At 65.5% G+C, this 448,114-nt stretch carries 451 protein-coding genes, 5 tRNA genes, 1 other RNA gene, 4 pseudogenes and 1 CRISPR repeat array (1 of these 462 cut by a window edge); of the genes and pseudogenes, 239 read left to right on the plus strand and 222 right to left on the minus strand.

All coding sequences use genetic code 11. The features are described from left to right. Positions 1–442: 442 nt before the first annotated feature. The gene (locus tag TX79_RS00010; RefSeq protein WP_049924916.1) at positions 443–1,069 is read right to left on the minus strand and encodes a DUF7546 family protein; all 627 of its coding nucleotides are present in this window, start codon (positions 1,067–1,069) and stop codon (positions 443–445) included. Positions 1,070–1,351: 282 nt separating this feature from the next. Between TX79_RS00010 and TX79_RS00015 the strand changes: the two genes are divergently transcribed. The 4 genes from TX79_RS00015 (at position 1,352) to TX79_RS00030 (ending at position 5,173) form a co-directional block, all read left to right on the plus strand. Further along, positions 1,352–1,573, plus strand: a complete 222-nt coding sequence (locus TX79_RS00015; RefSeq protein WP_049924917.1) for a hypothetical protein — start codon at positions 1,352–1,354, stop codon at positions 1,571–1,573. A gap of 37 nt (positions 1,574–1,610) precedes the next feature. Next, positions 1,611–2,894 carry a histidinol dehydrogenase gene (gene hisD, locus TX79_RS00020; RefSeq protein WP_049924919.1) on the plus strand — a complete coding sequence of 428 codons (1,284 nt, stop codon included), beginning with the start codon at positions 1,611–1,613 and terminating at the stop codon, positions 2,892–2,894. A gap of 70 nt (positions 2,895–2,964) precedes the next feature. Next, the gene (locus TX79_RS00025) at positions 2,965–4,686 is read left to right on the plus strand and encodes a methyl-accepting chemotaxis protein (protein WP_081655452.1); all 1,722 of its coding nucleotides are present in this window, start codon (positions 2,965–2,967) and stop codon (positions 4,684–4,686) included. 112 nt (positions 4,687–4,798) lie between these two features. Further along, a complete protein-coding gene (locus tag TX79_RS00030; protein ID WP_049924920.1) occupies positions 4,799–5,173 on the plus strand; it encodes a HesB/IscA family protein in 375 nt (124 codons plus the stop codon). A gap of 62 nt (positions 5,174–5,235) precedes the next feature. Here the strand turns inward: TX79_RS00030 and TX79_RS00035 are convergent, their stop codons facing one another. Beyond that, positions 5,236–5,436, minus strand: coding sequence for a dodecin (locus TX79_RS00035; RefSeq protein ID WP_049924921.1), 201 nt, complete (start codon positions 5,434–5,436; stop codon positions 5,236–5,238). A 223-nt stretch (positions 5,437–5,659) separates the two neighbouring features. Between TX79_RS00035 and TX79_RS00040 the strand changes: the two genes are divergently transcribed. After that, positions 5,660–6,568 (plus strand): hypothetical protein, encoded by a 909-nt coding sequence (locus tag TX79_RS00040; RefSeq protein WP_049924923.1) that lies wholly within the window; start codon positions 5,660–5,662, stop codon positions 6,566–6,568. A gap of 103 nt (positions 6,569–6,671) precedes the next feature. Then, positions 6,672–7,874 carry a pyridoxal-phosphate-dependent aminotransferase family protein gene (locus TX79_RS00045; protein WP_049924924.1) on the plus strand — a complete coding sequence of 401 codons (1,203 nt, stop codon included), beginning with the start codon at positions 6,672–6,674 and terminating at the stop codon, positions 7,872–7,874. Positions 7,875–7,922: 48 nt separating this feature from the next. On the opposite strand, the gene TX79_RS00050 is transcribed toward TX79_RS00045, so the two are convergent. Then, complete coding sequence (locus tag TX79_RS00050) at positions 7,923–8,228, minus strand: DUF7116 family protein (RefSeq protein WP_049924926.1); 306 nt, start codon at positions 8,226–8,228, stop codon at positions 7,923–7,925. 216 nt (positions 8,229–8,444) lie between these two features. Continuing rightward, positions 8,445–8,684, minus strand: a complete 240-nt coding sequence (locus TX79_RS00055; protein ID WP_049924927.1) for a DUF5816 domain-containing protein — start codon at positions 8,682–8,684, stop codon at positions 8,445–8,447. 149 nt (positions 8,685–8,833) lie between these two features. Here TX79_RS00055 and TX79_RS00060 point away from each other — a divergent pair, with 149 nt between their 5' ends. Then, positions 8,834–9,253 carry a universal stress protein gene (locus TX79_RS00060; RefSeq protein WP_049924928.1) on the plus strand — a complete coding sequence of 140 codons (420 nt, stop codon included), beginning with the start codon at positions 8,834–8,836 and terminating at the stop codon, positions 9,251–9,253. Here the strand turns inward: TX79_RS00060 and TX79_RS00065 are convergent. After that, positions 9,250–9,684 carry a universal stress protein gene (locus TX79_RS00065; RefSeq protein ID WP_049924930.1) on the minus strand — a complete coding sequence of 145 codons (435 nt, stop codon included), beginning with the start codon at positions 9,682–9,684 and terminating at the stop codon, positions 9,250–9,252. The two genes, TX79_RS00060 and TX79_RS00065, sit on opposite strands and share 4 nt — an antisense overlap. A gap of 81 nt (positions 9,685–9,765) precedes the next feature. Then, complete coding sequence (locus TX79_RS00070) at positions 9,766–10,758, minus strand: mechanosensitive ion channel family protein (protein WP_049924931.1); 993 nt, start codon at positions 10,756–10,758, stop codon at positions 9,766–9,768. A 188-nt stretch (positions 10,759–10,946) separates the two neighbouring features. Between TX79_RS00070 and trmB the strand changes: the two genes are divergently transcribed. The 7 genes from trmB (at position 10,947) to TX79_RS00105 (ending at position 18,551) form a co-directional block, all read left to right on the plus strand. Beyond that, positions 10,947–12,011, plus strand: coding sequence for an HTH-type sugar sensing transcriptional regulator TrmB (gene trmB / locus TX79_RS00075; RefSeq protein ID WP_049924932.1), 1,065 nt, complete (start codon positions 10,947–10,949; stop codon positions 12,009–12,011). A 313-nt stretch (positions 12,012–12,324) separates the two neighbouring features. Next, complete coding sequence (locus TX79_RS00080; RefSeq protein ID WP_049924933.1) at positions 12,325–13,788, plus strand: extracellular solute-binding protein; 1,464 nt, start codon at positions 12,325–12,327, stop codon at positions 13,786–13,788. Continuing rightward, positions 13,778–14,815 (plus strand): carbohydrate ABC transporter permease, encoded by a 1,038-nt coding sequence (locus tag TX79_RS00085; RefSeq protein ID WP_049924934.1) that lies wholly within the window; start codon positions 13,778–13,780, stop codon positions 14,813–14,815. Before TX79_RS00080 ends, TX79_RS00085 begins: the two co-directional genes overlap by 11 nt. Next, entirely contained in the window at positions 14,815–15,807 is a 993-nt protein-coding gene (locus TX79_RS00090; protein ID WP_049924935.1) for a carbohydrate ABC transporter permease, read from the plus strand. Before TX79_RS00085 ends, TX79_RS00090 begins: the two co-directional genes overlap by 1 nt. A gap of 2 nt (positions 15,808–15,809) precedes the next feature. Next, on the plus strand, positions 15,810–16,994 hold the full coding sequence (locus TX79_RS00095; RefSeq protein WP_049924936.1) for an ABC transporter ATP-binding protein: 1,185 nt from the start codon (positions 15,810–15,812) through the stop codon (positions 16,992–16,994). A gap of 121 nt (positions 16,995–17,115) precedes the next feature. Then, positions 17,116–18,177: a Gfo/Idh/MocA family protein gene (locus TX79_RS00100; protein ID WP_049924937.1), complete on the plus strand. Its 1,062-nt coding sequence runs from the start codon at positions 17,116–17,118 to the stop codon at positions 18,175–18,177. Between the two features lie 56 nt (positions 18,178–18,233). After that, positions 18,234–18,551 (plus strand): carboxypeptidase-like regulatory domain-containing protein, encoded by a 318-nt coding sequence (locus TX79_RS00105; protein WP_049924938.1) that lies wholly within the window; start codon positions 18,234–18,236, stop codon positions 18,549–18,551. Positions 18,552–18,614: 63 nt separating this feature from the next. On the opposite strand, the gene TX79_RS00110 is transcribed toward TX79_RS00105, so the two are convergent. From TX79_RS00110 to TX79_RS00120, 3 genes are all read right to left on the minus strand, one after another. Beyond that, positions 18,615–18,926, minus strand: coding sequence for a HalOD1 output domain-containing protein (locus TX79_RS00110; protein ID WP_049924939.1), 312 nt, complete (start codon positions 18,924–18,926; stop codon positions 18,615–18,617). A gap of 86 nt (positions 18,927–19,012) precedes the next feature. Next, positions 19,013–19,897 (minus strand): phosphatase PAP2 family protein, encoded by an 885-nt coding sequence (locus TX79_RS00115; RefSeq protein WP_049924940.1) that lies wholly within the window; start codon positions 19,895–19,897, stop codon positions 19,013–19,015. An 81-nt stretch (positions 19,898–19,978) separates the two neighbouring features. Then, the gene (locus tag TX79_RS00120; RefSeq protein ID WP_049924942.1) at positions 19,979–21,724 is read right to left on the minus strand and encodes an ABC transporter substrate-binding protein; all 1,746 of its coding nucleotides are present in this window, start codon (positions 21,722–21,724) and stop codon (positions 19,979–19,981) included. Between the two features lie 381 nt (positions 21,725–22,105). Between TX79_RS00120 and TX79_RS00125 the strand changes: the two genes are divergently transcribed. Then, the gene (locus TX79_RS00125; RefSeq protein WP_049924943.1) at positions 22,106–23,266 is read left to right on the plus strand and encodes a tubulin/FtsZ family protein; all 1,161 of its coding nucleotides are present in this window, start codon (positions 22,106–22,108) and stop codon (positions 23,264–23,266) included. Between the two features lie 320 nt (positions 23,267–23,586). Here the strand turns inward: TX79_RS00125 and TX79_RS00135 are convergent, their stop codons facing one another. From TX79_RS00135 to TX79_RS00145, 3 genes are all read right to left on the minus strand, one after another. Then, a complete protein-coding gene (locus TX79_RS00135; RefSeq protein ID WP_049924947.1) occupies positions 23,587–24,285 on the minus strand; it encodes a 6-hydroxymethylpterin diphosphokinase MptE-like protein in 699 nt (232 codons plus the stop codon). A 335-nt stretch (positions 24,286–24,620) separates the two neighbouring features. Next, positions 24,621–25,787 carry an AMP-binding protein gene (locus TX79_RS00140; RefSeq protein WP_049924949.1) on the minus strand — a complete coding sequence of 389 codons (1,167 nt, stop codon included), beginning with the start codon at positions 25,785–25,787 and terminating at the stop codon, positions 24,621–24,623. A 153-nt stretch (positions 25,788–25,940) separates the two neighbouring features. Beyond that, positions 25,941–27,179, minus strand: coding sequence for a Cdc6/Cdc18 family protein (locus TX79_RS00145; RefSeq protein WP_049924950.1), 1,239 nt, complete (start codon positions 27,177–27,179; stop codon positions 25,941–25,943). Between the two features lie 919 nt (positions 27,180–28,098). On the opposite strand from TX79_RS00145, the gene TX79_RS00150 reads away from it, so the two are divergent. Both TX79_RS00150 and TX79_RS00155 read left to right on the plus strand, forming a co-directional pair. After that, positions 28,099–28,896, plus strand: a complete 798-nt coding sequence (locus tag TX79_RS00150) for an alpha/beta fold hydrolase (RefSeq protein WP_049924951.1) — start codon at positions 28,099–28,101, stop codon at positions 28,894–28,896. A gap of 391 nt (positions 28,897–29,287) precedes the next feature. Continuing rightward, the gene (locus tag TX79_RS00155; RefSeq protein ID WP_049924952.1) at positions 29,288–30,052 is read left to right on the plus strand and encodes an RNA methyltransferase; all 765 of its coding nucleotides are present in this window, start codon (positions 29,288–29,290) and stop codon (positions 30,050–30,052) included. A 106-nt stretch (positions 30,053–30,158) separates the two neighbouring features. On the opposite strand, the gene TX79_RS00160 is transcribed toward TX79_RS00155, so the two are convergent. From TX79_RS00160 to TX79_RS00175, 4 genes are all read right to left on the minus strand, one after another. Beyond that, entirely contained in the window at positions 30,159–30,983 is an 825-nt protein-coding gene (locus TX79_RS00160; protein WP_049924954.1) for a DUF7504 family protein, read from the minus strand. Positions 30,984–31,071: 88 nt separating this feature from the next. Beyond that, the gene (locus TX79_RS00165; RefSeq protein ID WP_049924956.1) at positions 31,072–32,340 is read right to left on the minus strand and encodes a HEAT repeat domain-containing protein; all 1,269 of its coding nucleotides are present in this window, start codon (positions 32,338–32,340) and stop codon (positions 31,072–31,074) included. A 292-nt stretch (positions 32,341–32,632) separates the two neighbouring features. Then, the gene (locus TX79_RS00170) at positions 32,633–33,259 is read right to left on the minus strand and encodes an HTH domain-containing protein (RefSeq protein WP_049924957.1); all 627 of its coding nucleotides are present in this window, start codon (positions 33,257–33,259) and stop codon (positions 32,633–32,635) included. A gap of 130 nt (positions 33,260–33,389) precedes the next feature. Further along, on the minus strand, positions 33,390–34,415 hold the full coding sequence (locus TX79_RS00175; RefSeq protein ID WP_195892431.1) for a DMT family transporter: 1,026 nt from the start codon (positions 34,413–34,415) through the stop codon (positions 33,390–33,392). A gap of 179 nt (positions 34,416–34,594) precedes the next feature. Between TX79_RS00175 and TX79_RS00180 the strand changes: the two genes are divergently transcribed. Next, positions 34,595–35,077 carry an Lrp/AsnC family transcriptional regulator gene (locus TX79_RS00180; RefSeq protein ID WP_049924958.1) on the plus strand — a complete coding sequence of 161 codons (483 nt, stop codon included), beginning with the start codon at positions 34,595–34,597 and terminating at the stop codon, positions 35,075–35,077. A 25-nt stretch (positions 35,078–35,102) separates the two neighbouring features. Here the strand turns inward: TX79_RS00180 and gatE are convergent, their stop codons facing one another. Next, the gene (gene gatE, locus TX79_RS00185; RefSeq protein ID WP_049924959.1) at positions 35,103–36,977 is read right to left on the minus strand and encodes a Glu-tRNA(Gln) amidotransferase subunit GatE; all 1,875 of its coding nucleotides are present in this window, start codon (positions 36,975–36,977) and stop codon (positions 35,103–35,105) included. A 233-nt stretch (positions 36,978–37,210) separates the two neighbouring features. Here gatE and TX79_RS00190 point away from each other — a divergent pair, with 233 nt between their 5' ends. Then, on the plus strand, positions 37,211–38,302 hold the full coding sequence (locus TX79_RS00190) for a sensor histidine kinase (RefSeq protein ID WP_049924960.1): 1,092 nt from the start codon (positions 37,211–37,213) through the stop codon (positions 38,300–38,302). A 98-nt stretch (positions 38,303–38,400) separates the two neighbouring features. Here the strand turns inward: TX79_RS00190 and TX79_RS00195 are convergent, their stop codons facing one another. Together TX79_RS00195 and btuC are read right to left on the minus strand one after the other, a co-directional pair. Beyond that, on the minus strand, positions 38,401–39,786 hold the full coding sequence (locus tag TX79_RS00195; RefSeq protein ID WP_081655453.1) for an ATP-binding cassette domain-containing protein: 1,386 nt from the start codon (positions 39,784–39,786) through the stop codon (positions 38,401–38,403). After that, entirely contained in the window at positions 39,783–40,955 is a 1,173-nt protein-coding gene (btuC, locus tag TX79_RS00200; protein WP_049924961.1) for a vitamin B12 ABC transporter permease BtuC, read from the minus strand. The genes TX79_RS00195 and btuC overlap by 4 nt, the downstream gene beginning before the upstream one ends. Before the next feature lie 60 nt (positions 40,956–41,015). On the opposite strand from btuC, the gene TX79_RS00205 reads away from it, so the two are divergent. The 5 genes from TX79_RS00205 to TX79_RS00225 all read left to right on the plus strand — a co-directional run bounded on the left by TX79_RS00205 (position 41,016) and on the right by TX79_RS00225 (position 44,643). Beyond that, positions 41,016–42,182, plus strand: coding sequence for a PGF-CTERM-anchored ABC transporter substrate-binding protein (locus TX79_RS00205; RefSeq protein ID WP_049924963.1), 1,167 nt, complete (start codon positions 41,016–41,018; stop codon positions 42,180–42,182). An 85-nt stretch (positions 42,183–42,267) separates the two neighbouring features. Further along, positions 42,268–42,549 carry a signal recognition particle subunit SRP19 gene (gene srp19 / locus TX79_RS00210; RefSeq protein WP_049924964.1) on the plus strand — a complete coding sequence of 94 codons (282 nt, stop codon included), beginning with the start codon at positions 42,268–42,270 and terminating at the stop codon, positions 42,547–42,549. Between the two features lie 2 nt (positions 42,550–42,551). Then, entirely contained in the window at positions 42,552–42,791 is a 240-nt protein-coding gene (locus TX79_RS00215; RefSeq protein ID WP_049924965.1) for an H/ACA ribonucleoprotein complex subunit GAR1, read from the plus strand. 120 nt (positions 42,792–42,911) lie between these two features. Beyond that, positions 42,912–44,012 (plus strand): presenilin family intramembrane aspartyl protease PSH, encoded by a 1,101-nt coding sequence (locus TX79_RS00220; RefSeq protein WP_049924966.1) that lies wholly within the window; start codon positions 42,912–42,914, stop codon positions 44,010–44,012. Positions 44,013–44,085: 73 nt separating this feature from the next. Beyond that, entirely contained in the window at positions 44,086–44,643 is a 558-nt protein-coding gene (locus TX79_RS00225; RefSeq protein ID WP_049924968.1) for a hypothetical protein, read from the plus strand. A 22-nt stretch (positions 44,644–44,665) separates the two neighbouring features. Here TX79_RS00225 and cysS read toward each other — a convergent pair whose 3' ends face one another. Further along, complete coding sequence (gene cysS / locus TX79_RS00230) at positions 44,666–46,162, minus strand: cysteine--tRNA ligase (protein ID WP_049924970.1); 1,497 nt, start codon at positions 46,160–46,162, stop codon at positions 44,666–44,668. Positions 46,163–46,286: 124 nt separating this feature from the next. On the opposite strand from cysS, the gene TX79_RS00235 reads away from it, so the two are divergent. Further along, on the plus strand, positions 46,287–49,316 hold the full coding sequence (locus TX79_RS00235) for a PAS domain-containing sensor histidine kinase (protein ID WP_049924972.1): 3,030 nt from the start codon (positions 46,287–46,289) through the stop codon (positions 49,314–49,316). A gap of 36 nt (positions 49,317–49,352) precedes the next feature. Here the strand turns inward: TX79_RS00235 and TX79_RS00240 are convergent, their stop codons facing one another. Then, complete coding sequence (locus TX79_RS00240; RefSeq protein WP_230198518.1) at positions 49,353–49,871, minus strand: DUF7523 family protein; 519 nt, start codon at positions 49,869–49,871, stop codon at positions 49,353–49,355. 142 nt (positions 49,872–50,013) lie between these two features. On the opposite strand from TX79_RS00240, the gene TX79_RS00245 reads away from it, so the two are divergent. The 6 genes from TX79_RS00245 to TX79_RS00270 all read left to right on the plus strand — a co-directional run bounded on the left by TX79_RS00245 (position 50,014) and on the right by TX79_RS00270 (position 54,882). Beyond that, the gene (locus tag TX79_RS00245; protein ID WP_049924974.1) at positions 50,014–50,337 is read left to right on the plus strand and encodes a NifU family protein; all 324 of its coding nucleotides are present in this window, start codon (positions 50,014–50,016) and stop codon (positions 50,335–50,337) included. A gap of 47 nt (positions 50,338–50,384) precedes the next feature. Then, the gene (locus TX79_RS00250; RefSeq protein WP_049924975.1) at positions 50,385–50,633 is read left to right on the plus strand and encodes a BolA family protein; all 249 of its coding nucleotides are present in this window, start codon (positions 50,385–50,387) and stop codon (positions 50,631–50,633) included. 56 nt (positions 50,634–50,689) lie between these two features. After that, positions 50,690–51,154, plus strand: a complete 465-nt coding sequence (locus TX79_RS00255) for a PH domain-containing protein (protein ID WP_049924976.1) — start codon at positions 50,690–50,692, stop codon at positions 51,152–51,154. A 7-nt stretch (positions 51,155–51,161) separates the two neighbouring features. After that, entirely contained in the window at positions 51,162–52,895 is a 1,734-nt protein-coding gene (locus TX79_RS00260; RefSeq protein ID WP_049924978.1) for a PH domain-containing protein, read from the plus strand. Between the two features lie 85 nt (positions 52,896–52,980). Further along, positions 52,981–54,393 (plus strand): class II fumarate hydratase, encoded by a 1,413-nt coding sequence (locus TX79_RS00265; RefSeq protein WP_049924980.1) that lies wholly within the window; start codon positions 52,981–52,983, stop codon positions 54,391–54,393. A 255-nt stretch (positions 54,394–54,648) separates the two neighbouring features. Next, positions 54,649–54,882, plus strand: coding sequence for an HVO_2901 family zinc finger protein (locus tag TX79_RS00270; RefSeq protein WP_049924981.1), 234 nt, complete (start codon positions 54,649–54,651; stop codon positions 54,880–54,882). A gap of 60 nt (positions 54,883–54,942) precedes the next feature. Here TX79_RS00270 and TX79_RS00275 read toward each other — a convergent pair whose 3' ends face one another. Next, positions 54,943–55,602, minus strand: a complete 660-nt coding sequence (locus TX79_RS00275; protein ID WP_049924983.1) for an enoyl-CoA hydratase/isomerase family protein — start codon at positions 55,600–55,602, stop codon at positions 54,943–54,945. 1,245 nt (positions 55,603–56,847) lie between these two features. Between TX79_RS00275 and TX79_RS00280 the strand changes: the two genes are divergently transcribed. Then, complete coding sequence (locus TX79_RS00280; RefSeq protein ID WP_049924985.1) at positions 56,848–57,240, plus strand: DUF5805 domain-containing protein; 393 nt, start codon at positions 56,848–56,850, stop codon at positions 57,238–57,240. Continuing rightward, positions 57,230–58,279, plus strand: a complete 1,050-nt coding sequence (locus TX79_RS00285) for a tyrosine-type recombinase/integrase (protein ID WP_049928218.1) — start codon at positions 57,230–57,232, stop codon at positions 58,277–58,279. Before TX79_RS00280 ends, TX79_RS00285 begins: the two co-directional genes overlap by 11 nt. A gap of 296 nt (positions 58,280–58,575) precedes the next feature. On the opposite strand, the gene TX79_RS00290 is transcribed toward TX79_RS00285, so the two are convergent. The 5 genes from TX79_RS00290 to dph2 form a co-directional block, all read right to left on the minus strand. After that, positions 58,576–59,505 (minus strand): hypothetical protein, encoded by a 930-nt coding sequence (locus TX79_RS00290; protein ID WP_049924986.1) that lies wholly within the window; start codon positions 59,503–59,505, stop codon positions 58,576–58,578. 85 nt (positions 59,506–59,590) lie between these two features. Next, positions 59,591–61,312, minus strand: a complete 1,722-nt coding sequence (locus TX79_RS00295) for a hypothetical protein (protein ID WP_049924988.1) — start codon at positions 61,310–61,312, stop codon at positions 59,591–59,593. An 88-nt stretch (positions 61,313–61,400) separates the two neighbouring features. Continuing rightward, a complete protein-coding gene (locus TX79_RS00300; RefSeq protein ID WP_049924989.1) occupies positions 61,401–62,237 on the minus strand; it encodes an MBL fold metallo-hydrolase in 837 nt (278 codons plus the stop codon). 53 nt (positions 62,238–62,290) lie between these two features. Beyond that, positions 62,291–63,508: a DUF7344 domain-containing protein gene (locus tag TX79_RS00305; RefSeq protein ID WP_049924990.1), complete on the minus strand. Its 1,218-nt coding sequence runs from the start codon at positions 63,506–63,508 to the stop codon at positions 62,291–62,293. Positions 63,509–63,884: 376 nt separating this feature from the next. Next, positions 63,885–64,931, minus strand: a complete 1,047-nt coding sequence (gene dph2, locus TX79_RS00310) for a diphthamide biosynthesis enzyme Dph2 (RefSeq protein WP_049924991.1) — start codon at positions 64,929–64,931, stop codon at positions 63,885–63,887. 117 nt (positions 64,932–65,048) lie between these two features. Here dph2 and TX79_RS00315 point away from each other — a divergent pair, with 117 nt between their 5' ends. Continuing rightward, positions 65,049–65,951: a DUF7139 domain-containing protein gene (locus TX79_RS00315; RefSeq protein WP_049924992.1), complete on the plus strand. Its 903-nt coding sequence runs from the start codon at positions 65,049–65,051 to the stop codon at positions 65,949–65,951. A gap of 97 nt (positions 65,952–66,048) precedes the next feature. Further along, positions 66,049–67,083 (plus strand): cell division FtsA domain-containing protein, encoded by a 1,035-nt coding sequence (locus tag TX79_RS00320; protein WP_049924994.1) that lies wholly within the window; start codon positions 66,049–66,051, stop codon positions 67,081–67,083. Between the two features lie 42 nt (positions 67,084–67,125). On the opposite strand, the gene TX79_RS00325 is transcribed toward TX79_RS00320, so the two are convergent. Then, the gene (locus tag TX79_RS00325) at positions 67,126–67,317 is read right to left on the minus strand and encodes a zinc finger domain-containing protein (RefSeq protein ID WP_049924995.1); all 192 of its coding nucleotides are present in this window, start codon (positions 67,315–67,317) and stop codon (positions 67,126–67,128) included. A gap of 161 nt (positions 67,318–67,478) precedes the next feature. On the opposite strand from TX79_RS00325, the gene TX79_RS00330 reads away from it, so the two are divergent. Beyond that, a complete protein-coding gene (locus tag TX79_RS00330; protein ID WP_049924996.1) occupies positions 67,479–67,880 on the plus strand; it encodes a hypothetical protein in 402 nt (133 codons plus the stop codon). A 4-nt stretch (positions 67,881–67,884) separates the two neighbouring features. Then, the gene (locus TX79_RS00335) at positions 67,885–68,523 is read left to right on the plus strand and encodes an METTL5 family protein (protein ID WP_049924998.1); all 639 of its coding nucleotides are present in this window, start codon (positions 67,885–67,887) and stop codon (positions 68,521–68,523) included. Positions 68,524–68,551: 28 nt separating this feature from the next. Here TX79_RS00335 and TX79_RS00340 read toward each other — a convergent pair whose 3' ends face one another. The 4 genes from TX79_RS00340 to TX79_RS00355 all read right to left on the minus strand — a co-directional run bounded on the left by TX79_RS00340 (position 68,552) and on the right by TX79_RS00355 (position 74,052). After that, complete coding sequence (locus TX79_RS00340) at positions 68,552–69,784, minus strand: ABC transporter permease (protein ID WP_049925000.1); 1,233 nt, start codon at positions 69,782–69,784, stop codon at positions 68,552–68,554. Further along, the gene (locus TX79_RS00345) at positions 69,781–71,046 is read right to left on the minus strand and encodes an ABC transporter permease (RefSeq protein ID WP_049925001.1); all 1,266 of its coding nucleotides are present in this window, start codon (positions 71,044–71,046) and stop codon (positions 69,781–69,783) included. The genes TX79_RS00340 and TX79_RS00345 overlap by 4 nt, the downstream gene beginning before the upstream one ends. Continuing rightward, positions 71,036–71,800 (minus strand): ABC transporter ATP-binding protein, encoded by a 765-nt coding sequence (locus tag TX79_RS00350; protein ID WP_049925002.1) that lies wholly within the window; start codon positions 71,798–71,800, stop codon positions 71,036–71,038. Before TX79_RS00350 ends, TX79_RS00345 begins: the two co-directional genes overlap by 11 nt. Positions 71,801–72,207: 407 nt before the next feature. Then, positions 72,208–74,052 carry a rhomboid family intramembrane serine protease gene (locus TX79_RS00355; RefSeq protein WP_049925003.1) on the minus strand — a complete coding sequence of 615 codons (1,845 nt, stop codon included), beginning with the start codon at positions 74,050–74,052 and terminating at the stop codon, positions 72,208–72,210. Between the two features lie 146 nt (positions 74,053–74,198). Between TX79_RS00355 and TX79_RS00360 the strand changes: the two genes are divergently transcribed. Next, the gene (locus TX79_RS00360) at positions 74,199–74,483 is read left to right on the plus strand and encodes a DNA-directed RNA polymerase subunit L (RefSeq protein ID WP_049925004.1); all 285 of its coding nucleotides are present in this window, start codon (positions 74,199–74,201) and stop codon (positions 74,481–74,483) included. A gap of 122 nt (positions 74,484–74,605) precedes the next feature. On the opposite strand, the gene TX79_RS00365 is transcribed toward TX79_RS00360, so the two are convergent. The 5 genes from TX79_RS00365 to hisF form a co-directional block, all read right to left on the minus strand. Next, positions 74,606–75,079 carry a cupin domain-containing protein gene (locus TX79_RS00365; RefSeq protein WP_049925005.1) on the minus strand — a complete coding sequence of 158 codons (474 nt, stop codon included), beginning with the start codon at positions 75,077–75,079 and terminating at the stop codon, positions 74,606–74,608. A 78-nt stretch (positions 75,080–75,157) separates the two neighbouring features. After that, on the minus strand, positions 75,158–75,949 hold the full coding sequence (locus tag TX79_RS00370; protein WP_154660434.1) for a hypothetical protein: 792 nt from the start codon (positions 75,947–75,949) through the stop codon (positions 75,158–75,160). 63 nt (positions 75,950–76,012) lie between these two features. Further along, positions 76,013–76,840, minus strand: coding sequence for a hypothetical protein (locus TX79_RS00375; RefSeq protein ID WP_049925007.1), 828 nt, complete (start codon positions 76,838–76,840; stop codon positions 76,013–76,015). Between the two features lie 43 nt (positions 76,841–76,883). Further along, the gene (locus TX79_RS00380) at positions 76,884–77,744 is read right to left on the minus strand and encodes a hypothetical protein (RefSeq protein WP_049925009.1); all 861 of its coding nucleotides are present in this window, start codon (positions 77,742–77,744) and stop codon (positions 76,884–76,886) included. A 116-nt stretch (positions 77,745–77,860) separates the two neighbouring features. After that, complete coding sequence (gene hisF, locus TX79_RS00385) at positions 77,861–78,676, minus strand: imidazole glycerol phosphate synthase subunit HisF (protein ID WP_049925010.1); 816 nt, start codon at positions 78,674–78,676, stop codon at positions 77,861–77,863. Between the two features lie 134 nt (positions 78,677–78,810). Between hisF and TX79_RS00390 the strand changes: the two genes are divergently transcribed. Then, a complete protein-coding gene (locus TX79_RS00390) occupies positions 78,811–78,996 on the plus strand; it encodes a DUF7550 family protein (RefSeq protein ID WP_049925011.1) in 186 nt (61 codons plus the stop codon). Positions 78,997–79,003: 7 nt separating this feature from the next. Here the strand turns inward: TX79_RS00390 and TX79_RS00395 are convergent, their stop codons facing one another. Together TX79_RS00395 and TX79_RS00400 are read right to left on the minus strand one after the other, a co-directional pair. Next, positions 79,004–79,231, minus strand: coding sequence for a ribbon-helix-helix domain-containing protein (locus TX79_RS00395; protein ID WP_049925012.1), 228 nt, complete (start codon positions 79,229–79,231; stop codon positions 79,004–79,006). 110 nt (positions 79,232–79,341) lie between these two features. Then, positions 79,342–79,641, minus strand: a complete 300-nt coding sequence (locus tag TX79_RS00400; RefSeq protein WP_049925013.1) for a hypothetical protein — start codon at positions 79,639–79,641, stop codon at positions 79,342–79,344. Between the two features lie 226 nt (positions 79,642–79,867). On the opposite strand from TX79_RS00400, the gene TX79_RS00405 reads away from it, so the two are divergent. The 3 genes from TX79_RS00405 to menD are packed head-to-tail and all read left to right on the plus strand — an operon-like array spanning position 79,868 to position 83,657. After that, positions 79,868–80,464: a sulfite oxidase-like oxidoreductase gene (locus TX79_RS00405; protein ID WP_049925014.1), complete on the plus strand. Its 597-nt coding sequence runs from the start codon at positions 79,868–79,870 to the stop codon at positions 80,462–80,464. A 32-nt stretch (positions 80,465–80,496) separates the two neighbouring features. After that, the gene (locus TX79_RS00410) at positions 80,497–81,843 is read left to right on the plus strand and encodes an isochorismate synthase (RefSeq protein WP_049925015.1); all 1,347 of its coding nucleotides are present in this window, start codon (positions 80,497–80,499) and stop codon (positions 81,841–81,843) included. Next, positions 81,840–83,657 carry a 2-succinyl-5-enolpyruvyl-6-hydroxy-3-cyclohexene-1-carboxylic-acid synthase gene (menD, locus tag TX79_RS00415; RefSeq protein WP_049925016.1) on the plus strand — a complete coding sequence of 606 codons (1,818 nt, stop codon included), beginning with the start codon at positions 81,840–81,842 and terminating at the stop codon, positions 83,655–83,657. The genes TX79_RS00410 and menD overlap by 4 nt, the downstream gene beginning before the upstream one ends. 113 nt (positions 83,658–83,770) lie before the next feature. On the opposite strand, the gene TX79_RS00420 is transcribed toward menD, so the two are convergent. From TX79_RS00420 to TX79_RS00435, 4 genes are all read right to left on the minus strand, one after another. Then, entirely contained in the window at positions 83,771–85,273 is a 1,503-nt protein-coding gene (locus tag TX79_RS00420) for an MATE family efflux transporter (RefSeq protein ID WP_049925017.1), read from the minus strand. After that, complete coding sequence (locus TX79_RS00425) at positions 85,273–85,869, minus strand: TetR/AcrR family transcriptional regulator (protein WP_049925018.1); 597 nt, start codon at positions 85,867–85,869, stop codon at positions 85,273–85,275. The genes TX79_RS00420 and TX79_RS00425 overlap by 1 nt, the downstream gene beginning before the upstream one ends. 140 nt (positions 85,870–86,009) lie before the next feature. After that, a complete protein-coding gene (locus tag TX79_RS00430) occupies positions 86,010–87,011 on the minus strand; it encodes a DnaJ domain-containing protein (RefSeq protein ID WP_049925019.1) in 1,002 nt (333 codons plus the stop codon). A gap of 106 nt (positions 87,012–87,117) precedes the next feature. Continuing rightward, the gene (locus TX79_RS00435; RefSeq protein WP_230198519.1) at positions 87,118–87,738 is read right to left on the minus strand and encodes a helix-turn-helix domain-containing protein; all 621 of its coding nucleotides are present in this window, start codon (positions 87,736–87,738) and stop codon (positions 87,118–87,120) included. Positions 87,739–87,971: 233 nt separating this feature from the next. Between TX79_RS00435 and TX79_RS00440 the strand changes: the two genes are divergently transcribed. The 10 genes from TX79_RS00440 to TX79_RS00485 all read left to right on the plus strand — a co-directional run bounded on the left by TX79_RS00440 (position 87,972) and on the right by TX79_RS00485 (position 99,055). Continuing rightward, the gene (locus TX79_RS00440; protein ID WP_049925022.1) at positions 87,972–89,093 is read left to right on the plus strand and encodes an NADH dehydrogenase; all 1,122 of its coding nucleotides are present in this window, start codon (positions 87,972–87,974) and stop codon (positions 89,091–89,093) included. A gap of 375 nt (positions 89,094–89,468) precedes the next feature. Next, positions 89,469–90,362 carry a 1,4-dihydroxy-2-naphthoyl-CoA synthase gene (locus TX79_RS00445; protein ID WP_049925023.1) on the plus strand — a complete coding sequence of 298 codons (894 nt, stop codon included), beginning with the start codon at positions 89,469–89,471 and terminating at the stop codon, positions 90,360–90,362. Positions 90,363–90,583: 221 nt separating this feature from the next. Continuing rightward, the gene (locus TX79_RS00450; RefSeq protein WP_049925024.1) at positions 90,584–91,852 is read left to right on the plus strand and encodes a DUF7405 family protein; all 1,269 of its coding nucleotides are present in this window, start codon (positions 90,584–90,586) and stop codon (positions 91,850–91,852) included. Between the two features lie 83 nt (positions 91,853–91,935). After that, complete coding sequence (locus tag TX79_RS00455) at positions 91,936–93,258, plus strand: iron transporter (protein ID WP_049925026.1); 1,323 nt, start codon at positions 91,936–91,938, stop codon at positions 93,256–93,258. A 279-nt stretch (positions 93,259–93,537) separates the two neighbouring features. Continuing rightward, positions 93,538–94,482, plus strand: a complete 945-nt coding sequence (locus TX79_RS00460; protein ID WP_049925027.1) for a 1,4-dihydroxy-2-naphthoate polyprenyltransferase — start codon at positions 93,538–93,540, stop codon at positions 94,480–94,482. Continuing rightward, positions 94,479–95,558, plus strand: coding sequence for a mandelate racemase/muconate lactonizing enzyme family protein (locus TX79_RS00465; RefSeq protein ID WP_394324988.1), 1,080 nt, complete (start codon positions 94,479–94,481; stop codon positions 95,556–95,558). Before TX79_RS00460 ends, TX79_RS00465 begins: the two co-directional genes overlap by 4 nt. Continuing rightward, positions 95,546–97,105, plus strand: coding sequence for an o-succinylbenzoate--CoA ligase (menE, locus tag TX79_RS00470; protein WP_049925028.1), 1,560 nt, complete (start codon positions 95,546–95,548; stop codon positions 97,103–97,105). Before TX79_RS00465 ends, menE begins: the two co-directional genes overlap by 13 nt. Before the next feature lie 338 nt (positions 97,106–97,443). Continuing rightward, positions 97,444–97,686 carry an amphi-Trp domain-containing protein gene (locus tag TX79_RS19795; RefSeq protein WP_049925029.1) on the plus strand — a complete coding sequence of 81 codons (243 nt, stop codon included), beginning with the start codon at positions 97,444–97,446 and terminating at the stop codon, positions 97,684–97,686. A gap of 178 nt (positions 97,687–97,864) precedes the next feature. Beyond that, positions 97,865–98,632 carry an NRDE family protein gene (locus TX79_RS00480; protein ID WP_049925031.1) on the plus strand — a complete coding sequence of 256 codons (768 nt, stop codon included), beginning with the start codon at positions 97,865–97,867 and terminating at the stop codon, positions 98,630–98,632. Positions 98,633–98,704: 72 nt separating this feature from the next. Then, the gene (locus TX79_RS00485) at positions 98,705–99,055 is read left to right on the plus strand and encodes a helix-turn-helix transcriptional regulator (protein ID WP_049928220.1); all 351 of its coding nucleotides are present in this window, start codon (positions 98,705–98,707) and stop codon (positions 99,053–99,055) included. Between the two features lie 29 nt (positions 99,056–99,084). On the opposite strand, the gene TX79_RS00490 is transcribed toward TX79_RS00485, so the two are convergent. From TX79_RS00490 to gatC, 3 genes are all read right to left on the minus strand, one after another. Continuing rightward, positions 99,085–99,495 carry a hypothetical protein gene (locus tag TX79_RS00490; protein WP_049925032.1) on the minus strand — a complete coding sequence of 137 codons (411 nt, stop codon included), beginning with the start codon at positions 99,493–99,495 and terminating at the stop codon, positions 99,085–99,087. 71 nt (positions 99,496–99,566) lie between these two features. Then, positions 99,567–100,835, minus strand: coding sequence for an Asp-tRNA(Asn)/Glu-tRNA(Gln) amidotransferase subunit GatA (gene gatA, locus TX79_RS00495; RefSeq protein WP_049925033.1), 1,269 nt, complete (start codon positions 100,833–100,835; stop codon positions 99,567–99,569). A gap of 1 nt (position 100,836) precedes the next feature. Then, complete coding sequence (gene gatC / locus TX79_RS00500) at positions 100,837–101,115, minus strand: Asp-tRNA(Asn)/Glu-tRNA(Gln) amidotransferase subunit GatC (protein ID WP_049925035.1); 279 nt, start codon at positions 101,113–101,115, stop codon at positions 100,837–100,839. Positions 101,116–101,411: 296 nt separating this feature from the next. On the opposite strand from gatC, the gene TX79_RS00505 reads away from it, so the two are divergent. Both TX79_RS00505 and TX79_RS19950 read left to right on the plus strand, forming a co-directional pair. Next, complete coding sequence (locus tag TX79_RS00505) at positions 101,412–102,386, plus strand: transcription initiation factor IIB (RefSeq protein WP_049925036.1); 975 nt, start codon at positions 101,412–101,414, stop codon at positions 102,384–102,386. A gap of 90 nt (positions 102,387–102,476) precedes the next feature. Then, on the plus strand, positions 102,477–102,602 hold the full coding sequence (locus tag TX79_RS19950) for a hypothetical protein (protein WP_268257972.1): 126 nt from the start codon (positions 102,477–102,479) through the stop codon (positions 102,600–102,602). Positions 102,603–102,678: 76 nt separating this feature from the next. Here the strand turns inward: TX79_RS19950 and TX79_RS00510 are convergent, their stop codons facing one another. The 10 genes from TX79_RS00510 to TX79_RS00555 all read right to left on the minus strand — a co-directional run bounded on the left by TX79_RS00510 (position 102,679) and on the right by TX79_RS00555 (position 110,054). Beyond that, positions 102,679–103,263 (minus strand): cupredoxin domain-containing protein, encoded by a 585-nt coding sequence (locus TX79_RS00510; RefSeq protein WP_049925038.1) that lies wholly within the window; start codon positions 103,261–103,263, stop codon positions 102,679–102,681. A 57-nt stretch (positions 103,264–103,320) separates the two neighbouring features. Next, positions 103,321–104,403, minus strand: a complete 1,083-nt coding sequence (gene nirK, locus TX79_RS00515) for a copper-containing nitrite reductase (RefSeq protein ID WP_049925040.1) — start codon at positions 104,401–104,403, stop codon at positions 103,321–103,323. Positions 104,404–104,770: 367 nt separating this feature from the next. Beyond that, positions 104,771–105,046: a DUF2249 domain-containing protein gene (locus TX79_RS00520; protein ID WP_049925041.1), complete on the minus strand. Its 276-nt coding sequence runs from the start codon at positions 105,044–105,046 to the stop codon at positions 104,771–104,773. Positions 105,047–105,212: 166 nt separating this feature from the next. After that, entirely contained in the window at positions 105,213–105,872 is a 660-nt protein-coding gene (locus tag TX79_RS00525; protein WP_049925042.1) for a cytochrome c biogenesis CcdA family protein, read from the minus strand. A 1-nt stretch (position 105,873) separates the two neighbouring features. Beyond that, positions 105,874–106,404, minus strand: a complete 531-nt coding sequence (locus TX79_RS00530) for a TlpA family protein disulfide reductase (RefSeq protein WP_049925043.1) — start codon at positions 106,402–106,404, stop codon at positions 105,874–105,876. A gap of 3 nt (positions 106,405–106,407) precedes the next feature. Further along, positions 106,408–107,193 (minus strand): SCO family protein, encoded by a 786-nt coding sequence (locus tag TX79_RS00535; RefSeq protein WP_049925044.1) that lies wholly within the window; start codon positions 107,191–107,193, stop codon positions 106,408–106,410. A gap of 129 nt (positions 107,194–107,322) precedes the next feature. After that, on the minus strand, positions 107,323–107,910 hold the full coding sequence (locus tag TX79_RS00540) for a cupredoxin domain-containing protein (protein ID WP_049925045.1): 588 nt from the start codon (positions 107,908–107,910) through the stop codon (positions 107,323–107,325). A 42-nt stretch (positions 107,911–107,952) separates the two neighbouring features. Next, positions 107,953–109,041 carry a copper-containing nitrite reductase gene (gene nirK, locus TX79_RS00545; RefSeq protein WP_049925046.1) on the minus strand — a complete coding sequence of 363 codons (1,089 nt, stop codon included), beginning with the start codon at positions 109,039–109,041 and terminating at the stop codon, positions 107,953–107,955. Positions 109,042–109,514: 473 nt separating this feature from the next. Then, positions 109,515–109,748 (minus strand): DUF2249 domain-containing protein, encoded by a 234-nt coding sequence (locus TX79_RS00550; RefSeq protein ID WP_049925047.1) that lies wholly within the window; start codon positions 109,746–109,748, stop codon positions 109,515–109,517. A gap of 78 nt (positions 109,749–109,826) precedes the next feature. Beyond that, positions 109,827–110,054, minus strand: coding sequence for a DUF2249 domain-containing protein (locus TX79_RS00555; protein ID WP_049925048.1), 228 nt, complete (start codon positions 110,052–110,054; stop codon positions 109,827–109,829). Between the two features lie 135 nt (positions 110,055–110,189). Between TX79_RS00555 and TX79_RS00560 the strand changes: the two genes are divergently transcribed. The 6 genes from TX79_RS00560 (at position 110,190) to TX79_RS00585 (ending at position 116,106) form a co-directional block, all read left to right on the plus strand. Next, positions 110,190–110,864, plus strand: coding sequence for a helix-turn-helix domain-containing protein (locus TX79_RS00560; RefSeq protein ID WP_049925049.1), 675 nt, complete (start codon positions 110,190–110,192; stop codon positions 110,862–110,864). A gap of 324 nt (positions 110,865–111,188) precedes the next feature. Continuing rightward, complete coding sequence (locus tag TX79_RS00565; protein ID WP_049925050.1) at positions 111,189–112,787, plus strand: 4Fe-4S ferredoxin N-terminal domain-containing protein; 1,599 nt, start codon at positions 111,189–111,191, stop codon at positions 112,785–112,787. After that, positions 112,784–114,151 carry an NrfD/PsrC family molybdoenzyme membrane anchor subunit gene (gene nrfD / locus TX79_RS00570; RefSeq protein ID WP_049925051.1) on the plus strand — a complete coding sequence of 456 codons (1,368 nt, stop codon included), beginning with the start codon at positions 112,784–112,786 and terminating at the stop codon, positions 114,149–114,151. The genes TX79_RS00565 and nrfD overlap by 4 nt, the downstream gene beginning before the upstream one ends. After that, complete coding sequence (locus TX79_RS00575) at positions 114,148–114,462, plus strand: hypothetical protein (RefSeq protein ID WP_049925052.1); 315 nt, start codon at positions 114,148–114,150, stop codon at positions 114,460–114,462. The genes nrfD and TX79_RS00575 overlap by 4 nt, the downstream gene beginning before the upstream one ends. Positions 114,463–114,622: 160 nt before the next feature. Then, positions 114,623–114,928: a hypothetical protein gene (locus TX79_RS00580; RefSeq protein ID WP_049925053.1), complete on the plus strand. Its 306-nt coding sequence runs from the start codon at positions 114,623–114,625 to the stop codon at positions 114,926–114,928. A gap of 86 nt (positions 114,929–115,014) precedes the next feature. Continuing rightward, positions 115,015–116,106, plus strand: coding sequence for an Mrp/NBP35 family ATP-binding protein (locus tag TX79_RS00585; RefSeq protein ID WP_049925055.1), 1,092 nt, complete (start codon positions 115,015–115,017; stop codon positions 116,104–116,106). A gap of 94 nt (positions 116,107–116,200) precedes the next feature. Here TX79_RS00585 and TX79_RS00590 read toward each other — a convergent pair whose 3' ends face one another. Genes TX79_RS00590 through TX79_RS00600 form a run of 3 tightly spaced genes read right to left on the minus strand, consistent with a single transcriptional unit; the run spans position 116,201 to position 118,843 of the window. Then, entirely contained in the window at positions 116,201–116,974 is a 774-nt protein-coding gene (locus TX79_RS00590) for a sulfite exporter TauE/SafE family protein (protein WP_049925057.1), read from the minus strand. A gap of 43 nt (positions 116,975–117,017) precedes the next feature. Continuing rightward, positions 117,018–118,160 (minus strand): asparagine synthase C-terminal domain-containing protein, encoded by a 1,143-nt coding sequence (locus TX79_RS00595; protein WP_049925058.1) that lies wholly within the window; start codon positions 118,158–118,160, stop codon positions 117,018–117,020. Further along, positions 118,157–118,843 carry a PHP domain-containing protein gene (locus TX79_RS00600; RefSeq protein WP_049925060.1) on the minus strand — a complete coding sequence of 229 codons (687 nt, stop codon included), beginning with the start codon at positions 118,841–118,843 and terminating at the stop codon, positions 118,157–118,159. The genes TX79_RS00595 and TX79_RS00600 overlap by 4 nt, the downstream gene beginning before the upstream one ends. Before the next feature lie 224 nt (positions 118,844–119,067). After that, positions 119,068–119,886: a CRISPR direct-repeat array (repeat unit 31 nt; unit sequence GCTTCAACCCAACAAGGGTTCGTCTGAAACC). A gap of 199 nt (positions 119,887–120,085) precedes the next feature. On the opposite strand from TX79_RS00600, the gene purL reads away from it, so the two are divergent. Next, positions 120,086–122,257: a phosphoribosylformylglycinamidine synthase subunit PurL gene (gene purL, locus TX79_RS00605; RefSeq protein ID WP_049925061.1), complete on the plus strand. Its 2,172-nt coding sequence runs from the start codon at positions 120,086–120,088 to the stop codon at positions 122,255–122,257. 185 nt (positions 122,258–122,442) lie between these two features. Continuing rightward, positions 122,443–123,030: a response regulator transcription factor gene (locus tag TX79_RS00610; RefSeq protein WP_049925063.1), complete on the plus strand. Its 588-nt coding sequence runs from the start codon at positions 122,443–122,445 to the stop codon at positions 123,028–123,030. A 21-nt stretch (positions 123,031–123,051) separates the two neighbouring features. Here TX79_RS00610 and TX79_RS00615 read toward each other — a convergent pair whose 3' ends face one another. Both TX79_RS00615 and TX79_RS00625 read right to left on the minus strand, forming a co-directional pair. Next, positions 123,052–124,911, minus strand: a complete 1,860-nt coding sequence (locus tag TX79_RS00615) for a PAS domain-containing sensor histidine kinase (RefSeq protein ID WP_049925065.1) — start codon at positions 124,909–124,911, stop codon at positions 123,052–123,054. Between the two features lie 200 nt (positions 124,912–125,111). Further along, positions 125,112–126,350: a GNAT family N-acetyltransferase gene (locus tag TX79_RS00625; RefSeq protein ID WP_049925067.1), complete on the minus strand. Its 1,239-nt coding sequence runs from the start codon at positions 126,348–126,350 to the stop codon at positions 125,112–125,114. Positions 126,351–126,608: 258 nt separating this feature from the next. Between TX79_RS00625 and TX79_RS00630 the strand changes: the two genes are divergently transcribed. Then, positions 126,609–127,037: a hypothetical protein gene (locus TX79_RS00630; protein ID WP_049925069.1), complete on the plus strand. Its 429-nt coding sequence runs from the start codon at positions 126,609–126,611 to the stop codon at positions 127,035–127,037. Between the two features lie 9 nt (positions 127,038–127,046). On the opposite strand, the gene TX79_RS00635 is transcribed toward TX79_RS00630, so the two are convergent. From TX79_RS00635 to TX79_RS00645, 3 genes are all read right to left on the minus strand, one after another. Next, positions 127,047–127,799, minus strand: a complete 753-nt coding sequence (locus tag TX79_RS00635) for a mechanosensitive ion channel family protein (RefSeq protein WP_049925071.1) — start codon at positions 127,797–127,799, stop codon at positions 127,047–127,049. 696 nt (positions 127,800–128,495) lie between these two features. After that, positions 128,496–129,653 carry a pyridoxal phosphate-dependent aminotransferase gene (locus tag TX79_RS00640; RefSeq protein WP_049925072.1) on the minus strand — a complete coding sequence of 386 codons (1,158 nt, stop codon included), beginning with the start codon at positions 129,651–129,653 and terminating at the stop codon, positions 128,496–128,498. A gap of 6 nt (positions 129,654–129,659) precedes the next feature. Beyond that, on the minus strand, positions 129,660–130,145 hold the full coding sequence (locus TX79_RS00645; RefSeq protein ID WP_049925073.1) for an Lrp/AsnC family transcriptional regulator: 486 nt from the start codon (positions 130,143–130,145) through the stop codon (positions 129,660–129,662). A 134-nt stretch (positions 130,146–130,279) separates the two neighbouring features. Here TX79_RS00645 and TX79_RS00650 point away from each other — a divergent pair, with 134 nt between their 5' ends. After that, positions 130,280–131,449, plus strand: coding sequence for a zinc-dependent alcohol dehydrogenase (locus TX79_RS00650; protein WP_049925074.1), 1,170 nt, complete (start codon positions 130,280–130,282; stop codon positions 131,447–131,449). Positions 131,450–131,488: 39 nt separating this feature from the next. Here TX79_RS00650 and TX79_RS00655 read toward each other — a convergent pair whose 3' ends face one another. Next, complete coding sequence (locus TX79_RS00655) at positions 131,489–132,088, minus strand: hypothetical protein (RefSeq protein WP_049925076.1); 600 nt, start codon at positions 132,086–132,088, stop codon at positions 131,489–131,491. A gap of 113 nt (positions 132,089–132,201) precedes the next feature. Here TX79_RS00655 and TX79_RS00660 point away from each other — a divergent pair, with 113 nt between their 5' ends. Then, complete coding sequence (locus TX79_RS00660) at positions 132,202–132,765, plus strand: thioredoxin family protein (RefSeq protein ID WP_049925077.1); 564 nt, start codon at positions 132,202–132,204, stop codon at positions 132,763–132,765. A gap of 390 nt (positions 132,766–133,155) precedes the next feature. Here TX79_RS00660 and TX79_RS00670 read toward each other — a convergent pair whose 3' ends face one another. Beyond that, positions 133,156–133,635, minus strand: a complete 480-nt coding sequence (locus TX79_RS00670) for a PKD domain-containing protein (protein WP_049925080.1) — start codon at positions 133,633–133,635, stop codon at positions 133,156–133,158. A 120-nt stretch (positions 133,636–133,755) separates the two neighbouring features. Next, positions 133,756–134,847, minus strand: coding sequence for an NADH:flavin oxidoreductase/NADH oxidase (locus TX79_RS00675; RefSeq protein WP_049925081.1), 1,092 nt, complete (start codon positions 134,845–134,847; stop codon positions 133,756–133,758). Positions 134,848–134,950: 103 nt separating this feature from the next. Between TX79_RS00675 and TX79_RS00680 the strand changes: the two genes are divergently transcribed. Continuing rightward, complete coding sequence (locus TX79_RS00680) at positions 134,951–135,793, plus strand: BtpA/SgcQ family protein (protein ID WP_049925082.1); 843 nt, start codon at positions 134,951–134,953, stop codon at positions 135,791–135,793. 3 nt (positions 135,794–135,796) lie between these two features. Here TX79_RS00680 and TX79_RS00685 read toward each other — a convergent pair whose 3' ends face one another. The 6 genes from TX79_RS00685 to TX79_RS00710 all read right to left on the minus strand — a co-directional run bounded on the left by TX79_RS00685 (position 135,797) and on the right by TX79_RS00710 (position 141,581). Beyond that, complete coding sequence (locus TX79_RS00685; protein ID WP_049925085.1) at positions 135,797–137,113, minus strand: hydroxyacid-oxoacid transhydrogenase; 1,317 nt, start codon at positions 137,111–137,113, stop codon at positions 135,797–135,799. After that, the gene (locus TX79_RS00690) at positions 137,110–137,913 is read right to left on the minus strand and encodes an N-acyl homoserine lactonase family protein (RefSeq protein WP_049925086.1); all 804 of its coding nucleotides are present in this window, start codon (positions 137,911–137,913) and stop codon (positions 137,110–137,112) included. The genes TX79_RS00685 and TX79_RS00690 overlap by 4 nt, the downstream gene beginning before the upstream one ends. 75 nt (positions 137,914–137,988) lie before the next feature. Further along, positions 137,989–139,236: a tripartite tricarboxylate transporter permease gene (locus TX79_RS00695; protein WP_049925088.1), complete on the minus strand. Its 1,248-nt coding sequence runs from the start codon at positions 139,234–139,236 to the stop codon at positions 137,989–137,991. Positions 139,237–139,525: 289 nt separating this feature from the next. Beyond that, a complete protein-coding gene (gene rpl12p, locus TX79_RS00700) occupies positions 139,526–139,876 on the minus strand; it encodes a 50S ribosomal protein P1 (protein ID WP_049925090.1) in 351 nt (116 codons plus the stop codon). A gap of 24 nt (positions 139,877–139,900) precedes the next feature. After that, positions 139,901–140,947 carry a 50S ribosomal protein L10 gene (locus tag TX79_RS00705; protein WP_049925091.1) on the minus strand — a complete coding sequence of 349 codons (1,047 nt, stop codon included), beginning with the start codon at positions 140,945–140,947 and terminating at the stop codon, positions 139,901–139,903. Position 140,948: 1 nt separating this feature from the next. Next, positions 140,949–141,581 (minus strand): 50S ribosomal protein L1, encoded by a 633-nt coding sequence (locus tag TX79_RS00710; RefSeq protein WP_049925092.1) that lies wholly within the window; start codon positions 141,579–141,581, stop codon positions 140,949–140,951. A gap of 311 nt (positions 141,582–141,892) precedes the next feature. Here TX79_RS00710 and TX79_RS00715 point away from each other — a divergent pair, with 311 nt between their 5' ends. Continuing rightward, on the plus strand, positions 141,893–142,474 hold the full coding sequence (locus TX79_RS00715; RefSeq protein WP_230198520.1) for a hypothetical protein: 582 nt from the start codon (positions 141,893–141,895) through the stop codon (positions 142,472–142,474). Positions 142,475–142,827: 353 nt separating this feature from the next. On the opposite strand, the gene TX79_RS00720 is transcribed toward TX79_RS00715, so the two are convergent. The 6 genes from TX79_RS00720 to TX79_RS19145 all read right to left on the minus strand — a co-directional run bounded on the left by TX79_RS00720 (position 142,828) and on the right by TX79_RS19145 (position 148,454). After that, entirely contained in the window at positions 142,828–143,307 is a 480-nt protein-coding gene (locus TX79_RS00720) for a 50S ribosomal protein L11 (RefSeq protein WP_049925095.1), read from the minus strand. 91 nt (positions 143,308–143,398) lie between these two features. Next, the gene (cutA, locus tag TX79_RS00725) at positions 143,399–143,707 is read right to left on the minus strand and encodes a divalent-cation tolerance protein CutA (protein ID WP_049925096.1); all 309 of its coding nucleotides are present in this window, start codon (positions 143,705–143,707) and stop codon (positions 143,399–143,401) included. An 85-nt stretch (positions 143,708–143,792) separates the two neighbouring features. Continuing rightward, positions 143,793–143,984, minus strand: coding sequence for an HEWD family protein (locus tag TX79_RS00730; RefSeq protein ID WP_049925098.1), 192 nt, complete (start codon positions 143,982–143,984; stop codon positions 143,793–143,795). 177 nt (positions 143,985–144,161) lie between these two features. After that, the gene (locus tag TX79_RS19140) at positions 144,162–145,985 is read right to left on the minus strand and encodes a hypothetical protein (protein ID WP_049925099.1); all 1,824 of its coding nucleotides are present in this window, start codon (positions 145,983–145,985) and stop codon (positions 144,162–144,164) included. A gap of 402 nt (positions 145,986–146,387) precedes the next feature. Then, positions 146,388–147,899 (minus strand): phosphoenolpyruvate carboxykinase (ATP), encoded by a 1,512-nt coding sequence (locus TX79_RS00740; RefSeq protein ID WP_049925100.1) that lies wholly within the window; start codon positions 147,897–147,899, stop codon positions 146,388–146,390. A gap of 423 nt (positions 147,900–148,322) precedes the next feature. After that, positions 148,323–148,454, minus strand: coding sequence for a rubrerythrin-like domain-containing protein (locus tag TX79_RS19145; protein ID WP_154660436.1), 132 nt, complete (start codon positions 148,452–148,454; stop codon positions 148,323–148,325). Between the two features lie 182 nt (positions 148,455–148,636). On the opposite strand from TX79_RS19145, the gene TX79_RS19500 reads away from it, so the two are divergent. Continuing rightward, on the plus strand, positions 148,637–148,813 hold the full coding sequence (locus tag TX79_RS19500) for a DUF7501 family protein (RefSeq protein ID WP_195892432.1): 177 nt from the start codon (positions 148,637–148,639) through the stop codon (positions 148,811–148,813). Positions 148,814–148,877: 64 nt separating this feature from the next. Here the strand turns inward: TX79_RS19500 and TX79_RS00745 are convergent, their stop codons facing one another. Then, positions 148,878–149,201 (minus strand): hypothetical protein, encoded by a 324-nt coding sequence (locus TX79_RS00745; RefSeq protein WP_049925102.1) that lies wholly within the window; start codon positions 149,199–149,201, stop codon positions 148,878–148,880. Positions 149,202–149,434: 233 nt separating this feature from the next. Between TX79_RS00745 and TX79_RS19150 the strand changes: the two genes are divergently transcribed. Next, on the plus strand, positions 149,435–149,575 hold the full coding sequence (locus TX79_RS19150; RefSeq protein WP_154660437.1) for a rubrerythrin-like domain-containing protein: 141 nt from the start codon (positions 149,435–149,437) through the stop codon (positions 149,573–149,575). A 62-nt stretch (positions 149,576–149,637) separates the two neighbouring features. On the opposite strand, the gene TX79_RS00750 is transcribed toward TX79_RS19150, so the two are convergent. Then, positions 149,638–150,102 (minus strand): hypothetical protein, encoded by a 465-nt coding sequence (locus TX79_RS00750; protein ID WP_049925103.1) that lies wholly within the window; start codon positions 150,100–150,102, stop codon positions 149,638–149,640. Positions 150,103–150,182: 80 nt separating this feature from the next. On the opposite strand from TX79_RS00750, the gene TX79_RS00755 reads away from it, so the two are divergent. From TX79_RS00755 to TX79_RS00765, 3 genes are all read left to right on the plus strand, one after another. Next, positions 150,183–150,566 carry an SHOCT domain-containing protein gene (locus TX79_RS00755; RefSeq protein WP_049925105.1) on the plus strand — a complete coding sequence of 128 codons (384 nt, stop codon included), beginning with the start codon at positions 150,183–150,185 and terminating at the stop codon, positions 150,564–150,566. Positions 150,567–150,655: 89 nt separating this feature from the next. Next, a complete protein-coding gene (locus tag TX79_RS00760) occupies positions 150,656–151,438 on the plus strand; it encodes an HAD-IIA family hydrolase (protein WP_049925106.1) in 783 nt (260 codons plus the stop codon). A gap of 87 nt (positions 151,439–151,525) precedes the next feature. Further along, positions 151,526–151,765, plus strand: a complete 240-nt coding sequence (locus TX79_RS00765) for a hypothetical protein (RefSeq protein ID WP_049925107.1) — start codon at positions 151,526–151,528, stop codon at positions 151,763–151,765. A 5-nt stretch (positions 151,766–151,770) separates the two neighbouring features. On the opposite strand, the gene TX79_RS00770 is transcribed toward TX79_RS00765, so the two are convergent. Continuing rightward, complete coding sequence (locus TX79_RS00770) at positions 151,771–152,214, minus strand: acyl-CoA thioesterase (RefSeq protein ID WP_049925109.1); 444 nt, start codon at positions 152,212–152,214, stop codon at positions 151,771–151,773. Between the two features lie 137 nt (positions 152,215–152,351). Between TX79_RS00770 and TX79_RS00775 the strand changes: the two genes are divergently transcribed. From TX79_RS00775 to purM, 3 genes are read left to right on the plus strand one after another with little or no spacing between them, the layout of a single operon-like run. Beyond that, positions 152,352–154,127, plus strand: a complete 1,776-nt coding sequence (locus TX79_RS00775; protein WP_049925111.1) for a TraB/GumN family protein — start codon at positions 152,352–152,354, stop codon at positions 154,125–154,127. Next, positions 154,124–154,756 carry a metalloprotease gene (locus TX79_RS00780; protein WP_049925112.1) on the plus strand — a complete coding sequence of 211 codons (633 nt, stop codon included), beginning with the start codon at positions 154,124–154,126 and terminating at the stop codon, positions 154,754–154,756. The genes TX79_RS00775 and TX79_RS00780 overlap by 4 nt, the downstream gene beginning before the upstream one ends. A gap of 59 nt (positions 154,757–154,815) precedes the next feature. Then, a complete protein-coding gene (gene purM, locus TX79_RS00785; protein ID WP_049925114.1) occupies positions 154,816–155,805 on the plus strand; it encodes a phosphoribosylformylglycinamidine cyclo-ligase in 990 nt (329 codons plus the stop codon). Between the two features lie 29 nt (positions 155,806–155,834). Here purM and cdd read toward each other — a convergent pair whose 3' ends face one another. The 3 genes from cdd to TX79_RS00800 all read right to left on the minus strand — a co-directional run bounded on the left by cdd (position 155,835) and on the right by TX79_RS00800 (position 158,508). Beyond that, complete coding sequence (cdd, locus tag TX79_RS00790) at positions 155,835–156,233, minus strand: cytidine deaminase (RefSeq protein ID WP_049925116.1); 399 nt, start codon at positions 156,231–156,233, stop codon at positions 155,835–155,837. Between the two features lie 62 nt (positions 156,234–156,295). Continuing rightward, a complete protein-coding gene (locus TX79_RS00795; protein ID WP_049925117.1) occupies positions 156,296–157,723 on the minus strand; it encodes a phosphomannomutase in 1,428 nt (475 codons plus the stop codon). A 128-nt stretch (positions 157,724–157,851) separates the two neighbouring features. Next, positions 157,852–158,508, minus strand: coding sequence for a MaoC family dehydratase (locus TX79_RS00800; protein WP_049925119.1), 657 nt, complete (start codon positions 158,506–158,508; stop codon positions 157,852–157,854). A 415-nt stretch (positions 158,509–158,923) separates the two neighbouring features. On the opposite strand from TX79_RS00800, the gene TX79_RS00805 reads away from it, so the two are divergent. From TX79_RS00805 to TX79_RS00830, 6 genes are all read left to right on the plus strand, one after another. Continuing rightward, on the plus strand, positions 158,924–159,244 hold the full coding sequence (locus TX79_RS00805; protein ID WP_049925120.1) for an AbrB/MazE/SpoVT family DNA-binding domain-containing protein: 321 nt from the start codon (positions 158,924–158,926) through the stop codon (positions 159,242–159,244). After that, on the plus strand, positions 159,241–159,726 hold the full coding sequence (locus TX79_RS00810; RefSeq protein WP_049925121.1) for a hypothetical protein: 486 nt from the start codon (positions 159,241–159,243) through the stop codon (positions 159,724–159,726). Before TX79_RS00805 ends, TX79_RS00810 begins: the two co-directional genes overlap by 4 nt. Before the next feature lie 45 nt (positions 159,727–159,771). After that, positions 159,772–160,323: a poly(R)-hydroxyalkanoic acid synthase subunit PhaE gene (locus tag TX79_RS00815; RefSeq protein ID WP_049925123.1), complete on the plus strand. Its 552-nt coding sequence runs from the start codon at positions 159,772–159,774 to the stop codon at positions 160,321–160,323. Positions 160,324–160,326: 3 nt separating this feature from the next. Beyond that, positions 160,327–161,901: a class III poly(R)-hydroxyalkanoic acid synthase subunit PhaC gene (gene phaC / locus TX79_RS00820; protein WP_049925126.1), complete on the plus strand. Its 1,575-nt coding sequence runs from the start codon at positions 160,327–160,329 to the stop codon at positions 161,899–161,901. A gap of 152 nt (positions 161,902–162,053) precedes the next feature. After that, positions 162,054–162,797 (plus strand): beta-ketoacyl-ACP reductase, encoded by a 744-nt coding sequence (locus TX79_RS00825; protein ID WP_049925127.1) that lies wholly within the window; start codon positions 162,054–162,056, stop codon positions 162,795–162,797. Positions 162,798–162,905: 108 nt separating this feature from the next. Next, the gene (locus TX79_RS00830; RefSeq protein WP_049925129.1) at positions 162,906–163,295 is read left to right on the plus strand and encodes a twin-arginine translocation signal domain-containing protein; all 390 of its coding nucleotides are present in this window, start codon (positions 162,906–162,908) and stop codon (positions 163,293–163,295) included. 42 nt (positions 163,296–163,337) lie between these two features. Here TX79_RS00830 and TX79_RS00835 read toward each other — a convergent pair whose 3' ends face one another. Beyond that, complete coding sequence (locus TX79_RS00835; RefSeq protein WP_049925130.1) at positions 163,338–163,877, minus strand: macro domain-containing protein; 540 nt, start codon at positions 163,875–163,877, stop codon at positions 163,338–163,340. Positions 163,878–164,108: 231 nt separating this feature from the next. On the opposite strand from TX79_RS00835, the gene TX79_RS19505 reads away from it, so the two are divergent. Continuing rightward, positions 164,109–164,276: a DUF7331 family protein gene (locus tag TX79_RS19505; protein ID WP_195892433.1), complete on the plus strand. Its 168-nt coding sequence runs from the start codon at positions 164,109–164,111 to the stop codon at positions 164,274–164,276. Between the two features lie 172 nt (positions 164,277–164,448). Here TX79_RS19505 and cyaB read toward each other — a convergent pair whose 3' ends face one another. Continuing rightward, positions 164,449–165,000 (minus strand): class IV adenylate cyclase, encoded by a 552-nt coding sequence (gene cyaB, locus TX79_RS00840; protein WP_049925131.1) that lies wholly within the window; start codon positions 164,998–165,000, stop codon positions 164,449–164,451. 88 nt (positions 165,001–165,088) lie between these two features. On the opposite strand from cyaB, the gene TX79_RS00845 reads away from it, so the two are divergent. After that, positions 165,089–166,066, plus strand: a complete 978-nt coding sequence (locus TX79_RS00845) for an FKBP-type peptidyl-prolyl cis-trans isomerase (RefSeq protein WP_049925133.1) — start codon at positions 165,089–165,091, stop codon at positions 166,064–166,066. A 118-nt stretch (positions 166,067–166,184) separates the two neighbouring features. Here the strand turns inward: TX79_RS00845 and TX79_RS00850 are convergent, their stop codons facing one another. Both TX79_RS00850 and TX79_RS00855 read right to left on the minus strand, forming a co-directional pair. Next, positions 166,185–166,388 carry a hypothetical protein gene (locus tag TX79_RS00850; RefSeq protein ID WP_049925134.1) on the minus strand — a complete coding sequence of 68 codons (204 nt, stop codon included), beginning with the start codon at positions 166,386–166,388 and terminating at the stop codon, positions 166,185–166,187. A 137-nt stretch (positions 166,389–166,525) separates the two neighbouring features. Continuing rightward, positions 166,526–167,590 (minus strand): polyprenyl synthetase family protein, encoded by a 1,065-nt coding sequence (locus TX79_RS00855; RefSeq protein ID WP_049925136.1) that lies wholly within the window; start codon positions 167,588–167,590, stop codon positions 166,526–166,528. Positions 167,591–167,757: 167 nt separating this feature from the next. Here TX79_RS00855 and TX79_RS00860 point away from each other — a divergent pair, with 167 nt between their 5' ends. Both TX79_RS00860 and TX79_RS00865 read left to right on the plus strand, forming a co-directional pair. Further along, on the plus strand, positions 167,758–169,071 hold the full coding sequence (locus tag TX79_RS00860; protein WP_049925137.1) for a M28 family peptidase: 1,314 nt from the start codon (positions 167,758–167,760) through the stop codon (positions 169,069–169,071). Between the two features lie 47 nt (positions 169,072–169,118). Continuing rightward, positions 169,119–169,991: an NAD(+)/NADH kinase gene (locus TX79_RS00865; protein ID WP_049925139.1), complete on the plus strand. Its 873-nt coding sequence runs from the start codon at positions 169,119–169,121 to the stop codon at positions 169,989–169,991. Between the two features lie 77 nt (positions 169,992–170,068). Here TX79_RS00865 and TX79_RS00870 read toward each other — a convergent pair whose 3' ends face one another. From TX79_RS00870 to TX79_RS00880, 3 genes are all read right to left on the minus strand, one after another. Beyond that, the gene (locus tag TX79_RS00870; RefSeq protein ID WP_049925141.1) at positions 170,069–170,311 is read right to left on the minus strand and encodes a hypothetical protein; all 243 of its coding nucleotides are present in this window, start codon (positions 170,309–170,311) and stop codon (positions 170,069–170,071) included. A 96-nt stretch (positions 170,312–170,407) separates the two neighbouring features. Next, the gene (gene nth / locus TX79_RS00875; RefSeq protein WP_049925143.1) at positions 170,408–171,091 is read right to left on the minus strand and encodes an endonuclease III; all 684 of its coding nucleotides are present in this window, start codon (positions 171,089–171,091) and stop codon (positions 170,408–170,410) included. A gap of 152 nt (positions 171,092–171,243) precedes the next feature. Then, positions 171,244–171,564, minus strand: coding sequence for a hypothetical protein (locus tag TX79_RS00880; RefSeq protein WP_154660438.1), 321 nt, complete (start codon positions 171,562–171,564; stop codon positions 171,244–171,246). Between the two features lie 623 nt (positions 171,565–172,187). Here TX79_RS00880 and mvaD point away from each other — a divergent pair. Together mvaD and TX79_RS00890 are read left to right on the plus strand one after the other, a co-directional pair. Beyond that, entirely contained in the window at positions 172,188–173,171 is a 984-nt protein-coding gene (gene mvaD / locus TX79_RS00885; protein ID WP_049925146.1) for a phosphomevalonate decarboxylase MvaD, read from the plus strand. Positions 173,172–173,219: 48 nt separating this feature from the next. After that, positions 173,220–174,335 (plus strand): NAD(P)/FAD-dependent oxidoreductase, encoded by a 1,116-nt coding sequence (locus TX79_RS00890; protein ID WP_049925147.1) that lies wholly within the window; start codon positions 173,220–173,222, stop codon positions 174,333–174,335. A gap of 8 nt (positions 174,336–174,343) precedes the next feature. On the opposite strand, the gene fen is transcribed toward TX79_RS00890, so the two are convergent. Together fen and TX79_RS00900 are read right to left on the minus strand one after the other, a co-directional pair. After that, positions 174,344–175,321 carry a flap endonuclease-1 gene (gene fen / locus TX79_RS00895; protein WP_049925149.1) on the minus strand — a complete coding sequence of 326 codons (978 nt, stop codon included), beginning with the start codon at positions 175,319–175,321 and terminating at the stop codon, positions 174,344–174,346. Between the two features lie 48 nt (positions 175,322–175,369). Continuing rightward, positions 175,370–175,942: a GNAT family N-acetyltransferase gene (locus TX79_RS00900; RefSeq protein WP_049925150.1), complete on the minus strand. Its 573-nt coding sequence runs from the start codon at positions 175,940–175,942 to the stop codon at positions 175,370–175,372. A 116-nt stretch (positions 175,943–176,058) separates the two neighbouring features. On the opposite strand from TX79_RS00900, the gene TX79_RS00905 reads away from it, so the two are divergent. Further along, positions 176,059–176,610 carry a hypothetical protein gene (locus TX79_RS00905; RefSeq protein WP_049928221.1) on the plus strand — a complete coding sequence of 184 codons (552 nt, stop codon included), beginning with the start codon at positions 176,059–176,061 and terminating at the stop codon, positions 176,608–176,610. 40 nt (positions 176,611–176,650) lie between these two features. Here TX79_RS00905 and TX79_RS00910 read toward each other — a convergent pair whose 3' ends face one another. Then, entirely contained in the window at positions 176,651–177,127 is a 477-nt protein-coding gene (locus tag TX79_RS00910) for a hypothetical protein (RefSeq protein WP_049925152.1), read from the minus strand. Between the two features lie 163 nt (positions 177,128–177,290). Here TX79_RS00910 and TX79_RS00915 point away from each other — a divergent pair, with 163 nt between their 5' ends. Both TX79_RS00915 and TX79_RS00920 read left to right on the plus strand, forming a co-directional pair. After that, positions 177,291–179,918 (plus strand): PAS domain S-box protein, encoded by a 2,628-nt coding sequence (locus TX79_RS00915; RefSeq protein ID WP_049925153.1) that lies wholly within the window; start codon positions 177,291–177,293, stop codon positions 179,916–179,918. Positions 179,919–180,201: 283 nt separating this feature from the next. Beyond that, positions 180,202–180,393 carry a hypothetical protein gene (locus tag TX79_RS00920; protein WP_049925156.1) on the plus strand — a complete coding sequence of 64 codons (192 nt, stop codon included), beginning with the start codon at positions 180,202–180,204 and terminating at the stop codon, positions 180,391–180,393. Positions 180,394–180,483: 90 nt separating this feature from the next. Here TX79_RS00920 and TX79_RS00925 read toward each other — a convergent pair. The 5 genes from TX79_RS00925 to TX79_RS00945 all read right to left on the minus strand — a co-directional run bounded on the left by TX79_RS00925 (position 180,484) and on the right by TX79_RS00945 (position 186,685). Continuing rightward, a tRNA-Gly gene (locus tag TX79_RS00925) sits at positions 180,484–180,554 on the minus strand. A 310-nt stretch (positions 180,555–180,864) separates the two neighbouring features. Continuing rightward, entirely contained in the window at positions 180,865–181,812 is a 948-nt protein-coding gene (locus TX79_RS00930) for a sialidase family protein (protein ID WP_049925157.1), read from the minus strand. A gap of 180 nt (positions 181,813–181,992) precedes the next feature. Further along, a complete protein-coding gene (locus TX79_RS00935) occupies positions 181,993–182,712 on the minus strand; it encodes a class I SAM-dependent methyltransferase (protein ID WP_049925159.1) in 720 nt (239 codons plus the stop codon). Positions 182,713–182,774: 62 nt separating this feature from the next. Next, entirely contained in the window at positions 182,775–184,871 is a 2,097-nt protein-coding gene (locus TX79_RS00940) for a type II secretion system F family protein (protein WP_049925160.1), read from the minus strand. Further along, positions 184,868–186,685 carry a type II/IV secretion system ATPase subunit gene (locus TX79_RS00945; RefSeq protein WP_081655583.1) on the minus strand — a complete coding sequence of 606 codons (1,818 nt, stop codon included), beginning with the start codon at positions 186,683–186,685 and terminating at the stop codon, positions 184,868–184,870. The genes TX79_RS00940 and TX79_RS00945 overlap by 4 nt, the downstream gene beginning before the upstream one ends. A 249-nt stretch (positions 186,686–186,934) precedes the next feature. Between TX79_RS00945 and TX79_RS00950 the strand changes: the two genes are divergently transcribed. The 5 genes from TX79_RS00950 to TX79_RS00970 all read left to right on the plus strand — a co-directional run bounded on the left by TX79_RS00950 (position 186,935) and on the right by TX79_RS00970 (position 192,470). Beyond that, positions 186,935–187,411 carry a DUF5793 family protein gene (locus TX79_RS00950; RefSeq protein ID WP_049925162.1) on the plus strand — a complete coding sequence of 159 codons (477 nt, stop codon included), beginning with the start codon at positions 186,935–186,937 and terminating at the stop codon, positions 187,409–187,411. A 90-nt stretch (positions 187,412–187,501) separates the two neighbouring features. Next, positions 187,502–188,689 (plus strand): ABC transporter ATP-binding protein, encoded by a 1,188-nt coding sequence (locus TX79_RS00955; RefSeq protein ID WP_049925164.1) that lies wholly within the window; start codon positions 187,502–187,504, stop codon positions 188,687–188,689. Positions 188,690–188,953: 264 nt separating this feature from the next. Further along, positions 188,954–189,580, plus strand: coding sequence for a DUF998 domain-containing protein (locus TX79_RS00960; RefSeq protein ID WP_049925165.1), 627 nt, complete (start codon positions 188,954–188,956; stop codon positions 189,578–189,580). A 92-nt stretch (positions 189,581–189,672) separates the two neighbouring features. Next, entirely contained in the window at positions 189,673–189,951 is a 279-nt protein-coding gene (locus TX79_RS00965) for a UPF0058 family protein (protein ID WP_049925166.1), read from the plus strand. Between the two features lie 65 nt (positions 189,952–190,016). After that, the gene (locus tag TX79_RS00970) at positions 190,017–192,470 is read left to right on the plus strand and encodes a DUF7527 domain-containing protein (protein ID WP_049925167.1); all 2,454 of its coding nucleotides are present in this window, start codon (positions 190,017–190,019) and stop codon (positions 192,468–192,470) included. A 180-nt stretch (positions 192,471–192,650) separates the two neighbouring features. Here TX79_RS00970 and TX79_RS00975 read toward each other — a convergent pair whose 3' ends face one another. Beyond that, the gene (locus tag TX79_RS00975) at positions 192,651–192,956 is read right to left on the minus strand and encodes a hypothetical protein (protein ID WP_006181938.1); all 306 of its coding nucleotides are present in this window, start codon (positions 192,954–192,956) and stop codon (positions 192,651–192,653) included. Between the two features lie 324 nt (positions 192,957–193,280). Between TX79_RS00975 and TX79_RS00980 the strand changes: the two genes are divergently transcribed. The 3 genes from TX79_RS00980 to TX79_RS00990 all read left to right on the plus strand — a co-directional run bounded on the left by TX79_RS00980 (position 193,281) and on the right by TX79_RS00990 (position 195,578). Continuing rightward, on the plus strand, positions 193,281–194,657 hold the full coding sequence (locus TX79_RS00980) for an adenylosuccinate synthase (RefSeq protein WP_049925168.1): 1,377 nt from the start codon (positions 193,281–193,283) through the stop codon (positions 194,655–194,657). Positions 194,658–194,777: 120 nt separating this feature from the next. Further along, positions 194,778–194,972, plus strand: a complete 195-nt coding sequence (locus tag TX79_RS00985) for a methytransferase partner Trm112 (protein ID WP_049925170.1) — start codon at positions 194,778–194,780, stop codon at positions 194,970–194,972. 15 nt (positions 194,973–194,987) lie between these two features. Further along, a complete protein-coding gene (locus tag TX79_RS00990; protein WP_049925171.1) occupies positions 194,988–195,578 on the plus strand; it encodes a DUF7524 family protein in 591 nt (196 codons plus the stop codon). A gap of 6 nt (positions 195,579–195,584) precedes the next feature. Here the strand turns inward: TX79_RS00990 and TX79_RS00995 are convergent, their stop codons facing one another. The 3 genes from TX79_RS00995 to TX79_RS01005 all read right to left on the minus strand — a co-directional run bounded on the left by TX79_RS00995 (position 195,585) and on the right by TX79_RS01005 (position 198,080). Further along, a complete protein-coding gene (locus TX79_RS00995; RefSeq protein ID WP_195892507.1) occupies positions 195,585–196,712 on the minus strand; it encodes a DR2241 family protein in 1,128 nt (375 codons plus the stop codon). Beyond that, positions 196,709–197,617, minus strand: coding sequence for a CbiX/SirB N-terminal domain-containing protein (locus TX79_RS01000; protein ID WP_049925173.1), 909 nt, complete (start codon positions 197,615–197,617; stop codon positions 196,709–196,711). The genes TX79_RS00995 and TX79_RS01000 overlap by 4 nt, the downstream gene beginning before the upstream one ends. Before the next feature lie 109 nt (positions 197,618–197,726). After that, positions 197,727–198,080, minus strand: a complete 354-nt coding sequence (locus TX79_RS01005; RefSeq protein ID WP_049925174.1) for a BsuPI-related putative proteinase inhibitor — start codon at positions 198,078–198,080, stop codon at positions 197,727–197,729. Positions 198,081–198,436: 356 nt separating this feature from the next. Here TX79_RS01005 and TX79_RS01010 point away from each other — a divergent pair, with 356 nt between their 5' ends. Further along, a complete protein-coding gene (locus tag TX79_RS01010) occupies positions 198,437–199,189 on the plus strand; it encodes a DUF2797 domain-containing protein (protein ID WP_049925176.1) in 753 nt (250 codons plus the stop codon). A gap of 16 nt (positions 199,190–199,205) precedes the next feature. Here TX79_RS01010 and TX79_RS01015 read toward each other — a convergent pair whose 3' ends face one another. Further along, the gene (locus TX79_RS01015) at positions 199,206–199,838 is read right to left on the minus strand and encodes a hypothetical protein (RefSeq protein ID WP_049925177.1); all 633 of its coding nucleotides are present in this window, start codon (positions 199,836–199,838) and stop codon (positions 199,206–199,208) included. 192 nt (positions 199,839–200,030) lie between these two features. Between TX79_RS01015 and TX79_RS01020 the strand changes: the two genes are divergently transcribed. The 6 genes from TX79_RS01020 (at position 200,031) to TX79_RS18895 (ending at position 204,787) form a co-directional block, all read left to right on the plus strand. Further along, entirely contained in the window at positions 200,031–200,426 is a 396-nt protein-coding gene (locus tag TX79_RS01020; protein ID WP_195892434.1) for a hypothetical protein, read from the plus strand. Positions 200,427–200,509: 83 nt separating this feature from the next. Continuing rightward, positions 200,510–201,334 (plus strand): prephenate dehydrogenase/arogenate dehydrogenase family protein, encoded by an 825-nt coding sequence (locus tag TX79_RS01025; protein ID WP_049925180.1) that lies wholly within the window; start codon positions 200,510–200,512, stop codon positions 201,332–201,334. Further along, positions 201,331–202,836 (plus strand): small ribosomal subunit Rsm22 family protein, encoded by a 1,506-nt coding sequence (locus TX79_RS01030; RefSeq protein ID WP_049925182.1) that lies wholly within the window; start codon positions 201,331–201,333, stop codon positions 202,834–202,836. Before TX79_RS01025 ends, TX79_RS01030 begins: the two co-directional genes overlap by 4 nt. A gap of 139 nt (positions 202,837–202,975) precedes the next feature. Beyond that, positions 202,976–203,782 (plus strand): 5'/3'-nucleotidase SurE, encoded by an 807-nt coding sequence (gene surE, locus TX79_RS01035; protein ID WP_049925183.1) that lies wholly within the window; start codon positions 202,976–202,978, stop codon positions 203,780–203,782. Positions 203,783–204,119: 337 nt separating this feature from the next. Beyond that, the gene (locus TX79_RS01040; protein ID WP_049925184.1) at positions 204,120–204,515 is read left to right on the plus strand and encodes a helix-turn-helix transcriptional regulator; all 396 of its coding nucleotides are present in this window, start codon (positions 204,120–204,122) and stop codon (positions 204,513–204,515) included. 125 nt (positions 204,516–204,640) lie between these two features. Continuing rightward, positions 204,641–204,787, plus strand: coding sequence for a DUF1328 family protein (locus TX79_RS18895; protein ID WP_081655454.1), 147 nt, complete (start codon positions 204,641–204,643; stop codon positions 204,785–204,787). A gap of 199 nt (positions 204,788–204,986) precedes the next feature. Here TX79_RS18895 and TX79_RS01045 read toward each other — a convergent pair whose 3' ends face one another. Next, the gene (locus TX79_RS01045) at positions 204,987–205,784 is read right to left on the minus strand and encodes an enoyl-CoA hydratase/isomerase family protein (RefSeq protein ID WP_049925186.1); all 798 of its coding nucleotides are present in this window, start codon (positions 205,782–205,784) and stop codon (positions 204,987–204,989) included. Positions 205,785–206,072: 288 nt separating this feature from the next. Between TX79_RS01045 and TX79_RS01050 the strand changes: the two genes are divergently transcribed. Beyond that, positions 206,073–207,563 carry an aldehyde dehydrogenase family protein gene (locus TX79_RS01050; protein ID WP_049925188.1) on the plus strand — a complete coding sequence of 497 codons (1,491 nt, stop codon included), beginning with the start codon at positions 206,073–206,075 and terminating at the stop codon, positions 207,561–207,563. Positions 207,564–207,650: 87 nt separating this feature from the next. Here TX79_RS01050 and TX79_RS01055 read toward each other — a convergent pair. The 4 genes from TX79_RS01055 to TX79_RS01070 form a co-directional block, all read right to left on the minus strand. Beyond that, positions 207,651–207,722, minus strand: a tRNA-Ala gene (locus TX79_RS01055). 114 nt (positions 207,723–207,836) lie between these two features. Then, entirely contained in the window at positions 207,837–208,673 is an 837-nt protein-coding gene (locus TX79_RS01060; protein ID WP_049925191.1) for a hypothetical protein, read from the minus strand. A gap of 69 nt (positions 208,674–208,742) precedes the next feature. Further along, entirely contained in the window at positions 208,743–209,699 is a 957-nt protein-coding gene (locus TX79_RS01065; RefSeq protein ID WP_154660439.1) for a hypothetical protein, read from the minus strand. 17 nt (positions 209,700–209,716) lie between these two features. Beyond that, a complete protein-coding gene (locus tag TX79_RS01070; protein WP_081655455.1) occupies positions 209,717–210,304 on the minus strand; it encodes a LemA family protein in 588 nt (195 codons plus the stop codon). A 380-nt stretch (positions 210,305–210,684) separates the two neighbouring features. Between TX79_RS01070 and TX79_RS01075 the strand changes: the two genes are divergently transcribed. From TX79_RS01075 to TX79_RS01090, 4 genes are read left to right on the plus strand one after another with little or no spacing between them, the layout of a single operon-like run. Continuing rightward, complete coding sequence (locus TX79_RS01075; RefSeq protein ID WP_049925196.1) at positions 210,685–211,152, plus strand: 30S ribosomal protein S15; 468 nt, start codon at positions 210,685–210,687, stop codon at positions 211,150–211,152. 4 nt (positions 211,153–211,156) lie between these two features. Continuing rightward, positions 211,157–212,338, plus strand: coding sequence for a hypothetical protein (locus tag TX79_RS01080; RefSeq protein WP_049925197.1), 1,182 nt, complete (start codon positions 211,157–211,159; stop codon positions 212,336–212,338). Continuing rightward, complete coding sequence (locus TX79_RS01085) at positions 212,335–212,631, plus strand: KEOPS complex subunit Pcc1 (RefSeq protein ID WP_049925199.1); 297 nt, start codon at positions 212,335–212,337, stop codon at positions 212,629–212,631. Before TX79_RS01080 ends, TX79_RS01085 begins: the two co-directional genes overlap by 4 nt. Then, the gene (locus tag TX79_RS01090) at positions 212,624–213,265 is read left to right on the plus strand and encodes a 30S ribosomal protein S3ae (protein WP_049925200.1); all 642 of its coding nucleotides are present in this window, start codon (positions 212,624–212,626) and stop codon (positions 213,263–213,265) included. The genes TX79_RS01085 and TX79_RS01090 overlap by 8 nt, the downstream gene beginning before the upstream one ends. Positions 213,266–213,370: 105 nt before the next feature. On the opposite strand, the gene arsN2 is transcribed toward TX79_RS01090, so the two are convergent. From arsN2 to trpC, 7 genes are all read right to left on the minus strand, one after another. Beyond that, entirely contained in the window at positions 213,371–213,820 is a 450-nt protein-coding gene (arsN2, locus tag TX79_RS01095; RefSeq protein ID WP_049925201.1) for an arsenic resistance N-acetyltransferase ArsN2, read from the minus strand. A 43-nt stretch (positions 213,821–213,863) separates the two neighbouring features. Further along, positions 213,864–215,213 (minus strand): tRNA pseudouridine(13) synthase TruD, encoded by a 1,350-nt coding sequence (gene truD, locus TX79_RS01100; RefSeq protein ID WP_049925203.1) that lies wholly within the window; start codon positions 215,211–215,213, stop codon positions 213,864–213,866. Between the two features lie 64 nt (positions 215,214–215,277). Further along, the gene (locus TX79_RS01105; RefSeq protein WP_049925204.1) at positions 215,278–215,877 is read right to left on the minus strand and encodes a poly-gamma-glutamate hydrolase family protein; all 600 of its coding nucleotides are present in this window, start codon (positions 215,875–215,877) and stop codon (positions 215,278–215,280) included. Positions 215,878–215,954: 77 nt separating this feature from the next. Next, positions 215,955–216,752, minus strand: a complete 798-nt coding sequence (locus tag TX79_RS01110) for a 2-amino-3,7-dideoxy-D-threo-hept-6-ulosonate synthase (protein ID WP_049925205.1) — start codon at positions 216,750–216,752, stop codon at positions 215,955–215,957. Positions 216,753–216,776: 24 nt separating this feature from the next. After that, entirely contained in the window at positions 216,777–217,736 is a 960-nt protein-coding gene (gene trpA, locus TX79_RS01115; RefSeq protein ID WP_049925206.1) for a tryptophan synthase subunit alpha, read from the minus strand. Continuing rightward, a complete protein-coding gene (trpB, locus tag TX79_RS01120; protein ID WP_049925207.1) occupies positions 217,729–218,997 on the minus strand; it encodes a tryptophan synthase subunit beta in 1,269 nt (422 codons plus the stop codon). Before trpB ends, trpA begins: the two co-directional genes overlap by 8 nt. A gap of 42 nt (positions 218,998–219,039) precedes the next feature. Next, the gene (trpC, locus tag TX79_RS01125) at positions 219,040–219,819 is read right to left on the minus strand and encodes an indole-3-glycerol phosphate synthase (protein WP_049925208.1); all 780 of its coding nucleotides are present in this window, start codon (positions 219,817–219,819) and stop codon (positions 219,040–219,042) included. 173 nt (positions 219,820–219,992) lie between these two features. On the opposite strand from trpC, the gene TX79_RS01130 reads away from it, so the two are divergent. After that, the gene (locus TX79_RS01130; protein WP_049925209.1) at positions 219,993–220,463 is read left to right on the plus strand and encodes an MGMT family protein; all 471 of its coding nucleotides are present in this window, start codon (positions 219,993–219,995) and stop codon (positions 220,461–220,463) included. Positions 220,464–220,544: 81 nt separating this feature from the next. Here the strand turns inward: TX79_RS01130 and TX79_RS01135 are convergent, their stop codons facing one another. Together TX79_RS01135 and TX79_RS01140 are read right to left on the minus strand one after the other, a co-directional pair. Then, positions 220,545–221,366 (minus strand): phosphatase PAP2 family protein, encoded by an 822-nt coding sequence (locus TX79_RS01135; protein WP_049925211.1) that lies wholly within the window; start codon positions 221,364–221,366, stop codon positions 220,545–220,547. After that, entirely contained in the window at positions 221,366–223,123 is a 1,758-nt protein-coding gene (locus TX79_RS01140; RefSeq protein WP_049925212.1) for an ABC transporter substrate-binding protein, read from the minus strand. The genes TX79_RS01135 and TX79_RS01140 overlap by 1 nt, the downstream gene beginning before the upstream one ends. Positions 223,124–223,477: 354 nt before the next feature. Here TX79_RS01140 and TX79_RS01145 point away from each other — a divergent pair, with 354 nt between their 5' ends. From TX79_RS01145 to TX79_RS01155, 3 genes are all read left to right on the plus strand, one after another. Next, a complete protein-coding gene (locus TX79_RS01145; protein ID WP_049925214.1) occupies positions 223,478–223,756 on the plus strand; it encodes a ribonuclease P protein component 4 in 279 nt (92 codons plus the stop codon). Positions 223,757–223,834: 78 nt separating this feature from the next. Beyond that, complete coding sequence (locus TX79_RS01150; protein ID WP_049925216.1) at positions 223,835–224,083, plus strand: YhbY family RNA-binding protein; 249 nt, start codon at positions 223,835–223,837, stop codon at positions 224,081–224,083. After that, positions 224,080–224,988: a mechanosensitive ion channel family protein gene (locus TX79_RS01155; RefSeq protein WP_049925217.1), complete on the plus strand. Its 909-nt coding sequence runs from the start codon at positions 224,080–224,082 to the stop codon at positions 224,986–224,988. Before TX79_RS01150 ends, TX79_RS01155 begins: the two co-directional genes overlap by 4 nt. Positions 224,989–225,028: 40 nt before the next feature. Here TX79_RS01155 and TX79_RS01160 read toward each other — a convergent pair whose 3' ends face one another. Together TX79_RS01160 and ffs are read right to left on the minus strand one after the other, a co-directional pair. Beyond that, positions 225,029–225,808 carry a LolA family protein gene (locus TX79_RS01160; protein ID WP_049925219.1) on the minus strand — a complete coding sequence of 260 codons (780 nt, stop codon included), beginning with the start codon at positions 225,806–225,808 and terminating at the stop codon, positions 225,029–225,031. Between the two features lie 207 nt (positions 225,809–226,015). Further along, positions 226,016–226,327: signal recognition particle sRNA (gene ffs / locus TX79_RS18900), an RNA gene on the minus strand. A 430-nt stretch (positions 226,328–226,757) separates the two neighbouring features. Between ffs and nadE the strand changes: the two genes are divergently transcribed. Beyond that, positions 226,758–227,612: an NAD(+) synthase gene (gene nadE / locus TX79_RS01165; protein ID WP_049925220.1), complete on the plus strand. Its 855-nt coding sequence runs from the start codon at positions 226,758–226,760 to the stop codon at positions 227,610–227,612. A 55-nt stretch (positions 227,613–227,667) separates the two neighbouring features. Here nadE and TX79_RS01170 read toward each other — a convergent pair whose 3' ends face one another. From TX79_RS01170 to TX79_RS01180, 3 genes are all read right to left on the minus strand, one after another. After that, positions 227,668–228,366 (minus strand): DUF2270 domain-containing protein, encoded by a 699-nt coding sequence (locus TX79_RS01170; RefSeq protein WP_049925221.1) that lies wholly within the window; start codon positions 228,364–228,366, stop codon positions 227,668–227,670. Positions 228,367–228,431: 65 nt separating this feature from the next. Continuing rightward, on the minus strand, positions 228,432–230,081 hold the full coding sequence (locus TX79_RS01175) for a potassium channel family protein (RefSeq protein ID WP_230198521.1): 1,650 nt from the start codon (positions 230,079–230,081) through the stop codon (positions 228,432–228,434). A 553-nt stretch (positions 230,082–230,634) separates the two neighbouring features. Next, positions 230,635–231,003, minus strand: a complete 369-nt coding sequence (locus TX79_RS01180) for an Hsp20/alpha crystallin family protein (protein ID WP_049925224.1) — start codon at positions 231,001–231,003, stop codon at positions 230,635–230,637. A 157-nt stretch (positions 231,004–231,160) separates the two neighbouring features. On the opposite strand from TX79_RS01180, the gene TX79_RS01185 reads away from it, so the two are divergent. Then, positions 231,161–231,511 (plus strand): DUF5798 family protein, encoded by a 351-nt coding sequence (locus TX79_RS01185; protein WP_049925225.1) that lies wholly within the window; start codon positions 231,161–231,163, stop codon positions 231,509–231,511. Between the two features lie 207 nt (positions 231,512–231,718). Beyond that, complete coding sequence (locus TX79_RS01190) at positions 231,719–232,699, plus strand: PLP-dependent cysteine synthase family protein (protein WP_049925227.1); 981 nt, start codon at positions 231,719–231,721, stop codon at positions 232,697–232,699. A gap of 178 nt (positions 232,700–232,877) precedes the next feature. On the opposite strand, the pseudogene TX79_RS20060 reads toward TX79_RS01190, so the two are convergent. The 5 genes and pseudogenes from TX79_RS20060 to TX79_RS01215 form a co-directional block, all read right to left on the minus strand. Next, a pseudogene (locus TX79_RS20060) lies at positions 232,878–233,063 on the minus strand (hypothetical protein); the annotation flags it as partial. A gap of 69 nt (positions 233,064–233,132) precedes the next feature. Continuing rightward, positions 233,133–233,549, minus strand: coding sequence for a CoA-binding protein (locus tag TX79_RS01200; RefSeq protein WP_049925229.1), 417 nt, complete (start codon positions 233,547–233,549; stop codon positions 233,133–233,135). Between the two features lie 54 nt (positions 233,550–233,603). After that, the gene (locus TX79_RS01205; protein ID WP_049925230.1) at positions 233,604–234,218 is read right to left on the minus strand and encodes an RAD55 family ATPase; all 615 of its coding nucleotides are present in this window, start codon (positions 234,216–234,218) and stop codon (positions 233,604–233,606) included. A gap of 165 nt (positions 234,219–234,383) precedes the next feature. Further along, positions 234,384–235,232 (minus strand): geranylgeranylglycerol-phosphate geranylgeranyltransferase, encoded by an 849-nt coding sequence (locus TX79_RS01210; protein WP_049925231.1) that lies wholly within the window; start codon positions 235,230–235,232, stop codon positions 234,384–234,386. Between the two features lie 77 nt (positions 235,233–235,309). Then, entirely contained in the window at positions 235,310–235,492 is a 183-nt protein-coding gene (locus TX79_RS01215) for a DUF7511 domain-containing protein (RefSeq protein ID WP_049925233.1), read from the minus strand. Between the two features lie 141 nt (positions 235,493–235,633). Here TX79_RS01215 and TX79_RS01220 point away from each other — a divergent pair. The 3 genes from TX79_RS01220 to TX79_RS01230 all read left to right on the plus strand — a co-directional run bounded on the left by TX79_RS01220 (position 235,634) and on the right by TX79_RS01230 (position 238,066). Then, a tRNA-Arg gene (locus TX79_RS01220) sits at positions 235,634–235,708 on the plus strand. 173 nt (positions 235,709–235,881) lie between these two features. Next, positions 235,882–237,141: a magnesium transporter gene (locus TX79_RS01225; RefSeq protein WP_049925234.1), complete on the plus strand. Its 1,260-nt coding sequence runs from the start codon at positions 235,882–235,884 to the stop codon at positions 237,139–237,141. A gap of 94 nt (positions 237,142–237,235) precedes the next feature. After that, positions 237,236–238,066 (plus strand): SDR family NAD(P)-dependent oxidoreductase, encoded by an 831-nt coding sequence (locus tag TX79_RS01230; protein ID WP_049925236.1) that lies wholly within the window; start codon positions 237,236–237,238, stop codon positions 238,064–238,066. 40 nt (positions 238,067–238,106) lie between these two features. Here TX79_RS01230 and TX79_RS01235 read toward each other — a convergent pair whose 3' ends face one another. The 4 genes from TX79_RS01235 to TX79_RS01245 all read right to left on the minus strand — a co-directional run bounded on the left by TX79_RS01235 (position 238,107) and on the right by TX79_RS01245 (position 240,694). Continuing rightward, positions 238,107–238,295 (minus strand): hypothetical protein, encoded by a 189-nt coding sequence (locus TX79_RS01235; protein WP_049925237.1) that lies wholly within the window; start codon positions 238,293–238,295, stop codon positions 238,107–238,109. Between the two features lie 331 nt (positions 238,296–238,626). Then, positions 238,627–238,782, minus strand: a complete 156-nt coding sequence (locus TX79_RS19510) for a hypothetical protein (RefSeq protein ID WP_195892435.1) — start codon at positions 238,780–238,782, stop codon at positions 238,627–238,629. Positions 238,783–239,020: 238 nt separating this feature from the next. Next, complete coding sequence (locus TX79_RS01240) at positions 239,021–239,665, minus strand: MaoC family dehydratase (RefSeq protein WP_049925239.1); 645 nt, start codon at positions 239,663–239,665, stop codon at positions 239,021–239,023. Positions 239,666–239,863: 198 nt separating this feature from the next. Beyond that, on the minus strand, positions 239,864–240,694 hold the full coding sequence (locus TX79_RS01245) for an alpha/beta fold hydrolase (protein ID WP_049928222.1): 831 nt from the start codon (positions 240,692–240,694) through the stop codon (positions 239,864–239,866). A 137-nt stretch (positions 240,695–240,831) separates the two neighbouring features. Between TX79_RS01245 and TX79_RS01250 the strand changes: the two genes are divergently transcribed. From TX79_RS01250 to TX79_RS01260, 3 genes are all read left to right on the plus strand, one after another. After that, complete coding sequence (locus TX79_RS01250; protein WP_049925240.1) at positions 240,832–242,145, plus strand: cobyrinic acid a,c-diamide synthase; 1,314 nt, start codon at positions 240,832–240,834, stop codon at positions 242,143–242,145. Between the two features lie 83 nt (positions 242,146–242,228). Next, on the plus strand, positions 242,229–243,011 hold the full coding sequence (fabG, locus tag TX79_RS01255; protein WP_049925241.1) for a 3-oxoacyl-[acyl-carrier-protein] reductase: 783 nt from the start codon (positions 242,229–242,231) through the stop codon (positions 243,009–243,011). A gap of 111 nt (positions 243,012–243,122) precedes the next feature. Beyond that, positions 243,123–244,058 (plus strand): DMT family transporter, encoded by a 936-nt coding sequence (locus tag TX79_RS01260; protein WP_049928223.1) that lies wholly within the window; start codon positions 243,123–243,125, stop codon positions 244,056–244,058. A gap of 123 nt (positions 244,059–244,181) precedes the next feature. Here the strand turns inward: TX79_RS01260 and TX79_RS01265 are convergent, their stop codons facing one another. Both TX79_RS01265 and TX79_RS01270 read right to left on the minus strand, forming a co-directional pair. Continuing rightward, positions 244,182–245,000: a TrmB family transcriptional regulator gene (locus tag TX79_RS01265; RefSeq protein ID WP_049925242.1), complete on the minus strand. Its 819-nt coding sequence runs from the start codon at positions 244,998–245,000 to the stop codon at positions 244,182–244,184. 334 nt (positions 245,001–245,334) lie between these two features. Further along, positions 245,335–245,637: a DUF7344 domain-containing protein gene (locus TX79_RS01270; protein WP_049925243.1), complete on the minus strand. Its 303-nt coding sequence runs from the start codon at positions 245,635–245,637 to the stop codon at positions 245,335–245,337. A 281-nt stretch (positions 245,638–245,918) separates the two neighbouring features. Here TX79_RS01270 and TX79_RS01275 point away from each other — a divergent pair, with 281 nt between their 5' ends. From TX79_RS01275 to TX79_RS01285, 3 genes are all read left to right on the plus strand, one after another. Further along, entirely contained in the window at positions 245,919–246,488 is a 570-nt protein-coding gene (locus tag TX79_RS01275; RefSeq protein ID WP_049925245.1) for a SprT family zinc-dependent metalloprotease, read from the plus strand. Between the two features lie 68 nt (positions 246,489–246,556). Further along, positions 246,557–247,096: a hypothetical protein gene (locus TX79_RS01280; protein WP_049925246.1), complete on the plus strand. Its 540-nt coding sequence runs from the start codon at positions 246,557–246,559 to the stop codon at positions 247,094–247,096. Between the two features lie 71 nt (positions 247,097–247,167). Next, positions 247,168–247,461, plus strand: coding sequence for a hypothetical protein (locus TX79_RS01285; RefSeq protein WP_049925247.1), 294 nt, complete (start codon positions 247,168–247,170; stop codon positions 247,459–247,461). Between the two features lie 70 nt (positions 247,462–247,531). Here TX79_RS01285 and TX79_RS01290 read toward each other — a convergent pair whose 3' ends face one another. Genes TX79_RS01290 through hutU form a run of 4 tightly spaced genes read right to left on the minus strand, consistent with a single transcriptional unit; the run spans position 247,532 to position 251,962 of the window. Continuing rightward, on the minus strand, positions 247,532–247,897 hold the full coding sequence (locus TX79_RS01290) for a thioredoxin family protein (RefSeq protein WP_049925248.1): 366 nt from the start codon (positions 247,895–247,897) through the stop codon (positions 247,532–247,534). Between the two features lie 47 nt (positions 247,898–247,944). Next, a complete protein-coding gene (hutI, locus tag TX79_RS01295; protein ID WP_049925250.1) occupies positions 247,945–249,210 on the minus strand; it encodes an imidazolonepropionase in 1,266 nt (421 codons plus the stop codon). Beyond that, positions 249,207–250,184, minus strand: a complete 978-nt coding sequence (hutG, locus tag TX79_RS01300) for a formimidoylglutamase (RefSeq protein WP_049925251.1) — start codon at positions 250,182–250,184, stop codon at positions 249,207–249,209. The genes hutI and hutG overlap by 4 nt, the downstream gene beginning before the upstream one ends. Next, a complete protein-coding gene (gene hutU, locus TX79_RS01305) occupies positions 250,181–251,962 on the minus strand; it encodes a urocanate hydratase (RefSeq protein ID WP_049928224.1) in 1,782 nt (593 codons plus the stop codon). The genes hutG and hutU overlap by 4 nt, the downstream gene beginning before the upstream one ends. Before the next feature lie 83 nt (positions 251,963–252,045). Here hutU and TX79_RS01310 point away from each other — a divergent pair, with 83 nt between their 5' ends. After that, positions 252,046–252,696, plus strand: a complete 651-nt coding sequence (locus tag TX79_RS01310) for a helix-turn-helix domain-containing protein (protein WP_049925252.1) — start codon at positions 252,046–252,048, stop codon at positions 252,694–252,696. Between the two features lie 89 nt (positions 252,697–252,785). Here the strand turns inward: TX79_RS01310 and hutH are convergent, their stop codons facing one another. Next, complete coding sequence (hutH, locus tag TX79_RS01315) at positions 252,786–254,417, minus strand: histidine ammonia-lyase (RefSeq protein WP_049925254.1); 1,632 nt, start codon at positions 254,415–254,417, stop codon at positions 252,786–252,788. A 137-nt stretch (positions 254,418–254,554) separates the two neighbouring features. Between hutH and TX79_RS01320 the strand changes: the two genes are divergently transcribed. Both TX79_RS01320 and glnA read left to right on the plus strand, forming a co-directional pair. Continuing rightward, on the plus strand, positions 254,555–254,869 hold the full coding sequence (locus TX79_RS01320; RefSeq protein WP_081655584.1) for a hypothetical protein: 315 nt from the start codon (positions 254,555–254,557) through the stop codon (positions 254,867–254,869). Between the two features lie 290 nt (positions 254,870–255,159). Next, positions 255,160–256,515, plus strand: coding sequence for a type I glutamate--ammonia ligase (gene glnA, locus TX79_RS01325; protein ID WP_049925255.1), 1,356 nt, complete (start codon positions 255,160–255,162; stop codon positions 256,513–256,515). 153 nt (positions 256,516–256,668) lie between these two features. Here glnA and TX79_RS01330 read toward each other — a convergent pair whose 3' ends face one another. The 3 genes from TX79_RS01330 to TX79_RS01340 all read right to left on the minus strand — a co-directional run bounded on the left by TX79_RS01330 (position 256,669) and on the right by TX79_RS01340 (position 258,271). After that, entirely contained in the window at positions 256,669–256,899 is a 231-nt protein-coding gene (locus tag TX79_RS01330; RefSeq protein WP_049925256.1) for a hypothetical protein, read from the minus strand. Positions 256,900–257,048: 149 nt separating this feature from the next. Next, the gene (locus TX79_RS01335) at positions 257,049–257,774 is read right to left on the minus strand and encodes an SDR family oxidoreductase (protein WP_049925257.1); all 726 of its coding nucleotides are present in this window, start codon (positions 257,772–257,774) and stop codon (positions 257,049–257,051) included. A gap of 47 nt (positions 257,775–257,821) precedes the next feature. Beyond that, the gene (locus tag TX79_RS01340) at positions 257,822–258,271 is read right to left on the minus strand and encodes a response regulator (RefSeq protein WP_049928225.1); all 450 of its coding nucleotides are present in this window, start codon (positions 258,269–258,271) and stop codon (positions 257,822–257,824) included. Positions 258,272–258,462: 191 nt separating this feature from the next. Here TX79_RS01340 and TX79_RS01345 point away from each other — a divergent pair, with 191 nt between their 5' ends. Then, the gene (locus TX79_RS01345) at positions 258,463–259,122 is read left to right on the plus strand and encodes a glycerophosphodiester phosphodiesterase (RefSeq protein WP_049925260.1); all 660 of its coding nucleotides are present in this window, start codon (positions 258,463–258,465) and stop codon (positions 259,120–259,122) included. 75 nt (positions 259,123–259,197) lie between these two features. Beyond that, positions 259,198–260,532: an MFS transporter gene (locus TX79_RS01350; RefSeq protein WP_049925261.1), complete on the plus strand. Its 1,335-nt coding sequence runs from the start codon at positions 259,198–259,200 to the stop codon at positions 260,530–260,532. Here the strand turns inward: TX79_RS01350 and TX79_RS01355 are convergent, their stop codons facing one another. The 3 genes from TX79_RS01355 to TX79_RS01365 all read right to left on the minus strand — a co-directional run bounded on the left by TX79_RS01355 (position 260,533) and on the right by TX79_RS01365 (position 261,919). Further along, positions 260,533–260,919 (minus strand): secondary thiamine-phosphate synthase enzyme YjbQ, encoded by a 387-nt coding sequence (locus tag TX79_RS01355; RefSeq protein ID WP_049925263.1) that lies wholly within the window; start codon positions 260,917–260,919, stop codon positions 260,533–260,535. A gap of 82 nt (positions 260,920–261,001) precedes the next feature. Next, complete coding sequence (locus TX79_RS01360) at positions 261,002–261,589, minus strand: hypothetical protein (protein ID WP_049925264.1); 588 nt, start codon at positions 261,587–261,589, stop codon at positions 261,002–261,004. 129 nt (positions 261,590–261,718) lie between these two features. Further along, on the minus strand, positions 261,719–261,919 hold the full coding sequence (locus TX79_RS01365) for a hypothetical protein (RefSeq protein WP_049925266.1): 201 nt from the start codon (positions 261,917–261,919) through the stop codon (positions 261,719–261,721). 276 nt (positions 261,920–262,195) lie between these two features. Between TX79_RS01365 and TX79_RS01370 the strand changes: the two genes are divergently transcribed. From TX79_RS01370 to TX79_RS01380, 3 genes are all read left to right on the plus strand, one after another. Beyond that, a complete protein-coding gene (locus TX79_RS01370) occupies positions 262,196–262,669 on the plus strand; it encodes an Lrp/AsnC family transcriptional regulator (protein ID WP_049925268.1) in 474 nt (157 codons plus the stop codon). Positions 262,670–262,865: 196 nt separating this feature from the next. Next, positions 262,866–263,090, plus strand: coding sequence for a HalOD1 output domain-containing protein (locus TX79_RS01375; protein ID WP_230198522.1), 225 nt, complete (start codon positions 262,866–262,868; stop codon positions 263,088–263,090). Continuing rightward, positions 263,090–263,539 carry a response regulator gene (locus tag TX79_RS01380; RefSeq protein ID WP_049925269.1) on the plus strand — a complete coding sequence of 150 codons (450 nt, stop codon included), beginning with the start codon at positions 263,090–263,092 and terminating at the stop codon, positions 263,537–263,539. Before TX79_RS01375 ends, TX79_RS01380 begins: the two co-directional genes overlap by 1 nt. A 315-nt stretch (positions 263,540–263,854) precedes the next feature. Here the strand turns inward: TX79_RS01380 and TX79_RS01385 are convergent, their stop codons facing one another. From TX79_RS01385 to TX79_RS19155, 5 genes are read right to left on the minus strand one after another with little or no spacing between them, the layout of a single operon-like run. Beyond that, positions 263,855–265,882 carry a SpoVR family protein gene (locus tag TX79_RS01385; RefSeq protein ID WP_049925271.1) on the minus strand — a complete coding sequence of 676 codons (2,028 nt, stop codon included), beginning with the start codon at positions 265,880–265,882 and terminating at the stop codon, positions 263,855–263,857. Continuing rightward, on the minus strand, positions 265,875–267,200 hold the full coding sequence (locus TX79_RS01390) for a YeaH/YhbH family protein (RefSeq protein ID WP_049925273.1): 1,326 nt from the start codon (positions 267,198–267,200) through the stop codon (positions 265,875–265,877). The genes TX79_RS01385 and TX79_RS01390 overlap by 8 nt, the downstream gene beginning before the upstream one ends. 55 nt (positions 267,201–267,255) lie before the next feature. Continuing rightward, positions 267,256–269,541, minus strand: coding sequence for a PrkA family serine protein kinase (locus TX79_RS01395; RefSeq protein WP_049925275.1), 2,286 nt, complete (start codon positions 269,539–269,541; stop codon positions 267,256–267,258). Between the two features lie 20 nt (positions 269,542–269,561). Beyond that, positions 269,562–271,634, minus strand: coding sequence for a PrkA family serine protein kinase (locus TX79_RS01400; protein WP_049925277.1), 2,073 nt, complete (start codon positions 271,632–271,634; stop codon positions 269,562–269,564). After that, positions 271,624–271,848 carry a hypothetical protein gene (locus TX79_RS19155; protein WP_154660440.1) on the minus strand — a complete coding sequence of 75 codons (225 nt, stop codon included), beginning with the start codon at positions 271,846–271,848 and terminating at the stop codon, positions 271,624–271,626. The genes TX79_RS01400 and TX79_RS19155 overlap by 11 nt, the downstream gene beginning before the upstream one ends. A 373-nt stretch (positions 271,849–272,221) precedes the next feature. Here TX79_RS19155 and TX79_RS01405 point away from each other — a divergent pair, with 373 nt between their 5' ends. After that, positions 272,222–272,632 (plus strand): DUF5820 family protein, encoded by a 411-nt coding sequence (locus tag TX79_RS01405; RefSeq protein WP_049925279.1) that lies wholly within the window; start codon positions 272,222–272,224, stop codon positions 272,630–272,632. Between the two features lie 50 nt (positions 272,633–272,682). Here the strand turns inward: TX79_RS01405 and TX79_RS01410 are convergent, their stop codons facing one another. Then, positions 272,683–273,123 carry a universal stress protein gene (locus tag TX79_RS01410; RefSeq protein WP_049925281.1) on the minus strand — a complete coding sequence of 147 codons (441 nt, stop codon included), beginning with the start codon at positions 273,121–273,123 and terminating at the stop codon, positions 272,683–272,685. Between the two features lie 208 nt (positions 273,124–273,331). On the opposite strand from TX79_RS01410, the gene TX79_RS01415 reads away from it, so the two are divergent. Continuing rightward, positions 273,332–273,781 (plus strand): UPF0179 family protein, encoded by a 450-nt coding sequence (locus TX79_RS01415; protein ID WP_049925282.1) that lies wholly within the window; start codon positions 273,332–273,334, stop codon positions 273,779–273,781. 72 nt (positions 273,782–273,853) lie between these two features. On the opposite strand, the gene TX79_RS01420 is transcribed toward TX79_RS01415, so the two are convergent. The 8 genes from TX79_RS01420 to TX79_RS01455 form a co-directional block, all read right to left on the minus strand. Continuing rightward, positions 273,854–274,312 (minus strand): universal stress protein, encoded by a 459-nt coding sequence (locus TX79_RS01420; RefSeq protein WP_049925283.1) that lies wholly within the window; start codon positions 274,310–274,312, stop codon positions 273,854–273,856. A 2-nt stretch (positions 274,313–274,314) separates the two neighbouring features. Next, entirely contained in the window at positions 274,315–276,042 is a 1,728-nt protein-coding gene (locus TX79_RS01425) for a sodium:solute symporter family transporter (protein ID WP_049925285.1), read from the minus strand. Beyond that, the gene (locus TX79_RS01430) at positions 276,042–276,464 is read right to left on the minus strand and encodes a DUF4212 domain-containing protein (RefSeq protein WP_049925286.1); all 423 of its coding nucleotides are present in this window, start codon (positions 276,462–276,464) and stop codon (positions 276,042–276,044) included. The genes TX79_RS01425 and TX79_RS01430 overlap by 1 nt, the downstream gene beginning before the upstream one ends. A gap of 56 nt (positions 276,465–276,520) precedes the next feature. After that, positions 276,521–278,500, minus strand: coding sequence for an acetate--CoA ligase (acs, locus tag TX79_RS01435; protein WP_049925288.1), 1,980 nt, complete (start codon positions 278,498–278,500; stop codon positions 276,521–276,523). Positions 278,501–278,748: 248 nt separating this feature from the next. Beyond that, on the minus strand, positions 278,749–280,986 hold the full coding sequence (locus TX79_RS01440) for a bacterio-opsin activator domain-containing protein (protein ID WP_049925289.1): 2,238 nt from the start codon (positions 280,984–280,986) through the stop codon (positions 278,749–278,751). A 123-nt stretch (positions 280,987–281,109) separates the two neighbouring features. Further along, the gene (gene acs / locus TX79_RS01445) at positions 281,110–283,089 is read right to left on the minus strand and encodes an acetate--CoA ligase (RefSeq protein ID WP_049925290.1); all 1,980 of its coding nucleotides are present in this window, start codon (positions 283,087–283,089) and stop codon (positions 281,110–281,112) included. Positions 283,090–283,186: 97 nt separating this feature from the next. Next, on the minus strand, positions 283,187–283,681 hold the full coding sequence (locus TX79_RS01450; protein ID WP_049925292.1) for a universal stress protein: 495 nt from the start codon (positions 283,679–283,681) through the stop codon (positions 283,187–283,189). Positions 283,682–283,737: 56 nt separating this feature from the next. Further along, complete coding sequence (locus tag TX79_RS01455; protein WP_049925294.1) at positions 283,738–284,169, minus strand: universal stress protein; 432 nt, start codon at positions 284,167–284,169, stop codon at positions 283,738–283,740. A gap of 107 nt (positions 284,170–284,276) precedes the next feature. Here TX79_RS01455 and TX79_RS01460 point away from each other — a divergent pair, with 107 nt between their 5' ends. Further along, positions 284,277–284,525: a hypothetical protein gene (locus TX79_RS01460; RefSeq protein ID WP_049925295.1), complete on the plus strand. Its 249-nt coding sequence runs from the start codon at positions 284,277–284,279 to the stop codon at positions 284,523–284,525. A gap of 41 nt (positions 284,526–284,566) precedes the next feature. Here the strand turns inward: TX79_RS01460 and TX79_RS01465 are convergent, their stop codons facing one another. The 11 genes from TX79_RS01465 to TX79_RS01515 form a co-directional block, all read right to left on the minus strand. Beyond that, positions 284,567–285,439, minus strand: coding sequence for a hypothetical protein (locus TX79_RS01465; RefSeq protein WP_049925296.1), 873 nt, complete (start codon positions 285,437–285,439; stop codon positions 284,567–284,569). Positions 285,440–285,491: 52 nt separating this feature from the next. Further along, positions 285,492–286,412 carry a hypothetical protein gene (locus TX79_RS01470; RefSeq protein ID WP_049925298.1) on the minus strand — a complete coding sequence of 307 codons (921 nt, stop codon included), beginning with the start codon at positions 286,410–286,412 and terminating at the stop codon, positions 285,492–285,494. A 60-nt stretch (positions 286,413–286,472) separates the two neighbouring features. Beyond that, entirely contained in the window at positions 286,473–287,036 is a 564-nt protein-coding gene (locus TX79_RS01475; RefSeq protein ID WP_049925300.1) for a hypothetical protein, read from the minus strand. 2 nt (positions 287,037–287,038) lie between these two features. Next, on the minus strand, positions 287,039–288,253 hold the full coding sequence (locus tag TX79_RS01480) for a hypothetical protein (protein ID WP_049925301.1): 1,215 nt from the start codon (positions 288,251–288,253) through the stop codon (positions 287,039–287,041). 137 nt (positions 288,254–288,390) lie between these two features. Next, positions 288,391–289,710 (minus strand): outer membrane protein assembly factor BamB family protein, encoded by a 1,320-nt coding sequence (locus TX79_RS01485; RefSeq protein WP_081655456.1) that lies wholly within the window; start codon positions 289,708–289,710, stop codon positions 288,391–288,393. Position 289,711: 1 nt separating this feature from the next. Continuing rightward, entirely contained in the window at positions 289,712–290,083 is a 372-nt protein-coding gene (locus TX79_RS01490; protein ID WP_049925302.1) for a DUF3209 family protein, read from the minus strand. Between the two features lie 80 nt (positions 290,084–290,163). Beyond that, a complete protein-coding gene (locus tag TX79_RS01495; protein ID WP_049925303.1) occupies positions 290,164–291,390 on the minus strand; it encodes a CbiX/SirB N-terminal domain-containing protein in 1,227 nt (408 codons plus the stop codon). After that, positions 291,387–292,130, minus strand: coding sequence for a hypothetical protein (locus TX79_RS01500; protein WP_049925304.1), 744 nt, complete (start codon positions 292,128–292,130; stop codon positions 291,387–291,389). The genes TX79_RS01495 and TX79_RS01500 overlap by 4 nt, the downstream gene beginning before the upstream one ends. Beyond that, on the minus strand, positions 292,127–292,393 hold the full coding sequence (locus tag TX79_RS01505; RefSeq protein ID WP_049925306.1) for a ferredoxin: 267 nt from the start codon (positions 292,391–292,393) through the stop codon (positions 292,127–292,129). The genes TX79_RS01500 and TX79_RS01505 overlap by 4 nt, the downstream gene beginning before the upstream one ends. A 2-nt stretch (positions 292,394–292,395) precedes the next feature. After that, positions 292,396–293,499, minus strand: a complete 1,104-nt coding sequence (gene cobJ / locus TX79_RS01510; RefSeq protein WP_049925307.1) for a precorrin-3B C(17)-methyltransferase — start codon at positions 293,497–293,499, stop codon at positions 292,396–292,398. Between the two features lie 18 nt (positions 293,500–293,517). Then, positions 293,518–294,357 (minus strand): precorrin-3B C(17)-methyltransferase, encoded by an 840-nt coding sequence (locus tag TX79_RS01515; protein ID WP_230198523.1) that lies wholly within the window; start codon positions 294,355–294,357, stop codon positions 293,518–293,520. Between the two features lie 285 nt (positions 294,358–294,642). Between TX79_RS01515 and TX79_RS01520 the strand changes: the two genes are divergently transcribed. Then, positions 294,643–295,494: a hypothetical protein gene (locus TX79_RS01520; protein ID WP_049925309.1), complete on the plus strand. Its 852-nt coding sequence runs from the start codon at positions 294,643–294,645 to the stop codon at positions 295,492–295,494. 145 nt (positions 295,495–295,639) lie between these two features. Here TX79_RS01520 and cbiG read toward each other — a convergent pair whose 3' ends face one another. From cbiG to TX79_RS01555, 7 genes are all read right to left on the minus strand, one after another. Then, positions 295,640–296,605 carry a cobalt-precorrin 5A hydrolase gene (gene cbiG, locus TX79_RS01525; RefSeq protein WP_049925310.1) on the minus strand — a complete coding sequence of 322 codons (966 nt, stop codon included), beginning with the start codon at positions 296,603–296,605 and terminating at the stop codon, positions 295,640–295,642. A 250-nt stretch (positions 296,606–296,855) separates the two neighbouring features. Further along, positions 296,856–297,692 carry a VOC family protein gene (locus tag TX79_RS01530; RefSeq protein ID WP_049925311.1) on the minus strand — a complete coding sequence of 279 codons (837 nt, stop codon included), beginning with the start codon at positions 297,690–297,692 and terminating at the stop codon, positions 296,856–296,858. A gap of 84 nt (positions 297,693–297,776) precedes the next feature. Beyond that, positions 297,777–300,899: a DUF7286 family protein gene (locus TX79_RS01535; RefSeq protein WP_049925313.1), complete on the minus strand. Its 3,123-nt coding sequence runs from the start codon at positions 300,897–300,899 to the stop codon at positions 297,777–297,779. Next, the gene (locus TX79_RS01540) at positions 300,899–301,939 is read right to left on the minus strand and encodes a DUF7284 family protein (RefSeq protein ID WP_049925314.1); all 1,041 of its coding nucleotides are present in this window, start codon (positions 301,937–301,939) and stop codon (positions 300,899–300,901) included. Before TX79_RS01540 ends, TX79_RS01535 begins: the two co-directional genes overlap by 1 nt. Next, positions 301,933–302,427: a DUF7285 family protein gene (locus TX79_RS01545; protein WP_049925316.1), complete on the minus strand. Its 495-nt coding sequence runs from the start codon at positions 302,425–302,427 to the stop codon at positions 301,933–301,935. The genes TX79_RS01540 and TX79_RS01545 overlap by 7 nt, the downstream gene beginning before the upstream one ends. Further along, the gene (locus tag TX79_RS01550) at positions 302,405–303,481 is read right to left on the minus strand and encodes a DUF7283 family protein (RefSeq protein WP_049925318.1); all 1,077 of its coding nucleotides are present in this window, start codon (positions 303,479–303,481) and stop codon (positions 302,405–302,407) included. Before TX79_RS01550 ends, TX79_RS01545 begins: the two co-directional genes overlap by 23 nt. A gap of 156 nt (positions 303,482–303,637) precedes the next feature. Beyond that, positions 303,638–304,024 carry a DUF5783 family protein gene (locus TX79_RS01555; protein ID WP_049925319.1) on the minus strand — a complete coding sequence of 129 codons (387 nt, stop codon included), beginning with the start codon at positions 304,022–304,024 and terminating at the stop codon, positions 303,638–303,640. A gap of 126 nt (positions 304,025–304,150) precedes the next feature. On the opposite strand from TX79_RS01555, the gene TX79_RS01560 reads away from it, so the two are divergent. From TX79_RS01560 to TX79_RS01580, 5 genes are all read left to right on the plus strand, one after another. Then, positions 304,151–304,474, plus strand: a complete 324-nt coding sequence (locus TX79_RS01560) for a hypothetical protein (RefSeq protein WP_049925321.1) — start codon at positions 304,151–304,153, stop codon at positions 304,472–304,474. A gap of 113 nt (positions 304,475–304,587) precedes the next feature. Continuing rightward, on the plus strand, positions 304,588–305,796 hold the full coding sequence (locus tag TX79_RS01565; RefSeq protein ID WP_049925322.1) for a hypothetical protein: 1,209 nt from the start codon (positions 304,588–304,590) through the stop codon (positions 305,794–305,796). A 74-nt stretch (positions 305,797–305,870) separates the two neighbouring features. Continuing rightward, positions 305,871–306,947, plus strand: a complete 1,077-nt coding sequence (locus TX79_RS01570; protein ID WP_049925323.1) for an Mrp/NBP35 family ATP-binding protein — start codon at positions 305,871–305,873, stop codon at positions 306,945–306,947. Positions 306,948–306,951: 4 nt separating this feature from the next. Continuing rightward, entirely contained in the window at positions 306,952–307,182 is a 231-nt protein-coding gene (locus TX79_RS01575) for a hypothetical protein (RefSeq protein ID WP_049925324.1), read from the plus strand. Between the two features lie 86 nt (positions 307,183–307,268). Next, positions 307,269–307,907: a uracil-DNA glycosylase gene (locus tag TX79_RS01580; RefSeq protein ID WP_195892437.1), complete on the plus strand. Its 639-nt coding sequence runs from the start codon at positions 307,269–307,271 to the stop codon at positions 307,905–307,907. Position 307,908: 1 nt separating this feature from the next. On the opposite strand, the gene TX79_RS01585 is transcribed toward TX79_RS01580, so the two are convergent. After that, a complete protein-coding gene (locus tag TX79_RS01585; RefSeq protein ID WP_049925326.1) occupies positions 307,909–308,133 on the minus strand; it encodes a hypothetical protein in 225 nt (74 codons plus the stop codon). Between the two features lie 135 nt (positions 308,134–308,268). Between TX79_RS01585 and TX79_RS01590 the strand changes: the two genes are divergently transcribed. The 6 genes from TX79_RS01590 (at position 308,269) to TX79_RS01615 (ending at position 312,610) form a co-directional block, all read left to right on the plus strand. Continuing rightward, a complete protein-coding gene (locus tag TX79_RS01590; RefSeq protein ID WP_049925327.1) occupies positions 308,269–309,006 on the plus strand; it encodes a hypothetical protein in 738 nt (245 codons plus the stop codon). Between the two features lie 47 nt (positions 309,007–309,053). Further along, positions 309,054–309,137: transfer RNA gene (locus tag TX79_RS01595), tRNA-Ser, on the plus strand. A gap of 446 nt (positions 309,138–309,583) precedes the next feature. Continuing rightward, on the plus strand, positions 309,584–309,964 hold the full coding sequence (locus TX79_RS01600) for a DUF2178 domain-containing protein (protein ID WP_049925328.1): 381 nt from the start codon (positions 309,584–309,586) through the stop codon (positions 309,962–309,964). Between the two features lie 16 nt (positions 309,965–309,980). Beyond that, complete coding sequence (locus TX79_RS01605) at positions 309,981–310,193, plus strand: helix-turn-helix transcriptional regulator (RefSeq protein ID WP_049925329.1); 213 nt, start codon at positions 309,981–309,983, stop codon at positions 310,191–310,193. A 75-nt stretch (positions 310,194–310,268) separates the two neighbouring features. After that, positions 310,269–310,946: a CPBP family intramembrane glutamic endopeptidase gene (locus TX79_RS01610; protein WP_195892438.1), complete on the plus strand. Its 678-nt coding sequence runs from the start codon at positions 310,269–310,271 to the stop codon at positions 310,944–310,946. Positions 310,947–311,263: 317 nt separating this feature from the next. Then, on the plus strand, positions 311,264–312,610 hold the full coding sequence (locus TX79_RS01615; RefSeq protein ID WP_049925331.1) for a hemolysin family protein: 1,347 nt from the start codon (positions 311,264–311,266) through the stop codon (positions 312,608–312,610). Between the two features lie 69 nt (positions 312,611–312,679). Here the strand turns inward: TX79_RS01615 and citE are convergent, their stop codons facing one another. Genes citE through glmS form a run of 5 tightly spaced genes read right to left on the minus strand, consistent with a single transcriptional unit; the run spans position 312,680 to position 318,057 of the window. After that, the gene (gene citE, locus TX79_RS01620; protein ID WP_049925332.1) at positions 312,680–313,723 is read right to left on the minus strand and encodes an L-malyl-CoA/beta-methylmalyl-CoA lyase; all 1,044 of its coding nucleotides are present in this window, start codon (positions 313,721–313,723) and stop codon (positions 312,680–312,682) included. 42 nt (positions 313,724–313,765) lie between these two features. Next, positions 313,766–314,884, minus strand: coding sequence for a 2-methylfumaryl-CoA hydratase (mch, locus tag TX79_RS01625; RefSeq protein ID WP_049925333.1), 1,119 nt, complete (start codon positions 314,882–314,884; stop codon positions 313,766–313,768). Beyond that, on the minus strand, positions 314,877–316,151 hold the full coding sequence (locus TX79_RS01630; RefSeq protein WP_049925334.1) for a methylaspartate ammonia-lyase: 1,275 nt from the start codon (positions 316,149–316,151) through the stop codon (positions 314,877–314,879). Before TX79_RS01630 ends, mch begins: the two co-directional genes overlap by 8 nt. Then, positions 316,148–317,587: a methylaspartate mutase subunit E gene (locus TX79_RS01635; protein WP_049925335.1), complete on the minus strand. Its 1,440-nt coding sequence runs from the start codon at positions 317,585–317,587 to the stop codon at positions 316,148–316,150. Before TX79_RS01635 ends, TX79_RS01630 begins: the two co-directional genes overlap by 4 nt. A gap of 14 nt (positions 317,588–317,601) precedes the next feature. After that, a complete protein-coding gene (gene glmS / locus TX79_RS01640) occupies positions 317,602–318,057 on the minus strand; it encodes a methylaspartate mutase subunit S (protein WP_049925336.1) in 456 nt (151 codons plus the stop codon). A gap of 135 nt (positions 318,058–318,192) precedes the next feature. On the opposite strand from glmS, the gene mct reads away from it, so the two are divergent. Beyond that, a complete protein-coding gene (gene mct / locus TX79_RS01645; protein WP_049925338.1) occupies positions 318,193–319,365 on the plus strand; it encodes a succinyl-CoA:mesaconate CoA-transferase in 1,173 nt (390 codons plus the stop codon). Positions 319,366–320,093: 728 nt separating this feature from the next. After that, a complete protein-coding gene (locus TX79_RS19160; protein ID WP_154660441.1) occupies positions 320,094–320,513 on the plus strand; it encodes a hypothetical protein in 420 nt (139 codons plus the stop codon). 1,659 nt (positions 320,514–322,172) lie between these two features. Here the strand turns inward: TX79_RS19160 and TX79_RS01660 are convergent. Both TX79_RS01660 and TX79_RS01665 read right to left on the minus strand, forming a co-directional pair. After that, the gene (locus tag TX79_RS01660; protein WP_049925341.1) at positions 322,173–322,712 is read right to left on the minus strand and encodes a hypothetical protein; all 540 of its coding nucleotides are present in this window, start codon (positions 322,710–322,712) and stop codon (positions 322,173–322,175) included. Between the two features lie 3 nt (positions 322,713–322,715). Beyond that, positions 322,716–323,300, minus strand: a complete 585-nt coding sequence (locus TX79_RS01665; protein ID WP_049925342.1) for a DUF7437 domain-containing protein — start codon at positions 323,298–323,300, stop codon at positions 322,716–322,718. 326 nt (positions 323,301–323,626) lie between these two features. Between TX79_RS01665 and TX79_RS01670 the strand changes: the two genes are divergently transcribed. Next, positions 323,627–324,382 carry a class I SAM-dependent methyltransferase gene (locus TX79_RS01670; protein ID WP_049925343.1) on the plus strand — a complete coding sequence of 252 codons (756 nt, stop codon included), beginning with the start codon at positions 323,627–323,629 and terminating at the stop codon, positions 324,380–324,382. Between the two features lie 408 nt (positions 324,383–324,790). Continuing rightward, the gene (locus TX79_RS18910) at positions 324,791–325,441 is read left to right on the plus strand and encodes a hypothetical protein (RefSeq protein WP_230198524.1); all 651 of its coding nucleotides are present in this window, start codon (positions 324,791–324,793) and stop codon (positions 325,439–325,441) included. Between the two features lie 613 nt (positions 325,442–326,054). Here the strand turns inward: TX79_RS18910 and ggt are convergent. Continuing rightward, on the minus strand, positions 326,055–327,968 hold the full coding sequence (ggt, locus tag TX79_RS01675) for a gamma-glutamyltransferase (protein WP_049925345.1): 1,914 nt from the start codon (positions 327,966–327,968) through the stop codon (positions 326,055–326,057). 252 nt (positions 327,969–328,220) lie between these two features. On the opposite strand from ggt, the gene TX79_RS01680 reads away from it, so the two are divergent. From TX79_RS01680 to TX79_RS01785, 23 genes are all read left to right on the plus strand, one after another. Further along, complete coding sequence (locus TX79_RS01680) at positions 328,221–328,547, plus strand: DUF5785 family protein (protein ID WP_049925346.1); 327 nt, start codon at positions 328,221–328,223, stop codon at positions 328,545–328,547. A gap of 163 nt (positions 328,548–328,710) precedes the next feature. Beyond that, the gene (locus tag TX79_RS01685; RefSeq protein ID WP_049925347.1) at positions 328,711–329,484 is read left to right on the plus strand and encodes a GTP cyclohydrolase III; all 774 of its coding nucleotides are present in this window, start codon (positions 328,711–328,713) and stop codon (positions 329,482–329,484) included. Positions 329,485–329,698: 214 nt separating this feature from the next. Next, complete coding sequence (locus TX79_RS01690; RefSeq protein WP_049925348.1) at positions 329,699–330,307, plus strand: CBS domain-containing protein; 609 nt, start codon at positions 329,699–329,701, stop codon at positions 330,305–330,307. 111 nt (positions 330,308–330,418) lie between these two features. Further along, entirely contained in the window at positions 330,419–331,630 is a 1,212-nt protein-coding gene (locus tag TX79_RS01695) for a phosphoglycerate kinase (protein ID WP_049925350.1), read from the plus strand. Further along, positions 331,608–332,078: a GNAT family N-acetyltransferase gene (locus TX79_RS01700; protein WP_049925351.1), complete on the plus strand. Its 471-nt coding sequence runs from the start codon at positions 331,608–331,610 to the stop codon at positions 332,076–332,078. The genes TX79_RS01695 and TX79_RS01700 overlap by 23 nt, the downstream gene beginning before the upstream one ends. A gap of 47 nt (positions 332,079–332,125) precedes the next feature. Beyond that, positions 332,126–332,199 (plus strand) — tRNA-Thr (locus TX79_RS01705). 126 nt (positions 332,200–332,325) lie between these two features. Next, positions 332,326–332,475 carry a hypothetical protein gene (locus TX79_RS19515; protein ID WP_195892439.1) on the plus strand — a complete coding sequence of 50 codons (150 nt, stop codon included), beginning with the start codon at positions 332,326–332,328 and terminating at the stop codon, positions 332,473–332,475. Next, positions 332,468–332,971 carry a hypothetical protein gene (locus TX79_RS01710; RefSeq protein ID WP_049925353.1) on the plus strand — a complete coding sequence of 168 codons (504 nt, stop codon included), beginning with the start codon at positions 332,468–332,470 and terminating at the stop codon, positions 332,969–332,971. The genes TX79_RS19515 and TX79_RS01710 overlap by 8 nt, the downstream gene beginning before the upstream one ends. Positions 332,972–333,160: 189 nt before the next feature. After that, positions 333,161–335,278 carry a minichromosome maintenance protein MCM gene (locus tag TX79_RS01715; RefSeq protein WP_049925355.1) on the plus strand — a complete coding sequence of 706 codons (2,118 nt, stop codon included), beginning with the start codon at positions 333,161–333,163 and terminating at the stop codon, positions 335,276–335,278. Between the two features lie 2 nt (positions 335,279–335,280). Further along, on the plus strand, positions 335,281–335,703 hold the full coding sequence (locus tag TX79_RS01720) for a hypothetical protein (RefSeq protein WP_049925357.1): 423 nt from the start codon (positions 335,281–335,283) through the stop codon (positions 335,701–335,703). A gap of 105 nt (positions 335,704–335,808) precedes the next feature. Further along, positions 335,809–336,195 carry a hypothetical protein gene (locus TX79_RS01725; protein ID WP_049925358.1) on the plus strand — a complete coding sequence of 129 codons (387 nt, stop codon included), beginning with the start codon at positions 335,809–335,811 and terminating at the stop codon, positions 336,193–336,195. Then, positions 336,188–336,430, plus strand: a complete 243-nt coding sequence (locus tag TX79_RS01730) for a MarR family transcriptional regulator (RefSeq protein ID WP_049925359.1) — start codon at positions 336,188–336,190, stop codon at positions 336,428–336,430. Before TX79_RS01725 ends, TX79_RS01730 begins: the two co-directional genes overlap by 8 nt. A 149-nt stretch (positions 336,431–336,579) precedes the next feature. Further along, entirely contained in the window at positions 336,580–337,128 is a 549-nt protein-coding gene (locus TX79_RS01735; protein ID WP_049925361.1) for a hypothetical protein, read from the plus strand. Then, the gene (locus TX79_RS01740; protein ID WP_049925363.1) at positions 337,125–337,307 is read left to right on the plus strand and encodes a hypothetical protein; all 183 of its coding nucleotides are present in this window, start codon (positions 337,125–337,127) and stop codon (positions 337,305–337,307) included. The genes TX79_RS01735 and TX79_RS01740 overlap by 4 nt, the downstream gene beginning before the upstream one ends. 283 nt (positions 337,308–337,590) lie before the next feature. Further along, positions 337,591–337,725, plus strand: coding sequence for a hypothetical protein (locus TX79_RS19955; RefSeq protein ID WP_268257973.1), 135 nt, complete (start codon positions 337,591–337,593; stop codon positions 337,723–337,725). A 6-nt stretch (positions 337,726–337,731) separates the two neighbouring features. Then, positions 337,732–337,953 (plus strand): hypothetical protein, encoded by a 222-nt coding sequence (locus tag TX79_RS01745; protein ID WP_049925364.1) that lies wholly within the window; start codon positions 337,732–337,734, stop codon positions 337,951–337,953. Further along, positions 337,950–338,399 (plus strand): hypothetical protein, encoded by a 450-nt coding sequence (locus TX79_RS01750; protein WP_049925365.1) that lies wholly within the window; start codon positions 337,950–337,952, stop codon positions 338,397–338,399. Before TX79_RS01745 ends, TX79_RS01750 begins: the two co-directional genes overlap by 4 nt. Before the next feature lie 619 nt (positions 338,400–339,018). Continuing rightward, positions 339,019–339,546 (plus strand): hypothetical protein, encoded by a 528-nt coding sequence (locus TX79_RS01755; protein ID WP_049925367.1) that lies wholly within the window; start codon positions 339,019–339,021, stop codon positions 339,544–339,546. A 7-nt stretch (positions 339,547–339,553) separates the two neighbouring features. Then, complete coding sequence (locus TX79_RS01760; RefSeq protein WP_049925368.1) at positions 339,554–340,009, plus strand: hypothetical protein; 456 nt, start codon at positions 339,554–339,556, stop codon at positions 340,007–340,009. A gap of 453 nt (positions 340,010–340,462) precedes the next feature. After that, entirely contained in the window at positions 340,463–342,418 is a 1,956-nt protein-coding gene (locus TX79_RS01770; RefSeq protein WP_049925371.1) for a phage tail tape measure protein, read from the plus strand. 314 nt (positions 342,419–342,732) lie between these two features. After that, positions 342,733–343,539 carry a hypothetical protein gene (locus tag TX79_RS01775; protein ID WP_154660442.1) on the plus strand — a complete coding sequence of 269 codons (807 nt, stop codon included), beginning with the start codon at positions 342,733–342,735 and terminating at the stop codon, positions 343,537–343,539. A 30-nt stretch (positions 343,540–343,569) separates the two neighbouring features. Next, a complete protein-coding gene (locus TX79_RS01780; protein ID WP_049925374.1) occupies positions 343,570–345,012 on the plus strand; it encodes a hypothetical protein in 1,443 nt (480 codons plus the stop codon). Continuing rightward, positions 345,009–345,713, plus strand: coding sequence for a fibronectin type III domain-containing protein (locus TX79_RS01785; protein WP_049925375.1), 705 nt, complete (start codon positions 345,009–345,011; stop codon positions 345,711–345,713). The genes TX79_RS01780 and TX79_RS01785 overlap by 4 nt, the downstream gene beginning before the upstream one ends. Here the strand turns inward: TX79_RS01785 and TX79_RS19165 are convergent, their stop codons facing one another. Continuing rightward, positions 345,714–346,229 carry a hypothetical protein gene (locus tag TX79_RS19165; protein WP_154660443.1) on the minus strand — a complete coding sequence of 172 codons (516 nt, stop codon included), beginning with the start codon at positions 346,227–346,229 and terminating at the stop codon, positions 345,714–345,716. A gap of 20 nt (positions 346,230–346,249) precedes the next feature. On the opposite strand from TX79_RS19165, the gene TX79_RS01795 reads away from it, so the two are divergent. Next, on the plus strand, positions 346,250–346,807 hold the full coding sequence (locus TX79_RS01795) for a hypothetical protein (protein WP_049925378.1): 558 nt from the start codon (positions 346,250–346,252) through the stop codon (positions 346,805–346,807). A 3-nt stretch (positions 346,808–346,810) separates the two neighbouring features. Continuing rightward, positions 346,811–349,516 (plus strand): fibronectin type III domain-containing protein, encoded by a 2,706-nt coding sequence (locus tag TX79_RS01800; RefSeq protein ID WP_049925379.1) that lies wholly within the window; start codon positions 346,811–346,813, stop codon positions 349,514–349,516. Positions 349,517–350,812: 1,296 nt separating this feature from the next. Here the strand turns inward: TX79_RS01800 and TX79_RS01805 are convergent. Further along, positions 350,813–351,142: a helix-turn-helix domain-containing protein gene (locus tag TX79_RS01805; RefSeq protein WP_081655458.1), complete on the minus strand. Its 330-nt coding sequence runs from the start codon at positions 351,140–351,142 to the stop codon at positions 350,813–350,815. A gap of 107 nt (positions 351,143–351,249) precedes the next feature. On the opposite strand from TX79_RS01805, the gene TX79_RS01810 reads away from it, so the two are divergent. From TX79_RS01810 to TX79_RS19520, 10 genes and pseudogenes are all read left to right on the plus strand, one after another. Beyond that, on the plus strand, positions 351,250–351,531 hold the full coding sequence (locus TX79_RS01810) for a hypothetical protein (RefSeq protein WP_049925380.1): 282 nt from the start codon (positions 351,250–351,252) through the stop codon (positions 351,529–351,531). Between the two features lie 680 nt (positions 351,532–352,211). After that, positions 352,212–352,526: pseudogene (locus tag TX79_RS20065) on the plus strand (PH domain-containing protein); the annotation flags it as partial. Next, positions 352,527–352,589: pseudogene (locus tag TX79_RS20070) on the plus strand (SHOCT domain-containing protein); the annotation flags it as partial. It lies immediately after the preceding pseudogene. Positions 352,590–353,401: 812 nt separating this feature from the next. Continuing rightward, positions 353,402–353,533 (plus strand): hypothetical protein, encoded by a 132-nt coding sequence (locus TX79_RS19960; RefSeq protein WP_268257974.1) that lies wholly within the window; start codon positions 353,402–353,404, stop codon positions 353,531–353,533. Continuing rightward, complete coding sequence (locus tag TX79_RS01815; protein WP_049925381.1) at positions 353,530–353,757, plus strand: hypothetical protein; 228 nt, start codon at positions 353,530–353,532, stop codon at positions 353,755–353,757. Before TX79_RS19960 ends, TX79_RS01815 begins: the two co-directional genes overlap by 4 nt. Beyond that, positions 353,754–353,894 carry a hypothetical protein gene (locus tag TX79_RS19175; protein WP_154660444.1) on the plus strand — a complete coding sequence of 47 codons (141 nt, stop codon included), beginning with the start codon at positions 353,754–353,756 and terminating at the stop codon, positions 353,892–353,894. The genes TX79_RS01815 and TX79_RS19175 overlap by 4 nt, the downstream gene beginning before the upstream one ends. Then, entirely contained in the window at positions 353,887–354,477 is a 591-nt protein-coding gene (locus TX79_RS19805) for a ribbon-helix-helix domain-containing protein (protein WP_230198525.1), read from the plus strand. Before TX79_RS19175 ends, TX79_RS19805 begins: the two co-directional genes overlap by 8 nt. Continuing rightward, the gene (locus tag TX79_RS01825; protein WP_195892440.1) at positions 354,470–355,228 is read left to right on the plus strand and encodes a hypothetical protein; all 759 of its coding nucleotides are present in this window, start codon (positions 354,470–354,472) and stop codon (positions 355,226–355,228) included. The genes TX79_RS19805 and TX79_RS01825 overlap by 8 nt, the downstream gene beginning before the upstream one ends. Beyond that, positions 355,225–355,554, plus strand: coding sequence for a hypothetical protein (locus TX79_RS01830; RefSeq protein ID WP_049925383.1), 330 nt, complete (start codon positions 355,225–355,227; stop codon positions 355,552–355,554). Before TX79_RS01825 ends, TX79_RS01830 begins: the two co-directional genes overlap by 4 nt. Then, positions 355,551–355,712 (plus strand): hypothetical protein, encoded by a 162-nt coding sequence (locus TX79_RS19520; RefSeq protein ID WP_195892441.1) that lies wholly within the window; start codon positions 355,551–355,553, stop codon positions 355,710–355,712. Before TX79_RS01830 ends, TX79_RS19520 begins: the two co-directional genes overlap by 4 nt. Positions 355,713–355,735: 23 nt before the next feature. On the opposite strand, the gene TX79_RS01835 is transcribed toward TX79_RS19520, so the two are convergent. Beyond that, a complete protein-coding gene (locus tag TX79_RS01835; RefSeq protein WP_049925384.1) occupies positions 355,736–356,947 on the minus strand; it encodes a site-specific integrase in 1,212 nt (403 codons plus the stop codon). Positions 356,948–357,591: 644 nt separating this feature from the next. On the opposite strand from TX79_RS01835, the gene TX79_RS01840 reads away from it, so the two are divergent. Further along, positions 357,592–357,885 carry a HalOD1 output domain-containing protein gene (locus TX79_RS01840; protein WP_049925386.1) on the plus strand — a complete coding sequence of 98 codons (294 nt, stop codon included), beginning with the start codon at positions 357,592–357,594 and terminating at the stop codon, positions 357,883–357,885. A gap of 15 nt (positions 357,886–357,900) precedes the next feature. On the opposite strand, the gene TX79_RS01845 is transcribed toward TX79_RS01840, so the two are convergent. From TX79_RS01845 to TX79_RS01855, 3 genes are read right to left on the minus strand one after another with little or no spacing between them, the layout of a single operon-like run. Continuing rightward, positions 357,901–358,302, minus strand: a complete 402-nt coding sequence (locus tag TX79_RS01845) for an acyl-CoA thioesterase (protein ID WP_049925387.1) — start codon at positions 358,300–358,302, stop codon at positions 357,901–357,903. 32 nt (positions 358,303–358,334) lie between these two features. Next, a complete protein-coding gene (locus TX79_RS01850) occupies positions 358,335–359,114 on the minus strand; it encodes a ribonuclease H-like domain-containing protein (protein WP_049925389.1) in 780 nt (259 codons plus the stop codon). Positions 359,115–359,165: 51 nt separating this feature from the next. After that, positions 359,166–359,777 (minus strand): DUF7504 family protein, encoded by a 612-nt coding sequence (locus tag TX79_RS01855; RefSeq protein ID WP_049925391.1) that lies wholly within the window; start codon positions 359,775–359,777, stop codon positions 359,166–359,168. Positions 359,778–359,906: 129 nt separating this feature from the next. On the opposite strand from TX79_RS01855, the gene TX79_RS01860 reads away from it, so the two are divergent. After that, positions 359,907–360,674 (plus strand): DUF7547 family protein, encoded by a 768-nt coding sequence (locus tag TX79_RS01860; RefSeq protein ID WP_049925392.1) that lies wholly within the window; start codon positions 359,907–359,909, stop codon positions 360,672–360,674. Between the two features lie 25 nt (positions 360,675–360,699). Here the strand turns inward: TX79_RS01860 and TX79_RS01865 are convergent, their stop codons facing one another. From TX79_RS01865 to TX79_RS01875, 3 genes are all read right to left on the minus strand, one after another. Then, on the minus strand, positions 360,700–361,071 hold the full coding sequence (locus TX79_RS01865) for a nucleic acid-binding protein (protein WP_049925394.1): 372 nt from the start codon (positions 361,069–361,071) through the stop codon (positions 360,700–360,702). After that, positions 361,068–362,225 carry a thiolase family protein gene (locus TX79_RS01870; RefSeq protein WP_049925396.1) on the minus strand — a complete coding sequence of 386 codons (1,158 nt, stop codon included), beginning with the start codon at positions 362,223–362,225 and terminating at the stop codon, positions 361,068–361,070. The genes TX79_RS01865 and TX79_RS01870 overlap by 4 nt, the downstream gene beginning before the upstream one ends. Positions 362,226–362,344: 119 nt before the next feature. Continuing rightward, complete coding sequence (locus TX79_RS01875) at positions 362,345–363,190, minus strand: class I SAM-dependent methyltransferase (protein WP_049925398.1); 846 nt, start codon at positions 363,188–363,190, stop codon at positions 362,345–362,347. Between the two features lie 311 nt (positions 363,191–363,501). On the opposite strand from TX79_RS01875, the gene TX79_RS01880 reads away from it, so the two are divergent. Continuing rightward, complete coding sequence (locus TX79_RS01880) at positions 363,502–364,155, plus strand: ribonuclease HI family protein (RefSeq protein ID WP_049925400.1); 654 nt, start codon at positions 363,502–363,504, stop codon at positions 364,153–364,155. Positions 364,156–364,176: 21 nt separating this feature from the next. Here the strand turns inward: TX79_RS01880 and hflX are convergent, their stop codons facing one another. The 10 genes from hflX to TX79_RS01935 form a co-directional block, all read right to left on the minus strand. Then, a complete protein-coding gene (gene hflX, locus TX79_RS01885; protein ID WP_049925401.1) occupies positions 364,177–365,478 on the minus strand; it encodes a GTPase HflX in 1,302 nt (433 codons plus the stop codon). Positions 365,479–365,765: 287 nt separating this feature from the next. After that, the gene (locus tag TX79_RS01890; RefSeq protein ID WP_154660445.1) at positions 365,766–366,968 is read right to left on the minus strand and encodes a hypothetical protein; all 1,203 of its coding nucleotides are present in this window, start codon (positions 366,966–366,968) and stop codon (positions 365,766–365,768) included. 206 nt (positions 366,969–367,174) lie between these two features. Beyond that, positions 367,175–367,900 carry a ribosome assembly factor SBDS gene (locus tag TX79_RS01900; RefSeq protein WP_049925405.1) on the minus strand — a complete coding sequence of 242 codons (726 nt, stop codon included), beginning with the start codon at positions 367,898–367,900 and terminating at the stop codon, positions 367,175–367,177. Between the two features lie 148 nt (positions 367,901–368,048). Then, positions 368,049–369,239, minus strand: a complete 1,191-nt coding sequence (locus TX79_RS01905) for an ABC transporter substrate-binding protein (RefSeq protein WP_049925407.1) — start codon at positions 369,237–369,239, stop codon at positions 368,049–368,051. Positions 369,240–369,425: 186 nt separating this feature from the next. After that, on the minus strand, positions 369,426–370,187 hold the full coding sequence (gene psmA / locus TX79_RS01910; protein ID WP_049925408.1) for an archaeal proteasome endopeptidase complex subunit alpha: 762 nt from the start codon (positions 370,185–370,187) through the stop codon (positions 369,426–369,428). A 4-nt stretch (positions 370,188–370,191) separates the two neighbouring features. Next, on the minus strand, positions 370,192–370,677 hold the full coding sequence (locus TX79_RS01915) for an Rpp14/Pop5 family protein (RefSeq protein ID WP_049925409.1): 486 nt from the start codon (positions 370,675–370,677) through the stop codon (positions 370,192–370,194). Next, complete coding sequence (locus TX79_RS01920; protein WP_049925411.1) at positions 370,674–371,342, minus strand: class I SAM-dependent methyltransferase; 669 nt, start codon at positions 371,340–371,342, stop codon at positions 370,674–370,676. The genes TX79_RS01915 and TX79_RS01920 overlap by 4 nt, the downstream gene beginning before the upstream one ends. Further along, the gene (locus TX79_RS01925; RefSeq protein WP_049925412.1) at positions 371,326–372,030 is read right to left on the minus strand and encodes an RNase P subunit p30 family protein; all 705 of its coding nucleotides are present in this window, start codon (positions 372,028–372,030) and stop codon (positions 371,326–371,328) included. The genes TX79_RS01920 and TX79_RS01925 overlap by 17 nt, the downstream gene beginning before the upstream one ends. Positions 372,031–372,360: 330 nt before the next feature. Next, positions 372,361–373,179, minus strand: a complete 819-nt coding sequence (tbsP, locus tag TX79_RS01930; protein WP_049925413.1) for a transcriptional regulator TbsP — start codon at positions 373,177–373,179, stop codon at positions 372,361–372,363. Between the two features lie 406 nt (positions 373,180–373,585). Next, positions 373,586–375,727 carry a hypothetical protein gene (locus TX79_RS01935; RefSeq protein ID WP_049925414.1) on the minus strand — a complete coding sequence of 714 codons (2,142 nt, stop codon included), beginning with the start codon at positions 375,725–375,727 and terminating at the stop codon, positions 373,586–373,588. A gap of 141 nt (positions 375,728–375,868) precedes the next feature. Here TX79_RS01935 and glyA point away from each other — a divergent pair, with 141 nt between their 5' ends. The 5 genes from glyA (at position 375,869) to folD (ending at position 381,055) form a co-directional block, all read left to right on the plus strand. Beyond that, on the plus strand, positions 375,869–377,116 hold the full coding sequence (glyA, locus tag TX79_RS01940; RefSeq protein ID WP_049925415.1) for a serine hydroxymethyltransferase: 1,248 nt from the start codon (positions 375,869–375,871) through the stop codon (positions 377,114–377,116). A gap of 203 nt (positions 377,117–377,319) precedes the next feature. Beyond that, on the plus strand, positions 377,320–377,532 hold the full coding sequence (locus TX79_RS01945; protein ID WP_049925416.1) for a hypothetical protein: 213 nt from the start codon (positions 377,320–377,322) through the stop codon (positions 377,530–377,532). Positions 377,533–377,645: 113 nt separating this feature from the next. Further along, on the plus strand, positions 377,646–378,581 hold the full coding sequence (locus tag TX79_RS01950) for a hypothetical protein (protein ID WP_049925417.1): 936 nt from the start codon (positions 377,646–377,648) through the stop codon (positions 378,579–378,581). 134 nt (positions 378,582–378,715) lie between these two features. Further along, positions 378,716–380,014: a serine hydrolase domain-containing protein gene (locus TX79_RS01955; RefSeq protein WP_049925419.1), complete on the plus strand. Its 1,299-nt coding sequence runs from the start codon at positions 378,716–378,718 to the stop codon at positions 380,012–380,014. A gap of 147 nt (positions 380,015–380,161) precedes the next feature. Next, positions 380,162–381,055 (plus strand): bifunctional methylenetetrahydrofolate dehydrogenase/methenyltetrahydrofolate cyclohydrolase FolD, encoded by an 894-nt coding sequence (gene folD / locus TX79_RS01960; protein WP_049925420.1) that lies wholly within the window; start codon positions 380,162–380,164, stop codon positions 381,053–381,055. A 43-nt stretch (positions 381,056–381,098) separates the two neighbouring features. Here folD and TX79_RS01965 read toward each other — a convergent pair whose 3' ends face one another. Together TX79_RS01965 and TX79_RS01970 are read right to left on the minus strand one after the other, a co-directional pair. After that, positions 381,099–381,608: a hypothetical protein gene (locus TX79_RS01965; RefSeq protein ID WP_049925421.1), complete on the minus strand. Its 510-nt coding sequence runs from the start codon at positions 381,606–381,608 to the stop codon at positions 381,099–381,101. Position 381,609: 1 nt separating this feature from the next. After that, complete coding sequence (locus TX79_RS01970; protein ID WP_049925423.1) at positions 381,610–382,335, minus strand: DUF7117 family protein; 726 nt, start codon at positions 382,333–382,335, stop codon at positions 381,610–381,612. A 368-nt stretch (positions 382,336–382,703) separates the two neighbouring features. Here TX79_RS01970 and TX79_RS01975 point away from each other — a divergent pair, with 368 nt between their 5' ends. The 6 genes from TX79_RS01975 to TX79_RS01995 all read left to right on the plus strand — a co-directional run bounded on the left by TX79_RS01975 (position 382,704) and on the right by TX79_RS01995 (position 388,944). After that, positions 382,704–383,372: a hypothetical protein gene (locus tag TX79_RS01975; RefSeq protein WP_049925424.1), complete on the plus strand. Its 669-nt coding sequence runs from the start codon at positions 382,704–382,706 to the stop codon at positions 383,370–383,372. Positions 383,373–383,713: 341 nt separating this feature from the next. Then, complete coding sequence (locus tag TX79_RS19525; RefSeq protein ID WP_195892442.1) at positions 383,714–383,860, plus strand: hypothetical protein; 147 nt, start codon at positions 383,714–383,716, stop codon at positions 383,858–383,860. Between the two features lie 443 nt (positions 383,861–384,303). Next, positions 384,304–384,579: a PadR family transcriptional regulator gene (locus tag TX79_RS01980; RefSeq protein WP_049925425.1), complete on the plus strand. Its 276-nt coding sequence runs from the start codon at positions 384,304–384,306 to the stop codon at positions 384,577–384,579. 254 nt (positions 384,580–384,833) lie between these two features. Further along, entirely contained in the window at positions 384,834–386,126 is a 1,293-nt protein-coding gene (locus TX79_RS01985) for an MgtC/SapB family protein (RefSeq protein ID WP_049925426.1), read from the plus strand. 85 nt (positions 386,127–386,211) lie between these two features. Continuing rightward, positions 386,212–387,555 carry a class-III pyridoxal-phosphate-dependent aminotransferase gene (locus TX79_RS01990; protein ID WP_049925428.1) on the plus strand — a complete coding sequence of 448 codons (1,344 nt, stop codon included), beginning with the start codon at positions 386,212–386,214 and terminating at the stop codon, positions 387,553–387,555. Between the two features lie 99 nt (positions 387,556–387,654). After that, entirely contained in the window at positions 387,655–388,944 is a 1,290-nt protein-coding gene (locus TX79_RS01995; protein WP_230198526.1) for a glycosyltransferase, read from the plus strand. A gap of 117 nt (positions 388,945–389,061) precedes the next feature. Here TX79_RS01995 and purD read toward each other — a convergent pair whose 3' ends face one another. Then, positions 389,062–390,354 (minus strand): phosphoribosylamine--glycine ligase, encoded by a 1,293-nt coding sequence (gene purD, locus TX79_RS02000; RefSeq protein ID WP_049925432.1) that lies wholly within the window; start codon positions 390,352–390,354, stop codon positions 389,062–389,064. A gap of 125 nt (positions 390,355–390,479) precedes the next feature. Here purD and TX79_RS02005 point away from each other — a divergent pair, with 125 nt between their 5' ends. After that, positions 390,480–391,292: a hypothetical protein gene (locus TX79_RS02005; protein ID WP_049925433.1), complete on the plus strand. Its 813-nt coding sequence runs from the start codon at positions 390,480–390,482 to the stop codon at positions 391,290–391,292. A gap of 404 nt (positions 391,293–391,696) precedes the next feature. Here the strand turns inward: TX79_RS02005 and TX79_RS02010 are convergent, their stop codons facing one another. Beyond that, complete coding sequence (locus TX79_RS02010) at positions 391,697–392,371, minus strand: HD domain-containing protein (RefSeq protein WP_049925435.1); 675 nt, start codon at positions 392,369–392,371, stop codon at positions 391,697–391,699. 131 nt (positions 392,372–392,502) lie between these two features. Here TX79_RS02010 and TX79_RS02015 point away from each other — a divergent pair, with 131 nt between their 5' ends. From TX79_RS02015 to TX79_RS02025, 3 genes are all read left to right on the plus strand, one after another. Beyond that, the gene (locus TX79_RS02015) at positions 392,503–393,915 is read left to right on the plus strand and encodes a DUF6498-containing protein (RefSeq protein WP_230198527.1); all 1,413 of its coding nucleotides are present in this window, start codon (positions 392,503–392,505) and stop codon (positions 393,913–393,915) included. Positions 393,916–393,987: 72 nt separating this feature from the next. Next, a complete protein-coding gene (locus tag TX79_RS02020) occupies positions 393,988–396,024 on the plus strand; it encodes a prolyl oligopeptidase family serine peptidase (protein ID WP_049925436.1) in 2,037 nt (678 codons plus the stop codon). Between the two features lie 90 nt (positions 396,025–396,114). After that, positions 396,115–397,128, plus strand: coding sequence for an ArsR/SmtB family transcription factor (locus tag TX79_RS02025; RefSeq protein ID WP_049925438.1), 1,014 nt, complete (start codon positions 396,115–396,117; stop codon positions 397,126–397,128). Positions 397,129–397,162: 34 nt separating this feature from the next. Here the strand turns inward: TX79_RS02025 and TX79_RS02030 are convergent, their stop codons facing one another. The 4 genes from TX79_RS02030 to TX79_RS02045 form a co-directional block, all read right to left on the minus strand. Further along, a complete protein-coding gene (locus TX79_RS02030) occupies positions 397,163–397,897 on the minus strand; it encodes an archaeal proteasome endopeptidase complex subunit alpha (protein ID WP_049925440.1) in 735 nt (244 codons plus the stop codon). Next, on the minus strand, positions 397,897–398,619 hold the full coding sequence (locus TX79_RS02035; protein WP_081655460.1) for a proteasome subunit beta: 723 nt from the start codon (positions 398,617–398,619) through the stop codon (positions 397,897–397,899). Before TX79_RS02035 ends, TX79_RS02030 begins: the two co-directional genes overlap by 1 nt. Before the next feature lie 165 nt (positions 398,620–398,784). Continuing rightward, positions 398,785–401,496 carry a DEAD/DEAH box helicase gene (locus TX79_RS02040; RefSeq protein WP_049925441.1) on the minus strand — a complete coding sequence of 904 codons (2,712 nt, stop codon included), beginning with the start codon at positions 401,494–401,496 and terminating at the stop codon, positions 398,785–398,787. A 16-nt stretch (positions 401,497–401,512) separates the two neighbouring features. Next, entirely contained in the window at positions 401,513–403,198 is a 1,686-nt protein-coding gene (locus tag TX79_RS02045) for a ribonuclease H-like domain-containing protein (RefSeq protein ID WP_049925442.1), read from the minus strand. A gap of 430 nt (positions 403,199–403,628) precedes the next feature. Between TX79_RS02045 and thyA the strand changes: the two genes are divergently transcribed. From thyA to acnA, 4 genes are all read left to right on the plus strand, one after another. Next, complete coding sequence (gene thyA, locus TX79_RS02050) at positions 403,629–404,657, plus strand: thymidylate synthase (protein WP_049925443.1); 1,029 nt, start codon at positions 403,629–403,631, stop codon at positions 404,655–404,657. Beyond that, complete coding sequence (locus TX79_RS02055) at positions 404,654–405,202, plus strand: dihydrofolate reductase (protein ID WP_049925444.1); 549 nt, start codon at positions 404,654–404,656, stop codon at positions 405,200–405,202. The genes thyA and TX79_RS02055 overlap by 4 nt, the downstream gene beginning before the upstream one ends. A gap of 2 nt (positions 405,203–405,204) precedes the next feature. Next, positions 405,205–406,059 carry a fructosamine kinase family protein gene (locus TX79_RS02060; RefSeq protein ID WP_049925445.1) on the plus strand — a complete coding sequence of 285 codons (855 nt, stop codon included), beginning with the start codon at positions 405,205–405,207 and terminating at the stop codon, positions 406,057–406,059. A 219-nt stretch (positions 406,060–406,278) separates the two neighbouring features. Continuing rightward, positions 406,279–409,095, plus strand: a complete 2,817-nt coding sequence (gene acnA / locus TX79_RS02065) for an aconitate hydratase AcnA (protein ID WP_049925446.1) — start codon at positions 406,279–406,281, stop codon at positions 409,093–409,095. A gap of 87 nt (positions 409,096–409,182) precedes the next feature. Here acnA and TX79_RS02070 read toward each other — a convergent pair whose 3' ends face one another. Continuing rightward, the gene (locus tag TX79_RS02070) at positions 409,183–409,503 is read right to left on the minus strand and encodes an antibiotic biosynthesis monooxygenase family protein (protein ID WP_049925447.1); all 321 of its coding nucleotides are present in this window, start codon (positions 409,501–409,503) and stop codon (positions 409,183–409,185) included. 222 nt (positions 409,504–409,725) lie between these two features. Here TX79_RS02070 and TX79_RS02075 point away from each other — a divergent pair, with 222 nt between their 5' ends. The 4 genes and pseudogenes from TX79_RS02075 (at position 409,726) to TX79_RS02090 (ending at position 414,399) form a co-directional block, all read left to right on the plus strand. After that, positions 409,726–410,910 (plus strand): trans-sulfuration enzyme family protein, encoded by a 1,185-nt coding sequence (locus TX79_RS02075; protein WP_049925449.1) that lies wholly within the window; start codon positions 409,726–409,728, stop codon positions 410,908–410,910. Positions 410,911–411,001: 91 nt separating this feature from the next. After that, a complete protein-coding gene (locus TX79_RS02080; RefSeq protein ID WP_049928233.1) occupies positions 411,002–411,727 on the plus strand; it encodes an alanyl-tRNA editing protein in 726 nt (241 codons plus the stop codon). Between the two features lie 139 nt (positions 411,728–411,866). Then, positions 411,867–412,074: pseudogene (locus tag TX79_RS02085) on the plus strand (small multi-drug export protein); the annotation flags it as partial. Between the two features lie 69 nt (positions 412,075–412,143). Continuing rightward, the gene (locus TX79_RS02090; protein ID WP_049925451.1) at positions 412,144–414,399 is read left to right on the plus strand and encodes a thioredoxin domain-containing protein; all 2,256 of its coding nucleotides are present in this window, start codon (positions 412,144–412,146) and stop codon (positions 414,397–414,399) included. A 60-nt stretch (positions 414,400–414,459) separates the two neighbouring features. Here the strand turns inward: TX79_RS02090 and TX79_RS02095 are convergent, their stop codons facing one another. Continuing rightward, complete coding sequence (locus tag TX79_RS02095) at positions 414,460–414,831, minus strand: TlpA family protein disulfide reductase (RefSeq protein WP_049925452.1); 372 nt, start codon at positions 414,829–414,831, stop codon at positions 414,460–414,462. A 129-nt stretch (positions 414,832–414,960) separates the two neighbouring features. Here TX79_RS02095 and TX79_RS02100 point away from each other — a divergent pair, with 129 nt between their 5' ends. After that, complete coding sequence (locus tag TX79_RS02100; RefSeq protein WP_049925455.1) at positions 414,961–416,019, plus strand: Leu/Phe/Val dehydrogenase; 1,059 nt, start codon at positions 414,961–414,963, stop codon at positions 416,017–416,019. A gap of 115 nt (positions 416,020–416,134) precedes the next feature. Beyond that, positions 416,135–417,433, plus strand: coding sequence for a 3-phosphoshikimate 1-carboxyvinyltransferase (gene aroA, locus TX79_RS02105; protein WP_049925456.1), 1,299 nt, complete (start codon positions 416,135–416,137; stop codon positions 417,431–417,433). A 29-nt stretch (positions 417,434–417,462) separates the two neighbouring features. Here the strand turns inward: aroA and TX79_RS18920 are convergent, their stop codons facing one another. Next, a complete protein-coding gene (locus TX79_RS18920; protein ID WP_081655461.1) occupies positions 417,463–417,654 on the minus strand; it encodes a hypothetical protein in 192 nt (63 codons plus the stop codon). A 102-nt stretch (positions 417,655–417,756) separates the two neighbouring features. Between TX79_RS18920 and TX79_RS02110 the strand changes: the two genes are divergently transcribed. Together TX79_RS02110 and TX79_RS02115 are read left to right on the plus strand one after the other, a co-directional pair. Continuing rightward, complete coding sequence (locus TX79_RS02110; RefSeq protein WP_049925457.1) at positions 417,757–419,001, plus strand: alkaline phosphatase family protein; 1,245 nt, start codon at positions 417,757–417,759, stop codon at positions 418,999–419,001. Between the two features lie 71 nt (positions 419,002–419,072). Further along, a complete protein-coding gene (locus TX79_RS02115; protein ID WP_049925458.1) occupies positions 419,073–420,344 on the plus strand; it encodes a hypothetical protein in 1,272 nt (423 codons plus the stop codon). A 63-nt stretch (positions 420,345–420,407) separates the two neighbouring features. On the opposite strand, the gene TX79_RS02120 is transcribed toward TX79_RS02115, so the two are convergent. Further along, positions 420,408–421,142, minus strand: coding sequence for a GNAT family N-acetyltransferase (locus TX79_RS02120; protein ID WP_049925459.1), 735 nt, complete (start codon positions 421,140–421,142; stop codon positions 420,408–420,410). Positions 421,143–421,296: 154 nt separating this feature from the next. On the opposite strand from TX79_RS02120, the gene aroC reads away from it, so the two are divergent. From aroC to TX79_RS02140, 4 genes are all read left to right on the plus strand, one after another. After that, on the plus strand, positions 421,297–422,451 hold the full coding sequence (gene aroC, locus TX79_RS02125; RefSeq protein WP_049925461.1) for a chorismate synthase: 1,155 nt from the start codon (positions 421,297–421,299) through the stop codon (positions 422,449–422,451). 166 nt (positions 422,452–422,617) lie between these two features. Next, positions 422,618–423,397: a PHP domain-containing protein gene (locus tag TX79_RS02130; RefSeq protein ID WP_049925463.1), complete on the plus strand. Its 780-nt coding sequence runs from the start codon at positions 422,618–422,620 to the stop codon at positions 423,395–423,397. 256 nt (positions 423,398–423,653) lie between these two features. Next, positions 423,654–425,558 (plus strand): 2-oxoacid:acceptor oxidoreductase subunit alpha, encoded by a 1,905-nt coding sequence (locus tag TX79_RS02135; protein ID WP_049925465.1) that lies wholly within the window; start codon positions 423,654–423,656, stop codon positions 425,556–425,558. A 16-nt stretch (positions 425,559–425,574) separates the two neighbouring features. Continuing rightward, positions 425,575–426,510 (plus strand): thiamine pyrophosphate-dependent enzyme, encoded by a 936-nt coding sequence (locus TX79_RS02140; RefSeq protein WP_049925466.1) that lies wholly within the window; start codon positions 425,575–425,577, stop codon positions 426,508–426,510. A 265-nt stretch (positions 426,511–426,775) separates the two neighbouring features. On the opposite strand, the gene TX79_RS02145 is transcribed toward TX79_RS02140, so the two are convergent. Together TX79_RS02145 and TX79_RS02150 are read right to left on the minus strand one after the other, a co-directional pair. Continuing rightward, positions 426,776–427,915, minus strand: a complete 1,140-nt coding sequence (locus tag TX79_RS02145; RefSeq protein ID WP_081655462.1) for a LolA family protein — start codon at positions 427,913–427,915, stop codon at positions 426,776–426,778. 132 nt (positions 427,916–428,047) lie between these two features. Next, the gene (locus TX79_RS02150; RefSeq protein WP_049928235.1) at positions 428,048–428,365 is read right to left on the minus strand and encodes a hypothetical protein; all 318 of its coding nucleotides are present in this window, start codon (positions 428,363–428,365) and stop codon (positions 428,048–428,050) included. 159 nt (positions 428,366–428,524) lie between these two features. On the opposite strand from TX79_RS02150, the gene lrpA1 reads away from it, so the two are divergent. From lrpA1 to TX79_RS02210, 12 genes are all read left to right on the plus strand, one after another. Further along, positions 428,525–428,953 carry an HTH-type transcriptional regulator LrpA1 gene (gene lrpA1 / locus TX79_RS02155; RefSeq protein WP_049925467.1) on the plus strand — a complete coding sequence of 143 codons (429 nt, stop codon included), beginning with the start codon at positions 428,525–428,527 and terminating at the stop codon, positions 428,951–428,953. Positions 428,954–429,061: 108 nt separating this feature from the next. After that, positions 429,062–429,541 carry an SRPBCC family protein gene (locus tag TX79_RS02160; protein ID WP_049925469.1) on the plus strand — a complete coding sequence of 160 codons (480 nt, stop codon included), beginning with the start codon at positions 429,062–429,064 and terminating at the stop codon, positions 429,539–429,541. Positions 429,542–429,618: 77 nt separating this feature from the next. Next, positions 429,619–430,242, plus strand: coding sequence for a nitrous oxide reductase accessory protein NosL (locus tag TX79_RS02165; RefSeq protein WP_049925470.1), 624 nt, complete (start codon positions 429,619–429,621; stop codon positions 430,240–430,242). A gap of 182 nt (positions 430,243–430,424) precedes the next feature. Then, positions 430,425–431,048 carry a precorrin-6Y C5,15-methyltransferase (decarboxylating) subunit CbiT gene (gene cbiT, locus TX79_RS02170; protein WP_049925472.1) on the plus strand — a complete coding sequence of 208 codons (624 nt, stop codon included), beginning with the start codon at positions 430,425–430,427 and terminating at the stop codon, positions 431,046–431,048. Beyond that, positions 431,045–431,872 (plus strand): cobalt-factor II C(20)-methyltransferase, encoded by an 828-nt coding sequence (locus TX79_RS02175; RefSeq protein ID WP_049925473.1) that lies wholly within the window; start codon positions 431,045–431,047, stop codon positions 431,870–431,872. The genes cbiT and TX79_RS02175 overlap by 4 nt, the downstream gene beginning before the upstream one ends. Continuing rightward, on the plus strand, positions 431,869–432,780 hold the full coding sequence (locus TX79_RS02180) for a cobalt-precorrin-4/precorrin-4 C(11)-methyltransferase (RefSeq protein WP_049925474.1): 912 nt from the start codon (positions 431,869–431,871) through the stop codon (positions 432,778–432,780). The genes TX79_RS02175 and TX79_RS02180 overlap by 4 nt, the downstream gene beginning before the upstream one ends. A 220-nt stretch (positions 432,781–433,000) precedes the next feature. Next, the gene (locus TX79_RS02185; RefSeq protein ID WP_081655463.1) at positions 433,001–433,927 is read left to right on the plus strand and encodes a transcription initiation factor IIB; all 927 of its coding nucleotides are present in this window, start codon (positions 433,001–433,003) and stop codon (positions 433,925–433,927) included. A gap of 82 nt (positions 433,928–434,009) precedes the next feature. Further along, positions 434,010–435,296: a DUF7125 family protein gene (locus TX79_RS02190; protein ID WP_049925475.1), complete on the plus strand. Its 1,287-nt coding sequence runs from the start codon at positions 434,010–434,012 to the stop codon at positions 435,294–435,296. Between the two features lie 11 nt (positions 435,297–435,307). Next, the gene (locus TX79_RS02195) at positions 435,308–436,432 is read left to right on the plus strand and encodes a hypothetical protein (RefSeq protein WP_049925476.1); all 1,125 of its coding nucleotides are present in this window, start codon (positions 435,308–435,310) and stop codon (positions 436,430–436,432) included. Beyond that, a complete protein-coding gene (locus tag TX79_RS02200) occupies positions 436,432–437,646 on the plus strand; it encodes a hypothetical protein (protein ID WP_154660446.1) in 1,215 nt (404 codons plus the stop codon). Before TX79_RS02195 ends, TX79_RS02200 begins: the two co-directional genes overlap by 1 nt. A gap of 32 nt (positions 437,647–437,678) precedes the next feature. Continuing rightward, positions 437,679–438,044: a DUF7857 domain-containing protein gene (locus tag TX79_RS02205; protein WP_049925477.1), complete on the plus strand. Its 366-nt coding sequence runs from the start codon at positions 437,679–437,681 to the stop codon at positions 438,042–438,044. Next, positions 438,041–438,739, plus strand: coding sequence for a MinD/ParA family ATP-binding protein (locus TX79_RS02210; RefSeq protein WP_049925478.1), 699 nt, complete (start codon positions 438,041–438,043; stop codon positions 438,737–438,739). The genes TX79_RS02205 and TX79_RS02210 overlap by 4 nt, the downstream gene beginning before the upstream one ends. A gap of 765 nt (positions 438,740–439,504) precedes the next feature. On the opposite strand, the gene TX79_RS19810 is transcribed toward TX79_RS02210, so the two are convergent. Next, positions 439,505–441,772 (minus strand): CARDB domain-containing protein, encoded by a 2,268-nt coding sequence (locus TX79_RS19810; protein ID WP_230198528.1) that lies wholly within the window; start codon positions 441,770–441,772, stop codon positions 439,505–439,507. Between the two features lie 124 nt (positions 441,773–441,896). Then, entirely contained in the window at positions 441,897–442,412 is a 516-nt protein-coding gene (locus tag TX79_RS18925) for a DUF7382 domain-containing protein (protein WP_081655465.1), read from the minus strand. 74 nt (positions 442,413–442,486) lie between these two features. On the opposite strand from TX79_RS18925, the gene TX79_RS02230 reads away from it, so the two are divergent. The 5 genes from TX79_RS02230 to TX79_RS02250 form a co-directional block, all read left to right on the plus strand. After that, positions 442,487–443,542, plus strand: a complete 1,056-nt coding sequence (locus TX79_RS02230) for an ATP-binding protein (RefSeq protein WP_049925481.1) — start codon at positions 442,487–442,489, stop codon at positions 443,540–443,542. 88 nt (positions 443,543–443,630) lie between these two features. Beyond that, a complete protein-coding gene (locus TX79_RS02235; protein ID WP_049925482.1) occupies positions 443,631–444,278 on the plus strand; it encodes a DUF7310 family coiled-coil domain-containing protein in 648 nt (215 codons plus the stop codon). Beyond that, the gene (locus TX79_RS02240) at positions 444,275–444,751 is read left to right on the plus strand and encodes a DUF7311 family protein (protein ID WP_049925483.1); all 477 of its coding nucleotides are present in this window, start codon (positions 444,275–444,277) and stop codon (positions 444,749–444,751) included. Before TX79_RS02235 ends, TX79_RS02240 begins: the two co-directional genes overlap by 4 nt. Before the next feature lie 107 nt (positions 444,752–444,858). After that, positions 444,859–446,784, plus strand: a complete 1,926-nt coding sequence (locus TX79_RS02245; protein ID WP_049925484.1) for a type II/IV secretion system ATPase subunit — start codon at positions 444,859–444,861, stop codon at positions 446,782–446,784. Between the two features lie 6 nt (positions 446,785–446,790). Continuing rightward, positions 446,791–448,114, plus strand: partial view of a hypothetical protein gene (locus TX79_RS02250; RefSeq protein ID WP_049925485.1) — the 5' portion only. 407 nt of this gene lie beyond the right edge of the window; only the first 1,324 of its 1,731 coding nucleotides appear in the window; its start codon is at positions 446,791–446,793; the stop codon falls past the right edge of the window.

Genomic DNA, 448,114 nt, shown 5'->3' on the forward strand with positions numbered 1-448,114 from the left:
TGCGTACTCGAAGAGACGCGCCCAGATTATATAAGGGCGTCGTCTCGAGGCCGACGGCGCGCCGGCGAGTACGCGTGATCCACAACCCGAAGCGACCGTCGGGAGACCGAGGGTCGTCGAGGGTGGATACGTTCCTGCCTTCGTGCCGGGAAACGGCCGAAGGGAACGTGGCGACCTGCGCCACGTCGTTCGCATTACTGTCGAAGTCCGGGTAGATACATAAGGGCGTCGTCTCGAGGGCAGTCTGGTAGGCCGTCCCGAGAGACGTGTAATCAAACCGAACGGGGAACACAGCGCGGCGGTCGAACGGAGCGGACTAACCGCTGGCGGGAGTATCGGGAAATTTCGGCGACGGAGCAGCATCCAGGGACTACCGATCGAGGGGCCACCAGTACAGCAGCGCAACGGTGAGGACGAACGCGATCGTAGAGAGTTCGTAGGCCTAGGCGTAGACGCCGGCCATCAGAGTGGTAGACGTTCCGATCCCGGCGAACAGCGACGCGATGACGGGCCAGGTACAGCTAACGCAGGCGAACAATCCGAGAATACCCGAGACGACGGACGTGACGGCGTCGATGACGGTCACGAAGACGAGGTACGCGAGCGCGAGGTAGCCGACCAGCGCGTACGGCGAGATCGAAAGGGTGAGCGTCGGGCTGGTGTAAAAGAGTGCAGGCCCGTAGCCCGGCGGGACGGCGAGCGCGAGATCGAACCCCTGCATCCGCTCGAAGAACCGGAGGTGTTCCTCCGGATGATCGAACAGCGGCACCCAGCCGTAGAGACCGCCGAAAAAACCGAGCACCAGGAAGTAGGCGGCGGCGACGACCCCGGCGAGGAGGGACTGTCTGCGACCCGCGGCGGGAAGGTCGACCTTCCAGAAGACGAGCACGCTCGCGTTGAGCCAGACGAACGGATAGAGATGAAAGAGTCCGAGTTGGGCGTTCTGGACGGCTGCGTAGGTAACGACGACCGCGGCCTCGAGCGAGAGGATCGCCGTCCAGACCAGTATCTCGAACGTCGACGGCTCCGGCAACGAGAACGTTCGACCGCCGAGCGAAAAGGAGGTCACGGGCGATCGACCTCCGTCGCGATCGATGACGTGATCCAGCCTCGAGTACAGGAACGGGGCGAGAAACCGGCAGGAGGCTCCCGACGGGCCGCCCTCGTCCGTCCTGAACGAGGATCCTGATTCATAGTCGGACGTTAGTGGTCGACCACAAGTATGCTACTGTCGAGGACCACGCAGTTCCGACGTGGCAGACCCGTCGTACGACGGAATAAGAGGGCGTTCGACGGAATTCCTGGCGGACCGATCGATAGGATTTAGCGACGGGGGCCGGTACGGACGCACATGGATCGAGCTGGGTTCGTCAAACTCGCGGTCGTCGGGATGGGGCTCGTGATCGCGAGCTTCTTCGTTCGCGGGTTCGGGCAGCTCGCCTTCGGTCGGCCCGTCGCCGAAACCCTGCAGGCACCGATCATCACCCTCGGGTTCGCGGTGTTGGTCTATCTCTTCGTCAGGGCGACGCTCGACGCCGTCGGGATCTGGGAAGTCGAGAAGGGCGACGCGTAAGGAAACGGTTTTTCGGCGCGCACGCGAACGCGTGCGTATGGATATCGACGTGACGCCGATCGCCGATCTCGGCCCGGACGATCGGACTGCCTTCTTCGAGCGGGACGCGGGTATCGGCGCGATCAGGGACGACGTTCGGGAGATCGTCGACCGTGTGCACGAGGAGGGCGACGTCGCCGTCCGGGAGTTCACCGAGGAGTTCGACGACGTGACGGTCGGGAACCTCGAGATCACGGACGACTGCGAGCGCGCCTACGAGGAACTCGACGACGAACACCGGGAGGCGATCGAAGCGGCCGCGGCGAACGTCAGGGAGTTCCACGAGGCCCAACTCCCCGAGGACTGGCGGCGGGAGTTCGATGCGGGACGCGAACTGGGACGGCGGTTCCGGCCGATCGACCGCGTCGGCGTCTACGTCCCGGGCGGAGCGGCGGCCTATCCCTCGAGCGCGATCATGGGGATCGTCCCCGCCGTCGTGGCCGGCGTCGAACACGTCGCGGTCGTGACCCCGCCCGCCGAGGAACTGAATCCCGTCACGCTGGCTGCGATCCACGCCGCCGGTGCCGACGCAGTCTACAGCGTCGGCGGCGCACAGGCGATCGCGGCGCTGGCTTACGGGACGGAGACGGTCTCGAGCGTACAGAAGATCGTCGGCCCGGGAAACAAGTGGGTGACCGCGGCCAAGGCCGAGGTCCGGGGCGACGTGGCGATCGACTTCCTCGCCGGACCGAGCGAGGTCGTCGTCGTCGCGGACGCGACGGCCGATCCCGACCTGGTCGCCAGCGAACTGATCGCACAGGCCGAGCACGACCCGAACGCCTCCGTCGTCGCGGTCACGGACGACGCGGAGACCGCCGAGGGAATCGTCGCAGCCATCGAGGAGCAGGTACCCGCACGCGAGCGCGAAGAAACCGTTCGGGAGGCACTCGAGGGCGACGCGAGCGGCGTCTTGCTCGCCCGGTCGATGAGCGAGGCGATCCTCTTCACGGAGGAGTACGCCCCGGAACACCTCTCGATCGTGGCGGACGACGACGAGTCCATCCTCGAGCGCATCGACAGCGCGGGCAGCGTCTTCCTGGGGCCGACCACCCCGGTCGCCGCGGGCGATTACGCCAGCGGCACCAACCACGTCCTGCCGACGAACGGCGGCGCACGGGTGACCGGCGGCCTCTCCGTCGAAACGTTCCTGCGATCGACGACGGTCCAGCGACTCTCGAGCGAGGCGCTGGCCGACCTCGGCGGGACGATCACGACGCTGGCCGACGCCGAAGGCCTCGAGGCCCACGCCGAGAGCGTTCGTCGACGACTCGAGGACGAATAATCCGGGAAGTCGACGCGGAACCCGATCAGTTGGCCCCAAGAGATAGGGCACGGGAAGCGAGACGCGGGGTATGGACAGGCTGCTCGAGAGCGTCTTCTCGCTCGGTTCTCGGACGCAGACTGCGACGGACGAGATGGCGTCGAACGACGATCACGGGGACGATACGACCGGTGCGACGGCGGAGAACCCGACGGCGGAACCGGACGACCCCACCGAACCGCCCGAAGCGGCGGTGACGGACGGGGGGACGACCGCCGGAGCGGCGACAGCCGAAACCGGGGACGACGAGACTGCGGAGACGCTCGGCGGCCGGGAGTCGACCGACGAGACGATCAGTATCTCGACGGACGCCTTGCTGGATACGCTCCCGCAGCCCGCGTTTCTCGTCGATACCGAACACCGCGTGATCGGGTGGAACCGCGAGGCCGAGGTGCTCACCGGGGTCGACCGAGAGCGCGTCCTCGGCGAGGACGCCGCGGGGGCACTGTTCCGAGACGATCGAACGCGAACGGTAGCCGACGAAGTCGTCGACAACCCGCAGACGGCCCATCACGGGTCGGACGTGACCGAATCGGGCCGCGACCAGCAAGCCTACGAGCGCGAGCGGGAACTCGAGAACGCCGACGGTGAGACCGTCTACGTCCACTCCGTGGCGACGCCGATCTATCAGCAGGGGGAACTCCAGGGCGTCATCCAGCTCGTACAGGACAACACCGAGGTCATCAGGCGGCGGGAAGCGATGGCCGACCTCGTGAGCGAGGTGACAGCCACCGGCCAGGCGCTCAACGACGGGGACCTCGGGGCCCGGGTAGATTACACCGACGAACACGACGTACTCGACGACGAGGTTCGCCGGATCACCGAGACGATCAACGAGATCGCCGCCCACGTCCAGCAGGTGATCACCGGCATCGCCGACGAAGTCGAGGACCTCGCGACCGATGCGGACCGGATCGCCGACACTGCCGTCGACGTCGACGAGCAAGTCGGTGAGCAGACCGATTCGATCCGATCGATCGTCGAGGAGATCAGCGACCTGAGCGCGACGATGGAGGAAGTCGCCGCCAGTTCCGACCAGGTCGCCTCGGCCGCCGAACAGGCCCAGGCCGCGGCGGACGACGGCCTCGAATCGAATCGGCAGGCCCGCGAGGAGATGGACGACGTACTCGAGGCCGCGGACGAACTCGTCGAGACGGTCGAGAAACTCGAGGCCCGGATGGACGAGATCGACGAGGTCGTGGCCGTAATTAGCGATATCGCCGATCAGACGAATCTGCTCGCGCTGAACGCGAACATCGAGGCCGCACAGGCGGGCGAGGACGGCGACGGGTTCGCCGTCGTCGCCAACGAGGTCCAGTCGCTGGCCAACGAGACGAAAGAGCACACGCAGGCGATTTCGGAGTCGATCGAGGAGTTACAGACGACGACCGACGAGACCGTCGCCGTGACCGAACGGACGAACGACCAGGTCACGAAAGCCAGCGACGGGATCGACGAGGCCCTCGAGAGCCTCGAGGAGATCGCGACGGCCATCGACGAGGCCGCGACCGGCGTCGCAGAGATCGCCGAGGCGAACGACGACCAGGCGGCGTCCGTCGAGGAAGTCGCCTCGGCCGCCGACGGCGTCGCGGACGACGCCGACGAGATCGAGGACGCCATCGCGGACGTCACGGACCGGACCGCCGCCCAGCGGGACGCGATCGACGACGTCATCGACTACCTCGAGCGGTTCACCGACGGCGACGCCGTGGATCGGTCCGGAGATCACCTCGGCACGGTCGACTCCGAGTAACCGTCGCCACTGACCGCTTCGGTTGTGGTTCCGAGGACGTAACCGAACTCGGCTAGGGACGTAGCTGTCCGTTGGCGTCACAGTTAACATCGTCGCGCGGGAATGGAGTGGTATGAGCACGGACAGCGCCGACGGGGGGCGCGCGGAGACGCGACCCGAGATCGACGTGACGGAAGACGCGGCCGAACAGGCACTCTCGTTGCTCGAGAACGAAGGACTCGACGTCGAAGAGGCGGGACTGCGCCTGTTCGTCCAGCAGGGTGGGTGTGCGGGCCTCTCCTACGGAATGCGTTTCGACGACGAACCCGACGAGGACGACGAGATTTACGAGCACCACGATCTGCGGGTGTTCGTCGACCCGGCGAGTCTGAACTACATCGAGGGGAGCGTCCTCGACTACGAGTCCGGCCTGCAGGCCGAAGGGTTCCACGTCGAGAACCCCAACGTCGTCAGCGAGTGTGGCTGTGGCGAGTCCTTCCGGACGTAACGACGCCACGCCACCGACGGCGACCGTCGACGGGGCATCTCGTCGACCCCGATCCGTGGCGCTCAGTCCTCGAGTTCGAACGCGACCGTTACTTCTGCCTGGTACTCCCGGTTTTCCGCGCTCGCGATTTCGACGCCGAGTTCGTCGACTTCGATCCAGTAGACGTTCTCGAGAGTCACCTCGGCGCGGTCGATAGCGTCGTCGGCCGCGTCGTCGAAACTCTCCGTGCTGGTCCCGATCAGGCTGATCTTCTTGAAGACCATTGCCTGCACGGCTACACCGAGGGGCGTCTTCAATGTATGGCTAGTGATAGCAACCAGCACTGTTTTTGTCCGGAACTGCACCGAATCCAATTAGGCTGTGCAGTCGGGCACACTGACAGCCTCGAGTGAGAGAGCGACGAACACTCGAGGCCGTGACGGCGACATCGGTTGCTTCGGCCGTGGGACCGGAGCAATAATGTGGTGTTGGTGGTTCAACACGAGTATGGATCGACGATCGGTTCTGCAGGCGGCGGGTGGTGGGGCCGTCCTCGCTACCGTCGGACTCGCTGGCTGTTTGAGTGCTATTCCTGGAATCGGCGGCAACGACGATACGTTCGAATCGGTAGCAAAGTGGTTGCCCGCGCCGTCGGCGGTGAACCAGGATCACTACGGGGTGAACACGATGGATCCGTACGCACTCATCGATGCCGAGGACCACCTCCCGGACGAGCTGAACGACATCGTGGCGAACGTCGAGCAAATGGCAACCGAACAGCTACCCGGAGCCGCCAGCGCAGAGGACGTCGAGTACCTCGTAACCGGTAACTTCGGTCCGTTCGAGGGAACGTTCGACGTAATCGAGGGAGAGTTCGACGCGGAGGAAATCGAGGAGAGCCTCGCGGACGAATCCGTGACCCACGTACGGACACAGGGGACGTTCGAACTGTACGAAACCGACGTCACACACGTCGGCATCACGGACGGAACGATTATCGTTGCAAACACCACTACTCCGACCGAGACGGCCGCCACTGTCGTCGAAACCGAGGCGGGGGACTCCCCGCGGTACGCGTCGGAACACGACGGATTCGACGCACTGACGGACGAAATTCCGCCGGGCGATATCGGCCACGTCAAGACGACCGACCCGATCGAAGACCCCGACCTCGAGAACGGGTATCTGACCGGTGTCGTGGCGAAGGGAGCGATGTTCGACGTCGAGGGCGAGGAAGTGTCGGGAACGCTCGCAATGGTGTTCGAAGACGAGTCGGTGATCGACGAGGAAGAACTCGAAACGGCCCTCGAGGGGGACGGTTTACAGCCGTTCTCGGACTACGAGATCGACGGCAACGTCGTGCGGATGACAGAAACCGGTCCGACCGAGGAGTTCCTGGGTTCTGAAATCGTCTAATTGCCCGACTCGAGTGCAGCGTCACCGAACGGCCCAGCGAGGTCGCCGGTCCAATTCGTCGATGCGTGAACGTTTTTGGCGGTTCCCGTTCCACGTCCCTCCAATGACGGGTACTACAGACGTCTCCGAACTCGAGGAGTTGACGCCGCCTGACCGGACGCTGATGGGACCCGGCCCGAGCGACGTGCATCCGCGCGTGTTGCGGGCGATGAGCACACCGCTCGTGGGTCACCTCGACCCCTCGTTCGTCGAGATCATGGACGAGGTCCAGGAACTGCTGCGCTACACGTTCCGGACGGACAACCGGTGGACGATACCCGTCTCCGGGACCGGATCGGCGGCGATGGAGGCCGCGATCGGAAACGTCGTCGAACCCGGCGACACGATGCTCGTTCCAACCAACGGCTACTTCGGGGGTCGTATGGCGTCGATGGCTCGCCGAGCGGGCGGCGAGGTCGTCGAGGTCGACGCACCGTGGGGCGAACCGCTCGATCCCGACGACGTGGCGGACGCGCTGGCCGAACACGACCCCGACGTCTTCGGGTTCGTCCACGCCGAGACGAGTACGGGCGTGCTCCAGCCCGACGTCCCCGAACTGACCGCGGCGGCCCACGACCACGGCGCACTGGTGATCGCCGACACGGTCACCTCGCTGGGCGGGGTCGAACTCCGCGTCGACGAGTGGGGAATCGACGTCGCCTACGCTGGTCCACAGAAGTGTCTCTCCTGTCCGCCGGGTGCCAGCCCGCTGACCCTCTCGGACGAGGCCATGGAGAAGGTCCTCTCGCGCGAGGAGGACCCCCGCTCGTGGTACCTCGACCTCTCCTTGCTCGAGGGGTACTGGGGCGACGAACGGGCCTATCACCACACCGCGCCGATCACGAACGTCTACGCGCTCCGGGAGGCGCTCCGACTCGTGGCCGAGGAGGGGATCGAAACCCGCTGGGCCCGCCACGAACGCCTGGCCGGCGCGCTGAAAGCCGGCGTCGAGGCGATGGGCCTCGAGATGAACGCCCCGGACGAGTACTGGCTACCGAGTTTGAACGCGGTCCGCGTCCCGGAGGGCGTCGACGACGGCGACGTCTGCGACGCGTTGCTCGAACAGTTCGACCTCGAAATCGCCAGCGGGCTCGGTGATCTGGACGGCGACATCTTCCGCATCGGCTGTATGGGGCACTCGGCCCGGCCCGAGAACGTGATCTACGTCGTGACCGCGCTGGGTGACGTCCTCGAGTCGATAGGTGCCGACGTCGATCCGGGGGCCGGCGTGACGGCGACCCGGCGCGCGTTACACGAGTCGTACTGACTGGCCCGTCGCCGATCGCCAGCGCTCGAAAAAGAAATCGCGACCGCGTTAGGCCGAGACGCGCGGTCCCGGCGGGGCCCGTTCGACCTGATACTCCTCCCCGTCGACGACGATGATCGCCCACTCGTAGTCGGGATCGACCCGCTCGAGACGGGTCTCGAGGTCGTCTGCGTCCTCGGGCTGGGCGACGAAACAGTGAAACTCTCCCGACGACGACGGCAACGAATCGGTCTCGAGGACTGTGTTGACGTGGACGACTTTCCAGGCTCGTTCGGCGCGGAACTCCGGACCGGTTCCTTCGACGGTGTACCCCAACTCTGCGAAGATCGACCTGGCCTGCTCGACGAGTCGCATGTTAACAGGACCCATTCACGAGTAGATACGCGCCCTCCCATCATAAACGTTGTCACTCGCCAAACATCGGCCGGAAAACCGCGACTATCCCCAACTATTCAGGAAAGTCGATAGACGTGCGTCCGTCACCATCCGGAATCGGCGACCGATAATAGGTGGTTGACCGAAACGGACAGTCGATCGAGCAGTCGGGAACCGACCGTACCGGACCGAGAGTTACTCGTGGGCAGCGTCCCACTCGGTGGGTTTCCGGAAGTTCCCACAGACGTTGCACTTGATCCGGCCCATCGCGTCCATCGCGTTATCGACGCTCTCACAGTTCGAACAGAACCAGCCGTAGCGCCGCTGGGCGTCGCGGCTCTCGTAGGCGACGAGAAACGGCCCCTTCGATCCCCGGTCGCCTTCCCTCTCCGAGACGTAGATCGTCTCGCCGTTCTCGGTCGACGTCTCTCGCATGCCGGCGACTAGCCCCGGGGACGGTAAATGACTGTCTGTCCCGGCCGAACCCGCGATCGGCGTCGCCGTCGAACGGGTATGGGACGGTTACCCACGACTAACCGTCCCAACTGAAACCTTTACCCGGGCGCAACTCGTTCGAGGTGCTAATGGCGCTGGTCGTGGTTCCCGTTCGATACCCCCTGACGAAACACTCCCGGCGGACGCTCGAGCAGGCGATTCGAATCGCCGACGAGCGCGAGGCGTCGCTTACCGTCCTTCACGTCGACCTCTATCAGAACGGGAAGAACGTTTCCCGGATCGATCTGAAAACGGCCGTCGAGCGATCGTTCGGGCCGCTCGAGAACGCCCGCTACGTGGTTCGATCGGGCTTTCTGGTCGAGGAGAGTATCCTCGACGAAGTCGCCGCCGAGGACGCGGACGCGGTCGTCATCGGGAATCGACAGGCCAGCAGACTCCGCCGGCTCTTTCGCCGGTTCACGGACAATCCCGACATCGATCGCTACCTCCGGACCCACCTCGACTGTGAAGTGATCACGGTCGAAGGCGCTCGAGCGTCCGGGAGCTAGACCCCCGCGTCGCGGACGACCAACACCGGCACGTCGGCGTTGTCGACGACTCGCTCGGAGACGCTGCCGAGCGAGGTGACCTTCTCGCGGGGGCTCTTCCCACGCGTGCCGATCACGATGAGATCGATTCCTTCGTCGGCCGCGTACTCGAGGATCGTCTTCGCGGGCGTTCCCTTCCTGATATCGCCGACGGTCTCGAGTCCAGCGTCGGCCGCCCGGTCGACGACGTCCTCGATCGCTGCCTGACCCTCCTCCTCGAGCGACCGCTCGAGGTCGGTCGCGTCGTCGGCCGCGGCGGCGGTGATGCGGCTGTCGACGACGTAGAGGGCGTGGACCGTCGCCTCGTTGTCTGACGCGATCGACAGCGCGTGTGCAAGCGTCTCCGAAACCGTCTCGCTACCGTCCGTTGGGATGAGCACGTCGTCGTACATCGCTCGATGGATCGCAGTTGCACCGGACAGGGCTTAAAACACGACGGCGATTCCAGCACCGAGGGCACGCCGAACGGGTGGCTACTCCCGCTCGACCGTCTCGTCAGTCGCGTCCGTCGCGTCGACCGACGGACGGGCGTCCGAGTGCCTCGCGGGACCGTCCTCGATGGCTACGCTGGCGACTCCGCTCGTCGTGTCGAAGACGTGATGGCGACGCGGGTAGGCGAACTCGACGTCGAGATCCGCGAATCGCTCGCGGACCGCCGCCTGGACGGCCGACTTGTTGGCCCGCTCCCGGAAGGGGTGGTTGAGCCAGAAGAACAGCTCGAGGAGTACCCCGTCGTCGCCGTACTGGTCGATGAGACAGGTCGGGGCTGCGGGATAGCGTTCGCTGCCGACCCGGATGTCGGGACCGCCGGTGATCACGTTGTCCACGTTGCGGGCTGCCCGCTCGGCGGCCCGTCGGGCCGCCTCGAGGTCGCTCTCGTAAGTGACCGCGAACGTCACCGAGACGCGGGTGCGTTCGTCCTCGGCGGAGTAGTTGACCACGTCCCGCTCCTGGATGTTCGAGTTCGGAATGACGATGAACGTGTTCTGGAGCGTGAAGATCTTCGTATACCGGATCGTGATGTCCTCGACGAATCCCCGGTGGCCTTCGTCGGTGATCTCGATCATGTCGCCGATCTCGTAGGGCCGGTCCGAGAGGACGAACAGACCGTTGATGAGACTGCCGACAAGGGGTGCCAGGACGACGGCGACGACCGCGGAGATGACGGTCACCGAGAGGAGGATGTCCGTTCCGCTGAACCCGAGGATGCCGGCGGCGATCCCGGCGGTCACGAGCAGCACGGAAAGGCGGACGCCCCGAAGGGCAGTCCGGGTGACGCTCGGGCGTTCGATCCGCCGAGCGATCATTCGACCGGTCAACCTGACGACGAGTTTCGAGAGCCCCCAGCCGATCCCGAGGACGAGAACGGCGAGTCCGATAGTGATGGGGTCCGGGAACGTCGCCGGAAAGATGCCGTTCGGATCGCCGGCGGTTGCGTTCTCCGCCCCTTGAAGGACGCCGCGCATGAACCCACACTCTGGCCCGCGGTGGAAAAACGTTCTGTCCTCGGCGAGGGTGACGCCCGACTGGACGACGCCGACACACTGAGACGGCCCACCACGACCCTCACGCCCCCGAAAACAACCCGATTTCGAAAACGCGTGTTACTCGGAGCATAATAAATCATTTAGCCATCGAGAGCGTTGGGGATCGTATGGCACCAGACGAACTGCGCTCGACGGTCGAGCGCGTCGGGGATCGGTTCAACCTCGGCGAGTACGAGATCGACGCCTACCTCACCGTCCTCGAGCAGGGACAGCTCACCGCGAGCGAGATCGCTGACCGAACGGACATCCCCCAGCCCCGCGTCTACGACACCGTCCGCAGCCTGAGCGACCGCGGCCTGGTCGAGTTGCGCGAGTCCCGCCCGATGAAGGTCGTCGCGATCGACCCCGAGGAGGCCTTCGACGACGTCCAGACCTCCCTGGAACAGATGATCGACGAACTCGAGGCCAGGTACACCGCGCCCGCGCGCGATACCGAGGCCGTCTCGCTGGTCAAATCTCGCTCGACCATCCTGCGGTACCTCGAGGAAGTGATCGACGCCGCCGACTACGAACTCTCGCTGTCGCTGACGCCCGACCTGCTGGTCCGCTACGAGGAGGAACTCGCGGCCGCCATCGACGCGGACGTCAGCGTCGACCTCATCGTGACGCCGGCGAGCAAAGCGCCGGATCCGGACTCGTTCGACTACCTCGAGGTCGCGACCTCGGCTCGCGCTCGCCGGGGGATCACGACGCCGATCGTCGCGGTCGCCGACGGGAACTACTCCGTGTACGCGACCCAGGACGCCCTGCGCGACGATCAGGACCGCTACGGCGTCATCTTCAACCGCTCTGCGCTGGGCTTTCTCGTCTCCGGCTTCTTCGGTACGGTGCTCTGGACCACGGCCGAGCGAACCCTCGCAGAGGACGGTACGACCCGCTCGTACCCCCGAGCGTACGCCTCGATCCGGCGCTGCGTCAAGGACCTGATGGAGGACGGCGGCGAGTTCTACGCGACGATCGAGGGCCGCGACGTCGAGGTCGGCGGCTCGCGCGTCGTTCGCGGTCGCATCCTCGACGTCTCCTTCCAGGTGAGTGAGGAGGTCGCCTCGCTGACCCTCGAGACCGACGACGGCGAGGAAGTCACTGTCGGCGGCCGCGTCGCCGCCCTCGAGGACCTCGAGGCCCACGAGATCCACATCGGTCGCCACGAACCGCCGACGATCGAGGATTGAAGTCGGCGCTCGCGGGCGGTTCCGGTACGGAACCGTCGACTCCCGACACGTCGCGTTTCGTCCGCGTCGCGTTCGTCTCGAGCCGAGGCCACCATCCTCACGTACTGCTCGTCGCTCGTCACCCGCCGACAGTTGTCGTTCCACACCCGCGTCTACAGCCCCCTCCGCGATTCTGGTTTCCGGTGGGAAGCGTGTCGAGCCGGCGGAATGTTTCGTCCGCCTCGGGTAGCGTTCCCCAGCTCGAGCGTTCCGCTCGCCGGGTAGCTCGTGCGTGGCCAACGGTTATGGGGGCAAACGGTGTGGCTGAGATGGAATGGGCCACCGCAATCGGTCGATCGGACGGGATCGATCCCGTCGGGAGCTGCTCGCGGCGACGGCAGGGACCGCAACGGTCGGCGGCGTTACCGTCGCCGGCTGTCTCGGGCGCGGTTCCCGCGACGGAACGGTCGTAATGACCGCCGCAACGGACGTCGAGGGGATCATGTATCCCACGGGCGACGGCGACTCGATCCAGGAGGCCCTCTGGCGGGCCGGACTCGACGAGTCGATCGATATCGAGATCCAGACCGTCGTCAGCGACTCCGACGCGCGGATGGAGGACGCTCAGTCGACGCTCCAGGCCGGTCGGGCACCACCCGACATCCACATGATGGACGCCGGCTGGACGATCCCCTTCATCCTGCGCGAACAGACGACAAACCTCAGCGAGGCACTGCCCGACGAGGTCGTCGACCGCGTCGAGAGCGACTACCTCGAGGCGGCCCTGGAAACGGCCAGGGATCCCCAGACTGGCGACGTTCACGGACTCCCGCTCTTTCCGGACCTCGGGTTCGTCCTCTACCGGCGGGACCTGCTCGAGGACGCTGGACACGACACCGACGGCTGGGACGAGGAACCCCCCTCCTGGGAGGCGTTCTCGAACGCCGTCAGCGACGCCCAGGCCGAAGGCGACGTTCAGTACGGCTGGACGACCCAGGGCGACGCCTACGAGGGACTGGCCTGCTGTTCGTTCAACGAGGTGATGACCTCGTGGGGCGGTGCCTACTTCGGCGGCGTGGAGAACCTGTTCATCGCCGGCGATCGGCCGATCACGGTCGACGACGAGACAGTGATCGACGCGGTCCGGATGATGCGGACCTTCATCGACGAAGACGACCCGAACGCGCTCGACGGCTACGCCGAAATCTGTCCGTCCGCGATCGTCCAGTGGACCGAACAGGAGTCGCTGGGGCCGTTCGAGGCCGGCGACGCCGTTGCCCACCGCAACTGGGCCTTCGCTATCTCGGAGACCGGCGCGGAGGACGCCTTCGGCGAGAACCTCGGCGTCACCACGATGCCCTACGCGGTCTCGGAGGACGAGGCCGAGTACGAGGGCGTCGGCGGCACGACGTCGGCGCTGGGTGGCTGGCATCTCGTCGTCAGCCCCTACACCGACCGTCGCGAGGAAGCCCTGGAGGTGCTCGAGGCGTTCACCCACGACGAAGTGATGCTCGCGATGTTCGAACTCGGCGGGTTCCTACCGCCGAACATCGAACTCGTGACGGACTCGGACGAGGACGAGATCGGGCCGATAGCCCGGTACGCGACCCAGATCGAGCGCGCGAGCGAGACGGCGATCCCCCGGCCGGTGACCGACGTCTGGCCCGAACAGTCCGCGTTGATCTATCAGGCCGTCAACGCCGGCTACCGCGGATCTGATCCGGAATCGGAGATGCGCGACCTCGCGCCGCGACTCCAGCGCAGCGAGCAGGAGGTGGCCGACCAGCATGGCGACTGACACCGACGAGGACGTACTGATCGGCGGCGAAACCGACGTCGACCGTGAGCGGACCGGCAACGCCGTCGTCAACTGGATGGAGAACCTGAGCGAGGCCGCCTACGCCTACCTGCTGTTGCTCCCGGCGTTCGCGCTCCTCACGCTGATCGCGTTCTATCCGTTGCTGGCGACGTTCGTCACGTCCCTGCGCGCGGATCGGACACGCGGTCTCGAGCCGCTGGGCGGGTTCGTCGGCATCGACAACTACGTCGACATCCTCACGGGCAACGCCCGCCTGGCCAGGCAGTTCGTCGACGTCGGCCTCTCGGGATCGTTCCCGTTCGTCGAACTCGGAACGCCGCTGCTCCAGCAGGCGCTGTTCGTCACGATCGGGTTCGCCGCGATCAGCGTCTTTCTCGAGACCCTGATCGGCTTCGGGCAGGCGTACGTCCTGGATCAGGAGTTCCGGGGGCGGCGCTGGGTCAGGGTCGCCATCATCCTCCCCTGGGCGGTGCCGATCGTCATCCAGGGGATGATCTTCTTCCTGCTGTTCCAGCCGGAGGTCGGCTTCGGGACCGAACTCGGCCAGTGGCTCGGGATCTTCGGCCCCAATCCGCTGGCGAACAGCCGGGACGCCTTCGTGATCATCCTCGTCGCGGACGTCTGGAAGTCCTCGGCGTTCATGGCGCTGCTCATCCTCGCGGGCCTCCAGAGCGTCGACCGCAGCCTCTACGACGTGGCCCGCGTCGCCGGCGCATCGCCCTGGCAGCGATTCAAGCTGATCACGTTACCGCTCGTGATGCCGGCCCTGCTCGTCGCGATGCTGTTCCGGACGATGGACGCGATGCGCGTCTACGGACTGATCGAATCGAGCGTCGGTTGTACGACCGTGCCATCGCTGACGTGTCTCGTCGTCGAGGCCATGTTCGGCGGGACGCGCATCTACGCGACGGCCGCGGCGGTCGCGTTCGCGACCGCGCTGGTGATCGGGCTCATCATCTCCGGGTACGTGGTCTTCTTCCGCGACACCGAAGGAGGGCTGTACTGATGGTGGGTGACGAGCGAAACGGACGGCCACGTCCCGACGGCGGCGAGAGGGATCGGTCCCCCCTGCTCGAGAGCGAGGAGGCGGAACTGGATCGCGGTCCCTTCCAGCGGTGGGTCGCCGACTCGATCGAGAACCCGCAGAAGGTCTACCGAGCGATGTTCTACGTCGCCGCGATCTTCTTCCTCGTGACGACGCTGTTCCCGTTCTACTGGCTGCTGATGGTCGCGCTGACTCCGGAAGGTCAGTTGCAGGACATCCTCTTTACGCCCAACGGGTTCAACCCCGGCGCGTTCGTCGAGGTGTTCCAGACGATCCCCTTCCACTGGTACGTCTTCAACAGCTTCGTCATCGCGACGGCCTCGACCGTCGTCGTGTTGATCGTCGGCAGTCTCGCCGGCTACGCCTTCGGCCGCCTCGAGTTCCCCGGCAAAGTCCCGCTCCTATTGTTGGTACTGATCATCTCCTTCTTCCCGCCGGCGGCCTTCTTCATCCCGCTGAACGACCTGTTCAACACCCAGTTCCTCGCGCTCGAGCCGATCACGGGCGACGGGACGCTGTACAACACGCCCGGCGCGATGGTGTTGCCGCTGTCGGCGATCTTCATGCCCCTCGCCATCTTCATCCTCACGACCTTCTACTCGCAGATCCCGGACGGACTCGAGGACGCCGCCCGCGTCGAGGGGACGACGCGACTGGGGGCGCTGTTCAGGGTCATCATCCCGCTGTCGGCCCCCGGCGTCGCGACCGCGGGCGTCCTCACGTTCATCGCCGTCTACAACGAGTTCTTCTTCTCGTTTCTGATGACCGACGGCCAGCCGGAGAACTGGGCACCGCTGCTCGAGGGCGTCCTCGCCTACCAGGGGCAGTACGAGGTGATGTACCACCTGATGGCGGCCGCGAGCATCATCGGGGTCATCCCGGTCGCGATCCTCGTGGTCGTCGCCCAGGAGAAGATCGTCAGCGGACTCACCGCGGGAGCACTCAAGGAGTAATCATGGCACGCGTCACACTCGAGAACGTCACGAAACGCTACGAAGACGTCACGGCTGTCGACGACGTCAGCCTGGAGATCGAGGACGGCGAGTTCGTCACCTTCGTCGGCCCCTCGGGCTGTGGCAAGTCGACCACGATGGAGACCGTCGCCGGCCTCACCAAACCGACGGAGGGCCGGGTCTACATCGGCGACGAGGACGTCACCACCCTCGCGCCGAAGGACCGGGGCGTCGCGATGGTCTTCCAGAACATCGCGCTGTTCCCCCACATGGACGTCTTCGAGAACGTCTCCTTCGGTCTCCGCCTGCGCAAGTACGACGACGAGGAGATCCGCCGCCGCGTCGAACAGGCCGCCGAGATCGTGCAACTCGAGGGGATGCTCGAACGGATGCCCGACGAGCTGTCGGGCGGCCAGCGCCAGCGGGTAGCCATCGCCCGCGCCATCGTGCGCAATCCGGACGTCTTCCTGATGGACGAGCCGCTGGCGAACCTGGATGCGAAGCTGCGGGTCCACATGCGGACCGAACTCCAGCGACTCCACCGCGAACTCGGCACGACGGTCGTCTACGTCACCCACGACCAGGCCGAAGCGATGACGATGTCCGATCGAATCGCCGTGTTGAACGAGGGGAAACTACAGCAGATCGCCCCGCCGCTGACCTGTTACAACGAACCCGCGAACCTGTTCGTCGCCGGCTTCATCGGCTCCCCGTCGATGAACTTCGCCGAGGGCGAACGCCTCGAGGACGGCGTCCGCACCGAGTACTTCAGCGTCGAGTTCGATCCCGGCGTCGTCCCCGAGGGCACCGTCGGCGACAGGGTCACGGTCGGCGTCCGGCCCGAAGACGTCCACCTGGCGGCGACGGCGGACGACCTCGAGTCCCCGACCGCGCCGATCGAGGCCCGGACCGACGTCTTAGAGCCGATGGGCGACGAGGTCTTCGTCTACCTCTTGCTCTCCGAGGCGGCCGAACGATCGATGGAGGAGGATCCGACGTCGGCCTCCGATCAACTGCTGATGAGCGTCCCGCCCGATACCGACGTTCGCGAGAATCAGTCGGTCGAGGTGGTCCTCGATCGATCGAAGGTCCACCTGTTCGATTCGGAAACCGGTGGTGCGCTCGTCCACGGCGTCACCGATCGATCCGACCGCGAATCCGGCCGGACACAGACGGAAGCCGAGTGAGCGGTCGACTTGGCCCCCAACGTGCGTTTGGCGACGGACAGAAGGGGATCCAGCACGGAGATTCGATATAGCGAATTTCAGTGTATCGATCCGAAACCGCCCACCTAACTTCCCCCCAACCATGGAGCGAACCGAGATCAGAACCGGTATCGTCGGACTCGGAAACATCGGCCACTACCACGCCGAACGGCTCGTCGACCAGGACGTCCCGCTCGTCGGCGGCATGGACGTCGCCGCCGACGCCAGGCGACGGTTCGGGAGACGCTACGACGTCGACGTCTACGAGGACCACCAGGAACTGTACGATACGGTCGACGCCGTCGTAATCACGACGCCGAACAAGTACCACGAGGAGTACGCCGTCGACGCCTTCGAACGGGGCATTCACGTCCTCCTCGAGAAGCCGCTGGCTCACTCCCTCGAGAGCGCGGAACGGATCGCCGCGGCCGCAGCGCAGTCCGACAGCCACTGCATGGTGGGGTTCAACAACCGGTTCGCGAACACCGTCCGGATCGTCAAAAACCGGATCGAACGCGGCGATCTCGGCGAGGTGACCCACGTGGAGGCAAACTACGTCCGGCGGCGGGGGATCCCCGGACGGGGATCGTGGTTCACGCGCCAGCGCATCGCGGGTGGCGGCGCGCTCATCGACCTCGGAGTCCACGCCATCGATCTCGCGATGTATCTCCTCGAGTATCCACCCATCCGCGAGGTCACGGGCGTCACCCGGGACGAGTTCGGCCACCGGGACGACTACGCCTACCTCGAGATGTGGGCCGACGACGCCGGCCCCGCGGGGTTCGACGTCGACGACTCCGCGAGCGCCTTCATCCGGAGTACGGACGACCGCTCCATCTCGCTGGAGGTCGCGTGGGCAACGAACCGCCCCGCGAATCACGAGTTCGTCGTCCGAGGAACGGAGTCGGCGGCCCGGTTCGATCTGCTCGAGGGCGAGTTGAGCGTCCACTCGGCGAGTACGGTAGGACCGGACCACCTCGAGGATACGACGATCGAAACCCGGCAGAACGACACCCACTCCGCGGAACAGGAAGCGTTCTTCGACCGGATCACTGCTGACGAACCGGACGATCCCAGCGCCGACCAGGCGCTTACAGTACAGCGGCTCATCGACGGCATCTACCGGTCGGGCAAGGAAGGCCACACGATCACCTTCGAGACGTAGCGGGCGTAGCGAATTCAGGGCGTAGTTCTTCCACCGCTTGTGTGCCACCACACCACATGAAAGTCCAGCGGCAACTCGTTCTCGAACTCGAGCGCCACGAGGTGTCCGTCGGCCGCTCTATCGTCCTGCGAGTCCGCGACGAAGCCAGACGGCCGATCGAAGACGCCCGGGTGAGCGCCGGTACGAGGGAAACGCGAACCGACTCTCGCGGGCTGTGTGAACTACAGTTCAAATCACCCGGGTTCTGGAGAATCGTCGCGAGCAAGCCACCCACCGATCGGGTCAGCTACGAGTCGACGAGCAGCCTCGTACGAGCCGTTCCTCGGCAGGAGATCGATCGGACAGCGACGCCCCTCGATTCGGGACCCACCTGATCGGCCGACCCGTCGCACCGCCGTACTATTCCGTCCGAAGCGGGGCGTCGAACCGGGAGGACCTTACTCTTCGATCGAACGTCTGACGGCATCGTCGGCTCCGGAGGAGTCCCGTACCTCCACGCGACCGTCGCCACGAACGGTTACCTCGTATCCCTCGTACTCGAGGCGGATGACGGTTCCCGCCGCGCGCTCACCGGAGGGTCGAAAGAGACGGTCGAGCGCCTCCGGATTGACGACGGAGTACAGCGGCTGGTATGCCGGTGGCTCGATGTCAGTTACCTCGACGCCCTCCCGGTCGGCGATCGCTCGAATGATCGCTTGCGATGGCGGACCACCGCCACCGGTCGTCGAGGGATCGTCCGGAGGATGCATATCCGGCGCTACATCGTTCGCCCGGATAAGCATAGTGGCAATTTCACAGCCAAAGAGAATCACGTCGCTCTAGCAGTCGGGGATGGTTACTCGCTTCCGGGCCGGTTTCGACTGGTGAGTACGCCGTCGATGCCACGTAGGACCGACCGCAGCAACTGTGCGATCGTATACCGGCGGGCGAGGTAGACGCTGACCATCGCCAGGACGGTTCCGCCGACTACGTCGGCGAACCAGTGGATGCCCAGATACATCGTCGACACGACGATGCTAATCGCGAGCACGCCCGAGAGACCCGCCCAGAGAGGGTACTTTTCGCGAGTGTGCCAGGCGAGGAAGAACACCGTCATCGAGAGCGACGTGTGCAACGACGGAAAGACGTTGGTGTTCTGGTTAACTTGGTTTGTCAGCCAATGCGCTCGCGGGAACGCGTCGTACAACAGGCCTTCGAACAACAGCGGATCGAAGTTGCGCGGACCGTAGGCGATGAAGACGATATAAAGGAGCAATCCGATTGCGTAATTGGCCGTAAACGCGACCAGCAGTGTCGAGAGGTCGTCGACCTCCTCGAGCGCGAAGTACGCGACGAACGGGAACAACAACAGGAAGGCGTAGCCGTAGATGTAGACGAAGACGAAGTACGCGGTCAACTCCGGCGTCTCGAGCGACTGGAGGAACTCCACGGGAGCGACCGGCAGCAGGCCCACGTCGATGACGAACAGCTGGTAGGTGATGTTCTGGCCCAGGATCCGCCACTCGATCTGGGTCAACAGGTCCCCTGTCGCCCACCGGACGAACAGGACGGCAGCCAGCGCTGCAAGCGGAAGCAGACAGCTCCTGAGCCGCCAGCGGGCGTCCCGACACGCCGCGACGAGTCGGCGCGGGCCGACGATGACGAGCGTCGCGGCGACGAGCATCGTCGTGACGACGGCGGCGAGTTCGAAGACGACGGCCACGAGCGTCCCTCCCAGCATGAAGTCCCGTGACCGTACGACCGGCACCCCATTAATAGCGATCGGTCCGTGGCTCCACGTGCGATTCCCGTCGCAGATCGTTTACTCGAGCAGTTCACCGTCGTCGTACCGGTAGCCGGCGTCCTTGAACAGGGTTCGGACCTGTTCCGGATCGATCTCCCCATCGGAGCCGGGGAACTCGGCGATGGACGACTCCCAGTCGAGCCCCCCCGACTCCGGCGCGATCCCGACGAGTCCGCTCAGCGTCTCCGGCACGCGACCGAATCCACCTAGCAGTTCGGAGACGACGTGCTCGCGGTCGATCAACCGCGAGAGGATCTGCCGGAACTGTGGGTTGCCGAGAGTGGGATCGTGGATGTTGTAGCCGATCATGTAGAACGAACGGGTTCGGCTGGTCACGAGGTCGACGCCCTCGGCCTCGCGAATCGCGTCGACTTCCTCCGGTGGCACGTCGGTTCCCGTCACGTCGATCGCCTCGTCGGCCAGTGACTCGATCATCGCCCCCGCGTTCGGTTCGATTCGAAAGGTGAGCCCTGCGTACTGGGAAAACTCCTCGAGGACGGCCGGTCGATCCGCGTCCGGGTCCCGAAGGGGATGGTCGTCGAACGGCTCGAGTTCCAACGCATCCGGCGCTACGTCGTCGACGTAGAACAATCCGGAGCCGACGGGTTCCTCGATTTCCTCGATGAGGGCGGCGGTACGCCGGTTCGCCACGAGTTCGGAGCGTGGTTCCCAGACGTGCTGGGGCAGAATCGGTGTCGTCAGGACGCGCCTGGCTGCCGGACGAGCGATCCCGGGAAACGAAAACTCGACGGTCCGGTCGTCGATCGGTTCGACCGATTCGACGAGCGTCTGTCGGGCGCGATACCGCGGTGCCGGAACACCGTCTTCGACCGTTCCGAGCGAGGTATCTCGCAGGAACGCCGACGTGAACGCCACGTCCGCGGCGTCCAGGTCGACGCCGTCGTGCCACGAGACTCCCTCGCGGAGCGTGACGGTTGCCGTGAGGGCGTCGCTCTCGTCCCAGGCCACCGATTCGGCGAGCCACGGCACGTACTCGTCGGTATCAGGGTTCAACCGAACCAGCGGATCGTAGAGGAGCCCCGTCACGCCCTCGATCCGGTTGTTGGCGACGGCGAGCGGGTTCAACTGGTCGGTCGAACGCTCACCGTAGATGCCGACTACGAGCGGATCGTCTCGAGGCCCGTCTTCCGGTTCGGTCGACAGCAGTTCGACGTACTCGATCGGCCGTTGCGGGACGAACGATGGCCCGATCGTGGATCGCTTGCCACCGACCAGTCGAGGATAGGCGACCACGGTGTAGGGAGCGGTCTCCTCGAGATGCTCGAACAGGTCTACGAGCACGCTCTCGCGATCGACCGTGCTCGATCGCTGGCGCTCGAGCAACTCGTCGGTCTGGACGTCCGAGAAGTGAAAGGGGTTTTGCCAGCCCGATTCAGTCACGAACGTCGAGTGAAGCAGGCCGCGCAGCGCGTCGAACTCGTCGATTCCCTGGTGGCGAACGACGAACACGTCGTAATCGCCCTGGAGGAGAACGTCGCGGTAGAGTTCCGATTTCGCGACGGGTTCGTGCATGGTATCGATGCCAGCCGCCTGCATGTTCCCCCGCAACTGGCTCAGGATTTTGGCGGCGACGGCGTCGTCGTCGGTCGGGACCGTCTTGATGTTCAGAGTGACCTGCTCGGGTGCGGTGTCCTCCGCTCGAGACCAGAACCGTTCCGAACAGCCGGCGAGGGCACTCGCCGCCACACAGCCGCTTCCTGCAAGCAGTTCTCGTCGCGAGATGGACCGTCCGCCCTCGACCATGTATCCTTTCGTAGGCTACCACACTGTAAAGGACTTACTCTCGATCCGAAACGTACGTGATCGGGGGACAGCGCCCTCCCGAGGAGGGATTGATTTCCTCTCGCTGAGGGATCAAACTGACGATTGGGCCTCGACCGAACCCGCGTCCGAACTCGGTCGTGACGCGTTCGTCGCCCGGTGACTGTTAGTAGTAGCTGACTACCATCGCTTCGAGACTGTTCTATGATCCTGAAAGACATTTTTTCGATCGTAACGTAGCCATAACAATGGCTCCGATCGGAAAGGGCGTGACGTGGGAACCGTTCCCAGCGTCGAAGCGCAGAACTCGGTGTGACGCCACTCGCGGACTCGAGCGGTCGGGAACGGCCCCGAGAGACAACCATGAAACTCGCACTCATCGGCTTCGGTCAAGCTGGCGGGAAGATCGTCGACGAGTTCCTGGCGTTCGACGAGCGAATCGGCGGTGGATTCATCGAATCGACAGTCGCCGTCAACTCGGCGACGACGGACCTACAGGGACTCGAGAACGTTCCCCAGTCGAATCGCGTCCTCATCGGTCAGGCCCGCGTGAAGGGCCACGGCGTCGGTGCGGACAACGAACTCGGTGCGTCCGTCACGGAGGCCGACATCGACGAGATCCAGGGCGCGATCGATCGTATCCGCGTCCACGAGATCGACGCGTTTCTCATCGTCGCCGGGATGGGCGGTGGCACCGGGTCGGGCGGTGCGCCGGTCCTCGCGTCCCACCTCCAGCGGATCTACAACCAGCCCGTCTACGGGCTCGGGGTCCTGCCGGCGACGGACGAGGGCGGCATCTACACGCTCAACGCGGCACGCTCGTTCCAGACGTTCGTCCGGGAGGTCGACAACCTGCTCGTGTTCGACAACGACGCCTGGCGCAGCGCGGGCGAATCCGTCGCCGACGGCTACGGTCGAATCAACCAGGAGATCGTCGAGCGGTTCGGCCTCCTGTTTGCCGCCGGCGAGGTCGGTCGTGCCGATCACGTCGCCGAGAGCGTCGTCGACTCCTCGGAGATCATCAACACGCTCGAGGACGGCATCTCGACGATCGGGTACGCCCGAGAAGCTGTCGATACGTCGCGCGATGGCCTCCTCTCGTCGTTGCGCAGCGACGACTCGTTCGACGAAGGCGAGGCGACCAACCGCATGACCAGCCTGGTTCGGAAGGCGGCACTCGGTCGGCTCACGCTGCCCTGTGACGTCTCGAGTGCGAATCGAGGGCTGGTCGTCGCGACGGGACCGCCCGACGAGTTGAACCGGAAAGGCGTCGAACGCGGCCGTCAGTGGCTCGAGGACGAGACGGGAAGTATGGAGATCCGCGGCGGCGATTTCCCGCTGCCGGACCGGGGCGAGGTCGGTGCGATCGTGCTCCTCTCCGGCGTGACGGACGTCCCCCGCGTCGAACAACTCCAGCAGGTCGCGATCGAGGCGAAGGATCGTACCGAGTCCCTCGAGGCCGCCGCCGACGAGGAGTTCGCGTCGCTCGTCGACACCGGCGGTGAACTCGACGCGCTGTTCTGAGCCGTACTCTCTCTTCGAGCCTCGAGTGGCTGTCAGTCGGACGGCCGTCTAGTAGTACCAACTCGTGAAACTCCTGGTAACGAGAGAATAACGAACTCTGAACCGAGAATGGGAGGTGGTATGGGACGATCGAACGGATCCAGGCGGGGCCAGCGATCGACCGTATCGTCGCTGTATGGGGCGATGAAATCGGCGTTCTTCGGGGACGATGCGACTACGATCGACGAGTGTCGGCGGTGTGGGAAGACGCTCGAGTCGTCGTCGGGGTCTTGTCCCCTCTGCGATAGTGACGACGTCGTTACCTACCGAATCCGGTGAGATCAGTCGACCGGTAACGCGCTCGAATCGATACCGTCCCGACGACCGTCGAGTACGGCGAACCGCTCGTCGCGACGGCGCTCGAGCCAGTAGAGGAGTCGCTCGGCCCACTCGAGTTTCTTCGCCTTCGTCGGTTCGACGCTCTCGTCGTCGAGGTCCCAGCCGACGAACTCGAGCGTCGCCGCGCCGAGGTGGTCCGCGAGGAAGGCTGCCCGGTCGCCGTCGGTGAATCCACCGAAGTTGCGGACGGGACCGCGCGGCTCGGCCTGCGTGGTCGGCAGGACGGACGTGTCAGGACAGTCCGGCACGACCGAACGGAGTGCCTCGCGGTTGTCCCCGTGGGCGTGGACAACGACCGGCGTCCCTCGACGGGTCAACTCGCGGACCGTGTCGGGGTTCTTGTCCAGATCCGTCACCATGCAGTCGACGTCGACGCCGCGGCGCTCGAGCACGTCCGTCGCCGTCGAGGCCGCGACGACGACGTCAGCGTCTCGCGCTCGCTCGAGCGCGTCCGGGTCGGTCAGCGAGGGACCGGCCCCGGCGACGGCGACGGTCGTCCCCGCTACCGCAGACAATCGATCGAGGTCGAACGGCGTCGTCATCGAGGCGAGGACATCGCGGGCCTCCTCGTCGGCACGACGTCCGTAGCCGAAGTCGCGACGGATCGACTCGTAAACCGGTTGCCAGTCCTCGAACTCCATGTCGTGGTACTCGCGTGTCGAGGCGCTTGGCTATTGGTGTCTCCGATCGGACGGCACTGGACGCTGCACCGTGTCGTCACTACCTGACTTACGTCCGCAATAATTCCGTGTTGTGGGCCGGGATTCGCCTCCAAAGTACCCCTACCCGGGAGGCCGCCCGGCGTCCACTCCCTCATTTCGAAGCCTCCGGTATAAGCTTTCTCTTACTGTAGCATCTCTTCGATATCCGAGATGATTCCCCTCGAGCTCTCGTGAACTGGACGAATAAACGCTAAAACGTCCATCGAAGACAACATAGATCCCCTCGATGAGTGGACTCGTTGGACGACCCCGGGTCACCGTCTGACGGGCGTCGTACTGACCACGGACGCGAGTGCGCTGGTTCTGAGCCACCGGTCACCGCCGCTCGTCGTGACCGTCTCGGCGGTCTCGTCAGGTCGGTCGACGTACGCTTCCATCGCGGCTGGCGTGCGCACCAGAAACGCATCCGCGTCGCCACCGCCGCCAGCCGTCGTGACGAGCCCAACCGACTCGAGGCCGTCGTCTTCGGCGTCGGCGACGTGGGTAATCCCCGTCTCGGCTGTGCCGAATAGTCGTCGTACGTCGTCCGATGGCGCAACGACGGCACTCGACTGCGTCGACCACTCGAGGTCGGTCACGGACTCGAGGACGGCGATCCGATCCTCGTCCGTGGATTCGAGCCCCTCGAGTTGCTCGTACTGGGTTCGCGTGAGAACCGTTCGATCGATCGGTCGGGTTCGCAACACTGCGCGGAGGTCGTCCGGGTGCCAGTCCGGGAGGCGCTGATATCGCCCACCCTCGAATATCGCCGCTAGGGCACCGAAACACGACTCGAGCGGGTTCGCCAGCGGAAGGACTCCGAGGTAGGAGTAGTCGTCGGCGTCAGCTCCGTGAAGTGTCGACCCCATCTGCGTGGCCGCCCGAACCGCTGCGTGGGTATAGCGGATACCGACGGGATCGGTCCCGTCGCGGTCGTCGTAGGCGATCAGCGCCGGATCGTCGTTCGAACGCCGCACCACGTCGATCCCGGTTCGCGAACCGGTCCCGTTGATGCCGTCGTTCTCAAGGACCGTCGCCATATCGACCCCCATCCGGGCATCGGTATCGGTCGTGATCGCGACCCGGAGGTCATCCGTGCGGTTTAGAACGGAGAGAAATCGCGTTCGGTCGGTGACGTAGGCCTTGGCTCCGGATTCGGTGACCGCCGTCGTGACGGCACTGGTTCCGAGGTCCCCGGGGATCGTGACGGGGACCGAACCGTTCCTGAGCGCCCCGAGGACCGCCACCAGAAACGGTTCGGGATCCGATAGTTGGATCGCGACGGCGTCGTCGGCCGTGATGTTCCGATCCTGCAACGCTCCGGCGAACGCGTCAGTCCGGGTCCACAACGTGGAGAACGCGAGCGGATCGTCACCCTCTATCGCGGGTTCCGTCTGGTTCTCCATCACGACGTGTTGGAGGTCCCTGGTAACGTTCGGCATACACTCCCGTTTCCTGGACTCCTGTTGAACGTTCTCCTCTAATCGAATAATATTGTCCAGAGACGGTGAATGTATGAATAGGTCCTAGAATCAGCACAACGGCGGTCGGTTCTGCTCGTCGATTGGGGTAGCGTACTGCTTCGGGAACACGCTCTAGTCGGCCGGGGTCTCGTCCTCGAGGACGGCGAGTCGCGAATCCCGGAGGAGAACCTTCTTCACGATCGACGGGTTCTCGAGCAGACGATGTTTGGCGTGGGCACCGCGACCGCGGCCACGACCCTCGCGTTCAGATTGAATCACGTTCAGGAAGTTCTGCTCCTGGAGGATCTCCTGGACGCGTCGTTCCGAGAGGACGTCGAAGTCGAGTCGCTTGGCGACTTCCTTGTACTGGTTGTAGATGATCTTGGTGGGGAACTCCTTCTGGCTGCTGTTTTCGGTGAGCAGCGTCAGCGAGTAGAGGATGGCTTTCGCCTGCTGTGGCGAGCCCTCGATCAGTTCGTTGAACCGGTCGGCTTCGGTCTTCTCCTTCGCGTCGCGGACGTGGTCGGCCGTCACCCGGGCGGCGTTCTGTTTCTTCGCGATGCGGCCCGCGTTCCGGAGGATGTCGATCGCTTTGCGCGCGTCGCCGTGTTCCTGGGCTGCGAGCGCAGCGGTCAGCGGGATCACGTCGTCGGAAAGCACCCCGTCGTGGAACGCATCGCGGCGTTTCTCGAGGATTTCGACCAGCTGGTTGGCGTCGTACGGCGAGAAGACGAGTTCGTCCCGCGAGAGGCTCGATTTGACGCGTTCGGAGAGGTGGTCCGGGAAGTCGATCTTGTTCGAGATGCCGATGATCCCGATGCTCGAGTCCGAGATGCGACGGTTCTCGCCCGCACGCGAGAGTTTCCGTAGCACTTCGTCGTCCTCGAGCATGTCGATCTCGTCGAGGATGACGATGGTCACGTCGGTGCAGTAGTCGACGGCTTGCCAGAGACGTTTGTAGTAGTCGCCCGTTCCGAGGCCGCGGTCCGGGATGGAGATGCCGCTTTCCTCGGGTTCGTTGACGATCTGGGCGATCGTCTTGATGACCGACGCCTCGGTGTTCTGTTCGCCGCAGTCGATGAAGGCGTACTTGACCGTCACGCCGTCGCGCTGGGCCTCCGAGATCACCCGCTTGGTCACCGACCGGGAGATCAGCGATTTACCGGTTCCGGTCTTCCCGAAGATGAACAAGTGGTTGGGCTCGCTCCCGAAGATAGCCGGGTTCAGGGCGTCCGCTACCCGTTGCATCTGCTCGTCGCGCCCGACGATCCGGTCCGGTCCGGGGAGATGTGTGATCTCGAGCAGTCGCTCGTCGGCAAAGACCGGATCGTCGTACCGAAAGAGTGGATCACGATCGTCGTTCGCGGACATTGCAGTACCGCGACCCTTCCAATTGGACCGAGATAAATCTATGGAGATCGGTCGCGAGTGTAAACCACCTGTCTGAGAAACCATACCGAACGTTTTCGCGATTGTCGGCAATATCGCCCTCGAGCGCCACCCTCGCGCTTTTAATCGGTCACGAACGAGGTCACGACCCCCACCCCCGTCGCGGATGTAACGGATCGAGCGCATACGCCGACTCACTCGCGGTGGTTCGGAGAGTACGACCACCGATCGTTGGGGCTACCGCCCGACCAATTGTACCCCGTCCGTGTGGGCAGAATTCCCATACCGCCGCCGGCTGTGGTGTCTCGACGGACGAGCAAATATCGATGTATCCCAGACGAAAACGGAGTACTCCCGGTGGCGGTAAACGAACGTGAGTCCTCTCGTGTCGGACCCCGGAAAAGCGTCAACCGCGAATCCCGGAGGGCACACACCCCCGTCGCGTTTGTAACTGCGAACAGGTGGGATAGTTCCGAGACGAAGGCCAATATTCACGACGTGGGGCCTGGTTTCGAGTCGAATTTTCAGACGCGACAGTGGTGTGTAGCCACACAGAATCCTCACACGGAAATACAGTTACATCCGCGACGGGGGTGTGTGTGCCTAACGACTCCGCTTTCCACTGTTCCCTTTTTCGTCGACGAGTCTCCCTCGGAGGTACCCTCGATACTTCGAATCGTACAGTTCATCGAAACTGTATACTCCATCGAGACAGCATACTGTACGTTCTAGTAGACGTAACTAGACTAGTAGACTAGGATTCTACAGTCGTATCCGACAAATACCGACGTTCGAACTCTCCCGTTTTATCCACGACTGTACAACCACTACTCCGGATTCGGATCACACCGACCGGCGTTCGAAATTGGTAAAGCGACGCCACGTTTCACCATCGTAGCCCATGCAAACAGTCACCTCCGCAGACGGAACAGAGATCGCCTACGAACGGGAAGGGACGGGTCCGCCGCTGATCCTCCTCCACGGCGGATCGGGAACCCGTCGAACGTGGGATACCCTTCGCCCGCACCTCACCGACGATTTCACACTCATCGTTCCCGACCGGCGGGGCCGGGGAGAGAGCGGCGACGCCGACGACTATCGCCTCGAGTACGAGATCGACGACGTCCGTGCGCTCGTCGACGCCGTCGACGGCGAGACGACGGTGTTTGGGCACTCGTACGGTGGCCTGGTCGCGCTCGCGGCCGCCGAGCGGGTCGCCGTCGATCGACTCGTCCTCTACGAACCGGCGATACTCGTCGACGAGCACCGTGACGACGACCTGGCCGATCGAATGCAGGACCGCCTGGACGACGGTCGACGGGAGGAAGCGATGAAGTTGTTCTACCAGGAGGCTACCGGCGTCTCGGAGCCCGAGCGACTGCCGTTCTGGCCCGACGAGGTGAACTTCGACCTTCTCGAAACGGTACTCCGGGAGAATTACGCCGTCGAGGAGTACGAACTCGCCAAGGACCACACCGTCGATGCTCCGACGCTCCTCCTCACGGGCGAACACGGTCCCGAACACCTGCGGGATGCCGTGTTCACCCTCGATGAAACCCTGCCCGAGAGTCACCTCGTGGAACTCGAGGGCGTCGGGCACGTGGCCATCGATTCGGCTCCCGACCGCGTTGCGACAGCGATTCGTTCCTTCGCTCGAGAACAGCGGGACGAGAACGGACGGAAACGGGATTCACGGTAATCGCGGCGACCGAAACCGCAGCCACAGGGAGTACCCTCGGGCTTTGCTACCGGATCCTTGAACGCTACTGTGGGTGACCTGTAGTGACGCTAACCTGGGAGAACGGTCGACGCTCTCGGTCACCCAGTCGACAGCGCGGACGAAGTCGCGTACGATGGCATCGAGAACCGATCGTGCGATCTAATTGATATCGCACTATACGATTTATCTTATTATGCATCACACCGTCATCGTCCAACGGCGTAGCTGTGCGACGATCGGTGTCGCTTCGCCAGTTCCCCAAGGCCAGCGGACGATTCCAACCGATATATACAGCCGACGATCCACGTCCGTACTACAGACGCGAGCGATCGATACGACGTTTCGATCGACTCGAGTATCCAACGCACACATGACAGACGCTCCAGATTCCGAGGACGGCTTGGCTCGCACGCCACCAGCAGTCGCCGTCGTCGATGCCCAGTCGCCGGGCAACGTCGGAACGATCGCGCGGGCGATGAAGAACTTCGGGTTCGAGGACCTGCTGCTGGTCGATCCGCCGGAACTCGATCCCGACGGCGAAGCGTACGGGTTCGCCGGCCACGCACGGGAGGACGTCCTGCCGAACGCGACCGAAATCACTTTCGAGGAACTGGTCGCGAACTACCACACGATCGGGTGTACGGCGGTAACGAACGAGGACGACCGGAGTCACGTCCGGTTTCCGTTCTCGACGCCCGCCGACCTGGCCGAACGGCTGCCGACGGTCGAAGCGCCGACGGTGCTGGTCTTCGGTCGCGAGCGAGTCGGATTGACGAACGAGGAACTCTCGCGAATCGACGAGATCTGTACGATACCGGCCAACGAGGAGTATCCGGTCCTCAACCTCGGTCAGGCGGCGACCGTCACCCTCTACGAACTCCGGACGCTGACGCTGACGGACGAGGACACCCAGATTCCCGACGTCGAGCGGGTTCGTGCCTCGGAAGCGACCGTCGACCGCCTCTACGACCAGTGGGACGCGTTGCTCGAGGAGATCAACCACCCGGAGGAGAAACGGGCGAAGACCAGACGGATGCTCCGTCGGGTCTACGGGCGGGCGGACCTCACCGAACGGGAGGCGAACACGTTGCTCGGATTGTTGCGGCGTGCAACGGAACGACCGGCCGAGGAGTAACGCCTCGATGTCGGATCGACGAGTGTAGTCGTCAGGATCGTTCCACCCGAACCACAGATCCTCCCGTCGATCCGACCACGGTGGAGCCCGACGTTCCCTGCAGACCTCACTTCTTCGTCACGAACCGACCGTTCGTGGCCTCGATCCGCACGTCGAACAGTTCGGCGATCAGGTTCAGCGTCGGCCCCGAGTTCGAGTCCGGATCGTAGTAAAAGTGCGACAGCGCGTCGGCGCTCTCGAGGCGAGCGGTCAGCAAGTGGAGGAACTTGAACACCTGCCGTAACTCGTATTTCGCGATGATCTCCGAGAGGACGTCGAACCCGACAGAGAGTTTTCGATTCGGACCGTTGTGCTCCGCGACGACCCGTGAAATCGTCTCCCCGAGAGCCGACAGCGACAGACTCGAGTCGAGTTTGACGATCTCGAGCGGCACCGACGAGAGGTCGAGATCGGAGACGTCCGCGAGCGGCCGTTCGGCCGTCGTGAGAACGATCGTCCGGGCGGGCCACTCGGACAACCGCTCGGCCAGTGCGCGCAAGCGATCTCCCACGGCCGTCGTGACCAGCAACACGACGTTACAGGGCGCGAGCATGTGGAGGCGAGCGTTGTCGGCGTCGGAACTGTTCGGACGGGTACAGACGAGGACGTTGCCCGTTCCGTCGATCCGATCGGCGACGTGAGCCCCCGATCGAAGCCGATCGCGCTCGTGTTCGAACAGATGCCGTTTGAACTCCCCCACGGCGTCGTCGACGTCGTGTCGTATCGATCCCGTCTCACAGTGGGGGCACGTCCACCCGAATCGAAACCCCTCCTCGTAGAGCGACTCCTTGTAGTGCTCGAGGAGGTGCGATTCGGACGTCGATCGTACGATCGACCGCTGGGCCGCCCACACCGTAAACCTACACCGATCACACGTCCAGCAAAACACCATGCACCTTTCAACGAATCGTACTCTCACGACGATATAGATTTGGGCAGATATACCAAGTGGCGAAAACCCGACGACTGACCGAACGGGTTTATTCGGCGTCGTCCTCGCGATCGGCCCGCTCCCGCTTTTTGGTCGTATAGTCGGCTGGATCGCTGACGTACGTGAATTCGACCGCGTTGCTGACGACCTCCTTCGAGGGGCCCTCCCGAACCCGCTCGAGGACGAACTCCGCGCGTTGTCGGGCTCGATCGGACGACCCGTCGTCCCGCAGGAACTCCCGAAGCCGCCTGGCGACGGTCGGATCGTCCAGATCGACGAGCGTGGACATGGCGAACTTCGCCGTCATCTCGTCCGAATCGTCGAGTGCGTCGACGAGCGAAGCCACTATCGAGCCGAAGTCGTCGGCATCGCTGTCGGCGACCTGTCCGAGCAACCACGTCGCGTTTCGTCGGACGTAGGTGGGCTGGTTGCCTCCGAGAACGGTCCGAAGTTGTGCGGCCAGATCCGGGAGTTCGGCCTCGGCGATCGCGGCCCCGATCGCGTTGCGCATCTCGTGACTCCGCTCGGAGGGGGCGTTCGCGAGCAGTTCGATCAACGACCGCGTGGCCGTCCGCCGAACCAGCTCCGAACTGTCCTGGAGCCCCTCGATCAACAGCGGCAGCGGCTCGAGGTTGCCGAACGCACCGAGTTCGCCGACGGCGATGACGCGAACCGATTCCGTATTCGACCGGACGGCAGGTGCGAGCGCTCGCCGCGCCGCTTCGGTGCCGATCGCGGCCAGCGCGGACGCGGCTTCCCGGCGAACCCGATCCTGGTCGTCGTCCAGCCGGTTCGCCAGCGGTTCGATACACCGCGGATCGCCGATCTCCCCGCAGGCCTCGACTGCCTCCGCTCGAACGCGAACGTCGTGATCGTCGAACACCGCGACCAGTGCCGGAACCGCCGCCGGATCACCGATCCGTCCCAGTGCCGCTGCAGCGAGCATCCTGAACTCCGGATGTGGCGACTCGAGCCAGTCCGCTGGTCGGTCGGCCGTCATCCACGGAGGCGTCTCGTCCAGTCCCGCGTCCGCGACCGCCGCGACGAGGTCCTCGAGCGCGGACTCGTCCCGCAAATAGAGGGCGTCGATCGCGGCTGCGCGAACGGCGTCGCTCTCGTCGTGCTTTGCGGTTCGACGGAGTGCCCGCGTGATCCGATCCTGGACGTCCGGATCCGGCCCCGTCGTGAGCCCACCCAGAAGTTCCGCGGCCCGCTCTCGAACGACGGGGTTGTCGGCCTGCGTCAGATACTCGATTAGCTTCAGTCGATCCCCGTTCCGAGCGAGTTCGTAGAGAAACGTCGTTTCCTCCCCTGACATGTACTGATCCAAAACGCCGTCTCTATCGGGCATCCCCCGCAGCGCGATTCGGACGCGTGCTACCGGTACCCGGTCCTGTGGCGGCGTTCTTCCTGTCGTGTTATTCCTAATTTACAATAATTATTCGGGCTCTCGGGCGGCCCGACCGGATCGTCGACCGCCAGAATCCGATCCCGAATCGTCGTCAACGAGCGACGCCAACCTATCGAAGCCCGCTGCCGGATGTGTGACCTCGAGCAGTGGTCGCTCCCGTCGCAGCCGATACCGGCCTCCGGCTGGTCGACGTCGACGGTTACCGTTGTTCGAGGACGTGACGAGGGTCGTGCTCGGGCGTCCGATCGACGAGATCGCCCGAGTCTGTGAGAGTCCCGATCCAGCCACACTCGGCGCAGGCGAACAGGCCCTGCCCGTCGATCAGTTCGTCTCCACAGGCGGGGCAGTCGGTCGACGACGTCCGGGTCCGGGTCGGCGACTCGCCGAGCGGGTCCGGAACCGTTCCGGTGCGGAGTTCGGCGATGACCTCGTCGGTCGTGTACGTCTCGTCGCCCTCGGTGTGGGGGAAGACGCCGACGAGTTCGTCGTCGACGTAGAGTTCGAGACAGACCAGCGGCGTCACGAGCAACTCGGTCGTCTCCCCGGTCACCTGCGAGGTCTTCGTTCGCTCCCGGAACGGCGGTTCGATGCTGACCCCGCGTTCGTCGGCCCACTGCGAGAATCGGTCGTAGGCCTCGAGCACCTCGTGATGCGGGCTCGTATCCGACCGCGTCACTTCCTTCGGCCAGCTACGGAGCAGCAGGTCGTCGATCCTCCCCTCCGACTCGCAGGCCTGTAGCGTCTCGATCTGTCGATCGATCGGTTCGAGGAGTAACGGTGCACGGACGTGGCAGACGACGGTTAGCTCGGGTGACGCGTCGCTCATTGGTTCTCGTCGGATTGCCCAACGTCACCGCTAATAAACGTTCCCTGGTGAGAATACGTGGCAATAGGAGGTATCGAAGGTCCCTAATACGGTCTCCCGGGCGACACGAGATGGAACCGTTCCGGTGGAATCAGCGCTCGGGATCGATGGACTCGGCGTCGGCGGATACTCCCCCGTCGGTTCGGGTCTGGACCGGCCCGTGCGATTCGCCGTGTGACGAAGCCGCCGGTTCCATCCACGACCGCAGGAGTCGACGGAGCGCACGCCGCTTGACGAGGGTGAAACCGGCCAGGATCGTCACCAGCCCCACGATCGTCAGCGAGTCGACGACCGACCCGAGGAGGAGCCAGCTAACGAGGATGGCCACTGCCGGTTCGGCGTACCCGACGAGGTTGACCTGAATCGCGCCGCTTCGATCGAGCAACTGGAAGTACAGCAGGAACGCGAAGACTCCCGAAACGAGGGTGAGATAGAGGTACGAGAGGATCGCCGTCGACGTGACCTCGATCGCAGCTATCGATTCCCCTCGCAGTGGTGCCCCTCCAAGCAACACGCCGGCTCCGATCAGCATGGCCCACCCTTCCAGCGACTCGAGCGGGAGGTTCGATTCGATCGGCCTGACGAGTACGCCGCCGAGCGCGAACGCGACCGCAGCGCCGAATACGAGTGCAGCGCCGAGCGTCATGGTGTCTCCGAGGACTGCCGGGTCCGGTCGAACGACGAGGACGACGCCGATCAATCCCAGACCGAACCCCACGAGACCGATCCGACCCAGTCGCTCGTCCGGGAGCAACGCGCCGGCGAAGGCGACGGTGAGGATCGGCGCGGTACTGATGATCGTCGCGGCGACCGCTCCGGAAACGTACAGTTCGCCGACGTACAGCAGGCCGTGATAGAGCGCGATCACGAACACGCCGGCGACGGTCACGGCGAGCCACTCCCCGCGGCCCCGGGGCCATACCCGATCGGCGACGAGCGACGCGTAACCGAGGACGATCAGCCCCGCAAGCGCGTATCGTAGTCCCGCGAACAACAGCGGCGGGACGTGCTCGAGTCCGACCTCGATCGCCACGAACGAACTTCCCCAACAGAGTGCCAGTATCGAAAAGAGCACCGCGTCGCGGTACCCGGCTGGCAGGATCTTCGACTGAATCATATCCAGTTCGAAGTTATCTCCTGTATTTAGGTCCTTCTACAAGAGACGGTGGTTTCCTGGATTGAAAATCACACGTATGGATCAGATCCAAATCCAACTCGAATAGAATCATCGTGTTGTAGAAAACTCCAATTGGCTCAGTCGGGAGACATTTATGGCCTCCTGTCGATCGGCCACGTATGGACGAGCGCGACGTTCGATTGTTGAAGGCCATCTCCGAACTCGGAACGGGGAGTCCCGAGCGGCTGCACGAAGAAACCGGCATCCCCGTCTCGACCATTCACTATCGGCTCTCGAACCTTCGAGAGGAGGGGATCATCGAGAACGATCGGTACGACGTCGACCTCGAGAAACTCGGACTCGGGGTCACCGTGATCGTCGAGGTCCACGCCGATTATCAGGGTTCCTACGAGACGTTCGCGGATCGACTGCTGACGGTCGAAGGCGTCACCAACGTCTTCTTTACGATGGGCGAGACGGACTTCATCGTCGTCGCCCGGCTCAGCGGCAGCGACATGGTCGAGCGCCTCGTCGCGGAGTTCGAGCAGCTAGAGGGCGTCGAGCGGACCGACTCGACGTTCGTGATTTCGGCCATCGAGGAACGGGACGCGCTCCAGAGTTACGAGCTAGAGACGTTGCTCGAGGAGTTGATCGACGACTGAGAGGAACGAGCGAAATCGCGACCGATCAGGCCCGCTTTTGAATCTCCTCGCGGAGCAACTGACTCACGAGGTCGCCGTCGGCCTTCCCGCGGAGCGCGCCCATGCACTCGCCCATGAGCCCGGAGAACGCCTGCATCCCTTCTTCCTCGACTTGCGTCTCGTTCCGTTCGACGACCTCCACGACGGCCTCGCGGACTTCTTCCTCGTCGGCACCGCCAAGGCCGGCCTCCTCGGCCGCCCGCTCGGCAGTCCGGTCGGGATCGTTCGCGAGCGCCGTCAGCAGGTCCGGCACACCCTCGTTGGGCAGGTCACCGTCTTCGACCATCTCGAGCGTCTCCGCGAGGTGGTCGTCGGTCAAGTTCTCGACGGCCACGTCGTCGCGCCGCAGTTCTGTCAGCGTGGACTCGAGGGTCGACGCCGCGAGCGTCGGATCGATGCCGTCTGCCACCACGTCCTCGAACAGCGGCATGTGTTGGCCGTAAGCGACCTGTTCGGCCAGCCCGGCATCGAGGTCGTACTCCTCTTGGTACCGGTCGACCTTCTCGGTGAGCAGTTCCGGTTCCGGCACCTCGCTCGGGTCGGGTTCGACCGGCGGCACGTCCGTCTCGGGGTACATCCGCGCCGCACCCGGGAGCGGCCGCAGGTAGCGGGTCGTGCCGTCGTCGTTCGCGCCGCGGGTTTCCTCGGGAACGCCCTCGAGAGCGGTTTCGGCGCGCTCGACGACGGCTTCGATCGCGCTTTCGGCGACGTCGGTCTCGTCGGCGACGATGGCCACGGCGTCCTCGGGGCCGACCTCGACCGCGTCCCGTAGCGCTTCGACTTCCTCCTCGGTGACGCCGTAGGCCGGCAGTTCGTCCGTGTGGAAGATCCCACCCGCGCCGTGGCGCTTGGCGTGGTCGGAGAACTCGGTGCCGAGGCGGCGGTCGGGCGCGATCTCGCGGCCGACCAGCCCGTCGAAGCCGTACAGCGGGACGCCCATCACGGAACCGCCGGAATTCAACGCGCCCTGAATGACGCCGCTGTCGGTGTCCTCGAAGACGTCGGTGACGTCCTCGGGTTCGCCGACTGAAGCGTCGCGCTCGATCAGTTCCTCGGCGATCGCGACGAGTTCGACCTGCCGGGCGACCTCGTTGCGGATGATGTCGTCGATGTCGTCTAAGCTCTGGACGCCCTTGATCTCGACGCGAGCACCCTCCTCGATGGAGACGTTGACGTCCTGCCGGATCGTCCCGAGGCCGCGTTTGACCTTCCCCGTCGAGCGCAGCAGCATCCCGATCCGCTCGGCGGCCTCCAGCGCCTGTTCGGGCGTCGAGATGTCCGGACTCGTGCCGATCTCGACGAGCGGAATTCCGAGGCGATCGAGGCTGTAGCGCACGCCGCCGTCGGTCTCCTCGACGCGCTGGGCGCTCTCCTCCTCGAGCATGAGGTCCTCGATGCCGACCGCGCCCTCGCTGGTCTCGATCTCGCCGTCGGTCGCGATCAGCGTCGAGCGCTGGAACCCGGTCGTGTTCGAGCCGTCGACGACAATCTTGCGCATGACGTGGGCCTGGTCGACGGGACTCGCGTCCAGCAACTGGGCGATCTCGAGGGCCGTCTCGAGGGCCTCCTCATCGAGTTCGTGGGGCGGTTCGTCGTCCTCCTCGACGAGACAGGTCGTGTCGTAGGCGAGGTACTCGAACTCGCGGTCGACCTTGCTCTCCTCGAGGGCGGCTTCGTCGATTTCGCCGAGTTCGCTCCGCGTCGGATGGAGGTAGCGAGTGAAGGTCCGCTCGGCTTCCTCCGGCTCGCGAAGCTCGGTCGGACACTGGCAGAACAGTTTCGTCGCCGTATCGAGTTGCTGGTGGATCTCGAGTCCGGCGACGAGTCCGAGCTCGTCGTAATCGTACTCGCTGTCGGTCATTGACGGGCACTCGGAGCCGGAGGAGTAAAAAACCGTCCAGTCACGTCGGCTGACGCGATCAGTCCGGGCTGGGACGACATCGCTGGGAGACAGAAGACGGCGTTCGGAAGACCGATCTAGAACGGCAACATGACCGCTACCCGACACAGCCACAGTCCGGCAGCCGACCCACAACGACTATATTCCTCCTCTCGGTTGAGGAACAATAGAGATCGTCACCACCTATCACACTCATGGATCGCCACTGTGAACTGTCCGACTACGTCGGAGCGGGGGCCGACGTGGAGGGGGGATCGATATCCGCGTTTTTCGAACAGCTCGTCGAGGGGGTCGGGGTCGGTATCGGGGCCGTCGGCTCTCACGGAGAGTTCGTCTACGTCAACGAACGCTACGCCGAGATGATCGAGGAGCCTCGGTCGACCCTCCTCGGTCGATGCGTGGGCGAGGTGAATCCGGCGTTCGATCAGTCCGCGTTCGAGGACTACTGGAGCTCGTTTACCACCGGCGAAACCCGGATCTACGAGACGGTCCACCGAACCGCGACCGGAGAGGAGTTCCCGGTACGCGTCCACGTCACCCGCGTCGACATCGCCGACACCGAGTTCAACGTCGGGACGATCCGCGACATCTCCGAACTCGAGCGCCGCCGTGAACAACTCGAGGTGCTCCGGCGTGTGCTCCGGCACGACCTCCGAAACCGGCTCAACGTCGTCGCCGGCTACACCAACCTGATCGAGGTTCAACTCGAGAACGACGACGATCTTCGGAACCACTTCGATCGGATCCAGACGGAGATCGAACACCTGCTCGCGACCTCCGAGAACTCCAGGCGACTCGAGGAACTGCTCGATTCGGCCCGATCCCGCTCGGAGGTCAAGCGAACCGAGATCCGACTGGATCACCTGCTCGAGGACGCGGTCACGACCACACAGGAGAAGTTCCCGGACGCCGCGATCGAGTACGCTAACCCGGGCGAGATCCGCGTCCGGGCGGCGAAGTACCTCGGCCAGGCCGTGACGCACGTTCTCTCCAACGCCGTCATCCACAACGATACCGACGAGCCACGCGTCGCCGTCGACGCTCGACGCGCCGACGGTCGAGCGATCGTCTCGATCGCGGACAACGGACCGGGCATCCCGGACGACCGCAAGGACCTCGTCTTCGGCCGCGAGGAACGCGACCAACTCCACCACGGCCGCGGTTTCGGCCTGTTCTTCGTCGCGAACGTCGTCGAGGAGAGCGGCGGCGAAATCTGGATCGAGGACAACGACCCCCGCGGGGCCGTCTTCAACGTGGCGTTGCCGACAACGTCCGAGTCGCCCTGATCGTCGACGGCCGCGGTACCGGTTCGATCTCTACCCGTAGGGAAGTTCCTGCCGTCGACTCGTCAGGCGACGTCGACCATCGATCGGTCTCGATCCGCTCAGTCGCTCGGCGATTCGGTCGACAGTTCCGTCTCGATGTCGGTCCGGTCCTCGAGTCCCGACGGGTCGCTCCGATTCGACACGGCTCCCCGTTCGGTGCCCTCGAGTTCCGCCGTTACGGCGTCGACGATCGCCGTCGGCGTGGTCGTCCGACACCCGTCGCGACACCGCTCGGAGAGCCGTCGGGAGGCTCGATCCGCCGTCGACCGGTCCGCCGAGAGCTCTCGTTCGGCGTCGACTAGCGACGGCCTGGTCTCGATGGTTTCCAGCAGGGCCTCGAACTCGGGACCGTCGCCGACCACGGGGTCGGCGAGTACCGTCACGTCGGCCGCCCGCAACCACTCCTCGACGCGGGTCCGGCCCGTTTCCGAGAGTGGACTGAACGGATCGACCACCTGGGCATCGAGATCGAACCGCTCGACCGTCTCGAGGGCGCTGTCCCTGGCCGGAACCGGTCCAAGCGTCACGTCCAGCCCCGACAGTGCGAGTCGGGTGAGGACGCTCGAGGCGGCTTGGCCCGCGCCGACGACGTGAACGTGTGCGTCCTCCCGATCGGCTCCCTCGCTCAGTTCGGCGTCCGCAACTGCAGTCACCGACGGCGTCCCGGTGATCGGGTTCGTCGTGACGGCGGCGTTCGCGTCGAACGCGTCGGCGAGCGCGGACGTCGAGAGTACCTCCTCAGGCGGCCCGACGCTGTGAATCCCGCCCTCGGCGAGCAACGCCAGGCGGTCGCAGTACCGGGCGGCCAACGAGAGGTCGTGAATCGCCGCCACGACGGTTTTCCCCTCGGCGACGAGTTCGCGGACGAGTTCCAGCGTCTCGATCTGGTGGTTGATATCGAGGTTCGCGGTCGGTTCGTCGAGCAACAGCGCGGGCGTCTCCTGGGCGACGGCCCGCGCGAGGACTACCCGCTGGCGCTGGCCGCCGCTTACCTCGTCGATCGGACGATCCGCCAGCTCGGCGGTCCGCGTTCGCTCGAGGGCCGCCTCGACCGCCTCGCGGTCTTCAAGCGTCGGCCCGGAGAACCGCGACCGGTGGGGATGCCGGCCCATCGCGACCACGTCGCGAACGGGGAAGGAAAACGAGAGGGTGGTGTCCTGCGGGACGACGGCGACGTGCCGGCTCGAGACCCGCGACGAGGCGTCGTGGACGTCGAGACCGTCGATCGTTACCGAACCGGCGTCGGGTGCTATCACGCCGCTGATCGTCCGCAACAGCGTGGTCTTTCCGGCCCCGTTCGGTCCGACGAGGCCGACGAACTCGCCGCTCGAGACGGTCAGCGAGGCGGACTCGAGGACGGTGAGATCGCCGAACGAGACGCCGACGTCCCTGACCTCGATTCCGCTCGTTGCTCGGTCTCCGTCGTAATCGTCCCGGTCGGTCACAGCGCGTGCACCTCGCGTTTGGTCAGCAGGTAGAGGAAAAACGGCGCGCCCAGCGCGGCCGTGATGATCCCGACGGGAACGACCGGCGTGCTGACGTCGAACCCTAGCGGGAGCGGGAGCGTATCGAGTCGCGCGACGGTGTCGGTCACCACGAGGAACGAGGCCCCGGCGAGCGCGCTCGTCGGCAGGAGGATCCGGTGATCGGGGCCGACGATCAGGCGCATGATGTGCGGGACGACCAGCCCGACGAACCCGATGACGCCGGCGACGGCGACGCCGGCGGCCGTCACGACGCTGGCCAGCGCCAGCAGGAGCAGTTTGGTCCGCTCGACGTCGACGCCGAGGTGGTGGGCGTCCTCCTCGCCCAGCAGGAGGACGTTCAGTTCACGCGTGTACGCACACAGGACGAGGACGCCAAGCACCGTGAACGGGAGCGCGAACCTGACGTCGGCCCAGGAACTGTCGTGGAGGTGGCCCATCATCCAGACGACTGCCTCCCGCAGATCGTCGCCGCTCAAGACCAGCATGTACGAGATCATCGCGCCGAGGAACGCCTGGATCGCGACCCCGGCGAGCAGCAGGGTCGCGACCGGCGTCCGTCCGCCCTCGGTCGCGATGGCGTAGACGAGAAAGGACGCTCCGAGCGCACCGGCGAACGCCGACAGGTGGAGGCCGGCAAACGGGATCACCGTCGGAAACGCGATGGCCGCGACGGCACCGGCCGCCGCGCCGGAGGAGACGCCGATGATCGAGGGGTCCGCCAGCGGGTTCCGGAAGAACCCCTGCATCACGGTCCCGGCAGCGGCCAGCGCGAAGCCGACGACCGCCGCCAGGACGATCCGCGGCAGGCGGATGGTCTCGACGATGCTCTGGTGGGTCCTGTCGACGTCGAACGAGAAGACCGAAGCGTACTCGAGATCGGGAACAGGGACGTTGATTTCGACGAACGCGAGATCGGGAACCGGCCCGCCGATTTCGACGAACGGGATCGATAGAGCGGCCGTATCCAGGGACACCCCGGACGGAACGGCCAGCGCGTTCAAACTGGCTTTCGCGACGATCACGGGGTCGATCCGGACCGGTCCGAGCGCCGCGCTCGTGACGATGACGCCGGCGAGCAAGGCCGTGAGTCCGATCGTCCAGCTAACGGTGCGGCCCCTGTTCGACACGATTTCAACCTCGGTTGGAGTAGCCAAATATTTGTTGGAGTACGACGGACCTCCCAGGCGATGCGAAAGCTACTGATCGCGCTGCTTGCTGGAATCGTCGTTCTCGCCGCGGGTGCTCCCGCCGTCGCCGGAAGTGGGGGACCCGCAGCGGCGACGGTACAGGAATCGCCAACGTGTGAGTATCCGCTGGAACTCGAGGACGCGACGGGTGAGACGGTGACGGTCGATTCGGAACCCGAGTCGGTCGTCGCGCTGCAACCGAGCGACGCACAGATCGTCCACGAGATCGGTGCCGAGGACAAACTCGTCGGCATGCCGGTCGGCCAGTACACCGACTACCTCGACGCCGACGAGGACCTCGACATCAGCGAAGACGACGATCTGACGCCCATCGCGGAGACCGTCGTCGACCGCGACCCCGACGTCGTCCTCGCGGCGAACACGCTCGAGGGCGACGACGTCGTCGATCAACTGCGCGACGCCGGCCTGACCGTCTACGTCTTCCCCACCGGTGAATCGCTGGACGGCGTCGCCGAGAACGTCCGACTCACCGGGCAACTCGTCGGCGCGTGCGACGGTGCTCAGGAGACCCTCGAGTGGATGGACGAGCGCCTGGAGGTCGTCGAGGAAGCGATCGACGGCGAGGACCGTCCGCTCGCGTACTACGCCATGGGCGGCGGGTACACGACCGGCGACGGAACCTTCCAGCACGAGATCCTGACCACCGCCGGCGTCGAGAACCTCGGAGCCGAGACCGGCATCACGGGCTGGGACGTGATCGAAGAGGAGACCGTCGTCGCGGAGGATCCCGAGTGGATCGTCTACGGTGCGTCGGCCGGGGAGCCGCCGGTCAGCGAGGGCGTCCAGAGTACGACCGCCTACGAGAACGAACAGTTCGTCGCGGTCAACGACAACTTCATGAGCCAGCCCGGCCCGCTCGTCGTCGAGGCGATCGGCGAAATCGCTTCGGAGGTCCACCCCGAGGCCTACGACGAGGCCGAGCAGGCCCTCGAGGAGGAGTCGAGCGACGAGATGGAGTCCGAATCGGACGGCGATTCCTCGAGCGAGGAGACCGACGAGGAGATGGAGTCCGACGAGGACACTGACGCAGAAGAAGAGGAAACCGCTGCGGAATCCGACGCCGAGGATACGATCCCCGGCTTCGGCGTACCTGCGGGGATCGTCGCACTGCTCGCTCTCGGAGCCGGATTCGCCCGCCGCCGATAACTGATTCCCCGGCGTCGTGGTGGGGCGACGCCGCCGACCGCTCGTTTTGAAAAGGGTTTACACGTCGGCTTACGGAGTTGTCCGCATGGTCGAGAACGTCATCTGGCCCGCCTATCTCGATGCGAACCGGACCCGATCGGAGGGCCGTCGCGTCCCCGAGGACCTGGCAGTCGAAGAGCCGACGGTCGACGAGATCGCGAAAGCCGTCCAGCAGATCGGCTACGACGCGATCGTCGAACGGGACAAGGCCTACTCGCGGGAGCCGTGGGCCGACCGTGGCCGGGTCGTCGTCCGCGGGGCCGACGATTCCACCAAGAACGACCTCGTACAGGCCGTCGCGGCCTACGTCGCCGCGATGCGCGAGTGAGCATGCGTCGCGTCGGCACCGTCGAACGGACCGCACAGGGACTCGCGATCCTCTGCGCGGCTGACAGCGACGATCCGGACGTCCATCGCGAGGAGATCGGAACGGTCGTCCTCGACGACTCGCTCGAGGAGGTCGGCCGGGTCGTCGACGTCTTCGGGCCCGTCGACGATCCGTATCTCGCGGTGACCCCGGAAGGCGTCCACCTCCCGTCGCTGGTCGGTTCGACGCTCTACGCGCGATAGCGGCCCGGATACGACAGGATCCGTCCCGGTTACGATCGGACCGGCCGGAGGATCGTCCCGACGTGTAGTCAGGAATCGAAGACGAAAACACCCATAGGACCGGGGGCCAAACGGCGGAGCATGAACGAACGGACCCGGGTTCTCACCGCCGTCGGAGTGACGGTCGCGCTCTTTCTCGCCGTCCAGATCGGTTCGCTGGCGCTCGTCGAACCGTTCCACGAGTCCGAGCGACAGGCCGTCGAGAACCCACAGGACCCGACGAACAGCGTCTTCTACTTCGGCGTCATCCTCGTCGCGACCGCGTTCATGCTCGCGGCGTTCAAGTACGACCTCCAGCGGATCATCCACGCGCTGATCGTCGGCGTGAGCGTGATGCTCGCCTGGTTCGTCTTCACCGAGTTCGTGCCGTCGGTCGTCACGGTCGGCTCCACGAACGTGCTGGCCGTCATCGCGTCGCTGGGGGTCGGCGTCGCCCTCGTGGCCTATCCGGAGTGGTGGGTTATCGACCTCACTGGCGTGTTGATCGGAGCCGGTGCCGGCGCGCTGTTCGGGATCAGTTTCGGCCTCCTGCCCGCAATCTTGTTGCTGTCGGTGCTCGCCATCTACGACGCCATCAGCGTCTACGGGACCGAACACATGCTCGACCTCGCGGAGGGCGTGATGGACCTGCAAATCCCCGTCATCCTCGTCATCCCGACGTCGCTGTCGTACTCCTCGCTGGCTGACGACGGAACGGACGTGGACGAGGCCGGGAGTTCGGACGCGTCGCCGGCCGACGACCAGTCCACGCCCTCCAGCCCCGTAGCCGATGCCGAACCGGACGACTCGAGCCCCGTAGCCAACGGCGGCACTGACGACGCAATCGACGACAACGTACGCGAGACGAACGAGGACACCGAGCGCGAGACGATCGGCGAGTCCCCGCTCGAGCGCGACGCGCTGTTCATCGGACTCGGCGACGCCGTCATCCCGACGATCCTCGTCGTGAGCGCGGCCTACTTCCTCGAGGCCGGGACGCTCGACGTGCCCGGACTCGTCGTCAACGTCCCCGCCGTCGGCGCGCTCGTGGGGACGATCGCCGGCCTGCTGGTCCTGCTGTATATGGTACTCAAGGGGCGTGCCCACGCCGGCCTGCCGCTACTCAACGGCGGTGCGATCGGCGGCTACCTCGTCGGCGCGCTGGCCAGTGGCGTCCCGCTGCTAACTGCACTCGGGCTCTGAGGGAGGAATCCGAGTCGTCGGTGGCCATCCGAGCACCGACACCACTAATGTCGTCGCCTTCCGTCCCCGTGGTATGTCAGGATCCGGTGACCGAAGCGCCCGCATCGAGACGTACACGGGCCAGTTGATCGACGTTCTCGATCCCTCGCCGGCGGCAATCGACCTCGAGGACGTCGCCGCCGGGCTGGCCCACACCTGTCGGTTCGGCGGCCACTGCAGCCAGTTCTACAGCGTCGCCCAGCACTCGCTGTACGTCAGCCGGGAACTCCCGAGCGACCAACCCCGGCTCCAGTTGCTCGGGCTGCTCCACGACGCCGGCGAGGCCTACGTCGGCGACGTGCCGCGGCCGCTGAAGGGAGAACTCGAGGGGTTCGAACGGATCGAAGACCGCGTTCTCGAGGCCGTCTGGGAAGGGCTGGACGTCCAGCCGCCGACGCAGCGTGAGTGGGAGCGGGTGATGGAAGCCGACGATCGACTCCTCGCCTACGAGGCTGCGGCGTTGCTCTCCGACGGCTCGTGGGCCGCCGACCCACCGGAACTGGAGTACGACCTCGAGCCGGCGTCGATTTCGACCGTCCGGGAGCGGTTCCTGACGCGTGCCGAACAGTTACTCGCGGCCGTAGAAGAGTAATCTCGAGCGCCAACGCGACCGATCAGGAGTCCGACGGCAGTCGATAGGTCGGCCCGTCGTCGGTGTCCTGGACTTCGATCCCCAGTGCCTCGAGTTCGTCGCGGAGTTCGTCGGCGCGCTCGTAGTTCCCGTCCGCGCGTTCCTGCTCTCGCACCTCGAGGACGAGATCGACCACGTCGCCGGCGAGGTCGGCCGTCCCCGCGGTATCGCCGGTAAAGGAGAGGCCGAGCACGCCACCCAGTTCCTCGAGCGCGTCGACCGCGTCGTGCAGGCCGCGGTAATCGAACTCCTCGCGGTCCTCGAGGTGGCTGTTGATCGCCGTCGCGACCTCGAGCAGCGCGGACTGGGCCTCTCGCGTGTTGAAGTCGTCGTTCATCGCTTCGACGAACGCCTCGCGGGCGTCCTCCACGGTCGACCGGAACTCGTCGTCGGTGACTTTCGTCCGAGCGTCGGGCGAGTCGACGGCCGCCGCGGCGGCGTCGTAGGCGCGCTCGAGGCGGTCCCATCGTTCCTCGGCCTCGGCGATCGTCTCGTCGCTGTAGAGCTGTTTGCTGTTGTACGATCCGGCGGTGAGGAAGGTCCGCAGGACGTTCGTCCCCCACTGCTCGACCGCGTCTTCGACGGTGACGAAGTTGCCCAGACTCGAGGACATCTTCTCGTCGTCCATCTGGAACAGTTCGCAGTGGAGCCAGTACTTGGCGAACTCCCGGTCGGTCGCGGCCTCCGACTGAGCGATCTCGTTTTCGTGGTGGGGGAAGACGAGGTCGCGGCCGCCCACGTGGACGTCGAGCGTCTCGTCGAGGTGGGTCATGCTCATCGCCGAGCACTCGATGTGCCAGCCGGGCCGGCCCTCGCCCCACGGCGAGTCCCAGGTGAGCGACGTCTCGCTGGCCTCCTCCGCGGGGGCCGCACCCTCGTGGCGGTGCTCCTCGATCGCGTCCGGCTCGACGCCGCCGGCCTTCCAGAGCGCGAAGTCGGCGGGGTGGCGTTTCTCCGAGCGCTCGTCGGGGTCGCCCTGGGACTCGATCTCCTCGAGTTCCTGGTTCGACAGTTTGCCGTAGTCGTCGAACGCGGTGACGTCGAAGTAGACCGACCCGTTGGACTCGTAGGCGTACCCCTTCTCGACCAAGGTCTCGACCAGATCGACGATCTCGGGGACGTGTTCCGACACCCGGGGGTAGACCTCTGCGCGCAGGAGGTTCAGCGAACGCATGTCCTCGAGGGTGCGCTCGATGTAGCTCTCGGCGACCTCCCCCTCGCTGTCCCCGAGGTCGCCCTCGCCGACGCGGGCGACGATCTTCTCGTTGACGTCGGTGAAGTTCTCGACGTGACGCACGTCGTAGCCGAGGTACTCGAGCCAGCGGTGCATGACGTCGACGTGGACCCACGACCGTGCGTGGCCTAGGTGGGGCGGATCCGAGACCGTCAGGCCACAGTAGTAGAGCAAGACGTTCTCCGGGTCCTGTGGCTCGAACGGCTCTCTGTCCCCCGTCAACGTGTTCGTCACGTGTAGGGTCATTGGTGGTACTTCCCTCGGACGACAGTTAAACGGTGTGATGCACCACGAATCGTTCGTCGTCACGGTTCTACTCGAGCGGAAGACCGACGGGAGGTTTATCCCCCTCACTCGCTAGCAGAAAGACATGAGTACCCACTCGGACGCCACGGGAGGGATCTTCTGGGGGGACGCCGACGACGACGTGGCGCTCGATCGCTTCCGAACGCTCGTCGACACGATCGACGACGGAATCTACCAACTCGATGCCGAGGGGCGATTCGTCGCGGTCAACGACGTCATCGTCGAGACGACCGGCTACAGCCGCGACGAACTACTGGGGGAACACGTCTCGCTCGTTCTCACGGACGACGACGTCGCGGATATCGAACGCGAACTGACCGACTACCTGACGACGAGTGCGACCGACATCGCGACGTTCGAACTCGCGATTCGGACCGCCGACGGGGAGTCGATTCCCTGCAAACTGCGCGTCAATCCCGTTCTCGAAGACGACGAACTGGTGGGATCGATCGGGGTCGCCCGCGCCCGTCAGGAACCCGATCGAGGGCTGAAAACGCTCGGATCGGTGGATCCCTCCTACGAATCGATCGCGACCGTGCTGGACGAAGCGAACGTCGGGGTCGTCCTCCTCGACGACGCGTTCCACGTCAGGTGGATCGACGAGACTGCGGAGGAGTACCTCGGTCTCGACCGGTCGCGCGACGTCGGACGGGATCACCGGGCGGTGATCGAGGAGACGGTGACCGACCGACTCGCCGAACCGTCGGTGTTCACTCAGCGCGTCCTCGAGGCCTACGAGAACGACAGCTACCTCGATCGGTTCGAGTGCCGCGTCGTCGGCGACGCCGAGCACGACGAACGGTGGCTCGAGTACCAGAGCAAACCGATCGAGTCCGGTGCCTACGCGGGCGGGCGCATCGAACTCTACTACGACGTCACCGATCGGAAACGCTCCGAGGACGACCTGCGCGAGAGCCGGGAGGCGTTCCAGTCGCTGGTCGACGCCGTCGAAGAGTACGCTATCTTCCGACTGGACGCCGACGGCAACGTCATTAGCTGGAACGAGGGAGCGAAACAGATCAAGGGGTACGAGCCCCACGAGATCCTCGGCCACCACTTCTCGACGTTCTACACGCAGGAGGACCGCGCCGAAAACAAGCCCGAACGGAACCTAGAACGCGCCCTCGAGAACGGCTCGGTCGAGGACGAGGGCTGGCGCGTCCGACAGGACGGGTCACGCTTCTGGGCGAACGTGACGATCACGCCGGTACGGGACGCCGCCGGGGAGCACACCGGCTTCCTGAAGGTGACCCGCGATATGACGGACCGCTGGGAGCGCGAACAGGAACTCGAGAGCGAACTGCAGGAGATCCTCAGCCGGATCTCCGACGCCTTCTACGCGGTCGACGACGAGTATCGGTTCACGCACGTCAACGAACGAGCCGAGCAACTCCTCCAGCGCTCCGAGGACGAGTTGCTCGGCGAGAAACTGTGGGACGTGTTCCCTGACCTCACCGAGATCGACGAGGTCTGGGACGCCTTCCACACGGCCATGGAGTCCCAGGAGCCGACCAGCTACGAACTCTACTACGACACGCTCGATTTCTGGGTCGAAGCGAACCTCTATCCCTCGGAGACCGGCATCTCCGTCTACTTCCGGGACGTCACCGAACGCGTCGAGCGCGAGCGCGACCTCGAGCGGACGGAACGACGGTTCGAGGCGATCTTCGAAGATCCGAACATCCTCGTGGGGCTGCTCGAACCCGACGGGACGGTGCTGGACATCAACGGGACGGCGATGGAGTACATCGACGCCGACCTCGACGACGTCACCGGCGAACCGTTCTGGGAGACGCCGTGGTGGGGCGAGGGCGACGGCGTGCAGGAGGACGTGAGAGAGTGGACCGAGCGCGCCGCGGCCGGCGAGTACGTCGAGTTCGAGGCCGACCTCACCCGCCCGAACGGCGACTGGTACACCCTCAACGGCGTCTTCCGGCCGGTGACGGACGACGACGGCGACGTCGTCTCCATCGTCGTCTCGGATCGCGACATCACCGAGCGCAAGCGCCGCGAGCGCCAACTCGAGGAGAGCGAGCAGCGCTACCGCGCCCTCGCCGAGTACTTCCCGAACGGCATCGTGACGCTGTTCGACCACGACCTCGAGTACACGCTGGCGGCCGGCCAGGGGTTCGACAAGATCCCCGTCGAACCCGACGACCTCGAGGGACGGAGCTTCGACGACGTCTGGCCCGATGAAACGAGCGAGACCCTCGAACCCGCGTTCCGGGCCGCCCTCGACGGCGAGGAGCGGTCGGTCGAACTCCAGTACGCCGGGCGGGAGTGGGTGCTCTACGCGGTGCCGATCACCGACAACCGGGGCGACGTCTTCGCCGGCGTGACGATGGCCCACGACATCACCGAGCGCAAGGAGTACCAGCGCAGACTCGAGGAGACCATCGATCAACTCGAGGAGTCGAACAGGCGACTGGAACAGTTCGCTTACGCCGCCTCCCACGACCTGCAGGAACCCCTGCGGATGGTCTCGAGCTACCTCCAACTCATCGAGAACCGCTACGACGACGCCCTCGACGAGGACGGCGAGGAGTTCCTCGCGTTCGCGATCGACGGTGCCGAACGAATGCGCGAGATGATCGACGGCCTACTCGCGTACTCCCGGGTCGAGACGCAGGCCGACCCGCTCGAACCGGTCGACCTCGATCCGATCCTCGAGGACGTGATGGAGGACCTCCAGATCAGTATCGAGGAGAGCGACGCCGAGATCACGGTCGGCGACCTGCCCCGAGTCGAGGGTGACGCCGGTCAGTTGCGACAGCTGTTCCAGAACCTGGTGTCGAACGCGATCGAGTACAGCGGGGACGAGCCGCCGAAGGTACGGATCGACGCCGCGCGACGGGATCGCAGGTGGGAAATATCGGTCAGCGACGACGGGATCGGGATCGATCCGGACGAACAGGAACGCGTGTTCGAGGTCTTTCAACGGCTCCACAGCCGCGACGAGCATTCGGGGACCGGCATCGGATTAGCGCTCTGTCAGCGCATCGCCGAACGCCACGATGGGGACATCTGGGTCGACTCCGAACCGGGCGAGGGGGCGACGTTCTTCGTGACGCTTCCGGCAGCCGACGCCGAGTAAGCCGTCCTGATCCCGGCCGGTGTCGCGTCGCGTTCGTTACCGTTCTCGATCCGTCCGGACTGGCGTCCGCTCGAGCGCGCCTTCGACCGTTCGAACTGCGTTTGCCCCCTCGAGTCGATCCACGATCACAACCAGCGTCTCGTCCCCGACGCCGGCCACGATGGGGTCGATCCCCTCGACGCCGAGTCGTCGGATTGTCGTCGCGAGGGCGGTCGGATCGACCGAACCGGTCGCGACGATCGCGGTACGATCGCCGCCGGTCGGTCCGAAGGCCGCGTCCCCGACGACGAGAAGCGGCGGTTCCTCGTTCTCACCGTCGGCGGGATCGATCCGGCCGAATCCGCTCTCCATCCGCACGCGGACCGTCCGCGGTTCCGTCTCGTAGTCGTCCAGTTCCTCGGCGTAGCGGCGCAACGCGGTTGCGATGGCGTCGGTTTCGCCCTCCACATCGAGGTATCGAGCGGCGGCGGTGTAGTTGACGACGTCGGCGCGCAGCGCCGTTCGGAGGAACGGCCGCTCGTCGACCGCCCGGCGCGTCTCGGCTGCGAGTGACATATGCGCACCCGGACGTCGCGACGGCATAAAGTCGCCGTCCTCGAGTCGGACCGCGATCGGACCGGTTCCCAGACACCACGTCACTGACACGGCGGAGTCGTTCGTGAACAGGGCTAAATCCCTCCGGTTCCTCGAGTCCGGTATGCCCGACTCCGAGTCCGACCGGTCGCCCGAAGACGCGGTCCGCGACGACGTCTCGCTGTTCCTCCGACGGAACTTCCCCCAGATCGAACTGCACGGCGGCGACTCGACGGTCACCGAGGTCGACCTCGAGGAGGGGCGTGTCTCGATCGCGCTGACCGGTGCCTGCGACGGTTGTGGGGTCAGTTCGATGACGACGGAGGCGATCAAACACCGCCTACCCGCAGAGATCGACGCGATCGACCACGTCGTCGTCAGCACCGGCTTCGACGGCCTCGCGGAGACTGGATCGGGACTCGACGTTCCGCCGGACACCCCGTTCTGAGTTGTGAGACCGCGGCGTTTTTGCCTCGACCGCCCGTTGCCCCGCATATGAACCCTCAAGACGTCGAGGAACTCATCGAGACCGAACTCGAGGACGCCGAGGCGACGGTCACCTACGCACGCGACGAGCACGACGACGATCACCTCGCCGCGACGGTCGTCTCGCCTGCCTTCGAGGGACAGCCGCTCGTCCAGCAACACCAGCAGGTCTACGACGCGCTCGACGAACACATGACGACGGACATTCATGCGCTCGAGCTATCGACGTACACCCCCGAGGAGTACGACGACGCCTGACCCGCCGACCGAGTCCGAGCGGGAGCTTTATCCACGTGTGTTGATAGGACACTCGTATGGAAGCACTCCACTCGCGGATCCGGTTCCTCTGGATCGGCCAGGGCATCCTCGTCGCTGCGGTGCTCGGGATCGGCCTCGCTGCCGCCGACCAGTGGCTCTCGGTCACCGTCCCGACGGTCGCAACCGTCGGCGTCGTCGCTGTCGCGCTCGTTCTCTCCGTCGTGTACGCACTCTTGCTCTACCGGCGCTGGCACTTCGAACTCCAGTCCGACGCGCTCTACCTCGAGCGTGGCGTGATCACGTTCGTCGAAACGGCCGTCCCGTTCGTCCGCGTCCAGCACGTCGACACCCAGTTCGGCCCCGTCGAACGGGTGCTCGGCCTCTCGAGCGTCGTCGTCTACACCGCCGGGTCGCGCAACGCGGACGTCCGCATCCCGGGACTCACGCCGGACCGGGCCCGAGAACTGCAGGACACGCTCCGCGACCTCGCGGTCGAGAGCGAAACCGAAGACGCCGTCTAACTCGAGCATGAACCGACTCCATCCGTTCAGCGCGCTCGTCTACGCCGTCCAGTACGCCTTCCTCTGGCTCTGGGTTCCCGTCTTCCTGATCTTCGTGCTCGGCGGCGTCTTCGACCCGATCTCGCCGACCTGGTTCCCGTTCGTCGCCGCGCTCGGATTCGTCGCCGGCATCGCCTACGGGATCGCGTACTACTACCGGTTCGGCTATCGGATCACCGACGACACGTTCGACGTCGCCTCGGGCGTGATCGCCCGACGCGACCGCGAAATTCCCTACCGGCGAATCCAGAACGTCGACATCCGACAGGGCGTCTTTCAGCGACTCGTCGGTCTGGCGGTCGTCTCGATCGAAACGGCCGGCGGCGGCAGCACCGAAGCCACGTTGAGTTTCGTCGGCGAGGAGGAGGCGACGCGCCTCCAGAACGAGATCCGTCGCCGCACCGCCGAGGTGAAAGGACGTAGTACCGATCGACCGTCCGGTGCGTCCGAAGACGCCGACGAAACCGGGATGGAGGCCTCCGAATCGAGCGACGCCACCGAAGACGTCGGTACGTCGCCGGCTGACGTGGACGCGACCGGAGACGGTCCGACCGACGTCACGGACGAGCCAGCCGTCGACTCGCCGGATCGCGGAATCGGCCCCGGCCCGGGTGCTGGCGAGTCGATTCCCGGCGATCGAGCGCCGAACCAGGTCGCTGGACCACAGCGAGAGGGGCTGTTCGACCTCGAGGCCCGCGAACTCCTCCTGTACTCCTTTACCTCGTTTCGCCCGGCAGCCGTCGCCGGAGTGTTGTTCGTTTTCTTCTTCATGACCGACACGATTATCGAATTCTTCCTCAGTGTTGCCGAACCGCTAGGTGGACCGGCGGACCTCGAGACGGGAACCGCAAGCAGTTACGGCATTCTCACGCTCGTCTCGTTCGTCAACGGTGTCGTCATCACCTACCTCCTCAGCGTGGCCTACACGTTCGCGACCTACTACGACTTCCAACTGGGCCGGGTCGCCGACGACTTCGTCTACGAACGGGGGCTGCTCCAGCGATACAGCGGCTCCATCCCCGCCGAGAAGGTGCAGTCGGTCACTATCACCGACAACCCCGCACAGCGGCTGCTCGGCTACGCTGGGTTGTGGGTCGAGACGGCCGGCTACGGCCCCGACAGCAACGGTGGAAGTCAGTCCGCCGTGCCCCTCGCCGAGAGCGGCCGCGTCTACGGGTTCACCGAGAACCTCACCGGGATCGAAACGCCCCGGTTCAGGAGTCCGCCGACGGTCGCCCGTCGACGGTACTTCGTTCGGTACTCGCTCGTTGCCGCAGCTCTGGTCGCCCTGGCGTTCGGGCTCACTCGCGTGACCGTGTTCGAACGCTGGTATCTCGCGGCCGTCGCCTTCGTCGCAGTACCGGCCGCGGCCCACCTCCGCTACGTCAACCTCGGCTACTACGTCGGCGACGAACACCTCGTCGTCAGACGCGGCTTCTGGCGACGGCGGACGACGGTGATCCCCTACTACCGGATTCAGACGGTCAACACGCGACGCTCGATCTTCCAGCGCCGACTCGGTCTTGCGTCGGTCGTCATTGATACGGCCAGTTCCCGGACCCTGTTCTGGTCGGCTCCGACTATCTACGACGTCGAACTCGAGGACGGCCGTGACGTTCACGCGACGAGTCGCGACCGCCTCCAGACCGCACTACGAAAACGAAGCGAGGGCGAGGTCGGACTCTCGGTCGATTTCACCTGAGTCGTCCCGACGATTGACGGGCCGATTTTCCGCCCGTCACGTTCGTTTCGGTGGATTTTACCACCCTGGCCGTGACCCACCGCGTATGGGAGACGACGACTACCGAATCGAGGAGGACAGCCTCGGCGAGATGCAGGTTCCCACGGACGCGTACTGGGGGGCCCAGACCCAGCGGGCGATCCAGAACTTCCCCATCTCGGGGATCACGTTCGGCCGACGGTTCGTCCGCGCGCTCGGCGTCGTCAAGAAGGCCGCCGCGCAGGCCAACCGCGATCTCGACCTGATCGAGGAGGACGTCGCCGAGGCGATCATCGAGGCCGCCGACGAGGTCATCGCCGGCGAACACGACGACCAGTTCCCGGTCGACGTCTTCCAGACTGGCTCGGGGACCTCTTCTAATATGAACGCCAACGAGGTCATCGCCAACCGCGCCGCCGAGATCATGGGCGCGGAGATCGGCGACCGCGTCGTCCACCCCAACGACCACGTCAACTACGGCCAGTCGAGCAACGACGTCATCCCGACCGCGATGCACGTCGCCTCCCTCGAGGCCGTCGAGAAGGACGTCATCCCCGCGCTGGATACGCTCCGCGAGGCGCTCGAGGAGAAAGAGGAGGAGTTCGACGACGTCGTCAAGACCGGCCGCACGCACCTGCAGGACGCGACGCCGGTGACGCTCGGCCAGGAGTTCGGCGGCTACCGCACCCAGATCGAGAAGGGACTCTCGCGCGTCGACAAGGTCCGCGAACACCTCGCAGAACTCGCGCTGGGCGGGACGGCGACCGGTACGGGCCTCAATACGCACCCCGAGTTCCCCGGTCGCGCCGCCGAGTACATCACCAAGGAGACCGGCGTCCAGTTCCGCGAGGCCGACGACCACTTCGAGGCCCAGGCCGCCCACGACGCGATGAGTGAGGCCCACGGTGCGCTCCGCGTGGTCGCGGGTTCGCTGAACAAGATCGCGAACGACCTCAGACTGCTGGCCTCCGGTCCCCGTAACGGACTGGGCGAGATCGAACAGCCCGAGAACCAGCCCGGTTCCTCCATCATGCCCGGCAAGATCAACCCCGTCGTCGCCGAGGCCGTCAACCAGGTCCACAAGCAGGTCGTCGGCAACGACGCCGCCGTCTCCGCCGGTGCCGCGGAGGGCCAGATCGACCTCAACCTCTACAAGCCGGTCCTCGCCCACAACTTCCTCGAGTCGGCCGAACTCATCTCCAACGCCAGCCAGGTCTTCGCCGAGCGCTTCGTCGCGAAACTCGAGGCCAACGAGGAGTACTGCCGCGAACGCGTCGAGCAGTCGATGGCGATGGCCACCTCCCTGAACGTCCACATCGGCTACGACAAGGCCAGCGAGGTCGCCAAGACCGCGCTCAAGGAGGACAAGACGGTTCGGGAGGTCGTCCTCGAGAAGGGCTACCTCGACGAGGAGGAGGCAGACGAGGTCCTCGACCCCCGAAAGATGACCGAGCGCGGGATTCTCGGTCAGGACAACTGACGCCGTCGCCGGATCACCGCTCGAGCCGTTTCTCTCTGTGTTCTTACATAGTTGTGTGGGGGTGTGTGACGCGCCACCACGACACCGCAACGTGACGGAATTCGGAGTACTCGACAGCGAGTAAATCGATTATATTGACACTCTTTCTTCAATGGTAATTGGTAGTAAATCGGCGCAGTGGGGCCAAATCACGGGCGATTCGGGCGCAATAAAAGAACCCAAGCAGTTTTGACGGAGGGTCTCGTCGGACGTAATATGCACACCTGTCGTAACTGCAACCAGTCCTTCCAGACCGAACTCGCCCTCGAACTCCACCGGGACACGTGCCAGAACGGAGACCTATTCTGCCAGGTATGTGGAGACCGGTTCCGGGAGGTCGACGCCACACAGGACGGCTGGCACTACGAGTGTCCGAACGACGACTGCGAGGGCGAGGGCATCCAAGACGACCTCTATCGTGTCGAGGACGTCCGGACGGCGATCCAGTAAGTCGTTCGAGATTCACATCGTGCGGTGCAGGTTTTCGATTGCCGATTCGTTCGCCAATCCCTAGGCCATGGGATCGCCCATCGCTGCTTTCAATCGTCCAACTGCATCGGGGTCGTGGGCCGCTATTTCCTCGACGAGTTCGCGCGTCGTCGCTTCGACCTCGGATTCGGGTACGACTCGGTTTGCGAGCCCCAACTCCCGAGCGCGCTCGGGAGGAAGGGCGTCGCCGGTGAGCGCGATTTCTTTCGCCGGCCTGGTTCCGACGATGGCCTCGAGGTAGGGAACCGCCTCCGTGGCGGCGATACCGAACTGGACTTCCGGCATCGAGAGCGTCGTCTCCTCGCCCACGACGAGGAAATCACACCGCAGCGAGAGGATGAAGCCGATGCCGACGAGCGCCCCGCGGGCCGCGACCGCCGTCGGATACGATCTCGAGGAGAGAACGTCGTATACCTCCGCGGTTAGCGCGTCGATGTCGTCGGCGAACTTCTCGTCGTACGCCGGGTCAGCGACGATCTCGCGATCCATCCCGGCGCACGTCACCTCGCCTGCGCCGGTGATCACGAGACCACCGATATCGTCCTCCGGCAGGTCGACCAACGCGTCGCGAAGGTCGGAGAGTAACTCGAGCGTGACTGCGTTGAGGCTCTCCGGGCGGTTCAGGCGGACGATTGCGACGCCATTCGTGATCTCGAGGTCGACGAGTTCGGCCGAAGCCATGTGTCGATCCACTGTGCAATCCGTGAAAAGGGACGTGGTCGCGCTCTCGGTCGTTCTGTGGCCACCGGGGCTCGAACTCGGCTCGAGCGGTCCCCGGTGGTTCCTTGCAACTGACCCGAGAAAACGGTAGGAAGAGAATCTGCACCGGCCGTGGCGGCGATCAACGGCGATCGACAGTCGGGGAGATCTCTGGTAGCGTACGGGGGGCCGATTAGATATATCGAAATATGGTTTACGTGTTCCCACTCGACCGAACCGAAATCGCTCCCCGCGAACCACCAATTCACCTGTACGTCGTCGCTATCCCACAAAAACGTTCCGTTCGGCTGAATCGGGGCTCCTCGAGCCACCTGGCGTGGCTGGTCGACTCGCTGGAAGTTACTTCGCCAGGGTCGCCGAGACGAACGCTAATCGTGTCGCGATGCTGGGCTGCACCCGGCAACTGCGATTCGATTGGAGCGGCTCGATACTGGGACTTGACTGGCATCGGACCCGGGTTCAGCGATCGGCAGTAACGCGACAGATGATAGGAGTACCCATTCCCCGTTTGGGATCGAGGCCGGTATAGGCTGATCTCGTCAGCTCAGGCCGCGAGTGTATCTATCGATTGCTGACTGGCCACCGTTCAACTGACGGCACCAGTGGCGGAACGGTTTCGACCCACGATCGATCGGTGCTCGAGACGGAAATCCGACCCGCGAACTCGAAACCCACTTCAGTCCCCGAAAACGCCGTTAGATGCCATCTCATCGGATTTTCGCCGACTACGGCTCTGGGGCCGGGGACTGGAATCCCGTTGCCCGAATCGCTGAATAGGCCGGTCAATGAGCCGTCTCGATCCACTCCGTTCGGGTGAATTACGGGGAGTCGAGGGTAGTGGTGGTCCCGCCGGTGACATGCACGCATTCCTCGAGAAACGATCACTCTGTCGACTCGAGTCCGTGGCTGGTTGAGCCGTAGGGGCGAATACTCAGCGAAACCTGGTTCGATTTACCTTGGAACTGACAGTCTCGACACGTGGTAGATGGCCGGGATGATCGGGTGAACGAACGCCTGTGGATATACATTATCTCGAATCGTGGGTCTACAAGGGCAACTACTACATCTCTAATCACGGCCCAAATAGAAACTAAATCCTAATCTATAGGCCAATTTTAGTCGCCAAAGCGGACCTTCACATCGAGATAAACTCACTTAGCTCGAATTGGAGGTAGATTGAAGGTCGCGGCGTTTGATGGGTGGTGTATGAGCGACTCGGCGGATACGAATAAGAAATACGTCAAGACCTACGTCCCCGCTTACCAGAAGGCAGAGTGGCAGGACCACGCCGACGAACTCGACATGAGCCAGAGCGAGTTCGTTCGGACGATGGTCCAGGCCGGCCGGAAGGGGTTCGAACCCACTGAAGAGGAACCCGATTCTACCGGGTCAGACCCTGGGGGTAACGCCCTCGAAACACGGGTCCTCGAATTACTAGCCGATGACACGTTCTCCTGGGACGAACTCCTCGAGGCGGTCAGCGACGACATCGAGTCGCGGCTCGACGAGACCCTCGAGGACCTCCAGGCGAACGACCGGATCCGATACAGCGGCCGCGACGGCGGCTACACCCTGGTCGGTGATCGCGATGGCGACTGAACCCGGCACCCAAGCGCCCGAAGACGTCACCGATCCGATCGCGTACTTCCTCGACGATCAGCGCTACCACGGGAAGAGCGAACGGACGCTCGAAGCCTACGAACGGGTCCTCAGGGAGTTCGAATCGTTCGTCACGGCGCGTTTCGATCCGGTGGTCGGCCCCGGAGACGCCGGTCGTCGGGAGTGTATGGCCTGGATCCACTCGCTTCGGGGGGAGTTCGAACCGAGTACGATCGCCACGTACGCCTCCTATCTGAACCGCTTCTACGACTACATGACTCGCGTCGGCGTCTTCGACGACAACCCGATGGCGCTGGTCATGGAAGAGCTGTCCGAATCGATCGATACGGATCCGACGCGACGGGACATCTCCGTGCCGGAAATGCGGTCGTTCGTCGAATCGATCACCCATCCGCTCGAGCGAGCCGTCGTCCTGACGCTGCTGAAAACCGGGATGCGTGTCGGCGAATGCTGTAACCTCGATTTGCGGGATCTGAACCTCGAGACCGACCGAATCGACCTCGAGTGGACGCCGCGAGTCGAACTCGAACGCCGGCCGGCGTCGGTATTCGTCGCCGCCGCGCCCGAACGCGGAAAAACGATCAACGGTGAGGAACGGACGGCCTCCAACAAACGCAAGCGAGACACCGTCGTTCCGGTCGATGCGGAGCTCCGACGGGCACTCGAGGAGTGGCTGGCGATCCGTCCGGACGCCGTCTCCTCGGCGCAGCCGCTCTTTCTGGATACACGAGATTCCTGGGGAGAGCGCCTCACGCCCTCCGACGTCCGCTATATCGTGGAAAAACACGCTCGAGAGCGGGGCTGGTATCGGACGGGTGGCGGGACGACCGAGAACGTCACGCCGCACTACTTTCGGCACTTCTTCACGACGCACCTCCGGGATCGAACGGGTGACCGCGGTATCGTCCAGTACCTCCGCGGAGACGTCGCCGGCGACGTGATCGATACCTACACTCACAACTGGGGTGATCGCGTCCGTAAAACCTATCTCCAGCACATCTATTCGCTGATGGACTGAAACCGACGAAATCGGCCGTTCTACTCTCCTTCGTGATGTTGTTTACTATAATCGTACTCAATTATACTGTCTTATGCCGGCCGGGTAAATCATATATCGCTATACCGAACGTCGGGGGTGTCGATCGGTCATAGGTATCAACTGAGCGCCACGAATTACGATCGTAGACCATCGATCCGGGCCGGTTCACTCGAGTTCGCCATCCGTCGTCGAAGCCTCCAGACGGCGAAGAATTCGAGAGAACGGGGCTGTACGTAAGCGAATTTCGAAAGTACTGGGTCGGCTGACGTGACGTATCAGTAGCCGTCGACGGTGAGTTTGGTTTCCAGGTCGTCGCCGTCGAGGAGCGCCCGAACGGCCGCAATCGACTCGGAGACCTCGGAGACGTTCTCGAGGAGCACCGTCTCGCTGGGGAACAGTTGCTCGCCCAGCAGGAGGCCGTGGTCCCGGGCCGTCGATCCGGTTACGGTGAGGTAGACGCCCAGCCCGGTTTGTGCGATCGCCGCTTCTTCCTCGCGGCCGTCCTCGGGGTAGCGAAACTCGACGCCGTCGAGCGTTCGCGTTCCGAGGACCGCCTGGACGAGGCGCTCGTACCGCGGTTCGATACAGAGTGGCCCCTCGTATCCCTCCAGAAATGCCCGGTCGAGCGACGAGGACTGTGGCACGACGTCGGGAGTCCCCATCAGCGTGTGATAGACGGTGTCGCCGAGGCCGGTGACGACGCGAACGTCAGTATCCGCTGGATCGATCCGGGCGTTGACGTCGGCGATGCGATCCAGGGGTTCGGGCCGGAGTTCGACGACTTCCTCGAGCACGAGGTCGGCGCTGTCGAACCCCAGCGCGAACTCGTGGGTTCGCAGGGCCCGGAACGGTTCTTCGCGGCCGACGAGTCGGATTGCGACGTCGTCGGGAGCGGCGTCGACCCCCTCGAGGGGGATGGTGACGCTGTCGAAGACGATCCGGCGCGGTTTCCCGGCGCGGTCGTCGCGCAGGAGCGTATACTCCGGTTCGGTCGGATCGGTGACGGAACTGTAGTCGGCGAGACGATGGTAGACGTCGTCCTCGTCGGCGTCGATCGTTCCCTTGGTCAGAGCCTTCTCGTGGCGAAGCGTGGACGTGATCTCGTCGGCGAGATCCGGCACGTCGAGTCGACGAGCGACCCGCTCGAGCACCGACTCGAGCGGTCGCCCCTTGCGGGGTACGGCGATCGATACAGTCTCGCCCATCGGCGGATTCTCGACCGGCGAGGGATAAACGCGTTGCGTTTCCGGGAGCTACTGCGTCGAAAATCGAAACCGAGAGCAGACGGAGCTAGTTGTCCGCGAACATCGATCCGAGCTGGTTGCGCCACTCCTGGATGTCCGTTACGTCGGACCGGACGTCCTCGAGTTCGTCCTCGACGTCGTCGAGGTCGTCCTCTAGATCGTCGACGTCGTCGGCGACCTCCTCGAGGTCGTCTTCGACGCTGCCGAGGCCGTCGTCGAGTTCCTCGACGTCTTCGTTGACGGCGTCGACGGCGCTGTCGACGGCATCGACGGATTCCGAGACCGAGTCGAGGTCGTCGTCGAGAGCTTCGATATCTCCCTCGAGATCGGTCGACCACTCGGTCAGCGTATCGATCTCGTCGGCGTTGTCGTCGATCCGCGACTCGGCCGACTCGAGTCGGTCGTCGACGCGAGCGAACTCGGCCTGTAGTTCTTCGACGTCTGACGTGAGGTCCTCGATGAGCTGTTTGCCGGTGCCGTTGTCGTCGAGGAACTCCTCGAGCGCGCTCGTGTACGCCGCGACTTCCTCGACCCGGGACTGGAGGTGGTCGAACTTCACCTGTTCGACGCTCGACGGTTCGACGCCCAGTGCGGATCGAAGCGTCGCCAGTTCGTCGTCGTCGACGGAGTCGGACTCGAGTTCCTCGACGAGTCGGTCGACGATCGAGCCGTCGGTCACTGCAGGACGCGACTCTTGAGCCGCGTCTGAAGTCGTTTCGACAGGCGAAGCGGGCTCGTCGGTCGCGTCGGGGGATGCAGTCGCGCCGTCCTCGTCCGATGCGTCCGGCGTCGGTTCGTCGTCACCGTCGGCCGTGGCTTCGGCTTCGACGGAATCGGGCGTTTCGGCAGGCGTGTCGTCGGACGTTTCGGTGGCCGGTTCCGTCGCTGGCTCGGGCTCCTCGGCGGACTCCTCCTCGAGGACGTCCGCCTCGTCGGCGGCAGCCTCGAGGTCGAGGTCGATCTCCGGTTCCTCGGCTTCCTCGTCGGCGTCGACCTCGGGTGCGTCGTCCGCGAGCGGATCGACGTCGGTACTGTCGTCTTCCTCGAGGTCGTCGAGTTCGATGTCTTCGTCGGGTTCGTCGAGTTCGAGCTCCTCGTCGGGATCCGGAATCTCGTCGTCGCTGAATCCGAGATCGATATCGGGTGCGTCGTCTTCCTCGTCGTCCTCGTCGGGCGTCTCTACCGGTTCCGTGTCGACGTCGTCGAGGTTCAGGTCCAGGTCGCCGCCCTCCTCGAGTTCGACCTCGTCCTCGTCGTCCCCGTCGTCGTCCGTGTCGAGGCCGGGGACGGAGTCGGACTGTCCCGAGAGCATGTCTTTGACGGGCTGATTGCGATCGTCCTCGACGATGCTCTCGATCACGCCCTCTTCGACCTCTTCGGCGTCGGTGCCCTGTTCCTCGTCGGCGCTGACCTCGACGATCGTTGGCTCGGCCATGAAGGCTCCGACCTCGTCCTCGTCGTCGATTCGAACCCCGTAGACAGTCACGAGGGAATCGTCGGGGGAGACGGTTCCCGTAAACTCGACGTGGTTGTCCTGGAAGGCAGTCCAGTCGTCGCTGTGATAGTTCGGATGAAACCCGACCTTGTCCATCGGGAAGGAGTCCGGGATATCTTCGGAGAGTCGAAACGTGACGTGATCGTCGCGGTCAGACGCGATCTCGAATCGGATCGCGGGAACTGGAAACTCGTCCGCCGTGAACGATTTCCTGACGGTCAACCCGTCAGCACTGACTTCGATCACGTCGTCCGTGTCGGCGGTGCTACTCATGCGGACAACGTTACCATACCATTACTATAAAAGGTACGGACAGTATCAACCAACCATCAGAACCGTCGATTTTGGCAGCCGTGAACGGCTACGGGAGGTCGATTCGATCGCCGATCTCGACGAGTTCGAGGTGACGCGGTGACTCGAAACTCTTCGCGTGGTGATGGAGGACCTTCGGATCGGCCGTCAACCCCTTCCACATGTCCCAGTGACTCGGGAGCAGTCGGTCGACCTCGAGCGCCGCCGCGGCCTCGACGATCTGGTTCTCGTCGTTGTACCAGCGAGTCCGTTTGGGCTCGCGGGTCTCCTTGTCGGGGATCTGCCCGACGGTTCCGAACGCCATGATTCCAAGGTCGATGTCGTACTCGTCGCCGACGCGCTCGAACTCGTCGCTCGGTTTCGTATCCCCGCCGTGGAAAATCGTCGTCCCGTCGTGTTCGAAGACGTAACTCACGGGGTGGGTCGCGTCTGGGTCGTATGCGACCTCGACGTGGACCGTCAGCGATCCGATCTCGATGGTCTCACCTTCCGTAACCTCGACCAACTGTTCGTCGTCGACGTCCCACTCGTCGGTCCAGGATTCGTCTTCGCGCGCGACCGCGAGGCTGTCGTCGGGACCGTAGAAGGTCGCCCCTGCGTTCTCGAGGATCGGTGCCTGGCTCGGTCCGTGAACGTGGTCGGTGTGCTCGTGGGTCGCGAAGACGGCGTCTGCCTCGTCGACGTCGGCCGGGTCGAACGGAACGGGGATCATGCGGATCGTCCGTGGCGGATCGCCGAGTCCGACGTAGGGATCGACGAAGACCGTCGTCCCGTCGGCAGCCTTGAGCACGAAGCCGTTACAGCCGAGATACCAGACGGCGACGCCGTCGGGATCGGCTTCCTCGACGTCTCGTACGAGCCAGTCTCCCCAGTCGCTACGAGTCATGTGCAGGGATGTGCGGAGGAACGGGGTAAGTGTTGTCGTCTCGTCACTCGGGCCTACAGCGGAATCTCGGAGCGGAACCCGGAGCGACCGCCCTCGAGGTGGTCGAACCGCGAGCCGAGCAGTTGCCGGACGAAGACGACGAGGCCGTTGTCGACGCCCTCCGCGAGGATCGCCCGCTCGTCGAACGCGCGACCGTCGCTGCTCGAGCGGCCGAACGTGCCGAGTAATACGGCTTCCCGGTCGACGAGTACCAGTCGGCCGACGGCGTCCCGTTCGGGCGGCGGGGTGAGCCAGTCGAGTGCCGGTTCCCAGAGGTCGACCGACGGTGCCCGCTCGCGGACGAGTTCGCGAACGGTCGGGTCCCGAGTGCCGAGGTAGACGTCGACGCCGCGATCCGCGGCATCTTCGATCCGACGGAGACAGCCCTCCTCGAGCAGACTCGAGGCCGTAACCAGAACGAACAACTCGTCGTCGGCCCGTTCGCACAGCGACTGGCCGGTCGTGACGATCGACTCCCGACCGTCGATCGTTTCGACGTCCGGCGTTTCGGCGAACGGGTCCGCGTCGTCGTCGCTCGAGTCGCCGTCGTCACTCGACTCCGCAGTAGTCACGCCGTCGACGAGCCACTCGGCGCGAAGTTCGGGATGGCCCTGGTAGGAGACGTGATCGTCTTCGGCGTCGTACGTGACGAGACCGCACTCCGCCAGCAGCGGCAGATGGGCGTGGACGAGCGAGGTTCGTACGCTGGCGACGCGCTCGCTCGAGACGTCGCGTTCGGTCGTGCCGGCCTCTCGAGCGGCGACGTCGCGGGCGAGGGTCTCGGTGGAAATCGGGTGGTACTGCGCACCGAGGACGCTCAGGACCGTCCGTCGCCGCTCGTCGGCCAGCGCCTCGTACACCGCGTCGAGGTCCTCGTCGTCGTCCGTCGGACCCGCGACGACCGCGTCGAACGTCGGGTGGTCGTAGAGCCAGTGGTCGGTCGTGCGAACGGTCTCGTCCACGACCGTGACGAGGCCGGCGTCGCGCAACGCGGGGAGCGCGCTGTGGTGACACTCGAGGAGCGCGCGGCGGTGCTGGTCGTCCGTCACCGCGTCGGACGCTTCGTCGGAGGTTACCGCAGCGATTTTGGTCGCAAGGTCGCGTTTCCCGATTCCCTCGGGGGATCGCTCGTGGGCCAGCCGAACGATCGCACGGCGCGTCGGGTCCGCCAGCGACTGGAAGCACTCGGTGCGAGCGTCGGCCGATCGTCCGCTGGGGGCTGAGGTAGTCATCGACTACTGGTCCGGGCTATCGGTCCAAAAGACCTCGCCCAAACCACATTGGAAGTAGTGCGATTTTGTCTCTGTTTAGGTGAAAATCATCTACATAATAGCCACTCCATTTGAATATGGTCAGAATTCCTGTCGTTCAAAGATTCGAACGTCTACAGCGTAACGTCTGTGTTCGCGGTGGTTCCGGCTGGTGGGGAGGCGGTAATACGGCCGTACGATTCACTCGTTCGCCGATAACCTACCGAATCGGCGATCGACGAAGGCCGGCCAGCCGATCGGGCACGGCGACAGCGGTCGGCTCTCTGTTGGGTGTGGTACTGGAGGGCGGGGTTCGGAACTGTCGCGAATCCACCGGGCCGGACTCGGTCCGTGTCGACTACCAGGTGCCGTGGAAGGTGTCGAAGGAGAGTTCGTCCAGCGGCTTGTTGCCGACGGCGATCTCGTACTCGCCGGGCGTGAGCATCGGCTTGTGGAACTGCGGGCCGTCGTCGGTCGTGATCCGCGGACAGCCGGTGTTGACGAACGCGTCCATGTCGAAGTTCCGCAGGCGGTCCGGCGTCACTTCGTCCATCGTGATGAGGTAGGCGTCGTCGTTGTCCTCGAGGATGTCCTGGGCGACCTCCCAGCGACCCTGACCGATCTTGGTACAGAAGATGACGCCCCACTTCTCGGCGTCCATCGCCTTGTGGACCGCGGCGTACCGTTGTTTCATGAACTTCTCCGTGTCGGCGACGGTGACGACGTTGTTGACGGGGTCGGCGATGACGACGTGTTTGTTCGGGTGTTCCATCGCGAGTCCGAGGGGGTGGAACTTGCCGCCACCGACGTACAGCACTTGATCCGCGGGCACGTCCGCGCTCGCGTAGTTGCACCCGAGCACTTGCCCCTCGTGGGTCAGACGCTCGTCGCCGCGTCGGCTATGGACCTCGTAGCCCTGGTCCTCGAGGAACTCCCGCATCTCGTCGTACCGGTTCATGTGCTGGGCGGTCGTCACGAGGCCGACGCCCGCCGTCTCGTCGGGATCCTCGAGCGTGTCCAGCGCCTCCTCCATGATCGGCGTGACCTCGACGTTCGAGAACAGCGGGACGTAGATGACCTTGTCCGTGTCCTTCATCGGCGAGTGACCGAAGTGGACGAACACGTCCGTGCGTTTCATCAGGTAGGTGTCGAGGTCGCAGGCACCGTAACAGGGCTGGCCCGAGAGCATGAAGGTCACGTCGTCGGTTAACTCGCGGAGGTCGTCGGCGACGGCCGGGCCACGCCGCTTCAGCCCTTCGGGGAACTGGAGACCGACTTTCTTCGCGTCCCGCTCCTCGATCGCGTCGACGATCCGCTCGAGTTCGTAATCCCACTCGCGATCGTGCTTGAGACGCATCCCCGTGTTGCGGAGGTCCCCCTCTGTGGTAGCCGAGTCCTGACTCATTAACCGCCCTAGCGGACGGGACGGTATAACGGCGGCGCTTTTCGACTCGGCGTCACGAACGACTCGTCCTGGGCGGTGACCCAACAGTCATAGTACTGGAGTTTCAACGGGAGGGTAATGCCTGCGGAACAGCCCCTCGACGGTCGGCTATTCGACCTCTACCGCCGCTACATCGGGGAACCGGAAAACAGGACCGACGTCTACGTCGGCTTCGGTCTGTTCCTCGGCGGCGTCGTCCTAGCGGTCCTGGCACTGGCCCTCTTCCTCTGGAGCAGTACCTTCAGCAGGTCCGATCCCGCGTACTTCCACTGGGTCGAACCGGCGTTCACCCTCGGCATGCTCTCATTGCCGACGCTGTTGCTGGGGGTCGTCGTCCTGTTGCCCTCGAGTCGGAAGGCGGTCGGTATCTCCGCGGCCGGCGGCGTCGTGACCCTCGCGGCCACGGGCGGATTCGTTCTCGCCTATCCGGAGAACTGGAACTTCATGTCCGACGTCGACTACACCGTGGAGATCACGGCGACGTACGCACTCGGTCTCGCCGGGCTGACGGCCTCGACCGGCGCGGCGCTCATCGCCCACTACCTCGACATCGCCCGCTCGGCCGACGCCGTGGAACTCGAGAGCGAGGAGGAAGAGACCGAATCGTACTCCGACGAGGAGATCCAGCGGGACATCGACGAGGCGATGGAAGGCGTCGAACTCTCCTGGGGTGGCGTCAGGGAATCCGACAACACCCGACTCGAGTTCTCGGAGGACGAGTTCAGCGACGTCGAAGTGAACGTCCAGGCGAAGACGACCCGCTCGTCGGGCGTCGACCAGCAGGTTGCCGGCCTCAAGGGGCTGAAGGGAGGCGAGACGAAGACGACGACCTCGAGCGAAACGGTCGACGATCAGACGGCGAAACTGAAGGAACTGCGCGAACAGCAACGCTCCTCCGAGGACGGCCCGGCGGCCGCGAACGACGGCGGCCGCCTCGCGTCGGTGCTCGACCGGCTTCGATCGCTGGTAGGCCGCTCGTAATCCGTTCTTACTGCCGGTAATTGGAAATTACTGGTGGCGATCGGCCGTTGGAATTAAGGCACATAGATTTATGGTCTATCGGTAACGTTGCCTCACTATGGCCAAAGGCCTAGACGTCGGTACGATGAACATCCTGTCCGCACAGCAGGATGGGAACGACACGGTATTCGTGCAACAGCGTAACTCCTTCGTCGAGATCGAGTACTCGGATATGGCCGAGCAGATGCTCTCGCGAAGCGAAGTCCTCCACATCCGCAAGGACGACAAGGTCTACGTCGTCGGCGACGACGCCCTGAACTTCGCGAACATCTTCAACAAGGAGACCCGCCGGCCGATGAAACACGGGATCCTCTCGAACGACGAGCAGAGCGCGATCCCGATGATGAAGCTCATCATCGAGCAGGTCGTCGGCGAACCCGCCTATCCGGACGAGAAGCTCTACTTCTCGACCCCGGCCGATCCGATCGACTCGGACCTCTCGACGCTGTACCACCAGAAGACGATCGAATCCTTCCTCAACGACATGGGCTACGACGCGGAACCCATCAACGAGGGGATGTCCGTCATCTACAGCGAACTGGCGGACAACAACTTCACCGGACTCGGCATCTCCTTCGGTGCCGGCATGACGAACGTCTGTCTGGCGTACTACGCCGTTCCGGTCATGAAGTTCTCCGTCGCGCGCGGTGGCGACTGGGTCGACCAGCAGGCCGCACAGGCGACCGGTACGCCCGTCGACAAGGTCACCTCCATCAAGGAGGACGACTTCGAACTCGACTTCACGACCGACGTTGGCGGCGTCGAAGGTGCGCTGTCGATCTACTACGAGAACCTGCTGGATTACGTCATCGAGAACATCGTCGCCGAAGTCGACGAGGAAGACGTCGAGGAAGGGCTGGACGTCCCCGTGGTCGTCACCGGCGGCACCTCGAGCCCCGACGGCTTCGAGGAGCTGTTCCGTGACCACCTCGAGGACGCGACCATCCCGTTCTCGATCAGCGACGTCAGTCACGCCTCGGAACCGCTGTACAGCGTCGCCCGTGGTGGCCTCGTCGCCGCACGCTCCGACGAGGACGTCGACGAGGAAGAAGCAGCCGAGGCAGCCGAAGAAGCCGAAGCGGCCGCCGAATAACCCGACACTCGCGTCCGTTTCTCTACGACGTCGAACGGTCAGCTACTCGTCCGACTGTGGTTTTTGGCTCCGGTAGAACCGGTTGAACGCGGTTTGCCAGGATTCGGGCTCCTCGACCTGTCGTTCGTGTTCGACCGGGATGTCCGCGTACTCACAGTGCGGACAGGTGACGGTCGATGCATCGCCGAGCGAGAGCATCTCGAGCGATCCCTGGCATCGGGGACACTCGTCCATACGTGACCTTTTTTCGGCCGGCTCTTAACTCTATTCGAACCTCGTGCCGACCGATCGTCGGTTTGGGCCGATGGACGGGCGGGGAACGCGAATCGAACGGCCGAATATTACTACTAAGCATTCACAAACATTTTTGTATGCAGACTATGTATGGTCGGGTAATGAGTACGACCTCGTCCCCCGAACTGGAATCGACGATCGAGCGCTGTCGACCGGCCGACGTCACGCCCGTCGCGCTCGAGGCCGAGACCCTCGAGTCGACCGCGCCGGAGTACCTTCGCGACCTGAAACGCGAACTCGCCGCCGAGGGGCTCTCGCCGTCGGATCTGAGGGTTCGTGCCTGCTTCGACGAGGACTGCTCGCTCGCGACCCAGGACGAGATCGATCGCGTCCGCTCGTACGTCCGGGCCGGCGCGTTCCTCGGCGTGGGTACCGTCTCCGTCGTCGTCGAGGAGGTCGCCGACGAACGGAAGGTCCAGCCGGCGCTCGCGGCCTGTGCCGAACGCGCCGAACGCGAAGGCATCGTCCTCGACCTCGAGGGACCGATCGCGCTCGAGCACTGAGCGCATGGCTGGCCCGTCGCGACGGGACCTCGCCCGCGCGCTCGAGGCGGTCGCCGATTTTCCCGATCCCTCGCCCGACCTCGAGCAGTACCTGACGCCGGCCGAACTCGCCGCCCACGTCTGCCATCACGCCGCCCTCCAGGGCGACCTCGAGCGCCGGGTGATCGACCTCGGCACGGGGACGGGGATGCTCGCCATCGCGGCGTCGTTGGCTGGAGCGCGGAGGGTCGTCGGGGTGGACGTCGACCGCGAGGCGCTGGGGACCGCACGGGAAAACGCCGAGCGAGTCGGCTCCGAAACCCGAATCGAGTGGGTTCGCGGCGACGTGAGACGACATCCGGTCTCGGCGAGCGGCGCGACCGTGGTCGCTAACCCCCCGTTCGGTGCCCAACGCGGGAACCGACACGCCGATCGGCCGTTTCTCGAGACCGCGAACGAACTCGGGGCCGTCTCCTATACGATCCACAACGGGGGGAGCCAGTCGTTCGTCGAGTCGTTCGCGAGCGACGCTGGTGGAGAGGTCACTCACGCGTTCCGCGCGGAACTCCCGATCGAGCACCGGTTCGCGTTCCACGACGCCGAACGCGAGACGCTCGAGGCGGAAGTATTCCGCATCGAGTGGGCGTCGGGAGACAGCCGTTAGACGGCGTTCACAAGGTCTCTCGAGGCGCTCACTCCTCGAGGTGTTCGACGCGCGCGTAGCGTCCCGCCCGCCAACCGGTGACGAGGGCGACGACCGACCCGACGAACAGCGCGAGCGCGAAGCCGATGGCGTACACCGCCGGTGGCGTTTGCAGCACGTCTTCGAAGCCGAGCACCGACGCGGACAGGTGGTTGAGGCCGTGGACGGATGGTAGCGTCAGCGCGAGGCCGACCAGTCCACCCAGGAGGCCGATGACCACGCCCTGGGTACCGACCGTCCCCGCGAGCAGGCGCTTCGAGAGGCCCATCGCCCGGAGGGCGGCGAGGTCGTGGCGCTGCTGGACGGCGACGAGGACGAACAGGTTCGTCGTGAGGACGAGGCCCCCGACGACGGCGAGACCGACCAGCAGGAACCCGCTCGCGAGCACGAGCGGCCGTTCCTCGAGGAACGCGCCGACCTGGTCGTCGCTCGTCCGGACGTCGTACTCCGGATACGCCTCGCTGAGAGCGGCCGCGACGGCGTCGCGATCGGCCCCGTCGGCGACGTCGGCGGTGACGAACGTGGCGCGATCGGTGCCGGTGGTGCCGGCCATCGCCTGCAGATCTCCCAGCGGAATCGTCGCGGCCTCCTCGCCGAGATACTGCGAGTAGTACGAGGACGTGCCGACGACCGTAAACTCGTTGTCCGGCGCGGTCTGGGTGCTCGTCCCCACGTAGACGGTGTCGCCGGGTTCGACGCCCAGATCGTCGGCCATCCGTGGGTCGAGGACGATCTCCTCCCGGCGGGGTTCGGTCGGTCGACCCTGTTCGGCGATTTCCTGGTGGGTCTCGAAGCCGCGCCCATCGACGAAGTCGAACCCGTCGTGGGTCGACTGCACGCCGATCGACGGCTGTAACTCGAGGTTGTCCGGCTCGGTCCCCACGTAGACGTCGTGGAGGGCGAGCGGCGCGGCCGCCCGGACGTCCTCGCGCTCGGCGAGGGTCGCGGCGACCTCGTGGGCACCGACGATCGGGTTCTCGGTGCCGCTGGCCGTCGGATCGATCGGATCGTTCGAGATCCAGATGTCCCGATCCGCGGTATCGAGTCCGTCCTCGCCCATCGCGACGACCCCCACGCCGAGACTCGCGAGGACCGTCACCGAAAGGACGGAGAGCGTCACCGCGGCGACAGCGAGGACCGTCCGGCCGGGCGAGCGCCGGAGCACGGCCGAGGCGATGCCGACGACGGCACACAGTCGGACGAACCGACCGCTGAGGCTCATCGGCCCACCTCCTCGAGCACCGACGTTCGCGCGGCGATCGCGAGCGGGTACGGGAGCGCCAGCAATCCGGCGAGTAGCCCCACGCCGACTGCGTAGGGGAGAAACAGCGAGTGCGAGAGCGCGACGGTACCCGGCGCGACGGTCGCCGTCGCGAACTCGTTGAGCCCCTCGATTCCGACGATGCCCAGGCCGGCACCCAACAGAGCGCCACAGACGGTCGTGACGAGCGTCGAAACGGCGACGATCGTCAGTCGACTTCCCGTCGAGAGACCGACGGACTCGAGGACGGCGAGCGATCGTCGGTCGTCGTTGACGTTCATCCCCGCGGTCGTCGCGACGAAGGAGGCACAGATAACCAGCCCGACGAGCAGGGAGAGGACGCTCGTCGCCAGCGCCAGCCCGTCGTCGAACAGCGCCGTCGGGTCGACGCCGTCGCTGGATTCGACGACCGCGTCGGGGTAGGTGGTCGTCGCGACGGCGGTCGCCTCGTCCTCCTCGCCCCAGAGAACGATCCGATCGGCGAGTTCGCCGTCCGCGGCCCCGGTGAACGACTGGAGTTCGCTCAGGTGGACGAGCGCGACGGGAACGTCCGTCTCCACCGCAGTCTCGGTTTCGACGACGGCGCTAACCGATAACGACAGCGACCTGGCCTCCGTAGCTACCTCGGGTTCGGGGACCGCGACCTGGTCGCCCGCGTCGGCCTCGAGTCGCTCGGCTGCGGCGGCAGAGAGGACGATATCGCCCTCCGGCGGGCCGTCGAAGGAGCCGTCGGCGTAGTGGGGATCCCCGGACGCGAGTTCGTCGGTTGGGAGCCCGCCGACGGTTCGGGGCTCCCCGTCCGGGACGACGCCGACGAGCAGCACGGTCCGGCGCTCGCCGTCGGTCGTCCGCTCGAGTTGGCCCGGCTCCGCGAGGACTGGTGAGGCGTGGGCGACGCCCTCGTGGGATCGCAACTCGGCAGCGCGCTCGTTCGTCGCGCCGAGGCGGGGGCGTTCGACGCCGTCGACGGTGGTCAGGGTCTCGCTCTGTGCCGGTTCGATCCAGACGTCGCCGTCGTCGTCGGTGACGGCACCGCCGTCGGCGAGCGCCAGCGCGACGCCGGTGACGATCACCAGCAGGGCGACGGTCATGGCGACGGAGACCAGCGTCGTCGCGACCCGTCGCGGCCGCGTTCTCGTCGCTCGCTTCCAGAGTCGCGCCAACGACAGCGAGACGACGCCCGCCCACCGACTCCGGCGGGACGGCTCTCGGTCACCGACCATCGTCGATCACCCGACCGTCGCGGAGCGTCACCACCCGGTCGGCGATCGAGAGGGTATCCTCGTCGTGCGAGGCCAGCACCACCGCCCGGTCCCGTCCGACGGTGGTCAGCAACTCGAGCACCTCCGCGCCCGTCCCCGTATCCAGTTCGCCCGTCGGCTCGTCGGCGACCAGCACGTCCGGGTCCGGCGCGAGTGCCCGTGCGATGGCGACGCGCTGGCGCTCCCCGCCGCTCAACTCGTTCGGCAGGTGCGTCGCGCGGTCACCGAGGCCGACGTCCTCGAGCAGTTCCGTCGCTCGCTTCCGTCGGTGGCGCTTCGGGACGCCGGCCTGCACGAGCGGCAACGCGACGTTTGCCCGCGCCGATAGCGAGGAGAGGAGGTAGAACCGCTGGAACACGATGCCGACGTGTTCCCGACGGACGCGGGTCCGCCCCCGATCGGACAGCGTCGAGAGGTCGGTATCCAGGAGTCGAACGGTGCCCTCCGTGGGGACCAGCAGGCCGGCGATCGCGTGCAGAATCGTCGACTTGCCGCTCCCGCTCGGCCCCTGGAGTCCGACGACCTCGTCCGGTCCGATCTCGAGCGTCACGTCCCGTAACGCGGTGACGGTCCGGTCGCGACTCGAGCGAAACCGGCTCCCGCTCGAGCCGTACTCGTGGGTGACGTCCGCGAGACGGACGGCTGCCGACGACGCGTCCTCGTCGTCCGTTCGGGACGTCGATCGGCCCGGAACCCGCAGTAGACGGTTGATCATGGTCTCCCGGTCAACTCGATCGATCGGACGCCGTGGCCGACTATTGTTTCCCGGCGGCTTCCCGTTCCCACGTGGCGGTTAACGCCTCGGACCCATCGCGGGAACACCCGAGGACAGAGTTTGACTCGAGAGCCGTCACAGCGGGGCGGGGCGGCCGTCAGCGCGGAATCGACGGCGGTCGTCCGGGTTGGACCGGCGTGAAACGTCACCGTACGAGAGACTGTTCGCGGAGCCTGACTGTTCGACCGGGTACCTCGGCGAATCTCGGCTGCGGGAGGTGTGGGCCGCGTTCGTGCGTTCCTTGACGGCTTCCGTCTGGTGGGCGACTCGAGAGGGGAGGTGCAACGACGAAATCGAGGCTTACAGCGGATGGGATCGCCGAGCGGGGCGACGAATCGCTCGCGTAGTTACCGGTAGGTCTCCTGTTCGGCGACGGCGACCTCGGTTCCGTCGACGCTCGCGTAGATCCGTGCGTCGTCGCGTTCGAAGGTGATCCCGTCGATCTCGACCGACGCGTTGGCTTCCGGAATCGGGGCCGTCTCGAACGGCTCCTCGTCGTCGCGAGAACCGACGCCGATGACGAACTCGCCCTCGTGTGGGACGAGCGCGACGGAGCGATCGTCGATACGGACGTCCGCGTACTCGCCGCCGGATTCGTAGGCGAGTTGGGGCGCTTCACCGTCGGCCCAGAGGTGGATCTGGTAGACGGTGCCGTTTCCGACGGGGGTCCAGCCCCGCCGTTCGGCGTGGACCGTCTCGCGCCAGCCGGGGCCGCCGACGACGATCGACGCCTGGCCGGCGTACTCGAGGTAGTCGGCCGAGACCACCTCCCACCACATGTTGCGCTCCTCGCTCGAGACGATCACGCCGTAGGCCTCGAGACCGGCGTTGTCGGTGATCGCCTCGATCCCGATGCCGGAGACCAGCTGGTTCTCGACGCCTTCGCCGTACTCGACCGTGTAATCCGCGACGTCGACGGACGTCTCGCCGGCGGCGGCCGGATCCGAGAGCACGAACAGGTTCGTCGGGATCGCCATCCCTGCGACGATTGCGAGGACTACCACGACGGCGGTGAAGGCCGCGCCGCGGCAGGTCTTCGGTGAGAGCGGCTTGGCGAGGGACCGTCGGGTCCCGGTCGTCAGCGCCCGAACGCGCTCGAATCGCGGGGCGCTCGCGTCGTCTCGATAAGCCCCCTGGGCGAGCTCGAGCGGACGGACGACCGCCGAGCGAATCACGTCGGCCGACGCGGGGGTCTCGGGGTCCGAGACGTCGTCCCGGGACCGGAGAGGCCGTGTCGAAGCCGTGATCGCGACCGTGATGACGACGGCAAGCACGAGAACGACCACGATACCGGGTCCCCGAAGGAGGTAGAAGGCGTTGCCCTCGCCGAACCAGTAGATCTGCCAGAGCCCCTTGTAGAACGCAAACAGCGCGATCGCGACCCAGAGGCGGACTGGATTCCCCTGCTCTCCGCGGCGCTGGAGCAACACGATGCCGAGCACGAGTCCGACGAGAAAGCCCAGCGCGTGGCCCTGGATGGCGACGTTGGCCCACGACGGTGCCGTCGGGGGGCTCGGTTCGGCGACGTAGTAGAGGATCGGCGTCTCGAGCGTACGATAGAGCGTCAACACCGCACTCTGGACCAGGGTGGACGCGACCAGGGTCCCGATCGGATACCTGACGATGGCGAAGCCGGCGAAGGCGTAGACGACCCCGGAGAAGCCGATCACGGGGCCGAGCGAGAAGAGGCTGGTCACCAGTCCGATGGCGACGACGACCGCCGGAAACACCACGACTGCGCGAACCCAGGGGGTGTGCCACCGGGCGGTCGACGCTGCGGCGCTCGAACTGCCGGTCGCCTCGCCGTTCCGACCGTCGGGATAGTGGCCCCAGACGAACTCGGCGATCGGCGCGACGACGAGCGTCCCGGCGAGGTTGCCGATCAGGTGGCCGGCGTCGACGTGGGCGAACGAACCGACCGCCATCCCGAGCGGCGAGAAGTACGACCAGGCCCGGAACGGGATCGACACCGGGTCCGAGAACGCGGTGATGCCGTCCTGGACGAACAGATAGACAACCAGAACGAACGCCATCACGACGAACGTTCCCCAGGGAACCCCGTACACCAGCCGCGAGGACGCCACTTCGTACCAGCCGCGATCGGGGTCGTGAAGTCGCCTGACCACGGCGACCGAACCGAGCACGGTCAGGAGTGCCAGAGCCGTGAGTGCGACCCCAACGAGCGACGACATGTCCCTGTGGTTCGCCCGAGGGCGTAAAGTGGTTACTTTCGTCGCCCCGTCTTCCGCCGATCGTTCCCGACGGTCTCGCGGCACCCGTCGCACGCTCGAGAACGTGCTTCGAAAGGTACAAGCACGCGACGAACGGATTCGATGACATGGAACTGCGGGTCACCGAGAGCACCGAGGACGAACTCTCGATCGAGATCGCCGGGGAGGATCACACGTTCATGAACGTCCTCAAGGGTGCCTTGCTCGAGCACGACGACGTCAGCGCCGCGACCTACGACGTCAACCCCGAACAGTCGGGCGGACAGACCGAGCCGATCCTGACGATCAAGACCGAGGGCGGCGTCGATCCGCTCGAGGCCCTCGAGGAGGCCGCCGCGGACGTCCGCGACAAGGCCGTCACCTTCCGCGAAACGTTCGAATCGGCTGCCTAACGCGAGCGAAACGAGCATTTTCGAGCGCTGCTTGTCCCCTCGAGCACCGGCTCCGGCGGGGTCGGTCATCGAACCGATCGATCCGGGGTTTCGACGGTGACTGAACCGCGCCAAAAACAGCCCTACTCCCAGTAGTCGACCTCGTCGTCGAGATCGTAGTACCCGTGGATCGACCGATCGCCGCGACCCCCGGGTGGTGCGCCCACGAAGACGCCGAGTGTGTTCATCTCGGGGTAGACCGTCACGTCCGGTTCGTTCATCGTCGAGATGGCGAGGTAGCGAAGCGGTTCGTCGGTATCGTTGATCACCCGGTGGCCGCCCGATTCGTCGGCCGGGAAGGTCACGTAATCGCCCGCCCGAATCGACAGCGTCTCGTCCTCGAGGCGCAGACTCCCCGTCCCCTCGAGGACGTAGATGGCCTCCTCGTTGGCCGTGTGGTAGTGAAAGGGCCACGAGCGACTTTCCGGCGGTAACTCGTAGAGACTGCAGCCGATCTCCTCGCCGCCGGCCGCCTCGGCGAGTTGCTTCCGGTCGAATCGCGCCTCCCCGTCGTCGTACTCGGTCCACTCGAGGTCGGATTCGTTGACCCGTCCCATACGACTCGCGGATGGGCCAGCCACGTAGTCGTTGCGCTCGAGGGACCGATCAGTCGCCAGCACGGCACGGCTCGGCGATCAGTCCTCGAGGGACACGACCCCCTCGGTCGAGTTGAAGTGTACCCGACGGTCCGGACTGACGGTGAGGCTGGCACGGGCGTACGCGAGGTCGTCGGGGCGCTCGATGACCAGCACCGAGTGTCGGGTAGTCACGTCCGTCGTCCCCAAGGGAGGATCGGTCCGATACCCGTGGAGGTGGAGCGCGTCCCCGTCGGTCTCGACCCGGACCCACTGATCGACGATCGAACTCGAACCCCAGCCGGATTCGACGATGACGACGACCCGATCGTCGAAATCCACGGTCTCGAGGCCGTCCGTCTCGCTCGCCTCGAGATCCACGATCGACTCCAGGTCGTCCCGCGTCTCGAGGAGTCGGATGGCGTACTCGGCGTTCGTGAGCGCGCCGTCCCCATCGTCCGTTTCACCGTCGCCAGCCCAGGGTGGCTGGAGTGCCGGATCGGCGAGTTCGACGCCCTCGAGGACGTCGAACGCGAGCGTCGGCTCCCGGGACATCCCCGCGCCGAGGTACTCCTCGTCCCACTCGTCCGGTCCGGTATCGCCGGCCGGCCGGTCGATTTCGTGCGGCGGTTCGTCCACGCGGGGCGTCTCCGTGACCACTCCGGGGTCGTCCGTTTCCGCCCCATTGCCCTCTCGATCGTCTTCGTCGGTTTCACCCGGGGCCTCGTCCTCGGCACTCGAGTCGTCGCTGGTCTCCTCGGTCGTCGGGCCGGCGTCGAGACAGCCGGGAGCCAGTGCGACGAAGAATCCAGCCGCACCCGCGAGAAGGCGACGTCGTCCGCGATGAGTCATGCCCGTCCGTTCGGCGATTACCGACATATGCTTTCGGACCGGCCGGGTGCCCGCCCTCCGTGATCAGCAGGTGGCGTAGGTCGCCGCCAGCGTCTCGTCGGGCGTCTCGTGGAGGTCCACGCCCTCGAGGGCGTACCTCCCCGTCGTAGCCGCCTCGACGTTCGTGGCCAGTCCCGTCGCTACCGCGTCGGCGAGGGCCGCCTCGTCGTCGATCGCCTCGAGATCGACCCCCGGGAACACCACGGACTGCGCGGTGACGCTCCCGGAGCAGTCGACGCCGAACTCGTCGGGGGAGGCCCCCTCGACTCGCTCCCCGTCGAACTCCGCGGCGACGAGCGCTCGGTTCCGGTACTCCGCGTAGGCCGCCAGGTCGTCGTCGTAACTGCGGCTCTCGGATTCGCGTTTGGTCTCGAGTCGGTCGTGAATCACGGTCTCGGTCGCCTCGAGGTCGAGTCCGGCGGCCTCGACGGGATTGCCCGAGGCGTCGGGCGGCGACGGGGCACCGACGCCCGGGAGGATCGACGGCGGAACGATCCCCGTCGCGAACAGCGCGACGACGAGTCCGACGACGGCGATCACCGGGAGATACGGCTTCGCGACCTCGAACCAGCTCGGGGTGTCCAGGTCACGTTCGACGTCGTCGTATGTCTGTTCGATCTTCTCGAGGTCGTGATTGCCACACCGCGAGCAAGGCGGGGTGAACTTGACGTGATCGCGGCCGCAGTGCTGACAGCGCCAGACGTAGGTGGTCCCGGTGTCGACGGTTCCGTCGTCCGTCGCCGCCTCGTCGGCCCTGACGACCGCTTTCTCGAACGTGTTGTGCCCGCAGTTGTCACAGGGTGGGTCGTTCTCCGCGTGCGGTTTCCCACACCACGTACACCGCCACTTCACTGGTAGAAGGATCGATCGACGCGAGAAAAAACTGACGCTCCGGCTAACACGTCGCGTACAGCACGAAGAGTTCGTTCTCGTAGACGTGCACGTCGATCGCTTCGTAATCGTGCGCCGAGTAGACCGCCCGCTCACCCGACGGATCGAACTCGAGCGCGCTTGCGATCATCTCCGCCGCGTCGGACCCGTTCTGGTAGGCGGCGATTCCCCGCGGGTTCACGACGCCGGTCGAGTACGCCCTGACCGAGCGGCTGCACGGGAGATCGTACTCCCCGGGGTCCGGTTCGCCGACCGGGTCCCGACCGCTGGCAGCGCGAACGTCGTCCCGGTTCAGGAACGTCGCGAGGGACTCGAGTTCGGAATCGTAGCGCTTGCTCGGGTCTCCCCGTCGCTCGCGTTCGGCCTCGAGTCGCTCGTGGACCTCCCGGCCGACCGCATCCAGATCGACCTCGGTCGCGCTCTCGACGTCGGCGGTGGGATCGAGGTGGAGTTCGGTCACGGTATCGCCCTCACCGGGGGCGTCGGGCGGCGACGGCGGCCCGAGACCGGGAATCATCGACGTGGAGACGATTCCCGTCGCCGTCAGCCCGATCACGACGACAAACAGGAGGATGATCGGCACGTAGGGTTTGATCGCCGTGAGGTAACTCGCCGACGGCGTCAACTCGTCGACGTCCTCGAAGGACGGTTCGCGCTGCTCGAGGCGCGCGTTCCCGCATCGCGAACAGGGCGGGTTGTTCTTGACGTGCTCCCGGCCACAGTCGGGACAGGCCCAGACGAGCGACTCCGGGGAGGCGACCTTCCCGTCACCGTTCGTTGGAACGAACGAGTCGTGGCCGCACGACCGACACGGCGGATCGTCGCGCTCGTGTTCGGCCCCACAGTTCTCACAGCGCCACGCCACGGATCGTACGGATGGATGCAGTCAGCAATAAATAATCTTCCGGAGGAGAACAGGTGAACTGAATCCGTCGACGGTGAAACACGATCGAGACGACCGTTTTCGTGGTCCGCCTCCGGTTAGAGCCGAACCGGAACGCCGCGTTCGTCGAGGTACGCTTTCGTCTCCTCGATCGAGTACTCGCCGAAGTGGAAAATCGACGCCGCGAGGCCTGCGTCGGCACCGGCCTCGGTGAACACGTCGTACATGTCCTCGGGACCGCCACAGCCGGAGGAGGCGATGACCGGCGTGTCGACGACGTCGCAGACGGCCTCGGTCAGCGGGAGGTCGTAGCCCTCCTTCGTGCCGTCCTTGTCGATCGAGTTGACGAACAACTCGCCCGCGCCCCGCCGTTCGGCCTCGGCGGCCCACTCGAGGACGTCGATGCCGGTCCCTTCGCGGCCGCCTTTCTTGGTGCACTCGAACCAGCAGGACTCGCCGTCGACCTCGACGTAGTATTCGCCGCCCTCGTCGAACCGGCGACGGGCGTCGACGCTGATGACGATACACTGACTGCCGAAGGCCGCAGCGCCCTCGTTGACGAGTTCCGGCCGCTCGAGCGCGCCGGTGGTGATCGAGACCTTGTCCGCTCCCGCGCGGAGCGTCTCCTTGATGTCCTCGGTGGTGCGGATGCCGCCGCCGACCGTGAGGGGGATGAACACCTCGTCGGCCACGTCGCGGACGACGTCGAGCATCGTCTCGCGCCCCTCCGCGGAGGCGGTGATGTCGAGGAAGACGAACTCGTCGGCACCGGCCTGGTTGTACGCGCGCGCCATCTCGACCGGATCGCCGGTATACTGGAGGTCCTCGAAGTTGACGCCCGTGTAGACCGCCGGGTTCCCGTCCTCGTCGAGGTCGACGTCGATGCAGGGGATGATTCGTTTCGTCAGCGCCATTTCCTACGGTCCCGTTCGCACTCGGCGTAGTAAAGGGGCCTGATCGAACAGGTGTTGCCTCGAGCCGCCGACGATCGGCGGCGTCCCGGCGCGGTGTAGGTGTCTTTAAGGGACCGAGACGGCAAGGAACGCGTATGCCAGACGATACGGAACACGCCGACGACGATTCGGGTGCCGACGTGGGACACGACCTCGAGGCGGAACGGACGACCGCACCGATGAGCGACTACTCCTCGCGCGCCGTCGCGGTCGGGCTCGTCGTGATGGTGGTGGGCATCGCGGTCGCGTTCGGAATCCCGCTTCTGACGGTCGGCCTGTAGAACCGCGTTAGAAGACGTATTCGTCGTCGTGGCCCATCATTCCGTCGTCCTCGAGGCCACTCCCCGTCGCGGCCGGGTCCTCTTCGTCGGTCGGTCCGCTGGTCTTGTACGCCTTGATACCCGTCGACAGGAGGTCCTCGATCGCCTCTTCGCGGTTGACGAACTCCCCTCGCTCGACCATCTGGGCGATCTGCATCTCCAGGTGCTCCGGTATGGTGATCTCTACTTTCGGCATCTGATTCGGCTTTCGGCGAGGGGGTATTTAGGTTTGACGGGGAACTGCGTCGGGAGGAACTGACCGAGAACGGAGCGGCGAATCGGGACGCTGCGTGGCGCTGTCTCGAGTTATCGATTCCCCATGACCGAGTCCAGTGCGTTCTTCAGCGAGGTCCCCGGCTTGGTGAGCGTCTCGAGTTGCTGGGCCATCCGCCGCTGATTGAAGTAACTCGCGAACGCGAGGATCGTCGGCGGCCAAAGGCCGACGAACAGGCCGCGCTGTTTCTCGCCGCGGAGGAAGAAGTAGTACCACGACAGCCCGACCGACGCGGCTGCCGCGAGGAACGCGGGGCCCATCGCCTGTTCACCGACTTGCTCGGCTGCTTCTCCGGAGACCTCTCCTTCGGATAGCTGTTGTGTGCTCGCCATACACTCCGATAGTGGGGGAACCGCCACTAAGGGGTGACGAGGGTTTCGCGAAGTAGGCCCGGACTTGTGATGCTGCTGTAACTCTTTCACTCCGTTTCGACCCCGTCGCCGTCGGCGAATTCGGCCCTTACGAGCGGATGGACGTGTCACGAGGACTGGTGCCCTCGGTTCGACCCGCCGTCGTCGGGAACGTCACACCTACGGTCGTCCACGCCAAGGCTCGCGTATGGACCTCACCGACGTTACGGATCTCTACGAGGAGTTCGGCGACGAGCGCCTCCCGCCGGGACAGCGCGAGACCACGGGGTTCCCGGTGCTCTCGAAGGGGGACACCCCGGAGTTCGATCCCGACACCTGGGAGTTTTCCGTCACCGGCGCGGTCGATACCGAACTCTCGTTCTCCTGGGACGAGTTCCGCGACCTGCCGAGCGTCACCCAGCGCCAGGACTTCCACTGCGTGACCGGGTGGAGCAAGTTCGACTGCGAGTTCACGGGCGTCCCGTTCCCGGAACTCGCCGAGCGAGCCGGCGTCGACGACGACGCGGTTCACGTGATGTTCTCGGCGATGGACGGCTACACGACGGACCTCCCGCTCGAGGACTGCATGCGCGAGGAGGTGCTGTTCACCTGGGAGTACGACGGTGAACCGCTCCCGGCGGACCACGGCGGACCGCTGCGGGTCGTGACGCCCCACAAGTACGCCTACAAGGGCGCGAAGTGGGTCGACGGCGTCGAGTTCCTGACGGAGTCCGAACCGGGGTACTGGGAGAAGCGCGGCTACTCGCAGACCGCCAACCCCTGGAAAGAAGAGCGATATAGTTAGGCTGAAGGCCTGCCGGTCCTCACCTTTCGGCGATGGACCGTACGTCGGGTAAGAGAGGACTGACGACGACGTCGGGGGCCGGCGGCACGGAGCCGCTGGTCAGTCACAGTCGCCGACTCGGTGACGCCTCCGTCGGTTCGATCGTCGACGACGCGGACACTGCCCGCGTCCAGTGGGCGACGCCCGACGGCCTCGAGATCGTGGGTCGCGGTGTGGCTGCCCGGCTTACCGCGGCCGGATCGGACAGATTCGAACGGGTCCGTGAGCGGGCGAGGGAAGCGTTCGACGGCCTCGAACACGATGGGCCGTCGGTCGCCAGACCCCGCGCGTTCGGCGGGTTCGCCTTTCACGACGGGCACGAACCGAGGCCACCGTGGTCCGGGTTCGAGGCCGCGTCGTTCGTCGTGCCTCGCGTCCTCCTCGTTCGCCCCCCGGACGCCGGTGAGCAGTGGTTGACCGTCGTGGCGACCGATCACGGCGCGGCCGAGGAGCTTCTCGAGGAGTGGACGGCACGGCTCACGGCAGGGCCGGCGATGCGCCCGACCGGGTCGACGCCGGGCGTCGCTGCCACACGACGGAGTACCTCGTGCGAAGAGTGGGCAGAGCAGGTCGAAACCGCACTCGAGGAAATAGCGGCCGGCCGGTTGACCAAGGTCGTCCTCGCGCAGGCCCTGACAGTTACGCTCGAGGACCCCATCGCCGTTCCCACGACGCTCGAGCGGTTGCGCCGGGAGTACCCCAACTGTTACCGGTTCCTGCTCGGTGCGGACGACGGTGCGACCTTCTTCGGCGCGCCGCCGGAACGGCTGGTCTCGAAACGCGGTACCAACGTCGACACCGAGGCGCTCGCCGGATCGGTGCCCCGGGGTGACACGCGGGAGGCCGACCAGCGATACGTCGAGCGGATGCTCGAGGACGAGAAGTTCCGTCACGAACACGCGCTGGTGGTCGAGGCCATCCGCGACCAGCTGGAACCGGTCGCCAGCGAACTGACCGTCGACGACCGAACGGTCAGACGGCTGGCGACCATTCAGCACCTCCAGACGCCGATCTCGGCAACGCTCGAGGCGGATCGCCACGTCCTCGAACTGGTCGAAGCCTTACACCCGACGCCGGCGGTCGGCGGCGTCCCGCCCGACGTTGCCTGGGAGACGATCCGCGAAACGGAATCGTTCGAACGGGGCCTCTACGCCGGGCCGATCGGCTGGTTCGACGCGGCCGGCGACGGCGAGTTCGCGGTCGGACTCCGCTCGGGCGTGGCCCACGACGGAACGGTCACCCTCTTCGCCGGCAACGGCATCGTCGCCGACAGCGACCCGGACGAGGAGTGGGACGAGGTCCAACTGAAGTTCCGACCGATCCTCGACGAACTCGAATGACCGCACCGAATCGCTCGACCCTGTGGGGCCGTACGCTCGTCGACGAACTCGCCGCGAGCGGCCTCGAGGCGGTCTGTCTCGCCCCCGGAAGTCGATCGACGCCGCTGACGGTCGCGTTCGCCGAACACCCCGACGTACGGGTCTATTCGCACCTCGACGAGCGATCTGCCGCGTACTTCGCGCTCGGCCGCGCGCGTCGGACCGGCGAGCCGACGGCACTCGTTTGTACGTCCGGAACGGCTGCTGCGAACTTCCACCCGGCCGTGCTCGAGGCCGACCGCGCGCGGGTGCCCCTGCTCGTGCTGACGGCGGATCGCCCGCACGAACTCCGTGACAGCGGGGCGAACCAGACGGTCGACCAGGTCAAACTCTACGGCGACGCCGTCCGCTGGTACGCCGAACTCCCGGACCCGGAAGCCGACGAGCGAAAGGTTCGTAGCCTCCGGACGACCGCAGCGCGTGCCCTCTCGGAAACCGTCGGCGTTGATCCCGGGCCGGTTCACCTGAACTGCCCGTTCCGCAAACCCCTCGAGCCGCTCGAGCGGGACGACCACGTCCCCGAGGAGTTCGGTGAGACGCTCGCCGGACGAGGCCGCGATGGTCCGTTCGTCGGGACGACGAACGGTCGACGAACGCTCGAGGGCAACCCGTACGACGCCCTCGTCACCGCCCTCGAGCGGGCGACCAGGCCGTTGATCGTCGCCGGGCCGGCCGATCCGGTCACCCTGTCGCGGCTCGAGCCGGACGCCGTCGTCGCCGTCGCCGACCGTCTCGGAGCACCGATCCTCGCCGATCCGCTCTCGGACCTGCGCTTCGGTTCCCACCTCCCCTCGAGCGACCACTCCGGCTCCTCGCCCGTGTACGCGGGCTACGACAGCTACGTCGACCGACTTCCCGAACCGGACGTCGTCCTTCGGGTCGGCGCGTCACCCACGTCCAAACGGTTGCGCCACTACCTTCGGGACGCCGACGCCCGGCAGTTCCTGCTCGATCCAGCCGGTCAGTGGCGGGAGGCGACGTTCACCGCGACCGATCTGATCGGGGTCGCCCCCGACGCCGCGTTCGACCGCCTCCGCGACGGTCTCACGGAAAGGGACCGAACGGGGGACGCAGGTGCCGACGACTGGCTCGAGGCCTTCGCCGACGCGGAACGTCGCCACTGGAACGTCCTCGACGATGCGCTCGGGACCGAGACGCTCGAGTCGGCACCCTTCGAGGGAAGCGTCCTCGCGTCAGTGTTCGACGGCGCGCCCGATCCGGCGACCGTGTTCGTCTCGAACAGCATGCCGATCCGGGACGCCGATCGGTTCGCACGGCCGCGGACGGCCGACCTGACGGTTCTCGCGAACCGTGGTGCCAGCGGCATCGACGGAATCACGAGCACGGCCCTCGGAGCCGGCAGCACGACCGACGACCCGCTCGTGCTCGTTACCGGCGACCTCGCGTTCTACCACGACGCGAACGGCCTGCTGGCGATCGATCGCTGTGGGATCGACGCCACTATCGTCCTGCTCGACAACGACGGCGGCGGCATCTTCCACAAACTCCCGATCGAGGCGTTCGACCCGCCGTTTACGGACCAGTTCAGGACGCCACACGGCCTCGAGTTCGACGCGCTGGGGGACCTGTACGACATCGCGTTCGACCGCGTTCACCCCCACGACTTCGAGGAGGCGTATCGCCGCTCGCTCGAGCGGGAGGGCACGCAGGTCCTCGCGGTCGAGTTCGACGCAGAACGGAGCCACCGGCGTCGCGAGGAACTCGAAGAACGGGTCCGCGACGCGCTCGAAGACGACCAGCCAGGAGATTCGTAACTCGGCGATGGGCGATCGAACGTCGACCGTACTCGTAGAGACTACTGAACGACATTTCTGGACAACTGCGATCGTTCGGCGGTCGCGCCGAGCAATCGGCACGACAATCCCTCTCAGTCGTCGTTAGTCGACGCGGCGTTCGATCCGACTCCCTCGGGGGAGGGACCGCTCTCGGTGAGGTTGCCGTCGCGCCAGGTGCCGCGTTTGAACCAGAGGTACGCGACGACTCCGCCGACGACGTTCGAGATCGGGAACGCGATCCAGAGGCCCATCGCATCGAGTGGGCCGGAGGCGATCCAGGCGACCGGGAGCCGAACGAACCCGAGCGCGATGAGCGAGATAACGGCCGCGATCATCGTGTGGCCAGCCCCGCGGAATCCACCGGTGTAGGCGCGCATGACGCCGATGAAACCGAAGCTGAGCCCGGCCACGCGGAGGAACGTCGTGGCGTGGTCGACCACCGCTGGATCGGGCGAGAAGACGGTAGCGACGGGTCTCGCAGCGAGCACGATGAGCCCACCACCGATCGTGAGGAGCACGAGCATAGAGCGTGCGCCGAAGTGGTTCGTCTCGGCGGCGCGGTCTATCTCCTCGGCTCCGATGTTCTGGCCGGTCATCGTCTCGATCCCCTGGGAGACGGCGAGCGCCGGGAGGAAGATCACCGAGAAGACGCGCGTCCCGATGCCGTACGCGCCGCTGACTGCGTTCGGGAAGGTCGCGACGACGACCAGAAGCAGGGTGATGGAGATCGATCGAGCCGCCCCTTCGATGGAGGCCGGAAGCCCGATCTCGAAGACGGTCCGCCCGAACGCTGGGTCCGGAACCATCTCCGAGAGGCGGATCTGGACGCCGTGATTCCCCCGGAACATGATCGCCAGTCCGACGGCGAGGGCGAGCGCCCGGGACCCTACGGTCGCGATCGCAGCACCGCCGATTCCCCAGCCGGTGAAGCCAGTTGCCTCGAGTGCCGACGCTTCCAGTCCGCCGAGTCCGAGGGCGGTGAACATCGGGTTCGCCTCGAACCCGAAGATGAAGATCGGATCGAGGACGATGTTGAGAATCACCGAGCCGGCCATGACGTACATCGGCGTCACCGTGTCGCCGTAGCCGCGCATGAGCGACATGAAGACCGCGAAGCCGAAGACGGCGAACAGGCCGACGGCGTAGACTCGCATGTACTCGACGACCAGCGGCGCGACGGTGTCGTTGACCCCGAGGAGCGCGGTGATGTCGTCGACGAAGACGTATCCCAGGACGCCGAGGACGATGGAGATGACGGCCGCATAAGCCATCGTCTGCGAGGCGGCGTACGCGGCGCGCTTCTCGTTGCCGGCCCCGATGTGCTGAGCGACGAGTACGCTGCCCGCGACGGAGACCCCGAGAGCGAGCGAGATCATCAGGAAGACGACCGGGAACGCGAACGTAATCGCGGACAGTGCCTCGGTGCTGTGGCGGCCGAGCCAGAAGGTGTCGGCCAGGTTGTACAGGACCTGAAAGAGGTTCTGGACGACGATCGGTAACGAGAGGAAAAACAGCGGCCAACCGATGTCGCCGGAGGTGAGATCCAGGTCCTCGGGTCCCTTGAACAACGAGTCCACGGAATCTCTGAGCCCCATCAGGCGGTCACCTCCGACGCGCTCTCGTCGACGAGGTACGCGTCGACGTACGTGCGCGCTGCCTCGTAGGAACGGTCGATCGGGTGTCCAGCGGCGACCTGTCGCGTGTGCGCGCCACTGATCGCCGTCGTCAGGAGGTCGGCGGCCAGCTCTGGATCGACGCGATCGTCGAACTCGCCCGCGTCGACCCCGTCAGCGATCACCTCCCGCAGTCTCGAGACCAGGGCGTCGTCGAACGCGCGCAGTCTCTCCTGGATCGTCTCGTCGTACGGTGCCTGCGCACGTACCTCGAGCATCGCGGTCTGAAAGTCGATGCCCGGATCTGCCTCCGGGTCCGCGAGTTCCATGGTGAGCAACGTGTCGAGCCGCTCGCGTGCGGTTTCGCCCGACGCACCGTCCAGTCGGTCGCAGTACTGCTCGTAGAGGTACTCCAGAAACGCTTCGAAGAGGCGTTCCTTGCTGTCGTAGTGGTAGTGGAGGCCCGCCTTGCTCAACTCCGATTCGTCTGCAATCCGTTGCATCGTCAGGTCCGCGTAGCCGTGTTCGCAGAGGGCGCGGTAGGTCGATTCGAGAATCGCTCGTTCCGTATCGTCCATTCGATACGACACTTACTAACCAGTCAGTCAAAAGTGTTGGGAAGACGGACGACTCCGTTCCGGCGGGTTCGAGTTCTACGGCAAAGCAATCAGAGAGTCCGATCGACTCGGCAGCAGGTTCAACACCCGATCTTGTCCGTTCAGGGCCGCAACACCCACCAGAACGCGACGGCGTAGCCGAACGGAAGCCACGCGGCCCCGAGCACCACGGCACCGACGACCGTCGCGGGCGAGAGGCCGAACTGAGAGAGACCGATCGGGAACAGCAGGCTCCAGGAGCCGAACGCTGCGATGGCGACTCGAGGCTTCGTTAGCACGTACGCGACCAGAACGAGCGTACACGCGGCGACGACCGCGTTCACGGTGGGCGGGAACGCGGGCGTGAGGCTAGCGACCACGAGGATCGGATAACAGAGCCAGAGACAGCCCAGCAGAACCAGCGTACTGTGGGAGAACCGTTCGCCGGTCCACTCGAGTTCGACGTCGTTCTCCCAGTCGTGGACGGCGTATCGGAACGCGGACGACTCGCCGTCGGCGTCGGAACTCGAAACGGACGAGGACGAGTCGAACGGCCGCCCCCGACGCGTTTCGTCGTCGGTCGTCGATTCGTCGGTCCGACGCTGGCGTTCGGTCGCTGCTCGAGCGTAGCGGCGATAGCGTTCCTCGGCCGTCGTTCTGGTACGGTGGCGACCACGCTGCCGTCGACGTCGGCGATCCGACCCTGACGATTCGGTTCCGGTCGCCTCTCGAGAGGCGGTTCCGCCGGTCGCGTGAGCGGCGGCGGAGTCACCGCCGTGCTGGTCGGTCGTTTCCGTCGCCCGTCGTCGCCCGTCCGTTGCCGTTCCAGGTTCGCTCGGCCCTCGATCGGCGGTCGATTCCGTGGACTGATCGGGTTCAGCCGCAGCGTCGCCCTCGATAAATCGAACGTACGAATCGTGGTCGAGTCGATCGTAGCGGGCGCGTTCCGCCTCGTCGGTGAGGACGCCCTCGGCCCGAGCGACCCGTTTGAACTGCTCGGCTGCGTCATCGTCGTCGTTGTGGTCCGGATGCGTCTCGAGGACCCGTTCCCGGTAGGCGGCTCGAATCTCCTCCTGGGTCGCGTCGGTATCGACCCCGAGGATCTCGTAGTAGGTCTCGCCCATCGAGCGATGCGGAGTTCGTACTCGGACGAGAAAATCTCTCCGTCCGGTAGTCGTTCCGCTAACCACCGTTCCGACAGTGGGGACGAACGGGACGTGATCGAACGTCTCAGAACGGACCGCCGTCGACGAGGGCCTGCATCACGGTCCGTTCCGCGCGACGGAGCAACTCGCCCGCCGTCCCGCTCGAACAGTCCAGTCGGTCGGCGACGTCCTCGAGAGACGCGTCCCGGGTCGCGTGATAGTACCCACAGTCGACGGCCACGGAGACGGCCTCGTACTGACGCTGGGTGAGATCAGCGCGTGCGTCGATTCGTCCCGCCCGGTAGTCGCCGACCGACTGAACTTCCACGTGCATTCGCTCGGCGGCGTCTTCGACGGCCGCCTGGATCGCATCGTCTGGTCCGATCGCCCGCAGTCGAATCGTGCCGTCGGATCGGTACTCTAGCGGCGGAATGACGATCAGTCCCGGCTGTTCGAACGCCGTCGCGTACATTCGAACGGAATCGGTCAGCGGCTCCCGAACGTGGACGTACAGGTAGAAGGACTCGTCCCGACAGGGTGCCAGTTCGTAGTCGAACACCGACGAGACCTCTTCGAAGGTGCTCTCGTAGGGCTCCCGCGGCCCGTCGACGTAGAACAAGACTGCGTACTCGTCGGTCTCGTATCGTTGGTTGTAGAGCAGTCTGGATGCGTCGTACTCGTCGTGGTCGACGATAAACTGGTGCATCGGATACCGTTGATCCGGCGGTTGGTGGATACGCACCTCGAGGTAGCGCATTCGTTGGCTCCGTCTTCGTGCAGTTCCGTCTACAACGTATCGGTTCGGCAACTCGAGAACGGGGTCGAGCGGTTTACAGGTATCGCGTTCCCCGGTTCTGTTTCCGACGACGCCCTCGTATAAACCCTCCTCAAATATGCGGACGAAGCCGTACGATCGCTTCGGCCCACCATTTACCCGCTATGACGACACCGAGCACGCCATCGATTCGATCGACGGAATGGCCGGCCATACGTACGCACGGGAGCGAACGTATTCGAGCGGCCGGCGTTGCGGGCGCGGGAGGTGCCGGATTTCCCTCCTACGCGAAGTGGCAGGACCTCGAGACGGTCGATTCCCTGCTGGTGAACCATCAGGAGAGCGAGCCGAACTACGTCGCCGACAAGTGGCTCGGGGACACCCACGCGGCGGCGTTCGCAACGCTGTTCGAGACGTTACTCGAGCAGGCGTTCGACCTGATCGTCGTCAGCGCGAAATGGATAGACCGTACGGAGTACCTGCAGGAACTCGAGGCCGAAACCGGTGGAACCGTGATTCCACCGGGGGAACTCCCGCTGGATCGGGAGGCCGAATCGGGCGTCGTGTTCGCCTACACGGACGACGAGTACCAGTACGGCATGGAGAGCGTCCTGCTGAACGTCGTCGACGGAACGGTTATCGGGGACGATCTCCCGACGGACCACGGCTGGCTGGTCCAAAACACGGAGACGATGTACAACATCTACCGGGCACTCTCCGAGGGGGTACCCGTGACGCGGACGTACGTCCACGTCAGCGGCGACGTTCCGCGAGATCGGTTCCTCGAGGTACCGGTCGGAACGCCCGCGAACGACCTCCTGAACGCGGCCGGACTCTCTGCCGAGGCACTTCCCTCGGAGACGGTACTCGCGGATGGCGGTCCTGGCTGGTGTTTCCCGATCGACACGTCGCCGGCGGAGTACGGCGTCACCAAGAGTACGAACGGACTCCTCGCTCTCGACGAACGGACGGTCGACGGGAGCGAACTCGGTACCGGTCGACTCGACGTCCGCGACGAGTACGAATGGGATCGTCGGACGGTTCCACCCGAACCGACGGAAATCGAACCGACGTCCGTTCGGATCCCGTTGATTACGAATCCGGAATACGACGTCGTCGAGCCAGGGGTCCCATCCGTCAGCGTCGGCGACCGTGTGGAACGCGGCGAGCGCATTGCGAACCCCAGCCCAGACGGGATCAGTATTCCCCATCACGCGTCGATCGACGGGACGGTTTCGGCGGTCACCGAGACGGTCATCGAGATCGAATCCCCCTCGAGTGGGTAGGAAGACCCCAACGTGGAGGGGTACCGCGAGCGTCCGTAGTGGCCGACCCGGTCACCGTCCGGTTCGTTTCTTGGACCGCAAAGTTCCTTCTTTCCGCGTACGTGTCCGGGATGGACCGAAATCATGGACAATCGATCCGGACCCGGAGCCATTCGTTCGTGACCCGTTTCAACCCGATAAATCAGATATCGCTATACGAAATTGGGTGATGATCCGGCCGTCTCGGAGCTGTCCGAAGGTGGTCGCTCGACTCCGAAATCTAGCTCCTGGTGTAGTCCTCCTACCGGCGCACTCGCAGTCCGTCTCGACGCCTCGTCGCCGCATTGTGCCGACGACGCGAACCTATATCTGCCGCCGCCGACCACATGCGACCAAATGGTTTCGGAACTCTTCGACCCCGACCAGTGGGAACCGGTCACGGAACTACACGACGACTTTCGTGACATCACCTACCACCGCGCAGTCGATTCCGGGACGGTTCGAATCGCGTTCGACAGGCCGGAGGTCCGCAACGCGTTTCGGCCGGGAACGGTCGACGAACTGTACGACGCGCTCGAGCACGCCAAACGCCAGACGGACGTCGGCTGCGTGCTGCTGACGGGGAACGGACCGTCGCCCAAAGATGGGGGCTGGGCGTTCTGCTCGGGGGGCGATCAGACGATCCGGGGTGAAGACGGATATCAGTACGAGGGGAGCGAAGAACGTGCCTCCGAGCAGGGGCGACTTCACATTCTCGAGGTACAGCGGTTGATCCGCCACATTCCCAAGGTCGTCGTCTGCGTCGCTCCAGGATGGGCCGTCGGCGGCGGTCACTCGCTGCACGTCGTCTGCGACCTCACGCTCGCCAGCGAGGAACATGCGAAGTTCCTCCAGACCGATCCCGACGTCGCGAGCTACGACGCCGGCTTCGGCTCCGCGTACCTCGCCAAACAGATCGGCCAGAAGAAAGCCCGCGAGGTGTTCTTCCTCGGGAAGACCTACGACGCCGAGGAGGCCGCCGAGATGGGGATGGTCAACGAGGTCGTCCCTCACGAGGAGCTCGAGGAAACGGCCCTCGAGTGGGGCGAGCGGATCAACTCGAAGAGCCCGACGGCGATGCGGATGCTCAAGTACGCGTTCAACATGACCGACGACGGCATGATCGGCCAGCAGGTCTTCGCCGGCGAAGCGACGCGACTCGGATACATGACCGACGAGGCCAAGGAGGGCCGCGACGCCTTCGTCGAGGGCCGCGAACCGGATTTCGACGACTACCCGTGGCATTACTGAGCCGACGCAAATCGTGGGCTTCGGCGAACGGTTGCGAACCGTCTCGTTGACGACCACGCGAACAGAAACCGGTCCCCTGGACGAACGCGTGACTGTCTGGGACGAGACCCCGACGACTTCAGTCGCGTGAGGCAGTCAGAGACGCGAACTCCGTCCTCCACTACCGCACATTCGACGCAGAAGCGCAACGTTTTGGGTGTGTCAGGTGTGATACTCGACTAGTGACGGCACCGAACAATTCCACGCTCGGGCGTCGGGAGTACGTTCGAGCACTCGTTGCGGCCGGGGGGATGTCCGCCCTCGGGGCGTGTCTCGAGCTATCCGACGACGAGAGCCCGGACGTGCCGTCCGGGACCGACGACCCTGGGTCCCTGCCGGAGCGCCAGCACGCCTGGAACGAGTCCCTCGCGACCGACGAGGACGGGAACGTGCTGTTGCCGGAACACCACGTGTTGGTGCCGCTGTCGCTGACCACGTCGATCGACGACGACGCACGCGAGACGGTCGAAACGTCGCTGCGAACGCTCGAACGGGCCTACGAGTGGAGCAACGCGGGACTGGTGTTTACGATCGGCTACACGCCGGCGTACTTCGAGCGGTTCGACGCGTCGCTCCCCGACGCGGTCGATTTGCCGGCACCGGAGCCGCTGGCACCGGGGGAGGACCCGGCATTCGACGAGTACGACGCCCTCCTGCATCTGGCCAGCGACGACCCGGCAGTCGTCCTCGAAGCCGAAGAGGGGCTGTTCGGCGACCGGAAGAAAGTCAACGATCACGACGTCGAGACCGACCTCGCGGACGTCTTCGATCGGCTCGAGGACCGACGTCGAACCGGGTTCGTCGGCGAGGGGCTGCCCGCCGAACACGCGGACGTGGACGGCGTCCCCGAGTCGATCCCGGAGGAGGCACCCTTCTTCATGGGCTTTCGATCGGGCTTTTCGGCCTCCCAGGCCAGCGAGGACCGCGTGACGATCGAAGCGGGGCCGTTCGCGGGCGGGACGACCCAGCACGTCGAGTCGATGGACGTCAACCTCACCCAGTGGTTCGAACAGGAGAACCACTACCAGCGGGTGTCGAAACTGTTCAGCCCCGAACACGCCCGGGAGGAACTGGTCGGCCAGGTCGGGGAGAAACTGGGGACGTCGAACGGGCTGACCACCGAACGGATCGAGGCGACGGATGCCGACGCTCGCGATCCCGGCGTCGTCGGCCACGCACAGAAGACCGCTCGAGCACGGGAGGACGGCTCCCCGTTGCTGTTGCGCCGTGATTTCAACACGGTCGACGGCGACCGACCGGGCGTGCACTTCCTCTCGCTTCAGCGACGGATCGGCGAGTTCGTCCGCGTTCGCGACGAGATGACCGGTGCGGACCTCGAGGTCCCGGAGGCGAACAACGGGATCCTCCATTACGTCTTCGTCGAACGACGGGGGAACTACCTCGTCCCACCGCGGTCGTTGCGGGCGCTGCCGCCGGCGATCCCGGGCTGACAGCCCTCTACAGGTCGTTTCAGGACTTCGAATAGCCGATACCGAACCACCAGACGACGGATGCAACAGACGGACCCCAACACATGCAGGAGAGAGACGCCATAGATCGACGCTCGTTCGTTCGCGCAACGGCCGCCACGTCGGCGATGCTCGCGGTCGCGGGCTGTGCCGGTGACGACGGCCCCGAGGACGATAACGAAACCGACGCCGACGACGACGGATCGGCGGGCGATCCGAACGACGACGATCCGTCGGTCCCGCAGTTCATCGAGGTCGAAGACCCGCCGGACGCGGTGTACGTCCCGACCCATCGGGAGTCGATGCGGATGCTCGAGCCGGTCGAATCGGGCGATATCGCCGTTGCACCGATGCTCTCGTATCCCCACCCGTTCTGGATCGTGGCAGGGGGCGACGAGGAGTCCGTCGAGCAGGAGCAGGTCGACGACGGGTCGGGCGTCCACCTCATGCTGACGATCTGGGACCGCGAGACCGGCGTCGTTCTGCCGGTGGACGAGGGATTGCAGGTCCGCGTCTACGACGAGGACGGCGACGAGGTCGCCGACTCCCCGCTGTCGCCCTGGACGATGATCTCTCAGGGGATGGGCTTTCACTTCGGGGACAACGTCTCGCTTCCCGACGACGGCACCTACACGGTCGAACTCACGGTCCCACCGCTGTCGACCCGGACGACTGGCGACCTCGAGGGGCGACTCGAGGAGACCGAGACGGTGCGCTTCGAGTTCGTCTACGACGACGAGTTCCGCGATGAGGTCGTCGGCGGCGTCGAGTACTTCGACGAGGAGTACTGGGGCCAGCGCGACGCCATCGAACCGATGCACCACGGCGACCACGGCGGCGAAGACGAGAGTCACGAACACGACGACGATGACAGCGGTGACGGGGACCACAGCGAACACGACGGTGACGCCGACCAGGGACACGGACACGGGATCCCTTACTCGGAGTTGCCAGAGATCGACGCCTATCCGGGCACCCTCCTCGTCGATCCGGAGGCGAGCGAGGATCCCGAGGAGACCACGGACTTGCCGGAGAGCGGCGACGCCCGGTTGCTAGTGAGCCTCCTCGAGTCGGACCATCGCCTCGCGGACGACGGCAGCTACCTGCTGGTCTCGCCGCGGACGCCGTACAACCGGGTACCGCTTCCCGACATGGCGCTGGCCGCGACGGTCGAACGCGACGGCGAGACCGTCGCGGAGACGCCGCTCGAGCAGACGATCGACGGAGAGTTCGGGCACCACTACGGAGCGCCCGTCTCCGACGTCCGACCGGGCGATTCGGTGACCATCGAGATCCAGTCGCCGCCGCAGGTCGCACGCCACCAGGGCTACGAGACGGCGTTTCTCGAGATGCCGTCGGTCGAACTCGAGGTGCCAGCGGAGCACTGAGCGACGAACGAGTCGTTCGGGTGGTCGCCGCGTCGTCCCTTGCCGTAGATACCTCGAGTCCGACGACGTAGCCGCCGAGGTGACCAGGCCGAACGCGAATCGATGGTCGCGCAGGCGACTCCGACGTGGGTAACGTTGGGACCGACGACGCCGAGAAGACTCACGGAACGGATTACGGATCACGTGACGACAGGGACGAAACCGATCCAGCCGACGGCCCGGGGAAGCGCCGGCCGCAATGCCAACGTTGACACTCTCTCGAGTGGGACACTCGAGTAAATGAGCACCGCCGAGTCAGAGACTTCGCGAACGAAAGCGTGGCTGATGGCCGCCCGGCCCCAGACGTTGCCGGCGGCCGCGGCCCCGGTGATCGTGGGGACGGGGCTGGCGATCCACGACGGGACGTTCGCCCCGTTGCCGGCGCTGTTTGCCTTCGTGGGCGCGGCGTTGATCCAGGTCGGAACGAACTTTGCGAACGACTACTACGACGCGATCAAGGGTGCGGATACCGAGGAACGGGACGGATTTACCCGGGTCACACAGTCCGGACTCATTCCGCCCGAACGGGTCAAACAGGCCACGATCGCCACCTTCGGGCTGGCGATCCTCTCGGGGACCTATCTCGTCTACGAGGGCGGCCTCCCGATCCTGGTGATCGGACTCGTCAGCGTCCTCTGTGGGTGGGCCTACACCGGTGGCCCCTATCCGCTCGGCTACCACGGTCTCGGCGATCTGTTCGTCTTCGTCTTCTTCGGGGTCGTCGCCGTCGTCGGGACCTTCTACGTCCAGGCTGCGGCGGTCGTCGCCGAACCGTTCACGACGACGATTCCGGAGTACACGGTCACGCGGGAGGCCTTGCTCGCGAGTCTCCCGGTCGCCGGCATCTCGACGGCGATCCTCGTCGTCAACAACGTCCGCGACCTCGAGACCGACGCCGAAGCCGGGAAGCGAACCCTCGCGGTTCGGTTCGGCTACGGGTTCAGTCGCCTCGAATACGTCGCGCTGCTCGGCCTCGCGTACGTGGTTCCGGCGTGGCTCTGGGTCCGCGAGGGGTTCGGCCCCGGCGTCCTGGCCCCGCTGATCACGATTCCGTACGCGGCCGTCCTCGCCCGGACCGTCTGGACGCGGACCGACGGCGACGCGCTGAACCCCGCGCTCGAGGGAACGGGGAAACTGCTCGCGCTGTACGCGGTCCTGTTCGCGGCCGGTATGGTGGTGGTATGAACCTGGCGACGACCGACGACCTCCGGCTCGAGTACCGGCCGTTCTCGCTGTCGCTCGCGGAGTCGCTCGAGACGGCCCACGGGACGATCGACAGCCGCGACGGCTTTCTGGTTCGCATCGTCGACGCCGGCGGCGACGCGGCGGACGAGGCGGTCGGCTACGGCGAGGCGACGCCGCTGCCCGGGTGGACCGAATCGCGAGCCGACTGCGAGGACGCCCTCGAGCGCGCCCGCTCGGCGCTGGAAAACGGCGGTCCGGAGGCGGCCCTCGACGCGGTGGATCGCCAGGTCGCGGCGCGACACGGCGTGACGCTCGCGCTCGCGGACCTGCAGGCCAGGCGGAAGGCCACGCCGCTGTATCGCTACCTCGGACAGGGGCCGATGATCGCGCGCATCCCGGTCAACGCGACCATCGGGGACGTCTCGGCCGACGACGCGGCTGAACGTGCTCGTGAGGCTGCCGATCGAGGGGTCCCCTGCTGCAAAGTGAAAGTCGGCGCGCGATCGATCGAGGAGGACGTCGAACGCGTCCGCCGCGTTCGCGACGCGATCGGACCGGACGTCGAACTGCGGGCCGACGCCAACGAGGCCTGGACCTACGACGAGGCCGCGCGGGCCGTCGACGCGTTCGCCGACCTCGACGTCGCGGTACTCGAGCAGCCCCTTCCCGCGGGTGCGCTCGAGGGCCACGCTGCGCTCCGCGGAGACGGCGTCGACATCGCGCTCGACGAAGGGGTGCTCGAACACGGCGTCGACGCGATCTGTTCCGCGGACGCCGCGGACGCCGTCGTCCTGAAACCGATGGCCCTGGGCGGCATCGACGTCGCGCGTCGCATCGCGGCCTGGGTGTACGAACTCGAGGTGACGCCGCTGGTGACGACGACAATCGACGCCGTCGTCGCGCGAACGGGGGCCGTCCACCTCGCGGCGGCGATTCCCGACCTCCCGCCGGCGGGCGTCGCCACGGCCGATCGGCTGGCCGAGGACCTCGGCAGCGATCCGGTGCTGTTCGAACGCGGCTCGGCGGTCGTTCCGCAGGCGAAGGGCCTCGGCGTCGAGGGGGTGTGGGAGTCGTGACGCCCCTCGAGTGGCCCGCGCGGGACCTCCTTTCCCACCGCGTCGACGCGACGCCCCAGCGGACGGCGCTGATCGACGCCGACGAGGGGACGCAGTGGACGTACCGGGAGTTCGACCGCCGGGTCGAGGCCGCCGTCGCAGCGCTCGAGCGCGAGGGAATCGGTCGCGGCGACCGCGTCGGGACGCTGCTCGATACGCGGCCCGCGTTCGCCGTCCTCGTCTTCGCCGCGATGCGACGGGGCGCGACGCTCGTCCCGTTCCACGCGCGCGAAACGGTCCCGGAACTCGTCTCGAAGGCGTCCCGGACGGATCTCGCGGCCCTCGTCTGCGGGCGGGAGACGGAATCGACCGCGCTCGAGGTGGCCAGGGGGCTCGATGAGGCTCCGACGCTCCGTTCGGTCGACGAACCGACGGACGGGGCGGTGTCGCCGGTACCGACGTCCCCAGAGACTGGTGAGAACACGGCTTCGGAGCCCGCCTCGCTCGCTCGCGAGGACACCGCCGTGATCATGTTCACTTCCGGGACGACGGGCCGGCCGAAGGGCGTCCGACTGACGGTCGGCAACCTGGTCGCGAGCGCGACTGCCTCGGCGTTGCGACTGGGCGTCGATCCGGACGACCGGTGGCTCTGCTGTCTCCCGATGTTCCACATGGGCGGGCTCGCGCCGGTCCTCCGGTCGACGCTGTACGGGACGACCGTCGTGATCCAGCGCGCGTTCGATCCCGCCGAGACGGCCCGTGTGATCGAGCGCGAGGCCGTCACGGGCGTCTCGCTGGTTCCGACGATGTGCAAGCGGCTGCTCGAGGTCGGCTGGGAGCCCACCGACGCGTTGCGATTCGTCCTCCTCGGCGGCGCTCCCGCGTCGGAATCGTTGCTCGAGCGCTGTCGCGAGCGAAACGTCCCGGTGTATCCGACCTACGGAATGACCGAGACGGCCTCGCAGATCGCGACGGCGACCCCCGAAGAGACGGCCACTCACGAAGGGACGGTCGGCCAGCCGCTCGTGAACACCGACGTAACGATCGTCGACGAGGAAGGGCAACCGGTCGAGACGGGCGTACCCGGCGAGATCGTCGTCTCCGGGCCGACCGTGACGCCGGGGTACCTCGAGGCCGAACACACCGAGTCGGCCGTCTCCGATCGGGGACTCCGGACGGGAGATATCGGCCGTCGGGACGAGGACGGCCGACTCTGGATCCTCAACCGGCGCAGCGACCGGATCGTCACCGGCGGCGAGAACGTCGATCCCGGCGAGGTGATCGAGGTCCTGCGATCGCATCCGAACGTCGCGGACGCGTCGGTCGTCGGACTCGCCGATCCCGAGTGGGGCGAACGCGTCGCCGCGCTCGTGGTTCCCGCCGAGGACGGTGCTCTCGAGCCCGAATCGATCCTGGCCCACTGCGAGGATCGACTCGCCGGCTTCAAACGCCCGAAGACGGTCGCCGTCGCGGACGCACTCCCACGGACGGCCTCGGGGACCGTCGATCGCGAGGCGGTCCGCGATCGGTTGCGCGAGGACGGCGTGGACGTCGCGAGCCGCAGTTGAGGCCCTCACCTCGAGCGTCCCCACTCGAGTGTGTCATAGAATCGTTCGCGTGGATTTTGAACCGATCAATTCCCTCTTACATGCGGTGGCGCGCGCTGTCGACTGGCCGAACAACTGTGAGGCCAGTCAACGAAGCCGTGCGAGGGATGAGCGACCAGCGGGAGCGAATCGGCTGGGGAGGGCGTGGCTACTCCCCGTGTCCACGATAGCAGGACACTTCGTTTCACACCGATCGACTGCTAGCACCCCGTATAATAAGCAACTCTACTAACCGCTGTGGACGATTCTACGACACGCTGTCCCCACTCGGCTGTATCCCGGACCCGTAGAGACCACCGATGCCGGTAGAAGTACTGTTTAAAACCGAGGAACGGACGACGAGATCAGAAAGAGCCGAGACGTTGCGTGACGCCGCGGATCGGATCGAATCCCGAGAGGTCACCCTGGGAAGCGCCAGTGAGGAACGCACCGAGATCGTCCCGGAACGTCCACGATTCGAGGTCGAACTCGAACGACTCACGGATTCGGAAACCGGGGATCGACGGTACGAACTCGAATACGAAATTCGGCGGGTGGAGTAGCGCTCGAGCGACTCGTTCCGCACGTCGGAGCGCCCCGGCGCGGAGGGATGAGACCGGTTCCTGTCCCGGCGTCCCGACGGACCCGGGACCTGGGCAATGGGCGTGACGGAACTGGCGGACGGGAAACCGTACGCCGATCCGGACCGAAGTTAAGACGCTGGCGCTCCTACCTGCGTGCGTGTGTACCCTGACGCTCGCCTGGCAAGCCTTCGAGGAAGCGCCGGTCGCCGTGGCCGCGAACCGTGACGAGGCGCTCGAGCGCGAGTCGCTGCCGCCGTCGGTCTACAGCGAGGAGCCGCTGGTCGTCGCCCCGCAGGACGCCGAAGCCGGCGGGACGTGGATCGGTTGCAACGAGTTCGGCGTGGTCGCCGGCATCACGAACAAGTGGACCGACAGGGACCTCGCGGGCGAGCGCTCGCGCGGACGCCTCGTCGCCGACGTACTCGAGGCCCGATCGGCGGCCGAAGCGGCGACACTCGTCGAACGCGAGACGACCACCACCGAGTACGAGGGGTTCTACCTGACCGTCGCCGACTCGCGGGACGCCTACTGCTACGCGTGGGACGGCGACCTCGAGCGGATCGATTTCGATCCCGGGGTCCACGTGATCGTCAACGCCGCCGTCGACGATCACCGCGACGTGCCGTCGCATCGACGCGACGCGGCCCGAACCCAGGCCGAGAACGCTGGCCGGGTCCGGGAGGACCTCGCAGTCGGGGACGAGGAGTCCGTCGACGAGTGGCTCGAGCGGGCCGGCGACGTGCTCGGCGATCACGAGTACGGCGTCTGCATCCACGGCGACGGGTTCGGCACGCGGTCGTCGTCGCTGCTCGCCCTCGGCGAGACGGCGACCTACCGGTACGCGGACGGCCCACCCTGTCGGACGACCTACGAGCCGGTCGCACTACCCGATCGGCTCGCGGCTGACTGCGAAAGCCACATTTAAGCGGCTCCCCCTCACTCGTGTACGTATGGACGGATTCCCGCCTGTCGTCTCGCGTCCGGAGAGGTGGTCACCGTGAGCGTCCCTGCGTCCGAAGCGGAGCTGTCCGAGGACGAACGCGCCGGCCTCGAACTGGTTCGCGAGACCGGTGGTATCCACCAGAGCGACTTCTGGAAGGAACTCGACGTCTCCTCGCGGAAGGGCAGCCGGATCGTCGAATCGCTCGTCGAGAAGGGACTCGTCGAGCGCGAGGAGACGGTCTACGACGGTCACAACACCTACTACATCGCACCGACCGCACGCGATCTCGATTTCACGCTGTTGATGGCCGGCGACATGCTGTCGCCGTTCATCGGCGAGGAGGAAGTCGACCCCAACAGCGACGCCTTCTCGCAGTGGATCATGAACCTCGCGTACGAAGAGTGAGTTGTTGACGACGGCTCGTTTTTACGGAATCAGTCGCGTCGGATCGCCCGTTCGATCCGAACGAACGGATCTCGATCCGACTCGTAGTGTGTGACGTCGCCGTCGACGGCCTCGAGGATCCGCCTGTGGACCTCGCGTGCGGCTCGCTGTTCGTCGGGCGAGAGGTCGTGGTGGCTGGCGAGGTCGGTCCAGAAGCTCCCCTCGAGCCAGGACAGCGTCTCCCGATCGGATCGGTAGACGACCGTCCGGTCCCGTGCGTCGTCGAACGAGAGGTGACAGCCCGTGAGCTGAGCTCTCGCGAGGACGGCGACCAGCTGGCGTCGCGAGACCGGCGCGTGGAGGGCGACGTCGTCGATCGTTTCGCCGAAGTAGGCGTCGACGAGGTCGCAGGTCCGCGAAAATTCGTCGAAGGGAACGTCAGTGTCTCGTGTCCGGATCATGGCAACTCCTGCGGGAACCGTTACCTGATCGGACTTCAACGGGCGGCAAATACTTGGTGGCCGACGGCCCCTCAGGCCAGGGCGCTGGCAGCACGGATCAGGGTCCGCTCGCCGAAGGCGGGACCGACCAGCTGGAGGCCGACGGGGAGGCCGTCGGTCTCCCCGGCGGGGACCGAGATGGCGGGGAGGTCGGCGAGGTTGACCGGCGTCGTGTTGGCGTCCGCGAGGTACATCTGGAGCGGGTCGTCGAGGCTCTCGCCGAGTTCGAACGGCGGGACGGGCATCGTCGGCGAGGCCAGCACGTCCGCGTCCGAGAGCGCCTCGTCGAAGTCCTGTTTGACCCAGGCGCGGGCGTCCTGGGCTTTCTTGTAGTACTTGTCGTGGTAGCCGGCCGAGAGGGCGTAGGTGCCAAGCAGGATGCGTCGTTTGACCTCGTCACCGAAGCCCTCCTTGCGTGCCTGGGAGAAGGCCTCGTTCCAGTTGCCGTCGTAGCCACCCGAGGTTCCGTACCGGACGCCGTCGAACCGGGCGAGGTTGGAGGACGCTTCGGACATGGCGATCACGTAGTAGGCCTCGACGGCGTGTTCGACCGACGGCAGCGAGACCTCGTGGTAGGAGGCACCCCGGTCCTCGAGGTCGGCGATGGCGTCCCAGAACGTCTCGCGGACGCCCTCGTCGGCCCCCTCGAGCAGTTCCGTGGGAACGCCGATGGTGAGTCCGTCGACGTCGCCCGTCGCGGCGTCCGCGTAAGTGGTCTCGTCGCCTTCCGACCGAGTAGTAGCATCGTTTTCGTCGCTGCCGGCGATCACGTCGAGCAGTTCGGCGGCGTCCTCGACGGTATTCGCGAGGGGACCGATCTGCTCGAGGCTGTTGGCGTAGGCGACGAGGCCGTATCGGGAGACGAGGCCGTAGGTGGGTTTGATACCGACGACGCCGCAGAACGCGGCGGGACAGCGGATCGAGCCGCCGGTATCCGACCCGAGCGCGAGGTCCGCCTCGCCGGCCGCCACCGCCGCTGCCGAGCCGCCCGAGGAGCCGCCGGGGACGTGGCCGGGTGCGGCCGGGTTATCCGTCGGACCGAAGTAGGACGTCTCGGTCGTCGTCCCCATCCCGAACTCGTCCATGTTGGCCTTGCCGACGATGGTCGCGCCGGCATCTTTGAGTCGGGAGACGACCGTCGCGTCGTACGGCGGGACGTACTCCTCGAGCATGGCCGACCCGCAGGTCGTCCGGACGCCCGCCGTCGAGATGTTGTCCTTGACCGCGACGGTGCGGCCGGCGAGCGGGCCGTCCTCGGCCCCCTCGATCGTCTCCTCGGTGATGAATACGTTCGCAGCCATATCAGGAGACGTTCGGACCTTTGAAGTAGCCGTCCTCGGTTTCGGGGGCGTTACGCAGCGCGTCCTCGCTGTCGAGGGAGTCGCGTTCCTCGTCGGGTCGCATCACGTTCGCGAGGTCGGCCTCGCGGTCGACCTCGGGTACCTCGTCAAGCGTCTCGAAGTACTCGAGGATGTCCGCGAACTGCCGGGAGAACTGATCGACCTCGTCGTCGTCGAGATCGACCCGGGCGAGTTCCGCGACGTGACGGACCTCCTCGGGACTGACGGCGTCGTCGCTCATACCTGTTCGAACCGCCTTCCGGAGAGTAAGGGTTTCGATGTGTGATACGACCCGTCGTGGTTTGACCGAGGATCGACGGGCCTGTCCCGACGACGGGGCCGATACCCCCCGGACCCGTCGACGTATCGGTCCGGAGTCGTGATCGCCCCGGCGACGACGTCGCGGATTCGGGTCGGAAACCGGGTATTATCGCGGGACCCCCAGTTCGGCGGTCGTATACTATCGCCAATTTTAAGTGACCGAGGCCGATTACTTCTTCCAGAGGTTTTCGACCGACGTTCGATCCGCCCGAGACAATGACCGATTCCCCGATCCGAACTCGCAGCGACGAGCGACGTCAGACGGAACGCGCGGAGTCCGTCGACGAGCAAGACGAACGCGAACAGTGTCCGGAGTGTGGTGGCCGTCTCGTCTCGGACGCGGAACACGCGGAGACGGTCTGTGAGGACTGTGGGCTCGTCGTCGAAGCAGACGAGATCGACCGCGGCCCCGAGTGGCGCGCGTTCGACGCCGCCGAGAAGGACGAGAAGTCTCGCGTCGGCGCGCCGACGACGAAGATGATGCACGATCAGGGACTCTCGACGAACATCGGCTGGCAGGACAAAGACGCCTACGGGAAGTCCCTCTCGAGCCGGCAGCGACAGAAGATGCAGCGCCTGCGCACCTGGAACGAGCGGTTCCGAACCCGCGACTCAAAGGAGCGCAACTTGAAGCAGGCGCTGGGCGAGATCGACCGCATGGCGAGCGCGCTCGGCCTCCCCGAGAACGTCCGCGAAACCGCCAGTGTGATCTACCGCCGGGCGCTCGAGGAGGATCTCCTCCCCGGACGCTCGATCGAGGGCGTCGCCACGGCCGCGCTGTACGCCGCCGCGCGCCAGGCCGGCACCCCGCGCAGCCTCGACGAAATCGCCGCCGTCTCCCGGGTCGAGAAGGACGAGGTCGCCCGCACCTACCGGTACGTCATCCGGGAACTCGGCCTCGAGGTCCAACCGGCCGATCCCGAGAGCTACGTGCCCCGGTTCGCGAGCGACCTCGACCTCTCCGAGGAGACCGAACGCCGCGCCCGACAGCTGCTCAAATCCGCGAAGGACGCGGAGATCCACAGCGGCAAGTCGCCGGTCGGGCTGGCCGCCGCGGCGGTGTACGCGGGTGCTCTGTTGACCAACGAGAAGGTGACCCAGAACGACGTCAGCGACGTGGCGAACATCTCCGAGGTCACCATTCGCAACCGCTATCACGAACTCCTCGAGGTCGAGGAAGCGCCGGTCTGATGACCCAGGGATCGACAATCACTCGTTAATCCGGACGTTCACGTCGGTAGTCAGGTCATACTGAACAGTACGTCACGCGTTGCGAACAGTATGGAATGCGATAACTGCTACGCGGACGAGGTAGCGTACACGCTGCGGACGTATCCCGAGTCGGACGCGAGCGATCACGTCGAGTTGCACTTCTGTTCGACGGACTGTTTGCGCGTCTGGACGTAACCGGCTCCGTCACTGGCGGGTGTAGAACAGCAGGTCCCGCGTGGAACGCCTCGAGGGGTCGCCGGCTGCCGTGGGCTTACGGCCCGTCCTCGAGGACGGGGCGGGTCTCCTCGTTGAACAGGTCGATCGCCCGGACGACCTGGGTCGGCAGTTCGGGTTGGGGGTCGGCCATCGCGGGTTCGTCGTCGGGGTCGGGCCAGCCGACGACCACCCGGCCGACGTTGCCGGCGACCTCGTGGGAGGTACAGACCTGCTGGGTGTCGACGTAGTCGTAGACGCCCGCCTGGTCGAACGTCCGCTCGTAGGACGAACCGACGCCCGACAGCCGTTCGCTCCCCCAGGGGTCGACCCCGTCGGGCGTTCGGTGCGGCCCGTGGCCGTCCTCGTGGTAGCCGGTGACGTCGTGGCGGCCGGTCTCGACGAGCCACTCGACGGTCCCGCCTTCGACGACGTGGACCACCTGCGGTTCGAACTCCGGGTGTGGCTGGGAGTTCGCCGTCACCGTGATCCGGTGGGTTGGCGAGCCCAGTTCGCCCGTGCCGTCACCGTCCGTTTGCCACTCCTCGAGGCGTCGCTCCGCGTCCTCGAGACAGCCCGCGAGGGCGAGTCCGACCGCGGATGCGGACGCCTGCAGGACGGTACGACGGGAGACGTGGGTCATGGTTCTGGGGTGTCGGTAGTCGTGTTCGATGCGGCACGAGCGAACGAGGACGCCGGGTTACTGCGGGTCCTCGTCGTAGATCTCGGGGTTCTCCTCGCCCTGGACGTCGACCACGGCGAGTGCGCCCTTGTGGACGACCCGGCTGAGCGCGTGGTCGACGATTTTGACCGGGCCGGGGACGTGGAACTCCATCTCGCCGACCGTGGTCGTTCCGGGGGTGACCGGTGCCGTCTCGATGTTCTTGTCGGGTTCCGATAGCAGGTCGCCGTCGCGGTAGTAGTTGCTCCAGACGTTGCCGATCGGGTGGAGCGCGCTGGTCAGGTTGGGACCGCCGTTGGCGAAGTAGACCCGGGCGGTTTCGCCGACTTCGGCCTCCATCGGTCCGACGCCGTCCTCGGTGAGCCCGTAGGCCTGGCCGTTGAACACCACGTACGTCGGATCTTCGCGTTTCATCGCGTCGAAGTCGAAGCCGTGGTGACCCTCTTCGCCGACTTTGCCGTCGGTGTAGAGCTCGTGCTGGCCGAGGTAGTACTCGTTGTCCACCTCGGGCAGGCCCTCCTCGGGTTCGACGAGGATCGTGCCGAACATGCCGGAGCTGATGTGGTGGTCCATGTTCGGGACCGCACAGTGGTAGATGAACGCCCCGGCGTACTCGGCCGTGAAGCTGATCTCGGCCGCCTTCTCGCCCGGTGTGATGGTGGTGGCGTCGGCACCACCACCGGGGCCGTAGACCGCGTGGAAGTCCACGTTGTGGAGGGTCATGTTCATCTCCTCCGGCACCTCGAATCGGAGGTTGACCCTGTCGCCCCGGCGGACGCGGACCATCGGCCCGGGCACCTGGCCGCCGAAGGTCATGAAGTCGAACGTGACTCCAGGTTCGATCTCGGCGGTCACGCGCTCCGTCTCGAGCGTGATGTCGTGTTCCCGGGGTTCGTCCCAGTCGACCGGCGGCGGGATGTCGGTCGGATCGCGAGCGATCCTGTCGGCGTCCACAGGTTCGGCCGGAGCCAGCCCCTCGTCGGTCGGTTCGGGCTCTGGCTCTTCGGTGGTCGGACTGCCGAGGCAGCCGGCGACTGCCGCGATGCCGGTGATTCCTGCGCCCTTTACGAACGTTCGACGGTTGAGCCGGTTTTGGGTCATTGTCTTTCTCCTCATTCCCATATACACCTCTCATATGTACACCAATTTCGTCTTTTCCTGAATGGTGGGAACTATCCGAACATGTTCGGCATGGGGGTCGTCAACGGCTCCATCGTCAACGGCTCTCGTCGAGGCTCCGCTGCTCGTGCGCTCCCTCGTCGAAACCGGTCCGAGACCCTCCGCTTTCGTCCGACGAGGAACCCGATCTCCGTGCGCGCCGTCCGTAACGCCCTCGACTAGCCGAACACGCCGACGTGGGATGGCTCCCACCAGCGGGTACCCGCGGAACGTACTCGCGTGATGGATCGTGGCTCGAACTCGACGATCGTGGACGCTGCTCCCGCCGAACCGTCGAGTCGGCCGAAAATCAGTCGCCGGCCGCCGGGTTCCAGATAACCGTCACGACTTCAGACTCGAATTCGACCGACTCGTAGGCGTAACCACGGTCGTCGAGTTTCGGGAAGAGGAACTGCGGGACGCGGTCGTTCCGCTGGACGAGGACCGTCTCGTCCGGGAGTTCCTCGAGCGTCTCGAGGGTGTTCTTCAGGGGTTCCGGCGGTCCCAGCGTTCGGACGTCGATCACCTCGCGCGGCCGTTCGGTCGGTGCGTCGGTGCGTTCGACGACGGTCGACGGTGACTGCATACAGCGAGGTTCGTGGGCTCGCTCCCTGTGTTTCGTCCCGGACGTGTTCGGGTACGCGTATCGAGCGATCGCGTGGGTAGCGGAGGGGGAACCGCTCGAGGCTCGACGGTGAGTCGGAGAAAGGGAACGGTGCGAGAACCGAACGAAAACGGGTGTATCGAACGGCTCACAGCGCGACGTACAGCTGTCCGATGCCGGCGAGCACGAGCACGACGCCGGCGATGCGGATCACTCGATCGACGTGTTCGGCGATCCGCCCGGCGCTTATCGCGTACCCCGACGCCGTCGCGACCGTGGCGGCGACCATGAGCGCTCCGAACCCGGCGGCGTACGTCCCGAGCACCAGCGCTGCCTCGAACGGCGGCATGGTGAGCGATCGAAACGCCAGCCCCAGGAAAACGGGGAGGACGCAGGCTGTCGCCGCCAGGGCGTACATCGCGCCGAAGAGCCCGAATCCGAGGACGGTCGATCGCCGTTCGGGCAGGAGGACGTGCACGGCACCGCTACCGCCGTACAGCACCCACAGCCCGAAGCCGATCAGGGCGACGCCGACGCCGTACTCGAACAGCGGCAGCGCCCGCTCGACCGTCTCGCCGGCCACGATCGCCGCGATCGACAGCACGCCGAGGACGGCCATCGCGCCGACGGCCGCCGCGATCCCGCGAGCGAGCGTCCCGGATAGCGGCGGCCTCGTCTCCTCGCCGGTCGCGGCGACGTAGTAACCGACGTACCCCGGAAGCAGGGCGTAGGCACACGGCGAGAAGAACGTCGCCACGCCGACGCCGAGGGCGAACGCCATCGTCCCGAGGAGTTCGCCGCTCACCATCTCACCCACCTCCCGCCGCGTCGATCGCCGATCGGATCTCTTCGGCGGACTTCCGGCCGCGCCCGGACCAGGTGACGACGTTGTTCTCGTCGAGGACGTACGCGTACGGGACCCCGGAGCCGTCGAGCGCCTCGGTCAGTTCGAGGTCGGTGTCGAGGGCGACCGGCCAGTCGCCGTCGTGTTCGCGCCACCACTCCGCGACGTCCTCGCGAGTGGTTGTGTTGCCGATCGGCTCGCCCGTCACCGAGACGAACTGGACGTCGTCGCCGACCTCCTCGTGGACCCGGCCCAGCGGCTCCATCATGTCCTGGCAGACGCCACACCAGGTGGCGAACAGTTCGACGAACGTCACCCGGCCGGGTTCGGGGATCGTCGCGGTGCCGGCCTCGCTCCCGGGGGCGTCGATCGTCTCGAGGTCGACCGGTTCGACGACCGCGTCGTCCTCGAGCAGGTCCCAGTCGCTGGCGGCGATCGCGCCGCCGCCGAGGGCGGCGAGGCCGGCGGCTCCGGCGATGACCTCGCGACGGCGCATGGGTTACCACCCCTCGACGACCGCGCGGGCGGCGTCGACGATCTCGTTCCCGCCCGGGGAGCCGCCCGTCCAGGCCCGTTCGACGAGCCCGTCCTTGTTCACGAGCAGGATGAGCGACGTGTGCGTGATGTGTCGCTCGTGATCGTCGTGCCCGTCGTCCATCTCGTCGTCGTCCATCTCGTCGTCCATCTCGTCGTCCTCCATCTCCTCGTCCATCCCGCCGTTCGACTCGCCGTGTTCGAACGCCACGCCGAAGGTCTCCTCGACGACTTCCTTGGCGTCCTCGTGGCTCTCCGGCCGCAGGAAGTACCAGTTCCCGGCGTCGAAGTCGACGCCCATCCGCTCGCCGTACTCCTCGAGCACCTCGGCCGTGTCGTACTCGGGGTCGAAGGTGATGGGGAGAAACGCCATCTCGTCTTCGTAGCCCTCCTCGTGGGCGTCCGCCTGCACGCGCTGGAGGGCGGCAGTCAGCCCCGGACAGACGGTCGGACAGGCGGTGTAGATGAACGTTAGCATGCAGTGACGTTCTCCCTCGAACTCCGCGGTCGAGACCGTCCGGTCGTGTAGCGGGGCCGGTACGGTCACCTCGGGAATCGCCTCGCCGTAGATCGGATGCGGAATGTCCGACTCCTGGATCCGATCGTGGTTCTCCGGCGGCTCGAGAACGACCCCCTCGGGCGCGTCGCTGGTGCTGCGTTGCAAGCAGCCGGCCAGCGACGCGCCGAGCGCGACCGTCCCCGCCGCGCGCAGCACGGTTCGCCTGTCTATGGACGTAGATTTCGGGCTCATGATCTCAGGTATCTCTCGGCTCTCCACGGGCTAAAGCGCGATCTGGATTCCCATTCGCTTAGAAAAGGCGAATATGTTCGTCCTGGTGGGTCGTTCGCCGGGCCGGCACGATCGTCGCTGATCGAATCGTTACGGCCCGTCCTCGAGGACGGGGCGGGTCTCCTCGTTGAACAGGTCGATCGCCCGGACGACCTGGGTTGGCAGTTCGGGTTGGGGGTCGGCCATCGCGGGTTCGTCGTCGGGGTCGGGCCAGCCGACGACCACCCGGCCGACGTTGCCGGCGACCTCGTGGGAGGTACAGACCTGCTGGGTGTCGACGTAGTCGTAGACGCCCGCCTGCTCGAAGGTCTGCTCGTACGAGGAGCCGACACCGGACAGTCGTTCGCTCCCCCAGGCGTCGACGCCGTGCGGGGACCGGTGTGGGCCGTGCCCGTCCTCGTGGTAGCCGGTGACGTCGTGGCGGCCGGTCTCGACGAGCCACTCGACGGTCCCGCCCTCGACGACGTGGACGACCTGCGGCTCGAACTTCGGGTGTGGCTGGGAGTTCGCCGTCACCGTGGTGCGTTCGGCAGGCGTTCCCAACGCTCCTGCGTCCTCCGGCGGCTGTCCGTCGCCGTCGCTGCCTCGATCGGTCGTGCCCTCGAGACAGCCCCCGAGAGCGACGCCGACCGCGATCGCTGCCGATCGGAGCGCGGTTCGGCGGGAGACGTGGGTCATGGGTTGGATCGTGGGTGGCCCGTCTCGCGTTAGATTGCGGCTCTAGGGATCCTCGTCGTAGACGTCGGGGTTCTCTTCGCCCTGGACGTCGATGACGCCGAGTGCGCCCTTGTGGACGACCCGGCTGAGCGCGTGGTCGACGATCTTGACCGGGCCAGGGACGGGGAACTCCATCTCGCCGGCGGCAGTCGTCCCGGGGGCGACCGGTGCCGTCTCGATGTTCTTGTCGGGTTCCGACAGCAGGTCGCCGTCGCGGTAGAAGTCGCTCCAGACGTTGCCGATCGGGTGCCAGGAACTCATGAGGTTCGGACCGCCGTTGGCGAAGTAGACCCGGGCGGTCTCGCCGACCTCGGCTTCCATCGGCCCGACGCCGTCCCCGGTGAAGGCGTAGGCCTGCCCGTTGAACACCACGTAGGTGGGATCTTCGCGTTTCATCGCGTCGAAGTCGAAGCCGTGGTGACCCTCTTCGCCGACTTTGCCGTCGGTGTAGATCTCGTGTTGACCGAGGTAGAACTCGTGGTCGACCTCGGGGAGCCCGTCTTTCGGTTCGACGAGGATCGATCCGAACATGCCGGAGCTGATGTGGTAGTCCATGTTCGGGACCGCACAGTGGTAGATGAACACGCCCGGGTATTCGGCCGAGAAGCTGATCTCGGCGGGGTCGTCGCCCGGCGCGATCGTCGTCGCGTCCGCACCGCCACCGGGACCGTAGACGGCGTGGAAGTCCACGTTGTGCATTTCCATGTTCATGTCGTCCGGGACGTCGAACGTCAGGTTGACCCGGTCACCCTGGCGGACGCGGACCATCGGCCCCGGAATCTGCCCGCCGAAGGTCATGAAGTCGAACGTGACACCAGGTTCGATCTCGGCGGTCACGCGCTCCGTTTCGATCGTGATGTCGTGTTCGCGGGGCTCGTTCCAGGTGACCGGATCGGGGACGTCCGTGGGATCGCGGGCGATCCGATCGGCGTCGACGTCCTCGGCCGGCGGTAGTCCGTCGTCCGAACCACCCTCGGTGCCCTCGTCGGGATCTTCCGATCCGTCGCCGCCGAGACAGCCGGCAACCGCGATTGCGCTTCCCGCACCCACCGTTGTCAGGAACCGTCGTCGGGTCGAGTCGTTTCGGGTCATTGTCCTCATTCTGGGATAGCTGCCGATAACAGTTCAAAAGAGACAACGGTTCTCGCTGACCGGTAAACGATTGTAGATGTTCGGTGGGCACATGAGTTTATATCCCGGCACCAGCAAACGTCGGTCGTTTTTACGTCCGTCCCCGTTTCTCCGTCGGTGTCGCTCGTACGGACCGGTCAGGGACTGTTCGGACGTCCATTCCGGGCCTTTCGCTGACGCCGTGACCGGACGGAGCTTATCCGTCGATCACGATTCGGGCCTGATCGCACACGCTTTATCGACCCTGGCGGGCGAGTACGCACGCAAAGGTCCAACGTTGACCGACAGTCGAGGAGCCGGAATCGACGTTCGGTCCCTGTGGAACGATAGACTCGTGGTTGACACCGTGCGATTCCGATTCGAAGACGCATGCGTAGCCGAAGCAGGTGCTCCCCGCGACGAAGACGGGCTGCTACGAACGACGGGGTCGCAGGTTACGCCTCTACTTTCGGGAACCGGGCGACGAACTCCTCGGGGCCGACTTTCTCGACCTCGTACGCGTCGGCGTCGAAGCTGTCGACCTCCGCCTGGAACTCGTAGAACAGCGGTTTGGGTTCGTGGTCGTTGACGATGGTCAACGTCTCGCCGGGCTCGAGCTGTTCGAACTCCTCGTGGATGGTCGGATGGCGCTTCACCGGTGGGATGTCCCTGACGTCGAGTCGGGTCATGTACTCGACGGTGGGGTCGCCTGATGGATCGGTATTCGCACGAATACGTTCGGGAGGAGGTGACGCCGGCCCGAGCGGCTAGGCAGCGTGTTCGATGTGAACGTGCCAGAGATCGTCGGACTGGTGACTCTCGTGGTCGAACCCGCGGCTCTCGAGTACTTCGTAGAGGGGCTTCGGTTCGAACGGGGCGATCAGGTGAAGGCGTTCGCCCGGGTCGAGCGACTCGAGGGCGTTCATGATGTCCTCGAACGGCGGGCCGTCGATCTCGCGAACGTCGATCGTCAGGTCGGCGGATTCGGTTGCCATCACCTCGATAGTCGGCCGCCCGACGATTGGAATTTCGTCCGAACGTGTTCGTAGCGGGTGCAATTCCCAGGTCGTAGGAATTCTGCCGAATATATTCGTAGCCATGTGGATATAGGTTCAGTTAGAAGATCCCCTATGGCCCAGGCAACCCTCACGATCACGATGCCGGAACAGGTCTGGATCCAGCAGCTATCCACCTCGTATCCGGACGCGACCTTCCGCGTGCTCGCGGCCGTTCCCGGCTCCAACTCCGGGTTCGCGCTGGTACGGATCACCGGTCCCGACGTGGCCGAGGTCGTCGACGAGATGAACGACCACGCCCAGATCACCGAACTCACCCTCGCCCAGTGGAGCGAAAACGAGGCGACGGTCCACTTCGAGACCACCCAGCCGCTGTTGCTGTTCTCCTCGAAGGAGTCCGGCATGCCGATCGAACTCCCCGTCGAAATAACCGACGGCGAGGCGACCATCGAGGTCACCGGCTCCAGGGAACGGCTCGCGGAACTGGCCGAACAACTCGAGCGCTTCGGCCTGAAGTACCGGATCGAGCACGTGCGCGAGCGCCTCCACGAGAGCCAACTCCTCTCGGAGCGACAACTGGAAGTCATCGCGGCCGCCGTCGAGGAGGGCTACTACGACACTCCACGACGGTGTTCGCTGACCGAACTCGCCGAACAGCTCGGCATCGCGAAATCGACCTGCAGCGAGACGCTCCACCGCGCCGAAGAGGCGATCATCAAGCGGTTCGTCGAGGACGTCCCCGGGCTCGAGGACGAACAGTCCCTCGAGGAACAGCTGGCGACGAGTTAACCGTTCGCGCCCGGAGCGCGCGGTCGACGAGGCGCGCCAGCGGGTGATCGTCCTCCATGCCTGGGTACACATTCCGGATCGGTTTCTCCCGTAGTCGTCGTTCCAGCGATGGTCGACGCGTCGGGATCCGCGTTCGGGCGGCGTCTTAATTTAGTTGGGCGAATATGTTCGCCCCCATTCTCACGACCTGGAAATCGGAGCGACACTTCATCGGGATCTAGTTGTGAGTGCTGAGTAGAGTAGTCGCAAATGAACGTATTCAAGTACGCATCGTTCGCTAACCACTGGGTGAAGGACTAGTATGACAAGAGGTGTTGTGCGGAAATGAGCGCGGACGACGAATCGTTCCACCCGCTCGGCAGTGAGTGGGAAGGTGAACTCGAGTCGATGCTCGACGAGACCGAGTACGACACGGATCTCGGTCTCGAGATGGCCAAGGACGCCATGCGCGTCACGAAGGGCGAACTGTCCGAGGCCGAATTCCACGAGAAGTACCACGAGGACGTGATGGCGGAGTTCGGCGAGGACCAGCGCCCGACCCAGGAGGCCTTCGAGGAGGCCCAGGCCGTCGAGGAGGGCACGTTCTCCCGGATGCTCGAGAAGTTCGACGGCGACGGCGAGGAAGGCCGTCGCGACGTGATGAAGAAGATGGGTGCCGGCGCGGCGTTCCTCGGTCTCGGTGCGTGGGGAGCCGCCGACGGCTCCGACCCCGAACCGAACGTCGCCGCCGCAGAGGACGACCACGGCGACGACGACGGCCTCCAGTGGGGGATGACGATCGACCTCGAGCAGTGTGACGGCTGTCTCTCCTGCATGCAGGCCTGTGGAATGGAGAACAACCTCGACCAGGGGGTCAACTGGATGTACGTCCTCGATTACGAGGACGGCGGCCCGGACACCAGCCAGAACCGTCTCGTCCGGCCGTGTCAGCACTGTACCGACGCGCCGTGTGAGAAGGTCTGTCCGACGACGGCCCGGCACACCCGCGACTCGGACGGCCTCGTGCTGACCGACTACGACGTCTGTATCGGCTGCCGGTACTGCCAGGTCGCCTGTCCCTACGGCGTCAACTACTTCCAGTGGGACGAACCCGACATCTCGACGGACGAGATCGCCGCGCAGGCCGAGCGAGAAGGGATGAACGGCGATCACATGACCGACGAACGCGGTCGCTGGGTCGACAGCCGTGCGCCTCGCGGCGTGATGAGCAAGTGTACCATGTGCCCGACGCGCCAGGACGGCCACATGGGCGATGAGAAACGCGGAACGACGGCCTGTGAGGACGCCTGTGACCCTGGTGCGATCCAGTTCGGCGACGTGAACGACGAGCGCAGCGACGCCGGCATGTACAAGAAGAACCCCAGCCGTGGTCGCGCCCTGTGGGGCCTCCACGGGGACGTCCCCGATCCGGACGCCCTCGCCGAAGAACTCTCCGACTCCGACGACGACCTCGAGTCGATCGTCGAGGCCTCGGAGGAACTCGACGAGGACCTGATCGCCCGCGCTATCGCCATCGAGATGACCGGCGAAGAGATGGGCGAAGGGCCGGAACACGGCACGAGCAACCTCGCCGAGACCGAACGCGACATCCTCGAGTTCCTCGAGTTCCTCTCCGACCAGGGGCTCGACCTCGAGGACGAGGAACTGCTCGACGAACTCGGTATCTCGGACCCGCAGGACTACCTCGAGGCTCAGGAAGGCAACCCCGAGTCGAACTTCAACCTGCTCGACGACATCGGGACGAACCCGAACGTTCAGTACCTCGGCAACGAGCCCGGACCACACGCCGAGCAGGTCGAGGGTCCCGTGGCGTACGAGGACGTGATCTACCCGCGCGCTGACGAGGAAACCGTGAACCTGGTCGACAAGCGCCAGGAGGTCCTCAACGAAGGGACCGTCGGAGACGCGGGGGTGTCGCTATGAGCACGAAGACGCCCTCGGAGGAGGACATCCTCCGTCCGGTCAACCTGTTCACGAAGAAGTACCTGATCCTGTTTGGCATCTGCGCCCTGGCGTTCGGAGCGTACCTCGTCGCGTGGGCCTACCAGCTCCAGCAAGGGCTGATCGTCACCGGCCTCGGCGACTGGGGGACCGGCGGCGGCGCGACGTGGGGCCTGTACATCGGCGCGTTCATCTGGTGGGTCGGCATCGCCCACGGGGGGATCATCCTCTCGGCTGCGGTGCGCCTGCTCGGGATGGACCGCTACATGCCGGTCGCACGACTGGCCGAGATGTTGACGCTGGCCGGCCTCTCTGCCGCCGGCTTCTACATCCTGGTCCACATGGGTCGACCGGACCGGATGGTGACGAGCATCATCGGTCACTACCACATCACGGTCAACAACTCGCCGCTGGTGTGGGACGTGACGGTCATCACGGCCTACTTCGTGATGACGGCGACCTACCTCGGGCTGACGTTGCGCTACGACGTCAACCGCCTGCGCGATCAGCTGCCGGACCGCTTCGAGCCGATCTACAAGATCATGACGATCGGCTACACGAAAGAGGAAGACGAGGTCATCGAGCGGATGGTCTGGTGGCTGGCCGCTGCGGTCATCATCATGGCCCCGCTCCTGCTCCACGGTGGCGTCATTCCGTGGCTGTTCTCGCTGCTGCCGGCGATGCCGGCCTGGACCGGGGCGATCCAGGGGCCGCAGTTCCTCTCGATCGCACTGACCTCGGCGATCAGCGGCGTGATCCTCGTCGCCGCGGCGTTCCGCCGCGCCTACGACTGGGACCACATCATTACGGACGACATCTTCCGTGGCCTGCTGCTGTGGCTCGGATTCTTCTGCCTGCTGTTCCTGTGGTTCCAGCTGCAACAGCTGGTCAACGGCTCGTTCCTCGGGCCGGTCGACCAGGCCGAGGCCACCGCGCACAAGCTCGAGCACCCGATCTACATCATCTCGATGCTGATGGTGCTTGGAGTGCTCGTGTTCATCTTCCTGCAGGGGATCCGTCCCGCGCTGTTCAGCAAGGCCCGCGCCATCGGTGCCGGCCTCGTCGTGCTGACGGCGACCTTCCTCGAGAAACTGCTGTTCGTCGTGGAAGGGTTCATGGATCCGCACTTCAACATCTACGCTGCCACGCCCGGAGAGTACTTCCCGAGCGCGATCGAGTGGATGTCGCTGGCCGGCACGATCGGGTTGGTCGTGCTGTTCTTCATGGTTCTCTCGCGGTTCGTCCCAGTGGTCGAACTCCACGCGATCGAACACCTCCGGGGCGACCACGGCCACGGCCACGAAGAACCGGCTGACTCAGCTACCGAACAAGAGGTGAAAGCATGAGCGTCACTACCACGTTCGCGGCCGCACTCTCGTCGATCCTCTACCACGGATACGACGGGACCGAAGGGTTCACCGGATTCGTCAACGAGGGTACCTGGGTCATCTTCGCGTTGATCCTGGTGCCCATCTACATCATGGTCATCGCCTGGTTTACCGGTACACCGCGCGATACCAAGTCCGGGTTCCTGGGCATCTCGTACCTCGTCGGCTTCACGACGTCGATGTGGGTCGGGATGTTCTTCCTGACGGTCCTGATCGGGATCGTCTTCTACGGCGGTGCGCCGGAACCGATCGGCGCTACCGGCCCGTAATACCGGTCCACAGACGGTTCGTCTTTTTTCGCGCTCACGTCCGAAACGACCGTTCCGTACTTCTCGCGTCCTACTGCGACACCATCCACTCCGCCGAGGACGTTAACCGCTTGAACATCCATGCACCAGCACCACCGTCCAGCAAGTGATCCGTCGTGGTATGGTTTCAGTCTCCGCCCTCGAGACGGTCCTCTATCACGGCTACGAGGGGACTGCCGGATTAACGGGCTTTCCGAACACGGGGACGTGGCTCATCTTCGGCGTCGTCCTGTTGCCGATCTACGTGATGGTCGTCGCGTGGTTCACGGGCGTTCCACGTGATCCGAAAACCGGGCTCATCGGTGTCACCTATCTCGTGGGGCTGGTGACGTCGATGTGGGTCAGCATGCTGATCCTGACGGTCCTGCTCGGCATCGTCTTCTTCGGCGGCGCGCCCGAACCGCTCGGGCCGACCGGCCCGACCTGAGGCCGCAGCGAATCCGGCGTTCGCGTAGCGAACCATCACACGTATCCCGTTCGGCGACCTTCTCTCGGATAACGCAAACGCCTACCATGAGTATCACCGAACACGAACTCAAGATCAGACTCGAGGAGATCGAGGATCCCGACATCGGCGAGGACATCGTCTCCCTGGGGCTGGTCAACGACGTCACCATCGAGGACGAAACCGCCAGGATCTCGCTGGCGTTGAACGCACCCTACGCCCCGTCAGAGATGGAACTGGGGAACGAAATCCGCGACCTCTGTGACGAGGTCGGCCTCGAGGCCGACCTCCGCGCACACGTCGGCGAGGAACACGGGTTCGACGATACGGTCCTCCCCCGGGTTCGCAACGTCATCGCCGTCTCCTCCGGGAAGGGCGGCGTCGGCAAGACCACCGTCGCGGCCAACCTCGCGGCCGGCCTCGAAAAGCGCGGCGCGATGGTCGGCATCCTCGACGCGGACATTCACGGCCCGAACGTGCCCCGCATTCTGCCGGTCGAGGGCGAACCGGGCGTCATGCCCAACGAGGACATCGTCCCGCCGCGCTCCGACGGCGTCCGCGTCATCAGCATGGGCTTCATGACCGAGGAGGAGGACGACCCCGCCATCCTGCGGGGACCGATGGTCAACAAGTTCATGATGAAGTTCCTCGAGGGCGTCGAGTGGGGCCGCCTCGACTACCTCATCGTCGACCTGCCCCCGGGCACCGGCGACGCGACGCTAAACCTGCTGCAGTCGATGCCCGTGACGGGATCGGTCGTCGTCACGACGCCTCAGGAGATGGCTTTAGACGACACCCGAAAGGGGATCCAGATGTTCAACAAGCACGATACGCCGGTACTGGGCGTCGTCGAAAACATGAGCTCGTTCGTCTGTCCATCCTGTGGCGATCAGCACGGCCTGTTCGGGACGGAAGGAGCCGACGCCATCGTCGAGAACTACGACGTGCCGCTGCTGGGCCGCATCCCGATCCACCCCGACTTCGGCGCGGACGACACGGCCGGCCCGCTCGTCAAGGACGACGACAGCCCGGTCCAGGAGTACGTCGAGGACGTCGTCGGCGAGGTCGCCGACCGGATCGGCGAGACGAACCGACGCATCGTCGCCGAACACACCGACGACGAACCGTTCGACACGCTCCCGACCGAGACCGAGGACTGATCGGTTCGCCGACCACGCCGTCGATCTCGGGTTTCGTCTCCGCTTTAGTTTCTCAGGACGAGTTCGCACGGACTGGAGCGACCAGCCTGCGGAGTCAGACGATCAGGTAGAGCCCGGTCGGGAGCAACACGACGCCCAGAACCGCCTCGAGGGCGTCGGGATCGACGCGGTGGGCGATCACCCAGCCGCCGACGGCACCGAAAACGATCGGCACGCCGGTGACGAGCGCGAACGGGACCGAAATCGCGTCCTGAAACGCGTAGCCGCCGGCGGCGAATCCGGAGAGGAAAATCGCCTGCGTCTGGGCGACGCCGAGCGCGACGAGCATCGGGACGCCGAGCACGACCAGCGCCGGAACCGCGATCACCGGGCCGCCGATGCCGACGAGGCCGGCCGCCGCGCCGAGGACGACGCCGACCGCGCCGAAGGTGACCTGCCCCCGTCGCGTCGCCGCGTCGACGCGTGTCACGCGTGGTAGTTCGCGGACTCGCCTGTAGACGAGGACGATCCCGGTGCCGGCCGTGAGCACGCCCAGCAGGACGCCGAAGAGCCGCCGCGAGACGGAGGCGTTGAGTGCGGTGCCGGCCAGCGCACCGAACACGCTGGTCGCGCTCAGCAGGATCGCCAGCAGCCGTCCCTCGTCGCCGAGCAGTTCCCCCGAGCGGGCGTAGCCGACCGCGCCGACGATGCCGACGGCGACGAACAGAACGTGAGCCGTGCCGGCGACCTCCGCCGAGGATAGCGGCGTCCCCAGATAGAGGGCGATGGTGACGAAGATGCCGCCCGCGCCGATCGTCGTACAGCCGATCCCCGCCAGTACGGAGACGGCGACCAGCGCGAGCAGGCCCTCGAGCGGGATCGGAACCACTGTACCGGCCGTTCCACGACTGACGTGAAAACGTTCCCTGCCGTCAGTCGGTGCGTCGGTCGTCGTCCTCGAGCAGGGATTCGACGTACTTCGTGACGTGGTCGTCCATTCGCCGCTTGAAGCCGTTCTGACGCGCCAACCGATCGAGTTCCCGGGCCACGAGACTGCCGTACTGGACGGCTTTCTTGTCCCGCGTCGCCACCTCGTCGGGGAGGAAGTCGGCGGCGACGGTGCGGAAGCCACGTTTTCGGGTCTCGTCGTCGGCGAGGAGTTCCGTAGGCAAACGCAGGGCGGCCGCTACGACGGCGTCGTGCAACAACGGTGCGACGGGCTCGAGGCCGGTCGCCCGAATCGTGAGCACGTCACGGGGGAGTTGCTCGGGGAGACTGCGGATCCCTTCGCGGACGGCCCCACGGGTCGTCTCGGCCTCGACGCGGTGGTCGAGTCGGACGACCTTCTCGTAGCCGCCGAACAGTTCGTCGGCCCCCTGACCGACCGCCAGTCCGTCGAAGCCGTCCGCGGCGACCCGCTCGCCGACCAGATACAGCGGGAGGGCGATCTGGACGTCCATCGCGTTCGTTCGCCCCGTCGCGCGAGCGATGTCGGGTACCGCACGCTCGAGGTCCGCTGGCTCGAGTTCGACGACCGTCAGGTCCCGCCCCATCACGTCCGCGGCCGTACGAGCAGCCTCGACGTCGTGGCTGTCCGGGAAGCCGACGACGTAGAGCGGCGCGTCGAGTAGTTCGGCCACGAACGCGGAGTCGACGCCGCCGGAGAAGGCGACCGCGACCTCGAGGTCGGACGCACGGACGGCCTCGGCCGCTGATCGGATCGCCGCCTCGAGCGCCTCGAGTGCGGCCTCGGCGTCGGTCTCCGGGTCGGGGTCCGGCAGCGTCCACTGTGTGTCGAACGCGGCCTCGGTCCCTCGGTCGTCCTCGAGCGACGCCACGTCGGTCGCCGTTCCCGGGGGCACGGGAACCGGCTCCTCGAGGTCGCCGGGCCGGAACGCCCAGCCGCGAGACGCCGTCACGGGACCGGTTCGTTCGACGAACAGCGGCTCGCGGCCCAGCACGTCACGCACGAGCGTCCCATCGACGACGCCAGCGAAGCCGGTCGTCCCCGGGAATGGCTCGCCGTCCTTGATCGCTTCGCGGATGAGGTCGGGATCCGCCCCCCGCAGCGTCATTGGAACAACCCCATGATGCCGCTTCGGACCCGTCGGCTGACGCCGCCGGCCGCCTGTCGGAAGCTGATCCGCCAGGGCGTGCGCTTTCCTTCGACCGACGTCTTCCCCTCGCGGATCGCCTCGAGGATCGCGTCGGCGGAGCGTTCGTCGGCGTCGACCCGGGTGACGGCCTGACCAACCATCTCGCTGATGTGGGCGTCGCTCCCGGCGGTCATCGGCAGGTTCCGCGTCCGGGCGTAGCGCCGGGCCTGTCTGTTCGAGCGCCCGGTCAACAGCCGGGAGTTGTACACCTCGATCGCGTCGCCGTTGGCCAGTTCCTCCCGTGAGATGCGCGCGATGACGCCGTGTCGCGACTCCTGAAACGGATGGGGGATCACCGCCAACCCACCCAGATCGTGGATCGCTTCGATCGTCGTCTCGAAGGAGAGGCCGGGCGGGATAGGTTCCTCGATGCCCAGTCCGAGCACGTGGCCGGCCTTGCTCGAGATCTCCATCCCGGGGATTCCGACGAGGTCGTACTCCGGGGCCAGGGCAGCGGCCTCGAGGCTCGCGTCGATTTCGTCGTGATCGGTGATCGCGATCGCGTCGAGGCCGACCGCCTGTGCCTGCTCGAGGATGAGTTCGACGGGGTCACGGCCGTCGTACGACAGCTCGGAGTGGGCGTGGAGTTCGACCGACAGCACACCCGTTCGTTTATCACGCCTGATGAAAAGCGCCCCGGTCCGACCGTTGGCTCGCGAAATCGGATCACCGACTGCTGCTCGCTCGACCCGGATCGCGCTCGGCCATCGATTCATCTGAACCGCTGGCGACTGTGATCGAACTGATGGATTAGTCCTTGACTCTTTCAATGAATATCCGACTGAAACGATGGGGGTCCGGGAAGAATGGAAGATCACTGTTTTTAGCTTCAACCCAACAAGGCTTCATCTGAAACCGTGAGCGGGGCAAGCCAGTCGATCGTCCACGACGGCTTCAACCCAACAAGGGTTCGTCTGAAACCCGTCCAGATCGGGTCCGCGAGGTTGTAGCCGCCGCTTCAACCCAACAAGGGTTCGTCTGAAACCGGCCTTGAGGCTCTGTATCCCTTCGTAGATCGACAAGCGCTTCAACCCAACAAGGGTTCGTCTGAAACCAATACAGGCTATGGTGACGTCGATCTCACGGTTGCTTCAACCCAACAAGGGTTCGTCTGAAACCCCCATGGATTTCGCTCGATCGAGCAGACGGTGATTTGCTTCAACCCAACAAGGGTTCGTCTGAAACTCTGTCATTCCCTTGTACTGGATTGCCAGTATAGGGGCTTCAACCCAACAAGGGTTCGTCTGAAACCAGCAGTCGCGTGACCCGTCGTCAGCGTGTAGTCGAGCTTCAACCCAACAAGGGTTCGTCTGAAACCCGGCGCAGTCATGCGGTTAGTGCCTCCACCCTGTGCTTCAACCCAACAAGGGTTCGTCTGAAACCATTCTCGATTGACCCAGCGGGTCAGTAACTTGTGAGCTTCAACCCAACAAGGGTTCGTCTGAAACGGCTGGCGTGTACTTCGGGCGCGTGAGTGGGATGGAGCTTCAACCCAACAAGGGTTCGTCTGAAACTCGATCGTCTCCTCCTGGACCGAGGTCGGTCGGGGCTTCAACCCAACAAGGGTTCGTCTGAAACCGTCGGCATGGCCTACGGCGTCCGTCGGTACAAAATGCTTCAACCCAACAAGGGTTCGTCTGAAACCATGGCCGATTTCGGGCCGTCAGGCTGGCTAAAGGCCGCATTCCTCAAAGGCTTTCCGTCGACCTGCAATAGCAGGTCACTCCCGGGGGGTCGATGGAATGAAGGGACCACCGAGAGAAACCAGAATTCAGTTCGACTAGTGAATACACAAATGTGCATATGGAAACCCCTTTACCCCCCGACTTCCACCACCGACATGAATGAGTCTTGCCGAGTCGGATCGCGAACTCGTCGTCGAGGAACTGGGGCGTGAGCCGACCCCAGCCGAGGCGGCGCTGTTCGAGAACCTCTGGAGCGAACACTGCGCGTACCGCTCCTCGAGACCCCTCCTCTCCGCGTTCGAGAGCGAGGGCGAGCAGGTCGTCGTCGGGCCGGGTGACGATGCGGCGGTCGTCGCGCTACCGAATGGCGAGGACGCCGAGAGCGACGCGGAGACGTACATTACGCTCGGGATCGAGAGCCACAACCACCCCTCGTACGTCGACCCGTTCGACGGGGCCGCGACGGGCGTCGGCGGCATCGTCCGGGACACCATGTCGATGGGTGCCTACCCCATCGCGCTGGCGGATTCGCTGTACTTCGGCGAGTTCGACCGCGAGCACTCGAAGTACCTCTTCGAGGGCGTCGTCGAAGGGATCAGCCACTATGGCAACTGCATCGGCGTCCCCACCGTCGCGGGGAGCGTCGACTTCCACCCCGACTACGAGGGCAATCCGCTCGTGAACGTCGCCTGCGTCGGCCTGACGGACGAAGACCGACTCGTCACCGCGGAAGCCCAGGAACCGGGGAACAAGCTCGTGCTGGTCGGCAACGCTACCGGCCGCGACGGCCTCGGCGGGGCCTCCTTCGCTAGCGAGGACCTCTCGGAGGACGCCGAGACCGAGGACCGGCCAGCAGTCCAGGTCGGCGACCCCTACGCCGAGAAACTGCTCATCGAAGCCAACGAGCAACTGATCGAAGAGGGCCTGATCGAGTCCGCTCGCGACCTCGGGGCGGCCGGCCTGGGTGGGGCCTCGAGCGAGATGGTCGCCAAGGGCGGCCTCGGCGCGCACATCGAACTCGAGCGGGTCCACCAGCGCGAACCGAACATGAACGCCCTCGAGATCCTGCTCGCGGAGTCTCAGGAGCGGATGTGTTACGAGGTCGAACCGGAGAACGTCGACCGAGTGCGCGAGATCGCGGAGCGGTTCGACCTCGGCTGTTCGGTCATCGGCGAAGTGACCGACGGTAACTACGTCGCCACGTTCGAAGGCGAGACGGTCGTCGACGTGGATGCCTACTTCCTCGGCGAGGGCGCGCCGATGAACGACCTCGAGAGCGAGGAACCGGCCCAGCCCGAGACGGACCTTCCCGACGCTGACCTCGAGGAAGCCTTCGAGACCGTCGTCTCGAGCCCGAACACGGCCTCGAAACGGTGGGTCTACCGCCAGTACGATCACGAGGTCGGCGTCCGGACGAGCGTCGGGCCGGGCGACGACGCGGCGATCGTCGCGGTCCGCGAAGCGGGACAGGGACTCGCCATCTCCTCGGGTGCCGCGCCGAACTGGACCGACGTCGCGCCGTACGAGGGTGCCCGCGCGGTCGCCCTCGAGAACGCGACGAACGTCGCGGCCAAGGGCGCGACACCCCACGCGGCGGTCGACTGCCTGAACGGTGGCAACCCCGAGAAGCCCGGCGTCTACGGCGGCTTCGAGGGCATCGTCGACGGTCTGGCCGACATGTGCGCGACGCTCGAGACGCCGGTCGTCGGGGGCAACGTCTCGCTGTACAACGACTCCGCGGCCGGCCCGATCCCGCCGACGCCGACGCTCGCGCTCGTCGGGACGAAGGACGGCTACGACGCGCCGCCGCTGTCGGTCACGTCCGCCGACGGCGAACTCCTCCTGATCGGCGACGTCGGTCTCGAGTCGGGGGACGTACGCCTCGGCGGCTCCGAGTACCTCGCGCAGTTCGGCGGGAGCGACCGGTTCCCGGCGCTGCCGGACGGCTCCGCCGCGTTCGTCGAGACGCTCGCGTCCGTCGCCGACGCGGACGCGACGCTCGCCACCCACGACGTCAGCCACGGCGGGCTGGCGGTGTCGCTGGCCGAGATGGTGACTCCCGAGGCCGGTCTCGAGGTGTCGATTCCCGTTCCCGACGGGACGGCCGGTGCTGCTGGCGCGCTGTTCCACGAACAGCCCGGCCGCGCGCTCGTCCAGACGACCGACCCCGGGGAAGTCCGCGAGGCGTTCGAGGGCGTCGCGCCGGTCGTCTCGCTCGGGTCGGCGACGACGGACGGCCGACTCGGGATTTCGGTGGCCGACGACACCATCGAGACCGACGCGGCGACGATCGCCGACTATCGCTCGACGATCGACGTGGAACTCGAGTAGCCACTGATCGTCGGCGTACACCCGTTCGGAAGCCGACGGCCAGTTCGGAACGATCGTTCCTCGCGAGCGGTCCACTCTCAATCGTCGTGAGCGCTCCGATCGTGCCAGTTGCGTAACCCGTAGCTTATTGTAATCTCGGTACCCAGTGTCGAGCAACCGACAGCCGTACCGGGGTGATACGATCGATGACGACGGAGTCTCCACGCGTGCTGGTAGTCGAGGACGAGCCCGATCTGGCCAACCTCTACGTCGCCTGGCTCGAGGGTGCCGCCGAACCGACCGCGGTGTACGACGGTACGGAGGCCCTCGAGGCGATCGACGAGGACGTCGACATCCTCCTGCTCGACCGGCGAATGCCCGGCCTTTCGGGGGATACCGTCCTCGAGACGATCCGCGAGCGTGACCTCGACTGTCGGGTCGCGATGGTGACGGCGATCGAACCCGACTTCGAAATCGTGGGGATGGGCATCGACGACTACCTCGTCAAACCCGTCACGAAGGAGGAACTCGTCGAGACGATCGAGGGGCTTCACCTGCGCTCCCGGTACGACGAACAGCTACAGGAGTTCTTCGCGCTCGCGTCGAAGAAAGCGTTGCTCGACCGGGAGAAACCGGACGCCGAACGGAAGGCGAGCCACGAGTACGACCGGCTCGAGGACCGACTGGCCGTCTTGCGTGCCCAGTTGGACGAAACGGTCGAGGAACTGCTCGCGGCAGACGACTACCGGGAACTCTGTCGCGATCTGACGCGAGAGACCGTCCTGAAGGAGTGAGTTCGAGGCTCGGCTGCGAACTCAGTGGGTCTCGGCCGCCGGCTCGAGGGTGGTGACCTCGCGGAGTTCGATCCGCGTGGTCTCGCCGTCGGCCTCGACGAACAGTTTCCAGTCGTGGGCTTCGGCGATGGCCCGGACGAGCGCGAGGCCGAGCCCCCGGATCGTTCCTTCTCGCTTCCCGGATGGATCGAGCAACTGCTCGTGGGGGTCCGGCGGCGGTTCCGCCGCGTCGTCGACCAGCACGATACCCCGCGTCCGACCCTCGGCCGGGCCGACGACGTCGATCCGTACGGTTACGTCGTCGGCCGCGCGAGCCTCGACGTCGTCGAACACCGTCTCGAGCAGGTGGACGAACCGATCTGCGTCGGCCCGGAGCGTGGCCGAGTGATCGACCGTAACGGCGTCGTCGTCGAGTCCCGACGCTGCGATGGCTTCCTCGACCGCACGTTCGAGGTCGATCCGACTGCGGGTTCGGACGGCGGTGGCGTTACGGGCGAACTCGCGGACGTCGTCGACGAGTTGCTCCGCGCGATCCAGCGTGGTCTCGACCGACTCGTCCGCGAGCGGAAACTCCCAGTCGTCGTCGGTGCCGACCGCGTCGGCGACCTCCTCGAGGCGGGCCTTGAGGTCGTTCGAGAGGACGGTCGCGACTCCCTCGAGTCGCTCGGTTTGTCGCTCGAGTTCCTCCGTGCGTTCCCGCAGCACGCGTTCGCGGTCGGCACGGTCGAGCGCGGCGCGGGTGTTCTCCGCCAGCGTCGAGACGAGTTCGACGTCGGTCTCCTCGAAGCGGTGCGGATCGAGCGATCCGGTCATCATCACCCCGTGGGTGCCGATCGGTGCGATGATCTCCGAGCGGATCGGCGTGTCGGGGTTGTAGATCCCGTCGACGTCCTCGAGGTTGTCGAAGTGTTCGACCTCGCCGGACTCGAAGACGTCCCAGACGAGCCCCTCGTTCGGATGAAATCGCGGAAGGCCGCCGAACTCCTCGTGTGCGCCCGCGGTCCCGGCGACGGGATCGAGATAGCCGTGTTCCTGTTCGAGCAACCAGACGCCGCTGATAGGGAGATCGAGCAGATCGCTGCCCGCGTGGACGGCGATGGCACAGATCTCTTCGGGATCGTCGGACTCGAGGAGCCAGCGCGTGACCTCGTGCAGCGAGGCGGCGACGCGTTCGTACTCGTGGCGGTCTGTCACGTCCCTGATGACGACGGCGACCGTCGCCGTGTTGTCCTCCACGGGGACGACGCGGAACTCGCCCATCCGTTCGATCCCGTCGTCGTCGGTGAACGGGATCTCGAGTTGACGCCCCTCCGCGGTACCGATGTCGACGTCGGTGATCGCGCGCCCGAGTTCGATGGCGTCGCCGTCGTCGATGGCGGCGAGTTCGGGGACGACCTCGACGTGTTCGCCGACGAGGGCGTCGCGGTCCTCCCCGAGGAACCCCTCGAGGGCGTCGTTGACGGTGACGATCTCCCGGTTCCGATCGAGCGTGAACACGCCATCGTTGATGGCCTCGATGACGGCGGCGTGCTGGGCCAGCGTGGTCTCCTGGCGCTTCCGGTCCGTGATATCGCGCATGAAGACCGACAGCCCCGACTCGGAGGGGTAGGCCCGCGTCTCGAACCACGTCTCGACCTGCGTGTGATAGATCTCGAAGGAGACGGGAACCTGCTCGTCCATCGCCCGGTGGAAACCGTCGGGGAACTGCGTCTCGACGGTCTGGGGGAACTCGTCCCACATCACTCGGCCGATCAGCTCCTTGCGCGAGCGCTCGAGCAAGTCCTCGGCCCGTTCGTTGAGATACGTAAAGCGGAAGTCGGTGTCGAGGGCGAAGAAGGCGTCCGTGACGCGGTCGACGACGGGGATCGAGTGCGGCGTCACGACTCCTCACCCCCCGCCGACCCCGTGACGCGATTCGTTCTCTCCGGAGAACGACCACCTGTGTGACCCATCGGCTGCCAGTACTGTTCCGTTTCGGTAAGCGGGTATTTCAGTGTCGCGGCCACGGTCGACGATCGAGCAGCGGCCGTCGTGGCGAACGCCCGGTCGATCGAGGAGCCCGTCATGCCGATCGACTCGATTCAGAAGAACTCCCCGAGGTAGACGGTCGTCGACGGGAAGAGCGCATCGAGCGTCTCCAGTGCCGTCCCCGAGTCGACCGTCAGGTCGCCCGTCCGCTCGAGAGTGCTCGCGGACCGCGTACCGACGACGAGTTGCGAGAGGGCGGCCACGTCGAGGCTGACGTCCGCCCGATCTTCGGCCGTCGGCTCGCAGGCGGCCGTTCCGTCGCTCACGGATAGCTCGAACGTACCGCGGTTCCAGTCGGCGAGCGGGTCGTCGACGGCGAACGTGATCGAGGCGTCGACGTCGGGATAGGCCAGCGCGGAGAGCGTCGCCGCGACGTCGACGATCCGGACCATCGGCCCCGTCTCGAGCGTCGTCTCGACCTCGTCGGGGTCGGCGACGGTCGCGTGAAACGGTTCGCTTTCGGGCAGTTGGAACTCGACCCGGGCGACTTGCGAGTCGTGATCGGCACAGAACGCGAGCAGGGAGAGCAACGCCTCGTGGTCGGCAGCGACGAGTTCGTCGACGGCCATCGTCCGACCGTCGTCTGACTCGTCGGCGGTTCGATTCGTGATCGCGTACACGAGGTAGCCGCGAACCGTGCCGTCGCGTTCGTACGCGTAAACGTACGGATCGTCGTCGTGGCCGGCGAAGACCCGGTGTCGCCACCACGATTCGTCGCGCTCGAGCGCGAGGGCGTGGCGCTTCCGATACTCCTCGTAGACGGGTTCGAGCTCTCCGTACTCGTCGGCCGTGAGTCGGCGGTACCGACCGGATGCGGAACCGTCAGTGTCCGACTCGAGTCGATCGCGGGCGAAGGACAGGACGGACGGCGCGCACTCGTGGACGGCGATCCGGTTTGCCGCCTCCCAGCCGTACTGCCGGTAGAAGGCGTACTGGAACGGCCAGAGAACCGAGAACCGACAGTCCCGGTCGCGGTACTCCGCGAGCGACGCCTCGAGCAGTCGCCGCACGTACCCCTGCCGGCGGTGTTCGGGTGGCGTTGCGACGGACGCCAACCCGGCCGTGGGGTGATCCTCGCCGCGAACGTGGGCGGCGAGCCAGTAGTGCCGACAGACGCACCGGGGGTCGTCGCCGTCGTCCGGGAAGATCCCGCGTCGCTCGCCCATTCGCGCCCGCGGCGTGTCGTGTTCGTCGGGGTCGTACGGCCTCGGCCCTGCCTCGGGCCGGAAGGCGTACTGTCGGTACCGGTGAAAGAGCGCCCGTTCGTCCGGGATCGGACGGTAGTCGACCATACGAACTCGAGGGCGGGCGACCGGGAAAACTGTTCGTGACTCGGCGATTACTCAGTCGATGACAGTTCGGTAACTCAGCGCCCAGAAGCGATCGAACGGCGAACCGTTCCGAACGGAATCCTGTCGCTCGAACGGACCGACGTCGTTCCAAAGACGTATTACTCCCCTCGCGAGAGGAGAGCCAAAGCGCAACGGTGATCGCGGGAGGTCGCTCACATCGGCATCCATCCCGTTCACAACCGCTACGTCTCGTTACCCATGGATTCCCTGTTACGATTCTTGAGGCGATACGTCGCTCGCAGTCCCGATCCGGACGCGTACAGCGTCTACGCGTCGTTCCCCGCACTGCGAACGGACCGTCCGGGGATCGGGGCGGTTCGGAACCGGATCGACGACCTCGAGTACGCCTGCGAGGGGCGACTCGACGTCACCGTCACGAGGAAACGACTGGTTGTACGGACCGATGCGGTCGCGTCCGAGCAGTTCGACCGGGACGCGTTCGGGCGCTTCCTCGACGGCGTCGAGACGCTCTACGGCGACCGCTACGACGTCGTCCACTACGCGAAGTCCCGCGAGTGCGATCGCGGACTCGAGAAATCGCACGTCGTCGTTCCGGTCAAACCGCTCTTCGCCGAACCGAGCGAAGCGCGGAAACCGGAACCGGAACGATCCGTCTCCGTCGACTGACCGCCGCGGTCAGTCGTCGTCGCCGCTCGGACTCGGACCGGCACCCGGCCCGCGCTGGTCGGACTGGGACAGCGACGGCGTTCGACTCGCCCAGTCACCGATGTTCTCCGCGACGTACTCGCGGCCGCCGAGGCCGAACGAGACGCCGACGCCGATCGCGACGGCGGCGGCCAGTCCCCACGCGAGCGCGCGAGCGAACACGTAGAGGATCCCGACGTCGATCCCCATCGTATCGAGGCCGATCACGATCGCGGTGAAGTACAGGAAGATCCTGACGCCGTTGGCGAACGCTCCGGTGAACGCCGTCTGGGTCGCCGCCTGCGTCCGTTCGATGACGTCGCCGATGAAGTCTGCCACGACGAACCCGAGGACGATGACGCCGATCCCCGCGATGAGCAACGGGAGGTACGTTACCGCGGTGGCGATCCACTCGGAGAGCGCCGGAATCGCGAGCACGTTCGACGCCGCGAGGATCGCGACGGCGTAGACGAACCACTTCGTGAGCGTGCCGAACGCGTTCGACACCGCGCTCTCGGTTCCGCCGAGCATCCGTCCGAGCGGCGTTTCGAGGACCATCCGGTCGAGTTCGACGCGATCGGTGATGCGCGCAACGATGCCGGCCGCGACGCGTCCGAGAACCCAGCCGATGAGGAGGATGACCAGCGCGCCGATCAACCGGGGTGCGAACGTGACCATCTCGGCGATTGGGTCCTGGAGGTAGTCGGGCACCTGTACCTGCTGTAGCGGTATTTGTGAAACCATCACCTCGAGCGTGTCTCGCGACGTTCTTTGTAATAGAGCGGGTACGAAATTGATTTATTTCTTATATCTCGGGGGCATGGGTGGTAGGTTCGTGGAACCGTCTGTTACGGGGATTTGCAGGGAGGGGTGACTCTCGGCCACTCGTGATTTCGCCGCTCGGAGTCGACATCGCTGCCGGACGGCGTTTCGCCGATATCGCGGTGCTGCCGCCGATAACAGGCAATTGTGCGGCGGCAACCGTCCGGGCATTCGCTGGTGTGACGCCCGCGAACGGACCGTCACTCGCGCGGCAGCCAGGACCTATCGGACGGCAGTCAATGACAGTCAAATGGGAGGATAGTCGAATCAGGCTCTCGAGGCGGAACGCGCCGCCAGAATCGTTCGTCCGGTGAAACACACCCGCTTTCGAAGCGGATATGCCCACTGAACCGTATCCGCCGTTTTCAGCCACTATACTCCCAATTCTTCCCGAATGCCAGTTCGAGACTCCCGGGAACGTGCCGTCGTGAGTAATCCGGTATTACGTCGACCCGGCCGAGTTGGCAACCTGTCGCCGAACTTCGTCGCCGATTACTCCCGACGCGTGTCGTCACTCGCTCACGATCCCGCTCGAGGCGGCAGCGACTCCCCGCAGACGGACTTTCGACCGACCTCCCGACGACCGGTCGGGCCGAACGCTCGACAACCGGTGTCGAGTCAGACGTGATCGCCGACGAACGCCTCGAGTCGGTTCATCGCCTCTCGGAGGTCGGGAAGCCCGGTCGCGTAGGAGACACGGAGGTGGCCCTCGCCGTCGGTCCCGAAGACGTCGCCGGGGACGACGGCGACGCCCTGTTCGCGAAGCGCGTCTTCGGCGAACTCCTCGGCGGTGAACCCCTCGGGGACCTCGGGGAAACAGTAGAACGCACCCTTGGCCTCGAAGACGTCCATGCCGATCTCCCGGAATCGCGAGAGGACGAACCGCCGACGCCGATCGTACTGGTCGACCATCTCGCGGACCTCGTCGTCGCAGGAGTCGAGCGCCTCGAGGGCGGCGTACTGGGCCGTCGTCGGCGCTGAGAGCATCGTGTACTGGTGGATCTTGTTCATCGCACCGATGGCGTCGGCCGGGCCGAGCGCGTAGCCGAGTCGGAGGCCGGTCATCGCGTGGGCCTTCGAGAAGCCGTTGAAGACGATGGTCCGCTCGCGCATCCCCTCGAAGGTCGCGATCGAGGTGTGCTCGCCCTCGTAGGTCAGTTCGGCGTAGATCTCGTCGGAGAGGACGACCAGGTCGTGCTCGCGCGCGAACGCGGCGATCGGCGCGAGGTCCTCGGCGCGCATGATCGCGCCAGTCGGGTTGTTCGGATAGCAGAGTACGAGCATGTCAGCCTCGTCAGCACCGGCCCGCTCGAGCGCCTCGACGGTGAGCCGGAAGTCGTCTTCCTCTCTCGTCGGGACGGGGAGGACCTCGCCGCCGGCGAAGATCGCGCCCGGTTCGTAGGAGATGTACGACGGCTGGGCAATGGCCACGGTGTCGCCGGGGTCGACGAACGCGCGGAAGGCGAGATCGACCGCCTCGCTCGCGCCGGCGGTGACGATGATTTCCTCGTCGGGGTCGTAGCCCAAGTCGAACCGGTCGGCCACGTAGCCCGCGATCGCCTCCCGAAGGTCGCGTCTCCCGCGGTTCGCGGTGTAGGAGGTCTTCCCCTGCTCGAGCGAGGTGATCGCGGCGTCGCGGGCGGCCCACGGGGTCGCGAAGTCGGGCTCGCCCACGCCCAACGAGATGACCTCGTCGCGTTCCTCGGCGATCTCGAAAAAGCGGCGGATTCCGGACGGGGGAACCTGTCGGACCCGCTCTGAGAGTTCGAAGCTCATGGTCGGTCAGGGCGAGAAGGAGAGGCGGTCGTCCTCGTCGCCGTCGCCGAGTTCGATCCCTTGCTCCTTGTAGGAGGTCATCACGTAGTGGGTGACGGTCTGGGTGATCTCGGGGACGGGCGCGACCTTCTCGCTGATGAACTTCGAGACCTCGCGAATGGAGTCGCCCTCGACCTCCATGTCGAAGTCGTAGTCGCCGCTGACCAGCCGCAAGGCCTTGACTTCGGGGAAGCGTGCGAGGCGCTCGGCGATGTCGCCGTAGCCGGTCTCACGGTCGAGTTCGACGTTGAGTTCGACCTCGGCCCGGACCGTCTCCTCCTCGAGTTTGTCCCAGTCGACGACCGCCCGGTAGCCGCGGACGACGCCTGCGCTCTCGAGTTCCTCGATCGCTGCCTCGACCTCGCTCTCCTCGAGGTCGGTCATCCGCGCGATGTCGGCCGTCGTATACCGCGCGTTCTCACGGAGCAACTCGAGCACCTCGCGTTCGCTCATACCAACGCGAAGCGCGACCGCGAGTAAAAACGTTGTTCTTCCGTCTCGTTCCCCGAGAGATCGCCGCCTCGCGACGCACACACAGGGCCTGGCTTTAACCGCCGCCTGAGTGAGGGTCGGACCGTGATCCCGCAATGAAGGCACTCACGTGGCACGGCGAGAAGGACGTCCGCGTCGAGGAGGTGCCCGACCCCGAGATCGTCGACCCGACCGACGCGATCGTCGAGATCACGGCGACCGCGATCTGTGGCTCCGACCTCCACCTCTACAACGGCTACATGCCCGGCATGCGCGAGGGCGACGTCATCGGCCACGAACCGATGGGCGAGGTGGTCGAGGTCGGCGAGGAGGTCGACCGCCTCGAGGTCGGCGACCGGGTCGTCGTCCCCTTTACGATTAGCTGTGGCTCGTGTTGGTTCTGCCAGGAGGAGCTGTACTCGCTGTGTGACAACTCGAACCCGAACGCGGAGGTCGCCAGCAAGGCGATGGGCCACTCGCCGGCGGGCCTGCTGGGCTACTCGCACATGCTCGGCGGCTTCGCCGGCGGACAGGCGGAGTACCTGCGGGTCCCCTACGCCGACGTCGGCCCCGTGAAGGTCGACTCGGGCCTCGCGGACGAACAGGTACTGTTCCTCTCCGATATCTTCCCGACGGGCTACATGGCCGCTGAGAACGCCGACATCGAGGACGGCGACACGGTCGCCGTCTGGGGTTGTGGGTCGGTCGGCCAGTTCTGCATCCAGAGCGCCTGGATGTTCGGCGCGAACCAGGTGATCGCCATCGACCGGATTCCGGAACGCCTCGAGATGGCGAGCGAGCACGGCGACGCCGAGACGATCGACTTCGAGCACGAGGACGTATACGACCGCCTGCTGGCGATGACGGGCGGTCGCGGCCCGGACGCCTGCATCGACGCGGTCGGTACCGAAGCCCACGGCATCGGTCTCGAGGGGATCACGGACAAGGTGAAACAGGAGATCCACCTGCAGGACGACCGCCCGTACGTGCTCCGCGAGGCTATCAAGTGCTGTCGGAAGGGTGGCACGCTCTCGATACCGGGAGTCTACATCCGGGAGTCGGACAACGTCCCCTTCGGCCCGCTGATGAACAAATCGCTGACGGTGAAGACCGGTCAGACGCACGTCCAGCGCTACCTCAATCCGTTACTCGAGAAGATCGAGGACGGCGAGATCGATCCCTCGTTCGTCGTCACCCACCAGGCCGACCTCGAGGACGGCCCCGAGATGTACGAGACGTTCAACGAGAAGGCCGACGACTGTATCAAGGTCGTGATGACCCCCTGACGGGGGTGTAGGGCGGCCGTCGCTCGAGCCCGATCGGGGTCACCGGTAGTTCTTGAAGAGCAACGCCCGCACGTCGTCTTTGGTCTGGACGTCCTCTGTCGAGCCGTCGGGCAGGGTGACGGTGTATCGGTAATCCGCCGAATCCGACTCCTCCCACTTGTCGTTGTGGGTCTCGAGCAGGCTCATCATCTCGTCGAGCATGTCGTCGTCGTCGGCCGCGCCGCCCTCGCCGTCCCCGTCGTCGCTCTCGTCGTCCGTTTCGTCGTCGGCTTCGTCCGTCGAACTCCCCGCAACGTCGTCGCCGGAGTCGTCGGGCACGGAGTCGTCGACGTCCGCGTCGGAGGCATCGCCGTCCGATCCGGGGTCGGTCTCGGCCGTCTCGTCGTACGTGATCTCCTCGAGTTCGTTCGGGTCGGGGTCGCCGTCGATCGCGGCACCGACCGACGCCGCGACGTCGTCGGCCGCGGAGCTTTCGACGTCGACGTCGAGATCGACCTCGTCGGCGAGGTTGTCGATGAGAAACTGCACGGCGTCCTGTTCCCGGACGAAGCCGTACTTGCCGACGACGTCCGCGGCGATCTCTTCGCGAAGCTTCTGGATGTACTCGTACTGCTCGTCCGTGACCTCGAGCGTTTTCATACGTCATGGATATCGCGGGGGGTACAAATATGTGGGCCGTCCCGCTGGGCCGAGACGACGACCCGATTTCCGGGGACCGACTTCTTAAGGGATTTCGGGGAAAACGTCCGCGTATGACCCTCGAACAATCGGACGCGGCACTCGAGGCTGGCGATCCGGCACCCGACTTCGAACTCGAGGGTGCCGACGGCGGGACCTACACGCTCGAGTCGTTCGCCGACAACGGGGCGCTGTTGGTCGTTTTCACCTGCAACCACTGCCCGTACGCGAAGGCGAAGTTCGACCTGTTGAACCAGCTCGCCGCGGAGTACGACGAGGTGGCCGTCGTCGGGATCAACCCGAACGACGCCGAGGAGTATCCCGAGGATTCGTTCGAGACGATGCGGGAGTACGTCGAGGACGGTACCATCCAGTACGACGCCTACCTCAGGGACGAGAGCCAGGCGGTCGCCAGGGAGTACGGTGCGGTCTGTACCCCGGATCCGTTCCTCTTTGCGCGGGAGAACGGGACGTTCCGGCTGGTCTACCAGGGCCGACTCGACGACGCCCTGAACCCGGAGGACGAACCGACCCGCTTCCATATCCGCGAAGCGATCGAGTCCGTCCTCGCCGGCGAGTCGGTCGATCTCGAGTGGAAGCCGTCGCAAGGCTGTTCGATCAAGTGGACCGACGACTAGCACCGTCGTCGGACGATCACAGGGGATCAGGTGGTCGCCGACCCCAGGTGAGTATCACGGACGCTCGAACCTCCGCCTCGTCGAAGCGCTCGAACGCTTTCTTGCCCGAGTACCCCATCTGGATCGCAGAGTCGCCGATGTGCTGGTAACGGCGGCGAAAACCGACGTGATCGAAGCGTGCCGTACCCTCTTCGATCGTAAGGGGGGCTCCACCGCCACATCACACCGCGTTCACGACGCTCGAGCGGACGGCCGTCCGATCGCCGCCGCAAACGTCGACCGTGCGGTGTCGGCGCTCGAGGAGTCCGACGTGGGCACTGACCGGTCGAATCCGTAGACGGTCGGAAAAACGAATGCGTGGGAACGTGCAGGAGGGGTCGTTCGCGGTCGTTACTCGACGACGAGGTCGCCGACCTGCTGGAGCTCGTGGTAGGAGCAGATGTAGGTGGTCATCTCGCTGGAGGCTTCGAACTCGAGGGTCGCACTCTCGCCTTGGTCGCCGACGTCGTCGGTCTCCTCGAGGGTCTCGTCGTCGTCGTTACGGAGCTGGAGGTCGTGGGTTGCGCCGTCGCCGTTGGTCCACTCGATGGTGTACTCCTCGCCCTCCTCGAGGACGAGCGTCGGGTTCTCGACGCCGTCGATGTCGCCAGCAGTGCCTTCCCAGCCGGTGGTGTAGCCCTCGAGTTCGATCGTCTCGTCGGGCGAGATCTCGAACTCGTCGTCGCCGCCACCGGTGCTGTCGTCACCGTTACCGTCGCCGTTATCGTCGTCGCCGTTACCGTCGCCACCGCCGAGACAGCCAGCAGCGGTAATCGCGAGCGTCGAGGCTCCTGCGGCTTTCAGGACGGTTCGTCGCGTTCGTTTGGACATACTGCGTACGTCTCCGATAGGCGGCGCGACTCGTTGAAAAGGCGACTCGATTCCCACCGCGTGGGAGTGGGCGTGATCATGTTCGGGAGTACTAAACAACTCCGCTTCCGAGACGTCCGTCTATCGGCGTCGTGACCGCCGATACTGGACGGGCCACCGGTCGGCGGGATCCTCGGTGAAGCGTTCTGCAGCCTCGAGTCCGAAGTACGGGTTCCGGAGGAACTCCCGACCCACGAGCACGAGGTCGGCACGGCCGTTCCGAACGAGCGCCTCGGCCTGTTCGGGTTCCGTAATCCCGCCGACCGCGCCGACGGCCACGTCCGCGCCGTCGCGGATCGCTTCCGCGAACGGGACCTGGAAGTTCGGCCCGCCCGCGACGTCCTGCTCGGGGTGAATCCCGCCGGAACTGACGTCGACGAGATCGACGCCCAAGTCGGCCAGATCGTCGGCGAGACGCACCGAGTCCTCGAGCGTCCAGGACGCTCGGTCGTCGAGCCAGTCGGTGGCCGAGATACGGACGAAGACCGGCTTGTCGTCGGGCCAGACCTCCCGAACGGCTGCGGTCACCTCCCGAACCAGCCGCGTCCGGTTCTCGAAGCTCCCGCCGTAGGCGTCATCGCGGCGGTTGGTCACCGGCGAGAGGAACTCGTGGAGCAGGTAGCCGTGGGCGGCGTGTACCTCGGCGATTTCGAAGCCCGCCTCTAGCGATCGGGCGGCCGCCGTCCGATACGCCTCGACGACCGCCTGCAGGTCGTCCTCGGTCGCTTTCGTGATCGCCGGCCGGTCGCCGGAGAACGGCGGATACGCGTCCGACGACGGGGAGAGGACCTCCCAACCGCCCTCCTCGGGCGACAGCGGCGTGTTCCCCTCCCAGGGGCGTCGTTTGCTCGCTTTGTGGCCCGCGTGGGCCAGTTGGATACCCGGCACGGCACCCTGCTCGCGGACGAACGACGCGATCGGCTCGAGGGCAGCCGCGTGGTCGTCGCTCCAGATACCCAGATCCGCGGGCGTAATCCGGCCGCGTGGCTCGACAGCGGTCGCCTCGGTCATGACGATCCCGGCACCGCCGACGGCGCGGCTGCCGTAGTGGACGCGATGCCACTCGGTGGGGAGACCGTCGGCGTCACAGGAGTACTGGCACATCGGGGAGACGGCGAGGCGGTTCGGAATTCGGCTGTCGCGCAACGTCACCGATTCGAACAGGTTCGACATACCCGGTCGTTACGACCTCGGTCCGAAAACGGCCGCGGAGGGGGCGGCCCTTGCCGGGTATCGAACCGGGCCGACTTATGTCACGGGGATCGACACTCGGAGTATGTCTTCGACCGACTTGCTCGAGCGATTGGGGACGGCCCGGCCCGTCGTCGGCATGGTCCACCTGCCGCCGTTGCCCGGCGCGCCCGCGTTCGACGGCGACCGCGAGCTACTCCGCCGTCGCGCTCGCGAGGACGCGCGTCGACTGGAGGCGGGCGGCGTCGATGCGATCGTGATCGAGAACTTTGGCGACGCACCGTTCTACCCCGACGAGGTGCCCCCCCACGTCGTCGCGGAGATGACGGCGATCGCCTCGGAACTGCGGGACGCCGTCGACGTCCCGCTGGGCGTCAACGTGTTGCGAAACGACGCCGAAGCTGCGCTCTCGATTGCCGCAGCGGTTGACGCCGCGTTCGTCCGGGTCAACGTTCACGTCGGCGCAGCAACGACGGATCAGGGACTGCTCGAGGGGCGAGCACACGAGACGCTCCGACTGCGCGAGCGCATCGCGGCGGACGTCGCGATCCTGGCCGACGTCCACGTCAAACACGCCACGCCGGTCGGCGATACGGGGCTCGAGCGGGCGGCGATGGAAACGGTCGAGCGCGGCCGTGCGGACGGCGTGATCGTCTCCGGTCCTGGCACCGGAACCGAGACCGCGCTCGCGGACGTCGAGCGCGTTGCAGACGCGCTCTCGAGCGGCGACGACGGTGACGGGGCTGCAGACGTCCCGGTCTTCGTGGGCAGCGGCGTCACGGCCTCGAGCGTGGCGGAGGTCTTCGCCGCTGGGGCCGACGGCGTCATCGTCGGCACGGCGCTCAAAGAAGGCGGCGAGACCACGAACCCGGTCTCACGCGAGCACGTCGAACGGGTAGTGTCGGCCGCTCGAGCGGCCGACGAGTAGCGACTACTCCCAGTTGTAGAGGGCGTCCCGGAAGATTTCCGCGGCGTCTTCCGTCGTCACGGGCCGCGGATTGCACCGCAGCAACCGTTGCTGGGTCTCGACGGTCTGGCTCGCGAGCCAGTCGACGTCGTTCTCGGTGATGCCAGCGAGTTCGTTGAGGCCGCTGGGGATCACGTTGAGGTCCTGCTGGAGGCGAACGTACTCCCGTCGGGCCTGATCGGCGGCCTCCCGGGTTCCCATGCCGTCGGTGTCCGCGCCGAGCATCTCGGCGACCTCGACGAACCGCTCGGGGTCGCTGGCGGCGTTGTAGCCGAGCGTGCTCGCCGGCGTCAGGACGGCGATGGTCTCCCCGTGGTAGGTGTGGTACTTGTTGCCGACTGGATACGCCATCGCGTGACAGAGCGTCGCGCCGGCCGTCAGACCGGCGATCGCCCCGAACAGCGCGCCCTTGAGCATGGCGGCGCGAGCCTCCACGTCGTCGCCGTTGTGGACGACCCGCCGGACGTTGCCCGAGAGCAACTCGATGGCCTTCTCCGAGAACAGCTCGGTGAGTTCGGTTCGTCCCGCGTAGACGGGTCGTTCGCTCGGATCCGACGCCCGCAGGAGACCGTCGAACGGGTGCGTGGTGTAGCCCTCGATTGCGTGTCCGAGCGCGTCCATCGCCGTCTTGGCGGTCTGTTCGGCCGGGAGGGTCGTCGTGAACGTCGGATCGAGGACGGCCGCATCGGCCCGGACGTGATTGCTCGAGATGGCTTCCTTGATCTCCTTCTCCTCGACGGCGAAGATGCCCACGGGCGAGATTTCGGCACCGGTGCCGGCCGTTGTGGGCATGAGGATCAGCGGCGGCCCCGACTCGGTGAGCGACTCGCCGTTCCCGGTCGGCTCGGCGATGTAATCGAGTACCTCGCCGCCGTTTGCCACCACTGCGCGGGTCCCCTTGGCTACGTCCATACAGCTGCCGCCGCCGAAGCCGAGGTAGAAGTCGTAGCCGTCTTCGCCCTCGTTCTCGCGGACGAACTCGATACAGCTATCGACCGTCTCGATCGACGGCTCGCGCTCGACGCCGTTCCAGACGGTGACGTCGTAGCCGGCGTCCTCGAGGTGGTCAGTGACCCGGTCTGCGTGGCCGACGTCGACCAGCGTCTCGTCGGTGACGAGCAGGCCGTGAGCCCCCTCGGTGACGCCCTGCCCGGCCAACTGGAAGCCCAGTTCCTCGACGGCGTCTCGGCCGAACCGGATCTCGGGCAGCTGGAGGTGCCAGACGGTTTCCGGTCCGAGTTCGTGATCCGCGGCGGAGACGGATCGGTCGTACCCCCTCATCGTCCCCAGCCGTCACGGATCGCCTCGAACTGCTCGGCGTCGTGCCCGTAGACGACCTCGGCGTCGTGGCGTCGCTCGATCTCCTTGATCCGGTGAATGCTCTCCTGCCACTCGGTCTTGCCCCAGAGGAGGCCAACGCCCAGCGGAGCCTCGTCCTCGTAGTTCGGTGCCTGATAGACCTGGTCACCGGTGAACACGAGAGTCTGGTCGTCGAGGTGAACCACCGTCCCGGTCAGCCCCGGCGTGTGACCCGGGAACCGCACGAACTCGACGTCCTCGAAGCGTTCCTCGCGATCACGGTGGATGATCTCCCAGTTCAGGTCGTGATCGAAGTCCTCGAGAACGTACGCGCCGCTTCCCGCCTCGGTTTTCGCGCTGTAGTAGGCGAACTTCAACTCCTTCTCGTGGACGTACACGGGCACGTCCGTCCCCGCGAAGAACTCGAGGCCGCCCGCGTGATCCAGGTGCAGGTGTGTCTGGAAGACGGCGTCGATGTCGTCGATGCTGTACCCGGCTTGCTCGAGGTCGTCGTCGAGTCGGTGCTCGTGGGCGTCGTACGGGTAAAACGCCTGGACGAGGTCCTCCGGCCAGTGGCCGTCCAGCGCGTCGTGGTGGGAGCCGGTATCCCAGAGGATGGTCGCTTCGGGGTGATCGATGACGAGGTTCCAGACCGGGATCTCGTCGTACTCGAGGTCCGGGTTCGGCTCGTCGTGGGTCCCGACCGTCCGTCCCTCGACCATGTAGTTCTGGTCGCACTCGAGGCCGCCGCGGTAGATGACGTCGATCGTTGCATCAACCATGTGAAATCGATCCACGGTACACGCCAACGTACCGTCAGTAATAGCTGCCGTCTCGACACGGTCTGTGAAACGAGACTAGAACGACGTTCCGAGTATCAGGGGGCCGATCAGTACTCCCATCAGGTGGACGCGCCGCGCCCGCAGTCGAACGGGGACCAGTCCCACCACTGCCGCGACCAGGAATACGACGATCCCGACGACTCCGGTGAACAGGTACGAGAGGACGACCAGAAGGCCGAGCACTGCGGCCGAAATCCGCCAGTACGGGACGTCGCCGACGAACGCGAGGTAGGCGTCCCCGACGGCGACGACGAGCACGAAGCCGATCACGCCGGCGAGGACGACTCCCGCGACGAGAACGGGCACTTCGAGCGGTACGCCGACCTCCTCGACGGCGACCATGACGCCCGTTCGGGGCTGGTCGATCGCGACGAGTGCGAACAGCGCGAAGATCGTGTTGGCCGTATCGACGCCGCTCGTCGCGACGATGTAGCCGCGGTCGCCGGCGTCGCCGGGAACCAGCACCAGGACGGCAACGGCGGCGATGGCCGCAGAAATCCCGGGGATGTACCCGACGATCGCGCCCGCGAGCGCGCCAGCGAGCGCAGTGACTGCGACCAGCCGTCGAGACAGTCGTATCGAATCGCCGCGCTGGGAGGGGACGCCGCCCCCGAAGACGGCGTCGATCAACACCGGCGCGCCGAACAGGCCGGCAAACAGCGGCGCGAGGGTTCCGCCGGCCTCGAGCGGTGCGTTCGGCGAGAGATCCAGCGTCAGCACTCCGAGACAGGTCGCCAGTGAAAAGGAGAAGGTCGCCACGAGACGGGCGCGCCAGGTGGGTTCCGAAGCGATCAACGCGACGGCCACGGCTGCGAGCAGGAGCGGCAGGTTGGCGCGAACCGTCGGATAGACGGTCGTCACGCTCCAGGTCACCGGAATCGCCAGCGGCACTGCGGCGACGACGGCGAGCAGGCTCCCGATAGCCGACAGCCGGATGGCTTCGTGGCCCCGGCCCGCGAGGACCATCCGGTGTCCAGGCAGTGCGGTCACGGCCATCTCCGCGTCGGGAACCCCGAGGGCCATCGCCGGGACCGCGTTCAAAAAGGTGTGGACGACCCCCGCCGCGAGCATCGCACAGCCGACGAACAGCGGCGGCCCGGGAACGGCGGTGGCGAACCCCGCGAGCAACAGCGCGAAGTTGTTGGCGTGCAATCCCGGAACGAGGCCGCTACAGCATCCCAGCAACGCTCCCGCGAACACCCATCCTACCACCTGCAGCGTGAAGACGGGATCGACGACGACCTCGAGTCCGGAGCCGACCATTCGTCGATTCTGGCCCGGGGTTCGGATTTAAACCCGCGGCTCGCGACGTTCGATCGGTCGGGGCCGATCGGACCGACCTGACTGGGCAGAACGGTTTCCCCCTGAGTGGCCGAACCGATCGCTATGACAGACAGTTCGCTCGAGCCAGTACTTCTGCTTGCCCTTCTCGGAACTCGAACGGCTCCTTCGTATTCGTGGTACCGCCACCCCGCCGCGATGGCCACACCCACAGCTGGATAGCTTTCGTCGACGTCGAAAAAACGCGTTCTCGAACGGCTCGTGATCCGACTTAACCGAAGAGTTCGCCGAGGCCCTCGCCACCGGCGTCCTCGTCTTCGTCGTCGTCCTCGTCCGTCGTGTCCGGCACGTCGGACTCGCCTTCTTCCTCCTCCGCGGCTTCGTCGCCTTCGTCCGCAGCGGCACCAGCGGCCCCACCAGCGGCAGCACCCGCAGCGGCGGGTGCAGCAGCGGCCTCCTCGACGGCCTCGTCGATGTCGACGTCCTCGAGCGCGGCGACGAGCGCCTTCACGCGGGACTCTTCGACGTCGACGCCGGCGGCGTCGAGCACGTCCGTGAGGTTGTCTTCGTTGATCTCTTCGCCCGATTCGTTCAGGATGAGTGCAGCGTATACGTATTCCATTGTTGTATCCTCCGTTGGTCGTGATTAGCCGAACATCGCACCGAGCCCTTCGCCGCCGGCGTCGTCGTCATCGTCGTCTTCGTCTTCGTCGGCGGCCTCGTCGGCCTCGGCGTCGTCTTGGTCGTCTGCCGATTCGTCCGTGTCCTCGTCGGCCTCGACGGCCGGCTCAGCAGCGGGTGCCTCGACGCCCTGTAGCTCCTCGGGCAGAGCCTCCTCGTCGTCGATCTGGGCCGCGAGCGCACGGACCTGTGCGTCGGCCTTGGTAACGAGGTCGGGCATCAACTCTTCGTCCTCGATCGCGGCGTGCAAACCGAGGCTCTTGGCTTCGCCCGTGGCCTTGGCGACGAGCGTCGGGACCGTCGTCGTGGTCGGGTACTCCGCGTTGACCGCGAGGTTCCGAGCACGCGCGGCGGCCGTCCGAACGTCGCTCTCGTAGGCCTCGACATCGATGTCGAGGTCCTCGGGTCCGAAGAGGACGCCGTCGGCGATGACGGCGCGCAGGTCGAGGCCGACCTCCTTCGGTTCGATTCCGAGTTCGTTGAGGACGTTCGCCACGTCGGCGGGAACTTCCTCGCCGGCCTCGAGGACCGTCGAGTCCTCCATGACCTGGATCGAACCGTCCTCGATCCGTGCGTTCGCGCCGATGCTCTGGAGTTCGCCGACGAACGGCCCCGGATCGACGCCCGTGTCCCCTTCGGGGATCACGATGTCGTTCGGAGCGACCTCGCCCTCGTTGATCGGTGCGGGCGTCTTCGATTCCTCGAGTTCCTTGTAGAGCGCGAAGGGGTTGTCGTTCGTCGCGACGAGCCCGACGTGGCCCTCGACTTCGTCGACGAGGCCGTCGTAACCGGCGGCCTCGAGCGCGCGGATCTGCAGGGTGTTACGGCTGACCCGCAACTCGGCGGTGCCGTAGAGATCGCGGCGCATATCCTGCAGTTGCTTCGAGGGGATACCGGTCAGACCGACGATGCCGACGCTGTCGTAGTCCTCGAGGAGATCGGTGAGCTCCTCGACTTCCTCTTTCTTCCACTGGGGAAGGTTCTCGGTTTTGCGATCTGCCTGTGCGCTCATGTTAGACCACCTCAACGGACGGGCCCATCGTCGTCTTCACGTAGACGGCGTCGATGTTCTGGGGCCCCTTCTCGAGGTCGGCGTGCAGGCGTCGCAGGATGACGTCGATGTTGTCGGCGACCTCCTCGGCGTCCATTGCTTCGGAACCGACCAGCGTGTGGAACGTGCGTCGGTCACCCGAGCGAAGCTGCACGGTGTTTTTGAGCCGGTTGACGGTCTCGACGACGTCCTCGTCGGGCGAGAGCGGGTCCGGCATCTTCCCCCGGGGACCGAGGATGGTACCCAGGTGCCGGGCGACGTCTTGCATCATCGCCTCCTCGGCGATGAAGAAGTCCGTCTCGTCGGCCATATCCTTGGCTTCGTCGTCGTCAAGGTCGGCCACGTCGTCCTCCGAGAGGACCTCGTCCGCGACCTCTTCGGCGCGGACGGCGGTCTCACCTTCGGCGATAACGACGATGCGCGTCTCCTGTCCGGTACCGGACGGGAGCACGACGGACTCGTCAACACGGTTCGACGGTTCGTTCAGGTCAAGGTCGCGCAGGTTGATCGCGAGGTCGACCGTCTCGGTAAAGTTCCGATCCGGCGCTTCCTCGAGTGCGCGACTTACTGCTGTTTCGATATCCGAATCTGCCATCGTTCACCTCCGTAGTACGCAGGACGCTCCTACGGGTCAGTGAAACAGGCAAGGCCTGTCTCTGTTGAAGCAAGAAGCATCGCGGACTTAAACCCGTCGAACTGGATTCCCGATCGATGCCACTTCTCGCGCTCCCGGAACCCGAATTACCGGATCGGTATCGGCACCTCTCGTACGTGGGATCAAAAAACCATACCGGCTAAAATCGATGGCCACAGGGTTCGTGTCGGATAATAGTCCAATCACGTTGAGCAAAACTTCTATGTGCAGTGATGGTGAAACGTAGGATAATGTGGCCGTTAAATTTATACGTGGGTGAGGCGGTTGGGAACGACCTCACCGGAACGCTCGCCTCGAGCGACCTGGTCGCGATCTACCAGTCGCTCGGACCAGTCGAACGGGCGATCGGACAGTTCGTCGCGACGCTCATCGTGGCGGCGGTACTCCTCGGTCTGGTACAGGGTGCCGGAACCCGGGCCGTCGAAAAGAGCCGACGGAGTCCCGTAATTTCGATCTGTATCGGGACGCCAGGGGTCTTCGTCCTCTCCGCGCTGGGGACTGCTGGCTACCTCATTCTCGACTCGAGCCTCGGGCTCTTCTTCGGAATGTTGTTCTTGCTGGTCTCGGCCGCAGTCCTTCCGGCGGGGCTGGTAATCGGTGTCGTCGGTATCGGAACCGGCATCGGCGCACGGCTCGGACGGGACGGATTGCCGGCTGGCGTCGTCGTCGGCAGTATCCTGGCAGGTCTCGTCGGAGTATCGATTCCCGCGACCGCAGGCTTCGGAGTCATCGCGGCGGCGCTTGGAACCGGTGCCCTCGCTCGGGTCCTGTTCGGCGGCGGAAACGTCTCGAGCCCCGACGATCGAACCGTCCCCCCGGCGAACAAGATTTAACCCGTCTCAAATCGAGTCGTCGCGCTCGCGTTGATGGCAGTTCGCTCGGCGCATCGTCGGACGCGAGCTCGAACTGAAATCGAACACGTTCACGCCCGTATCGAAACCCTCTTACATCCGCGACGGGGGTGCCCTCGTCGCCGCTCGAGATGCTGTCTTGACTTCCACACGCGTGCCCGCAAACATCATGCTGGTGGCGTGTACACTCCACCCTGTCAGCGGTCACCTGGCCGTGTAAAACCGCGACGGCAGAGGAGTCCCCTCGAAACGTCCCGAGGCACGGGACGGAAGGGAGCGACGTACATGGCTCCCCGGAACTGGCTCCGAAAACCGTCCGGATCCGCAGAAGACAGTTACGCTTCGACCAACACGTCGTCGTACTCGCCGTCGTCGACTCGCTCTTTGAACTCTCGAGCGTCGTTGCCCTCGATGGTGACGCCCATCGAGGCGCAGGTGCCGACGATCTCCTTCGCGGCGTTTTTCGTGTCGTAGGCGAGCAGGTCGGGGTGTTTCTGCTCGGCGATCTGCTTGACCTGGTCGATCGAGAGGTCGGCGACGAAGTCCTCCTGGGGTTCGCCGCTGCCGGTCTCGAAGCCAGCCTCGTCCTTGATCAGTTCCGCCGTCGGTGGGACACCGACATCGATCGAGAACGAGCCGTCGTCCTCGTAGTCGACGGTGACGGGCACTTCGGTGCCGTCGAACGCTTCGGTCTGGTCGTTGATCTCCTGGACGACCGCCTGGACGTCGACGGGCGTCGGTCCGAGCTCCGGACCGAGCGGCGGGCCGGGATCGGCCTGGCCACCCGGAACGAGCACTTCGATGGTTCCAGCCATACCCGACAGAACCCGCGCGCGAGTTTTAAGGGTTGCTTTTTCGGGCAGTCAGGCCTGTGACGAGTTGGCGCACCCTCGAGCCCGCTCCGCGTTACTCGACCGTGACGCTCTCGGCACGCCACTCCCCGAAGGACTCGAGGACGTCCGCCTCGTCGAAGCGTTCGATACAGGGAACGTCGTAGGGGTGCACCTCGAGCACTCGTTCCTTCAGCTGCGGGTACGCGTCGGCGGTCGTCTTCGCCAGCAACACGGCCTCGTCGTCGTGCTGGATGGCTCCGTCCCACCGGTAGACCGACGTCGTTTCCAGCCGGTTGACGCAAGCAGCGAGCCGTTCCTCGACGAGCGTTTCGGCGATTTCGTCGGCGCTGTCCGGTGGTGCCGTGACGTAGACGGTCGTCATCTAGCCGGACGATGCCGTCGGATAGACAAAAGGGCTTCTCGTGCGACCGTCGTGCCGGACCGATCGCTCGAGCACTCCGTCCGACTCAGTCGCTACGTTCGACTACCGGGTTGAACGTGCCGTTGATGTCCCACTCGTGGAGACAGTGGGGATTGCCGGCCTGTTTGTCGCCGTCGTCGCGGACGATCTGCCACGCTTCGAGGGATTCGTCCCAGTACTCTTCACGACCGCACCGTTCGCAAACGCGGGCCGTGGGTGCTCGTACCTCTGCGCTCATTGTCGGATGTGAGAACCGAACACATATAACACTGTCCGTGTACGGTAAATCCTGCGTTTTCCCGTCAATGGAACTGGAAACGACGATGGTTTCGTCTACCGTCTTCCCGTCGTCCTCGCTTCAGCCCAGCGGGTCAACGGTGCGTTCGAGCGCTCGAAAAACGCAGCGAGGGACCGATTATCCCATCAGGACCGGCGACGCGGGGTCCTCGTTACCCTCGTCGGCCGGCGTCTCAGCGCCGTCGGTGGGCTGGTCGTCATCGACCGGCTGTTCTTCCTGGTCGACTGGCTGTTGCTCCTCGTCGTCAGCGGGTGGCTGCTGGTCGTCAGCGGGCGGTTCTTCCTCGCTCACGGGTGGTTGATCGTCGTCAGCGGGTGGCTGCTGGTCGTCAGCAGGTGGCTGTTGGTCGTCAGCGGGCGTTTGATCGTCGTCAGCGGGTGGCTGGTCTTCGGTCATCGGCGGCTGCTCCTCGATCTGATCGATCGGTAGCAACGCGTCGAGGTCGTGGACGACGAATACCGTCGCGTCTTCGACGGTCACGTGGAGGGGAGCATCGACGCCCATGGCGTCATCGGCGGACTCCTCCTGTTGGACGTCGGTTTCCTCGTCCATCTGAGCATCGTCCTGCTGGCCCTCGTCGAACGCGTCGCCGTCGTCGTCAGCGAGGTCGTCGGACTCCTCGTCGATGTCGTCCTCAACGTCTTCGTCGTCGACTTCGGCGTCATCGTCGTACTCATCCTCGTCAGTCGGCATCTGACCCATCATTTCGTCGTCGACCGGCATCTCGTCACCAGCCATCTGGGCGTCGTGGACCACGAAGACGATCGCCTCCTCGATCGTCACCTCGAGGGCTTCCTCAACGGTCTCCTGACCCTCGAGCGGTTCCTGTTCCTCGAGTTGCTCCTGGGCGACTGCGTCGTCTTCATCCTCGAGCTGGTCGTCCTCCGCGACGTCGTCATCGTGGGCCTGGTCCGCAGTCTCCTCGTCGGCGTCCTCGCGATCGTCCCAGTCAGCGTCCGGCGCGTCCTCCATCGGAAGCTGCTGGTGTGCCATCAGGTGGACGAACTGGGCACTGTCGACGGTCACCTCGAGTTGCGTCTGGTGGACCATGACGCCCTCGTGACCGGCCTCGTCGACCGCGTCGGACTCGTCGAGCGTGTCGTCATCGGCCTGCTGGTCGTCCTGGGCGACGTCATCGGTCTGCTGGTCGTCTTGTTGTTGGGCCGGCGCTTCTTCGTCGTCGAGGTGCTGCTCGAATTCCTCGCCGAGTTCGTCGACGTGCACGAAGATCGTCGCCTCCTGGATCGTCACGTGACGGTCGTCGCTATCCGCCACGTCGTCGACGGACGTGTCGTCTGATTCGACGTCGTCCGCATCCTCCTCGAGTTCGGTATCGTCAGCGTCGTCCTCGAGTTCGGTATCGTCAGCGTCGTCCTCGAGTTCGCTCTCATCTTCGAGGTCCCCCTCATCCGCTACGTCCTGGTCGTCCTCCTGGAGATCGGCGTCGTCGTCGAGCGCGTCCTCCGCGGCGGCGTCATCGTCCTGTTCGAGGTTGTCCTCCTCCTGGAGGTCGTCTCCGTCGTCGACGCCGGACTCCTCGTCGGGCGCGTCGTCGACTTGATCGTGATCCATCGGCGCGTCGACCTCGTCGAGGACGACGAGGACGCTCGCGTGATCGACGGACAGGCCGTCAGCGGCCGTCTCGTCGCCGATCTGATCACTCTCATCCGTCGTCTCGGGATCGTCTTGCTCGCCGACCGCCGAATCGGCGTCGTCCTCGAGTTCGGAGTCCGCATCGTCGACGGCGTCGTCCGCGTCATCGACCGGCTGTTCGTCCGTTTGCGCGTCGGTCGCTTGACCGTCGCGGTCATCGGTCGGATCGTCGACCACGACGACGATGTCGGCCTCTTCGATCGTCACCTGCCACTCGTCGTCGGCGTCGTCCACGTGTTCGTCGACGCCCGCCCCTGCGACGGCTGCGCCACTCGTTCCGACTATCATCAGTACCGCTACTGCTACGACCAGTGTGGTTCGTATGCTCATGCCTCGCCGAACGGTCGGGTCCCCCGAACCGTAAACCGATGCTGTAATTCCAGTGATAAATGATCGAATTCCCCACGGAAACCGGTCGCTCACCGAAGTAAAATACTACTACGAGAGGGGCTCTCGAGTAAGATCACTGCCTAGGTGGGGATCGGACGTACACGGACGTCGGTAGTATCAGAACCTGGACTAGATCGGCTTATCGACTGAAATACGACCGCGATCAGCCCTAATCCGGCACTACCGAGGATGGAGAAGTCATCCCGACGGGGCAAGCGAAATAGCCCGTCAGATCGAATCTGAACCCGAAACCTCCCGGACCCAAGCGTCGGTTACCGACGGAGTCCGTCGGAACGTGGATCAGTAGACGGCGTCCGCGATCTCGTCCCGGAGGTCGTCGAACTGCGAGAGGTACTCGCGGCGCTCGGCCCGAAGGTCGGCGACGGCGTCGTCGTAGTCGGCGACGTGATCGGGGACGTAGTAGTCGTCGATCTCGAGACCGGGAACGGAGTCGGGGACGGTCAGGCCGGTGCGCTCGTCGTCGGTCCACTCGATCGTTCCGCGAGCGACTTCGGTGAGGATGGTGACCGATTCTTCGACGCCGACGTCGACGGACTGCTCGCCGAGATAGCCCGTGTTGAGTACGTAGCACTCGACGTCGAGATCGGAGACGAGGTCGTAGAAGACGTTGCCCTCCTCGCCTTCCGAGCCGATGATGAAGGGGTTCGTTCCGACCACGCGGATCGATTCGCCTGCCCGGGACGGATCGCCGGCGCTCGTCTCGATCGACTCTCCCAGCATGAACGCGACGGCCGCCTGCTCGGGCGTGAGTTTCGCGACCGGCGGCATCAGCGGGTTGCGGGTGATGAAAAAGACCTGATCCATCCGGTCGAGGTCGATGTCATCCGCCGCGCTCTCGAGTTCGTCGCGCTGGACGATGGCCCGGGAGTTGGCCGTGTAGCGATCCTCGTCGAAGTCGACGGTGCCGCCGTCGTCGACGGCGACGTTCTCGAGGATGGCCGACTCGTCGGTCGCGGCCGCGTACAGTTCGGGCTGTTCTGCCGGATCGAGGCCGATCGTCTTGATGAACAGTCCCTTCCCCTCGCTCCCGGCGACCGACCCGTCGGGGAGGAGCCCACAGACGTCGTCCTGGAGCATCACGGCGTGTTCGGGCTCCTCGAGCCAGCAGCCGTGGGAGGTCAGCGTCGACTTGCCGGTGGCCGACAGCCCCATGAACACCTGCCCGACGGTACGCAGGTCGCCATCCGCGTCACGGACGCGAACGCGTTTGCTGCCGGCGTGGAGTCCGAGGCCACCCTCCTGCTTGATCCGGTACATGAACAGCCGGAGGAACGACTTCTTCGCCTCGCCGGTGTAGTCGCTGCCGAGAACGGCGGTGAACCCCTCGTCGGGGAGCACGCGGATCGCGGTGCCGTCGTAATCGGGGTCCTGAACCGTGAAGAGGTCGGGTTCGCGACCGTCGCTGGGTTCGAAGAGGTTCGCCCAGGCGAGAGCGATGCGGGCGTGGTCGACGGGAACGAACAGGCGGCAGCAAAACGACGCCTCGGGATGGCGTCCCATCAGCCGGTCGACGCAAACCATCTCGCGCTCCCCAGCGCGGTCGACGGCCTCGTCGACGAGTTCGTAGTCGCCGTCCGAAAACTCGTGGTCGACGGCGTTTCGCGTGCGATCAGCACTACGGGACCGGTACTCGCTGACGTACGAGGGGGAACCGAACTCGGTGGTCGTCTCCTCGTGGGCGGCGAGTTCGCGGAGCGTCTCGAGCGACGGGTTGTACCGAACGTTCGACGCCGTCGATGGATCCGGAAGCTGTCGGACCAGCGGACGGGACTCCGTCCCGGTTTCGGACATATGCAGTACACTCCAACATCCTGATGCATAAACCTGAAGGGTTTTGACCGCAGTGTGTCATGAGGTCCCCCGACATCAGCTATCGCATCACAATACGACGTTGTTTCTGGTGTGATGGGCAGTGATAGAACGTCACTGCCTATTGTCTAAAGTCGTACAGCTACGGATGAGTACTCGAGTCAGAAATAATATTCGAACCGTCTTGATCCCGACGATGTCGGCGCATTCGGCACGCCGTCACGATCGAGAAGCGACCTCGCGGATCGAAAAGCGACTCGAGGAGACGTCTTATCGATCTCCGACCGTCGCTAACCGAGGCTGGAGCGGGACGGACACGTGCCGATCTCGGCTTCACTACTGAGGCGAAAAACTGGTGGTACTCGTACTACGAGGGGCGAACGCCGGCCCGCACGGCGACGTCGATCAATCGCGCACGGGTTCGACGTTTCGCATCTCGCCTCCACACCGCCGACAGGAGCCGAGTAACGCGTCCTCGGTGACCTCGCGGTACGCACACTGGACGCACTCGTACTCGAGCGACTCCGTCGGAACCATGTGTCTGAATTACTCGCGTTTCGTGTTAACTCTTTTCGTGGTGTGAAGATCCGTCGGTTCGAGCGGGATCACGGATTCGGCCTCCGAAGGACAAATATATTAGGGCAATTATACCACATATAACGATAATAGATATTTACGGATCGAGTTTATATGATGGTTCCTGAAAGACCCGGCTACAGATGGCCGCAACCACGACCTGGACCGATCCGATCACCTGTCCTTTCTGTGGGGGCGAACTGGCCTCCCCCGGCGCGGGTTTCATGGACCACATCGACGAGAACGGCGACTGCGAAACGGAGTTCGAACGCTGGCGGCAGAATCTCGCGAGCGACCTCACCGGCGAGTGGTCCGGCTAGTTCCTCCACAGGGGCGTTTCGCGAGGCGAATCGAATTCGTCCGACGTGAGTGTGCCGGGAGCGGTCACTCCTCGAGCGACTCCCGATCGACGAACTTGTAGAACCGACTCGTGCGTCCGCCTTCCGTCTCGCTCTGGTAGACGAACGCGAGGTTCTCGTCGTCGAACTTCTCGAAGAACTGCTCCCAACTGATCGGTTCGATCTCGCCGTGATCCCGCTGCGTATCGGGGAACTGCAGTCGGAGCAAGCCCGGATCGTCGCCGTCGGCCGTCGCCGCCACGTGTGCCGGCGATCCGCCGCGTTCCTCGACCCACCGTTTGATGGTCTCGTGGTCCGTCGTCGCCCGGCTGTGCTCGGCCTCGAGGTCGACGGAGTCGGACTCACTCATGGTGGATCACGTTCGAATCTCCGGACTGATTCCGTACGACAGTACTCCTTGCAATCGCCGGGACGTCGCCCCTCCCCGATGGACGCCGTCGACGGGTACCTGCCGACGCGTGACCTCGAGAAGGTCGTACATTCGTCCAGTAATTAAGGACATATGTCCAGAAAAAGTTGTATGGATCACTGGGAAAGTGTTCCAACACAACGCTTTTTCGTGTGAACTATCCCCCACGCGGTATGGTCTTCAGTGATCCGTACACGCCCACCCGATCGTACTACGAGTGCCGCGAGTGTGGCTACCGGGAAGCCACCGACTCGCTCGCGTCCTGTCCGGAGTGTGACGGCCGGACGCGTAACATCGCCGTCCCGCGGGAGTAGAGGCTCGAACGTAGCTCACGCGCGATTTTCGGAGGGGGACGGAATCGGAGTCAGAGAGGGTGTCAGTCGAAATCCGGAAGGTCCTCCGGGGGTTCGTACTCGGCCTCCCAGTCGATGTACTCCTCCTTGAGGACGTCACAGACGATCTGTCCGAACGACGTGAGTTCGGCGTTGATCGCCGAGACGGTCCCCCAGGTGTCCAGGTCGGGATGATACTCCCGTTCCTGCCAGTCTTCGGGGATACCCGGCGCGTGATAGCCGACGCGGTCGGCGAAGTCGTCCCAGAAGAAGTCGAACGCCGCGAACAGGTCGAGGTCGCGAGCGATTTCGTACTCGCGTTCCGCGAGATCGGTCTCCGCACGCCACTGTTCGAACGCCTCCTCCCAGGCCCCCTCCTCGAGGAACCCCTGGAGTTCCTCGCGTTTGTAATCGACCTCGTCGTCGGCGGCGACGGTCGCGTCCTCGTACTCGTTCGGATCGACGAACTCCAGTTCCGGCGGGTCGGGTGGTTCGACCTCGAGTCCCATACCTGTGGATTCGGCGGCACAGGGAAAAGGATTCGCTCGAGAACCCTACAATTATCCCCGAGCGGCCCGTAGCCGTCGGCATGTCCAGTGGCCGGGAGTACAGTTTCGCGGAAATCTTCGCGATCAAGTTCGTCCTGGCGGACGTCATCATCATCGCTGCTCTGTTGCTCGCACCGGCGATCTACGCCGTCGCGATCACCGCGCTGTTGGTCCTCAGTACGGTTCTCCTGTGGTATTTCACCGGCAGAGACGAGGATTCGACGACCGAAACCGAGACGGAGACGGCCGCGGACGCCGACGAGAACGCCGTCGACCCGGTGACGGAACTTCAGCAGCAATACGCTGCGGGTGACATCTCGGAGGACGAGTTCGAGTCGCGACTCGATCGGCTGATCGAGTCGAACGAACGCGCCGAAGAAGCCGGGGTCGAGACGCGCGACCTCGAACTCGAGCGCTCGAGCTGAGGGGCCGCGACACCCACTGACCCCGCACGCCAGTCGGGGGACCTTCGCTATCCAAACACTGAATCGATAGCCGTCCGAACGACTCCCCAATGACGGAGTACGAGGCGGTGATCCTCGACGTCGACGGGACGATTCTTCGTGGCGACGAGTTGCTCCCCGACACGCCGGCGGGCTTTCGAGCCCTCGAGGCGGCCGGCTGTGAACGACTGCTCTTCTCGAACAATCCGACGCGCGATGGCACACACTACCGGGAGAAACTGGCTCCGCACGGCATCGACGTGGATCCGGAATCGGTGTTGACGTCGGCGTCCGTCTCGGCGGCGTACCTCTCGGCGACTCATTCCGGCGAGCCGGTCTTCCTCGTCGGTGAGGACCGTCTCGAGGCGATCCTCGAGGCTGCCGGCGTCGACCTCACGGACGATCCGGCCGCCGCCGAGGTCGTCCTCGGTTCGGTTACGACGGAATTCTCCTACTCGATGCTCCGGGACGCGCTCAGGGCACTCGAGGGCGACGTTCCGTTCTACGGCACGGACCCGGACACGACGATTCCCGTCGACGACGGTCGCATTCCGGGGTCGGGCGCGATCCTCGCAGCGATGGAAGCCGTCGCCGACCGAGAACCCGACGCGATCCTGGGGAAACCGTCGTCGGTCGCCGCGGAGACCGCGATCGACCGCCTCGAGGCCCCACCCGATCGGACGCTCGTCGTGGGGGACCGGCTCAACACCGACATCGCACTGGGCAACCGGGCCGGGATGGACACCGCCGTCGTTCTCACGGGCATCGCCGATCGGGACTCGATCGCGGCGTCGTCGGTCGACCCGGACTACGTCCTCGACTCGCTTGGCGACCTCGAGCGGGTTCTCGAGTGATCGCGACGGCCGCGTGGCGATCTAACGAGGCTGGCGAAACCGTCGTCGACAGAATAGTTTATCGGACAGAGTCACGAATAGAGACATATGGGAAACCTACCCACGTCCGGAGACGTCGATCAGGTTCGGAATCGAGTGACGAACGTCCTGCAGCGGGCACGGTACGCGGCGATCGGTGCCGCAATCGGTGCCGCGATCGGCGGCGTGTTCAGCCGTAGTGCCGCGAGTACCGGCGGTGCGATCGGCGGCCTCGTCGGCGCGGCGATCGCAGAGACGCGATGGACCGCCAGTTCGGTCCTCGAGGACGTTCGTGATCGAGACGAATAACCACGTCAGCCGTCCGATTCACCCTCGAGAGCAGCGGCCCTCAGTTCTTCACCGCGGTCCGTACTGACGGTCAGTTCCGGAACCGACGTCGGTCGGTTCTCCTCGTCGATCGCGACGTAGACGAAGTACGATTCCGTCGTCTGCTCGCGTTCGCGCGTTCGCAGATCCTCGCGTTCGGCGATCAGCCGAACCTTGACGCTCGAGCGTCCGGCGTCGTAAACGTAGGCCGTGATGTAGGCGGTGTCGCCGACGGAGATGGGCCGTTCGAAATTCATGCTGTTGACCCGTGCCGTCACGCAGGTCTCGCCGGAGAACCGCATCGCGGACATCGCCCCGACCTCGTCCATCCACTTCATCACGTTCCCCCCGTGCGCGGAGCCGAGCATGTTGGCGTGGTTCGGCTGTACCATCTCGCGGTTCTCCACGAGCGTCTCCATCAGATCGGTCATCAGTCCATTGTTCGTGACGAGGGGGATGAGTGTTCCCGTCTCGGGTAGCCTCACAGAGGGCGGCGTTCGAACCGGTCGCAAGCGGCGACGTTTTCGAGTCCGATACTGGTAAAAGCCGTCGCCGAGTTGACCCGCTAATGAGCGATGCAGGCGACGCCGATGTGCCGGAGCCCCCCGACGCGCCGAGCGACGAGGAAGGGTCCGTGCACGTCCTCGGGACGGCACACGTCTCGCAGGCGAGCGTCGACGAGGTTCACGAAACTATCGATCGGGAGCGACCCGACGTCGTTGCGGTCGAACTAGACGAAGGCCGGTACCGCCAGATGAAGGGCGGGACGCCGGACGACATCGAGGCACAGGATCTCCTCTCGGGTAACACCGTCTTCCAGTTTCTGGCCTACTGGATGCTCTCGTACGTCCAGTCGCGGCTCGGCGATCAGTTCGACATCGAACCCGGGGCCGACATGCGCGCGGCCATCGACGCCGCGAAGCGAAACGGCAGCGGGGTCGCGCTGGTGGATCGAGACATTCAGGTGACCATCCAGCGGTTCTGGCGCCGGTTGTCGTTCGTCGAGAAACTGAAGATGGTCGGCGGACTCGCGCTCGGCGTCACCAACCCCCGGTCGATCGGAATCGGAGTCGGCATAGCCCTCGGTATCGTCGTCGGCCTCGTCGCGACCGTCTTTATCGCGCCGACCGTCGGGTTCGATCCTCTCGCGGCCGTCGGCCTCACCGATCCCACGCTGTTACAGTACGTCGGCACGGTCGGTCTGGGGGGTCTCGGTGGCCTGTTGCTCGGGTTGCTCTTCCTGCCCTCCCTGGATTCGGCCGCCCGCTATACTGGCGGAATCCTGGACGCGTTTTCGGCCAGACTGGTCGCCGGCGTCGGGATCGGGATCGTCGGCTGTCTCGCGCTGGTCGCGACGGAGACGTTCGTCGGGCCGCTCTCCGCCGGCCGGTTCGAGAACGCCGGCATCTACACCGTACGGGCCGGGATCGGCCTCACCGCGGGACTCGGCCTCGGAGTCCTGCTCGGAACCGTGCTGGGGGTCGTTCTCCATCGGGTCGGCGGCGACGCCGAGCAGATCGAGGAGATCGACATCGAGAAGATGACCGACGGCGACGTCGTCGCGGCGATGATGGAGGAATTCCGCCAGTTCAGCCCCCGTGGCGCGAACGCCCTGATCGACGAACGCGACGCCTACATCGCCCACAACCTCCACGAACTCCGCCAGCAGGGGTACGACGTCCTCGCGGTCGTCGGAGCCGGCCACAAGGCCGGGATCGAACGCTACCTCGAGAACCCCGCGTCGCTCCCCTCGATGGAGTCCATCTCGTCGACGGCCTCGAGCCGCCGGTTCTCGCCGCTGAAGGTCTTCGGCTACCTCGTGATGATCGGGTTCGTCGCCTTCTTCTTCCTGTTGCTCATGGCGGGCGTCCAGGATACGTTCCTCCTCAAACTGTTCCTCGCGTGGGTGCTGTTCAACGGCGTGTTCGCCTTTACCCTCGCGCGACTGGCGGGTGCCCGCTGGACGAGCGCCGGCGTCGGCGGCCTCGTCGCCTGGCTGACCAGCATCAACCCGTTGCTCGCCCCGGGCTGGTTCGCCGGCTACGTCGAACTCAAACACCGGCCAGTCAACGTCGGCGACATCCAGCGGCTCAACGACATCGTCGACGACACGGACCGACCCATCGACGAGGCCCTCGCCGAGATGTTCAACGTGCCACTGTTCCGGCTGATCATGATCGTCGCGCTGACGAACATCGGAAGTCTGATCGCGACGATCCTTTTCGTGCTGGTCGTCCTGCCGTGGCTGGCCGGCCCCGAGTTCGGCGGCGTCGACGCCCTCCTGGCACAATTGCTCGAGGGAGCCCGGAACACGCTCGACCTGCTCTGGGGGATCCTCTCGTGAGCGTCCGGTCGCGTCGCTCCGATCCGGGCATCTCGTTCAGCGAGAAAGAGCTGTTCGACCTCGCCGCCGCCTGGATCGTGTTGAGCGTCGCGTTCGCGTTCCTGTTGGCCCCGTTCCACCGCAGCGAGAGCGTCTCGATCGATACGTTCCTCACCATGGTCGGGCCGAGTTTCCTGACCGTCGGCGTCGGCTTTCTCCTTCACGAACTCGGTCACAAGGTCGTGGCGATCGAGTACGGCCAACTCGCCGAGTTCCGTGCGGACTACGGGATGTTGTTCCTGGCGATGATCAGCGGCCTCGCTGGCTTCCTCTTTGCCGCCCCGGGGGCCGTCTACCACCGGGGCCGGGTCACGGTCAGGGAGAACGGCCACATCGCGCTCGCCGGACCGGCGACGAACCTGCTGCTCGCCCTGTTGTTCTCGCCGTTCATGCTCTTTCCGGGCCTGATCGGGCTCGTCGGCCACCTCGGGATTCTGATCAACCTCTTCCTCGCGGCGTTCAACATGCTCCCGTTCGGCCCGCTCGACGGCCGGACGGTGCTTCGATGGAGCAAGCCCGCGTTCGCCATCGCGTTCGGCGGGAGCCTCCTCGTGTTGGCCGGCTTCCTCTATCTCTTCGGGTTCTGGTAACCGACCGGCCCTCGCTCCGGACCGGTGACCTTTTGCTCGACCCCCGCGCTCGTTCCCACATGACCGAGCACGCCGACGAGGGGACCGATCGGCTCACCTACGCCGAGACGGGCGTCGACATCGAGGCCAGCGAGGACGCCACCGCGGCCCTGCTCGAGGCCTTCGGCAGCGACCTCCGGACCGAGTACGCCGGCCTGATCGACATCGGCGACCGCTACCTGGCGCTGGCGACCGACGGCGTCGGCACCAAACTCCTGGTGGCCGAGGCGGTCGACGACTACTCGACGATCGGTATCGACTGCATCGCGATGAACGTCAACGACCTCGTCGCAGCCGGCGTCGAACCCGTCGCGTTCGTCGACTACCTCGCGATCGACGAACCCGACGAGGAGCTGACCAACGAGATCGGCGAGGGGCTCGCCGTGGGCCTCGAGGAGGCCGACCTCACCATGCTCGGCGGGGAGACGGCCGTCATGCCCGAGGTCGTGAAGGGGTTCGACCTCGCGGGCACCTGTGCGGGGCTCGCCGGGAAAGACGACGTGCTCGAGGGCGAGGCCGCGGTCGGCGACGCGCTCGTCGGCTTCCCGTCGAACGGCATCCACTCGAACGGACTCACGCTCGCTCGCGAAGCAGTGACGCGGGAGCACGAGTACACCGACCCGTTCCCGTACGACGACGAGCGATCGATCGGCGAGGAACTCCTGCGACCGACCCGGATCTACACCGACCTGCTCGAGCCGATGCGCGAGCACGAGGTCCGCGCGGCGGCCCACGTCACGGGCGGCGGCTGGACGAACCTGCTACGGATGGGCGAGTACGCGTACGTGATCGACGACCCGCTGCCGGCCCAGCCCGTCTTCGAGTTCGTCCAGGAGGAGGGCAACGTGACCGACGAGGAGATGCACCGCACGTTCAACATGGGCACCGGTTTCGTCGTCGCCCTCCCCGAGGATCGAGCCGCGAATCTCGTCGCCGAGACCGACGGACAGGTCATCGGGCGCATCGAGGAAGGCGATTCGGTCGAGATTCGCGGCCTCTCGCTGTGCTGACGGACCAGATTCTCGCGAGGAGGAACGATCTACTCGAGCGTCTCTTCCGAGATGGTATCCGGCAGCAAGTCGCCCAACCGGTACTCAGTGGGCGATTCGCCCTCGCCTTCGTCACAGACGACCAGGAGATCGTCGTCGCAGAACTCTGCGAGCGTCTGACGACACATCCCGCAGGGAGTCACGCCGTCCCGTCGCCCGGAACTGACGGCGAGTCGGGAGAACTCCCGGTGGCCCGATTTCACCGCCTCGGCGATGGCGACCTCCTCCGCGTGGAGGCTGTTGCTGTAGTTCGCGTTTTCGATGTTGCAGCCGACGAAGACCTCGCCGTCGGCGGTCTCGAGCGCGGCACCGACCCGGTACTCGGAGTAGGGGACGTGTGCCGACGACTGGACGTCGCGGGCGGCCTCGAGAAGGTCCTGAATCACCATGTCCCCCGATACACGGAGGGAACGCAAGAAGGCACCGACCCGAAGACAACGATTGTCCGGCGTTACGAGGCGTCGGCGACGGCCGCTTCGATCACGTCCCGGGCGTTCGCGACGAGTTCGTCGACGCTCTCGCTCTCGGCGTAGAGCCGGACGTACGGTTCGGTCCCGCTCGGGCGGACGAGCAGCCAGGAGGCGTCGGGGAACTCGAGGCGGACGCCGTAGTCGGTGTCGACCGTCGCGTCGGGGAACGCGTCGGGAAGGCTCGTCTCGAGGGTCGCCATCACGGTCGATTTGTGGCGGTCGGGACAGTCGACGCTCACCTTTCGGTAGGGGCGTTCGGTGACCGGCGCTCTGAGCGTCTCGGTGTCGCCCGCTTGTGCGACGAGTGCGGCGACGGCGGCAGCGCTCGCGACGCCGTCGATCCAGCCCCCGAAGGCGGTGTGGATGTGCTTCCAGGGTTCGGCCGCGAAGACGACGGCGGTGTCGTCGTCCCCCTGGCGTCGTTCGCGGGCGATGCCCTCGTGGAGCGCGCCGAGGCGGACGCGCTCGACGCGCCCGCCGGCCTCGCGGACCCGCTCGTCGATCCGGGCCGAGGCGTTCGGGGTCGTGACGACGACCGGATCGTCAACGTCGCTTGCGGCGGTGTAGTGTTCGGCGACGACCGCGAGGATCGTGTCCTCGTGGATCACCTCCCCGTCTGGACCGAGGACGACGAGGCGGTCGGCGTCGCCGTCGTGTGCGAGGCCGAGGTCGAACGATCCGGCCCCCGCGGCCGTGTCGCTCGACCGTTCCGAGGCGGGTGACGCCTCGCCCGCCGCCAGGAAGTCGCTGAAGTCGGTCAGCGTCTCCGGCGTCGGTTTACTCTCGCGCGCGGGGAAGTGACCGTCAACGGAGGCGTTCAGCGCGACTACGTTCGCCCCGAGACGCTCGAGGACCTGTGGCGTCGCGAGCGCGCCGACGCCGTTGCCGCAGTCGACGGCGACCTCGAGGCCGTCGAGCGGGGTTCGGTCGCCGTGGGGGGCGAACCGCTCGCGGACGTAGGATTCGACGGCGTCACGGTACTCGTCGAGCAGCTCGAGGCGGCCGGACCGACCCCACCGATCCCACGCCGTCGGCGAATCAGCCTCGTCGGCGATCCGTTCCTCGATCGCCTTCTCGGCGTCTCGATCGATCTCCTGGCCGTCGTCGAACAGTTTGATCCCGTTGTCGGCCGGCGGATTGTGGCTCGCAGTGATCATCACGCCGCGACGGCCCTGCGAAGCGTAGGCGAGCGCCGGGGTCGGCACCTGGCCGATCCGATACACGTCCGCGCCGGCGCTCTCGAGGCCGGCCTCCATCGCCGCGACGAGCGCGGGGCCGGTTTCGCGACCGTCGCGACCGAGGACGAACGTCTCCCCCGGTTCGGCCGCGGCCTGGCCGACCGACAGCGCGAGCGACGGCGTGATCTCCTCGACGGGGCCCCGGATCCCGGCGGTACCGAACAAGGTCATACCGGGTCGTTCCGGGAGGAACTATTTATATCATCGGAGAACGGTTTCTGGCGGTTCGAGTCGAAAACGAGACGGACGCGACGAACTCGAGGGGAACACGGAGGTGAGACCGCCGCCGAACCGTCGCGTTATTCCGGTTGCTCGTCGATCAGGACCACGGCCTCGCCGTCGACGACCATCGTCTCGCTGGCCTCGTTGTAAATCGAGGTCTCGAGTCGGTACTGACCGTCGCCGAGGTCCTCGACGACTTCGACGCGGGCGGAGACGCGGTCGCCGATGGAGACGGGACCGCTGAACTCGAGGTCCTGCGAGAGGTAGATCGTCAGCCCCGGCAGTCGGGCGAGGGCGGCGCTGATCAGCCCGGAGACGAGCGTCCCGTGGACGATCCGCCCGCCGAACCGGGTTTCCTCGGCGAACTCGTCGTCGAGGTGCAGACGGTTGGTGTCACCGCTGATCTGTGCGAACGCACGAACGTCCGCTTCGGAGAGCGTCTTCTCGAAGGTGACGACGTCGCCGACGTCGATCTCGTCGGCGTCGTCGACGGTGCGGTCGAACTCCCAGTCGACGTCGGAGTGTTCGACCGACGGAATGGGGGCCGGGATCGGTTCGCCGGTCGACTGCGAGGGGGCGTCCCCGTTCGGACCGTTCGCGAAGGCGGCGGGGAACATCGTCGAAACGGCGGCTCGGTTGGCGGCGGTCGCACTCTGGAGGAAATGCTGGGTCATCGCCGACCACGCGTTGGTCATGGCAGCGAGGTTCTCGCGCCCAGTGTTCGGGTATACCATCTATGGCGGGGTATGGCCGGGGGGGTTATGACTTCTTTGGCTGATCCAATCAGCCTTTACTTCCGCCGTGTCCCGCTAATCACTCGTTACGTTCGCCGAAAGAAACTACGCGTCTCGCCTTCTGACCGTGGGAACGGATTCTCGGGATCACCAGGCAGTGTCGACGATCCGTAATTGGGGGACCCGCAACGCACGCGGTCGTGTTTCAAACACGAGTGACACGACTAGAGTGACGCGGGAACGGGTACGCGAGTGTGATTGCGAGCGTGCGTGCGGGCCAGACAGGTGAAGCGTCGAGACGAGAGCGGATCCGCTCGAGTTGCTGTCTCGAGCCGTCTACCTACTGCCCCATCTGATGCCATTGAGTGGTATTCAGTGGAAACGCTTATTAGCGGTCGGCTCGTTTACTCCGATGATGACGGACGACTCCGATCGATCGCTCTGGTTCCCGCCCGCGATGTTCACCGAGCAGATGCAGGAGGCGGGCGAGCAGGTCGCCGAATCCCAGCAGGAGATGATGAAACGGTTGCTGCAGTCCACGTCGTCGACGCCGTTCGACGACGTGTCGCCGTTCGGTCCGATGAACATGGGAACCGCGACGTTCAAGGCGCGGGTCCAGAGCGGCGGTCGGATCAGCATTCCCGAACCCGAACGGGACGCCCTCGACATCGAAGAGGGCGACATCGTCCAGACCATCGTCGTCCCCGTCAAACGCAACCGAGAGGATCACTCATGACCCAGAACCCAGTCACCGCCGTATTCGCCGCACAGCGCACCGCGATCGAACAGTCCCAGAACCTCACCCACGACGCCCTCGAGGCCCAGTCGGCCTCGTTCGGGGCGTTCGCCGACGCCGTCGAGACCCAGGGCGCGCTCCTCGAGTCCAACGCGGACCTGACGAAGGGTACCGCCCACGCCTACCTCGATGCGCTCGAGGCCTCGCTGCCCGAGGAGGCCGCCGACTTCGACGAACTGCGCGAGTTCGTCGACGAGAGCGTCGACTCCGCGACCGAGGCCCAGAGCCAGTCGTTCGAGGCGCTGATCGAGGCCCTCGAGGAGTCCGAAGCCGCCTACGACGAGGTCGTCGCCAACTACTCGGAGGTCGTCGACACGTCCTTCGACGCCTTCCTCGAGGCTCACGAGCAGGTCGAGGAGAACGTCGCCGCCGTCGCCGAAAACGTCGAGGAAGCCGCCGAAGAGATCGACGTTTCGGCCTAGAACGACCACGCAGCCTTTTCACGCACGGTCTCAAATTATCGCCCAATGTCAGATTCACAACAGCCCCAGCCGCAAAACTGGAACGCGTTCGTCGAACAGTGGAACGAACAGCTCCTCGAGTCCCTCGAGGACAACATGGAGGCCCAGGCGCAGTTCGTCGAGAGCTGGTCGGAGGCCGTCGGCGAAGCTACCGAGGAGAACGAGATCTCCGACGGCGTCGAGGGGTACGCCAAGGCCTACGAGACGTGGATGAACGCCTCCCAGCAGATGGTCGAGCGGATGAACGACCGGCTCGAGGGCGAGGACGTCGACGTCGAGGAGTTCCGGGACATCTGGCTGAACACGGCCAACGAAGCGTTCAAGGACGTCATGTCGACGACCGCCTTCGCGAAGATGACCGGCGAGACCGTCGGTGACGTCCTCGAGATGCAACAGCAGGCCGACGAGACGGCCCAAGAGACCCTGCGGACGCTCGGCTTCGCGACCGAAGACGACGTCGTCGAAGTCGGCGACCGCCTGGTCGAACTCGAGCGCCGCCAGCACGACGTCGAGCAAAAACTCGACCGCGTTCTCGACCATCTCGAAGACGACCAGTAAACAATGAACCCCTACACAACCGCCCTGGACTTCCAACGGCAGGCCTGGGAGGCCGCGGCCGACCTGGCGGACAAGTCCCAGGTCGCCCCGGACCGCACCGAGACCATCGAAAACATCGAGGTGGGCCAGACGCCGAGCGAGGTCGTTTACGAGGAGAACAAACTCGAGTTGCTCCACTATGAGGCACAGACCGAAGAGCAACACGACATTCCGATCCTCATCGTCTACGCGCTGATCAACAAACCGTACATTCTTGATCTCCAGCCGGATCGATCCGTCGTCCGCCAGCTGCTGGACGCCGGGTTCGACGTCTACCTGATCGACTGGGGCGAACCCTCCAAACTCGATCGATCGCTCTCGCTCGACGACTACGTCAACCGCTACATCGACAACTGCGTCGACGTCGTCCGCGAGCGCTCCGGGCAGGACGAGATCAACATTCTGGGCTACTGTATGGGCGGCACGAAATCGGCCATGTACGCCTCGTTGTACCCCGAGAAGGTCAAGAATCTCGGACTGATGGCCGCCGGACTCTGTTTCGCCGGCGAGGGTGGCGTCCTCGAGCTCTGGGGAGCGGAAGACTACTACGATCCCGAGGCCGTCACCGAGACGTTCGACAACGTCCCCGCAGAGTTCCTCGATGTCGGGTTCGCGCTGATGGATCCCGTCGCGAACAACGTGACGAAGTACGTCCGCTTCTACGACAACGTGGAGGACGAGGACTTCGTCGAGAACTTCGCCCGCATGGAGCGCTGGCTCGACGAGGGCATCGACGTCGCCGGCGAGGCCTACGAGGAGTTCATCCGCGACATCTACCAGGAGAACAAGCTCTACAACAACGAGCTCTACCTGGGTGGCGAGCACGTCGACCTCTCCAACGTCGACATGCCCGTCCTCCAGATCGTCGCCGAGTACGACCACCTCATCCCGCCGGGGGCCTCGAAGCCGTTCAACGAGGTCATCGCCTCGGACGACACCGAGATCATGGAGTTCGCGACGGGCCACATCGGGATGTCGGTCTCCTCGCGAAGCCACGCAGAACTCTGGCCGGACGTCTGCGAGTGGTTCGAGGAACGCTCGAACGGTACCGAGGTCGAGAGCGAACCCGAGACGCCCGAACCCAAGGAGACCGACGCGGCCCTCGCCGAGGACGTCGCCGGCGACGAGTCCGGCCCCGAGGACCTCACCGACGGCGGCTCCGGCCTCGAGCCGACGAGCGGAACCGACGCGCATCTGGACGCCGAAACGAGCGACCACCACGGCACCGACCGTTCCGACGAGGAAATCGTCGAACGTGCCGAAGGCAACGTACAGGATGCACCCGCGGAACCGGGCGAGATGACCGTCGACGACGACGTGGCCGAGGAAGTGACCGACGAGGAGTCGGCCATCGAGCAAGAAGAAGACGACCTGACAGCCCTCAATGGCGTCGGCCAGGCCTACGCCGAAGACCTCCACGAGGCCGGCATCGAGACGTTCGAGGAACTCGCCGCCGCCGACGCCGCGGAACTGGCCGCCGAAACCGGTATCTCCCCCAGCCGGATCGAAGACTGGATCGAACAGGCCGAAAACCGCTGAGCGATCCCTTCCGATTCTTCCCGTGGTTATCGTCTCCGGCCGTGTCGGTCGCGACAGGCGTGACGCTCACTCCTGACTGTTCCGTCACTGACAGGTGGACGTTCTGGTAGTTGACAGGTCATTATATACCGCCAGCGGTGGACAGGGGGCGTATGTCCATGGATGGACGCACCTGCGTGATCACAGGGTCGGCACGCGGCATCGGCCGAGGGATCGCCGAATACCTCGGGCGGGAGGGCGCGAACGTGGTCGTCAACTACCGGTCCTCGGAAGGATCGGCACACGAGGCCGTCGATGCCATCGAATCGGCCGGCGGGCAGGCTGTTCCAGCACAGGCGGACGTCACCGACCGCGACGAGGTCGAACACATGCGTGAGGTCTGTCACGAGGCGTTCGGCCCGGCGGACGTCCTCGTCAACAACGCCGGCATCACGGCCGATCAGCAGTTCACCGAGATGACCCGCGAGGAGTGGGACCGGGTCATGGACGTCAACCTCGGCGGCACGTTCAACTGTACCCAGGCGTTCTACGACGACATCTGGGAGGCCGAGGAGGGCCGGTTGATCAACATCTCGAGCGTCGTCGGCAAACAGGGCAACTTCGGTCAGGCGAACTACGCCGCCGCCAAAAGCGGCATGTTCGGGTTCACCCGGACCATCGCGCTCGAACTCGCCCAGGGCGGATCGACGGCTAACTGCGTCGCACCCGGCTTCACGATGACCGACATGCTCGAGAGCGTCCCGGATACGGTCTTAGAGCGGATCATCTCGGGCATCCCGCTCGAGCGACTCGGCGAGGTCGAGGACGTCGCGGCGGTCGTTCGGTTCCTGGCGAGCGAGGAATCGTCGTACGTGACCGGCGAAGTGATCGACGTCAACGGCGGGATGGACCTCTGACACGCGGGTCTCGACCGAGAACCACCCCCGGTGGTGAACCGGACGGAGCGAGCGCCGTTTCCACCTGATTCCGAAATGGTTAACTTTCTAACTTGATTTTCGAAGCACATGGAGCGACGAACTTTCATCCAATCGACGGTAGCGACGACCGCAACGGTTGCACTCGCCGGCTGTATCTTCGGCGGGGAGAAACTGTCGGCCGAACTCGAGGACGGCGAGACGGAATCGTTCGAGGCCAGCGAGGGAGACGAGTACGAGGTTACCGTCGATGCGCAGACGGACGGGGCAGTCGACGTGGAGATCCAGTACGACGCGGAGCGATCGGCCGAGGAGATGGAAGATCAGGGGGACGTGATGGGCATGATGAACGGGTTGATGCAAGGTCCAGTGCTCGAGGAAACGGTCGAGGACGAGGAAACGTTCGATATCGAGATCGAAGGCGACGGCTACTACGAGGTCTCCGTCTCCGGCGGTACCGCGGACGTCACCGTCGCCTGATCGACCGCGATAACGGGCTTCAATTCGGTCGTCGGAACGCCGTCACCGGTCGGCCTCCCGCTCGTCGGCCTGCGCCGAGACGTCAGTGCCCTCGGCCACCGACCGAATCGTGTCGTACTCGTCGTCGCTGTATGCGATGAACCGGACGTCCTCGAGTGCCTCCGGCTCGTAGCTGCTGAGTTCCTCGTCGATGATCCGGGCACCGTCCGCGAGGTCGAAGCCCGCGACGCCACAGCCGAGCGCCGGAATCACGAGGGAGCGACAGCCGAGTTCGTCCGCGCGCACGAGGCTGTTGCGGGTCGCCGACCGGATGCTCTCCTCGGTCGCCTGTCCGTCGCCGTAGTGTGGCATCGCGGCGGCGTGGATCACGTAGTCGGCGTCGAGGTCGTAGGCGTCGGTGACCGCGACCTCGCCGAGGTCGACCGGTCCCTTCTCCATGGTCGCCTCGTTGATCTCCTCGCCGGCACCTCGTCTGAGAGCGCCGGCGACCCCGGAACCCATGCGGAGGCTCGTTCCGGCGGCGTTGACCAGTGCGTCTGCGGACTGTTCCGCGATGTCACCCTGGACGACCGCGTACTCCATAGCTGAATCGACGATCCGAGAGCGTTTGAACCTACGGCTGCCGTCGCCGGGGAACTGCGCGTCGACGCTGGGCCACGGCGGGACTCGAAGCCCCGAATCCGTCCTCGCAGACTGAATTTCGAACATCCGGTACCAGTCCAGACCGGACGTTTCAACGCGTCTGGGCGTCGGCTCCCGGTTTCTTAGGCGGACCAAAACCTTTTTAGATTTAGGGTGGCCTAATCCAACGTGATGGACGTACCCGCCCGAAGGCAGGAATCGGACGCCGACGAGGAACCTCCCGAGCCGACGGCAGTCGTAACCAGCCACGAGACTCGCCCCGGAAACGTCGTCTTCACCGAACGGGGGAACTCCGACGGCTGGATCGCGACGGACCTGACCGTCGACCTCGAGCCCTGAATCGGCGCAGCCGACGCCTCGGCTCCGTCGTCGGTACGCTCGGAGCCGCCGACACCCCTGAGCAGTCCGTCCAACTCTCGTTTCGCTCTCTACGTCGACCGTCTCGACGCTCGATTCCTGTCCGTGCTGCCGTCACTCGCGTCTTATCGCTTCGCCAATCACCGACGGCCGATCACGTCGCGTCCTCGAGCAACAGTCCCAGATAGGAGGTCCGCACCTGATCGTCCGCGTCCAGTCCCAGTCGTTCGAGCACGTCGACGGCTCCCTCGCGGGCCGACTCGAGGGCGTCGCGGTCCTCGACGTCGGTCTCGACCTCGACGTACTCGCCGACGTCCGTGACCGCGTCCAGGGTGATCGTGTACTCCTCGAGCGCGTAGCGCTGGCGCTCCTTGCGGACCGTCGCGGCGGGTTCGAAGCCGAGGTTCGTCAGGACGGCGTCCAACGTCTCGCCGTCGCCGACGGTGGTTTCGAACTCCTCGCGACTCTTCGACTCCTCCTCGAGCAACGGTCCCTTGTAGGTGATGCGGGTCGTCGTCTCGTCGGCGTCGGGGGCCGACTCCCGACGGATCCGCAACGCCTCGTCCGTCTCGGGAAACGACCGGTGGGGCGCGTCGTAGTAGGTGTCGACCTGCACGACGGCCCGCGTCCGGTCCGCGCCGAGGGCCTCGAGGCGTTCCTCGACGACCTCGAGGTCGGCCGGGACCTTCAGTTCGATTTCGTACATGGGGGAGGGGACGGGAAACGATCGTAAGTATCGGTCGTTCTCGGGCGAAAACGTCGTACTTAAATGTAGACGGCCGGACGTACCACGTATGACCGAGGAACAGGAGGCCGCATCCGAGGAGCAGGCCGATGACGTCGAGGAAGAAGTAGCAGACGAAGACGCCGCCGAAGCCGAGGGGCTGCAGGAGGGCGACTTCGTCGAACTCGAGTACACCGCCTACACCGCAGACGGCGAACAGCTTGTCGACACGACCGACCCCGAGGTCGCCGAGGAGGAAGGCGTCGACGACCAGGGCCAGGAGTTCAAGCCCCGAACGATCGTGCTGGGAGAGGGCCACATCTTCGAGGCCGTCGAGGAGGCCATCGTCGGCTCCGAAGCCGGCGACTCCGGCACCGTGACGGTCCCCGCCGAGGACGCCTTCGGCGAGTACGATCCCGACAACGTCGAGACCGTCAGCGCGGAGAAGATCGACGAGGACGACCGCTACCCCGGTGCGAACGTCACCGTCGACGGCAAGCAGGGCTACATCAGCACGATCATCGGCGGCCGCGCCCGCGTCGACTTCAACCACCCGCTGGCCGGCGAGGACGTCGAGTACGAGTACGAGATCGTCGACGAGGTCGACGATCGCGAGCAGCAGGCTGCCGGCCTCTTCGAGATGATGCTCGGCTTCGAACCGGAACTCTGGATCGAAACGGACGAAGTCGAGGAGGAGGTCCCGGTCGAACCCGACGAGGACGAAGCTGACGAAGACGACGAACCCGCCGAACCCGAGTTCGAAACCGAGGTCGTCGAGAAGGAGTCGCTCTACGTCGAGGCGACGCCCCAGATGACGATGAATCAGCAGTGGATGATGGGCAAACAGCAGATCGGTCAGCAGGTCATCGACCAGGTCGGCGTCGACCGCATCGTCGTCCAGGAGGTCATCGACGGCATGGGCATGGGTGGCCTCGGCGGTATGATGGGCGGCATGGGCGGTATGGGCGGCGGCGACATCGAGGACGCTCTCGAGGACGCCGACGTCGATGCCGACGAGATCGTCGAAGAACTCGAAGGCGACGAGTAACGCCGCAGTCGCCGAACGGTCGTCACGTCACTTTTCGACGGTTCCCATCGCCGCGATAGCTACCTCTGGGTTTCGATCGCGAGAATCGACGCCCGAGGAACTGCAGCAGTCGCGGTCGTTACCGACCGAGCAGGAGTTTGAGGCCGATTGCCCAGAACCCGCCGAAGAAGACGACGGCGGCGATCCCGGCGATCGCCTGGTCGGAAAACCCCAGCGGTGAGAGGACGACGCTCAGAAGTGGCAAGAGCGCGAAGAACGCGACGAGTCCGACCACAACCGCGACAGCCACGGTGAGCTGACCGACCAGTGCTCTGAACGCCATTATCGAAAACATACAGCCACCACATCTAAAATTTCATAACACGCCGTCGGCACCGAAGTCTACTAGTCGCCTCGAGAATCGGCAGGTCTGTCCGGTACCCCGTCGCTCGATACCGTCTGGAATCGAACGGGCGTCCGTTACACGTCCCGGTCGACGACGAACTCGGTGAACTCCCGGAGTTTCCGGCGCGTCGCCGGGTCGAAATCCACGTCGTCGATCGCCGTCCGTGCCCGCTCGGCCAACTCGAGCGCGCGCTCGCGGGCGTACTCGATGCTGCCGGCCTCTTCGAGGATCGAGAGGGCCTCGAGGACTTCCTCGTCGGTGTTTTCCGTCGCGGCCAGGATCTCTCGGAGGCGCTCGGCCCGTTCTGGTGGACTCTCCTCGAGAGCGTGGATGACGAGCAGCGTCTTCTTGCCCTCGCGGACGTCGTTACCGAACTCCTTGCCGAACTCGCCGGCCCGGCCCAGGGAGTTCTCCACGTCGAGGATGTCGTCGCCGATCTGGAAGGCGACGGCGGTCAGTTCCGCGTACTCCGCGACGGCGGACTCGACCGCCGGGGGCTGGTCGGCGACGATTGCGGCCAGTCGGGCGACGATCCGGCCGAGACAGCCGGTCTTGCACGCACACATCTCGAGGTACTGGTCGGCGCTGATGTCGGGACTGCGTTCGTTGTGCCAGTGGATGTCCATCCCCTGGCCGAGGTGCGTCCGGTTGAGTTCGTACATCAGCATCTCGTAGGCCGCCAGGCGTCTCTCGGCGGGTAGGTCGGCCGGGTTCTCGGTCAGGATCTTCAGCGGCAAGAAGTACATCGCATTGCCCGCGTTCAACGCGATGTCCTGACCGTAGAGCCGGTGAATTGCGGGTTCGCCGCGGCGTTTCGCGGCCCCGTCCTCGACGTCGTCGACGATGATCGTCCCGTTGTGCAGGATCTCCGGGATGCAAGCGTACGGGAGGTACTCGGTCGGCTCCTCGCCGAACCCCTCGACGAGGACCAGGAACAACACGGCCCGCCACCGTTTCCCGCCGCGATCGAGCAACTCCCAGAGGGGATCCGCGAGCGCCCGCTGGATCGCCGTCGGATCGTACTCGTAGGTCGGATCGCCGAAGAACGACTCGAGGTAGTCGGCGTCGATCTCCCGCGGCACGATGTCGGCGATCGCGTCGTCTATTACCGGCCGCCACTCGGCGAGCGTCTCCCGCATACCCGTTTCGAGCGCCGGGGGGCTCAAAAAGGTTCAGTTCCGTCTGTTCCGGAGACGGCCGTCTCGGCCCTCACGCGCCGCGTTCTCGACAGTTCGTCGACACCAGTTACCGTTCGTGGCTGTCTCCATTCCAAAGGGGTATCCGGCTCCGGGTCAAGCCCGCGTACATGACCGACTGGATCGGTGACGTCTTCACGAGCGACGTCGGCTGGGACCACCTGGAACGGCTGGTCGATATCGGCGATCGGATGGCAGGCAGCGAGGGCGAACGCGAGGCCGCGGCGTTGACGCGGGATGCGCTCGCGGACGTCGGTGCACGTAACGTCCACCTCGAGCCCTTCGAGATCCAGGGCTGGAGCCGCGGCGACAGCGCCATCGTCGCCGACGGCGACGAACAGTCGTCGATCGCCCTGCCGCGCAGCCCATCCGAACGCGTTACCGGACCGCTGATCGACCTCGGGTACGGACTCCCCGCGGACTTCGAGGAACGTGACCTCGAGGGAGCGATCGTCATGGTTCGTAGCGACATCCCGGACTACTACGATCGGTACGTCCACCGGCGAGAGAAGTACTACCACGCCGTCGACGGCGGCGCAGTCGGCTTCGTCTACCGCAACCACGTCGAGGGCTGTCTTCCGCCGACGGGAAGCGTTGGGACTGACGACGACCCGATCGGCGAGATTCCGGCCGTCGGCGTCTCGAGCGAGGTCGGGGCGCGGCTGGCACGGCGATGGGACGGCGAGGAGATCGAACTCCGCGTCGAGGCCGACGTCCACGAGGCACGGAGTCAGAACGTCCACGCCGAACTCGGTCCCGACACGGACGAGCGCGTCCTCGTGACGAGCCACGTCGACGCCCACGACATCGCCGAGGGAGCGCTCGACAACGGCGCGGGGACGGCGATGGTCCTCGAAATCGCGAACGCGCTCGCCGACCGCGAGGACGACCTCGAAACGAAGGTCGAGTTCGTCGCCTACGGTGCCGAGGAAGTCGGTCTCACCGGCTCCTCGAGACACGCGGAGACGACGGACCACGGGACGATCCGCGCCGTCGTCAACAACGACGGGGTCGTCCGCGGGCGAACCCTCGAGTTTACGACCCACGGGTTCCCCGAACTCGAGGCCGCCGCCGAACGCGTCGCGGACCGGTACGGACATCCGGTCCGGACGGTGCCACGGCTCGGCCCGCACAGCGACCACTGGCCGTTCGTGCAGTGGGGCGTCCCCGGCTACCACGTCATGAGCACAAGCGACGAAGTCGGTCGGGGCTGGGGCCACACCTTCGCCGACACGCTGGACAAACTCGAGAAACGCGACCTGCGCGAACAGGCGATTCTGCTGACCGACCTCGTCGTCGACCTCGCGGCCGCCGACCGGTCGATCGAGCACCGCTCGAGCGAGGAGATCGTCGCGGATCTCGAGGCGCAGAACCTCGCCGAGGGGATGCGAATTACCGGCGACTGGCCGTACGACGAGGCTTAACGGGTCGAATCCGCACGCTTTTTGGCCGGAGCACGAAAGTCGAAGACATGCCCAGCGAGTGGGACCCGGAGGACGAGCCGGTCGTCGGCGTCGTCGAAGGCGGGCCAGCCGACGAGGATACCCCCACGACCGACTCGAACGCGGACGACCCGACGGAGTCGTTCGACCGGGTCCTCGCAAGCGATGCGTTCGAAGCCGCGACCGCCGACGCCGACGTCGTTCGGGGTTCCCTCGAGGAGGTGCTCGCGGCAAACCCGACGCTACTCGTTGCCCAGGGAACCGCCACTCTCTCCGCAGTTTCGCAGTTCCGTCCGTCCGTACCCGTGCTGCCAGTCGGCTCCGTCCCCGGCATCGACGCGGTTCCCCCGGATCATCTCGCCGACCACCTCGAACGGACGCTCGCCGGAGCGGCTCGGCTCCGTCACCACGACGTGTTGGCGATCGACGTCGACTGGCCGGAGGGGAGCGACACGACGGGTGCGGACAGCCTCGATCTCGAGCACGCGCTGTTCGACGTCACGCTCGTGACGGCCGAACCGGCACGCATCTCGGAGTACGCCGTCTCCAGAGACGGCGAGCAACTCGAGACGGTACGTGCGGACGGAATCGTCGTCGCGACACCCGCTGGCAGTCACGGCTACGCGGAGGCCGTCGACGCGCCGCGACTGTCGCCAGCGGTCGAGGGAGTCGCCGTCGCGCCGATCGGTCCGTTCGTCACGAAGACCCGACAGTGGGTTCTCCCGACCGACCTCGCGTGTTCGGTCGAACGCGACGAGGGGGACGTCAGGTTGGTCGTCGACGGCCGTTCGGTCGGGACCGTCTCGGTCGGTACCGAAGTCGCCATCTCGAAGGCCGGCACGCTCGCGGTACTCGCGCCGAGTACCACGAGAATCGCCGATCGCTCCGAGCGCGGTGGCTAAACTCGTTCGAAAAACGGTGCTCTCGAGGGCGTCGACCGGCCGGCCTGAGCCACCAGCGCCCGCAGGGTATCGACGCGTTAGCTGTTGTACGGCTCTTCGTCCCGGTGGTGGTCCGGGTTCGCGTTCTCGAGGGCGTCGTTCTCCCGCTCTTTCGACTGGTGTTCGATGTCCTGTCGGCGCTGTTCCTCGTCCTGGCGCTCCCGCGCTTCCTTCTCCTCCTCGGTAAGTTCGTCGTCCTCCTCGTCCTGTGACCGTTCCTTCGCGAGTTCGACGTCCCGCCCGTGCTCGTCTTTCCCGGTCTCGTCAGTATCGTTGGCCATAGTGATCCCGGCCGGGGCTACCGGGGAGCCGCGAAAAGGCGTTCGGCTTGCGACGGTCGGCCCGAGCATCCGCCGGCGTCGGGGTGCCGGCTCGGATTACCAGGGCTCGCCCGAGGCGAGGTCGATCTCGCTGTCACCCTTCTCGGACGGACAGACGTCCGCGAGGACGCAGTCGTCACAGTCCGGGTTTCGGGCCGTACAGACCGCGCGGCCGTGATCGATACAGAGGTGGGTGAACTGCTGCCAGTACCCCTCCGGGACCAGTTCCATCAGTTCCTGCTCGATCGCCTCCGGTCGTTTCTCTTCCGTGAGCCCGAGTCGACGTGAGAGACGCTGTACGTGCGTGTCGACGACGATTCCCTCGACGACGTCGTGGCCGTGCTGGAGGACGACGTTGGCCGTCTTCCGGCCGACGCCCGACAGGTCGGTCAGTTCGTCCATCGTATCCGGAACCTCGCCGTCGTGTTCCTCAACGATGGTCTCGCAGGCGCTTTTGATGTAGCCGGCCTTGTTGTTGTAGTAGGTGATCGAGTTGAGGTCCTCCGCGAGTTCCTCCTGAGGGACGTTCGCGTAATCCTCCGGGCCGTCGTACTTCTCGAAGAGGTGCTCGGTCTCCTGGTTGACCCGCTCGTCGGTACACTGGGCCGAGAGGATCACCGCGATCAGCAACTCGAGGCGGTTCGAGTACCGCAGCGAGATCGTCGAGTCGGGATACTCCGCCTCGAGTCGCTCGACGATCGTTTCGGCCTGTTCCGTTCGCGTATCACGTGGGGTCCCCATGAGGGTGAGGTAGGAGCGCCCTCGTTTGAGGGTTCGGGTTTTCGTACGCCCGCGACGCGGGCGACTCGAGGACAGCCACTGGGCTGCGTGGCGTGTGAAGTCATCCGCGAAAAGTGAGGACGCTCCGTACGTAGTCGGTCGAGATCGGCTCCCTAGTTTTCGAACCGGTCCTTGTTTAGTACGAGGATCGCCAGGCCCGCTGCGCTGAGCAGCGTAAACAGGATCGAGAGGGCCATGAACGTCGCCCCGTCGATGATGATCGTGAGGACCCGGCGGGCAACGTCGAGACCGAAGACGGCGATCCCGAGCGATCCGGCCCACGGCTCGAGCGCGAACACGCCGTAGGCGACGGCGATGAAGCCGGCTCCGACGATCAGTGCGACGACGCCCTGGATTACGGCACCCATGCCGGCGAAGCCGCCGATCAAACTGAGAATGCCGCCGATGAAGAGGGACCATAGTCCAAGTGGCAATGCAAGTACACTGACAGCTGTTAGTGCTGACGTTCTATCTTCTACCATAGTGGATGGCATATGAAGGGCATATATTATATCTACTGGCCGACTTCTTGCGATTCTTGGAACAGTGAGACTGGGTCCATAATTCATCTATATATGACAGGAGGATATGATTATGCCGAAGTGATAAATGAGATAACATATGTGGGTTGGAACGAGCATTTCTCTCCGCCGGACTCTCGGCTCGATCCGACCCACCCTCGTCGGACGAACGATCGTCACTCCACCCACCCTGGCGAGGTCGAGGGTGTTCTCCCCCGACGGGTACTGACCACATGTGAACGAACACCGGCGAGAGACCGCCGCTGAGGGAGCGATCCCGTTTCTGCTGTCGTATATCGTTCCCGAACAGATTTCATAACTATCAAATAATAGAAGAATAAAACCGTCTTATGCGCCTATCCGGCGCACACAGTAGTCCAGTGGACTTGCTGTGCCATGCCGGGCTAGCAGCCCGATACCACTGCTATCGGGAGGGAGCGAGCGTGAGCCGACGATACTGGACGTGAAATCAGGACTGGGTCGTTTGTCGGACGAATGCCGTGAACTTTATGCGACCGTCACGTCCGTGTGAGGGTATGAAAGCGACCGCGATGGCCCACCCCATCCAGGGCCTGGTCAAGTACCACGGGATGCGCGACGAAATCGAGCGCCTCCCCTACCACGACAGTATCAGCCTCTGTACGGCCCCTAGCCACACGCGGACCACCGTCGAGTTCTCGATGGACTACGACGAGGATCGGTTCGTCGTCGACGGCGAGGAACTCGAGGGGCGAGCCGCTGAACGCGTCGAGGCCGTCGTCGAGAAGGCCCGCTCGCTGTCCGACGCCGCCCACACGGTCTATCCCGTGCGCCTCGAGAGCGAGAACAGTTTCCCTTCGAACGTCGGTCTCGGTTCGTCCTCGTCGGGCTTCGCGGCCGCCGCGATGGCGCTGGCCGAGGCGGCGGAACTCGACCTCTCGCTGCCGGAAATCTCGACGATCGCTCGCGTCGGTTCGGCCTCCGCGGCTCGAGCCGTGACGGGTGCGTTCTCCCAGCTCCACACGGGTCTCAACGACGAAGACTGTCGCTCGCGGCGGATCCCGACGAACCTTCACGAGGACCTGAAGATCATCGTCGGGCTGGTTCCCTACCACAAGGAAACCGAGGACGCCCACGAAGAGGCCGCGGACAGTCACATGTTCCAGGCCCGCAACGCCCACATCCACGAGCAGATCGCAGAAATGCGCGACGCCCTGCGTAGCGACGACTTCGAGCGGGCCTTCGAACTCGCCGAACACGACTCGCTGTCGCTCGCGGCGACGACGATGACCGGACCGTCCGGCTGGGTCTACTGGCAGCCGGCGACGCTCGCTATTTTCAACCGCGTGCGCGAACTCCGCGAGGAGGAAGACATCCCGGTCTACTTCTCGACCGACACCGGCGCGAGCGTCTACGTCAACACCACCGAGGAACACGCCGAGTTCGTCGAGGAGGAGATCGCCGACTGCGGCGTCTCGACGACCACCTGGGACGTCGGCGGCCCCGCACGGTTGCTGGACGAGGACGACCACCTCTTCTAACCGTCCCCGTCGACAGCGTATTTGAGGGCCGAACCCCAACGTCGAGTCATGCACGTCGTCGTCCTCGGCGCTGGCTACGCCGGACTGACGCTCACGCGGTTACTCGAAACCGAACTCCCCGACGACGTCGACCTGACGCTGGTCGATCGCTCGCCCGACCATCTCGTCCAGCACGAACTCCACCGGGTGATCCGTCGCCCCGAACTCGCCGACGGAATCGCGGTGTCCCTTCCCGCGGTACTCGAGCGAGCGACCGTCCAGGTCGGCGAGGTGGAGGAGATCGACCGCGCGGAACGTACTGTCACGCTCTCGAGCGGAACGCTCTCCTACGACGTCGCGGCGATCTGTCTCGGGGCGCGCACGGCCTACTACGGTCTCGAGAACGTCCGCGAGCACGCGATACCGCTCAAATCGCTCTCGGACGCGCTGGCGATCCGCTCACGGGCGCGCGAGGTGCTGGCCGACGACGGCCACGTCGTAGTCGGTGGCGCTGGCCTCTCGGGCATCCAGGTCGCCGGGGAACTGGCCGCCCTAGTACGGGAGCAAGGCAGCGACGCGTCGGTGACGCTCCTCGAGCAACAGCCAGCGGTCGCGCCGTCGTTTCCGGCGGCGTTTCAGACGGCGACGGCGCGCGCGCTCGAAGAACAGGGAGTTATCGTCCGAACCGACGTCGCAGTCACGGGAGCCGGACCGACCCACGTCGCCGTCGACTCAGGCGACCGGCTTCCGTCTGACCTGTTCGTCTGGACCGGTGGCATCGCGGGCACGGCGGCGGTCGGCGACCGGCCGACGGTCGAAGCCGACCTGCGACTCGACGAGCGGACGTTCGCCTTCGGGGACGCTGTCCGCGTCGTCGACGCCGAGGGCACCGCCGTGCCAGCCAGCGCACAGGCGGCGGTCCGTCAGGCCCGGACGGCGGCGACGAACGTCCACCGGGTGGTCGACTCCGAGGACGCCGACCCGTCACTCGAGACGTTCACGTTCGACTCGCCGGGCTGGCTGGTCAGCGTGGGCGACGACGCCGTCGCGTACGTGGGCGGATCGGTACTGACCGGCCGTGCCGCAAAAGCGATCAAGGCGACCGTCGGCGTCGGCTACCTCTCAGCGATCGGTGCGCGGCGCAACGCCGCCGACGTGGCGTACAGCGAGTTGCGCTCCGATTGATTACGCGGTCAGGTCCAGCGATCCAGGCCCGTCTGGGTGACGCTCTCCTCGATGCGCTCGAAGCCGCGGGCGACCTCGTCCGCGTCGACCGCCCACTCCTCGCAGACGTACTCCCGGGCGGCCTCGAGGTCCGGATCTAGCGTCGCGTCGAACTCGTACTCGTCGGTCACGTTCGGATCGCGGAACAGTTGCCTGACGCGGTCGCCGTACTCGACGCTGTCGCCGCGTGCCTCGAGCACGCTCCAGAGGTCGCCGTGTTCCGTGATCTCTTTGATGGCCGTCTTCGGGCCGATCCCCGAGACGCCCTCGTTGAAGTCCGTGCCGATGAGGATTGCCGCGTCGATCAACTGCTCGAGGGTCAGGTCGTGGTGTGCCAGGGTGGCGTCGAGGTCCATCAGTTCGGGGTCGCCCTTGCTGGTCAACTGGCGCAGCGTCAGCGGCGCGCCGAACAGCAGGGCGTCGTAATCTTCCGACCCCACGTAGTCCGCGTCGCCACGTCGAACCATGTGCGCCGCCTGGGCCTCGCCCTCGGCAGGGGCTTCGACGATGGGGACGTCCAGCAACCGGAGGAGTTCGCGGCTCGTCTCCTGGATCGTCGGCGTCAGCCGCTGCGTGCGCGACTCGAGCTGGGCGATGGCCACCTCGTCGCCCTCCTCGCGGGCCACCTCGAGTTGCTCCTCGTAGCTCCGGCGTTGCTCCCGGCGGGATTCGATCTCGTCTTCCTTCAACTCCGAGGGGCCGCCGTCGAAGACCATTACCGGCGTGACGTCGTTCTCGAAGAACTTCGGCAGCCCCTGGACGATGCCGACGAGGTTCGCGACCTCGGTGCCGTCGGCGGTCGTGTAGATCGAGCTATCGGTCCACTTGACGGTCGTGGTCAGGTACCGGTAGAGCCAGTTGTGCGCGTCGACCGCGACGACGCCCTCGACATCCGAGAAGGGGATCTCCTCGATGACCGCGATGTCGCGAAGTGCTGCGTTTCCCATCGGCGATCAGTAGGGAACGTCGGGATTTCAAACGTTGGCTTCCGACGATCACTCCGCGGGCGTCGGCGGGTCAGTATCGCGCCGCGACGCCAGAAACGACTCCTCCTCGTCGGACAGGTCCCGCTCGCGAAACTCCTCGAGGCCTCGCTGATACCGCTCCGTCGCCGTTCGTCCGTCCCCGTCGTCGGCCGGCCGCGGGTACTCGAGCACCAGTTCGGCGATGCCGGTCGTCTCCCCGGTGTAGCCGAAGCCGGCCCGGTACAGCGCCTCGTAGGCGAAGGGATTGTTGACGGCGATCCGCAGACGGTCGTAACCGCGCTCGAGCGCCCGGTCGCGGACGAGTTCGGCGAGTCGGGGACCGATACCCTCGCCGCGCCGATCGCGGGCGACGGTGACGTAGCGGAGCCACAGGACGTCCGCGTCGGTGCGATCCTCGTTGAACGCGATGGCCCCGACGATGTCACCGTCCTCGTCGTCTTCCTCACCCGCATCCGCCTCGCGAGCGACGGCCTTCCCGGTGTTCGTCATGACGAACTTGCCGGCGTAGCTGAACCGCCGATAATCGAGTCGGAGTTTCGGTCCGTCGGGCGGCCAGCCCAGCACCTCGAACTCGAGTGCCACGGTCGGGGTTCGGCCCGCGGCGACTAAAATCCGGGGCACTCGTCCCCGGTACGACGGATCTCCGGCCTCCCAACCGAGGAGGGACAAACCCTTATCCCGGGGTTCGTGGTAGCGCAATTGCTATGGGAGCCGATACCACGACCGCGTTCGGGATCGACAGTAGCTGGGGGTGGCCGATCGGCGGAGCGCTCGGGGGAGCGATCGCGGCGGCCGCGTTCGGCCTCGTGATGTGGCTCATGGACCCCGAGATTCTCGCCGTGGCGATTCCGGCAATCTACGGACTCGAGCCCGTCGGCGTCGTCGGCTGGACGATCCACGTCGCTCACGGGGTCGTCCTCGGACTGCTCTTTGGCTTCCTGGTTACCCGGGAGCCGATCCTGGGTATCGTGGCAACCTCGACCGAAACCGAGGCGCTCTCGCGAACGGGCATCGCCTTGCGCGTCGTCGGCGCTGGCTTCGTCTTCGGGCTGGCGGTGTGGGCGATCCTTCCACTACTCGTCCTGCCGGTCTGGCTCGAAGCCCTCGGCGTCGAAGCGGCGGCCGACTTCCCCGCGACGGCCGTCGAGAGCATGATCGGTCACCTCCTGTTCGGAACCGTCCTCGGATTGGTCTTTGCCGTGACTATCGACTTCAGGGATCGGCCGGCCCGGTCGCCGTTCGAGGAGTAGCCGTTCGATCGCCTGCACCCGCCTCAACCCACTGGTCCGGTCAGAACCGGTTTCGCCACCGCTGAGTCCGCAACACTTCGTCTTTCATGGCCGAACAGTGTTCCCGCGCTCGTTCCGCCCCGAACTCGTCGGTCATGTCCTCGGTACACTCCTCCCAGGAGCCGCCGATGGACGACCAGTACGCGAGGACGCTGTCCCGGTCCCAGCCCTCCGGGAGGGAGTCGAGTCCGTCGACGTCCTCGTCGACGACGCCGGTGAGGGCGTCACCGTCGGTTGGTTCCGGCTCGCCGTCCTCGAGATCGGTCGCCTCGAGCGCCGACGCGCGGTAGACGGCCGAGCCGACGGCCTCGAGGGCGACGACGTAGGCGGGCTGGTCGTCGCTCGCGTCGACGCTCGTCAGGTCGTCCGTCCCCTGGGGAAACTCGAAGTCCTCGGTCAGGACGGCGGCGACGACGCCGGGACCGTCGGGCGTCGCTACCTCGTCGCCCTCGCTGTAGCGGGTGCTCGTCTCGCTCATGTGCCCACGTAGGGTCCGGGGGTCGGTATACGTCGGCCCCGGACCTGCAAGGGTGGACTGCGGTCGCACCCGAAATCGGGTGCCCGTACGCTCCGCCGGCGGTTCGTCGCGTGCGATCCCCTCGCAGAAGCCCTTATACGCGTACCCGGACTAAAAACCACGAATGACTAGCCCTCCGTTCGCGGACGTCGGCCCGGAGGATACTCCCCGCGTCCGTCAGCAGGCGGTCGTCGCCGAACTCGGCCAGCAAGCGCTCGAGACCGACGACCTCGATCGACTGATGGACGACGCAACGACGGCGATCGTGGAGACGCTCGCGGCCGACCACGCGACGGTGCGTGAGCTATCGGACGGCGACGAACTCGTGGTTCGACAGGGCACGAACTGTCCCGGGGATCGCGGCAACTCCGTGACGATGCCGACCGATCCGGACACCTGGTCGGGTCAGGCGTTGCGCTCCGACGCGCCGGTCGTCGTAGACGACCTACGGACGGAGACGCGGTTCTCCGAATCGACGTTGCCGGCCGACCACGACGTGGTGAGCGGCATCAGCGTCGTCATCGGATCGACCGACGACCCGTGGGGCCTGCTGAGCGTCGGGACGACCGACCGCCGCGAGTTCACGGACCACGACGGGACCTTCATCCAGAGCGTCGCGAACGTCCTCGCCTCGGCCATCTCGAAGGTCCGAACCAAGGATCGACTGCGGGAACGGGAAGCCGAACTCGAACAGGTCTACGGCCGCGTCACGGACGGTTTTCTCGCGCTCGACGAGTCGTGGACGTTTACCCACGTCAACGATCGGGCCGAAACCATCCTGGGCGTCGATCGCGACGACGTCCTCGGCGAGGTAATCTGGACCGTATTTCCGGAACTGGTCGGAACCGCTTTCGAGACGCACTATCGCGAGGCGATCGGTTCCCAGGAGCCGATCTCGATCGAAACGTACTACTCCCCGTTCGAGGCCTGGTTCGAAGAGCGGATCTACCCCTCCGAGAGCGGTCTCTCCGTCTATTTCAAGGACGTCACCGAGCAGAAACGGCTCGAGGAGGAACTCGAGCAGACGTTCGATCGGATCACGGACGCGTTCATCGGACTGGATCGAAACTGGGAGATCAGCTACGTCAACGATCACGGCACCGAGTTACTCGATCCCGACGACGAGGGACTCGTCGGACGGGACTTCTGGGACCCGTTCGAACCGGCGCTGGGAACCACCTTCGAAGAGGAGTACCGCGAGGCCATGGCGACCCAGGAGCCGACGTCGTTCGAGGCGTACTATCCGCCGCTCGATATCCGGTTCGAGGTCCACGCCTATCCCTCCGAATCCGGTCTCTCCATCTACTTCCGGGACGTCACCGAGCGGAAGCAACGCGAGCGCGAACACGAACTGTTCAGAACGCTGCTCGATCACACGACCGACAGCGTGCTGGTCATCGATCCGGAGACGGCGCAGTTCATCGACGTGAACGAAACCGCCAGCCGTCGCCTCGGCTACGACCGGGAGGAACTCACCGATCTGACGGTGCCGGAGATCGAACGCCGGTTCGAGGACCTCGAGGCGTGGCACGACCACGTCGAAGCCGTACGCGACGCGGGATCGATCACGGTCGAGGGCGTCCACGAGCGACGGGACGGAAGCACGTACCCGGCGGAGGTGAACGTCACGTACGTCGATCTCGATCGGGAGTATCTGGTCGCCATCGCACGAGACATCACGGACCGGCGGGAACGCGAGCGCCGCCTCAGGGAGTCCAAACAGCAGTACCGGACGCTCGCCGAAAACTTCCCCAACGGCGTCGTTACCATGTTCGACGACGACCTCGAGTACGTACTCGCGGCCGGTCGAGCGTTCGACGACCTGCCGGTCGCACCCACCGACGTCGAGGGCGAGTCGGTCCGAACCGTCTGGCCCGATCACGTCTCCGAGGCGATCGAATCCGCCTTCCACTCGGGACCGGACGGCCGGCCCCAGACGGTCGAAACCGAGTACGCCGGTCGGGACTGGGTCATCCACGTCGTCCCCATCGACGACCACGAGGGCAACGTCTTCGGCGGGATGACCCTCGCCCAGGACATCACCGAGCGCAAGGAGTACGAGCGCAAACTCGAGGAGTCGAACGAACGCCTCGAGCAGTTCGCCTACGCGGCCTCCCACGACTTACAGGAGCCGTTGCGGATGGTCACGAGCTACCTCCAACTGCTCGAACGACGGTACGACGACGTCTTCGACGAGGACGGCGAGGAGTTCCTCGCGTTCGCCGTCGACGGGGCCGAGCGGATGCGCGAGATGATCGACGGCTTGCTCGCGTACTCGCGGATCGATACCCAGGGTGACCCGCTCGAACCGGTCGACCTGAACGACCTGCTCGAGGACGTTCAGGAGGACCTCCAGATGTGCATCGAGGAGACCGACGCCCGGATTACGTCGGCCGACCTCCCGCGCGTCGAGGGCGATCCAACCCAGTTACGCCAGGTCTTCCAGAACCTGCTGTCGAACGCGATCCAGTACAGCGGCGACGACTCGCCGGTGGTCCACGTCGACGCCGAACACCGGGGTCGACGGTGGGAACTCTCCGTTCACGACGAGGGGATCGGGATTCCCTCCGACCAGCAGGACCGGGTGTTCGAGGTGTTCCAGCGCCTGCACAGCCGTGAGGAACAGTCCGGGACCGGCATCGGACTGGCGCTGTGTCGGCGTATCGTCGAACGCCACGGCGGTCGGATCCGACTCGAGTCCGAACCCGGCGAGGGATCGACGTTCTCGCTGACGCTGCCGGCGGCCGAGTGAGAGGCTGCTCCGTAGTTCGCCGGGTCGTCTGCACGGCCGTGGAAGCCCTACTCGACTGTCCGATCCTCCCTGCAACTGCTCTTACCACGAGTGTTCCCACGTTGACGCTGGGCGAAGAGGACGAGCAGTATCGCCGGGGTTGCGCTTAGATCCGACGATCCGGCACTGAATCACGCTCGCACGGAAACCGTGGATGGTGCTGCCGACGGTGGTTCCGTGTGATCGGTCTCGGGTGGTATATACAACCCCTCACCACTTCCGCAAGGGAGACGTTTATACGCACATGGCAGGCGACCAACGGACACACGAAACCTGCGAACAACCGATCGCGGAGCGACCGAAAGTAGCCGGGCGGTGTCGTGAGTGCGGTGCCGTCTACTCCGCCTGGATTCTTCCCGACGACACCGTCCACCCGATCGGGAAAAAGGGCGGCTGTCGGTGTGGTGCGGCGGAGTTCGAGGCGCTCTCGAGGTGACGTCCGCTCCTCGAATGGTCACCGAATTGTTCGTGACAGGAACACGCGGGCCAGGATTCCTGGGGCTCACGGATTCGTTCGACGCAGGAATGCGCGGACCGGGATTTGAACCCGGGCCATGAGCTTGGAAGGCTCAGGTCCTACCACTAGACCATCCGCGCTCGGTACGTTGCTTTCCGTCCGTCCACATTAAGACTCTTCTCATTTTCGCTCGCCCGGGCCGATGTCGCGGCGCACGGAATCAACGGGCGGCTCGGCGGCGTTCGACCGACGATCTCGAGCGTCCACAGGGAACCTGCCAGGCCTCGAGCCTCTCCGACTCGAGCAGGAGTCGCCCACGAGAACGGCGACCAAGGGGCGAAACGCCAGTAACTCGAAATCGGATAGTCGGTAATCGGTGCGGGCAATCGAGACCGCTTCACCTCGCGGACAGCGGGCTAGTCGCGGCGACGACGGAGCTCACCTCGGCGGTTACCGCTCGAGGACGACACCCCCGGACCCGACGGCGACGGCGACCCCATTCTGGGTGATGGCCTGGAGGTTCTCGCCGACGGGCGTCCGGTTCGGGGTCCACTTCCCGTCGTCGCGTTCGAAGACGATGCCGCCGCTTCCGACGGCGTAGCCGTGACCGTCTTCGACCTCGATGTCCCGGAGTTCGGCGTCGCCGAGGCTCTCGGGCGTCCACGCGCTACCGTCGTACGCGAAGACGGAGGCGTTGCCGCCCGAGACCCAGACGTCGTCGGCGGCGTCGCTGTCGAGGCCGTAGAACGTGACGCCGGCGTCTTCGATGCCGATTGGGTTCCACGTGACGCCGTCGTCGGTGGCGTAGACGCGGCCGTTCGTGTCGATGGCGTGGCCGGAGCGGTCGTCGTAGAACTCGATCCCGGTGAGGCCGGAGCCGCTGCCGGGGACCTCGTACTCCCAGGTGCCTTCTTCACCGTTGTCGAAGCTGTAGTGGACGGCACCGGAGTCGTCGGCAACGTAAACGTCCGCGTCACCCGCGGGGCCGGTGACGGCGACGTCGTTGAAGTTCGCGGTGTGGTCGTTGGGGGCCGAGCGGTCGACGAGGTTGCCCGTGACGACGTCGTACTCGCCGATTGCGCCGCTGGCACCGACGATCCAGAGCCGGTTGCCGTCGTCGGTAGTGTCGACGCCCAAGAGGTCGTTCCCGTTCCCGGTGGGGCCACCCTGCAGGACGACCTCCCAGCCAGCGTCGGTGCGTTCGATCACGAGTCCGCCGCTCGCGACGGCGTGTGCGTTCGTGGCCGTGTGCGCGACGTCGTGAAGGGTGCTGTCGAGGGGGGACTCCACGACCGTCCAGTCAACCGCTTCGTCGGCGGCCGCGGTCGCGGGAACCGTCACTGCGGCAAGCGATGCGCCTGCGATCTTCAGCGCGGAACGTCGCGTAAAGCGCGTCATAGCGCATCCGGGGCTGGACGAGAGAGCTCCATAAAAGCGGGAAACGTTTCAGACGTTTGATCGCCGTTCATTCTATTTATTTTATTTTCTAACTGGGGAAATTTGCACGAGAATAGTTCAAAACCGTTGTAAATAACCTATGGTAAGAATGCCCTTCATTCGGAGGGTTGACAAATTGGCTCACGGTGCTCCCGCGACGTCCGCGTAACAGTTCCCGCTCGAGAGTTCCCACTCGAGCAACTGCAGGTCGCTGGCTTCGAGTTCGCGCTCGAACTCCGCGGGGTCGTAGATGTGGTAGAACCGATCGACCGTCTCGCCGCCGGGGAGCGTCCACTCGAGCGTGGTGTCGAACCCATCGCTCCGGTCGAATCGGTCGTGGGCCGTCGACCAGGCGCTGACCAGCGCCCGCCCGTCGGCCGCGAGGACGCGGGCGAGTTCGTCGAGGCTGGCACGCCGTATCTCCGGGCGGGGGAGGTGGTGGAGGGTCGCCACGTAGACGCCGATGGAGACGGCGTCAGTGGCCAGCGGCAGGGTCGCCGCATCCCCCTGGACCAGATCGACGGCAAACTCGCGTTCGGTCGCGCGGTTCCGTCCCGTCCGGAGGAGTTCGCGGCTGACGTCGACGCCGACGACGGACTCGAGGCCGTCGACGGAGGTCAGCAGTTCGGCGTGCCGGCAGTTGCCACAGCCGAGATCGAGCCCGACGCCCGGATCGTCGGTCGCCGCGATCCGCGGACCGTGACGGTCGACGAACGCCTCGACTTCGGGCCAGGCGTACTCGCGGGTCTCTGCGAAGTGGGCACCGATCCGGTCGTACGTCTCGCGAACGGCGGCACGCGTGCGATCGCTCCCCTGAGGTGGATCCTCGGGATCGCTCGCCTCGGTCGGGTCCTCGGCCATCACCGGTGGTCCGGGGAGAACGTGCAAAAAGCGTTCGAACGGCCCCGCCGACCCCCGGCCGATCAGACGACGACGCCGAACAACAGCACCGAGAGGGCGATCATGACGGCGGCGTGTTTGGCACCCGCGCGTACGTCGCCCGTGCTGAGTTGGCCGGCGATCAGTCCCGACAGCAGTCCCTGCACGAGGGTCGCGTGGTAAAACAGCGTCTCGTAGATCGCGAGGTCGTCGCCGGAGAACCCGTCGAGCCCGGAGATGTCCGCCGTTCCGGCCGCCATCTCGCCGACGGGGAGGTTGGGAAGGAGGTAGATCGTCAGCACCGTCACGATGAACAGGAACACGAGGTAGGAGACGTAGACGACGATCATGTACTCGACCATCACCTGCGCCCGCTGGCGTTTGAGGCGGCGATCCGCCGCGGCTTGCCGGGCACCGATCCGGAGGACCGTCGCGAGGTTGCCGCTGGCGTTCATCGCTTCTGTCAACAGCGTGACGACGCGGGAGACGGCCCGCGTGCGGACCCGATACTCGAACCGGCGAAGCGCCGTCGAGAGGTCGCTCCCCCAGCGGACGTCGGCCCAGACCCGATCGAGTTCGTCGCTCAGCGGACCGAGATCGGAGCCGCGAACCCGGTCGATCGAGGTGACGATCGACGTGCCGGCGTCGTTGATGCTCGCGAGCCGGTCGAGCAGATCCGGAACCGCCGCCTCGACGGCGTCGATCCGCCGCCGGTGGAGTTCGTAACAGACGGCGAACGTCCCGAGGACGAACAGCGCCGCGACCGCTACGACGTCGTCGACCGCGGAGACGTCGAACCCAGCGGCCGTGAACGCCGCCGGCAGCCGCCAGAGGACGGCCCCCACCGCGATCGGAACGGTGATCGCGAACGTCACCGAGGGGCGCTCGAGCAGGGTCGACAGCGGGTTCGAGAGGACGTTCCGGAGCCGCTGGAGGGATCGGTAGTACCGGAGCCGTTCGACGTTGGCCCGTCCTCGCGCCGCGGCAGCCGCGTCGACCCCGCCGTCCGAGCGCAGCGCGGCCCGGGTGTCGGGAACGATCGTCTCCGGTCTCTCCGGGGAGGTCTGTCCGGGGATCAGCGATTCGGTTACGGTACTCAGGTAGATCACGAAGACGAGGTTTCCAAGCGGTAAGACGCCGTAGATCAGCGCTCGCATCGGACCGATGGTTCCGCCGACGGAGATGCCGATGACGAACAGGATCGTGATCAGAAAGAGCGGACCGGCGACGAGGACGGTCACGTACGCCTCCGCGAGGGTACCAAGCAGTCCGAGCGTCCGTTCCTGCTGGGATTCGGCTTCGTCCTGGTACTCGTGGTACTGGCGCTCGAGGAAGTCCGACAGGCGCTGTCCGCTCTGGAGGACGCTCACGAGGTTCTCGGTGAACTCCCCGAACTGGGAACTCGGGGAGCGCCGTCCCATCTCCTGAAGCGCCGTCACGACGTCGACGCCGAAGGTGTCCATCTGTCGGACGGCGACCCGGAACTCGGTCGCCGCCTCGCCGTAGGTGTCCTCCTGCCGGGCGACGATCCTGATCACGTCGGGGATCGCCATCCCGCTTCGCGAGAGCGCGTAGACGAACGCGATGGTCGAGGGCAGCGCCGCCTCGATCTGTCGTTTTCGCGCGTCGGCGACGTAGGAGGGATAGTACCACCGTAGCCAGTAGGTCACCGTCCCGGTGATCGCACCGAGCGTGAAACAGGCGACCGCGACGAGTCCGAACAGTTCCCAGGCCGACAGCGCCGGCAACCCGCCGAGGTTCGCGAGGAACTCGAGCGCGCCGGGCAGGGCCGCCCGCATCGTCTCGGGATCGATCGAGAGGACGTAGAGTAGCCCCCAGATGAGGTACAGTCCGAGGATCGACCCCGCGATGGCGGCGACGGCGGCGTACAACATCGTCCGCGAGCCGTACTCGCGGTAGGTCGTCGGAAACTGACCAGCACGGAGGGCACGCTGACGATCCGGGTGTTCGCTTCTGAACTCGTCGATGTAACCGCCGAACGCCCGGATCGCGACGCGAGCGAGGACGCGGTCGACTCGGCGGGAGACGATGGCGAGGCCGATCGGCAGACAGAGCAGGACGGCGACGAGCAGCGGCACGACCGTCGTCACCGCCACTCCGGGTGCGAACGGGCCGGTCATGGGTCACGCGTCGGACTCCCGAGGTCCGACTCGCCAGCGGAGCCGTCGATCAGCGGGTCGTACACCGGATCGGAACCCGGGTCGTCGTCTCCCTCGTCCTCGAGCAACTCGAGCACGGCGTCCGTGTCGGCGTAGTACTCGTTGACCATCGCGGTGAACCGCCGGTAGTCCGAGATGTCGTTGTCCCGCAGATACTGGAGGAACCGCTGGCGTTGCTGGAGTTCCGCCAGGAGTTCGGTCTGGCTCCAGCCGCGGTCATCCCGGATCTCCTCCAGGACGTGGCTGCCGTGGGATCGGAACGCGTCGGACTCGCTCTCCCAGGTGAACGCCGTCGAGTAGTCGAGTTCGCCGGTTCGCTGGTCGATCCCTTCGATCTCGGCGAGCACCCGGTTCCGGCGGACGCGACTGTCCTCGAGCCGGGTGAGCGTCTGGACCGAGAGGATGTCCAGACTCTGGACCATCGGCCGCGGAACGTTGATCGGCTCGTTCTCGAGGCGGTTGATCACCGTCTGGACCGAGTCGGCGTGCATGGTCGAGTAGGTCGTGTGGCCGGTGTTCATCGCCTGGAAGAGGGTGATCGCCTCCTCGCCGCGGACCTCGCCGACGACGATGTACTCGGGGCGATGACGCAGCGCCGACCGGAGGAGGTCGTACATGGTGATGTCGGTCCCGTCGTGGGTGTGTTCGCGCGTGACCGACGAGAGCCAGTTGTCGTGGTACAACTGGAGTTCCCGGGTGTCCTCGATGGTCAACACCTTCGCCCGCGGCGGGATGAACATCGAGATGGCGTTCATGCTCGTCGTCTTCCCGCTGGCCGTTCCGCCCGCGAACAGCAGGCTCTTGTTGTGTTCGATCGCGAGCCAGAGGTAGGCCATCTGCTCGACGCTGAACGTGCCGTACTCGAGAAGGTCGATCGGGGTAAAGGGCTCGTCGGCGTACTTGCGGACGGTAAAGGCTGATCCCCGCGGGGTGACTTCCTTTCCGAGGGCGAGTTCGGCCCGCGACCCGTCGGGCAGCGTCGTCTCGACCATCGGATCGCCGATCGAAATGTGTTGGCCCGACTGCTGGGCGAGCCGAACGACGAACCGATCGAGTTCGTCCGCGTCGAAGACGACGTTGGTCTCGACGTCGGTGTACTCGTCGTGGTAGACGAAGATCGGCAGATCGTAGCCGTCACAGGAGACGTCCTCGACGTGCGGATCGTGCATGATCGGATCGAGACGTCCGTAGCCGCGGAAGTCCCGGTAGACGTAGTAGAAGAGGCGGTAGAACGTTGCCACGTCGACGTCCGCGCCGTACCGCTCGAGGTACTCGTGGACGGTCTCCCGGAGGAGGTCCTCGACGTCGTCGCGGCCCTCGTCGCGGTACAACAGCGGGTCGCGGACGTCCTCGGAGAGCGTCTCGAGGAGGGTACGTTCGTCTGGGCGGAGCGACGGCTCGACGACGTCGTACCGGTAGTGGTTGTTCTCGGCGTCGTAGCCGATAGTGACGAACGCGAACGGCGCGTTGACCCAGTAGCGATCCACTTCCTCGAGGCCGTCGATGCCGTCGAACTCGATCAACGGGCCGTGGACGGACGGATCGTACGCGACGAGGTCGATCCGCGATCCGCGGACCGCCTCGACGACGCGCCGGAACCGGCGACGGATTCGGTCGAACGCGGAGGCCGACGGCCCGTCCGCGACGGAGTCGGATTCCGGTTCATCGCGGTCCCGTGACTCCTCGTCACCGTCGGCCGACGCCCCGTCGGGCGTCTCCGTCACCCCGACGTCCCCCAGTGCGTCGTTCGTCTCCCGCTCGTCGTGGTCAGTCATCGAAACACACCGAACGTACGCGAGTTCTTCCGGCATATCGGGGACGCGGTGCCTTAAATGAGTGGGCCGAGCGACGAGGGCGGACTGGACGTTTCCGGGGCGGCCGCGTCGAACAACGGAACACCTGAGACGATATACACCGGCTCGCGAGCGAGGTGTACAATGCCTTTCAGCGGCAACGATAGCACAGTCGTTCGACAGTTCGTGCGTTACGTTGATACGGTGGGAGCACTAACCGCTGTGTACGGAATGAGGCGCGAGCACTTCACGCTGGTCGTCGACAACGTCGGCTGGGTCGAGACCGACGACGAACCGAGAAAACCCTCGGTATCGATCGAGTTCACCGGTCCGTCGACGATGCTCCGCGAGCGCCTGACCGGTCCCGACGGCGAGGTCCTCGACGCCGGCGAGACCGACGTCGCACTGCGACTCCAGGACCCTCTCGACGACGCCACGGCGGGCGTGGTCAGCGTCACCAACCGCATCACCGGTGAGTTCATCCTCGAACTCAACGAGGACGCCGACGACGTCCTCCAGTTCATCTCGGCCGCCCGTGGCTACGGCGAGCGAACCAGCGACGACGAAGGCCGATACGAGGTCGAGATCACCCTCGAGGACGAGCCGGAGCCGTTCGTCACCTACGACAAACGCACCTTTCTGGTCTACGACGAAGACGGCAGCCTCCTGCGCCAGCACAGCCTGATCCCGAGCGGCGTCGAACTCTGAGTTCCAGCCCGATGGGAATGGACCGGCAGCTATAAGTGTTTTAGGCGTGCCTAAAGCCACTAGACGCCGGCGGACGCCGGGGAGCCGACCATGGCGAACGGACAACTACTGACGACGACCGAGGAACCGCGCCAGGAGGCCGACGAAAGCGGCGACGTCGTCCTCGAACTCGAGGACGTCGCGAAGGAGTTCGGCAACGAGGCGGTTATCTCCGAGCTATCCCTGTCCGTCCACGATGGTGAGATTCTCACGCTGCTCGGCCCCTCGGGCTGTGGCAAGACGACGACGCTCCGGCTGATCGCCGGCCTCGAGGAACCGACCCACGGACGCATCCGACTGCAGGACGACGACGTCGCCGGGAACGGACGGTTCGTCCCGCCCGAGGAACGCGGCGTCGGGGTCGTCTTTCAGGAGTTCGCCCTCTTTCCGCACCTCACCGCCCGTGAGAACGTCGCGTTCGGCCTCGATGACTGGCCAGCGGAGAAACGCGACGCCCGCGTCGAGGAGTTACTCGAGCTGGTCGGCCTCGAGAGCCACGGCGACCACTATCCCGACGAACTCTCCGGCGGGCAACAGCAACGGATCGCGCTCGCCCGTTCGCTCGCCCCGGAGCCGGAGATGCTGTTGCTCGACGAACCGTTCTCGAATCTTGACGTCGACCTTCGCGTCGAGATGCGCGAGGAGGTTCGCCGAATAATCAAGGAGGCCGGCGTGACCGCCATCTCGGTGACTCACGACCAGGAGGAGGCCCTCTCGATTTCCGATCGGGTCGCCGTCATGCACGACGGCAACATCGAACAGGTCGACGTTCCCGAACGGGTCTTCCAGGATCCGAAATCCCGATTCGTCGCCGGCTTCCTCGGCCACGCGAGTTTCCTCTCGGGATCGGTCGAAGGCGACTCCGTTCGGACCGCCGTCGGTCGCGTCCTCCGGGACGACGTCAACGGCCTCGCCCAGCAGTACGACGGCAGCGAAATCGATCTGCTCCTCCGCCCGGACGACGTGACCGCCTATCCGGCCGACGAGCGCGAGGCCAACGGCCGCGTCGTCTACCGGCGGTATCTCGGTCCGACCGTCCTCTACCGGGTGGAACTGGACTCCGGCGAGACGATCGAGTGCATGCACAACCACTCCGATCGGATCGATCTGGACGAACGCGTCGCCGTTCGCGTCACCGCCGACCACGAACTCGCCTGGTTCCCCGCCGATCACCGCGACGTGGGCGACGCCCCTGACGGGGCCGACGCCGGTGGACCGACCGATACCGCCGTGGACTGACGATTCGACCCTCTCGGTCGACCGGCGGCTCGTTCGATCCGATCGATCACTGCTCCGTTCGTCGACAGCAAACGCCGGTGACTCCCCCTCGTGTTCCGCTGCCAGTACTTATTTGACTCCGATCGCTCAAGAAGTCAAAATAACCGACACAATGGGGCAGAGCCGATACTCGCGACGCGGTCCCTTCACGGCGACGAGACCAGGCACGACGGGACCAACAGCCGGTTGTAGTGCTTCTACGAGCGCTGAGCCCGCCGCAAACCGATGACGAACGCATCCCGTCACGACGTCGCAACGATCTGTGGACTCGCCGCGCCGGCGGTCGCCCTCGGTGCGATCCTCCTCGCAACGGTGCTCGCAGCGCCCGAGACGTTCACGTGGCGCGGCCGAGCGCTCTCGGACATGGGGCGGTACGGGACGCGAACCTTCCTCCTGTTCAACGGCGGACTGATCCTCGGCGGCTCGTTCGGCGTCCCGTTCGCTCGGCTGCTCTGGATCACCGCAGGGAACCGCCTCGAGCGGCTCGGTGTCGCCCTGCTGGTGGTCGCGACCGTCGCGCTGATCGGCGTCGGCGTCTTCTTCCTCGGCCACGACACGTTCTACCTCGAGACGGAGTTCCACGGACCGGTCGCGCTGTTGCACTTCGGAGTCGCGCCGGTCGCCCAGTGGGTCTACGGGAGCGGGCTGGTTCTCGAGGGCGATGCGCGACTCGGCCTCGCCTCGATCTGGCTCGGCATCGTACACCCGCTAACGTGGCTTGGCTGGCTCGTCAGTCGACTCGCGGCGGGCGATCCGTCGGCGTGGTTCGCGGTTCCCGAGTTCGTCGCAGCCCTCGCGTTCGGCCTCTGGGTGTTCGCGGTGGCCGCGGATCGGTACCGACGAACGATGTGAACTCGTGCAGAACGAGGAGTAGAGCCCTCCATTCGGGTTTTGTACCTGTCTCGCACACAACGCTTAAGCCCGAACCCTCCTTACACGCGACCATGCATAAGGACGAACTCCTCGAGCTTCACGAAGAACTCGTCATCATCATGGAGTACTTCTCGGAGCGCGAGGAGGTCGACGAAACGCTGTTCGATCCCTACCGAGAACTCGACGTCGACCCATCGCACGTTCACAAGTCGAAAAGCGAGCACAAACACGCCGTCTTCGTCCTCGGGAACGCGCTGGCAAACGCCATGAGCGAGGACGAGTTCTCGAGCGCGGGCCGGATCGGCAAGCGGATGAAGGAGCTCGCGGAGGACGCCGAATCCAAAATCTAGGTGAAACGTATCGGCGAGCAGATTTTTAGCCAAAAGTATTTGTTTCGGTTCCCGCTTGTTGAACTATGGACCCGCGCACGCAAGAGCGCGTCGAACAATGGGACTCTCGCCCGTTCAGTGGGGGCTACGATGAACTCTCCGATCTCGCTGACCGGGGGTTCTCGGGGTCCGTCTCCGCTGCCGGCACGTGGCTGTTCATGCTCAACGGCCGCGTCGTCGGCGTTTTCGACGGTGACATCGAGGACTTCGAGAACGCCTCGGGCACGATCTACGACGCGCCGCATCCGTCACTGCCGTTGCTGTGTTCGATGAAAGAACAGGGCGGCGAGACGCAGGCGAAGTACTACACGAACGACACGCCGCTGCGAGAGGTCGACGAGACGCTCCAGGACGGCTCCTTCACGGGGTACGTCGAACTGAGCGAGAACGTCCTCAGCGGCGACTACTACGCCGTGTACTACGGCGGCCGGCGGATGGCCGCGGCGTTTATCGGCAACGCGGAGCGGCTTGTCACCGGCGACGAGGCCTTCGAGCGAGCGGCCGACGAGGTCGGGATCTACGAAGTGATGGACGTCGACGTCGACGTGACCGACGTCCCAGGTTCCGACGGCGGCACCACGACCGGCGACGCCGGCGGCGGTGGCTCGGAGCCGACGACGGACGACGGAGCCTCGAGTGGGCCGAGCGACGACGCGGTCACCGGTAGTTCGAACGCCGGCCGTGGATCGCCCTCGGCGGACCCGTCCGAATCCGCCATCGATCCGATCGACATCTCCGGCTCCGAACCGTCGGTCGACGATCCGACGATCGACGACGGTGCCGGCGGGATCACCGCTACCGACGCCGTCGACGACGGGGGATCGACCGATGGCATCACTGCCGACTCCGCGGACAGTGATCCGTCGGCGGATTCGGACGCCACGGTCGCGCCGCCGGTCGACGCAGACGCCGAGGCCGACGACGGTCCCGACTCGGTCACGTTGACCGAATCGACGGCCTCGAGTGCCGAGTCCGCCACGTCGACGGGAACGACCGACGACGCGTCGACTACGCCCACGGCGGACGCCGAGGCCGCATCCACCGAGTCCGAGGACGCGGCGACGGCCGCCTCCGGCGACGGCGTCGGTGCGTCCTCGCTCGATCCCGACGAGGTCGAGGCCGCGGCGGCGGAACTGGACCAAAACGACATCTCCTGGACCGACGAAGACCGGGAGGACTCCGCCGATAACTCTGCGACGAAACGACCATCCAGCGAGGCCACGGAGGGCGACGAATCCGGCCTCGAGGAGCGGTTCGAAGAGGAAGAGCAGTGGCGCGAGACCAAGAGCATTCCGTCGATCGATCCCGACAAGACCGCCGACGGCTCGAGCGAAGCGGCGACGACGGTCCGATCCGCGGGGACCCAGAAACCGCGAACCGTCGGCAAACGGGCCGACGCCGCCTCGGGATCGTCGGCCGAGAGTCGTTCCGACGGCTCGGCGGCCTCGGCACAGCGCCAGCGGGCGCGTCGCTCGACCGCCGGCAGTGAGACTGCGAGCCGATCGTCGTCCGGCAACGCAGGGTCGAACGACGAGACGGTCCAGAAGCTGACCCAGCGCGTCGAGCGTCTCGAGGAGAAACGCGACGAAATCGCGTCGAAGGCGGAGGAACTGGCCGCCGAACGGGATCGGCTCAAGGCCGAGAACGAGGAGCTGACAGAGCAGGTCCAGCAGCTACAGTCCCGGATCGACGACCTCGAGACGGAACTCGAGGAGGCCCGGCAGGGAAGCGACTCAGACGGGCATCAGCGCAGCACCGTTCTCGAACCCGACCGCGCGCTGTCGGGGACGAACCTCTTCGTCCGGTACGGCTCGAAGAGCGATCCGACGCTCGAGACGGCTCACCAGGGGGAGGCCGACCAGGCGGACGTGGCCGCGAACCTCCGGCTCGAGCACCACACCGAGTTCGACGCGAGCGACGTCGCCGTCGACGGACGGCCCTACGAGGAGTTCCTGCCGGAGACGATGGAGTTCCGGTTCGTCGACTGGTTGACCGAGGTGTTGCTCTACGAGATTCGCGACACCGGTCACGCCGACGGACTCGGCGACCTCTACGACGCGATTCCCGCGATCGATCGTGCGGAACTACACTCGACCATCTCGCTGGCGGACGACGACACCGAGGACGTCCCCGACGTCGTGCAGTTCGACATCGTCGCGTACGACAAGCGGGGCAACCCGCTCGTCCTCGTCATGCTCAACGACTCGCGGGAACCGGCCTCCGAGGAGTTGCTCGCGGATCTCGAGGAGGCTGCCTCCGCGGTGAAGGCGAACTACCCCGATCTGGCCGCCGCGATCGCCGTCACCTCGAGTTACTTCGAACCCGGAGCGCTCGACGTGACCGAACAGGCGACCAGCAGCGGAATCCTGAGTCGCGGTTCGAAACTGAGCTTCGTCAACCTCTCGCGGAAGGAGGGGTACCACCTCTGTCTCGTCGAATCGCGCTCCGAAGGGTTCCACATGACCGTCCCCGAACTCTGAGCGCCGTCACACCGCGGGCACGGTCGGACTCGTTCTCGGACGTCCTTGGAAACGGTCGCTTTCGATGGGCGGTGGTGCCGTAACGTGCGCCGTCGAGCGAGTCGCTGTTGCGCGTCGCTCGATAGCCCTTGCCGATCGATGGAACTGGAGAAACGAGAACGCGAACGAACGAGAGAGCCGTTAGCCTTCGATCTCGGCGACGTCTTCGATCTTCATTCCCTCGAGTTTGTCGACGATGTCGTCGATCTTGCCGTCGAGTTCGTCGACGAACTCGGCGGTGCGTTCGGTCTTGATCGCGCCCTGGCTGGAGGGTTCGATGAGGTTCTCCTCCTCGAGCACGCGAAGGGAGTACCGAACCTTGTGGTGCGGATAGCCCGTCTCGTTCGACATCTTGACGATCCCGATCGGCTCGTTCTCGATGACCATCTTCAGGACCTGGAGATGTCGTTCCAGCATGTCGACTTCCTTCTCAAGTCGGTCTATCATGGCATTTGTTAACTTGTCTTTAGACCCTTTAAAGGTTACCCTCGCAGGAGAGACGGTACCGGACGACTCGAGTATCGTGCTTGCCAGTAGTTAACGCTTCGGATCCCGGCGAAGGCGGCAGTATCCGTGATATCGGTCGTCTCTGTACTCTCTCCGGACCGGTCCTACGGCTTTCGGTCCGGGGAGATGCGGTCGCCTCTGCCCTCTCCAGCGACCGGACGAACGACGAACCCTGAACCGTAACCACGTCCGTGTACACGATGGGCCGCGGTGGCCGTCAATACCGTAATCTGTTTATCGGCACGGCAAGAACCCGCCGCTGTTATGACCGTCACAATCGTCGGGTCGCAACTCGGCGACGAAGGCAAAGGTGGCGTCGTCGATCTCTACGGCGACGCTGCCGACGTCGTCGCCCGCTATCAGGGCGGCGACAACGCTGGACATACCGTCGTCCACGACGGCGAAACGTACAAACTGTCGCTCGTTCCGTCCGGTGCCGTCCGCGGCAAGGTCGGGGTACTCGGCAACGGGTGCGTCGTCAACCCGCGGACGCTGTTCGACGAGATCGAGACGCTTCGCGAGAAGGGGCTGGATCCCGACGTCCGGGTGGCCGAACGTGCACACGTCATCCTCCCGTTCCACCGCGTCCTCGACGGTATCGAGGAGGACGTCAAGAGCGAATCCGACCAGGAGGTCGGGACCACCGGCCGCGGCATCGGCCCGACCTACGAGGACAAAGCCGGTCGCCGCGGCGTCCGGATCCGCGACCTGCTGGATCCCGACGTCCTGCGGGACCGTCTCGAGTACGTCGTGCCCCAGAAACGCGCGCTCGTCGAGGACGTCTACGGCGTCGACGTCTCGGACCTCGAAGATCCCGAGGCGTTCGACGTCGACGCGCTCCACGAGGAGTTCGGCGAGTTCGGCCGACGGCTGGCCGAGGAGGACATGACAGTCAACGCGAGTGCGTTCCTCAGCGACGCGATCGACGACGGCCGCAACGTGATGCTCGAGGGGGCACAGGGGACGATCATCGACATCGATCACGGCAACTACCCCTACGTCACCTCCTCGAACCCGACCGCCGGGGGCGCGGCCGTTGGCACCGGACTCAGTCCGGGCGTCGTCGGCGACGGCGAGATCGTCGGGATCGTGAAGGCGTATCTCAGCCGCGTCGGGAGCGGTCCGCTACCGACCGAACTCGGTGGCGTGCCCGGCGACACGCCGGGCTACGACGAGGAAGGCGACGGCCCCGAAGAGGAGATCGCAACCTACATCCGCGACGAGGGTGGGGAGTACGGCACCGTCACGGGGCGGCCCCGACGGGTCGGCTGGCTCGACATGCCGATGCTGCGCCACTCCACCCGAGTCAACGGCTTCACCGGCCTCGCGATCAACCACGTCGACGTCCTGTCGGGCCTCGACGAGGTGAAAGTCGGCTACGCGTACGAACTCGACGGCGAGGAACTCGAGACGATGCCCTCGACCACCGAGGAGTGGGGCCGCTGTGAGGCGAAACTCCGGACGTTCGACGGCTGGCCGGACGTCGACTGGAGCGAGGTCGCCGAAGAAGGGTACGAGGCCATCCCCGAAAACGCCCGCACCTACCTCGAGTACGTCAGCGACGAACTCGACGTCCCCATCTACGCGGTCGGCGTCGGCCCGGGCCGCGAGGAGACCGTCGTCCTCGAAGACCCCTACTGAGCCGTTCGGGACGCGTTCGGTCCACCGCGCCGACCCCCTCCGAGTCGTGAAGGGAGGGACGAAGCGACTGAACGAGACGTTCCCGAAACCTTTTGCTGGATGCGACACGCCTACGTAGATATGAAGGAGTCGTTGCTGGACATTCTCCGCTGTCCGCTGGACAAACACGAACTCGAACTCGAAGACGCAGCGTACGACGGCGACGAAATCGTCGACGGGGCGCTCGTCTGTGGCGACTGTGGCGAACGCTATCCGATCGACGACGGTATCCCGAACCTGCTGCCGCCGGATATGCGCGAGGAATCACCGGCCTGACCGGCCTGATCGTCCGTGTCCGGGACTGAACTCACCGTTCACGTCAACCGCGGGACCGCCAACACGCTCGAGGCGGATACACAGACCCTCGAGACGGACCGGCGGGTCCGCCTCGTGTTGCGCGGTCACGACCGTCCCGCACACGTCCACTGCCGGCTCGAGGGCGACCTCGATCGGGTCGCCCGGATCGAACAGTCGAACTACTACATCGAACCGGAGCAAGTCACGACCGTCCCGATCGCGATCGACAACGGGGGCCTCGAGGAGCCGATCGAGGGCCACCTCGAGGTCGTCACCGGCTACGGGTCGGAATCGGTGGCGATCGAACTGACGGTTCGGCCACCACCACCGGAGGTCGAGGTCGACGAGACGCTGCGGCAACCTGACCGGCAGCCGAGGGAGCCTGGCGCGTTCGGTCGCACACTCACGAGGCTTCGGGAGGAGTTCGGGGTGGATTCCTCCGCGCTGGCTGTCGTCGGGCTGGCCGTGCTCGCCATCGGCGTCGCGACGATGACCGCCGCGACGGTCGGAGGGTTCGTCGCCTATCTCGGGCTCGTGTTCGTCGTCGTCGGCGTTCTCGTCGCGCTGTGGCTCGTTCTCGCGTAGTCGACCTCACTCGCGTTCGCGTCCCTCGAGCCGCCCGTCCTCGTCGAACCGTTTTGCGCGCAGGTACCGTGCCCGGAACCGGTTCGCGCCGTCCTCGAGGTCGGCCTCCCGAATCTCGTCGATCCGACCGTCCGCGACCGCGTCGACGAGTTCCGCGAGCTGGTTGAACTCGCTTTTCGTCAACTCGAGTTCGTAGGTGCGTTCGGTCTCGTTCTCGAGGATCGTCCACTTGCGGGCGGCCGCGATTACGAGCGAACAGGGCTCGCGACAGGGGAAGGCCCCGTCGCCGCCGTCGACGGCGAGGTCGTCGCCTTCCTCGTACTCCCACTCGCGACGGCGGAGACACTGCGAGTCGACGCAGCAGGCCTCGGCCAGCCAGTCGACGGCCTCCCGGGGCAGTTCGTCGATCAGCTCGTAGATCCCGGTCTGGCGCTCGGCCGTCTCCCGCCAGTGATCGATGTCGAGGGTCCCCCGTCGCTCGCGGTGCCAGTTCGCGATCGTGGCGGGGTAGAGGAAGCCGATCGTCTCGACGAGTTCAGCCCCCGAGAGGCCGGTGAAGGCCCATCCCGATCGGAGCGTCGGAGCCGTTTTCAGCGGCCTGTAGCGGCCGTCCGCGTCGTGGGTCGCGATGTCGCGAGCCTCCCGGGGGTCGTCGTACACCTCGAGGTCGGCGACGTCGGCGTCGGCGTCGTCGACGTGCCACAGGTCGTACGCCCGTTCCCCCGCGGCGTCGACGTCGAGGAACCGGGTGGTGATCGCCAGTTGCCCCCACTCGCGGTCGATACCGTCCCGGAGCGCCTCGTACCGCTCGGGAACCGTGAGGGGATCCTCGGTCGGATCGTCCGCGACGTCCTCGTCGATCGGCGCTCGCTCGCACCAGCGGAGAAATGCTCGGCGGGCCGTGCCCTCGCCGCCGACGGTCCGTTGCCAGTAGGCCCAGTTCGAGACGTACGCCTCGCAGGACGCCAGCGCGTCCGCGAGATCCGAGGGGTCGACCCTCGTGGCTGACGTCTCGGGAGTCTCGAGGACGAACGCCTCGTCGCCGCGCTGGAGGGAGAGGCCGTCGAAGTCGACGCCGTCGGCGGCCGCCTCGCGAACGTGCTCGAAGTGCGTCGGATCGATCGACACGGTCAGTCACCCGTCACGGCGGCGTTCCCCCGGACCTCCGTCGCGGCGTCGTCGAAGTCGGCACCGGCGTCGGCCGCTCGCTCGAGGATGACGTCGGCCATCAGGGCCTCCGTTCCCACGGCCCCAGCGTACCAGATCCGGTGGCCGTCGACCTCGGCAGGGACCGACCAGCCCTGGCGGTAGTCCTCGGTCAGTCCCACGTCTTCGGGGATGTCCTCCTGTGTGTGGTAGCCGTCGGCGACGAACAGCGGCACGACGACGACGTCTCGCGGGCCACGCCCGCTCGAGGATTCCGAGGCCCGTCGGGCCTCGCCCCCGAAGTAGTCGGTGACGTCGTCGACCTCCGGTTCCTCGTCCATGAACAGCGCCCGCACCTCGTCGAAGCGGTCGCGCTGGCGGATCCGCTCGGCGTGGTACTCGACGGCCTTCGCCGAGTTTTCGTTGCGTTCGGTGCCGTGGCCGACGACCGCGAGGCCGAATCCCTCGCCCACGTCCGGATCGCCCGTCACGCTCTCGGCGCGGCCGACGATCACGTCGGTCATCGCGTCGTGGGTGCCGACCGGGCCGCAGTAGTGGATCGGCTTCCCGACGTCCGTCGCCTCGAGCGTGACGCTGTCGGCGCTCGTACCGTCGGAGTCCCACAGGTCCGGATCCCAGCCCTCGAGGCGGAGTTCCCGCGGAATCACCCGCTCCGTGAAGTACCCCTCGCTGATGAACAGCGGGACGACGAACACCTCCTCGGACTCGAGCGTGCGGATCACCTCCCGGAAGTGGGGTTCCTCCTTCCAGAACGCCTCCCGCACCTCGTCGAACGCGCCCGTCTCGCGGACGGTATCCGCGTGGGCGTAGGCCGGGTCCGACGCGTTCGGGTTCAGGTGTGACCCGTGAGCGGCGATCACCAGGGCTTGCATACCGACCCGTTCGGATGGGCCGAGTTTATATGCGGCGACACCGGTACCTTCTGTCCGGTAGCCGTGTCGAACTGGACGGGCGTCCACTGTCGACCCCGAACGTCCGGGATCAGTCCTCGATCGTCAGATCCGTCCGCGCCTCGCACGTCGCCTCCTGCGCGCGGAGTTCCGCGACCGCCGTGTACCTTCCCGGTCGTGGATCCGTCCACTCGGCGTCGTAGGTCGTCGATTCGCCAGGCTCGAGCCGATCGGTGCTGAGCATCTGGGCGAACATTCGACCGTCCGTGTAGCGCCAGATCTCCCGTCCCTCGTCCTGGACGACGAACTCCGCTTTCGCGGCGTCCGAAAACTGGAGGTCGACCGTGTCGCTTCCGTCGTTCGTCACGGTGAACGCGAACTCGACGGTCGTCGATCCGGTCCCTGTCGTCGATACCGACGCCTCGAGCGTCCCCTCGAGTGCCATACCGGACGTTCGTGGGTGAGACGTAAAATCGTTCGCCGCGCTCGGCGGCGACCTCTTTCTAGGGGTGGGAATACCAAGCACAGTACTTAACCACCGAGGTCGCGGACTACCAGCCGTCACCGGTCGATAGCAAGCCCGGTGAACGGCGGTGTACTGCGTGCCAACCCGGGACGGACCACGCCTCCACCGGTGATACTCGAGCGCACGTGGAGTCGAGCCCCGTACGCGTGGTCCGTCTCCGCTGCTCCGACGGATCGGACGTCCGGCGGACGAGTTCGACGGTCGGATTTTCGGGAGGCTTCGCGTGGACGGTCGACAGCAGTAGGTCTATTTGGGCCCGTCCCCTACCCGAGTGCGTGCAACTGGTCGGCTACGAGCCGAGCGGTCGGGGCTCGGCGCTGGTGCTCGCCACCGAGGAGGGCCTCGAGCGCCGGCCCCTCGAACCCGGCGCGGACCTCTCGTACACGCTGGGTTCCCGCCGCTGTGCGGGGACGATCGACGACGGGGACCACGTCGCCTGCGACCGCCCGTCTGCGCCGTACTGCGAGTACCACACCAGCACGTGGGTGTGTGCCCGCTGTACCGGCACCTGTCTGAAAGACGAGATGGACTGCTACGAGGAGCACGCGGTCTACCTCGCCGCCTTCGGCCCCGACACGTTCAAGGTCGGCGTCACGAAGTCGCGACGGCTCGAGACTCGGCTTCGCGAACAGGGTGCCGACCGTGCTGCCCACGTCCACACCGTCTCGAACGGGCGTATCGCCCGCGAACTCGAGGCCGAGATCGCCGAGTGGCTGGTCGATCGCGTCCGGACGCCGGCGAAAGTGGCTTCGCTGGCCTCGACGGTCGACGCCGACGCCTGGGCGGACGTGCTCGCGGAGTTCGACGTCATCGACCGCTTCACGTTGGAGTACGGCCTCGACCTCGAGAGCCGGCCGGTCCCGGAGACGATCGCCAGCGGGACCGTCCGCGGCGTGAAAGGGCGGTTGCTCGTCCTCGAGAACGGCGGCACCACGTACGCGGTCGACATGCGGGATCTGGTCGGCTACGAACTCGAGACCGGCGGGGCGAGTCGGAACCTCCAGTCGTCGCTCGGTTCGTTCGGGTAGCTACCGAGGGGGTCGATCAGTCGTCGACGAGCAGCAGATCGCCCGTCTCGCCCCACCGCTCGAGTCGTTCGTCGTCGACGCCGTATTCGATGTGATGGGGCCGCCGTTCCTGCCAGCCGTCCGCCGTGAGCAGATCGGCAACCTCGCGGGCGGCTTCGCCGTAGTAATCGCCGCGGTGGAAGTGCGAGGCCGAGAGATCGAGGACGTCCAGGTGCGCGTGGATCGCGACCCGCTCGTCGTCGACGTCCCAGCAGTGGACGTGGTTCCACTCGTCGCCGAACCGGAGTCGGCGGACGGATCGGTCCGGTGGAACGAGGTCCCGCTGGTCGTCGTCCCAGGCTCTCGCCGTCGCGTCGGGGAGAAACGAGGTCCACTCGAGGCCGTCCAGGCCCGAGAAACTCCGGACGACTCGCTCGAGCGCGGACTCCGATTCCGCCGCTCGAACGTGAACGTTGATCGGGAGGGCCGGATACCACTCGCCGTCGTCGGATCGCTTGTACAGACACCGCGGATAGGTCGCGTCGCGCTCGAGGTCGAGGACCGCATCCGTGCGGTCGTCGCCACTCGCGACGGCGGTCCCGGAACCGAAGATCGCCGCGCTTCCTAGTGCACCGACGACCTGTCGTCTCGTGGGCCGCCGATCTACCATGGATAGTTTCGGGACTGGGACGCGGTTGGCCGGTCGGCGGGCTGGTCTCGGGGAAACTGCGACGACACCATACCGGTCGGTTCACGAGGACCGCCACGAGGGTTCGGCCTGAGTTCGCGGGGTCGACCGTGATGCGGTCGGCCGACCTCGAGACGGCGGTCGAACGCCGGAGACCTGCCACCGATCGTGGACATGACAATCCTTTTCCGCGGCGGTAGAGAAGCCGAGTGTATGTCGGACGAAAACGAATCCACCGAGGGTGGCGACGACGGCGAGGAGAAGTCCTTCCGCGAGCGAGTCGAGGAGATTCGCGAGCAGCGCGCCGAAGAAGGCGAGGGCGAGGGTGACGCCCCCGAGAGCCCGTTCGGCGGTGGCGGCGGTCCCGGCGGCATGGGCGGCAACCCGTTCGCACAGATGATGGGCGGTATGATGGGTGGCGGCCCGGGCGGTCCGGGCGGCGCACCCGGCGGCCGCGGGGAGGAAGTCGGCAACGAGGAACTCGTCCGCGAGGTCCGCCAGCTGCGCGACGAGATGCGCGACCAGACCCGCGCGCTCAAGCGCATCGCCGACGCGCTCGAAGACGAGTAATTCGCTTTCTCACCGTCCCCGAACGCGGACTCGAGGGTCGGTAATCGAACGGCTTTTGGAACGCCGACGGATAGCTGCCACCGATGGACGTACTGATCGTCGGTGCCGGCGCGATGGGCACCTGGTTCGGCCACGCAATCGACGCCGACGTGGCCTTCGCCGACGTCGACCCCGAGGCCGCGACGGCAGCGGCCGACGCCGTCGACGGCGCTGTCGCCGACTTAGAGGGCGACGACTCCTACGCCGTCGTCTGTCTCGCCGTCCCGATGCGTCACGTCGCGGCGGCGGTCGCCGATCACGCTCACCGCGCCGAGCGGGCCCTGATCGACGTCTCCGGAGTTATGACGCCGCCGCTCGAGGCGATGGCCGAACACGCGCCCGAGTGCGAACGGGTGAGTTTACACCCGCTGTTCGCCCCCGAGCGCGCTCCCGGCGTCGTCGCCGTCGTCCGCGACGATCCGGGGCCGACGACCGACGCCGTGCTCGACGGCCTGACCGAGCGCGGCAACGAGTTGCGCGAGACGACCGCCGCCGAACACGACGAGGCGATGGAGACGGTCCAGGCGGCGACCCACGCGGCCGCCCTCGCCTTCGCGCTCGCGGTCGAGCCCGCCCCGGAGGGGTTCGAGACGCCGGTCTACGACCGGCTTCGGACGGTCGTCGAGCAACTCACGGAAGGGACGCCCCGGGTCTACGCCGACATCCAGGAGACGTTCGACGGCGCGGCGGCCGTCGCCGACGCCGCCGCCGACATCGCCGCCGCCGATCCCGACGAACTCGAGGCGCTCTACCGAGATGCGGCCACGCGGTGGCAGCCCGACGTCGACGGTCGGACGGCGGCGGTCGACGGTGACGGGGCCGACGCCGACGCTTCGACGACTGACCGAGCCGGCGGTGATCGCCCGTGACCGACCAGCGCGAGGCCGTTCGCTCGAACGCCAAGTACCTGCGCAACGTCCGCCCGATCGATCCCGAGGAGATCCACGAGTACGTCGAGGGGACGCCCCACCCGGCAGTCGTCCGGCAGATCCTCCGGGAGGAGGCGGCCGACCTCGAGTTGATCGAACGCGAGGACGGGACGTTCGTTCCGGTGTCGGAGGAGCCGGTGTCGCCGCGTCGTGGCCCCGTCGAGGAACTTCCCGCCGACTACGAGCACGCGCTCGAGGAGCTGCTGGTCGAGCGCTACGGCGTCGACTGGGAGGACGGCGCGAGCGGCGACCTGTTGCGATCGGCGATCCGGCGGTTCAAGGCCCGCTACCTCGCGGGCCACGCGGTCGAGTACGACGACGACGTCGCCGCGGGGTACGCGATCTACCACCTGCCGCCGTACTACGCGGCGATCCAGTACGCGCTCGACGACCTCGCGGATCGCGGCCTGCTGGACCGGACGCTCCGGGTGCTGGACGTCGGCGCGGGCGTCGGCGGGCCGGCGCTCGGTCTGGCGGACTATCTCCCCGACGACGCCCTGCTCGACTACCACGCTGTCGAACCGAGCGCGGCCGCGGACGTCCTCGAGGAGCTACTCGCCGAAACCGGTCCGAACGTCCACGCGACGATCCACCGGACGACGGCCGAGGCGTTCGATCCGGCGGACGCCCTCGGCGACGCCGACGGCGAGTCGGCGTTCGACCCGACCGCTCCCGACGACGGGTTCGACCTCGTTCTCTGCTGTAACGTCCTGAGCGAACTCGAGGAGCCGGCCGCGGTCGCCCGATTGCTGCTCGAATCCCTCGCACCCGACGGGACGATGCTCGCGATGGCTCCCGCCGACAAGAACACGAGCATCCAACTGCGCGAACTCGAGCGTGAACTCGAGGACGAACGGCTGGGTGATACCGAGGCCGACGACGATGGCGGCCGCGTCACCGTCTACGGTCCGGCCGTCCGGTTCTGGCCGGGCGAACGGCCGACGGATCGGGGCTGGTCGTTCGACGCCCGTCCCGACCTCGCGGTGCCGTCCTTCCAGCAGCGGCTGGACGAGGCTACGCCCGCGGCCGACGACGACCACGACCCCGGCGAGTTCGTCAACGTCGACGTGCAGTTCTCCTACTCGTTGTTGCGTCTGGACGGCACCCGACGGATCGATCTCTCGCTTGACGCCGGCGAGTGGGCGCGCATGGCCGAGATGGACCGCCACGTCACCAACCGGATCGACCTCGTGGCGGCGAAACTCAGCCGATCGCTCAGCGACGGGCCGGACGCCAATCCGCTGTTCAAGATCAGCGACGGCAGCGAGGCCGTCGACCACTACGCCGTCGTGACCAACGAGACGGCGCTCAATCGCGACCTGCTCGAGGCCGACTACGGCGACGCGCTGGCTTTCGAGAGCGTCCTCGCGCTCTGGAACGACGACGAGGGCGCGTACAACCTCGTCGTCGACGAGGAGACGGTCGTCGACCGCCTCGCCTGAACGCGCGTCGCCGACCGTCCGAATCCGCGCTCTCGAGTGTGAAGGGATCCACCGGCGCTCGGGTCCCGGGTCGGACGGTGTGGTACGAACTTCCGTCCGAAGCGGTGGGCTTTTCGTGTCGGCTTCCGAGCCACTCGGTATGAGCGACGACCTCGAGATCCTGTTGACCAACGACGACGGGATCGACAGTACGGGCATCCGCGCCCTCCACGACGCCCTCTCGGAACAGGCGAACGTCACCGTCGTCGCCCCCGCGACCGACCAGAGCGCTTGCGGCCGCTCGATTTCCCACGAAGTCGACGTCACCGAGCACGAACTGGGCTACGCGGTCCACGGGACGCCCGCCGACTGCGTCGTCGCCGGCCTCGCGGAACTCGGCCCGTTCCCCGACCTGGTCGTCTCCGGCTGTAACAAGGGTGCGAACCTCGGGGAGTACGTCCTCGGTCGCTCGGGCACCGTCAGCGCCGCCGTCGAGGCCGCGTTCTTCGACGTTCCCGCCATCGCCACCTCGATGTACGTCCCCGTCGACGACGCCCCGTTGTCCGAGATCGACCTGACGGCCGCCGACTACGCCGAAGCCACCCGGATCACCACGTTCCTCGCCGAACACGCCCTCGAGGCGGGCGTCTTCGATCACGCGGCCTACCTGAACGTCAACGTCCCCCTGCCCGACGGCGAACCGGCACCCGTCGAGATCACCGAACCCTCGAAGCGCTACGAGATGGACGCGGTTCGAGACGGGACCGCCGTCCACCTCAAGGACCGCGTCTGGGAGACGATGGACCCCGACGAGATCCCCGACCCCGAAGGGACGGATCGGCGCGCCGTCGCCGAGGGTCGCATCAGTATCTCCCCCCTCGCCGCACCCCACACGACGAACCACCACGAATCCCTCGAGCGACTCGTCGACAGCTACACCGACGGCGTCGACCCCTCGAGCGACTAGGCGACGGCGACCGGCGGCGTAGTGCGACGGGTCTCGATCGGAACGTTCTGCTTCCGGCGACTTCCGTCGGTAGCGATGAGCGACTGACCGTTGGCCACGACCTCGCGACCGACTCGAGACGGCTGTCTCGTGCGTGATCGCCGAATCAGAATGCTTCCTCGGCACGATCGACCGGCCCCTTGCGGATTGCAAGGTGGATTCCCTTCAGGAATCGGATCGTCGTCGCAGTCGAGACATCGCGGGTGAACGGACTGCCGGCGGCACAAATATAAATCAGTGGATAGAATCCCACTGTAACTACCTCACCCCACCGATCGTCCCAGCGGAGGGTTCCACCATGGTATTCAATACACTCTGGACTCGCATCTCGTCGCTCTGGCGGAGCAGTTCGTCCGACGAGACGGAATCAGACGAGTCCACGACGACCGAGGAATCGACGACAGACGAGTCCGAAGACGAAACGCTCAGCTACGCCGAACAGTTCGAGTACGGCGTCGACGAGCGCGAACTCCCGGACGAGGACAAGATCCTCCGGATGCTCGTCGAGCGCGGCGGCCGCGTCGACGCCGCGACCGTCCGCGACGAGACCGGCTGGTCGGAGGACCGCCTCGAGGCGGTCATCGACAGTATGGAAGACGACGACCAGATCAGCGCGATCACCGTCGGCCGCAAGCGCGTGATCTGTCGTCGCGGCTTCGAACCGAAAGGATACCGGTCTCACCTCAACGAGTAACCGTTTCACCCGATCGGCGTTTTCACCGTCTCACGCGTCACCGACAAGTCGCGACGCCGGACTTTCCACCTTCGGACGCACATTCAGGCCGAACGGCTATCCGCCGCACCGGCCTCGAAACGACTATGTTAGAACTCGCACTGCTGTTTTTCGTCATCGCAATCGTCGCGGCCGCCGTCGGCGCGACCGGCATCGCAGGGATCACCATGTCGATCGCGAAGTGGCTCGTGTTGCTGTTCCTCGTACTGGCCGTCGTGTCGATGCTGCTGTGACGGTGCGGGACGGTCGAACCGAACGTTCTGCGACGCTCGAGCGAGGGTCGGTCCGTACCGACTCGAGTGACTCGTCGGATGGCCCTAGCGGCGAGGAACAGCGAGTTTCGACGAAGACCGGACCGAACGAGGGCAGGTCTGACGAGCAACTCGCGTCGGCGTCACGAGAGCGACCCGACCAACCGTCGCTCGGCTCGAATTACCGCCCCTTGAACTCGGGTTCGTAGTCGTCCTCGGCGAACGCTCGAGCGCCCTCCTCGTGGTCCTCGGTGGTGAGCAACTGGCCGAACTGCTGGCGGTCGAAGGCGACCCCCTCCTCGAGACCGGCCTGGACGGCCGTCCGCGCCGACTGCTTGATCGCCTGGGTCGCCAGCGGCGGCTTCGCGGCGATGGTCTCGGCGAACTCGTCGACCGCCTCGTCGAACTCGTCGTCGCCGTAGACGCGGTTGACGATGCCCAGGTCCGCGGCCCGGTCCGCGGTGATGTGCTCGCCGGTCATCGCGAGTTCCATCGCCGCCGCGGGGCTGGCCAGCTGGCTGACCATCTGGACGCCGCCCGCGCCCGGGAGCAGTCCGAGGTCGACCTCCGGCAGGCCGAAGCGGGCCTCCTCGTGGGCGATCCGCATGTCACAGGACATCGCCGTCTCGAGGCCCCCGCCGAGACAGTAGCCCTCGACCTTCGCGATCACGGGCACCGGGAACTCGCGGATGAACTCGTAGTGGCTGCGTTCGGACGTCGCACCCGCGGACTCGTCGCTGAACTCGTTGACGTCCGCGCCGGCACAGAAGTTCCCCTCGGCCCCCTCGAGGACGACCGCCCGGAGGGCGACGCCGTCGGCCTCCTCGTTTTGCGCCTCGAGCAGGCGCAGGCCCTCGACGACGTCCTCGCGTAGCTGGCTGCTCAGGGCGTTCAGCGCGTCCGGGCGATTGAGCGTCACGTAGCCGACGTTCGTTTCGGCGTCGAACTCGACGACGGTGGTTTCCAGTTCTTCGTGCATCAGTCGCGATTTCTTCCACTGGCACCTATAAGGTTTCGTTGCCTGACAGCGTTACTGGATAGATTCGGCCGATTCTGGACCGTCTCTCACCCTCGGCTCGCAAGTTCGACGCCACCACTTTTCCACCATTCGTGACGACACGGAAGGTATCGAACGCGGGGCTGTCCTTCGCATCTGTTGTGAATATTCGTGGCACCGAACCGACGACGACGAACGACTGTCGGCGAACGCGGAGACTCACCGTCGATCCGGAGACGACTTTTCCGCGGCAGTCGCGTACGGCGGGTCATGGCTCTGGACCTCTCGATCGACGACGAGTGGAACGCCGTCTACGTCGACGGCGAGTGGACGTCCGCGGCGAGCGATGGTGAGATACCGGTCGAAGACCCGTCGACGCGCGAGGAGATCGCTCGCGTTCCCGCGTCGAACGAGGACGACGTCGACGCCGCCTACGAGGCCGCCGCGACAGCCCAGACGGAGTGGGAACAGCGGCCGCCGGTCGAGCGCGAGCGGATCGCCCAGCGGTTCGCCCAGTTGCTCCACGAGTACGAGGAGGCGATCGTCGACCTGCTGGCCCACGAGGCCGGCGGCGCGCGGATCATGGGCGAGACGTCGGTCCAGATCGCGAGCGACCACGCGGGCGAGGCGGCCACGATACCGCGCCGAATGAAGGGCGAACACGTGGATTCCAACGTTCCGGGGAAGGAGAACGTCGTTCGACGCGAGCCGCAGGGGGTCATCTCGGTGATCTCGCCGTGGAACTTCCCGCTGAACCTCTCCGGCCGTGCGGTCGCACCCGCGCTCGCGGCCGGGAACGCCGTCGTCCTCAAACCCGCGTCGAACACGCCGATCACGGGCGGCCTCCTCATGGCGAAACTCTACGAGGAAGCCGGGCTGCCGGACGGCCTCCTCAACGTCGTCCCCGGGCACGGCTCGGAGATCGGCGACGCCGTCGTCGGTCACCCCCGGAGCGACCTCATCGCGTTCACCGGCTCGACCCCCGTCGGCCGCGGCGTCGCCGCGACCGCCGGCGAGAACCTCTCCGAGCTGGCGCTCGAGCTTGGCGGCAACAACGCCCACATCGTCACCGCGGACGCCGACCTCGAGGCGGCGATCGATTCCGCGGTGTTCGGCTCGTTCGTCCACCAGGGCCAGGTCTGTATCTCGATCAACCGTCACCTCGTCCACGAGGCCGTCTCCGACGAGTACGTCGAGAAGCTGACCGCTCGCGCCGAGTCGTTACCCACCGGCAGCGCCCACGACGAGGACACCATCGTCGGGCCGATCATCGACGAGGGCCAGCGCGACGAGATGCTCGAGTACGTCGAGAAGACGGTCGACCAGGGGGCGACGCTCGAGACGGGCGGCGGGACGATCCCGATGGAAGGAGTCGAGGACTCGTTGCTGGTCGCGCCGACGGTGCTCTCCGGCGCGACGAACGACATGGCCGCGGCCTGTAACGAGCACTTCGGTCCGATCGCGCCCGTGATTCCCTTCTCGGATATCGACGAGGCGATCGAACTGCACAACGCCACCGAGTACGGGCTCTCGGGATCGGTCCACGCCGGGGACGTCGGACAGGGGATGCGGATCGCCGAACGGATGGACACCGGGAACGTCCACGTCAACGACCAGCCGATCAACGACGAGGCCCACGTGACGTTCAGCGGGACGAACGCCTCCGGCGTCGGCGCGTACAACAGCACCGACGTCATGGACGAGGTCACCGAGAAGAAGTGGATCTCCCTGCAACACGACGAGCGGGAGTATCCCTTTTAAAACGAAGGAGAGTCAGAAGGGGCGAACATGCGACTGGAGGTCTGTACTCGACAGTATCGAACCCTGACCACGACGGAAAATTTCGAGTGGACTCGCCGGGATTTGAACCCGGGGCCTCTCCCATGCCAAGGGAGTGATCTACCGCTGATCTACGAGCCCGCGTTCGCAACCAATTCTTCCCGACGGCCATAAATAAATCTCTCGAAACGGACCGTCGGCGGGTGGACGGTACCAGTCGACACGGGACGACTGTTCGAGAGCGCCCGTCCCCACTCAGGAATCCTCGAGCGGCCGCGCCTGTGACCGATACCGCAGGTAGAGGGGGATCGAAAGCAGATTTAGCCCCGGGAGGGCCGACAGGACGGCCCAGAACCAGGGTCCCTGTCCCCAGTCGGTCTGGGTCCGGAGGTACCAGCCGTCGTAGGCGACGGCGGCTGGCAGGACTAGCAGGTTAACCAGGAGAAACGGCACGAGCAGCCACGGCTGGAAGAGGAAGTCGGTCAACAGGCTGGCGAAAAACGCCAGGTTGAACGCCAGCCCGGCGTAGATACCGGGCAGTGCTGTGGGCGACCCGCGCGGGCGAGTCGGCGGCACGACGGGCACGAAGTAGCCGTCCTCGACGGTCACGAGGAGCCGTTTCCCGTGTAATTCGGCGAACGAATCGGCCGGAATATCGAGCGCCGACAGCAGGCGCGACAGCCGTTCGTTGGTCCCGGTCTCCGGCCAGGCGAAGTAGGTCGTCACGCTGTCGCTTCCGATCTCGAGGTCGAGCGCGAGCGCCTCCGCTGTCTCGATCTCCCAGGGGTAGTCGTCGGGAACGACCCCACCGTCGACCACCGCGGCGTCGACGACTTGCGCGCGGATCGTCTCCGTCCCGGCCTCGAGGCCGCTCGCGGTCGGGCCGAGTTCCGCCTCGAGTTCGAGGAACGTGGTTGCCGTCTCGTCGGCGTCGGACTCGAGGGCGGTCTCGAGGTTCGGTTCCTGGTCGTCCTGACTCCCCGCGTCGTCCACATCGTCGCGGTCCGACTCCGCTCGGTCCGGGGACGCGGCGTCCTCGGCGTCGCTCTGGGTGGTCGATTCGACGTCGTGATCGCGGGTTCGATCTGTCATAGGTAGGGTGGTAAACGGGAGCGCGGCTCCCGCGGCAGTTCGCGTGGAACCGTCCTGGGCCCGTGAGTCTCAGATGCCCAGCAGGCTCAGCAGGAAGAACACCGAGACGGCGCTGAGCAGGACGCCGCTGCCCATCCAGATCGGCGTCTGGCGACGGAGCGACGAGGCCGCGGCCGCTTCCTCGCCTTTATCCGAGATGACGAACCGATTGGTCATCTCGTCGTGACTCATGACGAGTCGCTCGTCGGTCGTGATCGCCGAGTCGGACTTGTCGTCCTGCTCGCGAGCGTACCCGAAGACGTAGACGTCCTCGTCGGGTTCGATGACCCACTCGGTGTAGCGCCGTCGTCGCTTGGCCGGATTGACGTTGCTCAGGATCGCCCACATCGGGGCGCTGGCGATCGCGTACAACCGTAGCAGCGACCGAACGCTCAGGTTCGCCGGGTGAAGTTCGGCCTTGATGCGATCGCCGACGCTTTTGGTACGGGCCTCGTCTCGAGTCGACGATTCGAACTCCTCGACGGCATCGGGCGTCGTATCGTCGGTGCGGACGGTCTTCTGGGTCGTGTTGTCGTCCTCGACCTCGAGGTCGACGTCGTGGGGATCGACCGGTACGCGACCGGTCTCGTCCTCGACGTAGAAGTCGTGGCCGATCTCGCCCTCTTCGACCGTGACCCAGACGCGCCACTTGCGATTCTTGCCGATCTCGATCATCCGGCGTTCTTCGACGCGATATTTAGCGTACAGACACTCCCCGTCCGAGATCGGCTTTTCGACGAGTCCGTCGGCTGGGACGGCCGTTCCGGTGATCTCCGCCCGACCCCCGGCCAGCGAGCGGATGTTCTGCGTCGGCGTGTTCTTGATCAGCTGGCTCGTCTTGTACTTCCGGAAGCCGGTGTAGACGAGAAAGAGCCCGACGATCAGCAGGAACAGGTAGCCAAGCGCCGAATCGAACAGGAAGCCCGGCGTCGACGTCACTGCCCCGAACGGCTCCCCGGCAGTCGCGAACGTAGTTCCGGTTGTCATCGTCATCCCCTGTGTGGTTAGTCGGCGACGTTGAGCCGTTCCTCGTAGTCGGGCGCGTCCTTGGCCTCTTCTTCGGCTTCGAAGTGCTCTTTTTCCTCGTAGCCGAGTTGCTGTGCGAAGATGACGTGCGGGAACTGCTCGATGCGGGTGTTAAAGCGCGTGACGATGTCGTTGTAGACGGTCCGTTTGTCCTGCAGGTCCGCCTCGATCGATTTGACGCTCTCGATCTGATCGAACATCTCGCTGGTGCCGTCGAGGTCGGGGTAGTCCTCGACGCGCATCTCGAAGTCCATCAGCGCCTGCTGGACCTGCTGATCGGCTTCCGCCTGCTCCTTGGGCGTCTCCGCTGCGTTCGCCTGCTCGCGGGCTTCTGCCAGTTCGACGTAGATGTCTTCCTGGTCCATCGCCTTCTTCGCGAAGGCAATCACGCCGTCGAGTTCGTCGTTACGGCGCTGTAACGACGTTTCGATGTCCGCGTAGTGTTTGTCGACGCGGTTTTTCAGATCCACCAGACTGTTGTACAGGCTGATCCCGTACCAGACGGCGATCGCTGCGACGAGGATAATTACGAACAGGACCACTAATACGATCGTGAGTAGGGCCATGTTCCAATCCAGTACACTTCTGCCATAAATATATTTCGGAGAAGTATAATTTTGATATTCTATACAATTTCATATCGAAAATGGTTGCCGTACCCCGATTCGATACCAACGGAGGACGCAGATACGATTTCGGAAGTGGTTGCTCTTCCACCTCGAGCGGCGGTAGTGTAGTGGAGAGCGGACCGCCGAGCGAGGAGAAGTCCGCTGTAGTCCGATACCCTTTTACTGGTACTCCCCGGAATGCCGATGGGAAGCGCACGGCCGCAAATCCGACTCGCCACCCGCTATTCGGGGTGGCTTGGGATTGCGGAAGTGCACCGACAGTCCCCCGTGGACTGTCGCACGTCTCGAGCGGTCAGTGCGGTTCCTATCCTCGAACAATGGCACGAATGCACACCCGCCGTCGGGGCTCGTCCGGTTCGGACAGGCCCGCGGCAGACGAACCACCGGAGTGGAGCGACGTCGACCCCGAGGACATCGAACAGCGGGTCGTCGAACTGGCAGAGCAGGGCTACGATCCCAGCCAGATCGGGATCAAACTGCGTGACGAGGGCGTCACCGGCACGCCCGTCCCGGACGTCAAACTGGCGACCGGGAAGAAGATCACCGAGATCCTCGAGGAGCACGACGCCGAACCCGAGATCCCCGAGGATCTGCGGAACCTGATGGAGCGTGCCGTGCGCCTGCGCGAGCACGTCCGGGAGAACCCCCAGGACTACCAGAACAAACGCGCCCTGCAGAACACGGAGTCGAAGGTTCGACGCCTCGTCGACTACTACCGCGGCGACGAACTCGAGCCGGACTTCACGTACTCCTACGACGTCGCGAAGGAACTCTTAGAGGAGTAACGCGATGGGAGCCGACGTCCGCGACGCCGACGCGACCGACGGAACGCCGGGCCTCGAGAGCGCCGGCTTCGTTCAGGTCGTTACGCGTGCGGACGGTGACGCGCTCGCCGCGAGCGGGATCATCGCCCGGGCCCTCGCCGAACGGGAGACGCCGTTCCAGGTGACGGTCGGTCGGACCGTCGCCGAGCGGACCGAGCGAGTCGAGGCGGCCGACGCCGGCACCGACGACCTGACGCTCTCGATCGGCGCGACGGACGGCGACGCGCCGCGACTCGACGACCCCGATCGACCCGCGACGACGGCCGCCGTCGAGGTAGCCCGCGATCTGGGTGCGTCACCCGATCCGGTGCTCGCACTCGCCGGACTCGTCGCCGCCGGCGTCGAACCCGGTGCCGGCGACACCGAGTGGCTCCTCGAGACCGCGCGGGATCGCGACCTGGTCGATCGACGGCCGGGCGTCGCCGTCTCGACGGCGGATCCGGTCGACGACCTCGCGCACTCGACGCGAGTGCGTGCGCCGTGGTCGGGTGATCCGGCCGCGACGAGCGAGGCGCTGGCTGAGATCGACGTCGAGGGCACCGAACCCGATCTCGAGAGCGAAGACCACCGGGCGATCGGCTCGCTGGTCGCGCTCGACGCCGTCGGCGCGCCTGACGCGACCGAGCACGCGGCCGAGGCGATCGGCCGGGCGCTGAAACCCTACGCGACGCCGTCAGGGCCGTTCGCAACCGTCGGTGGCTACGCCGACGTGCTCGAGGCGACCGCCCGGACGGAGCCGGGAACGGGTGCGGCGCTCGCGATGGGTCACGACGCCCGCGATCCGGCGCTCGACGCCTGGCGAAGCTACGGGCGGCGTGCCCACGAAGCGATCGAGGGTGCCTCGACGGGGCGGTACGACGGCCTCTACGTCGTCGACGTCGACGACGGACCGGTGACGGCGGTCGGACGCCTCGTCGCGGCCTACCGCTCGCCGGAGCCGACGGTGCTCGTCACCGGCGACGGCGAGGCCGCGCTCGTCGCTCGCGAGGGGCCGGTCGAGGGCGCGACGGTCGAACGGATCGCCCGCGAACTCGAGTCGGCGACCGACGCCGTCGCCTACGACGTCGGCCCGCAACGAGGCTACCTGCAGTACGCGCCGTCGACGGAGGCGTCGACGGTCGTCACCACGGTGAGGGAGGTTCGATGAAACGCGCCACGATCCGAACGACCCACGACGATCCCGACGCCGTCGCCCGGGCGCTTCGCCCGGACAACACCGACGAGATGGAGACGACGGTCGCCGAGGACGGCCAGCGGGTCGTCACGCGGATCGAGCGCTCGACGACCGGCGGCCTGCACGCGACAGTCGACGACTACGTGGTGAACCTCGAGGTCGCGACGACGGTCGCGGACGCGGCTCGCTCCGGAGACGAACAGCCTGCACGCCCAGCGGACACGGGTACTGTGTCCGACGACGAACCAGAACACGACAATGAGTGAACGATCAGTCTCACGCGCGAAACAGGAGAAGCGGTGGTACACCGTCCTGGCACCCGAACAGTTCGATCGCCAGGAACTCGGTGAGACCCCCGCGGACGAACCGGAAAAGGTCTACGACCGAACTATCGAAACGACGCTCGGCGAACTCAACAACAACGCCAGCGAGAACAACACGAAGCTCACCTTCAAGGTGACCGACGTCGGCAGCGACACCGCGTACACGGAGTTCGAACAGCACTCGCTGACTCGCGACTACCTGCGCTCGCTGGTCCGACGCGGTGCCTCGAAGATCGAGGCCTACGTCACCGTCCTCACGACGGACGATTACCGCGTCCAGGTCCAGCCCGTGGCCTTCACGACCAAGAAGGCCGACGCGAGCCAGGAGAAGGCCATCCGCGAGCAGATGGTCGAGATGGTCGAGGAGGCCGCAGCCGAACGCACCTTCGAGGAACTGATCGGCAGCGTCGTCGAGGGACGGCTCTCCTCGGCGATCTACGGCGAGGCGAAGACGATCTACCCGCTGCGCCGCGTCGAGATCCAGAAAGCCACCCTCGAGGCCCACCCCGAGGAAGTCGCCGAGGAGGAGGCGACCTCCGTCGACGTCGACGAGGAAGACGTCGCTGCCGGCGACTAACGGCGCGAGCGAGCGATTTCGTTTTTGCCGACAGCGTCGTGCCGGTAGCTGCAGGTAGCTGCTGATCGAGCGAAACCGGCGATGCGACGCGATCGGTCGAGACGCCTACAGGGATTTCGTCATGCAGGTCGCCGTCGACGGACACAGATCCTCGAACTGCGCGGTCGATCCGATCGCGTCCGGCACCGTGGCTCGGTCGGTCTCCTCGTACCCCCGATTTGCGAAAAAAGTCGACGCGGTCGTCGTCAACAGGTACAGCCGCTCGAGGCCCGCAGTCCGTGCGCGGGCCTCGAGTGCCGAACAGAGCGCGGTTCCGTACCCGTTTCCGCGGGCCGATCGATCGACGACGAGCGAGCGGAGGAGGCCGTCGCTGCCGTAGGTTTCGAGGCCCCCGATGCCGACTCGCTCGTCGCCGTCGTAGCCGACGAAGAACGCCGCCGACTCGTCGCGAACGTCCCGACTGGGGAGATCGTTCGCCTCGAGCAGGGATTCGACGTACGCGAGGCCACGATCACGGTCGGCGGCCGGTTGAAGCGTGATCGACGCGCCGCTCATGTGGTCACTGACGACGATGTGCCACAAGTCGCTGCCGATGGCTTTACCCGAGGTCGATCGGATCGACCTTCAGGTACTCCCGGGCGACGACCGTGGCGTACGACCCTTTGGGCAGCGCGAACGACAGTCGAAGCGGATCACGGTCGAGGTCGAGGTCGGTCCGCACCAGGATCGCCCGCCGCGTCCCGTTCGAGTGGAACTCCCCGGGCAGATCGAAGTCCGCGGGCTCGAGGTCGAGGTCGGCGAGGACCTCGCGTTCGATCTCGCCCTGCTCGCCGTCGGCGAGATCGGTTTCAGTGCCGACCAGCGGCGCGGTGACGAACGCGCGGCCGCGCTCGCAGTGGCGGGTTACGGAGCGGACGCGGCGGTCGTCGACCCGCTGGAGGCGGTCCGTGTCGGGTAACGCGAGGCCCTCGGGGGCGTCGGTGTCGGCGAAACAGACGACGTCGCCCTCGACGGGGCTGTCGAACGGCAGGCCGCGCTCGAGGCGTTCGGAGAGCATCAGGTTGAATGCGTACGATTGAGCGGCGTGGACGAACAGCCGCTGGAGATTGGAGGGGAGGCGCTCGAGCGCGGCGCGGAACGTCTCGCTATCGGGATCGCCGTCGCACTCGGCCAGTTCGTGCAGCATCGAGCGCTCGTAGCGCAGGCGATGGGGAAACTCCTCGAGCGCCTGTTGCCAGTCGCGGGTCTCCTCGACGAAGCCGCGTGCTTCCCGGGTGCCGTCGGGTTCGGCCGCGGTCGGGTTCCCGAGGTAGGCCATCACGGCACCCTCCCAGTCGCCGCGGACGATCGCGAGGCCGACCTCGTGGGTTACCGGCCGGCGACTGCCGAACCGCTGCTGGCCGAAGAAGTTGGGGACGCCGATCGTCGTCCCGTCTTTGTCAGGGTCGTCTGTCCCTGCGAAGGAGGCGAGTTCCGCGGTGATCTCGGTCGCCTGATCGGGCCGTTCGGGCTCGCTCACGACGAGTTCGAAGGCGTTGCCGGCGAGGTCGCCGAACTCGAGCGAGCGCCCGGCCCGGCCGACGACTTCGATGTCCGCGCCGTCGACGTCGGGCAGGTCCTCGGGATCGGCACCGTAGATCGAGAACAGCTGGGTGGTGACGGCGTACTTGTCCTTCGTCCCCGCCCAGTCGACGCGCTCGCGGGAGACGCCGAGGGCGTCCGAGAGGCGGGACGCGAAGTCGTTGGTGTCCCAGCCCGACAGCGTCGCGCGAACGACCAGATGCGGGTAGGCGTCGGTCGACGCGTCGACGGGTTCGGTCGAAAACCGCTCGAGTTCGCGGACGCGGAACCGCTCGTCCTCGTCGCGGAGACGGCCGCCGACCCCGTCGGCGTCGCTGACGTAGTACTCCATCCCGACGGCCTGCTCCCGCGGATGTGCCGGACGCATGCTTGCTACCGAGGGTTCGAACGCCGACGGTAAAGCGGTTCGTTCTCGAGGCGACGACTGATCCTCAGGGAGCCAGCGGACCCGACACGACGCTTTCCTCGAGGACGGATCGAACGTCGTCGGCGTCGGTCGAGCGGGCCGTCGGCCCCAACTCGAGTTGGAGGCCGCCCGCCTCCCGCGCCAGCCAGTTGACGAAGTTGTTTGGGCTGACGCCACCGTACTGGCCGCCCGTGACGACCGAAACCGGCACGTCGACTACTTCCTCGAGCGCCGAGGCGACGCCTCGTTTGACGGCTCGATCGATCCGCCCGCCGACGAGCACTTCGTCGTCGGCCAGTCCGTGGACGCTGACGACGGTCTCGAATCCCCGGTCGGCGATCCGGTCGAGCAACGGGTACTCCGCGGGGGAAAAGGCGCTCGAGGGCGGGTGCCACGAATCGAAGGCTCTCCCGTCGGTCTCCTCGCCCAGACAGGCCCAGCAACTGGCTGCCGGCAGGTCCGTCGCCAGTTCCAGCGCGAGTTCGGCGGTACCGGGTTCGACGCTCCCGCCGTGGGCCGCACAGCAGCACACCTCGTCGGTCGCTCCGTCGTCGTAGAGCAGTTCGACGTAGTGGCCCGTCTCGGTCACCTCGAGTGGTCGAGTCGTCAGGGTCGGTCGCGACACGACTGGTCGTTTGCACGCGTCGCGGGAAAAACGTCGGACCGATCCGGCCTCGAAGACGAGCGGAGTCGAGCAGTCAGTCAGGCCTCGAGCGCGAGTCCGGCTTCTTTCAGTGCGGCTTCGGCGTCGAGATCGTCGTGGACGACGGCGGAGACGGCGGTCGCGATGGCCTCCGGATCTTCGTGCTGGAAGATCGATCGGCCCATCGAAACGCCCGCGCCGCCGGCGTCCATGACGCCGCGAACCATCTCGATCGTCTCCCGGTCAGTCCCCTTCGAACCGCCGGCGATGACGACCGGCAACCGCGTGGACTCGACGACGTGTCGGAAGCTCCCGGCATTGCCGCTGTAGCCCGTCTTGACGAGGTCGGCTCCGAGTTCCTCGGCGAGGCGAACGGCGTGACCCAGTGCCTCGGGGTCCTCGGGATCGACGCCCGGCCCGCGGGCGTATGCCATCGCGAGCACGGGAATGCCGAGCCGTTTCGCATCCGCCGTGACCTCAGAGAGCTGAGTGATCTGGTCCGGTTCGTGATCCGAGCCGACGTTGATGTGGAACGAGACGGCGTCGGCCCCGACCCGAACCGCTTCCTCGACGGTCCCGGTCATCCGCTTGTCGTTCTCGTCGGGACCGATCGTCGTCGAACCGTTGAGGTGGACGATGTAGCCCTTGCCGTTCTTGTTGTCGTGGACGCGCGGAGCGATCCCCTTCTGCGTGAGGACGGCGTCTGCGCCGCCACGGGTGACGCCGTCGATCGTCGATTCGATGTCCTTCAGCCCCTGAACGGCACCCATCGTGATACCGTGATCCATCGGGACGATGACGTAGTTCCCGTCCGTTCCGATCCGCTGAAGCCGTGCGTCGAGTCCTGTGGTAGTCATTGCGGGTCAGTAGCAAGCTTGCAGTTATGGGTGTTCTGGTTCCGGTACGTCTCCGTCGTCGGCTCCGCGTCGGGCACCGCGTTTGAGTTCCGCGGCCTTCGTCTCGAGACGCTCGACAGCCTCGTCGGTGTCGTCGCTCGAAGCGATGTTCTGCGACTCCGTCGCAGTGCCCGCTGAGCTATGCTCAGCGATGATGTCCACGAGCGCGCTGCCGACGATGACGCCGTCAGCGCCGGCTTCCACGATCTCGGCGGCGTGATCGCCCTCGCTGACGCCGAAGCCGACGGCCTTCGGTACGTCGTACGCCGAGAGACGCTCTAGGCTCTCGTGGGTTGCCGTCGAGACGTCGGCCCGAGCGCCGGTCGTCCCGAGGCGGGCCTGCACGTAGGCGAAGCCCGAGACTTGGGACATGATCCGATCCAGCCGCTCGCCCTCGGTCGTCGGCGCGACGATGAACACTAGGTCGAGGCCGTGATCGTCGCAGGCCTCCCGCAGGGGGTCGGCCTCCTCGGCGGGCAGGTCCGGGACGATGATCCCGGAGAGGCCGGCTTCGGCGGCCCGCTCGACGAACGGCCTCACGTCCGGCTTGCGCTGCGGCGAAGCCACGTCGCTATCCGAGGCGCGTGGTGCCTCGCGTCCCCCGTACTGGAGGATCATGTTGTAGTACGTCATCACCAGCAGCGGGGCTTCGGTCTCGAGGTCGTCGACGAGTTCGAAGAACCCCTGGGGGGTCGTGCCGGCCTCGAGCGCGCGGTTGATCGCCGCCTGGATCGTCGGTCCCTCGGCGATCGGCTCCGAGAACGGCAGGCCGAGTTCGATCAGGTCCGAGCCGCCCCGATCGAGGGCCTCGACGTACGCCTTGGTGTCCTCGAGGGTGGGATCGCCCGCGGTGATGTAGGTGATGAGCGCGGGGTGGTTCTCGCGGATGGCGGCCTCGACGTCGCTGTCGTACTCGCCGTCTTCCGACCGTCCGTCGTCACTCACCGTCGAACACCTCCACGTCGGGCGCGGCCTCGAGGTCGCGCTTCTCTGTTTCCTCCAGCACCGTCTCGAGGTCCTTGTCGCCGCGGCCGGAGACGTTGACGATCACGAGGTCGCCCAACTCGTCCGTCTGCTCCTCAAGGTACCCGAGTGCGTGACTCGATTCCAGCGCCGGGATGATCCCCTCGAGGTTCGAGAGGCGGTGAAAGCCGTCGAGCGCGGCTTCGTCGTCGACGTTGACGGGCGTCACGCGTCCCGTCTCGACGAGGTGGGACAGTTCGGGACCGACGCCGGCGTAGTCTAACCCCGCGCTGACGCTGTGGGACTCGACGATCTGGCCGTCGTCGCTCTGGAGGAGCTTCGTCATCGCGCCGTGGAGCACGCCGTCGGTGCCCGTCGAGAGCGTCGCCGAGTTGGGTGCGACGCCCGCATCGGTGTCGATCTCGAGGCTCGAGCCGCCGGCTTCGACGGCGTACAGGTCGACGTTCTCGTCGGGGACGAACGCGTGGAACGCCCCCATCGTGTTCGAGCCGCCGCCGGCACAGGCGACGACGCTGTCGGGAAGCCGACCCGCTTTCTCCCGGATCTGTTCGCGGGCCTCCTCGCCGATGACCGACTGGAAGTCCCGGACGAGTTTCGGGAACGGGTGGGGACCGACCACGCTACCGATGACGTAGTGGGTCCGCTCGACGGTCGTCGCCCAGTCGCGCATCGTCTCGTTGATCGCTTCCTTCAGCGTGCCGGAGCCGGCGGTCACCGGGTTCACCTCGGCTCCGTTCATCCGCATCCGGTAGACGTTCGGCCGCTGGCGGTTGATGTCCGTCCGGCCCATGTAGATCTCGCAGGGCACGTCGAGGTGGGCCGCCGCCATCGCCGTCGCCGTCCCGTGCTGGCCGGCACCGGTCTCGGCGATCACCCGCTCCTTGCCCATGTACTTCGCGAGCAGCACCTGCCCGAGCGCGTTGTTCAGCTTGTGCGCGCCGCCGTGGACCAGATCCTCGCGCTTGAGGTAGATTTCGCGGTCGTATCGCTCGCTCAGGCGGTCGGCGCGCTGCAGCGGCGTCGGTCGGCCGCCGAAATCGCGCATGCGCTCGCGGAACTCGTCCATGAAGCCGTCCTCGTTCTCGAGGACGTACCGCTCGTAGGCGTCCTCGAGTTCTTGCAGCGCCGGCATCAGGGCCTCGGGGACGTACTGGCCGCCGTACTCGCCGAACGTCCCGTCGGCGTCGCGTCGCGTCTCTCGGTCGTGATCGCCCGTGCTCATGCTGTCGTGGCCTCGCTGATCTGTGGTTGTGTCCTCGTCACGTTACTCGCCTCCGTTCGCGCCCGTCAGTCGGCGCGTGTTCGCCGCGACGTCGGTCTCGCCTTCGCCGTGGTCCATGATCGCGCTCCCGATCAACAGCGCGTCCGCGCCCGCCTCGCGCATTCGCCGAACGTCGGCCGGGTCGGACACGCCGCTCTCGGCGATCAGCGTGACGTCGTCCGGAACTGCAGGGGCCACGGACTCGAAGGTTTCGAGGTCGACCTCGAGTCGCGCCAGGTCGCGGTTGTTGACGCCGACGATCTCCGCGCCCGCCTCGAGGGCCGTCTCGAGTTCCGCGCGGTCGTGAACCTCGACGAGCGGCTGAAACCCGCGCTCGCGGGCCGCGTCCACGAGGGCTGCGAGGTCGTCGACGAAGCGGGCGATCAGCAGGACGAGATCCGCTTCGACGACGTCCAGTTGGTCCTCTCGGAGGACGAAGTCCTTCCGGAGAACGGGAACGTCGACCGCCTCGCGGACGCGGGTCAGCGCCTCGGGCGAACCGCCGAAGTGAGTCGGCTCCGTCAGCACCGAAATCGCGGCCGCACCGCCCTCGACCATCGCCTCCGCCAACGCGACGGGGTCGTCGTCGCGGGTCCCCTCGGCGGTGGGACTCGTCGGTTTCACTTCGGCGATGACGGGGTCACGCCCCGCGGCCTCGGCGCGCTCGAGCGCGTCGGGCAACGATCGCGCGTCGGCGGCAACGCGCTCCGGACCGCCCGATCGCTCCCGCGCGGCCTCGAGGATCGACGCCACCGCGGGCGCGAGCTCCGTTTCGGAGTTCATTATTGTACATCGACGTACTCATATGTACAAATACCTTGCGCCATCGGGACGTCCCGGGCTGGAGCGCCGGTGTCGAAGGGAACGGACGGCCCGACGCTCGTGCTTGAGGTAGATTTCGCGGTCCAGCGGAGAGACCGGCGATTATTCAAGCCCGTGGCGCGTACGCTGTCTCCATGGAAGACGTCACGGACGCCGGTATCTACGCCCGGGAGTCGACGTACCTCGACCGCCACGTCCAGCTCGGCGTCGCGAGCGGGCGCGTGCTGAGCGTGTCGTTTCCCGACGTGCCGGACGACGACGCCGAGTCGGCGCATTCGATTCTCGACCGGATCTTCGAGTACCTCGACGGGATCGATCCCGTCACGTTCGACGACGTCCAGGTCGCGCTGACCGTGCCGACCGACCAGCGGGCCGTCCTCGAGCAGGTCCGGGAGATTCCCTACGGCGACCAGGTCGACGTGGAGACGCTGGCCCGGATGACCCCGGACCTCGACCACGAGGACGAGGACGACCGCATCACGGTCCGGACGGCGTTAGACGAGAACCCCGCACCCCTCCTGATTCCCGACCATCGCGTCCGCGACGGCCCGAGCGCCGCCCCGCCGGCCGTCGAGCAGAAACTCCGCTCGCTCGAGGAACTGTAGCGTGGGATCGAGCGCGTCGTCGTGAGCACAGCGTACTGGCGTGGTGACCTCGTGCCGACGGTGGTCCTGCGGGGGACTCCGCTAGGAACGCAGACGCTCGAGCGCCGCCGAAAGCGACCACCGACCGACGAGGTGGTGGGCCACGGCGACGCTGAGGTAGGCGAGGCCGACGCCGGCGACGACGTCGATGGCCCAGTGGATTCCGAGGTACATGGTCGACACCGCGACGGAGACCGCGACGAACGCGGCGACGGCGGCCCACTTCGGGTAGACGTCCCGGGTCCGGTACGCCAGGAACGCGACCGTCGCGGCGAGCGAGGCGTGCAGCGAGGGGAAGACGTTCGTGTTCCGGTTGACCTGCCGGGTCAGGTGCTGGTACTGGGGGTAGGTATCGTACAGCAACGCCTCGACGAGTTCGGGCATCATGTTCCGCGGCCCGAAGGCGATGACGAAGGTATAGAGCACAAGCCCCAGCGTGTAGTTCAGCGTGTACGCCGTCAGGAGTTCCCGCAGCGGGCGCGTGTTCGACAGCGCGAAGTAGGCGACGGCCGGGAAGAACAGCAGGAAGACGTAACCGTAGATGTACATAAAGGAGAAGTAGGCCGTCACCCACGGCGTCGCGAACGACTGCAACCAGAGGATGAACTCGCCCTCGAGGTCGTAGATCCCCCACGTGAACTGCCAGCCGATCATCCACGAGACGTCCGGGACGATCTGTCTCGCGACGTTGTTGAACAGGAGCACGAGAACGAGGACGACGGCGGCCGGTGTCGCCGCCCGGATCCGCGACCGCCACTCGCGGTACGTATCCCGGAGTCGGTAACGGCCGACGAAGAGGCCGATTCCGAGCACCGTCAGGACGGCCACGACGACGGTCAGTTGGACCACGACGCCGACCAGCATCAGCGGACCACCCGGAGCGTGCCGTCGTCGGCGTACCGGAAGCCGATCGATTCGAACGCGCTTCGCGCCGCGTCGGCGTCGAGTTCGCCGTCGGTTCCCAGGAAGGGAGCCACCGGATTCCCGTCGTCCCAGGTCAGGTCCGCCGGCGTCCACTCCTCGGCGACCGGCATCGCGGTCGCCCGTGCGTGCCCGTGGAAGACGTCCTCGACCAGCCATGCCTCGTCGATCAGGCGGGCGACGACCCGGCGGAAGTTCGGGTTGGAGTACGGCGTCTTGCGGGTGTTGAACCCCACGTGGTAGAACCCGCGGGACGAGGAGGTGAGTACGTCGACGGCGGTGACAGTCCCCTCGATCACGTCGTCGACGACGTAGCTCTCGAGGGGGAGACTGGTGAGATCGGAGTCGCCGCTCTCGACGAGTTCGATCGCGGAGGTACTCCGGGGATCGATCTGGATCCGGATCCGGCCGGCCGTCGGCGACGGGAGGTCCGGGTCGCGTCGCGTGAAGTGGTCGTCGACCCGCTCGAGAGTGACGTGTTCGCGCTCGGATCGGTCGGCGAACTCGTAGGGGCCGCTGCCGACAGGTGGGACGTTGTCCGTCGTCAGCGCCTCCGTCGTCCCTTCGGCGACGTCGACGCCGGGGACGGACGGTGGCGACGACCGATGCTCCCAGATATGGGCCGGTAGCACAGGCACCAGCAGCGCCCGCGCGGCCGCGTCCGCGCCGGCGTCGACGGAGAGTTCGACGCGGTGCTCGTCGGCTGGGTCCACGCTCTCGACGAGCGAGACGCGTCCCCGGAACCGCGGCGCTGGCGCTGGAAACCGTCGCTCCCCTCGCGTCGTATCGCGCAGGAATCGATAGGTGAAGGCTACGTCGTCGGCGGTGACCGCTTCGCCGTCGTGGAACCAGCAGTCCTCGCGGAGGTCGACCGTCAACGTGCCGTCGTCGAACTCCCAGTCGGCCGCCAGCCACGGCCGGACCTCGTCCCCGTCGACCGTCGCGAGCGAATCGTAGAGCAGGTCCGTGAACGTTCCCTCGTTCCGGTACTCCACGGACAGCGGGTTCAGGTTCATCGAGACGCGGGGATCGGTGTGGGCGGCCTCGAGGGTCAGGTCGTCCCCGCTGGCTTCGAGACCGAGGTAGCCGAGTCGGGTCCCCGTATTCGCTTGCCCCCAGCCATCGAACCGATCCGTTCGCACGAGGCGGTGTTCCTCGCGCACGCAGATCGGCAGGAACGGAAGCTCGGTCGCGAACGCCTCGAGCATCTCCGCGACGGCGTCGGCACGTTCGTCGCCCGCGGCCTGGCGCTGGGCCTCGAGCAGGTCGTCGACGACCAGGTTCGTATACCCGTACGGGTTCTGCCAGCCGGCTTCTTCGGCGAATCGGGAGTGCAACGCCCCGTAGAGGAAGTCCGGATCGACGCCGCCCGGATGCGGCCCGACGTAGACGTCGAAGTCGTGGTTGACGAGTACCGCCCGAAGCACCTCGTCCTGGGACCGCATGTCGATCGTGACGTCGATTCCGACCGCCTCGAGGGCTTCACCGATCGCTCGCGCGAGCTGGATGCTCTCGCGGTCGCCGTCGGCGGTGTACGTCGTGATCGAGAGCGACAACTGGTCGACGTCGTCACGGTTGACCGCACTGCGGAGCTGGCGAACGCAGCCGGCGGTCGCCGTCGTCAGTCCCGTCGCGGCGAGCAGGCGACGCCGACTGACGCCGTCAGCCCCTGCCCGGTCACTCGAGGCGATGCCTGTCATCGAGTCCAACTGTGCGTTCGCCGACTGGGATATAACAGTATTGCGTTGCTACCTCGCGCCGAACCCGTATTTCGGCCCGTCGCGCTCCCTGTCTGTAGCTCCGTTCCGGAGGTCGGCCCGTATCCGTCGCGAGACAGTTCAGCCACAGCAAGGGCTGTTAGCCGGGGCCTGATACGGATTGCTGTACCGACGTACCCGCTATACTCGCCTCTGTCGCGGGTACGCCGGAACCGACGGACAGTAACCGTCTGACGCGATTCGTGGCCCGTCTGACCCGGTCCATGGCCTCGGACGTCCGTCCCCTGGACCCGCGAGGACGAAACATCAATGGGTGGCCGCCGACTACGACCCGGTATGAGCGTCGCCGCCGAACGGATCGAACGGCTCGAGGAGCTGGCTCGGTCGGCGACGGAAGCCGGCGACGAGGACCGCGCGAAGTACTACGTGCGCCTCGCACGCCGCATCGCGGAGCGTAATCGCCTCTCCTTGCCGCGATCGTTCACGCGGTTCACCTGCGACCGCTGTGATGCTTACCTACGGCCGGGGGACAACGCACGCGTCAGACTTCGGGACGGCCACGTCGTCGTCACCTGCGCCTGTGGCGAACACGATCGATATCCCTACGAGGACTGACACTGGCCGCGGCCGTCACTCGAGGCGTCTCGTCCCGGTTCGCGAAGATTCAAACGGACGGGGCCGTAATGGCGGAATATGGATCGAGAGGAACTCCAACGGCGTGCACACGACCTCGACGTGACCGTCTGGGTCGGGAAAAGCGGTATCGAGGCCGTCGTCGACGAACTGGACGACCAGCTATCGAACGAGGACCTCGTCAAGACGAAGTTCCTTCGGGCCGCCCGCAGCGACGGGTCGACGGAGGAACTGGCCGCGACGCTCGCCGACCGGGTCGACGCCGACGTCGTCGACACCCGCGGACACACCGCAGTCTTCTATCGATGACGGCGGAGCCAGTCGCCCCCCGGGGTGACGACCTCGGACCGATCGGTCGCACCCTCGAGGAGGCAGGACTGGAATCCGTCGCGGGCAGTCTCGAGGGGGTGATCCTGTTCGTCGTCGCGTTCGTCGCCGTCTTCGCCGTCGGCCGGCTGGTCGTCGTGCCGCTGGTCCGGCGAGCGATGGATCGGCGGGGGCTGGATCGCCACGCCCAGAACCCGCTGCTGATGGTGACGCGGTTCGCGGTCGTCTTCGTGGCCGTCGGCGTCGCGTTCGGCTTCGCCGGGTTCGGCAACTTCCTCGTCTCGATGGCCGGCATCGCCGCCGCGGGCGCACTCGCGGTCGGGCTCGCCGCACAGAACGTCATCTCGAACTTCGTCTCCGGCGTCTTCATCTACACCGACAAGCCGTTCAAGATCGGCGACTGGATCGAGTGGGACGACCACTCGGGCGTCGTCGAGGACATCAGCCTCCGGGTGACCCGGGTTCGGACGTTCGACAACGAACTGCTGACGGTCCCGAACTCGGAGTTGACCGACAGCGTCGTCAAAAACCCCGTCGACGGCGAGAAGCTTCGATTGAAGTTCGTCTTCGGCATCGGCTACGACGACGACATCGAACGGGCGAGCGAGATCATCGTCGACGAAGCCGAACGCCATCCCGACATCCTCGACGACCCTGCGCCGTCGGTTCGGCTGACGGAACTCGGCGACTCCGACGTCGGCCTCCAGGCCCGGTTCTGGATCGCCGAACCCTCGCGGGCCGACTTCGTCCGGATCAAAGGCGAGTACGTCACCGCCGTCAAGCAACGGTTCGACGAGGAGGGCATCGACATCCCGTATCCGGTCCGCACGCTCGAGGGCGGTCTCACGCTCGGCGGGAGACGACAGGTGGGGCAGCCGGCCGAGTGACGGGCGGCTCCTGCAGGAGAACTTTCGCCGTCGCTTCCGGTTAGCGCGACTCGACCGTCACGTTCTCCGGCGGCTCGAACTCGAACAACTCGTCGTCGAGGTCCCCGTTGAACGAGACCGTCTCGAACCGCTCGACCATCTCGTACCGCTCGCCGTCCCCGAACTCGAACACCTGGCGCTCCTGTAGCGGGTAGTCGTACTCGGCGTCGATCCAGATCGTCTGCTCGACGACGTCTATCTCATCGGGTGCTTCGACCGTCTCGAGCGCGTAGACGTACTCGGTGTCGCCGAGCAGGACGGAGACGCCCTGTTTGACCGCTTCCGATCGCAGGTCGACGCCGAGGACGTGGGCCTCGCGTCCGGCGACTTCCTCGGTGCCCTGGTACTCCAGATCGTACCAGTCGCGTTTCCACTCGGCCATCTCGGCGCGGTCCGAGCGCACGGCGTCGTCGTCGAACGGTTCGGACGCCTCGTGGCGCTCTACAAGCGACCGTTCGGGGTAGTACCACCACGCGCCGGACGGGTCCGAGACGAAGACGTGCCCTTCCCGTTCGGGGTCGGTCGTCTCGAGTACCTCCTCCCGGTCGTACACGTACGGGCGTTCGTAGATTCGGAGAGTCTCCGAGATCGTCTCGGAACCGCCGGTGATCTCGATCGTTTGCTCGCCCGTGACGTCCTCCAGGTCGTCACTGTAGACGAACGTGCTCTCGAACAGTGCTTCCGGGTCGGGATCGTCGCTCGAGGGCGACAGGGCGACGCACCCGGCGAGACCGACCAGTACGACCACGCCCAGAAGCACCGCGAGTCGGCGAGACGGCATAGCGGGTACCCCGACCAGAACGATCCTAAGCTTTTTCATGTGCTGATCGGCGGTGATCGCTGAAATACTAGCGGTACGTCACTTTCAATGCCGACCGACTCGAGCGCGTAACCCACAGGTACCGACGATCGATCGGGATCTCAGGACGGTGTTTACGGTTCGTAGCGTCGACGCTACGGGGCGGAAGCGGCGGCGGAATGAAATATGAATGTGGAGGCCGCGATTGCCCGGCGTTCCGGCCGGGGGAATCCCGGTTGCCTTCTCCACCCCGCGACCCGTCGAGCGACAGGTGTCCGGCGGTCCACTGCTCGCTTCCGCGCCTGATGGGCTGTCGCCGGCTAACCACGATGGGACGTCCCTGCGGACGGCCACCGTGGACCGCTGTCCCCGACGGACGAGGCTTCCACGTTGGCTCCCGGGGCCCCGGCCGGTCTGACCGGACGCCCGCGGTGTTCGGTCCCCGCTAAAGGCCATAGTGCGGGTACCGAGCAGGGCCTAACTGCCCGACCTATCCATCTCCTGGTAGCGGGCGTATACTTAAGGACTTTTCGCCTCTCGAACCGCCGGACATCGTGGGGGTCGGTCGGCGGGCCAGCCCGTAACTTGCCGTCTCAGTCTCACCATCGCAGTCTCGGGTGAGACTAGGACGGCATCTCAGTCTCGTCGTCTCCGGCGAGACTACCTACGAGAGCCTCCCGCCCCGAACGGTCCCGGTGAACCAGCGATATATATTCCTTGAACATCTCTCTAGAGTCTATAATCGAATAACCAACTCGGGAGAAAGCATTATATCGTCCACTTGTCGATGGATATGGTGTACGATGGAAGACGTAATTGCGAGTTTTGGTCTCGGACGTCCACTATCGATTCGCGAACGTGACGAGGGTCGAACGATCCCGTCGGTCGGTCACTCGATGGCCGTTCCAGGGCGGGTCGAGCCGGTGAACCGATGACGGCTGCGGACTCGGGTACACTCCAGACGGACGTCCCCCGGAACGACCGCGGACTCGCGACGACCGACGAGGCGGCCACCCGGCTCGAGGCGGCCTTCCCCCGGTTTCTCGAGCGGCTGGTCGCCGACGCGGACGCCGACGGCCTCGTCGTCGGCCTGGACGGGGGCGTCGAGACGGCGCTGGCCGCGTCGTTCGCGGTCGACGCCGTCGGTGCCGACGACGTGACGGGGCTGGTCATGCCGGCGTTTATGAGCCACGAGGCCGTCACGCGACAGGCCGAAGCCGTCGCCTCCTCGCTCGGCGTCGACGCCTTGAAACTGCACCTCCAGCCGCTGCTGGCGGCGTTCAAGGAGACGGTCGGCCAGTCGGCCGGGCCGTCGGACGACCTCGTCGCCGGGACCAACGCCCTCTCGCGGCTCCGGATGGCCTGTGCGTACTACGTCGCGAACACGACGAACGCGCTGGTCGTCGGCCCGATCAACCGGACGCAGTACCTGCTGGGGGCCGCGACGAAACACGGCGAGACGGCGGCGGACTGTCTGCTGTTCGGCGACCTCTACCGAACGGAAGTGGAGTCCCTCGCTCGAGCCGTCGGGGTTCCCGAGGAGCTGACCGTCGAGACGTCTGGATCGCCGCTTCACCCCGGGGAGTCGCCGGCAGCGACGCTCGAGATTTCCCCGGAGGAGGTCGACGCTATCCTTCGGTTGCACGTCGACGAGGGTCTGGGGAAGGACGCCGTCGCCGAGCGAATCGACGTCGACCCGACGATCGTCGATCGACTCCGCGAGTGGTGCGATCGAACCGACCACAAACGTCGTCTCCCGCCGACGCCCATCGGCAGCGCCCGATGAGCCGGTAGGAAGGGCTCTCTCGAGTCGCGATCCGGCCCCGACCGGCCGCCGTCGCTCACTCGATGTTCCCGTGATCGGCCGCGCCGCTTTCGCCGCGTTCTTTCGACGAGAGTGGGATCGCGAACGCGGCCAACACGAGGTAGTAGAGTCCGACGACGGCGGCGACGAACGAGCCGTCGATCCCCGGAAGCCCGGCGCTGGCGGGAAACGGCTCGTCCGGGGAGAACGCCCAGAGGTGAAAGAGCCACGCGACTCCTGTCGCGCCGAGCAAGGGGAGATAGACCCGGCGAAGGCGGTGGCTGAACGCACCGCGGTAGCTAATCTTCGGTGTCGGATCGCGGTAGTCCTCGCTCAGCGTCGCACGCCAGGCGTCGTGTTCGACGCCCTGGGACGGATCGAGCGCGTTGGCGAAGAGGTTCTCCTGGAGCACCCGGACCCGGGACCGCCAGATGTCGTAATCGCGGAATCGCCGGGCCTCGATGAACAGGAACACGGTCCCCATCATGATCCCCGCCAGGATCACGGCGTGGGAGACCTCGCCCGAAAACGCGTAGGCGACGATCGCCGACATGACCGTCACCGCCCAGTTCGTCGTCGTATCGAGCCGGTCGCGCCACCCGACCGTCCGTTCCATCTCGCCCCGGTAGAGGTGCGCCGCGACGGATCCGAGGCCGGTGCTCTGATCGACCATCTCGCGACCGACCTCCTTCTGGGCGGGTTCCTCGGGGTCGAACTCGTGGTCGCGGTCGCTCATCGGGTCGATCCTACGCCGGGCCGGGACTACACGCTTTCACCGGGGACTGCTGGCCGCGGCGTAGCTCACGCCGGCCTCGAGTCGAACGCCGCGTGGAAGCCCTCGAGTTCGTCCTCGGTCCCGGCCACGAGCAGCCGATCCCCCGGGGACAGCTCCCGCCCACCGACAGCCGTCTCCAGCTCGCCGTCGCGCTCGAGCGCGACGACGGAACAGCCGGTCAGGGCCCGGATCGCCGCGCTATCGAGTTGCTTGCCGGCCGAGTTCGGCACGTCGACGAGACGGAGTTCGATGCGATCGCCGAACGTCATCGCCTCCCGCTCGAAGATGCGCAACGCGAGCATCCGACCGGCGACGTTCGGCAGGCCGAGCGAGTAGTCGGCACCGGCGTCTCGCAGTCGGTGGACGTTCGCCGCCACGTCCGCAGCCGCGAAGATCTCGAGGTCGGGGTTGAGTTCGCGGGCGACGAGCGTCGCCAGCAGCGCCGTCTCGTCGTCGTCCAGCGCGAGAATCACGGTGCCGGCGGCACCGACGTCCGCGGCGGCCAGTCCCTCCTCGGTGGTCACGTCGCCGACGGCGTCGACCAACTCGCCGTTCTCGCGGTCGAGGACGGTCCGTTCGATGCCGGCGCGCTCGAGATCGCCAGCAGCCGACGAGCCGACGGTACCGGTGCCGACGACCACGACCGGCTCCTGGAGCGGCCGATACGGCGATCCCTCGGAGTCGGTCGCCTCGACGACCGGTCCGAAGTCGCCGTCGGTGCCGGCCACGAGCAGGGTCGTGTTGTCGTCGACGTGGACCTCCCCCGGCAGCGAGCGGAGGAAGTCCCCGCGAACCCAGGCCCCGAGGACCGTCGCCCCGTCCGCCTCGACGCGCGTCGCGGCCGAGAGGTCGCGGTCGTGTAACGGGCTGTCCGGCTCGATCGGAAACTCGCGCAGTTGCAGCTCCCCGTCGAGATCGATCGCTCCCTCGAGGTCCGTGTCGACGACCGGGCGGACCTTGTCTCCCAGCGCCTTGCCGAGACGGTGTTTCGGCGAGATCACCTCGTCGGCCCCGGCGTAGCGGAGGTAGCGCGCACGCGAGGGATCGGCGACGAGCGTCAGTACCCGCGGTCCGTCCGTCCGCGCAGCCAGTTCGATGACCGCACTGATGTGTTCGCCTTCCGAGGCGTCGACGACGACCGCGAGCGCCTCGCCCACCTGTGCGTTCTCGAGCGTCGCGTCCGCGGCGGGATCGCCGTGAAGGACGACGAGTCCGTCCTCGTGGAGCGACTGGGCGCGCTCCTCGTCGGGTTCGAGGACGACGTACTCGGTACCGGCGGACTCGAGTTCGTCCACGAGCGACTTACAGAGCGGCGTGTAGCCGACGATGACGACGTGACCCGCGAGTTCGGCGACGTCGGCCGGCGGCGTCGCCTGGACGATGCGATCGAGCCACGGGACGACGAACAGGGGTACTGCCACGAAGATGTACGCGATGCCCGTCAGTTGGATCGCCACCATCAGTGCCGTCATCTCGAGCGTCTCCCAGGGAGCGTCCTGGCCGTACCCCGTCGTCGTCATCGACTGGACCACTACTTCGAACGACTGGTACCACGGCCGTGGATCGCCTTCGAGGGTCGCCATCCCCCAGGAGTACAGCGACGCGTAGAGGCCAGTCAGCAGGACCAGCGAACCGAGATAGGCCGCGAGCCGATAGCCGAGTCGAACCACACTCATCCGCCCCGGAGGATGGCCGGACGGAATTCGTCGTCGACCATTCCCTACCGGGCCGCTACAGGGGAGCCGACTATCGTTCTTGGTGGGGCCAGTGCAAGGCGCGGGCCGGGATCGGCTGGTTCGTCACTGGCCGTTCGCGAGACGGAGCGGCCCTCACTCCGCTTTGGCCTCGGTATCGCCGGTTTCGAAGCCCTCGTCGAACTCGCCCGCCGAGGGACCGGCGTCGAACGCCCCGGTCGAGACGCCGAGATCTCCATCGTCTCCCGATCGGTCGCGGCGAGGGCGCTGCCGGCGTCACGTCCCTTGAGCGGTCGGACGTGGAGTTGCATCGTTCGGACTCGAGTACGGTCGACAGTCGATGGCAGTGGCTATCGGGGTACGTCGACGCGCGAAAACGGCGGGACGGGCCGACCCGGAGTCCTCGCGGGACCACACGCGCCGACGAACGGGCGGTTCGCCGGGCGCTACGGTGCCCGGGGGCCGGTACACCGATCAGGGTCTGCCGGGTCGGCGAACCGGCGACGCGGAGGCGGTCGGGCCGCGACCGCCGAGGTTACTCGAGCGGGATCTCGCGGCCCTGGACGTCGGTGCCGGCGGTCGGCAGCCGGACCTCGAGGACGCCGTTGGTGTACTCGGCGGTGATTGCCTCGTCGTCGATCGTCTTGGGGAAGCGGAACCGGCGGTGGTAGGTTTTCTTCCGGCTACGGTCTTCGTCGACGTGCTCGGCGGCGACGTTGAGCACGCCGTCGTCCCAGGCCAGATCGATCTCGTCGGTCTCGAAGCCCGGCACGTCGATCGTGAGGACGAACTCGTCGTCCTCCTCGTACAGTTCGTAGTCGTCGCCCCCGACGTCGCCGAACAGCCGGGACGGCACGTCGAGGCTCTGCATCCAGGTGCTGGGCGTGGGCGTTCGCAGCACCATGGCTGATCACCTCGAGTTCAGTAGATGATTGACTGCGGTTCGTAATAAATTCATCGAAGTACGTGGTTGGCAACCACATGTCAGACAGTACCAGCCCGGAACGAACCGCATGGGAGAGAGGAAAAGGCCCATTAGCCGGCCGACACATCCTCGATACATGGGACTTGGCAGCACCGCAAAGAAGCTACAGGGCCTCTCGGATCGCGCCGAGGCGATGTACAAACAGGTACAGCAACTCCAGCAGCGAATCATCAACCTCGAGGAGGAGGTCGACGAAACCCACGATACCGTCGATCGACTTGACCATCAGTTGACCGAACAGCGCGCGCTGTTGCTCGCCATCGCCGAGGAACACGACATCGACGGCGAACAGATCCTCGCCGAGGCCGCCATCGACGACGTCGACGAGGATGACGGAAGCGCGCCGATCGACGACGTCGACGCGGCCGAGGACGCCGAAGAGACCGAGGAATCCGGCGACGACGCCGGCGACGCGGCGGCCGAATAACGGCGGTGTCGGCCTTCTCGGCCCGGTTCTGGCCTCCGGCCGCAGGACGGTCCGTCCGCTTTACGGCTCTCCCTCGCTCGGTGATCGTCGACGGTACCCGCCGACCGGTTGGGAGACGGACACCGCTACGTATAACGGTTCTACACGCTCCCGACTCTCGCGGGAAAACGACAACACCTAACAGCCGAGGCAACATTTGCCAACACGATGACGACCCACGAGCGACCGGTGGATTCGGTACTCGAGACGATCGGTCGAACGCCGCTCGTCCGCGTCCAGGACGCCCCCGAGGGCGTGCGGATCTACGCGAAACTCGAATCGTTCAATCCCGGCGCGAGCGTGAAGGATCGAATCGGCCAGTACATGCTCGAGCGAATGCTCGAGCGCGGCGACGTTTCCCCAGGCGGGACCGTCATCGAACCGACCGCGGGGAACACTGGTATCGGCTTCGCCATCGCGGCCCAGCAACTCGGGCTGGACGCGATCTTCGTCGTCCCCGAGCGGTTCAGCGTCGAGAAACAGCAGTTGATGGCCGCGCTGGGGGCCGAGATCGTCAACACGCCGACCGAAGACGGGATGGGCGGCGCGATCGAGCGCGCCCACGAACTCGCCGCCGAACTCGACGACGCCGTCGTCCCTCAACAGTTCTCGAACCCGTTGAACGTCGAAGCTCACTACGCGACCACCGCACCCGAGATATACGAGGCGCTCGACGGCGAGGTCGGGGCCGTCGTCGCTGGCTGTGGCACTGCCGGCACGCTCATGGGACTGGCCCGCTACGCGCTCGAGCAGGATTCCGACACCTACGTCGGGGCCGTCGAGCCCGAGGGCTCGCTCTACGGCGAAGTCATCGGCGAGGACCGTGAGGAAAACGAGTACAAGATCGAGGGGATCGGCACCCACGACCCCGAGACGAACGAACTCTTCGATCCCGAACTCGTCGACGCCGTCTACCCGATCGCCGACGAGGACGCCCACGACGAACTGAAACGGCTCGCCCGCGAGGAAGGCCACCTGGTCGCCTCGAGCGCCGGTGCAGCGAGCGTCGCGGCCAAACGCGTCGCGAACGAAATCGCCTCCGGCGACCTCGCGGTCCCGCACGACACGGTCGTCACGATCTTCCCCGACTCGAGCGAGCGATACCTCTCGAAGGGAATCTACGGCTCCTTCGAGGAGTGGACGTCCTGATCCGAGCTAAAACGGGTTCGAGGAGACGACTGGGTGCCCGATTACGATTCGGGGTCGCCCGTTACTCGTCGGGTTCGATCGCGTCCACCGACGGCCCGTCCGCGCCGGGTAGCGTCGGGCCGGGATCGAACTCCTCGGCGGGGCCGAACGCGTGGTCGCGTTCGGCCGGGGGATCCTCCGTCGTACCTGCCTCGAGCGTGCGCGCGTCGAGGACTTCGAACGTGTCGTCGCGTTCGACCTCCCAGACTCGCAGGACGAGGTGGGCCTTGCAGTGGTACTCGACCACCTCCATCCCCGTCGTCCGGTTCTTCAGCACAAGCTGGCAGGTCCCGTCGTTCGAACAGTCCCCGAACCGGTCACACATGAGTTCTGATTGCGAGTACAGCGCTTGCGGGTAAGTCTTTGTCGGTGGTACCGTCGTGCAAGCGCCGCCCTACGCGACGCGACGCCGGTGTTCGACCTTCATACACCGATCCTGGACCACCGCACGCCCATCCGCCTCCGCCCGGGCCGCCGCCTCGTCGTCGCGAATCCCCTGCTGGGTCCAGACCACCGCAACGTCGTCCCGCTCGAGGGCCTCGTCGACGATTTCCGCGACCTCCTCGCTGGGCCGGAAGATACAGACGACGTCGATCTCGGCTTCGACGTCCGAGAGGGAGTCGACCGCCTCCCGGCCGAGCACCTCGTCGGCGTACGGGTTGACCGGGATCACGTCGTAGCCGTGGTCCTGGAGATACGCCGGCACGTCGTGGGCCGCCTTCCCCGGCGTGCTCGAGCAACCGACGACGGCGACGGTGTCGTACTCGAGGATCTCCTCGATGTCGGGTTCTGTATCGGAGTCGGGTGCCATAGCCGAGCCTACGCTCGCTGGCTGTAAATATCGTGGCCCGACGGCTGGCACGCGTCAGAGACCGGCACTCCGGATCCGTGGACCGTCGCCGTCGGTCTCCTCGATGGTCAAGACGCCGTCGAACAACTGTTTGAGCGTGTTCATCGTCTGGTCGTCGTGGGCCGTCGAGTCGATGACGTAGATGCCCAGCGCGTCGGCGCTCTGGATGCGGCCGGTGAATACGTGCAGGAACCGGAAGACGGTCCGGAGGTCGGAGTACATCAGCAACGTCGAGATGGAGTGCAACAGGACGCGGTTGTTCGTCACCCCTCGGGTTTCGTAGAACTCCTGGAGGAACTCGGAGAGCTTGATCCCGATTCCGGTCATGTCGACCGGCGACGAGGCGTACTTGACGCGCGGGTCGTCGCCACCCGTTCCGATCCCGCGCTGTTTCGTGACGCAGTCGACGATGCCGACGTCCGCACTGTCGGTACGGTCGTCGAACTCATCGAGAATCTTGTCGGCGCTGTCTTTCGTGGTCACGACGATCGATCCGTCGCCCCGCCGTGCACCCTGAACGAGAACGTCGACGGCGAGATCACGCTTGCCAGTCATCGGTGGCCCGGCAACGAGAACGTTCGTTCCCGGCTCGACCTCGTCGACCGGAACGTCGTCTACGAAGTCATACATGTAGGGCACTCGTGTCGATATGAAATCACGTGACGGCTCCCGCTGATACCACTGACCACGTCGGTTCTGGTGTATGTATGCGGTATCCGGGATATAGTACTTTTGATCAGCTATCAATTACCATGAGGGATTTCCAATAGTGTCGAGTGCGCTTCGTACGGACACCTAGAGACCCCCGTACTCGAACGTCCGACCGACGACGAACGCGAGCGCCGCGAGGAACATCCCGTACTTCAGTTGTTGCTGGCCGGCCGTTGGATCCGCGAAGCTCACGTATCCCGCGTAGAGCATGACGGCGTTAGCCGGGAGGACGACGCCGAGATACGCGACGCCGAAGTATCCCAGGAAGTACGGTACCGGGCTGGCGACGACGCCGGCGACCAGCAGCGCCGCAGCGATCCAGAGCGCTCGTCGTTCACCGATCGCGATCGGCAGCGTGTTCAACCCCTCCTCACGGTCGCCCTCGACGTCCTCGACGTCCTTGACGATCTCACGAGTCAGCGTCGCGACCGCCGCGAGGATCCCCAGGACTACTGCCGGTGCCACGTCGCCGACCGCGCCGGCACCGTAGAGGAACGTACTCCCGACCAGGTAGGCGACCAGGGCGTTTCCCAACCCCGGCAGGCCCTTGAACACCTGCGTGTACGTCACGAGCGCGACGAGGTTGACCCCCGCGATCACGATCGCCGGCAGGGGGAGCAAGAGCGTAAGACCCACCGCGATCGCGAAGAGGACGATACTCACCGCGAGCGCACCGCGCGGACTCACCGCCCCGCGCGGAATCGGTCGGTCGGGCTGGTTGATCCGGTCGATCTCCCGATCGAAGTAGTCGTTGATCGCGTTGCCAGCGCCCACCGCGAGCCCCGTCGCGACGACCGCCGCCGCCACCGCGATCGATTCCGCGGCGACGCCGCCAGCCACGAACGCCCCGATGAACGTGAGCGCGCTCGCGGCGACCACGTTGACCGGTCGCAACAACTCGACTACCCCGCGGAGGGTCGCGCCCGCTGTCATACCCTCCTCTGTTCAGGCGGCTCTGTTAAGCGGTACGATCCAGTTCGACTGGGACCGGCGGAAAAGGGTACGAGTCGCTACCGCCACTCCTCGAGATCACAGAGGTCCGCACCGTCGATCGAGATCCACCTGGTCACGCGCTCGTCACCGTCGGCGTCGACCGGGACGGCCGTCCAGACCTCCTCGTCGTCGGTGAGGAGCTCGAGCGGTGCCACACTGGCCCGGGCGTCGTCCGTCACGGAGGCTTCGTCGAGCGTCATGGGATATCTGAACGTAGGCGTTCCCCAACAAGAACCGGTTCGGCTATTACCACGTCGTGGGAACCAGGCGGTCCGGAAGGGCGGTGCTCGAGCGGTGAAAATCGAGTGACTTATACGGAGCCGACGGAAATGAACGCGTGAGGGCGCTTAGCTCAGTCTGGACAGAGTGCTTGGCTTCGGACCAAGTTGTCGCGGGTTCAAATCCTGCAGCGCCCATCACTTTTCAAGACGGTTCGAATCCAACAGTCGTCGACATTCCAACCAAATACCGCCATAGCACAGGATAGTATCAGATAATTAATATTGGCCCGCGTCCTTTGTGTGGCGACTCCCTCGCTCCTCGAGCCTCCACCATTCCTGATTTAACGGTCCACCTATATGGCCTGGATATGTCCCAGCAGGTGGCGGACGTCCAGGAGACGATCGCGATGTCTCCCGAGCCCGCAGCCCGGTTTACGGAGGTACCGCGGACCGAGCGGCGTCGGGTCTTCTTCTCGCTTCCGGACGAGGTCCAGAACGCGCTGGTCGCGGACATGAGCCGAGCCGAACTCGAGCAGTTCATCCAGCGACTCGATCCGGACGAGGTGACCGAGGTTCTCAGATTCGCCGACGAAGACACGCGCGAGTCGCTGCTCACCACGCTCGATGCAGAGCGCCGGGAGAAGACCGAATTTCTCCTGTCGTTCGACGCCGAGAGCGCGGCGGGGCTGATGAACCTCGAGTACGTCACCGTGGAGCGAACGCGGGACCTCTCGGAGGTCAGCGAACGGGTTCGACGGTTCGAAGAGCGTACGGGGAGCGTGCCGACGATCTTCGTCACCGACGACGGCGAACTCGTGGGTGAACTCCCTGCCTCCTCGCTGGCGGTGGCGGATCACGACACGGAGACGATCGACGACTACCTCCAGGAGACGCCACGCGTCCGGTACGACCGCGAGGACGAGGATGTGGTCGAGGTGTTCATGCAGAACCGCGAACGGGCGGTCGCCGTCCTCGACGAGGAGGGCGACATTCTCGGCGTCATCCACGCGGAGGACCTGCTGGCGATCCTCGAGGAGGCACAGGGCGAGACGCTCTACGAGTTCACGGGCGTTGCCGAGGAGGAGAGCGTCCTCGACGGGCCGATGGCGAAGGTGCGGCGGCGATACAAGTGGTTGATTCTCAACCTCGGAACGGCGTTTCTGGCCGCGGCGGTCGTCGGCCTCTTCGAGTCGACTATCGCCGCGGTGGCCATCCTGGCGGCGTACATGCCGGTCGTGGCCGGGATGGGTGGCAACGCCGGCACGCAGGCGATGGCCGTCACGGTGCGCGGAATTTCGCTGGACGAAGTGTCGCTCGAGACCGGCAAGCGGGTGATCTTCAACGAGGTCGTCGCCGGTGCGATCAACGGGCTGATCACCGGCGCGCTCGTGGCCGTGATCGCGATCGCGTTCTCCTACGCCGAGTTCAGCGTCCTGCTCGGCGCCGTGATCGGCATCTCGATGGTCGCCAATCTCGTCATCGCGGGCTTTTTCGGCGCGATCACGCCGTTGCTCCTCGAGCGGATCGGATACGATCCGGCCACGTCGGCGACGATCTTCATCACGACGGCGACGGACGTGCTGGGCTTTTTCGTCTTCCTCGGGTTGGCCGAGGCGATCCTGCTGTAACTCCCCTCGAGATCCGTGGCCGATTCGACACCGACCGGTTTCTGCCCGCGAGGTGGCCAAAAGACCATAGGGGTCGACCCACTGCCATCGTGGCATGAACGGACTCGCTGGCAAGACGGCGGTCGTCACCGGTGCCGGGTCGGGAATCGGACGGGCGTCCGCCCACCGGTTCGCTGCGGAAGGTGCCAACGTCGTCGTGGCCGATATCGACGTCGAGAACGGCCGGGAGACCGCTGCCCGGATCGAGAACGCCGGCGGAAATGCGACCTTCGTGAAGGTGGACGTCTCCGATCTCGAGTCGGTTCGGCGGATGGTCTCGGTCGCGGTCGACACCTACGGCTCGCTGGATGTCGCCCACAACAACGCCGGCATCCTCACCGACTTCGTGGAGACGACCGGCATCGCGGAGGAGCAGTGGGACCGGATCGTCGACGTCAACATGAAGGGTATCTGGGCGTGCATGAAGGCCGAACTCCCCGTGATGAAACGCCAGGGCCACGGCGCGATCGTCAATACGGCGTCGATGTCCGGTCTCGTCGGCATGCCGGGACTCTCGAGCTATTCGGCGAGCAAACACGGCGTCGTCGGGCTGACGAAGTCGGTCGCGCTCGAGTACGCCGACGCGGGGATTCGGGTCAACGCGATCGCACCCGGGCCGACGAAGACGAACATCCAGTCCAGCATGCTCGGCGACTCCGGCGGGGCGTCGGTACTGGACCCGATCAGAAGGGTCGTCAGTGCGATCCGGTTCCTGCTTCGACAGTGGCGGGCCGACTTCGATACGTCGGCGATGCGGGACGTGCCGATGGACCGGATCGCCGATCCCGAGGAGATGGCGGGCGTCGTGGCCTTCCTCTGTTCGTCCGACGCCTCCTACGTGACGGGCCACACGATCCCGGTCGACGGCGGGCAGGCGGCGGACTGAGCGATCCGGACGGTCGCCTCTCGAGCGTACTCCGGATCCGTTACCGACTGCTCGGCCCCAGTTCTTCGCGCTCGAGGCCCCGAAACGGGACGTCCTCGCCGAGTTCGAACAGGGTGGCGTGGCTGCACTCGTAACACTCGAGGCTGACCGTCTCCCGATAGGTGAGGATACCGACGGCAGGGCTCTCGCAGAACGGGCACCGGAGCCATTCGTGTAACTCAGTTCCCATATCACTACCCGTGACGGGCGACGGGATAATTCGTCTACCACACTATGCACCCATGAGCATCGATCGAGCCGACGATCGAGAGGAACTCTCCTTTCGTGGGCGATCTCCGACGGGATTGGCGTTTGGATCGGACCGACCGTGTCCGGTACCTTCCGCGACAGTTTGCCGTTCCGGCTCTACCTCCGCTCTCCCGGACGGACGAGAACTACCGGTTTGGGTACCGACTCGCTCGAGTCCGGAGTTCGCCGGTCGGCAACGAACGGACGTCCGCTACGCTACCAGGACGATTGCTACTCGAGTACCCACCCCTGGTGGGTGGCGAAATCGAAAATCAGGAGATACGGTGGAAGTCGCCGTTTCCACAGGTACAATCCGCCGAGACGCCGATGGGACGGATCGTTCCGTCGGGGAGCTGTTCGGAGACGAACACCGACTCACAGGCCCGACACTTCGCGACGACTTTCGAGACCGATTCTGATCTGCTCATGGTATCACATTCGGCAGGTTCCCGTATCACGGTTGTTCCAATCTGCTTTGGAACCGCGATTGCTGAACTTCGTCGAAATCGAGCAACGTTCGAGGAGCATTCTCACTGCCGACGCCGAACGAGAATCGCTGCTGGCATTCTCACTGCCGACGCCGAACGAGAATCGCTGCTGGGTGTGAAAGGCGAGAGCGACGGATCGAAAACCCAACGGAAAGGGTGGACGTACCGAGAAGCCACGTTACGCCTCGGGCGGTTCCTCGATGAGGACCACGGCTTCGCCGTCGATCACGGTTCGATCGTCCTCGGCTGTGACCGCCGTGCGGAGGCGATACCGGCGGTCGCCGAGGTCCTCGACGATCTCACACTCGGCCGTCACGATATCGCCGATCTCGACGGGAGCGTGGAACTCGAGGTCCTGGGAGAGATAGACGGTGAGGCCGGGCAACCGGGCGAGCGCTGCACTGATCGTTCCGGCAACGAGCGTACCGTGGGCGATCCGGCCGCCGAACTGGGTTTGGCCGGCGAACTCCTCCTCTAGGTGGAGGCGGTTCGTGTCGCCGGACACCTGGGCGAACGCGGAGACGTCCGCGTTCCGGATGGGTTTCGAAAAGCGGACGAAGTCGCCGACGCCGAGGGCCGCGTAGTCGTCGGTCGACCGTTCCAGCGTCCACCGTTCGTCTCCGTAGGAAACGTCGGAGACGTCGGGGTCGGTGACGGTGGCTTCGTCCAGCGGGCCAGGGTCGTCGGTGCTTCGCGGCGTCAATCCCATCGCTGCCAGGACGGCGTTGTTGGCTTCGACGTAGCTGTTGAGGACGTGTTTCGAGATGCTCGACCAGTTCGCAGTCGTGTCGGTAGCGTCGAACGGTGGGGACTGACTACTCATAGGTTGCAGCGGTGTTCCGGCGCTACGTACCGCTGTGTAGTACGGATACCGTAGTGACGGCCTTGGTCGCAACGCCAACACACGTTGGGAACACGGACGGAACGGTCAGCCCTCGCTGATCGTCGACGCCGTCTTGGGCGGGGAATCGACTGTCACTATCGAGTAACGCCTCCGGAACGCCGGATCAGGGTTCCCCGATTACGCGGTCGGCGAAACGCTCGGCAGGAACGCCTCCGTGGCAGCGTTGAACGCGCGCGGTCGATCCTGGTTGACGAGGTGGCCCGCGTCGTCGAAGGTGAGACGCTGGCCGTCCGCGACGGCCGACGCGATCTCCTCCCCCTGGGCCTTGACGAGTGGTGCTTCCTGTTCGCCGTGGACCACCAGCGTCGGCGTCGTAACGTTGCCCAGGTCCGGTGGATCGAAGCGATACAGCGCGCCGAAGATCTTGCGGAACTCCTGGCGCGAGACTTCGCCGACCGCCTCGAGCGCCTCGGCGCGAACGGACGGATCGACCGAGAGCCACCGCTGGCCGGTCGTCGCCTGGATCGAGGTCAGCAGGGAGCGAAACGCCGTCTCCGAGTCGGTCATCGAAAGCGTCGTCGCAAGCGCGGGCAGCGGGGAGACGAACGGTTTCAGCCCCTGCGGAAGGTCGAGGGGCGGCATCGACCGAACCGCACCTGCGAGAATCGCCCCCGACGGCCCGTCGGGGTGGCGCTGGAGGTACTGCTGGACGACCATCGATCCCAGCGAGAGGCCACAGAGGATCGGCGCTTCGATCTCGAGGTGGGCGAGCAACGTCTCGAGGTCGTCCGTGAACAGGTCGATCGAGTAGCGGTCGCGATCGGTCGCACCCGTCTGGCCGTGGCCGCGTACGTCCATGGTGACAACCTGGTAATCGTCGGCGAAGTACTCCACCTGGGGTCGCCAGGCCTGGCCGTTCATCCAGCCGCCGTGGACGAACACGAGCGGCGGGCCGTCGCCGGTCGTTTCGTACCAGAGCGTCCCGTCCTCGAGCGCGAGTTCTGCCATCATCCCTTCTGCGGGCGCGGCGTATTTATGCTGGTGGGTCGCCTCGCGGCTACCGGACGTGACCGCAGACCGACGGTTCGGGGGACCGCTTGGGGATCACCGACGGCTTCAAGTCGTGGTCTTCGAACGGATACACGATGCAGGGATTCGTGCTCGGCGGCGTCAGTTCCGGCGTCGGGAAGACGGTCGCGACGCTGTCGATCGTGCAAGCGCTCGCGGACGCCGGCTACGACGTCCAGCCGGCGAAAGCGGGGCCGGACTTCATCGATCCCAGCCACCACGAGGCGGTCGCCGGACGGCCGTCTCGCACGCTCGACCTGTGGCTCTGTGGCGAAGAGGGGCTCCGGCGGAACTACCACCGCGGCGATGGCGACGTCTGCGTCGTCGAGGGCGTCATGGGGCTGTACGACGGCGACGCCTCGAGCACGGCGATGGTCGCCGAGGCGCTCGGGCTTCCGGTGGTCCTGGTCGTGGACGCGAAGGCGGGCATGGAGAGCGTCGCGGCGACCGCGCTCGGCTTCCGGGAGTACGCCGACGCGATCGGTCGCGACGTCGAGGTCGCCGGCATCGTCGCCCAGCGCGCCCACGGCGGCCGCCACGAGCGGGGGATTCGGGACGCCCTCCCGGAGGAACTGGACTATTTCGGCCGGATCCCGCCGACGCCGGATCTCGAGATTCCGGATCGACACCTCGGACTCGAGATGGGCGAGGAAGCGTCGCTGCCGATCGACGCGTTGCGGGACGCCGCGGAGACGCTCGAGGCAGAACGGTTGATGGAGGTCGCGACGGACGCGACTGCGCCCGAATCCGTACCCGCGTCGCAGGGAACCGACGCCGTCGACGCCCGGATCGCCGTCGCGAGCGATGCCGCCTTCCGTTTCACCTATCCGGCGACGATCGAGCGGTTCCGCGAGCGGGCCGACCTCGTCACCTTCTCGCCCGTTGCGGGCGATCCGGTACCCGACTGTGACGGCGTCTATCTTCCAGGGGGGTACCCGGAACTACACGCCGAGGCCCTCGAATCGTCGGGAACGCTGACGGAACTCGGCGAGCGTGCCAGCGAGGGGCTGCCTGTGCTGGGCGAGTGCGGCGGTCTGATGGCGATGAGCCAGTCGCTGACGACGGTCGACGGCGAGCGCCACGAGATGGCGGGGATCCTCCCTGCGGACGTGACGATGCACGATCGATACCAGGCGCTCGATCACGTCGAACTCGAGGCCCGCGACGAGACGCTGACGGCCGACGCGGGCGAGCGGGTGCGCGGCCACGAGTTCCACTACTCGAGCGCCGCCGTCGACGGCGACGCACAGTTCGCGTTCCAGACGGTCCGCGGTGACGGAATCGACGGCGACCACGACGGCCTGACCGAGTACGACTCGCTGGGAACCTACACGCACGTCCACGCGGAAAGCAGCGCCTTCGATCGGTTCCTCGAGCGGCTCTCGGCGTGATCCCGTATCCGGAACGTGACCGGTCGTCGTCTGTTGATACGGGGTTACAGAGTTAACACGGAGGACGTGGTGACGTCAACTGCATGTCCGAAACCGTCCAGCGACTCGAGCCTCTGGAGCGTCGGCCGTTAAGCGATCGCACCTGTCTCGTCACCGGGTCCTCGCGGGGGATCGGCCGCGAAATCGCGTTCGAACTCGCCCGCTGTGGCGCGGACGTCGCGGTCAACTATCGCTCCTCGGAGGAGCGCGCCCGCCAGGTGACCGAGACTATCGAGGCCAACGGCGAGACGGCCGTCCCCGTGCAGGCCGACGTCGCCGATCCGGAGGCCGTCGAACGGATGGCCGCCGAGGTACGGGACGAACTCGGCGAGATCGACGTCCTCGTCAACAACGCGGGGATCACCGTCGATCGCAAATTCGAGGAGATGACCTACGAGGACTGGCAGACGGTCATCGACGTCAACCTGAACGGGGCGTTCAACTGTACGAAGGCGTTCTACGAGGACATCAAAACCTCCGAGCACGGTCGCCTGATCAACATCTCGAGCGTCGTCGGCCAGCAGGGCAACTACGGGCAGGCCAACTACGCCACCTCGAAGGGCGGTCTCTTCGCGTTCACCCGAACGCTGGCGCTGGAACTCGCGAGTACGGGCTCGACGGCCAACTGCGTCGCGCCCGGTTTCACCGAGACGGACATGCTCGAGAAGGTGCCCGAACGGATCCAGGAGAAGATCCGCGAGGACATCCCGCTGGATCGGTTCGCCGATCCCGAAGACGTGGTCGGGATGGTGCGCTTTCTCGCCAGCGACCACGCAGACTACATGACCGGCCAGGTGATCGGCATCAACGGCGGGATGGAGTGGTGACCGCCGGCGGCCCGCTTGCTCTCGCCCGTCGGCCCGGCCGTTCGCTGCGGGCCGGCGAACCCCTCGCCGCTTTCACAACCGGTTTGACCGGTCGGCGGTTTGGGCCACGACGTGAAGGGGGCAGACCTCGAGGTGACGCCGGTCGTCGCGCTCGCGTTCGCCGTCTTCGCCGCGAGCACGAGCGCGATCCTCGTTCGCTGGAGTCAGGCCCCCAGTTCGGTCGCCGCCTTCTACCGCGTGCTGTTCACGACGGCGATGGTCGCGCCCGTCGCGCTCTACGCTCACCGCGAGGAGTTCGCCCGCCTCTCCGGGCGTGACCTGGCGTTCGCGGTCGTCGCGGGCGTCGCCCTCGCGATCCACTTCGCCGCCTGGTTCGAGAGCCTGAATCACACGAGCGTCGCCGCGAGCGTCACGCTCGTCCAGAGTCAGCCGGTCTTCGTGGCGATCGGTGCTGCACTCGTCCTCGGCGAGCGCGTCGACGGCGTCACCGTCGCGGGAATCGGCATCGCCATCGTCGGCGCGGCGGCCATGTCGCTCGGCGACGCCGGGGAAGCGCCCCTGTCGGACGCGACGATGTACGGCAACGCGCTCGCGATCCTCGGGGCGATCACCGTCGCCGGCTACGTCCTCGCGGGCCGGTCGATCCGCCAGCGGGTCTCCCTGTTTCCCTACGTGACCGTCGTCTACACCGCCTGCGCGCTGACGCTGCTGGCCGTCGTCGGCGTCCAGGGGCACGAGTACGTCGCGTATCCGACCCGCGAGTGGCTGCTGTTTCTCGGAATGGCCGTCGGCCCCGGCGTCTTCGGCCACACCGTCGTCAACTGGACCCTGAAACACCTCGAGTCGGTCGTGGTCAGCGTCGCCTGGCTGGGCGAACCGGTCGGTGCGACGATTCTGGCGCTGCTCCTGCTCGCCGAGGTGCCCGACGCGATCACCGTCGTCGGTGGACTCGTCGTCCTTACGGGGATCTACGTGACGACCATCCGTCGGGAACGCAGGACGTCGCCACCGACGGACGGCGACGTTCGATCGGCCAGACGGGACTGACGACGGCCGCGCCGACTGCCGTGATCAGAGCGATCGACGGTACCGGACGAACTCGTGGTCGCCATCGTCGGCTCGTCTCCGATCGATTTCGACGTAGCCGGAGCGCTGGTAGAGCGCTCGAGCTCACTGGGCCGGATCGCTGTTGGCGGCCAATCCGGTCGAGACGAGACGGCGAAGGAGGACGACGACGCCGTTCTCGAGCCCGCTGGCGATGATCGCCTGCTCGTCCCCCTTGGTGTCGCCGTCGTCCGGATAGTACGACCCGATCAGGACCGTGTCGCGATCGACCAGCAAGATGCGACTGATCGCGACTTCGTGGTCGGACCGTTGTCCCATCAGGAAGTTCAGTTCGGTCTGGAACACGCTCGTTCCCGGAAACTCGGCCTCGAGTTCCCCGATAATAGGCTCCGTCTGACCGCCGAGAATGATAGAGAGGTCGCGTTCGTCGGCTTCGTGGAGTTCCTCCACGACGGACTCCGAGAGAACGGACTCGTCGACGACGAGTAACGCGACTTCGGACTCGGCCCGGTCGATGAGATCGAGCGTTCGGGATTCGATCGCGTCGTGTCCGGTCAACGACCACACTTCCTGGAGGTGGTCCTCGCTTTGGTCGGTCTCCCGACGTTCGATCGACTCGAGGTGGCTCTCGAGCGTATCGATTCGATCGTTGTACTTCTGCCGGAGCGTCCGGACGGCCTCGCTGATCCCGACGGAGCGAAACTGCTGGGGACTCGAGTGCTGGACTTCGACCAGCCCCTGGGACTCGAGCACCCGCATCGCGTCGTAGACCCGGGTTCGTGGCACCTCCGAAACCTCGTGGATGTCTTTCGCCGTTCCGGTCGAGAGTTTGGTCAACGCGAGAAAGCATCGTGCCTCGTACTCCTGCAATCCGAGCTCCTGGAGGAGGCTCACCGGCTCCTCGGTAGTGTCGTCCTGTGTCATGGCCCAACCACGCGTTCAGTGATTTGAACACGTTTACTACGGAGCGACGAAGGGAAAAGGATTCGTGTCTCGACCACTCGCCGTTCCGCCAATCCCGTCTCGTTCCCCGTCGCGACGAAATACTCGATTCACTCGGATTATCACACAAGCTACTTGACCCTGGGAGGGATACGATGAAACGGCGTACCCGGCATGGCCCAACCACTACGGGTACGCCGTTCCTACCTCCTAGAGATTGCAGTTAGAACTGCACCAGTCCGCTCGAGACTGCTGTCTCGTCGACGTATAGCCGCCGGCGAGAGATCAGTATGGTCTCCCGTTTGTCGGCGCTCGATCAGACCCAGTCGTCGGGAAGTCGGTCCCGATTGTCGTCTAACAGCCTCAGGGCGGGTTCGATCTCCTCGAACCGAGGCCCACGCGTCAGTCGGCCGGCCTCCCTGTCCCACTCGATAAACCCGCAGTCGTCGAGTTTGGGCGCGTGTTCGTGTCGAAGACGGACCTCGTCGATTTCGGAGCGACCGAGAATCGAGTCGCGTTCGACCTGTTCGGACAGCTGTCGCGGATTGTGTTCCAGCAGGCCGACGAGTATTCGACGTCGATGAACGGCGGCCAGTGCGTCGAATAGATCATCGTTCATCGGTTGTTTCGAGCGTCGATACGAGCCGTCTATCCTTAAACTGGTTACATTTTCACGGATGTTCGTCGTTTTGATTAACCGAGTGACCGTCGTCAGGCCGCCCCTCAGCGTTCGAAACCGTCGGATGGCGACGAACTCCGATCGGCTCGGGTAGTATTCCGACTGCCATTTACATGTCGGCTGACAGAGACGACTGGGCGTGGGTGACCCCCGATCGCCTGACCGCCCGCTGGTCGTTCGCCGTAGAAAGAGTTTCCCGTCAGTCGTTCGTTCCTGCGCCCGTGACCGACGGCGAGTACACCCTCGAGGACGAACTCCTCGCCCGGGCGCGGATCCACGCCCGCGAGGTCCTCGACGAACACGACATCGAGATCGACCGCGACGCGCTCGAGTGGGACGTCTCCGCCCGTGCGAAGCGACGGGCGGGCGCGTGTCGGTGGAACGCCGACCGCGAGGTGGCGACGATCGTTCTCGCGCGGCGGGCCTACGAAGCCTACGACTGGCCGGAGTTCGCCGCGGTGGTCCGTCACGAACTGGTCCACGCCTGGGAGTTCCAGCAGTTCGGCGAGTCGGGTCACGGCCCGCGGTTTCGGAACCGAGCCGCAACGCTCGATGCGCCGCGACACTGCCAGTCGTTTACCGAACCGCGGTACGTCCTCCGGTGTCTCACGGCCGACTGCGAGTGGGAGACCAAGCGCCATCGCGCCTCTCAGCCAGTCAAGGCTCCCGACCAGTATCGGTGCGGCAACTGCGGCGGTGCCTACGAGGTCGAACACGTCGACAGCGGCCGGACCTGGACCGCCGCCAGCGAATTCGGCGGCGTGAAAGCGGCGCTGGGCGATCGCTGGTAGCGGAGCCACGCGATCGGATTTCGATCCGTCGCACAACACTTATTCGCCTTCTTCGAGGGCCTAGACGTATGGGAATACTCGATCTGATGCTGGGACGTACGGGGCCTGGCGAGCAGGGCGTCGAAGGCCAGTCGTACACGTTACCCAAGGACTCACACGACTTCGTCTATCCCGTCGCCGTCCGAAAGCGCGAACTCGAGGCGTTCGACGCCTTGCTCGAGGCCGACGCGGACGCGCCGGTGATCGACGGCGACACCGAGAAACTCCAGGAAACCCTCGACAGCGTCTTCGAGGAGGCCGACGTCGACGCGGAGGAACTCGCCGAACGTAACCGGAAGCCGCGCGTCGAGACCGAACGGATCGTCGATAGCTGGAGCGAGCGCGTCGAGAACGACCTCGGCGTGGTCTACGCCAGACCCGATACGCTGCCGACGCTGTCGTCGTTCGTCAAACGCTGCAAACAACGTGCCGACGACCCGGACGACGGGTTCGAACTCCCCGAATCCTTCCCCGAGGTACTGGCACTGCTGGGCCGACTCGAGGAGGTAACCGACGACCAGTACCGGGCCGTCGTTCACACCGACCTGCTACCGGATCGAACCGCCTGACCCGTCGAAGCCGGCGGCGGCCGCAGCGAAACGTCAGTTCTTTCTTTGCCACGGACCGCCTATCACCGTGTATGGACGACGACGAGATTCCGGAGTGGATGATCCCGCTGGACGAGGATATCCTCGAGTTGTTCCGCGCTGACGAGGACGTGTTCGCCCCGTCGCACGTCGTCGAGGCCGACATCTGCCCCGATCCACAGGCGGCCTACCGGTGTCGCCAACTGGCCGATCACGGCTTGCTCGAGAAGCACATGACCGGCGTGTACGAGATTACCGACCTCGGCGAACGGGTTCTCGACGGCGACGTCGACCCCGACGAACTCGCGGACGAGAGCGGCGGCGAGACGACAACCGAGGACGACTGACCTCATCCGAGCGGCTGGGGGTCAGTATCGACGCGCCCGGAATCCATTCTCCGAGTGCGGCCGGAACCAGTTATCCCGCTCCGTCTCGGTCCTCGAGCGCCTGCGGAACGTGTTCGTCGAGCAGCGCGACGACGTCGTCCCCGCCGAGAAACCCCTCGGAAACGCTCGCGACCTGCTCGCCGTCGTCGAATATCACCAGCGTCGGCACCGACGAGACGTCGAATCGGTCGACCAACTCGAGGTCCGCTTCCGGGTTCACCATGCCGATCGGAACTCCGGTTTCCCGGGCGACGTTTCCGAGGACCGGTTCCATCGCCTGGCACAGCGAACAGCCCTTCGTGTAACACTCGATCAGCGCCACGTCGTGGTCGCCGACGAACGCGTCGACGTCGTCGCCGTCCTCGAGACGGACGGGTTTGACCGTGCGCTCTTCCATAACCGCCGTACGGGCCGAACGCGGAAACCGGTTCCGTCGCGTCCCGGCTACTCGTCCGTTCGAGCGCGCCGTTCGACGACGTCGCCGCCTTTCACCACCGTCTCGACGAGGGTCGCGTCGTACGCGTACGGCAGGTGGCGGTACGACGGCCGTTCGAGGACGACGAGGTCCCCCGCCGATCCTGCCTCGAGGCGGCCCACGTCCGAGCGGTCGAGGGCGGCCGCGGCGCGGTCGGTGATCGACAGGATCGCCTCGCCCGGGGTCATCCCGACGCCGACGCAGGCAAGCGTGGCGGCAAAGCCCATGCTCAGGGCGTAGCAGTTGGGATTGAAGTCGCTCCCGACCGCCGGGACGACCCCGCGCTCGCGGTAGGGCGCGAGGCCGGGGTACTCGCCGCCGAGGCCGAACGCGGTCCCGGGAAGCAAGACGGGCGTCACGCCGGCCTCGAGCAGCGCGGCGACGTCGTCGTCGGTCGACTGCAGCAGGTGATCGGCGCTGGCGGCCGAGAGGTCGGCGGCCAGTCGCGCGCCGCCGAGGTTCTCGAACTCGTCGGCGTGGATCTTCGGCGTCAGCCCGTACTCAGCGCCCGCCTCGAGGATCCGGCGGGACTGCTCGACGGTGAAGACGCCCGCCTCGCAGAAGACGTCGCAGAACTCGGCGACGCCCTGCTCGGCGACCGCCGGCAGTTGCTCGTCGACGACCGCGTCGGCGTACTCGTCGGCGTCGCGCCCCTCGGGGACCGCGTGAGCACCCATGAACGTCGGGGCGACGTCGATCGGGTGGCGCTCTGCGGCCCGATCGATCGCCGACAGCATCCTCAGTTCGGTCTCGGTGTCGAGTCCGTAGCCCGACTTGACCTCGACCGTCGTCGTTCCGCGGGCGAGCATCCGATCGAGGACATCGAGCAGTCGTTCGACCAGTTCGTCCTCGTTCGTCGATCGAACCGCCCGGACGGTCCGCAGGATGCCGCCGCCGTCCTCGAGTATCTCCTGGTACTCCTTGCCGCGCAGTTTCGCCGCGAACTCGTCCGATCGGTCGCCGGCGAACAGCGCGTGGGTGTGGCAGTCGACGAACCCCGGGAGAACACACCGTCCGCTCGCGTCGATCGCGGTCGCGGCGTTCTCGAGGGGATACTCGCGCGTCAGGGCGTCGCTCGGTCCCGTCTCGACCACGGTCCCCTCGTCGATCACGACCGCGGCGTCGGTCTGGGTCTCGAGGACCGATTCCGCCGGCGGATCGGCCGACGCCTTCGGGTCGTGCTCGGCCGGGCCGACCACTAGTTCGGACGCGTCGTGGACGATCGTGTAGCTCATGCTCGCCCCTCCAGATAGCCGGACATCGCGTGTGCGATCGTTCGCGCCGCGGCGTCGACGGTTCTCCCGTCCCGATCGAGCGGCGGCGCGCACTCGACGACCTCGACGCCCGCCAGCCGGACGTCCCCGGCCAGCGCGCGTACGGTGGCGAATAGCTCTCTCGTCGAGAGTCCACCCGGCGTAGGTGCGCTGACCCCGGGAGCGGCCGCCGCGTCGAGCACGTCGCAGTCCACGCTGAGGTAGCAGCGGTCGACGCCCGCGAGCGCGTCTCGGACCGTCTCGAGGACCGCGTCGGTGCCCTCGTCGAAGGCCTCGGCGGATACGATAGCCCCGCCGTGCTCGCGGACGTAGTCGACGTACGAGCCGGAGGTTTCGAAGTGGCGCGCACCGACGGCGACGTACGTCTCGAGGCCCGCCTCGAGCAGTTGTCGGTAAGGCGTGCCGCTCGTCGGGCCGTCGACGACCGCACGGCAATCGAGGTGGGCATCGACGTTGACGACGCCGACCGTCTCCTCGCGCTCGAGCAGCGGCGCGACGTTGCCGTAGGTCAGCGAGTTGTCCCCGCCGACGAAGACAGGCAGTGCCGTCGACTCGTGGATCGGTCGGACGTGCTCGCGAACGTGTGCCTGTACGTCGGCGACGTCACCCGACGGCGGCGCGAGGTCACCGAGATCGCCCACCCGAAGCGGGTCCCCGGCGGTCGGATCGGTGCCGGAAGTCAGCGCGGTCTTGACGCCCGCGAGCGATCGCCGGATCTCGAGCGGCCCCTCGCGCGCACCGCGGCGACCGATGACGGCACCGTCGTAGGGTTCGCCGACCAGCGCGACGTCGACGGACTCGAGGTCCGCGGGCGCGACCGACTCGACGGCGTCCCCGAACTGTCGGTCGTTCGGATCACTCGAGGGGCCGTGCCATCCCTCCCAGTCGGGACGCTCGAGGGCGTCGGCGAGGGCGTCCGGTCGGTCCGGCGTCATTCGTCCTCCATCGGAACGTGGACGTTCGATCGACGGGCTTCCTCGAGGGCGTCCTCGTACCCCGCGTCGGCGTGGCGGACGACGCCCATCCCCGGGTCGGTGGTAAACACCGCCTCCGCCTTCTCGGCGGCGAGATCGGTGCCGTCGAGGACGACGTGGTTGTTCGCGTGGAGGGCGTTCCCGATGCCGACGCCGCCGCCGTCGTGAACGCTGACGATGTCCGCGCCGGCGGCGCAGTTGAGCAAGGCGTTGAGGATCGGCCAGTCGGCGACGGCGTCGGTGCCGTCTTTCATCGCCTCGGTCTCCCGGTTCGGGCTGGCGACGCTCCCCGCGTCGAGGTGATCGCGGGTGACGACGATCGGCGCTGAAATCTCGCCGTCGGCGACCAGTTCGTTGATCCGCAGGGCGAACCGGGCGCGTTCGGTCAGCGCGTCGTCGTCCCCGGCGTCCGTAGCGTAGCCGAGCCAACAGACCCGGCTCGGCAGTCCCTGGAACTGGATCTCCTCCTGGGCGAGTTCGATCCAGCGCCGCAGGTGATCCTTCTCGGGGAACAGTTCGAGGACGGCCTCGTCGGTCCGGCGGATGTCCTCGGGATCGCCGGACAGCGCGACCCAGCGGAACGGTCCCTTCCCGCGACAGAACTGTGGGCGGATGTACGCCGGCACGAATCCGGGGAAGTCGAACGCGCCCCGGTCGTCGGCGTCGGCCGACGAGAGCGGCCACGCCCGGTCGTCGTCGGCGTCGCGGAACGCCTCGACCTGTCCGCGGATGTTGTTCCCGTACTCGAACGCGACGGCCCCGCGTTCCTGTAGTTCGAGGATCGCGTCGACGTGGCGTTCCATCGTCTCGAGGCTCTCGACCCTGTACGTCTCGGGGTCGCGGTCGCGGAGGTCGTCGGCCTCCGCGACGGTGTAGCCGGCCGGATAGTACCCCTCGAGCGCGTCGTGGGCGCTGGTCTGGTCGGTGACGACGTCCGGAATCGCGTCGCGCTCGAGGAGCGTCTCGTGCAACTCGACGGCGTTCGCGTGGACCCCCACGCTGTAGGGCTGTCCGTCGTCGGCCGCCGCCAGCGCCCGGTCGATCGCGTCGTCGACGTCGGTCGCCTTCTCCATGCAGTAGCCGGTCTCGATGCGCCGGTCGATGCGCTGCTCGTCGACCTCGGCCGCGATGCAGACGCCCTCGTTCATCGTGACCGCGAGCGGTTGTGCCCCGCCCATGCCGCCGAGCCCGGCGGTCGCGACGACCCGTCCCGAGAGGTCGCCGTCGAAGTGCTGACGGGCGAGTTCCGCGAGCGTCTCGAAGGTCCCCTGGATGATCCCCTGGGTGCCGATGTAGGCCCACGAGCCCGCGGTCATCTGCCCGTACATGATCTTGCCCTCGGCCTCGAGCTCGTGGAAGTGCTCCCAGGTGTCCCACCGCCCGACGAGGTTCGAGTTCGCGATGAGCACCCGCGGCGCGCGCTCGTGCGTCCGAAACCGCCCGACGGGCTTGCCCGACTGGACCAGCAGTGTCTCGTCGTCCCCGAGGGTGCGAAGCTCTGCGAGGATCGCGTCGTAGGCGTCCCACGATCGGGCCGCCCGTCCGGTGCCGCCGTAGACGACCAGGTCCTCCGGCTTCTCGGCGACCTCCGGATCGAGGTTGTTGTTGAGCAGCCGAAGCGCCGCCTCCTGACGCCACCCCTCGCACTCGCGGTCCGTCCCCGTCGGCGCGCCCTGGTACTCGCGCCACTGGTCGCTCGGCGGGTCCGCGCCTAACGGCGATCGCTGTTGCTCGCTCATGCGAGAGCCCACCACGCGAGGATCCAATACCAGGGGTGTTCCCTTCGGAAAACCATTTATAAGCTCGTGCGTATCGGTACCACGTGTACGAAGCCACGTTCGCGATCGACGACTCGAGCCCTTACACGCGGCCGACGGACGGGACCGATTGTCGGATCGAACTGTGGTGTAACGACCACTCCGACCTCCTGTACGTCACCGGCTCGGCGATCGAATCGGTCCTCTCGCAGGTCCGCGAGGACATCGGCGTCGAAGAGCACGTCCCGGGGGACGACGAAGCCGTCGCGATCACGAGCGCCTGTCTCAAGCGTCGCCATTCGACCTCCATCGACCGCTACCTCGAGGCGCACAACTGCCTGTTGCTGCCGCCGTTGCGTTACGAGGACGGGGCGAAACACTGCCGGGTACTCGCGCTCGACTCCGCGAGCCTCACCGACCTCTACGCCGACCTGGTCGACGACGGGTTCGAGATCGACGTTCGGACGAAACGCGAGATCACGTCCCCGTCGCGGTCCTCGCCGCTGTTGACTCTCGACGACGTGTTGCCCACGCTGACCGACCGCCAGCGCGAGGTGCTCGCGTTCGCCGTGGAACGTGGCTACTACGAGATTCCCCGGGCCACGACGACCGCGGCGCTGGCCGAGGAGCTGGACGTCAGTCGGCGCACCGTCGAGGACCACCTTCGCCGCGCGGAACGGAAGTTGCTCACGTCGTTGGTCTCGTACCTGTACTGATACCGCGCGAAGGCGACTCGCAACGGACCGATCAGCGCAGGCCAGCCGCCGCGAACAGGTGCGCCGGAACTGACGGACAGGAACCCGTCTCAGGCCGCGCCGGCGTCGTCGTTCGAAACGAGCCCCTCGGGGAGCGCCTCGTCGACCCGATCACGCAACGCCCCGGAGCCGACGTAATCAGCGAGCGCGTGGACGTCCGCCGAAAGCGGCCGATCGCCCTCCAGCGGGTCGACGACCGTCCGAACCGCGTCGTAGGCCGCACCGGTGCCGACCCCGTGCTCGAGGTCGTCGTCGACGTACTCCGCGGCCTCGCTCGCACAGAGCAGTTCGATCGCCGTGACCGTCGTCGCCCGGTCGACGACGCGGCGGGCGGTCAACGCGCTCGTGGCGCTCATGCTGACGTGGTCCTCCTGGCCGCCGCTGACCGTCGCGTTGTCGGTCGCCGGCCGTCCTTCGGACCGGAGTTCGTTCACCAGCGCCGCGGCGGTGTACTGGCCGATCATCGCGCCGGACTCGAGGCCGCTACGACCGGCGAGAAACGGCGGGAGATGTGACTCCTGGACGTTCGGGTTGAGGATGCGGTCGACGCGTCGCTCGCCGATAGCGGCCAGTTCGGTCAGCGCGGCCGTCGCGTAGTCCAGTTTGAGCGACAGCGGTTCGCCGTGGAAGTTTCCGGCCGAGAGCACGGCCGCGCGGTCCGTGACGGTCGCGCGGGGATCGACGTCCTCGGCGGGCACCACCAGGGGGTTGTCCGTCGCGCTGTTGAGTTCGACCTCGACCGCAGACCGAAGGTGGGCGACCGCCTCGCGGGCCGCCCCGTGGACCTGCGGGAGACACCGCAGCGAGTAGGCGTCCTGGACCCGGTCGCAGTTGCGGTGGGACGCGACGATGCTCGAGTCGGCCGTCAGCCGCCGAACGTTCCGCGCGCTGATCGCCTGTCCGGGGTGGGGCCGAACGGCCGAGACGACCGGATCCGCGGGGACCGTCGACCCCATCGCGACCTCGATCGTCAACGCGCCGGCGACGTCGGCGGCGTCGAGCAGTCGCTCGGCGTCGCGGACGAACAGCGCCGCGAGGCCGACGGTCAACTGGGTGCCGTTGATCAGCGCCAGCCCCTCCTTGGGCTCGAGCGAGAGCGGCTCGAGGCCGGCACGGGCGAGCGCCTCCTCGCCCGGGAGTCGGTCACCGTCGTCCCCGTTCGCGACGCACGCCTCACCCTCGCCGAGCAACACCAGCGCGGCGTGAGCCAACGGTGCCAGGTCGCCGCTCGCACCGAGGCTGCCCCGCGACGGGACGACGGGGTGGACGCCCGCGTTCAGCAGTTCGACCAGGTGGTCGATCACGGTCTCCCGAACCCCCGAGTAACCCTTCACGAGGGCGTTGAGCCGAGTCACCAGGAGCGCACGGACCTCCTCGCGCTCGAGTTCTCTGCCGACGCCGACGGCGTGGCTCCGTACGAGGTTCTCCTGGAGGAGTTCCAGGTCCCCGCGACCGATGCGTTCGTTCACCAGTTCGCCGAATCCGGTGTTGACTCCGTAGACGGCCTCGTCGGCCTCGAGCACCTCGAGCACGCGGTCGCGACTCTCTCGAACCGCTTCCCGGGCGCGCTCGGGGACGCGGACCGGTGCGTCCTCGCGAGCGACGCGCTCGACGTCGGTCGGCGAGAGCGTCTCACCGTCGATCACCACGGCGTTCGGACCGCCCGAGTGCTCGTTGGACATGGGAGCTCTCGTCCGCTCTGACCATCCCGAGCTACTTCATAACCGTCCCGCCCATGGTGGTCCCGTCGGTACCGATCCGCGTCGACGGGGACCACCAGGGACTACACCTTTACCGCCACGGAGTGTACCGCGGCGCGATGACCCGGCCCGCAACCGACGACCCCGCTGACGACGCCACGATCGGGCGAAAGTCGACGCTGTTCTGTCTCGAGTGCGACCACGCGAGCCCCGTCGACGGCGACTGGGTGTGTCGCCCGAGCGGTGACGCGGTGGCGTACGTCTGTCCGGTCTGTTCGACCACGATCACCGAGCGACCGCGGCGAACGGATCGATCCCCCTGGTGGGACCTCGTCCACCACTCCGTGGACGTCTGGCGCGTGGCAGTTACTGCGAGCGTCTCCGGGGTCACCGCGTTGTGGCGCATCCGACCCAGAACGGGCAGTTCACGATAGGGCGTCCGAACGGAATCGATCCGATAAGTGGGAAAACGTCCAGACGGAGGCCGAGTGAGGGGCCATCGAACCGTATGTGGAGCCAATTTTCCGGTCAATGTAAACTCCGGATCGGAGGTTCTTTTGAACGTTCTCTCAGTCTAACGGAACAATATCAGACAGACCCCCATCTGGAACCGCAAAACTTGCGCTGTGGTTTTACAATCGTTGTATTCTGTGTAGATTTACGTATATTCGCCCACATCAGTAGAGCTTTAATAGTAGAATCCATTGGTTGGATCGAGTAGAAGATGACAGGTGGAAACCTGACCTCGGCAGAACAGGACGTACTGGACGAAATCGACGAGAAGGACGTCGACTTCCTTCGCCTGCAGTTCACCGACATCCTCGGGACGGTGAAAAACGTCGCCGTACCGGCGCGACAGGCCGAGAAGGCGTTCACCGAAGGGATCTACTTCGACGGCTCCTCGATCGAGGGCTTCGTCCGCATTCAGGAGTCGGACATGCGTCTGGTCCCCGACCCGGACACGTTCGCGATCCTCCCCTGGCGAAACAAGGAGGACGGCGTCTCGGCCCGGATGATCTGTGACGTCTACGACACCTCGACGGGCGAACCGTTCGAGGGCGATCCGCGTCGCGTCCTCAAGAACGCGATCGATCGCGCCAACGACATGGGCTACGAGGTCAACTTCGCCCCCGAGCCCGAGTTCTTCATGTTCGAGGAAGACGAGGAGGGCAACGCGACCACCGAGACCGCCGACCACGGCGGCTACTTCGACGTCGCGCCGAAGGACCTCGCCTCGGACGTCCGCCGAGACATCATCTACGGACTCGAGGACATGGGCTTCGAAATCGAAGCCAGCCACCACGAGGTCGCTCGCGGTCAGTACGAGATCAACTTCGAGTACGACGACGCGCTCTCGACGGCCGACAACGTCGCGACGTTCCGGACGGTCGTTCGTGCCATCGCCGCACAGCACGACCTCCACGCGACGTTCATGCCCAAGCCGATTCCGCGCATCAACGGCTCGGGGATGCACACCCACCAGTCGCTGATGACCGAAGACGGCGAGAACGCGTTCCACGACGAGGACGACGAGTTCAATCTCAGCGACACCGCTCACTCCTACCTCGCCGGTATCCTCGAGCACGCACCGGCGATCACGGCGGTCGCCAACCCCACCGTCAACAGCTACAAGCGCCTCGTCCCCGGGTACGAAGCGCCCGTCTACGTCGCCTGGTCCGATCGCAACCGCTCGGCACTCGTCCGCAAGCCGGCGGCCCGCGTCCCGGCCGCGTCGCGCATCGAACTGCGCTCGCCGGACCCGTCGTGTAACCCCTACCTCGCGTTCGCCGTCATGATCCACGCCGGCCTCGACGGCATCGAGCGCGACCTCGAGTGTCCCGACCCGATCCGGGAGAACATCTACGAGTTCGACGAACAGAAACGCGAGGAGTACGGCATCGAGACGCTGCCGTCGAACCTCGGACAGGCCGTCGACGCTCTCGAGAACGACGAGGTCATCTACGACGCGCTGGGCGAACACGTCGCACCCAAGTTCGTCGAAGCGAAGAGCCAGGAGTTCGAAGACTACCTCGTCGACGTCTCCCAGTGGGAGATCGACCGCTACCTCGAGACGTTCTAACCGGGCACCGGAGCCGATCGCTCTTTTCGCCAATCGAAGTCGTCGCCGACCTACGGTGGCGATCGTGTAACGCGTCGAAGGAACTCGACGAGGGCGACGGGGAAGACGTATCGCACCCGGACCGACCGATTCGTCGCGGATGGCCTCTCGGACTCAGGCGACGACGTACTCCTCGCCGTCCTGTTCGACGAGACCGTCGCCCTGGAGCGAGTTGAGTACGCTCAGAATGTCGATCTTCTTCAACGCCAGCGTCTCCTCCAGATCGTCCACCGTCGCCCCGCCGGTCGCCTCGAGACAGAGGTAGATGAGTTTCGCCTGTGGAGAGGAAATCGCTTCGGGGATCCGTTCGATCTGTGGCGCTTCCCGGGACTTCTGTGATTTCATTGTCACTCCTAGCGACCCCGTTCTGGTATAAAAGCGGTCCGGCTATTGCAATTAAATCTGACCCGGGGCAATTAAATGCTACTCGATCACAGGGGAGCGAGACGGGCCACTCGCGGTCCCGATTCCCACCAGCCGTTCCGAACGGTCGGCTACGCCTCGCCGTAGACCGGAACGGCCGCGCCGCTCGTGACCGCAGTCGCGTCGCTACAGAGGACGGCCATCACGTCAGCGATGTCGACCGGATCGACCCAGGATTCGTGATCCGCGTCGGGCATCAGCTCCCGGTTGGCCGGGGTGTCGATCACGCTCGGCATGACGCAGTTAGCTCGCACCGTCCCCAGGTTTTCCGCCGCGAGCGTCTCCGTCAGGAGCCGGATTCCCGCCTTGGTGATCCGGTACGGGCCATCGCCCTCCCCGCCCTCGAGCGAGGAGCGTGCGCTGACGCTGACGATCGATCCGTTAGTCTCCTGTAGGTGTGGCAGAGCGTGTTTCGAGGCGAGAAACGCCGTCTTCAGGTTGACGTCGACGAGGAAGTCGAACTCCGACAGCGGCGTCTCCTCGATGGACTGACCGCCACGCCAGGTGCCCGCGACGTTGAGCAAGTGATCGATCCGTCCGTGGTCGTCGACGACGTGCCCGACGAGCGACGTGACGGCGTCCTCGTCGGTGAGGTCGGCCTCGTAGAACGCGACCCGGTCCCGGTCTGATACCGTGAGGTGGCTCTCCTCGTCGGCCGGGGCGCGGACGTCGACCGCACACACCGTCGCTCTCGAGTCGTGAAAGTGATCGACGACCGCACTCCCCAGTGCACCGCTCGCGCCCGTGACCACGGCGACGGTGCCGCTGAAATCGACCTCGACGGCAGACGCTGTCATACCCCTACTGTTCCATCCGAGACCATCAAGCTGGGGCCGGGATGCGATCAGGAGAGCGGGGGCGGCAACGCGGCGCGATCGAACCAGAACTCCGCGACGGCTTCGACCATCTCGGCGTACTCGTCGGGATCGGACGGCTTCGTCAGGTAGGCGTTGGCCGCCCGCTGGTAGCTCTCGACGATGTCTTCGCAGGCGTTGGAACTCGTCAGAACCAGGATCGGAATCCGAGCGAGTTCGTCGTCGCTCTGGATCGCCTCGAGGAACTCGAACCCACCCATCCGTGGCAGATTGAGGTCTAACAGAACGAGATCAGGAACGGTTTCGGCCTCGTTCGTCTGCCGTCGCGCCAGGAACTCGAGGGCGTCGTCGCCGTCGGTCGCGACGGCGAGGTCGACGGTCATCGGCAGGTCCTCGAAGGCAACCTCCGTGAGGCGAACGTCGCCGGGGTTGTCCTCGACGAGCAGAATTTCGATGGGATCGTTTGAACGGGCTGTCATCGCCGCCACTGCGAGAGCGGGTGCCACGGTTGGAGTTCGAACATGAGAGGGATACAGCGCTGACTAGCTTCGGTTCCGGGTTAAGGGTACTTGCTAAAGGCTTTGGAACGGGTGGCTCGTGCCGGCCCATCGCCGCTGACGATCCGTACCAGCGAACAGTATAACAGCGTCCGGGCCCGATACACGGTCGAATGCGTCTGATCGCCCACCGTGGGTTCGCCGCCACCGCCCCCGAGAACACCGTCGCGGCCGTCCGGTCGGCCGCCGACCGGGCCGACGCCGTCGAGTTCGACGTTCGCCGCTGTGGCTCCGGCGAACTCGTCGTGATCCACGACGAAACGATCGATCGGGTCACCGGCGGCGTCGGGGCCGTCGCCGATCTGTCGCTCGAGGAACTGAAAGCCCGGACCGTCCTCGAGTCCGGCGAACGGATCCCGACGCTCGAGGAATTGCTCGACGTCGTGCCGCCGGACGTGGAGATCAACCTCGAGATGAAGGAACTGGGCATCGCCGCGGACGTCCTCGAAGCGCTCGAAGGCGTCCCGAACCGCGTCGTCACGACCTCCTTTCTCGAACCGGAGCTTCGAGCGGTGCGTGAACTCGATTCCACGCAACCGACCGGCCTGCTCGTCAGCCGTCGCCTCGAGCGACCGGTGACGAGGGCGGTCGAACTCGACTGCGACGTCATCGGCGCGAACTACGCGCGCTGTCTGACCACGAGGCTAGTCCCGCGTGCGAAGGCAGTCGGACTCGAGGTCCACGCCTGGTCGATCGAACGGACGGCACTCGCCAAACTGCTCGGCCTGCGTGGGGTCGACTGCGTCTCCGCGGATCGCCCGATACGGCTCTAGTCCGGGCGACCGAACGCCGGTCGAACGGACAGCTCACCGTCAATTTCACGGGGCACTGAATCGAACCCCTTCACGATGGCGAACGAACGGGCCGAGGTCGCCGGGCCGCTGGACGCGTTTCGACAGTTCTTCTCGTTACAACGGGACGTGCTCGTCCTGTCGCTGGCGATGTTCGCGTTCAGCCTGGGTTTCCAGATGACGAATCGGTTCCTCCCGGACTACCTCGTCTACCTCGGTGCCGGCGGCTTCGTCGTCGGCCTGTTCTCGACGCTCGGCAACGTCATCGGCGCGGTGTATCCCTACTACGGCGGCGTCGTCTCCGACCGGGTCGGCTCCCGGTACGCGCTGACCGTCTTCGGCTTCCTCTCGACGTTCGGCTTCGCGATCTGGTTGGCCTCGGCGTTCGTCGACCCGATGGATCTGGGCGTGGTCGTCGTCGAACCGTGGCTGTGGGTGTTCGTCGGCCTCCTGTTGGCCCAGTGCTGGAAGTCCTTCGGGATCGGCGGCCACTACGCCATCGTCAAGCAAGCGACCGAACCGGATCGACTGGCCCGGGGGTTCGCCAGCACGGAGACGTTCCGGCGGACGGCGTTCCTGATCGCACCGCTGATCGTGGCCGCTCTCGTCGCCGACGAACTCGTGCCCGGCTTCCTGTGGGTGCTGGTCATCGCCATCGCCTTCGCGATCCTCGGGACCGTCGCCCAGCACTACCTCTACGACGCCGAGGCGGACACCGTCGGCGACGAGTTCCAGGGGGTCGGGCAGATCGTCGACGACTTGCGGGCGATGCCGGAACCCCTCAGACCGCTGCTGGTCGCCGACGTTTTCGTCCGGTTCGCCAACGGGATGGTGTACGCGTTTTTCATCCTGGTCGTCACCCAACTGCTCGAGGTGGGACTGACGGTGACGCTGCCGGCCGTCGGAACGATCGACCTCGCGCCGGCCGCGTTCTTCGGCGTCCTGTTGAGCGTCGAGATGCTCGTCGCCTTGCTCACGATGGCCCCGATGGCGAAGGTCGCCGAGTACACCGGCCTCAAGCCAGTCGTGGGCCTCGGATTCTTCGTCTACGCGATCTTCCCGGTGGTGTTGATCTTCGCCCCGCAGTACGTCGAGGCGATCGACGTGAGATGGCTCCTGATCGCCCTCTTTGCCTTCTCCGGGCTTCGGTTCGCCGGACTGCCGGCACACAAGGCGCTGATCGTCGGCCCTGCGGAGCGGGGTGCGGGCGGCCGCGTCACCGGGTCGTACTACCTCGTGCGTGGAGCGCTCGTCGTCCCCAGCGGCGCGCTCGGGGGGTACCTCTGGGAGTTCGCCAGTCCGGAACTGTCCTTTACGATCGCGACGATCGTCGGCATGGTCGGCGTCGTCTACTTCGCCGTCTTCGGACGGGAGTTCGACGCATACAGGTAGTCACTCGGTCGTGGTCACCGCGACCGACCGGGTCCGCGGGCCGTCACACTCGACGAGCAGGATCGATTGCCAGGTCCCGAGGTCGAGTTCGCCGACGACGACCGGCACCGTGACGGCGGGACCTAGCAGCGTTGCCCGCAGGTGCGAATCGGCGTTCCCGTCGAGTCGGTCGTGCGCGTGACCCTCGTCGGGAACCAGTTCCGAGAGGAACGACTCGAGGTCGTCGCGCAACCGCGGGTCGTCCTCCTGGACGACGAGCGCGGCCGTCGTGTGCTGGACGAACGCCGTGACGACGCCCTCCTTCAGATCGTCGGGGACGCGCTCGGCAACGCGGTCGGTGACGTCGACGGTCGTGAGCCGATCGTCGGTGTCGACGGCAAACGTCATAGCCGATCGTACGCCGCCGCCTGGCCCGTCAGTTTCGGTCTCGAGGGAGGCCTCGCGACGGGCGTTCGTTGGAACGGGTGAGCTACGAGAGACGCTCGAGCGTCCGCCGGGTCCGGTCCCGGACGATCCGATCCGGATCCTCCGTCGCGAGTCGCTCGAGGACCCGTTCGCGCTCGGACCCGAGGCGCACGTCGGCCACCGCGGCGACGCGAGCGAGCACGAGCGTCCCGGCCGTTCGGCCCTCCGCAGTGGCGTTCTCGAGGCTGTCGACGAGCGACGGAACGTGATCGACCAGCGCCTCCGGTCGCTCGGTAGCGATCGCGGCGAGACAGCGGTAGGCGGCCGGCGTCGCCGAGTGCGCCGGGTTGGCAGTTACGAAGGCCGCGATCTCGTCCGCCGACGGTGCGACGTCGACCGGCGAGTGGGCGGCCAGGCGGGCGAGACAGGTCGCGACGGCCTCGTGGCACTCGAGGTCCGGTTGCGAGAGGAGGCGTCTGAGTTTCGGCACGGCAGTCAGGCAGGCGTCGGGATCGGTCTCGACGTGCTCGCGGATCGTCTCCACGGCGTCCCGTCGCGGCCCGGCCTCGTCCCCGTCGAGTTGCGCCAGCACTGTCGGCAGGTCGAAATCGGCACAGGTGTCGCTGTCTCCGACGACACGTCCCCCATCCATGCGCGCCCTCTTGCGAGAAGAGGGAGAAAAGTCTTCCGACAATTTATGTCAGGTGAATCGATCTGAAACCGTCGTACCCGCGTCGGTCGTCGACTCGAGACCTGGCGTAGCCGGGCGATTTCGGGCGACTTAGCGACAGTCCTCCTCCCAGCAGTTGGCCCGTCCCCGTTCCTCGAGTTGCTTCGCGACTTCGATCGGCGTCAGTCCGTGCTGGTCCGCGATTTCGGTGGCCAGTTCCTGAGCGTGGTTCTCCACGCACGTTCCCTTGTGCTCGCGGGCGAACTCGATGAGGGCGTACACGATCAGGAGGTCGTCTTGGGGGTGTCGCATGACTCCGCCCGGTTTGGGCGGGACCTCGTATAAAAAGGTACGCCACAGGCTGAAACTAAAACCGGACTGAAACTCACGACCGACAACAGGAACGGATAGTCCGGTCGCCCACGGGACAGGTCCCCGTAGGATACTGCACTGGAGGCTCGATTGTGATCCCAGAGAGAGTTCTCGGCGTCCGCTACCGGTGCGCGTGGCGTCCCGATTCGTAGCCGACGCCGTCGGACGCTCCGGATCCCGTACCCTCTTGTGAGTACGCCGCGAAGCGGTGCGACGATGGGATCGCACCAACTGGACGACGTCGACAGGGGGATTCTCCATCTGTTACAGGAAGACGCACGAAACAACTCGGCCGCGGACATCGCCGAAGAGGTGGGGGTAGCGCCGAACACGGTCCGAAACCGGATCGAACGCCTCGAGGATGCCGGCGTGATCGAGGGATATCACCCACACATCAACTACGAGCAGGCCGGATACCAGCTACACGTTACTTTCATCTGTACGGTTCCGATCGCCGAGCGACAATCGTTCGCCGCGGACGCCCTCGAGATCGACGGGGTGATCCGTGTCGTCGAGGCCCTCTCGGGGAAGGACAATCTGGCTGTCGAGGCAGTCGGGGAGACCACCAACGACCTCACCGAGGTCTCTACACGCCTCGAGAGCATCGGCTGTGACATCACCGGCGAGCGATTCACCAGGTCGACGCGGGTACAACCGTTCGATCACTTCGGCGTCGAAGTGGTCGAGTGATCGCCCGCTGTGGATAGATAGGTGTTCTGACTCGATTGCGGAAATAAGCAACTCTATGAGTTGCGGAAATCCGAACCAAATGACGTATGGATGCGCGTTACCATCGTGCTTTGCCATTGTGTTTATTTAGGACGCAAGTCTCTGCCACCGTATATTGATGAGGCGCGACCCGGAGCGATCTCACGACGATTTTACCGTGGCAATCGCCGAGCGGGTAGCAAACCGAACGGACGCCGATCCCGCGGATCTCCCGCCGCTGTACGACGTCGTCGATACGACGCATCTGAATCACCTGATCGAGTCTTCCCATCCCGATCTCGAGGTCGAGTTCCCGTACTACGGATTCACCGTCTCGATCAGCGGCGACGGCAGCGTTCGGCTGACCGGACGGTCCGGCGATCAGTCACGGGCTGATCACTGATGACCGCCCCACAGCGCTCGGAATCGAAGGAGTTGCTGCTCGTTCAGTCGGATCCCGGGGAAATCTGCCGTCTCGAAGCCGCGTTCGACGACGTCGAGACCCCGACGACGATTCACGCCGCAACCGACGGTTTCGAGGCGATCCGGTTCCTGAAAGAGCGCGCCACGGTCGACCCGCCTTCGGCTCCGGACCTCGTACTGCTCGACCTCCACCTGCCCGGAAAGGACGGCTGTGAGGTACTCGAGGCGATCCGAGCGGAGCCTCAGTTGCGACGACTACCGGTCATCGTCTTCACCGAGGCCAACGAAACCGAGGCCGTCACGCGGTGTTACGACGCGTACGCGAACGCTTACGTCCCCAAACCGACCGATACTCAGGAATACGAGTGGGTTGCGAAGACGATCGACGAGTTCTGGTTCGGGTGTGTGCGCCTCCCGCCAGTATCGTGATACGCTAGATTCGTCCGCACGACGACGTGTGCGATCAGTTGTCACCCCGTACGCCACGGTCCACCCCAGCGCCACGGTCGACGAGCGACGTGCCCGTCAACCTGGCTCTAGTTGTCCGCGACGATGATCTCGTCAGGATCCTCTTCCTGCTCGAGTTCGCGGATCGCTTCCCTGACTTCTTCCTGGGTGGCTTCGTCCATCCTCGATCCCCGTCCGTACACCCTATCACTAGTACAGACGGTTAAGCCCTTCTAGCGTGTTCAGAACCTGAAGACGCTGTCCGAAATCGTGCCGTGAGTGACGGGTCGCCGACGTTCAGGCCAGCCACTCCTCGGGTTTGGTGTCGTAATCGACGTCGTCGGCCGCGAGGTGTTCGACTTCTTCCCACGGAACGTCTTCGACGGTCACCTCGTGGCCGTCGTACCGGATGAGTTTTCCGCGCTCTTCGGGTTCGGGTTCACGGTTCCGGCGTTTCGCGACCTCGACGTCGTGTTCGTTGACCTCCTTGACGATCGTCAGCAGGTTCACCGGCCGACCCCAGAGTTCGAAGATCCGCTTTAAGGTCTCTTCGGCCTGGCCGAGGTCGAGCATGACGCCGTTGTACTGGTGGCCAAGCAGGAGTTCGTTGGCGTTGTTGTAGTTACCGTCGTAGACGGCGATCGTCGGCTTCCCGAAGTTGGTGAACTGCAGGAGGAGTTTCTTCTTGACGTCCTCGGCGGCATCGCTCGCGACGTGGAACTGGCCGGTCGCCTTCGAGTGCTCGTAGGTGAAGTAGTTGTTCTCGGTGATGAACTCCTCCGTGAGGAACTCGTCGAGGAACGTCACGTCGTTGTGGCTCTCGCGGACGTCGAACATCCGATCCCAACCCGCAGTGAACTCGACGTCGTCGAGCGCCTCCTCGACGCTCGAGTATCGGGCGTCGTCGAACAGGTAGCGCCCGATCCGTTCGAGTTCGTTCTGGCTGACGCGCGCGAGGAAGCCGCGGTGCTGGGGCTTGACCAGCGAGTAGTGACGGCGGGCCAACCCCTCGTAGGTCAGCACCTTCCAGGGATAGCGCTCGAGGTCGATCTCGCCGTCTCGAGCCGCCTCGAGCGCCGCCTCGTCGACCCAGGCGTCGGGAACCGACTCGAGTTCGTCGAGCGTCTCGGGCGTGATGACGTCGATCGCTTCGGGTGGCTCGAGCGCCGCGAGCACGTCCTCGAAGTCGACGACCTCGGCGAGGTTGCGCCAGGAGATGCCCTCGACGCGGAGCAGTCGCTCGAGGACCTCCTGTCGGTTCGTCGTGTTCTCGACGTACTCCCACAGTTCCATGCCGAGGCTGTAGGGGTTGAGACCGCCCGAGGCCAGCACTTTTGCCATGTGATCGGCGTAGTTCATGAACTCGTCGTCGCCGGCGAAGGCCTCGTCGGTCATCATCGTCGACTCCCAGTAGGCGGCCCACCCTTCGTTCATCACCTTCGTCATCTTCTGGGCGGCGAAGTAGTAGGCTTCCGCGCGCATCATGTCGAGGACGTCCCGCTGCCAGTCTTCCATCTCGACCGCCCGCTCGCTCTTGCCGTCGTACTGCTTGCCGTGTTCGCGGACGAACGCCAGCAGGTCCTTCTGTGGCTCCTCGGGGAAAGTGACGTTCTCGCCTTCCTCCTCGAGTTTCTCGAGCCACTCGTCGTCGAACACCTCGCCTTTGATCTCGTCGGAGAGTTCGAGTTCGTCGAGTTTCTCCGCGAGGTCCTCGTCGACGTTCTCGGCGGGTCCTTCGACGTCGAGGCGGCGTTCGAACACCTTGTGCTGGTCGATGTTGTCCTCGAGCGAGAGACAGTGGTCGATCCACTTCTCGACCTCCGCGCGATCGATCTCGGGATCGGACATGTAGTCGTCGATCGCCCGGGCGTGGCGCTCGAGCATGGCCGCGGCGTTGACCTGTTCCTCGTCGGCGCGGCCGTCAGTGAACAGGCCGAACCACTCGTTGTTCGCGAAGAAGTCCGAGTGGGCCTCGACGTGGGTGATCACCGCCTTCTGGTCGGCGATCGTGTTCGACTCCTGCAGGAACGCGTGGGCCGGGTTGTCGTTGTTGACGATCTCGAAGGCCTTGCCGCCGGTGTACTGGCCCTGTTTCTGCTGGCGGTCGTACTGCATGCCCCACCGCCAGTGGGGGTACCGGGACTGGAACCCGCCGTAGGCGATGAGTTCGTTCATCTCGTCGTAGTCGATGATCCAGTAGTTCACCGGGTAGGGCTCGAGCCCCAGTTTCCGGGCGAGGTTCCTGGCTTCCGTCACCGGTTCCTCTAAGTCGCCGGCGATCGCCTGTTTGCGGAATCGATCCGCGTTGGAGTTGCGTTTACTCATCGGTCTCACCCTCCGTGGAGAGGATCTCGTAGATGGCGTCGGTGACGTCGTTCTCGTCGTTGACGTAGGCCACCGCGACGTCGTCGGCGTCCGTTCCGAAGTGTCGCTCCAGTTCCTCGGCGTGTGTGGCGTTGATCGCGTTGCCGCTGGGCTGGGTCTCCACGTAGGCGTGGAGGTTGGCGTCGATCTCCTCCATCATGGGGATGACGCGCTCTTCGGTGTCGTTCGAGGAGTTCTCCGAGTCGCCCGCGGCGAAGACGTAGCGGTTCCAGTCGCTCCAGGGGTACTCCTCGAGCAGTTCGGCGGCGAGTTCGTAGGCGCTCGAAATCTTCGTCCCGCCGCCGCTGCGGATGCCGAAGAACTCGTCGCGCTCGACCTCCCAGGCGTCGGCGTCGTGGGCGATGTAGACGAACTCGGCGTTGTCGTACTTGCCCTGGAGGTACCAGTCAAGCGGCGTGAACGTCCGCTCGACGAGTTCGCGCTTCTTCTCGCGCATCGAGCCGGAGACGTCGCGGATGTTGACCACGACGACGTTCTTCTCCTTCTCCTCGATGATCTCGGGGTGGCGGTAGCGCTCGTCCTCGCGGCGGAAGGGGACGTGATCGATCCCCTCGCGGCGGATCTTCTGCTGGACGTCCTCGCGCTCGACGTTGTTCTCGACCTCCTCGATCGAGTCCCACGTCCCGCGCTCGTCGTCGGGGATCGCGTCGTAGGCCTCCTCGATCCAGGCCATCGAGACCGGCAGATTTTCGCCGCGGGCCCACTCGAAGACCTCGCGGGGGGCGATTCCCTCGACCTTGCAGAGTTCCCGCAGGAAGTCCTCGTCGAAGTCCATCGCGAGTTTCCGCTTGAGCCCCTCCTTGAACATCCGCTCGAAGTCGAGCGTGCTGTTGGGACCCGTTCGGGTGAGGTCGGTGTAGGGACCTTCCTTCTCCTCGATGACCTTCTTGCCCTTCGGATCGAGGTCGAGGCCGAGTTCCTCGTCGAGTTCCTCGGCGAACTCCTCGGGATCCATCTCGTAGTACTCGTGCTCGCCGCCCTCCTCGCCGGGTTCGCCGTCCTCGTCGCCGTCGCCCGGTTGGGGCTGTGGCTCGCCGACCGGCTGGCCGGGCTGGGGGGTGCCGTCCTCGCCCTGGCCGACGCCACCCATGTCGCGTTGATCGTACTCGAACTCGGGCAGCGAGACGATCTTGACCGGGATCTTGATCTCGCCGGGACGACTCTGGCCGAGGTCGCCGTACTGGATGAAGTCGGCCAGGTCCTCGCGGCGCTTCTCGCCGACCTCGCGGAATCGCTCGAGGTCGTCTCTCAGTCCCATCCGCGGTCACCTCCCGATCGCGTGCTCGTACCCGTCGCCGTTCCGTACGTGACTGTCAGTCCCATCTGTAGCTCACCTGTCCCATGACGTGTCTGCTGGTCAGTTCGGCCGACGCCTCGCTGTAGTCGAACTCCGAGACCATCGTCTCGATCGTCGATTCTTTGACGCTTTCCGTCTCCGTCCCGCTCGGCGGGTCGTCCCACTGGCGCGGGTCGAAGTCCTCGAAGGTGCGCCGCACGTCGTCCCAGTCGTGGCTCTCGAGGACGGCCTTGATGACCGGGATCGCCGTCAGGTCGACGTCCTCGACCGAGAAGTCCTCGTTGCGGTGTTCCCACGCGTGGCGATTGAGCGAGGTGATCACCTTCTCCCGGCGGAAGTTCCGGACGCTCTCGCGGGGAAGGTTCCCCTCGTAGTCGTCCTCGGAGAACCGGCCGAGGTGTTCGACCTCGAACAGCTTCATCTTCAGCGGATCCGGTTCGACCCGCTCGCCGCGGTCGTTGTACAGCGGTTCGTCGGTCTCCCACGCGTAGACGTGTTCGACGTACTCGGCGACGGTTTCCTCGTCGACGCGTTTCTCGTGCATGATCGCCTCGATGACGTCGGCCTCCTGCCGGTCGTAGATGTAGTTTTTCACCGGCACCACGCGGTTCTCGAACTCGGAGCGTTCGCCGGTCGAGAACACCGGTGCCTCGGCCAGTCCTTCGGCCATCGCGTTCAGCACGTCGCGAGGCATGACGACGTCCTCGACGGGCAATTCGGCGTGGTGGCGGTCGCGGTCGGTCTGGACGAGTTCGCCCAGCGTGTCCCGGGTGTAGGTGACCGGGATGCCGTGATCGCCGTCCGCCCCGTCGTCGTCGAAGTCGAACTCCTCTTTCTCGCGACGGGTGTCGCCTTCCCGGAGGTAGCCCTGGTCGTAGATGAGCGCCTTGTCGACCAGATCCAGGCCGTTGGGGAGGTCCCCCTCGTCGAGGCGCGTGACGACCGCGTACAGGGCGGCCGCCTCGATGGCGTGGGGCGCGAACTCCTGGGTTCGGGTCGTTCCGTCCTGGTCCCGCACCGTGACCGTCACCGGCTGACGGATGCGCTGTTCGAGTTCGTCGTAGGTGTCTGCCTCCCAGACCTGCGTCTCGTTGGTCAGCTCCCGCCGGATCAGTTCGCACTCGAGGCTGAGATTGGTGAGGTAGCCAAAGCGGTGTTTGTCCAGCCGACGCTTCAGCGCCTTCAGCGGGTCCGTCCCGTTGCGGTCGGCGTGCTGGTTCAACTGCGCCTCGAGGTCGGGGTTCGAGATGATCAACAGCTGCGTGTCGACGTCCATCCCGATGCCCTTATCCAGTTTCACTGACTGCTCGTCGGGGACGTTCAGCAGTTTCTGCAGGAGATCGGCGTGCTGGGCGGCGTCCTCGACGATGGTGAGGACGCCGTTGCCCTGCGAGAGGACGCCGTCGTAGCTGAACGCCTGCGGGTTCTTGCGCCCGCGGGAGTCGAGTTCCTGGAGCATGCCGTGCATCCAGGAGCCGACGAGCCGTTCCTTGGGGCGGCCGTCGTCCTCGCTGTGGAGGACGCCGACGCCCTGGCCGACGTCGACGACGTAGTTTTTGACCCGGAGGTGGCTGTCGTCCGTGATCGCCGAGAACAGGTCCGATTCGCCCTCGCGGCGGTAGCGCTCCTCGAGGTACTCGTAGGCCTCGCGGGAGAACGGATCGAGGTCGGCGTCGACCTGGAGCGGGACGTGGTCCTCGAGTTCGGCGTTGAGGTCCGCGAGAATCTCACGACGGATCTCCTCGGGAAACACCGACAGCGGGTGGGTCTGTACGGGGCTCTCGTACCAGTTCCTGTCGTCGCCGGCCGTCGGGTCGCCGCCGTAGCTCAGGCCGCGGTCGTCGGCCTCGGCCGTGGTTACGTTCCACTCGACCGTGTAGCGCCGTCCTTCGGGCGTCTTCGAGTACTCGCGGAGGCCGTTGACGAGACAGCGCTTGAGTTCCGACTTGCCCGTCGCCGTGGGACCCTCGAACCAGATGATCTTCTCGTCTTTCGCCCGACCGGCGGCGATCGACCGCAGGTCGTCGACGAACCGGTTCAGCACCTCCGTGTTGCCGAGGATGGCGTGTTCGCCGTCGTTGTGGGGGTCGTCGAAGAAGCGATACCGCTCTTTCTCCTCGCCCTCCTCGACGACCGTCCGGGTGCCGGCGGCCTCGATGGCCTCGAGCAGGTACTTCGAGGCGTGGGAGGCGATCGTCGGGTTCTCGAAGATCCGATCGACGTACGCCGCGAGGCTCATCGGCTCCTCGTAGGTCTCCTCTAACGTGCGGTCGGCCTCGGTGACGTAGTCGTCGCCGGTCATGTTAGTCGCCCTCGATCATGTTACTCGTCCATCTCCGCTTTGGCGACCTCCGCGCCGGCGAACTCGAGCACTTCCTTGGCCCCTTCCTCGGAGTAGCCCTGTTCCATCAGCGCGTCGATCCAAGCGGAGCGCTCGTCGTCGTCGAACTCGTTGGCGCTGACCAGCGCGGAGAAGTTGATGTTGTGCTTCTTGTCCTCCCAGAGCTTGCGCTCTAACGCGCGGCGCAGGCGCTCGTTGTCCTGCGGGTTGAACGCCTCGCCCTCGCGGGCGCGCCGGGAGACCCAGTTCGAGACCTCCTGGCGGAAGTCGTCCTTGCGATCCTCGGGGATGTCGAGTTTCTCCTCGACCGAGCGCAGGAACGTCTCGTCGGGCTCCTGTTCCCGCCCGGTCAACTCGTCCTCGATCGTGTCGTCGTCGATGTAGGCCATGACGTGGTCCATGTATTTCTCGCCCTGGCGCTGGATCTCGTCGACGTCGTAGGCCAGCGCGTGGCGGACGTCTTCGATGGCGCGCTCGCGGTACTCCTCGCGGACCGTCTCGAGGTAGCGGTAGTACTTCTCGAAGTTGTCCTCCGGAATGGAGCCGTGGTGCTCCAAGTTCTCCTCGAAGAAGTTGAACACCGTCAGCGGCGAGAGGAAGCCGCGACTGCGGTGTTTCGAGTCCATGATGGCTTCGGCGATCTCGTCGCCGATGAACCGGGGCGAGACGCCGACCATGCCTTCACCGATCTCGGCCTTCTGGGCGGCCTCCTCGCGGAGTTTCTTGACGTCGATGTCGTCGCCCTCGTCGATCTCGCCGTTGTAGGCTTTGGCCTTCGAGAGCAGATCGACCGTCTCGGCGTCGGGTTCCTCGATCCGCGTCAGAACGCCAAAGAGGCCCGCCATCTCGAGCGTGTGCGGCTCGACGTTGATGTCGGGGACGTCGGCGTTCGAGAGCATCTTCTGGTAGATCTGGGCCTCGTCCTCGTAGGAGAGGACGTACGGGAAGTCGATCCGCTTGGTGCGGTCGTTGAACGCCTCCATCTTCTCGTCGCCCTTCTTGTCCTTGTACTCGGGCATGTTGGTGCGGCCGACGATCACCTGGTCGATGTCGATCCGGGGGTTGTTCTTCGGCTTGATCGTCTGCTCCTGGGTGGCGTGGAGGAAGTCGTAGAGGAACTCCCGCTGGAGCTTGAGCAGCTCTTCACCGCTGAAGATCCCCCTGTTCGCGTTACAGAACGCCCCCGAGTAGTCGAACGCGCGCGGGTCGCTCTCCCCGTAGATGGCGATCTTGGAGTAGTTGACGTCGCCGGTGAGTTCGGTCTCGTCCTGGTTCTTCTTGTCCTTGGGTTCGAACGTCTCGATCCCCTGGCGCTTGTTCTCGTCGGCGACGAACCGGACGATCTCGACGTGATTTTCGAGGACCTGCTGGAGGTCGTCGTCGTAGTACGCCAGCAGTTTGTCCATGTAGAACTCGCTCTCGGGATCGAGCGCCTGTTCGTTCTGGATCGTGTAGGGGGCCTCGAGCCGTTCGTTCAGGTCGTCGAGCACCGACTGGCGCTGCTCGAGGGGCAGCAGGACCAGCGGGTCCTGGTTCATCGGCGACCGGACGGTGTCGTCCGCCGGATCCTGGTCCTGGATGACGTCACAGAGGTTCGTCCACCGGAAGGTGTACATCCGGCCCTCCTCTCGCAGGGTGTAATCCTCGAAGTACCGACGGACCTGCTTGTCGAAGTGGGACTTGCCCGACCCGACCGGCCCGAGCAGGAGTTTGATCCGCCGTTCCGGTCCCAGGCTGCGAGCGCCCGATTTCACCTTGTTGACGAACTCGTGGATCGACTGGTGGATCACCCGGCCGTAGAAGGTGTTCTCCCCGTCGTGTAACGGGTCTTCGCTGGCCAACCGGTACTCGACGACGCCCTCCGTCTCGTCGTAGGTCGTCCCGTAGTAGTCGAACATGTCCGCGACCCGCTGGTGGGCGTTGCGGGCGACTTTCGGGTCCTCGTAGCAGGTCTCGAGGTACTCGTCGAACGATTTCGTCTCCCGCAGGTCCGCGGGCATCGATTCCTTGTATTCGGTACTGAGCTTCTCGAGCGTCTCGATGTCACCGGTCATGGTATCGTTGGATGTGGATCCCCCGCCGTCGGTAGTCCGTGGTCGCACGGGGTAGCTGTGCGTGGACGTCGCGGGACCTGCCGGGTCGTCGCGGGGCCGAACCGCCACGCGCCGTCGAGCCCGAGGGATCCAGCGCGGACTCGTCGCGGTCGTCGTGGGTGGGGAGCGGCCGGATCGGCACCCCCCAACGGGCGGCGTCGGATTGCTGTGTCATGTGTGAGCGTCCACCACTCTTCGGTGTCGAGCGTCGCATGAGCGAACTCACGCGACGTGCGCCGGGGACGGGCGCGGAGTGGATCGGTCCGGCGAACGGATACCGATAGTATTTAATGAGTGAGTAATCCAGCCACTTAACCTTGGCCCCAAAAAATATTTATCAGGAGTTAATTACAGGCAAAAACGCCCTACATCGTAGATTGTGGATTGGTACCATTGCACGTTTTTACCGCTCACGGACAAAAAGAATCGGCCTGCAGCGTCGGGGTGCGCTCGCGCGCGGACGGTCACGACGAGCTAGAAACCCGGTGGCCGACCGGCTGCGCCAGAGAGCCGACGCCGATTTAGGTCCCACCCCGCAATCTCGAACCATGACCGACCGCTCGGCGCTTCCCGAGGCGTGGACCGTCTGGGCCGACGGCGACGACGGCCGCCTCGTGCTCGCTTACCGACCCGACGTCTTCGACGGGGCGGCGTTTCCCGCCCCCTGTCTCCCGACGCTCTACCTGACCCACGGCCGACGAACCCGCCGCCCCGGTCGCAACCCGACCGACACGACCGCGGCCGAGGACTGGTTCGTCACCCTCTATCTCGAGCCGGAGGTCACGCTCGAGGACGGCCGGCGGTTCGACACTCGGGAGGAGGCGCTCGAGTACGCCGTCGACCTCGCCCGCCGGTTCGACGCGGGGGAGATCGATTACCGGGGACTCTATCAGGTGCCTCGAGAGGCGTACTTCGACCGGCTGGACGAGCTAACTGGGCGCGCGGACGACGAACGGTAGCCGTCGCATCCCCGGCTAGTTGAGACGACCGATCCACCGCCCGGGATTCGTTACCGAACGATCGTCACGGGGACGGTCGCCCGGCGAGTGACGGTCTCGGCCACGCTGCCGAACAGTACCCGTCCCGCCCCGGTACGGCCGTGGCTACCCATGACGATGTGGTCGACGTCCCGGTTCTCGGCGGCCTCGAGGATTTGTCCGGCCGGCTTCCCGACCCTGACGACCGTATCGGCCGGTATCCCGCGTTCCGCAGCGCTTTCACGGTACTCCTCGAGAAGGGCGTCGGCCTCGTCCCGTCGACGGTGGGCTTCCGCTCGGTACCTCTCGAGGTCGAGATCCAGGTCCGTCTCGCTCCCGTACGAGAACGCACTCGGTGGACTGATTACGTGTATCAGCGTCACGGTCGGCTCCGGGATGTTCTCCAGCACGTATTCGAAGGCGTTCTCGGATTGGGACGACCGATCGATCGGAACGAGAACGTGCTCCCCCATACACGTACTGACGGACCGCCGATACAAGAAACGATCACGTAACTGTCGGCTCCGGTGAACCAGCGTCCACGTTCGAACTGACTGCACTGCCGGCAGACACCGATCCAACCCCTGACTGACGAACCGACTCCGGGGGTCGCTACACGACACCAGTTGGCGTGTCGCCGAACGCGTGAGGCTTAACCCCGCGTGGCGACTACTCCGGGCCATGTCGACCGTTACCCTCGTCGGAACCCGGCTGGCCGAGCCCGGGACCGAGTTCGTCTACCAGGGCGAGGCCGACGGCTGTGCGGGCTGTCCCTACCGCAGCCAGTGTCTCAATCTCTCGACCGACACCACGTACCGCGTCACCGAGGTTCGCGAGAACGCCCAGACGCTCGAGTGCGCCATGCACGACGGCGGCGTCCGCGCCGTCGAGGTCGAACCCGTCACCGCGGTGCGCGCGAACATCCACGGGAAGGGCGCGTTCGCGGGCAGCAAGACGAGCCTTCCCGGTCCCTGCCCGTACGTCGAGTGTCCCAGCCACGACTACTGCGAACCCGACGGCGTCGACTTCGACGAGGAGTACCGGATCAGCGAAATCCTCGGCGAACCGCCACACGACGTCTGTCACCTCGATCGGTCGCTCGAGCTGGTGGAACTGGACGTCCAGGACTGACGAGGCCGCGGCTCCTCGCTTGCAGTACGCCAGTCGAAAAGAACGCACAGGAGGTCGGTTACTGCCCTCTCGTTACTCCTCGCGGACGTCGACCACGAGCACCGGCCGGTCCGTCGCCCGGAGGGTGCGCTCGGCGACGCTGCCGAGCAACATCCGTCGGACGCCGCCGCGGCCGGCCGAACCCATGACGATCAGGTCCACGTCGTGGTCGTCGGCGTAGGTCGCGATCCGCTTGTGCGGATTACCGGCGACGACGGCCTCGATGACCTCGAGCCCTGCGTCGGCCGCCCGATCCGCGACGTAGCCGGTGGCGTTTCGCGCCCGCTGCTCGAGTTCCGGCAGGTCGCTCAGGTCGCCCTGTTTGAAGCGATCGATCTGCTCGGTGCCGACGGCGACGTCCATCGCGTCCAGGTCGACGACGTACAGCGCGTGGACCTCGGCGTCGTAGGTCGATGCGAGTTCGACGGCGTGATCGACGGCGTTCTCGGCGACGTGGCTGCCGTCCGTCGGGACGAGGATCGTGTCGTACATCGTTAGGTCCCCTCCGTAGTCTCGCTGTCGTCGTCAGCCTCGTCGTCGACCGTACCGCCGTCAGTGGCGACGTCCCCGTCGGTCGTGCCGCCGTCGGTGGCGACGTCTTCGGCGGTTTCCATGCGGCTCATCGGCTCGGGGCTGTGACACTGGCGGACGAGGCGCTTGATCTCGACCGGCGGGTCGTCCGTGGCGATCGAGACGACGACGATCACGGCGAAGACGATCGGTACGCCGACGAGTGCGGACGCCGTCGCCGGCACCCACGTCGCGAGTTCCGGGACGACCGCCTCCTCGACGCCGGTGTACATCGGGATCACGGTATCGTTGAGGATCGCGCCGAACGAGATCACCATCCCGGTGAGCATGCCCGCGATCGCCCCTTCCCTGGTCGTGTTCTCCCACCAGAGCCCGAGGAAGAACACGGGGAAGAAGATACAGCCGGCGATGGCGAACGCCATCGCGACGAGTTCGGCGATCAGCGCGGGCGGGTTGAGCCCGACGAGGGTGACCAGTGCCCCGATCCCGAGGATCGTCGTTCGCCCGACGATCAGCTGTTCGCGCTGGGTCGCGTCCGGCTTGTAGAGGTTCGTGTAGATGTCGTGGGCGGCCGCCGAGGAGGCCGTGATGAACAGCCCTGCGGCGGTCGCGAGCGCCGCCGCGACTGCACCGGCGGCGACCAGCCCGACCAACCACGTCGGCAGTTCGGCGAGCTGAGCGGTCAACACCACGAGGGCGTCGGCTTCCACGCCCGCCATGTCGGTGAACGTGCCTGCGCCGGGTCCGTCCGCGTACAGCAGGCCGCCGAAGATGGCGTAGGTCGCGGTGCCCCAGTAGAGCAGGCAGATGAAGAACAGGCCCCAGACGGTCGACCAGCGGGCGGTCCGCTCGTTCTCGACCGTGTAGAAGCGCACGAGGACGTGTGGGAGCCCGCAGGTCCCAACGATCAGGCTAAACGCCAGCGCGATCCAGCCGTAGTAGCTCGCGTTCGCGAACGGCTCGACGAACTGCGCCTCGAGGCTGGCAGCTTCGGCCATCTGTGACCCGGCTTCCAGGTACGGGAGCGCGAGCGACCAGCCCTGGGCCCAGCCGGTCGCGTAAAGTCCGAGCGTAAAGGCGATGATGAGGATGACGTACTGGATCGCCATGTTCTTCGTCGTCCCCAGCATCCCCGAGAGGGCGACGTAGCCGATGGTGACGCCCATCAGCAGGATGACGCCGACCTCGTAGGAGACACCGAAGATGTACTGGGCCATCAGCCCCATCCCGCTGGCCTGGCCGACCGCGTAGACGAACGCGATCGCGAGCGTGGTGAACGCGGCGAGACCGCGCGCCCAGTCCGAGTAGAACCGGTCACCGACGAAGTCGGGGGCCGTGTACTTCCCGAACCGGCGGAACTGGGCGGCCATGAAGATGAGCAGGATGAAATAGCCCGTCGTCCAGCCGACGACGTACGCCAGCCCGAAGTAGCCAAGCGTCGCGATCGTCGCCGCGACGCCGAGGTACGAGGCGGCGCTCATCCAGTTGGCACCGATCGCCATCCCGTTCTCGATCGACCCGATCGACCGGCCGGCGACCCACAGTTCGTCGACCGCAGCGACGCGGAAGAAGTAGCCGACGCCGAGGAACAGCGCGAGCATCGCGGCGACCGTCAGCGCGGGCACCAGTTTGAACTCGCCGACGTCCAGCGCCGTCTCCTGGAGCACCACCGGATCGACCAGTTCGAACATCAGTCGTCACCTCCGTCGGTCGCGACGGTGCTGCTCGCGTCCGATTCCTCCTCTTCCTCGTGGGAGATGCCGTACTTGGCGTCGAGTCGGTCGCGCTGCACTGCGTAGGCGACCGACAGCACGAGCGCACCCAGCGGCACCCCGATCGCAGTCAGGATGAAGTGCAACGGGTAGCCGCCGAGGACGGTCGTCCCGGTCATCACGTCCGGCACGAGCAACGTCAGAGTCGTGGGACCGAACACGACCAGGGCCCAGCCGATAAAGGCCGCCCAGATCACGCGGAGGTGATCCCGCATGAACGGGGTCGCCGGTTTGAAGATGTTTATCTCCTCGTCGAGGTACGCTTCCGTCGTCACGCCACCGTCGGTCTCGAGATCACCCGAGTCGTGGTCACCCGAGTCGTGGCTGTTATTATCTGACATGATTTGTGTATCGCTGGTGTAGTCTCACGCTGTGCGTTCGAAAACCTACTGGCCCGTCAGTCCGCCCCGACCTGGTCCGCGATGTCTTCGACGACGTCCGGGTTCCGGAGCGTCGACGTGTTTCCGAGTTCGTTTCCGCTCGCGATGTCCTCGAGGAGTCGGCGCATGATCTTGCCCGAACGGGTCTTCGGGAGTTCGGGCGTGAACACGATCTCCTCGGGTCGCGCAATGGGACCGATCGACTCGAGGACCGCCTCCTCGGCGGCTTCGCGGAGGTCGGCCTCCTGATCCTCGTACCCCTCCTCGGGAATCGCGTAGACGTAGACGGCCTCACCCTTGACGTCGTGGTCGCCGCCGACGACGGCCGCCTCGGCGATGCCCTCGACGCCGACCACGGCCGATTCGATCTCCATGGTCCCGAGGCGGTGACCGGAGACGTTGATCACGTCGTCGACTCGGCCGAGAATGGTGATGTAGCCGTCGTCGTCGAGTTTCGCGCCGTCCTCGGGGAAGTAGACCCACTCGTCGGCGTCCGGGTCGGAGTACTCCTCCCAGTACTCCTCGACGAACCGCTCGTCGTTGTCGTACAGCGTCCGGAGCATCCCGGGCCAGGGTTTGTCCACGGTCACGTAGCCGGCCTCCCCGGCGTCGACCTCCTCGCCCTGGGAGTCGACGACCTTCGCGCTGATCCCCGGCAGCGGCGGGCCGGCAGAGCCGGGTTTCATCGTGTTGATCGCCGGCAGTGTCGTGATCATCATGCCCCCGGTCTCGGTCTGCCACCAGGTGTCGACGATGGGGCACTCCTCGTTGCCGATGTGCTGGTAGTACCACTTCCACGCGCGCGGATTGATCGGCTCCCCGACGGTTCCCAGCAGGCGCAGCGAGGAGAGGTCGTGTTTCTCGGGGTACTCTGTCCCCCACTTCATGAACGCGCGGATCGCCGTCGGTGCGGTGTAGAAGACGTCGACCTGGTTCTTCTCGACGATCTCCCAGAGGCGGTCCTTCTCGGGGTAGTCCGGCGTCCCCTCGTACATCATCGTCGTCGTCCCCAGCGCGAGGGGGCCGTAGACGATGTAGGAGTGGCCCGTGATCCAGCCGATGTCCGCCGAACACCAGTAGGTGTCCGCCGGCTTCAGGTCGAGCACCGCGTGGCTCGTCCAGGCCGTGTACGCGAGGTAGCCGCCGGTCGTATGCTTGACGCCCTTGGGCTTGCCCGTCGTTCCCGAGGTGTACATGAGAAACAGCATGTCCTCGGCGTCCCGGGAGACGGGGTCGACCGACGCGCCAGCGTGCTCGTCGACGAGTTCGTCGTAGTCGTGCTGGCGCTCCCCGAGCGAGTGCTCGAGGTCGTCGCCGAGGCGGTCGACCACGACGACGTCGGAGACGTCGTGGTCGACGCCCTCGAGGCCCTCCTCGGTCTTGCTGAGGTGATCGAGCGCGTCACCCCGGCGGTAGTAGCCGTCGCAGGTGACCAGATACTCGCTGTCGGCCGAGTTCATCCGGGTCGCTAGCGCGTCCGCCGAGAAGCCGGCGAAGACGACCGAGTGGGGTGCGCCGATGCGGGCACACGCGAGCATCGCGATCGGGAGTTCCGGGATCATCGGCATGTACAGCGTGACGACGTCGTCCTCCTCGACGCCCAGCTCCCGGAGCGTCGCCGCGAAGGCCTCGACCTCGTGCAGCAGGTCGCCGTAGGTGTAGGTCCGGGTCTCCCCGAGTTCGCCCTCCCACTTGATCGCCGCGCGGTTCTTCGCACCCTCCTCGACGTGGCGGTCGAGACAGTTGTACGACGCGTTCAGCTTCCCGCCGGTGAACCACTCGTAGAACGGGGCGTCGTCGTCGACCAGCATCTCGTCGTACGGTTCGTCCCACGAAAGCAGGTTCGCTGCCCGCTCCCAACAGTCCGGCCAGTTGTTCGCGAACTCGTCGTAGATGTCCGGGTCCGCGACGTTGGCCTGCTCGACGAACGACTCGGGCGGCTCGAACGTCTCCTGTTCCTCGAGTCGTGCCTCGAGACTGCCTTCCTCCTGTGACATGATACAGACAACCAATCTACTACAGCGATAGTAAAGTGCGACTCTAGCTGTGCAAAACCTTCCGGGTTATCCAGTGGCACGAGGGTTCGTTACGTCGATATCTCTTCGAATATTGGCGTATCGGGCGATCGAGTCTCCGGTACGTCCCGGCGCGACGAGCCGTTCGAGACCGGCTACCTCCGGCCTGAGTTCGTCCGTCCACGTGGCCAAACTCTCTAGACGGGCAGGACCCTCCGCTCGAGCGCCGGTCATTCCTCCGTTCCCGCGGGCATCTCCTCGGCCGGATCGTCGAAGAAGGTTCGCAACAGTTCGTGTTGTCCCTTCCGCAGGTGGTTGTGCAACGTCGGCGACGAGATGCCCATCGCGTCGGCGACCTCCTCGGCCGTGCTCTCTCGGGGCCAGTCGTAGTAGCCGGCGAAGTAGGCCGCTCGCAACGCCGCCTGCTGACGGTCTGTCAGTCGGTCCTCGAGTCCCTCGCGGTACTCCCGGGCAGTCTGGACGGTCCGCTCGACCGCCCGCTTGCCGACCAGTTCCGAGTCCGGGAACGCCGCTCGAAGCCCGTCGACGATCGTCCGGAGGTCGGCGTCGGCGGCAGACTCGCCGGTGATCGTCGCCGCTCCGTCCTCGAAGACCGCGTCGACGACCGTCACGCCGTACTCGGTCAGCGTCAGCGTCGGCGAGGACCCCTCGACGACGAACTCGACGCGCCAGCCGCCCTCGTAGGTCTCGACCAGTCGACAGTCGTCGATGTTCGGTTCCGACGCCGCCAGATCGAACACCGCGGCCGGCGAGGCCCCCTCGAGGCGGAGGTAGTACAGTTTGGTCGACTCCGAGACCGCGACGAGCGAGTCGAGTTCGAACCGGCAGTCGAGTCGCTTCGAGGCGTCGACGAAGAACGAGGCGTCGTCCCGACAGACGACCTCGAGTTCGACGACGCGATCCGAGAGCAGGAGGTTCCGCCGGCGGACGGCCGCGATACCGTACCCGACCTGACGGCCGATGGTCGCGAGCCACCGTCGCTCCTCGGTCCCGAAGGCGTCCGCCCGACTCGTCGCGACCGTCAGCGTGCCGTACGTGGTATCGCCGTAGGTGAGCGGCACGCGGGCGAGGGTGGCGTCGGCCGACTCGCCGTCGAGGTCGGTGCGCACGTCCGCGGTCGCGATCGGTAGGTCGTCCTCGTCCCCGGTAGCGCCACCGGTCGACTCACCGTCATCGGTCCCGATCCCGTCCGTCTCGTCCCAACGCTCGGGCGCGAGGCCGTCGACCGCCTCCGGACTGAGACCGCTGACGGTCCGCCACTCCCGACGGCGATCGGACGTCGTCTGCCGGTCGATCCAGGCCGCGTCGTAGGCGTCTCCGGCGGCGAGTGATCCACACGCGTTCGTCTCGAGTTCCTCGTGATCGCTCGAGTCGAGCAGCGCCCGCGTCAGTGCCCGGTGCCGGCGGGCGATCGCGTACTGACGCTCGAGCGCGTCTCGCTCGTTTTCGACGGCCTCGAGCGCCGCCCGCTGTGCGGAGACGTCGCGGACGAAGACGGCGTAGCCCCGGTGCCGACCGCGGTCGTCCCGTAGCGGCGAGATCACCTCCGCGGCACGGAACCGCGAGCCGTCCTTGTGGAGACGCCAGCCTTCCGTCTCGGTGCCCGACTCCTCGAGGGCGGTCGAGAGAATCCGCTCGGGAACGCCGTCCTCGACGGCCTCCTCGGGGTAGAAGGCGGAGACGTGGGTCCCGACGATTTCGCCGGCCCGGTAGCCGAACAGCGCAGCGCCGCTGCGGTTCCAGCGGTCGACGTACCCCTCCTCGTCGAGTCGTAACAGCGCGTAGCGGTCGCTGGCGGCGAGCAACAGCCGGATCACGCTGTCGTCGCCGACCACTGGCTCCGACCGGGACCGCTCCCCGCCCGGGCCGCCGGTTCGCTCGACGGACGCGAACGCGTCGACGAGTTCGGCATCCGTCGGCTCCGGAAAGTACGGTTCGAGGGCCTCGAAGCTCCCCCAGCCGCCGGCGGCCTTGACGGCGCTCGGGTTCACCTCGAGGTCGACCAATGACCGACGGGCGAAGTAGTGTCTGAGATCGCTCGAGGAGACGTCCGCAAGCGACGGATCGTCGAACGTCTCGGCCGCCCGGTCGGCGACGTCGGCGACGAGCATCTGGAGGCGACGCGGCGTCACCGAAAAGAGCCGGTCTTCGGCCGAGAGGCCGTTACTCCGTGCGTATCGGCGGAGTTCTCGCTCAACTCTGGTCGGCAGGTAGGCGGTTCGCCCCTCCCGGCCGTTGACGCCGGGAACGCGCACGAGGTATCGTGGCGGATCCATCCGCACCTGTTCGACGTCGTCGATGGTCACCGCCGCGAGTTCGGCCGGCCGGAGGCCGACTTCCCCGCACAACCGCACGACCAGCGCCTCCCGGTAGGTCTCCGCGGCGTCGAGCAACGACTCGTACTGCCGCCGCGTGAGAATCTCGTCCCGACTCCCCTCGAGAGCCATGCTTCGCAGTTTCCATTGAGACGAACATAATCCTATCGCTGTATCGACCGAATACGAACTGGGTCCCGATTGTAGCGTCGGTACGTGCTATCAACGGGTTTCGAGTTATCTGGATCTGCGAAATCAGTCGTGGTCCCCGCGCCCGGCCTGGATCTCACCGACGATTTCGGGGTTGCGTAGCGCGCTCGTGTCGCCCAGTTCCTCACCGTTCGCGACGGCCTCGAGGAGTCGGCGCATGATCTTGCCCGAACGTGTCTTCGGGAGTTCGGGCGTGAACACGATCTCCTCGGGTCGCGCGATGGGACCGATCGCCGCCTCGATGCTGTCGACGATCCGGCGTCGGAGGGCGTCGTCGGGGTCGACCTCCCGTTCCGTGCTCACGTACGCGTAGACGTCGGTGCCGTTGCGGTCGCTCGAGCGACCGACGACGGCCGTCTCGGCGACGCCGTCGACGTCGGTGATCGCGCTCTCGATTTCCATCGTGCTCAGCCGCCGGCCGGAGACGTTGATCACGTCGTCCACTCGGCCGAGGACCGTGACGTAGCCGTCCTCGTCGACGGTGGCCGTATCGCCGCTGAAGTAGTGCCACTCGTCGGCGTCGGGATCCGAGAAGCGGTCCCAGTACTCCTCGCGGAAGCGGTCGTCGCCGTCGTACAGCGTCCGGGCCATCCCCGGCCACGGTCTCGAGAGCGTGAGGTAGCCGGTTTCGCCTGGCTCGATCGGATCGCCGTCGGCGTCGACGACGCGGGCCTCGATCCCGGGCAGCGGCGGCCCGGCGGCACCGGGTTTCATGTCGTCGATCCCCGGCAGGGTCGAGAGCGTGACCGCGCCGGTCTCGGTCTGCCACCAGGTGTCGACGACCGGGCACTCCCCGCCGCCGATGTGTTTACGGTACCAGTTCCAGGGGCGTGGACTGATCGGTTCGCCGACGGTCCCTAGCAGGCGCAGCGAGGAGAGGTCGTGCTTCTCGGGGTACTCCGTCCCCCACTTCATGAACGCGCGGATCGCCGTCGGCGCGGTGTAGAAGACGTCGACGGCGTTCCGGTCGACGATCTCCCAGAGTCGATCCCGGTCCGGGTAGTCCGGCGTCCCCTCGTACATCACGGTCGTCGTCCCGAGCGCGAGGGGGCCGTAGACGATGTAGGAGTGGCCCGTGATCCAACCGATGTCCGCGGCACACCAGTAGCTGTCCGCGGGTTTCACGTCCAGGACGGCGTGGGTCGTCCACGCGACGTGGGCCAGGTACCCGCCCGTCGAGTGAACCACCCCCTTCGGCTCGCCGGTCGTCCCCGACGTGTACATCAGGAACAGCATGTCCTCGGCGTCCCGAGGGACGGGATCGACCGTCGCCCCGGCGTACTGATCCCTGAGGTCGTGATAGTCCCACTCGTCGTCGCCGAGGACGTGGGGAAGGTCGTCGCCGAGGCGATCGACGACGACCGTTCGGACGTCCTGCTCGAGCGCGAGGCGGGCGTTGTCGGCCTTGCTCTTCTGGTTGAACGCGTCGCCCCGCCGGTAGTAGCCGTCACAGGTGACGAGGAACTCGCTGTCGGCGGCCTCCATCCGGGTCGCCAGCGCGTCCGCGGAGAGACCGGCGAAGACGACCGAGTGGGGCGCACCGATCCGCGCGCAGGCCAGCATCACGATCGGTAACTCGGGGATCATCGGCAGGTAGACCGTCACGACGTCGTCCTCGCCGACGCCGAGTTCGCGAAGGGCCGCGGCCGTCTCGTCGACGGCGACGGACAGGTCCTGATAGGTGTAGGTCTCGCGCTCGCCTTGCTTTCCTTCCCACCGGATCGCGGCGTGGGTCTTGCGGCCGGCCTCGAGGTGACGGTCGATGCAGTTGTACGCGGCGTTCAACCGCCCGCCAGTGAACCACCGGTAGAAGGGTGCGTCCTCGGCGTCCAATACCGCGTCGTAGGGCTCGTCCCACTCGAGAAGCGAGGCGGCCCGCTCCCAGCAGGTCGGCCACTCCTCGTCGAACGCCTCGTGGATCGAATCGTCCGTCACGTTCGCCTGCTCGACGAACGACGCGGGAGGGCTATGGCGTGCTCCGGTCGGTGCCGGCCGGTCGCGTCCCCGGCCGTTCCGGTCATCCATGCTCGTGGCAACCCAGGATGGTCAGCGGAATAAACGTTGCCCGAAATCGGGGACGGCGGACGGGTCGATCCGCGGGTCGCTGGGCCACGCAACGGCCTCAGTCGCCCATCGAGTCGACGTCCGTGATCTCGTCGGGGTCGACGTCCTCCTCGGGTCTGCGAACGACGTAGACGTCGTAGCGCGAGTCGTTCGCCACCGGACTGCCGACGCTCGACTGCGGGGCGATCACCGAGCCGGCGTTCTCGGAGCCGATGAAGACGACGCTGGCGTCGATCTCGGCAGCGACGCGACGGATCTCGCGGACGACCTCCGTCGTCGCGGTCGCGGTCGGTTCGTCGGAACTCACTCGTTCGGTTCGAAACGTCGCCTCGGGTGCGACGTCGTCGGCGCGACGCTGCAGTCCCGCGGCGATAGCCTCCGGATCGAACGGCTCACCCTGCGTGATCCAGTTGCGCTCCCTGGCGTACTCGGCGTCGTCCGGAATGACGGTCAGTACGACGACGTCCTCGTCCAGCAGGTCCCCGAAGGTCGACGCCCTCTCGAGGGCCTTCGTCGCCAACTCCGAGCCGTCGAACGGAACGAGCAGTGCCATACCGTGTGGTCACGACAACTGGCGAGGTAAATGTTCGGCTTCGAACATTCCGTGGCCTACGCGGGGGCGTCGACGACCAGCACCGGCCGATCGGCGGTCCTGACGAGGCGATCGACGGTACTCCCCAGCAACGACCCTTTGAACGACGACCGCCCGCGGGACCCGACGACGACCGCGTCGACGTCGCGCTCGTCCGCGTACGCGAGCACCTCCTCGTGCGGGACGCCGGCTCGGATCGCCGTTTCGACCGCTACCCCCGCGGCTTCGGCTCGCTCCTCGATCGTCTCGAGCCACGTGGAGGCCCGTTCCCGCCGACGCTCCTCGGCGGTCTCGGGATCGACGATCGCGTTGTCGTACTCGGTTCGTGAGTCCACGACGGCGACGCCGTACACCCGTGCCTCGAGGTCGGCGGCGAGTCCGACCGCGTGTTCGACGGCCTCGTCGGCGGCCTCGCTCCCGTCCGTCGCGACGAGAAGAGCGTCGTACATGCGCGACGCTACGGCCCCGGCCCCCAAGGATGTACCCCCGAAGGAGCGACTCGTGATCGGATTTCCCATGACGGTAGCACTATATATCGCGGTTCGCAAGAGCCGATATGTCGGACAACCCAGGGACCGGTCCATCGGAGGAAGTCCCCGTCGAACGCAGGGACCTGGTCGTACTCGCGGTCGTTTCGGTCGTCGGCGGCGTTCTCGTCTCGAGTTGGCTGGTGACGCCGGGGCTGACGCCACAGTACATCCAGGGGATCTTCGTCGGCGCGTGTCTCACGGCGTTTTTCCTCTTCATCCCGGTCATGGGCGCACGGCTGTTCATCGACGACTGGCGGAACGAGAGCGACGAGTAAGCCGACCTGCGTCCGATTACGGGCGGGTGATCCGAACCTCCTCAGCCGTTCCTGTCCGGCATCGTCGAATGTCGGGCCGTGCCTTTCATATCCGGACGCTTCGAGGGCGGCGGTGCCATCGTCGAGTGACGGACGACGCCGCGCGAACTCGAGCGCCGGTCGTCACCACCGACGTCCATTCCGAGGAGTCCGTCGTCTTCGTCCGGTTCGTCCCCGTCGTCCGACGCCTCCCCCTCGCCGTCTTCATCGCGTTCCCCGTTCGACTCGGTATCCGACCGCGCCGCCTCGAGTCGATCGCGCAGCCCCTGCATCTCGTCGCCGAACTCCGTGAGACTCGACTCGAGCGCCGACCCGAGAGCGTCGCCGAGATCGGATTCGTCCTCGTCTCCCCCCTCGTCCGATCCAGTCACTTCGCCGGCGATCGTATCGATCAGGGAGCCGTCTTCTTCCTCCTCTTCCGCCGGCGTTTCGGACTCGTCGCCCGCCTCGTCAGTCTCGGTTTCGTCGGATTCCGTCTCGTCTCCGGCTTCGTCACCCGTCTCGCCGTCGGCCTCGGTCCGCTCGTCGTCGACGTGCTCCCGAAGCGTTCCCGCCGTCGCTTCGAGCGATTCCTCGTCCGCCGTCTCGGTCAGTTTCGCGAGGTGCAGGAGTCGGTTCAGTTCTTCGAGATCCTCGTCGTCGCCGCGAGCGATCGCTTCGGGGATCGAGTCGGGTTCGCTCCCGTCGGGCAGCGTATTCAGTCCCACCGCGTCGAGAATCTCCTCGGGAGCGTTCGATTCGAGGAACTCGCTGGCCCGGGCGGCCGTCTCCTGAAGGGACGGGCCGCTCCCGTCGTCCGCCGAGACCAGTGATCGGGTCGATCGATCGGCGTCCTCGAGGATTTCGGTTACCTCTTCGTGTGTGTTCTGAGTCATGGTATAGCGCGTTCGAGTACCGGGGTCCGATCGCCGTCGAAGGCGAGCGGCGCTAACTCGCTTCGGCCGCTTGCTCCGAGTCGTCCTCGCCCTCGTCGTTCTCGTCGGCGACCGTCTCGACGATCCGCTCGGTCATCTCCTCGCGACTGAGATTGGCCTTGACGCCGACGTCCTTGGCCACCGACTGGAGGTCCTGGTAAGACATCACCCCGAGGAAGTCCTCGAGGGTTTCCCGTCTGAGGTCCGCGATGTCTTCGGCGGACGGTTGGGAGCCCTCGCCCGCTGCTTCCGCCGTATCGTCGGCATCGGACTCGTCTTCCGCTGCCTCGGTTTCCTCGCTCGGTTCGTCTGCATCGGTCTCGTCCACGTCGCTCTCGTCCGCCGACTCGTCCTCGGCCGGTTCCGCTTCGGCGGCGTCCTCCTCGAGTTCGTCCTCGTCGTCGGAATCGCCGTCTACCTCCGCCTCGTCGCCGCTGACGGCGTCGGTAGCGTCCGCGGCGGCCCCGCTGACGCCCTCTGCGACCGACTCCGCGGCGTCTCGAGCGCTCTCGGCCGCGCCACTCGATTCTTCGTCGCCCGCTTGGTCGCTCTCCGTGCCGACGTCAGTTTCGACGAGTCCCTCCAGCCCCTCTCCCTCGGTGACGGTCCCGGCGAGGGATTTGACCGACTCCGTCGCGTCGCTCTCCGTGAGCGTCTCGCGGAACGCGTCCCGAATCGCCGACGCGAGATCCGACTGGATCTCGGAACGGCTCTTCTCGGCTTCGAGTCCCTCCTCGAGGGTTTCGTGGATCGCGCGACCGATCGCCGTCCCCAGTTCGCGCCCGACGCGTTCGCCGAGTTGGCGGCCGACCGCCGCACCGACTTCGCCGCCGTCGATGCTCTCCTCGATGCTGCCGTCGCCCAGCAGATCGGACACCTCGAGTTGGTCGCTGACCTCCTGGGCCACTAACGCTCTGAGTCCGTCCTCACTCATCGGGCTCACCTCGAGCGACGGGCCGGAAATCGGCCGGGACGTCAGTTGGCAGTTCCATCGTTACTCCTCCTCGGATTCCGATTCGTCGGAATCCTCCGCCGAGTCCGACGACTGCTCGGTGTTCTCCTCCGATTCGGACGATTCCTCAGTTTCGTCGTCCTCCGTCCCGTCCTCCGCAGATTCTTCCCCGGCGTCTTCGGCGGATTCCTCGTCGGCTTCTTCGTCGGTCTCCTCGCCGGCGTCCTCGGCTTCTTCCTCGGCCCCCTCCTCGTCCGTCTCCTCCTCGAGTTCGTCTTCTTGGGCCTCCTTCTCGAGATCTTCCCCCTCGGACTCGTCCTCGAGTTCCTCTTCCTCGGCCTCGGCTTGTTCCTCGGATTCCTCCTCGGCTTCGTCGGCACCGAGCAGTTCGTCGACGACCATCTTGCCGATCGTCCGCCCGAGGTTCTCGCCGACCTTGCGGCCGATCATCGCTCCGATCTGCCCCCCGAGAGCCGCCCCCAGAGGTTTGTCCTCGTCGATCTCGTCCTCCCACTGGGTACCCTCGATCAGGTTCTGGACGTCGACGTTCTCGGTGATCTTCTCGTAGTCGATTCGCTGGGCCACGGTTTCGCCTTCGTCGCTCATCGTTAGGCTGCCTCCTCCGCTGCATCCGGTTGCTCGCCGTTACCTGCCCCTTCGTCCGGCTCGAGCTGATCGATGAGTTGCTCGAGCACCTGGCTGACGATCGTCGAGACGATCTCCTCGGTCGGGAAACTCGGTACGAGCCCGCCGAGCAGGTCCTTCATCCAGCCCGCGAGCCTGGCGAGCGGACCCTCCGACTCGCTTTCTTCCTCGGACTCGTCCTCTTCGGCCTCTCCTTCGGCTTCCTCGGCTTCGTCTTCCGACTCCTCGCCGTCGGGTTCCTCGGCCTGGTCACCGCCAAACAGCCCGCGGAGCCACGACACCGGCTTGCCCAGAATCGATCGGATCCAGCCGGCGACTCGAGAGATGACGCCTCCGGATTCCGACTCTTCGTCTCCCTCTGCGCCCTCGTCGCCACCGATACCCAGCAGCTGGGTGAGCCACTCCTTGGCCTTCCCAGGTGCCGCCTTGAGTAGCTCCAGGGGCTTGGCGAGCAGTGATTTCGCTTTGTCGAGCATCGCCCCGGGGCCGTCGAGCAACCCGGTCACCGCCGACAGGAGGTTCCCGAGCAGGTTGTTCCCGCCGGGCCTGGCCGAGACGTCGAGCGTCACGGGATTCAGATTGACCTCGAGACCGAGCAGGTCGAGGAAGAGTCCGTCGAGATCGAGGTGGAGGACGCCGGATGCGTCGTCACCTTCGTAGACCTCCTCTGCGTCGTCGGCGTGGCCCTCCTCGCGGTCGTCCTCGGCCTCTTCCTCCTCCTCGGTTTCGGCTTCGTCCTCGGCCTCTTCCTCCTCTTCCTCTTGCTCGGTTTCGGCTTCGTCCTCGGCCTCTTCCTCCTCTTCTCCTTCTTCGATTTCGGCTTCATCTTCGCCCTCTTCGTCGACCGCTTCCTCCTCTTCTCCCTCCTGCTCTGTTTCGGCCTCGTCTTCGGGCGCTTCGTCGGCTTGCTCGTCCTCCACTTCAGCTTCGTCTTCGGTCCCTTCGTCGGTTGCTTCCTCGCTCTCGGCTTCCTCGTCGGCTGCCTGGTCCTCGGCCTGGGCGTCTTCGGCCCCTTCGTCCTCGTCCGGCTCGGACATCTCCGCCTGTCCGCCGTCAGTTAGAACCGTGAGTTCCGAGTCGGTCGCCTGATCGTCCACCTGACAGTCACTCGAGGCGTCGCCGACTGGCACGGAATCGGGACACTCCTCGGCGCTGTCATCTCCTAGGTCCGCTGTCATTATACGAAAACGCCACGTCCGTGAGCGTTGTGGTGGTTGTCCTTGCGTGTGCGACTGTCGAATGCGGGATCCTGTCAGAAACTGATCGACCCCGATACCGGTCGTTGCGGTTAGGTCCCGGGCTGTAGTTCAAAACGTTACTCGAGAGACCCGACGTGGAGTCGGTACGCGCCCCGGATTTCGCCCTCGTCGTGGTACGCGACGGGTTCTTCGATCGCGGCGAGCGTTCCGTCCGCGACCGCCCCAGCGGTCGCCACGCCCTCGAGGTGAGCGACTCCACGCGGGCCGGACTCTCGATCGAACCGGCGGATCGCGTGCGTCTCCGGATCGCGGACGCGGAAGTTCTGCGCGCAGGGTGCGACGATCGTCCCGCCGGTCGTGGCGAGCGCGTGGACGAACCCCTCGAGCGCGTCCGTCCACACCAATTCGCCGTTTGCGTCGAACGTTGCAATGCGGTGTTCGTTCGGGTGGCGGTCCGCCGTCTCTCGGCTTTCCACCGCGTACGTGTTACCGGTGACGAACGTCACCCTGCCGTTCTCGGCAGCGACGTGATTCGGGTAGGCGTACAGCGTCTCGCCGTCGATTTCGGTCTCCACGGCCAGGTCGACACACCATCGTTCGGCACCCTTCCGACCGAGCAGATACCCCCGTTTGTCACCGTGACTCGCAACTGCAACGGCCTCGCCGTCGAACGCGACGTCGCCGACGCGTCTGTCGCCCTCGGTCCCCGGATCCCAGGTCCACGCGGGGTCGCCCGTCTCGGCCTCGAGCACCACGAGTCCGGTGTCGTGGTCGCCGAGACAGCGGTTGTATCCGACGCCCAGTCGGTCGCCGCGGTCGTCCACGTCGATCGCGATCGGCGAGGCGTCCGTCTCGTAGGTCCACCGGACGGTGCCGTCCACCTCGAACGCGTAGACAATGCTGTACCAGCGGCGGCTCTCGCCGTCGCGTTCGTACCGGCGGGCTGCGGCGTAGAGCGTCTCCCCATCCGTCTCGAGCGCGACGACGTACGGCAGGTGAAAGAGGCTCTCCGAGTCGGCCTCGCCGATATCGGCGACGGTATCGTACCGCCAGCGCCGCTCGCCGGTCGCGGCGTCGTACGTCGCGATCGATCCGGCGTCCCCGCGGCCGGCGACCACGATCTTCTCCGCGTTCTCCGCGCCCCCGTCCGCGAGCGTCGCGATGCCGACCGGGTGATCCGGATGCTCGACGGACCAGCGGGGCTCGAGCGACCCGACCTCGATGGCGGTGACGGTCCCGTCCCACGTACCGGCGAGGACGAGGTCGCCACCCTCGGCCACGGTAACCGCGGATCGCGTCCACATGTGGCGGCTACGGGCCGGATCGATCTCGCCGAGCGAAACCGATCGATACGCCGCCGTAGCAGCTGCAGCGCCGTCTCGTCGGTCCCCGCCGACGTCGTTCCGTCGATCGCCGTCCGTATCTGCTCCGGGCATCCTACTCCTCGACGGGGAACGTCTCGTGGAGCGTATCGTGGGCCTCGCCGAGTCCGTCGACGACGCTCGCGCCCTGCGCGTGGAGGCGATCGATCGCTCGTTCGGCGTTGCGGACCTCGAGCAGGCGTCCGCGCAGGTAGTCGTACTCGGGATCGTCGGAAGCCGTCGCGGCGACCTCCTCTTCGAGGTCGACCAACGCCGCATCGAGGTGGCGTCGCAGTTCCGAGAGGCTCTCGGCACGGGCCATTCCTTCGATCGGTCCCTCGAGGTGGCCCTCGAGTTCCGACTGTGCGTGTTCGCGGGTGCTCTCGTCCCCGACGCCGAGGACGTTCATCAGTCCGAGTCGTAGCGCTTCGATTTCGTGACAGCTCATGGGTTTCGTGGTTCGTGTTGGTGTTCGTCGAGTCGGTTTGCGGGCGATACGACGGTGATTCGCGGACGATTCGACTGAAGCTACAGCAGTTGGTCGACCAGATCGCTGACGATCCGATCGCGATCGAGGTGGTCGGCGACGATTCGTTCCGCGTCCTCCGGGTCGACGTCGCCGTACCAGACGCCGTCGGGGTAGACCGCGACCATCGGTCCGTCGCCACAGCGGCCGAGACAGGACGACCGCGTGATGCGGGCGTCGCAATGCTCGGAATCGCGGGCTTCCTGTCGTAGGCGCTCGAGGACGGCCGGCGACCCCATCCCGGCACAGGTCCGGTTCGTACAGACCGCGACGTGCTTTTCGGGCGCGTCGTGGCTGTGGGGGTCGTCGTCGACGTCCTCGCGATCGGCGTGGGCCTCCTGGTGGGCCAGCGCGCGCAACATCGCGCGAGCGCCGCCGACGTCCTCCTCGTAACCCTCGAGGCCGACCTTGTACTTGCACGTGTCACAGGACATCTCGACGCTGTCGGTTCGGGCCTCCTGCCAGCGATCCGCGAAGACGTCCAGCAGCCGCGAGTCGGTCCCGAGGGGGTCGCCGGCCAGCGCGTCGACGTAGGGGTACTCCTCGTCGAACTCCGCGGTCCAGTCCCGGACCCGCTGGGTGAGCACGCCGTCCCCGAGCATGTAGGGGAGAACGACGACCGCATCCGGGCGATGTTTCGCGAGGCCGTGAAGCGTCTCCTCGAGCGTCGGTTCCGTGACGCCCACGAACGTCGCCTCGACGCGATCGAACGCACGACCCTCGTAGAGCAACCGGGCCAGTTTGTGGACGTCAGCGTTGGCGTCCGGGTCGCTCGAGCCCCGCCCGCAGAGGACGACCGACACGTCCTCGGTCTCCCGGTCGACCCCGAGGTCGCGTTCGACGGCGTCGGCCCGATCGTCGAGCAGGTCGACGATCGCCGGATGGATGCCCAGCGGCCCGCCGTTGTCGATCACGAGGTCGTGTTCGGCGCGTGCCTGTTCGATCGCCAGCGGGACGTCGTTCTTGACGTGGCTCGCGGCGAACAGCGAGCAGTGGACGACGGTGACCCGCGATGCGATCGGTGCCAGTTCCGCGAACGCCTCCTCGATCGACGGCGTTGCGAGTTCGAGGAAGGCGGGCTGTGCGGGAACCCCGATCCGGGACTCGAGACCCGCCGCGAGCGTCCGAACCTGTTCGTTCGACTTCTCGCGGCGCGAGCCGTGGCCGACGACCAGGATGGCCTCGTCGTCGCCTCCCGGGGTCGGCGCGGCCGTCTCCGACTGGCTCATGGTCCCAGCGGCGTGCGGTCCTCGATTTCGGCCTGCTCGAGGCTTCGCTCGAGTTTCCGTCGACGACTCGGCGCGTACAGCCCGGTTCGCTCGCAGTCCTCGTACAGCCATCCCCCGAAGGCCGGTGCCGCCTCGTCGTCGACGCCGAACCAGAAGCCGCCGGAGGAGGTCGTGCCGAGGTCGCCGTATGGTGTCTCCACGGGGCAGGCTTCGAGTAACGTCTGGACGCGTTCGAGCAGGGCCCGCTCCTCGTGGACGAACGAGATGCCGACGGTCCCGCTGGAGGACTTGAAACAAACCGTGCCACAGCCCTCGAGGAGGCCACGCAGCAGTTCCCGCTCGTGGCTCGAGAAGGCCTCGAACCGGTAGTTGCCCCGGCCGTCGACGGGGAGTCCGAGGCGGCTGGTCCGACCGAGAAGGTCGTCCTCGTCGCCCGCAGCCGCCGTCACCGCGACCGTGTACTCGTCCTCGGTCCGCGTGATCGACGGATCGTGGGCGTACTCGTGGGTCGTCCTGTCGTGATCGACCTCGCCACCCGCAACGGCCGCGAGCACCTGCGCTGACGCCTCGTCGTTGGCGACGACCTCGAGACCGTCGTCGCTCACCGTTCCGCTGCCGGCGACGTGGCCCCAGAAGTACGCCGTCGCCGGATGGCCGGCGAGCGGATCGGTCGGGGCGTCGATCTCGAGCAGGCGGTCGCCCCCGTCGCTCGAATCACCTGGCGTTTCGGCGTCGCTCATTCGTCCACCTCCCGGACGACGATGGCGTCCGTCGGACAGGCCGCCGCGGCCTGCTGGGCCTCGTCGATGCGGTCGTCGTCGAACGTGGCGACGACCCGTTCGTCGGTGTCGGCGACCTGGCCCTCGCAGTCGTAGACTGGATCCGCGTCCGGATCGACCGTCGCGAGGCCGTCCTCGCCCTCGACAAAGCGCGGGTCGCGGGTCAGACAGGCGAAGATGCCGTCACAGGCCGCTTTCTCGATGGTGACTTCGTATCGTGGCATGGCTAGTAGTCGTACTTCGTCTCGTAGCCTCGGGGTGTGACCATCCGGTCGTCCCAGACGTAGGTGTCCTCGGTGCCGACGACGATCGTCGTCGTCATGTCGATGATCTCGCTCTCGCCTAAGTCCTCGAGTTCGGCGAGTTCGGTGATCATCACCTGCTCGTCCTCGCGACCGGCACCGTGGACGATGCCGACGGGCGTGTCGGGGTCCCGGTGCGTGAGGAGGATCTCGCAGGCCTTCTGGAAGTTCTCGCGGCGCTTGCGGCTCCACGGGTTGTAGATCGTGATCGCGAAGTTCTCGCTCGACACGGCGTGTAGGCGCGACTCGATCTCCGGCATCGGCACGAGGTGGTCCGACAGCGAGATCGAGACCGTGTCGTTCACGAGGGGAGCTCCGAGGCGGGCCGCACAGGACTGGGCCGCCGGAACACCGGGCACGACCTCGAAGTCGACCATCGAAGCCGTCGCCCCCTTCGACTCGAGGATCTCGAGGGCCAGTCCGGCCAGCGCGTAGACGTTGGGGTCGCCGCTGCCGACGATGGCGACGTCGTTGCCCGCCAGCGCCCGGTCGATCGACTCCTCCGTGCGGGAGACCTCGCCACACATCGGCGTGTCGTAGATGTCGTCGGCCTGCTCGGTGATCTCGTCCGGAATGAGTTCGATGTAGGTCGTGTAGCCGACGATGTGGTCGGCTTCGAGCAGGGCGTCCTTTGCGCGCTCGGTCATCCCCTCCGGATGGCCGGGTCCGAGGCCGACGGCGACCAGTCGGCCGGGATCGGCATCGAAGTCCTCGATCGTCGCGCCGACCTCCTTTTCGTTGCTGGAGTCGTCGTCGGAACTCGAGGCACCGCACTTCGACCCGCTCGAGGACGACGAACTCGAAGCGCCGCATTTGGAGCTACTCGAATCGTCGTTGGTCGAAGCGCCGCACTTTGAACCTGAACTCGAGTCAGCGCTGGAACTCGAGGGACCAGCTTCGGTTTCAGTTCCGGTGTCGCTCGAGGCCCCGCATTTGGATGAGCTCGAAGTCTCCGTTTCAGTGTCGGTCGATGCGCCACAGTTGGATGTCGATTCGCCGTCAGCGTCGGAGTCGATGTCCGTGCTCATGGTGATTCCAGTCACTCGTTAGAAGTCGTCGACGTCACGTCCGCCGCGCGGGGTGACGAGGTACGTTCGATCGTCGTTGCACCAGGTTTCGGTCTCGTGGTTGCCGATGATCAGCGAGGTGCCCATTCCCGACACCTTGTCGTCGTGGTCGGCGGCCTCGCCCAGCGTCGTGATGAAGTGGCTCTCGCCGTTGCGGCCGGCGTCCGCGCGGCCCGCGTCGTTGACGATCGCCACGTAGGCGTCGTCGGTCCGCTCCTCCCGGACGATCTCGACCGCCTGCTCGTAGTTGCGCCAGCAGTTGTAGAGGACGATCACGAAGTCGCTGATCGCGGCGGCGCGCAGCTTCTCCTCGATTTCGTCCCAGCCGCGCCACTTGTCCGACAGCGAGACCGTACAGAAGTCGTTACACAGCGGCGCGCCGACGTTCGCCGCGCCGCCCAGCGCCGCCGTCATGCCGGGGACGACCTCGATCGGCACGTCCGTCGCGTCGTCCTCCTCGGCCATCTTGAAGATGAGGTCGGACTTGCCGTAGACGGAGGGGTCGCCGCCCGAGACGTGAGCCACGTCTTTGCCCTCGCGGACGTAGTCGAACGCCGCGCGGGCGAGTTCGATCTGTCGCCCCATCGTCGAGCGAACGATCTCCTGCTCGAAGCCATCGTCTCGGGTGGCGATCCCGTCCTCGTCGGTTCGTTCCTCCGGTGGAATCGTTCCGTCGGCCCGCAGGAACTCCTGATAGAGGCTCGAAGCGATGACCACGTCCGCGGACTCGATGACCCGCTTGGCTTTCACCGTCATGTGATCCGGGAGGCCGGGACCGATACCAACGACGTACAGCGTGCCACGGCCCTGCTCAGTCACGCCCGAATCACCCGATCCGATCGAACGGTTTGTCGTCTCTGGTGCACGTGTAGCACAACCACTGCGTTCCAATAAAACAATTACGCTTGTGCTAAGTCAAGTGTACTTTTACAGCGTCGTTGATCGTTTTCGGTCCGCTGCCGTCGTGAGTGGTAGCGATTCGAAACACCGGACGTCGGAGAAGCGATGGCCTGAATGCTCTTTCCGGAGCGGTCGGGCCGGTCGCCACCGACAGAATGCGAACTGTAATCAGATCGGACTCCGAATCGAAACCAGAGTTTCCACATGATCGACAGGCGGTCGGTTACCGCTCTCGCGACTGTCGGTTTCCTGTCGGCGGTAGCAGGCTGTTTCTCGAGGAGCGGCGACGAGACTCCGGCATCGAGCGACAGCGACGACGAGGGAGCAACCGCGACGAACGGGGACGACGAGACGGACGAGTCGACGTATAGCGACGTTCGACGGGACGCGGCGGAAACGTTCGAAACGTGGCGAGACCACCGCTTCGAGCTAACGGTCGACGACCGTCGGGGAGACGAGAGGGTGTACCATCACCTCGAGGGACGGTTCTCCGTCGCGCAACCCGACGGCGACGCCGCGTACGAGCGCCGGATCGACGGTGATCGCGTTCGGGACCGAACGTACGAGTTCACCGCCGGCGACGGGACGCTCTTCCTTCGAGTGGGCGAGGACTCGGTCGAACTCGAGGACGTAACGGAAGCGGATCTCGGCCGGACGTTCGAGATCGAACTGGCGGACAGAACCGAGTGGACGTACGAGTCCGTCCGGAACGAACTCGAAGAACTGCTGCGGGCCGAGGTCGAAGACATAGTCGTTCGCGATCGTGGGAGTCGGGGCGACGAGACCCTGGCCACGATCTACGAGCTAGCACTCGACCCGAGCGACGACCTCATCGCCCGATATCTCACGAAAACCGTTCAGCAAACGATAGGCACGGATCCCGTCGAGATCGACGCAGGGGACCTCCGCGACGCGACCACCGACGTCGAGTTCCGGTTCGGCGTCGATCCCGAAACCGGTGACGTGACGTTCGTCGATCCGGCACTGCGGATCGATACGGACGCCGCAGCGATGACGATCGAGTACGTCCTGCGACCGGAGCTGACGGATCACTAGCGCGGCATCGGAACAGACGGAGTCGGCACCAGCACGGTTTCGACGGAAATCGGTCGAACGAACCGGAGTCGGCACTAGCACGGTTCCGGACGAAACCCCGTCGAACAAATCGGAGTCGGAACCGTCTAGGGCAGTGGTTCCACCGTTAGCGGCCGATCGCCACCGTCACCTCGTCCTCGTAGCTCATCTTCTCGAGAACCAGTTCCCCCTCGCGGCCGCCTGCGATCGCCGACGCCTCGGAGACGCCGGGCCAGCCGATCAGTTCCTTGGACTTCGAGGGCGTCGGCCCCTCGTGATCGAGCAGGGTCTCCTTGTCGAAGGTGACGACGCCCAGATCGAGTTCCTGGGCCGCCTCGAGCAGTCCCTCCTCGTCTTCCTTCCGGGTCGCGGTGCCGACGAACTCCACGTCCTCGAAATCGTAGTCGGTTCGCTCGAGGGCTTCCTCCCACGCGGCGAGGAAGGCGTCCTTGCTGGCCCCCGAAACGCTACCCGTCCCGAGGACGACGCCGTCGTCTTTGTTGCGCTTGAGGACGGTCACGTCGTCGCCGACCAGCACGGCTTTCGGGCCGTCGAGTCGGGCAACTGGCCCGAGATCGTCGTCGAGAACGGCGAGATTCGTCTTCACCGTGGAGTCGCCGTTGACGACGTGGGCGTCCATCGCCTTCGCCTTGGACTCGACGCCCTGCTTGCCGGCGGCCTCCGAGGCCGTTGTCATCGCCGGTACGGCCCCCATCGTCGCCAGGTCCTGGGCGACCTGGTTGGCCCCGTGGTGGCCGCCGGTGATCGGGATCGCCCACGTCAACTCCTCGTCGACGACGCAGATGGCAGGGTCATCCCACTTGTCGTCGAGCAGGTGAGCCGTCTTCCGCATGGCGATTCCCGAAGCCATGAGACCGACGAAGCAGTCGTACTCGCCCCAGTGCTCCTCGAAGACGTCACCGTGGTACTCGACGATATCGATCGTTTCGTAGCGATCCTCGAGTTCCGCCTCGATCTCCTCGGCGGTCTCCATCTTGCGCTCGAAAGCGACGATCGCGATCTCCTCCGCGACCTCGCCGTCGCTGTCCGGCGTCGCACAGTGGCCGCCGTCCTCGTCCGTTCCTGAACTCATCGGATCCCTCCGTGACGATTTGGTCTCGCGCTCACGAGGTATACCGACTCGCTCATCCCTAATACAACCTACGTTTCCCATATACAATGATAGTTGATCTTCGGTCGAGACCGGAGCGAAGCGATTACACCGGCTAGTTCACGGTACTCCGTCCTGGGAATAGAACGTCGAAACGGACTGCGGTCCGAACCCCCAGAGTCGCAGAACGACCGTCGACCGTTCGGTTGCCGCGTTCGTACGACTTCGTCGGCTACGGCGATCCGGGTCGAATCCGAACGTCGATACCGTCGGGATCGACGACCACGAAGCCGTCGTCCGCCTCCCGTAGTGGACGCTCGCGTTCCCGCAACCGCTCCCGGAGCGCCTCGACGGCTCGCCCCTCGGGTACGACGAGTTCGAACCAGGAGAGCCCCCGACCGTCGGCGGGGTTCGTTCGCCGGTTCCACGTGTTCGCCCCGATGTGATGGTGGTAGCCGCCGGCCGAGACGAACGTCGCACCCGGGACGGTCGCCTGCACGTCGAACCCGAGCGTCTCGACGTAGAACGTTTCGAACGCCTCCAACGAGGTCACCTCGAGGTGAACGTGTCCGATTGTCGTCCCTGGTAGTGCCGACGACTCGCCCGTCGCTGCCGCTTCGAGGGCTTCGAGATCCAGCGGGTCGGTCGCCATGCGAATCCGCCCGTCGTCGGTTCTGGGCCACTCCTCGCGCGGGTAATCGCGGTAGATCTCCACGCCGTTTCCGTCCGGATCGGTGAGATAGAGGGCTTCGCTTACCCGGTGATCGGACGCCCCCTCGAGGTGCCAGCGATCCCGAATCCGACCGAGTGCATCGCCCAGCGCCGCCCGCGTTGGCATCCTGAAGGCGACGTGATAGAGTCCGGCAGCCTCTCGACCCCGTCGAGATTCGTTCCCGTCGTCCTCCAGGACGAGACGCGACGCGTCGTCGACGCCGAGCGTCACCCTCGACGCCGTCCGATTCAGTACTTCGAGGCCGACGACGTCCCTGTAGAACTCGAGTTCCGCTTCGACGTCCGAGACGCGAAGTGCCGTTCGCCCGATCCGCGTGCCGTCAGGGAGCGTCTCCATAGCCGTCGTTGAACCCGGACGACGATATAGCTCTGCGTACGGTTCGTCGGCCGGGCACTCGAAACGAGGGCTCGATCGGACCGGTCACTCGAGGAGACACTCCGCCGAATCGGAGGGTGCGTCCGGTCCAACGGCTTCCCACGTCGGCGAACAGATCGGCTCGTCGTCGCCGTCGGCCACGCTGTCGGCGGCGGCTGCGACCGGTCCCCCTTTGGGCATGATGAGTCCCGGCACGATTACGACCACGTCCGATCCCGTCTCGAAGTCGACGGCCTCGTTGCGGCCAGCCTGAACCGTCGAACCGTCGGGCAGTTCGACCTCCACGGGACGCTCCTCGGCGAGGTAGGTCAACCGGTCGCTGTCGGCCGGATCGCCCACCGTCGAACTCACCTCGAGGCGGGCGTACTCCCCGTTGACGGTGACGTTCCAGACGTTGAGCGTGGCGTACCAGCTATTGGGAAACGGGGCGACCTCGAACCCGGGCCACTCGAACTGTTGTTCCGTTTGGATCGACAGCGGATCGTGCTGGAAGTCAGTCGGAACGTCGGTATCCAGGACAGTCGCGTTGGCCGGTCGGACGGCCGCGCTCACGTTTCGGTCGACCGCCGACGCCGACAGGTAGGTCGGTGCGCCGGACACCTCGTAGTGGGCGTCGTCGAGCACCGGCGAGCCGCGGAGTTGCTCGGGATCGGGATCGAAATCGGCGTTGGCGAAGCCTTGCACGAAATCCAGGACCTCGTTCAGGCCGTCGATCGCACCATCGGTTTTGTTGTCGATCTCGTCGTTTACCGATCCCAGATAGCCGCTGTATTCGTCGCCGAACAGGTCCAGCCAGTAGTAAAGCCGGTCGAAGTAGGCCCGCCTGACCTGTTGTTTCGCCTTCTCCTCCGGCGTTTCGTACGGCCCGCCGTCGACGAGCTGTGGCTCTATCGCGTCCTTGATGTGTTCTTTGACCCGCTCTGGCGGGCTGTCGTCTTCGTCGACCGCGTCGCTGAGTTTCATGTGGTAGGGATCCTCCTCCCAGGCGTCGTCGAACGCCTCGTGGACGTCCTCGAGTTCGTCGTCCAGCGACTCGAGGAGGTCGTCTTTCGCGTCGTCCGGGAGGACCTCGTCCGCCGAGATCGTCCCGGCGTTCGACGGCCCGATGCTGGTGGCCGCCGTCTCGAGCGAACTCGGCTCCGCGCTCTCGAGTGCCGACTCGAGGCTACTCGCGATCTCGTCGGCCGCGTCGTCGTAGTTGTCGACGGTCGTCAACGCGAGGAGTGCGGTCTCGAATCCCGGACGGAACGTGGCGTTCTCGTGGCTCCCGTAATCAGTTGCGATCGGCGCGGTATCGACTTCGAACTCGTCCGGACGAACGAAGTAGCGGCCGCCGTCGTCGATTCCGTACTCGCTCTCGATCGTGCTGTTGACCGACACCTCGATGGGACCGGTGGCCGATCTGATCGTGGTATTGGGACTCGTGACGTTCTTGTCGATCGCTTCGAACTCGTGGGTCGTCGTCACGTTTACCGTCGCGTTCGCCTCGAGGTGGTGGATCGGGCGAGTGTACTCGTCGCCGTCCGGCATAGGGTCGTGACTGACGGATTCGATCGTCACGTTGTCGACGACCTCCGCGACCAACTCGCCGTCGTCCTCGTAACCAGGAGGTGTCTCCGGAGTCGGTGGCGTCCCGGCGTTAGAGTCCGTGACGATCGAGACGCCGAGTTCGTAGAGGTCGTCGCTGATGTCGGCCAGATCCCTGTTGTACGAGTCGCCGCCGTGATCGAAGTCGTCGACGTCGACGTCTTCCTCGACGGTTCCACCGGCGTCCTCGACGTCGCCCTGGATGGCGTCCGCTTGCTCCTGGAGGTACGCGACCGGGTCGGTCGCTTCCGAGAGTTGATACTCGTAGTACGTCGCCTGTGCGAACTCCGTGACCGGAACTTCGATCTCCTGGTCCGCGACGTCCATGCTCTCGATGCCGTCCTGGATCAGTTCGGACATCGGCGGCACCTCGGGAAGTTCGCCCGTCGCCTGGTCGCCGAAGATCCACTCGTTGTACAACCCGTCGTCCTCACAGAGTTCCTGCTGAAAGTCCGTGTCCTCGTCCACCGGGACGGAGGCGTTGCCCGCTTCGTCGTCGAATTCACCGCCCTCGACGGACTCCGCCTGCTCCTCGAGACCGTCCGTGAACGTGTTGTTGCCGTCGGGGACGACGTCGCCTCCCTCTCCGCCGAGGTCGACGTCGCTGATCGTCGTCGCGAGGTCGAGACTCATACAGAGGTACTGTGGTCGCATCGTCCGGTCGGCGTACGGATCGCGCGTACCGAAGACGTCCTCCTGGACGGCGAAGATGGCGTGGTTTGCGAGTACCTCCGTGTGATCGATGCCGAGTATCTCCTCGAAGGACTGATCGTCGGACGTCAGGGTCGGTTCGCCGAACCGGTTCCAGGTCGCCTTCATGTAGGCGATCGGGTAGAGCCGACCCGCCAGTTCCTGCCCGAGCCCGTCGAGGCTGGTCGGATCCGGTAACCCATCGAACTCGGCGAAGTCCCTGTTGAGTTCGCTCTCGTACTCCTGACGCTTCTCGTTCAACTCGAACACCGGCGTCCCCACCTGCGTACTGACCGAACGCGTCTCCATCGGCACGTCCTCGCGGCCGACCTCGGCGTCGAACTCCACCCCGTGCAGGGTCACGTCGACGATTCCCTCCTCGAGCCCGTCGTCGAAGTAACCGACCTCCAGATCGACCAGTTCGATGGCCCGACTCGGTGACAGTGCGCCCGATTCGGTCTCGTTAGAGACCGATTGCAGCGAGACCGACGAGCGAGCCTCGGGGCCAGCGGTCTGTCCCGCCCTGGGGAGCCGATCGACCGCTTCGACGTAGATCAGCAATTTCACGTAGTTCTCGAACGCCTCGGTCTGGTCGTCCGTCTCCACGATAGCAGGCACGGTACTGTTGTCGGTCGTGTTGATCGGTGCAGCGCCGGCCTGGTGGGTCGCCTCTAGCACTGCCGATCGAAGTTCGCTCTGTGCTGCGACTTCGGTACGATCCAGCAGGCGGTCCGCGTCGTGGTCGACCGTCGGCTCCGATCGTTGCTCGAGGACGGCGACGACGCCGATGCTCGAGACGAGCAACAGAACCGCGATCATCGCGAACGGCACGTGGCCGCGGTCTCCGATCGTAATCGATCCCTCCCGTCGTGAGCGATTGCGTCGTGACATTAGCCCCAGGTCTGGACGGTGATGTCGATCGTCTCCGGTTCGATACATTCCGAAATGGTCTCGGCGAGTGCGTCCGCCTCCGCTGGATCGAGCTCCTCGCCGAACGACTCGTAGGTCGACTGGATCTGCTCGCCGGCCGAACTGTTGCGCAGATCGTCGGCGACGACGGCCGTCAGCCCGTCGTCGCCCGGTGAACCACTCAGCAGGTCGTTTGCGTCCGCTGCGTTCGGCTTCGTCCCGGTAATCTCGTCCTCGACGTCGACGCCGACGGCGTCGGCGACCTGTCGGTAGTTGTACAACGTCACTGCGTTCTCCGTCAGCGACGATTCGAGGGTGTACTGCGTCCGTTCGGGCGGGAAGTACCCCTCGAGGATGGCGTCGGCGACGTGTTCGGCGATCAGGTCGAACCCGTCCTCGACGCCCCCCTCGAACGAGTTCTGGTCGAAATCGTCGACCAGCGCGTCCGGATCGGGTGCCGGAACGTTCGACGATATCGTCGTCGTCGCACTCGAGACGTCCGCGGTCGACGGCGGTCGCGTTCCCGCGGTCGCCGTGCCGTTGATCCCGGCCCCGTCGTACGGTTCCCAGGTGGCGACGGCGTAGACGTGGCCCTCGCTGCCGACGAGTCGATCGCCGATCGCGGCCTCGACCGATCGTTCGACCTCGTCGCCATAGGCGAACAGCCCTGCCCCCTCGATCTGGAGGTTCGACCGTGCGGCCTCGCCGAGTAGATCGGTCGCAGCGCCGTACGTGGTGACGTTGTACAGCTCACTGACGTTCTCGGGTTCGAGATTCTCGGGGAGGTCGTAGTTGTCGATCTCCGTGGCGGCGTGGCCCGACTCGTTGGACGCGTTGAGGTCGTAGGTGATCGTCACCGTCGACCCCGAGAGGGTTTCCAGGGCCTGGTCGCCGCGATCGCCCTCGATCGACCGGTCACCGTCGTGGAGGTAGACGCCGATCAGCGTCACGGTCGCACTGACGATCAACAACGCCAGGCAGACGTCGACCACGGTCGAAATCGCCCGGTCGCGACCTACCATACTTCCACCCGGAGCGTGCCGGAGCGAACGTCGGCCTCGTTCTCGAGGGCGACCGGGATCGACCGCGTCGCGACGCTGGCGTCCTCGGGGGTCCCTTCCGCCGCGAGGTACTGGTTGAACTCGAGCACGTCGCTGGGATCCGTCTCGTTGGTGTACCCGGACGGGAATCCCGCTGCATCGACCTGTCGGTACTCGCCGCCGTCGACTGCCGTGACCGTCACGTAGACGGACGAACCGGCCGGAAGCGTGTCGCCCTCGATGCGATAGACGAGTGGATCGAAGCCGTCCGAGGCGTGAAAGATCCCGTCGTCCGCGATATCGTCCCAGACGCGGTCGATCGTCTCGTCGGCCGTCGTCGCCTCGCTGAACCCGGGCAACAGCGGCTGGGTCGCCGCCGCATACAGCCCGAGCGCGATGGCGAATATCGAGACGGCCAGCATCGCCGCGAGCGGCTCCGTCTGGCCCCTAGACCGTGACGAGCGTGACATAGTGAACACCTCCTCGATCGTCGTGCCAGTGAGGATCGTCGAACGAACCGACGGAGAGGTCGGGACCACAGACCTCGATCCACTCGCCGGCGTCGTCGGCGCTGATGGGGGCGGAACACGAACCGAAGTCGGCCCCGGTTGCCTCGACGACGAGATCGTAGGTGCCGGCCCACACCTCGACCTCGTCCGCGTCGGTGTCGGTCACGTCGTCGAGATCCCCTTCCACGAGCGTGATCTCGTGGTGCGGGCTGGCGCTGAGGTTCGCGATCGGTTCGGTCACCTCGTCGTACGGCTCGACGTCCGGTTCGTCGTCGCAGTAGTCGTCCGAGAGAAAGCAGAGGGCCGAGGTATAGATGAACTCGAACCAGCCGTCCGGATCGTCGACGTCGAGTTCGTCCGTCAGCGTCGTTCCGTAGACGGTGACGTTCGTCCCGTTCTCGGGACTGCCGTGCGGTCTGAGTTCGACGGTGCCGGGAATCGCGAACGATTCGTCCTCGAGATCGTCGTCTCCCTCCTCGAGGTCGTCCGCGAACGCCTCGTTGTTCGAGACCTTGACCTCGAGTCCGACGGTCGGATCGGGTTCGACGGCGACAGTGCGGGCGACGAGTTCGCCGTCGGCGACGAGTTCCGACCCGCTGTACTGTTCGTCGGCGGCGTCGACGAGGGAGAAAAACGTCGCTTTCGCGTCCGTGTGCGGATCGGCGAGTTCGTCGGCGAACTCCGCCTCGAACGGCGTCCCGTAGGTGAGGTTCTCGAGGCGGTCGTAGCCGTTGACGGGGACGACCGTGCCGAAGGCGAAACTCGCGTGAGCCGTTCCGTGTTCGTTTTCCATCGTGATCGTCCGCCGATCGATGGTCACGGTTTCCGCGTCGTGTTCGTAGGTCGACCCGCTGGAATATTCGGTGGCGGTCGCACCTTCGATGGCGTTTGCGGCCTGCTGGGCGTCCGGCGGCGGGGCCGACGGCAGGCCCAGGACGATTCCGGCCAGTGCGACGGTGATGATCACCACCGCCACGTAGACGTACCAGGCGTCGACCGGTGCCTCGAAATCCATACCGGGTCTGCCGCGTAACCGTATTTAAACAACCGGAAAACCTGAATGAGACAAGACGTCTCTTCGACGTACCAAGGGTTCGTGCAGTACACGTGCGGACAGCGCGTGACCGTCCGCTATTACTCCCGATCGGCGGAGACTCGAGTATCGACCCGGTCAGTCCTCGTCGAACCCGAACGTTCGCCGTAACTCCCGTTCGATCCCGTCGACGAGAGCCGTCAGGGCCTCGTCGAACTGCTCGTGGTCGGAGACGGCACCGACCCGCTGCTCGACGTCGTCGGGGAGTTCCACGCGGAACTCGCCGTGGTCGGCTCCCGAACTCTTCCCGCTCGTCTCGTCCGCGGACCGTGGCTCCGCGCTGGCCTCGTAGAACGGTTCGCTCTCGGCGAGGACCTGTCGATCGATCGCCTTCAGCACTCGCGAATCGTACTCCCCGTGGAGTTGCTGGTAGGCCCGCGAGTACGCCGCCTCGAGTTCCTCGAAGTAGTAGACGTACTTGTCCTCGAACTTCTCGGGGTCGAACTCGGTGGGTCCGTCGCTCATAGCAGTCGCTGCGGGAGCGAGCCGGTAAACGGTTGGGAACCGGACCGGGAACGCGTCGACCGGAACGGGGACCCCGACTCGAGCGATGCCCGCAGGCTTACGGTCCTCACGCGCCTAGGGCCGGCGATGAGCGTCACCGTCCGCTACACCTGTCCCCACTGCAACGCCGTCGTCAGTCTCGAGCGGCCGCCGGATCTGGCCGACCGCTCGGTCACGACGGTCCCCCAACCGGGGTGGGAGTATGCGGAGCCCGACGATCCGGACCGCGAGTCGGCCGACGGGATCGAGTTCCTCTGCGGCGAGGACGGGCCCGTCACCGATCTCGAGGGCGACCCCGTGGAGGGCTGCGGCCGGCCGTTCTACCTGAACTTCGTACGCTACGAACAGGGGATCGAACTCGAGCCCGATCCGCCGACCTACGGCGGGCCGCGGTTCGATTTCAACGCGTAGGGTCCGGCCGACGGTTCGGCGTCTGCCGAAATCGATGAATCAAGGGCGAAGCGAAGACCGACGGAACTCCCCTCTCGGAAAAAGATAATTACACTGCCACATCAGAACGACGTATGGGTGAGACGTACTCGCTGAGGTGCCTGTTCTTCGTCGACGGCGTTGAGAACAACCCGGCGTTCGTCCGCCGGACCGTCGAATCACTTCGAGCGAACGGCTTCGAGACGACTTCTGACTCCAAGGACCGCGACGAGACGATAGGGCGGTATGTGGTCGGCGGTGAGACGAAAACCGATACTGACGCCACGCTCGACGAGGTCACCAGCGAGATCGCCGACAGCGGCAGCGGGACGATCGAGAGCCGGATCGACGACTTCCGCGTGGAGATCCGATTCGATCTCGATGGCGAGACGAACAATCCGTTGACGCTCCACGGACCGAGAAAAGCCGCGTTCGAAGAGTACGACGTTCCTCGAGACGTGGCCCGTGATCGTGCGGATCGGCTCGCCGACGCGATCGCCGATCTCGCGGGCGAGATCGACCCGTGGTTCTGCGTCGCGTGGTTCCCCTACCCGTACAAGGACGTTCACCCGGTTCCAGTAGCGGGAAAGCCGCCGGAGAGCGGGCTCGAGACGCTGGGATGGGTGACGGTGTTCGGCGAGCCGTTCCACGAGCGGTTCGGCGGTCGCGACAGACTGCTCGAGGCACCCGCGTGGAACGTTCGAGACCTCGATACCGGGGCTGTCGTTCTCCGCGAGGCAGCGGTACCGGATGCCGGCCGTAACGATGTGGATCTCGGTCCCGCTCCGTCGACTGACGAGTACCTCTTCGAGGGGGAGTCCCTCGCAGACCTGCGGGCCGAGATCGAACGCCAGCGGAGTACGTACGTCGATCCGTTCCGCGACCTCGAGGACGGCGAACTGGCGAGCGACGTAGTGGTGTGTGAGACACACGCCCCCTTCGCGTTCGAGGGAATAGATTACGCGACATTCCCCGATGATCTCGACAGGGACGACCGGTGTCACGTGCTGTGCGTCCGCCGCGACGGTGATGCGCTCTGGGCGGCGAACAACGACGAATTTATCCGCCGACTCGTCGACACCGACGGCAAACCGATCGGTGACCGTCCCGACGGTGTCTCGTCGGATCGGGAGTTCATTTCGCTGCTGGTGGCGACCGCGTACGACGACGACACGTCGCTGGATCTGTACCGCATGGACGGTCCCGACGATCCGAGCGTTATCGGTGGTCTCCTCGGCAGCGAACGCGTTCCCGAGGGGGAGAGCGTCTGGCAGGATAGAGACGAGCCAGTCACGCGTGAGTGATCGCCGGATCCAGGCTCCGACCGAACTCTCGAGTCGAACACAACCCTTTTCGACGCCCGGAAGTAGCTAGTGACATGGACGAAGACGCCGTTCGCGACCGCCTCCGGACGGTCGAGGACCCCGAACTCGGCGACGACATCGTGTCGCTCGGACTCGTCAACGAGATCACCGTCGACGACGAGTCCGTCGCGGTCGATCTCGCGCTCGGAGCGCCCTACTCGCCCACCGAATCGGACATCGCCGCCGCGGTCCGCGAGGCGCTCGCGGACGCCGGCCTCGAGGTCGACCTGTCGGCGACCGTGCCGGACCGGGACGACCTCGCGAGCGAGGAACAGGTGCTGCCGAACGTGAAGAACGTCATCGCCGTCGCGTCGGGCAAGGGCGGCGTCGGCAAATCGACGCTCGCGGTGAACCTCGCGGCCGGACTCGCGGATCTGGGTGCGCGCGTCGGCCTGTTCGACGCCGACGTCTACGGGCCGAACGTGCCGCGGATGGTCGACGCGGACGAACCGCCCCAGGCAACTGAGGACGAAACGCTCGTTCCTCCCGAAAAGTACGGCGTGAAGCTGATGAGCATGGCCTTCCTCACGGGGGAAGACGATCCAGTCATCTGGCGCGGCCCGATGGTTCACAAGGTGATCACCCAACTGACGGAGGACGTCGAGTGGGGCCACCTCGATTACCTCGTCGTCGACCTCCCGCCGGGCACCGGCGACACCCAACTCACGATGCTCCAGACGATGCCGGTCACGGGCGCGGTCATCGTCACGACGCCCCAGGACGTTGCCCTGGACGATGCCCGGAAGGGCCTGGAGATGTTCGCCAAACACGACACAGTCGTCCTGGGCATCGCCGAGAACATGTCGACGTTCGTCTGTCCCGACTGCGGGAACGACCACGACATCTTCGGCTCCGGCGGCGGCGAACGGTTCGCCGACACCCACGAGATGCCGTTTCTCGGCTCGATCCCGCTCGACCCGGCAGTCCGTGAGGGCGGAGACGGCGGCGAACCGACCGTCCTCGCGGACGAGGGGACGACCGGCGAGGCGTTCCGGACGATCACCGAGAACGTCGCCAACAACACCGGCATCGTCCACCGCCGGGCCGTCGCACAGAGTCGTGGAACCGAAGCGACCTCGAGCGGACGGTGATACAATGAGCGAGGAGACGGATACCCGATTCGAGCCGGATCCCGAACGCGTCGCCCTGCTCCGGGAGGTCGCCGACGAGATCCGAGACGAGTCCAGCGAGAGCAAACAACTCGCGAACGTGCTCTACCGGACGAGCGACCTCTACGATCCGGACGAGGACACCTCGCCCGAAGAGATCGTCCGCAACGTCAAGTTCATCCTCGAGGTCAACGAACGCGGCGGTCTCGACCGGTAATCGGCCGGTCGGTGTGCTTCTCGCCGACGCGACCGAGTAGGGTTCGCAGTCGCGGTACTTTTGGGTCACACGCTCGAGATGCGAGTGTGGACGCAAATCAGCGAACCCGGGCCAACCCCTACAACATGGACGAGACGTGCCGGAACTGTCCGGCCCTCCGTGAGACGCGTACGCAGGTGGTACACGGCTACGGGGACGTCGGCGCGGACTTCCTGTTCGTGGGCGAGCGGCCGACGCCCACCGCGGACGCGACGGGGGTCCCGTTCGTCCGCGAGGAGTCGACGCAGGGGACGAGTCTCCGCCGAATCCTCGAGCGCCTCGGGCTCTGCGACGCGACGTCACCTGCCGACGAACCGGCCCTCGAGAACGTCTACCTGACCCACCTCACGCGGTGTCGCCACCCCGAGCGGCCGCCGGCCGACGAGGAGGTCGCGAACTGCGAGCCGTATCTCGAGGCCGAGATCAGGATGATCAACCCGGAGATCCTGATTCCGGTCGGCGAGCGGGCGCTCGCGGAACTCGGAACGGAGTACACGACGACGCCGGTCGAGGAACTCGCGTTGCCGGCGACCCACGCTTCGCGGATCAGGGGCCGCGGGTTCGAACTGGTCCCGATGATCGAACCGGCCGAGCAGACCGACGAACAAACCCAGACGTGGGTCGAGACCTTCGCGGAGCTCCTGGCGACGGATTACAGACAGACGAAGGGGCGGCGAGAACGCTGACTTACCAGTAGGGGTTCTGCATCCACCGACGGGAGCGTGCGCCCAGGACGCTCAACGCACCGACGACGAGGACGGTCAGAACGATCGCGGCGAGCGTCGGGGTGAGCAGCTCGCCGGCCGACTCGAGCAGGTAGCTCGAGACGAAGCTGTAGATACCGATGGCGGCGAGGACGGCGATGCTCACGACGCCGACCAGGCCGAGTAGGGTGAGGGTGCGATTTTCCATACGGGACACGTCTCAGCGAATCACTATAATTCATGTGCGTTGCGATCGGCGCATCCGCCGCTGCGCGATCGGTGGCGCTCGGTCTGCGAGCCCGAAAGCGTCGCGTTCAAGGCTCGAGCGAGCGTACCTACGGACATGATCGTGGTCGTCCCGGTCGATCCACCCCGGCAGGACCTCGTCCTGTCGTCGCTCGTCGCGGAGTCGTCGCTCGATCCAGCTACGGCCGTCGACTGCTACGAGGCCGCAGTGACGGACGTCCTGCGTGCCGTCGCCGACAGCGGCGGCGACCTCCTGGTCAACTACCGCGACGCGGAGACGCTCCCGGACGACGTCGCGGACGGCGATCCGGAGGCCGAGGTGCGCGACCTCGCGGCGGCCGCCCTCGAGGACGTCGACGACGTACGATTCGAACGGCAAGTGGGATCGAGCCGATCGGGTCGCGTCGGCAACACGGTGACGCACCTGCTGGAACGCGAGGACGCCGACTCGGTCGCGGTGCTCGAGCCGACGGCTCCGCTCGTCGGCCGCTCCGAGATCGACAGCACCGCGATGGCGTTGCGCCGCCACGACGTGGTCCTCGGGCCGTCCTCGGCCGGCGAAACCTACCTCGGGGCGTTCACCGAACCGATCGACTTCACCGACGCGTACGCGTCGCCGTCGCTCGCGACGCTCGCCCGTCGGATCGGCGACGCCGGACTCGACCTCGGCTTCGCGCCACGGGTGCCGACGATCGAGAGCGAATCCGGACTCCGGGCGACGATCGCCGCGCTCGAGGCCCGATCGGTCGCCCAGCGACCAGGTGGTGACGCGACGGCGGCCGTCGTCGACCGGCACGGACTGGGTCTCGAGGGTGATGGCCCGCTCGAGTGGTGACCGGAGACCGATAACCCTTTTTGAGCGGCCGGGGTAGACGGAGGCGAGGTGGGGTAGCGAAGCGGCCCAACGCGCCTGCCTTGAGAGCAGGTGGCTGTCAAGCCTCATGGGTTCGAATCCCATCCCCACCGTTGCTATCGCGAACAAATCCGTGAGCGACAGCAAAGTCGGTGGGATTCGAATGAGGCCAGTCGCGCGCAGCGAAGCGAGCACGTCTGGGCGTAGTTCGAATCCCATCCCCACCGCTTCTGCGACGAGCGATACGCGAGGAGCGAAGCGTGGACGATGGGATTTGACGAGAGCAACCCAGGGTGTTCGATCCGCTTCTCCCTGGCGTTTCTGCCCAGTAGTCGAGACCGATCGGGCCGATCCCTCTCGGTGCTCCTCTCGAGGTCGGTAACACGTACGGGTGCTCGAGCCTCGGGAGCCGCTTCCCGCCAGCGCCTCCGTGACAACGACCGGCGTACGACCGCGAGCGGAGCGTACGCCGGCGATTCGAACTCGAGCCGGTGACGACACCTATCCCCGACATACTGGAAAAGATTTAATATGTTCTGTCAGGCTTGCTTTACACGAGATGGCGTTCGACAAGATGCGTATCTGGCTGCTCTTCGCAGTCGTCGGCGGAGTGGGAATCGGCTTCACAGCGGGCGTGATGGACCTCGGTGACAGCGGCGGGGTGATCGCGCTGGGGTTCGGTCTGCTGGTCGGGGCGGTGACCTACTGGTACTACCGCAAGATGAAACAAACTGGCGAGGTCGACGAACGATACATGCAGATCCAGGGGCGGGCCGCGATGTGGACCCAGTCGTTTTTCTTCGTCGGCCTCGGGGTGCTGGCGATCGTCCTCGTCTTCACCGACGTTGCGCTGCCGGTCGGGATGATCCTCATCGGGATGATCTTCGCCGGTATCGCCATCGACGAACTCTGTATCGAACTGTACCGACGCCGAATGTGAGACGCAGGGCCGAACGATGGAAAACAACCTGAAAGTCTGGCGGGCAAAGGAAGACCTCACGCAGGCCGAACTGGCCGAGGAGGTCGGCGTCTCGAGACAGACGATCAACGCGATCGAGGTCGGGCGGTACGACCCCAGCCTCGAGTTAGCGTTCAAACTGGCGAACCGCTTCGACTGTGCGATCGAGGACATCTTCGAGTACGATCCGGAAACGGGGGACGACTCCTGAAAAACGATGACCACGAACGCTACCGCGACTACTGACACGAACGGTCGACGTATCGCTACTCGAATCGGTATCGCCGTGGCGCTGATCGCCGTCGCCTACGTCGCCGGCAACCTCGTGGTGTACGGCGTCTTCGTCGGGGCCGGGGACGCGCTCGGTCCCGGCGGCGCGTTGCTGGTTCAGCTACTCGGTCTGCAAGCGACGTTCGCCCTGATTGGCGTGGCGTTTCTCCGGGGCGTCGTCGGCCGAGACTTCGTTCCGATCACGCGACCGACGCGCTCTGACGTGGCGATCGCCGCCGCGGCGATCGGTGCCACGCTCGTCCTGGCCGCGCTCCACGCGCTCGGAATCCGGCTGACGACGCTCGAGGCGGCCGGTACGGTGCCGATACCGGCCGAGATCGATCCGGGCGCGGTTCTCGTGGTCTTCGCCGCGGCGATCCTCGTGCCGTCGGTCGTCGAGGAACTGCTCTTCCGGGGCATCGTCCAGCGGTACGTGAGCGAGGTCTCCTCGATCGGGGTCGGAATCGCCGTCGCCACGGTGTTGTTCGTTCCCGTCCACGGGGCCGGTATCATCGCGACCGCGCCGACTGCCGTCGCCGGACTGGCCGTCGCGGGACTGCTCGCGACCGTCTCGATCGTGATCGGGTTCAGCTACGCCAGGACGGACAATTTCGTCGTGCCGATTCTCGTCCACGCCGGCTACAACGGGTTGAGCGGGATCGTGACGGAGTTGATCTACGCGCTCCCCCTGTAATCCATCCGCGGTGACGACACTCACGGGCCGATATCGGTGCGGCGGGACTCGAGCCCATCGAACCGCCTCGTCAGCACGGTGGTGGCATCTCCCACCCGGATACCTATGTATCACGCGTGACGAGTACAGCGTATGAACGACGTCGTCGGACCGGCGGCACCCGTGGGCCGGTCGGCCCACCGCGGAACGGAGCCGCGAACGGAGGCGACTCCGATCTCGCGTTCGACGGATGTATCGCGACGCGACTCGATCGCTGATCGTCGTACCCGAACGAGACTACGCCGAGCCGAACGCCGACGACGGAGGGAGCGACGGGGATGGTAGACCTGTTCGTCTCCGGCCTGCGACTGTTCGGGGCCTTCCTGCTTGTCTTCCTGAACGGCTTCTTCGTCGCCGCGGAGTTCGCCTACGTCCGCGTGCGGGCCTCGGCCGTCGAGCAACTGGCCGCCGAGGGCCGGACCGGCGCGGGCATCTTACAGGAGGCAACGGACAACCTCGACGACTACCTCGCGGTGACGCAACTGGGGATCACCCTCGCCTCGCTGGGGCTCGGCTGGCTCGGCGAACCCGCCGTCGCGGCGCTGCTCGAGCCCGTACTCGCGCCGATCCTCCCCGAGAGCCTGTTGCATCTCGTGGCCTTCGCGCTCGGCTTCGGCTTCATCACGTTCCTGCACGTCGTCTTCGGGGAGCTCGCGCCGAAGACGATCTCCATCGCACAGGCCGAACGCGTCGCGTTGCTGGTCTCGCCGCCGATGAAGCTCTGCTACTACCTCTTCATCCCCGGCATCGTCGTCTTCAACGGAACGGCCAACGCCTTCACCCGGATGATCGGCATCCCGCCGGCCTCCGAGACGGACGAGACGCTCTCGGAGGAGGAGCTTCGAACCGTCCTCTCCCGGTCGGGCAGCGAGGGGGAGATCGACGCCGAGGAGGTGGAGATGATCGAGCAGGTCTTCGAACTCGACGATACGACCGTCCAGAACGTGATGGTCCCCCGTCCCGACGTCGTCACCGTCCCGGGCGACCGGTCGCTCGCGGCGCTGCGCGAACTCATCCTCGAGGAAGGCCACACCCGGTATCCGGTACTCGACGCCGACGAGGACGATCAGGTAGTCGGCTTCGTCGACGCCAAGGACGTGCTGCGGGCCGGCGAGTCGGCGGACGACCTCGAGGCCGTGACGGTCGAGGCGGTCGCCCGCGAGATGCCGATCGTTCCGGAGACGACATCCGTCGTCGACCTCTTGGAGCAGTTCCAGGGCGAACGTGCCCAGATGGCCGCCGTGATCGACGAGTGGGGCGTCTTCGAGGGGATCGTGACCGTCGAGGACGTCGTCGAGGTCGTCGTCGGCGACCTCCGCGACGAGTTCGACGCTGACGAGCCGTCGATCGACCGCAAAGACGACGGCACGTACGTCGTCGACGGCGGCGTCACCGTCTCTGCCGTCAACGAGCGACTGGACGCCGACCTCGAGAGCGAGGGGTTCGGGACGATCGGCGGTCTCGTCCTCGATCGGCTGGGTCGCGCACCCGAGGTCGGTGATCGGATCACCGTCGACGACTACGCGCTCGAGGTCGTCGCCGTCGACGGGGCCCGCGTCTCCTCGCTGGTCGTCCGGGAATCCTCGCGGTCGGAGGGTTCGCAGACCGAGGAATCGCTCGAGTAGCACTCCAGAGGACTCGGACTCCACTCGCGTCCAATTCGGACGAAAAAGACCGGAATCGGCCCCGAGACGCTACTCGTAGGAGAGTTCGAGGGTCCGTGCGCGCTCGAGCAGGTCCTCGTCGTAGTACTCCTCGGTCTGGGCGGGCCGGGTCTCGTCGATCGCCCGGACCTGCTGGACGGTGTTGCGGAAGACCTTGAAGGTGGCCTCGTCGACCATCTGGCCGTCCAGCGTGACCGCGCCGGTGCCCTCCGCCTTGGCCTCGTTGAAGCGCTCGATCTTGCTGACGTCGCGCTCGAGTTCCTCGGGCGTGGGCATGTGGATCGTGTTGGCCTGGATCGTCTGTTTGGGATACAGCGACCAGGAGCCGTCGAGTCCGAGGTGCGCCTCGTGTTCGACCTGGTCGGCGTAGGCGTCGGCGTTGTAGTAGGTCAGCCCCGCTCGCTCTTTGAACAGGTCGTCGAACGGGCCGCCGATCGAGAGCAGACCCGCGGCACTGGCCTCGTTCGAGAGTTCCTCGAGCAGGCCGTCCCAGCGGGGGCGGCCGTCGCCGAGGTCGCGAGCGCCGAGTTCGGCCGCGTAGTCGACGGGGCCGAACACCAGCGCCGTGAGCCGGGAGTCCTCGCCGAATTTCGCGATCTCGCGCAGGTCCGAGCGGGCGCGGCCCGTCTCGACGATGATCGAGAGTTTGATCGAACCGTCGGGGTAGCCGTACTCCGCTTCGGCTTCCGCGACGGCCTCGGCAGCGCGTCGCACGTCCTCGACGCGACCGACCTTCGGGACGACTACGCCCTCGATCTCGTCGCCGATCTCGCTTACGAGGCGGTCGATCTGGTCACGGCCGCGCTCGCGGAAGGATTCGTCCTCGTAGCTCCACTCGACGCGGGGCCAGATCTCGCCCGGGAACTCGTAGTCGGGGACGATCTCGATGGTGTTCTCGAGCCCCTCGTCTTTCATGTTCGGGGCGGTCCCGTCCTCGATGTCGGGAACGAGCCAGTCGGGGGCCTGGAAGCCCTCGGCCTCGAGGCCGGAGCGGAGGTACTTCGCCGAGTCGTCTTTCGGCACGGCGGCCGGTGCGGTCTGGAAGGTTCGACAGAGTCTGACGTCGTCGCTCATGTGTATCGGTGGGTCGTTGATCGGAGTCGGTCGGTGAGCTGTTCAGCTGGATCGTTTGCGAATCTCCGCGGTTCGGGTCCCGGAGTAGACGGGTTCGTCGTCCTGGTTGAACGCGATGTGCTGGAAGCGGACCGTGCCCGCCTCGTCGCTCGAGGCTTCGGGATCGGCCTCGAGTACGCGCGTGAACGCGTAGACGGTGTCGCCGGGCGTGACGAACGTGTGGAACGACTCGTCGTCGAAGCCGACCTCGCGCCAGGTCCGCTCGTCCGAGCGGGCGTGTCCCAGCGCCGTCGAGCGGGTGACGTCGCCGTAGGTGACGATGTCGCCCGACGGCGCGTCGGCCATCTCGTCGACGTTGTGGTGCTGTTTGGCCGTGTTGAGCGTGGCCAGCGGCAGCGAGGCGACGGTCACGTCGTCCTGCGTGCGGCCGCGCTCGTGACGGTAGGCGACGGCCGCGTTCTCGTCGTCGGCCGCCTCAAGCGCGTCGACGAAGTCCTCGAAGTAGCCGCCCTCGGGGGCCACGAACTCCTCGGGGAGGTCAGGTTCGTCGTCGCCCTCTTCTTCGGCGGTTGCGGCCCCGCCGTCGGAGCGCAGCTCCGACGAGGATCGCGAACCGTCGGTTCCCTCACCGCCCCCGTCGGTGGCGACGGGTTCTCGCCGCGGGATCATGTTGGTCCGCTCGTAGGAACACAGCACTTCGCCCGTCTCGGCGTCCTTCCCGCGGGTCCGCCAGGAGACGATGCCGTACTCGGGTCGCGAACTCGAGGTCGCCGTGTTCACGACCTCGCTCTCGACGTGGAGTTCGGTGCCGGCATAGACCGGCGCACCGGGGAACCGGACGTCGGTCCGGCCGAGGAAGTAGCCGCCCTTCTCGCTCAAGTCCTCGACGGTGATGCCGAGGGTCGCGGCGGTGAGGTAGTCGGGGTGGATCGGCGGTGCCTCGAAACCACGTTCCCGGGCGGCGTCGGTCCGCCAGTAGGCCGGATCGTGGTTCAGGGTCTGGCTCATCCACCCCTCGTTGCCCCACTCCGTGAGGGTGAGGCCGGGGTCGTGTTCGATCACGTCCCCCTCCTCGAAGTCTTCGAAGCAGTTGCCCTTCTCCTTCGTTTCTGCCTGCTCGAGCGCCTGTGCGAACGTGTCGGGATCTGTCCAGTCAGTCATCTGCGGTGATCTCGTCGGTATCGGTCGTCTGTCGGCGGTTCAGTCGGGCGATCGTCCGTCGCATCTCGTTCTCGACGATCATGTACCCCTCGTCGAAGCCCATGCCGGGCTTGGCGAGCACCTGTGCGGCGTCGGTCGCGAGCGCCACGTGCGCGCAGGCCCGCGCGGACGTTTCCGTCTCGTTGCACGTCCCGCCGAGGTAGGCTCGCGTGTCGGTCCCCTCGCAGTACCGGACCGCTTGCCCGCTGCGGTGGACGCTGCCCAGGTCGGGCGTCTTCACCTGCACGAGGTCGGCCGCGCCGGCGTCGACGAACGCCTGCACGTCCTCGAACGTGTTACACCACTCGTCGGCGACGATGTCGACGTCGACGCCGGCGTCGGCGAGCCCCTCGCGGAGTTCGACCATCGCCTCGATCTGGTCCGCGCGGTTACCGACGTCCATCGGCCCCTCGATCTGGATCGGGAACGGGTCGGCGGCCGCCTCGAGGTCGGCGAAGTAGTCGACGACCTCGTCGCGGTCGTAGGGCGCGCCGAAGATCTCGCCGATCATCCCGTAGACGTCGATGTGGAACCGGGGTTCGTAGCCGTCGGGGCCGAGCTCCTGCGAACGCTCGACCAGCCACTCGACGTACTCGAGCAGCGTCTCGCCGTCCTCGCCGATCTTCTCGACGCTGTTGATCAGCGCGTGCGGGAGGACGGGAACGCCCTTGATGAACATCTTCTCGGCGTTCGTGTACCGGTCGTCGCCCGACTGGCCGAAGACCGGCACCGGCTCCGTCGCGGGCTCGGTCCCGAGCGCGTCTGCCAGCACGTCCGTCATCGTCGTCCCCTCGGCGTGGGCCGCCGCGGCCAGCAACGCCTGGGAAACGCCGTACCGGATCGCCGTGTGCAGTCGTTCTCCCTCGACCTGCATCCCCTCGATCGTCTCGGCGTTGTCGAGGAACGCGGTCGCGTCCCGCCCCTCGAGCGCGTCGGCGACCGGCCCCTCGACGACTGGTGCGTACTCCGCGGCCGTAAAGAGCGGATCACGTCCGCCGGCCCCGGAGTACTGGACCGCGGCGCAGTCGCCGCGGTGGACCGTCCCGTCGGCGAGTTCCACGTCGACGACGATCGACTCGCCGGCCTGGCGGATCTCGTCGAAGCCGTCGGTGACTGGCTCGCCGTCGTAGGTGAACCCGTCCTGCTGTGCTCCCTGCTTGATCGCGCGCTGGTCGTCGAAGAAGAACCCGGCGTAGCCGGGCGTCGCGTGTATTCCGGTGATATTCATGGGTTAGCTTCCCCCTGCGGTCGGCCGATGAGTTTGCCGTCGCTGATCGCGTCGACGTCGTCCGCGACCATGCGGAACGACTGTTCGCGCCCCTCGGTGTCGGCCCGGTTCGAGAGGCGCGCCTTGTGGATCTCCTTGATCTCGTCGTCCATCGCGAGGTCCGCCCACTCGTAGATGCGGACCCGGCCGTCGTCGTCCCGCGCGGGGAGGACGGCCCCCTTCGCGCTGTCGCTGGGTGCGAAGGGAACGTCCAGCGCGCCGGACTCGAAGGCCTTGAGCGTCCCCTGGACGACGTCGCCGTCGCCGTGCTCGTAGATGGTGTCCATCAGACATCGGGTCTCGCGTTCGATGAGGTCCTGCTCCTCCGCGATGCCGTCGATGTCGATGTTCTGCTCGATGGCCATGTCGATGACCTGGCGCGTCGTCCGCAGGCCGGCGGCGTTTGCCTCCTTCGTCGGCACGCCCTGGAACTCCTGGGGCGACTTCGTGATGACCTTGTCGGGCTGGGCGATGGCGGCGGTCATCCCGCCGAGGCTGATCACGCCGTTGGCCCGCGCCTCGTCCGGCGGGAAACCGCCCATCCACTCGTGGAACACCGTCGTGACGACCACCTCGTCGGGGAGGTACTCGTCGCCCAGCTTCTGCAGGGCGTTCAGGGCGGCCACGTCCTGGACGACGTTGCCGACCTGCCCGTAGCCGAGGGTGATCGAGCGGACGCCCTGGGTAGCCGCGAGCTGGCCCTCGACGATCATGATCGCGATGGCGATCGACGGCGGGACCAGCGTCCCCGTCAGCGGGCCGAACGGCTCGCGGTTGATGCGAATCCCCCGCTCGGTGTAGGCCCCCGCCAGCCGGTCGACGAACTGCCAGCGCTCGATGGTCTCCTCGAGCCCGTGTCGCTTGGTGTAGGGGATGTTGTAGGAGATCGGCCCGCCCTCGAAGCTCTGGAAGCCGCCGGCGAACGTGATCGCCGCCAGCAGTCGGGCGTCGGGGGTGCCGTGGCGAACCTCGATCGGGGCGTCGATCGCCTCGATGAGGTCCCGGCAGCCGTCGACGCCGTGGTTGACCGCGGGGAAGCCGTTGAGGGTGTCCTCGCCGGTCTCCCGGGCCTTCTCCAGGCCCTGCTGGGCCTTCTCGTACTCGTTGTCGCGCGTGTACGAGTCGATGGTGGTCGGCAGGAGGTCGGCCTGCCCCTCCTGATGAAGATACTCGAGGAGTTCGATCTGGTCGTCGAGTCGGGGAACGCCCGCTCGCGGCTGCAAGAGGGGTTTGTCGGCCGACTCGAGGACGTCCGCGAACCGCTTGCGATCGGGGAGCGACTCGTGGTACGCGATGGCCTCCTCGAAGTCGACGTCCGCCCCCGTGGGCCAGTTGGATCGGATCTCCTCGTCGATGCGCCGTAGCTCGTCGGATGGAATGCGTTCGTCTCGTATCATCTAGTAGTCGGCATCTAGGAACTGATAGTGGCACGCTCCGACTCGGTGGCCGTCTCGCCGATGTCCTCGCGAAGCGACGCGATCGCTTCGTCGGGTTCGGTCTCGGAGTCGAAGACGCGATCGAAGCCGAGCTCCTCGAAGGTGCGGCGAGTGCGTTCGAACTCGTCCTGGCCGACGGCGAGGTTGCCGCCGATGTAGGTGACCGCATCCACACCCGCCTCCTCGAGGACCTCGTGGAATCCCTGGCAGTCCTGCTCGGCGTGACCGTAGAGCGAGGATACGAGGACGGCCTCGGCGTCGTGTTCGACGGCGGCCTCGGCGAACTCCTCCTGGGAGGTCTGTACGCCGAGGTTGACGACGTCGAATCCCGCTGCGCTGAAGGCCTGCTCTAGGATCGTGATGCCGACGACGTGAGCGTCCGAGCCGATCACGCCGAGGACGACCGTTTGGGACATCGTATGCAGAACCATGAGAGACTCGGTGATAAACCTAATGATCTTCCATGATAATACACCTTATACGTCCTAACAGCGTCCCTATGGGACGTTTTCACATCCTCATGATCGATGGTAAGGATTTTGTCGTCCTCCGGTAATGAACCGACCATGGGAGCGCTTTCGGATTTGCGCGTGCTGGACCTGACGCAGGTGCTCGCCGGGCCGTACTGTACGATGTTGCTCGCGGACATGGGTGCCGACGTGGTCAAGGTCGAACGGCCGGGCGGCGACATGATCCGCTCGAACCCGCCGTTCGTCGACGACCCCGACGAGGAGGCCTACGGCGGCTACTTCCAGAGCGTCAACCGTGGCAAGCGCAGCATCGAACTGAACCTCGGCGACGAGGACGACCGCGAGGACTTCCTCTCGCTCGTCGAGAAAGCCGACGTCGTCGTCGAGAACTACCGCGCGGGTACGATGGAGAAGTACGACTTAGGCTACGAGACGCTGACCGAGTACAACGAGGATCTCATCTACTCCTCGATCCGGGGCTTCGGCGACCCGCGGACGGGCGAGACCTACCGGCAAGGCCAGCCCTCCTTCGATCTCATCGCGCAGGCGCTGGGCGGCGTCATGGAGACGACCGGCCAGCCCGACGGCCCGCCGACCAAGACCGGCCCCGGCGTCGGCGACCTCTTCACCGCGACGCTGAACTGCATCGGCATCCTCGCGGCGGTCCACCACCGCGACCGGACCGGCGAGGGCCAGTACGTCGACACCGCCATGTACGACTCGATGCTCAGTTTCACCGAACGCGCCATCTACCAGCAGTCCTACACCGGCGAGGCCCCCACTCGCCGGGGTAACTCCCACCCGACGCTGTTTCCCTACAACGCCTTCGAGACCGCCGACGGCTACGCCGTCATCGCCGCGTTCAACGACCGCCACTGGACGGAACTCTGTGAGGTGATGGGTCGGGAGGAACTCGCCGAGGAGTACCCGACCACCGCCGACCGCCTCGAGCACCGCGAGTTGCTCCGGGACGAGATCGCCGACTGGACGCTCCGGCAAACGAACGACGACCTCGTCGGTAAACTCGAGGGACGGGTCCCGGCCGCACCGGTCCAGACCACCGAGGAGATCTTCGACGACGAGCACGTCCACGCCCGCGACATGCTCGTTCCCGTCGAACAGCCCGGCGCAGATACGGCGGTCGAGATCGCCGGCAACCCGATCAAGATGAGCGAAACCGAACCCAAACCCCGCGGCCGCGCGCCGCTGCTGGACGAACACCGCGAGGAGATCCTGGGGGAGGAAGCGGAGACGACGGCCGACGACTGAATTTTCCGCGAGTATTGTCCTCGGTAGTTCGATAGTAAGTCACCCGCAAAAACTCACAGAAGGTTCCGTAGAATCCGCTCGAGGTCGTCCTCCAACTCCGAGGCCTGGAGGATCGTCACCGGATTGTCGGCTTGCTCCTCGAGCGAGGCCGTCTCGTCCTCGAACTACGTGTCCGGGTGAACTGGCTCGGAACAGCGGAAAACGGTGGGACTGCAATTATCGAGAGGATCCTCGATGACTCCCCTCGAATCCCAGAAGCGACCTGTTATCGACGCTGTCCGTTCTGATGAGGTTCCGTCGGGGAACCCGCTATCTTTTTGACACTCCTCGATCTACGTACAACTATGTCGGACCAGGACCGCGAAGAGTTACGAAAGGGGTCGAAAAGCGGCGGAAACGACTCGAAAGAGGCCCCCGCAACGATGCAAAAGGGCGAAAAACCAGATACGTCCGAATAGATATCGGGAGTGGTTGCCGTGCTGTCGGAGCTCCTCGTCGACGTTGAGTTGTTACTGGAGTCGCTGACGATTCTCTTCCCCGGGTTTCTATCCTATTTTGTGTATATCGGTCTCAGAGCGGACGATTTCGAACGGCTCAAGCGGAGCCACATCGTTCTGATCCTCTTTTTCACGTTACTGTTTCAGGTATTTCGGAGTCTCTCCGGCGATCTTCTCGACTGGGTCCCGTATCGCGGGCTCTTCTATTTCGCGTTACCTGTGCTCGTCGGCATGCTTGCGGACGTCGGTCATCGACTGTTCGTGACCGTCGGAGTGGTACTGTATCAAGAGCGGTTCATCGACCGGTTCGACTCGCTAAAACTGATCGACGTCGGGAACGTCACGCGGTGGCAAAAGACCGTCAGCGACTACGTGCAACTCGGCGACGTCACGGACGAGTACTACGTCGAGGTTGACGTCGAATCGGGGGCCGAGACGACAACGACGAAACGAGGATTCCTCAACGGATACAGCGACGACGATATCGAACTCATCCGGTACGACGATCTCTCCGAAAAGTCGTTCCCTGACGTTGGCATCCCGGATATCGACGAGGACAAGCTAACGCTCACTATCGAACTGATCCCTCGAGAGAAGATCGTCTCGGTACGGATCTACCGGGTCAGAATGCGGGATTTCGAACTGCACTAACTACAGCATTGCCGGCGATTTCCCCGACTCCGAGACCGTTCGGCCTCGAGTCGTTCGAGCTGCCGCGACAGTTACGGGGTTCTGTCAGCCGTCGTCGGGCCGACGCTATAAGTAACCCGTGAACCGCCGTGTTTTGCAGAAGGGGTCGGTGCGACCGAAAACCACGTGCCCAGAATGGCACGCCCGATGACACGGCGACTCTCAGGAATACGACCGGATGTGCGCTCCACGTTCCGGGTACTCGCCCTCGAGAGCCTCGAGCAGCGCCTCGTCGGCCGTGTAGAAACACGTCTCGAGTGACTGGGCGAGCGCGACGTACGAGGCGTCGGAGACGGTGATATCGAGGTCGGTCGCGATCTCCGCGACCGGACCAGCGTCGGCGAAGGGGACGAGTTCGATTCGTACTCCGAAAGCGATTGCGCGGCCTCCTCGAGTCGGTCCCCTCGTAATGGCCGCTGTATTCGAGCGCGTTCGTCGCCTCGAACGGCATGAGTGCCGGCGCGACGAGGTCGAATCGTCCGTCGAGGTAGTCGTCGCGGAGCGCACGGGCCCGTTCGTGGTGTCGTTCCGGAACGTACCACTTCAGGACGACGCTCGTATCGACCACGATCGCGGACATCAGTTCCCGTCACCCCCCCGTATCGGGCGTCTCGCCACTCGCGTACGATCGCTGCGGAGTTTTCGTCTTCCACGTCCGCGTCGTCGATCTCCGCACTCAACCGCTCGCTCGTCGCCACCGCGTGCCCGATGCGACGGGATTCCAACCGTTCGAGTTCGTCCTCGATGTTCGATCTGATCACGGCGCTCCAGTTGATCTCGTCGTGTTCGTCCATCCGCTCTTTCACCACGTCCGGAACGCGGAGACTGACGGTCGCCATGGTATACTACATGTGTACTAAAAGTGATACGGAGACTCCGTCTTCGAAGCCTCGCGTCCGACCCCTGGAAACCGGTCACGGCTCGAGCCCCGACTACTCGGACTCGAGCGACCCGGGCGCGAGCCGACAGCCGCAGGGATGAGCGACGGATTCGGTCGGTCCCACGGCCGAGACGATCACGACCGGTGTGTCACAGCGCGGGCACGGTGGAAGGCTCGAGTCCGAAGCGGCATCCACCGTGACGACTCGATCCGCCGGTGATGACTCGCCGTCTGTCACCGCGACCACCCCGACCTGCCGCTCGAGCGCGCTGGTGCTGGTCGACACGGGCGATACGTCGGACGTGCGGGACGTTTATATCCCGGTAGAAGCAACGTAATCATGGCTTCAAGCCTCTCGGCTGGAAGCCGCGTCTCGGGTGCTCCACCACCCGGGGCATTTGCGTACCCCCGACGGAGAGCGGCTTCCGTCCTGATTGTCGACCTATTAGTGCTTATATCTATTGGTGAGTGTGTGCAGAGAACTGCAGTGTCGCCAGCGGTTGTTCCTAGCCGTCGTTGCGAATACGAGGATTCTAGAGTAGTTACTGAACGTCAATACACACACGATCGCACGGCGAACGCACGGTTCGAACAACGGGAGCACCGAGGACAGCGAACGGGGAGCGACGGCCCGTGAGCACCGAGTCGCGTGGCGGCTCGGAGCGGGCGATCGGTGTGTAACTCGTTTCAGTTGGTACGATATTCACAGAAGCGGACAACTGTCCGATCGATATCGTCTCTCACGTGATCTCGTCGATCAACTCGAATCCATCTTCGAACCGGACGCGGTCTTCGAATCCATTCGCTTCGAGCGCCGCGACGACCCCCTCTCCTGCATCGATATCCGTCGTTACAACGACGACGAACGCCGCATCCCTGGTGAGCAAGCAGTTGGCGGCAACGGCACCGAGCGCTGCATCAGCCTTCTCGATGTGGTCCTCGTTGCGGTTCGACGAGTCCGCGATGTATCTCCGAACACCGTCCATCACTCGTGATACCGTACTGTCTGTGTAGTCTGGTTCGTCAGCGACAGTCACCCAACCGGCGTCGATTGCGCTATCGATTGGCGTCTGGCCGGGAGTACTCCGATCGGGTGCATCCCCAAGTTCTTCGTAGACACGCTGGGGGATCAGGAACGTGATGTCGTGCCGGCGTGCGAACCGTTCGAGTGCGGTGTACTTGTTGTTCTGCTGGCGGCCGCACGCGATAAACAATCCAGTATCACCGACCCACGCTACTGACTCATCGACATCGGCGTATGGGGGATTCTCCGCACCCATCGTTCAGTCCTCGGTTCCCAGACCCCGCTCGCGTGCATCCTGAATATCTTCGAGGTACGGGTCCACGGACTCCATCTCGACCACGACGTCACGGAGTGCGTGGAGTATTGCGACACCGAGGGCGTACTGGAGGTCGAGTTCACGGGCCGCAACCCGCTCGGACATCTCGCCGTCCGCGTATGGAACCGCGTAGGTGAGTGCGGCAGCGAGCTTCCCCAGCCCGTGTCGCTCGAGTAGCAGATCGAGATCCTGGTCGTGTGAGGAGCGGCCGAATGCGGCGATGAGCGTTGGCGTGACTGTGTACTCGTCGCCGTCGAGCGTCGCGGTGAGTGTGATGGGGGTGGCGGCGTACGTGTGTGTCTTCTGGTCGTCGTCCCGTGTGAGAACGCCCAAGTCGACGAGCGTTCCCGTGTCCGAGTAAGCGGTGGTCCGTGGGAGGCCTAACTCGTCGGTGATGTCGTCGATGGTGACCTCGTCGTTGCGGAGAACGAACGTGTAGAGTCGTGCCAGTCGTGGCTCTTCGAGGAGCTGGGCGACCGACAGCAGGCCGTTGACAGCGCGTTCGGGTCCGTCGGTAGCCTTCGACATACATTACATGATTCGTGTATCGAGTAATAGCCCTTTGGGGTGAGAGACGAATTGACCCCACTCGGTTCTCCTTTTGAAACGAGATACCTCATGGTCGAAGGAGTTTATTTGACCAGTTCAGAACAGCAAACAATTTCTTGGTGGGTATATCCATTGAGGAGTTATTTCACTCGGCTCGTGAATACTGAAACTGTCTTTACCACCACCGGTAGGGAGGTCGCGACGGAGAGGCGGTGTCAGCTACGACGAGCCAGTTCCGACGTGTTGTGTGAGATCGAGTAACGCACCATCGAAAGCGTTACCGGGAGTCTGGAAGATCATCGTTCATGAACCCGAACAGCGACCGCCTCCGAGCGGAGTTCATGGACGCCGTCTACAGGGCCGCCGATCGGCGCGACGTGGACTACTACGTCGACCGCGCGAGGAGCGTCGAGGGACCGGCCCTCGAGTTGGGATGTGGCGGCGGTCGGATCTATCTCGAACTCCTCGAGGCGGGCGTCGACGCCGACGGCATCGACCGCTCGGCGGAGGCGCTCGCTCTCCTCCGGGAGCACGCCGCCGACCGGGGACTCGAGCCGACCGTCCGGCGGGCGGACATGACCGACTACAGTGCCGACAGGGCGTACGGACTCGTTTGCTGTCCGTTCAACGCCGTCCAGGAACTGACGACGATCGACTCCCAGCAGGCGCTCCTCAAGTCGGCGTACGACCTGCTGGCCCCCGGCGGGACGTTCGTCTTCGACACGTTCGTGCCCGACCTCGAGTACATCGCCGAGACGTGGGGCGAGTGGCAACGGCGGACGATCGAGTTCCGGGGCGAACCGGTCGAGTATCACACCCGCTCCCGACTGGTCGATTCGGTGACGCAGGAGTACGTCTCGGAGAAGAAAGCCACCACGCAGGACGGTGAACAGTTGTTCTCTTTCGAGGGCCGGGCGACCTTGCTTCCCTACCGCGAACTGGAGTTGCTCGTTCGCTCGTCGCCGTTCGAGTCCTGGACGGTGGCGGGTGATTACACCGACGAGCCGCTGAACGACGGCCACTCGGCGCAGGTCTGGGCCCTCGAGCGGACGGAGACGTGAGACCGAGCACCGTACCGTAACGGTTTCTCGAAACCCGGTCGTCGAACGTCCTCGTTGAGGAGGCTGTCGGAGAGTGGGTCAGCGAGCGGCTTTTTGGTCTCTTCAGTAGCGGGCAAAGGTCAGCGAGAGCTTCGCTCTCACCGGACCGACTTTTGTGCGAGCGGTGAGCGGAGCGAACCCGTGAGGAAAACGGTGGGACTGAGATCATCCACGAACTCGACGGGCTGACAGACGAGCAACTCGAAATCGTCGAAGACGCGGTCGAAGGGGAGTCCCCCTGGCGATCGGTTGATTCGACGATTTCCCTGTATTTGCCGCGAGGTCTCACCGAGACCGAGGGTTCGAACATCACGGGTCGCTGTGGATAAGGGATATATCCGACTCTCCTCGTAGTAGCAAGATACGCAGATGTCGACTCGAGTCGTCCATCAACACCATCCGGATGATATCAACTATTCTCTCGCGGATGTCAGTACAGATCCGGATGCGTTCGAAGAGAGACTCCACGACCCGGAGGATGATGTCAAAGTACTGGATTACTCGCTCCCGGACGGTGAAGTACGGGTGCTTTATACGCCGAACGTCTCGGGGACAACTGACGATCTTCGTGAAATTAGCCCCGCTCAGTTAGAAGCAGACTTGGAGCGGATGGACCGAACGAGTCGGGTCATCGCTATCTGGTTACTCCAATTCTTCGCTGAGATGCAACAGGAAGAACAGGAAAACGGCGATGAACTTGCGATCTACAAAAACCTCGAGATCGAACGTGTCCCTGAAGCGGTCGATCACGTTTCGTGGAACGGGTCGGTAACGGACGTTGCTGGAAGCCTGATGTCGAATCTAATCCTGAGACATTCGCTTCCGAACGCGAATCACCGAACGGGAATTACGATGGCACAGACCTATCTCGAGGCTGCAGGAGCAGATTTTGAAACCCCGAAAACCCATACAGAAGCGTATGAATGGCGTGAATGGGTCGATCCCTATATCATCGAGTCAAAGCGGCTGCTGACTGTACGACGGCACAACCTGTATTTTCTCACGCTGAAGCGGAACTGATGCGAAATCGTCCGCCGAAAACACGATATCGAGATTCCGCTCGACGAGTACGACCTCGATATGCACTACTACGAGGCGTGGCAGAGATATGCCGAGCGGCATGAAGCACACTGCATCGATTTCGCGGAGGAACTGGCCACTCGAGGTGGGGAAGCGGATCTAGTTCAGGAGCCAGCGCTATCCGAAGAGCGATTTATTGGCTTCTTAGGGGCTGAAAACGGCAGTTCTGAGACGGAATAAGAACTAGTCTCGGAGGTGCGCGTTCGATCGCGCCAGTTCCCGGAGGTGTTCGTTGTCCGGGATATCGTACCGTTCACTGACATCGCGAACAGCTTCTTGGAGCGTCACGGTTACTGCGAGCAACTACGAGAGTACCAGGGATAAAACTTCCCAACACAACCACGCCTCCTGGGACGAGAGTCGGCGAGTAGCAGGTGAAGGAGCCAGTACAGTGAACGTTATCAGTGCTCTGGAAAAGGGGCCGGAGTAGTCCGATGACTCGTGCTCGAGGGCCGTAGGCTGACGACCATAGGATATCCGTGCTTCCGCCGGTCGGGCCAAAAGAACCGGTCAATGAATCACCCTCAGTCGTAATGCCGGGTTGATATATTCGTCAACGACGCCCCTCAGGCTTCGATTTCGATCGTTTCGATTCGGGGTGTTCGTCAGGACTCTTCCCGCGAACCTGAGCCCGATGCACGCCAACAGCCAGCCCGTCGCGAGCCGGGTCCGCGGCTCCCGTGAACCCGTCGGCACCGATCTCCACGACCTGCACGTTGCCGATCTCCTCTGGTTCCTCGGCCCACGGCTGGCCCCGTGCCTCGCCGTACTCGAGAGCCGCCGTCGGCACGTCCGGCTCCCACATAACGTCGAAGTCGCGGGCGCTGAAGATCGACGGCTCGAGCACGGACTCGAGCGGCTCGAGGCCGTAGACGAGCCGATGTAAGATCGCTTGCTGGACGCTGGTGATGATCGTAAAGCCGCCCGGCGAGCCGGCGGTGAAGATCGGCTCGCCGTCGCGGAAGACGATCGTCGGACTCGTGCTGCTCAGTGGGCGCTTGCGGGGCTGGACCTGGTTCGGTCCACCGGGCTCGAAGTCGAAGTCGGTGAGTTCGTTGTTGAGCATGAACCCGCGACCGGGGACCATCTTCCCGGAGCCCATCAGCTGTTCGATGGTCGTCGTGTAGGAGACGACGTTGCCGTGCCTGTCGGCGGTCGTGAAGTGGGCGGTCGCGCCGGCCGGCTCGGGACGGCCCGCGTCCGCGGTCGCGGCCCACTCGGGCATGAACCGCTCGGGCGCACCCGGAGGTACGCCCGGCGGAACCTGCTCGCCGGCCGCGTAGTCGGCGACGACGCTCTCGAGGTCGATCCGACTCGCGCGCTGCCGGAGGTAGTCGTCGTCGAGCAGCCCCTCGACGGGGACGTCCACGAACTCGGGGTCGCCCATGTACTGGTCGCGATCGGCCCAGGCGACGCGGTTGGCCTCGGCGATGAGGTGGTACTTCTCGGGCGCGCGGAGATCGTACTCCTCGACCCCGAGGAACTCGAGCATCCGGGTAATCATCGCGATCGTCGTCGGTCCCGACGTAGGTACGGGCTGGCCGACGATTTCGAAGTCGTAGGCCTCCTTCCGCACCGGCTCGTCGATCGTCACCGAGTAGTCGGCGAGGTCCCGCTCGTCGATGCCGGGTCCGCCCTCGAGATTCTCGACGGTGTCGGCGATGTCGCGGGCGATCTCGCCCTCGTAGAAGACGTCGCGGCCGTCGCGAGCGATCGACTCGAGCGTCCGCGCGAAGTCCTCGTTGACGAGCGTGTCGCCGGGCTGGGGCGCGTTGCCGTTCGCGTCGAGGAAGACCTCGCGAGCCGCGTCGTTGAACTTGTCTACGTTCTCCGCGATCTGTTCGGAGAGGTACTCGTCGACGGTGAACCCGCCGGCGGCGAGTCGAATCGCGGGCCGGATCAGCCGCTGTCGGGGCCGCGAGCCGAACCGCTCGCGGGCCGTCTCGAGGGCGTCGAGCGTACCGGGGACGCCGATGGCCTCGCTGCGCTGGATCGCCGCGTCGAACTCCCGTGGCTCACCGTTGTCGAGAAACATCTCAGGGTGGGCGTCCCGCGGCGCACGTTCGCGGCTGTTGATGCAGTGGACGCTGTCGCTGTCGGCGTCGTAGACGACCATGAACCCGCCGCCGCCGATACCCGACGCCTGCGGGGAGACGACGTTCAACACGTACTGGACCGTCACGGCCGCGTCGATCGCGTTGCCGCCTTCGGCGAGGACGCGAGCGCCGGCCGCCGACGCCCGCGGATCCTCGGACGACACCATCCCTCCGGCGGCGGCGGTGACTTGCTGACCACACTCGAACGTCGGCGCTTCGCAGTCGAAGCCGTCGAGATCGCCAGTGACGGACGTGTCGCTCGCGACTGCCGACGACGATCCGAGCGAGAGTGCCCCGGCGCTTGCTCCCGCGAGCGCCAAGAACTGCCGCCGATCGAAGGATCCGTTCGCCGATGAAGCGTCTCGTGTCATGACTCGGACACGGAATGCACCACCTGGGACCGGAAAAAGATTTCATACACAACACATGTCAATCACACGTCGCTACCGGAGCGGCGGTAAAATAAGCTCGCCCTTCGATCGGTATTTTGGACTGTGTTCGGTCCGGCGAAGTCCCTCTCGAGGCCGTCTGGGAATGTTGACACCGACCGATCGTCGCGGGACGTGCCGGCGTCGCGGCGGGTAACAGTAACCCTTTTGCAAGTTCCCTGCACACGTCCGAGTATGAGCAACGACTGGCCAGTCGACCCGGATGGCGAGGAAGGCAGCGAGGGGATGCGCAAGTACGACATGCGGATCATCGCCGACAAGGTCGACGAGGAGGAGGACTTCCCGATGGACGTCGCCGCGTTCGTCGACGAGTACGGCGACTATCCCATCCGGATCAACCACGAGACGGTCGTCGCGATGTCGGACATCTTCGAGTACGTCGACGCCGACGAGTTCGAGACGATGGTCGACATGCACAAGGCCGTCGGCGCGGCCATGCGCGAGGGGAACTTCTGGAAGTACCACCCGCAGGGGAAGGATCCCGAGAAGATCCCCGCCTGACGTTCGACGCCACCGTCCGCCCGAGCCACCACTCCGCTTCTGCTCGAGTCGTCGACCCGCTATCTGTCGACGGTCCTGTCGCCTCGGTAGCCGTCTGCCGCCCCGTATCACGAATCTGGATTACGTATCACTTATACGACGGCGTTCGAAAGGGTCGGGCACAGTGACTAACACGCAGGTGACGCTCGTTCAGATCGACAACTACGGGCCGTGGACGGTGACCCCCGAACCGCGACGGGAGGCCGACCTCCAGACCATGCAGTCTCGACTCTACGCCGACATCTCCCAGTTCGTGGGCAACCGGGGCGGCTACACGTTCTTCACCCGCTTCGACAACATGATCGCCGTCACGAACGGCCTCTCGATGGACGATCACGCGCTGCTGCAGGAGTCGGTCGGCAACCGCTACCCGGTGACGCTCAGTCTCGGCGTCGCGACCGGCACTACCCCGGTTCAGGCGCTCTCGGATGCAACGACACGCCTCCAGGAGGCCGGCAGCGCACAGGACGAGGACCGCCGGGAGTGTCTCGAGGGCCGAACCATCGACGAGGCTTACCGGTCCGACGAGGACGTCCAGATCGCACACTTCGACGTGATCAACGCGACGGGCACTTACACCGACGAACTCAATGCGTTCGATACGTTCATCGAGATCGAACAGGGCTACGCCGAACTCATGCGCCACATGCGCTACGCCCACGACAGCCTCTCGTTTTTCGTCGGGGGTGACAACGTCATCGTCGTCTGTCCCGACCTCGAGGCACCCGATTACGAGGAGGCGATCCACCACGTCGAAGAGGCCGTCGACGTGAAACTCCAGGTCGGCGTCGGCCGCGGCGACGACGCCCACGACGCCGGTTACGCGGCGAAACACGCCCTCGAGACCTGCCGGGCCGACGGGACGCGCGTCGAACTCGAGTGGGAGGGCTCCCGCTGACAGGTTCACTCGTTCGGCTATCCGTGGCGGTCCGATGGTTCTCCGTAGGTATCACGTTCGTGAACCGTCACTCGAGACGGCAGTCCACGCTCGAACGCTCCGGGAGGGAAAACCGGTCCTCACGGCTCGAAAAGGCCAACGTGTAACGTTCGATGCGGCCGCGCTTAAGTGTAGTGGAGGTAGTTTTTAGCCCGGTCACGCGTATTGTTGACACATGGAACCAGAACTGTCGGTCAACGAAGTCCTGACGACCGAGTACGTCGGGGTCAGCGAGGGCGACGCGGTCCTCGGTGCGGTACAACTCATGCGCGAGGAGCGCGCGAGTTGCGTCCTCGTGCTCCGAGGCACCGATCCCGTCGGCATCGTGACCGAGTGGGACGTCCTCGGCGTCGTCGCCGACGAACGCGATCCGAGCGACACGACCGTCGGGGAGGTGATGACGACGCCCGTGATCTCGGTCGGCCCGGATCGGTCGCTGAGCGACGTCGCGACGATGATGAGTCGCCAGAACATCCGGAACGTCGTCGTGGAGCGCGAGGACGAACTCCTGGGCGTCGTCACCCAGCGAGATGTCATCGCTGCCGCCGGCTCGTTCCAGGGCGCGGTAGCCACCAGCCGTTCGGGTGGGGAAGCGATCGATCCCGACGGATCCGTCGAGGAACCGATGACCACGTCCGCCGACGAGGTTGCCGACGACCGGCTCGCACCCAACGGAGGCGACGAGTTCTCGACGCAGGGCGTCTGCGAGGCCTGCGGCTCGCTCGCCGACGAACTCCGGGACGTCAACGGGAAACTCGTCTGTCCGGACTGTCGGTCGGTGTGACTCGGCGCGAGCACTCGCTTTTCTCCCGTGGCTGCTGGGGCGTGTCAACAGCCAGCGATGCTATTCGTCCGATAGAAAGACCTTTCGGGTGCCGCGGTGGAACCATCGACAATGATCCCTACCCTCGACGAGCTCGACGTCGAAGGGACCACCGTCGGTGTCCGGGTCGACGTCAACAGTCCGATCGACGACGGGTCACTCGCCGACGACGCCCGCCTGCGCGCGCACGTCGATACTCTCTCCGAACTTCTCGAACGCGGTGGTCGGGTGGCGGTCCTCGCCCACCAGGGTCGGCCGGGTGGCGACGAGTTCGTCACGCTCGAGCCCCACGCCGATCGCCTCGGCGAACTGCTCGATCGGCCGGTCGACTACGTCGACGCGACGTTCACCGAGGCTGCCCGGGACGCCGTCTCGAGCCTCGACGACGGCGAGTGCGTCGTCCTCGAGAACACGCGGTTTTACAGCGAGGAGTACATGGAGTTCGACCCCGACCGGGCGGCACAGACACACCTCGTCACCGGACTCGAGCCGGTGCTCGACGCCTACGTCAACGACGCCTTCGCCGCAGCACACCGCTCACAGCCCTCGCTCGTGGGCTTTCCGTCGGTCGTCCCCAGCTACGCTGGCCGGGTGATGGAGACCGAACTCGACGTGCTGGGATCGATCGAGTCGACCGGCGAACCGCGGGTCTACGTCCTCGGCGGGGCGAAAGTCTCCGACTCCATCGACGTCGCCTGGTCCGTCCTGGAGAAGGGGCTTGCCGATCACGTGCTGACGGCCGGCGTCGTCGGCAACGTCTTTCTCATCGCCGACGGCGTCGACCTCGGCGACGCGAGTTCGGATTTCATCTACGACCAGGGCTACTGGGACGAGATCGATCGTGCGGCGGATCTCCTGGACGCCTACGGCGACCGCATCGCGCTCCCCCGTGACGTCGCGGTCGATCGCGACGGCGAACGCTACGAGATCGGCGTCAACGCCCTCCCACCCCAGGACGGCGAATCGGCGATGGACGTCGGCGAGTCGACGCTCGCGTACTACGAGCGGATCCTCGCCGACGCGGAGACGGTCATCCTCAACGGACCGGCCGGCGTCTTCGAGGACGAGGCCTTCCAGCGCGGTACCCGCGGGATCTACGGTGCCGCGACGGAGGTTCCGACGAGCATCGTCGGCGGTGGCGACACCGCCTCGGCGTTGCGCAGTCTCGGTATCGAGGGATTCTCGCACGTCAGTACGGGCGGCGGTGCCGCGCTCCGGATGCTCACCGCCGAAACGCTGCCCGCCGTCACGGCACTCGAGAATGGCACCGACGCCGACGATTGAACGCGCGAGCGGCAGCGACGTCGACGCCATCGCGGATATGTGGGTTCGACTGGCCCGCGACCAGCGCGCGTACGATTCCTACGTCCGTCCCGAGGCCAACAGGGAGGCGATGCGGGAGAGCCTCGCCGCCTACGCCGCCGCGGACGGCCTCCTCGTCGCCCGCGTCGACGGCGAACTCGCCGGCTTCGCCTCCGTCTCCATCGAACGCGGCTCCCTCGAACTCGACGCGACTCGTGGAACCCTCTCGAACCTGTACGTCGAACCCCGCTTTCGGGATCAGGGAGTCGGCTCGGCGCTGCTCGAGGCCGCCGAATCGACCCTCGAGGAGAAAGGTGCCGAAGTCGTCGTCCTCGAGGTGATGGCCGCGAACGAGGACGCCCGGCGCTTCTATCGCCGCCACGGCTACGACGCGTTCCGCGTGACGATGGACCGCTCGCTCGAGGAGTGAGCGAAAAGCGATACACACTCAAAGGAGGCTCGCCAACTGACGCCCGCGCCAGGGGAGCATGGGTGGTTCATGCACTCGACTTGTAATCGAGACTTCCGGGGTTCAAATCCCCGCCCTGGCTTAGATCCTTAGGTTCAAATCCTCTACCGCCAGGTATCCGAACAGCCGTCAACCCGGGTGGCGGTAGTTGGGCAAACCTGAGGTTCAAAGCTCATTCTGCCGGCGGTCAGAACGGAGGTGTCAGTGCGTGAGCTCCGCGACCGACGAGTTCGGTCCGTTCTGCGGGGCGCTCGGGTGTACCGAAGACGCCGACGTCGTCATCAACCACCCGGAGCACGGCCGCCGAACGGTCTGCGAAAACCACGCCGAAGGCCACGAGGTGGTCGCGGATGTCTGAAGAGCCGGACGTCCGCCCCGAGGACGCCCTTCAGGTCGCCCAGCGAGCACTCCAGAAGTGCAACGGCCTCGAGGACGATCTCGACGAGCTCCGTGACGAGTACGACGACCTCGCGGAGGAACTGACCGCCGTCAAGCTTCGCCTCTCCGAGGAGGACGACGACGCCGACTACCGCGATCTCTCGCTCGACACCAAGATTGGGATGGTTCGCGAGCACGCCTACCAGAAGGCCGCCAACGGCCACGGGAAGGCGACGCTCACTTACGACGACGTCATGTGGGAGGTGTTCGACGGGGAGCCCGGGAACAACCAGTGCTACCGACTCCTCCGACGAGCGGCTGGCTACGACAACGACGGGAATCGCGTCCAGGACGTCTCCGGCTTCGATCTCGACGAGAGCAGTCGGCCGATGAAACTCACCGTGGACGCGAAGGCGGCAAAACGAGGTGCCGCCTTTTCTTCCCGGAATAATTCGAGTTCGGGGGAGGTGTTCTGAGGATGGGTTCATTCCACCGCGGAATTCCACCTCCCTAAATCTCGCTGTAGTAGTCAGCAAGTGCAGTTGTGTAAGCAAGTGTCCGTTAGCTGAGCGTACGCCGAATCCGACGCCGTCCGACGCCGTCGTTCGGCGTTCGGAACGCTCGATCCGGAATTATTCCGGCAAGAAAAGACCGCGACCGATCCCATGTCACAAACCCAAACGCAAACCAGTCCACTCGTCGACGACCTCTCGACGGAGTTCCTCCGTCGGTACTACAAGGAGGAGGTCCAGCAGCTGGCGCAACGGTATCCGAACGAGCAGCGCTCCCTCGAGGTCGACTGGAGCGACATCTACCAGTACGATCCGGACGTCGCCGACGACGTCCTCGCCGAACCGGAGCAGATGCGTCGCTACTTCGAGGAGGCACTGCGGCTGTTCGACCTCTCGATCGACGTCACTCTCTCCAACGCGCACGTACGTATCGGCGGGCTCCCGGAGGAGTTCACCTACTACCCGGGTGGCTTCTCCCCGTCGGACGAACTCGGCAGCTACCGATCGATCCGTGGCGAGATCACGAAGGCGACCGACACCTACCCGAAGATCGAGGAGGCTGCCTTCGAGTGCCAACTCTGCAGCACGATCACGCGAGTGCCGCAGTCTGACGGCGACTTCCAGGAACCCCACGAGTGCCAGGGGTGTCAACGCCAGGGGCCGTTCCGGGTGAACTTCGATCAGTCGGAGTTCGTCGACGCCCAGAAGCTCCGGATCAAGGAACCGCCGGAGCTCGCCGACGGCGCCGGCAAGAAGATCGACGCGTTCGTCGAGGACGACCTCGCGGGCGAGGTGACGATCGGCGATCGCGTCGTCGTCTCGGGCATCGTCCGCTTCGAGCAGGAGAGTAGCGGCTCGAAAAAGAAGGCGAAGTTCGAGCCCTACCTCGAGGGTCGCCATATCGAGATCGAGGAGACAGACCAGCAGGACCTCGACGTCTCGAGCGAGGAGCGCAAGCGGATCCGCGAGCTCGCCGACGGTGCCGAAGGGACGCCACTCGAGGCCGCCGCCGAGTCGCTCGCGCCGAAGGTCTACGGCTACGACATCGAGAAGAAGGCGCTGATCCTCGCGCTCGCCTCTGGTGGGAAGATCACCTACCCCACTGGCGACTCCGACCGGTCGGACCTGCACGTCCTCCTCCTGGGCGATCCAGGAACGGCGAAGTCGAAGCTGATCGATCGGGCCAAGGAACACGGCTGGCGAACGGTCGGCGTCTCGTCGAAACGAGCGACGATTCCGGGCCTCACCGCCGCCGCGGAGCAGGACGACTTCGGCGACGGCGAGTGGGTGATGAAAGCCGGCGCGTTCGTCAAGGCGAACGGCGGCACCGTCTGTATCGACGAACTCGACGACATGGATCCCGACACGCGGGCGGGGATGCTCGAGCCGATGAGCAACCAGAAGTTCAACGCGACGCTCGCCGGCGAAAGCGTCACGTTCCAGACCGAGACGTCGGTCGTCGCTGCCGGGAACCCCCGCGACGGTCGGTTCAATCCCTACGAACCCGCGCCGGAGCAGTTCGACTTCGAGTCGGCGCTGATCTCCCGGTTCGACCTCGTGTTCACGATGGCCGACAAGCCCGACGAGGAGGAAGACCGGGAGATCGCCGATCACATCCTCGCCTCGAGGGACGCCGCGAAACGGGCCCAAATGGACGACGGGGCCGAGTCGGGCGACGCCGACGAGGACCTCGAGAAGATCACGCCGCCGGTCGAGGGCGACATCCTGCGGAAGTGGATCGCCCTGGCTCGACAGCGACCGACGCCGCCGTTCGAGTCGAAAGAACTCCGCACCGACCTCCGGGACCGCTGGCTCGAACTCCGCGGTCTGTACGACTACGACGAGACCGAGCCGATCCCTGTCACCTTCCGCAAACTCGAGGCGATGGTCCGGGTTTGCGAGGCACTCGCGAAGTTCGAGCTCTGCGACGAGATTCGCGAACGCCACGTCGACCAGGTGCTCGAGATCGTCGGCCGGTCGATGGACGACATCGGCAAGAACGAGGACGGCGAACTCGACGCCGACGTCCACGAGGTGGGCGAGTCGAAGGATCAGCGCTCGCGCCGGAAGTGCCTCGCCGGCGCGATCAAGGAACTCGAAGAGGAGTACGACAACGGCGTCCCCCGCGATCGCGTGATCGAGTACATTCAGGACGAACTCGACCGGGACTTCGAGGCGTCGAAGCTGCACGCAGATATGGACAAGTGGGTCGGCGAGGGGGCAGCGACCGAGCCCGAAACCGATCGGATCCGCTACCTCGGGAGGTACTGATCATGTCAGGATCTACCGAGACCATCGCGAGCGAAGTAGAACGCCGCAAGCGATCGAAGGAGGCCTACGAGGCCGTCATCCGCTGCACCGATTACAACTCGGGTCGCGTCCAGCCCCCGCTCGCGAAGCAGTCGTCGGTCATCGGCTCACTCCACGCTGCCGGGTACGGGAGCTACGGGCTCGATGAACTCCATCGAGCGATCAGAGCGGCGTGCTCGAACGGCGACCTCTTCCGGATGACCGATGGGCATGGGGACGTCCGGCTGGGGATCGACGACGCGGAGACGCTCGTCGAGAAGGTCCAAGGCCACCTCATCGTGAGCGACGACCCGCACTCGGAGGTCATCGCACTGGCGAACGAACGCCTGGGTCAGCTGGGCCACGGCCACCAGACGAAACGCGCAGTGGGTGGTCTCGATGAGTGACGGCGACAATCACAGAGACTGTACTGACCGCACTGTTAGTGATGAAGAACTGGCGGTCATCGGACCGTCTCGTAGTTGGGCTAGTGAAGGGGGTGACGCGGACCGATGACCGTTTTCGAAGACGCCTACGAACTCCGGCAGAACAATCTCCAACACGACACCGTCCCAACCGCCAAGGGGCCGCGGTCGATCGAGAGGCTGTTCGAGGCCCGCGACCGCTTCGAGCGGCTGGGCAACGATCGCCGCGACGGCTGTCTCGCGATCGACGCCGAGAACACCCGTGAGATCCCACGCGGGTGGGTCTCACCCGACCACGATACGCTGCCCGATGGCCACGAGGGGCTCTGGCCACTCGAGGACATGACGACAGTCCTAGCGTCCTGCGATGGCGCGTTCATCTGCCAGTCGGATGCCGTCTGCCTGGACATGACGATCCTTCAGCCCGACGGCGTCGTCGCGATCGACTTCGAGCGAGGTGAAACCGATGCCTGAGAAGCAGGAGGATCACGAGGACCTCCCGCCGAGCGCGCAGTTCGTGCTATGGGTCCTCGAGGACGAAGGCCCGCTCACCCAGCAGGAGCTCGCCGAGAAGATCACTCTCCCGAAGCGGACCGTTCGGTACGCCCTCACCCGCCTCGAGGACGAGGGGATCGTCGAATCACAGACCTATCTGAAAGACGCCCGACAGTCACTCTACACGATCGAGGACGACACCTCTGGCCGGTGAGAAGTGACGATATTCGTCACCAGGTTTCTTCTTAAGTCGATGTATTACCTTGTGTGAATGTAACGGCTGTTCCACCATCGATCCCCGGCCGAGGCAACGACGACGTCGGGGGTTGGTCGACAGCCGACGGTCTCTCCTCCCGATCCACCATGTCCACCACAGCCCACCCCCTCGACGAGGTCCAGGACCGCGATCAGGCCGACCGCGTCTTCCGACGCTACGTGTTCGAGGACTCCTCCTGCTGCAGCAACTGCTTCCGCAGGATCAAGAGCGACCACGTCCGCCTCGAGTGGGGTGCGGAAGGCAACGACGTCGATCCGAAGGCGACGTGTGCCCGGTCGGTTCGCGAACACAAGACCAAGCCTGGAGAGATCGGTCCCGAAGGCCCACTCCAGGGGGCCGAGCAAGTCGAGATCACGACGAAAGCCCGCTACCCCACGCGCACGTTCTGTGACGACTGCGGGTCCGTCTCGGGCCGGGCCGACGACGAATCGATGACGCGACGAGAGGCACTCCGACGCGCTGAAACGCTCGCTGTACGACTCGAAGAGGTTGGCGAACCGGTGGACGTGGAGGTTTTGAAGAAGCTGGTCGGCCACCTCAAGTCCCAGCCCCGGTTTACCGGCTACGACACCGAGGTCTTCGAGGCCGCGACTACCGTCGCGATCCGCCACGCTCGCAACCGACGCCAACGATGATCGTCCAACCGCTCCCGCGGGGCCAGCCGGTCGAACTCGAGTTCGCCGGCCGTCGCCTCGAGGGCACTGTCGCTGACGTCCGCTGGGACCCATCCTGGGCGAACCCGCGAACGGAGATCGTCGTCGACGCCGACGGCGCGCGGATCACGGTCGGTCGGGGGTCGGTCACTCCCCGATGACGTCCGGCGTCGCCCCCTGCCTCGCCGGACCGAGGGCCTGTTGACACCCCACCGCTTCCGCTGTACCGTTTCGGGGCGGGCACAATCCCGCGACTGCATCCCCACGCATTACGTCGACGCACTACACTACCACGGACCGTCCCGACCCGCGCCGGGATCTGGCCGGGAAGGCCGCGCACGACGCGCCCTGGCGCACCTGTTTCCATACTCGACCACCATGCTCGATACCATCCCTTGCAGACCGTTGCAACGCCTGATCCGGGCCATTCGTGTCCGGTATTTCATGGTGAACTGGCCCGAGTCCGTCCCGACACTCGAGACGACGACCCCAGCGCCGGGACCGCTCGAGGGCGGTCTCGAGTGGCCCACGGAAGACGAGATCGCGACGGTGATCGGCGTGTACGCAACGGGGGACTGACGAGTGATGGTCACGACAAGCACGATTCGCGTCGTCGCGTGGACGGCAAGCCTTGTGACCGCTGGTGCTGCGTTCGGGATGGACTGGGCTATCCAAACCGTCGAGATTCCGCTGTGGGCGCTCCTGGTCGTGACGTTCGTCCCGACTCGAGACCTCGTCGACGCGACGATCGAGATTCTGGATGCAGTCGTTCAGAAGATGACACCCGCCGATAGTGATCGGCCATGACCGAGGACCGCACTGAACTGACCGGCGTCGACGCGGCGATCGCGGACGAACTCGAGGTCGCTGGCTTCGATACTGCCGACGAACTGGCCGACGTCCACCTGATCGGTGAGGAGTATGGTCGCTCGCTGGGGATGAACCCGCGCGAGATCGCTCAAGGTATCAACGACGACGTCGAGGCCGTCGGAAAGCCACGGGCGACGGTCTTTCCTCGGACGGAGGTTATCCGCGCCCACTCGGAAGGATCGCTCGACCGCTACGAGCGGATGATGGGTGACGCTGATGTCACGATCATGGCGGAGCTTCCGACGGCCGGCGACTCCTGCGTCTGCGAGAAACGGCCCAATGCTGCCGGTCGGGCTCCGTATTCGATCCGCGAGTTCAGAGGATTAGCATACCATTTACCGCTGCACCCTCAGCGTGGTGTTGTACCTATGACTGCCAACTGATCGCTGTTCCTCGATCCTCGACTCAGGCGTGGTGGTCCTCGAGGACGGTTCGATTCCGTCCACGCCCTTCTGCCGGCGCGGTGCCGGCGCGTATCGATCCCCGTGGTGGCGAACTACCTGTTTTCGAACCGATATGCGAGCAAGCGACGCGACCCGGAGCGCCACGCTCCGTGTCAACGCCGGCGAGGTCCGCGTCGAGGAACGCCGCGCGATCTCGTCGTGCTGCTCGAGGACAAAACCGCCGCGACGAGGGGAGGCTACCCGACTCACAGAAGTAACCGGTCCTCGTCGTATCCAACCAATTACGGTGTCCTCGAGCACGGAGTCGCCCCAGAACGGGACCACGGAACGTCAGTTCAGACTCCAGGTAAGCGTGGTAGCGAATGATGGCTGGTGATGCGCTCAGTCGCCGCCGACCTACCGCACGGCCGAAGTCATGTCGCCAGTGGCGAACCGCATGGACGTTGATGTCGAAGCACCAGAACTTCCACCGGACGGAACAACGTCGGGAAGCTGGAACGAGGTCACGGGTAGCCGCCTCGCCCTGCTTCAGGATTGGCAGGTGACGACGTACAGGCAGAACAGCTAATCGACCTCCTACACACGAGATTACAACATCATGGCAGAAATCACGAACGAACTCGAAGTTGAAGGTAGTACGGTCTCAGTGATCCACGTCGACGAAAGCGAGACCGAACCAGTTCGAACGATCCTCGCCCACTGCACGAAAGAGGATCTCTCGGTGACGATCGACGAGGACGACGAAGACTTCAACCCGGGAAGTTTCCGGCGAACAAAGCGTTACCGGACGAACAACACGATCGACATCGAGGTCACATCGGCGATTGCGCCGGACCTCGATGCCCTGGAGAAGATCGGAGCGGTCGATTCGGACGGAAAAGTCACGTTCTCGGGCGAGGATCGCAAGATCCAGGCGGCCGATGACGAGTTCATCGAGATCGCCTACTTCGACCACAAACCCGACTACACGTCGGTCGACGTCGAAGCCGACTCGGAACTACTGCACCGTGCGGAGGACTGCGAACTCACCAGCCCCGAGGTCGACCCGAGTCAGACGCCCCCGACGGCGTCATGGACGTGGTGGGTCGAGGGTGACTTCTACATCGACTACAGCTCCAGCGCCTAACTAACCCATGAGCATCGCAAACGCCGAAGCCGCGAACCAGTCTCTCGAGGCACAGCGCGAGCAAGTACGAGAGCGGAAAGCGCGCCACCGTGAAAACGCGAGCATCAAGCAGCAGCTCCAGCAGGACCGAGCGGAACACACGTTCACGGTCGAGTGGTACAACGGTCGTGAACTTCCGTTTACCCCGCTTCCGAGAGAGGCCAGCGATGCGCTCGACGGTAAGCGCGAGCGGATGGCCCACTGCGCTCAAAACGGCCAGTGGGAAGAACTCGCGGAGCAGGCGGATTATCTCGCACGAAAGTCTCCCGAGTGGCTCGCGGAGGCGTGGGACGGTGACGAACCGCTGTACGCCGACGACTGGGACGACATTTACGACGACGACGAGCTCCTCGAGCTACTCAACAAGGTCGACCAACGGGGCGAAGGTGCCGAACTCGAGGCTGTGAAGGAGTTTCTCGGGTAGCGACTTCGGAATCTGGTGGTTCGAGTTACTCGCACTGTTCGGGATGACACCCGGCGAATGGGGAGAGTTGCGGCAGGATAGAAGGATCTTCCTTGAGCACGCCTACCTGAACTATCGCGAAGAGTACGGGAGTGCGTTACAGAGTCGATTATGACGAGTCTTGTCGTTCGTCCCACCACACAGCCAGTCCGATAATCGGGCTACCGATAATACACAGCCCTCCGAGCCCCATCATGAGTAACCCAGCGGGCACGAAGATGATGGTGGTGATGACCCCGCCTACGAGCAACCCTCCCCCCATTAACGCGAAAATGAACGTAATCAACCCTGGACTCATATCTTCCTGATCAAAATCGTCTTGATTGTAATAATACATACTTCAGAGTTGATCCGTCCATATTATAATTCTATCGACCGTTCAACGCAGACCAACGACTGATGAGTGATTAACACATGGCTTTCGAGAGACTGAGAGCGGACCTAAAACTCGACACCAGTGGTTTCCGATCTGGAGTGAAGGACGTCCGACGCGATTGGGATAGTCTGCAAGATCGGGCAGAGTCCACTGGCCAGTCGATGCAAAAGGCCGGTGAGATCATGAGGGCCGGGATCACTGCCCCGATTGCGGCCATCGGATCTGGATCCATCGAAACGGCATCTAACGTCGAAGAGATGGAGGCCCGGTTCAACGAGGTGTTCGAATCTTCCGCTGATCGCGTTGAAGCGTGGGTACAGACCCATGCCGACGAGATCGGCCGGTCGGAAAACCAACTCAAGGAGTACGCAACCGATTTCGGTTCCCTTCTCAACGCGATGGGAACGACCGAAGAGCAGTCGGCCGGTATGAGCCAGCAACTCACGGAATTGACGGCCGACCTCGCTTCGTTCAACAACCAATCTGAGGAGCAAGTTCAGCAGAATCTCGAGAGCGCCTTAGTAGGCGAATCTCAAGCCGTCCAGGAGTACGGGATAGATCTCAGTGGCGCTCGAGTTGAGCAGCAGTTGATGAACGATGGACTCGCAGCGAGTAGAGAAGAGGCGACTGAAGCCGAACTTGCCCAGGCCCGACTCAACGCGATCATGGAGCAGACGGAAGACGCGCAGGGGCACGCAGCCCGTACTTCCGATTTGTTCGCCAACAGAATGCGAGATCTCAGGGGCGACACGGAAGAACTTAGAGCGGAAATCGGCGAGCACCTCTTACCGATCGCCACGGGGCTTGTGAACCTCCTCTCGTCGCTGATTGGATGGTTCAATGGGCTCTCGGACACACAACAGAAGGTAATCGTGATTACTGGCGGTCTAGTGGCCGCAATCGGGCCGCTATTGCTAGGGATCGGAAAAATCCTGGCCATGCTCCCAGCAGCGGCAACGGGATTCGGGATGGTCGCAGGAGCGATCACTAATACGGTTCTCCCGGCGTTGGGGTCGATGGTGACCACCCTCGCCCCGATCCTAGCCGTACTAGCAGCTCTCACGACAGCTGCCTACGTCCTGTATCGGGCGTGGCGTGGCAATTGGCTCGGTATCCGTGACATCCTCAATTGGGCGTTGGGCCCGATTACGGACGGCATCGACTGGATTATAGACAAACTGTTCGGGATTAGCGATGCCACTGAGAAGGTTGCGGGTTACTTCGGAGACTTCATCGACTGGTTGATAGGACTCGTCAACAAGATCCCTGGTATCAACATCGACTCCGATAGCGGTGAAGTTGAAATCGAAGCCGAGACTGATGAAGGGGAAGTTGATGAGACGATGGAACTCGAGGAACCAGCCGAAGTCGACGACTTCGGGGAAGACCTCGAAGAGGAGTTTGAGGGAATAGGCGAGCAGTCCGGCCAGTCCTTCAGTGACGGGTTCAGCAACGGCTTAGTCGAAAGCCTGGATACCGAGGAGATCCGCGAAGAGGGGATTAGCCAGATCGAGGAAGAAATCGAAGCCGTTCAAGAGGATGATAGCCTGTCGATCCACGAACGACGACAGACAGTAGATGAACTCGAGGACGAAATTAAAGAACTCGAGGAAGCGGAGGATATCACGGACTTCGACCGAGAGCTGGTTGTAGACGTTGCGGACCAGGAGCTCCAGGAAGAGCGTGAAGAGGCCGAAGCGCTGCAAGAGGTCTATGATGAACTCGAGGAACGCGACGTAGATGTAGAAGGGGAGCTGGATCCAACCCAGTACGATCAGATCGACGTCGGACATCAGGTTGACGACCTGATGGCGGCAGAGCAGGATCCAGAAACCGACCAGTCGGGCGACCTCTCCAGAGACGACCTCCAACAGGCGTTCCATGACGCCCTCGATCAGTTCTTCGAGGGTCGGCGCTTCACTATCGAACAAGAAATCGACCATCGCGAGATCCGCAGCTGGTTCAAGGAACAAATCGACGCAGTGCTCACGTGATCACCATGCGTTTGTACACACTCGACATCGACGACGGCGACGTGAGCCCCCCGACGCAATCCGGGGGCCTCGATATCGACAGCCAAACAATCCTGGGGGAGGTCGGAACTGCGAAGCCGATCGCCTCGTCAGCGCCAACGATCGATCCGACGATCACGTCTGACGTTGATCGTGTCGCACTCGCGTTGTTCGAACTCCTGAACGCACCCCAATTCGCCCCGGTACCGCTGTCCGACACGCCCAGTATCGGTCTAGATGGGTGGTACGGAGCATCGCGAGCCGATCGACAGCTCAAACTGTCCGATGACGAGGACGTGGTAGAGCAAGTCAAACCGTCTTTCGAGTGCGTCGGCACGCCGCAGTCGCATCTCCGCGAGATCGTCCACTCGAGCCGTCAGGTCGACCACGAGTTCGGCAACGACCTCGACTACCGTGTCCCGGCACCGACTGCAGCGGCCCCAGTCTGGTGGATCGACACCGAGGACAAACATCGCGAGCCGGCAGCCCCCGACGCGACCGTCGAGACGGCCTACGGGACGGTCGACCTGTTCGACCTCGAGGCCGGCGAGGACATCCTCGGCGTCGACCTCGAGAACGTCGGGATCGTCTATAAGGTGCCCCTCGAGGACGACGGCGTCGGCGACGTCCGGATGTGGGACTCCCTCGGACGGGATGATCCCGCGGACTGGCGGCAGCTCTTCTCGAAGAAGCTCCCCACCGAAGGAGATCGTGTCGTCGACAACGGCCGTATCCGGCTGATGCTGGACGATCGCGACGGGAGCGTCGACGCCCAGGAGTGGGACCCGGACACCGAAGAGTGGACTGACACCGGCCTCGCGGACGATCAGTCCGCCGACGTCGAGCTGCTCGACGTCGACGTACTCGAGATCGGGATGGTCCGGGTGCGCTGCCAGCTGACGTTCGACGTCGCTGGCGAGGAGACCATCCTGGACGCGATCGTCCACTCTGGGCGACCTCGGGTGCAGTTCACTCTCGCGCCGAGCGAAGACGAGGCGATCCCGGACTCGCTCGAAAACTGGCTCGACCCGATCGCGTCGACGTCGCTCGTGGATCCAGTTGCGGAGAAGACGCTCGTCAGCCGTTCGGAAGTACGGAAGTAACGGATAGCGGCTTTCCAGCACCAACAGACCATGACACTCCTACAGTACGACCTCGGAGACGCGGCGGATAGCCTCGGACAGAACCAACTCACGGCCTCGCTGTCGGGCACGTTCGTCCGCGACGATCCCGGCCTGGACCTCGTGGACGGCGACGTTACGTGTGAGGCCCACGGCGTGACGATCGACGGCACCGAGTTGGACGTCAACGCGCAGAGCGTGACCATCCCCGCTGCGGACCCGGACGACCCCCGCCGGGACGTCGTGTGGGTCGACGACACGGGTACGCTACAGATCCGCGAGGGGCTGGCGGCCGCGCCGGAGCCCAGTGACGAGACGCGCTTTCGCCTGTGGTCGCCCGCGCCGGACCCGATGCAGGACGTCCTGCTCGCTGATCGCAGCGGAGTCGTGCTGGGCGAGGTGTTCGTCCCGGTCGGCGCCGACACCACCGCGCTGGATCCGGAAACGGACCTGCGCGAGCGGGCCGTCGAGGGCGCTGATCCCGGTAACGTCGAGAACCTCACCACTGATGGCGCGGAAGGCACTGTCCCCACAGCGCAGCCGGACGGAACGCTGGAGATGTCCCCGGTCGTCAACGACGAGACCAGCGTCTTCGGCAGGGGGCTCGAGGGCGATCTCGTCTTCAGCGAGGACACCGCCGAGAGCGGGGTCGTCGAGGCAGAAACCATCACGGTCGAGTCCGGGACCACCGTGACGGTGGACGGCGGGCTGATCCTGATGGCCCAGGACTACATCGAGGTCGAGGGCACGATCGACGGCGACGGCGGCGCCAATAACGGAGGCTACGGGGGCAACGGATCGTTCTCTCCGTCGGCCGGCGGCGACGGCGGTCCAGGCGTGTTCAGTCCCGACGGTCCAGGCGGATCCGGCGGGTCCGGCGGCGTGTCAGACCCCATCGAGGCGCCCGACGGCGGGGCCGGGGGCGACGGCGACGACTCCGACCCCGCGCCGTTCAGCGACATGGTCCAGGAGTTCCTGCCCCACCGCTACCTCGAGACCTTCATCCACGAGAACTGTGGTGCCGGCGGAGGAGGCGGCGCGTCGGGTGTCGCGGACAGCGATGCCGACGGCGGCAACGTGAGCGGCGAGGATGGCTCTCCTCCCGGTGGTGGAGGCGGCGGCGGAGTCCGTGCATCCGACAAGGACGACCACGGGTACGGCGGCGAGGGCGGGGCGGGCGGCGCGTGGATACTGCTCGTCGCGCCGGAAATCCGCGGGTTGGGCACCATTACCGCCAGGGGCGAGGACGGTCTGGACGGGTCCGGTAGCCAGGCTGCCGGCGGCGGAGGAGGTGGCGGCTCCGGAGGCCTACTCATGTACTACGGAGATAAGGTCGGCTCCTTCACCGAAGACGTTAGCCGCGGCCTCGGAGGCTCCGGAGCCAGCGGCTTCGGAAACGCCGGAGGGGACGGCGCTGACGCCGAGGATGGCATGATTATCGAGTTCAGCACATGACCAGGCTCCGATATGACGAGGCACCGTACGATGCCACCTCGTACGGGCTGGGTCTGCCGAGGAGGGTCACCGGGCTCGAGGTCGAGGGGACCTCGGAGGGGTCGGTATCGCTCTCTTGGGACCCCGCGGGGTCCGCCGACGAGTACGCCGTCCTCCGGTCGCGTAGCCCCGACTCCGGCTACACAGAGGTCGCGGTCCTCGCCAACACCGCGTACACCGACGACGCGCTCGTCGCCGGCAGGACCTACCACTACAAGGTCCTGGGTCGGAACATCACGGGAGACGGGCCGCTGTCGGCCGAGGTCACCGCGACGACCGACCTCGCGCCGCCGCAACTGACGTTCGACACCTCCCAGAAGCGCGAGATCACGGTCACGGTCGACCTCGCCGACGACAACGACGAGGGCGAGGTCAGGTTGGAGCGCGACGGGTCGGAGATAGCGACGCTCACCGACCTGGACACCCTCGAGTACTCAGATGCAGACTCGATTCTCGACGGCGAGGCCTACGACTACGTTGCGATCCGGGACACGGGCGACGCCACCGCCCGGACCGACCCCGAGACCGCTATCGCGTACATTCCTCCGGTCGAAGACCTTGACCTCGACGGCACCGAGCCGCAGACGCTCGTGGCCCAGTGGACAGACATCCTCAACAACGGGCGCTACCGCGTCCAGATTCGCGACGACACCAAGGAGTGACTACTCATGACACCAGGCAAAGACACCAAATTCGGACGATACCGAGTACCGGACCCGCAAGGAGAGAGTGCCGACGATTGGCCAGAGCTGCTCGACTCGATCTGGCACCAGCAGGAGTTCGAGATTCAGGGAAGCGTCGCGACGCACGACGATCTCCCCGCGCCCGACCCCGACGCCGAGACTGATGACGGGCAGCGCCGGCGGGTCCTCGTCGTCGAGCAGGGGATCGTCTACCGCGACGACGGGTCCCAGTGGGAGCCGATCTACGGCGTCGGTCTGATCGAGGAGCACGCCGACGAGCCCGACGTCCACCACGACGAGGATCACGCTGACAGACACAGTGCGGATGGCCCTGACCCCATACACGCGGTTGACCTCGCGTCTGATCCCGATGAAGATGAGGGCCGAATCATCGAGGCTGACGGCGAGGGCGGCTGGCAGTATGGACAGATAGCAGAAGGCCTTCAGGAAGAAGAAGTACGCGAGATGGCACGAGAGGAGGACCTCGAGAACCACATCCGGTTCGGATACTAACCATGAAAACAGAGTACTACGGTCCGGTGTGGCTCGGCAACAATGAGAGGCTATCGATTGAGGACGGCGAAGTCCTGATGATCTCGTTCTTTTCCCAGCGTTACAGAGCAGATGTTATCAATCCCGAAACGGATCAACGGCACGGGTCCTTCTATACTACCGCAACCGGAGACTCATCGAACGAGTATAACTCTCTCAAGGACCTCGTCTTCGTCGGTCCCGCTGAACTGGAGGCGGATGACGAGTCATGTGTTGTCGGGCACGAGATCACCGATCTCGGGTCATACGATACCGTCTGCGAGTACCTCGATGGTAACGATGACGAGTCAGTCTTCGTGCCGGATGGAGAGGTCTGGCACGTTGCAGCATACTGCTGGGACTATCCGGACGCGCTCCGCATGTATAACCCGGACGGCGATCATCGAGTGGCCGTGACGGGGACTGCACAGACCGATGTCCCCGGGTACGATAACCACGGGCTGTACACGTTCGTTGGGCCGATGGAACTGGAAGCGTATCTCAGCGAAGTAGCTATCATGGGCTTCAAGGAAACGATCTGAAGTATGACCGACCACTACCCGGACTGGGGCGAGGAGGACTGGGGCGACTTCGACTGGCCTCCGTACTTCGTCGACGTTGCCACTATCCCGCACGATGCAGACCCCGAGCAGGTCATCGAGGACCTCCTTGACGGCGAGCAGTACTCGGTCCGGATGCGGACCGAGACGGACGATGCGACCAGCGAGTGGACGACCGCCCCCGAGATTACCAAGCTCATCCCCGCCGATGCCGTCGATATCGTAGAAACGACGGAGACTTCGGTTACAATCGAGTGGACGGACAACTCGGAGTTTCGCGGCAGCTACCAAATCTATCGACAGCGGGCAGACTGGGAGTACGACGAGGACGATCCGGGGCGGCTCGTGGGGACGGTCGCTTCCGACCAGACGTCGTTTACAGACGAGACCGCGTCTCCGAACGTGGAGTACGAGTACATGGTCCGGGCGCGCTCGCAGTGGGTCTACGCGGATAGCGACGCGACGACGACCGAAACTGAGAGCATCGGCCTCGAGACCACGGCCGTGTCAGCCTCGGCGCCCCATGTCGAGGTCGATCACGCTGACGGAGCTACCCTCGGGCCAACCCCGCACGACATATCCAAGACTCCCACGGTCAACGACCTGCCCACCGTCGAGGTCACCGTCGCCTACGACGAATCTTGGCACTCGGAGGAGTTTGACGACGCCGACCTCCGCGTCTGGGACGATGGTGAGCGCCAGCCGATCGAGCGACTCGTCAGCCGCTCGATCGAGGAAGGATCGAGCGGGAAGCGGACCGTCCTCAAGGGCAAAGGCGGCACGGAACTCGAGAGTCGCGTCGTCGCGAGGACCGACGGTGTCGAACCAGTCGGCGAGTTCGTTGAGCGGCTGATCGACAACGAAACGCCGTATGAGCCCGTCGTCGACGCTGTCGAGGAGGCGATCCGCGAGGGAGTCCTGCTCCAGGAGGCCGAGACACTGGCCGAGCTCCAGGCGGCGCTACTCCTCGAAACTCTCGACGAGGACGAGACGATTCCGCTCGAGTTGGACGACGAGGGCCGACTGTGGCCGCTCCAGACCTGCTGGATGCAGACGATGGACCACTTCGAGTTCGAGGCGTTCACATGGCAGTCGAGCGATTCTGAGGGCGGAGACGCTGTCAACATGGTCGGGAGCGGGCAGAACATCACTCTTGAATTCTCCCCTGATCACACGATCCCCGGGGACGAGTTCGAGATCGCTATCCGATACCGCACCGGCCCGGACATCGAGGACGTCGCCTCCGATCCCCCGTTCATCGACGTCCAGTTCGAGGGGAGTGAGTTCGACACGGAGAGCTTCGCTAACGATCAGGGATGGCAGTGGGTCCGTCTCGAGGGTGGGACCAACTGGAACAACCCAGACATCCAAGAGGGGGATAGGTACACGATCAATATCAGCCCGAACCGAAACCTGACCGAAAACGGGACTACCGACGTGGAAGGGCTGCTCGTCGACGCGGTCGGCCCGCTTGACAACCGGTACGAGTACGACTTCGACAACAGTCCGAGCGGATCGAACCTCACGCTCGACGGCCCACAGCACTACCCTGACGCCGTCCCGATCCGACTCGAGGCGATCAACACGCCGCTCGCGATCGACGCGCTGACGATCCAAGCGGAAAGCTCGAACGGCGAGCCGATCGCCGAGCTCGCACTCGGTACCGATGGGACCGAGGACTTCGAGAGCGAGCGTCACGTCTCATCCTTCACGATCGACTACAGCGAGCCCAGCACGACGGCGCTTGGCCGCGTCGGCGTCGGTCGGGATCCCGACGTCCAACGCGACGACGAGAGTCCGGCGATTGGCTACGAAGCCCGGCCGCTGGATCGGGTGTCGATGACCGCCGACCTCGACGAGACGCCCGTCCTCGTCAATCGGGCGTGGGACGACTCCGTCCTGGACATCTTGCGCGAGTGCGTCGACATCGGCGACATGGCCTTCGAGGTCCGCTACGGAGCCGACGACCTCGAGGTACATGTCTCGCGGATCGACGGTCGACCGAGTGATGTGGATCCCGACCTGATCGACGCCTCGGTCGAACGGCAAACCGAGGATACGTACGAGGGGGCAGTCGTCTACGCTGGCAAAGAGGCATTACGCAACCTCGTCTTCGAGGTCGACGACGTCGACGAGTGGCAGGACCTCCCCCTCGAGGAGGGTCGCATCGTCGAGGGCTCTACAACCTTCGAGACGGCGAACGGCGACTCTCTGACACGGGGGGAAGACTTCGAACTCCGCGAAATCGTTCTCGACGGCGTGCCCCAGTTCCGTGCCCTCGAGGGCGGTCCGCTCGCCGGCGGCGACGAGGTCCGCTTCGACTGCGACTTCCAGCCACGGGGAGAGCACACCCGGGTGGACGCCGACAACGAGGACCCGCGGACGATCGTCGACAATATGCCTGAGTTAGCCAGCAAGCAGATGGCCGATATCGCGGCCTTCCAGGCCGTCGAAGGGAGCTATTCGGACGCGATCATCGACGCCTCGATCACCGTCCAGACGGACCAGGTGGGCTGGCGGCTGCTGGACGCGCTCAACGTGGCCGATCTGGTCGGAGACCGCCCCTTCCAGGTCCAGAACGAGGACTCGGACGCCTCGCAGGCGGAGTTCCGACTGGGGGTAGGCCAGAGCGGAGAAGAGGCGCTCGAGCAACTGCGAGATCGAATCTCTCGTACTGAGGAGAAGCTCTAACGTTCTGGTTCTCGTTTCTGTAGCCGTTGGAGAACCATGCTCAGTACTCGTGGAGAGGCGTCACTGTCGGTCGCAGGGGTCCGATCGCGAACTCGTCGACGGCTTCCGCGGCTCGAGGTTGTGCTCGTCGAGACGATCGCTGGCCATACGGCTGGCGCGGCGAACGAGTTGCGGGTCGGCATCGCGGAAGTCGATGTCGAAACGGTACAGTGCGACTGCGATCAGTAGATCGTCTCGACGTATATCTGAGGCGTTGGCCAACGGTAGCCACGGCCTCTGGTATAACGCCCTGCGACGGAGTTCAACTGGCTATCCGTCACGAACTTCTACAACTCTGACGACCACGCCACACACCAGTACTACGACACCGATGCTCGCCGCGATCCATCCAACGACCGCATAGCCGGCTGTCTCGAGGGCGTCAATACCGACCAGTACGACTACTGCTGTCGCGAGCGTGATCCAGACCAGGTACTCACTGACGAACTAGCCGATCGTTCCGCCAACCGTGTTATTCGTGGACATGGCGATCATGCGGCTGTTGGAGTCGCCGCTGACTCTCCCGATAACCTCCGTATCAGGGGAGGTCCAGGCCTGTAAAACAGGCCGAACATCCTGAGCAGAAAGCTCGAGATCGTTGCGACCGCTGCACCGACTTCGAGCCACCATTCCGGTTCCATTTATCGGAAATGATGTTTTGGAGGTTATCTTGCCTTCACTTACTCCTATACGCTCTATCTCCGTAAATATATGGATTTGATGACAGGTATGGCAGCGTCAGGTAAACGAATATGGTTCGGGTAAATAACTTCAATTGGGTCATCGGAACCATCAACCGCTGTTACTCGGGAGATGCCCTTTCCGACAGTATCGTCGATAGGGCAGGTCCGCACAAGTATCCGACTGGTCTCTTTCCGAAACCATGCTGGCTTCTCTCGCAGTTCTCACGTCGAATAGGAATGGATGGACTGGACCGGAAGAGTCGGATTCAACTCTCGAAGCATTACGCAGTTGGGAAACCCCTTTCGAGTATACGGGAGGACGAACAGGAGCGCCGGGTGATCTGGTACGAACCCTCGAAGCGCCTGCTCGATTTGTTCGACGGCTAGCCTATGGTCGAAGTGTTGGCGACGAGTGATGGATCAACCTCGCGAAAGTCCACCTCGAAGCGGTCCAGCGCGATAGCGATCAGGACGTCCTCTGTGCGTTGGTCGTGGGACATCGCGACGGTCTGGCCGCAACCTCCGGTATAAAGTCTCGTGTTGTCCTCACTCGGCAACCCGTCACGCTGTACTCTTACTCTTCAATGTCGAGCAGTTTCTGCAACGTCACCCCGTTCAGTTCGTACAGCTTCGTCGCGATCTCGGAATCCGCGGTAGTGTACCTGCTACCCTGACCCGCTTCGATCGACTCTACGATCCCAAGGCTCTCGAACTCATCTAGGTACTCATACACGGTTTTCCGGGTGATACCAGCCTGCCGTGCCAGTTCGCTTACGGTGAACTCACGGTTGCGCTTCGTTGCGAAGACCGAAAGCAACCGCGCTCGAGCACCGTCCCCGAACAATTCCACCAGTGGCGTGTCATCTGCGTACGCTTCTTCTCCCTCGTTGACGGTCTGGCTCATATGGTAACCAGGTGTGGGCAACACCTTAAGAGTTACCTTTGTTATACACCTGTGTTTACCACAGAACACACAACTTATAGTAGTATGTACTGTAGTAAACGGAATCAATGGACGACCAAGAAATCAAAAACGAAATCGTGAACACGATGCTACACAAGCGCATTGTGGGCGCGAAGAAGGCACAGGTCACGACCGTTGTCGGTCGGTACGCCGCTATTCCGTCTCACGCAGAAGGGCGTGCGAAGGAACTCGTTGAGGAACTCGTTCAAGAGGGCGTAGTTGAGCAGTACGGTGGCGGTCATCGTTCGAATATCCACTTATCGGATGTAGACCGGTCGGTTGAGTACTTGAAAGAGAACGACGGCGATATCCCGTTCGGATTCGATTGACTGAACGACTACTCGCTGTCTGGATCCTCGTTGGCCTCCCTCACTCGCCGTCCTAGCGATTCCTCAAAGTCAATTTCGAGTCGGGATAATGCGATTGCCGTGAGCGGTTGACGGTTCGTTTAGTCATGAGACATCGCCTATATTGTGTGCGGCTTCCGGTACCCAGTCGCCGAAGCTCCACCACCGGGGTGGTTAACCTCCCTGTAGAGGCAACGACAGTGATCCGGGGTTAGAGCCGCCCGAGTGGGCGGATCTCGCCAAGTAACTGGAGTCTGTCCTACTCAATCCACTGCTCATATGTGTTGGCACTTCAGATCCAGCCTGTCGACGTGCGGCCGAACGGTTCCTTTTTCGTGTTGGCAGTCTGGGAAGACGGTTCCACAGCGAATTTCAATATGCTCTGGTATCATCATCACTCAAATTCTTAATAGATGATACTTACATGAAGTGGTAGGGACCATTTGGTTCGGTCTCCGACAATTCGATCCCGGAGGAACGGCAATGTAGTCCACAGGGAAACTACGTGACCAAAGCGAGAATCGAGAAAGTAGAAGATATACTCGACGAAGACGGGCCAATCCACTATCTGACTCGAGGAGGGACTATCGACGTAGAAGGATCCTCAGCCGGCCTCTGTTTTCGGCAATGATCGATCTCGGAAAGGTGGAACGAAAGGGTATGTTCGTGCTGTAATCACAGATAGACGAATCGCTGTCAAGATTCCCCAATGGCTCGGGAACGACAAACGATCGGTCCCATTTCGGAACATCATCAGTGTTGGTCTCGATACAGGACTGATGAATAAGCGACTGTCTCTCCAAACACCTGGACAGACCTATCATATCCAGATAACGGAGCCTGGAAAGGGAGAAACCCGCGAGATTGTCAGTTTTATCCGAGAGAAAATGGAGGAAGAGAGTCAACCGGATACGGTCGTTGCCGAGTCAGAACCAGACCCCGGTTGTGCAACTCGAGAAGTTGGAAGGACTTCATGAAAGGGGGCCATCACTGACGAGGAGTTCGAGGAGAAAAAGCAATCGCTGTTGGAGAAGATTTGAATAGTTTCGTTTACTCGCTCGATTTTCTCTCCACAGAGCGGGCAGCACTGTTTCGTACTGTCGTCTTCGGCCCGTTCGATGAACCCCGGGGCCAGAATTAATACCGGTAACGCGAACAAGGCGATTCCGAGTATCGCGACGATTGGGCCAACCAATGAACTGTCCGGTTGGCGTGATCGGGTGGACATCGCCGAAACCGACCGTGGTCAACGTTGCGACGCCCCACCGCCATCCAGTGATCGACCCCTCGCAAGCCGGGTTATCGACAGTCGTCCATACGCGACCGAGATACTTGACCGTGGAGACGACTACAGAGACCTATTCGAAGTAGTAGAAGGACGTACTATAAGAGGCGGCAAGTGCGTCAACAGTTTCGAGAAGAACCGTCACGACGTTTGCAGCGATCAGTGTTATAACGAACCAGTCCGTATAGTAGCTGATTTCACCACCGGTATCCGTATCGAAAAATTCTCAGATCCAACGCGGATTTGTTGCACAGATTCTCATACCAGCAAAGAACGATCAGGGGGCGTTCGAGATAGCAGTTAGTCAGTGGTCGCGGGCTACTTTCGGAATTAGAGAATTTTCCGTAGAACGGCACGATACCGGTGTTTCTGTGCAGTTCGATACGTTTCGGAAATTGGAAACGGCCTGCTGACTGTTATAGGGTCAGTACCCGTATCGACAATACGACCGCTCGCAGCGCCCTCGGGCGTGCCTTCCCCGACCAAGAGAACGGCACGCCCGACCGCTGCGGGCTACAGAACACAGACCACCCGGAGGGTCAATGGCCCCCGGAAGACCCTGCAGCCATGAGTACGAACACAGACCACAGCGAAAACCCTGACGAATCGAACGGAACCGATAGCGACTATCTCGAGGTGGTCCTCGAGCGTGTCGAGCTACACGACGGTATCTGCTTCTGGGGAGGTATCGGGCGATGAGCGCCACCGTCGACGCGGTCGGGGAACTGAACAACGACGCCCGTGTCAACGACACGAACTGCTACAACCTCGCAGAGAAGTACCCCGGCGTGATTCCCGGTACGGTCTGGTTCGAGTACGCCTATCACGTCGAGCACGGCGAGATCGTCGAGGCGCTCGAGGACGGCCAGCATCTCGGTCCGGAGGACGTCGAGGCGCTGATCGAGGAGGTGTCCGTGGCATGACTGTCCGTTATGAAGTCATCGGGACAGTCGACCGATCGGTGGTCGGCTCGTTCACGGCTGATCCCGACCTGATCCTCATCGACGACGGGGATGACGAACTCCTGATCGCCCAGCCGGCGAGTGATGGCGATGAGTGACTGTCCGACCTGTGGCAACCGCGACTACCACTGCCAGCAATGTAAGATGGAGGAACTCGACCGCCGCCACGGGACGCCTGCGGACAACGTCGACAACGGTGGAGACGACGGGATCGTCGCGTGGGTCCAAGACATCGATGAGACCTGGCACGCCTCGATGTACTTCGAAGACTTCCGCCACGTCGCGGCCTGCGGAACGATGCTCGAAACACCGGTTGCTGGCCTTTCGGAGGACGCACGATGGTACCGCGACGACATCGACATTTGCCTCGACTGCGAGGCCACCCTCGAGGACGACGAGGATTCGATCCCCGACGGTGGAGAGTTCGAGCGGGCGAGCGAGCTTCGTGCTGACGGCGGCGAGCCGATGGACAAGGTGACCGTCCGGATCCCACGCCAGCAACTCGTGCCCCTCGATGAGGCTGTAGACGCTGGCATCTGGGTCAACCGCAGCGAGGCCATCCGCCAGGCGATCGCCGACGACGTCGAGATGGTCATCGATTCCGGCCACGGCACGACGAGCGTTGTGGGTCCGAGACCGGCGTCGTTCACACGCGAGCGGGGTGAGTCGAGCGATGACTGAGTCCGACGATCTCCGCCGGCTGGCCGATGTCGTCGACGCGGTGGACGAGACGCCGATCGACGTCGACGATGCGCAACTGCTCGCGAACAGCGGCGAGGACCTCCGCGCCCAGCTGACGATCACCGTCCCCGCCGACGCCGACCTCGAGGTGATCGGAAGCTCCGGTCCGGTGACCGATACTGGTGACGAGGCAGTCCAGGACAACGACGAACCGGACTCCCTGGACCATACCTCGACCGAAGACCTCCAGCAGGCGTATGACGAGGCGGACGGCGGTGTCCACGAGACTGACGACGGCTCTCCCGCCGAAGACGACACAAACGAGTCTGAGTCAGAGGCACGAGACGTCGACCTCGAGGAAGACGCCGCGGACGGCGTCACTGGCGAACACGACGACGCCGGCGACGACATCCAGGACGAACTCGACGCCGAGGCGATCACCGTCGACGACGTCGGCGACACAGCTGAACAGATAGTCGAACTCCCGGACGGCGTCTCGGAGGACGACGTCCATGAGGCCGTCGACGACAACGAGACGCTCGGCGAGATCGCCGACCTGGTCGGTGTCACACCAGAACGGGCCCGAACGATCACGTTCGCTCTCGATCGCTACGGTGAGCTTCGTGACACGACCGGACGGAGTCGATTCGCAAACCGCGGTCGGCTGTCCCCACTGCAGACGATCGTCCTCCTGGGACTCGTGTCGGCCGTTCTCTGGGCCACGCTCACCATCGGAGTGATCCTCCCATGAACGCCGCCGGTCTCGAGGACCGCCGCAACGTCGCTGATCCCGAACGCCGGCGGTCGGCTCGAATGCTAATCGGCCACGTCCCGGACTGTGCCTACCGCAAGTGGAACGACCGAGCCCCAGCCGAGATCGAGATCGGTGTCATCGAGGCGTGGTACGACGCCGATCCGATCCACTACCCCAACGCGGCGAACAACGCCGTCGTTCGGTTCGACCAGCCCAGTAAGATGTCGTCGCTGGCCTGCCAGGGCGCGCTGATGAACTGTTACCCACTGTCGAATCGCTCGCGAGTCGAACAGCAGTACACCCGCTCTCAACTCGATCGATGAGTACGACCCACCAACCACACCGCGACGACGATCACGATCCCTGGGAAGAGCTTGCCGAATACCAGGACACCCTCGAGATGCTGATCGAGGAAGACGTCCCGATGGCTGAAGACGCCGAAATCCTGCTCGAAGAGCTCGAAGAGAGGGGATACCGATGACGGAAGCTATCGCCCTCAGGGGGTCATCGTTCGAGGAGCGTGCTCCGGACCTCCGGATCGTCGAGGACGTCGGCGACCTCGAGGAGCTGCTTGGCCTTCTCCGGTGGGAGGTCGGCCAGCGACTCGGCTTCCCGATCGTCGGCCTCGTCGAGTTCGGCAGCCGCCTGGGGGTCCATCGCCTGGCCACACCAGACACACAGCGGCTCGCTCCGGGGCGTCTCCCGGCCGCAACGGGTACATTCGAGGGGTGCGATCGGGTCGTGCTCGTCCTCCTCGACATCGACGCCGTGAGCACGGGCGATCTCGAGGTCGCTTTGCTCGGCGAAGACGGAGATGTATCGGGAGGCGACTCTCGAGCCGCGTACCCAGCCGTGGTGTTCCTCGATGTGGGCCTGGTTGAGGTTTCGCGAGGCGAGGTACGCCGCCGAGGACTTCCGGAAGTTCGTCAGCGTGACGGGCTTGTCGACGCCGGCCCGGTCGGCGGCCTCGTCGAAGACCTTCGAGACCATCCGATCGGAGATCGGCTCCGGCTTGGTGATCTTGCTCCAGAGTGGGGCATCGGGATCGTCGCGATCGGGATGGGCGTCGAGCCAGCGGTTGACGTAGGGGACCGACGGGATCAGCAGGATCGTTCGCCGGCCCTGCTTCCCCTCGACGGTGACCTGGAGGCCGTGCTTGTGGTCCTGGACGTCGCCGACGGTGAGATCCTTGAACTCGCCCCCGCGGAGGCCGGCGTCGAACTGCAGCGTGATCATCGCTGCATCGCGCGCGTTGTAACATGCATCGGCCATCGGCTCGACGTGCTCGTCCCACTTGAGCATCTGTCGGGGGTCGGGACTCGGGTCGTAGTTGCTCGAGGTGCCGGTCGGAACCCAGTCGACGCTATCGGGACACTCCTCGCCGTCGGTGAGCCGCTTCGCGAAGACGCGGATGGCCGACCGGTAGTCCCGGTTAGTCTCTTCGTTCTCGTAGGTGCGGTTGATCCAGGCGACGATCGTCTCGGCGGCGTCCCGGTCCTCGAGGGCGTCGGCCAGTGTTCCATCCTGGAGCTCTTCGGCCATGATCGTGCAGTGGCGCAGGAGCTTCAGGTGCCGATAGTCGGAGTACTCCTGGGCGAGGAGATCGAGGCGGTCGGAGAAGTCGAGCAAGAGCTCGCGATCGTCGTCGCCGATGTCATCGCTGTCCTCGATCCGGTCCCGGAGGTTTTCGATCTGGTTGCGTGGATTCTGCCCCATGAACCGCTAGAATTTCTTGACTGTCATAAAGTTATGGCTTCGAACCTTGGGTTCCCAGCCCCGCCCTGGATCTTTCACACGCGAACGGACGTAAGCAGAGCAGCTGACGATTCGAATTTCGGAACGAAGGAGTAAAGCGGCCGAGTTCAGGCGGCTCGAGTCCCTGCTCTGGCTACGTTCTCGAATCGATCTCTGTAGCACCCGGGTGTGGAGAGACGTGTTGAAGTTCGGTTTCGTTCGAGAACGGACTCGTGTTCGAACCACTGGTCCCGGTCGAAGAACGAAATCGGGATGGGACGAACCGTAGCGACGGGCGATCCAATCAAACAGCAAATAATACTGCCGATCGAAAGGCCACCACAACTCCGAACCGTCCCTGAAGTGGGGTACGAGGCGTCTCTCCCGGATCAAAGTTAGAACGATTTCGTTTCAATCCCTGCTCTAGGCCAATACAGCACGTCCTTGTGAGGGTGGTGACGGGTGCTTGAATGGTTTCAATTTCCGTTACAGTAATAAAATTATAGTGTAAAAAGAGTAAAATAAATACACTAATGTATTATTATGTCCACTGATGTATTGTAGTAGGCAGAAAGATTGGGTTTCGGCCAATGGATTTATGGTTGGGCACGGAAAGACAGCGGTCAATGCTACTCTCAGCGGATCGATCGGCAGCCGACACCGAGACGTCACTCAGCTTCGAAGTAATCGCAGCGGTCGCCGAACGAGAAGGCGTCGATCCCACCGACATCGAACCCCCCACCTACGACGCACTGTACGACGTCATCAATCCGGAGGCGCTCGATGCGTTGTTCTCCCCGCGCGAGGACGGAACGCCGCGTGCTGACGGACAGGTCGAGTTCCCGTTCTGTGGCTATCACGTCGTCGTCACGAGCGACGGTGACGTCGAACTCGAGGACGGCGACTCCCATCTCGGGTAAGGCCGCTTGCCCCACTCACGCGGATCGAGACGACTCGATTCGAGATCGCCACTCCGACGGGAGCGGTCGCGAGTCGCCGGTCTCGGGATCGACGAGGACCTGGACGGTTCGGGCCGTTGCAGCGGTCTCCCCATCGGCACGGACCTCGTACGTCATCGGAACGCTCGAGGTCCCCAGTTCCGACACCTCGAGTGCGATCGTCACGTTTTCGTCGGCCTCGATCGGGCGGTCGTACTCGATGGAGAGGCTGACGAGGACGGTTTCCACGTCGGTCAGCGAGACGCCGAGGACGTCGGCGAAGTACGCCTCCCGGGCTTCCTCCAGATACGTCGCGTACACGGCGTTGTTGACGTGGCCCATGAAGTCGACGTCACGAAGGCGAACGTCGATCTCGGTTTCGTACTGGTCGACGGCCATGCGCCGACGCGACGGGCGGAATCCCTGTAGAACTACCGCTTCTGCTCCGCCTCGGGAGCCGCGGACTCCGCTCGCACGGTTTCGAACACCTGCTCGTGGAGCCGATCAGCCACGTGGTCCATCAGCGGTTTCATGTTCCGCGTATCGGCGCGATTGTACTCGATCAAGGTCTCGAGTGCGGCCTCGTCGCCGCGTTCGTACTCGTGCCAGAGACGGACGGCGTCGCGGCCGCTGAGGTCCGGCAGTTCGCGCTCGATGCCGACGTCGGCTTCGATCGCTTTCAGGCCGCCGTCCAGGCCGAGTTGCTTGCACGGGTACATGAGGTCGACGTGCGGGACCGACACCTCGAGGTCGAAACAGGTCTCCAGGAACGGGACGTCGAACCGCTGCCCGTTGAAGGTAACCAGCAGCGACGACGCCTCCAGTTCCGACTCGAGGCGGTCGCTCGTCAGGTCACGGCCGTTGACGAACGTCTTGGTGTCCCCGCCGCGGTGGAGGCTAACGGTCGTCACGTCGTTACAGCTCGCGTCGAGCCCGGTCGTCTCGATGTCGAGAAAGCAGGTCTCGGCGCGCGCGTTCTCGTAGAGTCGCCAGCGGCTCGCGGCCGGTAATCGCTCGGCGAACACCGAGAGGTCGCCCCGCTCGAGATGCGTCCGGCCCTGGTCGATGAACGTCTCGATCCGCTCGGCGAGCGTCGCACCGACGACGCTCCCGTCGAACGCGTCCCAGTGTGTGATGCCCTGTTCCCAGAGGCGGCGCTCGGTCGTCTCGCCGACGCCGCGTACCGGGATGAAGCTGTTCTCGATTCGCACAGTACGACCGGAGTCGGCGACGACTATAAACCGCGTGGATCGGATCGCCGGCTAGAGTCGGATCCAGTCCGTTCGCACCTCCCGATCGTGGAGGTGCCAGCGGTGTTCGTCCTCGCTCTCGCCACGGCGGAGTTCGACAGTGGCGTCGAACAACGGCTCGAGCAGCCGGACGGCGTCGTGGTCCGGACCCACCGGCAGGTGGTAGTGAGCGATCGCCTGTGCCTGTTCGATCCGCGAACTGAGGACGTGTACCAGCCGGAACACGCGTTCGGCGTCGTAGGTCTGTAACAACGGCGCAAGCGAATCGACACAGACCCGACAGTCGGCCGACTCGAGTCCCCCAGCATCGGCGTCGAAGGCGTCCAATGCCTCGATGACGTCGATGCCGAGATCCTTGAGTGGCGTCGGGCCGCCCGACTCGTACTCGATCGTTCGCTTCGTCGCGCTCGACCCGTGGTCGTGAATCGATGGGCGTGAGCCGTCGATGCCGACGAACAGCCGGTACCGATCGCGATCGTCGGTTCCACAGAGGCGTTGACAGGCGCGCTCGTGGACGTCTGGTGCTCCCGTTCCGACGAGCAACACGTTACTCCCCGTCCGTTTGAACGACTCCAACGTCTGGGCGACGCGTACTGCACCCCCGCTCCCGGTTCGGTGTTCCATCCACCGTTATGAACAGACCCACCTTGAATAAATATTCCGGCCGAACGCGTGTGGAAAACTCCGGTATCCTTCACAATAGAGCGATACGTCGACCGGCCGACTTTTCGTGTCGGACCTCGAAGGGCCGGTATGGCAGATCAGGACGACGAACTCGCCGAGGCCATTCGGGAACTGACCCGGACGCTCGACGACCTCGCCGACGAGTTCGAACCTCCGCAGCGTCGTCGGCGGCCCCCGATCCGCCCGCCGACCCCTCGAGACCTCCTCAGGTTCACCGACGAAATCGCGATTCCGGCCGTACTGACGGTCCTCAAATCCAGCGTGCGGGCTCTCGAGGCGTTCCAGCGAACCCTCCAATTGGCCAGGAAGGAACGCGAGGCCCGCGATCGGGCCTCCGGAACGGCCGAACGGACGAGCGAGCGCGCGAGCGAACTCCGGGAGACGACCCTCTCCCAGCTCGACGCCGCGCTGGAACAGTTACAGCGAGCGGCGTCCGAGGGAACGCTTCCGGCCGACGAGCAGGCACGGGACCTCCTCTCGGAGGCTCGAGAGCTCCGCGACGAGGTCGACGAGCGGCTTCGGGACGCGACGAGCGAGTACGACGAACCGTCCACGTCTACGTCCACGAGCGGGGTCGAGATCGACGTTCAGGACGGACGGCCCGACGAACCGACTCCCGACGCCGACGCGGCGGACGAACAGTCGCGCGTCGACGTGGACGCGGAACTCGAGACGCTCAAAGATCGATACGGTGCCGACGAGGACGAGCCCGAAGACCCCGACGAATCGGCTGGGGACGAGCCGTCGACTGACGGGCCGGATACCGACGATTCCGCGGGAGCGAATTCGAGCGCCGGGGACGACTCGAGCGACGAAAACGGCGAAGACGACGAATGAGGTACTGTGATCGAAACGGGCGTGTTCAGACGGGCTCGAAGCGGTAACCGTCCCACTCCTGGCTCTCGGGTTCGCGAATGCCCGCACCTGGTTCCCGGAGTTCGTCGACGTGGACGGGTCGGACCTCCTGGCCGGTCTCGACCTCGTCGGTCGTCACCTGTCCGATCGCCCGCACCGTCTCACCCTCGGCGACGTCGCTGACGTCGAACTCGACGATGGCGAGGGTGTTGGGCTCGCGGACGCCGGGGGGTGTCGCCGTACTCGTCGTCCAGGTGACGACCTCGCCAGTGTACTCGCTCAGATCGATCGTCTCCACCGGTTCCGCGCCGTCCGGGCCGCGCGGGTGACCGGGGTAGCTCACCGAACCGTCCTCGTACTTGGTCGCTTCCATCGTCATTGTGGGGTCTCCATGATGGTCGTGATGACGCAGTTGCCGAACCCGCCCACGTTGCAGGCCAGTCCGACGTCGGCCTCGACCTGTCGGGGACCGGCCTCGCCGACGAGTTGCTCGTAGATCTCCACGCCCTGGGCGACGCCGCTGGCTCCGAGGGGGTGGCCCTTGGACTTCAGTCCCCCGGAGGTGTTGATCGGCAGTTCGCCGTCCTTCTCGGTGTAGCCGTCCTCGACCAGTTTCCAGGCCTCGCCCTGCTCCGCGAAGCCCAGCCCCTCCATCTGGAGGAACTCGAGGATGGTGAACATGTCGTGGAGTTCGGCGACGTCGATATCCTCGGGGGAGCGCCCGCTCATCTCGTAGGCACCTTCGCCGCTCTCGACGACCCCGCGCATGACCGTCGGATCCTCGCGTTCGTGGACGACGTGGGTGTCCGTCGCCCCGTCGATGCCGGTGATCACCGCGTACTCGTCGGTGTACTCCCGGGCGACCGACTCGGGGCAGAGCATCAGCGCGGCCGAACCGTCCGTGATCGGACAGAAGTCGTACAGCCGTAACGGATCGGCCACGATCGGCGACTCGAGGGCCGTCTCGACGTCGATCTCCTTGCGGAACTGCGCGTTTGGGTTGTCGACGCCGTTCGCGTGGTTCTTCACGGCGACTTTCGCCAGGCTCTCGCGGGGCGCGTCGAACCGCTCGAGGTAGTGACGCGCCGTCAGTCCGGCGAACGACGGCAGCGTGACGCCGGTCTTGTACTCGGCGGGGTGGGTCAGCGACGCGATGACGTCGGTCGCCTCGCCGGTCGTCCTGTGGGTCATCTTCTCGCCGCCGATCAGCAGCGTCATGTCGCTGACCCCGCTCGCGACCGACTGCCAGGCGGCGTAGATGCCCGCGCCGCCGCTGGAACTCGTCTGATCGACCCGCTGGGTGTAGGCCGGGATCGCGTCGAGATCGTGTGCGACGGCGTTCATGATACCCGTCTGTCCCTCGAACTCGCCACTCGCCATGTTCGAGACGTAGAGGTGCTCGACCTCGCTCGCCTCGACGCCGGCGTCGTCGAGACACTCGAGGCCGGCCTCGGCGAGCAGATCCAGGATCCACTCACCCTCGCGCTGCCCGAACTGGGTCATGGACGCGCCGATGACTGCTACACGTTCCATAGCTAACCAAACTTCGATCTACGGTTTATAAGGTAGGGTTCGGCGTCAGAACTGCGTCCTGCGATCCGTTCGGTTCGGCGGCCGCTCGAGCGCTGGGATTGCGCGAGCGCGCTCCCGTCTCATGCCTCACCGGCAGCCAGCAGGTGAATCGACAGATCCGCCACGGCTGGCTCGTCGCTCGTCAGGTGGACGGTCCGTTCGATCGCCTCCCGCTCAGCGTCGGAGACGTCGTGCAGTCGGTCACGGAGCCGTTCGTCGTGGAACACCGACGCGAGTCCCTCGAGCCCCGTCGTCGAGACGTTCGTGAGGCCGTTCCGTTCGAGCAACGTTCGAAGTTCCTCCCGTCGGAAGAAGTGAGTCGCGGTGAACTCGTTGTCGTAGCCATAGGGCTCGAGCAACCCGGCGTCGTAGTCGCCGTCCGCGACCAGTTCGGGGAGGGCCTCGAGGTTGTGCCCGGTGACGAGATAGAGCTGGATGGCCCCCAGCAGTCCCATAACCGAGACGAGGACCGGTCCGCCGGGAGCGGTCACCCGCCGGAGTTCTCGAACCGCCCAGTCCCGGTCAGAGGCCTCGAGGACGTGCGAGAGCGGGCCGCCGAGACAGCAGGTCGCGTCGACGGCGTTCGCGGGAAGTCCGAGATCCGTGATCGATCCCTGGAGCAACGTGACCGACGACTCGAGACCGCGTTCGCGGATCCGCTCTCGAGCGACGTCCAGTTGGCCGCGACTCAGGTCGAGCATCGTCACGTCGTAGCCCTGCTCGGCCAGCCAGATGCTGTACCGTCCGGCACCGCCACCTGCGTCGAGGACGTGGCCCGACGGCGGGAGTCGTTCCTCGAGCACCGAGACGGTGCGCGTGAACTCGAGGCGGCCGTCGATCCGCCCCTCGAGGCGGTCCCACTCCCGGTCGCCGTACGCGTCGTAGAAGGCCTGTGGATCGTCGGACTGGCTGGCGTCGTCACCCATCGATGTGTCGAACGGACATCAGGTGGCCGATGATATAACGACTCCGTTCCGCCGGCAATACGTTCGCTGAAGACGGTCGGTGGTACCGTTCAGCCCGATACTGTCTGTCGTATATCGTGCAATTCAGCAGGACGTTCGTCACAGCGCCGGGACTCGTGGGAAGCGACCGATTCGACACGGTCGGGTGCCGACGGTAGAAATTATCCCGCGTTACCACCGAGGACCTGTATGCAGTGGTGTGACCAGCCACCGAAACCGTCCGGGAGCGAGGATCTGAGCTTCTGGAATCGACGCCAGGAGGGGGAAGCGGCGTGACCGACGATCCCCTCCCGGCCGAACACCTCTCACCGCTCGCCACGCTCGTCGACGAGGTGCTCGCGGGCGTCGGCTACGAAGTGGCGGCCGCGACCGACGCCATCGACGACGCCGTGCCCGGCTACGGCGGGTTATTCGACCCCGGGACCGATCCGGACGAGTTGCGTCGCGCACTCGAGAGCCTCCTGGAGGATGGACTGAGTCGGCCGCCCGTCCCCAAGCCGGCTGGCGACGCGTTCGTCCTCTACGTCGACGGCAGTTCGCGCGGCAACCCCGGTCCCGCGGGTGCTGGGGCTGTCATCGCGGACGCTGGAGAGGAGCAACTCGCCCGTCTCGGTCGCCCCGTCGGCTCCCGAACGGGGAACAACACCGCCGAATACGTCGCCCTCCAGCTGGGACTCTCCGAACTGCTGAGCCGCTACGAGCCACGCAGCCTGGAGGTCCGCATCGATTCGATGACGGTCATCCGAGACGTCTGGGGCGGTAACGATCCGACGGAACCGGGGGTCGAGACGTACAGCGAGGCCGTCGCGGCGGCGCTGTCGAGGGTTCCGGACCACCGGTACGCGCATCTGGCCGACAGCGACCCGAACCCCGCCGACGCACTGGCGACGGTGGGTGCCGACATCGCGGCTCTCGGACCTGGATAGAAGCAGTACGACGCTCAACCATCACGCCGATTCCGGCGTGGTCGTCCGCAACTCGCTGGCGCGGGAACGCGCCTGTGAGATCACCGCGGGCCGGGCCTCGAAGGAGACGACCACGTCCTCGTCGCCGTAGGTGACGTCCCGGACGTGGGCGTTGTCGTGGAGCCACGAGACGACGCTCATCGTGTCGTCGGTCATCGGCAGGAGGAGTCGTTCTTCTTCCCAGTCGGGAAGTTCGTCGTCGATGCGCTCGAGCAGGGCGTCGACGTTGGTTCCTTCCCGGGCGCTGACCGGGACCGGATTCGGCGCGAGCGACGAGAGCGCCTCGCGTTTCTCCGCGAGTTCCGCCTCGTCGACGGCGTCGATCTTGTTCAACACGGTCACGATCGGGGCCTCGTTGCGCTCGTAGAGCGTGTCGTGACAGGTGACGAGTTTCTCGTGGATCTCGTCGACGGGTTCGCTGACGTCGACGACGAGCAAGACGAGGTCCGCCCGGTAGACCGAATCGAGCGTCGATTTGAACGACTCGACCAGCCAGTGGGGTAAGTCGCTGATGAACCCGACGGTGTCGGTCACCAGCACGTCGCGCGGTTCGATGTCGGCCCGTCGCGTCGTCGTCCCGAGCGTCGTGAACAGTTTGTCCTGGGATTCGGCCGTCGCGTCCAGATCTGGGTGGAGGTCCTCGTTCTCGTCGACGTCGAGGTCCTGGGACATGCGCCGCAAGAGGGTCGACTTGCCGGCGTTCGTATAGCCCGCCAGTGCGACCAGATCGAAGCCGGAATCGCGGCGGCGCTCCCGGCGGTGTTGTTCGGTCTGCTCGATCCGATCGAGTTCGTCCTTGATCCGGCTGATCTGGTCCTTGATGTCCTGCTCGCGGCTCTCGTCGTACTCGCCCAGTCCCATGAACCCGGGGTGTTCGTCGCGCTTGGCGAGGCTCGTCTTGGCCTCCGCTCGCGGGAGTTCGTACCGGAGTTCCGCCAGTTCGACCTGCAGTTGCGCTTTGCGGGTCTGGGCGCGCTGGCCGAATATCTCGAGGATGAGCGTGAAGCGATCGATCACCTCGACGCCCTCGGGGAGCATGCGGCCGAGGTTGTACGTCTGGTAGGGACCGAGTCGGTTGTCGAAGATGACCGTCGTCGCGTCGGTCTCTGCGACCCGGGTGGCGAGTTCCTCGGCTTTCCCCTCGCCGAGTTGGAGCGCCGGATCAGCCGTCCGGGTCTGGGTTACTTCACCGACGACGGTGTAACCCGCCGCTTCGGCGAGGTCGATGATCTCCTCGGTGTCGGGCGTCCCGGAGTCGACGCGTTTTGCGATGATCGCTCTCATGTGAGAATGCGAGTGCAGGTCGGACGCGATGCTGGTTGCTCGAGGCGACGCGTGACCAGCCGCTGGTCGTCGCGACTGGCCGAACGGAACTGGCATCCGCAACGCCACCCCGGTCGCGGTGGCACCGTGTCGACGCTAGGGATGGCGGTCGGACACCTCCGTTATCGCAGTCCGAAACTGATCCATGCATCGACCTACGCGCTGGGTCGTCTTGAATCCCGTGCCGATACTGGATCGGCGGACGACGCCGATCGTGTCGGGAACTCGTCTGAGTCGGACTTCGAGGCTCACTCGTCGGTAGATCGGTGTGACGCCGCCTCGACTGGCTCGAGCGACTGCTCGCGCTCGAGCCGTCGAATTCGCTGTTCGATCGACGGTTCGACCGCCAACCGTTGCTGTGAGTCGCTTCGTTCCTGGCTCTGATCGAGCAGCGAAATGGTCTCGGCGTACCGATCGTAGATCCGCCGAACGACCGCGGGATCGGACTGCGACATCGCGAAGCGATCGGCGCGGTAGATCGTGCGCCGTCCGGTTCTGCTGAGAGCGAAGAGAACGACGACTGTCCCCCCGCCGATAAGGAGCCACGCGAACGTGGAGTTCGTCCCGCTGGTCACTAGCTCGGGAGCGATCAGTTCACCGAGGCCAAGCAGCAGTGCCGTGACCGCGAACAACGGTGTCACGGACGCGATGGTCGCCTGCTCGTAGAAGTACCGGCGGTTCTTCTCGTCTTCCGCCGCGAGGAGGGCAACCAGTTCGTCGTCGGTGGCGTCCGCGAGCAGCGATTCTTGTAGCCACAGCGTTCGAGTCGCGCCGCGGCCGACGAGTCGGACGTCGAGGTCTTCACCCGCGTCGTCGAACACGACGATTGTGGGAGTGGATCGACCGAATCGGTCGAAACACTGCTCGATGCGCGAACGTTCGTCCGGCGTCGGATCCCGGGTCCGGAACGCAAAGGAGACGATCGGATTCCGAACCACGAGCCAGCAGAGCACGATCAGAAAAACGGAGAACACGAGCCAGACTCCGGCCCGGCCAGCGGCCAAAAGCATCATCGAGAGCACCGCAACGCCGACGATGGCGAACACGTGCGCGAGCCACAGGAGCCGTCGATACCGCCGTGGCACTGTATGGCGCTGCTCCAACGCGTTCTTGATCGTCGGTTCGATCCCGCGCTGAACGGCGTACGCGCTCGAGAATCCGGCGAGTCCCAGAGCGACCCCGTGACCGAGCGGCTGGCGGAACTGACCGCTGCCCGATTCGAGGGCGGCGACGATCCGATCGATATCCACGTGAACCACGTAGAGAGCCACGGCGAGGGCGATCCCAACCGCGGCCAGTCCGACGCGCGAGTACACCGCGAGAACCTTCGTTCGCTGATCCGAGCGATCGATTCGGTCGATTCGGCTAGCGACGAGACGGGAAAGGGCATACAGACCGACGAGAACGACGCCGAAACTGCCGACTCCGAGTGCCAGATTCGAGAGACCCATTACCGGTACATCTCAATCGGGTTATAAAACACGTGGGAATTTCGGTGCTGTCTCTACCGACTGGAACGATCTGTCTCGGCCGACTTCGACGTTCGTGACGTGCCACGAACGACGCGACGTCGGGAGCCCATAGACGGTGCTGTGGCCGAACGAACGGTTCTCGAGCCGAACCGACGATACTCAGTATCCGCAACCCGCGACGACACCTAGCGGGTTTTCAGGTCGTCTTTGTCCTTGATGATCTCCGTTTCCGCCTCCCCGCTCGTGTGCTCGTTGACGACGTCGTAAAACTCGTTTTGCAACCCCGCGGGGAAGGTGAGCACGCCGATCCACGAGCCGTCGGACTGCCACTCCTCGCGCTCTAGGTCGCCGAACTGGCGGATCTTCGCCTGGGCGCTGCCCGCGTACTCGGCGGGCACCTGGACCGCGATGGTCACTTCCTCGAACCGGATCGGGATGACGGGGCGCAAGGCGTCTAAGGCGTCGTCGACCTGGCTCTCGACCGGCTCCATCGGATCGACGGTAAAGCCCGCCTCCTCGAGCGCGTTTTCGATACGCTCGGGCGGGTGGGGCGCGTTGTCCATCTGTGGGTTGACCGCGTTGCGCGTGATGGTGTCGATCAGTTGCCTGCGCTTCTGTTCCTGCATCTCGCGGCGCTGCTCGGCCGTGATCTGGATCTCCCCCTCCTTGATGACCTCGGGGATGATCTCCAGCGGATCGGTCGTGTCGAAGACCTTCTCGAGGTCGTTCTCCGCCGGGCGATCACCCCGCGAGGCGTCCTCGAAGACGTCCTCGGCGGCGATGACGTCCTCTAGCTCGCCCTCGAACTCGCCGCGTTTGATCGCCAGTGCCGCGTCCGGATCTACGAGGACTTCGAAGCGCGCCCCGTGGGACTCGAGTCGCGCCGTCACCGCCTCGTCGAGTGATATCATACCGTGACGTACCTCCGGCCGGGTAAAAGGCCTTTTCCTGCCGACTCGTAGGTGGTCGCTCCCGATCGACGCGCGCACGTCGGTGGGAGTCAGTCGGACGCCGTCGTCCTCGAACTCGCAGTCGCTTCCAGACGGCCCTTCGGTGGCGCTAGAACTCTCCGTTCACGACGTCCGCGACGCGCTGTCGGTCGAACAGCGGCTCGTCGCCGAAGACGTCCGGGTAGATGCCCTGCGCCGCACGCTCGAGCTGGAACAGGTGAATGATCGGTCCCTGGTACGTGAGTCCACCGTAGACGACGCGGTCGTTTTGGACCGCGGTGAGCTGGCTCGCAGCGGGGTGGTCCTCGAGGGCGGACCGGATCTCGGCGTCGAAGTACTCCGGCGTGATCTCCCCCTGTAGTCGGATCGCGAGCACGTCGGGGTCGATCTCCAGCAGATCCTCGAAGTCGACCATGCCACCGCCGGCCTGTGCGTCGGTGATGCCGTGGCCGGCGAGCGCGTCGGCGACCTCGAGGTCCCGCCAGTGTTTGGACTGGGTTCCGGAGCCGATCCGGTACGGGTAGAACGCCTCCGGGGGAACGTCGTCCGGGTAGAGGACTGCGACCTCCGGCTGCTCGTCGGGCAGTCGAGACTGGACGTCCGCGACGATCTCGTCGTGGTACGCCGCGAACGCCTCGTATCGCTTCGTCTCCCGGAACACCGACGCGAGTTTGCCGAACGCCTCGTACAGCGAGTACTCCCGGTAATCGTGCCAGTCGTACACTCGCGAAAAGATCGTGTTGCCGACGAACGGCCCCACGGTTTGCTCGACCTGTCGAAGGTCCTCGTCGTCCCACTCGAGCCGGTGTTTCAGGAAGTTCGGATCGATGACGTGGACGTCGGCGTCGAGTTCGTAGAAGAGTTCTTGGTCCGTCCCGTCCTGCCAGAGCTCCGTCAGCGAGTCGGCGTCGACCGAAACGCCCGGGAGTTCGTCGTAGAGGTGGGTCCCGTACCTGGCGCGAATCCCGATGGCGAGGAGGCCGTCGGCCTGGCCGAGTGCCACGCCCATGTCGGCGTAGTCGCCCGTGTACGGGAACCACGTCTCCGGCACCGCCTCGAACTCCACGGTGCCGACCGGCTCCATCGTCACCGAATACGCGTCGCCGGTCTCCTCGTCCGTCGCTCCCGCATTGCCATCGTCACCGACCTCGTCGTCCGTCGGCTCCGATCCGTCGTCCCCGGTCCCGTCCGCGCCGTCGCCCTCGAGACAACCGGCCGCCAGGCCGGCGGCGACCGCGCCGGCTGCCCCGAGATATCCCCTCCGAGTCGATACTCCGTCGGGCGTTTCGCGTCGAACCATGGGTTTAGGCTCGCCTAAAATTATATACGCCTTCCGGTTTAGGTCGACCTAAAGCGACGTCGCTTCACGCGCAGCCGACCATAGGCGGGCGTATGCGCAACGGAACGCGTACGGAAACGAGCGAGAAAAACGGCGATCCAGGGGTCGCCGGTCCCGGTCGGCGGACCGCGTCGTCGATTCCGGTCGTTACTCGCCGCTCTCGTCGGCTTCGCTCTCGTCGGCGAGGAGGTCGTTCTCCTCGAGGTACTCTTCGATCCGGTCGTAGTCGAACTGCTCGAAGGACTCGCTCTCGGCGTCGACCGTCGCGAGGCCCACTTCGGTCGGGAGCAAGGAGCCGTCGTTGACCGAGGCCAGCGCGTCGAGCGCGAGGGCGATACCGCCGTCGAGGTCGGCGTTCTCGTCGTAGTTCTCCTCGAGGTAGTCCTGCAGGTCGCTCCGGTCCGCGCCGACGGCCAGGGCCTTCCACTCGTAGGGTGTCCCCGAGGGGTCGGTCTCGAACAGCCGCGGTTCGCCGTTGTCGATACCGCCGACGATCAGCGCGACGCCGAACGGACGGGCACCGCCGACCTGGGTGTACTGCTGGATGTGGTCGGTGACGTTCTTGGTCAGCGTCTCGACGCCGACGGGTTCGCCGTAGCGAAGCTGGTTGACCTGGGCCTGTCGGCGCGCGAAGTCGATCAGCTGGCGGGCGTCGGCGACGTGGCCGGCGCTGGCGATCCCGATGTGGTCGTCGGCCTTGTGGATCTTCTCGACGCTCGAGTCCTCCAGCAGCGGGGAGGGGACGCGTTTGTCGACGGCCAGGACGACGCCGTCGTCCGTTCGAACGCCGATGCTCGCCGTGCCGCGCTTGACGGCTTCGCGAGCGTACTCGACCTGGTAGAGTCGGCCGTCCGGTGAGAAGATCGTGATCCCGCGGTCGTACGCCTGCTGTTGGGCTTGTCCCTGCATAGTATCACGCTAAATCGTAATCGAGGTCTGTCGCGCCCGCGAACGAGTCCTCGAGTCGCACGTCTGCAGAGCCATCACGCACGACGGCGACTCGCTCTTCGTTCCCGAACACGACGTTTCTCTCTCCCGAATCTTGCCCGTGTCGACCTAAATAGTTTTCCTCAGCGGCACGGATCGTGCCACTAATACCACGGACGCGTATTCCGACGGGAGCGCCGTCGATAGCGTCGATACAGGCGATCGCTGCCCGGGCCGGTTCGGTCTCGCCGCGCCGGACCTTTACCAGTGCCTCTCCCCGACCGTCGGCGAACGCGAATCTGACGACCGAGAGGTCGGCTCGGGCGCTGCCCGGATCGCCCAACAGGTTCTGTCCGGCGTACCACACTTCCCGCTGGAACGACCGCCTGTCGACGTCGGCGTCGGGCCAGGACTCGAGACCGATCGCGAGGTAGCGCCAGCGTGGTCGGAGGTGTTTCGGGAGGTGTTTCATCCGTCTTCTTCACCCGTCGACGGGTCCGTCTCCGCCGAGGCGTCGGTGGCTTCGGCCGCCGTCGGCGTCCGTTCGGCCACCAGCACGCCCACCTGGTCGTGGACCCGCTCGACGGCGGTCAGCGAGAAGCCGGCGTCCGTGAAAGCGTCGGCGAGCGTCCCGACGGTGGCCGGATCGTCGACGGTCGGATCGTAGAACGGTTCGTCGGGGTTTGGTTCGCCGAAGAACATCACGTCCCCGAGGACGAACCGCCGGGGCTCGAGGTCGGCGATCGTCTCGATCGCCTCGCGTTTCTCGTCGTCCGAGAGGTGGTGCATCGCGAAGTTCGAGGTGACCACATCGACTTGCCCGTCGTACTCGGGTTCGCGGAAGGTGCCGTAGTCGAATTCGACGGTTGCGAGCCCCTCATCGTCGGCCTTTCGTTCGGCTTCGTCCATCATTCCCTCGCTGATGTCGCGGCCGACGACCCGCTCGGCGTCTTCGGAGAGCGGAAGCGCGATGGCCCCCGTTCCCGTCCCGAGATCGAGGACGACGTCCGTCGACTCGGGGGCGGCGTGCTCGATGACGAGGTTGGCGCAGGCGCGGTACTCGTCCGACTTGGACTCGTCGTACTCGCTCGCCTTCTCGTCGAACCGGGCAGCGTGGTCCTCAAGATCCTTCTTCATACCTGCCCTGTTCGACCCCGGGCTCAATGAACGACTCGGACTGCACGCGACGATTCCGCTCGGCCAGTCGGCCCCACTCGGCGAGGCCTGCCCCGACGAACTCGCTCGAGAGGCCGATCTGTTCGCCGAGTGCCAGCAACTCCCGGGGAGCCCGCAACTCGAGGTGGGACCCCGGGGTCGCGCTCACCACGTACGGCGCGTCGTAGTGATCGACGAGTTCCTCGAGTTTCCGTAGCCCCTGGATCGTCCGGACCCGACGGCCCCCGTGAGTTCGTAGGACTCCCGAGAGATCGAACTCGAGCCGAACCCCGTTCTCGACGGCCGCTTTCACCAGGACGTGGTTGACGTCGCCGTCGGCGCTCATCGGACGCGCGAGAACGTCCACCTTGTCGTTCTCGACGGCGAAGCGGTTCATCACGTTCGAGCCACCCCTGACGACGACCATCGTCTCGTCGGTCCGGTAGTTACCGACCGCACCGCTCGCCTGCTGGGGACTGTCGGCCCGAATCTCGACGCCCGAGACGACGTCGACGCCGTACTCCTCGCGTATCCGCCCGGCGTCGTAGTCGGCTCGAGCGTCCGCCCCGTTGCGAACGACCACGCCCTCGAAGCCGTAGTCGGCCGCCCTCTTCGCGTACCTGGCGACCGTGCTCTGTCCGTCTGGGTGGGCGTGGACGGCCTCGTACATACCCACACGCTCTCGCGGCGCGAACTTGGGGTTTGCGTCATTCGCTGCGAGACCACGTTGCGCCATCCTCTGCCAGACCGTGGCGAAAACCGAGAGGCCGGGAGTGCGCCTCGAGCACTGCGAGAGGCGCACGACCCGGGGAAGGGCAGGCACTCACCCAGATACCGACCGCGAGCGAACCCGATGGGTGAGCGAGCGGGCCGACGACTGATGTGAGCGAGACCGACGGTCGAGCGAACGGAAGGAGGAGTGCTTTTGATCGAAATTTTACCGGGGGACATCGCGGTCGCGGATCGCCGCGACCGCGATAGACCACAGCGTAAAATTTCGTTAGTTGAGAATCGACTGTGCGACCGTCGCGAGCTGTCCGTTGTTGGCTTCGCGGAGTCGGTCATCGCCGATCTTCAGGCGCAGGCGCGGTCGACCGACGTCGATCGGGACCTTCTCGGTGTCGATCAGGCCCATGTCCTCGAGTTTGGTCTTCGTGCGGCTGAACGTCGCCTTGGAGGCGATGCCGACGTCCTCGCCCCACTTGCTGATGTCGTACAGCAGGGCTTCGTTCTTGGCCGCGACGAGCAGGGAGATGGTGACCTCGTCGAGGCCGTCGCCGTCGCCGCGGGCCGTCTCGAGCGAGTCGAGGATCGACGTGAAGTCGTCCTCCGCCTCGGGGCTGATCTCTTCGGAGAGGGTTTCGCGGACGTCGCTGATCGGGGGCGTCCGGAGGTTGAACTGCGAGGCGTTCTCCCAGCGGTCGCCGTAGGTGTCGTAGGTGTCCTCGACGAAGCTGTCGTCGTCGGTGACGAGGCCGCCGACGCGGTCGCCGGCGTGGACGACGGCGATGACGCGGTCCTCGGTAACGAGCAGCGAGTTCTCGGGCGCTGACTCGAGGGTTCGGAGCTCGAGCGCACCGTCGCTAATGAGGTCGGCGGCGTTCGAGGCGACGATGAAGTCGTCCATGACGTCTTTCAGCGTCCGTTCGTCGGCCAGCATGTTGACGGTCGGTAGCGAGCCGTCGAACGCCGTGGCAACGGCGACGAACTCCTCGATGGCGTCCCAGGACGGGTTCACCATGTAGACGTCGCCGCCGGCGTCGTCCAGAACTGTTCGCAGGATATCATCAATCTGGTGGTTGAGTAAATTCGAGGCCATCTCTCTACAGAAGTAAACGGGGCTACAGTACTTAATTTTGGTGGCCGTTTGCACAGCATAACTTCTCGTCTCGTGGATGATCCGGTAGTTTTTGTCCCGAATTGTATTACTTTTCCGACTGTTCCGGCAGTAGTCACCATCGGTTGTCAGCCATACTGGCAAACTGGAGAGGTGATCGGAAGGTCGACCGGGTGGATCGACGCCGGGACATCCCCGTGGAACTGTAGTTATCGTTGATGGTCACTCTGACCGATAACTATTTGGTGCTGATCTGTTATCCTGTATTCGTATGGGTGACAGTAAGAACCGACTGTGGTTGGCCGTGCTGGAAGCAGCGTCCGGCAAGCGAGCGGCACACCGTGGCCCAGTACTGGCCAAAGGGGTAAGCACGTACGGCGGCCCATAACTACCGATCGAACTCCGTCGAGAGGTCCGTCGACCAGTAGAGATCGCCATCGTAAACGACTGACGCCTCCGTTTCTTCGAGTAACGACGCGAGTTCGGACGACGAGAGGGTAAAGTGCGACTGGCGTCCACAGAGGTACGCGTACTCGTTGTCTTCGGTGTGGGGGACGTAGTACGACCCGGTCACGCGCGTAGAGTAACAATTGTAGGTCACCAGATATCGGTCGCCCTCGGAGAGCGGTTCGATCGTGATCGTCGTCGGCACCTGGTGGTCGCCGTGTGTCAGCGAGTAGGTACCGTCACCGACGACCGCGTAATCTTTGCCCATCATGATCCGGCGGCGTGCGAGTCGCAACGCGCGTTCGATGCTGAACCCGTGGACGAGTAGCTTCGCGAACGTCGATCCGACCTTCACCGCGTGTTCGTTGAGGACCTGTGTGAACGTCACCGCGCCAGCTACGCTGCCGCGTTCGACCAGCGACCGCCCCTCGTAGAACGAGCCACAGGCGTTCAGGAAGAACGTCTGGACGTTACACTGGTCGATGCTCGAGGTCGAGAGGTAACCGTCCGAACACTGGAGGCCGTCCGTTTCGCAGTGGCCGATGTAGTGGACGAAATCGTGTTCTGACTCGAACACCCTGGCGAGTTCGTCGGTGCGAAGCAACTCTTCGACGGAGACGGAGATCGGTAACGTCTCGGATCGTTGCCGGTAGATATCGGCCACGTCGGCGTGTTCTCCGGCCATCTCCGGATCGTTCAACACGACGTGGATCGACGTCTCGTCGCTCTCGCGTTCGATGTACTCGAGGCGGTTCTCGTAAGCGTCGACCGTGGATTTGAAGACGTCGATCGGAACGCCGTCCGCGAGCCAGCCGTGGACCCGGCCGTGCCGCAGTTCCGGCTTCACGACGTCGACAGACGCGACCTGGCGGGTGCTGGCGCGCGTAGCACCGACCGTCCCCATCGGAGTTCCTGCCGGTGAGCGGCCGTCGACGGAGTCGCCGTCACGCCCACGGTAGAAGTCGTCGAGCGACCGTTTCACGAGCTCCCGTCCTTCGAGTTCGGACGTGCTCGGCGGGTAGATCAGGCTCAACCGGTCGAGCAGGAACGGCAGCGCTTCCAGGCGGTCGTATTCGGGGGCGACGTACGTCGAGAGGTGCCAGTCGGGAAGTCGGTGTTCGATCGCCGAAAAGGGCACTTCGAGGTACGTCGCCAGCCGTCGTTCGGGCGTGGCGTCGTACAGGCGTTCCGCGTCGAGTTCCAGCGCATCGAGGAGGCTCAACTCGGCCAGTGAGGTTCCGTACGGGCCGGCGTTCCTGACCAGACAGTCCATGAAAAAGACCGTCCGGAGCAGTTGCTGGACGTCGCGTTCGAGTCCGGGTAGCGGCGATAGCGGTTCCTCGATGCCGAGTTCCGGAATTCGAAGCGTCGGGGTCGGTGGTTCCCCGGAGCGTGAATCGATCGTCCGAACCGTCGCCTGCAGGTAGTACGCCAGTGGCGCGACGACGTAGAGTGCCTCGTAACGCGGCGGCACGTGGAGTTCGATCCCCGGATCCGGCGTCTCTGCGCGAACGTCCGAGGGAATCTCGAGTGTATCTCCCGATTCGAACAGCGGCGGGTGGCCCCGGAGGGTCGGGTACGAGCGGTTCGGATTCGACGTCTTGTGCGAAGATCCCGTGTAGCTCAGCGCCGTTGCGAGCTCCCGGGGCGAATCGGGAACCGTGATCGTCGCGGACGGGAGTTCGTGACGGCTCCGCAGGCCGAGATGCAGACGGGTTCGGTCCGGAAAGGAGACCACGACGGTGTCGGATTCGGGGGTGGGTTCGATCGTCGCCGGGCCGGAAAACTCGAGGTAAGACTTGATGACGGTGTCGACGTCGACGACGTACTCGTCCGCCGGCAGCGAGAGGGGATCGCCGTCGGGCTCGAGTTCGTACTGCTCGCCGCTCGAGCGCGAGTGGACGTAGACGATGGCGTGGGGGAACTCGAGCCTGCGTGCGGTTACCGCGAGCGTCTCGTCGACCGGGCGCGGGAGTTCGTGATCGGTCTCGGCGACCGAGAAATCCGTTCCACGGACGATTACCTCCGCGTTATCCGCGTCAGTAACCCTCAGCGTGCGGGCGTCCGCCTCCCACGCTATCATTCGATACTCCTAATATCTACCAGACAAGTTAATTGTATCGACAGAGGAACTCTCGGCGGTGATTGCCAATAGTTATATGGGTGGGGTCCCTGTCCGATGGGGAAAGGTACACTTATACAGCCGCCAGTCGCCACATCGGACATGGACCACGACCACGTCCGGGAGGTCGATCCCGCGGTCGCGGACGCGTTGGAAGGTGAAGTGGACCGGCAGCGATCGACGCTGCAGATGATCGCCAGCGAGAACCACGTCAGCGAGGCGGTCGTCGACGCCCAGGGAAGCGTCCTGACGAACAAGTACGCCGAGGGGTATCCCGGGTCGCGCTACTACGGCGGCTGCGAGTACGCCGACGAGGTCGAGGAACTCGCCATCGAACGCGCGACTGAACTGTTCGGGGCCGAGCACGTCAACGTCCAGCCCCACTCGGGCACGCAAGCCAACCAGGCCGTCTACTTCGCGATGCTCGAACCCGGAGACAAGATCCTCTCGCTGGATCTGAACCACGGCGGCCACCTCAGTCACGGCCACCCGGCGAACTTCGTCGGCCAGCTCTACGAGGTCGAACAGTACGAGGTCGATCCCGAGACGGGCTACCTCGACTACGAGGGACTGGCCGAACACGCCGAGGAGTTCGAACCCGACGTCATCGTCTCGGGCTACTCCGCGTACCCGCGCGAGATCGAGTGGGAGCGCATCCAGGAAGCCGCCGACAGCGTCGGCGCTTACCACCTCGCGGACATCGCCCACATCACCGGACTCGTCGCCGCGGGCGTCCACCCCTCGCCCGTCGGGATCGCCGACTTCGTCACCGGCTCGACCCACAAGACCATTCGATCGGGACGGGGTGGCATCGTCATGTGCGACGAGGAGTACGCGGACGACATCGACTCGGCCGTGTTCCCCGGCGGCCAGGGTGGTCCGCTGATGCACAACGTCGCGGGCAAGGCCGTCGGCTTCAAGGAGGCCCTCGAGCCCGAGTTCGAGGAGTACGCCGAGCAGACGGTCGCCAACGCCGAAGCGCTGGGCGAACGGCTCGCCGAGAACGGCTTCTCGCTGGTTTCCGGCGGCACGGACAACCACCTCGTGCTCGTCGACCTCCGCGAGAGCCACCCCGACACCTCCGGCGGCGACGCCGAGGAGGCCCTCGAGGAGGCCGGCATCGTCCTCAACGGCAACACGGTGCCCGGCGAGACGCGTTCGCCCTTCGACCCGTCGGGCATCCGGGCCGGTACGCCCGCACTGACCACTCGCGGCTTCGACGAGGACGACTGCCGGACCGTCGCCGACCTGATCACCCGCGTCATCGACGATCCCGAGGACGAGAGCGTCCTTGAGGAGGTCCGTGCGGAGGTCGCGGACCTCTGCGAGGCGAACCCGCTCTACGAGTGATCGATACCGACGGATCGACCGGCGGTCTCGCGGCGACTGTACCGATGCGGCGTAACCGCCCCGCTCCTCGATTTTCAGTGCCTGTATGCGCAAGCAGTAGCGTCACCCGTGCCACGCAGTGGCATCCGACACGGACTCGCGACCGCGCGCTGCGGGCACCGAGTTCGGTCGCATCGAACCGTCGACTGATACGACACACACCCATGAGCGACGAATCGAGGTTCGACGGCAGCGCGAATCGAAACCCGCTCGACGAACAGACAGTCACCGAGGACGAGCCGCCATCGCCGGTCGATGCCGTCACCGACGGCGGGACGACCGACGAGGACGAGGCGGACGAGACGGACCCCCAGCAGGCCCGCGAGCGACGCGAGGGGACCGGCGACTCCCTCGAGACCGAGGAGGACGAGGCGTAGCCCGTTCGCCGTCCCCTCCGGTCTGTCACCCCACATCCCCATCATCACTCCTCGGATCGCCCCTGTCACTCGCCGGCACGCGCCTTTTCAACTGGCCGGCTGTACCGCCGCGCATGTCGACGAATCCGACCGGAACCGTTCTGGACGACGATCGGACCCTCGAGCTGCGCGAAACCGCGACGACGGCGGCCTCGGAGCTAGCGATCGAGCTGACGCCGGTCGCCGAGTTCATGGACGCCCAGGTGGGCGATCACATCGACTGGGACGTCGACGAGTACGAGGGTGAGCCGATGCTCGTACTCAGCGGCATTCCGGAATCCCAAACAGGCGACGCGCCGTACCCGCGCCGAATTCGCGAGGAGGACGGCGACCTCGTCGCACCCGTGCCGGACCCACTGGTGCGTGCCGAGCCGCCCGAGGGGCTGGGACTGGACCTCGAGTCGTACGACGCCGACCGGCCGCTGTTGTTCGACGCCGTGACGCTCGGCGAGACTATCGGCCTCGTCCCGGTCCGGTTCGACGACGGCGAGGTCTATCGGCCGGAACCGCTCCCCGGCGTCGCCGACGACAGCGACCCCGTCGCCGAGGAGGTCATCGACCGCGAGCGCGAGGGTGACCCGACGCCGCGTCCCGAGACGATGGACGCGCCCATCGACCCGCTCGTCCTCGACGACGTGATGGCCGACGCACCGACCGACGTCCCCGTCGCCGACGTGATCGGGATCCTCGAGGGTATCGAGACCCACGACGTCGTCAGCGTCGCCGACCACGCGGCCGGGACGGACCCCGTCTCCGTCGACGAGCGCGTCGTCTCGTTCCTGCCGGCCGATTCGTGGGCCGAGCGCATCGCCCCCGCGCTCGAAACCGCCGACGTCGACGTGGACGGGGACGCGATCGAGGTGGCCGCGGCGATCCACGAGCGCCAGGCCGAGGAGCTACTGGCCAGGGCCGACGAGCGCCCGGACCTCGACGGCGAGTACGAACCCGTCGTGACGGACGAACGCGATACCGCCGAGTGGGAGGTCAGCGAGCCGGGAGTCGACCGCTGATTCGGCGCTCCCGAGTCCGATTCGGGGAGCCTCGATGCGACGGCTCTCGGTCCGGAGCAGCGTGCCGGTGCACCGTCGTTCTATAAGATCCCGTGAGAAATGATATTGGACCGTCATGTGTTGGTTGTCCCCGTATGTCATTCGATCGAACCGGAACGGGACGGCGACGGGTGCTGTCGGTGCTCGCCGCGACCGGCGTCGGGGCGGTCGCCGGCTGCGTCGATGGCGAAGCCAGCGACGACTCGAGGGGAGCCCCGTCGTCCGACGGGCGGCGGACGGAAACGGAACGACGGGATGGCGAATCGGACCTCGCCGCGACCGGCCGCCAGCGAGTCGAACGGACGTTCGAGTACCACCTCGAGCGGGAGCTTCACCACGGGGCGCAACTCACGGTCTACAGCGACGGCGAGTTCGTCGTCGACCTGGCCGGCGGCGTCGCCGGCCCCGATGGGGAACCGACCGACCGCGACACGCGGCACGTCCTGTTCTCGGCGACGAAGCCGTTCGCCGCGGCCTGCGTCCACCTGTTGGTCGACCGCGGCGAACTCGCCTACGACGACCGCATCGTCGACCACTGGCCCGCGTTTGCCGAGGAAGGGACACCCAAGGCCGAGGTGACCGTCCGACACCTCCTCTCACACCAGGCCGGGCTGTCGCAGGTCCCGGCGATCGACGACGATCCGTCCGTCTGGGCCGACCCCGACGCGAAGGCACGCCGGCTCGAGGCCGCGGAGCTCGCCGCCGCGCCCGGCGAACGGGCCCAGTACCACATCCTCAGCTTCGGCTGGCTGACCGGCGAACTCGTTCGACGGGTCACGGGCCGGCGAATCGATCGATTCGCCCGCGAGGAGGTGTTCGAACCGCTCGGAATGGACCGCACGTCCATCGGCCTGTCCGCCGACGAACCGGCAGACGTCGCCACCCTCGTCGGGTTCGAGCCGTACGATCGGATCGCCGACCCCGATCCGGAGGACGCCGCCTACAACCGGGAGGTCGCCGCACAGTTCAACAGCGACGCGGTCAGACGGGCGGTCGTTCCGGCCGCAAACGGCATCGGTACGGCGGCCGACGTGGTCCGCTTTTACGCCTGTCTGCTCAACGGCGGCGAACTCGAGGGAACGCGGCTGTTCAGTCCCGAAACGGTCCGGGAGTGGACCTCGCTCGAGGCCGAGCGACGAGCGGATCCGGTTCGTGACGGCTCGCCGGGACGGTTCTCGCTGGGGTTTTTCCTCGGCGGCGGCGTCCACGACTCCTACGGCGTGACGGCACCGCCGGCGACCTACGGCCACGGTGGTCTCGGGAGTATCATGGGCTGGGCCGACCCCGAGAACGACCTCGCGTTCGCCTACGTGACCAACGGCATCCGCAGCGGATACGAACACGGCGTTCGCGCGACGGTGATGGGTGATACAGTGCGTCACGAACTGGGGTAGTCGTCGCAGGGTCGGTGATGCGAATCCGGCCGTCGCTCGATGGCGGCCCAGATAGTATCCACATTCGTGGTCATTTTCTCGGCACGAAGTACTCGTTCTGCGCACGAATCCGAGAGTTGATTAGCCTCGCGGTCGACCGCTCGAGTAATGACCGAGATCATCGACGGGACGGCCGTCGCGAGCGATATCCGGGACGAACTGACGGACGCGATCGAGACGCTCGCCGACGCGGGCGCGCGGCCGGGACTGGCGACGGTCCTGATGGGCGACGACCCCGCCAGCGAGACGTACGTCAACATGAAGCAACGGGACTGCGAGGAGGTCGGCATCGAGAGCTACCACGTCGACGTCGACGGCGACGCCCCGCCCGAGGAGCTCTACGAGGAAATCGCGGACCTCAACGAGAACGACGACGTCCACGGTTACATCGTGCAGGCCCCGGTCCCCGATCACGTCGACTACCGCGAGGTCATCCGCCGGGTCGACCCCGCGAAGGACGTCGACGGCTTCCACCCCGAGAACGTCGGTCGACTGGTCGCCGGCGACGCCCGGTTCCGGCCCTGCACGCCCCACGGCGTCCAGAAGCTGCTCGAGGCCGCGGACGTCGACACCGAAGGGAAAGACGTCACCATCGTCGGTCGCTCCGACATCGTCGGCAAGCCCCTCGCGAATCTGCTGATCCAGAAGGCCGAGGACGGCAACGCGACGGTGACGGTCTGTCACTCCCGTACCGAGGACCTCGCCGAGAAGACCCGAAGCGCCGATATCGTCGTCGCCGCGGCAGGCGTGCCGGAACTCGTCGACGGCTCGATGATCGGCGAGGGTGCGGTCGTGATCGACGTGGGCGTCAACCGCGTGGATGCGGACACGGAGAAGGGCTACGAACTCGTCGGCGACGTCGAGTTCGAGAGCGCGAAGGAGAAAGCCGACGCGATCACGCCGGTCCCCGGCGGCGTCGGTCCGATGACCCGCGCGATGTTGCTCTACAACACCGTCAAAGCGGCCAGCCAGCAGGAAGACGTGGACGTCGACCTGCCCTGACCAGAGCGCGCGGCGGCCCCGTTACTCTCCTTGGTGGGTGGTATCAATCACCGCTCGTCGAGCGTCGCATCCCGGTCTCGATCGTCGTCCGGAGTTCGTGTGGCCGTTCGGAGCCGAGAAAGAGCGGCGGCCCCTCGCGCCGATAGACCTCGACGCCCTCGCTCGCGTTCGGCCTGTACTCCCAGCCCCAGCGAGTTCGCTGAATGCCGTACTGAAAGGCGCGACGCTCGGCGAGGCGAACTCGCTCGATCGACTCGAACGGAACGTGACGGTCGGAGCGGTGAATCGGGACGAACCTGAACCAGAGGCCGTCGTCCCGGACCTCGGTTCGGAGCCCAGCGCGGTGAACGAGCGGGATCGGCCCGAGGACCAGTACTGCGACGGCGGTTACGTAGAATTCAGCTTGGAGCGTGAGTCCGTACTCGTCGACGAGGACGACAGCGACGAGCAGAAGCGAGGGGGCAGAGACGACGAGCAACGCGGTGGGAAGCCAGGATGGGAGTGACTGGGACTCGGAATAGGTCGGCTTCGCCGCGGTCATCCGTTCGGCCATTTCACTCGAGGTCGCCGATCTCGAGCGAGTCGAGGCGGCCCTGGGCCTGCGTCAGCGCCAGTTCGTCGCCCCGAAGCCCGTTGGCGAGGTCCCGCGTCGCCTCGACGAGGCGGTCGGCAGTTCGTGGGGCGATATCGCCGTCGAGCATCCGGATGCGAGTGACGTGTTCGCCGAGCGTCTCGAGCGCGCTGCGCTCGGTCGTCGTGAGGTCGCGGTCCTCGGCCCACGTGCGGACGTCGCGCTGGTACTCCCGAACGGCGTTGGCGGAGGCGAGGCCGCGACCGGCCCGCAGCGAGCGGGGCACCTCCTCGGCCGGCGGGCGGACGCCGTCGTCGGCGTCCCGGAGCAGCGAGAGGAAGTACAGTTCCTCGCGTTCGCCGAGCGAGCGTTCGCGCGAGACGAGCGCGGCGACGTGGCGGAGTTCGTTCGCGGCGAGGTAGTCGTCGTCCAGGTCGCGGAGGTCGCCGGCGTTGACGAACCCGCGCTGGCGGACGTACTCGCGGGCCCGCTCTCGAGCGCGGTCCGCGAGGTCGTCGTGGGGAACGTCGTCGATGTCGTTACGGACCGGGGAGAGGTCGAACGGGACCTGCAGGTCGGTGTGTTCGGTGCGCTCGTCGACGCCGACGCTGACGAGACTCCCACAGGCCGGACAGCCGATGCTGCCGGTCTCGTAGTACGACCAGCGGGTCCCACACTCCGTGCACTCGCGCTCGCCCCGGATCTTCATGCGCGTACGTACGCGAACACCCACAAAAGGTCTCACGGACTCGAGACGGCGAGCGAGCGATGAATTCGTACCAGGCCAAACCCGCACCGGTCGTCGCCATCCCAGCGTCGGATTGCGTCCGATTCATCGTGGATTGGCGAAACGAACGGTTCGTCGGGGACGTCCTAACACGCGATTGGACGCGCCGTGTTCGGGAGGGAGCCCCCGTCTCGAGGTGAGTTCCGACGCCGCCGGGAGCGGACTCGTCGGTTCGGTAAACGGTCCGGTCGCTGTGACCCTCAGCGGACTCGAGGGGACGTTCAATGGGTGATTAAGATGCGGCACTTGCAGGCCGCAGTGCAACCAACCGGAACGTTCTATCCAGAGATATGTCCCACCCAAGACTCAACCGACGGACGTTCGTCGCTGCCGCAGGTGCCGCGAGCGCGATCGCTATTGCCGGCTGCGCGGACGAAGGTCCGGGCGGCGAAGAAAACGGCACTGAAGAGGAACCCGGTGCCGGCGGCGACGAGGGCATGGAAGAGGAAGAAGAGGAGCCCGCTACCGGCGGAGAAGAAGAGGAAGACACCGAGGAGGAAGATACCGAGGAAGAAACGGAAGACGAGACCTACACGCTGACGGTCACCGTCGAAGACGACGCGGGCGAACCCGTCGAAGGAGCCACCGTCACCCTCGAGGAAGACGGCGGAATGGGAATGGGCGACGAGGAAGAAGACGGGATGGCCGACGAGGAGAACGCGACGGACGAGGAGGAGATGGGCGACGAGGAAGAAGACGGGATGGCCGACGAGGGAACTGGTACCGAAGAAGAGGACGAGACCGACGAGAACGGCGAGGTCGAGTTCGAGGAACTCGAGGACGGCAGCTATACCGTCACCGCCGAAGACGAGGGCGAAGAGGCCGAGGACGACGTCGAAATCGACGGCGGCGACGAAGAGGTCACCCTGACTCTCGGCGAGGGCGGCGAAGAAGAAACGATGGACGAGGAAGACGGCGAGGAGAACGCGACGGACGAAGCGGACAACGAGTCGGCCTGATCGCCCGATTGGAGACAGCGTACTGATGCGCCGGCCGACGAACGAGGTGTCCCATCGGCTCCGGCGACTGTCGATCGACGCCGACTTCCCGGCGTGACGGTCGGTCCGACGCGAGGAGTGGTTCGGTTTCGGACCGTTTCACCGAATTCACGGGCTGTGAGCACGTCCCGAGCGATCGGGAATCGTTTCGCGCCCGAAACCGTGGGCTTCTCGCTACCCCTGATCCGTGTTGGACCAGCCGGCGCTTGCTGGCATCCCCACACGGTCGGAATCGCCGGGTTCCTCAATACCCGTACGTCACTGTCGACCGATTTTTTGGTCTCGACCGGGTAGGATCCCCCATGCGGGACGAAGAAGAAATCAGAGAGCAGTACGAGTTCTTGAAAGAGCACCTCGAGGACGAGGAGATGAATCACGACGGCGTCGAACGGATGTTCACCTACTACAAGCGCGCGATCGGGTGGGTGCTCGAGGAGGAACACATGTGACGAGTCAGTTGCGAACAGTTCGTGTTTCTAACCCATCACGTAGTCGGGGCGTGTCGTTACCTTTAAGGTGGCCCAGCGGAATCTTTCACGTGACGCTTCGCTTGGAGGGCCGAAGCGTCAGCGGGGACCAATTCAGGGCGGCAAGCGATCGCGCGGCGTTTTTCCCGCCGCGCGATCCGCTTTCCTGTTTACTACAACTCTGAGTGGCGACGACGCGCCGGCAACGGAGCGTACGTCGATGCCGCGACGGACGTATAAACTTTCGACCCGACAACCGATAGACGCTAAACATGAATCCACCATTACGGATCGAATCAGCGGCAATTCATCACGTCCCGTATCATTCGAGACGGCTGTTCGATACGAGAAATACACCTGTTTCGATCGAAACGACCCGATAGCCTTATTAAAATTCGACAGTAAGTGCGGGTAGTACTTCCCCAATGTACGACTTGACAGGATTCCAGCGGGATCTCCTCTACGTCATCGCCGGCGAGGACGAACCCCACGGCCTCGCGATCAAGGAAGAACTCGAGGAGTACTACGAGAAGGAGATCCATCACGGCCGACTGTATCCGAACCTCGATACGCTCGTCGACAAAGGACTCGTCGAGAAGGGAACGCGCGACCGACGGACCAACTTCTATACGCTCACTCGGCGCGGTCGACGCGAAATCGAAGCACGGCGGGAGTGGGAATCCCAGTACGTCGACCTCTGACTGGGGTCACAGGACGTCGATCGGCGGTTCGTTCGCCGACTGGTCGATACGCGATCGATCGGCGGCCGCTCTCGAGTTCCGTTCGAGTCCGCGTTGCCCCACCCAGATTCGGCTCGTCTCGTCTGGACCCCTCTCACCTCGTTCCGATCCGTTCCTCGACCGAGCGATATCGGTGACCACGACCCCTGAGAGCCCCGCCGATACCGTCTCGTGGGGGCACCGTACTTATATACGATCGGACAGAACTACAGCGAGTGAACGGACTCGCGCTACAACTCGCCGAGGCCCCGCTCGACGAGACGGTCGTCCGCCTGGCGCTTGCGGGTGCGCTCGGAATGTTTCTCGGCCTCGAGCGCGAGTGGTCACAGAAGTCCGCCGGCATCAGGACCTTCTCCCTGATCAGTCTCCTCGCGGCCGTCTTCACGCTGCTCGTGCTCGAGTCGAACGTCGGGGAGAGCCTGCTGATCCTCGGCGGCCTGCTCGTGATCGTCCAGGGCGTGTTGCTCGCTGTCAAGGGGTTGCTCGAGGAGGAGACGACGGGACTTTCACTGACCACCTCGGTCTCCATGCTGGTCGCCTACGGGGTCGGGGCGCTCGTCGCGGCCGGCTTCATCATCGAGGGAGTCACCGTCGCCGTCCTCTCGTCGCTGCTGCTCGTGCTGAAGCGCGAACTCCACGAGTTCGCCTGGGGACTCTCCCGCGAGGAGATGCGCTCGACCACCGAGTTCGCCATCCTCGCGTTCGTCATCTACCCGCTGTTGCCGTCGTCGTACGAGGTCCGGATCGGCGACCTGGCGCTCGACCTCGAACCGCAGGTCATCTGGCTGATGGTCGTCGCGGTCGCCGGAATCGGCATCGTCAACTACGCCATCGTCTCGACCTACGGCGGGCGTGGAATCGCTGTGACCGGCTTTTTCGGCGGCCTCGCCTCCTCGACGGCCGTGGTCGGAACGATGCTCGATCACGTCCGCCAGCGCCCGGAGGCCGCCTCCTACGCCGTCGCCGCGATCTTGCTCGCGAACGCCGCGATGGCGGCCCGGAATCTCGCGATCGCGGTCGGGTTCACCGTCGGCGGCGACATCGCCGTCCTCGTCGAAGCGATCGTCCCGCTTGGGGCCGTCATCCTGCTCGCGTTCGCCGTCGCAGCCTGGACGGCCAACTGGCGCGAATCTACACCTATCGACCTCGAGAGCCCGTTCTCGTTGAAAAACGCCCTCGGGTTCGGGGCCGTCTTCCTGCTCGTGCTCGTGTTCGGGTCGCTCGCCGAGACCTGGTTCGGGACGATCGGGTTCTACGCGACGGCGGTCGCCAGCGGCTTCGTCTCGAGTGCCGGTGCGACTACCTCAGCGGTCGTGCTCTATCGCAGCGGCGCGCTCGGCCCCGCGGAGGCGACGATCGCGATCCTGCTGGCGACGGTCTCGAGCATCGTCGTCAAGGCGGTGCTGGCCTCGACCTCGACGAACCGCGGCTTCCGCAATCAGGTCGCCGGCTACAGCGCCGTGCTGTTGCTCGGCGGCACGCTTGCATCGCTCCTGATCGTGATCTAGCGTCCAAATCGGCACAGTAGTGGACGGAATCCAACACCGATCGGAGTACAATGGATATTTGATTACCTTTCTCGTATTGAGAGTCATGGACCGAGATACGGTCGAAGTGCAGGTCGACGCGATGCCGGGTGAACGAGCCAAACGTTGGGCCGAGTATCACCACGAGTTCGCCGCGCCCAGCACGTACGTCTACGAGTTCGTCTGGGATACGAGCGCCCCCGCCATCGGTCCCTTCTGTACCGACGTCGACGGGAACGTCTTGCTCGATTTCACGAGCCACGTCGCCGCCGCCCCGCTCGGATACAACAACCCCCAGCTCCGCGAGCGACTCGAGGCGTTCGACCTGGTCGACCCCTCGAAGATCGCTGGCCAGGACTTCTACGTCAGCAACGGCGGGTCACCGACCGACACGGACCTCCCCGGACCGAGCCAGTTGATGGACCGACTGCTCGAGACCGTCGACGGCTACGGGATGGACCGGGTCTTCCTCTCGAACTCGGGTGCCGAAGCCGTCGAGAACGCGATCAAGATCTGCTACGCATCCGGCGGCCACCGCGCGTTTACCTTCGACGGTGCCTTCCACGGTCGAACGCTCGGCGCGCTCTCGCTCAACCGGTCGAAAGCCGTCCACCGGAAGGGGTACCCCGAGATTCCCGGGGTCGTGAGCCTCCCTTACCCCTCGACCGACGAGGAGTACGAGCGCCGCTGGCTGACGGACGGTCCCGGTGGCAACGTCGTCGCGGACAAACTCCACCCCGAGCGGGGCGTGATCGACCCCGACGAGGTGGCCTATCTGATCCTCGAGCCGATTCAGGGCGAAGGCGGCTACCGCCCCGCCCATCCCGAGTTCGCCCGCGACCTCGAGGCGCTGCGCGAGGAGTACGACCTGCGGGTCGTGGCCGACGAGATCCAGTCCGGCCTCGGACGGACGGGCGACATGTGGGCGGTCGACGCCCTCGATCTCACCCCGGACGTCATCACCAGCGGCAAGGGCCTTCGCGTCGGCGCGACGATTTCGCGCTCGGACGTCTTCCCCGAGGAGACCGGGCGACTCTCCTCGACCTGGGGTGCGGGTGACGTCGTCGCCTCGTTGCAGGGCGCGCTCACCCTGGAAGTCATGCAGGAGGAAGACCTGCTCGCGAACGTCCGGGAACGGGGCGAAGGGCTCCGGGCCATCATCGAGGACGCCGTCGAAGACGGCGAGGCTCCGGGCATCGTCGACGTCCGCGGACGCGGGCTCATGATCGGCGTCGAGTTCGAGACGAAAGCACGTCGGGAGGCCGTCGTCGAAGCCGCGTTCGAACGCGGACTGCTCACGCTCGGCTGTGGCCACAAGACGCTGCGGCTGCTGCCGCCGCTCGACGTCACCGAACGCGAGATCCACCTCGGGGCGGACCTGCTGCTCGAGGCCGTGGACGCGACGAGTTGAGGCCGATCGAGAACGCGTCGACGGGCACCGAACGCGTCGGCAGTCGGTCGTGAACCCAAACGACAAATTTCTTAATGGTATCGTGCGGTCGACTACATGATGGTATCCTCTCGGTACGCCGTCGAGTTGCTCGGAACTACCTGTATCACGGGTGCGTTGCTCGGATTCGGGGTGCTGGCCGGTCTGGGGGTCTGGACCGTCACGGTGACGCTCGGGCTGGTCACCGTCAGGTTGGTCTTTCTCATCGGGATGGTGACGGTGATCGGGTTCGCGCTCTTTGCCGTACTCAGCGGCGGTCTCCTGAGTCGGGGCGTCTGGGCCGATCGTTCGACGCAGGAACGGCTTGCATCGGGTCCAGCAGTCTGTGCGATCGTGCCAGCCTACCGAGACGGAAACGTCCTCGACATCAGCGTCGAGAGCCTGCTCGAGAACGCCTACGAACCGCTCACGGTCGCCATCGTCGTCGAACCCGACGACGAACCGACGCGCAAGCGAGCCGAAGAACTGGCGGCCGAATACGACCGCGTCGACTGTCTCGTCAACGGGACGCCGGGATCGAAGGCGACCGCGATCAATTACGCGGTCCAGCAGTCCGACGCGGAGTACTTCGCGGTGGTCGACGCCGACGAGCGGGTCGCCCCCGAGTTCGTGCCGGCAGCCGCGGCCGCGCTCGAGAACGGTGCCGACGTCTTCCAGGGGCGTCGGATCCCGCGACCGAACGGTGCCGTCGAGACGATCGCCTACTGCGAACGGATCATCGTTCACTCGGCGTACGCGCTGTTCGAGATGTTCGGGTTCGCGAACCCGAAGAGCGCGTCGGTCGTCTTCACCCGGGAGGCCTTCGAGAAGATCGGTGGCTACCGATCGATGCTGACCGAGGACATCGCGTTCGCTCACGAGTGTCACGACGCGAACCTGACGGTCCACCAGGATCGACGCTGTACCAGCACGATGGAGGCACCCCACACGCTCGGTGATCTCTGGGGACAGCGCAAGCGCTGGCGGATCGGGCAGATCCAGGTGTTACACTCACGGCTCCGACAGGAACTCCGCGGCGGCACCGGCTTCCGGGGCGTGCTCTCGCTCGCGCGTGCCGTCGGCAGCCTCGTCGGCGGCATGCTGACGCTCGTCGTGGCCTCGCACGTCCTGCTCCTGTTACTGTTCGAGGCGACCCTGACGCTTCTCGTCCCGTTCCTCTGTATCCTCGCGACCATCGGGGCCGTCTGGCTCCGGGACCTCACTGCGGGACGCGTCGGCCGTCTCTCCTGGACGGTCGTCCTGGTGCCGTTCGTCTATCCGGCGCTCGGCGTACTCACCGTCAAATCGCTGCTCGAGTACTACTGCACCTGGGACGGCGAGTGGTACCAGGTGATGAAAGTCGGAACGTAGGCTCGCGGTCGCTCCCTTTCACTTCGTGATCGACGGCTGAAGATCGCCGCACCCGACCAGTTGCCGATCCGGACGACCGACACCACGTAGCGGTCGGTCCCAGTCGACAGTCGCGAATTACTCGCCCCGAAGCTCGTTCACGTGGTCGATCCGCTGCTGGACGAGGTCCGGTTTTCCGATGTCGTGGCGCATATCCAGGCCCTCCTCGCCGGCGACCGCGAGGGCGTCTTCGGCGATTGCCTCGGCTTCGGTGATCGAGTCGGCGAGGCCGACCACGGCGAACGCGCGCGAGGTCGTCGTGTAGATGCCGTCGTCCCGTTCGTCGACGCTCGCGTAGTACAACAGCGCGTCCCCAGCGCTGTCCGCATCCACCTGCACCTTCGCTCCCGCCTCGGGATCGGTCGGGTATCCCTCGGGAACGGCGTACTTGCAGACCGTCGCCTGCTCGGCGAACTCGAGTTCCGGTACCGCGTCACCGTCGCGGGCGGCGGTGAGCACCTCGAGGAAGTCGGTCTCGAGCACGGGCAGGGTGTTCATCGCCTCGGGGTCGCCGAACCGGGCGTTGAACTCGACGACCTTCGGTCCCTCGCTGGTCAGCATGAACTGTCCGTAGAGGATGCCCCGATAATCCTCGAGGGCGTCGACGGTCGCCTCGATGATCGAGACGGCCTCCTCGTAGTCGCCTTCGGTCATAAAGGGCAGTTCGCGGGTCGCGTCGGAGTAGCTACCCATACCGCCGGTGTTCGGCCCTTCGTCGCCCTCGTAGGCGCGTTTGTGGTCCTGAACGGCAGGTGAGGTCTCGAACGTGTCGTTGGCGACGAACGCCTGGATCGTGAACTCCTCGCCGATCAGCCGTTCCTCGAGGACGATCCGGTCGTAATCCGATTCCTGGATGTACTCCTTGCCCTCCTCGGCGGTCACCTGATCGCCGATGACCTTCACGCCCTTCCCACCGGTGAGGCCGGCGGGCTTGATCGCGAGGTCGCCGTCGTACTCGTCGATGTAGTCGCAGGCGGCCTCCATATCGTCGAACGTTTCGAAATCCGGACAACCCGGGATGTCGTTCTCCCGCATGAACCGGCGCTGGAACGCCTTGTCAGTCTCGATACGGGCGTCGGCTTCCTTCGGTCCGAACGCGTAGATCCCGGCGGCCTCGAGTTCGTCGGCGACGCCGGCCTCGAGGGGGGATTCGGGACCGATGACGGCGATGGTCGCCTCGACGTCCTCGGCGTACTCGACGACGGCCTTCGGGTTCGTCGTCTCGAGGGTCTCGAAGTCGGTCGCGATCTCGGCGATGCCCGGATTGCGGTTGCCCGCGCAGGCGTAGAGGTCGGCCTCGCTATCCGCCAGTGCGCGAGCGATGGCGTGTTCGCGGCCGCCACCACCGATCAGGAGCACGTGCTCTCGCATGGTCGGTATCGGAACGCACGAACCTGTAAACGTTGCTCTTTCCACGAGGGAGATGTATGCACGCTCGTGGGTTGGGACGATCGAACGTCGCCTACACTTATCAGTCACCGCTCGTATCACTACCTATGAACCGCCGCCCGTTTCTCCGCGGCGTCGCTACCGGCGGCCTCGCCCTCTCAGCCGGGTGTCTCGACGCGATCCCACTGACGGGTGGCCGCCTCGAGACCGACGCCGCCTTCGCCGGCTACCGATACGAGGGGACCGACCTCGTCGTCGACCTCCGCGAAGACGTCGACGTCGAACGCGTGGTCCTCCTCGACTCCGAAGCGGACGTCGAGTACGACGCGATCGAGCGGCCCGGGGAGACGGTCCGTTTCCAGGTCGTCTTTCCCGAGCGACTCCAGACGTACCTCAAGAATCACCCGGCACTCCGCGTCAGGGCCGAGACCCCCGACGGCGACGCTCGACTCTCGGTCTGGGAGCCGGTCCACGGGGCCGTGCGAACCGTCGAACCGCTGGCGGACGGGCGTGCGCGCCTCGAGGTGGAAAATCAGGGTGAAGCGCCGTTGCTCGTCCGGTTTCTCGCGATCTACGGCGACGTTCCGAACCCGACGGTCGATCCCCAGGCCGACGGGATCGATCGGTCGGACCTGCCGGGATCGCCTGGCGTCGTGGGTATCGACGGGAATCGACCGCTCTCGCCCTCGCGGTCCGATCTGGTCGTGGCCCCGGACGAGACCGAACCGTACGAGACGACGTACGCGCCCTTCGTCGATCCGGAATCCTGTGGGGACGCCGAGCGTCAGGGAATGGTCGCAGTCGTTCACGGAGCCGGCGGGAGCGCGGCCTACGGGTTCAGGTATCGACTCACAGGTGACCGAACGGAACTGGAGGGCCTCGAGGCGACGGTCTGTCGCGACGGGGACGCGGGCGGCTAACGGCCGTCGCCCGAGCGGTCGCTTCGGCCGCTGGCACGCGCTCCTCGAGCGGTAGACATCCGACGACCGATAGGGACTGTTCACGTCGAGTTCAGCCGAGCCAGTTAGGCATCTCGTCGTCCCACAGTAATCGAACGAACGAGTACAGCAATCCGACGACGAACAGGATAGCGACGGCTGAGAGCGCAGGTTCCATACTGGTAGCTGTGACGTCGGCACCTAAATAGCGACCGGCCAGTACGTGTCCCAACCGGCTCCGCGATCCATCGACGGACGCTCGAGACCGCGTAAAAGAGACGCGCTCCGCTCGGAACGGGCCTCTCAGACGGATTACTGTAACGAGGAACCGACGCAACAGCGACCCGGGCGGGGGTTGCGTCGGAAACGACTTACAGTAACCCGTATCACACCTCGCCGAACCACTCCCGCTCGAACCGATCGCGGAACGTCACCAGGAACTCGTGTCGCCTCTCGGCGATTCGCCGACCGGTCTCGGTGTTCATGTCCTCGCGCAGGTGCAACAGTTTCTCCTCGAAGTGCTCGAGCGTCGAGTCGCCGGTTTCGTCGGCCTCCCAGTCGACCCACGCAGGTGCCGGATCGCGGTCCCACAGCGGGTGTCCGTGCGCGCCACCGAACGCGAAGGCGCGGGCGATGCCGACGGCCCCGATGGCGTCGAGGTTGTCCGCATCCTGAAGGACCGCCGCCTCGAGCGTGTCCGCCCCGCGTTCGTCGCCGTGGCCGTAGTCGAAGCCGTACTCCTCGTGGACGGCGACGCAGTGACACACCTCCTCGACGTGCGCCGCCGGAACGCCGGCGTCGTCGAGGATCTCGCGGACCGTCGGGAGCGTCTCCCGCGGGTGGACGAACTCCTCGCCGCCGACGACCCGGTGGAGGTCGTGAGTGAGCGCCGCCGCGCCGACGATCAGGCCGTCGGCACCCTCCTCGTCGGCCATGCGTCGCCCGAGCGAGAAGACCCGCCAGGCGTGGTGGACGTCGTGTCCGCTCGAGTCCAGCGCCAGTTGCTCGGCCATCCGTTCGGCGATCGCACCGAACAGGGCCGACTCGGGTGGCTGGGTCATACGCCATCCTCGAAGGTGTGGACCGTGGATCTTTCGGGTTCTCCCCGCTGACGCCACTCGAGTCGGCGACCGGCAGCCGGACGAAATTTCAGAACAGCTATAAGACGAACCGTCGATGACGACGGCCACAGGTGACGGGACCGCCGACAGACCTCGAAGCCACCGACCCGTGGGGAGGGTTCGCGCCGATCCTGATCGCGAACCTGCTGCCGCTGATCGGGGTCCTCGCGCTCGGCTGGGACGCGACGACGCTGGTCGCAATCTACGCGCTCGAGGTTCTCCTCTCGTTCCCGCTCGCTGCGGTGAAAGCGCTCGTCGCCCAACAGCCGCCACCGTTCGACGAGGAGGACGGAGAGGCGGTCTCGGCCGACCTGAAACAGCGACGCGGCAGTGTAACAGTCGTCCCGTGGTTGCCGCCGATCTATCCCCGAAACGTGCCGTTCGTCGGCGACGTCGGTATGGCAGTCGGCTGGTTCTGGGTCGCGTTCGGCATCGTCTTCAGCCACGTCTTCGACGTGGGGGCGGTCCTCACGCGACCCGAGGTGCTCGCGAGCGCCGCGGCACTACTCGTCGGCGTGACGGTCGACCTCCACCGCGAGTACCTCCGCGGTCGCCAGTACGAGAGGGTCTCCGCGTACGAGGTCGTCGAGACCCAGGTGTGGCAGACCCTGTTCCTCGTCGTCGTGCTGGTCGGAGTCGTCGTGCCCGATGACGTCGGTGGCGTGGCGCTGCTCGTCGGGTTCGTCGTCGGCAAACTCCTCCTCGAGTGGGCGTCGTTCCGCGCTGCACACGGTGAGCGAAGCCGACTCACCGGCTGGCTCGCCGGCCCGACCGCGAGCCGCAAGCCCCGCGAAAAACCGGCGGTACCCGGGGGCGAACCAGACGTTCGATTCTCGACCGACGACACCGCCGTCCTCTGGTCCGCCGCCCATCACACGCTGTTCGGGGCGATCTTCTACCTCCCCTGGCACGTGCTATTGTGGTTCGGCTCGGTCGCCGTCCTGGGGGGCGAAACGCCGACGCGGACACTCCTGCTCGGCACAGGCGTCGCGTTCGCAACGTTGTACCTGATACAACTCGGGGTGACGGTCGTCCAGTACGTACTCAGAGACCTGCCGCTCGAGTATCGCCGCTACGACGACCGCCTCGTCGCGTACGACGAGTGGGCCGACGAGCCCCAGTGGGCCGTCCCGGTACACGAACTCCGTGAGGCCGATGTCGTCCGGGACAGCCTCCCAGATCACCTGCTCGGCACCCGCCGGTTCGCCGTGACGATGGGGTGGGGCGACGACGAGTTCGACCGAACGCTCGGACCCGTCTCGGACCCCGACGCGTTCGTCGCCGCCTGTCATCTCCCGGTTCGGTCGACCGAACTGGGACCGATCGATCGGCGGTGTTCCGTCGTCTCCGTCGCGCTCGTCGCCGCCCTCCTCGTGGTCGTCTTCGTCGTGTTGGACTCGGCACTGTTCACGGCAGTGTTGCTTCCGTTCGTCGTCTTCGTTCCGTGGGGCGTCTGGCGACTGGGGTACCCGGACCCAGACTGACCGGAGACGGGTGAGGGTATCGAGGTTCCGCGACCGATCGTTTCATAGGACCGTCATTCGAACGTGGTCAGTATGGTCCAGCACGGTCCCCCGGAGACGAAACGCGAGAACACGAGTTACATGCGCCACGGCGACGTGGTGGCGGACCCGTACCTCTGGCTCGAGGACGACGGCGAGGACGTCGCTGCGTTCGTGGAGCGACAGAACGAGTACGCCGACGACTACCTCGAGTCCGTCGACGTCCGCGAGGACCTCCGACCGCGATTCGAGGAGCTGGCGCGGACGACCGACTACGGGTCGATCACGCCCGCGCCGACGGGCTACTTCCAGGAGGTCGAGCGACCGGAGGACGACCAGCCGGTGCTGTACTTTCGGGAGTCGCTCGAGGACGACCGGGAGGTGCTGGTCGATCCAAACGAGTTCAGCGAGGACGCCACGAAGTCGATGGGCTGGTGGACGGTCTCGGCCGACGGCGAGCGACTCGCCTACGGCGTCGACGAAGGCGGCGACGAACTGTACGACGTGACCGTCCTCGAGGTCCCCTCCGGCGACGTCCTCGAGGAACTCCCCGGCCTCGGACGGGCCAACCCCGGCATGTTCGCCTGGACGCCGGACGGGTTTTACTACGGTCGGACGGGACTCGAAGGCGAGGCCCAGCTCGAGAAGGAGATCCGCTACCACGAACACGGCGACGACCCCGACGCGGACCCGCTGGTCGCGGAGGTCGACGAGCCGTCGACGTGGCCGATGCTCTCGACCGATCGAGATGGAGAGCATCTCCTCGTGGCGTTCGTCACCGGCTGGGAGCGAAGCGACCTCTCCTACGCGGCGGTCGGCGACACCGACCTGACGCCCGTGATCACCGACGCCGAACACCTCTACACGCCGCTGATTTACGACGACACGGCCTACGTCCGAACCGACCTGGACGCCCCCTACTATCGGTTCCTCGAACTCGACCTCTCGGGCGACGTCGGCGAGGTCGACCCCGCCGAATTACCCGAGGCGATCCCCGAACGGGAGGGGATCGTACAGGGGGCGACGGTCGCCGACGATCGCCTGCTCGTCCAGTACGAACGCGCGGCCGTCTCCGAACTCGAGGTCTTCGACCTCGACGGCGACCACGTTCGATCGATCGACCTGCCCGGAACGGGGACGGTCACCGGCCTGCAGGGCAACCGCGACGCGCCGGAGGCGTTCTTCGGCTACCAGTCGTTCGACCACCTGCCGGCCGTCTTCCGCTACGATCTCGACTCCGACGCCAGCGACGAACTCGACCGCCCGGACGTCGCCCTCGAGTTCGATCTGACGGTCGAGCAAGTCCGGTACGAGTCCGCCGACGGAACGGAGGTGCCGATGTTTATCGTTCACCGCGAAGACCTCGACCGCGACGGCGACAACCCCACCCTGCTGTACGGTTACGGCGGCTTCGAGAACAGCCTGACGCCCGGATTCCAGACGTTCGGCCGCGAGTTCCTCCGTTCGGGTGGGGTCTTCGCGCAGGCGAACCTGCGCGGCGGCGGCGAGTTCGGCAAGGAGTGGCACGAGGCCGCCCGTCACGGGAACAAACAGCACACGTTCGACGACATGATCGCCGCCGCGGAGTACCTGATCGACGAAGATTACACCTCGAGCGATCGGCTGGCGATCCAGGGCGGATCCAACGGCGGCCTGACCGTCGGCGCGGTGTTGACACAGCGGCCGGACCTGCTGGGGGCGGTCTGCTGTCACGTCCCCCTGCTGGACATGCTCCGGTTCCACACGTTCCTGCTGGGTTCCTCCTGGACGAGCGAGTACGGCTCCCCGGACGACCCCGAGGCCTACGAGTACATCAAGGAGTACTCGCCGTATCACAACGTCGATCCCGACACCGAGTACCCGCCGGTCTTCTTCAAGACCGCGGAGGACGACACCCGCGTCCACCCGGTCCACGCCTGGAAGATGGCCGCCCGCATGCAGGCGGTCGCCGACGGCGGGCCGTTCCTCTGCAAGACGAACCGCGACACCGGCCACGGCACCGGCAAACCCACCTGGATGATCGTCGAGGAGCAACTCGACGTCTGGTCGTTCCTCTTCGATCAACTGAACGTCGAGTACGACGCGCCGTAACCGCGACCGGTACTCGCACCGGCTCAGAGGACAGCGTCGGGTGCTACCGCGACGCGAGGGTTTTTATCGACGCCGCTACTGAAGAACGGTATGACCGACGAGTCAGACGGGGCCACGTCGGAATCGCCCAGCGACGCGTTTCAGGCGCTGGGCAACGAGGTCCGGACGACGATCCTGCGGACGCTCGACGCGGCCGAACCGCGGACGTTCTCGGCGCTCTACGAGGCCAGCGACGTCGACACGTCCGCTGGCTTCGCCTACCACCTCCGCCAACTCGAGGGCGGGTTCGTCCGCGCTCGACCGGACGACCGCTACGAGTTGACGGCCGCAGGGCGGTCGGCGGTCCGGTCGATTCGGTCTGGCGTCTACACCGACAGCGTCGACCGCGAGCCGATCGACCTCGAGGAGCGCTGTCCGCTCTGTCGCAACGACGGACTCGTGGCTCGCGTCGAGGACAACGTGACGCGGGTCGACTGCGAGGCGTGTTCCTCACCCGTGCTGGCGGTCTCGACGCCCCCGAGCGGCTACCGCGATCGCAACCGGGGCGACGGCGATGTCGCGGCCGCTATTGACGCCTACCACCACCGCCGGATCGAGGCGTTCGCCGACGGCGTCTGTCCCGACTGTGCCGGCCCGGTCGACGGCCAACTCGTGCCGTACGCCCCCGAGAGCGATGCCACCGACGCCGACGTCGACGACCCCACCGAGACGGACGTCGACAATCCAGTACAGGCGACGTTCGAGTGCGATTCCTGCGGCGCGTCGGTCGCCTGTCCCGTCTCGTTGACGCTGCTCGAACATCCTGCAGTCGTCGCGTTCGCGCACGAACACGACGTCGACATCGCGGAGCGGCCGCTGTGGAACGTCGGCCCCGAGTGGAGCGAACGCCTCGTCTCCACGGATCCGTGGTGTCTCGTCGTGGGCCTCCGCCTCGACGAGGAGTTGCTCGAGTGCTACCTCGCGCGCGACGCCACCGTCGTCGACCACCGACGCCGGACGGTCCCGGAGCCCACCGGACCGGAGGCCGCCACGCCTGCCTCGAGCACCGCCGACAGCGGTTCCGGCGACGCCGGCCTCGACGACGGCGAAGGAACGCCAGCCTGAGACCGCGCCCGTCCCTTCAGCGGCGGCGTTTGTACTACGACGCGCCAGTCAGCCCGGCCTCACCGAGCGCGCTCGCCCGTCGCTCGCGGTCGAACAGGTTCACGCCGTCCGAATCGGTCCTGATCGTCCCGATAGCGACGTCGTCCGGCCCGATATCGGCCTCGAGTCCGTCGTCGAGCGCCCGCAGGGCCAGGCTCGTCGCCGCGCTCGTCTCCAGATCCTGCGTGTACTCCGCCTCGAGCGAGTCGCGGATCGCCTCGCCGTTGCCGCCGACGGCGACCGCGCGCCACTCTCGCGGCGTCCCGGATGGATCGACCTCGTACAGTCGCGGATCGCCGCCGTCGATGCCGCCGAACAGTAGCGAGGTGCCGAACGGCCGCATGCCCCCGGACTGGGTCGATTCCTGCACGTAGTCCCCGACGGCCGTCGCGATCCGTTCGACGCCGGCGCGTTCGCCGTACCGAAGGCGCTCACGCTGGCCCGCGAGGCGCGCCTCCTCCACGAGGTGGCGTCCGTCGGCGACGTGGCCGGCCGTCGCCGCCCCGACGCGGTCGTCGATGGCGTGGAGTTTCTCGACAGTCTCGGAGACCTGCAGCGGGGACTGTACCGGACGGTGTGCCGCCAACACGACGCCGTCGGTCGCTCGCACGCCGACGACCGGACCACCCCGTCGGACGGCTTCGCGGGCGTACTCGACCTGGTAGAGCCGCCCGTCCGGCGAGAAGATCGTGCTGGTCCGGTCGTAGGCCTCCCGCTGGGGACCCTGCATCAGGACGCACCTCCGGTCTCGAAGCGCACGCCGTCGCGATCGATCACCGCGAGCGTAACGCCGTCGCCGCTCGCGGTGTCGCGTTCGCTGGCGGCCTCGACCGCGGCAGTCGCCGTCGTCACCGCCTCTTCCGTCGGAGCGTCGGGTTCGAACCGGTCCTCGAGCACGCCGTAGGCCAGTTGCATCCCGCTGCCGCCGGCGGCGTACCGGTCGGCCATCACGGAGCCGCTCCCGTCGAGTTGGAAGACGTGCGCTCCGGCATCGTCGACGCCTCCGAGCAGCGGTGCCACGGGAGCGCCTCGCACCAGTCCGCCGGCGACCTCCGCCAGCGCGCTCACGCGCATCGGGCGGCCGCGTCGGGTCTCGTACAACCTGGCTTCGACGCTGAGCGACCGGAGCAAGTCCTGGGCGGGGCCGACGGAGCCGGCGATAGCCATCGCCGCCGTCGGGTGGACGGACTCGATCTTTTGGGCGTCCTTGTTGGCGACGAGTCGGCCGCCGAGACTCATCCGCTGGTCCGCGGCCATCACGACGCTCTCGTCGGCTTCCATCGCGACGATGGTCGTCCCCGTCTCGAGCGTGGGGGTGTCCTCGGACGGGTTCGGCGCAGCGTGTTCGGCCGGGGGCCGCTCCTCGAAACTGCCGAGTCTCGCTTCCGTGCGGTGGTGTCGCTGTCGTCGGTCGTCGGTGGCGCGACCACCCGCGTCGAATCGATGTCGCATACCCACCTCTCGGTCCGGCGCGCGAATATATGTTAGCTAAAATATATTTTAGCCGGGCGACGAAATCGAGTCGGCCGGCACCGGAATCAGACGGTCGCCTGGAAGTCAGTTCCGGTGGCACAGCGATCGGCGGTGGTGACGACGGAGCCGGTACAGCAGGCCGTCTCAGGCGTAAAACAGCGGTGGCCGCCGGTCGCCGCCGTACTCCTCGTCGGGCAGGTACGCCTCGAGGGCGCTCCGGTCCTCGTTGCCGAGCAGTTGATCGAGGACGTCGACGGCCGCGCCGCGATGGAGGGGCCGGTTGTCGTTGCCACACTGGTCGTCCATCACGCAGGCGGGACAGCCGCCCGGATCACCGCAGTCGCAGTCAGCGATCAGTCGTCGCGCCCGGCGAGCAACGGCCTCGAAGTGCTCGTAGATGGCCCGCGCGAACCCGAGGCCGCCCTCGACGCCGTCGTAGATGAACCAGCCGCTGGCCGGCGGCCGCTCCAGATTGGTCGCGATCTCGCGAACGGTGGCCTCGGCCGCAGCGATGTTTCGCGGCGCGTCGCCGTCGTCGGTCGCCACGCCGAACCCCTCGTTCGATTCGGACGGCTCCTGATCGAGGTGCGAGTCGATCGTCAGCGTCGCCAACCCGCCCAGGTCGCGCTTGTCGACCATCAACTCGAGCGGCGCGACGCCGATCGTCGCGTGCTCGGCGGCGTGCAACCCGCCAGCGTAGCCGAGGTGAGCCGTCCCCGCGAGGTCGTCCTCGAGTTCGGGGACGGAGACGTCGCGGTACTTCTCGATCAGCGCGCGCTCGACGTCCTGGGGAACCTCGAGCCAGCAGAGTTGCGTCTCCATCGAGAGCGGCGGGTTCTCCGTCGGGATCGACTGCTTTCGCTTCTCCCCACCGTGGATCGCGACCTGATCGTACGTGCCGTGGTAGACGAGGACGCGACCGCGGCCGAAGTGGAGGGTGAAGTCGCCGATCTCACGGGAGCGCTCCGAGACGGCGTCCAGCACCGTCACGTCGGTCCGCGTCCGGGTGTAGTAGTCGACGTCCGTCGGCCGCAACGTGACGCTCGGCCGTGGCGCGGCGTGGTCGACGTCGACGACCTCGTACTGTTTCCCCTGGTGGAGGCGGACCGCCCCCTCGTGGAAGTCCCGGAGGACGCGTTCCGTCGCCAGCGGTTCCATCTCCGGATCGTGCACGTCGTCGACGCCCTCGGCGAGTCGGACCTCGTACTCCTCGCCCGTCGTCGCGTACAGCGAGACGGACTGCTGGGGTCTGGGCGGTCCCGCGTACGAGACGCCCGTCTCGAGGTGACCCCGTAGCTGCCCGGCCCGCCGCCACATCTCGATCCCGCGCTCGAGGCGCTCGCGCTCGGTGAAGGTCCCCGCGTCGGTCTCGTCGATCGCGAGTTCGTCGGCCGCACACCGGAGGTGCTGGGCGAAGACGGCGTCGTTGTCGACGTCGACCACCGCGTCCTCGACGTCGTTCTCGAGCAGGTAGTCGGGGTTGGAGACGACGTACTGGTCGAGGGTTCGGTGTTCGGCGACGAGCACCGAGAGCGCACGACTTCGTCCCCGACCTGCGCGACCGATCTGTTGCCAGAACGACTGTCGCTGGCCGGGATACCCCAGCTGGACCGTCGCGTCCATCGCGCCGATGTCGATGCCCAGCTCGAGGGCGTTCGTCGAGGCGACGCCGTCGAGCAACCCGTTCCGGAGCTGATGTTCGGTGCCGTGGCGTTTCTTCCGGGAGTGGCCGGCGTGATAGGGCTCGATCGCGCTCCCGCGGTCGGGGTTGGTGTAGTAGCGGGGGTTGTCGCGGCGGTGTTTCGACGCCCGCTTGACCGAGAGTTCGGCGAGCTTCCGGGAGGGCGTAAACAGCAGCGTCTGGGCGTCGTTGTAGGTCAGATGCGACAGGACACGCGGCGCGTCGACCGTGGCCGGGACGCGCTCGGAAATCGTGTCGTCCGCGTCGTCCGCCGTCCGTTCGGCACCGGGTTGCTTCGCTTCAGCGTCCGTCTCCGACCACTCGCCGCGCTCGTCGTCTCGCTCCCGGTCCCGCGGCGGCGGGTTCCAGAGCACCAGATCCCGCGGCCCGCGCGGCGAGCCGTCCTCGTCGACGACGGTGACCGACTCGTCGATCAGTGCCGCGGAGTGTTCGCCCGGGTTCCCGATCGTCGCGCTCGTGAGCACGAACTGCGGGTCGGCGTCGTAGTACGCGAGAACGCGTTTCAGTCGCCGGACGATCCAGGCGACGTGCATCCCGTGAACGCCGGTGTAGGTGTGGGACTCGTCGATCACCACGAGGTCACAGGCCGAGAGAAAGCGCGCCCACCGGTCGTGGTCGTGCAGGTAGGTGTTCACGCCCGCGAAGTTGGTGATGATGACGTCGGCCTCCTCGCGGATCCGCCGCCGGTTCTCGCCGCGTTCGGTGTCGCCGTCGTACACCCGGACCGTGATCTCGAGCCCCAGATCGTCGAACAGATCGTTCAGCGCCCCCTCCTGATCCCGCGAGAGCGCCTTCGTCGGGTACAGCAGGTAAGCGGTCGATTCGACGCCCCGAGCGCGAGCCTCGAGGTAGTTTCTGGCGATCTGGAGGGCGTAGACCCGGGTCTTCCCCGAGGACGTGCTCGTCGCGACGCAGACGTGCTCCCCGTCGGCGAGCGCCGCGAGCGCCTCTGCCTGATGGGTGTAGAGGTCGTGCTCGAGGGGACCCGCGAGTTCGGATTGCAACACGTCTTTGGCGGGAACCGTCTGGGCGTCTCGCCCCGGCAACTCGAGGACGCTGACGTCCGCCGGATCGTGGTATCTGGGAAAGCTCTCGACCAGCTCCTCGCCGGTGATCGGGACGTCCGTCCGCGTCTCGGATTCGGGTTCGCTCATGGTTCGGGAGGTGAGATCAGAAGTCGGTCAATCCGGCCTGTTCGGTGTCCTCGGTGCTCGTGCTCGAGCGACCGGTTCCCTGGCTGTGCGACGCCGATCCGTCGCTCGTCGTCTCGCCTCGATTCGCCTCCGCGGTCGCCGCCGGGGAGTCGCCCGTCGACTGACTCGCGTCGGTTCGGTCCACATCGTCGACGCTCGAGGCCATTGTCTCGGACGCCAGCGGCGCGTCCCGCAGGCGTTCGTAGACGTGCCAGAGGGCACGACAGTCGTCCTCGCAGTAGGCCTCGTGGCGGTCCCACGCGAGTTCCGCGCCGGTGCGCACGAATCGCTGGTAGGCCGCGGCCGTCGCCGCGCCGTCGAGGCCCGTCTCCGCACCCTCGTAGCCTAGCGCGTCGGCGACGACCTCGAGTTCGTTCGTCCGGCCGGGGAGCAGGGCGTTCTCGTCTTTGACGGCCCACAAGTAGAGGTCGAACTTGGGGATCGACTCCCACGCCTCGGCGTAGTAGGGGACGTGTTTCGCGACGAACGAGCCGAGGTGTCGGTAGTCGAACCCCCAGCCGTTCCAGGTGAGCAGCGCGCGGTTCGGGTGCATGCCGAAGAGCCAGTCGCAAAAGGCCTCGAGCACCGGCGCGGGGTCGCTCGGATCCTCCCGCTCGACGAAGGCCCGATACTCGTCGGTTGCGGGATCGTAGACGCCGATCTGCCAGAGGATCGTCGGCGAGAGGCCGTCGGTCTCGACGTCGAGACACAGCGGCGGTTCGTGCCAGTCCGCGCCGGGCAGTGATTCGTCGGTCAATCGTCGCGGCTCGCCCGTCTCGAGGACCCGAGCGTGCTGGTGCATCGTCCGGGCGCGCTCGCGGCCGACGCCCGGGAGGTCCGCGAGCGTCGCGATCGAGGTCTCGAGGAGTTCTGCGCGAGTGGTCACTCCCCGGTCGGCGAGTCGATCCGCCGTCTTCGGTCCGATTCCGGCCACGGCCTCGAGGCCGAAGTCGGTCACGTCGTGCGTGTCGACGCGAGTGACGCCGTCCGCGGTCAGCGTCAGACTCGCGATCGATCCCCGCTCGCCGTAGCCCTTCGTCGGGCCGGCCCCGCGGACGCGAACGGAGACGCAGTCGTCCCCGAGCGGTTCGACGCCGCCGACCGTCTCGTGGTCGACGCAGCGGACGGCACCCGTCCCGGGTTCCAGGTGCCAGAGCGCATCGTACCCCGCAGGCTCGCTCCCCGTCAGCAGGGTGGTCACCGTTCCGGTTGGCAGCGCGTCGGCCAGCACCGGCGCTCCCTCGAGGCGCGTCTCGAGGGCCGTCGGCCGCGTCACCGTCGTCACGTCGTCACAGACGAGCGACACGGTATCGGCCTCGAGCGTCCGCAAGACGGCGTCCGGGTCCGCACGCAAGGCCTCGGTCCCGGGCGCGAGGGCGATCTCGAGGGGAGCGTCGTCGTCGTTCCCGTCCTCCGGCGCGGTGGCCTCGAGCAGCCGTCGAGACAGCGGGCCGTCGCCACCGGTCTCGAGTGGCGGATGCACGGCCGGGGCATCGAAGACGCTCCGGGCCCGCGCGAACGCCTGCGGGTCGCGATCGGGGCCGAGCACCCAGACGGCGTCGGGTTCGACCGTCGCTGCGAGATCCTCGAGCGTGGGGACTGGCCGATCCGCGATCGCCGACGGCGGGAGGGCGAGGACGGTGACGCCGGCTCGAGCGGTCATCGGTCGTCGGGAGGCCCGCGGCGATAATGAGGGTTTGGACACCAGAGTGAAAGTGGTAGCAGTCGATAGGAGAACGGTTGCGTCTAATACCACCACGAAAGCCCCTACCTCGCTCGACCGGTTGCGACTCGTTGCGGTCCTCGGCCTTCGGCCTGCGGTCCTTACATCGTCTCACCGGGTCGAGCGAGGCAGCCCCTTTCATTCCCACCCGTATCGGCTGGCCGGTCATGCCATTGCGGGTTGGAATGAAAGGGGCTGCCGGCTCCGGGAAGACGGGCGAAGTAAGCACGGCAGTGAAACGAGGAGCGCAGCGAGTCCATCGACCGGAGCCGTCAGGGGCTTTCGTGGCGTTCTCGATCGTTACAGATACCTGAACATCACGATCGGCGAGCGATCAATGTTTTAGTCGGGGGCTTCGAATGGCGGGACAATGCAACAGTACCTCGAGTTAGTCGAAACGGTCCTCTCCGAGGGCACCCACAAACCCAATCGGACCGGCGTCGACACGATTTCGTCGTTCAGCGAACACTACGAGGTCGATCTGCAGGAGGGGTATCCCCTGCTGACGACCAAGCAGATGGACGGCTACCGCTGGAACTCGATGCTCCACGAGGTCTGCTGGTATCTCTCCGGCGAGGAACACATCCGGAATCTCCGCGAGGAGACCAAGATCTGGGACGCCTGGGCCGACGACGAGGGCCGACTGGACACCGCCTACGGTCGCTTCTGGAGGCGGTATCCGGTCCCCGAAGGCGAGGCGCGACTCGAGGGCGAGTCCTGGCCAGACGAGTCCCACCGGTGGGTCACCGTCGAGGAGACCGCCGACGGCGGTCGGCGACGGGTGTTCGACCAGCTCCAGTACGTGATCGACACGCTCTCGGATTCGCCGAACTCCCGGCGGCTCGTGGTCAACGCCTGGCACCCCGCCAACGCGGCCGTCTCGACGCTGCCGCCCTGTCACTACTCGTTCGTCTTCAACGTGCAGGGCGACCGGCTGAACTGCCACCTCACCCAGCGCTCCGGTGACATCGCGCTCGGCGTCCCGTTCAACATCGCCGCTTACGCCCTCCTGACGAAAGTGATCGCCCAGCAGACCGGGTTCGAACCAGGCACGTTCGCCCACACCGTCGTCGACGCCCACGTCTACTGCGGCCGCGGCGACCGCGGCGACTGGTACGCCGACAACCTCGAGTCCCTGCAGTCCCGCCTGCGCGACGTCGACGACCGCGAGGAGTACCGCGAGATCCGCCAGTGGCTCGAGGCCGAAGCCCCCGCCGAAGCCGAGGGCGACGAACGCCTCGATCACGTTCCCGGCCTGCTCGAGCAACTCTCCCGCGAACCGCTCGATCGCCCGACCCTCGAGGTCGCCGACGTTTCGATCGACGACCTGACCGCCGACGACGTCGAACTGAAAGAGTACGAGTCTCACGACGGCATCGAGTTCGCCGTGGCCGAATGACCGATCACGAATCCCTCCCCGAAACGCTCGCGGACGCGACCGACCGCGAACTGGTGGGCATCGTCGCCGTCGCCGACAACGGCATCATCGGAACGGACGGCGCGATGCCCTGGCACCTCCCCGAAGACTTGCGACACTTCAAGGAGACGACGATGGACCATCCGGTCATCATGGGCCGGATCACCTACGAGAGCATCCTCGAGACGCTCGGCGAGCCGCTGCCGGGACGGACGACGGTCGTGGTGACGACCCGGGACCTCGAGACGCCCGAGAACGCGGTCGTCGCGGAGAGTCTCGAGGAGGGGGTCCGGAGGGCCGAGAAGGCCGCACGCGAACGCCACGACGACGCCGAGCGAATCTTCGTCGCGGGCGGTGCATCGGTCTACGAGCAGTTCCTCCCGGCCCTCGAACGGCTGATCGTCACCGAGGTTCACCGGGAACCCGACGGCGACGCACACTTCCCGGACTGGGATCGCGAGTCGTGGCGGGAGGTCGACCGCGACGACCGCGACGGCTTCGCGTTCGTCGAGTACGTCCGGGAGTGAGGATGGCCGACCCGGACCGAATCGCCGACGCCGTCGCGCGGGCGCTCGACGTCCGGCCGACGGCCGTCACCGAACTGCAGGGCGGACAGATCGGCTCCGTTTACCGAGTCGACCGTGCGGACGGGCCGGCCCTCGTCGCGAAGGTCGGCGAGACGCCGCTCTCGACCGAGGCGTTCATGCTCCGGACGCTGGCGCGGGAGAGCGAGCTACCCGTTCCCGACGTCGTCCACGCCGACGACGACCTGCTGGTGCTCGAGCACGTCGCGGGATCGACCGAGCACGGCCCCGCGGCCGCTCGAGACGCGGCGGATCACCTCGCCGTGCTCCACGACAACAGCGCCGACGCGTTCGGATTCGAGCGCGATACGCTCACGGGACCGATTCGCCAGCCGAATCCGTGGACCGACTCCTGGGTCGCGTTCTATCGCGAGTCGCGGCTCGAGTACGCCGCGAGCCTCGCGCGAGAGGACGGGTCGCTCTCGCCGGCCCTCGCCGAGCGACTCGACGAGGTGGCCGCCGATCTCGAGTCGCTGATCGACGACCCGGACGCGCCCGCGCTGATCCACGGCGACGTCTGGGCCACGAACGTGGTCTCCCGGGGCGGCGAGATCGCCGCGTTTCTGGACCCCGCGACCTACTACGCGCATCCCGAGATCGAACTGGCGTACATCGACTGGACCGACACGTTCGGGGACGCGTTCTTCGATCGGTATCGGGCCCAGCAGTCGATCGAGCCGGGCTTTTTCGACCGCCGTCGGTACGTCTACCGCCTCTATCCGCTGCTCGTTCACGTTCACCTCTTCGGCGGGCGGTACGTCGAGCGGTTCGAGGCGACGCTCGAGGTGCTCGGGTACTGATACCGACGCGGGCACTGCCACGGCGGCTGGCACAGGTACGCTGCTGATTCCGATCGCTCCGCACCGGTATCGCCGATCGAGTTCGGTACGAAGGTGACTCTCCGGAGCCCTACATACGGTACGTGATTGTTCACCCCACTACCCCAGAATAACGGGTGTATAAGGGCCTCTATACGGTATTCTCGAGACATTCAAATACGCAGGATACGAAATTCGGTTATGGCAACCGATTCGTTCTCGGACGCGATCCGGGAGTTCGAACACGACGGCGAAACGTACAAGATGGCCGATCTTTCGGTCCTCGAGGAGCAGGGACTCTGTGACCTCGAGAAACTGCCCGTGAGTATCCGGGTACTGCTCGAGTCGGTGCTTCGAAACGCCGCGACCGACGGAGGCCCCGTCGACGCCGAGTCCGTCCGTGCGGCGGCCTCGTGGGAACCTGACGTGCCGGACGCCGAGGTCCCGTTTACGGTCTCGCGGGTCGTCCTGCAGGACCTGACTGGCGTTCCCGCAGTAGTAGACCTCGCGGCACTGCGATCGGCCGCCGACCGCAAGGGCGTCGACCCGACGGTCGTCGAACCCGAGGTCCCCTGCGACCTCGTGATCGATCACAGCGTGCAGGTCGACCACTTCGGCACCGAGGACGCCTACGAGAAGAACGTCGAGATCGAGTACGAGCGCAACGAGGAGCGCTACCGCGCGATCAAGTGGGCCGAACAGGCCTTCGAGGACTTCAACGTCGTCCCGCCGGGAACGGGGATCGTCCACCAGGTCAACCTCGAACACCTGGGGCGAGTCGTCCACGCCCGCGAGGAGGACGGCGAGCAGTGGCTCTACCCTGACACCCTCGTCGGCACGGACAGCCACACGCCCATGATCGGCGGTATCGGCGTCGTCGGCTGGGGCGTCGGCGGCATCGAGGCCGAGGCCGCGCTGCTCGGCCAGCCGATCAACATGTCCCTGCCGGAGGTCGTCGGCGTCCGCCTCGAGGGTGAACTGCCGGAGGGGGCGACTGCGACGGACCTCGTGCTCCACATCACCGAGAAACTGCGCGAGGTGGGCGTCGTCGACAAGTTCGTCGAGTTCTTCGGTCCCGGCGTCTCCCAGCTCTCCGTCGCGGATCGGGCGACCATCTCGAACATGGCCCCCGAACAGGGCTCGACCATCAGCATGTTCCCCGTCGACGAGAAGACGCTCGAGTACCTCGAGCTCACGGGCCGCGATCCGGACCACGTCGACCTCGTCCGGGAGTACCTCGAGGCCCAGGGACTGTTCGGCGAGCAGGATCCCGAGTTCACGGAGGTCGTCGAGTTCGACCTCGGCGACGTCGAACCCAGCCTCGCGGGCCACAAGAAGCCCCACCAGCGCATCCCGATGGGCGACCTCGACGAGCACTTCCCGAGCCTGCTCGAGGAGCAGGGCGTGCTGGGTCCCGGCGGCGAACCCGCCATCGGCGACGGCAGCGGCGCGGCCGCCGAGGACTCGACGGCCTCGGCCCCCGGACTCGCGTTAGACGAGAAGGTCCCCGTGGAACTCGAGGACGGCACCGAGATCGAGATCGGTCACGGTGACGTACTCGTCAGCGCCATTACGAGCTGTACGAACACCTCGAACCCGTCGGTGATGGTCGCCGCAGGGTTGCTCGCGCGCAACGCCGTCGAGCACGGACTCGAGGTACCCGACTACGTCAAAACCAGTCTCGCACCCGGGAGCCGCGTCGTCACGGAGTACTTAGAGCAGGCCGACCTGCTGGACGACCTCGAGGAACTGGGCTACCACGTCGTCGGCTACGGCTGTACGACCTGTATCGGCAACTCGGGTCCGCTCCCGAAGCCGATCGAGGACGCCATCGACGAGTACGACCTCTGGACGACGAGCGTCCTCTCGGGTAACCGGAACTTCGAGGCCCGGATCCATCCGAAGATCAAGGCCAACTACCTCGCTTCCCCGCCGCTGGTCGTCGCCTACGGCCTCGCGGGTCGGATGGACGTCGACCTCGAGAACGAGCCGATCGGAACCAACGACGACGGCGAGGAGATCTACCTCGAGGACGTCTGGCCGGACGCCGAAGAGGTCCGCCGGACGATCCACGAGAGCGTCTCCCCCGAGATGTTCGAAGCGAAGTACGCCAGCGTCTACGAGGGTGACGATCGCTGGGAAGCACTGGACGCGCCGACGGGCGAGGTCTACGACTGGGACCCGGAGTCGACCTACATCCGCGAGCCGCCGTTCTTCACGGACTTCCCGCTCGAGAAGCCCGGCGTGGAGAACGTCGCGGATGCCCGCTGCCTGCTCTCCCTCGGCGACACGGTCACGACCGACCACATCAGCCCGGCCGGGCTCTTCGGCGAGGACCTGCCCGCCGGCCAGTGGCTCACGGAGCGCGGCGTCGAACCCCACGAGTTCAACACCTACGGCTCGCGACGGGGCAACCACGAGGTCATGATGCGGGGTACCTTCGCGAACGTCCGCATCGAGAACGAGATGCTCGACGGCAAGGAGGGCGGCTACACCATCCATCACCCCACGGGTGAAGAGACCACGGTGTTCGAAGCCAGCGAGCGCTACCGCGCCGAGGACACGCCGCTGGTCGTGATGGCCGGCGAGGAGTTCGGGACCGGCTCGAGCCGCGACTGGGCCGCGAAGGGGACAGACCTCCTCGGTATCCGCGCGACTATCGCGAAGAGCTACGAGCGCATCTACCGCGACAACCTCATCGGCATGGGCGTGCTGCCCCTGCAGTTCGAAGACGGCGAGGGCTGGGACGAACTCGGTCTCGACGGCTCCGAGTACTTCACCATCGAGGGGCTCGAGGACGGCCTCGAGCCAAACGCCGAACTCACCGTTACCGCCGAGAAGAGCGCGGAACCACGTTCCGCGGACAGTCGAGCGGCAGAGCCGCGAGACGAGGACGATGACGTCACCGAGTTCACGGTCACGGCGCAGGTCGACACGCCCGCCGCGGTCGAGTACGTCGAGAACGGCGGCGTGCTCCACCTCGTACTCCGACGCCTGCTCAACGAGGAACTGAACTAACGCGACCGAGCGTCGGGACGCCCAGATCGAAATCCGGGCTCGGTGTCGCCCGTTTTCCGTTTTCGCGATCAAGATGCCTGTGATGGTCTACACGGGCGGGTCTGCGTCGTCACCGAACCCACTCCCGTATTTCTCGACGATTTCCGTAACAGTGACTTCGTACGCATCGTACCACTCCGTCCACCGCTGTTTCGCGCGTTCGTGGTCGGAATCCGCTGCAAACGACTCGAGCGCGTCCAGCGACTCCCAGTAGTACACGACGAGAACCTCCTCGCTCTCCGGAGCGTGCCACGTTCGTTTGCCCAGATACCCCTCCGTATTCTCGGCAGCCGTCTGTATTGCGTCGTTCAACTCGTGAAACTCCGCATCGTACTCCCCCGGATCGAGACGGAACGTAACGAGATACATCAGGACTGCTCATTCGTCCACGCGAACAAGACGCTTCCCCTCCGAAGACACAACGTTCGCTACGAACGACTCGCTGACTCGCGCCCGCATCGGGTTGGCGTTTCTGGCCACTCTCGCCGGGAACTCCACACCTTTCCTTCGCGACGGAGAACGTTCCTCTGGACACCCTCTCCGTATCGTCGGCCCGTACAACCGCTCGAGTAGGCCCTATTGTGACAATTCATGACACGACACGACGACCACTCTAACGAGAATCGATTCGCGACAATCGCCGTCGGCGCAACTGAGACCGAGACGCACCCCCACAGAGGTGGAACGAACGACGTCGTTCCACCGATCCACCTCTCGACCACGTTCGAGTGGGCCAGCGGGGCGAACGCCAACGACCACGACTATTCGCGCGAGAGCAATCCGACTCGGGCGGTCCTCGAAGAGCAGCTAGCCCGCCTCGAAGGCGGCGAGCACGGACTGGCGTTCGCCTCCGGGATGGCTGCCATCTCGACGACGATGCTGGCGCTGGTCCCGCCGGGAGGCCGTATCGTCTCCTCGGACTCCGTCTATAGTGGGACCGAAAAACTGCTCACGGAACTCGCCGCCGGCCACTTCGACATCGACGTCGACTTCGTCGACGCTCGCGACCCCGAAAACGTCGCCGCAGCAGTCGATTCCGACACCGACCTGATCTGGGTCGAAACGCCGTCGAACCCCCTGATACGGCTGTACGACGTCCGGGCGATAGCTGACGTCGCCGACGACCACGATGCCCTGTTCGGCGTGGACAGCACCTTTGCGAGTCCGTACTTCCAAGCGCCGCTGGACCTCGGTGCCGACGTCGTCGTCCACAGCACCACCAAGTATCTCAATGGGCACTCCGACTCGATCGGCGGTACCGTCATCGTCGACGACGAGGAAGTCTTCGAGCGATTCGCGTTCGCTCAGCGGGTCGGACTCGGAAACATGCTGTCACCGTTCGATTGCTATCTGGTTGCGCGAGGTGTGAAGACGCTGCCCGCGCGGATGGAACATCACGAGGAGAACGCGATGGCGGTTGCGCGGTTCCTCGAGAGCCACGAGCGGGTCGACCGTGTTTACTATCCGGGCCTCGAGAGTCACCCGCAACACGACCTTGCGAGTGAGCAGATGTTCGGGTACAGCGGGATGCTGTCCTTCGAGTTCGACGGCACGCCCACCGAACTCGAAGCGGTTATCGAAGGGCTGGAGGTATTCACGCCGGGTGCCAGTCTCGGTGGAGTCGAGAGCCTCGTCGAGGTGCCGTCGCTGATGATTCCCGACGAATTTAGCCGTGGAAAAGCCACGGCGGAGATTCCCGAGACGTTGGTCCGAGTGTCGGTTGGCCTCGAAGACGCCGAGGACCTCCGCGATGATTTCCGGACGGCGCTACCGTAAGCCCCAGTTCTTCGTGACCGAGATGCATTGCTCGAGTACTCGCTTCGTCGCCGTCAGCAGCGTCTTTATTCTTCGGTACGAACCCCTCCCCGTGACCGAGTTACGATACCTTCCAGATGCCGACGACGTGACGACGTTCACGGCGACCGTCACCGAAACGACCGACGACGGCGTGTTCCTCGACGGAACCTACTTCTATCCGGAAGGCGGCGGGCAACCGTCCGACCGCGGCGTCCTCGAGTGGGAGGACGGCGTCGCCGACGTGATCGACGTCCGGAAGGACCACGGCGAGGTGCGCCACGACGTCGAACTCCGGGAGGGGACGCTTCCCGACGCGGGAACGACGGTCGAGGGTCGGATCGACGAGGAGCGACGACGGCAGTTGAGCCGCATGCACACCGCCCAGCACGTCGTCTCCCGCGTCGTTCTCGAGGAGTACGGCGCGAGCACCGCCGGGAACCAGGTCTATCCCGATCGCTCGCGGATCGACTTCGAGCCCGCGTCGTTCGACGACGAGGACCTCGCGCTCATCGAGCGCCGTAGCAACGAGGCGATCGATCGCGACCTCGCGGTCGTGAAGGAGAACCGTCCGCGGGACGCCGTCGAAGCGGAGGTCGACGAGGGCCGCGCGCTGCTCGACCTGATTCCCGACTCCGTCGACCCGCTTCGCGTCGTCGAGATCGAGAAATTCGACATGTGCCCGTGTGGCGGCACGCACGTCTCGCGACTCGGTGACATCGGGCGAGTGTCGATCGTGGACCACACGTCGAAGGGCGACGACACCGATCGGATCGAGTTCGAACTCGAGGAGTCGTAGTCCCGATTTCGGAACGGGGGCGGATCGGTCGAACAGGGTAACGTCACGTAGTTACCGCCGGTAGCGTCTACATTGGCGATCGGGTTCTTCCGCCCACATCCGCCGTTCGCTTCGCATCTGCGTCGAACTCGTCTCACTCCTGTCACTCGCTCCACCCCTCGTCGATGTCGGCTCGAGCCCTCGAGGAGGCCACGGGCTTCCTCCAGCACCTGCTGGTGTTCATCTTCGCCGCGATTCCGGTGATCGAACTCCTCGTCGTAATTCCGATCGCGATCGGCCTCGAGCCCGGTCCCGTTCTCACGGGCGTCGTCGCGTTCGCCGGAAACGTCCTCTCGATGCTCGGAATCGCGTAGCCGGTTCGAACGCTCGAGGGGTCGTACGCCGGGCTTTTACGAGCGCTGGCCCTACCCAGTGACATGAGCCAGCCGACCCAGCGCAACCGACTCGACGAGGAGGAGAGCCCCTACCTGCGCCAGCACGCGGACAACCCCGTCAACTGGCAGCCCTGGGACGGGCAGGCCCTCGAGGCGGCCCGCGAACACGACGTACCCATCTTTCTCTCGATCGGCTACTCGGCGTGTCACTGGTGTCACGTCATGGAAGAGGAGAGCTTCGCGGACGAGGCGGTCGCCGAGGTGCTGAACGAAAACTTCGTCCCGATCAAGGTCGACCGCGAGGAGCGCCCCGACGTCGACTCGATCTACATGACGGTCGCCCAACTCGTCACCGGCCGGGGCGGCTGGCCGCTCTCGGCGTGGCTCACGCCCGAGGGCAAACCCTTCTTCGTCGGGACCTACTTTCCGAAGGAAGCCAAGCGAGGACAGCCCGGTTTCCTCGACCTCTGCGAGCGGATCAGCGACTCCTGGAACGGCGAGGACCGCGAGGAGATGGAACAGCGAGCGGAGCAGTGGACCGCCGCCGCGAGAGATCAACTCGAGGAGACGCCCGACGCGGTCCGGGGAGCCGAACCGCCCTCGAGCGAGGTGCTCGAGTCGGCCGCCGACGCGGCGGTCCGAAGCGCCGACCGGGAGTACGGCGGCTTCGGCTCGAGCGGCCCGAAGTTTCCCCAACCCGCGCGACTGCGGGTGCTCGCTCGCAGCTCCGATCGGACCGGGGACGAGGAGTACGGGACGGTGCTCGAGGAGACGCTGGACGCGATGGCCGCTGGCGGCCTCTACGACCACGTCGGCGGGGGGTTTCACCGCTACTGCGTCGACCGCGACTGGACGGTCCCCCACTTCGAGAAGATGCTGTACGACAACGCCGAGATCCCGCGTGCGTTCCTGACGGGCTATCAACTCACGGGCGAGGAGCGGTACGCCGAGGTCGTCGCGGAGACGCTGGCGTTCGTGGACCGAGAACTCGCCCACGAGGAAGGCGGCTTCTTCGCCACGCTCGACGCCCAGAGCGAAGACCCGGCGACCGGCGAGCGCGAGGAGGGCGCGTTCTACGTCTGGACCCCCGACGAGGTCCGCGAGGTCCTCGCGGACGAAACGACGGCCGACCTCTTCTGCGAACGGTTCGATATCACCGAGTCCGGCAACTTCGAGGGAACGAACCAGCCCAACCGCGTTCGATCGATCGCGTCGCTGGCCGACGAGTTCGACCTCGCGGAGGACGAGGTCCGCGACCGCCTCGAGTCGGCCCGCCGGGCGGTCTTCGAGGCCAGGGGGGAGCGACCCCGACCCGACCGCGACGAGAAGGTGCTGGCGGGCTGGAACGGACTCATGATCGCGACCTGTGCCGAGGCCGCGCTGGTCCTCGACGAGCGCCACACAACGGCCGTCGGTCCGACTGGGACGACCGTCGATCCCGAAGCGATGGCCGTCGACGCCCTCGAGTTCGTCCGAGACCGGCTCTGGGACGACGAAGGGAACCGACTCTCTCGACGATACAAGGACGGCGACGTCAAGGTCGACGGCTACCTCGAGGATTACGCGTTCCTCGCGCGCGGTGCGCTGGCCTGCTACGAGGCGACCGGGAACCACGACCACCTCGGGTTCGCGCTCGCCCTCGCACGGAGTATCGAGGCCGAGTTCTGGGACGAAGAGCGGGAGACGCTGTACTTCACGCCCGAGAGCGGCGAGTCGCTCGTGACCCGTCCCCAGGAACTGTCCGACCAGTCGACCCCCTCCGCGACCGGCGTAGCCGTCGAAACGTTGCTCGCGCTCGATAGTTTCGCTGGCGAGGGATCGAAGATCCCTCGTGAAGACGGCGAAGCCGTCGACGAAGACTTCGCGACGCTCGCCGAAGCCGTCCTCGAGACCCACGCGAACCGCCTCGAGTCGAACCCCCTCGAGCACGCGACGCTCTGTCTCGCCGCGGATCGCCTCGAATCGGGGCCGCTCGAGGTGACCGTCGCCGCCGACGAACTCCCCGCCGAGTGGCGCGATGCCTTCGCCTCCCGGTACTTCCCGGACCGGCAGTTCGCGCCCCGTCCGTCCACCGAAGCGGGCCTCGAGACGTGGCTCGACGATCTCGATCTGGCGGAGGCCCCGCCGATCTGGGCCGGCCGCGACGCTCGGGACGGTAAACCGACGCTGTACGTCTGTCGCGGGCGAACGTGCTCGCCGCCGACCCACGACGTCAATGACGCGCTCGAGTGGCTCGAGGGCCACCAACCGGATACTGGCACGTTTACCGGAGACGAATCGTCCGAAAGCCCGTTCTAACGGGTCTCCAGTCGTGCGTACGAGAACGAGAGAACTCGATCGGACGACCGTTTCGGGGAGCTACAGTTCGTTCTCGAGTCGCTGTGCGAGCCAGATCGCCGGGGGGACGTCCTCCTCCTCGACGAAGCGGACGACCTCCTCGCCGTCGTCGGTCTCGACCACGACGGTCGGGATGTACTCGATGCCGTACTCGTCGACGCCGGGGCCCTGTTTGTCCTGATCGACCGCGATCTCCTCGATGCGATCCTCGGGAACGCCGGCCGCGTCCAGGGCCGCCCCGAAGTCGGGCAGCAGTTTGCGACAGTCCTTACACCAGTCCCCGCCCCAGACCTTGAACACCAGTTCGTCGTTGTGCGCTTCGAGAGTGTCCACGGCGTCCTCGTAGGAGGCGGCGTCCCACGCGGGATTCGGTTGCATGGTCTCGAGACTCATACCACCCGATTGCGTCCCCGACGGCTTAACGGCCGCGTTTCCCGCAGCGTCCGACGGTGATCTCGGAGATGCGTCCTCGCGGGACCCGCCGGCGAAGCAAATATCACGCTAAACCCAACAATTAATAGCATGGTGTTCGGTTCCATCGCGGATTCCGGCCACGAGCAGGTATCGTACTTCAACGACCCGGACACGGGGCTGCAGGCGATCGTCGCGATTCACGACACGAGCCTCGGCCCCGGACTCGGCGGTACTCGAGTACTCGACTACGAGACCGAGTCCGCCGCGCTCGAGGACGTTCTGCGGCTCTCGCGGGCGATGACCTACAAGGCCGCCGCGGCGGACCTCTCGCTCGGCGGCGGCAAGGCCGTCGTCCTGCTCGAGGAACCGAAGACGGGCAAGAGCGAGGACCTGCTCGAGGCCTACGGTCGGGCCGTCGACTGTCTCGGCGGTCGGTACGTCACCTCGGTCGACGTCAACTCGACCGTCGCAGACATGGACGTGGTCGCCCGTCGGACCGACCACGTCGTCGGCACCAGCGACGGACTCGGCGATCCGTCGCCGATCACGGCCCACGGCGTCTTCTGTGGGATCCGAGCCTGTATCGAGGCCGTCTACGGCACCGACTCGGTGGCCGACCGCGAGGTGGTCGTCCAGGGACTCGGCAAGGTAGGCCGGGAACTGGCGGTGAAACTCCTCGAGCACGGTGCCTCGGTGACGATCACCGATCTGAGCGAGGACGCGCTCGAGGCGTTCGCGGCCGATCACGACGTCGATATCGTCGCACCGGACGCGGTCTACGACCACCCGTGTGACGTCTTCGCGCCCTGTGCGGTCGGCGGGGTAGTCAACGACGACACGGTCGATCGCCTCGAGTGCGATATCGTCGCCGGCGCGGCGAACAACGTCCTCGCGGCGCGACGCCACGCCGAGGCGCTCCGGGAACGCGAGATCCTCTACGCGCCGGACTACGTGATCAACGCCGGCGGCCTGATCACGGTCGCCGAGGAGTACCGCAGCGGCACGCGGGAGTCGGCGCTGGAGAAGACGTCGGCGATCGAGGATCGAACCCTCGAGTTGATCGAGCGGGCCGACGACGAGGGGACGACGGTGCTCGAGGCCGCCGAGAACTACGCCGAGGAACGACTCGAACGAGCGGGTCGCGAAACGCCGGTGCCGCCGGCCTGACCCGACTGCTGTACCTCGACGCAGCGTTCCCGTCCGTCGTTCGCTAGCCCCGACGAGCCGGCGGACGTGGTTCGGGACCGGTATCGGTATAGGCCGGCCGCGCGAGGTCCAGACCATGAGCGAGCGCGTCACCATCGCCCCCTCGAGCGTCGAGGGGACGGTCCAGGCACCGCCGTCGAAGAGCTACACTCACCGGGCGATCCTCGCGTCGGGGTACGCGAGGCGGGCGACGGTCCGGGACGCCCTCTGGAGCGCCGACACGCGCGCGACCGCACGGGCCGTCGATCTCTTCGGTGGTGCCGTCGAGCGAACCGCCGGCGGCGTGCTCGAGGTCGAGGGATTCGACGGCCGACCGGAGGTTCCGGCCGACGTCATCGACTGCGAGAACAGCGGGACGACGATGCGACTCGTGACCGCAGCCGCGGCCCTCGCCGAGGGGACGTCGGTACTCACCGGCGACGAGTCGCTTCGCTCGCGGCCACAGGGGCCGTTGCTCGAGGCCATCACGGACCTCGGCGGGGACGCGTACAGCACCCGCGGGAACGGACGGGCACCGCTTGTCGTCACGGGACCCATCGATGGCGGCGAGGTGTCGATCCCCGGCGACGTCTCCTCGCAGTACATCACGGCGCTGCTGATGGCCGGTGCAGTGACAGACGCGGGGATCGACGTCGTCCTCGAGACCGAGCTGAAGTCCGCGCCGTACGTCGACATCACGCTCGAGGTGCTGGAGGCGTTCGGCGTCGACGCGCGACACACGGCGGACGGATTCGCCGTCGACGGCGGACAGACGTACGCCCCCGAGGGCGGCGAGTACGCCGTTCCGGGTGACTTCTCCTCGATCTCCTACCCGCTGGCCGCGGGTGCGATCGCGAGCGAGGGGGGTATCCGCATCGAGGGTGCAAACCCGAGCGCGCAGGGAGACACCGCCATCGTCGATATCGTCGACCGCATGGGCGCAGCCGTCGACTGGGATCGGGATGCGGGTACGATCGACGTTGCGACCGGGTCGCTCGAGGGGATCGAGGTCTCCGTCGCGGACACGCCGGACCTGCTGCCGACGATCGCGACGCTGGGGGCCGTGGCCGACGGCGACACCCACATTACGAACGCCGAGCACGTCCGCTACAAGGAGACCGACCGCGTGAGCGCGATGGCCGAAGAACTCGGGAAGATGGGCGTCGAGACGACCGAAAAGCAGGATTCGCTCACGATACACGGCGGCGAGTCGACCCTCGAGGGCGCGACCGTCGACGGGCGGGCCGACCACCGGATTATCATGGCGCTCGCCCTCGCTGGCCTCGTCGCCGAGGGCGAGACGACGGTACGAGGGGCCGACCACGTCGACGTCTCCTTCCCCGGGTTCTTCGACGTACTCGAGGGACTCGGGGCCGATATCGAACGTCGCGAGTAACGGGTGGCGGGCGAAGCGATTCTGCGACTCTACGCCCCCCTCGAGGTGACGTAGCCGTCGGCGAACATCAGGACGGCAAACGCCACGATGGCCACGAGCAAGGCGAGAACGCCCCCGTTGCTCGGGTCGAAATACTGTTCTGCCCCGAGGTACGCAGCCACTCCGACTCCGGCCGAGAGAACGCACATCGCGAGAAGCCGTCTATCTGACGGTGATTCCATATATCAAGTTGTCTGAAAAGATCCATATGTGTTTCCCCGTTCCCGAGTGCCGTGGTACCACTCCTGCCGACCCTTTAGGACCGTCGGCGGCGAAGCGCCCCCATGTTCCAGTCGGGCGTCGAGGAACGGCTCCGAGACGAGTACGAGGAGGACGGCTATCTCCGTCCTGCCTACGACTCGTTTTGCTTCGCCAACGTCCCACACACGGTCGCGTCGATGCTGGGAACGGAGACCGGCCGCACCCTTCCCGACGAAGCGTTCGCGGGCCTCGAGACCGACGTCGAGACCGTTCTGGTCGTGCTGATCGACGGTCTCGGGCTGAATCGCTGGCGAAGCGAGCGCGACGTCCCCCTGCTCGAGCGACTCACCGAGCGCGGCACCGTCACGCCGTTGACGTCGGTCTACCCCTCGGAAACGGCGGCCGCGATGACGTCGTATCACACCGGGACGTTGCCGGCCGAACACGGCGTGATCGGCTGGAACGTCTACGAACCGACCGTCGGCGAATCGTTCGAAGCGCTGCCGTTCGTCACCAAAGACGGCAGGCAACCCGGACTCGAGCCGGAGTCCGTCGCCGATGCCGATCCGTGGGTCGCCCAGCTCGATTCGGCGGTCGACGTTCACTACGTCACGGGCTTTCCCCAGCACCAGCAATACGCGACGATCCACGAGTACGAACCGATCGAAGCACTCGGTCCGACGCTCGAGGGAGCGCTGACCGCCACGGAAGACGGCTCGCCGTCGTACGTCTTCGCGTACGTGCCCCATCTCGACGCCGCGGCTCACGAACACGGAACGGCGTCCGGGCCCTACCGCGAGACGCTCGAGGAGGTGTCGGCGCAACTCGAGCGGGCGTTCGACGGTGTCGACGCCGAGACCGCAGCCGAGACGCTCCTGGTCGTGACGGCCGATCACGGTCATCTCGACACCGATCCGGAGCGAAACGTCGATCTGACCGAGATCGAGGTCCTCGAGGAATCGCTCGCGCGCGATCCGGCGGGCGAACCGATCCGCTACGCCGGGAGTCCGCGGAACGTCCACCTGCACCTGCAGGAGGGAACGGTCGAGAACGTGCGTGAAACGCTGACGAGTCGACTCGAGGCCCGCGTCTACCGGCGCGAGAGGCTCCTCGAGATGGACCTGTTCGGCGATCGGTCGCCGTCGGCGACCCTCGAGCGCCGAATCGGCGATCTGGTCGTCGTTCCTCGAGACCTGGGTGTCTGGTACGGCGGCGAACACGAACCCGAAGAACTCGACCTCGTGGGCATGCACGGCGGGCTCTCCCCGGCGGAGATGCTGGTACCGTTCGCTGTGGCTCGCCTGCACGACGTCGGCCAGTATAAATAGGCTTCGACGGCTTGTCCGCTCGAACAGTCCGAGTATCATTATATTGGCCCCTCGTGCGTCCGGTAACACGAATGCGACCGAACCAATCGAGCGATCGACCACGGAAATCGGGGCGTCGGACGATACTGCGGGCGGCTGGTGCGTCCCTCGCAGTCGGCTCGCTTCTCTCGACGGCTGGCTGTCTCTCGTCCGTCCCAGCGCTCGGCCAGCAGGTCCGTTACGGCGAGGTCGACGCGCCGGAGGCCAAGTCGCCGACGTACCGACGGTGGGTCCCCGCACCGTCCGAGGCGGTCGGCGAGCGGAGCACGATGGATCCGATCGTCTTCCGGCCCGGCGAGGCGGGTGCCGACGAGGTCGGCGTTCGACCCATGGGCGGGATCCCCGAGGCGCTGACGCGAGCGAGGATGGACTACTTCGGCGTGGGATTCGACCGCTACGAAACGGTCTTCAGCTACGATCCGGTGATCGTCGCCCTCGGCTCGTTCGACGCGGCCGACGTGACCGAGACGATTTCCGCCGGCCCGTACGAACACGCCGACAGCTACCGTGACTTCGACGTGTACGAGCGGTCGGCTCCCGAACGAAGCGTCGCCGTCCGGGACGGAGCCATCCTCTTCGGATCCGCACCCGAGGCCCGTCCAGCGCTCGAGGCCGTCATCGACGCGAGAAACGACGCGGAACGTCGCCTGACCGCGACGGACGAGACGTTCGCGGCCCTGACCGACCGGATCGGGCTCCACCCGGCGGTCGCGTTCAGCGCTGGAACCGACGCCGACGACGCGAAGGCGGGCGGACTGCTCGGCGGCGAGCTAGGGCCCACTCGCGGCAGCGCCTGGAGCTATGCGTTCGACGATGCGGACGTCTACCATCGAAACCTGCTCTGCTACGAGCGCGACGTCGACCTGACGGAGCGCCGCGTCAAAGCACGCCTCGAGAACGAGAACGAAGCGATCGACGCCGCAGCGGTCGCCGTCGACGTGGACGGGCAGTGGCTCCGAATCGACTTGCGACAGTCCCACGAGCGTGTACGCGACCGAGTCGGCGACCCGGTTCCGGCACCGCCACAGATCACTTGGACGTTCGATCGCGAGCACGAGTCCGTCCGGATCACCCACCGCGGCGGTGACGCCGTTCCGGCGTCGGCCCTCGCGGTCGGTCTCGGTGGCGGACTCGAGATCGACGAGACGGCCCGACAGTTCACAGACGAGTACGAGACCGTCGCCGACGGCGACGCCATCACGGTCGATACGAGCGAGCGGGCCGGGGACGACTCGGTCGTCATCGTCCACGATCCTGGCGACCGAAACGATCGGACGATCGTCGGCTCCTACCCGCTCGAGTGAGGACGGGCTGTCGAGCCAGTTCCGACCCGATCGCTCCTTCCGGGGTCCGAACCGGCACACCTCTCAAAACTCGTAGGCCATCAACACCTCGTCGACGAACTCCTCGTCGTCGACCGTGTAGTGATCCTTGCGGATTCCCTCGGTGTGCCAGCCGTGACGCTCGAGGAACTCGAGGGCGACGTCGTTGGTGGCGGGGACGCTGTTGTACACCTTCCGGTAGCCGTTGGCCTCGGCCCAGTCCAGCCCGCGTTCGAGCAGGTTGCTCCCGACGCCCCGCTTCCGGGAGTCGGATCGCACGCCGACGGTGAGCTGGGCGGTATCCCGGAGCTTTTCGACGTGTGGCAGGTCGAGGTGGGTCCAGCCGATCACCTCGCCGTCGACCGTCGCGACGAAGAAGACCCGCGATTCGACCGTCGTGTGTCGCGAGACGGCGTCGTCGTAGAGCAACTGTTCGGCGACCGTCTCGGCGACGACGTAGGTCGCGGACTCGGTGACGTCCCTGATCGCGTCGACGACGCCCTCGAAATCCGCGTGACGGGCGGGTCGGATAGTGTACGCGAACCCGTCGGTCTCGTACTCCTCGATCGAGCCGACGTCGAGGGGGACCCGGATCGTGCCGCCGTCCTCCTCGAGGTAGCCGTTCGTCTTCAGCTTCTCGAGGCTCTCCTGGAACTGTTCGGGCGGCACCGACGCGGCGTCGCGAACGCGATGACGTGCGGCCGTCCCGTGGCGTTCGACGTACTGGTAGATCTCCTTGCTCGCCTCGTCGTCGAACGTCGGTCGCTCCGGAGCGCGCATACGCCTAGGAACCGGGGGTACTGCCATAGTCTTTGCTGCTAGATAGCACGCGACACCCTCCCCCCCGTGAGCCGATCACTCGAGGGAGAGGGGACGACGTCGATATCCGCCGAATCCTGCACCGATAAGTGGCCCCGCCCCGGAGGGAGGCGTAATGAACGGCAACCGTTTCGGTCGCCTCTTTCAGGTGACCACGTTCGGCGAGAGCCACGGGGAGGCGATGGGCTGTACGGTCTCGGGCTGTCCCGCCGGCCTCGAGCTCTCCGAGGAGGACATCCAGGAGGATCTGGACCGGCGCAAACCGGGCCAGTCGATGATCACCACCAGCCGGGGCGAACCCGACGCCGTCTCCATCAAGTCGGGCATCCAGGACGGTTACACGACGGGCACGCCGATCGGGATGGTGATCCAGAACAAGGACGCCCGCTCGGGCAAGTACGAGCCCTTCATCACCGCGCCGCGGCCGAGCCACGGCGACTTCACCTATTCGGCTAAATTCGGCACGCGCAACTGGGGCGGCGGCGGGCGGTCCTCGGCCCGCGAGACCGTCAACTGGGTCGCTGCCGGTGCCATCGCGAAGAAACTGCTCGCGCTCGAGGGCATCGAACTCAAGGCCCACGTCAACCAGATCGGCGATATCGAGGCCCCCGACGTGAGTTTCGAGCAGATCAAGGAGCACAGCGAGGAAAACGACGTCCGCTGTGCCCACCCCGAGACCGCCGAGAAGATGCAGGACCTGATCGCCGAGTATCAGGAGGAGGGCGACTCCATCGGCGGCAGCATCTACTTCGAGGCGCAGGGCGTTCCGCCGGGGCTGGGCGCACCCCGGTTCGACTCGCTGTCCGCGCGCCTGGGCCAGGCGATGATGGCCGTTCCCGCCGCGACGGCCTTCGAGTTCGGCCTCGGCCGCGAAGCCCGCGAGTGGTCCGGTTCCGAGCGCAACGACGACTGGGAGTTCGGCCCCGACGGCGATCCGAAACCCGTCGAGAACGACCACGGCGGCATCCAGGGCGGCATCTCGAGCGGCGAACCCATCTACGGCGAGGTGACGCTGCACGCGCCCACGTCGATCCCGAAAGAACAGCAGACCGTCGACTGGGAGACCGGCGAAGTCGTCGACGACGCGCAGGTCATCGGCCGCCACGATCCCGTGCTGCCGCCCCGCGGGGTGCCGGTCGTCGAGGCGATGCTCGCGCTGACGCTCGTGGACTTCATGCTGCTGTCGGGCCGGATCAACCCCGACCGCGTCGACGACCAGCCCGGCGAGTACGACACCGACTACCACCCGAGCAACCCGAACAACGAGTGACCTGCTGACGACGACACTCGACCGCCGTCTATTCCGTTCCCGCGAACGGAATTACTGCGCAAGGCGGGTCTACCTCCGACGCCTATCCGCAGGTCGGTACCCGCGATTCGTTGCACCCACAGCATCCCGGCAGAAGCCATAACCCGTCGTCCGTGGTGGACCGTATATGTACGATTTCCACGTCCACTCTACCTACTCGGACGGGGACTTCCTCCGGAAGATGGTCCGGGCGGCCGAGAGCGCCGGTCTCGAGGGCGTCGGCGTCTCCGACCACTGTAACGCGGCTTCCCGCGAGCGGATGGCGCACATGCGAGAGGTCTACGGATTCAACCTCGACATCACCTACGAACGGCGGCGCGCGGCGATCGAACGACTTCGCGACGCCGTGGACCTCGAGATTTACGACGCCGTAGAGATGGACTACGATCCGCGGGACGTGGACGAGATTCGAACGTTCCTCGAGACGGCCGACTTCGATTACGCGATCGGGAGCGTCCACGAAGTGGACGGACAGAACGTCCAGGTCTCCTCGAACTACGTCGATCTCTCCGAAGGCGAACGGGACGAGGTCGTCGCGACGTATTTCGATCGACTCGTCTCCCTGATCGAGTCGGAGTTGTTCGACGTCGCCGCTCACGTCGACTTGATCGAGCGCACGACACCCCTCCGTGGACGGGCGACGACGGACCAGTACCGCCGCGTGGCACGGGCGTTCGAGAACTCGCGAACGATCCCCGAAATCAACGCCGGGCGGGCGCTGACCGACGAGGAGGTCGTCCATCCAGATCCCGAGTTCCTCGAGATCCTTCGCGACCACGACGTGTCGGTCACGATCGGAACGGACTCGCACCGGTCGTTCGAGATCGGGAATCGCGTCGACTTTCTCGAGGAGTTCCTCGACCGCCGCGACCTCGATCCGGTGCGCCCGCCGGCGCTCGAGGGATGAGTCGGACCCCTCGAGAATGCTGGTCACCTGACCGTTCCTCGGGGAGAGACGGCCGACGTCCTGTCCCGGCGGCTGCTGTCGGGGGTACCAGATATGGACAATCATGAACGAAACTGCGAGGATAATAGAGATCCTTCATGTAGAAACGTGAACGAACGTCCATCCTTCACGAAAGATCCTTGGTAATGTATAGCAAAGGCTTTAGGTCACGTAGAGCAAATTCCCGGTACGGTTGGCCACCGGCCACTGATTTACTATGAGCGACGACGAACTCATCTGGCGAATCGCAGGCGGTTCCGGAGACGGAATCGACTCGACGAGCCAGAACTTCGCGAAAGCGCTGATGCGTTCGGGGCTCGACGTGTTCACCCATCGGCACTACCCGTCGCGGATCCGCGGCGGTCACACGTACGTCGAGATCCGGGCCGCAGACCACGACGTACAGTCACGAGGGGACGGCTACAACTTCCTGCTGGCGCTCGGGGACTCGTTCGCCCGGAACCCGCAGGAGGAGGCCTACTACGGCAACGAGGAGATCAAACCGCTCTCCGAGAACCTCGACGACCTGCGGGAGGGCGGCGTCATCGTCTACGACGAGGGGCTGATCGACGAGGACGACGTCGAGGCCATCGACCTGCACGAGCGCGCCGAGGAGAACGGCTGGCACGTCTATCCCGTCGACCTCCGCGGCCTCGCCAAGGAACACGGCCGCGAGGTCATGCGCAACACCGCCGGCGTCGGGGTCACCGCCGGCCTGCTCGAGATGGACCTCGAGCACATCGAGGACCTGATGGAGGACGCCATGGGCGGCGACGTCCTCGAGGCGAACCTCGAGATCCTTCACGAGGCCTACGAGATGGTCGGCGACGAGATCGAGGTCGAACACGACCTGCGCGCCCCCGAGGGGTCCCACGAGACCGAGCAGGCGCTGCTGTCGGGGTCGAACGCGATCGCCTACGGCGCGATCGACGCGGGCTGTCGGTTCATCGCCGGCTACCCGATGACGCCGTGGACGGACGTGTTCACCATCCTCAGCCAGAACTTCCCCGACATGGGCGGCGTCTCCGAGCAGGTCGAGGACGAGATCGCCGCGGCCGCGCTGGCGGTCGGCGCGAGCCACGCCGGCGTCAAGGCCATGTCCGGCTCCTCCGGCGGCGGCTTCGCGCTGATGAGCGAACCGCTCGGGCTGGCGGAGATGACCGAGACGCCGATCGTGCTCATCGAGGCGATGCGCGCCGGTCCCTCGACCGGGATGCCCACCAAGCCCGAACAGGGCGACCTCGAGCACGTCCTCTACACGAGTCAGGGCGACTCCCAGCGGGTCGTCTTCGCGCCGGGGAACGTCAGGGAGGCCTACGAGCAGACCCGACTGGCCTTCGAGATCGCCTGGGACTACCAGATCCCGACGATCCTCATCTACGACCAGAAGCTCTCCGGCGAGAACACCAACGTCGACGTCGACTTCTTCGACCGCGAGCCCGCGCCGGACCTCGGCTCGACGCTGACCGAGGAGGAACTCCGGGAGGCGGCTCACGACAACTCCGGGAAGTTCAAGCGGTTCAACTACGAGGACGCCGAGAACGGCGTCGCCCCGCGATCGATCCCCGGCCAGAAGGGCGGTCGCTACCTCGCGACTGGGAACGAGCACAACCCGGTCGGTCACATCAGCGAGGACCCCGACAACCGCGTCTACCAGATGGAGCGCCGGATCGAGAAACTCGAGTCCATCCGCGAGGAACTCGACGAGGAGCGCGACTCCACCCAGACGTACTTCGGTCCAGAGGACGCCGAGTACGGCATCGTCACCTGGGGCTCCTCCCAGGGTGCCGTCGCGGAAGCGATCGAGCGCCTGAACGACGCTGGCCACAGCGTCAAGGGGATCAGCGTCTCCGACATGATGCCGTTCCCGGAGCAGGAGGTCACCGAGTTCTTGGAGAGCGTCGACGAGGCGATGGTCGTCGAGATGAACGCCACCGCGCAGTTCCGCGGGCTGATCCAGAAGGAACTGGGCCGGTTCGGCGAGAAGATGACCAGCCTGCTGAAGTTCAACGGCAACCCCTTCGAGCCCGCCGAGATCGTCGAGGGCTACGAGGTGAACCTCGCAGACGAGGACCGCGAACCGACCGCACAGGTACGAATCGAGCCCGCTGCGGGCGACTGATCACCACGAGACAACCATGAGTGCATTCAACGCCATCGGAGAGGAACGGGAGATCGACCGGGACGAGTTCACGCCCGGCGTCGAACCGCAGCCGACCTGGTGTCCGGGCTGTGGCGACTTCGGCGTGCTGAAGTCGCTGAAACAGGCCCTCCCCGAGGTCGGGAAGACCCCCGAGGAGGTCCTGACGGTCACCGGGATCGGCTGTTCGGGCAAGCTGAACAGCTATCTGGACACGTACGGCTTCCACACGATCCACGGCCGCCCGCTGCCGGTCGCACGGGCCGCCAAACTCGCCAATCCCGAACTCGAGGTCATCGCCGCGGGTGGGGACGGCGACGGCTACGGGATCGGCGGTAACCACTTCATCCACACGGCCCGCGAGAACCACGACATCACCTACATCGTCTTCAACAACGAGATCTTCGGCCTGACGAAGGGCCAGACCTCGCCGACGAGCCCGAAGGGCCACAAGTCCAAGACCCAGCCCTCGGGGAGCGCGAAGACGCCGATCCGACCGCTGTCGCAGTCGCTGACCGCCGGCGCGAGCTACGTCGCCCGTACCGCCGCGGTCAACCCCAACCAGGCCAAGGAGATCATCAAGGAGGCCATCGAACACGACGGCTTCGCCCACGTCGACTTCCTGACCCAGTGTCCGACCTGGAACAAGGACGCCCGACAGTACGTCCCCTACATCGACGTCCAGGAGTCCGACGACTACGAGTTCGATCACACCGATCGAGCGGAGGCCGCCGAGATGATGCGCGAAACCGAGAACGCCCTCTACGAGGGCGAAGTGCTGACCGGTCGGTACTACGTCGACGAGGACCGACCGTCGTACACCGAAGAGAAACGCGCGGTCGGCGAACTGCCGGAGCAGCCCCTCGCCGAGCGCTACTTCGACGAGGACGCCGAGTGGGAGCGCAGCTACGACCTCCTCGAGCGACACACGTAGCGACTACGGGCTGGTCGCTACAGCGCCCTTTTACCGGTCACACACCGACAGCCGCTGGTCCGGCGGCCGACGAGAGCGTTCGATATCGAGCGAGCAGCAGGATCGAAGCGGCCGCTGCGAACCGACTCGAGCGCCACCACTCGTGGCAAACGGACTACCGTACGTCCGTCGCCGGTGCGCCCACGGTTCCCCTGTACGTCATCTCCGGAGCACCCACGGTCCGGTCGGCGTGTTTCGGTCCGATCACTCGGTACAGCGGACCGTACTACCCACAGTCGATGCCTTCGGCGACGTCGATCGCCGTCTCACGATCGACGGGGTCCTCGACGAACACCGAGTAGTACAGGTCGCCACAGAGCCACTGTAGCTCCGTCCCGGCGTCCGTTCGGGCGATCGATCCGGTGACGCCACCGATCTCGACGTCCTCCCCGTCGACGGCGACGGCCCTGGGAGCGTCGCTCGTCGTGACCGAAACCGTCGTCGTGGCGTTGCGGTAGAACACCGAGGCCTGCGCCCGGTCCTCGTCGGGGAACTCGTAGACCGTCACGCCGTCGCGAACGAGGCCGTCCGGTATCGTCGCCGGATCGGGTTCGGCGATCACGAACGGCACTGCTTCGGCTGCGTCGGCGACCGTGGGGTACTGCTCGATCACTGGCTGGACGAATCCCCCGCCGTCGTCCTGGTCGCTCGGTGGCTCGAACAGGTCGTCTTCGAAGCCGGGATCGAACCGCACGTCTGTGTAGGTCGTCTCGAGCGTGAGTCCATCTCCTTCGATGGTGTGGCGAAGCGGAAACAGCGTCTCCTGATCGAGCCAGAGTTCGACCCGGTCGGCGGAGCGTTCGAGGTCCTCACGCTCGGTCGTCTCGAGCGGAATCACGAACTCCGTCTCGCCCACGAGGACGTCGATCGACCGTTCGACCGTCTCGTTGGCGGGCGGTTCGAACGCGATCCGGTAGACCTCACGGGTCTCGAAGGTCGTCTCCTGGAGGGTCGCGACCGCGTACGCCTCGAAGTAGCGTTCCCCCTGCCGGTAGATGCTCTCGAGCAGCGAGGGGGCCTCGGGGTCGAGGTCGACGGTCGTGGATTCGTTCGTCACGGGATCTACCTGCCACCTGGTCTCGCCGTCGCTGACGACCAAGGGCTGGCCGTCCGCGGCCGATTCGACGCGCTGGGCCCCGTCGTCCCGAAGCATGACCGTCTCGGCTCGTTCGACCGTCTCGCCGTCGACCGTCTCGGTGATCTCGACCGTCGCCTCGAGTTCCGCGGGCGGCGTTTCGTTCTCGAGTCGCTCTTCGAGGTCGTCGGCTGAAAGATCCGCACTCGGGACCAACCCACAGCCCGCGAGCATGGTGAGGGTTCCGAGGACGAGAACGACGGCGAGGGGGCGACGAAGCGAGGAGGGCATACGCGATACACGCAAGCCGAGATACATTATTTCATCGGAACGTTCGGGTCCGCGATCGGTCGTCGGGTTCACCCCGGATACGGCCTCGAGCCGTAGCCGCTCCGTCGGATCGGGAACGTCGTCCCGCGGCCCTCAATCCGACCTGTATCCCCATCCCTGAGCGAAGCGTCTCGTCAGGGTGCTCAGAACGAGCAAGAGGGTCAGCAGTGCGGCCAGTGCCCCGAAGGAGTAACCGTAGAACGTCTGGTGTGCTCCGTAGCCGACCATGGCAAAACCCATCAACAGCGCCGTCGCTCCCGCTCGCCTCGAGACGTACGCGGGATCGACGTCCTCGTCGTAGTGAACGTGCAGGTCGGCCCGGCCACGGGCGGCGATCAGGTAGGCCGGAACCAGCACCACGAACCCGAGCAGGATCCAGAAGCCCCCGACGAGGACGTTGACATCGACCATCGACGGCATTCGGCCGGCTGCCAGGATAAGTCCGACGATCGCCACCGGAAACGGCCCCGTCGTGGGGTCGTACCCGGCCTCGAGTGGTCACCTTCCGTCACGCGATCCGACGTTTTCGTATACAAAAGATATTTTCCCGCCGGAGCAAAAGGGACGACCATGAGCACACAGGCGACGGAGGATCGGATCCTCGAGGTCCTCGAAGAGGACGCACAGGCCTCGTACGCAGAGATCGCCGAACGCGCGGACGTCTCGAAGCCGACGGTCCGCAAGTACATCCGGAAACTCGAGGACGAAGGCGTCATCGTCGGCTACTCGGCCGACGTCGATCCCAAGAAGCTCTCGAGCCAGACCATCGCGCTCGTCGGGATCGACGTCTCGAGCGAACGGTACGTCGAGGCGACCCAGGCGATCAAGGATCTCGACCAGGTCGAGGCGCTGTACAGCTCCAGCGGCGACCACATGCTGATGGCCGAGTTCCGCGCCGAGGACGGCGACGCCCTGGGCGAGATCATCTCCGAGGAGTTGCTCGACATCGAGGGCGTGACGGCTGCCCATCCGTCGTTCCTCCAGGAACGGCTGAAGTAACCGGCCGGATCCGTCGCCTGTTCGGGTGCGGACGCCCTTTCGTTTCGCGTCGCTGACACGGACAGGCCATGCCGCGGGATTTTCACGGCGGTGCGACTAGCGGGTTCCGTGGCGAGCTACGATCGACGAACGACGGTCGACGCACCCCTCGAAGAGGTGTGGGCGTTTCACTCGAGTCCGGCGGGACTGGAGCGACTGACGCCCGACTGGATGAACCTGCTCGTCGAGGCTGCCGTCGGCCCGGACGGCGAGCGCGATCCGGCGGTGCTCGAGGCGGGGTCGGAGCTGTCCCTCTCCGTCCGCCCGTTCGGCATCGGGCCACGCCAGTACGTCCGCTCCGCGATCACCGAACGCGAACGGGCCGGCGGACGCGCGTATTTTCGGGACGAACTGGTCGACGGCCCGTTCGATCGCTGGGAACACACCCACGCGTTTTTCGCGGACGGCGACCGGACGATCGTTCGAGATCACGTCGTCTACGACCTCCCGTACGGGTCTCTCGGCCGGTTCGCGACGCCGCTGTCGACCGTCGGCTTCGAGGCGACGTTCCGGGACCGACATCGGCGCACGAAGGCCGCGCTCGAGTGAGGGTCTCGCGGCCATCGCGGCCGACGTTCGACCCGTGAACCACGGTCGTTTTGGGTATCGGATCGGTAGTTCGTGGTATGACCACGCTCGAGGACGGACGGATGGACCGCCGACGGCTGCTGGCGACGGTCGGTGCCGGCGCGGCCGTCGGCGTCGCGGGCTGTCTCGGCGGCGACGGTAACGGGAACGGCGATCCCGAACAGGAATCGACCGACGACGACGGCCCGTTCAATACAGCTGCACTGGTCGATCACCCCGGTGACGACCCGATCGAGTTTACGGACGAGCACAACTGCCCGCTCTGTAACATGGGTCCGGCCCGCTACTCCGACTGGCGGTGCCAGCTCGCTCACGAAGACGGGCGCGGCGCGACGTTCGATACCCCTGGCTGTCTGTTCGCGTACTTTGCGGTCCACCCGGTCGAGTCGCCGATCATCGGTGCCTGGGTGACCGATTACAACACTGGCGACCTCGTCGACGGCACCGAGGCCCACTACGTGATCGTCACGGACGAGTCGGGGGCCGATCCCGACGAACCGATGGGATTCAACCCCCGTCCGTTCGCCGACCGCGAGGACGCCGTTTCCTACCTCGAGGAGTGGGAACCGGAGGAGTTGACCGAAGACGACATCCTCGAACTCGCGGACGTGACGTACGACACGGCGGCCATCTATCGCGGCGGCCGAATGCCCGACGAGTAGTTCTCCGCCCTCGACCGTCTCTCACCTACGGCCTGCGTTCGAACTGTTTTCAGCGAGCGTGACGAGTTGATCCGCGAGTAGCCGGCCAGCTATCGCTATCGTTCCGGGCCGCCAGTAAGACAACCCAGATTGATCTACCACAACCACAATTGTTTTAGGGGCGGCCGCTGTTCCCCCGGCTGATGCCACCGATCGCGCTGCCACACGACGCGAAGGCCGGGCCGACGAAGCCGGAGGTCCGGGCCGTCACCCTCTCGAAACTCGCACTGGGTCCCGAGGATCACTTCGTGGAGGTCGGCTCCTGTACCGGGGCGGTCACCATCGACGCCGCCCAGCGGGCCGGACGCGTGACCGCCCTCGAGCGGAAGGCCGACCGCCTCGAGACGACCGAACGAAACCTCGCGGCCAACGAGGAGTCGATCCGGGCGGACGTCGACCTGCGACACGCCGAGGCACCCACGGGACTGCCCGACGACGCCGACGCCCTCTTCCTGGGCGGGAGCCGCAACTTCGAGGGCGTTCTCGATCACGCCAAAGAGACTGCGGTCGATCGGATCGTCATGAACGTCTCCCGTCTCGAGGTCGCTGGCGAGGCGACTGCGGCGTTTCGCGAGCGCGACCTGCTCGAGGAGGTCGTCCAGTTCCAGGTGAGCCACGGTTACGAACTCGCGGGCGCGACGAGTTTCGACGCGCAGAATCCCGTCTACATGCTGGTCGGGAGCGCGACGCCCCCCTCGGACGCCGAGGGCGACTCGTCGACGGTCGCGGCCGACGGCGGCACGCGGACGGGAGGTGCGGACGGATGACCCTCTACGGCGTCGGACTGGGACCGGGCGAGGCCGATCTCGTGACCGTCCGCGGGAAACGCGTCCTCGAGACCGCGGACGTGGTCTACTCGCCGGGACGGCTCTCGCGGTCGGTCGCGCTCGAGCACGTCGACGAGTCGGCGATCGGCGACCTCGACTTTCCGATGACCAGGGACGAGGAGCAACTGCGAGCGGCCTGGAAGGAAGCCGCGGCGACGGTCGCCCCGAACGCCGCCGAGGGTGACGTCGCCTTCGTCACGCTGGGCGATCCGAACGTCTACTCGACGTTCGGCCACCTCCGGCGGACGCTCGAGGCCTTCCACCCCGAGGTCGAGGTCGAAATCGTACCCGGCGTCAGCGCCGTCACGGCGTTCGCGACCGCGCTGGGGGTCGAGATCGAGGCCGGCGCTGGTCTCTCGCTCCGGGAAGCCGCCGACGGGCGGAGTCCGACCGGCCCGGACCGGATGATCCTGTTCAAGGTCACGGACGCCCCCGCCACCCACGAGGGGCTCGCCGAGGCCGGCTACGAGGTGACCTACGGCCGCCGGCTGTTCATGGAGCAGGGCGAGACGATCGTCACCGACGATCCCACCGAACTCGAGGACCGCGACTACTACACGCTGGCGTACGCGGAGAAGGGCGACCTCGCGGTCGAACCCGCGACGGCCGCCTTCGAGTCGGACGGGGAGGCCCCGGAGAGCGACCGGTCCGCGGGCGAGTCCGACGAGTCGACCGGCTCCGAACCGATCGCCGACGGCGGCGAGGAAGTCACCCTCGAGCGGGCCGAGGGTTGCGTCCACGGCGACTGCGGGGGGCATCGATGACCGGCGGCGACTCTGGCGTCGATGCCAACGATACCGAGGCAGGTGACGGTAAGCCTGATCCGGCCGCGGCGATCGACGCGCAGTCGGCCGCGCGCCGGGAGGACCTCGACGATCGGATCGCCGACTACAGCGCCGGCGACGAGCAGGCGGGGATCCCGTTCGTCGGTGCCGGGCCGGGCGACCCACGCCTGTTGACCGTCGCCGGCAGGGAGTTACTCGCCGACGCAGACCTCGTGGTCCACGCGGGGTCGCTGGTCAACAGCGAACTCCTCGAGGCCTACTGCGACGGCGCAGAGCTCGTCAACTCGGTCGGCAAGGACCTCGAGGAACTGATCCCGCTGATGCGGGACGCCTACGAGGAGGACCGCGAGGTGGTCCGCCTACACAGCGGCGATCCGGCCATCTACGGTGCCGCACTCGAGCAGATGGACGCCCTCGAACGCGAGGGCGTCCCGACCTACATCGTTCCGGGCGTCACGTCCGCGTTCGCCGCGAGCGCGACGCTCCGAACGCAGTTGACGCTCAACGAGGTGGCGAACCACGTCGCGTTCACCCGACCCCAGGGCAAGACCCTGAGCGCGGACGAGGACCACATCTCCGAGTTCGTCGGGATGGGCGACGTGACCACCTGTATCTATCTGGGAACCCACGCCGTCCGCGACACGATGGAGCGCCTGCTCGAGGACGGTCACGATCCCGAGACGCCCGTCGCGGTCGTCTATCACGCCTCCTGGCCGGACGAGGACGTCATCGTCGGGACGATCGGAACCATCGCGGACGCGGTCGAGGACGCCGGCTATCGGGCGTCGGCGCTGGTCGTCGTCGGAGAGGCCGTCACCGGTGCAGGCTACGAGCGCTCGTATCTCTACGGTGAGTGGGCGAATCGAAGCGACGACGCCGACGAATGATCGCGGTCGCATCTGATCCCCGATACGAACCCGCCTGAACCTGCTTCGACGATTAGAACCGCGCGGAGACAGTCGGAGCGGGTCGTCGCATCCGACAGATACGAAGGGTTGCCGACGTGTTCCATCGTGATAAAACTCCTTATTCCAGTTATGATTATGGATAGACAGAAATATATGAGTAAGGGAGGAGTTAGGATTAACCAGAGCGGGTGTACGTTAAATGGGTGGTGCGAAGAGAACCGAACGTGACGTGCGGACGGTATCGGATGGGGAAAACACGAACGGCGTCGAGCGTACCTGTGACGAGTGTGGGACGACCCTGCGAACGGAGGAGGGGGAGACGGTCTGTCCCGACTGCGGACTCGTCGTCTCGGTCGACAACATCGATCACGGGCCGGAGTGGCGATGTCCGGATCCGGACGAAAACGTGCGTCGAACGGGCGCACCGATGGATCCGTCTCGCCACGACCGGGGACTGTCGACCCGCATCGGGTACGGACCGGACAGCGACGGGGATGGTCCTCGAACGCGACAACTCGTCCGGATGCGCCGGCTCCACAACCGGGCGCGGTTCTCCTCGAAGACCGACCGGAACCGGGCCTACGGCTTCACGGAGATTCGGGGGATCGTCTCGGCGCTGTCGCTTCCCGCCTCGGTGAAAGACCAGTCGTGTTCGCTGTTCGAGTCGGCCCAGTCCGAGGACCTCCTCTGTGGCCGGTCGATCGAGGGGTTCGCTGCCGGGTCGGTGTACGCTGTCTGTCGGGTCCAGTCGATCGCTCGCACCATCGAAGAGATCGTCGACGCGTCCCACGCCGACCGTGACGAACTGATCGTCGCCTACGACGCCCTCAACCGGGATCTGGGGCTCCCCATCGGTCCGATCTCGCCGCTCGAGTACCTGCCTCGGTACGCGACGGAACTGGACCTCGAGTGCGACGTCGAGGCACGCGCCCGGGAGTACGCGACGTCGTTCATCGAGTCGGACAAGCTGGGCGGCAAGAACCCGAGCGGCGTCGCAGCCGCGTGTCTGTACATGGCCGCCTACGATCTCGGCGTCGACGTCAGCCAGACGACCGCCGCGGAGGTGGCGGACGTCTCGCGGATGACGATCCGCTCCCGAATCAAGGAACTGAAGGAGTTGCGCTGACCCCGCGCCACGAGCCGTCGATCTTCTACTGTTCTGCCAGGTACTGTCTAAGTTCAAAAAGGAAGAGGAGACTAATCGTGGCATGATCGCCATCGCTGGATCGAAAGGTGGCTGTGGGAAGACCACGGTGACGTTGGGACTCGCCGAGGCGTTCGCCCGGGCGGAGACGGCGGCGATCGCCGTCGACGCGGACAGACAACTGCCGAACCTGCACGTCAAGACCGACCTCGATCGGGGGCCGACGGTCGCCGACCTCGAGTCGGGTCACTCGCTCGAAGAGATCGCCCAGGAACACCCCAGGGAACCGTCGGTCGGGATCGTTCCCGCCCCGAAGTCCTCGGAGGCCTTCGAGTTCGACGTGCTGGCAGAGCACGTCGACGAGGACGGTTACCAGGCCCTGATCGACTGTCCCTCCGGTGCCGGTCCCGACGTCGTCGATCCGATGAGCCAGGCCGACGGCGTCGTCGTCGTGGCCTCGGAGACGGACCGCAGCCTCGAGGCGGCCGAGACGACGATCGAAATGGCTCGGCGACTCGGCGTCCCGGTCTACGGTGCCGTGTTGAACAAGTGCTCGGAGATCCCCCAGCGGGCGAGCCGGTGGGACGTCCCGTTGCTGGGGTGTGTCCCCGAACGAACCTCGCCGCTGGTGAACGACGAGGTGATGGCCGCCTTCGACGACGTCGTCGCGACGCTGCGGGAACAGTCCCCCAGCGACCGCGCGCCGCCGACGCTGTCCGGCGACCGACTGCCCACCGGCGTGACGGAACTGGATTACCGGATCGGTGGCGGTCTTCCACCGGGCTCCGTGGTAGCGCTGGTCGCGGAACCGGCCAGCCAGGCCGAACACCTCCTCTTCCAGGCGACCGGCGTTCGCGGGACGCTCTATCTCTCGACGGCCCACTCGCGGGAAAACGTCCGCCGGTCGATCGAAGCCGCGTCCACGGGCACCGGAACGCCGACGATCAGACGGGTGTCCGGCCCCGACGCCATCGACGACGCGCTGTCGTTGATCGAGAAGCTTCCCGACGCCGCGAACCTGATCGTCGATCCCGTCGACGAACTCGAGCGACGGGATCGTTCGTCGTACGTCCGCTTCCTCGACGAACTCCGGGAGCGCATCGCCGAGACCGACAGTCTCGCTATCCTCCACTGTCTCGAGGGCGATCCGGAGAACCGCGCGGCGACGCTTCGGGCCGCCGACGCAGTGCTCAAACTCGAGAGCGTCGCACCCGGGGCAGGGACGGACGTCGAACACTACCTGTCGGTTCCGAAGTACCGACCGAACGCCGAGTTCAGCGAGACGTTCGAGATCGACTTCGCCGACCACGCGGGCGCGGGACCGATCGAGTCCCCGCTCGAGTCGGACTGAGGTGATCCCGGATGGTCGATCTCCCGTACGAGTCACTGATCGGGATCTCCTACGGCCTCCTGCTCGGGTTCGTCCCCGCGTTGCTCTTCGGGCTGGCGGCGGTCGGCGTCGGAATCGGCCGGGACCGATCGGTCCCCCTCCTCGCCGGCGTGGGCACGGTTCCGATCGCGCTCGCGCTCGGATACTGGATCGGTATCTTCGATCCGAGTACCGGCCTCTCACAGACGCCGCGGCTCGCGATGGGGGCCGTCGTCGCCGGCGTCCTCGGCGTCGTCGCCACGAATCAGGGCAACCGGATCGCCGCCGAACTGCCGCGTGACCGGACGTTCCCGATCGTTCGGGGGCGCGCCCTCTCCGCAGATGCCATCGACAGCGTCGACGCGATGGGGCAGGTGACGATCCGACCGACAGGTGCCATCCGCGAGTTCGATGGCTATCCACCGCTGTCCCCCGCGCTGCGATCCGCACTCGAAGACGGGGCCTGGCGGTTCCCCGCGGACCTGCAACTCGCGGAACTCGAACGGCGGCTCGAACAGCGCCTCGAGTCGGAGTACGGACTGTCGATGGTCGAGGTGTCGATCGACGGTCGCGGACGGGCGACGATCGCCGCAGCACCGCCGGCAAAGGGCGTCGCGACGACGCTGTCCGACGGCACCAGGGCCGTGACGATCGCCGGCCTCCTGCCGACTGGTATCGAAGCGGGCGATACCGTCGCTATCGACGCGGATGGCCGAACCGTCGAGGGTGACGTCCTCGCCGTCGGAAATCGACCGCGGTCGTCCGAAATGGACCTCGACCTCGACGACGACTACCGGGATGCGGCCGCGGGCTTCGACGGCGGGCACGGCCAACTCACCGTCGCCGTCGAGACGACCGCGGCCGGCCACCTCCTCGAATCGACGACACACCGCATCGCCGTCCTCCCGAGCGGTGACAACCACGAGTTCGAGGCGGCTGCCCTGCTCGAGGAAGCCGGCCATCCCGTCACCGCCGCCGAGCCGAGCGACGGGAGCGTCGATTCGGGAACGATCCTCGGCGTCCACGACGGAACCGACTGGCGCTTCGACGCCGACGACGCGCTCGACGCTGCCGTACAGGCGTTCGTCGCCGGAACCCCATCGGAGGTGAGCGACTGATGGTCGAACTGTCGCTGCTGTTCGAACTCGTCCGGGACGCGTCGATCGGCGTCGTCGGTGCCGGGCTTCTCGCCGCGATCACGAGTCTGCTCACCGCGACCGCCTATCGGTGGACGACGACCCGGGCACCACCGTCCGGCATGCCGACGTTCGTCGGTCTGTCGATCGTCGCGGTCTACCTGACCGCGTCCGTCCTCTCGGCAGGGGCCTTCTTCGCGACGACGCCGCTCGATCACCAGTTCAGCGCCGGCTACCTGCTCGCGACGTTCCTGCTCGGCGGCGTCGTCGCCGCCGCGAGCGGTCGGCTCGGCGACCGGATCGCGTGCCAGCTGCTCGATCTCTCGCGAATCGACGCTTCGGGTGACGCGGCCGCAGCCGTCCGATCGGCCCGCCTCGCCGTCGACGTCGACCTCCCCGAGACGATCGAGACGGCCGAGGGGTACCGACCGGTCGAGCCGTCCGTTCGACGCGCCATCGAAGGAACGACCGTCCGACTCCCCCACGACCTCTCGGCGGACGACCGCCGTGGCCGGATCGAACGCCACCTTGAGCGGGAGTACGACCTCGGCTACGCGGAGGTTCGGACGACCGAAGACGGATCCGTCGACCGTCTCCTCGTCGGTCGCCAGTCCTCGGGACTGGGGCCGATGCTGCCGCCGCGAACCGTCGCCGTAGCGATCCAGGCCGACTCCGCGCCGGACGCGAGTCTCGGTGATCCGATCGAGATCTGGTCGACCGGCGAAGGGAGTCGACTGCTCGCGACCGGGACGGTCCGATCGGTCGACGGCTCCGTTGCGACCGTCATCGTCGACCGCGACCTCGCCGACGACCTCGCCGACGACGAGCGGTATCGGCTGGTCACCCGTCCGGACGATCCGACCGACGCCTACGAGTTCGCCTCGACGATCCGCGAAGTCGACGAGACGGTGACGACCCTGACGGTGGCGGCCGACGGCCCGCTCGACGGCGAGTTCGCCGGCTGGCTCCCGGGCCGGGTCCTCGTCATCGACCGTGACGACGAGTTGCTGGCGATGCCCGACGACAAGGAGACGATCCGTGCGGGCGACGACCTCTGGGTGCTCGCCGCGCCGGACGCGCTGACGGACTTCGATCCGACGGCCGGTGATGCGAGCACAATCCCGTCGAAACCCGACGAAACCGAATCGGACGAAGCGGACGCGGACGAGACGGACGCCGAGGAACTGACAGTGTAGAAATTTAAATCGGAGCAGGAGGGAGAACAAGTATGGTATCGGTCGATACGAACGCCGAACGAACCAGCGGGATCACGACCGTCCGGGTGGTGCTCACGAACGACCACACGACGCCCCAGGCGGTTCGGCTGCAGAGCAATCTCGATGGCCCCGTCTGGCCGCCCCGACGCGGCGGGGTGGACGATCCTCGCTGGGCGGACGACGTCTGGGAGGCGACGATCCGGCCGGGCCGCACGCACGGCGTCGGCTTCGCCAGCCCTGCGCCGCCGACCGAACCGCTGGTCGAGGTCGTCTCGAGCGAGCGCCAGGACGCCGACAAGTTGCGGTCCGATTCCGAAGTGCTCGCCCAACTGGACGACTGGCGACCGCGAAACGAGGTGCTCGAGCGCGAGCCATGATCGTCACCGTGGCCGGCGGGAAAGGCGGCGTCGGAAAGTCGACGACGGCGTGGAACCTGGCCCGCGAACTCGACGCCATCGTCGTCGACGCCGACCTCACGGGCGCGGATCTCCCGCCGGGTACCGGCCCGGACCTCCACGACGTACTGGCCGGGCGCGTGGACCCGATCGACGCCGCAGAGGAGGTCGGCCGGGTCACCCTGCTTCCCTGTGGTCGTAGCCTGTCCGGTGCCCGTGCGGCCAATCTCGAGGCTCTCGGGGATGCACTGCAGCGGATCGAGCGCGAGTGGGGCCGCGTCGTCATCGACTGTCCGGCGGGGCTGGCCCGCGACGTCGGAATCGAACTCCGAACCGCCGATCTCGCAGTCTTCGTGACGATGCCCGATCGAGCCGCATTAGTCGACCTGATGCGTACCTACGAACTCGCCGAGGACCTCGAGACGCCCGTCGCCTCCGTCGTGCTCAACAAGGCAGACCTCGAGCGTCACGACGAACTCGCCGGCCGGATGAGCCGCAGCCTCAGCGTCGACGTCACGATCGTCGAATCGCAGTCCGCCGTCGCCGAGGCCCAGGCTCGCTGGAAGCCGGTTCGCGACCACGACCCCGACGCCCAGGCGCTCGAGGCCTACGAATCGATCGCGAATCGGCTCGAGCGGGCCGAGCGACGTCTCTCCGATCGTCCCGAGACGATCTAGTTCCTTTTGTGGACGCCATCGACCGGATGCCACATCGCGAGGAGGAACTCCGTCCTCGAGCAGTACAGTCCAAGGCGTTACCGATTCGACCCTTCCCACGTGCGGTGGCGCGCGCTGTCGACTGGCCGAGCGAAGCGAGGTGTGACCTCTGGGAGCACCTCGAAAAGCGAACGGGAAGCAGTGCGACCCGTGAGCGTCAGTGAGGCCAGTCGAAGAAGCCGTGCGAGGACTTCGCGAGCTGCGCGGGACCGCCAGGTCCCGCGAACTGATCGCGCGGCTGCGCCGCGCGACACGAAGCGAGCGAAGGCTTGGAAGACGCGAAGCGTCTTCCAGTGGATGAGCGACCGGAGGGAGCGTTAGCGCGGAACCGGAGGTTCCGCGAACCATGCGAATAGTGCGGGACCGCTGGTCCCGCATACCGTGCGAGCGGGCCAGTGGCCCGCGAGCAGACGGCGGCGTTGCCGCCGTGAGCAGAAATCGGCTGGGGAGAGCGAGGTGCGAACGAACGTGAGCACCTCGGAACAGCGAACGGCGAACGGAGTGAGCCGTGAGCGGCGTGGCCACTCCCCGTGTCCACGATAGCAGAGCGCTTCGGTTCACTTTCCCTAGATCTCTAAAACCCTGTTCAATAAGCAGCGCTACTGATCGACCGATTCATCGAAGAAGTCTAGAAAGAAAGCCGTAGGCGTATTCATCGATCTGCAGATCCCTCACGATTCGACCACCATCGAACCGGTCTCCCGAAAAACGTGCGTCGGTAGCGAGCTACGCCAGAATCCGTCGACGCATGGCGACTGCACTCGCTGCAAGCGCCATCGCGACGACGGCGAGTGCCGGCCCGAAGCCAGGAATGCCGTCACCGTCGGCTTCGGTGACCGCGATTTCCGCCTCGACGACGTCGTCGGGCGACTCGAGGCCGACGGTCACGTCACCCAACTCCTCGAGCGTCGTGTCGAACTCGAGGGACTCAGAGGCACCGGCCTCGAGTTCGACCGTCGTCTCGTCGACCGATTCGTCGTCGACCGTCAGCGCGACGCTCGCCTCGTCCGCGCCGCCGCCGACGTTGGTAACGGTCGCGTTGATCGTCGCCGACTCTCCCTCCGTAACTGACGCAGGGGCGTCGAAGGCCTCGAGCTGGAACTCCGCCGGCTCGAGGAGGTCTATCGTGGCGGTCTCGGTCTCGTCGTGCAGTTCGACGACGTGGGTTGCGGTTCCCTGTTCGTCGTGTGTGAGGGTGAACGTCTCCGTCGAGCCGTCGGCGTCGACCGTGACGGTCTCCGTGGCGACGGACTCGCCGTCGATGCGGACCTCGACCGTTTCGGCGACCGGTTCGTCCGCTTCGTTCGTGAACCCGACCTCGAGGTCGTACTCGCTGCCGGCGGCAGCCTCCTCGGGCAGGGAGACCGACTCGAGGCCGACCGTGCCTGGCTCGTAGATCGACAGGTCGCCGAGAGGTTCGTCGTTGAGGGCGACGGTGCCGTTCTCCGCGGCCGTCCAGCGGAGCGTCTCGGTCGTCTCGCCGTCGGCGTCCACGTGGACTGTACTGCGCGTGACCTGTTCGTCGCCGACGGCGACGGTCGCCGTTTCAGACCCGGGGCCACCCGTGTTCTGGTAGGTGACGGCCGCCTCGAGCGTCGTTCCTTCGACTGCCGCTTCGGTGTCGAACGACGTGTCGACGAGGTCGATACTCGGCGGCTCGAGGACTTCGACAGTGACCGAATCGCTCTCGCCGGCGACCGTCGCAGTTAGTTCCGTTTCGCCGACCGAGTTGGCCTCGAGCAAGCCATTGGTGACTTCAGCAACGGCTTCCTCGGAGTCGTAGTCGGCGACTTCCGTGGCTGTGACCGTGGAGCCGTCGTCAAGGGTGAGTTCGACGGTTACTGATGTGGTTTCTCCCTCGCCGATCGATGGCTGGGCGATTTGTAAATCGACGTCCTGGATTTGCCACTTGAGCACCGGGTACTCGTCGGTAGCGGTCCAGTAATTGCCGAAGTCAAGGTTCGTGTTTGTTTTTGGATCTTCTCCTGTTAATTCCTGTTCCTTAAGACCAGTACCATATTCTTCACCAGTTCCTATACTGTCGTCAGTTTTTGTCATGTCCACGTCCCAGTAGACGTCTGTTAGACCAGAGCCATCACTAGAGTCCCCTCCAGCGATGCCACCAGAGTATTCGTTAGAGGTATCGATATCAGACCTCGAGTAAATACCATTACCTGATCCTTCGAAATCTCCGAAAATTCCTCCGTTAAAATTCCCTTCTACATTTGCAGCGGCGTATGACTGGCGGACCGCTCCAGAGCTATACTGATTACCGGTTATTCCGCCTGCAAAACCATCGGTTGCCTCTACGGTACTCGTTGTATGTGACTCCATAATTGTACCCGCGTTAGCCCCAACAATCCCCCCGATATATTCATCTCCGTTCACACTTACATCCGCATATGCTCGTAAAAGAATCGGGTCTCCACGGTTCCGTCCAACGACACCACCTACGTATTCATTACCTTCAACTTCCCCAGTTACGGCGATTGAACGACCTTCTCCCTCGAGTTGACCAATTACCCCACCCACATATTGATCTCCTCTTATAAACGCGTTCTCTATCTCCACGTTTTCTACGGTGCCTGTCGCTGTTCCAAACAAACCAATATATGAGTCGCCCGGCCGATCGATAGTTAATCCTTTGACTGTGTGATTTCGACCGTCAAAGGTCCCACTAAACGGGATTTCGGTTCGATCACCGTACTCACTATCGCCGATTGGTTCGAATCCAGTTCCACCAGCCCAGTGTTCGGTATCACTGGCATCAATATCGTTCCCGAGGATGTAGTGTGCTTCGAGATCCTGGTTCATCGCCTGCAATTCCTCGGCATTGGTAATCACGTAGGGGTTCTCTCCAGTTCCGTCACCTTCTAGTTCGTCAAGAGCGGCAGTTTGCTCAGCAGCACCAACGCCTGCACCGAGAGCAATACCGAGTGCAACGATACAAATTGCAAGAGTAGTGATTATTGATTTTTCTCGTTGATGTGTCATCGTAGAGGGTCGTGAGCGATATCCCAATAGTGTTTTGGTTTCTTACTAGAATAGGGAATACTTATGTCGATTTTAGTTGACGGTTGGCGTATATAGATTGTATAAAGAACTGGTTTATTCTCCCCTATTCAACAACAAGAAGTCGGTTATTAGGTTCATCATCCGCCCAGTTGGAATCTTCTGGGGGATAAATGTCGAACTTGATTTCTCCGGTAGATTGATCCGGTGGGAGTTCAAGATCGCCTTGGTCATCGAAGTCAAATTGAACTTCATTATCTTCCCAGCTATTATCCCCAGTCGTTTGATCTAATGCGCCATCCATACGAGCATTAGATGCAGGCTCCGCTACAACTACAGCATCCTCGACCTCATTCCCGTCCTCGTCAATCACATAGACACTTACATCATCTTCATCAGGGCCAATAGAACTGTCATTAAACCGTACATCTACTTCTGTATCACCCTCGAACGTATCCACACCACCGAGAATCTGCAACATAATCCCGAGCGATGCGACACCGATGACTAGCGCGATCACCAGTCGGATCGGAAGGCCTTCGATGGCCCGATCGTCCTCGAGGAACGACCGGTCCGGTGTCGAAACACTGACCGTGGGCTTCGTACGTTGTTTCGAACCCATACCGTAGTTGGGCTCCTTATCTAACTTAAAGTTTGGATCTAAAATTGAAGTACGATCGGGGCCGAAAGGAGCTTATGAGCTTCGTCATCGGACGGGGATCCGACGCTGAAGAGGAGCAAGCGGGGCACATCGGTCAGTATCGCGCCCTCGACGGGAGTCGCGGGGCAGATCTCTACCTGGACCTCGACGGTCCCCACGCGATGTTGATCGTCGGGAAACGCGGCTACGGGAAGTCGTTCACGCTCGGGGTCGTCGCCGAGGAACTCGCACGCGCACCGGGCGTCGCACCCGTAATTATCGATCCGATGGGCGTCTTCTCGACGCTCGCAGAACCCGCGGAGGGGGAACCGGTACCGGTCGAGGTGATCGACGACCCGGCGGTGTCCGCCGACGTCCTCGACCCACGGTCGTGGTGTTCGCTGCTCGGGCTCTCCCCCGAGAGCGGGGCCGGCAGCCTCGTCTGGGAAGCCGCCCAGCAGACGCGTACCCTCGAGGAGATGCGCCTCCACGTCGAGGAGAGCGACGCCCCAGGGACGGAGAAACGGTCGGCGACCAACCACATCAACCTCGCGGAGGCCTGGGGCGTCTTCGATCCCGACGGCCTCGACGCCGCCACGCTCTCGACGTCGGAAATCTCCGTGATCGACGTCTCCGGCCTGGATTCAGCGCCAATGAACGCCGTCTGTCGGGGCATCGGGGAAGCACTCTATCGGGCGCGGGTCGACGAACGTATCGATCGACTCCCCTGGGTGCTGATCGACGAGGCCCACACGTTCTTCGACGGGGTCGCACAGGACGCGCTCCACACGATCCTCACACGCGGGCGTGCGCCCGGCGTCAGTCTCGTTCTCGCGACCCAGCGACCGAGCGCCGTCTCCGAGACCGCCATCTCGCAGTCGGACGTGTTGATCTCGCATCGCCTGACGGCCGAGGCCGACCTCGAGGCGCTCGACGAGGCCCAGCCGACGTACATGGAGGAGTCGCTGGACGAACGACTGCCGACCGAACCCGGCGAGGTCGTCGTCATCGACGACGCGACGGAGACGATCCACGCCGCCCAGATTCGGTTCCGCGATACGCCACACGGCGGGGGAAGCCCAAGCGCTCGTGAGGTTGCCGGCCTCGAGTAAGCTCCGAGGGGACGATTGACGGTCCAGCACCCGGGAACGCGTTCCACTACTGTCGAAATTTAAATGGGATCGGGCAGGAACCAACGGTATGACTGACATCGATCGCCTCGATCAGCGGCTGTCGGCCGTCGAGCGGGTCGTCGTCGACGGCGACGTTACGCTCGAGGAACTCTCGGAGCTGACGGCGCTGAGCGAGGAGGTCTCGGAGCTCGAACGCCGGATCGAGGAGCAGGAGCGTCGGATCGCGGATCTCGAGGCGTCCGTCCAGTCGATCGAGGGCTACGTCGGCAACGTCCAGTCGATCAACGACGACGTAGAGCGCCAGGCCGCGTCGGCAGTCGCGACGGTCGACCGCCTCGAGCGCCGCCTCGACAAACTCGAGGTCGAGATCAACGACCTCCAGGGCGGGTTGCTCGAGGAGGAATCCCCGGAGAAAGACGACGAGAGCGACGACGAGGGGACGGACGAGGAGGGCGACGATTCGACCGACGACGAGGTCTTCCAGTTTGGAACCGGGACCGACCCCACGCCGGAAGAGTCGGTAGCGGAACTCGTCGAGGAGACGACGGAGTCGGAACCGATCGTCGACGACGGCGTCGATCGCGAGATTTCCTCGGCGAATCAGTCGGCGGTCGCCTCCGCGATCGATGGAGAGTCGGATCACGGAACCAGTGTCGACGGTGAGGCCGAAGACGAGGAAAGCTTGCTCGATTCGCTGCGCGACCGGCTCTCATGATTCGATACGTCCTGGCGGCGTTGCTGACGGTCGCGGTGCTGGGACTGGGCTGGATGGCCCTCGATCAGACCGCACCGGAAAACACCGAGCGTGAGCTACAGGCTGCTATTTCGGACATCGAGGAGGCGGCGATCGACCTCGCGGAACACGAGGAGGTGTCGCCGCCCGAACACCCCGATCCACAGCGGGTCGTCGAGTTCACGATTCCGCCGGACGACCTGACGACCGAGGGCGTCTCGCACTTCGAGATCGATCCCGTCGACGAGAACGCCAGCATCGCTCGGTACGTGCTAGACGACGGGACGAGAAGCGAGGAGGTCGTCGACGAGCGGATCGTCTACTACGAACCGACCGAGAACCGGACGACGGAACTGGGCGGTCGCGGTACGGAACGACTCAGACTGGTACTGCTCGCCGACGACCGCGGCGAGCCGGTAGTCGTCGCCCGGCCGAACGAATCCGTCACCGGGTGACCGGTGATCGGCCGTCCCGTCAGTCTCTCGAGCCACCAGCACCGACGCAGGCGTCGGTTTTCTTCCCCTCGTACAATTTTAAACCAGAGGACGAAACCAGATAGAGTATGTCAACGGACGGGGCCGAGAGTACGGTTCAGCAGGTCCTCTCGGGGATCGGCCTCGACAGGCTGCTCGGCGATTCGGCGTCGGAGGGAGCGTGTGACTGCGATCTCGAGTTCGAAGATCGAACGCTCCTGGTCGACGCCGCCGACTGTAGCGGCGACCTCGTCGAGTCGCCGGACTGTCGCCAGTCGGTCGTCGAGAAGCTCGCGGACCGGGACGCGAACGCCATCGTCGTCTTCTCCAACGGACTGAAGTACCGGTACGATCGCGAAGAGACGGCGTTTCTGGGCGCAGCGGGTCGGTTCGTCGAGCTACTCGGGAGCAGAGACGAGGTCCTCGCACGCGACGTCGCTCGAGATCCGATCGAGTCGTCGGCAGGTCTGGAGACCCGGGTCGACGAAATCGGCGACATCGCCATCGAGTCGGGGCTCCTGGACGCGGTCGAGGGGGTCTCGTCGTACACGGACGTGATGTCACCCCGCGTCGGTCTCGAGATCGCGAACTACTTCATCGAGCGCTCGATCGATGACTCGACGCGGCTGGTCGACGTGCGCGAACTCGAGACCGGGAGTACGACCAGGGTGTACGAACGGGACAACGAGTTGCCGCTGTACGAACTCGACATCGTCGACCTCTCGCTGACGCCCGAGGAGCGAACGCTGATCATCGACGGCTACGAGGCGATCGCCGAGGGATGGGTCGAGGGCGACCGCGCCCCTTCCCGCGCGATCGAGTTTGCCTCGGACGAACCGGTCGATCCGACGCTGACGACGGTACTCGAGAAACACACCGAGGGCTACGGCATCCTCGAGGACCTGTTCGCCGATCCGGCGGTCACCGACGTCTACGTCACGTCGCCGGTGACGGCGAACCCCCTGCGAGTCGAACTCGACGGTGAGGCGATGGAGACGAACGTCCACCTCACCGAGACCGGGGCGAAGGCACTCGCCTCCCGGGTGCGTCGGACCAGCGGCCGGGCGTTCTCCCGGGCGAAGCCGACGGTCGACGCGACGGCGTCGCTGGCCAACGGTCGCGGCTTGCGTATCGCGGGCGTCACGGATCCGGTCGCCGACGGGACGGCGTTTGCCTTCCGCGAACAGTCCGACGATCGGTTCACGATACCCGGTCTCGTGGCCAACGGGACCATGCCGGCGGAGGTCGCCGGCTTCCTCTCGACGGCCATCGAACGCAACGCGGCGGCGTTGATCGCGGGGACCCGGGGGGCCGGGAAGACGACGTTGCTCGGAACGCTCCTCTACGAGGTTACGCCCGACACGCGGACGGTCATCATCGAGGACACGCCGGAACTCCCCGTCGATCCCCTCCAGTCGGTCGGTCGCGACGTGCAAGCGCTGCGGACTGGGACCAGTGACGGACCCGAAATTTCGCCCGCCGACGCCCTGCGGACGGCACTCCGACTCGGCGACGGCGCGCTCGTCGTCGGTGAGATCCGCGGCGAGGAGGCGCGGGTCCTTTACGAGGCGATGCGCGTCGGTGCGAACGCAAACGCCGTGCTCGGGACGATTCACGGCGACGGCGCTGACGAGGTGTACGAACGCGTCGTCTCCGACCTGAAGGTCGAACCCTCGTCGTTCGGTGCGACGGACCTCGTCGTGACCGTGCAGGCCTACGCGACGCCGGAGGGACGGAAACGCCGCGTCGCCCGCATCGAAGAGGTGCTGGGCGACGGCGACGACATCTGGTTCGAACCGCTGTACGAACTCGACGGCCGAACCGCCGCGGCCACGGGCCGGATCGACCGCGGTGAGAGTCGGTTCGTCCACTCGATCGCCGGGCCGACGGAGGAGTACGCCGACGTCCGCGAAGCCATTAGCAGGCGGACCGAACGGATACGGACGCTCGCAGAGGACGGACGAACGTCTCCCGAAGAAGTGGCCGCGGCGTACGCCGATCGGGTGGAGAGGTGACGGATCGTGTCGCTGTTGGCCACTACGATCCGTGGTCTCGCCGGCCTCTACCCCTACGAGGTGGAGGCGAGCCGCGAACTCGTCGACTCGGTCCAGTTCGTCGACGCGCCCTACGACGCCGAGACCGTCGTCAGGGCCGGATACGGGGCGGGGCTGATCGGTGCGCTCGTTCCGCTTCCGCTGATCTGGCTAGACGTCCCCCTCGTCTTCATCGCCGTCCTCGTGATAACCGCCTCGCTCGCGTCGATCCACGCCGTTCACTCCTGGCCCCACCTCCAGGCCGCGTTCCGTCGGACCGAAGCGTTGGGTGATACGCCGAACCTCATCGGCCGTGCCGTGTTGCGCATGCAGATCCAGCCCTCGCTCGAGAACGCGATCCGATTCGCCGCAGAGACGGGTGAAGGACCGCTCTCACGAAGCCTCGGTGCACACTTCAACCGTGCAAAAGGGACGCCACACGCCGGGTTGCTGTCGTTCGCCGAGGAGTGGTCCGAGTACTTCCCGGCGCTGCGCCGGTCCTCGACCCTGTTGGCGACCGCACAGGACGCCCCCGAAGGCGAACGTGCCCGGACGCTCGATCGCGCCCTCTCGGCGATTCTCGACGGGACGCGCAACCAGATGGCGGAGTTCACGTCGGCGATTCGGGCACCGACGACGATGCTGTTCGCGTTCGGTATCCTGTTGCCGATGGCGCTGATTGCCGTCGTACCGATCATTCCGGTGACCGGCGTCACCCTCAACATCTGGATGTTCGTGTTGCTCTACAATATCGTGTTGCCGGGAGTACTCATCGCGGCGTCGCTGTGGCTGCTCGTGCGCCGCCCGGTCGCGTTCCCGCCGCCGAAGATCGACCGGAATCACCCCGAACTGCCCGACCGACTCTGGCTCCGTGCCGGCTGGGGCGTTCTCGCCGGGGCCATCGTCTACGTCGTCGTGAAACTGTACGGTCCCGCCTACCTCGCCGAGGTCACCGCGTTCGGTACCGGCGTCGGGGCCGCGTTGCTCGCCATCTACAGTCCCATCCTCGAGTTGCGCCACTACGTCCGCGACGTCGAGGAGAACCTCACCGACGCGCTCTATATCGTCGGTCGGCAGGTCGCCGAGGGCGAATCCGTCGAGTCCGCGATCGACCTGGCCGCCGAACGCGTCCCGAACGAGACCGGAGAGGTGTTCGAACACGCGGCTGGGGTCCAGAAACGCCTGCACACGAGCGTCGAGGAGGCGTTCCTCGGCACGTACGGGGCGCTTCGGAACATCCCGAGCCAGCGGGCCCGTAGCATGGCAGCACTGTTGGCGATCGCCGGCGAGGAAGGCAAACCCGCCGGTCGAG

The sequence above is a fragment of the Halopiger goleimassiliensis genome, from assembly GCF_000455345.1.
In the GTDB taxonomy this organism is placed as follows: domain Archaea; phylum Halobacteriota; class Halobacteria; order Halobacteriales; family Natrialbaceae; genus Halopiger_A; species Halopiger_A goleimassiliensis.

Excerpts from the sequence above, each read along its gene's own strand:
- TX79_RS00015 (WP_049924917.1), top strand. The coding sequence starts at position 1,352 with ATGGATCGAGCTGGGTTCGTCAAACTCGCGGTCGTCGGGATGGGGCTC.
- hisD (WP_049924919.1), top strand. The coding sequence starts at position 1,611 with ATGGATATCGACGTGACGCCGATCGCCGATCTCGGCCCGGACGATCGG.
- TX79_RS00025 (WP_081655452.1), top strand. The coding sequence starts at position 2,965 with ATGGACAGGCTGCTCGAGAGCGTCTTCTCGCTCGGTTCTCGGACGCAG.
- TX79_RS00030 (WP_049924920.1), top strand. The coding sequence starts at position 4,799 with ATGAGCACGGACAGCGCCGACGGGGGGCGCGCGGAGACGCGACCCGAG.
- TX79_RS00035 (WP_049924921.1), bottom strand. The coding sequence starts at position 5,436 with ATGGTCTTCAAGAAGATCAGCCTGATCGGGACCAGCACGGAGAGTTTC.
- TX79_RS00040 (WP_049924923.1), top strand. The coding sequence starts at position 5,660 with ATGGATCGACGATCGGTTCTGCAGGCGGCGGGTGGTGGGGCCGTCCTC.
- TX79_RS00045 (WP_049924924.1), top strand. The coding sequence starts at position 6,672 with ATGACGGGTACTACAGACGTCTCCGAACTCGAGGAGTTGACGCCGCCT.
- TX79_RS00050 (WP_049924926.1), bottom strand. The coding sequence starts at position 8,228 with ATGCGACTCGTCGAGCAGGCCAGGTCGATCTTCGCAGAGTTGGGGTAC.
- TX79_RS00055 (WP_049924927.1), bottom strand. The coding sequence starts at position 8,684 with ATGCGAGAGACGTCGACCGAGAACGGCGAGACGATCTACGTCTCGGAG.
- TX79_RS00060 (WP_049924928.1), top strand. The coding sequence starts at position 8,834 with ATGGCGCTGGTCGTGGTTCCCGTTCGATACCCCCTGACGAAACACTCC.
- TX79_RS00065 (WP_049924930.1), bottom strand. The coding sequence starts at position 9,684 with ATGTACGACGACGTGCTCATCCCAACGGACGGTAGCGAGACGGTTTCG.
- TX79_RS00070 (WP_049924931.1), bottom strand. The coding sequence starts at position 10,758 with ATGCGCGGCGTCCTTCAAGGGGCGGAGAACGCAACCGCCGGCGATCCG.
- trmB (WP_049924932.1), top strand. The coding sequence starts at position 10,947 with ATGGCACCAGACGAACTGCGCTCGACGGTCGAGCGCGTCGGGGATCGG.
- TX79_RS00080 (WP_049924933.1), top strand. The coding sequence starts at position 12,325 with ATGGGCCACCGCAATCGGTCGATCGGACGGGATCGATCCCGTCGGGAG.
- TX79_RS00085 (WP_049924934.1), top strand. The coding sequence starts at position 13,778 with ATGGCGACTGACACCGACGAGGACGTACTGATCGGCGGCGAAACCGAC.
- TX79_RS00090 (WP_049924935.1), top strand. The coding sequence starts at position 14,815 with ATGGTGGGTGACGAGCGAAACGGACGGCCACGTCCCGACGGCGGCGAG.
- TX79_RS00095 (WP_049924936.1), top strand. The coding sequence starts at position 15,810 with ATGGCACGCGTCACACTCGAGAACGTCACGAAACGCTACGAAGACGTC.
- TX79_RS00100 (WP_049924937.1), top strand. The coding sequence starts at position 17,116 with ATGGAGCGAACCGAGATCAGAACCGGTATCGTCGGACTCGGAAACATC.
- TX79_RS00105 (WP_049924938.1), top strand. The coding sequence starts at position 18,234 with ATGAAAGTCCAGCGGCAACTCGTTCTCGAACTCGAGCGCCACGAGGTG.
- TX79_RS00110 (WP_049924939.1), bottom strand. The coding sequence starts at position 18,926 with ATGCATCCTCCGGACGATCCCTCGACGACCGGTGGCGGTGGTCCGCCA.
- TX79_RS00115 (WP_049924940.1), bottom strand. The coding sequence starts at position 19,897 with ATGCTGGGAGGGACGCTCGTGGCCGTCGTCTTCGAACTCGCCGCCGTC.
- TX79_RS00120 (WP_049924942.1), bottom strand. The coding sequence starts at position 21,724 with ATGGTCGAGGGCGGACGGTCCATCTCGCGACGAGAACTGCTTGCAGGA.
- TX79_RS00125 (WP_049924943.1), top strand. The coding sequence starts at position 22,106 with ATGAAACTCGCACTCATCGGCTTCGGTCAAGCTGGCGGGAAGATCGTC.
- TX79_RS00135 (WP_049924947.1), bottom strand. The coding sequence starts at position 24,285 with ATGGAGTTCGAGGACTGGCAACCGGTTTACGAGTCGATCCGTCGCGAC.
- TX79_RS00140 (WP_049924949.1), bottom strand. The coding sequence starts at position 25,787 with ATGCCGAACGTTACCAGGGACCTCCAACACGTCGTGATGGAGAACCAG.
- TX79_RS00145 (WP_049924950.1), bottom strand. The coding sequence starts at position 27,179 with ATGTCCGCGAACGACGATCGTGATCCACTCTTTCGGTACGACGATCCG.
- TX79_RS00150 (WP_049924951.1), top strand. The coding sequence starts at position 28,099 with ATGCAAACAGTCACCTCCGCAGACGGAACAGAGATCGCCTACGAACGG.
- TX79_RS00155 (WP_049924952.1), top strand. The coding sequence starts at position 29,288 with ATGACAGACGCTCCAGATTCCGAGGACGGCTTGGCTCGCACGCCACCA.
- TX79_RS00160 (WP_049924954.1), bottom strand. The coding sequence starts at position 30,983 with ATGGTGTTTTGCTGGACGTGTGATCGGTGTAGGTTTACGGTGTGGGCG.
- TX79_RS00165 (WP_049924956.1), bottom strand. The coding sequence starts at position 32,340 with ATGTCAGGGGAGGAAACGACGTTTCTCTACGAACTCGCTCGGAACGGG.
- TX79_RS00170 (WP_049924957.1), bottom strand. The coding sequence starts at position 33,259 with ATGAGCGACGCGTCACCCGAGCTAACCGTCGTCTGCCACGTCCGTGCA.
- TX79_RS00175 (WP_195892431.1), bottom strand. The coding sequence starts at position 34,415 with ATGATTCAGTCGAAGATCCTGCCAGCCGGGTACCGCGACGCGGTGCTC.
- TX79_RS00180 (WP_049924958.1), top strand. The coding sequence starts at position 34,595 with ATGGACGAGCGCGACGTTCGATTGTTGAAGGCCATCTCCGAACTCGGA.
- gatE (WP_049924959.1), bottom strand. The coding sequence starts at position 36,977 with ATGACCGACAGCGAGTACGATTACGACGAGCTCGGACTCGTCGCCGGA.
- TX79_RS00190 (WP_049924960.1), top strand. The coding sequence starts at position 37,211 with ATGGATCGCCACTGTGAACTGTCCGACTACGTCGGAGCGGGGGCCGAC.
- TX79_RS00205 (WP_049924963.1), top strand. The coding sequence starts at position 41,016 with ATGCGAAAGCTACTGATCGCGCTGCTTGCTGGAATCGTCGTTCTCGCC.
- srp19 (WP_049924964.1), top strand. The coding sequence starts at position 42,268 with ATGGTCGAGAACGTCATCTGGCCCGCCTATCTCGATGCGAACCGGACC.
- TX79_RS00215 (WP_049924965.1), top strand. The coding sequence starts at position 42,552 with ATGCGTCGCGTCGGCACCGTCGAACGGACCGCACAGGGACTCGCGATC.
- TX79_RS00220 (WP_049924966.1), top strand. The coding sequence starts at position 42,912 with ATGAACGAACGGACCCGGGTTCTCACCGCCGTCGGAGTGACGGTCGCG.
- TX79_RS00225 (WP_049924968.1), top strand. The coding sequence starts at position 44,086 with ATGTCAGGATCCGGTGACCGAAGCGCCCGCATCGAGACGTACACGGGC.
- cysS (WP_049924970.1), bottom strand. The coding sequence starts at position 46,162 with ATGACCCTACACGTGACGAACACGTTGACGGGGGACAGAGAGCCGTTC.
- TX79_RS00235 (WP_049924972.1), top strand. The coding sequence starts at position 46,287 with ATGAGTACCCACTCGGACGCCACGGGAGGGATCTTCTGGGGGGACGCC.
- TX79_RS00240 (WP_230198518.1), bottom strand. The coding sequence starts at position 49,871 with ATGTCACTCGCAGCCGAGACGCGCCGGGCGGTCGACGAGCGGCCGTTC.
- TX79_RS00245 (WP_049924974.1), top strand. The coding sequence starts at position 50,014 with ATGCCCGACTCCGAGTCCGACCGGTCGCCCGAAGACGCGGTCCGCGAC.
- TX79_RS00250 (WP_049924975.1), top strand. The coding sequence starts at position 50,385 with ATGAACCCTCAAGACGTCGAGGAACTCATCGAGACCGAACTCGAGGAC.
- TX79_RS00255 (WP_049924976.1), top strand. The coding sequence starts at position 50,690 with ATGGAAGCACTCCACTCGCGGATCCGGTTCCTCTGGATCGGCCAGGGC.
- TX79_RS00260 (WP_049924978.1), top strand. The coding sequence starts at position 51,162 with ATGAACCGACTCCATCCGTTCAGCGCGCTCGTCTACGCCGTCCAGTAC.
- TX79_RS00265 (WP_049924980.1), top strand. The coding sequence starts at position 52,981 with ATGGGAGACGACGACTACCGAATCGAGGAGGACAGCCTCGGCGAGATG.
- TX79_RS00270 (WP_049924981.1), top strand. The coding sequence starts at position 54,649 with ATGCACACCTGTCGTAACTGCAACCAGTCCTTCCAGACCGAACTCGCC.
- TX79_RS00275 (WP_049924983.1), bottom strand. The coding sequence starts at position 55,602 with ATGGCTTCGGCCGAACTCGTCGACCTCGAGATCACGAATGGCGTCGCA.
- TX79_RS00280 (WP_049924985.1), top strand. The coding sequence starts at position 56,848 with ATGAGCGACTCGGCGGATACGAATAAGAAATACGTCAAGACCTACGTC.
- TX79_RS00285 (WP_049928218.1), top strand. The coding sequence starts at position 57,230 with ATGGCGACTGAACCCGGCACCCAAGCGCCCGAAGACGTCACCGATCCG.
- TX79_RS00290 (WP_049924986.1), bottom strand. The coding sequence starts at position 59,505 with ATGGGCGAGACTGTATCGATCGCCGTACCCCGCAAGGGGCGACCGCTC.
- TX79_RS00295 (WP_049924988.1), bottom strand. The coding sequence starts at position 61,312 with ATGAGTAGCACCGCCGACACGGACGACGTGATCGAAGTCAGTGCTGAC.
- TX79_RS00300 (WP_049924989.1), bottom strand. The coding sequence starts at position 62,237 with ATGACTCGTAGCGACTGGGGAGACTGGCTCGTACGAGACGTCGAGGAA.
- TX79_RS00305 (WP_049924990.1), bottom strand. The coding sequence starts at position 63,508 with ATGACTACCTCAGCCCCCAGCGGACGATCGGCCGACGCTCGCACCGAG.
- dph2 (WP_049924991.1), bottom strand. The coding sequence starts at position 64,931 with ATGAGTCAGGACTCGGCTACCACAGAGGGGGACCTCCGCAACACGGGG.
- TX79_RS00315 (WP_049924992.1), top strand. The coding sequence starts at position 65,049 with ATGCCTGCGGAACAGCCCCTCGACGGTCGGCTATTCGACCTCTACCGC.
- TX79_RS00320 (WP_049924994.1), top strand. The coding sequence starts at position 66,049 with ATGGCCAAAGGCCTAGACGTCGGTACGATGAACATCCTGTCCGCACAG.
- TX79_RS00325 (WP_049924995.1), bottom strand. The coding sequence starts at position 67,317 with ATGGACGAGTGTCCCCGATGCCAGGGATCGCTCGAGATGCTCTCGCTC.
- TX79_RS00330 (WP_049924996.1), top strand. The coding sequence starts at position 67,479 with ATGAGTACGACCTCGTCCCCCGAACTGGAATCGACGATCGAGCGCTGT.
- TX79_RS00335 (WP_049924998.1), top strand. The coding sequence starts at position 67,885 with ATGGCTGGCCCGTCGCGACGGGACCTCGCCCGCGCGCTCGAGGCGGTC.
- TX79_RS00340 (WP_049925000.1), bottom strand. The coding sequence starts at position 69,784 with ATGAGCCTCAGCGGTCGGTTCGTCCGACTGTGTGCCGTCGTCGGCATC.
- TX79_RS00345 (WP_049925001.1), bottom strand. The coding sequence starts at position 71,046 with ATGGTCGGTGACCGAGAGCCGTCCCGCCGGAGTCGGTGGGCGGGCGTC.
- TX79_RS00350 (WP_049925002.1), bottom strand. The coding sequence starts at position 71,800 with ATGATCAACCGTCTACTGCGGGTTCCGGGCCGATCGACGTCCCGAACG.
- TX79_RS00355 (WP_049925003.1), bottom strand. The coding sequence starts at position 74,052 with ATGTCGTCGCTCGTTGGGGTCGCACTCACGGCTCTGGCACTCCTGACC.
- TX79_RS00360 (WP_049925004.1), top strand. The coding sequence starts at position 74,199 with ATGGAACTGCGGGTCACCGAGAGCACCGAGGACGAACTCTCGATCGAG.
- TX79_RS00365 (WP_049925005.1), bottom strand. The coding sequence starts at position 75,079 with ATGGGACGGGTCAACGAATCCGACCTCGAGTGGACCGAGTACGACGAC.
- TX79_RS00370 (WP_154660434.1), bottom strand. The coding sequence starts at position 75,949 with ATGACTCATCGCGGACGACGTCGCCTTCTCGCGGGTGCGGCTGGATTC.
- hisF (WP_049925010.1), bottom strand. The coding sequence starts at position 78,676 with ATGGCGCTGACGAAACGAATCATCCCCTGCATCGACGTCGACCTCGAC.
- TX79_RS00390 (WP_049925011.1), top strand. The coding sequence starts at position 78,811 with ATGCCAGACGATACGGAACACGCCGACGACGATTCGGGTGCCGACGTG.
- TX79_RS00395 (WP_049925012.1), bottom strand. The coding sequence starts at position 79,231 with ATGCCGAAAGTAGAGATCACCATACCGGAGCACCTGGAGATGCAGATC.
- TX79_RS00400 (WP_049925013.1), bottom strand. The coding sequence starts at position 79,641 with ATGGCGAGCACACAACAGCTATCCGAAGGAGAGGTCTCCGGAGAAGCA.
- TX79_RS00405 (WP_049925014.1), top strand. The coding sequence starts at position 79,868 with ATGGACCTCACCGACGTTACGGATCTCTACGAGGAGTTCGGCGACGAG.
- TX79_RS00410 (WP_049925015.1), top strand. The coding sequence starts at position 80,497 with ATGGACCGTACGTCGGGTAAGAGAGGACTGACGACGACGTCGGGGGCC.
- menD (WP_049925016.1), top strand. The coding sequence starts at position 81,840 with ATGACCGCACCGAATCGCTCGACCCTGTGGGGCCGTACGCTCGTCGAC.
- TX79_RS00420 (WP_049925017.1), bottom strand. The coding sequence starts at position 85,273 with ATGGGGCTCAGAGATTCCGTGGACTCGTTGTTCAAGGGACCCGAGGAC.
- TX79_RS00425 (WP_049925018.1), bottom strand. The coding sequence starts at position 85,869 with ATGGACGATACGGAACGAGCGATTCTCGAATCGACCTACCGCGCCCTC.
- TX79_RS00430 (WP_049925019.1), bottom strand. The coding sequence starts at position 87,011 with ATGGGCGAGACCTACTACGAGATCCTCGGGGTCGATACCGACGCGACC.
- TX79_RS00435 (WP_230198519.1), bottom strand. The coding sequence starts at position 87,738 with ATGCACCAGTTTATCGTCGACCACGACGAGTACGACGCATCCAGACTG.
- TX79_RS00440 (WP_049925022.1), top strand. The coding sequence starts at position 87,972 with ATGACGACACCGAGCACGCCATCGATTCGATCGACGGAATGGCCGGCC.
- TX79_RS00445 (WP_049925023.1), top strand. The coding sequence starts at position 89,469 with ATGGTTTCGGAACTCTTCGACCCCGACCAGTGGGAACCGGTCACGGAA.
- TX79_RS00455 (WP_049925026.1), top strand. The coding sequence starts at position 91,936 with ATGCAGGAGAGAGACGCCATAGATCGACGCTCGTTCGTTCGCGCAACG.
- TX79_RS00460 (WP_049925027.1), top strand. The coding sequence starts at position 93,538 with ATGAGCACCGCCGAGTCAGAGACTTCGCGAACGAAAGCGTGGCTGATG.
- TX79_RS00465 (WP_394324988.1), top strand. The coding sequence starts at position 94,479 with ATGAACCTGGCGACGACCGACGACCTCCGGCTCGAGTACCGGCCGTTC.
- TX79_RS19795 (WP_049925029.1), top strand. The coding sequence starts at position 97,444 with ATGCCGGTAGAAGTACTGTTTAAAACCGAGGAACGGACGACGAGATCA.
- TX79_RS00490 (WP_049925032.1), bottom strand. The coding sequence starts at position 99,495 with ATGATCCGGACACGAGACACTGACGTTCCCTTCGACGAATTTTCGCGG.
- gatA (WP_049925033.1), bottom strand. The coding sequence starts at position 100,835 with ATGGCTGCGAACGTATTCATCACCGAGGAGACGATCGAGGGGGCCGAG.
- gatC (WP_049925035.1), bottom strand. The coding sequence starts at position 101,115 with ATGAGCGACGACGCCGTCAGTCCCGAGGAGGTCCGTCACGTCGCGGAA.
- TX79_RS00505 (WP_049925036.1), top strand. The coding sequence starts at position 101,412 with ATGACCGATTCCCCGATCCGAACTCGCAGCGACGAGCGACGTCAGACG.
- TX79_RS19950 (WP_268257972.1), top strand. The coding sequence starts at position 102,477 with ATGGAATGCGATAACTGCTACGCGGACGAGGTAGCGTACACGCTGCGG.
- TX79_RS00510 (WP_049925038.1), bottom strand. The coding sequence starts at position 103,263 with ATGACCCACGTCTCCCGTCGTACCGTCCTGCAGGCGTCCGCATCCGCG.
- nirK (WP_049925040.1), bottom strand. The coding sequence starts at position 104,403 with ATGACCCAAAACCGGCTCAACCGTCGAACGTTCGTAAAGGGCGCAGGA.
- TX79_RS00520 (WP_049925041.1), bottom strand. The coding sequence starts at position 105,046 with ATGCAGTCACCGTCGACCGTCGTCGAACGCACCGACGCACCGACCGAA.
- TX79_RS00525 (WP_049925042.1), bottom strand. The coding sequence starts at position 105,872 with ATGGTGAGCGGCGAACTCCTCGGGACGATGGCGTTCGCCCTCGGCGTC.
- TX79_RS00530 (WP_049925043.1), bottom strand. The coding sequence starts at position 106,404 with ATGCGCCGTCGCGAGGTCATCGCCGGAGCCGCCGGCCTCGCCGCCCTC.
- TX79_RS00535 (WP_049925044.1), bottom strand. The coding sequence starts at position 107,193 with ATGAGCCCGAAATCTACGTCCATAGACAGGCGAACCGTGCTGCGCGCG.
- TX79_RS00540 (WP_049925045.1), bottom strand. The coding sequence starts at position 107,910 with ATGACCCACGTCTCCCGCCGAACCGCGCTCCGATCGGCAGCGATCGCG.
- nirK (WP_049925046.1), bottom strand. The coding sequence starts at position 109,041 with ATGACCCGAAACGACTCGACCCGACGACGGTTCCTGACAACGGTGGGT.
- TX79_RS00550 (WP_049925047.1), bottom strand. The coding sequence starts at position 109,748 with ATGACCCGACTCGACGTCAGGGACATCCCACCGGTGAAGCGCCATCCG.
- TX79_RS00555 (WP_049925048.1), bottom strand. The coding sequence starts at position 110,054 with ATGGCAACCGAATCCGCCGACCTGACGATCGACGTTCGCGAGATCGAC.
- TX79_RS00560 (WP_049925049.1), top strand. The coding sequence starts at position 110,190 with ATGGCCCAGGCAACCCTCACGATCACGATGCCGGAACAGGTCTGGATC.
- TX79_RS00565 (WP_049925050.1), top strand. The coding sequence starts at position 111,189 with ATGAGCGCGGACGACGAATCGTTCCACCCGCTCGGCAGTGAGTGGGAA.
- nrfD (WP_049925051.1), top strand. The coding sequence starts at position 112,784 with ATGAGCACGAAGACGCCCTCGGAGGAGGACATCCTCCGTCCGGTCAAC.
- TX79_RS00575 (WP_049925052.1), top strand. The coding sequence starts at position 114,148 with ATGAGCGTCACTACCACGTTCGCGGCCGCACTCTCGTCGATCCTCTAC.
- TX79_RS00580 (WP_049925053.1), top strand. The coding sequence starts at position 114,623 with ATGGTTTCAGTCTCCGCCCTCGAGACGGTCCTCTATCACGGCTACGAG.
- TX79_RS00585 (WP_049925055.1), top strand. The coding sequence starts at position 115,015 with ATGAGTATCACCGAACACGAACTCAAGATCAGACTCGAGGAGATCGAG.
- TX79_RS00595 (WP_049925058.1), bottom strand. The coding sequence starts at position 118,160 with ATGACGCTGCGGGGGGCGGATCCCGACCTCATCCGCGAAGCGATCAAG.
- purL (WP_049925061.1), top strand. The coding sequence starts at position 120,086 with ATGAGTCTTGCCGAGTCGGATCGCGAACTCGTCGTCGAGGAACTGGGG.
- TX79_RS00610 (WP_049925063.1), top strand. The coding sequence starts at position 122,443 with ATGACGACGGAGTCTCCACGCGTGCTGGTAGTCGAGGACGAGCCCGAT.
- TX79_RS00625 (WP_049925067.1), bottom strand. The coding sequence starts at position 126,350 with ATGGTCGACTACCGTCCGATCCCGGACGAACGGGCGCTCTTTCACCGG.
- TX79_RS00630 (WP_049925069.1), top strand. The coding sequence starts at position 126,609 with ATGGATTCCCTGTTACGATTCTTGAGGCGATACGTCGCTCGCAGTCCC.
- TX79_RS00635 (WP_049925071.1), bottom strand. The coding sequence starts at position 127,799 with ATGGTTTCACAAATACCGCTACAGCAGGTACAGGTGCCCGACTACCTC.
- TX79_RS00640 (WP_049925072.1), bottom strand. The coding sequence starts at position 129,653 with ATGAGCTTCGAACTCTCAGAGCGGGTCCGACAGGTTCCCCCGTCCGGA.
- TX79_RS00645 (WP_049925073.1), bottom strand. The coding sequence starts at position 130,145 with ATGAGCGAACGCGAGGTGCTCGAGTTGCTCCGTGAGAACGCGCGGTAT.
- TX79_RS00650 (WP_049925074.1), top strand. The coding sequence starts at position 130,280 with ATGAAGGCACTCACGTGGCACGGCGAGAAGGACGTCCGCGTCGAGGAG.
- TX79_RS00655 (WP_049925076.1), bottom strand. The coding sequence starts at position 132,088 with ATGAAAACGCTCGAGGTCACGGACGAGCAGTACGAGTACATCCAGAAG.
- TX79_RS00660 (WP_049925077.1), top strand. The coding sequence starts at position 132,202 with ATGACCCTCGAACAATCGGACGCGGCACTCGAGGCTGGCGATCCGGCA.
- TX79_RS00670 (WP_049925080.1), bottom strand. The coding sequence starts at position 133,635 with ATGTCCAAACGAACGCGACGAACCGTCCTGAAAGCCGCAGGAGCCTCG.
- TX79_RS00675 (WP_049925081.1), bottom strand. The coding sequence starts at position 134,847 with ATGTCGAACCTGTTCGAATCGGTGACGTTGCGCGACAGCCGAATTCCG.
- TX79_RS00680 (WP_049925082.1), top strand. The coding sequence starts at position 134,951 with ATGTCTTCGACCGACTTGCTCGAGCGATTGGGGACGGCCCGGCCCGTC.
- TX79_RS00685 (WP_049925085.1), bottom strand. The coding sequence starts at position 137,113 with ATGAGGGGGTACGACCGATCCGTCTCCGCCGCGGATCACGAACTCGGA.
- TX79_RS00690 (WP_049925086.1), bottom strand. The coding sequence starts at position 137,913 with ATGGTTGATGCAACGATCGACGTCATCTACCGCGGCGGCCTCGAGTGC.
- TX79_RS00695 (WP_049925088.1), bottom strand. The coding sequence starts at position 139,236 with ATGGTCGGCTCCGGACTCGAGGTCGTCGTCGATCCCGTCTTCACGCTG.
- rpl12p (WP_049925090.1), bottom strand. The coding sequence starts at position 139,876 with ATGGAATACGTATACGCTGCACTCATCCTGAACGAATCGGGCGAAGAG.
- TX79_RS00705 (WP_049925091.1), bottom strand. The coding sequence starts at position 140,947 with ATGAGCGCACAGGCAGATCGCAAAACCGAGAACCTTCCCCAGTGGAAG.
- TX79_RS00710 (WP_049925092.1), bottom strand. The coding sequence starts at position 141,581 with ATGGCAGATTCGGATATCGAAACAGCAGTAAGTCGCGCACTCGAGGAA.
- TX79_RS00720 (WP_049925095.1), bottom strand. The coding sequence starts at position 143,307 with ATGGCTGGAACCATCGAAGTGCTCGTTCCGGGTGGCCAGGCCGATCCC.
- cutA (WP_049925096.1), bottom strand. The coding sequence starts at position 143,707 with ATGACGACCGTCTACGTCACGGCACCACCGGACAGCGCCGACGAAATC.
- TX79_RS00730 (WP_049925098.1), bottom strand. The coding sequence starts at position 143,984 with ATGAGCGCAGAGGTACGAGCACCCACGGCCCGCGTTTGCGAACGGTGC.
- TX79_RS19140 (WP_049925099.1), bottom strand. The coding sequence starts at position 145,985 with ATGATAGTCGGAACGAGTGGCGCAGCCGTCGCAGGGGCGGGCGTCGAC.
- TX79_RS00740 (WP_049925100.1), bottom strand. The coding sequence starts at position 147,899 with ATGTCCGAAACCGGGACGGAGTCCCGTCCGCTGGTCCGACAGCTTCCG.
- TX79_RS19145 (WP_154660436.1), bottom strand. The coding sequence starts at position 148,454 with ATGGTTCCGACGGAGTCGCTCGAGTACGAGTGCGTCCAGTGTGCGTAC.
- TX79_RS19500 (WP_195892432.1), top strand. The coding sequence starts at position 148,637 with ATGGCCGCAACCACGACCTGGACCGATCCGATCACCTGTCCTTTCTGT.
- TX79_RS00745 (WP_049925102.1), bottom strand. The coding sequence starts at position 149,201 with ATGAGTGAGTCCGACTCCGTCGACCTCGAGGCCGAGCACAGCCGGGCG.
- TX79_RS19150 (WP_154660437.1), top strand. The coding sequence starts at position 149,435 with ATGGTCTTCAGTGATCCGTACACGCCCACCCGATCGTACTACGAGTGC.
- TX79_RS00750 (WP_049925103.1), bottom strand. The coding sequence starts at position 150,102 with ATGGGACTCGAGGTCGAACCACCCGACCCGCCGGAACTGGAGTTCGTC.
- TX79_RS00755 (WP_049925105.1), top strand. The coding sequence starts at position 150,183 with ATGTCCAGTGGCCGGGAGTACAGTTTCGCGGAAATCTTCGCGATCAAG.
- TX79_RS00760 (WP_049925106.1), top strand. The coding sequence starts at position 150,656 with ATGACGGAGTACGAGGCGGTGATCCTCGACGTCGACGGGACGATTCTT.
- TX79_RS00765 (WP_049925107.1), top strand. The coding sequence starts at position 151,526 with ATGGGAAACCTACCCACGTCCGGAGACGTCGATCAGGTTCGGAATCGA.
- TX79_RS00770 (WP_049925109.1), bottom strand. The coding sequence starts at position 152,214 with ATGACCGATCTGATGGAGACGCTCGTGGAGAACCGCGAGATGGTACAG.
- TX79_RS00775 (WP_049925111.1), top strand. The coding sequence starts at position 152,352 with ATGAGCGATGCAGGCGACGCCGATGTGCCGGAGCCCCCCGACGCGCCG.
- purM (WP_049925114.1), top strand. The coding sequence starts at position 154,816 with ATGACCGAGCACGCCGACGAGGGGACCGATCGGCTCACCTACGCCGAG.
- cdd (WP_049925116.1), bottom strand. The coding sequence starts at position 156,233 with ATGGTGATTCAGGACCTTCTCGAGGCCGCCCGCGACGTCCAGTCGTCG.
- TX79_RS00795 (WP_049925117.1), bottom strand. The coding sequence starts at position 157,723 with ATGACCTTGTTCGGTACCGCCGGGATCCGGGGCCCCGTCGAGGAGATC.
- TX79_RS00800 (WP_049925119.1), bottom strand. The coding sequence starts at position 158,508 with ATGGTATACCCGAACACTGGGCGCGAGAACCTCGCTGCCATGACCAAC.
- TX79_RS00805 (WP_049925120.1), top strand. The coding sequence starts at position 158,924 with ATGACGGACGACTCCGATCGATCGCTCTGGTTCCCGCCCGCGATGTTC.
- TX79_RS00810 (WP_049925121.1), top strand. The coding sequence starts at position 159,241 with ATGACCCAGAACCCAGTCACCGCCGTATTCGCCGCACAGCGCACCGCG.
- TX79_RS00815 (WP_049925123.1), top strand. The coding sequence starts at position 159,772 with ATGTCAGATTCACAACAGCCCCAGCCGCAAAACTGGAACGCGTTCGTC.
- phaC (WP_049925126.1), top strand. The coding sequence starts at position 160,327 with ATGAACCCCTACACAACCGCCCTGGACTTCCAACGGCAGGCCTGGGAG.
- TX79_RS00825 (WP_049925127.1), top strand. The coding sequence starts at position 162,054 with ATGTCCATGGATGGACGCACCTGCGTGATCACAGGGTCGGCACGCGGC.
- TX79_RS00830 (WP_049925129.1), top strand. The coding sequence starts at position 162,906 with ATGGAGCGACGAACTTTCATCCAATCGACGGTAGCGACGACCGCAACG.
- TX79_RS00835 (WP_049925130.1), bottom strand. The coding sequence starts at position 163,877 with ATGGAGTACGCGGTCGTCCAGGGTGACATCGCGGAACAGTCCGCAGAC.
- TX79_RS19505 (WP_195892433.1), top strand. The coding sequence starts at position 164,109 with ATGGACGTACCCGCCCGAAGGCAGGAATCGGACGCCGACGAGGAACCT.
- cyaB (WP_049925131.1), bottom strand. The coding sequence starts at position 165,000 with ATGTACGAAATCGAACTGAAGGTCCCGGCCGACCTCGAGGTCGTCGAG.
- TX79_RS00845 (WP_049925133.1), top strand. The coding sequence starts at position 165,089 with ATGACCGAGGAACAGGAGGCCGCATCCGAGGAGCAGGCCGATGACGTC.
- TX79_RS00850 (WP_049925134.1), bottom strand. The coding sequence starts at position 166,388 with ATGGCGTTCAGAGCACTGGTCGGTCAGCTCACCGTGGCTGTCGCGGTT.
- TX79_RS00855 (WP_049925136.1), bottom strand. The coding sequence starts at position 167,590 with ATGCGGGAGACGCTCGCCGAGTGGCGGCCGGTAATAGACGACGCGATC.
- TX79_RS00860 (WP_049925137.1), top strand. The coding sequence starts at position 167,758 with ATGACCGACTGGATCGGTGACGTCTTCACGAGCGACGTCGGCTGGGAC.
- TX79_RS00865 (WP_049925139.1), top strand. The coding sequence starts at position 169,119 with ATGCCCAGCGAGTGGGACCCGGAGGACGAGCCGGTCGTCGGCGTCGTC.
- TX79_RS00870 (WP_049925141.1), bottom strand. The coding sequence starts at position 170,311 with ATGGCCAACGATACTGACGAGACCGGGAAAGACGAGCACGGGCGGGAC.
- nth (WP_049925143.1), bottom strand. The coding sequence starts at position 171,091 with ATGGGGACCCCACGTGATACGCGAACGGAACAGGCCGAAACGATCGTC.
- mvaD (WP_049925146.1), top strand. The coding sequence starts at position 172,188 with ATGAAAGCGACCGCGATGGCCCACCCCATCCAGGGCCTGGTCAAGTAC.
- TX79_RS00890 (WP_049925147.1), top strand. The coding sequence starts at position 173,220 with ATGCACGTCGTCGTCCTCGGCGCTGGCTACGCCGGACTGACGCTCACG.
- fen (WP_049925149.1), bottom strand. The coding sequence starts at position 175,321 with ATGGGAAACGCAGCACTTCGCGACATCGCGGTCATCGAGGAGATCCCC.
- TX79_RS00910 (WP_049925152.1), bottom strand. The coding sequence starts at position 177,127 with ATGAGCGAGACGAGCACCCGCTACAGCGAGGGCGACGAGGTAGCGACG.
- TX79_RS00915 (WP_049925153.1), top strand. The coding sequence starts at position 177,291 with ATGACTAGCCCTCCGTTCGCGGACGTCGGCCCGGAGGATACTCCCCGC.
- TX79_RS00920 (WP_049925156.1), top strand. The coding sequence starts at position 180,202 with ATGGCAGGCGACCAACGGACACACGAAACCTGCGAACAACCGATCGCG.
- TX79_RS00930 (WP_049925157.1), bottom strand. The coding sequence starts at position 181,812 with ATGACGCGCTTTACGCGACGTTCCGCGCTGAAGATCGCAGGCGCATCG.
- TX79_RS00935 (WP_049925159.1), bottom strand. The coding sequence starts at position 182,712 with ATGGCCGAGGACCCGACCGAGGCGAGCGATCCCGAGGATCCACCTCAG.
- TX79_RS00940 (WP_049925160.1), bottom strand. The coding sequence starts at position 184,871 with ATGACCGGCCCGTTCGCACCCGGAGTGGCGGTGACGACGGTCGTGCCG.
- TX79_RS00945 (WP_081655583.1), bottom strand. The coding sequence starts at position 186,685 with ATGACTGACCACGACGAGCGGGAGACGAACGACGCACTGGGGGACGTC.
- TX79_RS00950 (WP_049925162.1), top strand. The coding sequence starts at position 186,935 with ATGAGGCGCGAGCACTTCACGCTGGTCGTCGACAACGTCGGCTGGGTC.
- TX79_RS00955 (WP_049925164.1), top strand. The coding sequence starts at position 187,502 with ATGGCGAACGGACAACTACTGACGACGACCGAGGAACCGCGCCAGGAG.
- TX79_RS00960 (WP_049925165.1), top strand. The coding sequence starts at position 188,954 with ATGACGAACGCATCCCGTCACGACGTCGCAACGATCTGTGGACTCGCC.
- TX79_RS00965 (WP_049925166.1), top strand. The coding sequence starts at position 189,673 with ATGCATAAGGACGAACTCCTCGAGCTTCACGAAGAACTCGTCATCATC.
- TX79_RS00970 (WP_049925167.1), top strand. The coding sequence starts at position 190,017 with ATGGACCCGCGCACGCAAGAGCGCGTCGAACAATGGGACTCTCGCCCG.
- TX79_RS00975 (WP_006181938.1), bottom strand. The coding sequence starts at position 192,956 with ATGATAGACCGACTTGAGAAGGAAGTCGACATGCTGGAACGACATCTC.
- TX79_RS00980 (WP_049925168.1), top strand. The coding sequence starts at position 193,281 with ATGACCGTCACAATCGTCGGGTCGCAACTCGGCGACGAAGGCAAAGGT.
- TX79_RS00985 (WP_049925170.1), top strand. The coding sequence starts at position 194,778 with ATGAAGGAGTCGTTGCTGGACATTCTCCGCTGTCCGCTGGACAAACAC.
- TX79_RS01000 (WP_049925173.1), bottom strand. The coding sequence starts at position 197,617 with ATGCAAGCCCTGGTGATCGCCGCTCACGGGTCACACCTGAACCCGAAC.
- TX79_RS01005 (WP_049925174.1), bottom strand. The coding sequence starts at position 198,080 with ATGGCACTCGAGGGGACGCTCGAGGCGTCGGTATCGACGACAGGGACC.
- TX79_RS01015 (WP_049925177.1), bottom strand. The coding sequence starts at position 199,838 with ATGGTAGATCGGCGGCCCACGAGACGACAGGTCGTCGGTGCACTAGGA.
- TX79_RS01020 (WP_195892434.1), top strand. The coding sequence starts at position 200,031 with ATGACAATCCTTTTCCGCGGCGGTAGAGAAGCCGAGTGTATGTCGGAC.
- TX79_RS01025 (WP_049925180.1), top strand. The coding sequence starts at position 200,510 with ATGGACGTACTGATCGTCGGTGCCGGCGCGATGGGCACCTGGTTCGGC.
- surE (WP_049925183.1), top strand. The coding sequence starts at position 202,976 with ATGAGCGACGACCTCGAGATCCTGTTGACCAACGACGACGGGATCGAC.
- TX79_RS01040 (WP_049925184.1), top strand. The coding sequence starts at position 204,120 with ATGGTATTCAATACACTCTGGACTCGCATCTCGTCGCTCTGGCGGAGC.
- TX79_RS18895 (WP_081655454.1), top strand. The coding sequence starts at position 204,641 with ATGTTAGAACTCGCACTGCTGTTTTTCGTCATCGCAATCGTCGCGGCC.
- TX79_RS01045 (WP_049925186.1), bottom strand. The coding sequence starts at position 205,784 with ATGCACGAAGAACTGGAAACCACCGTCGTCGAGTTCGACGCCGAAACG.
- TX79_RS01050 (WP_049925188.1), top strand. The coding sequence starts at position 206,073 with ATGGCTCTGGACCTCTCGATCGACGACGAGTGGAACGCCGTCTACGTC.
- TX79_RS01060 (WP_049925191.1), bottom strand. The coding sequence starts at position 208,673 with ATGACAGATCGAACCCGCGATCACGACGTCGAATCGACCACCCAGAGC.
- TX79_RS01065 (WP_154660439.1), bottom strand. The coding sequence starts at position 209,699 with ATGACAACCGGAACTACGTTCGCGACTGCCGGGGAGCCGTTCGGGGCA.
- TX79_RS01070 (WP_081655455.1), bottom strand. The coding sequence starts at position 210,304 with ATGGCCCTACTCACGATCGTATTAGTGGTCCTGTTCGTAATTATCCTC.
- TX79_RS01075 (WP_049925196.1), top strand. The coding sequence starts at position 210,685 with ATGGCACGAATGCACACCCGCCGTCGGGGCTCGTCCGGTTCGGACAGG.
- TX79_RS01080 (WP_049925197.1), top strand. The coding sequence starts at position 211,157 with ATGGGAGCCGACGTCCGCGACGCCGACGCGACCGACGGAACGCCGGGC.
- TX79_RS01085 (WP_049925199.1), top strand. The coding sequence starts at position 212,335 with ATGAAACGCGCCACGATCCGAACGACCCACGACGATCCCGACGCCGTC.
- TX79_RS01090 (WP_049925200.1), top strand. The coding sequence starts at position 212,624 with ATGAGTGAACGATCAGTCTCACGCGCGAAACAGGAGAAGCGGTGGTAC.
- arsN2 (WP_049925201.1), bottom strand. The coding sequence starts at position 213,820 with ATGAGCGGCGCGTCGATCACGCTTCAACCGGCCGCCGACCGTGATCGT.
- truD (WP_049925203.1), bottom strand. The coding sequence starts at position 215,213 with ATGCGTCCGGCACATCCGCGGGAGCAGGCCGTCGGGATGGAGTACTAC.
- TX79_RS01110 (WP_049925205.1), bottom strand. The coding sequence starts at position 216,752 with ATGACTACCACAGGACTCGACGCACGGCTTCAGCGGATCGGAACGGAC.
- trpB (WP_049925207.1), bottom strand. The coding sequence starts at position 218,997 with ATGAGCACGGGCGATCACGACCGAGAGACGCGACGCGACGCCGACGGG.
- trpC (WP_049925208.1), bottom strand. The coding sequence starts at position 219,819 with ATGAACTCCGAAACGGAGCTCGCGCCCGCGGTGGCGTCGATCCTCGAG.
- TX79_RS01130 (WP_049925209.1), top strand. The coding sequence starts at position 219,993 with ATGGAAGACGTCACGGACGCCGGTATCTACGCCCGGGAGTCGACGTAC.
- TX79_RS01135 (WP_049925211.1), bottom strand. The coding sequence starts at position 221,366 with ATGCTGGTCGGCGTCGTGGTCCAACTGACCGTCGTCGTGGCCGTCCTG.
- TX79_RS01140 (WP_049925212.1), bottom strand. The coding sequence starts at position 223,123 with ATGACAGGCATCGCCTCGAGTGACCGGGCAGGGGCTGACGGCGTCAGT.
- TX79_RS01145 (WP_049925214.1), top strand. The coding sequence starts at position 223,478 with ATGAGCGTCGCCGCCGAACGGATCGAACGGCTCGAGGAGCTGGCTCGG.
- TX79_RS01150 (WP_049925216.1), top strand. The coding sequence starts at position 223,835 with ATGGATCGAGAGGAACTCCAACGGCGTGCACACGACCTCGACGTGACC.
- TX79_RS01155 (WP_049925217.1), top strand. The coding sequence starts at position 224,080 with ATGACGGCGGAGCCAGTCGCCCCCCGGGGTGACGACCTCGGACCGATC.
- TX79_RS01160 (WP_049925219.1), bottom strand. The coding sequence starts at position 225,808 with ATGCCGTCTCGCCGACTCGCGGTGCTTCTGGGCGTGGTCGTACTGGTC.
- nadE (WP_049925220.1), top strand. The coding sequence starts at position 226,758 with ATGACGGCTGCGGACTCGGGTACACTCCAGACGGACGTCCCCCGGAAC.
- TX79_RS01170 (WP_049925221.1), bottom strand. The coding sequence starts at position 228,366 with ATGAGCGACCGCGACCACGAGTTCGACCCCGAGGAACCCGCCCAGAAG.
- TX79_RS01175 (WP_230198521.1), bottom strand. The coding sequence starts at position 230,081 with ATGAGTGTGGTTCGACTCGGCTATCGGCTCGCGGCCTATCTCGGTTCG.
- TX79_RS01180 (WP_049925224.1), bottom strand. The coding sequence starts at position 231,003 with ATGGTGCTGCGAACGCCCACGCCCAGCACCTGGATGCAGAGCCTCGAC.
- TX79_RS01185 (WP_049925225.1), top strand. The coding sequence starts at position 231,161 with ATGGGACTTGGCAGCACCGCAAAGAAGCTACAGGGCCTCTCGGATCGC.
- TX79_RS01190 (WP_049925227.1), top strand. The coding sequence starts at position 231,719 with ATGACGACCCACGAGCGACCGGTGGATTCGGTACTCGAGACGATCGGT.
- TX79_RS01200 (WP_049925229.1), bottom strand. The coding sequence starts at position 233,549 with ATGGCACCCGACTCCGATACAGAACCCGACATCGAGGAGATCCTCGAG.
- TX79_RS01205 (WP_049925230.1), bottom strand. The coding sequence starts at position 234,218 with ATGTATGACTTCGTAGACGACGTTCCGGTCGACGAGGTCGAGCCGGGA.
- TX79_RS01210 (WP_049925231.1), bottom strand. The coding sequence starts at position 235,232 with ATGACAGCGGGCGCGACCCTCCGCGGGGTAGTCGAGTTGTTGCGACCG.
- TX79_RS01215 (WP_049925233.1), bottom strand. The coding sequence starts at position 235,492 with ATGACGCTCGACGAAGCCTCCGTGACGGACGACGCCCGGGCCAGTGTG.
- TX79_RS01225 (WP_049925234.1), top strand. The coding sequence starts at position 235,882 with ATGTCCCAGCAGGTGGCGGACGTCCAGGAGACGATCGCGATGTCTCCC.
- TX79_RS01230 (WP_049925236.1), top strand. The coding sequence starts at position 237,236 with ATGAACGGACTCGCTGGCAAGACGGCGGTCGTCACCGGTGCCGGGTCG.
- TX79_RS01235 (WP_049925237.1), bottom strand. The coding sequence starts at position 238,295 with ATGGGAACTGAGTTACACGAATGGCTCCGGTGCCCGTTCTGCGAGAGC.
- TX79_RS19510 (WP_195892435.1), bottom strand. The coding sequence starts at position 238,782 with ATGAGCAGATCAGAATCGGTCTCGAAAGTCGTCGCGAAGTGTCGGGCC.
- TX79_RS01240 (WP_049925239.1), bottom strand. The coding sequence starts at position 239,665 with ATGAGTAGTCAGTCCCCACCGTTCGACGCTACCGACACGACTGCGAAC.
- TX79_RS01245 (WP_049928222.1), bottom strand. The coding sequence starts at position 240,694 with ATGGCAGAACTCGCGCTCGAGGACGGGACGCTCTGGTACGAAACGACC.
- TX79_RS01250 (WP_049925240.1), top strand. The coding sequence starts at position 240,832 with ATGCAGGGATTCGTGCTCGGCGGCGTCAGTTCCGGCGTCGGGAAGACG.
- fabG (WP_049925241.1), top strand. The coding sequence starts at position 242,229 with ATGTCCGAAACCGTCCAGCGACTCGAGCCTCTGGAGCGTCGGCCGTTA.
- TX79_RS01265 (WP_049925242.1), bottom strand. The coding sequence starts at position 245,000 with ATGACACAGGACGACACTACCGAGGAGCCGGTGAGCCTCCTCCAGGAG.
- TX79_RS01270 (WP_049925243.1), bottom strand. The coding sequence starts at position 245,637 with ATGAACGATGATCTATTCGACGCACTGGCCGCCGTTCATCGACGTCGA.
- TX79_RS01280 (WP_049925246.1), top strand. The coding sequence starts at position 246,557 with ATGGGAATACTCGATCTGATGCTGGGACGTACGGGGCCTGGCGAGCAG.
- TX79_RS01285 (WP_049925247.1), top strand. The coding sequence starts at position 247,168 with ATGGACGACGACGAGATTCCGGAGTGGATGATCCCGCTGGACGAGGAT.
- TX79_RS01290 (WP_049925248.1), bottom strand. The coding sequence starts at position 247,897 with ATGGAAGAGCGCACGGTCAAACCCGTCCGTCTCGAGGACGGCGACGAC.
- hutI (WP_049925250.1), bottom strand. The coding sequence starts at position 249,210 with ATGAGCTACACGATCGTCCACGACGCGTCCGAACTAGTGGTCGGCCCG.
- hutG (WP_049925251.1), bottom strand. The coding sequence starts at position 250,184 with ATGACGCCGGACCGACCGGACGCCCTCGCCGACGCCCTCGAGCGTCCC.
- hutU (WP_049928224.1), bottom strand. The coding sequence starts at position 251,962 with ATGAGCGAGCAACAGCGATCGCCGTTAGGCGCGGACCCGCCGAGCGAC.
- hutH (WP_049925254.1), bottom strand. The coding sequence starts at position 254,417 with ATGTCCAACGAGCACTCGGGCGGTCCGAACGCCGTGGTGATCGACGGT.
- TX79_RS01320 (WP_081655584.1), top strand. The coding sequence starts at position 254,555 with ATGACCCGGCCCGCAACCGACGACCCCGCTGACGACGCCACGATCGGG.
- glnA (WP_049925255.1), top strand. The coding sequence starts at position 255,160 with ATGACAGGTGGAAACCTGACCTCGGCAGAACAGGACGTACTGGACGAA.
- TX79_RS01330 (WP_049925256.1), bottom strand. The coding sequence starts at position 256,899 with ATGAAATCACAGAAGTCCCGGGAAGCGCCACAGATCGAACGGATCCCC.
- TX79_RS01335 (WP_049925257.1), bottom strand. The coding sequence starts at position 257,774 with ATGACAGCGTCTGCCGTCGAGGTCGATTTCAGCGGCACCGTCGCCGTG.
- TX79_RS01340 (WP_049928225.1), bottom strand. The coding sequence starts at position 258,271 with ATGACAGCCCGTTCAAACGATCCCATCGAAATTCTGCTCGTCGAGGAC.
- TX79_RS01345 (WP_049925260.1), top strand. The coding sequence starts at position 258,463 with ATGCGTCTGATCGCCCACCGTGGGTTCGCCGCCACCGCCCCCGAGAAC.
- TX79_RS01350 (WP_049925261.1), top strand. The coding sequence starts at position 259,198 with ATGGCGAACGAACGGGCCGAGGTCGCCGGGCCGCTGGACGCGTTTCGA.
- TX79_RS01355 (WP_049925263.1), bottom strand. The coding sequence starts at position 260,919 with ATGACGTTTGCCGTCGACACCGACGATCGGCTCACGACCGTCGACGTC.
- TX79_RS01360 (WP_049925264.1), bottom strand. The coding sequence starts at position 261,589 with ATGGATGGGGGACGTGTCGTCGGAGACAGCGACACCTGTGCCGATTTC.
- TX79_RS01365 (WP_049925266.1), bottom strand. The coding sequence starts at position 261,919 with ATGCGACACCCCCAAGACGACCTCCTGATCGTGTACGCCCTCATCGAG.
- TX79_RS01370 (WP_049925268.1), top strand. The coding sequence starts at position 262,196 with ATGGGATCGCACCAACTGGACGACGTCGACAGGGGGATTCTCCATCTG.
- TX79_RS01380 (WP_049925269.1), top strand. The coding sequence starts at position 263,090 with ATGACCGCCCCACAGCGCTCGGAATCGAAGGAGTTGCTGCTCGTTCAG.
- TX79_RS01385 (WP_049925271.1), bottom strand. The coding sequence starts at position 265,882 with ATGAGTAAACGCAACTCCAACGCGGATCGATTCCGCAAACAGGCGATC.
- TX79_RS01390 (WP_049925273.1), bottom strand. The coding sequence starts at position 267,200 with ATGGGACTGAGAGACGACCTCGAGCGATTCCGCGAGGTCGGCGAGAAG.
- TX79_RS01395 (WP_049925275.1), bottom strand. The coding sequence starts at position 269,541 with ATGACCGGCGACGACTACGTCACCGAGGCCGACCGCACGTTAGAGGAG.
- TX79_RS01400 (WP_049925277.1), bottom strand. The coding sequence starts at position 271,634 with ATGACCGGTGACATCGAGACGCTCGAGAAGCTCAGTACCGAATACAAG.
- TX79_RS19155 (WP_154660440.1), bottom strand. The coding sequence starts at position 271,848 with ATGACACAGCAATCCGACGCCGCCCGTTGGGGGGTGCCGATCCGGCCG.
- TX79_RS01405 (WP_049925279.1), top strand. The coding sequence starts at position 272,222 with ATGACCGACCGCTCGGCGCTTCCCGAGGCGTGGACCGTCTGGGCCGAC.
- TX79_RS01410 (WP_049925281.1), bottom strand. The coding sequence starts at position 273,123 with ATGGGGGAGCACGTTCTCGTTCCGATCGATCGGTCGTCCCAATCCGAG.
- TX79_RS01415 (WP_049925282.1), top strand. The coding sequence starts at position 273,332 with ATGTCGACCGTTACCCTCGTCGGAACCCGGCTGGCCGAGCCCGGGACC.
- TX79_RS01420 (WP_049925283.1), bottom strand. The coding sequence starts at position 274,312 with ATGTACGACACGATCCTCGTCCCGACGGACGGCAGCCACGTCGCCGAG.
- TX79_RS01425 (WP_049925285.1), bottom strand. The coding sequence starts at position 276,042 with ATGTTCGAACTGGTCGATCCGGTGGTGCTCCAGGAGACGGCGCTGGAC.
- TX79_RS01430 (WP_049925286.1), bottom strand. The coding sequence starts at position 276,464 with ATGTCAGATAATAACAGCCACGACTCGGGTGACCACGACTCGGGTGAT.
- acs (WP_049925288.1), bottom strand. The coding sequence starts at position 278,500 with ATGTCACAGGAGGAAGGCAGTCTCGAGGCACGACTCGAGGAACAGGAG.
- TX79_RS01440 (WP_049925289.1), bottom strand. The coding sequence starts at position 280,986 with ATGGCTCTCGAGGGGAGTCGGGACGAGATTCTCACGCGGCGGCAGTAC.
- acs (WP_049925290.1), bottom strand. The coding sequence starts at position 283,089 with ATGGATGACCGGAACGGCCGGGGACGCGACCGGCCGGCACCGACCGGA.
- TX79_RS01450 (WP_049925292.1), bottom strand. The coding sequence starts at position 283,681 with ATGGCACTGCTCGTTCCGTTCGACGGCTCGGAGTTGGCGACGAAGGCC.
- TX79_RS01455 (WP_049925294.1), bottom strand. The coding sequence starts at position 284,169 with ATGTACGACGCTCTTCTCGTCGCGACGGACGGGAGCGAGGCCGCCGAC.
- TX79_RS01460 (WP_049925295.1), top strand. The coding sequence starts at position 284,277 with ATGTCGGACAACCCAGGGACCGGTCCATCGGAGGAAGTCCCCGTCGAA.
- TX79_RS01465 (WP_049925296.1), bottom strand. The coding sequence starts at position 285,439 with ATGACTCAGAACACACACGAAGAGGTAACCGAAATCCTCGAGGACGCC.
- TX79_RS01470 (WP_049925298.1), bottom strand. The coding sequence starts at position 286,412 with ATGAGTGAGGACGGACTCAGAGCGTTAGTGGCCCAGGAGGTCAGCGAC.
- TX79_RS01475 (WP_049925300.1), bottom strand. The coding sequence starts at position 287,036 with ATGAGCGACGAAGGCGAAACCGTGGCCCAGCGAATCGACTACGAGAAG.
- TX79_RS01480 (WP_049925301.1), bottom strand. The coding sequence starts at position 288,253 with ATGACAGCGGACCTAGGAGATGACAGCGCCGAGGAGTGTCCCGATTCC.
- TX79_RS01485 (WP_081655456.1), bottom strand. The coding sequence starts at position 289,710 with ATGCCCGGAGCAGATACGGACGGCGATCGACGGAACGACGTCGGCGGG.
- TX79_RS01490 (WP_049925302.1), bottom strand. The coding sequence starts at position 290,083 with ATGAGCTGTCACGAAATCGAAGCGCTACGACTCGGACTGATGAACGTC.
- TX79_RS01495 (WP_049925303.1), bottom strand. The coding sequence starts at position 291,390 with ATGAGCCAGTCGGAGACGGCCGCGCCGACCCCGGGAGGCGACGACGAG.
- TX79_RS01500 (WP_049925304.1), bottom strand. The coding sequence starts at position 292,130 with ATGAGCGACGCCGAAACGCCAGGTGATTCGAGCGACGGGGGCGACCGC.
- TX79_RS01505 (WP_049925306.1), bottom strand. The coding sequence starts at position 292,393 with ATGCCACGATACGAAGTCACCATCGAGAAAGCGGCCTGTGACGGCATC.
- cobJ (WP_049925307.1), bottom strand. The coding sequence starts at position 293,499 with ATGAGCACGGACATCGACTCCGACGCTGACGGCGAATCGACATCCAAC.
- TX79_RS01520 (WP_049925309.1), top strand. The coding sequence starts at position 294,643 with ATGATCGACAGGCGGTCGGTTACCGCTCTCGCGACTGTCGGTTTCCTG.
- cbiG (WP_049925310.1), bottom strand. The coding sequence starts at position 296,605 with ATGAGTTCAGGAACGGACGAGGACGGCGGCCACTGTGCGACGCCGGAC.
- TX79_RS01530 (WP_049925311.1), bottom strand. The coding sequence starts at position 297,692 with ATGGAGACGCTCCCTGACGGCACGCGGATCGGGCGAACGGCACTTCGC.
- TX79_RS01535 (WP_049925313.1), bottom strand. The coding sequence starts at position 300,899 with ATGTCACGACGCAATCGCTCACGACGGGAGGGATCGATTACGATCGGA.
- TX79_RS01540 (WP_049925314.1), bottom strand. The coding sequence starts at position 301,939 with ATGGTAGGTCGCGACCGGGCGATTTCGACCGTGGTCGACGTCTGCCTG.
- TX79_RS01545 (WP_049925316.1), bottom strand. The coding sequence starts at position 302,427 with ATGTCACGCTCGTCACGGTCTAGGGGCCAGACGGAGCCGCTCGCGGCG.
- TX79_RS01550 (WP_049925318.1), bottom strand. The coding sequence starts at position 303,481 with ATGGATTTCGAGGCACCGGTCGACGCCTGGTACGTCTACGTGGCGGTG.
- TX79_RS01555 (WP_049925319.1), bottom strand. The coding sequence starts at position 304,024 with ATGAGCGACGGACCCACCGAGTTCGACCCCGAGAAGTTCGAGGACAAG.
- TX79_RS01560 (WP_049925321.1), top strand. The coding sequence starts at position 304,151 with ATGAGCGTCACCGTCCGCTACACCTGTCCCCACTGCAACGCCGTCGTC.
- TX79_RS01565 (WP_049925322.1), top strand. The coding sequence starts at position 304,588 with ATGGGTGAGACGTACTCGCTGAGGTGCCTGTTCTTCGTCGACGGCGTT.
- TX79_RS01570 (WP_049925323.1), top strand. The coding sequence starts at position 305,871 with ATGGACGAAGACGCCGTTCGCGACCGCCTCCGGACGGTCGAGGACCCC.
- TX79_RS01575 (WP_049925324.1), top strand. The coding sequence starts at position 306,952 with ATGAGCGAGGAGACGGATACCCGATTCGAGCCGGATCCCGAACGCGTC.
- TX79_RS01585 (WP_049925326.1), bottom strand. The coding sequence starts at position 308,133 with ATGGAAAATCGCACCCTCACCCTACTCGGCCTGGTCGGCGTCGTGAGC.
- TX79_RS01590 (WP_049925327.1), top strand. The coding sequence starts at position 308,269 with ATGATCGTGGTCGTCCCGGTCGATCCACCCCGGCAGGACCTCGTCCTG.
- TX79_RS01600 (WP_049925328.1), top strand. The coding sequence starts at position 309,584 with ATGGCGTTCGACAAGATGCGTATCTGGCTGCTCTTCGCAGTCGTCGGC.
- TX79_RS01605 (WP_049925329.1), top strand. The coding sequence starts at position 309,981 with ATGGAAAACAACCTGAAAGTCTGGCGGGCAAAGGAAGACCTCACGCAG.
- TX79_RS01615 (WP_049925331.1), top strand. The coding sequence starts at position 311,264 with ATGGTAGACCTGTTCGTCTCCGGCCTGCGACTGTTCGGGGCCTTCCTG.
- citE (WP_049925332.1), bottom strand. The coding sequence starts at position 313,723 with ATGAGCGACGACGTCAGACTCTGTCGAACCTTCCAGACCGCACCGGCC.
- mch (WP_049925333.1), bottom strand. The coding sequence starts at position 314,884 with ATGACTGACTGGACAGATCCCGACACGTTCGCACAGGCGCTCGAGCAG.
- TX79_RS01630 (WP_049925334.1), bottom strand. The coding sequence starts at position 316,151 with ATGAATATCACCGGAATACACGCGACGCCCGGCTACGCCGGGTTCTTC.
- TX79_RS01635 (WP_049925335.1), bottom strand. The coding sequence starts at position 317,587 with ATGATACGAGACGAACGCATTCCATCCGACGAGCTACGGCGCATCGAC.
- glmS (WP_049925336.1), bottom strand. The coding sequence starts at position 318,057 with ATGGTTCTGCATACGATGTCCCAAACGGTCGTCCTCGGCGTGATCGGC.
- mct (WP_049925338.1), top strand. The coding sequence starts at position 318,193 with ATGGGAGCGCTTTCGGATTTGCGCGTGCTGGACCTGACGCAGGTGCTC.
- TX79_RS19160 (WP_154660441.1), top strand. The coding sequence starts at position 320,094 with ATGCTTGCGGACGTCGGTCATCGACTGTTCGTGACCGTCGGAGTGGTA.
- TX79_RS01660 (WP_049925341.1), bottom strand. The coding sequence starts at position 322,712 with ATGGGTGCGGAGAATCCCCCATACGCCGATGTCGATGAGTCAGTAGCG.
- TX79_RS01665 (WP_049925342.1), bottom strand. The coding sequence starts at position 323,300 with ATGTCGAAGGCTACCGACGGACCCGAACGCGCTGTCAACGGCCTGCTG.
- TX79_RS01670 (WP_049925343.1), top strand. The coding sequence starts at position 323,627 with ATGAACCCGAACAGCGACCGCCTCCGAGCGGAGTTCATGGACGCCGTC.
- TX79_RS18910 (WP_230198524.1), top strand. The coding sequence starts at position 324,791 with ATGTCGACTCGAGTCGTCCATCAACACCATCCGGATGATATCAACTAT.
- ggt (WP_049925345.1), bottom strand. The coding sequence starts at position 327,968 with ATGACACGAGACGCTTCATCGGCGAACGGATCCTTCGATCGGCGGCAG.
- TX79_RS01680 (WP_049925346.1), top strand. The coding sequence starts at position 328,221 with ATGAGCAACGACTGGCCAGTCGACCCGGATGGCGAGGAAGGCAGCGAG.
- TX79_RS01690 (WP_049925348.1), top strand. The coding sequence starts at position 329,699 with ATGGAACCAGAACTGTCGGTCAACGAAGTCCTGACGACCGAGTACGTC.
- TX79_RS01695 (WP_049925350.1), top strand. The coding sequence starts at position 330,419 with ATGATCCCTACCCTCGACGAGCTCGACGTCGAAGGGACCACCGTCGGT.
- TX79_RS01700 (WP_049925351.1), top strand. The coding sequence starts at position 331,608 with ATGGCACCGACGCCGACGATTGAACGCGCGAGCGGCAGCGACGTCGAC.
- TX79_RS01710 (WP_049925353.1), top strand. The coding sequence starts at position 332,468 with ATGTCTGAAGAGCCGGACGTCCGCCCCGAGGACGCCCTTCAGGTCGCC.
- TX79_RS01715 (WP_049925355.1), top strand. The coding sequence starts at position 333,161 with ATGTCACAAACCCAAACGCAAACCAGTCCACTCGTCGACGACCTCTCG.
- TX79_RS01720 (WP_049925357.1), top strand. The coding sequence starts at position 335,281 with ATGTCAGGATCTACCGAGACCATCGCGAGCGAAGTAGAACGCCGCAAG.
- TX79_RS01725 (WP_049925358.1), top strand. The coding sequence starts at position 335,809 with ATGACCGTTTTCGAAGACGCCTACGAACTCCGGCAGAACAATCTCCAA.
- TX79_RS01730 (WP_049925359.1), top strand. The coding sequence starts at position 336,188 with ATGCCTGAGAAGCAGGAGGATCACGAGGACCTCCCGCCGAGCGCGCAG.
- TX79_RS01735 (WP_049925361.1), top strand. The coding sequence starts at position 336,580 with ATGTCCACCACAGCCCACCCCCTCGACGAGGTCCAGGACCGCGATCAG.
- TX79_RS01740 (WP_049925363.1), top strand. The coding sequence starts at position 337,125 with ATGATCGTCCAACCGCTCCCGCGGGGCCAGCCGGTCGAACTCGAGTTC.
- TX79_RS19955 (WP_268257973.1), top strand. The coding sequence starts at position 337,591 with ATGGTGAACTGGCCCGAGTCCGTCCCGACACTCGAGACGACGACCCCA.
- TX79_RS01745 (WP_049925364.1), top strand. The coding sequence starts at position 337,732 with ATGGTCACGACAAGCACGATTCGCGTCGTCGCGTGGACGGCAAGCCTT.
- TX79_RS01750 (WP_049925365.1), top strand. The coding sequence starts at position 337,950 with ATGACCGAGGACCGCACTGAACTGACCGGCGTCGACGCGGCGATCGCG.
- TX79_RS01755 (WP_049925367.1), top strand. The coding sequence starts at position 339,019 with ATGGCAGAAATCACGAACGAACTCGAAGTTGAAGGTAGTACGGTCTCA.
- TX79_RS01760 (WP_049925368.1), top strand. The coding sequence starts at position 339,554 with ATGAGCATCGCAAACGCCGAAGCCGCGAACCAGTCTCTCGAGGCACAG.
- TX79_RS01770 (WP_049925371.1), top strand. The coding sequence starts at position 340,463 with ATGGCTTTCGAGAGACTGAGAGCGGACCTAAAACTCGACACCAGTGGT.
- TX79_RS01780 (WP_049925374.1), top strand. The coding sequence starts at position 343,570 with ATGACACTCCTACAGTACGACCTCGGAGACGCGGCGGATAGCCTCGGA.
- TX79_RS01785 (WP_049925375.1), top strand. The coding sequence starts at position 345,009 with ATGACCAGGCTCCGATATGACGAGGCACCGTACGATGCCACCTCGTAC.
- TX79_RS01795 (WP_049925378.1), top strand. The coding sequence starts at position 346,250 with ATGAAAACAGAGTACTACGGTCCGGTGTGGCTCGGCAACAATGAGAGG.
- TX79_RS01800 (WP_049925379.1), top strand. The coding sequence starts at position 346,811 with ATGACCGACCACTACCCGGACTGGGGCGAGGAGGACTGGGGCGACTTC.
- TX79_RS01805 (WP_081655458.1), bottom strand. The coding sequence starts at position 351,142 with ATGAGCCAGACCGTCAACGAGGGAGAAGAAGCGTACGCAGATGACACG.
- TX79_RS01810 (WP_049925380.1), top strand. The coding sequence starts at position 351,250 with ATGGACGACCAAGAAATCAAAAACGAAATCGTGAACACGATGCTACAC.
- TX79_RS19960 (WP_268257974.1), top strand. The coding sequence starts at position 353,402 with ATGAGTACGAACACAGACCACAGCGAAAACCCTGACGAATCGAACGGA.
- TX79_RS01815 (WP_049925381.1), top strand. The coding sequence starts at position 353,530 with ATGAGCGCCACCGTCGACGCGGTCGGGGAACTGAACAACGACGCCCGT.
- TX79_RS19175 (WP_154660444.1), top strand. The coding sequence starts at position 353,754 with ATGACTGTCCGTTATGAAGTCATCGGGACAGTCGACCGATCGGTGGTC.
- TX79_RS19805 (WP_230198525.1), top strand. The coding sequence starts at position 353,887 with ATGAGTGACTGTCCGACCTGTGGCAACCGCGACTACCACTGCCAGCAA.
- TX79_RS01825 (WP_195892440.1), top strand. The coding sequence starts at position 354,470 with ATGACTGAGTCCGACGATCTCCGCCGGCTGGCCGATGTCGTCGACGCG.
- TX79_RS01830 (WP_049925383.1), top strand. The coding sequence starts at position 355,225 with ATGAACGCCGCCGGTCTCGAGGACCGCCGCAACGTCGCTGATCCCGAA.
- TX79_RS19520 (WP_195892441.1), top strand. The coding sequence starts at position 355,551 with ATGAGTACGACCCACCAACCACACCGCGACGACGATCACGATCCCTGG.
- TX79_RS01835 (WP_049925384.1), bottom strand. The coding sequence starts at position 356,947 with ATGGGGCAGAATCCACGCAACCAGATCGAAAACCTCCGGGACCGGATC.
- TX79_RS01840 (WP_049925386.1), top strand. The coding sequence starts at position 357,592 with ATGCTACTCTCAGCGGATCGATCGGCAGCCGACACCGAGACGTCACTC.
- TX79_RS01845 (WP_049925387.1), bottom strand. The coding sequence starts at position 358,302 with ATGGCCGTCGACCAGTACGAAACCGAGATCGACGTTCGCCTTCGTGAC.
- TX79_RS01855 (WP_049925391.1), bottom strand. The coding sequence starts at position 359,777 with ATGGAACACCGAACCGGGAGCGGGGGTGCAGTACGCGTCGCCCAGACG.
- TX79_RS01860 (WP_049925392.1), top strand. The coding sequence starts at position 359,907 with ATGGCAGATCAGGACGACGAACTCGCCGAGGCCATTCGGGAACTGACC.
- TX79_RS01865 (WP_049925394.1), bottom strand. The coding sequence starts at position 361,071 with ATGACGATGGAAGCGACCAAGTACGAGGACGGTTCGGTGAGCTACCCC.
- TX79_RS01870 (WP_049925396.1), bottom strand. The coding sequence starts at position 362,225 with ATGGAACGTGTAGCAGTCATCGGCGCGTCCATGACCCAGTTCGGGCAG.
- TX79_RS01875 (WP_049925398.1), bottom strand. The coding sequence starts at position 363,190 with ATGGGTGACGACGCCAGCCAGTCCGACGATCCACAGGCCTTCTACGAC.
- hflX (WP_049925401.1), bottom strand. The coding sequence starts at position 365,478 with ATGAGAGCGATCATCGCAAAACGCGTCGACTCCGGGACGCCCGACACC.
- TX79_RS01890 (WP_154660445.1), bottom strand. The coding sequence starts at position 366,968 with ATGGGTCTCTCGAATCTGGCACTCGGAGTCGGCAGTTTCGGCGTCGTT.
- TX79_RS01900 (WP_049925405.1), bottom strand. The coding sequence starts at position 367,900 with ATGATATCACTCGACGAGGCGGTGACGGCGCGACTCGAGTCCCACGGG.
- TX79_RS01905 (WP_049925407.1), bottom strand. The coding sequence starts at position 369,239 with ATGGTTCGACGCGAAACGCCCGACGGAGTATCGACTCGGAGGGGATAT.
- psmA (WP_049925408.1), bottom strand. The coding sequence starts at position 370,187 with ATGCAGGGACAAGCCCAACAGCAGGCGTACGACCGCGGGATCACGATC.
- TX79_RS01915 (WP_049925409.1), bottom strand. The coding sequence starts at position 370,677 with ATGAAACACCTCCCGAAACACCTCCGACCACGCTGGCGCTACCTCGCG.
- TX79_RS01920 (WP_049925411.1), bottom strand. The coding sequence starts at position 371,342 with ATGAAGAAGGATCTTGAGGACCACGCTGCCCGGTTCGACGAGAAGGCG.
- TX79_RS01925 (WP_049925412.1), bottom strand. The coding sequence starts at position 372,030 with ATGTACGAGGCCGTCCACGCCCACCCAGACGGACAGAGCACGGTCGCC.
- tbsP (WP_049925413.1), bottom strand. The coding sequence starts at position 373,179 with ATGGCCTCGAATTTACTCAACCACCAGATTGATGATATCCTGCGAACA.
- TX79_RS01935 (WP_049925414.1), bottom strand. The coding sequence starts at position 375,727 with ATGATAGCGTGGGAGGCGGACGCCCGCACGCTGAGGGTTACTGACGCG.
- glyA (WP_049925415.1), top strand. The coding sequence starts at position 375,869 with ATGGACCACGACCACGTCCGGGAGGTCGATCCCGCGGTCGCGGACGCG.
- TX79_RS01945 (WP_049925416.1), top strand. The coding sequence starts at position 377,320 with ATGAGCGACGAATCGAGGTTCGACGGCAGCGCGAATCGAAACCCGCTC.
- TX79_RS01950 (WP_049925417.1), top strand. The coding sequence starts at position 377,646 with ATGTCGACGAATCCGACCGGAACCGTTCTGGACGACGATCGGACCCTC.
- TX79_RS01955 (WP_049925419.1), top strand. The coding sequence starts at position 378,716 with ATGTCATTCGATCGAACCGGAACGGGACGGCGACGGGTGCTGTCGGTG.
- folD (WP_049925420.1), top strand. The coding sequence starts at position 380,162 with ATGACCGAGATCATCGACGGGACGGCCGTCGCGAGCGATATCCGGGAC.
- TX79_RS01965 (WP_049925421.1), bottom strand. The coding sequence starts at position 381,608 with ATGGCCGAACGGATGACCGCGGCGAAGCCGACCTATTCCGAGTCCCAG.
- TX79_RS01970 (WP_049925423.1), bottom strand. The coding sequence starts at position 382,335 with ATGAAGATCCGGGGCGAGCGCGAGTGCACGGAGTGTGGGACCCGCTGG.
- TX79_RS01975 (WP_049925424.1), top strand. The coding sequence starts at position 382,704 with ATGTCCCACCCAAGACTCAACCGACGGACGTTCGTCGCTGCCGCAGGT.
- TX79_RS19525 (WP_195892442.1), top strand. The coding sequence starts at position 383,714 with ATGCGGGACGAAGAAGAAATCAGAGAGCAGTACGAGTTCTTGAAAGAG.
- TX79_RS01980 (WP_049925425.1), top strand. The coding sequence starts at position 384,304 with ATGTACGACTTGACAGGATTCCAGCGGGATCTCCTCTACGTCATCGCC.
- TX79_RS01990 (WP_049925428.1), top strand. The coding sequence starts at position 386,212 with ATGGACCGAGATACGGTCGAAGTGCAGGTCGACGCGATGCCGGGTGAA.
- TX79_RS01995 (WP_230198526.1), top strand. The coding sequence starts at position 387,655 with ATGGTATCCTCTCGGTACGCCGTCGAGTTGCTCGGAACTACCTGTATC.
- purD (WP_049925432.1), bottom strand. The coding sequence starts at position 390,354 with ATGCGAGAGCACGTGCTCCTGATCGGTGGTGGCGGCCGCGAACACGCC.
- TX79_RS02005 (WP_049925433.1), top strand. The coding sequence starts at position 390,480 with ATGAACCGCCGCCCGTTTCTCCGCGGCGTCGCTACCGGCGGCCTCGCC.
- TX79_RS02010 (WP_049925435.1), bottom strand. The coding sequence starts at position 392,371 with ATGACCCAGCCACCCGAGTCGGCCCTGTTCGGTGCGATCGCCGAACGG.
- TX79_RS02020 (WP_049925436.1), top strand. The coding sequence starts at position 393,988 with ATGGTCCAGCACGGTCCCCCGGAGACGAAACGCGAGAACACGAGTTAC.
- TX79_RS02025 (WP_049925438.1), top strand. The coding sequence starts at position 396,115 with ATGACCGACGAGTCAGACGGGGCCACGTCGGAATCGCCCAGCGACGCG.
- TX79_RS02030 (WP_049925440.1), bottom strand. The coding sequence starts at position 397,897 with ATGCAGGGTCCCCAGCGGGAGGCCTACGACCGGACCAGCACGATCTTC.
- TX79_RS02035 (WP_081655460.1), bottom strand. The coding sequence starts at position 398,619 with ATGCGACATCGATTCGACGCGGGTGGTCGCGCCACCGACGACCGACGA.
- TX79_RS02040 (WP_049925441.1), bottom strand. The coding sequence starts at position 401,496 with ATGAGCGAACCCGAATCCGAGACGCGGACGGACGTCCCGATCACCGGC.
- TX79_RS02045 (WP_049925442.1), bottom strand. The coding sequence starts at position 403,198 with ATGACCGCTCGAGCCGGCGTCACCGTCCTCGCCCTCCCGCCGTCGGCG.
- thyA (WP_049925443.1), top strand. The coding sequence starts at position 403,629 with ATGCAACAGTACCTCGAGTTAGTCGAAACGGTCCTCTCCGAGGGCACC.
- TX79_RS02055 (WP_049925444.1), top strand. The coding sequence starts at position 404,654 with ATGACCGATCACGAATCCCTCCCCGAAACGCTCGCGGACGCGACCGAC.
- TX79_RS02060 (WP_049925445.1), top strand. The coding sequence starts at position 405,205 with ATGGCCGACCCGGACCGAATCGCCGACGCCGTCGCGCGGGCGCTCGAC.
- acnA (WP_049925446.1), top strand. The coding sequence starts at position 406,279 with ATGGCAACCGATTCGTTCTCGGACGCGATCCGGGAGTTCGAACACGAC.
- TX79_RS02070 (WP_049925447.1), bottom strand. The coding sequence starts at position 409,503 with ATGTATCTCGTTACGTTCCGTCTCGATCCGGGGGAGTACGATGCGGAG.
- TX79_RS02075 (WP_049925449.1), top strand. The coding sequence starts at position 409,726 with ATGACACGACACGACGACCACTCTAACGAGAATCGATTCGCGACAATC.
- TX79_RS02090 (WP_049925451.1), top strand. The coding sequence starts at position 412,144 with ATGAGCCAGCCGACCCAGCGCAACCGACTCGACGAGGAGGAGAGCCCC.
- TX79_RS02095 (WP_049925452.1), bottom strand. The coding sequence starts at position 414,831 with ATGAGTCTCGAGACCATGCAACCGAATCCCGCGTGGGACGCCGCCTCC.
- TX79_RS02100 (WP_049925455.1), top strand. The coding sequence starts at position 414,961 with ATGGTGTTCGGTTCCATCGCGGATTCCGGCCACGAGCAGGTATCGTAC.
- aroA (WP_049925456.1), top strand. The coding sequence starts at position 416,135 with ATGAGCGAGCGCGTCACCATCGCCCCCTCGAGCGTCGAGGGGACGGTC.
- TX79_RS18920 (WP_081655461.1), bottom strand. The coding sequence starts at position 417,654 with ATGGAATCACCGTCAGATAGACGGCTTCTCGCGATGTGCGTTCTCTCG.
- TX79_RS02110 (WP_049925457.1), top strand. The coding sequence starts at position 417,757 with ATGTTCCAGTCGGGCGTCGAGGAACGGCTCCGAGACGAGTACGAGGAG.
- TX79_RS02115 (WP_049925458.1), top strand. The coding sequence starts at position 419,073 with ATGCGACCGAACCAATCGAGCGATCGACCACGGAAATCGGGGCGTCGG.
- TX79_RS02120 (WP_049925459.1), bottom strand. The coding sequence starts at position 421,142 with ATGCGCGCTCCGGAGCGACCGACGTTCGACGACGAGGCGAGCAAGGAG.
- aroC (WP_049925461.1), top strand. The coding sequence starts at position 421,297 with ATGAACGGCAACCGTTTCGGTCGCCTCTTTCAGGTGACCACGTTCGGC.
- TX79_RS02130 (WP_049925463.1), top strand. The coding sequence starts at position 422,618 with ATGTACGATTTCCACGTCCACTCTACCTACTCGGACGGGGACTTCCTC.
- TX79_RS02135 (WP_049925465.1), top strand. The coding sequence starts at position 423,654 with ATGAGCGACGACGAACTCATCTGGCGAATCGCAGGCGGTTCCGGAGAC.
- TX79_RS02140 (WP_049925466.1), top strand. The coding sequence starts at position 425,575 with ATGAGTGCATTCAACGCCATCGGAGAGGAACGGGAGATCGACCGGGAC.
- TX79_RS02145 (WP_081655462.1), bottom strand. The coding sequence starts at position 427,915 with ATGCCCTCCTCGCTTCGTCGCCCCCTCGCCGTCGTTCTCGTCCTCGGA.
- TX79_RS02150 (WP_049928235.1), bottom strand. The coding sequence starts at position 428,365 with ATGGTCGATGTCAACGTCCTCGTCGGGGGCTTCTGGATCCTGCTCGGG.
- lrpA1 (WP_049925467.1), top strand. The coding sequence starts at position 428,525 with ATGAGCACACAGGCGACGGAGGATCGGATCCTCGAGGTCCTCGAAGAG.
- TX79_RS02165 (WP_049925470.1), top strand. The coding sequence starts at position 429,619 with ATGACCACGCTCGAGGACGGACGGATGGACCGCCGACGGCTGCTGGCG.
- cbiT (WP_049925472.1), top strand. The coding sequence starts at position 430,425 with ATGCCACCGATCGCGCTGCCACACGACGCGAAGGCCGGGCCGACGAAG.
- TX79_RS02175 (WP_049925473.1), top strand. The coding sequence starts at position 431,045 with ATGACCCTCTACGGCGTCGGACTGGGACCGGGCGAGGCCGATCTCGTG.
- TX79_RS02180 (WP_049925474.1), top strand. The coding sequence starts at position 431,869 with ATGACCGGCGGCGACTCTGGCGTCGATGCCAACGATACCGAGGCAGGT.
- TX79_RS02185 (WP_081655463.1), top strand. The coding sequence starts at position 433,001 with ATGGGTGGTGCGAAGAGAACCGAACGTGACGTGCGGACGGTATCGGAT.
- TX79_RS02190 (WP_049925475.1), top strand. The coding sequence starts at position 434,010 with ATGATCGCCATCGCTGGATCGAAAGGTGGCTGTGGGAAGACCACGGTG.
- TX79_RS02195 (WP_049925476.1), top strand. The coding sequence starts at position 435,308 with ATGGTCGATCTCCCGTACGAGTCACTGATCGGGATCTCCTACGGCCTC.
- TX79_RS02200 (WP_154660446.1), top strand. The coding sequence starts at position 436,432 with ATGGTCGAACTGTCGCTGCTGTTCGAACTCGTCCGGGACGCGTCGATC.
- TX79_RS02205 (WP_049925477.1), top strand. The coding sequence starts at position 437,679 with ATGGTATCGGTCGATACGAACGCCGAACGAACCAGCGGGATCACGACC.
- TX79_RS02210 (WP_049925478.1), top strand. The coding sequence starts at position 438,041 with ATGATCGTCACCGTGGCCGGCGGGAAAGGCGGCGTCGGAAAGTCGACG.
- TX79_RS19810 (WP_230198528.1), bottom strand. The coding sequence starts at position 441,772 with ATGACACATCAACGAGAAAAATCAATAATCACTACTCTTGCAATTTGT.
- TX79_RS18925 (WP_081655465.1), bottom strand. The coding sequence starts at position 442,412 with ATGGGTTCGAAACAACGTACGAAGCCCACGGTCAGTGTTTCGACACCG.
- TX79_RS02230 (WP_049925481.1), top strand. The coding sequence starts at position 442,487 with ATGAGCTTCGTCATCGGACGGGGATCCGACGCTGAAGAGGAGCAAGCG.
- TX79_RS02235 (WP_049925482.1), top strand. The coding sequence starts at position 443,631 with ATGACTGACATCGATCGCCTCGATCAGCGGCTGTCGGCCGTCGAGCGG.
- TX79_RS02240 (WP_049925483.1), top strand. The coding sequence starts at position 444,275 with ATGATTCGATACGTCCTGGCGGCGTTGCTGACGGTCGCGGTGCTGGGA.
- TX79_RS02245 (WP_049925484.1), top strand. The coding sequence starts at position 444,859 with ATGTCAACGGACGGGGCCGAGAGTACGGTTCAGCAGGTCCTCTCGGGG.